The following is a 458295-nucleotide window of genomic DNA, read 5'->3' on the forward strand; positions in this document are numbered from 1 at the left end:
CCCTGCGTGCGTGTGACGGCCAAGGCCGCCACATCGCCGCAGGGTGGGCTTTTTTTGCCCCCCGCCTCCGGCCGCTACAGCCAGCCGGAGCGCTTGAAGCGCCGGTACAGCCCCAGGCACACCAGAACCATGATCGAGATCGCCATCGGATAGCCGTACTTCCACTCCAGCTCGGGCATGTACTTGAAATTCATGCCCCACAGGCCGGCAAACGCGGTGACGATGGCGAAGATCGCCGCCCATGCCGCCAGCCGCTTGTTCACTTCGCTTTCCTCGATCGCCGTCATCGACAGGTTGACCTGGATCGCGGTGCCGATGGTGTCGCGGATCGACTCGAGCGAGGCGGTGATGCGGTGCAAATGGTCGTGCACGTCGCGGAAGTATTCCTGGGTGTCCATGCACATCGACGGCACCCGGCCGCCATGCAACCGTCCGACCGCCTCCATCAGCGGGGCGACCACGTGGCGCACCGTCGTCACCTTGCTTTTGAGCTCGTACAAGCGCTCGATGTTGTCGCGCTGCTTGCCCTGGCTGAAGATCAACTCCTCGATTTTTTCCAGTTCCGTTTCCAGCATGTCGAGCACCGGGAAGTAGCGGTCGACCACCGCATCCATCAGCGCGTACAGCACGAACGCCGGGCCCAGGCGCAGCATGTGCGGCTCCTTCTCGGCGCGCGCGCGCACGCCCAGGAAGCCCTGCTGGCTTTCGGCGTCGCGCGACGACAGGATATAGTTCTGGCCGACGAACATGTCGACCTCGCCGATGGCCACGTCGCCGTCGCGGCACTCGATGGTCTTGACCACCACGAACAGCGAATCGCCGTATTCCTCGATCTTCGGGCGCTGGTGGCCGCGGCTGGCGTCCTCGACGGCCAGTTCGTGCAGGCCGAACTCGTGCTGCATCGTTTTCAGTTCGTCGGGTTCGGCGTCGCGCAGCGCGACCCAGACGAACGTCTCCGGCCGCTCCATGTAATCGCTGATTTCCTCGACCGGGATATCCGCCAGCTTCTGGCCGTCCTGATAGGCCACACAATTAATCAACATACAGTTTCCATAAAAAAAAAGCCCTTGGCTTTGTCAGCCAAGAGCTTACCTTAAACAACCCGGGGTCAGGTCCACCAATGCTACACGGCCCCATCCCTAATGCGCGCTTACAGACCCGTTCGTGTAGAAATGGTGGACCTGACCCCGGAGTTGCTTCGCTTAATCGTCCTTGGCGCCGTCGATGCCCAGTTCGGCGATCTTGCGGGTGATGGTGTTGCGGCCGATGCCGAGCCTGACGGCGGCGTCGTTCTTGCGGCCGTGCGTGTGCTTGAGCGCCGTGCGGATCAGCGCCGATTCGAATTGCCGTCCCAGCACCGCCATCACTTCCTGCTGCCCGCCGCTGAGCATCGAGGCGGCCTGCACTTCCAACAGGCTGAGCCAGGCGTCGGGAGAACCCGCCGATCCATTGGCGCCGCCCGCTTCCGCCGTCGCCACCGGCACCACCGTGCCGTGGTGCTGGATCGCGCCGTAACTTTCCGACGGCGCCGCCAGGCCCGCGCCGGTGCCGGTGCTTAACGCCGCCGCGCCTCCGCCGGCTTGCTCCTGCGTCAGCTCCAGCGGCAAATCCTTGACTTCGACCGTCTGCCCCGGCGCCATCACCGTGATCCAGTTGCACAGGTTTTCCAGCTGACGCACATTGCCCGGCAGGTCCAGGCTGCTGAGGAACTGCACCGTGGCGTCGCTCATGCGCTTGGCTTCCACGCCCAGCTGCTTGGCGCTTTGCACCAGGAAGTGGCGCACCAAAATAGGGATATCCTCGCGCCGCTCCCTCAAACTGGGCAAACGCAAGCGAATCACATTCAGGCGGTGATACAAATCCTCGCGGAACAATCCTTCGCGCACCCGCTGCTCCAGATTTTGGTGCGTCGCGGTGATCACGCGTACGTTGGCCTTGAGCGGCTGATGCCCGCCGACCCGGTAGAAGTGCCCGTCCGACAGCACCCGCAACAAGCGCGTTTGCAGGTCGAACGGCATGTCGCCGATCTCGTCGAGGAACAGGGTGCCGTTTTCGGCCTGCTCGAAGCGGCCGCGCCGCGTCGTTTGCGCGCCGGTGAAGGCGCCGCGCTCGTGGCCGAACAGTTCGGACTCGAGCAAATCCTTGGGAATCGCCGCCGTGTTGAGCGCGATGAACGGCTGCTGCGCGCGCGGGCTGTGCTTGTGCAGCGCGCGCGCCACCAGCTCCTTGCCCGAGCCCGATTCGCCGGTGATCAGCACCGTCACGTTCGACTGCGACAGGCGGCCAATGGCGCGGAACACTTCCTGCATCGCCGGCGCCTGGCCGAGGATTTCCGGCGTCTCCGACGGCCCCGATTCGACGCTGGTCTCGCGCAGGCTCTCGTCGAGCGCGCGGCGGATCAGCTCGACGGCCTTGTCGATGTCGAACGGCTTGGCCAGGTATTCGAAGGCGCCGCCCTGGAACGCGGCGACGGCCGAGTCCAGGTCCGAGAAGGCGGTGATGATGATGACCGGCAGCCCCGGAAAGCGCGATTTGACCAGTTGCAGCAGGTCGAGGCCGGAGTCGCCCGGCATGCGGATGTCGGACACCAGCACCTGCGGCGTCTCGAACTCGAGCGCGGCGATGGCGTCGCGCGCGTTGGCAAAACTCTTGGTGGCCAGGTTTTCCCGCGCCAGCGCTTTTTCCAGTACCCAGCGGATCGATTCGTCGTCGTCTACTATCCAGATTGGCTTCATGTGTTTGTGTTATCCCGCAATATGGATCGTCAATCAAGGGACTCGGCACCCGCCCCTGCTTGCCTCGGCTTATGGCAACGGCAGCAGGATACGGAAATCCGTATATCCAGGCCGGCTCTCGCACTCGATCACGCCCATGTGCTGCTGCACGAAGGTCTGCGCCAAGGTCAGCCCGAGGCCGCTGCCGCCTTCCCTGCCCGACACCAGCGGGTAGAAAATACGGTCGCGGATCTGGGGTGCGATGCCCGGTCCATTGTCAATGATATGCAAGTCTAATGCCAGCCCGTAGCGGACCTTGGCCAGGGTCACTTGACGGGCCACGCGGGTCTTCAAAACGATCTGCGCGCCGCCCGCTTCGATTTGTGAAGCGAGCGCTTGCGCGGCGTTGTGGGCGATGTTGAGCACCGTCTGGATCAGTTGCTCCTTGTCGCCCCGGAACTCGGGGATGGAGGCGTCGTAGTCGCGCAGGATCGTCAGGCCGGACGGGAATTCGGCCAGCATCAGGCTGCGCACGCGCTCGAGCACTTCGTGGATGTTGACGTCGCCGACGATGTGCGGCCGGCGGTGCGGCGCCAGCAGGCGGTCGACCAGCGTTTGCAGGCGGTCGGCCTCCTTGATGATCACTTGCGTGTATTCGCGCAGTTGCACCGCGTGCAGCGCCGGCAGTTCCATCTCCAGCAGCTGGGCGGCGCCACGGATGCCGCCCAGCGGATTTTTGATCTCGTGCGCCAGGTTGCGGATCAGCTCCTTGTTGACCTGGCTCTGGTCGAGGATGCGTTCCTCGCGGTCGAGCTTGAGATGCTGCAGGTGCTCGCGCAGTTCGATCAGGATGTGGTCGACCGGATCGTCGAGCGCCGAGACGATGCTGTGCACGTGCAGCGGATCGCGCCCGGCCCGCTCCAGGGTCAAGTCCTGGCGCAGGTCGGAGAACTTGTGCTCGCGCGCCTGGGCGCAGATGTGGTCGAGCTCCTCGGGGTTGAGGAACTGCGCGGTCAGCTTCTGGCGCGACAGCGCCTTCAGCGAACTTTCCAGCAGGTTCTCGGCGGCCGCGTTGGCGTAGGCGATGTGCCCCTCGCCGTCGAGCAGCACCACGGCCGAGGCCAGCAGTTCGAGGCCGGCCAAGGCCGGTGGACGGTTCATGGCGGCCACGGCGCGGGCGGCGATATTACTTACAATGCTCATCTGATATTCGCGATCTCACGTTTCAAGGCGTCGACATTCTTTTCCGAGCGGCTGATGCTGTCACGCATGGCGGCCACCCGTTCCTGGTATTTGGCGTAGTTGCGTTCGTCGCCGCGCCGTTCCGGCTCGCCGCCGTTGAACTCCTTGCGCAACGCCGTCAGCTTCTGCGTTTCGTTCTTCAGTTCGTCTTCCAGTATCGCGCGGCGGTCGGCGTCGCGCGCGCGCTGCTCGGCGCTGTCGACGCGGGGAAAGTCGCCCGGCGTGGCAGTTGGCGGCGTCGGCGCCGCTCCCGCCGCGCGCGCCGGCGCGCCCTGCCGCTTGGCCGGCGCCGGGATCGCCAGGCCCGGCAAGTCCATCGCTTTGCAATAGTTACCGCGATAAACGTCGGTGTATTCGGTGCTGCCGTTTGGGGGCGTGCATTTGTAGATCACGCCCTGCGCCCGCGCGGCGCCGCCGGCGGCCAGCGCCAGCGCTAACAGCGCGCCAACATTGGCGTAACCGCATCGTTTGAAACTCATTGTCATTCGTAATCCGTGGGTGGAACGCTCCATCCTGAATATACAACATCCAAACAAAAACGCGGGGAAAGCCATGGCTCGCCCCGCGTTTTTTGCTTCACCACAAGCACCGGCAAGCCGATGCGTTGCAATTACAGCGAGTAGTACATGTCGAACTCGGCTGGGTGGGTCGTCATGCGCATGCGCTGGACGTCCTGCATTTTCAGTTCGATGTAAGCGTCGATCATCGAATCGCTGAACACGCCGCCACGGGTCAGGAACTCGCGGTCTTTGTTCAGGTTGTCCAGTGCCTCTTCCAGCGACGAGCACACGGTCGGGATCAGCGCGTCTTCTTCCGGCGGCAGGTGGTACAGATCTTTCGATGCCGCTTCGCCCGGATGGATCTTGTTGGCGATACCGTCCAGACCGGCCATCAGCAGCGCGGCGAAGCACAGGTACACGTTGGCCAGTGGATCAGGGAAACGGGTTTCGATGCGGCGGCCTTTTGGATTGGCCACGTGTGGAATACGGATCGAAGCCGAACGGTTTTTAGCCGAGTAGGCCAGCTTCACCGGCGCCTCGAAGCCTGGCACCAGACGCTTGTACGAGTTGGTGCCCGGGTTGGTGATCGCGTTGAGCGCCTTGGCGTGCTTGATGATGCCGCCGATGTAGTACAGCGCGGTGTCCGACAGGCCGGCATAGCCGTCGCCGGCGAACAGGTTGACGCCGTCCTTCCAGATCGACTGGTGCACGTGCATGCCAGAACCGTTGTCGCCAACGATAGGTTTCGGCATGAAGGTGGCGGTTTTGCCATAGCTGTGGGCCACGTTCCAGACCACGTATTTCAGGTTCTGGGTCCAGTCGGCGCGCTCGACCAGGGTCGAGAACTTGGTGCCGATTTCGTTCTGGCCGGCGCCGGCCACTTCGTGGTGGTGCACTTCGACCGGGATGCCCAGCGATTCGAGGATCAGGCACATTTCCGAACGCATGTCCTGGAAGCTGTCGACCGGTGGGACCGGGAAGTAGCCGCCCTTGACGGTAGGACGATGGCCGCTGTTGCCGCCTTCGAGCTTCTCGCCGGTGGTCCACGACGCTTCGTCGGAATCGATCTTGACGAAGCAGCCCGACATGTCGATCTTCCAGCGCACGCTGTCGAAGATGAAGAATTCCGGCTCAGGGCCGAAGTAGGCGGTGTCGCCCATGCCCGACGATTTCAGGTAGGCTTCGGCGCGCTTGGCGATCGAGCGCGGGTCGCGGTCGTAGCCCTTGCCGTCGGCCGGCTCGATGACGTCGCACTGCATGAACAGCGTGGTCTCTTCCATGAATGGATCGATGTTCGCGGTGTTTGGATCTGGCAGCAGTATCATGTCCGATGCTTCAATGCCCTTCCAGCCGGCGATCGAGGAACCGTCGAATGCGTGACCCGATTCGAACTTGTCCATGTCGAAGTGCGACACGGGCACGGTGACGTGCTGTTCTTTACCACGGGTATCGGCGAAACGGAAATCAACGAATTTGACTTCGTTTTCCTGGACCATTTTCAAGACTTCTGCGGCTGTCATTGCCATGCGTATCTCCTAAAGGAATGTGTATAACTGGTGCGCTCTCTATAAGCAGTATCTATGCCAGCCTGAAACTCATAAGGATATGTTCATAGCGTCTTGGAACTCGCCGACAAAAGGGACTAAAACGGGGCGAAGCACCAAAATGCCACTATTTACACCGGGTCAATGCAGCACCAACTTGGTGCAAATCCAAGAAATCGCACCGTCATAGTGCAACTTTCGTTTTTCACGGAAAATTGCACGGCTTTGGTGCGCCATTGTCTCCGGCATGCATAGGACGCCTATAATAAACTCAATCTTATTTGGAGGGACATCCCATGAGCAAAATAGACGAGATCCTGGCCGTGGCCCGTGGACGCAGCAAGGACTGGCCGTATGCCGGAGCGGTCACGCCGGAGGAGGCTTACGAGCTGATCGGCGCCGACAACGCCGTCAAGATCGTGGATGTGCGCACCAATGCCGAGCGCGACTGGGTCGGCCGGGTCGCCATTCCGGAAGCCCAACATGGTGCGGTGCAGTGGAGTATTTATCCGGGCGGCATCGCCAACCACGAATTCATCGAGCAATTGAACTCGGTGGCGCGCAAGGATCAGGTGCTGTTGTTCCTGTGCCGCTCGGGCGTGCGCTCGCGTGGTGCGGCCAAGCTGGCCACCGAGCACGGCTACCAGCATTGCTACGACATCCTGGAAGGCTTCGAGGGCGACAAGGACGAGCACAGCCACCGCAAGAATATCGGCGGCTGGTGCAAGGCCGGCCTGCCGTGGACCGGCGCGTAACTTTGTAAATGATTTAAACGGGCACCGCCTGCGTCGCCGCCGGCGTGCCCTCCCCCATCAAAAACTGTATCCGCTTGCGCACGAACTGGATGTGGCTGCGCAAGCCGTACAAGCCATCGGCAAACGACAACGGAATCGAGATCTGGTTGACCAGCTCCTCGATCTCGTCGAGCCGCTTGAGCTGCGCCTCGTACACCTGCATCCGCGACGCCTCCGGCGCGCTCTCGACCTGCTGCTCCACCGTGCGCAACTGCCCGTACCAGCGATACACGCGCGAGCGGATGCGCCACACGTACAGCGGCGGAATAATCCGCGACAGCGGAATGATCAAGGCGCTCAGCGCCAGCACCACCACCCACATGCGGTCGAAGAAATTGGCCAGCCAGAACGTCATGTAGCGCTGCAGCAGCGGCGGGCCGTTCTTGTAGAACTTGGCCGCCTCTGCATCCACGGGAATCTCGCTGTACTTGGCCGACGGGAACTGTCCCTGCTGCTGGAACCAGCCGGCGCCGTTGTGGATGCCGCTGGCCGCCTGCACGAACAAATCGACCAGCGCCGGATGAAGGTCGTCGCGCGCCACCAGGGTGGCGGTCGGCGCGATGAGGTTGTAATTCTCCTTGGGAATATCGCGGCCCAGGTCGACGATCCCCTGCGGCAGCACCACGTGCGTGAGGAACGGCAGCTTGCGCGCGTAAGCCTCGGCCTGGCTGAAGTTGAACAGCTTGATGCCCGGCGTTTGCAGCAGCATCTGGATCAGCGGCGCTTCGGGCGCCGAGGTAAACACCAGGCCATCGATGCGCCCTTCCAGCAGCTCCACCGTTGCCGGAGTGTTGGCCAGCGAGTAGCGCTCGACGTCTTCCTTCTCCAGGCCGTTGAGCGACAGCACCTGGCGGAACAGGCGCGGCGCACCGGCGCCCTTGGGGCCGAAGTTGATCTTCTTGCCTTTTAACTGGCTGAGCTGGGTGATCGGCGGCTGGCCCTTGGTTTCGCGCAGGAACAGCCACAGCGGCTCGACGAACAGGCTGCCCAGCGACGACAAGCCTTCGCGTTCGGCCGCTTCCTCGTTGGTGGAGCCGCTTTGGACGAAGGCGATGTCGACTTCGCCGGCGCGCAGGCGGCGCAGGTTTTCGCCGGAGCCGGCCGAGGGGACCAGCGTGACCTTGACGCCGTGCTTGGCGAGGGCGGCGGCGTATTTCTTGCCGAATTCCTCGTAGGCGCTGTTTTCCTGGCCGGTGGCCAGGCGCACGCTGCGCGGAGGCGCCGGATCGACCAGCCAGTAGGCCAGGAAGCAAACACCGACGATCAACGCGATGGTGGGGGCCGAGGCGACAAACAAGTCCCGCACCGAGAATTGCGTGAACTTGAGGATTTTGGACATGTGATGGCGCATTGGTTTCATGGGCTGATACCATGCCAACAAATGAGCAATTATGCAAGGGGAATACGGGCTCATCCAAGGGAACACGTGTCAAGCACGTGTTCCCTTATTGACTAGCCGCCGCAGGCTTGCAACTGAACGGCTGTCGCGGCGTTGGCCGGCACGCCACCCGTCTTGACCACCACCGGCGGCGGCAACGCGCCCGGCTTGGCCACCGGATTCGGCTCGATCAGCGGCATCAAGCTTGGCGCCAGCACCACCAGCAACTGCACCGGCAACGCGCTGGTGAAATCGTAATTCTTCGATTCCGGCCCGTGCACGTATGCCGTCATGCTGCCGAAGAAGCGCTCGCCGATATTGAACACGAACGTCGCCGAGCGGTTCACATAGCGCGATTCGATCAAGCGCCCGCCGCCGCCATACACATCGAAACGCTGGTCGCCGGTACCGGTCTTGCCGCCGACCGGCAGCACCGTGCCGTCCGACTGCACGAACGCCATGCGCGCCCGCTTGGCCGTGCCGTCCGACACCACGCCACGGATCGCGTCGGCGACCACGCGCGCCACTTCCGGCGACAGCACTTGTTCGTTGGTGGTGGCAGGGGCCTTGGTGACCACGGTCTCATACGGCGTGCCCTTGGCGAAGTGCAGCGACGAGATGCGCTGGCTGCTCTTGCGCACGCCGCCGTTGACGATAATGCCCATCATCTCGGCCAGCGCGGCGGGCCGGTCGGCAGACGCGCCCAAGGTCGTCGCATACGACGGCACCAGCGATTCGAACGGATAGCCCATCTTCTTCCACTGCTTGTGGATTTCCATGAAGCCTTCGACCTCGATCAGGCCGGCGATGCGGCGGTCCTGCGCGTGCTTGCGGTGCGTCTTGAACAACCACGAATAGACTTCCTGGCGTTCCTTCTCGCTGGCCGCCGTCATCTGCGACAAGGTCGCGCCCGGATGCGTGCGCATATACGCCGCCATCCACAGCTCCAGCGGGTGGATGCTGGCCAGGTAGCCGCGGTCCGGCAGCGACCACTTGTCGATCGCGTACTGGTCGTACAGCTTCTCGACGCGCTCGTCCGACACCTCGTTCTGCGACGGCAGGTACTCGTGCAGGAAGTCGCCGAACTGCTTGACGGTCGCGCCCGGATACACGGTGCGGTGGATCACCGCCAGCCGGGTCGGCGTGCTGCGGATGTTGGCCAGCAGGATCTTGTCCAGGTCGGCCGCCGGCTTGCCCTTGTACTTGGCGTAGAAGCGGTTCAGGAACTCCTTGCCCTCCTTGTCGGCGAAGCGCGCCAGATAGACGGCCCGGCGCGGATCGTCGGCGTCGGCCAGCAGCGAGGCCGACGAGCCCGGCGTCTGGAACATGTAGAACTTGGCCACGTCGCGCATCAGGCGCACGAACACCAGGTTGGTTGAGCGGCGCAGCGCCTCGGTCACGGTCAGGATCCTGCCGTTGTCTTCCTTGGAGAAGTTGCCGAAGTAATGCAGGCCGCCGCCGGTGAAGAAGCCCTCGCCCGGATTGCCCGAGTATTTGCGCTCCATGGCCGCGTTGAGCATCGGGGTGATCTCGCGCCCGGCGCTGCCGACCGGAAGCGCCGTCAGGTACTCGATCGCCCAGCGCGACAGCTTGTCCTGCGGATCGACCGGGATCATGCTCAGCGTTTCGGCGTTCATGCCCTTGTACTTCTTGTTGAGCTGGTCGACGATGTCCAGGTAGGACACCAGGGTGCGCAGCTTGGCGGTCGAACCCAGGTCGAGCTTGGCGCCCTCGTTGATGTCGAGCGGCTGGTCGTAGTTGTCGGTCTGCAGGCGCAGCAGGTTGTTGTCCTTGCCCTTCTCCAGCAAGGTGAAGCTGTACACCACGTTGGCCGGATCGCCGTTGCCCAGCATGCCCTTGCCGGTCAGGCCGGCGGCGGCGGCGCGCTCGGGGTCGCGCAGGTCGCGCAGCACCTGCGTGACCGCCTTCTGCGCCTGCGCGTCGAGCGTGCTGACCACGTTCAGGTCCAGGCGGTCGAGGTTGTACATGCGATTGTCGCCCAGCAGGTTGGCCAGGTGGTTGCGGATCGCGTTCGAGGCCTTGCGCGTGACAAAGGTCATCTCCGGCGCCGCCTGCAGGCCGTTGCCCTTGGCCGGATGCAGCGGCTGCTTGAGCGCGACGTCGCGCATCGCGGCCGTGATGATTCCTTCCTGCGCCAATACGCGCAGGTGGCTGTCGGCCAGCACTTCGAGGTCGTCGGCGCCGTCGCCCAGGTAGTGGCTCGGACGGCGCTGCGCGATCATCAGGCTGAGCGCTTCCTTGAAGACCAGCGCGGTCTCCGGATCGGGATTGTCGAGATTGCCGCTGAGGCGGCGGTTGACGTCGGCGAACTCGCGGCCGTACCACACCCACATGCCGTCGCCGATGCCGTTGACCTCGCCGTAGCCGGGCTTGGCCGACAGCGGCACCGTGTTCAGGTAATCGATGACGATGCGGCGCCGCGCCTTGGTCGTGTCCGGACCGTCCTGGTAGGAGCGCAGGCTGGCCGAGACCATCTGCTGCAGCTTGTCCTTCATCGAGCCGGTGCGGCCCTCGGGCGAGTGGCGGTATTTCTCGATCTGCGTGGCCAGGGTGCTGCCGCCGGCCGCGCGATGGCCGCCGGCCACCGCGTTGACGCTTTTCTCGATGACGGCCTTGCCCAGGCGGTCCCATTCGACGGCGGGGTTGCGTTTCGGGTATTTGTTGTCGAGCAGTTCGCGGTTTTCGATGAACAGCAGGCTGTAGATCAGCGCCATCGGCGCCTGCTCGAACTTGTTGTAGATGCGTTCCGGGTAGCTGGCCGCGAACAGTTCCTGCGCGCGGCAGTCGTAGATCGTCAGGCCGGTCTTCGTCTTCTCGTGATACGTGGCGAAGATGCCCATGTCGGCCAGTTCCGCCATCTTCGGCGAAATGCGGGCTTGCGCGCTGACCTGGTAGTCGCGCGTGCGCAGCTTGGCCAGGTAGTCGGGCAGGCTGGCGTAGCCGAGCCGCTCGTCGTACGGGCTGTCGTGCGGGAAGCGGATCGCATTGCTCGGCCCCGGCTGCACCTTGTACGTCATCTTGCCGGCCAGGTCGGTGAAAATGCGCGCCTGCACGGTCGAGGTGCGGCTCTCGTGCACGCCCCACCACACCGCGAACGAGGCGCCCACCAGCAGCACCACGATCAGGGCGTTGCGCGAACGCTTGCTCTTGGTTGGCTCGCCAGGCGGCGGCGCGTCCATCTGCGCTTGCGCCAAATGCGCCTCGCTTTCTTCGGGGTTAAGGGGTGGCACGAAATGCAGATGCCGGGTGCGACGATAGCCTAGTGCTGCCGCGCCTGCGCGCAACTTGCGCACTGCTTTGACGAGGGGCCGGCGGAAACGACGATTGCTTAACATATGATTCAAACCGGTCAGCTGTTTCAGTAAAACCTACTAGCCACCATTGCACCACATCGGCACGGTGGCAACCGGTGATGACGCACAATAATTTGCAACCGTAGTTTATTTTTCGCAAAAAAACAACGGCGTTTCTCCCCTATGGAGGAACGCCGTGAATGGATGTGACCGCTAAGTGACAAGCGCGTGACAGCGGGGCACCGTCGGGCCGCCGCCGAGGCCGATGTCGAAGCGCTATCGAGCGATAGCGGCGCGACATCACCCGATACCGGGGCGCATTAAGTGTTGTTGAACTCCACGTGGAGCTTCTTCAATTCCGCGCACATGTGCTCGAACGCGGTGAGCGTCTGCGCCGGCTCGCCCTTGACGCCGAGCTCGATGTGGCGGCGGGTGTTGGCGTCGCCCACGCTCGGCAGGCTGAACACCTTCACGCGCGGATACAGCGCCTCGATCTCCACCATCAGCGGCGTCAGCGCAGATTCGGCCGTCTCGTACACCAGCACCGACTGCTCCAGGTGCGGCTCGCGGTTGAACAGGTCGGCGTAGTGGTGGTCGAGCACCCACTCGATCATCGGCCAGGCCATCACCGGGAAGCCCGGCACGAAGTAATGCTTGTGCAGCGCGAAGCCGGCGATGTTGTTGTAGGGATTGGGGATCAGCGCCGCGCCCTGCGCGAACTCGGCCATCTTGAGGCGGTGCAGGTTCTCGGCCGAATTGAGGTCGACGGCGTGGCCGGCCTCCTGCCCCATCTGCACGATGCGCTGCTGGATGTTGGCCTTGCCCTGCTCGTGCAACACCAGCGGCAGGCCCAGCGCGTCGGCGGCGGCCAGGCGGGTGTGGTCGTCCGGCGTGGCGCCGATGCCGCCGCAGCAAAACACGATGTCGTCGCTGGCGAAGGTGCGCTTGAGCGTGGCCGTGATGCGGGCCGGATCGTCGGCCAGGATTTCCGCCCACGCCAGTTGCAGGCCGCGCGCGGCCAGCATTTGCACCACTTTCGGGAAATGCTGGTCGACGCGCCTGCCGGACAGGATTTCGTCGCCGATGATGATGAGTCCGATCGCCATATTGGTTCCGCTTTCTTAGTTATCTCAAAATTCCGCCGGCGGCGGCGCGGCCTTCATGGCCTCGGCGGCGCGCAGGCGCGCCAGCGCTTCAAGGCAATAATAGGCGAACCACAACGCGGTGAAGATAAACACCAGCACATACAGCCAGATCGACGCGGCTGCCAGGAAGGGGAAGAATACCACCGCCATCACGCCGCCCAGCCAGATCGCGCCCGGCAGCGCCCCGGCGGCGCCGGACACCACGCCGATGGCGATCAGCGGCCAGCGGTGCTCGGCCAGCAGTTGACGGCGCTCGTCGGCGCTGGCGTAGTCGGCCAGCACGTCGTAGACCATCATCCGGCTGGTCAGCCAGCCCCACAGCAGCGCCTGCACGAACACGGCCAGCGGCGGGAACACGTACAGCGGCAACGTCAGCAGCCACAGGCCGATGAAGGCGGCCATACCGCCCAGCGCCACGCCCACGCTGCCAAGCACGCTGCCGCCGTTGCGCTGCTCCAGCTGCGGATAATTGCGGGCGCCGACGTGGCGCAGGATCACCGGCATGGCGATGACGCCGATGAAGATCAGCGCCGTCAGTATCATCAACGGCAAGAGCAGCAGCATCGCTATCAACGGCACAACGACTGTTTTCAAAGCGCCAAGACCGAGCGAGCTCAGGAAGCTTCCGCTGTAGCTGAAAACGCCATACTGCGAAAATGTCGCGTGGACGAAATCGATCAGCGGCTGCAGGCCCAGATACAGCAGCACCGCCCACACGCCCACCGCCAGCAGGAACGGCGCCACGCTCATCAACAGCAGTTTGCCGTGCCATTGCGAGGCGAAGGCGCGGCCCCAGGCGCGCACCACTCCGGACAATCCGCCCGCCATCAGACGGTGTCCTTGCGCGCGTACTCGACCATGCGCTTGAGCGCCAGCCAGTGCTGCGAAAAGAAGCCGCGGCCGTATTCGCGGCCCGGCTTGACGGCGCCGCCCGGCTCCGCCTGCGGCAACTGGTCGCGGATGCCGGTGGCGACGAACTGCGGCGTGAAATTGGCGGTGCGGAAGATGATGTCCCAGATCGGCAGCAGCACGGCGAAATTGCAGCCGCCCAGGGTACCTTGGCCGTTCGATTCGTGGCCGACGCCGATCGCGTGGTGCATGCGGTGGTAGCGCGGCGACACCAGCAGCCACTCGCCGACCTTGCCGAAGTGGATGCGCACATTGGCGTGTTGCAGGCTTTGCAGGATGCGCGACACCGACACCAGCATCACGTATTGCGACGGCTCGACGCCGATGCCCAGCGCGATCACGCCCATGTAAATGTCGCGCATCATGTCGTCGAGCAGGTGGTTGCGGTTGTCGCTCCACAGGTTCATGTTTTGCTGGCTGTGGTGCAGGCCGTGCAGCGCCCACCACCAATTAAAGTGGTGCGAGGCGCGGTGGTACCAGTAATCGAAGAAATCGAGCACGACGAAGTAGACCAGGAAGGCGCCCAGCGGCGAGATGCCTGGCACCAGCGACTCTAGGTTGAACGGCTGGAAGCTCTCGAAGCGCAGCATGCCGGCCACGCTGTCGAGCAGCGGATCGAGCGTGAAGAAAACCAGTATCGGGAACAGGCCGATCCGGTGCAGCACGGTGTAGATGAAATCGTTCCAGCGGGCGCGCGGATCGTTGAACTTATGGACAGGGATCATCGACTCGAGCGGGCGCAGCACCAGGAACAGCAAGGTCAGCTCCAGCACGCCGATCAGCAGCCACTCGGTGCCCTCGAAGGCTTCCTCGATGAATTCGCCGAATCCGAGCTGGAACACCAACGGCTGGATCACCGTCTCGAACAACCAGCCCTGGGCCAGGCCCAGCCAGTCAGAAAATAGTTGGATCATTTAGTGGTGCGATGTGAAAGAAGTTTTGTACCCGGGATGCTGGCGCAGGGTGGCGAAACAAAAGCCTTTTTGCTCCAGGCCGCTGATCAAAGGTTCCAGGTTGGCCGGCGCCCAAGGCTCCTTGCGCGACCAGATGCCCATGTGCGCGACGAAGATATCGCCGTCGCGCAAATCCCTCAGCGACTTCTGCAACAATACCGCATTCGGGTAAGCCGTGCTCGACAGCTCATCGCCGGAGAAGCCGGCCGGCGCCCAGCCGACATGCGCGTAGCCGCAGGCCTTGGCCGCCGCCAGTGTGCCGGGCGAGGTGCGCCCGGCCGGCGCGCGCCAGATCGGATCGAGGTGCTTGCCGGTCAGCTCGACGAAGCGCTGGTCGACCCGCTTGATTTCCTCGCAATATTGCGCCGGCGTCAGCGTGCGGAGCTTGCCGGCCGACGCGCCGAAACCAGGTTTGACCTTGAAGCCGTCGCCGACATCCTTGACCAGCACGTCGTGATCGAAAGTGTGCGAGCCGATCGCATGGCCCTCGGCCACGCGCGCCTTCCAGTACGCCGACCACGACGGATCGAGCGAATAATCGCCGCGCACGGTTTTCTCGTTGGCGAGGAAGAAGGTTGCCTTGATGCTGTGGCGTTTGAGCGTATCGGCGATTAGTTCGGCCTGCGACTGGCTGCCGGTATCGAAGGTCAGATAAATCGTGCCTTTGCAGGCCGCCGGCGCCGCCACGGCAGGCGCCGCCGCTACCGCCAGCGCCACCAACAGCGCCCACCCCGGGGTCAAGTCTGTCATTCGGACACGGGCTGAACTACGCGATGGTTGTGTTCGTGTCCGAATGACAGACTTGACCCTCGCAGTGGGGCGTTTCATCAGCGCTGGGCGGAGTTGTTGAAGAACACGCCGTGCGGCGAGCGCCCCACCGGTATCGTCTTGACCAGCTTGCGCGTGGCCAAGTCGATGACCGCCACCTTTTTAATCCAGCGCAAGGTGACCCACATCATCTTGCCGTCGGCCGTCACTTCCATGCAGTCCGGGCCGCCCGGCACGTTGATCATGCCGACGTTTTCCAATGTCTTCTGATCAATGATGTTGATCGAATTGGAAACACGATTCGACACATACGTGTAGCGGCCGTCGCCGGCCGAACGGAAGTTGTGCGCGCCCTGCCCGGTCTTGATGCGCTTGACGGTTTTCTGCGCCTTCCAGTCGATCACCTCGACGTAGTCGCTGCCCATGATGCCCACCAGCAGATACTTGTCGTCCGGCGTCATCGCGATACCGGCCGGCAGCTTACCGACCGGCAGCGTCCACTTGACGGTCTGCGTGACCAGGTCGATCGCGCTGACCTGGTCGCTGCCCTGCTGCGTGATGAAGACCATGTTGCTGGCGGCGTTGAAGGCCATGTGGCTCGGCAGCTTCGGCAGCGGGATGCGCTTGGCCAAGGTCATGTTGGTGCCGTCGTAGCGGTACAGGTCGACGCGATCCAGCCGCAGCGAGGCCGACACGAACCACTTCTGGTCCGGCGAGAAGCCGATCTGGTAGGGGTCGAGGATGTCCTTGACGGTACGCTGGATCTGCCCGCTCTTCGGATCGAGGAAGATCAGTTCGTTGCCGACCGAGCTGGCGACGATCAGCGACTTGTTGTCCGGCGTCGCCATCAGGTGGTGCGGCTCCTTGCCGACCGGGAAAGTGGACAAGTCCTTGTAGGTTGCCTGGTCCAGCAACTGCACGGTAGCATCACGCGAGTTGAGCACAACGACAACATTGGCCTGCGCGCTGCCGATGGCAATCGCGGCGCAAACACAGGAGAAAACCAGACGGCGGACACTGCGGAGCATGAAGAAATCGCTTAGAAGGACTAAACGTTTATTTTACGTGCAAACCGGGCCGTCACAAGTTAAAACCGGACAATTATTCCTATCCGTAATGAAGCGCGGCGGCTGAACCACAACGCCCTGCTACAATTGCCGGCTGTGTTCAACGAATCTAGAAGGAATAACCATGACCACCATCACGACCGAATCGGGCCTGCAGTACATCGAACGGACCGTTGGCGAGGGCGATGAAGCCAAAGCCGGCCAGAACGTCACCGTCCATTACACCGGCTGGCTGCGCAACGACGACGGCACCAAGGGTCCGAAATTCGACTCGAGCAAAGACCGCAACGACCCGTTCGAATTCGCACTGGGCGCCGGCATGGTCATCCGCGGTTGGGATGAAGGCGTGCAAGGCATGAAGGTCGGCGGCACGCGCCAGCTGATCATTCCAGCCGAACTGGGCTACGGCTCGCGCGGCGCCGGCGGCGTGATTCCGCCAAACGCCACGTTGATCTTCGACGTCGAACTGCTGGGCGTTTAAGCGCCTGAACGTGTAAACGTTCAGCGCTGCCAGTTGCGCCGCAGGGCCTCGAGCTCTGCGCGCGTATCGAGCATGCCGCCGACGATGCGCTGGTCGATCGCCTCCAGCACCGCCGCCGGCATCTCCGTCCCCGCCATCCGGGTCGCGGTCATCTGCGCCGACGGCCGCACGCTCTGCACCATCACCGGTATCCGCCACTCCGCGCTGGCGCGGCAGGCCACCCCCACCAGATCCTGGCTCAGTCCCACCACCGTGAAGGTGCGGCAATAGCCGCCCTCGTTCGACAGAAAACTCAGCCCGACCCGCACATCGCCCTCGGACGGCGCCGCGCCGCCCATCTGCTGGCTCAGGACGGTATCGAGCCGGCCCTGCGCCACCAGCATGCCGTTGCGGCTGATGACCGTGGTGGGCGCCTTGGCCGGATCGGCCAGGAATGCGGGCTGCCAGTGCGCCAGGCCGAACTTGCCGACCGCCAGTCCCACCACCAGCACCGCGCCCAGCGCGCTCCACTCGCGCCAGCCGAGCTGCCGCCTGACCGCCTTGCGGGCCGCCTGCTGCGTGGCCACGCGCTGCGCCCGCACCGCCGCCAGCTGCACCACCTTGGCCTGCTGCGAACGCATCGCCGCGGGCTCGGCGAACACGCCGTCGCGCGCGGCGCGCAACCGCGCCACGCGGCGGGCGATGCTGCTGTCGCGCCGCATGGCGTCCTCGACGGCGTGACGGGTCGCGTCGTCCAGTTCGCCGACCATATAGGCAATCAGTGTCTCGTCCGAAAAGCTCATGTTCACGTCCCCAGTCGCACCATCATAAACCTTTTTTTCACCGAAGGCCGCGCTGTCAGGATCGCGTAAGCCCTTTATATACAAGGGTTTTATTGCGTCGCAGCGTCGCACGGCAACTACTGTAAGGCCTACTTCATACAGAAACCATTACATTTGACAATATTTATGCTAATCTGCGCGCTCTAATAACCAAGGAGGTAGTAATGAAAAAAGGCGAATTGATTGCAGAATTTGCGAAACGCACGGAGATGTCTGCTGCTGCCGCCAACGGTGCGGTGAACACTCTGATCGCGATCGTGACCGAGCGTCTGAAAAAAGGCGACACGGTTGGCATCACTGGCTTCGGCACCTTCTCCGTCGCCAAACGTGCCGCACGCAAAGGCCGCAATCCTGCAACCGGCGAAGCGATCAAGATCGCCGCGTCGAAGACCCCGAAATTCTCGGCTGGCGCAACCCTGAAGTCGGCTGTCAACCCGACCAAGAAGAAGTAATTCTTGCGCTAAGCAGGCTGTGTTCGTGCCCGCGAGGGCACCGGAAACGGCGGCGCATGGCCAGGTCCCCGACCTGCCATGGCCGCCGTTCTGTTTTGGGGAGGCCGTTTTTGAGGATGCCCTCTAGCGGCTTTCGGCGCCGCGCCGGTTATGATGTCGCACACCCACCAGCCACCATACCAAGGAGATGTAAATGAGCTTACAAGAGCAATTTGAACAAGCCCAGGCGGACTCGAAGAACCTGCCGGAACGTCCCGACAACATGACCCTGCTGAAAATCTACGCGCTGTTCAAGCAGGCGTCGGTGGGCGACGCCAGCGGCGAGCGTCCGGGTTTCACCGACATGGTCGGCCGCGCCAAGTTCGACGCCTGGGACGCGCTCAAGGGCACCAGCGCCGACGAGGCCAAGCAGCAGTACATCGACCTGATCGAAGACCTGAAATAAAGTTTGACCGACCAAAAAAAGCCCCTGACGGGGCTTTTTTGCGTTCAGACCGGCGCGAACACCTTGCGCATCTTGTCGACCACCTTGCTCTCGATCTGCGACGAGAACGCGCTGAACAGGAAACCGAGGGCGATCTGCAGCCGCGCCTGGGTCGGCTCCAGGGTCAGGCTGCCGTCGACGCCGCTGCGCTCGAAGCGCAGCACATTGCCCTCCCAGCGGCATTCCAGCTCGAATTGCTCGGCCAGTTTGTCGGCCACCTGCTGCGCCGCCGCCCGGGCCTGCTCCGGCGCAAGGTTGTGTTCCTGAACGATGTTAATGTCCGCCATGCGGCTTCCTTAATAATCAACAAAGCCGACATGATGCCAGTTGGCCCGGCGTCACGCTAGTCCGCAAGGGCGCCTGCGCATTTGCTTATATGTATTGTATATAAGCGCAATTTGTGAGAAATAGCGAATTACCTTAAAATACAGTGCTTTGCTGAGGTTAGCCGGGCCATCCCACCGCCGCCGACGCCGCTGCACACCAACATTGATAGGACTGTTATGACCCACGTTGTCACCGAATCTTGCATCAGCTGCCGTTATACGGACTGCGTCGATGTTTGCCCGGTAGATTGTTTCCGCCAAGGCCCGAACTTCCTCGCCATCGACCCGGACGAGTGCATCGACTGCGCCGTGTGCGTGGCCGAATGCCCGGTCAACGCCATTTTCGCCGAGGAAGACATCCCGAGCGACCAGCAGCAGTTCATCAAGATCAACGTCGATCTCGCGCGCCACTGGCCTTCGATCACCAAGACCATCGCGCCGCTGCCGGAAGCCGACCAGTTCAAGGACGTCAAAGAAAAACTGCACCTGCTGGTACGCTAAGACGAGTTTGTCTGGCCGGGCAGCACCGGGCAGCGTCATCCGCAGGCGCCAAAGTCGAGCGCCGCACAGCCTTGTGTTCGCCCAACCACCATTGAAATCACAGGAATATACGAATGAATAGCACTGTCACCCCTCCAGGCGTCATCGAAGCCGATGCCGTCATCATTGGCGCCGGCCCGGTCGGCCTGTTCCAGGTCTTCGAACTGGGCCTGCTGGAAATCAAAGCCCACGTCATCGATTCGCTGGGCGCGGTGGGCGGGCAGTGCGTGGAACTGTACCCGGACAAGCCGATCTACGACATCCCGGCCGTGCCGTCGTGCACCGGCCAGGAACTGACCGACAATCTGCTCAAGCAGATCGAGCCGTTCGAGCCGACCTTCCACCTGGGCCAGGAAGTGACCAAGGTCGAGCGCCGCGACGACGGCCGTTTCGACGTTGAAACCAGCGCCGGCACCCGCTTCACCACCAAGACCATCTTCATCGCCGCCGGCGTCGGCTCGTTCCAGGCGCGCACCCTGAAGGTCGACGGCATCGAGGTGTTCGAAGGCTCGCAGCTGCACTACAAGGTCAAGGACCCGGCCATCTTCGAAGGCAAGAACATCGTCATCTGCGGCGGCGGCGACTCCGCGCTGGACTGGGCGCTGAACTTCGTCGGCAAGGCCGAATCGGTCGTTTTGCTGCATCGCCGCGAAGACTTCCGCGCCGCGCCGGCATCGGTCGCCAAGATGAAAGCCCTGTGCGACGACTACGAGATGCAGCTCATCATTGGCCAGGCCACCGGTTTCGAGTCGAAAGACGACAAACTGAGCGAACTCAAGGTGACCGGCGCCGACGGCGTGACCCGCCGCGTGCCGCTCGACATGCTGCTGGTCTTCTTCGGCCTGTCGCCGAAGCTGGGTCCGATCGCCGAATGGGGCCTGGACATCGAACGCCGCCAGCTGAAGGTGCAAAACACCGAGAAGTTCGAGACCAACGTGCCGGGCATCTTCGCGGTGGGCGACATCAACACCTATCCGGGCAAGAAAAAGCTGATACTGTCGGGCTTCCACGAGGCCGCGCTGGCCGCGTTCGGCGCCGCGCCGTACATCTTCCCGGACAAAAAGATCCACATGCAGTACACCACGACGTCGCCGAAACTGCACAAAGTGCTGGGCGTGGAGACTCCCGTCTTCGATTAAGGTCGCGCAAACGCCGGTTCCGCGCCACGGAAACAACGGCAAGGCGGTGCGTAGGATAGTGTCCTACACAAAAGCAGCGGAAACGCTGCTTTTTTTATGGGTTCGGCGGTACTATTATCGGTGCAGGAGGCTGTTGCGCTAGATCATCGCGCTTTCTCCTGGGTATTTAGAAATGCTTGGCGCCACGAACAATTAATCTATAATTGGCTTATGATGAGATGTATTGGTGCACCGCACCATGCTTTGACCGGGAAGACCTATGCTCTACCAACTGCACGAAATGCAACGCACACTCCTTTCGCCCCTGATGCAATGGGCGGACGCGACGTCTAAAATCCTGACCAATCCGGTCTCGCCGCTGGCGCACACGCCGTTTTCGCAACGGATCGCCGCCGGTTACGAGCTGATGTACAGGCTCGGCAAGGACTACGAAAAGCCGGCGTTCGAGATCGACTCGACGGTCATCAACGGCGAGACCATCGGCATCATCGAACAAGTGGTGGTCAACAAAGCCTTCTGCCGCCTGATCCACTTCAAGAAAGACCTCGGCGACGAGCGCGCCAAGGCGCTGAACCAGCCGACCGTACTGCTGGTGGCGCCGCTGTCGGGCCACCACTCGACCCTGCTGCGCGACACCGTGCGCGGGCTGCTGGTCGACCACGACGTCTACATCACCGACTGGACCGACGCCCGCATGGTGCCGCTGTCGGAGGGCGCATTCCACCTGGACGACTACATCTACTATGTGCAGGACTTCATCCGCCTGCTGGGCCCGGACCTCCACGTGATCTCCGTGTGCCAGCCGACGGTGCCGGTGCTGGCGGCCATCGCGCTGATGGCCACCGACAAGGACCCCAAGTTGCCGAAGACGATGACGATGATGGGCGGCCCGATCGACCCGCGCCGCTCGCCGACGGCGGTCAACAACCTGGCCACCGAAAAGAAGTTCTCGTGGTTCGAAAACACCGTCATCTACGCGGTGCCGCCGAACTATCCGGGCTTTGGCCGCAAGGTCTATCCGGGTTTCCTGCAGCACGCCGGCTTCATCGCGATGAATCCGGGCCGCCACGCGCAAAGCCACCGCGAGTTCTACAGCCATCTGGTGGAAGGCGACGACGAGCCGGCGGAAAGCCACCGCAAGTTCTACGACGAGTACAACGCCGTGCTCGACATGCCGGCCGAATACTATCTGGACACGATCAAAACCGTGTTCCAGGAGTTCGCGCTGCCGATGGGTACGTGGGAGGTCGGCGGCAAGCTGGTGCGTCCCCAGGACATCACCACGGTCGCGCTGTTCACCGTCGAGGGCGAGCTGGACGACATCTCCGGCGCCGGCCAGACGCAAGCGGCGCACGACCTGTGCACCGGCATTCCGGCCGAGATGCAGCAGGACTACGTCGCCCCGGGCGCCGGCCACTACGGCATCTTCTCCGGCCGCCGCTGGCGCGAGATGGTCTGCCCGAAAATCACCGAGTTCATCAAAAAACACGGTTAAGCGAGCCGGCCCCGACAAGATCCCTGCCCAGCGCAGGGATTTTTTTCGCCCATTGCAGAAGTTCAACTCCGGGGTCACAACTCCGGGGTCAGGTCCACCAATTCTACACGGGCTGAACACTCGGCTGGTGATTCCCGCCTTACAGTCGGGTTCGTGTAGAAATGGCGGACCTGACCCCGGAGTGCTGCGGAAATATATCATCCTGTGATATATTTGCGCTTTTCCTTCTTTGCTATCGCTTTATGCCATCCCGCTCCCCGCCCGCGCTCGTCAAGGACGATTTCGCCGCGCTGTCCGAATTTCGTTACCAGATGCGCCGCTTCGAGCGCTTTTCCGAGGACGCCGTCCAGGCCAAGGGCATCACGCCGTTGCAGTATCTGCTGCTGCTGCACATCAAGGGCTATCCCGGCCGCGACTGGGCCACCGTCGGCGAACTGGCCGAGCGGCTGCAAGCCAAGCCGCACGGCGTGGTGGCGCTGGTCACCCGCTGCGAGGCCGGCGGCCTGGTCGAGCGCAGGATCAGCGACATCGACCGCCGCCGCGTCGAAGTCCACCTGCTGCCGGCCGGCGAGGCGCTGCTCGCCCAGCTGGCCGAACTGCACCGCGCCGAACTGCTGTCGCTCGACGGCGTCTTCACCATCCCCAAACTACTCCGCGACGACCATGAATAAAGACATTTACGACAGCCGCCGCGATTTCGACGGCAGCGCCAGGCTGGTGATGATCGGCGCCCTGGCCGCCGTGGTCGGCGCGCTGAGCACAGTCACGGCCGACCTGCTGCTGCACGCGATCCGCCTCTTCACCAACCTGTTTTTCTTCCAAAAGCTGTCGAGCGCCTTCACCTCGCCAGCCACCAACGCCTTGGGCGCCTGGGTGATCGCGGTGCCGGTGATCGGCGGCCTGATCATCGGCCTGATCGCCCGCTACGGCGCCGAACAGATACGCGGCCATGGCATCCCGGAGGCGATCGAGGCCATCCTGTTCAAGAACAGCACGATGTCGCCCAAGGTGGCCGTGCTCAAGCCGCTCGCCTCCGGCATCGCCATCGGCAGCGGCGGCCCGTTCGGCGCCGAGGGACCGATCATCATGATCGGCGGCGCGGTCGGCTCCTTGCTGGCACAGCACTTCCACCTGAGCGGCGCCGAGCGCAAGACCCTGCTGGTGGCCGGCGCCGTGGCCGGCATGACGGCGGTGTTCGGCACGCCGATCGCGGCCCTGCTGCTGGCGGTCGAACTGCTGTTGTTCGAACTGCGTCCGCGCAGCCTGGCGCCGGTCGCCGTCGCCTGCGCGGTGGCCGGCTTCCTGCGCCCGCTGCTGATCGAAAGCGGCCCGCTGTTCCCGCTGCACACGGCGGCGCTGCCGCCGTCGGCGCTGATCTCGTGCCTGATCGGCGGCGTGCTGTGCGGCGCGCTGGCGTGGCTGTTGTCGACCGCGCTGTACCGGGTCGAGGACGGCTTTCACAAATTGCCGCTGCATTGGATGTGGTGGCCGGCGATCGGCGGCCTGGCGGTCGGCATCGGCGGCTACCTGCAACCGCGCGCGCTGGGCGTGGGCTACGACGTCATCGCCGACCTGCTCAACAACCACTTGGCCGCCGGCGTGATCGCCAGCCTGCTGATCGTCAAGGCCGTGATCTGGCTGCTGGCGCTCGGTTCGGGCACCTCGGGCGGCGTGCTGGCACCGCTGCTGATGCTTGGCGCCGGCCTGGGCGCGCTGGTCGGCCCCTACCTGCCGGGCGGCGAGCCTGCGGTCTGGCCGCTGGTGTTCATGGCCGCGACCCTCGGCGGCATGATGCGCGCGCCGGTGATGGCGGTGGTGTTCGCCTTCGAGCTGACGCACGACGTCAACGCCCTGCTGCCGGTGCTGGCCACCGCCACGGTGGCGTATGGCTTCACGGTGATCACCATGCACCGCTCGATCCTGACCGAAAAGATCGCCCGCCGGGGCCACCACATCTACCGCGAATACGGCGTCGATCCGATGGAGCGCCACAGCGTGGCCGAGGTGATGACCCCGGCGCCGGCCAGCATCGACGCCGGCCTGACCATCGCCGCGGTGCTCGACAGCCACTTCGGCGCGTCGCAGCGCCACCGCGCCTATCCCGTCACGCGCAACGGCGCCCTGCTCGGCATGCTGGACCGCGCCGCCATCGCCAACGCGCGCGCGGACGCCGTGCGCGTCGGCGACCTGTTCGGCGTCAACCTGCCGATCTTCGCGCTGGCCGACGAAACCTGCCGCGCACTGGCCACGCGCCTGGCCGTGCACCAGCTGGAGCGCCTGCCGGTGGTCGACGACGCCGCCAGCCGCCGCCTGATCGGCATCGTCAGCCGCAGCGACTTGATCAAACCGGCGCTCAGCCTGCACGCGGAGGAGCTGACGCGGCAAACGGTGCGCCAGGTTTGGCAGCCGAAACAGCGTCCGCGATAAGGTTTTTCGGCCCGTCCGGCGCAGATATCGGATAATGGCGCTTTATCGCTTTCCCGCGCCAGTCACCGCCGTGCCCACCAATAAAACACTCGCCGACCGCATCGAAGACGTTCTGCCGCAGACGCAATGCACCAAATGCGGCTACGACGGCTGCCGTCCGTACGCCGAGGCGATCGCCGAAGGCGCGGCCGACATCAACCAATGCCCGCCCGGCGGCGCCGAGGGCATTGTGCGGCTGTCGGCCGTCACCGGCCGCAAGGTCATCCCGCTCAATCCCGTCAACGGCCTTGAGCGCCCGCGCGCAGTCGCCTACATCGACGAAACGCTGTGCATCGGCTGCACCCTGTGCATCCAGGCCTGCCCGGTGGACGCCATCGTCGGCGCGGCAAAGCTGATGCACACCATCGTACCCGAACTATGCACCGGCTGCGACTTGTGCGTCCATCCCTGCCCGGTCGACTGCATCGTCATGTATCCCGTCACCGAAAGCACCGGCTGGGCCGCGTGGAGCCAGTTCGAGGCCGACGCCGCGCGCGGGCGGCACGACTTCCGCACGCTGCGCCTCAAGCGCGAGAAGGACGAAAACGACGCCCGCCTGGCCGCCAAGGCCAACGCCAAGCTGGCGGCGGTCGAAGCGCTCGACCCGGCCACCGACGCCGACGCCGCCGAAAAGGAACGCAAGCGCGCCATCATCGCTGCCGCGATGGAACGCGCGCGCCTCAAAAAGGAGGAAGCCGCGCGAGCGGCCGCCGACGCCAAGCCCCACGACGAAAACCCGCCTGAATGAATCCAGCCAAACGCCAAGAAATGTTCGAGCGCTTCCGCGCCGCCAATCCCAGTCCCAAGACCGAACTCGACTACACAACGCCCTTCGAATTGCTGATCGCCGTGCTGCTGTCGGCGCAGTCCACCGACGTCGGCGTCAACAAGGCTACCCGCAAGCTGTACCCGGTGGCGAACACGCCGGCCAAGATTCTGGCATTGGGCGAGGAGGAGCTGAAATCCTATATCCAGACCATCGGGCTGTACAAGACCAAGGCCAGGAACGTCATCGCCACCTGCAAGATCCTGCTGGAGCAGCACGGCGGCGAAGTGCCGAATGACCGCGCATCGCTGGAGGCCTTGCCGGGCGTGGGCCGCAAGACCGCCAACGTGGTGATGAACACCGCGTTCGGCGAACTGACGATGGCGGTGGACACGCACATCTTCCGCGTCTCGAACCGCACAGGCCTGGCGCCGGGGAAGAACGTCGACATCGTCGAGCAGAAGCTGTTGCGCTTCGTGCCGAAAGAGTTTTTGCAGGACGCGCACCACTGGCTGATCCTGCACGGGCGCTACACCTGCAAGGCGCGCAAGCCGGAGTGCTGGAACTGCATCCAGCAAGACCTGTGCGACTACCGCCAGAAGACCCCGATGCCGGACGGCTTGTAACGACCGGGCTTGACGCGATTGCGACACGTGTCGCACAATGGCGTCATCCGTCGCTCACAAAAGGAATTCGCGTGCCCATCCCGTCCAAACTCCGCGCCACATTTGCCGCGGCAGCGCTCTGCGCCTGCCTCCCCGCGCCGACCCACGCCGCCGATGACGCAGTCAGGCTGCGCGCCATCGTCGATCGGGCGATCCGTCCCGTCGTCGCCGAATACGACCTGCCCGGCGTGGCGGTGGCCGTCACCATCGGCGGCCAGGCCAGCTTCTTCAACTACGGCATGGCTTCGCGCGAGCAGCGCACGCCGGTCACCGAACACACCCTGTTCGAGTTAGGCTCGATCAGCAAGACCTTCGCCGCCACGCTGGCCTCGTACGCTGTGGCGACGGGCAAGCTCTCGCTCGACGACCACCCCGGCAAATACCTGCCCGCGCTGAAGGGCGCCGCTATCGACAAGGCCAGCGTGCTCCATCTCGGCACCTACACGGCGGGCGGCCTGCCGCTGCAGTTCCCCGACGACGTGCCGGACGACGGCATGCTCGCCTATTTCAAGCAATGGAAAGCCAACGCGGCGCCGGGCACGCAGCGCCGCTATTCGAATCCCAGCCTTGGGCTGTTCGGTCATGTGGCCGCGCTATCGATGGGAACCGGTTACGCCGACGCGATGGAGGGCCGAATCCTGCCGGGCCTGGGCTTGAAGCACAGCTACGTGCGCGTGCCGGCCGGCGCGATGGACGATTACGCCTGGGGCTACAGCGAAGCGAACAAACCGGGCCGCATGAACCCGGGACCGCTCGCGGCGGAAACCTACGGCATACGCTCGTCGGCGGCGGACATGATCCTCTACCTGCAGGCGAACATCGACCCGGGCGGACTGGACACACCGCTGCGGCGCGCCATCGAGGGCACGCATCTCGGCTACTTCAAGATCGATGGCATGGTGCAGGGCCTGGGATGGGAACAGTATCCGTATCCGGTTTCGCTGAAGGACCTGCAAGCCGGGAACTCGCAAACGATGATTTGGGAGGCGAATCCGGCGCGGGCGCTGGTGCCGCCGCAAACGCCGGCGCCGGCGACGCTGTTCAACAAAACCGGTTCGACATCGAACTTCGGCGCCTACGCGGCGTTCGTGCCGGCGAAGAAGATCGGCATCGTCATCCTCGCCAACAAAAACTATCCAATACCGGCGCGCGTCAAGGCCGCGCACGAGATCCTCGAAAAGCTGGCGCCTTAGGCAACTGGTGTGAATGGGCGGGCCATGTCCGCCAATTCAGGCGTCAAACCAGCACCAGGTTATCCCGGTGCACCAGCTCGCGGCCCTCGACAAAACCGAGAATGGACTCGATCTCGCTCGACGGCTTGCGCATGATGCGCCGCGTCTCCGCGCTGGTGTAATTGGACAGTCCGCGCGCCACCGGCAACCCGCTCTCGTTCACGCACGTGATCACCGCGCCGCGTCCGAACTCCCCCTTCACCTCGACCACGCCGATCGGCAGCAGCGACTTGCCCTCGCCGGTCAGCTTCTGCACCGCGCCGGCGTCGAGCACCACCTGCCCCGCCGTGTGCAGGTGATCGGCCATCCACTGCTTGCGCGCCGTCAGATGCCCAGTCTGCGCCGCCAGCTCGGTGCCGATCGATTCGCCACCGGCCAGGCGCTCCAGCACATTATCCTCGCGCCCATAAGCGATCACCGTATGCGCGCCCGACTTGGCGGCCCGCTTGGCCGCCAGGATCTTGGTCAGCATCCCGCCGCGTCCCAAACTGCTGCCTGCGCCGCCGGCCATCGCCTCCAGCGCCGGGTCGCCCGCGCGGCCCTGCTGGATCAGCACCGCCGCCGGGTCCTTGCGCGGATCGGCGCTGTACAACCCCTTCTGGTCGGTCAGGATGATCAGCGCATCGGCCTCGATCAGGTTCGCCACCAGCGCGCCCAACGTATCGTTGTCGCCGAATTTGATTTCGTCGGTGACGACCGTGTCGTTCTCGTTGATGATCGGGACCACGCCGAGGCGCAGCAAGGTGGTCAAGGTCGACCGCGCGTTCAGATAGCGTTCGCGGTCGGCCAGGTCGGCGTGCGTGAGCAGCACCTGCGCGGTGCGCAGCTGGTGCGCGCGGAAGCTGGTTTCGTAGATTTGCGCGAGCCCCATCTGGCCGACGGCGGCGCAGGCCTGCAGTTCGTGGATATCGGTGGGCCGCTGCTCGAAGCCCAAACGCAGCATGCCCTCGGCGATGGCGCCGGAACTGACCAGCACCACCTGCTTGCCCATGCCGCGCAAGGCGGCGATCTGCGCGGCCCAGCGCGCGATGGCGGCGTGATCGAGGCCGCGGCCGTCGTTGGTGACTAAAGACGATCCTACCTTGATGATGATGCGCGTAGCTTTTTGTATGACGGAATTCATGGGTGCGACAGTCTCTTAACAGTCTTGTTACCTGCGGGACGTGAGTCCGGATCCCCGGCGCGAGCCAGGACGTACATTGCTGTTTTGCTGTGAAGTGCCGGGTGGATGACCCGTTTTTGCCGAAGCAGACGCCCGTCCCGGGGTGCGGGACGGCGCTGTTGTGGAAAGCATAAGCAGCGAATAGCTGATTATGCCGGTGATGCGGATTTTTATCGAGGACTAGTCGAGCTTAATCAGGAACTTAATCGAGAATTTTGAAACGGGGATCGTCCGGATCGATCGAAGAAATGCCGCGCGCTTCCTCCGTCATTTGCGTTTCTTCCGAACGTTGTTCGGAATGACGCTTCTCTTCCAGGTGCATCTGGATCGCGTTGACCAGTTCCTGGGTGCCGTCGTGGCTCAGCGCGGAGATTTCGAACACGGGACCCTTCCAGCCGAACTTCTTGACGAAATCCTTGACGGTTTTCTTGCGGTCCTCTTCCGGCACCATATCGAGCTTGTTGAGCACCAGCCAGCGCGGCTTGTCGACCAGCGACTCGTCGTACTTTTTCAGTTCGTTGACCAGGGCCTTGGCTTCCTTGACCGGATCGACGTTGGTCTCGAACGGCGCCAGGTCGACGATGTGCAGCAGCAGGCCGGTACGCTGCAGGTGGCGCAGGAACTGGTGACCCAGGCCGGCGCCTTCCGAAGCGCCTTCGATCAAGCCGGGAATGTCGGCGATCACAAAGCTCTTCTCGTGCGAGACGCGGACCACGCCCAGGTTCGGGTGCAGTGTGGTGAACGGGTAGTCGGCGATCTTCGGGCGCGCGTTGGACACGGCCGAAATAAAGGTCGACTTGCCGGCGTTCGGCATGCCCAGCAGGCCGACGTCGGCCAGCACCTTCAGTTCCAGGCGGATTTCGCGGCGTTCGCCTTCCTTGCCCTCGGTCTTTTGACGCGGTGCGCGGTTGGTCGAGGTCTTGAAGTGGATGTTGCCCCAGCCGCCCTCGCCGCCCTTGGCCAGCAGTTCCATCTGGCCGTGTTCGGTCAAATCGGCCAGGATTTCGCCGGAGGCGTCGTCGATGATCAGGGTGCCGACCGGCATGCGCAGGTGGATGTCGTCCGCGCCCTTGCCGTAGCAATCGGCGCCACGGCCGGCTTCGCCGTCTTTGCCGCGGTGCATCTTGGAGAAGCGGAAATCGACCAAGGTGTTGATGTTACGGTCCGCTACGGCCCAGATCGAGCCACCCTTGCCGCCGTCGCCGCCGTCAGGGCCGCCGAACGGGCGGAATTTTTCACGGCAAAACGAGGCACAACCATTGCCGCCGTCACCACCGATCACTTCAATTTTTGCTTCGTCGATAAACTTCATGATGTACCGCCATAAAACTAAAAAGGCTCTACCGTGGGCAGAGCCTTTCGATTGAAGGCTTGCGCCTTACAAAGGGGACAGCCCGGCGCGAACGCCTGGCCGTGAGCGTGATTTACGCTGGTACTGCAGCTGCTGGAGCGTTTGGTACGACGGTGACGAATTGCTTCGAACCTTCGCCCTTGACGACGAACTTGACCTTGCCGTCCACCAGAGCGAACAGGGTGTGGTCTTTGCCCATGCCAACACCTTCACCAGCGCGCACCGGGGTGCCGCGTTGACGAATGATGATGCCGCCAGCATTGATCGATTGACCGCCGTAGACTTTTACGCCCAGACGCTTTGACTCTGAGTCACGACCATTTCGCGTTGTGCCGCCGCCTTTTTTGTGTGCCATTTAAGACTCCTTGGATACTAATTCTCGGGCAAACGGTATTAACCGTTGATCGATACGATTTGGATTTCGGTGTAATTTTGGCGATGGCCTTGATGCTTCTGGTAGTGCTTACGACGACGCATCTTGAAAATCTTCACTTTATCGTGACGACCGTGTGCCACAACAGTAACCAGTACCTTTGCACCCTCAACCAGGGGAGCACCAAACTTGATGCTTTCGCCTTCGCCAACGGCGAGGACCTGATCGATGGTGAGTTCGGAACCAATGTCTGCCGGTATCTGTTCTACTTTAAGTTTTTCGCCAGCGACAACTTTGTATTGTTTGCCACCGGTTTTTATGACCGCGTACATGATTTGAAACCTCATCAAATGTTAAGAAAATTCCCTCAGCCGCCAGCGCAACAACATGCATGGTGATCGGGGAACCGCTGATTATACATGGGATGCCAATTGACGTCAAAAACTATTCACAAATGGCCGATGGCGTGGTATGTCGACAAGCTTGCAGGATGGCGGGTGTTATCCGATTAACAAAGTAGTTGCCACAAACAAGGTGGCGCGCCCCTGCGGGCGGGGGCATGTCGTATAATCTCGGCACCAATAGTCCACTGCACAGGTTCGTCTTGTCTGCCGCCACCCACACCGCAACACAAAACAATATCGCCCACTCGATCGCCGCCGACATGGACGCGGTCAACTCGGTGATCCGCCGCAAGCTGCATTCCGAGGTCAGCCTCGTCAATCAGATCGCTGAATACATCATCAGCGCCGGCGGCAAGCGCATCCGCCCGGTCCTCGTGCTGCTGGTGGCGAACGCCTATTCCTACAAGGGCACCGGGCACCACGAACTGGCCGCCGTGGTCGAATTCATCCACACCGCCACCCTGCTGCACGACGACGTCGTCGACGAATCGTCGCTGCGGCGTGGCCGCGCCACCGCCAACGCGCTGTTCGGCAACGCCGCCTCGGTGCTGGTGGGCGACTTCCTGTACTCGCGCTCGTTCCAGATGATGGTCGGCCTCAACAACATGCGCGTCATGCAGATTTTGTCGGACGCCACCAACGTCATCGCCGAGGGCGAAGTGTTGCAGTTGCTTAACATGCACGATCCCGACGTCAGCCAGGAGCGTTATCTGCAGGTGATCCGCTCCAAGACGGCCAAGCTGTTCGAAGCGGCGGCCGAGCTGGGCGCCTTGATCGCCGGCGCCAACGACGCGCAAATCGCCGCCGCCGGCGAATACGGCCGCTCGCTGGGCACGGCATTCCAGCTGATCGACGACGTGCTCGACTACGCCGGCGACGCCAATGAAATCGGCAAGAACGTCGGCGACGACCTGCGCGAAGGCAAGCCGACCCTGCCGCTGATCTACCTGATGGAAAACGGCACGCCGGAGCAACGCGAGCTGGTGCGCACCTGCATCGAGCAGGGCGACGAGCAGCACTTCGACACGATCCTGGCCGCCATCACGAGCAGCGGCGCGCTCGACTACACGCGCCAGCAAGCCGAAACGGCCGCCCGGCGCGCCGCTGACGCGATCGCCGACCTGCCCGACAGCGTGTACAAGGAATCGCTGCTGCAGCTGGCCGATTTCTCGGTCCACCGCACGCACTAAAGCAACTCCGGGGTCAGGTCCACCATTTCTACACGAGCCCAGCCCTACCCGGCATTACGGCCTAGTACGTGTAGAAATGGTGGACCTGACCCTGGGTTGACAGCATCAAATTAGAGCAGCTCTTGCACCAGCTCGGAAGGGCGGCATAAACGCACGCCCTTTTCCGTCACCACAAACGGCCGATTGATCAATATCGGATGCGCGATCATCGCGTCGAGCAGCGCATCGTCGGACAACGACGCATCGGCCAGCCCCAGCTCCACATACAAATCCCCCTTGTCGCGCATCGCCTGACGCGCGGTCAATCCGGCTTTGGCGATCATCGCCTTCAACGCAGCGCGCGACGGCGGGTTCTTGATGTAATCGATGATCTCCGGCTCGATGCCGGCGGCGCGTATCGCCTCCAGCGTTTTGCGCGAAGTCCCGCAAGCGGTGTTGTGATAAATGGTGACGGTCATATGCTGCCTTCGAGCGTAAATTCAGAGGCAGCATTATCGCTTAAAACTTCGCCGCCAAACTGACACCGATCGCACGCGGCATCAAACGATAACCCTGCACGATCGACGCCACCTGCGGATGCTGGATCACCTTGTCGTTGTCGAACGCGTTCTTAACGAACACGCTGACGTTGTAACGGTCGAAGCCCATGCCTGCGCTGAAGTCGGCCGTGTGATACGCCGGACGCTCGTAATCCGTCAGCTCCGGATTGAGCGAACCCTTGCTCGATCCGACCCACTGCACGCCGCCCATGACGAACGCGCTGCGGTCGCCCAATGCGAAGTTATAGCGCGCGTTGATCGCCGCGTTATATTTCGGTACGCCCTGGATCTGCGCCCCCGCCACCGCGCCGACCACGCCATTCTGGATGCCCTGGTCGTTCGACAGCTCGGCCTTCACATACCCGCCCGACGCGCTCAAGGTCAACCCGGCGATCGGCTTGGCCTTGATGTCGAATTCGAAGCCCTTGCTGGTGGCGTCGCCGGCGTTGGCGTTATACGTGTACGCGCAGGTCGGCAGATAAACGCCCTGCTGGATGTTCTTCCACTTGATGTAGAAGACGTCGGCGTTGATCGTCAAGCGGTTGTTGAGGAAGCGCGACTTGCTGCCCACCTCATAATTCCACAGGCTGTCCGACGCGTAGTTCGGCGGCCCCTCGGTCAGGCCGTTCAACTCCAGGTCGGGACCGCAGGTGGTCGGCGGCACGAAGATGTTCGATCCACCCAGGCGGAAGCCCTTCGATACGCTGGTGTACAAGGTATGGCGCGGATCGACTTCCCAGGTCAACGCATACTTCGGCGTGAACGCGGTCGACTTCAGGCTCGCGCCGCTGTTGTTGCCGGCGCCGGCCAGGTAGTTGCCGTTGCGCTGTTCCAGATTCGAGCTGGCGCGAAGGTAGCGCGCGCCGACCGTGGCGTGCACGGTCGGCGTGAAGTAGTAATTGACCTCTCCGAAGATGGAAGACTGCTTCTCCTTGTAGTGGAAGGCGCCGGCGAACGAGTTATCGTTCGGGAAGGAGCCGGGACGCACATCGGGCAGCAGCTCGGGATCGTAAATGTCGAAACCAAACTGCTTGAAGGTGTCGGTCACGCCGAAGATCGGATCGTTCTCGGTGATGTTGGTGTGCTGGCGCGAGAAGTACGTCCCCGCCAGCCAGGTCCACGGCGACACCGCCGCGTCGTACGGACGCGAAGCCAGGCGGAATTCCTGCGACACCTGCCGCACCTGGTTGTTCAGATACACGGCCGACGGCAGCGCCGCTATGGCGTCGATCAGCTCCGGCGGCGCCTTGCCGCCATCGTTAGTCGACGTCAGGAAGGTCGACAGCGAATAGCTGTTATAGGCCGAGCCGTTCTGCGTGCGGTCGAACTTGCGCGAAAAGTAGCTGGTGGCCGACGTCAGATCGACCGCGCCAAGATCCCAGTTGACGGTCACGCTGGGCGTGAGCAGCTTGTCGATGGAAGGCTCGCGCACCTGCTTCTGCGCCTGATAGTTCGGCAGCTCGATGTTGAAGGCAGAGATGTCCTTCGCATCCAGGCGCTGGTAGTAGATCGACGGCGTGATCGTCAGCGCGCGCGTCGGCTTCCATTTCAGCGCCAGGCGCAGTTCCTGGTCGCTGTACTTGTTGATGTCCTTGGCGAGCACCGCGCCGTCGCCGTCCACCTGGTTGATGTAGCCGCCGGTGTGCTGCGCCTGCACGCCGATGCGCAGCGCCAGTTCGTCGGCAATCAGCGGGATGTTGCCGACCACGTTGGCCGAGTAGCTTGGGCTGCCGTCCCTGGTGTGCGAGGCCTCGGTGTAGGTGGTGAACTCGCGCTCCTTCAGATCCGGCTCGTTCGGCACGAATTTGATGGTGCCGCCCATCGAGCTGGCGCCGTACAAGGTCACCTGCGGGCCGCGCAGCACTTCCACCCGGTCGATATCGAAGAACCTCGGCTCGACGTTCCCCATCGTGTAGACGTTGCCGACGGTGACCGGCGTATCGCCCAGGTAGACACCGACGGTCGCCGCGCCGGCGGTTGAGCTGATGCCGCGTATCTCGATGTTGGACGTGCCCGGCCCGGCGCCGCCGTTGCCGCTGGCGGCGGTGAAGGAGATGTTGGGCACCACGCGCGTCAGGTCGGTGATGTCGCGGATGTGCTCTTCCTGCAGCTGCTTGCCGGTGACGGCCGAAATACTCATCGCCACCTTGGCCGGATCTTCCTTGCGCTTTTGCGCGGTGACGGTGACAACCTCGATCTCGTCGGACGGTTTGACCGGAGCCTGTTGCGCGCCTACCGGACCGGCCAGCGCGGCCAAGGCGGCGGCGATGGAACTGCACATTATTTTTTGATTGATCTTCATGCCTGCGCTTCTCCAGTCAATAGGGACGTGCCCCAGAATGATGCATTTTTATATATTAATCATCTTGTGATTTTTAACAAGCAAGAAACTTGCCAAAATCTTGTTGGCGGTGTCGTTGATCAGCCAGGCGGGCTATTTCGTGGCGTTCAGCCTCATGAAGGCGTGTCCCATGGTCCAGCCAGCGACTTGCTTCCCCAGGGTGTAGCCGGCTGTGGTGGCGTAACGGAAGTGCATGCCGCCGTAGATGCGCGCCTGGACACTCTCGCGCGCCAACGCGTCCACGTCGGCATAGTCGCGGGTCACATTGGTCACGATGCTATCCAGAGTAAAGCTGACGTTGCCGGTGCCGAAGTACAGGCGCAACAGCTCGCCCACGGCCCCGGCCGTGCACGAGTGTGCGGCCGGGTATTCCGGGTGCGGCGGCGTCGGCAGGACCGGTTTCCAATCCGTATCGCTCGCCGTGGCCGGATTGTCGTCCGTCTGCGCCAGCGGGATGGCGCTGAGCGGGCGCCAGGCGTTGTAGTGGTATTTGGCGTCGAAACACGCGCCGATCGCATCGGTGTAACCGGAATAAAGGATCGCCATCAAGCGCGCGGCGTCGCCAACGTCGCCGGTGCTGCGCGCAAAGCGTCCGAAATTTCTTGTGATGAACGTTTGCGGCGCTTCGGTGTGGAAGCGCGCCAGCTCCAGCTGCTCGGGGGTGCGCCGGCTGCCGAGCATGCCGCCGTAGTCCTTCGTCTCATTGAAATCGGCCGCGTATTCGGCGCTGTCCAGGGCCGGTGGAGGCGGCGGCCGGAACTGGTCCATGCTGTTCAGTGTGAACGGGCGGATATGGGGAAAATAGCGGACCACCGGATTGCGCCCGCGATACTCCCCGGGTGCCGTGCCGGGGACGTATTCCGCCAGGACTATCGCCCGCCCGTCCGCCGCGCGCCGGGCAAGGACGGCGGTAGCCACCTCATTTCCCAATGCAATGCCGCGCGTCTTCGCAGCGCCATCCGGCAACGAGGCCATGAAACTGTCGTACGCGGGACGATAATGGGCCGCGCGGTCGGGAAACAGCGCCCGCAGTACGCCGAAAGCCGCCGCGCCGGTCGCCGCGTCCGGGGAGGCGCCGGAAAAATCGCCCTGAGGGAACGCGTAGAGCGGCTGATAACGTCCCGTGATGGCAGCCACCGCATCGTAGATCGCCACATGCATGGTCGCCATGTCGACCGAGAAAGCGGGATATTTCTCCGCTTCGGTGGTGGCTGTTGGAACGGTCGCGTTAACGTTAACGGTCGCCGCACCAACCGCGTGCCAGTACGCGACCGCGTTGGATTTGTCCGGCGTCACGGTGACGTGGGGCGCACTTGCGCATCCGGCCAGGGCGCACACCAGCGCCAGCACAATACACCGCGACAGCTCAAACATGGGGCCTCCGACATTAGCGGGCGGCCGGGCGGCCACCGATCCCAAGGCTAATGTCTTTTTGATAATTTCGCAAGCCAATTATGCGAAACCCATGCCGGATGGCGGGCGCTTACGCCCGAGGTTCGGGCTGCGGCTTAATCAAGGAAGTCGGAATACTCGCGCTGCGCGTAGCCTTGCAGTTTCTTCCACGGCGCCTCGGCGACGCCGGCCTGCGCCGTCACGTCCATCCGGCGGTAGAAGGTGCCGGCCTTGTCGCCGCTTTCGATCACCAGCGGAATCTGGCGCTGCTCGTCCCACAGCACGCGCTGGTAGACGCCGCCCTCCTCGCGCTCGCGCCAGCGCGCGCCGGCCACGCTGGAGGCGCGCGCGGTCACCGGCATGGCGCCCAGCAGGCGCGGATCGAGCAAATAGAAAGCGCGATCCCACGAACCGTCGAAATTGACGTTCTCGAATTCGGACGGCGGAATAGCGACCACCGCGCGTTCCTTGGCGTCGACGTATTCCACGCGCGGCGTCTTGCCGGCCAACGTCAGATGGCGCGGCAGCACGATGTGGTTGAAGCCGTGGTGATGGCCTTCCTGCGGCGCGGCGCGCGCCGGCAGCACGCGCGCGCTCCACACATGGCCGGGGCGGCGCAGCATTTTTTCCTCGTAGCGTGATTCGCGCGTCACGCCGTCGGGCGTGACGGTTTTGCTGTAATAGGCGACCGTGAGGTCGAGGTCAGGGGCGACTGCCGGGGCGACTGCCGGCGCGGCGGCCGGCGTGGCGGCCTGGCCGATCGCGGCGGTGGCCGCATAAGCGGCAACGGCCGCGCAAACGGCGGCCAGCGGCATGGCGAAACGAAAAATCTTCATGAAGCTCGATCAAAAAGCGCCGGCGCTGAACGCCGGCGCGGTTGCGTTGCGATTACAGGCCGAAAGCCGACTTGAGCAAGCCGAACACCTTGGTGTTGTCCAGCGTACCCTTGAACGGCTTGGCGCCGGCGCCGGTGGCGAACAGCTTGACGTCGCCGCCGCCGTGGGTTTCGCTCGACAGGCGCACGCCGGTCTCCTGCAGATAGTTGTCGGCCAGCACGGTGCTGCTGTCGAGGTCCGCGCGCGTGTTCACGCGGTTCGGACCGTTACCGAACACCAGGGTCGTGTAGGTCTTGCCGTCCGCATCCTTGGCCGGCTGGCCGTCGCGGTAGCCACGGTTGATGTCGAGGATAGGATTGCCGCGCTTGCCGTAGCCGTTGAACGCCAAGGTATGGTCGTGGTCGGCGGTGACGACGATCAAGGTATTGGCCAGCGTTGGATCGGTCAGCTTGGCCTTGGCCAGCGCCGCCTTGATGGCGTCGTCGAAGGCGATGGTGTCGGTCAGCGCGCGCTTGGCGTTGGTGCCGTGCAGCGCGTGGTCGATGCGGCCGCCCTCGACCATCAGGAAGTAGCCGTTGGTGTTTTGCGCCAGCAGGTCCATCGCCTTGACGGTCATCTCGGCCAGGCTCGGCTGGGTCGCGCCCTCGCCCAGCGGCGGCGTCGCCGTGCGGTCCAGTTCATATTCCAGATGGCTCTTGGTGCTGTACAGGCCGATGAATTTCTTGCCGCTGGCGGCGTTCATCTCGGCCTTGTTGGCGGCCACGGTGTACCCCTTGGCTTGCAGCTCGGTGAGCAGGTTGCGCCCGTCCGCGCGGCCGGTGGTGTTGGCCGTGCCGAACGGCGTGAAGTGGTTGCGGCCGCCGCCCATGAGCACGTCGACGCCGTCGCCCAGCGCGCTGTTGAAGCCGGCGCCGCCGGGCACCAGCTGCGCCGCGATGTGGTACTGCGCGTTGCGGTTGCAGATGTGCGAATAGGTCGCCGCCGGCGTCGCGTGGGTCAGCTCGGTGGTGGTGATGGCGCCGACCGCCTTGCCCTTCGCCTTGGCCAGTTCCAGGATGGTGGTGGCCGGCGTACCGTTGCCGGCGGCGCAATTGTTCACGCCGAGGTTGCCGTTGGCATCGCGGCCGGGATTGGTGGCGACTGTTTCGGGCGACATCGAGATGACCTCGTTGTTCATCTTCACGCCGGTCATGTAGGCGGCCATCGACGGCGCGCTGTCGGTGGTCTGGGCGTCGGCCGAGAAGGTCTTGATGCGGGCGGTGCGCTCGAGCGTATCCATGGTCAGGCTGCCGTCTTCGCCGTACTTGTAGATGCGTGCGGCGGTGACGGTGGTCGGCCCCATGCCGTCGCCGAGGAAGAAGATGATGTTCTTGGCTTCGCCGGCGGCGTGGGCCGCTTGGGCGCTGGCCAGGGTCAGGGCCAGCGCGGCCGCGATTTTGGTGGGTTTCATGATCTGGTATCCGTTCAATGTGCGTTACAGGCCGGCGGCGGCCTTGACCAGGCTGTAGACCTTGGTGTTGTCGATGGTGCCGGTGAAGGTGTCGGCGCCCTTGCCGGTGGCGGCCAGGAACACATCGGTGCCGCCGTGGGTCTCGCCGCCGGCCGGCATGCGCACCACCGCTTCCTGGTGGTAGGTGTTGGAACCGGTGACGCTGTCGTCCAGGCTGGTCATGCTGCTGCGGCTGCCCTGGGTGCGGTTCTCGCCGTTGCCGAAGCCGATGATCGAATACGGCGCGCCGTCCAGATCCTTGTCGACCGCGCCGGTGACGTAGTTCTTCACCACGCCCAGCACGCCCGCGTTGCCGGCGGTGGTCTTGCCGGTGCGTTTGGCGTAGCCGTTCAGCACCAGGGTGTGGTCATGGTCGGCGGTGACGACGACCAGCGTGTTTTTCAATTCGGGATCGGTGACGCGGGCCTTGGCCAGCGCCGCCTTGATGGCGTTGTCGAACGCGACCATGTCCTGCAGCGCCTTCTTGGCGGTGGTTTCGTGCAGCGCATGGTCGATGCGGCCGCCCTCGACCATCAGGAAATAGCCTTTGCTGTTCTTTGCCAGCATGTCCATCGCCTTGGTGGTCATCTCGGCCAGGCTCGGCTCCTTGGCCGGATCGCGATCCAGGTCGTAGCTCATGTGGCTCGACGTGAACAGGCCCAGCAGGCGCTCGGTCTTGCTGGCATCGATGGCGTTCAGTTCGGTCACGTTGCTGACGAAGGCGGCGTTCTTTGCTTTCATCTCGGTGATCAGGTTGCGGCCATCGCTGCGCTTGCCGCCGTCCTTGACGGGGGTAAAGAACTGGCTGCCGCCGCCCAGCAGCACGTCCAGGCCGGTGCCCAGGGCGCTGTTGTAGCCGGTGCCGCCCGGCACCGAGGCGGCGGCGATATCGTTCTCCAGGTCGCGGTGGCAGATGTGCGAATAGGTCGCCGCCGGCGTGGCATGGGTGACGCGGGTGGTGGTGACCACGCCGGTGCCCAGGCCCTGCGCCTTGGCCAGTTCCAGCAAGGTGGTGGCCGGCGTGCCGTTGTTGGCGCCGCAGTTGTTGCCCAGCTTGTTGCCGTTGGCGTCGGCCACCGGATCGACCGCCTTGGTGTTGGACGACATCGAGATCACCTCGTTGTTCATCTTCACGCCGGTCATGTAAGCCGCCATCGACGGCGCGCTGTCGGTGACCTGGGCGTCGTTCGAGTAGGTTTTGACGAAAGCCGTTTCCGGCAAGGTGTCGACGGTCAGCTCGCCGTCCTCGCCGACGGCGTAGATGCGCGCGGCGGTCATGGTGGTCATGCCCATGCCGTCGCCGAGGAAGAAGATCACGTTCTTCGGCGCGGCGGCCACCGGCGAGGTCACGGGCGTGTTGATCGGCGTGGAATCGCTGCTGCAGCCGGCGATCAGCGCCGCGCTCAGGCCGGCAAGGAGTATGGACGTGCGTTTCATGGTATCTATCCAGCTTCGTTTTAAAGCTTTGCAAGATAACAAGTTCGTGTGACACGCTGATGACGCGGTTGAAGCTCGTTCAAAAATCTGCTGTAATAACGATACACGTCGGGGTGTGGCTCAGCCCGGTAGAGCGCTGCGTTCGGGACGCAGAGGCCGGAGGTTCGAATCCTCTCACCCCGACCAGCCCGAAAAACAAAGCCCCCCGGCCGCCGCATCGCCAGCACCTTACAAGGCGCTAGCGATGCCAGATTACAAGCCCTTATTTCTCCATGTTAAGGCGTTTTGCTACCGCCACCCCGGTCGCCGGCGTGACATCGCGCGTGTCGATATTGAGCTCGGTGACCGCCGTGATGCCGCCGGCCGGATTGGCCATCCGCACGCCGCCCAGGTAATGCGCGCCCAGCGCCAAGCCGCTCCAGCTGACAACGACCGGGCTCGTGCCGCCGACCTGGACCGACGCCGGCGCCGTGACTTTCATATTGCCCTTGGTATCGTTCGGAATGGCGGTAGCGTAGGACAGCGTGTAGTTGGTACTCGCGCCATTCTTCAGCTTGTAGCCCAGCACGCAAGCCTTGAACACGCCCATCGGCGGCGACACCAGGCTCACGCTTTCGTTGGAGTCGCTATGGGCGCTGAACGCGACCACATTATTCCATTGATCCAGCACCATCAGATCGAGGTCATCGTCGGCGCCGCCCGCCGTCTCCTGATTGCTGATTTCAAACCGCGCCAGGATGGTCTTGGCGGGAATGGCCAGCGTGACCGCCTTGACACCAGGACCGCGCGCCACGCAGGCTTGCTTGACGTCCTCCAGTGATTCCAGCGAGCCCGGCGCGGCCTGTGTGACCGTATGGGCCAGACGCGTGTACTCGCGCAAGCCGGCCCGTTCGACCGCCAATTTACCGGCGAACCCTGTCTGCACATCGATCTGCCGGCTGCCGCTGACGGTGGTGGCGGAAACCACTTCCGGTGCGGACACGCCGTCGTTGTAGCGCGCCTGCAGCGGGCTGCGCACCGTGTGCTCGCTATCGTTCCACACCAGTTCACCTGTGCTCCAGACGCCCGGCACGGCGCTGGTGCGCGTCAATTTGACCGTGTAAGCCTGCTTTTCGCCCGGAGCGAGTTGCAGGGAGGACGGCGTCACGGCGACGTCAAAACCGTCGAGCGTGCTGGTGGCGGTGTAGATGGCTGGCTTGTCGCCGACGTTGGTGACGCTGCGGGTGATGCTTTGGACGCCGACCACGCCGGCCAGCGAGATCGAGGCCAGGTTCAGTGCCGGGCCTTTGATCGCGCCGGTGTTGCAGTCGGTGGGATCGCCGGTGATGTCGCACACGTATTTCAGGTAATCGCCGGCGGCGATGTCGTACACCAGCCCCGGATCGGCGGCGAGGTTCGGCACGACCAGGCCGGCGCCCTGCCCCCAGGGCAGCGTGCCGTCCTGGTCGCCGGTGAGGGCGGTCGGCAGCACGGTGCGGGTGGTGGTCATCAGCGCGGACTTGATGGCTGCGGGCGACCAGCCGGGATGGCGCTGCTTGAGCAGCGCGGCCAGGCCGGCCACATGCGGGGTCGCCATCGAGGTGCCCGACATGAACGCCGAGTAGCTGTAGGAAGGTGCGGTGCCGGCGATGACCGCGGCGCGCTGGGCGGCGCTCAGGCTCGGCGAGATGCCAGCCAGCGTATCGACGCCGGGCGCGGCCATGTCAGGTTTAAGCACGCCGGGATCGAAGCGGTTAGGACCGCGCGACGAGAACTCGGCCAAGGTCGGTCCGTAGATGTCGGTCAGCGTGCTGGCCGACATGGCGGCGGTGGCGCCGGCGCCCGCGGCGTAAGCGTCGATGGCGGCTGCGTCTTCCTGGCGCACATGCACCGTCGGCAGGCTGTACATGTCGATCACGGGACCATTGCCGTCGTCCAGCATGATCATGCCGACGCCGCCGGCGGCGCGCACCGCTTCGGCCTTGGCCGTGCGCGCGTTGCTGCCGCGCTGGCAGACCACCACCTTGCCGGCGACCTTGGCCGGGTTGAGCTGGGCGCTGCCCACGTCCGCGGCGCTCATGCACAGCGTGGCGTATTCGACGCTGGCGCCCGGCGCCGCGGCGTCGACGCCGCGAATCAAGGCAGTCGCCGGCAACGGCTTGCCGATGATCGAGACGCCGCTGTAAGTCTTGCCGTTGCCCAGCTTGACGGTGGCGGTGTGCGTCTTGTCGTGGGCCGCTGCGGCCACGGTGGCCAGCCATGGACCGGTGTGGTTGACCTGGTTGGCAGGGCCATCGTTGCCGCCGGCGGCGGCAACGAACACGCCAGCTTCAACGGCGTGGCGGAACGCCTGCTCCACCGGATCGACCGGCGTTTCGCCGCCACTGATCGAGAAGTTCAGGATATCTACGCCGTCCGCGACCGCCGCTTCGATCGCCGCCACGCTATCGCTCGAGAAGCAGGTGTTGTCGGGATCGCCATTGGTGGGCTTGAAGCTCCAACAAACCTTGTAGATCGCCAGCCGCGCGCGCGGCGCCATGCCGGTGCGCACGCCAAGCGGGGTGCCGTCGGCGGCCACCGCCTGAACCTGGTCATTGCCCGCCGCCGTGCTCGATGTGTGCGTGCCATGGCCGCCGAAGCCGGCCGGTCCGCTCAGCGAATCGCGCGGCGAGCGGAATTCGCTCGGGTGGATCGGCAAGCCGCTGGCGCGGAAGCCGGCGTCGAAATAGCGCGCCCCGATCAGCTTGTTGTTGCAGTCGGCGCTCGTGAAGCCTTCACCGGTCTGGCACGCGCCTTTCCAGCGCGCCGGCGGCGCGCCGTAGGCGGAGGTGCCGCTGGCGTCGAAGGTGGGCCGGCCACCGCTGTCGATGCGATCGGCATAGGACAGGTTTTCCGGCCAGGCGCCGGTATCGATCACGCCGACGATGACGTCCTCGCCCGCATGCTGCCTGCCCCCCAGCTGTTCCCACAGCCCGCCCGGCTGGTCCAGGCCGAGGAAAGTCGGCGTATAGCTGGTGACGACGCGGTTTCTTTCATCGGGTGTGATGCTGACCACCTTGCCGCTGGCCTTGAGGGTGCGCACCTCGGCGTCAGTCAGCCGCGCCGCGAAGCCGTTGAACACCACCTGGTACTGGTGCGTGATGCTGGCGGCCGGCAGTAGCGCCCTGGCCTGGGCCTGCCGGGTGCCAAGGTAGCTTCGGTACTGGCGCGCTTCATTGGTCGACAGGTCGAGCCGCTGGCCGGGCGCGACCTTGGTGGCGCGCATGGTGCCTATGTTGCCGCCATAGTTGGCCACCGGCTGATCGGACAGCTGCACGATGTACGACCGGCGACCGTCATCGGCGGACGCCGGCTGGGCAATTGCGAGCAGCGAAGTTAGCGCTAACAGTATTTGTGCGGGAAGACGGTGCGGCGATAGTTGGTTCTTTGCCATGTGAAGCGCTCCGGTGTGTGGAATGGGTGTGCTGAAGAATTGAGCTATAGACTATACCCAGACCGTTGACGGTGTAACCATGAATTTTATTAAAGTTATTACTTGGTTACATTAATACAACAGGAAAATAACACTTTTTTTCATGTTATATACGCAACATTTCGCTATAAGTTTCAGAGCGAAACCAACCATGCCGAACGGTCGAAAATGGCCAATATTTTTGCCGTTTGTAAAAATAAAAAAATTCTTTATCGTATAGACGTTTCCCCAGTGCTGTGGGCATACTTGGCCACTTCTTAACTGAGGGGGGGGAATAATGAAATTCGCACGCAAAGCAATGGTTGCCGCCTGCCTGGTGGCCGCCACCAGTCCTGTTTTTGCGGACGCTTACAGCACGGCCACTTTCGGCAATCTCACCATCACATTAATCGATCTGAATGTCGACGACGGTGTGGCCGCCAGTATCCAGTTCCTTCCCCGCACGACCAAATTTACCGACGGCGCCTCGATCAGGGGCGAAGTCGAGACTTGGCGTGAAGTGGGTAGCTTTGTCGATCTGCACGACGAAAAGATGAATAAATCAGCCGCTTGGGGTAGCGCTAACATTGCTGGCGGCGCACAAACTGAGACAGCGTCGATGTCCGCCAGCGTTAACGCCTCGGCCGATGGCAACGGCTTCACGTCCCTCAACTTGTCCGGCAGCGCACTGTCGACGCCGGGACACCTGAGCTATTTCAACGGCGCGGCTAACGTGCCAGCCATCAATCTGCGCGAGTTCATGTTATCGGCAAATACCCAGGTGGTGTTTTCGGTGGCCGGCTCCATGAGTGTGAGCACCAATCCCGGCACCTATCCCGGCGAACTGCGCAACGAATTGGCTTTCGCGCGGCTGGGGCTGCAGGTGAGCGGACTGGACCTGGAGGGAAACGTGCTGGTGGACCAGCATGAGCAAACGCTGAGCGTGGGCTATCCCGGCGATCTCATTCCGAGCGGTGGCGGCGATAGCTGGAGCGGGATGATTTCGTCCAGCTACAGCAACCTGAGCGCAGAGAGCGCCGGCGGCGGATTCTGGGCGTACGGCGGTATCGAGGGCGCCTCCATGATCACGGCCGTGCCGGAACCCGAGACCTACGGCATGCTGCTTGGCGGCCTGGGACTGATCGGTGCCGTCGCGCGCCGCCGCCGCCGCGCTGGCGCGTAAAACAAGTTTGCTCAATCAAGGAAAAATTTATGAAGCGTCTTGCACTGCATACCCTGGCGGCTGTCTGCCTGACGGCCGCGATCGCTCCGGCGTTCGCGACGGCCACCAGCAGCGCCAACATGGGCAACCTGATCATCACGTTAACCGACCTGAACCCCACCGACGGCATATCGCCATGGCTGTCGTTCACCCCCAACAGCGTGTCCGGATTGCACAATGAAGCCAGGGGCTGGGACGATGTCTACGAATCCTACACCCGCGACGACTACGCCACCGCTCCCCATCAGAATGGCCTGTTGACGAAACAAATCGACACCGCTTGGTCAACCTCGAGCGCCAGTGTGGCCACGGCGGCCAACGCGGCAGGATTCACGGCGATGTCGGCGCACGGCGCGGCGCAAAGCGGCACCGATGGGTACGGCAAATATTTCAGCCAGGCGTATAACGGCAACGGCGTCAGCTCATTCGTCCTGTCGCCTATGACACAGGTCACCTTTAGCGTCGTCGCCAATGTAAAAGCAAGCACCAGCATGGGCTACAACCTGGACGCCGACATGGCCGAATACGGCTATGCCCGCGTCTTGCTGAACGCCGGTGGAACCGTCAACGGCCAGTGGCAGAACGACGGGCAAGAGTACGCGGCGCTGGCCGAGTACTTCGTCAACGACGACAACACCGTGTCGGGCGTCACCGATAGCTGGTCGGGCATGCTGACCTCCTCGTTCATCAATTACGGTTCGACCGTTGCCGATGCATGGCTGCAAGGGGTGGCACTGAGCGAAGGCCAGTCGGCCGTCTGGGACGGCGTGTCGCCGGTGCCCGAACCGGAAACCTACGGCATGATGCTGGCCGGACTGGCGCTGATCGCCGCAGTGCGTCGCAAGGCAGGCAAGCAAGCCCAGGCCGCGAAGTAATCCCCGGGGTCGCCCGTCAGGCGACCTCGTCCAAAAAATAGCCCATGCCGCGCACCGTCTGCACCAGCTTGACGGGAAATGGATCGTCGACCTTGGCCCGCAGGCGGCCGATGGCGACGTCGACGACATTGGTCCCGGAATTGTAATTTACGTCCCAGACCATGGAGGCGATCTGGCTGCGCGACATGACCTCGCCGCGCCGGCTCGCCAACAGATGCAATAACGCATACTCCTTGGCGGTCAGGTCGATACGCCGCCCGCCCCGGCTCACGCGGCGGCGCAGCACCTCGATGTCCAGGTCGGCGATGCGGATGTTGCCGTGCTCGCGCATCGGGCCGCGCCGCAGCAAGGTGCGTACGCGCGCGAGCAGCTCGGCGAACGCGAACGGCTTGACCAGATAATCATCCGCGCCCAATTCCAGCCCTTTCACCCGGTCGGCGACGTCGTCGCGCGCGGTGAGGAACATCACTGGCGTCTCCTTGTATTCGCGCAATTTGCGCAGCACGGTCCAGCCGTCCATTTCCGGCAGCGTCACATCAAGCACCACCAGTTCATAGGCTTCCCGCACAGCGAGCGCAAGGCCGTCGGCGCCATTGCGCGCCAGGTCGGCCGCATAGCCGGCTTCGCGCAAACCCTTGACCAGATAGTCTCCCGTTTTGGGCTCGTCTTCGACAACCAGAATTCTCATCATGCCCGTTTGTTGGTTCTGCGATTTCCGCTTTAAGTCGATTACAAATTTGTCATGCGCGCGTCATCGTGCGGTTAACGCCCGCTGCTTACACTGGAGCCCTCTCTACTCAAGCACCGAAAGGACGGCCATGGCCATTTCGCTACGCGCAGCCGTCATCGCCGCAATCGCCGCGATGATGGCCGCCACCGGCACCACAGCGTCGGCACAGGAACACCACCACGGAGGCGCCACCCCGGCGTCCGCGCCGCCGGCCTTCGTCGCCAGCACCGCCAAGCCGTTCGCCGCCCTGATGGACGACGCCATGTCGGTGATGGACGACGGCATGAAGCGGGCGCCGATGAACGGCGTGCCGGACCACGACTTCATGACCATGATGATCCCGCACCACCAGGGCGCGGTCGACATGGCCAAGTCCGTCCTGCTCCACACCACGGACCCGGAAATCCGCAACCTTGCGCTGGGCATCATCGCCGAACAACAGGTCGAGATCGACGTCATGAAAGCCTGGCTGCACAACCACCCCACCAAGGAGATCGACAAATGAAGACACTCGCCATCGCCGCCGGCGCCATGCTGTGCGCCCAAGCTTGGGCCGCCCCCATTTCACCGCTGGACCGCGTCTACACGGCGGACCAGAACACCAACACCATCTCCGTCTTCAGTCCCGCCACCAACACGCTGCTGGGACAGATCAAGCTGGGCAACTCCCGCCCGGACATCCTCTCGCCGCTGTACCGGGGCGAAGTCAATGTGCACGGCATGGGCTTCTCGCCCGACCACAAAACGCTGCTGGCCATCTCCAACGGCTCGAATTCGGTCACCTTCATCGACACCGCCACCAACAAGGTCAAAGGCAAAACCTATGTCGGGCGCTCGCCGCACGAAGGCTTCTTCAGCGCCGACGGCAAGGAGGTCTGGGTCGTGGTGCGCGGCGAGGACTACATCTCCGTCATCGACCCGGCCACGTTCAAGGAAACGCGCCGCATCCCGACCGCGATCGGCCCGGGCATGGTGCAGTTCCACCCGAACGGCAAGCTGGCCTTTGCCGTCTCCAGCTTCACGCCGGTCGTCGACGTGATCGACATGGCCACGCACTCCGTCATCAAGAAGATCAGCGTGGTCAGCCCGTTCTCGCCGTTCCTACAGTTCACGCCGGATTTCGGCGAGATCTGGATGACGCACAAGGACGTCGGCAAGGTCACGCGCATCAGCACTTCGACGCTGGAAGTGACCGGCGTCATCGACACCGGCTTCATCACCAACCACCTGGCCTTCGCCAAGGTCGGCGGCGAGGTGCGTGCCTACGTCACCATCGGCGGCGAGAATGCGGTCAAGGTCTACAGCACCGGCAAACAAGCCAAGCTGCTGGCGACCATCGCCACCGGCGCCCTGCCGCATGGCGCCTGGACATCCGACGACGGCTCGCGCGTCTACGTCGGCCTGGAAAACGGCGACGGCGTCCAGGTGATCGACACCGCCAGCAACAAGGTGGTCGCCACGATGGGCGGCGGCCAGGCGCCGCAGGCGCTGGTCTACCTGTCCAACGTAGCGCCGTCGGCGGACGACAAGTCCAACCTCGTGCCGCGCGTGAACCAGAACTCGGAGAATATCCAACTCAAAGCCGTCGCCGGCGACGCCAAGGGCTTCGTCGTGGTGCGCCCGATGGGCGTGGTGGAAGGCATCGAAGCCTTCCTCTACAAGCTCAAACCGGACACGCAATACGACATCTACGCCGGTGCGGAGAAAAACCCGGTCGGCAGCTTCCGCACCAACGCCACGGGCATGGCCAACGGCACGATGATCGGTCCGGGCCACGTCGACGGCGCCATCGTCGTCAAGGAAAGCGGCGGCGCGACGGTGCTGAAGTCGGCGCCGGCGGTTTAACTCAGGCAGGGAACGTCGGGCGCGCCGAGCGAATTGGCCCACCCGGCGGCGTGGCCGTCCGCCTGGCGCGGCGCCTGCAGGAACTCCAGGGTCACCCCTTCCGGGCTGCGCACGTAAACGATGCGCAGCCCGTCGCGCGCGCCGCCGCGCACCGTCTGCGGCGCGCCCAGCCTCGGCCAGCCCGCCGCCTCGACTTTGGCCAGCAGGACGTCGAGGTCGTCGACCATGTAGGCCAGGTGCATCGAGCCGACATCGCAGGCGCGCGGCATCATCACCTGGCGCCCGGCCGGCGCATGGTATTCGAGCAGTTCGACCAGGTGACCGTCCGGCCCCTCGACCATGGCCAGCGTGACGTCCGCGCCAGGCACGCCGACCACGTTTTCCAGGAATACGCTCGGTTCGTAGCGGGTCTGCGAGACGAAGCGGAATCCCAGCACGTCGACCCAGAACCGCAGCGACTCCGCCAGCGAAACGACGGTCACGCCGGTGTGGTCGGCCCTTCGGAACATCGCCGTCATGGGTGAAGCGCCCAAAACGCGGCCAGCTCGCCGCGAATGAAGTCGGTCTTTTCCTCGAACACCCAGTGCCCGCACTCCTCGATCACGCCGCCCTGCGCCGACTCCGCGATCGCCTGCGCGCTGGCGTGGCAATGCTCGCCGAACGAGGCGCGGCCGGCCCACGCCATCATCGGCACCTTTAGCTTTTCCCTGGTCAGCTGCGCCGTCTGTTCGGCCATCTGCGGGATGTAGCCGTAGTGGTTCAGGCTCGCGCGCAGGTTGCCCGGCTGGCGCATCTGCATCGCGTAGGCCTGCACATCTTCCTCCGGCATAGCCGTGGGGTTGTAGGCGAAGTCGCGGAAGAAGTGGCGCAGGTATTGCTCCTCCTTGCCCTCGACCAGGAACCGCGTGATGTCCATGTTCATGTGCATGCTCAAATGCCAGTAAGCCACGCGCGGGTCGACATAGCCGGGATAATCCAGGCCAAAGAACGGGGTTTCGATGGTCGACAACGACAGCGCGCGGTCCTGCGCCAGGTAGGCCAGCGCCACCGACGGCGGTCCGCCCAGGTCGTGGCTGAGGATATGGAATCTGTCCACACCCTCGACCGCCAGCAGGTCGAGCATGTCGCGCGCGATGGTCAGCGGCTCGTAGCCGTCGTAAGGTTTGTCGCTGTCGGCGAAGCCGCGCAAGTCGGGCGCGATGAACGTGTAGCGGTCGAGCAGGCCCTCCATCACCGGCAGGAATTCACGGTGATTCTGCGGCCAGCCGTGCATGCACAACACGACCGGGCCCTCGCCCGCCGTGACGTAGTGCAAAGTGATGCCGTTGACCTTCGCGCGCTTGTGGCTGAGCTCTAACATGATTTTCCCTGTTGTTGGATGACGTGTCCACGCAAGGTACCGTGCGCGGTCGTGGTCAACAATAAGGTGGCGCTCGCAATAGTTGTGCCGCGACGGCACAAATGCCCGCAACGCCGCCAGGACTGCGGAACGTCAGGCGCGCGGGCGCGCGCGCAAATCGATGATGCCGCGCTCGACGGCCAGCATGACCGCGTGCGTGCGGTCGTTGGCGTCCATCTTGGACAGGATGCTTTTCATGTGCACCTTGACAGTCGATTCCGAAATACCCAGTTGCACGCCGATCAGCCGGTTGGTCTTGCCCAGCGACGCCAGTTCCAGCACCTGGATTTCGCGCTCCGTCAGCGCGTCGATGTGCAGGTGCGACGCCATCGCGATGGCCGCCTCCGAAGCGATGCAGCGCCCGCCCGAATGGACCAAACGGATCGCATGCGCCAGATCGCCCTGCACATTGCTCTTCAACATGTAACCCGCCGCGCCGGCCTTGATGGCGCGCATCGCATGGACGTCGCCTTCGAAGGTGGTCAGCACGATGACCCGGGTCGATGGATACTGCCGGCGAATGAGCGCGGTGGCGTCGATGCCGTTCACCTCCGGCATCTGGATGTCCATGATCACCACATTGGGACGTAGCGCGGCGCACCGCTCCACCGCCTCGCGGCCGTTGCACGCAGCGCCCACCAGCCCGATGCCCTCCTCGTCCTCGAGGATGCTGGCCAGTCCCTGGCGGAACACCGGGTGGTCATCCACGATGAGAACGGTAATCAAATTTGTCGACATGCTTGTTAATCCTGCGAAAATCATCTGCTACTGAATATTACAAAAGGGGACGCGCTTCCCCGTACTTTAGTTAGTTTACCCATCGACTCTACTTTCTGGGTAGAGCGCAACCGCCCGGCCTACTGATGCGGCGTTCGCGATTCGCCACTACGATGGGTTATCTCAACAACAGAGCGCTTTCGACCGATCGCGCGACAAGTCAACCGTGAACTCCTTCTCTGAAGAACGCATCTGCTCGGCGCTGGACCTGCACGGCATGCTCCGTTGCAATGCTCCGCTCCACCCGCAAATGCTGGCGGACATGTTCGCCATGGGCTGCCTGCTGCACTTCCAGGGCGAACGCAGCGCCGGCACCGCGCTCATCGGCCAAGTCATCGACCAGGTCAAGGGCCCGGCGGAAACCCGTTATCTCGCATCGCTGGTGGACAATCTGTCCGGCAATGAACTGCGCTTCGCCCGGGAAATCGAACCCAGCGCGGCGCTGCGGACGCTGTGCGACCGGGCGCTGCCGGGGCCGCGAAAAGAAGCGGCCTGCGCGCGCTAACCTCCCCGCAGCCGCTCGCAGGGGCGCGCGCTCAGTGCCGCGCCGCCTGGCCTTGGCCTTGGTCCCGGCTCCGGTCCGGTTTCCCTTCGGCCGATCCTCCGCCCTGGGCGGCGGCAATGACCAGATCCCACGGCGCCGGACTGGGAAATATCTCCAGCAGGAACTCGACGAATGCCTTGACGGTGGGGCTGCCCCGGCGGCTTTCCGGCCACAGCGCGGTGACGGTGAAGCGCTCGACCGCCAGCTCGGGCAGGATCGGCACGAGCAAGCCGCGCGCCACGTAATCGGCCGCCGCGTAGGTCGGCGCGATGCCGATGCCGCCGCCGGAGACCAGCGCCGCCAGCACGCCATCGGTGGCGTCGATGATGATGCCGGCATCCGGCGTCATCTCGACGATGCGCTCGCCAATCTGGAAAGGCCACCGCAACGATTGGCCGGAGCCCTGGTAACGGAAGTTCACGCAATCGTGGGCGGCCAGCTCGTCGAGCGCCAGCGGCGTGCCGCGCCGCGCGAGATAGGCCGGGGCGGCGAAGGCGCACAGCCGGTGCGGCGCCAGCGGCCTGGCGATCAGGCGCGAGTCGCCCACCTCGCCAACGCGCAGGGCGACGTCGATGCCCTCCTCGATCAGGTCGGCGTGACGGTCGCCCATGCGCAGGTCGATTTTGACTTTGGGATGGCGCTCGCGGAAACGGTGCAGCGCGGGCGCGAGAATGTGCACGCCCACCGGCAGCGGCGCGCTCACGCGCAGCAGGCCGGCCGGCTCGGTGCGCGAATTGGCTGCGGCCTGCTCGATCTGCTCGACCTCGAGCAACAGGCGCGCGGTGCGCTCCTGCATGTCGCGCCCTTCCGGCGACAGCGCCAGTGAGCGCGTGGTGCGCGTGAACAGTTTGACGGACAGTTGCTCTTCGAGCCGCTGCACGCTCTTGCTCACGGCGGACGGCGACACCCCGAGCGACTGGGCGGCGGCGGTGTAGCTGCCCAGCGACGCCGTGCGCGCGAAAGCGATGAGCCCGGTAAGGCTTTCCAATCCTATTTTTTCCATCATGGAACAATTAAACCAATTTACTAACCCATTGTCAAGATTTTATCCTGAACAACGGGTCCACTTGCCGGATTAACCCCAGCCGCCCCCCAATGCGCGGATCAGCGCGACGGTCGTCAGCGCCCTGTCGCCGCGCAGCTTGACGGCGCTGCGCTCGACGGTGGCCAGGTTGCGCTGGGCGTCGAGCAACTCGAGATACGTACCGCGTCCGGCGTCATACAGCTTTTGCGCCAGCTCGGCGGACCGGCGCGCCGACACCACGGCCGACTCGGTCTGCTCGATCTGCCCCGCCAGCACCCGCAGGCCGGCCAGGTTGTCCTCGACCTCGGCGAACGCCACCAGCACGCTCTGCCGATAGGTGGCGACGGCCTCCTCCAGCGCCGCCTCGCTGCGCAGCACGTTGTTGCGGTTGCGGCCGCCATCGATCACCGGCATGCCCAGCGCGGCGCCCAGCAGCCACGAACGGCTGCTCCAGCGGAACACGTCGGCGAACGCGCCGCCGACGCCGCCGCCATCGGCGCTGAGGTTAAGCGCCGGGAACATCGCCGAGCGCGCCACACCGATGCGGGCGTTGGCCGCCTCCATCGCGCGCTGAGCGCCGACGATATCGGGACGGCGCGCCAGCAGCGCCGAAGGCAGTCCGGCCGGGATCACCGGCAACGGCGCCGCCGCTGTCGACGCGCTGGCAGATGCCGCATCGTCGACCAGCGGCTTCGATGCGGCGGTGAAGGCGGCGGCGGGCTTGCCGATCAGCACAGCCAGCGCGTGCTCGGACGTGGCCCGCTGGCGTTGCAGGCCGATCGCCTCGGCGCGCGCGGTCGCCAGCTCGGTCCTGGCCCGCGACAGGTCGAATTCGCCGATGTCGCCCAGCTCGAAGCGCCTGCCGGTGACGCGCACGCTCTCCTCGCGCAGGCGCACCGTGCGCTCGACGGTGACCAGCTCCGCGTCCAGCGCGCGCAGACGGAGATAGGTTTGGGCCACATCGGCTTGCAGCGCCATCAGCACGGCGCGATAAGTCGCTTCGACGGTGGCGGCGTCGCCGCGCGCGGCGGCCACGCCCGACGACACCCGGCCGAACAGGTCGACCTCGTAACTGGCCGACAGCCGCGCCGAATACGCCGACCTCGCCGGAACGGCGCTGCCCGGCGGCTGGTTGGCTTCCAGCGGCGACAGGCGCTGGCGCTGCGCGCCGACGCCGGCGGACACCTGCGGAATCCGGTCGGCCTCGGCGATGCCGGCGATCGCACGCGCCTGCCGCACCCGCGCGGCGGCGGCCGACAGCGTCTGGTTGGCGCCGCTCGCCTCGGCGATCAGCGCATCGAGCGCCGGATCGTTGAACGCGCGCCACCATTCGCCGCGCGCCGGCGGGTCGGCCGGACGGGCCACGGTCCAGGTGCTGCCATCGGCGGCGCGCCGCACCTCGTCCTGAGCGGACAGAACCCGGGCCCTATCGAGGCCCTGGCCCTGATGCTCCTTGAACGCCTCCGGCGTCGCCACGTCGGGCTGTTTGAAATCGGGCGCCGCGCAAGCGCTCAGCAACAGCGCGGCAATGGTCATGGTGTTGGTCTTGTTGATCATGCTAGTGATTGCCTTCCAGTGCGGGTTTCGGTTCCTTGTGGTCGTCCGGCGACGTCGTCGCCGGCGCCTTGTCCAGCCACTTGGCCAACGTGCGCAGCAGTACGTAGAACACCGGCGTCAGGAACAGCCCGAAGAAGGTCACGCCCAGCATGCCGGCAAACACCGCCACGCCCATCGCGTGGCGCATTTCCGCCCCGGCGCCATGGGAGAACACCAGCGGCACCACGCCCATGATGAAGGCGACCGACGTCATCAGGATCGGCCGCAGGCGCAAACGGCAAGCCTCCAGCGCCGCCTCGACGGTGGTCCGTCCGCGCTGCTCCAACTCGACCGCGAACTCGACGATCAGGATGGCGTTTTTCGACGCCAGCCCGACCAGCACGAACAGTGCGATCTGCGTGAAGACGTTGTTGTCGCCGCCGGTCAGCTTGACGCCCGTCAGCGCGCACAGAATCGACATCGGCACGATCAGGATGACGGCCAGCGGCAGGGTCCAGCTTTCGTATTGCGCGGCCAGCACCAGGAACACCAGCAGCACGCACAGCGGGAACACATAAATCATCGTGTTGCCGGCCAGGATGTCCTGATAGGTCAGGTCGGTCCACTCGTAGCCTATCCCCTTCGGCAAGTTGGCCTTGACGATCGCTTCCATCACCGCCTGCGCCTGGCCGGACGACACGCCCGGCGCCGGCCCGCCGTTCAACTCGGCGGAAACGAAGTTGTTATAGCGCTGCACGCGGTCGGGGCCGTAGGTATCCTCGACCCGCATCAGCGACGACAGCGGAATCATCTCGCCCCTGTCGTTGCGCACCTTCATCTGCGCGGCCTGCTCGCGCTGCGAGCGGAACGGCGCGTCGGCCTGCACCCGCACCTGGTAGGTGCGGCCAAACTGGTTAAAGTCGTTCACGTACAGCGCGCCCAGATTGATCTGCAAGGTTTGGTTGATCTCCGCCAGCGACACGCCCAGCTGCTTGGCCTTGACCCGGTCAACGTTGGCGAACAGCTGCGGCACATTGATCTGGAAGCCCGAGAACACGCCCTGCAAGCGCTTGTCGGCCCAGGCCTTGCCCTGGATCGCCTGCAGCGCCTTGTACAGCTCGTCGTAACCGACGTTGCCCCGGTCCTCGATCATCATCTTGAAGCCGCCCGTCGTGCCCAGCCCGTTCACCGGCGGTGGCGACAGAACCAGCACGAAGGCGTCCTCGATGGCGCCCATGCGTTTGTTGATCTCGGCGGCGATGGCGTCGGCGCTCTGGTCCTTGCCGTGCCGCTCATCGAACGATTTCAGCGTGACGAACACGATGCCGGCGTTCGGCGCGTTGGTAAAACCGTTGATCGACAGGCCGGGGAACGCCACCGACGAACCGACACCCGGAATCTGCCCGGCGATGTCGGACATCTTGCGGATAACGGCGTCGGTGCGGTCAAGCGAAGCGGCGTCCGGCAGCTGCGCGAAGCCGATCAGGTAAGCCTTGTCCTGCGATGGCACGAAGCCCGGCGGCACCGCCTTGAACATGAACACGCCGGCCACGCCCAGCAGCAGATACACCGCCAGCGCCGCCGTCTTGCGCTTCAACACGCCCTGCACGCCGGCCTCGTAGCGTTGCGACGAGCGCGCGAAGAAACGGTTGAACAGCGCAAAGAAGCGGCCCAGCACGGCGTCGATCCAGCGAGTCAGGCGGTCCTTCGGCGCGTCGTGCGGCTTGAGCAGCACCGCCGACAGCGCCGGCGCCAGGGTCAGCGAGCAAAACGCCGAAATCACGGTGGAAATCGCGATTGTCAACGCGAACTGGCGATAGAACTGGCCGGTCAGGCCGGACACGAAGGCGATCGGCACGAACACCGCGCACAGCACCAGCGCGATGGCGATGATCGGCCCGGACACCTCCTTCATCGCCTGGATGGTGGCGTCGTGCGGGGTCAGGCCTTCGGCGATGTTGCGCTCGACGTTTTCCACCACCACGATGGCGTCGTCGACGACGATGCCGATCGCCAGCACCAGTCCAAACAACGACAGCGTGTTGATCGAAAAACCGAAGGCCAGCATGACGGCGAACGTGCCTACCACCGACACCGGCACCGCCACCAGCGGAATGACCGAGGCGCGCCAGGTTTGCAGGAACACGATGACCACCAGCGCCACCAGCGCGATCGCCTCGAACAAGGTGTGGATGACGGAGCGGATCGATTCGCGCACGAACTGGGTCGGATCGTAGACGATGTCGTACTCCATCCCCTGCGGGAAATCCTTGGACAACTCGGCCATCAAGGCCCGTACGTCCGCCGACAGTTGCAGCGCGTTGGCGTTGGGCGCCTGGAAGACGGGAATCGCCACCGCCGATTTATTGTCCAGCAGCGCGCGCAGCGCGTAGGAATTGGACCCCATTTCGAGCCGCGCCAGATCCTTGAGCAGGGTGACGGCGCCGTCGGCGTTGGTCTTGACCACGATGTCGCCGAACTGCTCCGCGGTCTGCAAGCGCCCCTGCGTGTTGACCGACATCTGGAAGTCGGCGCCCTTGCTCGGCCCCTGCCCGACGACGCCGGCGGCGACCTGCACGTTCTGCTCGCGGATGGCGTTGACCACATCGGTCGCGGTCAGCCCGCGCGCCGCGATCTTCTGCGGATTGAGCCAGACGCGCATCGCGTAGTCGCCCGAGCCGAACAGCTGGACCTCGCCGGCGCCCTTCAAGCGCGCCAGCTGGTCCTTGACGTTCAGCACCGCATAGTTGCGCAGGTACAGGTCGTCATAGCGCCCGCTGGGCGACTTCAGGTGCACCAGCAAGGTGATGTTGGGCGAGCTCTTGGCGGTGGTCACGCCGATCTGGCGCACCTCCTCCGGCAAGCGCGGCAACGCGCGCTGGACGCGGTTCTGCACGGCGGTTTCCGCCTGCTCGACATTGGTGCCGATCTTGAACGTCACCGTCAGCTGCAGCGCGCCGTCGGAGGTGTTTTGCGACGTCATGTACAGCATGTCCTCGACGCCGATGATCTCCTGTTCGATCGGCGTGGCGACCGTCTCGGCGATCACTTTCGGATTGGCGCCGGGATACTGCGCCCGCACCACCACCGAAGGCGGCACCACCTCGGGATACTCGGAGATCGGCAGCTGGAAAATCGAAATCAGGCCGGCCACGAACACGATAATGGACAGCACCGCCGCGAAGATCGGCTTGTCGACAAAAAAGCGGGAAATGTTCATCCGTTATTCCTTCGCGCCGGCATCGGCCGCCGCCATCTTCGGCGCCGCCGGCTTGGCCGGTGCGCCGTCCGCCGTCATCGGCACGATTTGCGGCGCCACCACGGCGCCCGGCTGCACGCGCTGCAAGCCGTTGACGACGACCTTCTCGCCGGGCTTGAGGCCGGAGCGCACCACGCGCAAGCCGTCGACCAGCGGTCCCAGCTTGACTTCGCGGTACTCGGCCTTGTTGTCCGCGCTGACGACGAACACGAATTTGCGGCTTTGGTCGGTGCCGACGGCGCGGTCGGTGATCAGCAGCGCGCGCTGCTCGTCTCCGCCGCCGATTTGCACGCGGGCGAACAGCCCCGGCGCCATGCTGCGGTCGCTGTTGGCGAAGACCGCCCGCATGCGCACGCTGCCGGTCCGCGTGTCGAGCTGGTTGTCGACGAATTCGAGCTTGCCTTCGTGCGGGAAGCCTTCCTCGTTGACGAGCCCCACCCTGACGTTGACCGGACGGCCGGCGTAGGCGCGCGCGGCGACGCGCTGGTAGGTCGCCTCGTCGCCGTCGAAGCTGGCGTAGACGCGGTCGAGCGAGACCACGGAAGTCAGGATCGCGTTCGAGTCGACCAGGTTGCCGAGCGTGATTTCCGCCTTCGACACACGGCCGTTGATCGGCGACATCACCTTGGTGTATTCCAGGTTCAGGCGCGCGGCCTGGGCTTGCGCTTCGGCCGCGCCGGCGTCCGCTTCCAGCTGCTTCTGGCCGGAAGCGCGTTCATCGTATTCGCGCTGGGCGATGGCCTTGTCGCCCAGCAGACGCTCGGCGCGGGTCAGTTCCAGGCGCGCCAGTTCGGCTTTCGCGCGCGCCGACCTGGCGGCCGCCTCGGCCCGGTTGGCTTCGGCCTGGTAGGGGCGCTGGTCGATGATAAACAGCACATCGCCCTTCTTCACCTCGGCGCCGGGCGCCACATTGACGGCGGTGATGAAACCGGACACGCGCGGGCGTATCTCGACGCGCTCGATGGCTTCGAGCCGCCCCGAGAATTCCTGCACATCGCTGACGGCCTTCTCGACGCCGACGGCGGCGGCCACGGCCGGGGCGGCCGGCGCCGCCGCCGCCGCGTTGGTGTTCTTGCCGCATCCCGACAGCAGCGCGGCGCCGCCGGCGCCCGCGACCAGCGCGATCAACAGCGCCCGTCGGGCGGTGGTGTCCTTTATCTTCATCTCTATTTCCTTTGTGATTTTCAACCAAGCTATCTGGCAGCTTATAGGTTTGTAGTCACACCGAAAATCCACGGCCGAGGCATTTTAGATGTGCCTCCACGGCACAAATCAGGGCGTTGAAGAGATGAGACCGGGCCGGACGGCTAACCGGCCAGGGCTACGGCTGTGGCGCGGCGCGGCCTTTCACGGCCGCCAGCTGGCGGTCGAAATCGGCCGGATAGAAGTAGTCGCGCCAGACCGTGATCTCGCCGTTCTCGACCGTGATGGTGCCCATCACCGGCAGCGTGATGACGCCGCCATCGACATGCCGGAACACGTCGATCCTCTCGTTGAGCACCACGTTGCCGGCCGCCGCGATATGGGTCACCTTCCAGTCCAGCAGGAAGTCGGTGCCGATGCCGAAGCCGCGGTGAAATTTCTCGACCTCGGCGCGGCCGATGATGTCGGGGAACGGCACGTTATCGTAGAGCACGTCAGCGGACAGCATCGCCAGCGCGGCCTCAATGCGGTTGTTGCTCCAGTGAGAGAAGAAGACTTCGGCGATCTGCACCGGGGTGGCGGTCGGAATGGATGACATGTGAGCCTTTCGTTTAGGTTGGGTCGACGGTTAAGAACGGGCAAACAGGTTATGCACGATGGCGCGCAGCCAGCGGCGGATATTGAACTCCTCGGGCATCATGTAGGCGCGGCTGGCGGGGACCGTCAGCACGATGCGCGTGCCGCCGCCGGTCTGATTGGCGATGTCCAGCGAGCCGCCGAGGGCGGCGGCGCGCTCGCGCATGCCGGTCAGGCCCCAATGTCCCTCGCGCCCGCCCGCGTCCAGCACCGCGCCGGGCATGCCGACGCCGTCATCGGCGATCGACAACACGAAGTGCTCGCTGCCGTAGCCCAGCGCCACCTCGACGTGGCTGGCCGCCGCGTGGCGGTAGGCGTTGAACAGCGCCTCGCGGCCGATGCAATAGATCGCCGGCCGGGCGATCGCATCAAGCGGGCGGAAGCCTTCCGGCACCGCAATGGCGAAGCGCGGGCCGAAATCGCGTTCCAGCGACTGGCCGAAGCCGGACAGCGCGGCGGCGATGTCGTCGCCCGCCGCCGGCGCCGTGCGCAGGTTCATCAGTTCGTCGCGGCCCTGCGCCATCACGGTGCCGGCCTGGTCTAGGATGGCGTCGATGCGCCCGCGCTCCTGGCTCTCGGGCGGCAGGCGCTTGGCCACGCTGGCCACGCGCAGCACCACGCCGTGCAAGCCTTGCAGCAGGGTGTCGTGCAGCGCCCGGGCGATGCGCTCGCGCTCGGCGAGTCGCTCCTGCATCAACTCGCCGTAACGGCGCGCCAGCAGGCGGGCCTTGAACACGTACAGCCGCCACAGCAGCAGCAAGGCGGCGACCACGCACAGCGCCCGGAACCACATAGTCTGCATGATTTTCGGCTCGATATAGAAGGATACGGACGCGCCTTGCAAGTTCCACACACCGTCGTTGTTGGAGGCGATGACGCGGAATGTGTACTTTCCCGGCCCCAGGTTGGTGTAACTGGCCGAGCGCCGGCTGCCGCCGTCGCGCCAGGCGCCGTCGACGCCCTCCAGCCGGTACTGGAAGCGCATGCGCTCCGGGTCCTGGTACGACAGCGCGGTGAAATCAATCTCCAGCGCACGGGTGCCCGCAGGCAGGCGCGCGCCGCCGGTTGTGGCGTAGGCGGCTTCGCCTGCGTGCAGCGAAGTGACGACCACGGGCGGCACCAGCGCGTTGCGCGGTAGCTTTTCGGGCTGGAAGGCGTAGACGCCGCCCGTGGTCGAGAACCACAAGGTGCCATCGTCGCTGCGGGCGGCCGACGGCAGCGGGAACAAGGGACTGGTCGAACCGGTCAAGCCGTCGCGGTAGTCGAGCCGGTCGAACCGCACCGCGTAGCGCGGCTCGCGCACCACCCGCGCCAGTTCCTTCGGGCCGATGCTGGTGATGCCGCTGCCGCCGTTGATCCACAAGGTACCGTCGCGGCCGAATATCAGGCCGGTGATGCCCGCCAACGGATCGCCCTCGGCGCCGACGATGGGATGGAAACGGCTGCCGTCGAAATAAGCCAGGCCGTTCTCGCCGCCGATCCACGCGCCGCCGGCCACCGGCAGGATCTGCATGACCGTGCCGACGGTCACCCCGTCGGCCTTGCCGTAGTGGCGCACGCGGCCGTCGGCAACCACGGCCAAGTGGTTGTTGACCGAACCAAGCCATACAGGCCCGCGCGGGTCGGCGGCGATCACGGAAGCGGCGAACGTTGCCATTCCGGCGATGCCGCCACCAAGCGCCCACTGGCCGGCGCGCAGCGTATAAAATCCGGCGCGCCCGAAACTGATCCACAAGGCCCCGGCCCGGTCTTCCGTCAGCGAATAGACGAACCGGTTGACGTCGATGCCCGGCGGCAGCGCGACGCGCTGGCGCACGCCGTCGCGCAGGACAAACAACGGCCCCTCGTCGCCACCCATCCAGACGTTGCCGTCGGCAGCCCGGTAGAGCGCGGTATTGACCATGCCCATCTCGAGTTCCGGGGCGAACGGCCTGGCGGGCGCGTTCGGGGCGGGCAAATAGGAACGGTCGACCCAGGCGCTGGCGCCGGGACCGCCGGCGATCGGCCGCGCGGTGATACCGGCGTTCTTGGGCAGCTTCACCGTTTCCAGGCGCGGCGCGCGGAAGCGGTCCAGGCCATTCTCGGTCCCCACCCAAACGTTCTGCTCGCGATCCTGGAACAGCGCGTACGCCTCGACCCCGCTCAGGCCGCGCTCCGGCCAGGTTCGCTGCGACGGCTTGCGGAGACCGGCGTGCGCGGTGCGCACCAGGTCCGGCGCCGAGACGAACCACGTATAACCGTCGTGGTCGAAGAAAAAGCGGCCGACGAGATCGTCGATGTTCCAGCGCAGCGGTTTACCCTGAGCCGGGCCGGCCAGCATCTGCAGCCCGCGCACGCGTCCATCGCTGGTCCACACGCTGCCGTCCGGATGACGGGCCAGCCAGCCAACGCTGTCGGTATTGCGTTGAACGAATTTGTCGGCGCCCCGGGCCAGCGAATAGATCCCCTGGCTGCTGCGCACCCACAACACGCCACGGTCGAACAGCAACGCCAGCGCATATTCCTGGGGCGCATCCGACGACCGCTCAGGATGATGCCAGCGCGCGTCGCCATCCAGATAGAACAGGCCGCCGGAGGTCGCCACCCACAGGCGGCCATTGTCGTCCTCGGCGGCGTCGAAAATCGTTCCACGCGGCGTGTCCGGCTGCTCCAGCCGGAAATGCTTCATCCGGCCCTTGGTCATCATACTGAAGCCGCCGTATTTGTAGCCTACCCACAAAGTACCATCGCGCAGCAGGCCGATGGCGGAGACGGCCGACGTCAGCGGTCCATCCTCTCCGCTGGCGCGCAGGAAGCGCACGCCGTCGAACTTGTACAGGCCCGAGGAGCTGCCGATCCAGATCCAGCCGTCGGGCGTCTGCGTGATGCCGCTGATGCCGGCCGGCGCGCCGTCACGCGCGGTCCAGCTGGTGTGCAGCAGCTCGATGACCGGCGACATGCGCCGGCCGATCTCGGTGGCCGAGGCGAACGGCGCCAGGCCGGCCGCCATCCACAGCAGCAAGGCCAGCAGGGCGCGTGCCGGCGCGCCGGACAAACTGGCGCGGCGGAGCCGCGAACGGAAGTGGAAGATGGGGCCGATCATAAAGTGCCGTGGAAGAGACGCGATTCGAATTCGGCCTGAGTCCAAACCGAAGGACGCGGCCCTGCCAGTCACGTTGATCGGCGTGGCGCAGAATACTGTCACCGCGCGGCCCGGGCAAGGCGCAATGGTGTCGTTTCACTTTTTCCACGAAGGCACAAATAACCGGGCCCCGGCGTGGCCGACGCTTAGTCGGTGCCCACGATCACATCCCACGGCGCCGGCGAAGGGAATAGCTCGATCAAAAATTCAATGAAGGCTTTGACGTTGGGGCTGCCCCGGCGGCTTTCCGGCCACACCGCCGAGATGGTGAAGCGCTCGACCGCCAGCGCGGGCAGGATGGGCACCAGCAGCCCTCGCTCGACAAAGGAGGCGGCCGCGTAGGTCGGCGAAATGCCGATGCCGCCGCCGGCGACGACGGCCGCCATCACGCCGTCGGTGGTGTCGATGATGATGCCGGCGCTCGGCGTCATCTCCACCAGCCGGTCGCCGACCTGGAACGGCCAGCGCAGCGCCTGGCCGGAGCTCTGATAGCGGAAGTTCACGCACTCGTGCTCGAGCAGGTCGTCGATCGCCAGCGGGGTGCCGTGCTGCGCCAGATAGCTGGGGGCCGCGAACGCGCACAGGCGATGGGGGGCGAGCGGGCGCGAAATCATGCGCGAGTCGCCCGGCGCGCCGACCCGGATGGCGACGTCGATGCCCTCCTCGACCAGGTCGTTGTACAGGTCGCCCATGCGCAGGTCGATCGTGACCTTCGGGTAGCGCTGGCGAAAGCGCGGCAGCGCGCCGGCCAGGATGTGCGTGCCGATGGGCAGCGGCGCGGTCACCCGCAGCAGCCCCGACGGCTCGGCGCGCGCGCTGGCGGCCGCCTGTTCGATCTGCTCGACCTCCTGCAGCAGGCGGCTGGTGCGCTCCTGCAGATCGAGTCCCTCGGGCGTGAGCGTGAGGGAGCGCGTGGTGCGCACGAACAGTTTGAGCTTGAGCTGCTCCTCGAGGCGCAGCACGCTTTTACTGACGGCCGAGGGCGACACCCCCAGCGAACGCGCCGCCGCCGTATAACTGCCGAGTGAGGCGGTACGGGCGAAGGCGATGAGCCCGGTAAGGCTTTCTAATCCGATTTTTGCTGACATGGCACAATTAAATCAACCTCAAGCGCTATTGTCAATCCGGAGGAAGTAACAACAAAGAAACAACCGGGCGGCGCGGCCGCCATTTGTGCCATTTGGGAACTTCTAAAACGATGCCCGCCTCTCTTGTTGGCGTTCCCGCACGGCGGTAACGTGCAGTCCTCGGAAACGATAACCCAACCAGAAGGTACAAAATGAATCTCCCTACCAAAACCGTGGCTGCATCCCTCCTGTCGCTCGCCAGCCAGGCCGCCCTCGCCGCCGATGTGCCGCCCGTCCCGGAACGCAACGTCCAGGCCTTCCTCAAGGTGCTCAACAGCGGCACCGGCAAGCCGATCGAGCAACTCAGCCCGAAGGACGCGCGTCAGGTGCTGGTCGGCGCCCAGGCCAGCGTGCCGACCGATCTGTCGTCGGTTGAAGTGAGCAACAAGACCGTCACCCAGGACGGCCAAAAGATCGACCTGACCATCGTCCGGCCCAAGAACGCCAAAGGCGACACGCCGGTGTTCATGTTCTTCCACGGAGGCGGCTGGGTGCTGGGCGACTTCCCGACCCACTCGCGCATGGTGCGCGACCTGGTCGACAATTCCGGCGCCACCGCCGTCTTCGTCAACTACACGCCGTCGCCGGAAGCCAAGTACGGCGTCGCGATCAAGCAAGCCTACGCGGCCACCAAGTGGGTCGCCGCGAACGGCAAGGAAATCAAGGTCGACGGCAAGCGCCTGGCCGTGGCCGGCAACAGCGTCGGCGGCAACATGGCGACCGTGGTCAGCATCATGGCCAAGCAGCAGGGCCAGCCGAAAATCAGCGCGCAGGTGCTGTTCTGGCCGGTGACCGACGCCAACTTCGACACCGCCTCCTACAACCAGTTCAGCAATGGCTACTTCCTCAGCAAGGGCATGATGCAGTGGTTCTGGGACAACTACACCACCGACGCCAAGCAACGCGCCGAAATCACCGCCTCGCCGCTGCGCGCGTCGACCGAACAGCTCAAGGGCCTGCCGCCGACCCTGATCCAGACGGCTGAACTCGACGTGCTGCGCGACGAGGGCGAAGCCTACGGCCGCAAGCTCGACGCCGCCGGCGTCGATGTCACCATAACGCGCTATCCCGGCCTGATCCACGACTACGGCCTGCTGAACGCGCTGGCCACCGTGCCGGCGGTCAAGGCGGCGATGCGCCAGGCCGGCAATGAGCTCAAGACCCATCTGAAGTAACCGCCCGCCAATCTACGCATCATCCAGGAGGAAGCTATGCAATACGCAATTATCGGTTCGGGCGCCATCGGCACGGCCATCGCGCGCCAGTTCGCCCGCCAAGAGCTGCCGGTGCTGGTGGCCAATACCCGTGGTCCGGGCAGCCTGGCGGCGCTGGTCGACGAACTCGGCCCGGCCATCGTGCCCACCGCCCTGCACCAGGCGCTCGCCGCCGACATCGTCTTCCTGGCCGTGCCGTTCACCGCGGTCCCGGACGCGTTGAAAGACGCGCCGGCCTGGAACAACCGCATCATCGTCGACACCACCAACGCCATCGACTTCATCGATTTTTCGCCCGCCAACCTGGGCGGCCGCCCGTCCTCGGATATCGTCGCCGAGGCGGCGCCCGGCGCGCGGCTGGTGAAATCGTTCAACACGCTATTCGCCACTATCCTTGGGCGCCAGCCCGGCGAGGCCGGCGGCAGGCGCGTGTTGTTCCTGTCCGGCGACGATCCGGCCGCCAATCGCACCCTGGCCGAACTGATCGAGCGCTTCGGCTACGCGGCGATCGATCTCGGTCCGATCGCGGCCGGCGGTATGCTGCAGCAATTCGGCGGACCGCTGACCACCCACAGCATGCTGCTGCAAAAGCAAGGCGGCGCCTCGCTGCCGGAGATGGATGTCATCGACGGCTAAGCTGTCATCACTAGAAAGAGAGCCGCCATGCCGTCACTTTTCGATCCGGTTCAACTCGGTGCGATCGCCGCGCCCAACCGCGTGCTGATGGCCGCGCTTACGCGCGGGCGCAATACCCGGGAGCACGTCCCCACGGCGATGATGGTGGAATACTATCGTCAGCGCGCCAGCGCGGGCCTGATCATTTCCGAGGCGACCGGCATCAGCCGCCAGGGATTGGGCTGGCCTTACGCGCCGGGATTGTGGAGCGACGAGCAAGTGGCGGCGTGGCGTCCGGTCACCGACGCGGTGCACGCGGCGGGCGGGCGCATCTTCTCCCAACTGTGGCATATGGGACGGGTGGTCCATCCGTCCTTCCTCGGCGGGCAGGCGCCGGTTTCCGCCTCGGCGAGCACGGCGCCCGGCCTGGCCCACACCTATGACGGCAAAGTCCCCTACACTGAGGCGCGGGCCCTTCGCACCGATGAAATCACGGACATCGTGCGCGCCTTCCGTGTGGCCGCGCGCCACGCGCGCACCGCCGGTTTCGACGGCATACAGCTGCACGCCGCGAACGGCTACCTGCTCGACCAGTTCCTGCGCGACGGCGCCAACCGGCGTAACGACGCCTACGGCGGCGGCATCGACAATCGCATCCGCCTGCTGCGCGAGGTGACCGAAGCGGTGGCGCTGGAAATCGGCGCCGACCGGACAGCGGTGCGCCTGTCGCCCAACGGCGAGATCCAGGGCGTCGACGACAGCGATCCGGCGGCGCTGTTCTGCGCCGCCGCCAAAGCGCTGTCAGACCTCGGCATCGCCTTCCTCGAAATCCGCGAGCCGAGCGCGCCGCGCATCGACGCTATGCACCCGACCATCCTGCGCCCGCCCATCGCGCCGTTGATGCGCGCGGCGTTCAAAGGGCCGGTTGTGCTCAATACCGGATACGATGGCCGCAGCGGCCAGGCCGCCCTCGACGCCGGCCTGGCCGACGCGATCGCCTACGGCAGGCCATTCCTGGCCAATCCGGATCTGCCACACAGGCTGGCGACAGGCGCGGCGCTGAACCTGGACCAGGAGGCGACCTGGTACAGCCGTGGTGAGCAAGGCTACCTCGATTACCCAAGGCTCGACAAGTAGCAGCGTTGCGCACGCCGGTTCTCACGACGGACTTCGGTCTGCGTGAGGCACATAGCGTGCCGACTGATTGCTCACCTACATCCCAACGACACGGCACCGGCATCGGGTGGAAGAACTGACGTTGACTAACTCGCCAACCGGATGGCGACGTCGATATTCCCGCGCGGCGCCGTCGCGGCCGCCGGACGTGGTGTGTGTGCCGCCGGTGTACAGCGTTTTTTCAGTGTGGTTCATGATCGTTTCCTCTGTGTGTGAGTAATATGTGTGAGGTTCAGTTCAATTTCGCCACATCGAGAATGGCCCGGGCGAAGGCCTGCGGCGCTTCCTGCGGCAGGTTGTGGCCAATACCGCCGGTCACCAACCTGTGTTCATACTTGCCCGTGAATTTTTTCGCGTAGTTCTTCGGATCGGGATGCGGCGCACCATTGGCGTCGCCCTCCATCGTGATGGTGGGCACGCCGATGTCGGGAAAACGCGCCAGTTGGCGCTCAAGATCATCATAGCGGGCCTCGCCCGGCGCCAGTCCCAGCCGCCAGCGGTAGTTGCCGATCGAGATGGCGACGTGGTCCGTGTTGTCGAGAGACGCCGCGGACCGGGCGAATGTGGCGTCGTCGAATTTCCATTGCGGCGAGGCCAGCTCCCAGATCAGGCGCGCAAACGCGTGGGTGTTGGCGCGGTAGCCCTGTTCCCCGCGCTCGGTGGCGAAGTAGTACTGGTACCACCATTGCAGCTCCGCCTTGGGCGACAGCGGCGCGCGGTTTGCCTCCTGGCTGCCGATCAGGTAACCGCTGACCGACACCAGCGCCGTGAAGCGTCGCGGCCACAACGCCGCCAGGGTGCCGGCGATCCTGGCGCCCCAGTCGAAGCCGGCGACGATGGCCTGGTCGATCTTCAGCACATCCATGAAGGCGACGGCGTCGGCGGTGAAGGTCGCCTGTTGGCCGTTACGGGGCGTGTGGGGCGACAGGAACCGCGTGCTGCCATAGCCGCGCAGATGCGGAACGATGACGCGGTATCCCGCCGCGACCAGGATAGGCGCCACGTCGACGAAGGCATGGATGTCGTAGGGCCAGCCGTGCAGCAGCAGTATCGGCATGCCGTCGGATGGCCCCATGTCGACGTACCCGACGTCGAGCAGGCCGGCGTTGATCTGCCGTAGCGCAGGGAAAGCGTTCGCCGGCGACAGCGTAGCGGCAAAGGCGCCTCCCACATAGCCGATCTGGCTCGCGGCCAGCCCCAGCGCAGCGGTGTTCAAAAAGCTGCGGCGTTTCATGTTGGTGAGTTCAGTCATGATGATTCCTTTCGATAGCGTGAAAACGGATTACTGGGGCATTACCGCCGGTTCGGCCAGCAAGGTGCGGATCTTCGCCTCGGTCGCCGCGTACTCGCCTTCGCCGAAGTGCTGGTAGACCACCTTGCCCTGCTTGTCGATCAAATAGAAGGCGGGCCAATACTGGTTGTTGTACGCGCTCCAGGTGGCGTACTTGTTGTCCTGCGCGACCGGGTACGTGATGCCGAAACGCTTGATCGCGGTCTTGACGTTGTCGGTCGAGCGCTCGAACGGATATTCCGGAGTGTGGACGCCCACCACCACCAGGCCCTGGTCCTTGTACTTCTCGTGCCAGCTTTTCACATAGGGCAGCGTGCGGATGCAGTTGATGCAGGTGTAGGTCCAAAAATCGACCAGCACCACCTTGCCGCGCAGCTGGCGCATGGTCAGCGGCTCGCTATTGAGCCATTGCTGGATGCCGGTGAATTCCGGCGCCGTCATCGGAGCGACCGTCGCTGCCGTTGCCACTGCGGTGAAGGCGGCGGTCGACAAGACGACGGCGGCCAAGGTGGTTTGGAAAACGGATTTCATGTTTAATATCCTTTCAGGGTAGGGGAAAAGTCGGCAAGGGCCGCGTAGATCACAACGTCGTACTGGAAGTAGATGGCGATCCCGGTCAGCAGGATCAGCACACCGAATACCTGGATCAGGCGATGGGAGTGGCGCGCCAGCATCCGGACCCGCGTCGCCATGAACTGGCCGCCGTAGGCGATCGCCAGCATCGGGATGCCGGCGCCGAGGGCGTACATCACCAGCAGGGTGGCCGACCAGCCGAGGTCCTGCGCCTTGGCGACCAGCACCAGGATCGACGCCAGCACCGGACCGGCGCACGGCGTCCACACGGCGCCGAGGGACATGCCGAGCACGAAGCCGCCGGCGTTGCCGCTGCTGCCATCGGCCGATGGGCCGGCGCGGTTCAGGAAGCCGCCCATGCGGGCCATCAGCCATTCGTAGGGCTGGCGCCACAACATCAGCAAGCCGGTTAACATCAGCATCGCGATGCCCACCAGGCGAAGCGTCTCGTGGGCGACGACGACGTGCTGCGAGGCGCTGGCCAGCAGCATGCCCAGCGCGGCAAAGGTCAGCACGAAGCCTGCCACGATGAACAACGGACGAATGCGGTTTTTAAGCTGATCGGCGCGCTGCAAAGTGCTGCCCAATACGATGGGCAGGATCGGCAGCACGCAGGGAGAGGCGATGGTCAGCACGCCGGCGAGCGTCGCCAGCGGCAGTTCGATAAGGTTGTTCATGGCTTGCCCTCCTGTTTTGGAAGACTCCATTTAACCGGTGCGGTGTGTATCGGCTGTGTCCAAAACCACGGCTTTTGCAATGTTGTGTGTACAGGGTCGATCCGGATACACTGGGATACAAAGCGGGTAATGGAGCCCTCTTTCACGGGTTAAGATGCGTCCATGGAAAATACAGACCACATCCTCATCGTCGACGACGACCGCGAAATCCGCGAGCTGCTGGCCGCTTATCTGGAAAAGAACGGCATGCGTGCCACCGTGGCGGCGAACGGCCGCCAGATGCGCGCGCTGTTGGAACAACAGAACTTCGATCTGCTGGTGCTGGACCTGATGCTGCCCGGCGAGGACGGCCTGACCCTCTGCCGCGAACTGCGCGCCAGCAAATGGCGCGCCCTGCCCGTGCTGATGCTGACCGCGCGCGGCGAGGAGACCGACCGTATCGTCGGTTTGGAGATGGGCGCCGACGATTACCTGACCAAGCCTTTCGCGGTGCGCGAGCTGTTCGCCCGGATCCGCTCCGTGCTGCGCCGCGCGCGCATGCTGCCGCCGAATATGCAGGTCGACGAGCCGGGGCAGTTCATCACCTTTGGCGAATGGAGGCTGGACACCGTCGGCCGCCACCTGCTGGACCGCGCCGGCACGGTGGTCTCGCTGAGCGGCGCCGAATACCGGCTGCTGCGCGTGTTCCTCGACCATCCGCGCCGAGTGCTCACGCGCGACCAGCTGCTCAACCTCACGCAAGGGCGCGACGCCGACAGTTTCGACCGCTCGATCGACCTGCTGGTGAGCCGCCTGCGCCAGCGGCTGTTGGACGACGCGCGCGAGCCGCGCTACATCAAAACCCTGCGCAGCGAAGGCTATGTGTTCTCCTCCGAGGTCGATCTCGGAGGCGCGGCATGACCAGGCTGCATTGGCCACGCACGCTGTTCACGCGCCTGACGCTGATCCTGTTCATCGGCCTGGCCGCGGCGCATGCGATGTCATACTGGCTGATCGTCAGCGAACGGCGCGAAGCGACCACCGGTTTGATGCTCGGCTATCTGGAGCAGGACGTCGCCAGTTCGGTGGCGTTGCTGGATCGTCTGCCCGCTAGTGAACGGTCCGAATGGTTGCCACGGCTGGAGCGCCGCAGTTATCGATTTTCACTGGGACCGGGCGACACTGGCCATGCGCCGGACACCGAGCTGTCGAAGCGGGCCGCCGCCTCGTTCGTCAAGTCCATCGGCAAACAGTACCCCGTCACGGCAAGCGCCGTGCCGGGGCACCCCAACCGCGTGCAGGCGCATGTGACGCTAAGCGATGGGACAAAGCTGATCATCGACATGCGTCCGAACGGCCTGCCGATTCCGGCGTGGCTGCCGACGGTGCTGCTGTTGCAGCTCGCGTTGCTGGCGGTGGTCACATGGTATGGCGTGCGGCTGGCGACCCGCCCGCTGGCACAACTCGCCGACGCAGCCGACCGTCTGGGACCCGATCTCAATGCCGACCCGGTCGCCGAAGATGGGCCGCTGGAGGTGGCACGCGCGGCGCGCGCCTTCAACGCCATGCAGGACCGCATCGGCGCGCATCTGAACGAGCGCACGCAGATCCTGGCGGCGATTTCGCACGACCTGCAAACGCCGATCACGCGCATGCGCATGCGCGCCGACATGATGGATGACGACATCCAGCGCGAGAAAATGAACCGCGATCTGATCGAGATGGAGATGCTGGTGCGCGACGGCGTGGCTTATGCGCGCACGCTGCACGGCACGTCGGAAGCGGCGTGCCGTGTCGATCTGGACTCGCTGCTGGGTAGCCTGGTTGGGGACTATCTGGATGGCGGCCATCCAGTCAAACTGGAAGGCCAAACCGGCGCGTCGGTGGTCACCCGCCCGCACGCGCTACGCCGGGTGCTGGGCAACTTGATCGACAACGCACTGAAGTACGCCGGATCGGCGGACCTGCATGTCGATAGCGCCGATGGACAATTGACGATCCGCGTGCGCGATCACGGCACCGGCATCCCCGACGATGAATTGGACAACGTCATGCAGCCGTTCTACCGCCTCGAAGCCTCGCGCAACCGCGACACCGGCGGCACGGGCCTTGGCCTGGCGATAGCGCGTCAGCTGGCGCAAGCGATCGACGCCACGCTCACCCTGCGCAACCATCCCAAAGGCGGCCTCGAAGCCACCCTCACTGGGGTCAAGTCTGACATTCAGACACGACCTCTTCCCTAAAGGCGCCCTGCTCATGGGCTCGTGTCCAAATGACAGACTTGACCCCGGAGTTAGTCGGCCAGCTTGACCATTTCGCGGTACAGGTCGGCCTTGCCTTCGAAGCCGATGCCCGGCAGTTCCGGCAGCATGATGTGGCCGTTCTCGACCTTGACGCCGTCCGGGAAGCCGCCGTATGGCTGGAACAGGTCGGGGTACGATTCGTTGCCGCCCAGGCCCAGCCCGGCGGCGATGTTGAGCGACATCTGGTGGCCGCCGTGCGGGATGCAGCGCTTTGGCGACCAGCCGTGCTCGCGCAGCATGTCGAGCGTGCGCAGGTATTCGACCAGGCCGTAGCTGAGCGCGCAATCGAACTGCAGCCAGTCGCGGTCGGCGCGCATGCCGCCGTAGCGGATCAGGTTGCGCGCGTCCTGCATCGAGAACAGGTCTTCGCCTGTCGCCATGGGATTCTTGTAGTAGTTGCGCAAGGTCGCCTGCAGTTCGAAATCGAGCGGGTCGCCCGGCTCCTCGTACCAGAACAGGTCGTACTGCGACAGCGCCTTGGCGTACTGGATCGCGGTGTCGAGGTCGAAGCGGCCGTTGGCGTCGACCGCCAGCTTCTGGCCGTCCTGCAGCACGCTCAGCACCGAATCGATGCGGCGCAGATCCTCGTCCAGCGAGGCGCCGCCGATCTTCTTCTTGACCACCGTGTAGCCGCGGTCGATGTAGCTGCGCATCTCGTCCTTGAGCTTGTTGTGGTCCTGGCCCGGATAGTAGTAACCGCCGGCGGCGTAGACGAAGATGTTGCGGTCGGCCTTGCCGTCGCCGTAGCGGTCGGCAAGCAGCTGGAACAGCGGCTTGCCTTCGATCTTGGCGACCGCGTCCCATACAGCCATGTCGATGGTGCCGATCGCCACCGAACGCTCGCCGTGCCCGCCCGGCTTTTCGTTGGTGAACATGCAGTTCCAGATCTTGTGCGGGTCCAGGTTGTTGCCGCTGTCGTCGATCAGGCTTTGCGGATCGGCTTCGAGGATGCGCGGGATGAAGCGCTCACGCATCAGCTTGCCTTGGCCGTAGCGGCCGTTCGAGTTGAAGCCATAGCCGATCACCGGCTTGCCGTCGCGGATGACGTCGGTCACCACCGCCACCAGGCTCAAGGTCATCTTGCTGAAGTCGATGTAGGCATTGCGGATCGGGGAGCTGATCGGGACGGTTTTTTCGCGGATTTCAACAATTCTCATGGTAAGTCTCCTGGGGTGGGGCGCTGAACTGAGCCAATAACATCAGCTTACTCTTAAATTTAACTGCTAATATTCACTTCAATTTAATCCTTTATTCACTTTAAATGAAAATTGAGACCGCACCCGATCTGGCGTTTTTCGTGCTGCTGGCGAAATTGGGCAGCATGTCGGCCACCGCCCGCGAACTGGGCGTCACGCCGCCGGCCGTCACCAAGCGCCTCAGCCTGATGGAGCAAAAGCTCGGCGTGCGGCTGGTCAACCGCACCACGCGGCGCATCAGCCTGACCAACGAGGGGGAGACGTATCTGGCGCAGTCGACGCAGATCCTGCACCAGATACGCGAGATGGAGGAATCGATTTCCAGCGGCCGCGCCGCGCCCAAGGGACTGCTGCGCGTGAACGCCACGCCAGGCTTCGGCCGTACCCGTATCGCGCCGATGGTCTCGCGCTTCGCGCACGCGTATCCTGAGGTGGAGGTGGAACTGCATCTGACCGACCGGCCTATCAGCTTGGTGGAGGAGGCCTACGATCTGGCGATCCGCTTCGGCGAACTGCCGGACACCCGCCTGACCGCGCGCAAGCTGATGTCGAACAAGCGGTTTTTGTGCGCGTCGCCGGCGTATCTGAAAAAAGCCGGCGAGCCGCAAACCCCGGCCGAACTGCACCAGCACCGCTGCATCCTGCACCGCCAAAACGACGACGTCTACGGCACCTGGAGGCTACAGAAAGGCAAAGCGGTGGAGCTGGTGAAGGTGCGCGGCGCGGTCTCGAGCAACGACGGCGACATCGTGATGAACTGGGCGCTGGACGGCCACGGAATCGTCCAGCGCTCCGAGTGGGATGTGGCGAAGTACCTCGAGAGCGGCCGCCTGAAGGAAATCATGAAGGACTACAGGCTGCCGGACGCGGATCTTTACCTGTACTACCTTAGCCGCAGCAACCTGCCGGCCAAAGTCCGCGCGTTCATCGACTTCCTCGTCGAGGAGTTCAGCCCCGCTTGACCGTGAACGAAGCCGCGATCAGAACGCGTAACGAATACCTGTGGCCACGCCCGACTGGTTCAGGCCCTGCCCTACCGTGCCGCCGACGTCGAGCGGGATCGCGGCCCGGCCGGAGTTGTTCATCCGTCCAAGCAGGCAGTAGACCGCCGTTCGCTTCGACAGGGAGTACGTCAGGCGCAGCGAGGCCAGGGTCGAGTCGCTGTCGCTACCCTTGACCGCCAACCGCGATAGCTGCGCATCCAGCGTGAACTTCGGCGTCAGCGGATAGCTGCCGCCCAGGTAGTACAAGTTCGATTCGAGGTCGTTGACGCGCGTGGCGGCCACCCGCTTGCGCGCGATGATGCCGCTGCCAAGGCGCAGCTTCCCGACCATCGCATAGCCGTTCAAAGTGATGCGGCGGTCGTTGCTGTCGCTGGTGGTCAGTCCCGCCGCCGCACCGGTGTTACCGTACATGATGTCGTAGCTGACAGTGGCGCCCAGGCGATCGTTGTCGTAGCCCAGCATGGCGGTCGCCTGGCGGCAGGCTTTCGCGTCGCCGGCCACCTCGCCGGGACAATTGGTGGCCGGCGGCCCGCCGGCGGCCGAGCCGTCGCGCCCGAAACTGTAGGTGGCGCCGGCCGTGAAATCGCCGAAATTACCGAGATAACCGATCGCATTGTCGCTGCGGGCGTTGGGAATGTAGGGATCGATGCTCCCCAGGCTGAACAGGTTGGGGCCCAGCACGTCCGACTTGGCGACCGCGATGGACGTCATGTTCACTTGCCGGCCGAGCGTCAGCGTGCCGTAGGCGCCCCTCAGGCCGACGGAGGCTTGGCGGCCGAACAGCCGGTCGCCCTGCCCCATCAATCCGTTGTCGACATGCAGGCCCGCCTCCAGCGTGAACACCGCCTGCAAGCCGCCGCCGAGGTCTTCGACGCCACGGAAACCGACCCGCGACGGCATGCTGCCAGTCAGCGTGGGCATCTTGGCGATGGCGTCGCCGGCCGCGTTGGCGTTGGTGGTGTAGACCACGCCGCTATCGAGCAAGCCATAGATATTCACGCTGCTTTGCGCCATCGCCCCGTGGGTGGAGAGGCTGCCGAAGCAGGCGAAGGCGCAAGCGTATGCTGTCTTGTTCATTACATCGTATCCAATATCGTTGGTGTGAGCCTCCTTGCACATTTCGCGACGAGTGGCGAAATAATTGTACAGTACAAACAATGACTTGGATACAAAACATGAACCTAGGATAACTCATATTATCCAAAAGACATCTTCGTGATTAGTCCGGCGACAAGGGTACCTTACACAACATTACGATTCTCATATACTTTCAACCCTGCATGCGACCGCCACGCATGCATGGCGGCGCTGGTGCATCCGCTAGTTTTTAGTGAACGAGAAGTCGTCGACATTGATCCAGTTGCCGGCGTTCGCCACCTGGTACATGCCGATGGTGGCCTTGCCGTTGGTGACCTGGATGTTGGGTATCGTGACCTGCGTCCAGTTCGGGATCGCCCTGTTGATGCTCGACACGAGCTCGGCGCCGCCGAAGTTTTTCACATAGACGCGGGCGATGCTCTGCCCGCCGCTGCTTTTCACCCAGGCGCTGAGCGTGTAGGTCCCGTTCGGCAGTCCCGTCAAATCCTGGTAGCGGCTGGCCGAGTACGCGGCGGTGTAATACTGCTCGGCGTTCCAGCGCCCGGTATGCCCGCGCAGCAAATTGTTATTCGGATCGGCGTCGGTCAGATTGGTCCACGTGGTCCAGCCGGCCAGCGCGTTCTGGCGCACCCGGTCCGCTTCGAAACTCGGATTAATGGCGTAGTTGTTGCCCGCGCCGACAGTCCACGTCCCCGTCGCCGCGTCCAGGTTGAACTGGCTCAGCGAATTGAAGCGCGGCGTGGCGCCGTTGAACGACAGCGGCACCCACTGGTTGTAGCCGATGCCGTTGCCGGCGAAATCGCCCCAGCGGTCGCCCGCATACAGCACCGTGCTGGCCGCGCTGCCGTTGACCTGAATGAAGAAGCCATTCTGCGACACATGCGAGAAGTCGCCCTGCGAACCGTCCAGCACGAATTCGGCCGTGTAGGGACCATTGATCGCGTTGGCGGAGCGGCAGTAGGTTTGCGACGCGTTCCATCCGTGCAAATCGGACGAGCAGAAGTAGTACACCCCGGCATGCTTGAACAAGGCGTTGCCCTCGCGGCCGGCGCTGTTCAGTGCGATATTGACGGCGGGCTCGATATACAACGAATCGGACGCGCGTATCCGCGCCACGTATGAGCGCGCGCGGCCGTTGGCGTTGCTGAAGATCAGATACGACGAGCCGTCGTCATCCGTGTAGATCGTCTGGTCGCCGGTGGCAGGCGTGACCACGTTGGTGATCTGCGGCTGGATGTGGTCGAACACGAAGGGGCCGACCGGCGTGCTGCTGGTGGCGAACAGCACGCCGCTGCCCAGCGTCGGCGACCAGATCTGCGAGAGCAGCACGTATTTATTGGTGTTCTTGTTGTAGACCACGCCCAGGCGGCCGATCCAGTTGCCCGATTCCCACGGCCCGCCGACCGGCCCGGTGGATGCGGCGTTGCCCTCGAACTTCCAGCTGGCGAGATCGGTCGATGAATAGACGGTAATCGCGTTGAAGCCGGTGTTGCTGTTGGAGGACACCGGATTGGCCGCGTACGTCACCGCCCCGTCGTATTTGACGCCGTACCAGTAATAAGTCGCGCCGACCTTGAGGATGCCGCCGCCCTGCGAATAGATCGGGTTGTTGTTGGTGTCACGCCAGAACGTATCGTTCTTGATCAGTTTGGGCGCGGCCTGCGCCGGTGAAATTAACATTGCCGCCACGGCGGCAACCGCCATGCAGCGGCCCATCAAAGCCAGAAAAGTCGTCATTGTCGTTCTCCAAGAAATAAAACAGTTCGAAATGCACGACCCGGCCACGCGGGCTTTGAACGCTCCTCGTTCAGTGCATTGACCGACTGTAATAGTTCGACAACGGGTTCCTGCTCAATCTTGTGATTTTTTGTCGATTGTCGCCAGCTCAATACCGCGCGAACGCGGCCGCGAACGCCTGCGCCGCGCCGGCCACGCGTGCCGCGCCCACGTCGAAGGTGCAATGACGCAGCGCGGGTGCCGGCGCCAGCTCCGCCTTGGCCAATGCCAGCTCGGCGCGCAAGGCGCTCTGCATGCCGTCCAACATCACCGCCGGCATGTCGAGCGCGGCGTTGTCGGTGTGGCCGGCGTCGAGCACGCTGGGCGCGAAGGCCATCGAGCGGGCTCCATGGCGAATCGCCTCGCGCATGGCGACGCGGGTGGCCTGGCGCAGCCGTTCCGCGTCCAGCGTGGCCGGATCGCCCAGCCCGATCACCAGCACCGCGCGCGGCGGCATGCCCGGCGGCGGCGACGCGATCAACATGGTTTCCATCGGCTGCGCGCGGAAGGCGCCGGCGGCGCGCATGCGGGTCAGGTGGCCGCCCAGCGCCTGGTCCAGTCCCAGCAGTCCGCCGGCAATGGGCGCGCCATCGACTTCGTGCTCGAACATGCAAGCGACGCTGAAGTCGACATCGGCATAGGCCGGCCCCCAGGCGACCACGTCGAAGACGACCCCATCGGTGGTGCCGATCGGCAAGCGTACGGGCGTGGAAGTTGCGGCGTGGTCGGTGGCGGTCATGGTTCGGTCTCGATATTGGCGAAAGGCCCGATCTTACCGCCGCGACGCACCGTACCGAACCCGCCAAAAGGCAGGGAAAACGGAAAAATCAGCCCTTGCGGACACCGGCGATTCGCCCTGCCGCGACCGGATTGTCACGCTGCGGCCGGCGTCCCGTCGGCGCAGGCGCCCGGCGCCAGGATCGCACTGGCGATCACCCCGAACAGGTGGTCCGCGCGGGCGGCCAGCGAGGGTTGATCGTTGAGCCATCCGAGCGCGCCGACCAGCGCGAACAGATCGGCGCCGTCGATGTCGGCACGCGCCTCGCCCTCGGCCTGCGCGCGCGCCAACAGCCGGGTGCCAGATGCCTTCATCGTCACGCACGAGGCGTGCAGCGCCGAATCCGGATCGTCAATGGCCGCCGTCATCGACGCGATCACACCGCGATGGTCATGGGCGATGGAGACGATCTCGCGCAACCACGCAACCAGCGCGGCGCCGGGCGAGTCAGAGGAATCGAGTTCTCCTGCCCGGACGGTCAGCCGATCGAAGATTTTTCCCAGCAGCGCGGCGAGCAGCGCTTCCCGCGTCGGAAAGTGACGGTAAAGCGTGCCGATGCCGACGCCGGCCCGGCGGGCGATATCGCGCATTGACGCCTCGGCGCCCTGCTCGGCGACGACCTCGCGTCCGACTTCAAGCAAGTGATCGTAATTTTTCTGAGCGTCAGCGCGCATGGTTCCCACTTGACAAACGGAGCAATGCTCCATATATTGTAAATAAGCGGAGCGATGCTCCGCATATAGGGAGCACTGTTCCGGTAACAACCCCTATTCTTGACGAAGGATTAAGCGATGTCAAATAACACGATGAAAGCGATTCGGCTGCACGCGTTCGGCGGCCCCGAGGTACTGCGCTACGAAGACGCACCGAAACCACAACTAAAAGCAGGCGAGCTGCTGGTTCGCGTCCACGCGGTAGGCATCAATCCGCCGGACTGGTACCTGCGCGACGGCTACCGCTCGTTGCCGCCTGAGTGGCAACCACCGGTGGCGCTGCCGGCCATTCCCGGCACCGACATCTCCGGCGTAGTCGAAGCGGTGGCGCCGGACGTGACTGGTTTCGCCATCGGTGACGAGGTGTTCGGCATGGTGCGCTTCCCAAGCTTCGGCGATAGCGCCGCGTATGCCGAGTACGTGGCCGCGCCTGAGTCGGACCTGGCGCGCAAGCCGGCCGGCATCGACCACGTTAGCGCAGCGGCGGCACCGATGGCCCTGCTGACGGCATGGCAGTTCCTGATCGCGCTGGGACACAACCATCCAAACCCGCTGCAACCGCAACGTCATGTCCCGGTACCGCTCGAAGGCAAAACGGTGCTGGTTAACGGCGCCGCCGGCGGCGTGGGCCATTTCGCGGTGCAGTTGGCGAAGTGGCGCGGCGCCCGCGTGATCGCGGTGGCCTCGGGCGGACATGAATCATTCCTGCGGGACTTGGGCGCCGACGAATTCATCGACTACACGAAAGTGAAACCAGAAGGCGCCGTGCAGGACGTCGACCTCGTGCTCGACACCGTCGGCGGTGCCGCCACGGGCCGCTTCCTGCGCACGCTCAAGCGCGGCGGCGCCTTGTATCCGGTGTACCCGCTGGGATACACCGGCGCCGACGAGGCGGCCAAGGCCGGCTTCACGGTGTCGACGACGCAAGTGCGCTCGAGCGGCGCGCAACTGGCCGAGCTGGCCACCCTGCTCGACGCCGCGGCCATCCGCGTGGCCATCGACAGCACCTTCCCGCTGGCCGAAGCACGCGCCGCGCACGAACGCGCAGCCAACGGGCACATCCGGGGCAAGATCGCACTGACGGTAGCCGCCGCATGAAGATCCTGCATGGCACGACGGCATGGTTCGACATGGTAGGGGCGCTGATGAAGGACGCCGCCGCGCAGGCGGCGCTGCCCGCCGACTTCAACGTCAGTTTGGTGGAGCGCTATACCGACGGGGTCCAGCTCGGCGCGGGGCTGGCGCAAGGACTGCGCTTCGAGATCGTCGGCGGCAAACCGTCTTTCCGGCTCGGGGCGGGACCAAACGAACAGGCGGACATCACTGTCGAGGTCACCGTGGCCGGCTCGCGCCAGCTCAACACCTTGCACGGCGCCGACCCGCGCTTTTCCGCCGCGCTGGCCAAGCTGCAAAGCACCGGTCAACTGAAAATCGATGGCGACCTGGCACGCCTCGGCGGATGGTTCGACGGCGTGCATGACCAGATCGTCCAGCGCACCCGATAGTACAACCTGGCGGCGGCCTCAGTCCCCGACCTTGATCACGATCTTGCCGAACGGGCCGCGCGCCAGGTGCTCGAAAGCCTGCACGGCGTCCTCGAACGCATATACCTTGTCGATGACGGGCTTGATGCCGTGCTGCTCCAGGAAAGGAATCATGCGGTCGAACGACGTGCGGGGCGCCACCGCGATGCCCCGGATCGTCGTTTGACGGAAAATCACCCGCATCAGCTGGAGTTGCGTGGTCTGGCCGGTGAGGAAGCCGACCTGCGCGATCACGCCGGCGGCCTTGGTCGCCCGCACCGACGCCAGAGTAAGGCATCGTTTTACCCTACCGTCAGAACACCTGGCGCGTCGGCCGCAGCACGATCTCATTGATGTCGACATCGGCCGGCTGCTCGATCGCGTAGGCGACCGCGCGCGCCACCGACGATGCGGGAATGGCTTGCTTGTAAAAGTCCATCACCGTTTCCGCCGCCGTGCCCGAGGTGCTGTGTTTCAGATCGCTGTCGACGGCGCCCGGCGCGATCGATGTCACGCGGATCTGGTCGCCCACTTCCTGGCGCAGTCCTTCGGTAATGGCCGAAACGGCGAACTTGGTGCCGGAATAAACCGTTCCGCCCGGCGCGAAGACCTTGATGCCGGCCACCGAGCTGAGGTTGATGATGTGGCCGCCCTGCTGCGCGAGGAAGCGTGGCAGCACGGCGGCGATGCCGTACAACGTCCCCTTGAGGTTGACGTCGATCATCGCGTCCCACTCGTCGGTATTGACCTCGGACATGGGCCGGATCGGCATCAGTCCCGCGTTGTTGATCAGCACGTCCAGCTTGCCGAAATCGGCGACTGCGGCTGCCACCACGGCCTCGACCTGTTGCTTGTCGGTGACGTCGAGGCTGTAGGCTTTGGCGGTGCCGCCAGCCGCTTCAATTTCAGCCACGACCTGGTCCAGCTTGTCCTTGCGGCGCGCGGCGATCGCCACTTTGGCGCCACGGCTCGCCAGCAGGCGCGCCACCTCGGCGCCGATGCCGGTGCTGCCGCCGGTGATCAGCACTACTTTGTTTGCGATATTGTCGTTCATGATTATTCCTTGTTGGTTGTGATGGAGGTTGTTTCGGCAAACGCCGGGTAGTCTGTGTAGCCCTGCTCCGCACCGCCGTACATCGTCGCCGGATCGACCGCGTTCAGCGGCCAGTCGTTGGCGATGCGCGCCGGCAGGTCCGGGTTGGCGATGAACGGCCGGCCGAACGCGATCAAATCAGCCAGTCCTGTTTCCAGCAAGCGCTCGCCGCGCTCGGCCGTGTAGCGACCGGCGTAGACGATGCGGCCGCTGAAGGCTTGCCGCACCTCGCGCCGAAATTGCTCGGGCAGGTCGGGCGCGTGGTCCCAGTCCGCCTCGGCGATCGACAGGTAGCCAACGCTGGCCTGCTCCAGCACCTTGATGGCCTCGATGTAGGTGGCGTGCGGATCGTCTTCGACGAAGCCGATATAGACGCGGTCCTCGTCGGTGCTGGTGAACAGTGGCGTGAAGCGCACGCCCATGCGTTCCGGCCCCACGACGGCAGCGACGGCATCCACGACTTCGCGCAGGAAGCGCAGGCGCTTCTCCAGCGAGCCGCCGTATTCGTCGGTGCGCGTGTTGGCGTGGCCGGAAATGAACTGGTTGACCAGGTAGCCGTTGGCGGCATGGATCTCGACGCCGTCGAAGCCTGCTTCGAGCGCATTACGCGCCGCCTGGGCGTACAACTTGACCAGCTCCGCGATCTCGGCCACGCTCAATTCGCGCGGCACGGAAGGCGCCACCAGCGTGCCGGCGCCGGGACCGGTTTCGATGAAGGCTTTAGCATTCAGCGCCGGCAAGGCGGACGGCGCGACAGGCGCGGCGCCACCGGGTTGCAGCGCCGTGTGCGAGACGCGTCCGACATGCCACAGCTGCGCGTAGATCACGCCGCCTTCGGCATGGACCGCGCGGGTCACCTTGCGCCAGCCGGCGATTTGCGCCGGGCTGTAGATGCCCGGCGTCCAGGCGTAACCCTGGCCGCGCGGCTCGATCTGCGTGCCCTCGCTGACCATGAAACCGGCGCTGGCGCGCTGGCTGTAGTACTGCGCCATCAGGTCGGTGGGAACGTCGCCGGGTTGGGCGGCGCGCTGGCGCGTCAGCGGCGGCAAGACGATGCGGTTGGCCAGCTGGTGGCGTCCCAATGTGACGGGTTCGAGGAGTTTTTTGTTATTCACTGTGTGCCTTTGATTGGATGTTGTTCGGTTACAGGCCGCCGAGGCTGACATATTTGAGATGGAGGTATTCGTCGATGCCCTGGGTCGCGCCTTCGCGGCCGATGCCGCTGTCCTTGACGCCGCCGAACGGCGCGACTTCGGTCGTCACCAGTCCTTCGTTGACGCCGACCATGCCGCTCTCCAGCGCACGCGACAGGCGGAATACCCGCGACAGGTTCTGGCTGTAGAAATAGGCGGCAAGGCCGAACGGAGCGGCATTGGCCGCGTCCACCGCTTCCTGTTCGTGCCCGAAGCGGAACAAGGCGGCCACAGGGCCGAAGGTCTCCTCGTGCGCGATCAGCATATCGGCAGTGGCATCCGCGATGACGGTCGGTTCGAAGAAGGTGCCGCCGAGCGCGTGGCGCCGGCCGCCGGACAGAATCCGTCCACCCTTGGCCACCGCGTCGGCGATATGCGCCTCGACCTTTGCAACCGCCGCCTCATTGATCAGCGGCCCCTGCTGGACGTCGGCGCTGAAACCGTTGCCGACCTTGAGCGCGGCGACCCTTTCAGTCAGCCGGCGCGCGAATTCGTCGTAGACGCCGTCCTGCACATAGAAGCGATTAACGCAGATGCAGGTTTGCCCGCTGTTGCGGAACTTGGCGGCGACGGCGCCGTCCACCGCGCGGTCGATGTCGGCGTCGTCGAAGACGATAAAGGGCGCGTTGCCGCCCAACTCCAGCGACAACTTCTTCATCGTCGCGGCCGATTGCTGGTACAGCAGTTTGCCGATCCGGGTCGAACCGGTGAAGGTAAGCTTGCGCACCCGCGCATCGGCCACCAGTTCGCCGCCGATGGCCGCCGCGTCGCCGGTGACGACGTTGACCACCCCGGCCGGCACCCCGGCCGCCTCGGCCAGCACGCCCCACAGCAAACCGCAATACGGCGTCAGCTCCGACGGCTTGACGACGATGGTGCAGCCGGCTGCGAGCGCCGGAGCGACTTTGCGCGCCAGCATGGAGAACGGGAAATTCCAGGGCGAGATGGCGCCCACCACGCCGACCGGTTCGCGCGTCACCAGGATCTGCCGGCCCTGCCACGGCGACGGGATGATCTCACCGTTGATGCGGCGCGCCTGCTCGGCGAACCACTGGATGTAATCGGCGCCGAGCTTGATTTCCGCGCGCGCCTCGGCCAGCGGCTTGCCCTGCTCCAGGGTCAGCATGGCCGCCAGATCGTCCAGATTGGCGCGCACCGTGGCGGCCATTTTCTGGAGCACATCGGCCCGTTCGTTGGCGGTGGTCATCGACCATGACGCAAACGCGGCGTGCGCGGCGTCGATGGCGCGCCGGGTGTCGGCCGCGCCCGACCAGGCGATCGAGCCGAGAGCCGTCCCGGTGGCGGGATCGTTGACGCCGTGGACGGCGCCGTCGGCGGCGGCGACCCATGCGCCGCCGATGAAGTTGGTCTCACGCAGCCAACCCGAGGACTTGATATGTTCCAGCATCGCATAACCTTTCTGTGTTCAAGAATGCTAGTAGACTAGTCGTCTAGTAAACCGTCAAAAAAAAAGCATTTCAACTGAAATGCCTTGTAACTGCCCCGCTCAAACAGGGGGTAAATGCAAAATCTGCTTTGTGGTCCGCAGTGCGGACTCGAACGGAGTTGTGTCCCGCACGATCTTCACCATCACGCTGGCGCCCAGCCACAGTTGATACAGGCTGCTCGCCGTATCCTGGACGTCGCCGTCGATGGACAGCGATCCCTCGGCCACGCCGGCTTCGATCGCGCCGGCCAGCCTGCCGACGATGCCTGCGGTGCCGCGTTTCATCGACAAGCGCATCGCCTCCGACAAGTCCGCCACTTCCGCGCCCAGCTTCACGGCCAGGCACTTGCCCTGGCAATCGTAGAACGATTGCGAGTTCTGCCACGCCTGCCAGTAATTCATCAGGCGCTGCGCCATCGTCAAACCGGACTGGCCGAGCGTGGCGTCCATGTCGGCCAGATAGTCCTCGAAGTACGCTTCGAGCATCGCCTCGCCAAACGCGTCCTTCGACCCGAAGTAATGGTAGAAGGAACCCTTGGGCACGCCGGCCGTGGCCAGGATCTCGTTCAGGCCGACGGCCGAAAAGCCCTTGCCCGCCATGATGCGCTGGCCGGTGGCCAGGATGTTCCCGCGAACATCGACGTTCTCTGAGGTGTGTGTTGTGCCCATGAACGTCACTATAACACAACTAGACCAGTCGTCTACAGTTTTTTTGGGCGGTAACGTACGCGGGGATGAGACGAACCATGATCCAATCGGCGAACACTCAAACAGGGAGGCGGTATGGCGAACGATTTGAAGGCGGGCGACAAGGTGCAGTGGAACTCGCCGCAGGGCGTGGTGCATGGCAAGGTCAAGAAGAAGCTGACCTCCCCCACCCACATCAAGGGGCACGAGGTGGCGGCGTCGAAGGAACATCCCGAGTATCTGGTTGTCAGCGACAAGACTGGCGCCGAAGCCGCGCACAAGGCGGAGGCGCTGAAAAAAGTATGATTTGCTTTCCTCGCCGGCTCAGCATGGTGCCATAATCTGGCACCATGGCGCTCTACACTGGATCTCTTTTACACCAAACAAGAGATTCCACCATGAGCACGATGAAACGACTTCAATATCACCAGTACGGCGGCCCGGAGCTGATGCGGCTTGAACACTTCGACCTGGGCGCTCCGGGCAAGGGAGAAGTGGCGATTCGGGTGCACTTCGCCGCCATCAACCCGATCGACTGGAAACTGCGCCAGGGCGTGATGAAGCTGATGACAGGACAAAAATTCCCGCGCGCCATGGGCTTCGACTTTTCGGGCATGGTCATCGCCGTGGGTCCGGACGTGACGCGTCTGCAGCCCGGCGACGCCGTGTTTGGCCTGGCACGCTTCAAGGAGAGCGGCGCGCTGGGCCAGGCGCTGATCACCAAGGAACTATTCGTGGCCAAAAAACCCGAGGACGTCTCCTTCGAGGACGCCGCCTGCCTCGGCACGCCTGGCATGACGGCCTGGGGCAGTTTGATGGACAAGGCCAAACTGGCCGCCGGCCAGCGCGTGTTCATCAACGGCTGCGCCGGCGCCGTGGGCGAAGCGGCCGTGCAGGTGGCGCGCATGCACGGCGCCACGGTGGCCGGCAGTTGCGGCGCGGCAGACATCGAGCGCATGCGCGCGCTCGGCGTGCAAACCGTGTACGACTACCGCACCATCGACCTGTCGGCGATCAGGGGGCGCTACGATGTCGTCATCGACACCGCCGAGAAATTGACCGTCGAGCAAGCGATGGGCCTGCTGAACAAAACCGGTGTCTTCCTGGACCTGCATCCGACGCCGGGAAAATTTATTCGCGCGCTGTTCAACCGCCGGCTCAAGCCCGTCGTCGGCGCGCCGCGGTTCGAGACGCTCGACAAGCTGGCGCGCGCCGCCAGCGAAGGCAAGCTCCGCCTGCCGATCGGCCGCGTTGTGCCGCTGGACGCGGCGGCCGACCTGATCACGCAGCTGGAGGCCGGTCTGAAAGCCGGCGGCAAATGCCTCGTTAAAATGGAGTAATCGTGTCACGCAGCGAAAGACTATTCGATCTCATGCAGGTTTTACGCCGCCATCGCGGCACGGTGGCCGGCGCCGTGCTGGCGCGCGAGGTCGGCATATCGATCCGCACCTTGCGGCGCGACATCGTGACCCTGCAAAGCATGGGGGCCGATATCGATGGCGAACCGGGCGTCGGCTACATCCTGCGGCCGGGATTTTTGCTGCCGCCGCTGTCGTTCACCGCTGAAGAAATCCAGGCGCTGGTGGCCGGCGCCCAATGGGTCAGCCGCCAGACCGACGACGGCCTGGCGCACGCCGTGCAAAACGCGCTGGCCAAGATCGACGCGGTGCTGCCGCCGGACATGCGGCGCGCCCTGAACGACAACACGCTGTATATCAGCCGCCAGCCGGACAATCCCGCCGGCCTCGACCTGGCCCGCGTGCGCGCGGCGATACGCGAGCAGCGCAAAATGCGCGTGCTCTACACCGGCGAGGACGGCAACGCATCGGAGCGCGTCATCTGGCCCATCATCCTCGGTTTCATCGACGCGCAACGCTTCATCGCCGCGTGGTGCGAGTCGCTGGGCGACTTCCACATGTTCCACGCCGCGCGCGTGGTGAAGGCGGAATTCCTGGACGAGCCCTACGAGGCCAGCCGCCGGCAACTGGTCAAGGAATGGCACACACGCGCCAAACTGCATTGCAACCGGTCCGATTGCGCCTGATGGCGCCGGCCGCCACGCCTACAGCGCGCCGCCCTGGTCGCGCAGCGCGCGCACGTCGCGCATCGGCGACAGCCCGAACACGCGGCTGTATTCCCGATTGAACTGGCTGGCGCTCTCGTAGCCCACCTCGAAGGCGGCGCTGGCGGCGTCCAGGCCGTCGATCAGCATGCGGCGGCGCGCCTCCTGCAAGCGCAGCTGCTTTTGATATTGCAGCGGGCTCATCGACGTCAGCCGGCGGAAATGGTAGTGCAAGGTCGACACGCCCATGCCGGCCAACGCCGCCAGGTTTTCCACCCGCAAGGCCTTGGTGAAGTTGGCGCGGACCCACGCCACCGCCTTGGCGGTACGGTGGCTGTGGTCGCCGTTGGTGGCGATCGCGCGCAGCCGGCTTCCCGCCTCGCTTTGCAACACACGGTAGATGATTTCCCGCTGCAGCAGTTCACCCAGGAAAGCCGCGTCGCGCGGCGCATGCAGCGCGTCGACCAGCCGGCCGAAAGCGCCGATGAGGTCGGCGGTCGCCTCGCCTGTCTCCATGCCGAAGGAATCGCTCCCCGTTCGTGCAGCGGCGGGCTCGGTGCCGGCGATCACCTCTGCCACCAACCGCATGTCCAGCGCCAGCCGCAGGCACATGTACGGCACCGCCTCGCTGGCCTCGATCACCTGGCTGGTGACCGGCAGTTCGATCGAGGTCAGCAAAAAACGCGAGCGGTCGTAGACGAAGGTGTTGGTCCCCAGATGCACCTGCTTGCGGCCCTGCACCACCAGCGCGATGCTGGGCGTGTAGGTGATCGGCAGCGGCTGCGTGGCGGCCGTATGGCGATACAGGGTCAGCGGCGAAATGACGGTGGGGTTTTCCATCGACGACGCGAACGGCGCGCACTTGCGCGCCAGCTCGTCGCAGAGCGCGTCGAGCGATTTTTCCACTGATGAGCCAGATGACAAAGTGAGCCTCCCTGTTTTCGTTTCGATGATACCGAGTGCGGGTGGCAACTGGCTAGCGGAACCTGCGCGACCAGAGTATCAGGCAATCAATCTAGAGGAACGGGATACCGTCGAGCCCGGCGAGCCGTCACACTGATCCCGACGCTCAAGGCCGCCCTGGCCACCGCACGCTGCACGATCCCCGCCGATGGCGGAAAGGCCACCTCATGAAATTCGATAAACCCGCCACCACCAACCCGATCGACCAGTTGCGCGTGGTCGGCAAGCCGGTCGACCGCGTCGAAGGCCTGCTCAAGGTCACCGGCACCGCCACCTACGCCTACGAGCAGCACGCGGCGGCGCCCGGCGCGGCCTACGGCTACGTGCTGGGCGCGGCGATCGCCAAGGGCCGCATCGACGGCATCGACACCGCCCGCGCCAAGGCCGCGCCGGGCGTGCTGGCGGTGGTCACCGCCGACAATGCCGGCAAGCTCGACAGGGGTGAATTCTATGCCGACCGCGCGCTGGCCGGTCCCGCCGTCGACCACTATCACCAGGCGGTCGCGCTGGTGGTGGCCGAGACCTTCGAGCAGGCGCGCGCGGCGGCCGGCTTGATCGATGTGCGCTACACGCGCAGTCCCGGCGCCTTCGACCTGGAGGCCGCGAAGGACGGCGCGCAGCCGCCGAAGCCGGGCAAGTTCATGCCGCCGGCGCAAACCGGCATCGGCGATTTCGCCGGCGCCTACGCCGGCGCGGCGGTCAAGCTCGACGCCACCTACACCACGCCCGACCAGGCCCACGCGATGATGGAGCCGCACGCCACCATCGCCGCTTGGGACGGCGACCAGCTGACGTTGTGGACCGCAATCCAGCAGGTCAACTGGGGCAGGCGCGACCTGGCCAAGACGCTCGGCATCGCCGTCGAAAATGTGCGTTTGGTGTCGCCGTACATCGGCGGCGGCTTCGGCGGCAAGGGCACGGTCTTGTGCGACGCCGTGCTGGCGTCGCTGGGCGCGCGCGCCGCCAAACGCCCGGTCAAGGTGACGCTGCAGCGTCCCCTCATGTTCAACAACGTCACCCACCGGCCGGCGACGATACAGCGCATCCGCATCGGCGCCACGGCGGCGGGCGACATCGTCGCCATCGGTCACGAGAGCTGGTCGGGCAATATCGCCGGCGGGCGTCCGGAAGCGGCCACCGCCCCCACCCGATTGCTGTACGCGGGCGCCAACCGCATGACGCAGCTCAAACTGGCGCAGCTGGACCTGGCCGAAGGCAGCGCCATGCGCGCGCCGGGCGAGGCGCCGGGCATGATGGCGCTGGAAATCGCCATGGATGAAATGGCCGAAAAGCTCAAGATCGACCCGGTTGAATTCAGGGTCCGCAACGATACGCAGGTCGATCCGGAAGACCCGAAACGTCCGTTCTCGCAGCGCCAGCTGATCGCCTGCCTGACCACCGGCGCGGAGCGTTTCGGCTGGAGCCGGCGCCCCGAGCATCCGGCCAGCCGGCGCGACGGCCGCTGGCTGATCGGCTACGGCGTGGCCGCCGCCATCCGGGGCGCGCCGGTCATGGCCTCGGGCGCGCGCGTGCGCCTGGACAAGCGCGGCGTGGTGACGGTGGAAACCGACATGACCGATATCGGCACCGGCAGCTACACCATCATCGCGCAGACCGCCGCCGAGATGATGGGCGTGGCGCTCGACCAGGTGGTGGTGCGCCTGGGCGACTCGCGCTTTCCGGAGTCGGCCGGTTCCGGCGGCCAGTGGGGCGCGGCCTCGTCGACGGCCGGCGTCTACGCAGCCTGCGTCCAGCTGCGGGAGGCGGTGGCCAGACAGTTCGGCTTCAACGTGGCCGACGCCACCTTCGCGCAAGGACAGGTCAAATGGGGCGGGCGCAGCGTGGCCTTGCAGTCGGCCGCGCGCGAACGCGATCTGGTGGGAGAGGACAAGATGGAGTACGGCGACCTGGCCAAGCGCTTCGCCCAGCAAACCTTTGGCGCGCACTTCACCGAGGTGGCGGTGGACGCGTACACCGGCGAGATCCGCATCCGGCGCATGCTGGCCGTATGCGCGGCGGGACGCATCATCAACCCGAAGACGGCACGCAGCCAGATCATCGGCGGCATGACGATGGGCGCCGGCGCCGCGCTGATGGAGGACATGGTGGTCGACAAGCGCGTCGGCTACTTCGTCAACCATGACCTGGCCGGCTACGAGGTGCCGGTGCACGCAGACATCCCGCACCTGGACGCCGTCTTCCTCGACGAAGCCGACGCCACCGCCGGCCCATTGAAGGCCAAAGGAGTGGGCGAACTGGGAATCAGCGGCGTGGCGGCGGCCATCGCCAACGCCGTGTACAACGCCACCGGGATACGGGTGCGGGAATATCCGATCACGCTGGACAAGTTGATCGGCGAGTTACCGAAGGTGGCGTAAAAGAGGGCTTAAAGCGCGGGCTACACGCCCTCGCCGGCCCGGCCGCGCATCTCCATGATGTCGCGCTTGGGCGATAGCCCGTAAAGGCGGCTGTACTCGCGGCTGAATTGCGACGGGCTTTCGTAACCCACCTTGTAGGCCGCGCTGGCCGCGTCCAGGTGCTCGTTGAGCATCAGGCGCTTGGCCTCGTTCAACCGGAGCCACTTCTGGTACTGCAAAGGACTCATGGCCGTGAGCTGCCGAAAATGCTGGTGGAACGTCGTCGCGCTCATCTGCACCCGCGCGGCCAGTTCCTCGACGCGCAGCGACTGCGTGAAATTCGATTTCAGCCAGTCGATCGCCTTGGTGATGCGGTGCCCCTGGCTGTCCACCGCCGTGATGCGCCGCAGGCGCGCAGCCTGGTCGCCCCGCAGCAGGCGGTAGTAAATCTCGCGCTGTATCAACGGCGCGATCACCGGAATGGCCTGCGGATCGTCCAACAGCGCCAGCAGCCTTTCGAGCGGCGCCAGGATATCGGTCGTCACCGCGCCGATGCCGACACCGCCGCCGGCGCTCGCCACATCCGGGGCCGGCAAGCCGCCCTGGGCGATCAGTTCCGCCAGCGCGCGCATATCGAGCTTCAACATCAGCCCCACGCAAGGCTGCTCCGCGCTGGCCGTCAGCACCTCCGATCCGCCGGGCAAATCGAGCGACGTCACCAGCAGCCGCGAACTGTCATATAAATATCCTTCGCCGCCGACCCACAATCGCTTGGCCCCCTGCGCGACGAACACGATGCACGGCTCGATCATGCAGACCGTCGGCGGCGCGACCTCGTCACGCCGGAAAAACCGCAGGTGCGGAATCGCCGTCTCGAAGTCTCCGGTGCCGCTTAGCCGGCTTTTAATCATGCGGGCCACCGCCTGTTGATGCGCGCCGCGCGGCGCCGCCATGTCGTCTGTCGATCTCATTTCCGCTCACTTCCTCCTGGTGTGGATTCTAGCTTCCGGGCCGGCCATTGCCTATCAAAACACCGGGTCAACGCTGGATCGGGCAAGAATTCCGGCGGAACGGGCTACCGATTGAACGCCCGGACACGGAAAATGTCCATCTGTTCAAACGCACCAAGGAGTCATACCATGCAAGTACAAGCCTACGGCGCCCACGCCGCCGACAAGCCGCTCGAATCGCTGGCCATCACCCGCCGCGCGCCGGGCGCCCACGACGTCCTGATCGACATCGCTTTTTGCGGCATCTGCCACTCGGACCTGCACCAGGTGCGTTCCGAATGGGCCGGCACCCAGTACCCATGCGTGCCGGGTCACGAGATCGTCGGCCGCGTGTCGGCGGTCGGCGCGCACGTCACCAGTCATCAGGTCGGCGACCTGGTCGGCGTCGGCTGCCTGGTCGACAGCTGCCAGCATTGCGCCGAGTGCGAAGACGGCCTGGAAAACTATTGCGACGGCATGGTCGGCACCTACAACTTCCCGACGCCGGACGCGCCGGGTTGGACTTTGGGCGGCTACTCGGAAAAAATCGTCGTGCACGAGCGCTTCGTGCTGAAGGTGCGCCATCCCGAGGAACAGTTGGCCGCCGTCGCGCCGCTGCTGTGCGCCGGCATCACCACCTATTCGCCGCTGCGCCACTGGAACGCCGGTCCCGGCAAGAAAATCGGTGTTATCGGCATCGGCGGCCTCGGCCACATGGGCATCAAGCTGGCCCACGCGATGGGCGCCCATGTGGTGGCCTTCACCACCTCCGACTCAAAACGCGAGGCGGCGATCCAGCTGGGCGCCGACGAAGTGGTGGTGTCGAAAAACGCGGATGAAATGGCGGCCCACGCCAAGAGCTTCGACTTCATCCTCAACACGGTGGCGGCGCCGCACGACCTCGACGCCCTGCTGGTGCTGCTCAAGCGCGACGGCACCATGGCCCTGGTGGGCGCGCCGGCGACGCCGCATCCGTCGCCCAACGTCTTCAATCTGATCATGAAGCGGCGCTCGATCGCCGGCTCGATGATCGGCGGCATCCCGGAAACCCAGGAGATGCTGGACTTCTGCGCCGAGCATGGCATCGTCGCCGACATCGAACTGGTGCGGGCCGACCAGATCAACGACGCCTACGAGCGTATGCTCAAGGGCGACGTCCGCTATCGCTTCGTGATCGATACCGCCACCCTGGCGGACTGATCCATAAATCCCTCCCGATTGGGAGGGTGTCCCGCCAATCTTTTAATCTTTTAAGCAATCTCTTGCGAAACGGGAATATGATGGCGTGGCCATCCCCTAACCGATCAGGAGTCCCCGCATGAGCAACGAGAATCACGCAGCAAAATGTCCATTCAGCCAGGCCACCGGCGCCGGCACCGCCAACGCCGACTGGTGGCCCGACCAGCTGCGCCTGGACCTGCTGCTGCAGCACTCGGCCAAGTCCGACCCGATGGGCGCGAATTTCGACTACGCCAAGGAATTCAGCAGCCTCGACCTGGCGGCCGTCAAGCAGGACCTGGCCGCGCTGATGACCGACTCGCAGGACTGGTGGCCGGCCGATTTCGGCCACTACGGCGGCCTGTTCATCCGCATGGCCTGGCACAGCGCCGGCACCTACCGCATCGGCGACGGTCGCGGCGGCGCGCGCCGTGGCCAGCAACGTTTCGCGCCGCTCAACAGCTGGCCCGACAACGTCAGCCTGGACAAGGCGCGCCGCCTGATCTGGCCGATTAAACAAAAATACGGCCGCAAGATCTCGTGGGCCGACCTGATGATTTTGACCGGCAACGTCGCGCTCGAAACGATGGGCTTCAAGACGCTCGGTTTCGGCGGCGGCCGGGTCGACACGTGGGAACCGGACCAGGACGTCTACTGGGGCCGCGAGACCACCTGGCTGGCCGGCGACGTGCGCTACGCCCACGGCAGCGACGGCGTGGCCAAGGCCGGCGGCGTGCTGGTGACCGACGACGACGCCGATGGCGACGTCCACAGCCGCAACCTAGAGAACCCGCTCGGCGCGGTGCAGATGGGCCTGATCTACGTGAATCCCGAAGGCCCGGACGGCAACCCCGATCCGGTGCTGGCCGCGCGCGACATCCGCGACACCTTCGCCCGCATGGCGATGAACGACGAGGAAACCGTGGCCCTGATCGCCGGCGGCCACAGCTTCGGCAAAACGCACGGCGCGGCCCCGGCCGACAACGTCGGCGCAGAACCGGAAGGCGCGGACATCGCCGCCCAGGGCTTCGGCTGGCACAACAAGTTCGGCACCGGCAACGCCGGCGACACCATCACCAGCGGCCTGGAAGTGACCTGGACCAAGACGCCGGCGCAGTGGAGCAACGACTTCTTCGAGCACCTGTTCGGCTTTGAATGGGAACTGACCAAGAGCCCGGCGGGCGCGCACCAGTGGGTCGCCAAGGGCGCCGAGGCGACCATCCCGCACGCGCACGATCCGTCGAAAAAACTGCTGCCGACGATGCTGACGACCGACCTGTCGCTGCGCTTCGATCCCGCCTACGAAAAAATCTCGCGCCGCTTCCTGGCCAACCCGGCCGAATTCGCCGACGCCTTCGCGCGCGCCTGGTTCAAGCTGACCCACCGCGACATAGGACCGAAGGCGCGCTACCTGGGACGGGAAGTGCCGGCCGAAGACTTCATCTGGCAGGACCCGGTGCCGGCGGTCGACCATCCGCTGGTCGACGCGCAGGACATCGCCGCGCTCAAGGCGCAGATCCTGGCCTCGGGCCTGACCGTGCCGGAGCTGGTATCGACGGCCTGGGCGTCCGCCTCGACCTATCGCGGCTCGGACCTGCGCGGCGGCTCGAACGGCGCGCGCGTGCGCCTGGCGCCGCAGAAGGACTGGCCAGTCAACCAACCGCAACAACTGGCCAAGGTGCTGGCCAAGCTTGACGGCATCCAAAGCGCGTTCAACGCCGGCGGCAAGCGCGTGTCGCTGGCCGATTTGATCGTGCTGGCCGGCGCGGCCGGCATCGAGCAGGCGGCCAAACAGGCCGGCGCCGCCGTGGTGGTGCCGTTCACGCCGGGCCGCACCGACGCCACGCAGGAGCAGACCGACGCCGAGTCGTTCGAAGCGATGGAGCCGTTCGCCGACGGCTTCCGCAACTTCCAGAAGGAGCGCTATGCGGTGCCGGCGGAGGCGATGCTGGTCGACCGCGCGCAGTTGCTGACCTTGACCGTGCCGGAACTGACCGCCCTGGTCGGCGGCCTGCGCGTGCTGGGCGCGAACGTGGACTCCTCCAGGCAGGGCGAGTTCACCACGCGCATCGGCACCTTGAGCAACGACTTCTTCGTCAATCTGCTCGACATGGCCACGGTGTGGGCGCCGACCTCGCGCGCGGCGGACGCCTTCGAGGGCCGCGACCGTAAAACCGGCGCCGTCAAGTGGAGCGCCAGCCGCGCCGACCTGGTGTTCGGGTCGAACGCGCAACTGCGCGCCGTCGCCGAAGTCTATGGCAGCGCCGACGGCCAGCAGCAGTTCATCGGCGATTTCGTGGCCGCCTGGACCAAGGTGATGAACCTGGGCACCGGCCTGGCCTGACCCCGCCGGAACCGGAGCGGCCGCGATACCTAAAACGCATCACGAAAATGGTATTGGCGGCCCCTCCGGTGCTTGCCTACACTGCCCGGGGTAACCAACCGAGGGAGTGTATTCATGAGTAATGAACGTTATGAGCGGGGCTTGGCCAAGCTCAAGGAGATCGATGGCTTGGCCGGTGAGAAAGTCATCGACAGCCTCAAGGACATCGCCCCCGATTTCGCCCGCCTGCTGATCGAGTTTCCGTTCGGCGACATCTATTCGCGCCCGGGCCTGGACCTGAAGGTGCGCGAGCTGGCCGTCGTCGCCGCCCTGACCGCGCTGGGCAACGCGGCGCCGCAGCTGAAGGTGCATATCCACGGCGCCCGCAACGTCGGCTGCACGCAGGACGAGATCGTCGAGATCATCATGCAGATGGCCGTCTACGCCGGCTTTCCCGCCGCGCTCAACGGCCTGTTCGCGGCCAAGGAAGTGTTCGCCGAAGAAGCCGCGTCATGAGAGATGTTTCTTACATTACAATTACCCATCCAAACTTTGTCACCTCTTTCCTATATGGCGCTGCGATTCAAGCTGAGACAGCTGGAGATGTTCCTCGCGCTGGCGGAGACGTTGAATTTCAGGGAAGCGGCCGTGCGCCTGCACATGACGCAGCCGCCGTTGAGCCGTCAAATCCAGGAACTGGAGACAGCGCTGGGGGCGCAATTGCTGCACCGCTGCAATCACGGCGTGACCCTGACCCAGGCCGGGGAAACGCTGGTGAAAGAGGCGTCCGAACTATTGCGCGCCTGCGAAAAAATGGCGCAGCGCTTCCACGCGGGGGTGGAAAAGCCGGAGGGACGTTTGGAGATCGGTCTGACAACGGTGGTCGATACGGAAAGGTTCACCCAGATACTGCCGCTGTTGCAGTCGGACATACCGAATCTGGAGATCGACTTCAAGCGGCAAACCTCGATGAAATCGGTGCGGGATATTCACCATAACCGGCTCGACGCCGCCGTCATTGGAATGCCGTCGAAAATCAGCGATTTGACCGTTCAGCACCTTTACCGCGATCGCTTTTGCGTGGCGCTGGCCAAAGGACACCGCCTGGCCAATAAAAAGGCGGTATCGCTGGCGGACTTGAATGAAGAGGTTTTATTTTGGTTCAGGCGCGAACTGAATGCCGGCTTTTACGACTATTGCGAAGAATTATTTAAAAAAATCCAATTCTCGCCGCAGCGCATTCCGGAGCCGGCCGATCACCATGTGCTGTTGAGTATGGTCGCCAATCACGGCGGTATCGGCCTAATCCCGCAATCGCTGAAAAAGATCCGCCATCGCGGCGTGGTGTTTCGGGAGTTGAAGGAAAACGACCTGCTGTTCATCGATATCGGCATCGCTTACAAGGCCGCGTCCGCCAATCCGATGCTGTTGTTACTTATACAGAAGCTGGTGGGATATTTCGGCAGCGAGGCCGCCACCGCCAAGGCCGGCGCTGTCGCCGGCTAGCGCCGCCGGTCAAGCCGCCGACAAGCTGCGCGCCAACCCCTGGTGCTCAAACGCCGCCACCACGAAATCGACGAATGCCCGCGTCTTGGCAGGTAATTGCGTGCGGCTGGGGTAATACAGCGAGATCATCCCCGCATCGACGTACCACGCCGGCAGCAGCCGCACCAGCGTGCCTTGCCGCAGCGCCTCCAGCACATCGGACATCGCCAGCACCGCCACGCCGACGCCCATGACCGCCGCCGCGCACACTGCCTGCGGATCGCTCAGCACCGCCAGCGGGCGCAATTCCAGCCCCGCCTCCTCCCCCGCGCCGTTACGCATGGTCCAGTCGCGCAAGCGGCCGCTTTGCAGGAAGCGCATGCCGATGGCGCCGGCATCGGCCAGCTCGCCCGGGTGGGACGGGACGGCGCGCCCGGCCAGCCACGACGGCGCGGCCACCGCCACCAGATGCGCCGGCGCCAGCGGGCGCGCCACCACGCCGGGATTGAGGGGGAAGCCGCCGCCGATGGCGGCATCGTAGCCCTCGCCGATCAGGTCGACCTGGCGGTTCTCCAGATGCCATTCCGGCCGTATGCCGGGATAGCGCGCCAGGAACGCCGGCAGCTGCGGCAGCACGTAACCGATGCCGAAGTTGGGCGCCAGGCTCAGCTTCAGAATGCCGGTCGGCGCCTGCTGTTCGGTCGAGACGTCGGCCAGCGCCGCTTGCAGGCCATCGAGGTTGGCGCCGATGCCGGTCAGCAGGCGCTCGCCGGCCTCGGTCAGGTGCAGCCGCCGCGTCGAGCGCTGGAACAGGCGCGCGCCCAGATTCTTTTCCAGCATGGCGACATTGCGGCTGACCGCCGCCGGCGTCAGGCCGAGCCGCCGCGCCGCTTCCGAAAAGCTGGCCGCTTCGGCCGCCCGCACAAAACATTCGAGATTGCTGAGAGTTTCCATATCCGAATCTTATACCAATACTTGAAGATATTTAAAGCTATTCAGCACTAATCAAAGGGGAATTAAAAGCGGATAGTAAACCCATCGACAAACCACTTGAAGGAAAACACCATGAACACCACCACCAACACCATCGTCTCCCGCCTGCCGCTGCAAGGCAAAGTCGCCATCGTCACCGGCGGTTCGCGCGGCATCGGCGCGGCCATCGTCAAACGCCTGGCCCGCGACGGCGCCAAGGTCGCCTTCAGCTATGCCGCCTCGCCGGACCGCGCCAACCAGGTGGTGGGCGAAGTCGAGGCGCTGGGCGGCCAGGCGCTGGCCATCCGCGCCGACCAGGCCAAGGGCAACGAGGTGTCCGCGATGGTCAAACAGGCGCACGCCCATTTCGGCCGCCTCGACATCCTGGTCAATTCGGCCGGCGTGTTCGTCACCGGCAAGGTGGACGATCCGGAGGCCGACCTGGCCGGCTTCGAGCGCCAGATCGACGTCAACGTCAAAGGCGTCACCGCCGCCGTGCGCGCCGCCGCGCCCTTGATGGCCGACGGCGGCCGGGTGGTCTCGATCGGCACCACCGGGGCCGATCGCATCGCCTTCCCAGGCGTGGCGGACTATGTCGCCTCGAAGGCGGCGGTGGCGGCCTACACCCGGGGCTGGGCGCGCGACCTCGGTGCGCGCCAGATCACCGTCAACGTGATCCAGCCAGGCGCCATCGACACCGAAATGAATCCGGATAGCGGCGCCTTCGCCGAGACGCTGAAAACCATGGCCGCACTGGGCCGCTATGGCCGGCCGGAAGAAATCGCCGCCGCCGTCGCGTTCCTGGCTGGCCCGGACGCCAGCTACATCACCGGCGCGACCCTGAACGTCGACGGCGGCCAGATCGCCTAAGGAGAAGAACATGAACACCAACCAAACCAACGGCCCGGTGCAGATCGCCGAAACCTTCTTTGCGCACTGGAGCGCCAACCGCATCGACGCGGCGCTGGCGATGTTGTCCGAGGACGTCCTGTACGACAATGTGCCGTTCCCCGACATCGTCGGCCGCGCCGGCGTCGAAGCCTTCCATCGCGGCTTCGGCATCGGCACCGACTTCCGGGTCGACTGGCAGGTGCGGCATATCGCGGCGACCGACAACGTCGTCCTCAACGAGCGGATCGACATCTTCCGCCACAAGAACGGCGGCGCCATCACCTTGCCGGTCATGGGCACGGTGACGGTCGAAAACGGCGAGATCACCGTTTGGCGCGACTACTTCGATCCGGCCGATTTCGAGCGCCAGCTAAAACACGCGATCGGGGAATGACGTTGAAATACGTCGGGGTTTATACGGGAGGCAGGCCTGGCAGAAGCTTGTCCAGCGTGACCGGATAATTCCTTACCCGCACGCCGGTGGCGTTGTAGACCGCGTTGGCGATCGCCGCGCCGACGCCGCACAGACCGAGCTCGCCGACGCCCTTGGCCTTCATCGGCGACGACAGCGGGTCGGTCTCGTCGAGGAAGATCACCTCCTGCTTGGGAATGTCGGCATGTACCGGCACCTCGTAGCCAGCCAGGTCGTGGTTGACGAAGAAACCGGCTCGCTTATCGACCACCAACTCCTCCATCAGCGCCGAACCCACACCCATCGTCATCGCGCCGATCACCTGGCTGCGCGCGGTCTTCGGATTGAGGATGCGGCCCGCCGCGCACACGGCCAGCATGCGGCGCACGCGTACCTCGCCGGTGGCCGCGTCCACGCCCACCTCGACGAAATGGGCGCCGAACGTCGATTGCTGGAATTTCTTATCCAGGTCGCCAAACTCCATGCTGTCCTCGGCGACGATCTCGCCGCTTTCCGCCGCCCGACCCAAGGGCGCGGAGCGCGCGCCGACGCGCACCTGGCCGTCGGCGAACAGCGCCTCGCCGGGGCCCAGGTCCAGGCGCTGGACCACCGCCTCGCGCAGCTTGACGCAAGCCGCGTAGACGCCGGAGGTCGAGCAGTTGGCGCCGAACTGGCCGCCGGAGCCGGACGACACCGGGAACGCCGAATCGCCAAGGCGCACGCTGACCTTGTCCATGCCCACGCCCAGCATCTCCGCCGCGGTCTGCGCGATGATGGTGTAGCTGCCGGTGCCGATGTCGGTCATGTCGCTTTCCACCGTCACTCGACCGTCTCGGTCGAGCCGAACGCGCGCGCCGGATTTCAACAACAGGTTGTTGCGGAACGCGGCCGCCACGCCCATGCCGACCAGCCAGCGGCCATCGCGCGTCTTGCCCGGTTGCGCCTGGCGGCTCTTCCAGCCGAAACGCTCGGCGCCGGTGCGCAAGCATTCGATCAAGCTGCGCTGCGAAAAGTGGCGGTCCTTCTTTTCCGGATCGACCTTGGTGTCGTTGATGATGCGGAAGCGCACCGGATCGATTTTCAGCTTCTCGGCCATTTCGTCCATCGCGATCTCCAGCGCCATCAGACCAGGCGCCTCGCCCGGCGCGCGCATGGCGTTGGCCTCGGGCAGATCGAGCAGCGCCAGGCGCGTGGCGAGCATGCGGTTGGCGCCGGCGTACAGCAGGCGGGTTTGCTGCACCGCGTCCTCCGGGCTGCCGCCGGGCAGGTTGCCGGTCCACGTCTCGTGGCCGATCGCGGTGATGGCGCCGTCGCGCGTCGCCCCGATGCGGATGCGCTGGATGGTCGATGCCCGGTGCGTGGTATTGTTGGCGATGAACGGGCGGCTCAGCGCCACCTTGACCGGCCGCTTGGCCGCGCGCGCGCCCAGCGCGGCCAGCACGGCGTCCGCGCGCAGGAACAACTTGCCGCCGAAGCCGCCGCCGATAAACGGCGACACCAGGCGCACCTTCTCCTTCGGGATCCCCAGCGTGGTGGCCAGGTCGGTGCGGGTCCAGTCGATCATCTGGTTCGAGGTCCACACGGTCAGTTGGTCGCCGTCCCACGCCGCGATCGACGCATACGGTTCCATCATCGCGTGCGTGTTGCCCGGCGTGGTGTATTCGGCGTCCAGACGCACCGGCGCGTCGGCGTAGGCGCCGGCGAAATCGCCGATGGCCGGCGGTGCGTCCTTGGTCAAGGTGGCGGAACCCTTGACGGCGGCCAGATCGTACTTCCCTTTTGTTTCGGCGTATTTGACCTTGACCAGCTGCGCGGCCGAGCGGGCCTGCTCGAAGCTCTCGGCCACCACCAGCCCGATGGCCTGGTGATAGTGCTCGATGTCCGGCCCGCCCAGCAGCTTGGCGGTATTGAAGTTGCCCTTGCCTAGCTTGCCCGCCGATTCGGCGGTGACGATGGCGATCACGCCGGGCGCGCGGCGCGCCTCGGCCAGGTCCATCGATTCGATGCGGCCCTTGGCGATGGCCGCGCCGACGACGCAGCCATAGGCGGCGTTGGGCGCGGCCTTGTGCTGCTCGTACGCGTAGGTGGCCGCGCCGGTGGTTTTGAGCGCGCCGTCGATGCGGTTGTGCGGGCGGCCGACGACCTTGAGCTGGTCGATCGGATTGGTGGTGGCGGCTTTATCGAATTTCATGGCATTACCCTTTCTTCGCGTCGGCCAGCATGGCGGCGAGCGTGCGTTGCACCAACGGGATCTTGAAGGCGTTTTCCTCGGTCGTGCGCGCGCCTTGCAGCAGGCGCCCGGCCACCGCGCCGGCGCCGCGCGGCAGCAAGCGGTCGGCCTCCTCCACCCGCCACGGCTTGTGGGCGACGCCGCCGACTGCCACCCGTCCGCTGCCGTCGCGCTGCACCACCAGCGCCACCGACACCAGCGCGAACGCATACGAGGCGCGGTCGCGTACCTTGTGGTACAGGTGCTGCCCGCCGAGCGGCTTGGGCAAGGTGACGGCGGTGATCAATTCCCCCGGCAGCAGCGCCGTTTCGATGTGCGGCGTGGTGCCGGGCAGGCGATGGAAGTCGGCGATCGGAATTGTGCGCACAGCGCCGCCCGGCCGCACCGTCTCGACCTGCGCGTCGAGCAGGCGCATGGCGATCGCCATATCGCTCGGGTGGGTGGCGATGCAGGCGTCGCTGGCGCCGATGATGGCGTGCGAGCGGCTAAAGCCGCCGATGGCGGAACAACCGCTGCCCGGGCGGCGTTTGTTGCATGCCTGGTTGGTGTCGTAAAAATAGGGGCAGCGGGTGCGCTGCAGCAGGTTGCCGGCGGTGGTGGCCTTGTTGCGCAACTGCGCCGAAGCCCCCGCCAGCAACGCGCGCGAGAGCACGCCGTAGTCGCGCCGCACCGTCGCGTCGGCCGCCAGCTCGGTGTTGCGCACCAGCGCGCCGATGCGCAGGCCGCCGTCGGCGGTCGGTTCGATCTTGTCGAGGCCGGGGCCGATGCCGTTGATGTCGACCAGATGCGCCGGCGTTTCGATCTCGAGCTTCATCAGGTCGAGCAGATTGGTGCCGCCGGCGATGAAGCGGGCGCCCGGCACGGTGGCCGCCGCGACGGCCGCCTCCACTGCCGTCGCGGCGCGCTGATAGGTGAAGACCTTCATGACGCACCTCCCACTTCGACGATGGCGTCGAGGATGTTGGCGTAGGCGCCGCAGCGGCAGATGTTGCCGCTCATGCGCTCGCGGATCTCGTCGGCGCTGAGCAGCGGATGCACGGTCAGCGACGGGCTGACATGGCTCGGGATGCCCTGCTTGATTTCGTCGAGCACGGCGATCGCGGAACAGATTTGTCCCGGCGTGCAGTAGCCGCACTGGTAGCCATCGTGCTTGATGAACGCCGCCTGCATCGGATGCAGCTTGTCCTGCTGGCCCACGCCTTCGATGGTGGTGACTTGCGCGCCCTCGTGCATCACCGCCAGGGTAAGGCAGGAGTTGATGCGGCGGCCATCGACCATCACCGTGCAGGCGCCGCACTGACCGTGATCGCAGCCCTTCTTGGTGCCGGTCAGGTGCAAGTGCTCGCGCAGCGCGTCGAGCAAAGTGGTGCGCGTGTCCAGGTTCAGCGTATGCGGCTTGCCGTTGACGCGCAACGACACCTTTGTGATGAAGGGAGCGTTACTGAAATCGGTGGCCGCGCGCTCCTGGGCATGCGCCAGGGGCACGGCCACCGCCGTCGCCGACATCGCGCCGGCGATCAATAGCTCGCGCCGGGTTATCTTGATCTCGCTGGAATTGTCCATGGGGTTCCGATCTGTCTTTGTTCAGGTGAATAAGCGTGGAGAAATACGTGGCGGCGCTAATCGGCCAGCTCGATTCTTACATTGAGGTCGCCCGCGCGCTTGAACGCGACCAAGCCGCTATCGATGCGTCCCAGCGGGATCAGTCCCGGCGAGTAGGCGAAATCCTTGTAGTAGAAGGCCAGGTTGCCCCAGGGCGCGTAGTAGGCGATGGTTCCCACCGTCGGCGTGGCGCCGGCCGGCGCACCCGCGGTTGATAATTTTCGATCCAGGTAGACGATTTTCTCGGTGCTGGCATAGTCGCCGAGCGTCAGCGTCAGCGGCAACCTGGAGATGAAGTCGCGTGTGGTCGGGTTGTCCACCAGGGTCGCGACGACGACCTGCCCGTCCACGGTCATCCTGATTTTTTGGGCATGCGCGGCGCGGCCCGCCATAAGAGCCATAGTCATGGTTATCGAAGAAAAGAATAGGGTGTGCGATCGCATCAGGCATTCCCGCGTGGTTTCAGACGTCCGCCATTGCCGACAATGATCGACGAAGCCGCGAGCATCGCGGCGCCGCCGATCAGGGTGGCCATGATCGACAGGTGGTCCAGCAGCACGCCGCCAAGCGCGGCGCCGAGCATGATCGCCAGCTGAATCGCCGCGACCAGCAGGCCGCCGCCGCTCTCCGGCTCGTCGGCGATGCCCTTGCTCAGCCAGGTCGACCACGCCACCGGAATGGCCGCGTTCAGCGCGCCCCAGGCGATCAGCGCGATCCCCACCGCCCACAACACATGGCCGACGGCCAGCAGCGCCAGCGTGACGGCGCCCAGCGCCAACGGCAGCCAGCGCAGCAAGCCATACAGGTGGCTGCCCAGCATCACCGTCGCGGCGTAGGTGCCGAGAAAACCGGCCGCGCCCAGACCGAGCAACAGCATCGACAGCTGCGGCACCGTCACGCCCGTGTAGGCCTCCAGGAAGGGTCGCAGGTAGGTGAACGTGGCGAAGGCGCCGGCGAACGACAGCATCACCCCGGCCATGCCGAACGCCACGTTCGGGCGCTTGAGCAGGCCGAGGACCCTGCGGACCGGATTGGCGGCCTGCGGCGGCATGGACGGCAAGCTGATCCACTGCCACACCAGGTTGGCGACGACGAACGGCGTCAACGCCCAGAACGTGCCGCGCCAGCCGATGATGGCGCCAAAATAGCTGCCGATGGGCGCGGCGAACGCCGCCGCGACGGCGTTACCCGTGTACATCAAGCCGAGTGCCTTGGGAATTGACTCGGCTGGAACCAGGCGCATCACCGTGGCCGTGGCCAGCGCCCAGAATCCGCCCACGGTGATGCCCAACAGGGAGCGCGCCACCATCAGCACGGCGAAGTTCGGCGCGCAGGCGATCAGCACCAGCGAGGCGAGCATCACGCCGGTCAGCGCCATGAGCACGTGGCGGCGGTCGAAGTGGCTGGCGATCGAAGGAATAAGCAGGCTGGTCACCACCGCGAACAGGCCGGAGATCGAAATCGCCTGGCCGGCCATGCCTTGCGTGGCGCCCAGGTCGCTGGCGATGGGCGTCAGCAGGCTGACGGGCATGAACTCGGAGGCGATCAGCAGCGCCACGCACATGGCCATGGCGCCGACCGCGCTCCAGGCGGGCTGGCCGGTGAAAGTCTGCTTCGGTAGGGAGCTGCTGGCGATGTTCATAGTTCTTGTCCTTCCAAACCCAATCGGGCATGGTAGCGGCATTGACGGCCCCGCGCGCCATGCGGTTTTGCTAGGGTTTATGCAGGAAAATCATCAATCGCGCCACTCCGGCCGACGTCGTGCAACTGCTAGAATGCAAGATCACCCCACCCGGAAGCGACCCCATGGCCCGCGAAAACATCAACGACATTCTTGTGTTTCTCGAGGTGGCGCGCGAGCGCAGTTTCACGCGCGCGGCCGCCAAACTGGGCATGTCGCAGTCGGGGCTGAGCCACATCGTGCGCGGGCTGGAGGCGCGCATGGGCGTGCAACTGCTGGCGCGCACCACCCGCAGCGTCGCCCCGACCGAGGCCGGCGAACGGCTGATGGAGACCGTGGCGCCGCGCTTCGCCGAGATCGAGGCGGAGATCGCCGCCATCAGCGACCTGGGTGGCAGTCCGGCGGGCCTGATCCGCATCACCGCGATTGACCACATCATCGACAGCGTGCTGTGGCCGCGCGTGGCCCACCTGCTGCCGCAATACCCGGACCTGCGCATCGAGATCAACTCCGACTACCGGATGCACGACATCGTGGCAGAGCGATTCGACATCGGCGTGCGCTGGGGCGACCAGGTGGAGCAGGACATGATCGCCGTGCGCCTGACGGCCGACGCGCCGATGGCGATCGTCGGATCGCCGGACTACTTCAAGCGCCGCGCGATACCCACCTCGCCGCAGGAGCTGTTACAGCACAACTGCATCACCTTGCGGCTGTCGTCCAACGGCGGCGTGTACGCCTGGGAGCTGTGCGACGGCGACAAACCGATCGAAGTAAAGGTCGGCGGCCAGGCCACCTTCAACAGCGCGTATCAAATGCTCAACGCGGCGGTGAGCGGCGTCGGCCTGGCGTTTGTGACGGCGGAAATCGCCGGGCCATACATCAGGGACGGACGGCTGGTCAGCGTGATGCAGGAGTGGTGCCGGCCGTTTCCGGGTTTGCACGCCTACTATCTGTCGAGACGCCATCCATCGCGCGCCTTCACGCTGGTCATCGACGCGCTGCGCTACCAGGGTTAAGTGAACGACGGATCACGCATTGGCGGATTACGCTGCGCTAATCCGCCCTACGTGGATCCTCCTTTATTTCAGCTACCAGGGCCCTGCCACGGCGACACGTAGGGCGGATTAGGCGGAACGCCGTAATCCGCCGTGTTAGCGCCGCCGGTGACTCCGCTATTCAGGTGAAGCGTAAAGAAGTTGGCCAGCTTATTGAACGGAATCAGCTTGGTCCGGTCATACGGATGACGCAGCAGATTAATCCAGAGGCATATCGGCTTCGGGATAAAGGTTTGGGAAAAGTATGCAGAGCGCGTCCAACGGCAGACCGAAACGCACCGGCCCGTAGGGGGAGTCGCTGACGATCAAGCCGTCGGAAAGTAGCTTCGAGAGCAGTGAGCGGGCGTTGCGCTCCCCCAGGCCGGTCATCTGTGCGAACTCGCCCCGGGAGACCGGCCCAAGCGCAAAAACATGACAGAGCGGAAGGATAGCTTCGCGCCTGATGCGCTTATCCAGTGCGGATCGCAGCGTGACCAGTGCCTCGATCCGCTGCTTTATTCCGTCGAGGGCGAGCATCTTGGCCATGAACGAAACCTGGTCCTCACAAATCCCAAGGAAGTACTGCACCCATTCCAGCAAACCCAGTGCGCTGAGATTTCCGCGCCCATCCAACGCGCCCATTCGTGGAGAGTCCGCATTATGCAGCGCTGCGTAATAAGCTTTGGTCGATCTGGCGAAACCGCGGCTCGGTGACCACAGGCCTGCGGAGAGCTCCCACAGCGCGCAGTGCGTTTGCAGCCGAGCCGCACGTCCATTTCCGTCCAAAAAAGGGTGGACCCAGGCCACGCGATGATGGGCACATGCCGCGCTGATCAGAACACCGTCCCAACTCCGCGATGATCCGTACACGTCGTCCAGCCTCTTTAGAAACGCCGACAGCGATGCCGCAGTGGGGGCGACGTGCATCCCCACCGTTACCTCGCGATCGCGGACCTGTCCAGGGATGATCAGCCCGCCTTCGTCGGAGAGCCGGTCATCCGCTTTCAGCCGTTGGTATATCGCGCGATGGCATCGATCAGAAATGCCGATGTCAACGCCGGGGTGTGCTTATCCGGTCCTTCCAATTCTTTTTCGGCATCAATGTGGGCGATGGCAATGCGCTGCAAGCGCGCCTCCGCAGGCCTATTTGAAAAGTCGTTTCGCAGGGCTCTTTCGATATTGCCGGGATGGGTACTCTGCCCCTCGATGCGATTGCTGTAAAACGAATTCATTTGCCTGACGAGCTCGCGCAATGATGCCCTTGTCGTTTCATGCACAGCCGATGTCAGCCTGACGGAAGACATCACGACGCGCTCGCCCAGAGGAGCAACCTCCTCCAGTTGGCGAGTGCTGAGCAACAGAGGCTCGAACTGATGTGGCGAATGGTACATTTCTGCCGCTTTTTTTGCCGCTTTAGTTTTACTGCAACCCTTTGATTATAGAAGTAATTTTAGAATTTTCCACTATTTTTTTAAATTTTTTCTGCCGCTTTTTTGCCGCGTCATTTTTTCGTGGTTTTAGCGGATCGCCACCGGATTGACGTTGACCTGCGTCGAGCCGACATACAGCGGCTGGCCCAGCACGAACATGAATTCCCAAGCCTGGTCGCGCACCAGGGCGCGGCTGTCGATCAGCTCCAGATTGTAGATGCCGCGCTTGGCCAGCATGAACTGGTTGACGGGGAACTCTTCTCCGCTCTTGTTCGGATACACCTCCGACGCCCACGTATCGCCGCCGAAGGCGACGATGCCCTGGTCGGCCAGCCACTGCGCCGCCTTCATGCCGATGCCCGGTTCCGTTTCGAGGAACTGCTTGTTGTCCTTGCCGATCAGTTCCAGCCAGCCGGTGTTGAACAGCACGACATCGCCCTTGCGCAAGGTGATGCCCTGCCGCTTGAGCACCGCCTGCAGGTCGGCCACGGTGAACTCGGTGCCGCCGGGGACGATCTCCTTGCCGTAGTGCTTGGTCATGTCCAGCACCACGCCGCGCGTGACCATCGGTGGCACCTTCTCGACGCCGAGCTTCTTGACGCCTTCGACGGTGACGAAGTCCGCCGCGCGGTTCCCGTTGTAGTAGACGTTGTCGATGCCGATGTGGCCAATGCCGTTGAGCTGCGTGCCGACGCCGGTCCAGGCCACCGCCAGCTCGTCGTTGAAGGTGAACTTGTTCGGTCCCATCGTCAAGCCGGCCTGCTCGCCCGGCTGGATGTTGTAGAGCTTGAAGCTGCGGTGGCGGAAGGCCGGCAAGTCTTTGCTGACCGGTACCGCCAGCGGATAGGTCTTGCCGGTTTTGACCAGCGTCGCGGCCTGGCGCACCACTTCCGGCGTCAGCAGGTTGGCGGCGCCGATTTCGTCCTTGGGGCCGTAGGCGGAGGGATACCAGTCGGCTGCGGTAGCGGCGCTTGCCGCCAGCGTGACGGCGGCGGCGAGTGCGATGTGTTTGAGGTCATTCATGGACGTTTCCTTTAAGAGGTGTTTGGAGCGAAACCGGTCGACTTAGTCCCAGGCTGGCGCCAGGCCATCGGGGCTGACTTCACGGCCATTGCGTTCCAGTGCGGCGATGCGCGCCAGGTCGTCGTCGGTCAGGCGCAGATCGCGCGCCAGGAGATTGCTCGCCAGGTTCTCCCGCTTGGTCGACGACGGGATCACCGAATAGCCCTGGCCCAGCGCCCACGCCAGCGCGACCTGCGCCGGCGTGGCGCCGTGACGTTGCGCGATGTCGTCGATGACAGGGTCTTTCAGCACCTTGCCGTAAGCGAGCGTCATGTACGAGGTGACGTGGATGCCCTGCTCCTGGAGGAAAGCGGTCAGCTGCCGGCTTTGCAGGTAGGGGCTCAACTCGATCTGGTTGGTGGCGATCGCCTCCTTTCCCACCGCCGCGATGGCCTCGCGGGTCAGCGCGATGTTGAAGTTGGAGATGCCGATTTGCCCCGTCAGACCTTGCGCCCTGGCCTCGGCCAGCGCTTGCATCGTTTCCGCCAGCGGCACGCCGTTGCCGGGCGCGGGCCAGTGGATCAAGGTCAGGTCGACATGGTCCGTGCGCAGCTTGGCGAGACTGTCCTTCAGGCTCGGAATCAGTTTGTCGGCTGCGTAGTTCGCGGTCCAGATCTTGGTGGTGACGAACAGCTGGTCGCGCGCGACGCCGGACTCCTCGATCGCTTGCCCGACATCGGCTTCGTTGCCGTAGATTTGCGCGGTGTCGATGGCGCGATACCCTACCTCAAGGGCGCTGCGCACCGAATCGACGGCAACCCGGCCCTGCAGGCGGAAAGTGCCGACGCCGAAAGATGGAATACTCATGTGGATCTCCTTGCGTGATAAATCGAAGACCCGAGTGTGCGCGCTTTATTCTCCTGAAAAAAGCCGCTAATCCGTGAAAGATATTTGATAATATGTAAAATATGAAAACGACACTCGATGAAATGCAGCTGTTCCTGGCCGTGGTGGACAATGGGTCGATCACGGCCGCCGCGGAGCAGTTGGGCCAGACCACCTCCGCCGCCAGCCGCACGCTCGGCAGGCTGGAGGAAAAGCTGCAAACCACCTTGCTGCGGCGGACCACGCGGCGCATGGAGCTGACCGAGGAGGGGTCGGCCTACCTGGACCGGGTGCGCGAGATCGTAGCATCGGTGGAGGCGACCGAGGAGCAGATGTCGGTGCGGCGCGATACGCCGGCCGGGCTGCTGCGCGTGGATGCGGCGTCGCCGTTCATGCTGCACGTGGTGGTGCCGCTGGTGCGCGGCTACCGCGAGCGCTATCCGCAGGTGGAATTGGAATTCAACAGCAACGAAGGCATCATCGATCTGCTGGAGCGGCGCACGGATGTCGCCATCCGCATCGGCGCGCTCAAGAACTCGACCTTGCATGCGACGCCGATCGGCAGCAGCAGGATACGGGTGCTGGCCACGCCGGACTATCTGGCGGCGCATGGCACGCCGAGGAAGGTGTCCGACTTGGCGCGCCATGCGCTGCTGGGGTTCAACCAGCCCGAGTCGCTGAACGACTGGCCGCTGCTGGACCACAACGGACAGCAGCTCCACATCGAGCCAACCATCCGCTCGTCGAGCGGCGAGACCTTGCGGCAGCTGGCGCTCGAGGGCGCGGGCATCGTCTGCCTGTCCGACTTCATGACGCGCGAGGACCGAAAAACCAAGCGGTTCAAGCAGGTGTTGGCGCAGCAGACCTTCGAGGTCCGCCAACCGATCAACGCGGTCTACTACCGCAATACCGCCCTGTCGTCGCGCATCAAGTCCTTCGTCGACTACCTGAAGCGCGCCTTGGGCGGCGGCTTCGAGTAGATCACTTCCCTGTAGCGAACAGGTTTTTGTACGCCGAGGGCTGCGAACGCCAATACTGCTTGGGCGCCTTGACCTGCGCGCCAAGCGTGGCGGCCGCGTGCCACGGCCAGCGCGGGTCGTAAAGGATGCCGCGCGCCAGCGCCACCAGATCGGCGCTGCCGTCGCGGATCGCCGTCTCGGCCTGTTCCGGCGTGGTGATCATGCCGACCCCGATGACCGGCACCTCGACGTGGCGCTTGATCTCCTGCGCGAACGGCAGCTGGTAGCCCGGCCCCACGTCGATTTTCTGCTGCGCCGACAAGCCGCCGCTGGACACGTGCACATAGGCGCTGCCGCGTGCCGCCAGCGCCTTGGAAAAGGCCACGCTTTGCTCGACATCCCATCCGCCCTCGACCCAGTCGGTGGCGGAGATGCGCACGCCGACCGGCTTATCGGCCGGGAAGGCGGCGCGCACGGCGTCGAACACCTCCAGCGGGAAGCGCATGCGGTTCTCCAGCGAGCCGCCGTATTGATCGGTGCGCTGATTCGACAGCGGCGACAGGAACTGGTGCAGCAGATAGCCGTGGGCGGCGTGCACCTCGACCATGTCCAGGCCCAGGCGGGCGGCGCGGCGCGCGGTCTGCGCGAACGCTTCGCGCACGCGCGCCAGGCCGGCGTCGTCCAGCGCCACGGGTGGACGGTCCGTGGCCGCGTACGGCACCGCGGACGGCGCCTCGGTGGTCCATCCGCCCGCGTCCGCCGTCACTTGCCCGCCGCCGTCCCACGGCGCGGCGCAGGACGCCTTGCGTCCGGCATGCCCGAGCTGCATGCCGACCGGCATGTCCGAGTGCCTGCGGACCGCCTGGAGAACGCGGGCCAGCGCCTGCTCGTTATCGTCGGAATACAAGCCCAGATCGGCCGGCGAAATGCGCGCCTCGGCCGAGACGGCGGTCGCTTCGAGGATCAGCAGGCCGGCGCCGGACAGCGCCAGATTGCCCAAATGAATCAGATGCCAGTCGGTGGCGCTGCCCTGCTCGGCCGAATACTGGCACATCGGCGCAATGACGATGCGGTTGGCCAGCTCCAGCGGCCCGATCTTGATAGGAGAAAAGAGTTTGCTCACGCCGTGCCCTTCGGTAGTGGAGAATCCCTCGATTATGTCATGACTGAAAATTTCATCTTCAACCGACCGAGCCGAACGACTTCCGGAACGCCGGCCTGAGAAGGGAAGCATCTTGTAGAATCGTGCAATCGGAAAGCGGGGCCCCACTCTCCGATTCAATGTTTTAAACCCCGGCGTTTAAGCCGCTTTCGCCGACGAGGCCGCGCGCGACTTGCGGCGCTTCATCCAGCCGATCATGCCCAGCCCGCCGAGCATCATCGCGTAGGTCGATGGCTCCGGCACGGCGCTGACGGAGATGTTGTCGACCGCGACGTCATAATCCGTGAAACCGTACATATAGCCGGGAACGTAGGTGGTGAAGACCAGCTCGTCGACGCTGGACAGCACGTCGGCGAAGCTGCGGCCCGGCGGCAGGCCGGGACCGGCGGCATCGTCGGAGGAGCCATAACCACCCCAGCCGGTCGGCAAAGCGGTCGATGTCGTATCACCGATAGTTACAGACAGGTGCTGCCAGCCCTTGGTGTAGTCGATGGCGCCCAGGTCGTACCAAACGCTGGTGTAAGGCATGCCCTGCGGAGTGTTGCCGTAGTCGCGCAGTTCGACAACCATGTTGCGCGAGACTTCCTGTCCAAAGTAACGGATCGAGTTGGCGATGACGTCGAGGCCGATGGTGACGCTACCAAGTTTGCCGTAATCGCCCAGGTAGGACTGGTTGGTACTGTTACTGAAGCTGATACCGAAGTTTTCCATCACGGTGTGCAAGGCCGGCGCGCCATTCCCCAGGTTGGGGTTGATGCCGGAACCGCCGTTGCCGTCCATCGGCTGCATGCCTTCCCACCCTTGTGCCCCATTGGAGAAATCGACGAACGAGGAGCTTGGGGCGGCCATCGCCAGGCCGCCGACCAGCGACAACGTCAATGCCATCATTGCTTTATTCAAAGTCATGAGTCTTCCTTTATCAGACAGTTAGAGAGATAGCGCTAACACCACACCCACTTTTCCGGTGACCGACGGTTGGCCGGACGCCGGGCTGGAAGCACGTCAGAATTAACGTTTTCTTAAGTGGGTGTGAGGTCGATTCTGTTGTTGGCGACCTCGACTGTCAAAGCTTGCACGAAACTATTTTGTAAGGGAAATGTAACCAAGTTTCTGTGAACATAAGTGACATTCCATAGAGAAACTGTAACAAAAAGTTTCAATAAGCGGTTAAAAGTATCTACTTAGCTATGAGGAAATATTTGCCGCGGCGAGCAAATTTGTCCGATTGGAAAAACTGAAAATGACACATTTTGTCGCTGACTGACTATCTTCAAGAATGTTTCTATTTCGCTACAATCTGGCTTAACGCTCTGCGCGGTGAATTTGGAGGATCAGGCAAGGTACAGAGACGATCCGATATGTTCGAGACGTGCCTGTTTCCGCATACTGACTCCATCGCATCTCAACCAAAAGGAGCAGAAAATGAATAACCCATCGAAAAAAGTCGTCCTCATCACCGGCGCCAGCAGCGGCATCGGCGAAGCGACCGCCAGGCATTTGGCGGCCCAGGGAATGCACGTGGTGCTGGGCGCGCGCCGCACCGATCGCCTGGAGGCATTGGCTGTCGAGATCGGCTCGGCGGGCGGCTTGGCCAGCGTGTGTGCGCTCGACGTGACCAATCAGGAAAGCATGCAGCGCTTTGTCGACGCCGCCGTCGACCGCCACGGCCGTGTCGATGTGATCATTAACAACGCCGGCGTGATGCCGCTGTCGAAGCTGGAGGCGCTCAAGGTCGACGAATGGAACCGCATGATCGACGTGAACATTCGCGGCGTGTTGCACGGCATCGCGGCCACCCTGCCGCTGATGCAGAAACAGCGCAGCGGCCAAATCATCAACCTGGCGTCGATCGGCGCCTACACGGTGAGCCCGACGGCGGCCGTCTACTGCGCCACCAAGTTCGCGGTGGCGGCGATTTCCGAGGGACTGCGGCAGGAGGTGGGCGGCGACATCCGCGTGACGGTGGTGTCGCCGGGCGTGGTGGAGTCCGAACTGGCCGAGTCGATCTCCGACGCCGGCGGGCGCGAGGAAATGCGCGCCTTCCGCCAGGTCTCGATCAAGCCGGAGGCGATCGCCCGCGCGATCCAGTTCGCCATCGACCAGCCGGCCGACGTCGACGTGAGCGAGATCATCGTGCGGCCGACGGCCAGCATGTTCTAAAGCCGGGCTGCTAGATCTTCAGCTGGTTGACGAACCATCTGCCGGCGGGGCCGGGCGGGAACTCCTTCATGTGCAGCGCGTGCATGGAGAAACCCGCCCCGACGGCGGGCTGGCCCTCCAGGCGGATCTCGACCAGCTTGCCGTCGCGCAGCTCCTCCTCCACCATGTGCAGCGGCATATAGCCCCAGCCCAGTCCCGCCCGCAGGAAGGCGTGCTTGGCGCCCAGGTCGCCAAGGCGCCAGGTCTTGGACGACATCACTCCGAAGTTACGTCCCGCCGTCAGGCTGGAGCGGTCCGTCAGCACCAGTTGCACTTGTTCGGCGGCGACCGCGCGCGGTATCGGCCCCTTGGTGGCCGCCAGCGGATGGCCGGGTGCGACCACGCAGACGGCCGCCACGCTGAGCAGGAATTCCGACGCGCAGCCATCCGGGATGTCCGGCAAGCTGCCGATGACCGCCACCCGGCAGTTGCCGTCCAGCAGAGGCTGCAGCACCGCGCCCAACGCTTCCACATACAGCCGCAGCGGCGTGCCGGGAAAGGCTTGATGAAACGCCTGCACGGCGGCCGTCAGCGTCTCGATCGGAAACATCACATCCACCGCCACCACCAGTTCCGGCTCCAGCCCCTCGGCCAGGGTCCGCCCGCGCCTTGAAGGCGTCCATGCTGTCGACCGCCTGCCGCGCCTGCGACAGCAGCGCCCGGCCCGCCTCCGTCAATTGCGGATAGCGGCCGGTGCGCTCGAACAGCGGGAAGCCGACCTGCTGCTCCAGATTGGCAAGGGTGGTGCTGACCACCGACTGCGCCCGGCGCAGCTTGCGGCCGGCGGCCGAAAAACTCCCCTCCTCCGCTGCGGCGATAAAGGTCCGCAGCTGGTCCAGCGACATGGCGTCCAGCATGTATCTACTCCTTGGATACTACACATCTAATTATATAGGCTTCTCAGATGGATCGGCGATATCTATGATTCATCCCATGCACTGACATGTGCCGCAAACAAAACAAGGAGCCGTACCATGAACCAGTCAACTCAACGCACTTTGATTCACCGCACCGCCGGCCGCAGCCGCGGCGGCATCACCCGCCTGGTGAGCCCTGGCGATGTCGGCCAGCTGATCAAGCCCTTCGTCTTCCTCGACCTGTTCCATATGGAAGCGACGAGCGGCCACATGATGGGCATGCACCCGCATTCGGGCATCGCCACCGTCACGGTGGTCATGGACGGCGCCATCCAGTACCGCGAAACCACTGGCAGCGAAGGCCAGTTGACGGCCGGCGGTGTCGAATGGATGAACGCCGGCGGCGGCGTCTGGCACGACGGCGGCCCGGTGGCCGGCGCCAGCGTGACCGGTTTCCAGCTGTGGCTCGCACTGCCGGCCGAAGATGAAAACGGCCCGGCACACAGCCAGTACCTGGCGCCCGAGCAGGTGCAAAGCGTGGGGCCGGCGCGCGTGATCATCGGCAGCTATGGTGGCGCCGTCAGCGCCATCCGGCCGCGCGCCTCGATCAATTATCTGCATGTGAAATTGGCCGATGGCGAGCGCTGGACCTACACGCCGCCCGCCGGCCATGACGTGGCCTGGGCATCGGTCGCCAGCGGCGCGCTGCGCACCGGCCGCACCACGATCGGCAAGGAGGTCGCGGTGTTCGCCGAAGGGAACGAGACGATTGATTTCGTCGCCGAAGGCGCCACCGAATTCGTCCTCGGTTCGGCCGTGAAGCACCCGTATGACCTGGTGACCGGTTACTACTCGGTGCACACCAGCGAGGCCGCTCTGGCCAAGGGCGAGAACGAAATTGAACGTATCGGCGCGCAGCTGCGCTCCGCGAAATTAATGTAAGCCGTGCAGTAAAAACTTAATTAAACCTCGAAAGGAATTACCATGAACACCATCAATCCAAACACCTCCGCCATTCCTGTCATCGGCCGCGTACTGCTGGCGGCGATCTTTATCCTGAGCGGCTTCGGCAAGCTGGCCGCGCCCGCCGCGACGATGGGTTACATCGCTTCGACCGGCCTCCCGTTCGCGCCGCTGGCACTGGCGATCGCCATCGGCGTTGAACTGGGCGGCGGCCTGCTGCTGGTCCTGGGTGTCAAGACGCGCCTTGTGGCGGCGGGGCTGGCGGTGTTCTCGATCGTCACCGGCCTGGCCTTCCACAACGCGGTGGGCGACCAGAATCAAATGATCCATCTGCTGAAAAACTTCGCGATGGCCGGTGGTTTGCTGCAAGTGGTGGCGTTCGGCGCCGGCGCGTATAGCTTCGATAACCGGTCGAAGGCGCTGGTCCCTGCGACCCGCTAAGCCTTGATGAATAATGCCTGCAACTCACCATACGGCATCGCCTTGTCCATCAAAGGACCGGCGGTGCCGGTGGCCAGAAAACCCTTCGCCATGTCGGCGGCAACGGCCCACAAGGCCTGCGGTATGCCGGAACCGGCACTCAAGCGGCACACACCCAGCTGATGCAATTCGTCGGCGGACGGCACGCCCGGCCAGTCCATCACATTCACCGGCAGCCCTGCGCGTGCAACGACGGCCTTGATCTCGTCGGCCTTGCAGATACCCGGCACGAACAGACCATCCGCACCAGCGGCCTTATAGATCGCGGCGCGCTTCAACACCTCCACCACACGCTCCCCTTCCGGCGCCAGCCCTTTCAGATACACGTCGGTACGGGTATTGATGAAGAGTTCCTTGCCCGACGCCGCAAGCAGCTTCTTGATCGCGACGATCTTCGCGGCCAGCGCCTCCGGCGTGCCGTGGCCATCCTCCAGATTGATGCCCGCCACACCGGCATGGGCCAGCTTCATCACATTTTGCGCCACGGTGTTCGCATCATCCGAGTAGCCGTTTTCCAGGTCGACCGACAACGGCACCGTCAGCACGCGCGCCATGTTGATGGCGACGGCAATGGCCACGTCGGCCGGCATGTTGTCGCCATCGGCGTAACCCGCGGCCCATGCCACACCGGCGCTGGTGGTGGCGATGGCCGGCGCGCCGAGGCTCTCGAACAAGCGCGCACTGCCAGCATCCCAGGCGTTGGGCAGGTGCAGCAGCTGGCTACCGTCGTGCAGTTTCTTGAAATCGTTCATGGTCGCTCCGTTAAAAAAGACTGGCTTGTAAGGTGGTCAGGCTGGAAAAACTGTCCTTCATCGGCAGCAGGATCGAATCGGCGATCGGCTGCAACTGCTTGGTCAGATAATGGTCGTAGTCGATATTCGAGCGCATCGCCTCAAGCGGCTCGGGTCCGCCGGTGGTCATCACGTAGCTGATCCAGCCGCCGTTCTGATAACGCAGCGGGCGCCGATGCGACTCGTTGTATTCATCGGCCAGGCGCGCGGCGCGCACCTGCGGGGGCACGTTGACCTTGTACTCGTCCAGCCGGTGGCGCAGTCGCTTGCGGTACACCAGCAGCTCGTCGAAATCACCCGACACCGTCTTGCGCGCGTAGTCGCGCACGAAGTCCTGATAAGGCTCGTCCTTGAAGATGCGCAGGAACAGCCCTTTCTGGAACTGCTGCGCCAACGGCGTCCAGTCGCTGCGCGCCACTTCGAGGCCGCGGTAAATCACTTCTTCCTCGCCCTTGGCGTTGACCGTCAGCCCGGCGTAGCGCTTCTTGCTGCCCATTTCCGTGCCGCGTATCGTCGGCATGAAAAACTTCTGGAAGTGCGTGTCGAACTCGATCTCGAGATGGCATTCCAGGCCATGCTTATCCTTCAACATGCTGCGCCACCAGGCATTGATCTTGTTCGCAAGCTGCTGGCCGATGTCCAGCGCGTCGGCGTTCTTGTACTCTTTTTTAAGCCAGATGAAGATCGAATCGGTGTCGCCGTAGATGACGTCGTAGCCTTCCGCCTCGACCAGCTCGCGGGTCTGTTTCATCATCTGGTGTCCGCGCAAGGTGACAGAGGAAACCAGGCGAGGATTGAAGAAACGGCATTCGGTCGCGCCCAGCACGCCGCAGAAGGAATTCATCAGCAGCTTGAGCGCCTGCGACAGCGGCTCGTTCTTGGCCCGCTTGGCGGCGTCGCGCTGCTTCCAGATTTGCGTGGTGATCTCGGGCAGGCAGTGCTTCTCGCGCGAGAACACGGTGCCGTTCACGCCCTCCACGATCGTCGCCGGATCTTCGGCGATCTCGCCCTCGATCAGGCCGACCGGATCGACCAGGAAGGTACGGATGATCGACGGGTACAGGCTTTTATAGTCCAGCACCACCACCGAGTCGTACAGGCCAGGTTTGGAATCCATGACGAAACCGCCCGGCGACGCGCCGCCGGAGATATCGCCCACGCTCGGCGCCACATAGCCTTCGCGGTGCATGCGCGGCAAATAGTGGTGGCCGAAGGCGGCGATCGAGCCGCCCAGATGATCGGCCTGCAAACCGGTCACCGTCGCGCGCTCGATCATGAAGGCCAGCAGATTGGCTTTGTCGAAGATGCGCGTGACCAGTTCGCAGTCCTTCAGGTTGTAATGGGCCAGTGCCGGCTTGTCTTCCTGGAAGCGGCGTTCGATTTCCGCCATCTTGTCGTAGACGTCGCCGATGTCCTTGCCCTCGCCCAGCATCGCCTGCGACACATTCTCCAGGCTAAACGAGGGGAACATCCACGACGCCGCCTTGAGCGCGTCGATGCCATCGAGGACGACGCGGCCGACCACCGGCGCGAACATGTATCCCTGCTTGCCGGGATGCTCGCGCCATTCGATGGTCTTGCCCTCGCGGCCCAGGGTCAGCGCGATCTTGTGCTTGTCGGCGTTCTTCTGCAGCACGCGCAGGTCGAACTGCACCACGTTCCAGCCCACCAGCACATCGGGGTCGTGGCGCGCCATCCAGGCGTTGAGCCTTTCGATCAGCTGGCGCGGCGTGGCGCAGTATTCCAGATCGAAGTCGATGCCGGCTGGCGCCTCGGCGGGCGGCGCGCCTAGCATGTACACCTGGCGCTGGCCGCAGCCTTCGAGCGCGATCGAATACAGGTCCTCGTAGGCACTGGTTTCGATATCGAGCGATACCATCTTGAGCTTGGGGCGGTAGTCGGGAGCGGGTTTGAGTTTGCAATCGCGGATGGTGGCACCGTCGACGCGGCCGCCCTCCACCTGCACGCCGGCCGTGATAAAGCGCTCCATCAGATAGCGCTCGGGCGGGCGGATATCGGCCTCGTACATCTTGATGCCGTGGTCGCGCAGCGTGCGCTCCAGCGCCGTCAGTTGTTTGTAGCGGGACGAGTAGACGCCGAGGACCGGCTCCTGCTCGAAGGTCTTGAGCTTTAGCTCGCGCAGCTCGATGCCATCCGACTTGTCCAGCAGCGCCTCGATGGCCGAGCGCTCCCGCGCCTCGGCGAAGGCCACCGAGGTCTGCATCGTCAGGCGGATTTTCCTGGGGCCGTCGTCGGTCGCCAGCCAAAACTCGATCTCCGTCCCATTGGGCGCGTCGCGCCAATGGCGGGTCAGGATAAATCCTTGCTGTGAAGGTGGATCTGCGGGGGTAGGCATACTTAATTATACTGTATGCTCATACAGTCAACATCAGACGATACGATCGTGATTTAGCGGTACGTCACGGCGTCGGGCCGCCCGGGTTGCTCAAGGTGCGAATAATTGTTCAGATAACTCAGACCGAATTCGCCCGGACGGTGCAGCAGCCGGGTGACGGCGCAATTGGCCACCTTCCACGTCATCTCCATCACCTGAAAATCCTGAAACCCCAGCACATGCTGGATCACCGTGGCGATCACGCCGCTGGAGGTGAAAACGATGGTGGTCCGCTTGCTGTCCGGCGTATCGAGCCGCTCCAGCGCGGACACCACGCGGCGGCGGAAATCCGGCCAGGCTTCGACGTATTGGTCGTCGTGCCACCCCGTCATCCAGCGTTGCATGGCACCCCGGAACAACTGCTCCGCCGCCCGCTGCGGGTCGGCTGAACGGGACAGCAATTGCTGGAAGGCGGCGGGATCGGCGAATTCCGGACAATGCCGCAGCATCACCTCATGATGATCGAATTCGGCGAAGCCCGCGTCGGTCAGGCAGTCGGCGCCCTCCACCTGCGGCTTGGTGAGCTGCGCCATGCAGGCGTCGGCGGTCTGGTGGTGCCGCGCCATGCCGCCGGTGATCATCCGGTGGAACGGCTGCGCGCTTTTGGCGAACCACTTTCCCAGCAGGCGCGCCTGCTCGTAGCCCATGTCCGACAGCTGATCGTAGTTGGCGCTGCCGAAGGACGCTTGTCCGCTGCGCACCAGGTAAATTTGTCCCATATATTCTTGGAGTCCTAGTTCAAGAGTGCTGTCAGCAGCCCGCGTTGCCGCCGGCGGCGAGCGCGCGCACGGCCTTGGAGATATCGGCACCGATGCGCACGACGGCGCGGCGATGGCCCGCCACCAGCGCATCGTTGCCCGGGCCGACGTCCTCGTTGGCGACGCTGCGGCAGGTGAGCACCTTGGTGCCGCCCACCAGCCGTACGCTCCACACCGCGTCGATCAGCGCGTACTTGCCGGGCGCCGATTCGAAGCGCTGCACGTTGGTGCTGATGCGGTAGACCGGCGTGCCGTCCGGCGAGGGCGTACGGAACACGTCGATGGTACCCAGCTCGCCGGAAATCGCAAGCGATAGCGCCTGGCCGATCTCCGCGGCCGGCGGCGAAGCCCAGCGGTCGTACTCCAGCAGATCGATGCTGCCGGCGCCCGTCGTGACCACCATCTGGTTGCGCGCGACCTGCTGCGGCACCGTCACCGCCGGCACTTCGATGTAGTAGCCGGCGGACGGCGTGTCAGCCTTCTGCGTCACGCCCATGCCGTTACTGAGACTGTAGAAATGCTCGGGCGGCGTGCTGGCGCAGCCGGCCAACGCCAGCGCCAGCGCCGCCGCCGATATCGCCAGGGCCGACCGAGTCAGGCGGGTGCATCGATTGATCATCTGCGTCATTTCTTCTCTCCCAGTTTATCCTGCTTGCTGCCTTTGCCGCGCAACAGCGATTCCGGATGGCGTTCCAGATAGTCCGACAAGGCGTTCAGCGATTGCATCGTCTGCGTCAGCTGCTGCAAGGCCTCGCGCAAATCGGACTGCACCGGCGAGTCCTTTTGCAATATCTGGTCGGCGGTGCTGAAGGTCTTGCGCGCCGCGCCCAGGGTATCCTTCATCTCCGGCACCACCTGCGCATCGAGCTGCTTGAGCAGCACGTTGGCGCTCTTCAGCGTATCGCGCAGATTGACGCCGATCTCGTCGAACGGCACCTTATCGAGCTTGCGCGCGACGCTGGCGAGCTGCGTTTGCAGTTCGTCCAGGCTGTTCGGGACCGTCGGCAATTCCACCGTCTCCTTGCTCATATCCAGCTTGACCGGCGCTGCGTTCGGGAAGAAGTCCAGCGCCACGTACAACTGGCCGGTCAGCAGATTGCCGGTGCGTAGCTGGCCGCGCAAGCCGCGCGCCACCATCCGCTCCAGCACCTGCGAGCCGGCGCTATTGCGCTGATCCTCGTCGACGGACTTCTGGAAGGCGCGCCCCAGGCGGGCCGGGTACATATCCACCGTCACCGGCATGCGGAACGACTTCTTGACCGGATCGAACTCCACGCCCACCGACCGCACCTCGCCCAGCACAATGCCGCGGAAGTCCACCGTGGCGCCCTGCGACAGGCCGCGCAGCGACTGGTCGAAGTACAGCACCGTGGTGATCGGCGCGCCATCGGGCTCGCGCAGCGCGCTGGCCTGGTCGGCCGCCAGCAGGAATTCGCTGCCGGTCGGCGCGGCGGCGGCGGGCTTTTGCCCGTTCATGCTCTCGAAGGCGATGCCGCCGACCAGCAAGGCCGCCAGCGACTGCGTGTTGACCTTGAAGCCGTTCGAATCGAGCCGCACGTCGACGCCGCTGGCATGCCACCAGCGCGTGCCCTTGCCGACGTACTGGTCGTAGGGCGACTTGACGAACACCTTCATGTTGATGCCGCGCCCCTTCGCCTCCAGATCGTAGGCCGCGACCTGCCCGACCGGGATGCGGCGATAGAAGATCGGCGAGCCGACGTCGATCGAACCGAGGGTCTCGCCGTGCAGCGTGAAATAGCTGCCCTTCTCGTCGAACGCCACTTGCGGCGCCTGTTCAAGGCCGGTGAATTCACTCTTGGTCTCCTCCGATTTGCCGGCGTCGACGCCGATGTAGGACCCTGACAGCAGGGTATTGAGTCCTGACACGCCGCTGGCGCCAATGCGCGGGCGCACCACCCAGTAACGGGTATCGATGGCGGTAAAGCGCGACGCCTCCTTGCTCATGTCGATGGTGACCAGCACCTTGGTCAGATCGGGCGCCAGCGAAATCGACTTCACCAGGCCGATGTCCACATCCTTGAACTTGACCTTGGTCTTGCCGGGCTCCAGACCGTCACCGCTGCGGAAGCTCACCGTCACGGTGGGTCCCCGGTCGATGAAGGACTTGACCACCAGGCCGGCGCCGATCAACGCCGCCAGCAAGGGAATCAGCCATACCAGCGAAGGCAGCCAGCTGCTGGCCTTCTCCACATGGGGCTCGTGCAGCGGCGGCTGGCCGCCTTCGTTTTCAGGCATGTTTTTCTCCATTTGAATCGGTTGCATCCCATATCAGGCGCGGGTCGAACTGCATCGACGCCAACATCGTCAGCACCACCACCGCGCAAAACGCCAGCGCGCCGGGTCCGGCGGTGATCACCGCCAGCGTCTGGAAGCGCACCAGCGCCACCGTCAGCGTGATGACGAAAATATCGAGCATCGACCAGCGGCCGACGAATTCCACGATCCGGTACAGCACCGTGCGTTGCTGCGGGCGCCAGCGCGAGCGGGTCTGCGCCGTCAGCGCCAGCAGCGACAGCGCGGCCAATTTCAGCACCGGCACCACGATACTGGCGATGAAAATTATGATCGCCAGCGCCTGCGAGCCGCTGTTCCAGAACAGCATGACGCCGCTGATGATCGTATCGTCTTCTTTGCCGAACAGCGAGTCGGTGTACATCACCGGCAGCAGCATGGCGGGGATGTACAGAATCGTGGCCGCCAGCAGAAAAGCCCACGTGCGACCGACGCTGTCGGGACGGCGCCGGTGCAGCGCCGCGCCGCAACGCTCGCAGCGCTGATGGCGCGCCTTGCGCGGCACCGACGCCACCAGGCCGCAGCTGTGACAGGCCTCGAGGTGGGCGCCGCCGGGCGCCGCCTTGTAATGGAATTGACGTTGCGACGCGCGCGGGCCGCCGGGACCCGGCAAATGCTCGCCGATATTCCAAAGGTGCTTGGGATCGAAGGAGACCACGATGGCCAGCATCAACGTCAGCGCGCCAAAGGCGAACAGGCCCGGTTGCAGCAAAACCTGCGCGAGGCTGGTCATCTTGACGATGGTGATCAGGATACCGATCATCAGCACCTCGGTCATGCCCCAGCGCCGGGCCGCGCCGATGGCGCGCAGCAGATGGTCGAAGCCGGGAGGACGGCGGCGGGCACGCAGCGCCATCGTCACATAGAAAAGCGCCCCCAGCTCCACTGCCGGCAGCAGCATTGTAAACAGGAACACCACCGCCGCCACCAGCTGCATTTGCTCATGCCAAAGCACGCGGATGGAACCGAGCAAAGTCGCGCTGGTGCTATAGCCGCCGATTTGCAGTTCGACGATGGGGAAAAACTGCGCGATCAGGAAGGTGACGATGGCGCCGAGGGTGATGGCGGCCATGCGGTTGGGGTCCGAATGGATGCCGCGATAGAGAACGGAGCCGCAGCGCACGCAGCGCGCCTTTTCGCGCGGCCGCACGGGGCGGTACTGGTGCAGCACCCCGCAGTCATGGCAACTGATTAACTCGTATCGCAGCACAGGCTAGCCGTATGGACAATAATTTCCATATCATACGGCAATCTTGATTGCACCTGCCGTGCGCTACACCACACCCCAGCTCCGGGGTCAGGTCCACCATTTCTACACGACCTGGGCGCTAAGGCCAACTACCGTCGCGGCCGTGTAGCATTGGTGGACCTGACCCCGGAGTTTAGCCAAGGAAATCGAGCAGGGTTGCGGCGACCACCTTGGTGGCTTTGCGCAGGTCTTCGAGGTTGAGGCGCTCGTCCGCCTTCTTGGCGTTCGATTCGGGAACCGTGCGCGGTCCGGCGCCGTACAGCACCGCCGGGATACCGTGTTCGCCGTACAGGCGCGCGTCCGCGTACAGCGGCGTGCCTTGCGCCGGAATCAGCTCCCCGATATAGGTTTGGGCGTTTTGCTGCAGGCTGGCGACCAGCTTTTCGGTTCCCGGCTGCTCGCGCAGCGCGTGTGACAGCAGCAGGCGCTTGACTTCCAGGCTGATGCCGGGAATGCCGCGCACCGCGTTTTCGATCATCGCGCGCACCTGCGCCTCGACCTCCGCCGGCTCCTCTTCCGGAATCATGCGACGGTCCATCTTCAGCACCACCTTGCCCGGTACGACGTTGGTGTTGGTGCCGCCGTCGATGCGGCCCACCAGCATCGTCGGCGAGTCGATACCGGCGATCTTGGACTTGATCTTCTTTAGCTCCGGCAGCTGGTCGTAGATGGCATTCAGGATTTTCGTCGCCGCCTGCAGCGCGTCGTGGCCCGTTTCCGGCATCGCACCGTGGCCGGATTTGCCGTTGACCGTGATCTCCAGTTGCAGGCAGGCGTTGTGCGCGGTGACGATGTTGTAGCTGAAGCCCGCCGCGATGACGTAATCGGGCTTGGTCAGCTTTTGCTCCAGCAGCCATCCAGGGCCGAGCAGGCCGCCGAATTCCTCGTCGTAGGTGAAATGCAGTTCCAGGCCACCCTTGAGCGGTACGCCCAGCGCTTCCAGCGCGCGGGTGGCGAAGATGTAGGTGGCGAAGTCGCACTTGGAGACGGCGGCCGCGCGCCCGTAGATATAGCCGTTTTCCACCACGCCGCCGTAGGGCGGATAGGTCCAGTTGTCGCCCGGCGGGACCACGTCGCCGTGCGCGTTCAGCGCCACCGTCGGACCGCCCGCCTGGTACGGCCGGCGGACGATCAGGTTGGTGATCGTCTCCATGCCGTAGTCGCGCACCACCTGTTGCGGCACCGCGTGCTTCTCGGCGCTCCAGCCATAGGCCTTGACCAGATCAGCCACCATGTCCGCGTGCGGCGCGTTGTTGCCGGGCGGCGTATCGGTCGGCACGCGCAATAACTGCTGCAAAACGCCGACCTCCTCGTCGAAGTGGTCATCGATCCATTTGGCCAGTTGCTCCTTGGTGCCGTTCATAGTCGCTTCCTTTATTTTGCGCCGGCTTCGTACCAGGCGGCGATTTGCGCCCGTTCCGCATCGGTCATTTGGGTCAGGTTCGCCAACGGCATGGCTTTGAGCTGGACCGTCTGCTTGTAGATTTTCTCGGCATTCTGATGGATTTCGGCGTCGTTCTCAAGCATCACCCCCAAAGGCGCCGCCGCGAAGCCGGGTTGCGTCGGCCGTTCGGCATGGCACGAGGCGCAGCGGTGCGCGATGATGGCCTTCACTTTGGCGAATTCCGCCGCCGGATCGGCCGCCGGCGCCACCGCCACCGGACGGGCCGGAGCGATCGCCACGGCCACTGCCACCAGCAGCGCGACGCCGATCACCGGATAGCGCCACTCGACGCGGCCCTTGTGGCGCAGATTGAAGAAGTGGCGAATGAAGACGCCAGCCGCCATGATAAACGCCAGCACCAGCCACGCATGCTCGTGACGATAAGTCATCGCGTAATGGTTACTGATCATGATGAACAGCACCGGCAACGTGAAGTAGTTATTGTGGACGCTGCGCTGCTTGGCCTTCTGACCATGGACAGGATCGGGCATGCGGCCGGCCGACATGGCCTCGACCATCTTGCGCTGGCCCGGGATGATCAGCATCAGCACATTGCCGACCATGATGGTGCCGATCAGCGCGCCGACGTGGATGTAGGCGGCACGCCCGCTCAGCACATGCGTCAACCCATAGGCCGCCGCCACGATCAGCACAAATACCACGATGCCGAACCACAGGTCATGCTTGCCCAGCGGGGAGCGGCACAGCAGGTCGTACACCGTCCAGCCGACGACCAGGGTGCCGACGCCGATGCCGATCGCCTGCAGGCTGCTGATGTCCGCCACGGATTTATCGATCATCATCGCCTGGGCGTTGAAGTAGTAGGCGATGGTCAGCAGCGCGATACCGGACAGCCAGGTCGAATAGGCTTCCCATTTGAACCAGTGCAGTTCCTTCGGCAGCTCCGCCGGGGCGACCAGGTATTTTTGCGGGTTATAGAAGCCGCCGCCGTGCACCGCCCACAGTTCGCCCGAGACGCCCTTCTTCGCCAGCTCGGAACCCGGCGCGGGCGGACGGATCGAGTTATCCAGCCAGACGAAGTAGAACGAGGCGCCGATCCAGGCGATGCCGGTGATGACGTGCAGCCAGCGGACGATCAGGTTCAGCCACTCAAGGCCGTACGGGATCAGATAGGCGAATAATTCCATGGATTCTTTCCGGTCGAGGATGTGGCTAAGTTACAGAAGATAAACGGATTTGATACCGGCCACATGAAGATTAGAGTATATTAAACATATCGATTTTCGTATAAACCTTCAATTCAAGCGCTTATAGTTCATGGCCGCCCTGCCGCAACACCTGGACCTCCACCTGATCCGCATCCTCTACCTGCTGCTGGTGGAAAAAAACGTCTCCCGCGTCGCCCTCAAACTGAATCAGCCGCAGCCCTCGATCTCGGCCTCGCTGCGCAAGCTGCGCGAGCTGACCGGAGATCCGCTGCTGGTGCGCGGCGCGCGCGGCATGGTGCCCACCCAGCACGGCGAAAGCCTGCTGATCCCGGCCAAGCGCATTCTCGACGAAACCGAAAACCTGTTCCTCAAGAAGTCGCCCTTCGTCCCGCAGGAGGAGGCGCGCACCTTCCACATCGCCGCGCCGGATTACCTGGACAGCCAGTTCCTGCCCAACCTGGTGGCGCTGCTGCGACGCGGTTCGCCCAACAGCCGCGTGAAAATCCACAGCCTGGGGCCTGGTGTCGACTACGTGCGCCTGCTCTCCGACGGCGACATGGACCTGGTCATCGCCAACTGGGACGAGCCGCCCGAGCACCTGCACATGTCCAAGCTGTTCGAAGACCCGATCATCTGCGTGATGCGCGCCGACTGCCCGTACGCGCTGCGCACCGCCAGCGACGCCATGACGCTCAACGAGTACCTGGCCCTGCCTCACGTGGCGCCGACCCAGATCCTGCCCGGATACCACGGCGTCATCGACGACTATCTGGAACGCCAGGATTTGCAGCGCAACGTTGTCGTCGAATCGGCCTACTTCGGCCTGATCCCCTACATGCTGACCCAGACAGACCTGGTGCTGACCACCGGCCGCCAGTTCGTCCGCTACTACGAAAAACAGATGGCGCTGAAAACCTATACGGTGCCGGTCAAGTTCCCGGCGATGCGCTTCTACCAGCTGTGGCACGAACGCGTGCACCAGGCGCCCGAGCACAAATGGCTGCGCGAGCAGGTAGCCGCCGCCGCCAAGGCGCTGATCCAGAAGTAAGCCACGCGAAGTACGCCGTACGATATACATCTTACGGCATACCGCGTATATCGCGCGAGCGCCGACGCGGTTATGATAAGGGTTCGATACCGGATACCACGCCATGACCACACTCTCCGATTTAAACAGCTGCGACGTCGCTACCTTCGTCGAGCACCTGCGCGGCATCTATGAGCACTCGCCCTGGATACCGCAGCGGGCGGCGGCGCAACGTCCCTTCGCCAACGCCACCGCGCTGAAGCTGGCGTTACAGGACGTGGTCAGCGCCGCCACCCTGGACGAGCAACTGGGTTTGATCCGCGAACACCCGGAACTGGCCGGCAAAGCCGCAGTCGCCGGCCAGCTGACCGCCGAATCGACCAGCGAACAGGCCAGGTCCGGGCTGCACCTGTGCAGCGCCGAGGAATTCGCCACGCTGCACCGGCTCAACGCCGACTACAACGCCAAATTCGGCTTCCCGTTCATCCTGGCGGTCAAAGGACCGGACGGACAGGGGCTGACGCGGCGCCACATCATCGCCACCTTCACGCGCCGTTTGAAGAACCAGCGCGCCGACGAAATCGCCGAGTGCCTGCGGCAGATCAAGCGCATCGCCGAGATCCGCCTGAACGACCTGCTGGGAGTGACCCTGGACTTCGGCCCGGCGATCATGCAGTGGTCCGAGATCATCGGCGCCTGGAGCGACGCGGACAACGGGGGCGACGCGGACTTCGACCTGACTTGCGCCTATATGACGCCGGCGCATCGCCGCACCGCCGCGCAACTGGCGGAATGGATGCGCGAAGCCGGCATGGAGGCGCATATCGACAACGTCGGCAATGTGGTCGGCGTGTACCGCTCCGACGTTCCGGGCGCCAAAACGCTGATGACCGGCTCGCACTACGACACGGTGCGCAATGGCGGCAAATACGATGGCCGGCTCGGCATCCTTCTGCCGATCGCCATCGTGCGCCATCTGCACCAGCGCGGCGAGAAGCTGCCTTACCACTTCGAGATCGTCGGTTTCGCCGAGGAGGAAGGGGTGCGTTTCAAGAGCACTTTCCTGGGCAGTAACGCGGTGACCGGTCGTTTCGATCTGTCGCTGCTGGACCAGACCGACGCCGACGGCATCGCGATGCGCGACGCGCTGCTGGCGGCCGGCCATGACGTGTCGCGCATTCCCGCGATCGCGCGCGATCCGGCGCAGTTGCTTGGCTTTGTCGAAGTGCATATCGAGCAGGGGCCGGTGCTGCTGGGACGGGATCTGGCGCTGGGCGTGGTGACGGCCATCGCCGGCAGCTCGCGTTACCTCGTCGAGCTGACCGGATTGGCCAGCCACGCCGGCACCACGCCGATGACGATGCGTAAGGACGCTGCCGCAGCGGCGGCGGAGATCGTGCTGCTGGTGGAGCGGCGTTGCGGGCAAGGTGTGGCGTTGGTTGGAACCGTTGGGCAGTTGCAGGTGCCGGGTGGTTCGGTCAACGTGGTGCCTGGGGCGTGCAAATTGTCGCTGGACATCCGCGCGGCCGACGACGCGGTTAGGCAGGCGGCCGTCAAGGATGTATTGGATGGCATCGCGCAGATTTGCGCGCGGAGGCAGGTGGAATTCAGTTTGCAGCGGATCGTCGATGCGGCGGCGGCGCCGTGTGCACCGAGGTTGATGGACCAGTTGGGGGCGGCGATCGAGCGGGCGGGTTTGCCGCGCTTTGATTTGCTGTCCGGCGCCGGGCATGATGCGATGGCGATGGCGGCGATCACGGATGTGGCGATGCTGTTCACGCGCTGCGGCAATGGCGGCATCAGCCACAATCCGCTGGAGACGATGACGGCCGACGATGCCGATATCGCGGCGCAGGTGCTGCTGGATTTCTTACGCAGCTACGACGGTTCCACGTAGGGCGGATTAGGCGGAACGCCGTAATCCGCCATGGTTGGGCCGTCTGCGGCGTATGCATGGCGGATTACGCGCTTCGCGCTAATCCGCCCTACGTGGATCTGAGGTGACTTTAAGCCGCAATTCTGACGCCATGTCCGCGATCACTGTGGCCCAGCCACCGCCCGGCGGCTGCCGGAACAATCGCATCGACGGATACCAAGGCGTATCGCTGCGCTCCGTCAGCCAGCGCCAGTCGCAGCGATGATCCGGCAGCAGCAGCCAGCACGGCTTGCCAAGCGCGCCCGCCAGGTGCGCCACCGCCGTATCGACACTGATCACCAGATCCAGATTGGCAATGACCCCGGCCGTATCGGCAAAGTCCTGCAGACGCGGCGCAATCGCTTGCAGCGTCATCCCCGCTGGTGGCGTCAGCACCTCCGCCTCGCTATCACCCTTCTGCAGGCTGACGAAATGCAGCGCTCCATGGTGAGAGATGTCCGCCAGCGGCAATAGTGTATGCAACGAGGGCAGCGAACGCTCGGCGTCATTCTCAAACTGAGGATTGCCTTTCCAAACCAAACCAACCCGCAATCCCTTTTGAGGCAGCATGCCGGCCCAGTAACGCACCAGCTCAGGATCGGGCGTGATATAGGGCGCCGAAGGTATGTTGGATAAGTCGGTGCTGAACATCGCCGGCAACCGCATAGGATGCGTCCAAAAATCCCAACCGCTGCCGGGCACCGCACCCTGCTGGACGTAGACCTCATCGACGCCGTCCAACCCAGCCATCAGGCGCCGCAGCGCCGGCGGACATGCCACCGCGACGCGGACCGCGCCCGCCCCCTTCAGCTTCGCGGCGTACCGACTGAAATGGATCATGTCGCCCTGCCCGGCCTCGGACACGATCACCACCGCTTTTCCTGACAGCGATTCGCCTTCCCACGGCGGGCAATTAAAGGGCTGCGCGAGACTGTCGAAGTGCCAGCGCGACTCCAGCAGCGGCCAGCCCTCGGAAAACCGGCCTTGTCGCAACAGGATGTAGGCGAGATTGAACTGCGCCTTGGGATAGTCCTCGTCCAGTTCCAGCGCGCGGCGGTAGCACGCCTCCGCCTCCTGCTCGCGCTGCACACACGCCAGCAGAACGCCCAACTGGCTCCATGCGGACGGCGACTCGGGTGCGATATCGAGCGCCATGCGCACGGCAGCTTCCGACTCGTCGAAGCGCTTGGACTTCTGCAAAAGTACGCCGAGATTTTGATATAGCTGCGCGTGATCGGGCAGCAGCGCGAGCGCGTGCAGATAGTGGAACTCGGCCTCCAGCAAGTCCCCGCGCAGCTCTTTCAGATAACCGAGATTGGCGCGCGCGCCGGCGTGCTCCGGCTGTAGCGCTATGGCCTGCCAAAAGCACTCTTCGGCGCCGAGCGCGTCGCCGACGGCCATACGCCGGTTGCCATCGAGGTAGGCTTGCTGTGGGTCTGTATACTCTCTCACACTACCCGCGCGCGCTCCAGCATCGCGTGCAGCAGCACGTTGCAGCCGGCTTCCAGATGCTCGGACTTGGCGTCCTCGATCTCGTTGTGGCTGATGCCGTCCTTGCATGGCACGAAGATCATGCCGGACGGCGCCAGACGCGCGGCGTAGATCGCATCGTGGCCGGCCCCGGACACCACGTCCATCGTCGAATATCCCAGCTTGGCGGTGGCGTTGCGCACGGCGTCAACGCAGTCCGGATGGAACGGGCAAGGCGGATAGTAGGACACGCGCTCGATCGAAATCCCCAGGCCACTTTCGGCGCGGGTCTTGTCGATAAAGGCCAGCATCTCCTCGTGCATGGTATTGAGCAGTTCATCGTTCACGTTGCGCAGGTCGATGCTGAATTTGACTTCGCCCGGAATCACATTGCGGCTGTTCGGGAACACCTGCACCATGCCTACCGTGCCGCGGCCATACGGCGGATAGCGGTTGGCGATGGCCACCACTTCCTGCATGATGCGCGTCGATACCTGCAGCGCGTCCTTGCGCAATCCCATCGGCGTCGGGCCGGCATGCGCCTCCATGCCGCTGACCACGCAGTCGTACCACGAAAGACCCATCACCGCCGGCACCACGCCGATCACCTTGTCGGCGTCCTCCAGCACCGGACCCTGTTCGATATGGGTCTCGAAGTAGGCGCCGATCGGATGCTGGCCCGGCACCTGGTCACCCTTGTAGCCGATGCGCGCCAGTTCCTCGCCCACCGTCTTGCCTTCGGTGTCCTTGGCCGCGTAGGCCGTCTCCAGGCTGAAGGCGCCGCAGAACACGCCGGAACCCATCATCACAGGGACGAAGCGCGAGCCTTCTTCGTTGGTCCAAAAGGCCACTTCGATCGGCGCCTCGGTCTTGATCTTCAGATCGTTCAATGTGCGCACCACCTCCAGGCCGGCCAGCACGCCATAGTTACCGTCGAACTTCCCGCCGGTGGGCTGGGTGTCGATATGGCTGCCGGTCATAATCGGCGGCAGCGCGTTGTTGGTGCCGTCGCGGCGCATGAAGACGTTGCCGATCTGGTCGATCGTGATCGACATGCCGGCGTCCTTGGCCCAGCCGACCACCAGGTCGCGGCCCTGCTTGTCCAGGTCCGTCAACGCCAGGCGTTTGACGCCGCCTTTCGGCGTGGCGCCGATCCGGGCCAGTTCCATCAGCGCCGCCCACAGACGGTCGCCATTGATGCGCATTTCACTCATAACCTGCTCCTGTGTTGATTAACGCGCCGACGTGGCTTTGAATGCGGGACGATCGATGTGGCGGCCTGCGCCCTCCACCGCCATCAGCACGCCGCGATGGAACACGACGTTACCGGCGGCCAGCGTGGTGCTGGGGATGCCGCGCACGGTGCGGCCTTCGAAGACGTTGAAGCCTCCCTTCGCGAACTGGGTCAGCGACGATATCGTGCGGGTGCCTTCCGGGTCCCAGACGACGATGTCGGCATCGGAGCCGACCGCGATCAGTCCTTTGCGCGGATACATATTAAAAATCTGCGCGGTATTGGTGGACGTGACCTTGACGAATTCCGAAGGCGTCAGCATGCCGCTGTTGACACCCGCGTCCCAGATCACCGACATGCGGTCCTCGACGCCACCGCAACCGTTCGGGATCTTGGTGAAGTCGTCCTTGCCGGCCGCCTTCTGCTCCGCGCAGAAGGTGCAGTGGTCGGTGGCCGTGGTGTGCAGGTTGCCGCTTTGCAGACCATGCCACAGCGCGGCCTGGTGATGCTTGCTGCGGAACGGTGGGCTCATGACGTGGGCGGCGGCGTATTCAAGGTCATCGCTCTGGTAGACGCTTTCGTCGATAAGAAGATGGCCGGCCAGCGCCTCGCCGTAAACCCGCTGGCCGTTGGCGCGCGCGCGCGTGATCGCATCCAGCGATTCGGCGCAGGATACATGCACGATGTAGACCGGCGTGTTGAGCACATTGGCGATGGCGATGGCGCGGTTGGCCGCTTCCGCCTCCACTGCCGGAGGGCGCGACAGCGGATGCGAACTCGGTCCGGTCAAGCCCTTCTTCAGCAAATCCTGCTGCAACTGATAAACCAGTTCGCCGTTCTCCGCGTGCACCGTAGGAATGGCGCCCAACTCCAGCGAGCGGCGGAAGCTCTTTACCAGCGTTTCGTCGTCGGCCATGATGGCGTTTTTGTACGCCATGAAGTGCTTGAAACTGTTGACGCCATGGTCGCGCACCAGGATTTCCATGTCGCGGTGCACGGTCTCGTCCCACCACGTGATCGCCACGTGGAAGGTGTAATCGCCGGCGGCCTTTTGGGCCCAACCGCGCCACTGGTGATAGGCCTCGATCAGGTTCTGACCGGGCGCCGGAATCACGAAGTCGATGATGGTGGTGGTGCCGCCAGCCAGCCCGGCGGCGGTGCCGGTATAAAAGTCGTCCTGCGTGACGGTGCCCATGAAGGGCAGGTTCATATGGGTGTGCGGATCTATCCCGCCAGGCATGACGTACTGCCCGGTGGCGTCGATCACGCGCGCCGACGCCGGCGCATCCAGATTTTCGCCGACGGCGACGATCTTGTCGCCATAGCACAGCACATCGGCACGAAAGGCGCGATCGGCGTTGACGACGGTACCGCCGCGGATGATAGTAGTCATTTACATCTCCTGAATCCTGGGAATCTTAGGGGTGGGCGGGCGCCCTCACCACGGGCACTGTCTTCCCCTTCATCATAACCCCATACACGATTGCGGAGATCACGATTCCGACGAACCATGCGTAGGTATAAATTGTTTTGAAACCCGCGCCCACGCCGGGGAACGACGCCGGGAAGGCGGCGTTGAGGAAGCCCGGGATGTTCGGCGCCACGCCGATGACGAAGGCGACCAGCGCGGCCATGTTCCAGCCGTTTCCGTACGAGTAGACGCCGTCCTCGCGATACAGCTCCGCCACATGCAGTTCGGTCTTGCGCACCATGTAGTAGTCGATGATCAGGATGCCGGCGATGGGCCCGAGCAGCGCCGAATAGCCGATCAACCAGGTGAAGACGTAGCCCTGGGTCGATTCGAGTATCTTCCACGGCATCATAAGGATGGCGATACCGGCGGTGATGTAGCCACCGGTCTTGTAGGAGATTTTTTTGGGCGAGAGCGCCGAAAAATCATACGCCGGTCCGACCAGATTGGCCGCCAGATTGACCGAGACGGTGTCGATCAACAAAATCAGCAGTGCCACCAGCACGGCGACGCCGGTCATGCGGCTCGCCAGGTCGACCGGGTCCCAGATCGCTTTGCCGTACAGGACGACAGTGGCCGAGGTGACGATCACCGCCATCGCCGCCAGCAGACCCATAGGAACAGGCAGGCCGACCGACTGCCCAATCACCTGGTCGCGTTGCGACTTGGCGAAGCGCGTGAAGTCGGGAATGTTCAACGCCAGGGTGGCCCAGAAGCCGACCATCGCCGTCAGCGAAGGCCAGAACACGGACCAGAACTGGCCTTCCTTCTTGCCGCCAGCGACAAACTGCGAAGGCGCCGACAGCAGCTCGCCAAAGCCGCCGGCCTTGTTGTGCACCCACGCCAGCAGCACGAAGCAGATAGCGATCTTCAGCGGCGCGGTGTAGGTCTCCAGTTTGCGGATCGCGTCCATGCCGTGCACGATGTACCAGAACTGGATGGCCCAAAAGGCCAGGAAGCAAAGCAGCTGCGCGCCATTGATGCCGAGGAAGCCGAGTTTGGCCCCGCCGATTTCGCCGCCCATCATCACGCCGAGCAGCGTGTAGATCATCGAACCGCCGAACCAGGTCTGGATGCCGTACCAGCCGCAGGCGACGATAGCGCGCATCAGCGCCGGCAGCTTCGCACCGGCGGTGCCGAACGAGGCGCGCGCCAATACCGCATAAGGAATGCCGTACTTGGTGCCGGCGTGGCCGATCAGCAGCATCGGCAGCAGCACGATGGCGTTGGCGATGAACACCGTCAGCACCGCCTGGTAACCCGACATGCCTCCCTCGATCAAACTCGCCGACAGCGTGTACGCCGGAATGCACATCACCATGCCGACCCACAGCGACGCGAAGTGATACCAGCGCCAGGTGCGTTGCGCTTCGGTGGTCGGCGCCAGGTCTTCGTTCCAGAGTTGTGTGCTGCCAGAGAGTTCTTTGCTCACAGGGCGTTCTCCAAGGGTTGATCAAACAATCGTGCATCTTCCGCTGCAAGATCCGTTCCTAGACAGTCTCCGGCACCTTCACGTTTTCCGCGCCAGGGTTGCGCGGGTCCTGCGTCCAGTTCATGTAAGGCTTGCCGGTGTCCTGCGGCACCATCGTGATGCAACCCTGCACCGGGCAGGTGATCTCGCACAGGTTGCAGCCGACGCATTCCTCCTTGATCACCTCATAGGTGCGCACGCCCGCCGCGTCGATCAGCTGCGCGATCGACTGGTGCGACGTGTCCTCGCATGCCACATAACAGCGGCCGCACTTGATGCAGTCGTCCTGGTTGATGTGCGCGATGACCTGATAGTTCATGTTCAGGTACTTCCAGTCGGTGGTGTTGGGCACGGCCTTGCCGACGAACTGGCTCACGCTCGTGTAGCCCTTCTCGTCCATCCAGCGCGACAGGCCGTCCTTCATCTCTTCGACGATGCGGAATCCGTGCAGCATGGCGGCCGTGCAGACCTGCACGCAGCCGGAACCGAGCGCCATGAATTCGGCCGCGTCGCGCCAGTTGCCGATGCCGCCGATGCCGGAGATCGGCAAGCCCTTGGTGGCCGGGTCGCGAGCGATCTCGGCGACCATGTTCAATGCGATCGGCTTGACCGCCGAACCGCAGTAGCCGCCATGCGTGCTGGCACCGCCGACGATGGGGAACGCCACCATCTGGTCCAGATCGAGATGCGTTATCGAGTTGATGGTGTTGATCAGCGAGACGGCGTCGGCGCCGCCGGCCTTGGCGGCGCGTGCCGGCGCGCGTACGTCGGTGATGTTGGGCGTCAGCTTGACGATGACCGGCAGCTTGCTGTGCGTCTTGCACCAGCGCGTGACCATTTCCACGTACTCGGGAACCTGACCCACCGCCGCGCCCATGCCGCGTTCCGGCATGCCGTGCGGGCAGCCAAAATTCAATTCGATACCGTCGGCGCCCGTGGCCTCCACCAGCGGCAGGATATCGGCCCACAGCTTCTCCTCGCACGGCAGCATCAGCGAGACGATGATCACGCGGTCGGGCCAATCCTTCTTGACCTGGGTGATCTCGCGCAGGTTGATGTCCAGCGAACGGTCGGTGATCAACTCAATGTTATTGAAGCCGAGGACCTCGCGGTTCTTGCCGTAATGCGCGGAGTAGCGCGACGAGACATTGACGGCAGCCGGATCTTCGCCGAGCGTCTTCCACACCACGCCGCCCCATCCCGCCTCGAAGGCGCGCACCACGTTGTAGGCTTTGTCGGTCGGCGGCGCGGAGGCCAGCCAGAATGGATTGATCGACTTGATGCCGCAGAATTCTATGCTCAGGTCAGCCATTATGCAGCCTCCACTTTCGATGCTTCGGTCATTGATGCTGTCATTGATTTGAGGTCTTCATGGATCGCGTGCGCCGCCAGCTTGCCATGCTGGACCGCCTGCACGGTCAGATCCTGGCCCGGCGCCACGCAGTCGCCGCCGGCGTAGATCCCCGGCAGCACCGTGCGGAACTGATCGTCGACATAAATTTTGTCACCGTCGCGTTTCAGCGTTTTCGCCAGCGGATCGCTGATGCTCGTTTGGTCCATGCTCTGGCCGATGGCCTTGAAGATGGCGTCGGCCGCGATCTCGAAGGTCTCGCCGGTGCCGCCGAAGCGGCCGTCGACGATGGCGGTTTTCTCGAAGCGCATGCCGCGCACGCGGCCCGCTTCGTCCAGCAGCACCTGCTGCGGTTGCGCCCAGATGCGCATGCGGACCTGGTTTTCCTTGGCGATGTGCTGTTCGTGTTCGGTGGCGCTCATCGCCTCGAAGCCGCGCCGGTACACCAGCGTGACCTCCTCCGCGCCGAGGCGCTGGATCTGCACCGCCATGTCGATGGCGGTATTGCCGGCGCCGATGACGATGGCACGGGATGGCAGCGGCAACTGGCTCAAATCATCCGCCTGGCGTAGCGCGGCGATGTAGTCGACGGCGGCCAGCAGGCCGGGGGCATCCTCGCCGGTCAACCCGAGCTGCTTGCTGGCGCCAAGGCCAAGGCCAAGGAACACCGCGTCGAACTGCGCGTGCAGGTCCTTCAGCCGCACGTTCCCGCCCAGGGTCTGGCCGTGGCGGATTTCGATGCCACCGATCGCCAGCAGGAAGTCCACTTCCTTCTGCGCGAAGTTATCGGTCAGCTTGTACTTGGCGATGCCGTATTCATTGAGGCCACCCGATTTCTCGCGCGATTCGTAGATCACCACGTCGTTGCCCAACATCGCCAGCCGGTGCGCGCACGACAGACCCGCCGGGCCGGCGCCGACAACAGCGATCTTTTTGCCGGTCGACGGGAAGCGTTTGAATGGATGCTCGTCGAGCGACATGTTGTCGATGGCGTAGCGCTGCAACAGGCCGATCTTCACCGGCTGGCCTTCGGCGTCGTGATTGCGCACGCAGGCGTCCTCGCACAGGATCTCGGTCGGGCAAACGCGGGCGCAACTGCCGCCCAAGATATTCTGCTTGAGGATACCGACCGCCGCGCCGTTGATGTTACCGTCGTGGATATTGCGGATGAAGCTGGCGACGTCGATGTCCGATGGACAGATGCGCGTGCACGGCGCGTCGTAGCAGTACAGGCAGCGCGAACTCTCGATCGCGGCCTTGCGCGCGTTGAGTGCCGGCGCGAGATCGGTGAAGTGTTCGGCCAGCGCCGCATTGGCTTCCTTCGGATGCGGCATGTATTTCAGGGATTCGATCATCATTCATTTTCCTGGCTAATGGCTCGGTAGTATCGGACACCCCGGACGACGAATTCGTCCGACTACTTCATCTGAGGGAATGCAAATTCCGCGCCAGCGCTCGCGGTGTTGGGCCAGCGCTGCATGACGGCCTTGTGGCGCGTGTAGAAACGCACGCCTTCGGGACCGTAGGCGTGATGGTCGCCGAACAGGCTGCGCTTCCAGCCGCCGAAACTATTGAACGCCATCGGCACCGGCAGCGGCACGTTCACACCCACCATGCCGACCTGGATCTGGCGCACGAACTCGCGCGCCACGCCGCCGTCACGCGTGTAGATCGCCACGCCGTTGCCGTACTCGTTGCGGTTGATCAGCTCCACCGCGCTGCCCACATCGGGCGAGCGCAGCATGCACAGCACGGGGCCGAAAATCTCTTCCTTGTAGATCGTCATATCGGGCGTGACGTGGTCGAACAAAGTACCGCCGACGAAGAAGCCGTTCTCGCGTCCCGGCACGATGTGGTTGCGGCCATCGACCACCAGTTTTGCGCCCTGCTCCACGCCTTCCCCGATCAAGCGCTCTATGCGCTGCTTGGCCGCGCTTGAAACGACAGGCCCCATTTCAGCGTCGTGCTCCATACCGTCGCGCACTTTCAGTGCGGCCGTGCGCTTTGCCAGTGCGTCGACGATTTTATCGCCCGCGTCGCCGACGGCGACCACCACCGAAATGGCCATGCAACGCTCGCCGGCCGAACCGTATGCGGCGCCCATCAACGCGTCGACCGTCATCTCCATATCGGCATCTGGCATCACCACCATGTGGTTCTTGGCGCCACCCAAAGCCTGCACGCGCTTGCCCGCAGCGCAGCCGCGCGCGTAGATATATTCGGCGATCGGCGTGGAGCCGACAAAGCTCAGCGCCTGCACCACCGGATGATCGAGCAGCGCGTCGACAGTGGTTTTATCGCCTTGCACAACGTTGAATACCCCGTCCGGCAGGCCGGCATCCTTCAGCAGCTTGGCGTGCAGCAGCGACGGCGACGGATCGCGTTCGGAAGGTTTGAGCACAAAGGTGTTACCGCAGGCGATAGCAACCGGGAACATCCACATCGGCACCATCACCGGGAAGTTGAACGGCGTGATGCCGGCGACCACGCCCAGCGCCTGGCGCATCGACCACGCGTCGATACCGCGCGAAATCTGATCGGTGAATTCGCCCTTCAGCATCTGCGGAATGCCGACCGCGAACTCCACCATCTCGATGCCGCGCGCGACCTCGCCCTGCGCATCGGCGAAGGTCTTGCCGTGTTCACGCGTCAGCATCGCCGCGAATTCGTCGACGTGCTGCTGGCACAGCTGGAGATACTTGAACAGCACGCGCGCGCGCGTCAGCGGCGGCGTCGCCGACCAGGCGGGGAAAGCCGCTTCGGCCGCGCGCACGGCGACGTCGACTTCTTCGACGGTGCCCAGCGCAACGCGTGCCACCGGTTCGCCCAGCGCCGGATTGAACACGTCCGCATAGCGGCCGCTTTGGGTGTCGACTTTGGCGCCGTTGATGAAGTGGGTGATGGTGTCAAGGTTGCTCATGGTGTTCTTCTTTCGTTATATCGTCTTATGGTCAGCCCAGCAGGCCGTCCGCGTCTACGTAGGGGTAGCCCAGCGCATGCGCCACCGCTGCATAGGTGACGTGGCCCTGGCATACATTCAAGCCGTTCTTCAGGTGGGCATTGGCTTTCAGCGCTTTTTGCCAGCCTTTGTCGGCCAGCGCCAGCGCGTGGGTGATCGTCGCGTTGTTCAACGCGAAGGTCGAGGTGCGGGCCACCGCGCCGGGCATGTTGGCCACGCAGTAGTGCACCACGCCGTCGACCACGAAGGTCGGGTCCTGGTGCGTGGTGGCGCGCGAGGTTTCGAAGCATCCTCCCTGGTCGATGGCGACGTCCACCACCACCGCGCCGGGCTTCATGCGCGAGATCATATTGCGCGTGACCAGCTTGGGCGCGGCAGCGCCGGGCACCAGCACCCCGCCGATGACGAGGTCCGCGTCCAGCACCGCCTGTTCGATCGAATGGGCGCTGGAGAACATCGTCGAGATGCGGTTGCCGTACACCAGATCGAGCTGGCGCAGGCGGTCGATGTTCTTGTCGAGGACCGTCACGCGCGCACCGATGCCCACCGCCATCTGCAAGGCGTTGGTGCCGACCACGCCGGCGCCGATGATGGCGATATGGCCGGGCGCCACGCCGGGCACGCCACCCAGCAAAAGCCCCATGCCGCCCTTGGATTTTTCCAGGTGCGCGGCGCCGGCCTGGATCGACATGCGCCCCGCCACTTCGCTCATCGGCGCCAGCAGCGGCAGGCCGCCGTTGTCGCCGGTGATGGTTTCGTAGGCGATGCACACCGCGCCCGATTCGACCAGCGCCTTGGTTTGTTCGGCGTCCGGCGCCAGGTGCAGATAGGTGTAGAGGATCTGGTCCTTGCGCAGCATCGCGCATTCGTTCGGCTGCGGCTCCTTGACTTTGACGATCATGCCGGCGCGGGCGAAGATGTCCGGCGCATTGTCGACGATCTCGGCGCCGGCGCCTTCATACATCGCGTCGGTCAGTCCGATGGCGGCGCCCGCGTCCTTTTGTACAAGGACTTGGTGGCCGCGCAGTACGAGTTCCTTCACGCTGGCCGGGGTAAGGCCAACGCGGGACTCCTGGTTCTTGATTTCTTTTGGAACGCCTACCAGCATGATGGTCTCCTCGTTTTAATACCGCTCACTCCAGGTTTTTCAGCACCGTCGTCAACTTTCCAAACAATTCATCGATATGTTTTTTCTCCAGCACCAGCGGCGGCGACAAGGCGATCGTGTCGCCCGTCGTGCGGATCAGGATGCCGTCGGCGAAGGCCTGCTTGAACGCGGTGAACGCGCGCACGCCCGGCTTGCCGGCGATGGGCGCCAGCTCGATGCCGGCGATCAGGCCAATGGTGCGGATGTCGATCACGTGCGGCAGGCCCTTGAGCGAATGCACGGCGTCGGCCCAGTACTCGGCCATGCCGGCCGCGTGCTCCAGGATGTTCTGCTCCTTGAACACCTCCAGGGTCGCCAGCGAAGCCGCGCATGCCACCGGATGGCCCGAATAGGTATAACCGTGGAACAGCTCAATGCCCGCTGGCGCATCCATGAAGGCGTCGTGGATATGCTGTTTGCTGAACACCGCGCCCATCGGAATCACGCCGTTGGTCAGCCCTTTGGCGGTGGTCATCATGTCCGGCTCGACGTCGAAATAGTCCGACGCGAACGGCGTCGTCAAACGTCCGAAGCCGGTGATCACTTCGTCGAAGATGAGCAGGATGCCGTGCTTGGTGCACAGCTCGCGCAGGCGCTTCAGATAGCCCTTGGGCGGTATCAGCACGCCGGTCGATCCGGCCACCGGTTCGACGATGACGGCGGCCACGGTGGAGGCGTCGTGCAGCGCGACGATGCGCTCCAGTTCATCGGCCAGCTCGGTGCCGTATTCCGGCTCGCCGCGGGTGTAGGCGTTCTTTTCGAGGTTGTGCGTGTGCGGCAGGTGGTCCACGCCGGGCAGCATGACGGTGTACTGTTTGCGGTTGCCGGCGATGCCGCCGACCGAAATGCCGCCGAAGCCGACGCCGTGGTAGCCGCGTTCACGGCCGATCAGCCGCGTGCGCGACGCCTCGCCGCGCGCCTTGTGGTACGCCAGCGCCATCTTCAGCGCGGTGTCCACGGCTTCGGAGCCGGAGTTGGTGTAGAAGACGTGGCCGAAGCGGTGGTTGGTGTATTCCATCAGCTTTTCGGCCAGGTCGAAGGCGGCCGGGTGGCCCATCTGGAAGGTCGGCGCGAAATCGAGCTGGCCGACCATCTCGCGCACGGCGGCGACGATCTTCGGCTGGGCGTGGCCGCACGGGACGCACCACAGGCCCGCCGTGCCATCGAGGATGCTGTTGCCGTCGACGTCCTTGTAGTACATGCCCTCGGCCGATACCAGCAGGCGGGGATGGGCTTTGAAGTCGCGGTTGTTCGTGAACGGCATCCAGAAGGACGCCATCGATTCTGGTCGTGATTCGTTCATGCATATCTCCTGTGGCGCCAAGCGGATTTTTTGACGAACCGTAAAAAAATTTACCAGTTGGCAAAATGATGATGCAATAATAGACAGCGCTACAACTATGGCACAGATACACAAATATCAAAACTGTCCAACCGTATCGGTAGTAAAAACAGTACAGTTTTGCTTTATGCCGCCTTTGGAGTCAAGGATGGAACAAGCGTCTGCTGCGATCGATCAATCCGCCAACGAACCGTCTCAGCCACCCGGCGCGGCCGGCTGGCCCGTCGTCGCCATAGAGCGCAGCGGCAAAGGCAGCCTCGTGGATCAGATCGTCTCTGCGATCAGCGCCATGGTCGGTGCGCGGGAGTTGCGCATCGGAACCAAAATGCCGTCCGTGCGGCAATTCGCCAAGTGTAATGGCGTCAGCACCTTTACAGTTGTGGAATCCTACGACCGCCTCGTCACCTTGGGGCTGCTGTCGTCGCGGCGCGGATCCGGCTACTTCGTGGCGCGCCAGGACCTGCCGGCGGCGCTGCTGCCGCTGGCCGGCGAAGCCACGCCGACCGCCATCGACGCCCTCACCGCCCACCTGTACTCCGGCATGTCCGACGCGCTGGCGGTGGGCGCCGGCTGGCTGCCGCCGGAGTGGTACGGCGAGGACACCATCCTCGACGCCGTGCGCCACGCCATGCGCATCCCGGCCAACCGCCTGCGCGGCTACGGCCATCCGCTCGGCTTCCCGACCCTGCGCCAGCACCTTGCCGCCTGCCTGACCGAAGACCTTTTCCCGGTGGAGCCGGAGCAGGTCCTGCTCACGCACGGCGCCACCCACGCCTTCGATCTGATCCTGCGCACGCTCACGCGGCCGGGCGACACCGTCTTGGTCGAGGACCCGGGCTACAGCAACCTGCTGTCGCTGATCCGCCACCACGGCTGCGTGGCGGTCGGCATCCCGCGCGGCGACCAGGGGCTGGACTTCGAGGCGCTGGCCAGGCAGGCCGCGCACACCCAGCCCAAACTCATGTTCGTCAACACGGTGCTGCAAAACCCGCTCGGCACCTCGCTCAGCGCGGCGCAGGCGCACCGTCTGCTGGGCCTCGCGGAGCAGTTCGACTTCTGGCTGGTGGAGGACGACATCTACCGCGAGCTGGCGCCGCGCGGCGAGGCTTCGCTGGCGGCGATGGACGGCCTGCGGCGCGTGATCCGCGTCGGCAGCTTCTCCAAAACCTTGTCGCCGGTGCTGCGGGTCGGCTCGATCTGCGCCTCGGCCTCGCTGCTGCCGGAACTGGTGCGGGTCAAGATGCTGGCCGGGCTGACCACCTCCGAGATCAACGAGCGCGCCGTCTACCACGCCATCAGCGCGCGGCCCTACAAGCGCATGGTCGACAAGTTGATCGCCCAGCTGGAGGCGGGCCGCGAGCGCACCATCGAGAGCCTGCGCGGCGCCGGCATGACGCCGCTGGCCAAGCCGCGCGGCGGCATGTTCGTCAGCGCCGGCTGGCAGCAGGCCCCCAGCGCCGAATGGAACGGCCAGGTCATCGCCGACCAGGCGCTGAAGGCCGGCATCCTGCTGTCGCCGTGCGAGTTCTTCATGCTGCGCCGGCCGGAGACGATCTGGTTCCGCTTCAACGTCGCCTACACCGACCACCCGCAACTACTGACCTTCCTGAACCACATATGTCGACAGCCAAACTGACCGCAGCGCCCCCGCCGAAGATCAAACGGCGCGTCCTGAACCGCGACAAGCTCGAAGCGGAAATCGCCGCCGAGGCGGTGCGGGTGTTCGCCGAATGCGGCTACGAGGGCACGTCGATCGCCACCGTGGCGGAGAACGCCGGCCTGTCGAAACAGAACCTGATGTACTACTTCCCCACCAAGCAGTCGCTGTACCAGCGCGTGCTGGACGAGGTCCTCGACGAATGGCTGGAGCGCATGGAGAATCTGGCCGCCGAGGACCAGGAGCCGCGCGAAGTGCTGCGCACCTACGTGCAGGCCAAGTTGAAGTTCTCGCGCGAGCAGCCGTGGGCGTCGCGCGTGTACGCGATGGAGGTGATCAGCGGCGCGCAGCTGTACGGCGCGCAGATCCAAAGCCGCGTGGTGCCGCTGCTGCGCAGGGATATCGAGGTGTTTGAAAAATGGATCAGCGCCGGCAAGATCGCGCCGATCAACGCCACGCACCTGCTGTTCGCCATCTGGGCGATGACGCAGTCCTACGCCGACTTCTCGGCGCAGATGGCGCTGGTGTTGAACCGCAAGCAGCTGAACAAAAAAGACTTCGAGGATGCTGAAAAAGTCATCGTCGACATGGTGCTGGCGGCGATCAGCGTGCCGGCGCCATGATTTTTCCACGGCGTGCCATCACGCCGATCAACGCCACACCGGCCAGCCTCATCTCGCAGGTGGGCCGGCCGAAAAGGTCCGCTGCTCCTTGAGACGAAAAAAAATCAACGATGCCCGGAAGACATCGTTGATTTCTCAGTGGTCGGGCCGCGTGGCCCGGATGCCTGCTTTAAGCCTGCTTGCGGCGGCGCGCCATGAAGCCGAGCAGACCCAGGCCGGCCATCAGCATGGCGTAGGTTTCCGGTTCCGGCACGGCGCCGGCGAAGGTGTTGATGTGGATCTCGGCGCGTGAATCGAGGTTGTTGACGTAGACGCCACCTTCGATGTTGGCGTTGTTGATCAGATCGGCGTTGACGGCCAGGATCGAGCCGCCGAACTCGGCGTTGATGGTCAGGTCGGTCGCGTTGTAGAAGTTCCAGATGACCTTCTGGCCGGCTTCACGTGCGCTACCGCCCAGGAAGTTATCGTTGATCACGGCCGAGGTGATGCCGGTGTTCATGTAGACCGAGGTGGCGCCGTTGAAGTTGAAGCTGAATTCGTGCACCAGGTTCTGGTTGAACAGCGTGCTTTCGATGCCGGTCAAATCAAACACCGCCGCGCCCTGGCTGTTGACCTTGGCGTTGAAAGTGGCCTTGCCCGAATCGATGACGACACTGCTGCCGGTCGACGTAAACGTTTTCATCGTATTGGACAGATGGCCCAGCACCTGGCCCATGTCGGTCGACGTCGCGGCGGCCGAGTTGGTCGCCTGCAGGCTGCCGGCCGCTACGGAGTTGAGCTTGGTCACGTTGACGTTGCCGCCGTTGGTGCTGCCCTGGACGTAGACGCTGCCGTTGCCGTTGTAGCTGGTGTTGATCGAGTTGCCGTAGATCGCGCTGCTGCCGTTGTTGACGATGGAATCGACAACGTTGCCGTAGACCACGGCGCCCTTGTCGGTGACCTGGGTGTTGCTCATGGCTGGCTGGCCGGCGGCGACGCCGACGCCCCTGACCGTCACCGCTGCGTAATCGGACGCGCGGATGTCTTGCGGATGCATGCCCAGCACGGCACCATTGCCCTGCATCGAACCGGTCACATAGGTGCGGCCGTCGACGTGCGAGCTGGACTTCATGTTGCCCAAGGTAACAACGTTGAACTGTTCAAAAATCTGCTGCTGGCTCAGCGAACCGGCCTGTGCGGGAGCGGCGAAGATGGCGGCGATGGCCAGCGTGCTCAGTGCGAAATAACGGGACATTAAATTTCCTTAGTTTAAGAATAAATGGCCGCTTGGCGGCACGCATATTACCGATGAACAATTCAGTTGCACGGAGTATACCACCCTTAATTGCCAATAACACATATGTTTTTGTTTTTTCTTAACAAATTTTTGTTGTGATCAGATCCATGTTTGATGTTCCACAACACCGGCGCCGTCGAAACCTGCGCCTGCTCCCGCCCGCCGTTCGTCGGCGGTTAGCGCCGGTCAAGCCGCCCAAACCGCAGTTGATCGGAATCCCTCCCGGCGCCGGCGCCCTTTTGCTACAGTGTTCATATCGCAACACACTATGGAGACCCAGCATGCGCAAGCCGACCACCGATTCCCTGTCCCACCTGCTCGACGAGATTTTCGCCACCAGCATGCACATGCTGCGCCGCGCGGTGCGCCTGATCGGCGCCATGCCGCCGTCCGCGCTGCTGGGCGCGGCGCTCGCGCTGGCGCTGATCCTGGCCATCCTGCCGATGGCGATCGTGCTGTTCGCCGCCTTCATGCTGGTCAAGCTGGCGGTGCTGGGCTGCGTGATGGCCAAGCGCCGCCAACGGCTGCGCAAGGAGCGCCTGCAATGAGAAAATCGCGGCTGGCCAAGGCCGGCTACGACAATGCCAAAAGCCTGCTCGACATCGTGCGCGAGATCGGCGAAACCGCCGCCACCCTGTGGTGGCGCTTCTTCGACTGGCTGGCGCAGGTCGAATGGCGCAAGCTGATCATCATCTGGCTGCTGCTGTTGATCCTCGGCCTGACGCCGTTCGGCCTGCCCAAGCAGACGGTCGGCTTCATCCTGCTGTCGCTGGGCCTGAAGGTGCTGGCCGGCGGCAAGCGCAAGGCCGAGCTGGAGGCGCGCGACGCCACCAGCCACGCCGACGAGGAAGGCCTGGAGCGGCGGCTGGTGGAAGCGCGCATGGCAGCGCTGCAGGCGCAGGTCGAGCCGCACTTTTTGTTCAACACCCTGGCGCTGATCGGCCAGTTGATCGAGACCGATCCGCCGCAGGCGGCGCGCATCCACCAGAACCTGATCGACTACCTGCGCGCCACCCTGCCGCAGATGCGCGCCAAGGGCGCCGGCACGCTGGGACGGCAGATCGAGATGTCGCGCGCCTATCTGGCCATCATGCAGGCGCGCATGCGCGCGCGGCTGGCCGTCTCGGTCGACGTGCCGGACCACATGCTCAGCGCCACCTTCCCGGTGATGATGCTGCAGATCCTGATCGAGAACGCCATCAAGCACGGCCTGGAGCCCAAGATCGACGGCGGCCGCATCGACATCCGCGCCAACGTCGACGGCCAGATGCTGCAGGTCGACGTCATCGACGACGGCATCGGCTTCAACGTCCACGCCGGCGATGGCCTGGGACTGGCGAACGTGCGCGAACGCCTGCGCATCCTGTACGGCCAACGCGCGCAATTGGTGATCGAGGCGCCGCTGACGGGCGGCACCCGCGCCAGCATCCGGGTGCCATACGCGCCCGACATTTTTGCCGGCGGGGTCAAATGAACCTTCCCATGAATCCGCACACGAATTTTTCAACGACTGCGCCGCCGCGCCGCGCCACCGCGCTGATCGCCGACGACGAGGAACCGATGCGCGACCAACTGCGCAGCCGACTGCGCGAAGCGTGGCCGGGGCTGGAGATCGTGGCCGAAGCGGCCAACGGCATCGAGGCCGTGGCGCTGGCCGGCCAGCACCAGCCGGACATCGTCTTCCTCGACATCCGCATGCCCGGCCTGTCCGGCATCGAGGCGGCGCGCATGCTGTTCAACCGTTGCCACCTGGTGTTCGTGACGGCCTACGACCAGTACGCGATCGAGGCGTTCGAACAGGGCGCGCTCGACTACCTGCTCAAGCCGGCCGGCGGCGAGCGGCTCAAGACCACCTGCGCGCGGCTGCAAACGCTGATCGGCCGGCAGCCGTCCAACATCGAGCGCCAGCTGGGCGCGCTGCTGGCGGCCCAGGGCAAACCGGCACGCCCCGATCCGGCCAAGCCCGCATACCTGCGCTGGATCCAGGCGGTGGTCGGCGCCAACCTGCGCATGATCAGCACGCGCGAGGTGCTGTTCTTCCGCGCCGACGAAAAGTACACCCGCGTCCAGACCGAGCAGTCCGAGGTATTGATACGCAAGACACTCAAGGAGCTGGCCGACGAGCTGGACCCGGACGAGTTCTGGCGCATCCACCGCTCGACGCTGGTGCGGGTGGACGCCATCGAGGGCGTCACGCGCGACCTGCGCGGCCGGCAGATGGTCAAGATCAGGAACTTCTGCGAGCAGTTGGAGGTCAGCCGGGGCAACACCCACCTGTTCCAGCAGATGTGAGGATTTGTGATTTTCCCCTGAGCGCTATCAATATATACTTTCTTTTCCCGGCCTGTTTGCATCAGCACGGCGAACCGACCGCGCGGAAAATCGATCGAATCTGTTCCATCGACAGAACGGGGAGAAAAGAATGTCCAGCATACCCAAGCAAACCCTCTGCACCGTAGTACCCTGCATGCGCTACCGCGACGCGCCGGCCGCCATCACCTGGCTGTGCGACACCTTCGGCTTCGAACCGCAACTGGTCGTCCCCAACGAGGACGGCACCATCGCCCACGCCCAGCTCTCGTTCGGCAACAGCATGATCATGCTCGGTTCGGTGTTCGACACCGAATTCGGCAGGTTGATGAAGCAGCCCGCCGAAGTCGGCCACTTCGTCACGCAAAGCACCTACCTGGTGGTCAACGACGCCGACCTGGTGTACGGCCGCGCGCTGGAAGCCGGCGCCAAAATCCTGTTGGATATCAAAGACGAAGATTACGGCGGCCGGGGCTTCACCTGCCGCGACCCCGAAGGCCACGTATGGAGCATCGGCACCTACGATCCACAAGGCTGAGCGCGCGCACCGGCCACGCGCCGTCAGCCCTGCGTCAACGCGTCGATCAGCGTCCGGTCGGCGACCTGCGTGGGATGAATGCGGATGATGTCGCTGTACAGCGGCGGCATCGCGGCGCAGATGGCATCGAGCTCCGCCTGCGCGATGGCCGGAACCACATACTGGAACTGCCTTGGATTGTTGGCCGGCAGCGGCCCTTCCATCGTCGAGCCGTAGGCGCCGAGATTCATGAAGCTGACCGCGCCGGCGTCCGGCCCCCTGGCGAAAACCAGGGTGCCGTCCTTCGGGTGGCCCAGATAGCGGCGCACCTCCTCTTGCCGCTCCGGCGCGGCGCCCGCCATCAACTTGTAGCGCAGTTGCGCGTAGGCGCGCGTGGCTTCCATGAAGGCGCTACGGATGCCCGATTGCGTCATCCTGCCGTGCATGCACAGCAGCAGATTGCCGAACGAATCGAGCAGCGCGACGGCGTCGCCTTCGCCACCGCCGCCATGTTCGCGGTCGCGCGCCATCGTCTGTAACAGGAACGGCGCCAGGCCCGCATCGGGCGTGAGCGGCGCGCAGCGGTAGGTCAGCGCGTCCGGATAGACCTGCTTCAGGGCCAGCGCGATGACGTGGTCGGGCGCCAAGGTGGCGGGATCGCGCAGCTGTTCCGAAGGCGGATCGGTCTGGAACAGACGCATCACCTCATCGGATGTCGCCTCGAACACCAGCGCGCACAAGGCCTGCGTCGGTTCCGATATGGTCTTACCGATGAAGAAGGACTTGGGCGTGGCGCCGGAAGCGGCGCGCGCATACAGCGACGAGCCCAAAATCGCCGGATAGCTGAAGGTGGATGCGGCTTGCGCGCGCAGCGTCTGCGGCAGCGCGCCAAAGCCGGCGCTGATATCGTGGTCGATGCCGGCTTCGCGGTCAGGCGCGGCCACCACCACATTAAAGCCGCCGGCCAGTATCGCGCCGCTGCACATGCAGCACGGATCGAGCGAAGTGACGATGGTGATGTCCTGCGGCGGCGGCAGGTCGCGGCCCTTGGCCCGTTCGGCGTAGTACCAGTCGATCAACTGGCGCTCGCCGTGGGCGGTGGGATCGAAAATCAAACCCTGCTTGACGACGTTGTTGTGCAGCGATTGCAGCACGTTGCCATGCTGGTCCAGCATCAGGCCACCGACGCCGAAGGTGCCCTGCGTCTTGGCGGCGATCGCCTCGGCCGCCGCGATCGCGACGGCCGCCTGCACGTCGATCGTCTTCTTGAGGGCCAAAGCGATTACTTCTTCAGATCGGCGCGGCCGAAACCGTTCGGCAGCTGGGCGGCGGCCGTGGTCTCGAAGATGTCGCCTTTCAGGTTGGTCAACAACACCGGCAGCTCGTCGCCACCCAGTTCCAGGATCACCTGGCGGCAGGCGCCGCACGGGGCGATCGGGCCGTCGGTCTCGCCGATGACGACCAGCTGGTCGAAATCGCCCGGCTTGTAGCCGTGCGCGAAGGCGCTGAAGAAGGCAGTGCGCTCGGCGCAGTTGCACAAGCCGTAGGCCGCGTTCTCCACGTTACAGCCGTGGAAAACCTTGCCGTCACTGGTCAGCAGCGCGGCGCCGACCTTGAAGTTGGAGTAAGGCGTGTAAGCCTTCAGCCGCGCGGCGGCGGCTTCGGCGATCAGTTCTTGTTTGTTCATCAGTGTCTCCGCTTATGGACGAATGGTGCGATAGACGACAGGGTTCGCCGTCGGCGCGGCGTCGCCGATCTGGTAAGCCGCCTGGATCTCGCGCACCGCCTGCTCGGCCGCTTCCTGGGTGCGCGCATGCACCATCGCCAGCGGCTGGCCGGCTTCGATCTTGTCGCCCAGGCCCGCCAGTTGCGTCAGACCGACGGCGAAGTCGATCGGATCGGCCGCGCGGCGACGTCCGCCGCCCAGGCTCACCACCGCCAGGCCGATGCCGCGGCAGTCGGTGGTCGAGGCGTAGCCGGACTTCAGGGACGGCACCGGGATGACGATCGGCGCCTGCTCCAGATGCTTGTCCGGATTTTCCATCAAGTCGGCCGGGCCGCCCAGCGCCACCACCATGCGCGCGAAGCGCTCGGCGGCCGAACCGTTGTCCAGGCAAGCCTGCAGCTTGGCGCGCGCTTCGGTTTCGTTGGCGGCCAGTTTGCCCAGCACCAGCATCTCGGCGCACAGCGCCATCGTCACTTCGTGCAGACGCGCCGGACGCGACACGCCCGTCAGGTAATCCATTGCGCCGCGCACTTCCAGCGCATTGCCGGCGTATGGCGCCAGCGATTCGTTCATGTCGGTCAGGATGGCCGACGTCATCATGCCGGCGCCGTTGCCGACCTTGACGATGCTGTCCGCCAGCTCGACCGACTTGTCGTAGGTCGGCATGAAGGCGCCGCTACCGGCCTTCACGTCCATGACCAGCGCGTCCAGGCCGGCCGACAGCTTCTTCGACAGGATGGAGCCGGTGATCATCGCCACCGATTCCACGGTGGCGGTGACATCGCGCACGCCGTAGAAGATCTTGTCCGACGGCGCCAGCGACGAGGTCTGGCCGATGATCGCGACGCCGACTTCCTTGACGACCTTGCGGAACAGGGTGTTGTCCGGCACCGTGGTGTAGCCGGGGATGGAATCGAATTTGTCCAGCGTGCCGCCGGTGTGGCCCAGGCCACGGCCGGAGATCATCGGCACGAAACCGCCGCACGCAGCGATCATGGGGCCGAGCAGCAGCGAAACGACGTCGCCGACGCCGCCGGTCGAATGCTTGTCGACCACGGGGCCCGGCAGGTCCAGCGAGCGCCAGTCCAGCACTTCGCCGGAGTCGCGCATGGCCAGGGTGAAGGCCACGCGTTCGTCCATGGTCATATCGTTGAAGAACACGGCCATCGCCAGCGCCGCGATCTGGCCTTCGGTCACGCGATTGCTGGTGATGCCACCGACGAAGAACTTGATCTCTTCGGCGCTCAGGACGCCGCCGTCACGCTTTTTGCGTATGATCTCTTGAGGTAAAAACATGCGATTCTCCGCGTTGAGTATTAGGTATTAAGAAGGACGCCGACGGCTCACAAATGGCGGATTACGGCGTTACGCCTAATCCGCCCTACGTCTATCCATGGCATGGCTGCGTCCCGTTCGCAGATACACGTAGGGCGGATTAGCGAAGCGTAATCCGCCATCTGCGCGCTGTCGGCGGCTCAATCAAACGCCGTAAGGTATCCAGACATTCTTGACTTGCGAGGCATGCGCCAGCACCGCGCGGCCGCCGCTTTGGGCCGTACTATACCAGTCGCGCCCTTTCGCGCCGCCCACCCAGGTGCGCTTCAGCGAACCGGCCGACAGGCGTTCCACCTCAGCGCAACCCTCGGCCGAACCGTCATGACGCCACACCGCATCGATATCCGAATGCGTCGCCAGCGTGCGCGCCAACTCGTCGGCCGAACCGGTGACGATATTGATCACGCCATCCGGCAGATCCGACGTATCGAGCACCTGATACAAATCGGTGGCCGACAGCGGATGCGCTTCCGACGGCACCACCACCACGCGGTTGCCCAGCGCGATCGCCGGCGCCACCAGCGAAATAAAGCCCAACAAAGGCGCCTCGTTCGGGCAGACGATGCCGATCACGCCAACCGGCTCGTTCAACGCCACGGTCACGCCATGCATCGGTGGCTGGTGCGCCAAGCCGTCGTACTTGTCGGCCCATGCCGCGTAGTAGAACAGACGCTCGATCGACGCCTGCACTTCCTTCTCGGCGTTCTTGGTGCCGGTCATCGCGGCGATACGCGCCGCGAATTCCTCGCCGCGCGCGGCCAGGTTCTCGGCGATGTAGTACAGCACCTGCGCGCGGTTGTGCGACGTCGCTTTCGCCCAGCCGCCGGCCTTGTGCGCAGCTTCCACCGCGTTGCGGATGTCCTTGCGGCTGCCCTCGCCCACTTCGGCGATGAAGGCGCCATCGGCGCCGTGCACCGGACGGCTGTAGGCGCCATCAGGGCGCGCCTGCTTGCCGCCGATGTACATCTTGGCGGTGCGGTCGATGGCGAACGCGCCGGCGGACGGCGCTGCGGCCTTGGCCTTCTGCTTCGCTTCGACCAGCGGCGCCGCTGGACGCGCATCCTCCGACAGCGCGGTCATGTACTCGTACATGCCTTCACGGCCGCCCTCGCGGCCGAAGCCCGATTCGCGGTAGCCGCCAAAGCCGCAAGCGGCGTCGAACTGGTTGGCGGTGTTAATCCACACCACGCCAGCCTTGATCTGCGGCGCGACGTCCAGCGCCAGCGAGATGTTCTCGGTCCACACGCAGGCGGCCAGGCCGTAGACGGTGTTGTTCGCCAGTTGCACGGCTTCCGGCGGAGTGCGGAAGCTCATCGCCACCAGCACCGGGCCGAAGATCTCGGCCTGCGCCACGGCCGCGGAAGTGGACGCGCCGGTGATCAGGGTCGGCGGGTACCACGAACCGTTGGCCGGAATCTCGCATGCAGGCTGATAGACCTCGCAACCTTCGGCGCGGGCCGACTCCACCAGGCCGGCGATGCGCTGCTGCTGCACCGGATCGACCAGCGCGCCGATGTCGATCGACTTGTCCAGCGGCGAGCCGAGTGTCAGCTTGTCCATGCGCGCGCGCAGCTTGGCGAGAAACTTGTCCTGCACCGATTCCTGCACCAGCAGGCGCGAACCGGCACAGCAAACCTGTCCTTGGTTGAACCAGATCGAATCGACCAGGCCTTCGACGGCGGCATCCAGATCGGCGTCGTCGAACACGATGAACGGCGACTTGCCGCCCAACTCCAGCGACAGCTTCTTGCCGCTGCCGGCGGTGGCGACGCGGATCAGGCGACCCACTTCGGTCGAACCGGTGAAGGCGATTTTATCGATGCCCGCATGGTTGACGATCGCCTCGCCCACACGGCCATCGCCGGTGACGATATTGACCACGCCGGCGGGCACGCCGGCCTGCACGCAGATCTCGGCGAACAGCATCGCCGTCAGCGACGTGAACTCGGCCGGCTTGAAGACGATGGTGTTACCGGCCGCCATGGCGGGAGCGATTTTCCACGACAGCATCAGCAGCGGGAAATTCCACGGCACGATCTGACCGACCACGCCAACGGCGCGGTAGTCGGCGAATTCCTCTGCCTGCAATTGCGCCCAGCCGGCGTGATAGTAGAAGTGGCGCGCGGCCAGCGGCAGATCGACATCGCGCGTTTCGCGGATGGTCTTGCCGTTGTCCAGCGTCTCGAGCACCGCGAACAGGCGCGCGTGCTTTTGCAGCAGGCGCGCCAGCGAGTACATGACTTTTGCGCGGCCGTGGCCACCCAAGGCCTGCCAGCCCGGCTGCGCGCGGCGCGCGGCTTCAACGGCGCGATCGACGTCGGCGCCGGTGGCCTGCGTCAGGTCGGCCAGCTTGCCGGCGTCGGCCGGATTGGTCGAGGCGAAAAGTTCGCCCGGCTCGCTCCACGCGTTGTCGATGAACAGACCGAAGGTGCGGCCGTGCTGCTCCAACCACGCTTGCGCTTCTTTTTGGCTTTCGGGTGCTGGGCCGTATTCCATGGTATTCAGGATCTCTTTAATAGATGGCATGACGTGGTCCGTATTAAGGTTGTGCGTGGCGATGAGCGGCCGAGTAGTTCCCGGTCACATAGTGCTCAAGCTGACGCTCGATGTCGGTCAGCAGGCTGGATGCGCCGATGCGGAACAGGTGCGGCTCCAGCCACTCGTTGCCCAGCTCCTCCTTCATCAGGGTCAGGTACTGCAGCGCGGCCTTGGCCGTGCCGACACCGCCCGCCGGCTTGTAGCCGATCTTGAAGCCGGTCTGCTCGTAATAGTCGCGGATCGCCCGCACCATCGTCAGCGAGACGGGAATCGTCGCGTTGACCGGCTCCTTGCCGGTCGAGGTCTTGATGAAGTCCGCGCCGGCCATCATGCAGACCCACGACGCCTTGGCCACGTTTTCCAGGGTGACCAGTTCACCGGTCGCCAGGATCGCCTTCACGTGCGCTTCGCCGCAAGCCTGGCGGTACGCCACCATCTCGTCATACAGCGCCTGCCAGTTACCCGTCAACACGTGTTGGCGGGTGATGACGATATCGATTTCGCTGGCGCCGGCGGCGACCGACAATTCGATCTCGCGCACCTTGGTTTCCATGCTGGTCAGGCCGGCCGGGAAGCCGGTCGACACGGCGGCGATCGGCAGGCGGCCTTGCAGCACCTGCACCGCCGGCTTGATCATCTCGTGGTACACGCAGACGGCGCCGGTGGCCAGCTTGACGTCCTGCAGGCCCAATGCCTCGACCAGGTCCGAACGCAGCGGACGCATGGCCTTCATGCACAGGCGCTCGACGCGGCCCGGGGTATCGTCGCCGGACAAGGTGGTCAGGTCGATCAGGCCGATGGCCTTGACCAGCCACGCGGCCTGGTATTCCTTCTTGACGGTGCGGCGGTTGGCCAGACTGGCGGCGCGACGGTCGGCCGCGCTCTTGTTGATGTGGATATGGTTGATCCAGCCCAGGTCCAGCGGGACCGCTTCATTACGTTTGAAATCAGTAATTACGCTCATAACAGATTGCTTCCGTGGGAAAGTGGTTTCACGCCGAGGTGATGGGCCAGCGTCTGGCCGATGTCGGAGAAGGTTTCGGAGATAGGCAGCTGCTGCGCCTTCACGCCCGGACCGAAGAAGATCATCGGAATGTGCTCGCGGGTGTGGTCGGAGCCCGGCCAGGTCGGATCGCAGCCATGGTCGGCGGTGATCACCACCAGGTCGCCCTCTTTGAGCTGGGCGATGAATTCCGGCAGGCGCGCGTCCATCTCGTGCAGCGCGTTCGAGTAGCCGGTGACGTCGCGGCGGTGGCCGAAGGCCTGGTCGAAGTCGACGAAGTTCACGAACGTCAGCGACTTGTCGCCGGCTTCCTGTTCGACCTTCATCAGCGCGTCGAACAGCGCCATGTTGTCCTTGCCCTTGACCACGCGCGATACGCCCTGGGTGGCGAAGATATCGCTGATCTTGCCGAGGGCGATGACTTCGCCGCCATCGTTTTTGACGTGGTCCAGCAAGGTCGGCGCCGGCGGCGCGACGGCGTAATCATGACGGTTGGTGGTGCGGATGTAGTTGCCGTTGGCGCCCGTGAACGGACGCGCGATCACGCGGCCGATGTTGTACGGCTCGACCAGTTTGAAGGCGATCTCGCACACTTCGTACAGGCGCTCCAGGCCGAACGACTCCTCGTGCGCGGCGATCTGCAGCACCGAGTCGGCCGAGGTGTAGATAATCAGCTTGCCGGTGGCGACGTGTTCATCGCCATGCTTGTTGATGATTTCCGTGCCGGAGGCGTGGCAGTCGCCCAGGAAGCCCGGCACGCCGGTCAGCTCCTGCAGCTTTTGGGTCAGCTCGGCGGGGAACGACGGCACCGTCTTCGGGAAGTAGCCCCAGTCGAATTCCACCGGCACGCCGGCGATTTCCCAGTGGCCGGACTGTGTGTCCTTGCCGGTCGAGCGCTCGCGCGCGGCGCCGTAGGCGGCGGTGAAGCCGTCGCGCTGCGCGAAGCCCTCGGCCCATTCGCCGCTGGCGGCATGGGCGGCGGCGGCCAGGCCCAGTTTTTCCATCGTCGGCAGCGACATCGGCTTGCCGGTCTTGGCGGCCCAGGCGGCGATATGGCCGAAGGTGTTGGCGCCGACGTCGTTGTATTTGGCTGCGTCGGGCGTGGCGCCCAGACCGAAGGAGTCCAGCAGCAGGATAAATGCGCGTTTCATAGTGTGCTCCAAAAAGCAAAAAAGGCGGCCTAGCCGCCCTTCGGGTTCTTACGCCTGCGGTGTTTTGGCCACGTTGGCCAGGAAGCCGAGGATGACTTCAATCAGCGACGTCGCGGCGATGGCCGCATACTTCAAGGTCTGCTCGTGCGACAGCGGGAACGGCGACAAGCCCTCGGCCAGATTGGTGACAGCCGAAACGCCAACCACCTTCAAACCACAATGACGCGCCGACACTACTTCCGGCACCACCGACATGCCGACGACATCGGCGCCCAGCATCTTGAAGGCGCGGATTTCTGCCGGGGTTTCGAAGTTCGGACCGGCGTAGGCGATGTAAACGCCCTGGTGCAGGGTCACATTCTTCTCTTCGGCGGACTTCAACAGCAGCGCGCGCAGGTCGGCGTCGTAGGCGTTGGCCATGCTGAAGAAACGCGGACCGAAACGCTCGTCGTTGGGGCCCATCATCGGCGTGCCGGGCATGAAGTTGATATGGTCGGTCAGCGCGACCAGCGCGCCGGCGTCGACTTCGGTGCGCAGCGAACCGGCGGCGTTGGTCACGAACAGCATCTCGCAGCCCAGCAGCTTCATGGTGCGCACGGCGCTGGTCATCACGCCCAGACCGTAGCCTTCGTAGACGTGGCCACGGCCCTTCATGCACACCACCGCCACGCCGGACAAGGTGCCGATCACCAGTTCACCGGCGTGACCGTGCACGGTACTGATCGGGAAGCCTGGCAGTTCGTTGAAGCTGATGGTGACCGCGTCGGTCATCTGCTCGGCCAGCACGCCCAGGCCGGAACCCAGGATCATGGCGACGCGCGGCTTGAAATCGGCGGGAATGCGCGCGCGGATGATTTCGGCGGCCTGGAATGGGGAGTTATTCGACATGGTTATCCTCTGTTTTTATAGATGACGCGCTGCGGGCCGTAGGTTGGCCGATTGAAGTTTTACTGCGGATACTGACACTATGCATCATTCTCTATATGTATGGCAAATACCATTTTTCTTCCGCATTTATACAAAACCCGTATAAATCAGGGGTATTATCAGTGCCTGTCAACTGAGCACGCGCAGCGTCTTACGCCTTGATTGACCATTAACAAACAAATGTTTATTATATCGGACAAATGTTTTAAGGCCGACCGTGAACGATATTTCTAAAAAAGAGCAGCTCTACGAGTTGATCCGCGCCAACCCATTCATCTCCCAGCAGGATCTGGCGGTCGGGCTGCGCCTGTCGCGCTCGGCCGTGGCCGGCCACATCGCCAGCCTGATCCGCGAGCGCCGTCTGCTGGGCCGCGCCTACGTGCTGCCCGATAAACGCCCCGTGCTGTGCATCGGCGCGGCCAACCTGGACCGCAAACTGCGCAGCATCGCCGCCATGCAGCTGGGGACGTCCAATCCGGCCACCGCCGAGGAAGTCTACGGCGGCGTGGCACGCAACATCGCCGAGAACCTGGCGCGCCTGAATCTGCCGACCGCGCTGCTGACCGCCCTGGGCGACGACGGCGCCGGGCGCGCGCTGCGCGACCACGCGGAAACCGCCGGCATCGACATGCGCGGCTCGCTGAACCTGACCGACACCGCCACCGGCACCTACACCGCCATCCTCGACGAGCGCGGCGAATTGGTCGTGGCGCTGGCCGACATGACGCTGTACGACCGCATGACACCGGAGTTCCTGGCCAACCGGCTGCCGCAGCGCGCCGCCGCGTCGATGACGGTGGCGGACCTGAACCTGCCGGCCGACAGCGTCAGCGTGCTGCTCGATGGCGCCCGCGCCGACAATGTGCCGCTGATATTGGTGGCCGTGTCGCAGCCGAAGATGGCGCGCCTGCCGGCCGACCTGACCGGCCTGCGCCTGCTGATACTCAATCGCGGCGAACTCGAAACGCTGGCCGACCGCGCGCTGCCGACCGAGGCCGACGTGCGCCTGGCTTGCCGCGCCGTACTGGCGCGCGGCGCCCGGGATGTCATCGTCACCTGCGGCGGCCAGGGCGTGTTCCACACCCGCGACGGGGAGCTGGTATGGCTGGCCGCCCAGGAGGTGGACGTGGTCGACGTCACCGGCGCCGGCGACGCCTTTTCGGCCGCGGTCTGCTGGTCGCTGTACCAGGGCAGCCAGGATCTGACCCTGGCCTGCCGGCGCGGCCTGAAGGTGGCCGCGATGACACTGGAAAGCCACGAGACGGTATCGCCCATGCTGGCCGCCGACATCCTCGACGAGATCCAGGATTTTTATCCCACGCCGATCGCCCCGATGCCGCCGGTTTATTCGACCTTCGAGCCTCCCCTCTTCCCCCATAAGGACTGACCCATGCACCAATTCCTCCTGTTCTCGCCCGAAGTGGCCGCCGCCCGCGCCGCCGGCAAACCGATCGTCGCGCTGGAGTCGACCATCATCTCGCACGGCATGCCGTACCCGCAAAACGTACAGATGGCGCGCGAAGTCGAGCAAATCATCCGCGACGGCGGCGCCGTGCCGGCCACCATCGCCGTCATGGGGGGCAAGATCTGCATCGGCCTGTCGGACGAGCAGCTCGAATTGCTGGGCACCTCACCTGAGGCGATGAAGGTCAGCCGCCGCGACCTGGCCTACGTGCTGGCGCAATCGAAACTGGGCGCCACCACCGTGGCGGCGACGATGATCTGCGCGGCACTGGCGGACATCCAGGTGTTTGTCACCGGCGGCATCGGCGGCGTGCACCGGGGTGCGGAAACCAGCTTCGATATCTCGGCCGACCTGCAGGAACTGGCGCGTACCTCGGTGGCGGTGGTGTGCGCGGGCGTCAAATCCATCCTCGACATCGGCCTGACCCTGGAATACCTGGAGACGCACGGCGTACCGGTGGTCAGCGTCGGCCAGCGCGGATTCCCCGCCTTCTTCACGCGCGAGAGCGGCTTCAACGCCGACTTCCAGCTCGATACCCCGGCCGAGCAGGCGGCCTTCATCCAGACCAAGTGGCAGCTGGGCCTCGCAGGCGGCATCGTCGTCAGCAATCCGGTGCCGGAAGCGGAAGCGATGCCGAACGCGGAGATCGACGCCATTACCCTCCAGGCGCTGGGCGAAGCGGACGCGCAAGGCGTCACCGGCAAGAACGTCACGCCGTTCCTGCTCGGCCGCATCAAGCAGCTGACGGAGGGCCGCAGCCTGGCCACCAACATCGCGCTGGTGAAGAACAACGCCCGCTGCGGCGCCGCGCTGGCCTGCGCCATGCAGTCGCACTAATCGAGATTCCCGACACCAGGCCCGCCATGTCCATCGATCTGAAACAACTGAGGTACTTCCTGGCCGTCGCCGAGGAAAAGAGCTTTAGCCGCGCCGCCGAACGCCTGCACATCTCGCAGCCGCCACTGAGCCAGCAGATCATGAAACTGGAGAGCGAGCTCGGTGTCAAACTGTTCGCCCGCACCACCCGCACCTTCGAGCTGACGGTGGCCGGCAAGGCGCTCATGAGCGAGGCGTCCGAGCTGCTGGCGAAGATGCGCATGACGATCGACACCATCCGCCAGATCGACCGCGGCGAAGTGGGACGCCTGCGGGTGGGCATCGTCGGCTCGGCGATGTGGGGACCGATTCCCAGTTTGCTCGAGGAGTTCCAGACCAAGTTCCCGCGCGTGACGTGGACCCTGCACGAACTGGGGCCGACCTTGCAGTACGAGGCGCTGCGCGCCAAGCAGGTGGACGTCGGTTTCTGGCGCGAGCCCAAGCTCGACGAGGATGACCTGAAGCAGGACAACCTGCGCCAGGAACTGTGCTTCCGCGAGGACGTGTGCGTGGCCATCAACGAGCACCACCCGCTGGCGAAAGAGGAGTCGATCGAGTTGATGGACATCGCCGACGAACCGATGCTCACGCTGGCGCTCGACAAATCCTCGTTCCCGCGCTATCTGATCCAGTGCTGCGTGAAGGCAGGCTTCCAGCCGACGATTTTCCAGGAAGCGTCCGAGCCGCAAACCTTGCTGGCGATGGTGGGCGCGGGCCTGGGCGTGGCGCTGCTGCCCGAGACCACCAGCCGCATCGGCTGGCCGGGCGTGGTGTTCCTGCCGATCCGCAGCAACCCGCCATCGGCCAATCTGTACATCACCTACACCACGCTGGACGACGCACCGGTGGTGCGGGCGTTCCTGAACATCCTCAATCCTTCGAAGCCGGCTTAGTTGATCGGCCTAGTTGATCGTATCGAACGACGCGACGACGTCGACAAGCTGCTGCCGCACCCAGATATGGGCGGGGTCGCGTTGAAAGCGCTCGTGCCAGATCATCGCCGGCGACAAAGGCGCAACCTCCAGCGGCAGATCCAGCACCGCGAGCGGCAGCCTTTGCGCGAGCAGGCGCGCCAGGCGGCTTGGCATGGTGAGTATCATGTCGCTGTCGGCCACCAGCATCGCACCGGCCAAAAAGTGGGGAACGCGCAGCGCGACGTGGCGGCCAAGCCCCAGCGCCGACAGCGCGACGTCGACCGCGCTTTCCCCAGTCCCTGAAATGGTCACGGCAATGTGGCGCAAGGTCGCATAACGCTCCATACGAAGTCCGTCCGCCACCTCCGGGTGGCCTGACCTGACCACGCACACCAGCCGATCGGCGTAAAGGCCGCGCCGATGCAAACTGCCGGGCAGCGCCTGGAAAACGCCCAGCGCCAAATCCGCGCCGCCCTGCTCGATCAGCCGAACGTTGTCCCCGGCCGGCGGCGCGATATGGAGGCTGAGCGCAGGCGCATCACGCTCGAAGCGGGCGGCCAACCCGGCGAGGACCGTCATGCTCAGATGGTCGTGGGCGGCGATCGTGATGCGCCCTGTCGCGGAGGCGGGATCGAAGACGGCAGGCGAGACGATGCCCCGGGCATCTTCGAGGAGCTTGGCCACCGGCCCCGCCAGCGTCGCCCCGCGCGGCGTCAGCTCCAGTCCCAGCCTGCCGCGCACCACCAGGCGATCGCCCAGCATCGTGCGCAGCCGCCGCAGCGCGCGGCTGGCGGCCGGTTGGCTCAATCCCAGGTGCAGGCCCGCCTGGGTCACGCTCCGCTCCCGAACCAGCGCCTCGAACAGCTTTAACAGATTGAGATCGACCGTCGATAAATCCACTTGGTGCATGTTGACCATGACTTTCATGCCATTGATGTATGTCGGGGCATCATCCACCATTCCGGTTCATCTGAACAGGAGATTTTTATATGACTGCTTCCACCCCTCTTCCCTACGTGGTATTCGGCGTGACCGGCCGCACCGGCGCCGCCACCGCCGATGCGCTGTTGCGCGCCGGCGATCCGGTGCGCGTGGTGGTGCGCGACCCGGCCAAGGGCCGGCCGTGGGCCGAACGCGGCGCGGAGGTTGCCGTGGCCGACCTGACAGACCTGGCATCGATGACCAGGGCGCTCAGCCGGGCGCGGGGCGCCTATGTCGTCAGTCCGCAGCAGTACGGCCGTGAAGACCTGTTCGAGAGGGTCGCCTTGATCGCCGATACCACGGCGCGCGCCGCTGTGGCCGCGGACGTGCCCAGGCTAGTGGCGCTGTCCTCGGTGGGTGCCGACCGTGAAAGTGGAACGGGATGGATCGGGATGAACCGCATGTTCGAACAGCGGTTGGGCGACGCCGGAGTGGCCGTCATCTTCCTGCGCGCGGCCTACTTCATGGAGAACTGGATGCCTATGGTGGGACAGGCCATGCGCAGCGGCACCCTGCCGACGTTCCTGTCGCCCCCAGAGCGCGCGCTACCGATGGTGGCGACGGCCGATGTGGGTAGCACTGCGGCGGCATTGCTAAGACAAGACAGCACTGGAACGTCCGTCGCCACCCTCGCGGGTCCAAAAGACTACACGCCGAATGAAGTCGCGACCATTATTTCAGCCACGCTTCGGAAGCCTGTCGGCGTGGCGGTCCTGCCCCAGGCAGAATGGCCCAAAGCGCTGGCGGATGCCGGATTCTCAGCGGCCGCCTTGGCCGGTTTCACCGAAATGACCTGTGGCCTGAATAGCGCGCATATCGACATCAAGAGCGATCCCACCGCGCTGGCATGGACAGGAACGACGGCGCTCGAACAAGTCATCGTCGAACTGGTACAGCGTCAGCGATAAAGCTTGCTGCGGTTAGTGCGTCACGCCACCCGCCGCGCGCACATCGACAGTGTGCGCGAGCGTGGTGCGGATGGCGATGCGCAGGCCTTCGACCATGTCGTCGAGCCGCATGCTGGCCGAACCCGGATGCGAAGCCGCCTGCTGCGGCAGATAAGGAATATGGATAAAGCCGGCGCGCATGGTCGTGCCCCACTCGCTGGCCTGGTGCATCAAGCCGTAGAACACGTGGTTGCAAACGAAGGTGCCGGCGCTTTGCGACACCGACGACGGCAGGCCGGCATCGCGCAGCGCCTGCACGATCGCCTTGATCGGCAACGTGGAGAAGTAGGCGGCGGGACCGCCGGTGACGATGGGCTGGTCGACGATCTGGCGCATCTGGTTGTCCGCGATGGGCGCGTCGTCGACGTTGATGGCGACGCGTTCGATCGACAGGTCGACGCGGCCGCCGGCCTGGCCGACGGCGATCACGATACTCGGCTGCAGTTCCTCCACCGCCTGGTGCATCGCCTTCTTCGCCTGTCCGAACACGCAAGGCAATTGGCGCGCATGCACGACGAAGTCCCCTTCATGCCAGCCCTGCAGGGCGCGTACCGCTTCCCAGGAAGGGTTGATCGTCTCCTGATTGAAGGGTTCGAAACCCGTCAACAATATGATCTTTTTCATCCGCTTTGACTCCCAACTTCACTACCAGATCGCTACTCTAACCTAAATGATTGTCGTTTACATGTTCAGAAGAAAATACAGTAGTGCAATATTAGCAAGCAATAGCGGCAGCGCCGTCGCCACCTGGATTTTGACCACCGCGTTTTTGTCGGGCAGCTCCAGCAACGCCGCCGGCACGATGTTGAAGTTCGCCGCCATTGGCGTCATCAAGGTGCCGCAGTAGGCGCTGAACATGCCGATGGCCGCCATGACTGCGGGGTTCGCGTGGTACACCCCCACCAGCACCGGGATGCCGACGCCGCCGGCGATCACCGGGAAGGCGGCGAAGCCGTTGCCCATGATGATGGTGAACAGCGCCATGCCGATGCAGTACACCGCCACCGCCACCAGCTTCACATCCATGTTGATGTACGAGGTGACCACGTGCGCCACGGCCTTGCCCATGCCCGCCTCGGTGAACAACAAGCCAAGCACCGCCAGCATGTGCGGCAGCACAACCGCCCAGCCCAGATGGTCGACCAGCCGGCGCGACTCGCGCATCGCCTGCAGCGGCGTGGCGCGCGTCAGCCAGCACGCGGTGGCGACGGCGAACAGCGAACCGCATCCGAGGCTGACCAGGGTCGTGTTCTTCGGGTCGAGCAGGAACAGGCCGTCGAATTTTACGTCCTTCAGCAAGGTCGAACCGATCATCGTCGTGATTGGAATGATCAACGCGGGGATCAGCAGCTTGTGGCCGAGCCGCTGCGCGCTGTCGCGGCGCTGCTCGGGCGAGCGCTCGCCGTAGCGTCCGAGCGTGACGCCGCCGAAGCCTGCGATCAGCGCCATCACCACCATCACTGCGCCCGCCGCCACCGGCGACAGCCAGTCTCCGGCCAGGTAGACCACCGCGTACAAGGCCCAGAACAGCGCGCTGGAATAGCGCTTGGGATTGTGGGGGTCGCGCAGCGCCATGACGGCGATCATCAGCAGCATCGCGCCCAGCACCAGGTAGAAAAAGTCGAGCCTCAGTATCATGGCTGGCCCTTCATCATCGCGCGGGCGATGTGGGCGTCGAGCCGGTGCAGCCGCCAGGAGTGGATGATGAAGGCCGTCACCGCCGTCGGGATGCCCCACATCGCGATATGCAGCGGATCGACCTCGATGCCCTCGCCGCGCAGGATGGTTTGCATCAGCACGATGGCGCCGAAGGCCACGAACACGTCCTCGCCGAAGAACAGGCCGACGTTGTCGGTGGCGGCGGACATGGCGCGGATGCGGTGGCGCAGCGCGTCGGTCAGCGCCGGGTAGCGGTTCTCGGCCGCGCCCTCGGCCATCGGCGCGATCAGCGGGCGCACCATGTTCGGATGGCCGCCGATGCTGGTCAGGCCGAAGGCCGCGGTGATCTCGCGGATCGCCAGATAGACGATCAGCAGGCGTCCGGTGGTGGCCGACTTGATGCGCGCGATCGACGCCTGCGCGTGCTCCTTCAACCCGTAGCGTTCCAGCAGGCCGATGGCCGCCAGCGGCAGCAGCAAAATCAGCGGCAGGTTGCGGGTCTTGATGAAGGCCGCGCCCAGCACCGCCAACAGATGCCCCACGTCCATCGCCGCCGCGAAACCGGTGACAGCGCAGGCGGCGATCACCACCAGCACCGGATGCGCGCGCAACGCGAAACCAAGAATGATAACGGCCACGCCAAGCAACGGCCAAAGATTAACAGTGTGATTCATTTCAACTCCGGGGTCAGGTCCACCAATGCTACACGAGCCGGACTGTCAGGCGCCGCGCCACCGGCCTACGCTCCAGCCCGTGTAGAAATGGTGGACCTGACCCCGGATGTAAAAATCCCCGCGCACCTTGCGATGCGCGGGGATCCGGTCATGGCTTCAGGTTAGAAGTTGACTTTGAACGTGGCGCCCCACGTGCGCGGTTCGTTGAGCATGCCGGTCAGGTTGTCGAACTCGATGGCGCTGAGCAGGACGATCTTGTTGGTGATGTTGCGGCCGAAGGCGGCCACTTCATACTTGCCGTCGCCCCATTTGTAGCCGACCCGCACGCCGCCTTCAACCAGCGACTTGGCGCGGTATTCCGGCGCGGTGTAGAGGAAGAAGTTGTAGCCGCTGCGATAGCTCCAGTCCGTCAGCGCATACAGTTCGCCGTTGGCGACGTCGGTGCTGTACTTGAGCGTGAAGTTGGCCTGGTGGCGCGGCGCGCGCGGCAGGTCGTTGCCGTCGATCAGGACGTTGCCAGGGAAGCCGACGGCCACCGGATCGGTCGGGGTGCAACCGAGGCCGGCGTTGTTGGCCAGGTTGCCGCAATATTGCACGCGCACCCGCGGGTCCTTGATCTCGGTGTCGTTGAAGCTGTAGCCGGCGGTGGTGCTGAAGCCGTAGCCCAGGTTGGCCTGGAAGTCGAGCTCGACACCCTGGCCGGTGACCTTGTCGGCGTTGAGCAGCTGGTTCATGTTGATGGTGCCGCTGCCGGCGGTCAGCTGCTTGTCCTTGACGCGATACTGGAACACGGCCGCGCTCAGGCGGGCGCGCCTGTCGAACAGGTCCTGCTTGACGCCGGCCTCGAACGACAGCGCCTTTTCGGCGCCGGCCATCGACGGCACGTCGGCCAGGCCGTTGAGGCGCCCCTGCATCGACGGCGCGCGGTAGCCGGTGGCCACGCGGGCGAACAGGTTGGTGTTCTTGTCCAGTTCGTAAGTGCCGCTGGCGTCCCAGCTGATGTTGCTCGAGTCGCTGTTCAACGCGTGCGACGCCGTCACCAGCGCGTTGGCGGCGTTGAAGTCGGTGCGCGAGGCGCTGAAGTCCTTCTTGTCGCTGGTGTAGCGAACGCCGCCGCGCACTTTCAGTTTCTCGGACACCGTGTAGTTCAGCGAACCGAACGCGGCCCACGATTTCGAATCCTGGAACTGGCGCGCGAAGGCGGTGTTCTGCGGATTGCCAGCAGCGAACGAGTCGAAGCTGATACTGTCGATCTGGATGTTTTCCTTGAAATAGAACAGCCCACCGATCCATTGCAGCGGGCCGGCGTAGTTGGACTCGGCGCGGAACTCTTGCGTGAACTGCTTGTGGTCCGGCAACAAGTCGGCGGTCTCGACCGGGAACGGAATACGGCCCGGGCCGTATGGCGGCGCGAACACGGCGCCATAACCGCCGTCGACGTCGGCGCGGCTGTTGAACTTGAGTTTTTCGTAGCCGGTGATCGAGTGCAGCGTAATATCGCCCGCGTTGTACTTCAGGCGCATGCTGCCGCCCTTGGTTTCCAGCTTCTGGTAGTTGACGCCGTCGGTCGGGTAGGAACCGTAGTCGAAACCGTCAACGATGTCGTTGGTGCCCTGCTTGATGATGTTGGCGCGGAACAGGGTGGCGCTGCCATGGTAGTTGCGCTGGTGGTAGTTAAACAGTGCGCTGAAATCCTTGTTCGGCTGCACCAGCGCCTGAAGGCGGAAGGCGTTGTCGCCGTAGCCTTCGAAGTCCTGGGTGCCCTTGCCCGGGGTCGGGTTGGTGTTGTGCACGCGGTCGTCGCGGTGCTGGCTGGTGCCGGAGAAGCGCAGCGCAACGGTGTCGCTGACCGGGAAGTTGAACGCGCCTTCGACATTCTTGGCCGAGTAGTTGCCGATGCCCAGCTGCAAATAGCCTTCCTGCTTGAAGACCGGCTTGGCCGAGTCGAACTTGATCACGCCGGCCGGGGAGTTACGGCCGAACAGCGTGCCCTGCGGGCCGCGCAGCACTTCGACCTGGTCGACGTCGAATACCGGGAAGCCCTTGAGCATGGCGTTTTCCTGGACGATGTCGTCCATCACGTAGCCAACCGGCTGCGAGGCGTTCAGGTCGAAGTCGGTGTTGCCCAGACCGCGAATGTAGAAGCGCGGGAAGGCGCGGCCGTAGTCCGATTCGATGTTCAGGGAGGGCGAGCGGCCCGACAGCACGCGGATGTCGCCGGCGCCGGAGGTCAGCACGTCGAGCTTGTCGCCTTTGATGGTGGCGATCGACATCGGCACGTCCTTGATGTTCTCGGCGCGGCGCTGCGCGGTCACGATCACGGTTTCCAGCTGGTTGCCGGTGCTGCCGGTGGCGGCGGGCGCAGCCGCAGCGTCTTGTCCCTCAGCGGCTGCCGGCTGGGCGTTCGCGCCCGCTTCGGTGGCCAGGGCCATGTGCAGCGGGAAGGCGCTCGCCACGGCCAGGGCGATCAACGACCGCGCTGCGAAACCACTACTGTTCTTGCTCATAAATGCTGCTCCCGGTTGTATAAGTTTGGATGGTATTTGTAGTTATTCCGATCATCCTAGCATGGAAAAAAATGACATAAACCTACTTTTTCCATGGTTCGATTCATATCTATTTTATATAAATGACTAAATAAAATCGAATTTGTCGTACATATCCATGGTGATGCATAGTGACGGATTGCCTAAAAAATAGCCGATTCCCCAGCGGAAACGCTGGTGGCTTGCAGCAATGAAGGGTATTTGAGAATGACAGGGGGCCGCTGGCCCAGCCCGCTTGATGCGTGGCGCCCGGCTTATCCGAACGGCAGGAAGTTTTTCCAACAGGACAAAAAGCAACAATACAAAAATATTTAATTTGGCGCCGACTGTTGCGGCAGTGCGACATAGGCGCCGCGGACGGACCTGGCGGGCGCGCAAGACGGGTTGACGCGCGCTGCAATTTAGACAAGCTTTCGACGCCCCGTGGTGGCGGGAAGCGGCCAAGTCAGAGGTAACGCTCTAAAAATCAGGGGTTTGCCGCCATAAAACGGCACCGGATTATATGTTTCGTCCAATAAAAATATACAATATCGATCTTCCAGGAGCCTACTCATGAAACTTTCACAACTTAGTTTGACGGTTGCAGCTATCTGTATCGCTGCCAGCGCGTCCGCGGCGGATCCAAAACTGGCCATCGTGTATGACGCGGGCGGCAAGTTCGACAAATCGTTCAACCAGTCCGCTTTTGAAGGCGCCTCGCGCTTCAAGAAGGAAACCAATATCAATTTCACCGAGGTGCAAGCCTCCAGCGACACCCAGGCCGAGCAAGTGCTGCGCGGCCTCGCGCGCAAGAACATGGACTTGATCGCCTCGATCGGCTTCGCCCAGCAGTCGGCCGTGCAGAAGGTCGCCAAGGAATTCCCGAAGGTGCGTTTCGTGCTGATCGACGGCGTGGCGCAAGGCGCCAACATCAACTCGATCACCTTCAAGGAAGAAGAAGGCTCGTATTTGGTCGGCGTGGCCGCCGCGATGGCGTCCAAAACCAAAAAACTCGGCTTCATCGGCGGTGTCGACATCCCGCTGATCCGCACCTTCGCCTGCGGCTACACCCAGGGCGCGAAGGCGGTCGACAAAAAGGTCGATGTCACCTCCAACATGGTCGGCACCACCGCCGACTCGTGGAACAACCCTGCCAAGGGCGGTGAGCTGGCCCGCTCGCAGTTCGACCGCGGCGTCGACGTGGTATTCGCGGTGGCCGGCGGTTCGGGCCTCGGCACGCTGCAGACGGCCAAGGAAAAAGGCAAGCTGGCCATCGGCGTCGACTCCAACCAGAACCACCTGTATCCGGGTGCGATCCTGACTTCGATGGTCAAGCGCGTCGACAACGCCGTCTACGACTCCTTCATGCAGGTCAAGGCCGGCACCTGGAAGGCCGGCGTGACCGCCAAGGGCATCAAGGAAGGCGGCGTCGATTGGGCGCTGGACGCCAACAATCGTTCGCTGATCACGCCGGAGATCGAAAAGCGCGTGCTGGGCGCGCGCAAGGACATCATCGACGGCAAAGTGAAGGTCTTCGATATCCGTTCCGGCGCGGCCTGCCCGGTCTGACACCAGTTTGAACACGAGCGCGCCGCCGGGGTTGTCCCCCGAGCGGCGCGTTTAACGTTTTAAGCGTTTAGTGTTTTACGCGTTTACTATCTAACCGAACCGAAAACGACCCTATGCAGCCAGCAGTAGAATTTCGCGGCATCTCCAAGCATTTCGGAGCTGTCAAGGCGAACACGGATGTCAGCTTCGCCATTGCCAAGGGATCGATCCACGGCCTGGTGGGCGAGAACGGCGCCGGCAAATCGACCCTGATGAGTATCCTGTACGGCTACTACCGCGCCGACGGCGGGGAGATCCTGCTCGATGGTCAGGCGCGCCGCATCCACAACAGCCAGGAGGCGATCGCGCTCGGCATCGGCATGGTGCACCAGCACTTCATGCTGGTCGAGAACATGACGGTGCTCGACAACGTCATGCTGGGCAGCGAGGGCGGGTTCAAGCTCCAATCGAAGCGCGCCGCCGTCGAGGCAAAGCTGCGCGAGATCTGCGCGCGCTACCAGCTCGACGTCGATCCGCTGGCCACCATCCACGACCTGTCGGTGGGCGCGCAGCAGCGCGTCGAGATCCTCAAGCAGATATACCGCAGCGCCAACATCCTGATCCTCGACGAGCCGACCGCCGTGCTGACGGCGCAGGAGACAGCGTCGCTGTTCGAGATCCTGCGCCTGTTCAAGGAGCAGGGCAAAACCATCATCCTGATCACCCACAAGCTGCAGGAAATCCTCGACATCACCGACACCGTCACCGTGATGCGCGGCGGCCGCGTGATCGGCGCCGTGCCGACCGCCGGCACCACCAAGGAAGACCTGGCCAACATGATGGTCGGCCGTCCGATCGAAAACAACCTGCCGCGCGCGCCGTACAACCCCGGCGCGCCGGTGCTGCGCGTCGAGAACCTTCAGCTCAGCGATGACCAGCAGGTCAAGCTGCTGGCCGACATCGGCTTCACGCTGCGCGCCGGCGAGATCGTCGCCATCGCCGGCGTCTCCGGAAACGGCCAAAGCGAATTGATGGAGATCCTGTCGGGCATGCGCCTGCCGACCTCCGGCAAGCTGGAATTCCTCGGCAAGGACCTGCCGTACGCCGGCCGCTCGGATCCGGACGGCCTGCCGCGCACTTTCCGCGAACTGGGCATCGCCCACGTGCCGGAGGACCGCCTGCGCGACGGCGTCGTCAAGGCATTCTCGGTCATGCACAACACCATCCTCGGCTACCAGGACAAGCTGAAAAACAAATGGGGCCTGCTTAACTTCAAGGCCATCGCGGCGCGCTGCGACGCGCTGATGAAAAGCTTCGACGTGCGTCCAGATAACCACGACCTGCGTATCGGCCTGCTCTCCGGCGGCAACCAGCAGAAAGTGGTGATCGCGCGCGAAGTGCTGGCGCAGCCCAAGCTGATGCTGGTGGGCCAGCCCACGCGCGGCGTCGACATCGGCACCATCGAGAGCATCCACAAACAGCTGCTGGCCCTGCGCGACTCCGGCGTGGCCATCCTGCTGGTGTCGGTCGAACTGGAGGAAGTGCGCGCGCTGGCGGACCGCATCCTCGTCATGTGCGGTGGCCGCATCACCGGCGAACTGAAAATTGAAGAATTCGACACGACCCGTATCGGCTTGCTGATGGGCGGAATGCACAAATCATGAACAAAGACCTGCCACGCTGGGCGACCGCGTTTGCCCTGCCCCTTCTGAACCTGGTGTCCGCCTTGCTGGTGACCGCGCTGGTGATCCACCTGCTGGGCGAGAGCCCGACCGAATCGCTGGCGATCCTGATCAACAGCGCCGTCGTCAATCCGGAAGGCTTGAGCTACACGCTGTTCTACGCTTCCACTTTCATCTTCACCGGTCTGGCCGTGTCGATCGCCATGGAAGCGGGCCTGTTCAACATCGGCGCCGAAGGCCAGATGTACTTCGCCGGCCTTGGCCTGACACTGGCGATGCTGACCTTCGACAGCACCTTGCCGGCGTTGGTGCTGATCCCGGTCGGCATGATCGGCGCCGCGCTGTTCGGCGCGCTGTGGGCCTTCGTGCCCGGCTATCTGCAAGCGAAGCGCGGCAGCCACGTGGTGGTCACCACCATCATGTTCAACTACATCGCCGCCGCGCTGATGAACACCGTGATCGTCAAGCTGGTGCCGGCGGGCGAGCAAAATCCTGCCAGCCGCGCCTTCGCGGCCGCCGCCGAAATGCCGCGCCTGAACCAATGGTTTCCGGTGCTGGGCGAGACCCCGCTCAACATCAGCTTCTTCCTGGCGATCATCGCGCTGGTGATCTACGGCGTGGTGGTGTCGCGCTCCTCGTGGGGCTTCAAGCTGCGCGCCACGGGCCTGAACAAACACGCCGCCCACTACGCGGGCATCCGTATCAGCAAGATGATCATCATCGTCATGCTGATCTCGGGCGCGCTGGCCGGTCTCGGATCGGTCAATTCCATCATGGGCTCGACCCACTACCTGTCGCTCAACTTCGTCGGCGGCGCGGGCTTCATCGGCATCGCCATCGCGCTGATGGGCCGCCAGCATCCGGTCGGCATTTTCCTGTCGGCGGTGCTGTTCGGGGCGCTGACCCAGGGCGGCTTCGACCTGTCGCTGGAGAAGCAGAACATCCCGCCGGAGACGGTGATCCTGGTGCAGGGATTGATCATCCTGTTCTGCGGCGCGATGGAAAACCTGTATGCGCCGGTGATCGCCAAAATGCTCAAACTGAAGAAGTGAGGACACTATGACTTTTGACGACCTCCATATCGGCAGTATCCTGGTATCGACCGTGCGCAACGCGCCGGTGCTGATTTTTGCCGGCATGGCCGGCCTGTTCGCCGAGCGCTCGGGCGTGATCGACATCGGCCTCGAAGGCAAAATCCTGGCGTCGGCGTTCGTCTCGGCGGCCGTCGCCTTCACCACGCAGAACCCGTGGTACGGCGTCATGGCCGGCATCGTGGTGTCGATGCTGCTGGCCAGCCTGCAGGCCTACATCGCCATCACCCAGAAGGGCAACCAGCTGGTGGCCGGCATCGCCATCAACATCGCCATGAGCGGCCTGACCTTCGTGGTGGCGCAGTACATCTTCCAGCAGGGCGGCCGCACGCCGGACCTCGGGTCCGCGCGGCTGTTCGACGTGGTGCTGCCCGGGACGGCGGCGGTCGAGGGCATCCCGGTCATCGGCTGGGTGTACGCGCATCTGATCGGCGGCCATTCGGTGCTGGTGTACATGGCCTTCGCGCTGGTGCCCCTGGTGCACTGGATCGTTTATCACAGCCGCTTCGGCCTGCGCCTGCGCGCCTGTGGCGAGAACCCGCACGCGGCCGACGCGGCGGGCGTGAGCGTCGAGCGCCAGCGCTACATGGCGATGCTGATCGCCGGTTTCCTGTGCTCGTTCGCTGGCGCCTACCTGTCGATCGTGCAGAGTGGCTTCTTCCTGCGCGACATGTCGGCCGGCGCCGGCTACCTGGCGCTGACCGCGATGGTGTTCGGTAACTGGCGTCCGCTGTACACCTTCCTGGGCTGCCTGATGTTCGGCTTCTTCGGCGCGGTGCAAATCCAGATCGAAGGCGTGGAACTGCCGGGCATCGGCCGCCTGCCGGGCGCGATGATCCAGATGGTGCCGTACGTGCTGACCGTGATCGTGCTGGCCGGCTTGATGGCCAAGTCGGTGGCGCCGAAATCGCTCGGCATCCCGTTCGTCAAGTCGCGCTAAGCGCGCGCTCCCCTAGCGGAACTCCCGCATATACACCAGCAGATCGGCGATCTGCTGGTCGTCGCTGATGCCCCAGAACCGCATGCTGGTCCCCGGCACCACGTCGTGCGGCGCGCGCATGTAGGCGGCCAGCTTTTGCTCGGTCCAGACGATGCCTGATTTCTTCATCGCTTCGGAATACTTGAAGTCCGGCGTGGCAGCGGCTTTGCGGCCGATGATGCCGTTCAGCTGCGGGCCATAGCCGGCCTGCGCGTAGGGGCCGACCTGATGGCACGAGGCGCACTTGCGGAACGCCGCTTGGCCTGCCTTGGCGTTGCCGACGTAACCGACGGCGCCAGCATGGCTTGAGAGGAGCAAGGTCGCTATCGCAGCGACGAGTATCCTACTAATGAAGTGCATTGATACTTTCTATAATTGCTCCAACGGATAATGGATCTTGTCGTAACTGCTAACCAATTCCGCTAACAATTCCAATAATCCCGCCAAGGGATGGTGTTCATTTTCCCCCATCACATCCAGTACCCGGTTCATCAATGCGACAGTGTGATCATAGTCTGTTTCGGTTTTGATCGGCCTCAGCCTCGCGATGTGGTCGAACTCCTGCCATGCCGCAGCCAGGGCCATGCCATCGATTTTCTCAACGCTGGTTTTCATGATTAGAACTTTAAACCTTTTCTGTCGATCGAGCATTCGGAAACTCCAATGAGGCTCACATTGCTACAGAGATACGTAGGGCGGATTAGGCGGAACGCAGTAATCCGCCATTGCGTGCATCAGAGGTCATATCGAGTGCGCGATCCAAATTTAGCGCAGCAGGTGCAGCGCGGCGTATTGCAGCAGCATGATGGTTTTGCCGTCGGCGATTTCTCCGGAGGCCATCATCGCCATCGCCTGCTCCATCGTCAGCTCCAGCACCTCGATGTCCTCACCCTCTTCAGCCACCCCGCCGCCGGCGCCGGGACGCGAGGCCGGATCGTATTCGGCGACGAAGAAGTGCAGCCGCTCCGTGACCGAGCCGGGACTCATGAACGCTTCGAACACCTTGTGCACTTCGCCGATGCGGTAGCCCGTCTCCTCCTCCACCTCGGCCTTGATGCGCACTTCCGGCGTGGCCTGGTCCAGCAGCCCGGCCGGCGCCTCGATCAAAAAGCCGGGGTGCCCCTCGACATACGCCGGAAAGCGGAACTGACGCACCAGCACCACCGTGCGCAGCTCGCGGTTATAAAGCAGGATCGTGGCGCCATGGCCGCGATCATAGGTTTCGCGCGACTGGCGCTGCCACGTGCCGTCGCTACGGCGGTAGTCGAACGTGGTCTTCTTCAGTACGAACCAGTCGTCGGACAGGGTTTCGACTTTGTGAATGCGGATGCGGTCTTCGGGCATGGCGGCCTTCCTTTTTTTTGATTGCGTATTTTTACGATATCATGCACTATCGTGCAATATCAAGATAATTCGTGCAAATCATGCTAACACGTCAACGCAAGGAACTACTGCTGTCCCGCCTCAAGCAGGACGGCCAGATCGTCGCCAAGTCGCTCAGCGAGGAGTTGGGATTGTCGGAGGATACGATACGCCGCGACCTGCGCGAGCTGGCCGGCGAAGGTTTGCTGCAGCGGGTGCACGGCGGCGCTCTGCCGTTGGCGGCGCCGCTGCCCGCATCGCCGGCAATGGGCAACTTCGCCGAGCGCCAGCAAATATCGAGCGACGCCAAACCGGCCATCGCGCGCGCTGCCGCCGCCATGGTCAAGGCGGGGCAAGTGGTATTTATCGACGGCGGCACGACGGCGGTCCAGCTGGCGCGCCATTTGCCAGCCGACTTGAAATGCACCGTCGTCACCCACAGTCCCAGCATCGCGGTCGAACTGACGGAGCATCCGCTGATCGAGGTGATCATCATCGGCGGCCGCCTGTTCAAGCATTCGATCGTCGCCATGGGACCGGCCGCGCTGGAGGCCATCGCGCAGATTCGCACCGACATCTACTTCATGGGCGTTTGCAGCCTGCATCCGGAGCAAGGCATCAGTACCGGCGACTACGACGAAGCCGGCGTCAAACGCGCGATCGCGGCAGCGGCGCAAAAGACGGTGGTGCTAGCGTCGCCGGAAAAACTGGACACCGCGTCGCCGTTCCAGATCGCCCCGATGCAAAGCGTGGGCGCGATCATCGTCAACGCCGGCGTATCCGACGCCCTGCTGGCGCCCTACCGCGCCATGGGTATCGAGGTGGTGCTGGCCGGCTGACCACTCAAGGCCAGATGGCTTTGAGGACGGCGGCCAAACGATAGCCGCCCAGTGTCAGCTGCGTCCTGGCGTCGGCCGATGTCGGCACCGGATAGTCATCGGGCACCGACACAGGCCACACGCCGTACACCGCGCCACTGCTCTTGCTGGTCTGCCTGGATATCGCACCCGGAACCACGCCGTTGTAAGCGCGCTTGGACACCACCAACGCTTGTTCGGCCCACCGGTACGGCCAGTTCACCGGATCGCCGCCGTCGGCAGCCACTACCGGATTGGCCGCGATGACCGCTTCCGCGAACTGCTGCGGCGAGCGCGCATCGATGCGGCGGAAGGCGTAGTTCACCGTCGTGCCATCCCAATACGAATGCAACGGACGGGTGGCCCTCGGCGGGCGCGGCGGCCCTGGTGGGTCGACGTTTTCAGCCTCCGGCGGCGGAATCAGGCGTCCGCTGCTCTCGCCCAGTTTGACGTCATCGAGCAGCAGATTATTGCCGCCTTGCGTGGCGAACGCCTCACCGGCATCGAGCTGCGCCTGGCTGGCCGGCACGACGAAACCGCCGTCCCTGCCGACATACGCTTCGCCTACGTGCAGCGGTTGCGCGATATCGCCCGTCAGGTGAGCCAGCATCAGCAAGGCCTGGCGCGGCGTGAAGTCGTGCGGATTGGTGGCCTTGTCGCCCTTGCCCTGCAAAATGGCGATGCACTGCTTGAGCGTCTGCACGATGTCGTCGTCGGCGGTGCCGAGCGCGTGGTCGTGGTACTCCGTCAGCTGGAACGGCACGTTGGTGTAGTGGTACTCGGTATGCCGGGGATTGGCTGCGACGTAAGCTTCCATCTCGGCAGTCTGCGGGCCGCAATAAGTCCCCTTGACGCAGTCGGCCCAGATGGCGACCTTCTCCAGGGTCTCGCCGGGCAGCAGCAAGGCCTGCACGCGCTTTTCGGCGTTGCTACCCTTGATCAGCTGATCGGCGATGGCGCCGACCGCACGATGGCCGTCATTACCCCACGCCTGCGCGTTCAACGAGACGAGTGCGCAGGCGCCGCCAAGCGCCGTCACCAACAATAGCTTCTTCATTCCGCTTTGCCTTTTACAGGTTTGGGATACTGCTTGTTGATGTCGAGCGCCTGCGCGTACTGCGAGCTCCAGATCTGCTCCTGCGTCGCCGCCAGGCGCTGCGCCATTTTCTCGTTGCGCATCACCACTTCCATATTACGCGACAAATCCATGTAGCCGCCTGCCCAGTTGCTGGTGCCGACCCACGCGATCTGATTATCGATCACCATGGTCTTGCTGTGGATGACGCGCGCGAACGGAATGAAGCCGCTCGACGCCACCGGTATCGTCACCACGCGGATCTCCACGTTCGGCAGCATCGCCAGGCTTTTCAGATAGGCTTGCGCCGGCTGTTCCAGGTTCCAGTTGGATACCATCAGCTTGATCTTGACGCCGCGATTGGCGGCGGCGCGCACCGCGTTGTCGATCACGGCGTAGTAGGGCCGCGTGCCCTTCGGACCATAACTGAGCGGCGCGTAGTCGAGCAGCTGGATGCGCACTTCGCTCTTGGCGTCGGCCAGCAGCGCCGGCAAGCCGGACTCGGAGTCGCCGATGCCGGCCGGGTTGTAACGGTTGGGACTCGCCAGGAGGAAGGTCTCCTGGCGATAGTTGGGCGCGGCGGCGGGTGTACTGGCAGCCGCGTTCAGCGCCGGCACCGCCGTGCCCTGCTCCGTCAGCGCCTGCGCGCGCCAGTCCTGGTTGAACACCGCCAGCACCTGGCCGACGAGCTTCGGATCGGTGATGCGCAGTCCCGTCTCGTGGATATGCTCGAAGGAGCGCCAGTCGAAGTTCTGGCTGCCAATAAAGGCGGTGGCGCCATCGACCACCATGTACTTGGCGTGGATGATGCCATTGCCGGTCAACTTGCTGAAATCGAGGACGCGCAGTTCCAGGTTCGGAATCGCCCGCAACTGGTCCAGGGTCGGCTTCTCCGACAGGCCGATGCCTTTCTGTTCAAGCAGGAAGCGGATCTTGACGCCGCGCTTGCCGGCCGCCGCCAGGCGCTCGACGACCTTGTCGAACACGCTGCCCGGCTTGTTGACCGCGTAGAACTGGCCGATCACGATCTCGGTCTTGGCGTTGTCGAACATCTCGCTCCACACCGTCGCGGGATCGCGCAGGTCGTCGCTGCGCAGCGGTGTTTCGACGGGCGCCGTCTGCACCAGTTCAAAGCCGGGGATGGAAAACTCGGCACGGGCCGGCGCGGCCGATGCCAGCAGCGCGGGCACGACAACGGAAAGTAAAATACGACGCATAGCGGTAACTCCAATGAATATGTTTAGTCTTGACTACCGCAGGCGCCTGATGCGCTGCTGCGTTTCGGCCTTGCCGGCCGGCTTGCCCGCCTCTTCGCGCTTGACCAGATAAGCGGTCAGCGCATCGACGGCGAGGATGCCCGTTTCGGCGCGGTTCGCGCCATTGGCGAACATCGGAAAAGCATCTCCGCCTTCGGCAAGGAAGTTATTCACCATCACCCGGTACGACGACTCCCTCTGCAGCGGTACGCCGTTCAACGTCACGCTGTCCGGCACCACTTTGCTGCCCTCGCCGCGCTTCGCATCCCACTGGTAGGTGAAGCCCTCGGACACCTGCAGCAGCCCGCGCCAAGAGTCGCGCCCGCCGAGCCACTGCTGCTCCAGCAGCTCGTGGATCTGCCACCCTTTCAGGTTCATCGCCACCAGCTTGTTCGCGAACGGCAGGACCACCTGCGCCTGGCCGACGGTGACGCGGTTGCCCGCGCCGCTCTCCAGATCCTTGCGGATGCCGCCGTTGTTCATGAAAGCGATCTGCACGCCGAAGGGACGGCCCGCCGCCAGCACCGAGTCGGCCACCAGATCGCCCAGCGGCGACTCGCCGTTGTCATCGAGACCGCGCTCCACGCTGGGCACGGCCAGCGCCGCCACCGGACGCGCAAGTTGCGCCGCGCTGCGCTCGCGCGCCGTCTTGAGATACGCATCGAGCGCCGGATCGGCGGGCCAGGTTCCCGGCACCATCACCTCCTGCGTGGCGCTGACGTCGCGCAGCGTGTTGGTGGCGGTATCGACCCGCAGCTTGATGCGCGCCATCACATGGCCCGCCGAATCGGACTGCGTCACCAGACGGCCGTCCACCCGGCACAGATAGCCCTTGTGCGAGTGGCCGCTGACCACCACGCGGATCGCCGGATCGAGGCGTTTGACGACATCGACGACCGGGCCTTTCAGCTGACTGCAATCCTGCTGGTCGAACTTCTCGACCGTGGTGCCGCCCTGGTGCAGCAGCACGACGAACACGCCGACGCCCTGCTGGCGCAGTTCCGGCAGTTGGCGGTTGATGGCGTCCGCCTCGTCGATGAATTGGAGGCCGGCGATGCCCGAGGCCAGCGAGGTTTCGGCGGTCTCGCGCAACACGGTGCCGATGAAGGCCACCTTGACGCCATGCGCCGTCTCGATCCTGTAAGCCGGCAGGATCGGCTTGCGGGTGACCATGTCGATCACGTTGGCCGCCAGATAACTGAATTTCGCGCCGGCGTAGTCCGGGTCGAACTTGCAGGCCTTGTCGGCGCGCGGCGATTTGCAGCCGCCCTTCTGCTGGCGCAGCAGCTCGACACGGCCGGCGTCGAATTCGTGATTGCCGACGGTGCTCGCGCGCAGCCCCAGTAAATCCATCGCGACCATGGTCGGCTCGTCGGCCCACATCGACGAAATGGCCGGACTGGCGCCGATCAAATCGCCGGCGCCCACCAGCAGCAGTTCCGGGTCCTGCTTGCGCCAGGCCTGCAACGCCGCGCCCAGCGTATCGATACCGCCCGCCATCACCGTGCGCGCGTCGCGGTTTCGCACGCTATCCCACACGTATTTGCTCGGTTCAAGGTTGCCGTGGAAGTCGTTGAGCGTGGCCAGTTGCACCTCGACGACGCCGGGCGGCAACGGCGGCGACAAAAACGCGCAGCCGCCGGACAAGGCCGCCAGCGCGCCCGCCAACACGGCGCGGGCGACGGAACTCAATGGTTTAGTCATTACTGATCAACTCGGAAATAATCAAATATTGTACAGCCCGGGCCGGCCGAAAAACGCCGCCGGGCCCGGTGAAAATATTACGTTACAAACCGTCCCGGCATAAAAAAACGGCTGATGTCGCCACCAGCCGTTTTCGGATCAGAGACGTGCTACGAACTTAGAATTCGTAACGTACCGTTGCCTGGATTGCCCACTGCGACTCGCCCTTGACTTGACGGACATCGACGCTTTCGACATCGCGCACGCGGTACACGTACTTGCCGGCCGCATCCAAACCTTGGTAGTCGACGAAGCTGCGCGCCACACCGCCATTGCTCTGGAAGCCGACTTCATTGATACGGCCCCACTTCTTGTTCAGCAGGTTGCCGAAGTTGAAGATGTCGAGCGAGAACGTCGCCTTATTGTTGAAGAAGCCAGGAATTTCCTGGGCGATGCGAACGTCGAAGCTGTTGGTCCAAGGCGCGAAGTCGCTGTTGCGATCGACAACGCGGCCTTTCGAATTACGCAGCACGCCATTGGAATTGACGATGCTCCAGAACTTGTCTTCGTTGGCGTGGTTGGTGGCCGTGTCGCCATAGAACACCACCTGGCCCGAACCCGGCGCCGAAGGGATGAACATCAGGTCGTTGCCGGCCAGGCCGTCACCGTTCAAGTCGTTGTTGACGGTCCAGCTGTAAGGCTTGCCCGAACGACCTTCGTAGAACACGCCCAGGGTGGTGTTGTAGCTGCCGAAGAAGCGCTTGCGGAAGTTGAGCAGCGCGCTGATACGGTCTTTCACCAGATAGGTCGAGTTGGCGTTGACTTCCTCGTTCGGATTGAAGGTGGCGCGGCTCGAGTAGTTCGACGCCGAGGTCGACGACGTCAGCGGCGATACTTCCTTGGCCGAGGTGTAGCTATACGCGGCCGACCAGCTCCAGCCGTTCATCATTGGACGGGTCAGCGAGACGGTGGCGACATTGCTGTAGCCCTGGTCGGTCTTGGTGGCGACCAGCACGTTGTTGAACGACGAGTTGCTCAAGGCCTTGGCGACGAAGCCCGAGCAAACGCCGTTGGAGATCGAGGCGCCGGTTGGCGACCAGCAAGCCTGGTTGTAACCTTGCGGGCTGTAATACAGCGCGCGGCCGTCGGTGCCGGTGCGGGTAGCCACGCCCAAGTTGGCGTTCTGGTAGTAGATCGCGTCGTTGGCCTTGGTCTTCAGGAACTCGGCGCTCAGCACCAGACCGTACCATGGCAGTTCCGTTTCAACCGCGATATTCGCTTTCCATACCGAAGGCTGCTTCAGGCCTGGGGCCAGGATATCGACGTTGGCGGCCGGGACCGAACCGGTGAAGCTGGTCACCTGGTTGTTGATGTCCGTACGGAACAAGCCGTCGGTGCTCGGGCACGCCGCGTAACCGGCAATACCGCAACCCACGGTGCGGGTCTGCACGCCGGTGTTGGAGAACGGATTGGACAGCCAGACGGTCAGGGCGGAGCCCTGGAACAGGCCGGCGCCACCGCGAATTTGCGTCTGACGGGCGGTGTCGAGCTTGTAGTTGAAGCCGGCGCGCGGCTGGAACAACTTCTGGCCGTCGAAGGTGTTGGTGTTGTCCATGCCAAAACCACCGGTGGCGCGGGTGTTGGTGGCAGGGTTGCCGGCGATGGCCGCCTGCGCCACGCGGTCGTTGCGCAGCGGACGCTCGGCGACATCGGTGCCGTCGACGCGCACGCCGAAGCTCACGTTCAGGTTCGAGCTCACAGCCCAGGTGTCCTGGATGAAGGCACCATAGTTCTTCATCGTGAACTGCGACACGGCGTCGTCCAGGGTCAGGCCTGGATTGGCCACCTGCACGCTGTAGCTGCTTGGACGGCCGCGGCGGAAGTTCTCCAGCACGGCCGCTTCGATCTGGGCGTTGCTGCCGGTGCCGCAGTTGAAGTTGGCGTTGTTGTTGAACTGGTAGGCGACGTTGGTGATGCAACCGAACGTGTAGTTGCCCCAGACGTTTTGCAGGAACGCATTGTAGATCTTGTTGCGGCTGTAATCGCTGCCGAACTTGATTTCATGGTCGCCCAGCGACCAGTTGGCGCCGGCGTAGGCGTCGATGGTCTTGGTGCCCAGGATGTTGCGTTGACGGCTGTTGTCGGTACCGAAGAACAGCGTGCGGTTGGCCGACGAAACGGTCGACGGCGTGCCCGGCGGCAGCGCGCCGGAGAATTGCAGGCCGATCAACGGCAGCTGCGTATTCAGTTTAGGCACGGAATCGTAGTCGCGCGAGGACAGCTTGAACTCGGTCGAGAACGTCGGCGTCCAGTCCGACAGTACCTGGGCGACCTTGGTTTCGATGGTCTTGCCCTGCTGGTACCACTCGCTGTTGAGCGACAGGCCGGTGGCCGACAGGCCGCTGAAGATAGGCTCGGTCTGGTCCGTCTTCGAATAGCGGAACATGGCGCGGTGATTGTCGGTGATGTTCCAGTCAAACTTGACCAGCTTGTCGGTGACATCGAGCGCGGCGCCCGACGGCACATTGCTGTTGCCGATATCGACGCCATAGGCGCTCTGCGCGATCGACTGCGCCGAGGCGATGGCCGACGGGGTGATGCCGACGTTGGTCACCGAGCTGCCCAGCGGGCCGAAGGCCGGCGCGGCGCGGGTCGATTCCAGCTTTTCCCAGCCTGCGAACAGGAACAGCTTGTCCTGGATCAGCGGCAGGCCGATGGTGCCGCCCTTGGTGGTTTCCTTGAACGGCGCGGGCGCCGCGTAGGTGTTGTTGGTGGCGTTGAAGCGGTCGCCGGCCATGCTGTCGTTACGGAACACGTAGTAGACGCTGCCCTTGACGGTGTTGGTGCCGGACTTGGTCACGGCGTTGATGTTGCCGCCGGTGTAGCCCTTCTGCGTGACGTCGTAGTTGGCGACGTTGACCTGCACCGACTGGATCGCGTCGATCGAGATCGGCTGCTTGGCGGTCGGCGAACCGCTCGCCTCCAGGCCGAAGGTGTCGTTGACGGACACGCCGTCGATGGTCAGCGAGTTGTAGCGCGAGTTCTGACCGGCCACGGACATTTCGCCGCGCTCTTTATCGGTCTGCGACACGCGCGGGTCGGCACGGGCGTAATCCTGCAGGTTGCGGTTGATCGAGCCCTGGATCGCCAGTTCGGTCGCGCTGATGCTGGTGCCGGCGCCCATCGACGATTTGTTGAACTTGTCCGAGCGGCCGCCGGTGCCGGCGATGGTCACGGTCTGCATGGCAGGCGCGCCCAAGGTGGCGTCGACGCTGGCCGTTTCAGCCAGCTGGATGTAGACGTCCTTGCGCGTTTCGGTGACGCCGTCTTTGGTGATGGTAATCGTGTACGGCCCACCGGTACGCAAGCCACGCTGCACATAACGGCCTTCGGCGTCCGTCACCACATTGGTGACCGAACCCGATTCGGTGTGGAGGATGGACACCACGGCACCCGCCGCAGGCTTGCCGTCCGCCACCGAGACGCGGCCGCCGATGGCCGACGTCGTGTTCTGTGCAAAGGCCGGTGCCGCCGCGAGCGCGATGGACAGGCTGAGCGCGATTTGCGTCAGCTTGAGCCGTTTATGATTGATCATTGTATAACCCCAAAAAAGACTAATAGTTATGTGGAAATCCCGCTGATGGCGGAACTCCTCTTTACGTTTGCTGCAACTGGTCGAGCCGCCCAAATCCCGGCGTGCCAACGGCAGCGGGTGAGTGTAACGGCTTAATATGTCAGGGCTGTGACGTCCGTAGGTGACGCTTCCGCCTGGTTTGCCACTTATCTACTGAACTGTGAGAAAGCAATAATCTTGCTTTTTTGGATCATTTGATCCAACTATGCAGGATCGAAAAAAGCATGACAAATACGATTTATTTTACGAATTCAGATGAAAAATATATAAATAAGGCTAGATTCACAGGCAAGTGCAACGACGACGTGGAATAAGCCGGAATTATAAATCAGCCATTCTCACGTGAAATCTTTTCATTGGTATAAATGCACAAAGCAACACTACCGGTAGCGCTTATGTCGTATCGCGGCCACAAGCGTTAAAAAAAGCGTGCGGCGTCTGCCACAGAGAGGAATTTCTGACAACAGTCGGATGCTGCTGTGCGGAAGGATATTTTGTAACAAACCGCAGGGTGGTGTGGGTTGCGCACCACACCACCCTGCTGTTGAGCCAGCTTATCGCCGGTGACGTCCGCTGGACTAGCGCGCGGCCTTGCTTTGCGACGCAGCAATTTCAGCCTCGAACTTGCTGAACTTGCCGTCCAATCCCTTCAACAGCCGCTGCTTGTCGGCCTCCGCCAGGAAGGAATAACGGATGCTGTCGTAGGACAGTTTTTTAACTTCCGCATAAGTCGGCTGGTAACGGGCCGCGTACAGCACGTATTCGCCGGACAGGTTATTGCGCGACACGCCGGCATCGTCGGTCGACAGCACGAACGGCACGCCATATTTGCGGTACAAGGTGACCGGATGCGCGGCCCCCTTCACACCCAAAATAAAGTCGTTACTACTCAGGTTGACCTCGACGGGAATCTGCCGATCACGCATTTTTTTCATGATGCCCAGCGGATCGGTCTCGTGGGCGATGTCCATGCCGTGGCCGATACGGCTGGCGCCGGCAACGTCGATGGCGTCGCGGATATGGAAGGTCAGGCCCTCCGGCGGCACCATGCCCAGCGCCAGCTCGCCGGCGTGCAGCGCCAGTTTCACCTTCGGATATTTCGCCTTCAGGAATTTGAACATCTGCATGTGCATCGCGTAGTCGCGCATCGACACGTGGACGCTCTCCTGGCCGACGATGTTCACGCCAACGATCATCGGGCTGGAAGACGCCAGCTTAAAGCTCGACACCATCTGCGAGAACACCTGCGACGGCGACAGGAAGCGCAGCGCGAACGGCTGGTAGCGCATCGTAAAATCGGCGTCGTCGATGCCGGCGCCGGAGGTCTTGACGTTTTCCAGGTAGGCGCCGATCCAGCCCTGGAAGGCCTTGTCGCCTTCCAGTTTGGTGCTGTAGGCGGCCAGGTCGGCGTCGGTCACGCCGCCGGCCAGGGCTTTCTCGTCGAAGGCCGGGTCCTGCGCGATCGGCGCGATCTCGTAGATGGTCTCGATGTAGCTCAGGTTTTCCTGGATGGCGCGCTGCTTGAGCGTCTTCAAGCCTTCGGCGGCGTTGGTCGACGCCACCGGCGTAAAGTAGCCGAAGGTGTCGAAGAACTGGCGGTCCGGCGGCGACTGGATGCCGCTATGGTTGTAAAAATCCTTGTCCGACCATTTTTGCAGCAGGTTGGCCAGCACCGTGTTGTCCTGCAAAATATCCTGGCCGGACAGGCACGCGCGCTCGGCCAGCGGCTTGGCGCGCTCGCCGGCGACGGTCTCCTTGGTCTTGTCGATCATGAAACTGGTCTTGTTGACGCAGTAGCCCTCTTTGTCCACCCACTCCAGATACTGCTCGGCGTAGATCGCGCCGGAATAGTGGTGGTGCAGATCGCCGCCCTTGGGCATCATCGTGAAGAACATCGTCAGCTCGGCCAGTTTCGGCTCCTGTCCGGAGACCAGCGAGGCGAAGTGGCGCTTGACGATGTCCTCGTTGCTGGCGGCGTGCGCGCCTTGCGGCATGGCGCAGAGCACGGCGGCGGCCAGGGCGACGGCCTTCAGGCTGGCGATATTTTTTTGCATGTGGCTTCCAATGTGAATAGAGTCAAGTCGAGCTGCGGGCGTGCACCTTGCGGCCGGCGGAATACGTCGCCGCGATGGCGCGGTCGTCGCCGAGCAGCGCCAGCGCGAACAGCAGCTCCTCCAGGCTTTCGACACGGTCGGTGCGCCGCTGCAGCAGCGGCGTGGCCTGCGGGTCGACGACGATGAAGTCCGCCTCCGCGCCGGCGCTGAAATTGCCGATCGTGCCTTCGAGCTGCATGCTGCGCGCCGCGCCCAGCGTGGCCAGGTAGAACATCCGCAAAGCCGGCAGATAACTGCCGCCCAAGCGCGCTACTTTATAGGCTTCATTCATGGTTTGCAACATCGAGAACGAGGTGCCGCCGCCGACATCCGTCGCCAGCGACAGCGGCACGCCCGCCTGGTCGGCCCGCTCGAAGTCGAACAATCCGCTGCCGAGGAACAGGTTCGATGTGGGGCAGATGGCGGCGGCGGAGCGGGTTTCGGCCATGCGCTCGCGGTCGCGCGCATCGAGCCAGATGCAGTGGCCGTACATCGCGCGCGGACGCATCATGCCGTAGCTGTCGTAGACGTCGATGTAGCTACGCGACTTGGGGAACAGTTCATGCACCCATGCGCATTCGGCTTCGTTCTCCGATACGTGGGTCTGGATGAAGGTGTCCGGATAGGCGCGCGCCAGTTCGCCGGCCAGGTGCAGTTGCTCCTCGGTGGAGGTGGGCGCGAAGCGCGGCGTGATCGCGTACAGCGAGCGGCCGTGGTTGTGCCAGCGCTGGATCAGCGCCTCGGTGTCGCGCGCGCTCGATTCGGCGGTGTCGCGCAGGTAGTCGGGGCAGTTCCGGTCCATCATCACCTTGCCGGCGACCATGCGCAGGCCGCGCTGCTCGCTGGCGGTGAAGAAGGCGTCCACCGATTGCGGATGCACGCTGCAATAGACCATGGCGGTGGTGGTGCCGCAGCGCAGCAGCTCGTCGAGGAAGAAGTCGGCCACGCCGGCGGCATGCGCGGGGTCGCCGAATTTACTCTCGACCGGGAAGGTGTAGGTTTCCAGCCAGGGCAGCAGGCCTTCGGCCGGCGAGGCGATCATATCGGTTTGCGGATAGTGGACGTGGGTGTCGATGAAGCCTGGCATCAGCAGCTTGCCGCTGTAGTCGTGCACTTCGGTTTCCGGCGGCAGGGTCGCGTGCAGCGTGGCGTAGTCGCCCGCCGCCTGGACCTTGCCGTCGGCGACGATCAGCAGGCCGTCTTCGTGCCAGTCGTGGGACTGGTCGCTGAAGGCCGGATCGGCGAGGAAGTGGAGCAAGCTGCCTCGGTAGGCTTGCAGGTTTGGGTTCGACATGAGGTTCTTTCAAAAATTTCGTGTATCTGCGTGGCGATTGCATGGCGTGGTTCGACATACGCCCCATCAAATATTCGCGGATCCACGTAGGGTGGATTAGGCGGAACGCCGTAATCCGCCATCTGTGAGCCGCCGACGGAGCACGCATGGCGGATTACGCTGCGCTAATCCGCCCTACGTGATTTAACGTTAAACTCTGCTGCGCTTCCCATACCATCAGCAACTGGGCGCATACGGAGGCGGCGATCGCGGCAGGCAGCTTGTTGGTGATGCCGGCCAGGCCGATCGGGCAGACCATGGCGTCGATGCGGTCCTTCGGCAGGCCGCGCGCGGCCATCCGGCGTTCGAACTGCACACGCTTGGTCCTGGAGCCGATCAAACCAAACCAGCCGACATCCGCGCGCGCCAATATCGCTTCGCTCAAGCGTTGGTCGAGCGCGTGGCTGTGGGTCATTACAAGGTAACTGGCATCGGCCGGCGCGCCGGCGACCAGCGCCTCCGGCATGTCGGTCGCTTCGACAGTGACGTTGGCGGGTATAGTAGAGGGGAACATGTCCTCACGCTCGTCGATCCAGGTGACGGTGCACGGCAGCTCGCCCAGCATGCGGACAATGGCCGCGCCGACATGGCCCGCGCCGAACAATAGCAGATGCGCGCGCGGAGCCAGGCACGGATCGGCGAGCCAGCGGCAGCCGGCGGCATCTTTGATCACATGCGTACCGCGCTTGCGGTCAACCAATGGCGGGCTATCGCCCTCCCCCGCGAGCGTCCTGCCATCGGCATCCAGCAGCAGCGAGACAGACGGGCCGTCGATGGCGCTCAAGCGCCAGCTGTCTTCGCGATGACGTAGTCTCAAGCTCTCCAGCACGGAGCGCAGCGAAGCATCGACCAACTCGAATACCAGGTGCACCACGCCGCCGCAGCACTGACCCAAAGTCGGGCCTAGCGCATAGCGCTCCAGCCGCGCCGCTTGCGCGCCGTCCAGCATCCCGCGCGCCACCTCGACCGCGCACATCTCCAGATGTCCGCCACCGATCGTGTCGACCTGCCCTTGCGTCGTCACCAGCATCTTGGCGCCCGGTTCGCGCGGTCCGGAGCCTTCGACGATGGCCACCGTCACCAGCACCGCCGGCTCAGTGATCCGCGTTGTCAGCCACTCGTTCACTTAAGCCGCCATTTCCACTGCGGACACTGCGCGCAGTATCTCTTCGCTGGTCGCGGGCGCGTTCAGCGGCGGGTTGGCACGATGGCCACCGACGCTGGATATCGCGTCGCGGATCGCGAAGAACACAGAGAACGGCAGCAGCAGCGGCGGCTCGCCCACCGCCTTGGAGCGGTGGATGCTGTCCTCCACGTTGCCGTTGTCATAGAGCTTGACGCGGAAGTCCTCGGGGCAGTCGGACACGCCGGGAATCTTGTACGTGGACGGCGCGTGCGTCATCAGTTTGCCGGCCGGGTTCCACCACAGCTGCTCGGTGGTGAGCCAGCCCATGCCCTGGATGAAGGCGCCCTCCACCTGGCCGATGTCGATCGCCGGATTGAGCGAGCGGCCGGCGTCGTACAGCGCGTCCGCGCGCAGCAGCTTCCACTCGCCGGTCAGCGTGTCGACCACCACTTCGGAAACTGCGGCGCCGTAAGCGTAATACGAGAACGGATGGCCGTTCATCGTCTTCGGGTCCCAGTGCAGGCCCGGCGTGGCGTAAAAACCGTCGGACCAAAGCTGCACCCGCGCCAGGTACGCCTTCTGAACCAGCTCCGGGAACGGCACGGTATGGCCGTTGACATGGACGGCGTTGTCGAAGAAGCGCACCGGCTGGCCATCCTCGTCGCCGTACAGTTTGACCGCGTAGGCGGACAGGCGCTCGCGGATCTGGCGCGCTGCGTCCTGCGCCGCCTTGCCGTTCAAATCCGCGCCGGTCGATGCGGCCGTCGCCGACGTGTTCGACACCTTGCTGGTGTCGGTCGCCGTCGCGCGCACGTGCTCCATGTCCAGGCCCAGTTCATGCGCCACCACCTGCATCACCTTGGTGTTAATGCCCTGCCCCATCTCCGTGCCGCCGTGATTGACCAGCACCGAGCCGTCGACATACACGTGCACCAGCGCGCCGGCCTGGTTCAAGTGGGTGACGTTGAAGGCGATGCCGAACTTGAGCGGCGTGAGCGCCAGTCCTTTCTTCAGCACCGGGCTATTCGCGTTGTAGGCGTCGATGGCCTTGCGGCGGGCGCGGTACTCGCTGGTTTGTTCAAGCTCCGTCGTCAGCGCCTCGATCACGTTGTCCACGATCTCCTGGCCGTATGGCGTGACATTGCGCTCGGTCTTGCCGTAGAAATTCAGGCGGCGGATGTCGAGCGCGTCGCGGCCCAGGTTGCGCGCGATCTCGTCGATCACGTACTCGATGGCGATGGCGCCCTGCGGCCCGCCGAAACCCCGGAAGGCGGTGTTCGATTGCGTGTTGGTCTTGCCGCAAGCGGCGCGAATGTCCACGTCCGACAGATAGTAGGTATTGTCGAAGTGGCAGACGGCGCGCGTGGCCACGGGGCCGGACAAGTCGGCCGAGTAGCCTGCGCGCAGCGTCATGTCGACCTTGGCGGCAAGTATCTTGCCGCTGTCGTCGTAGCCCACTTCATATTCGTAGAAGAAGCAATGGCGCTTGCCGGTGACAAGCATGTCGTCGTCCCGGTCGGCGCGCAGCTTGACCGGCCGGCGCAGCTTGGCGGCGGCGATGCCCGCGGCGGCGGCCCACAGCGCCGATTGCGATTCCTTGCCGCCGAAACCACCGCCCATGCGGCGGCACTCGACCTGCACCTTGTGCGAATGGACGCCGATCGCATGGGCGACCACATGCTGCATCTCGCTCGGGTGCTGGGTGGAGCACTGCACCAGCATGCCGTTGTCCTCCTTCGGGATCGCGTAGGCGATCTGGCCCTCCAGGTAAAACTGCTCCTGGCCGCCGACGAACAACTGTCCCTTGACCACGCGCGGCGCCGTGTCGAAGGCGGTCTGGAACTCTCCGCGCTTGAGCTGCATCGGCGGCAGCACATACGATTGCGCGGCCTTGGCCTCCTGCGGCGTAAAAATGGCCGGCAGCTCGTCATAGTCGACGACGGCGCGGCGGGCGGCGCGACGGGCGTTGTCGTGCGTGTCGGCGACGACGATAAAGATCGGCTGGCCGACATACATCACCTCCTCCACGCAGAAGATCGGATCGTCGTGGATGATCGGGCCGCAGTCGTTGGTGCCGACGATGTCGCCGGCGGAGTAGACCGCCACCACGCCGGCCGAGGCGCGCACCGGCGCCAGGTCGATCGCGGTGATGCGCGCGTGCGCCTTCGACGACAGGCCAAGCGCGGCATGCAAGGTGCCTTGCAGTTCGGGTATATCGTCGGTGTAGGTGGCCTGGCCAAGCACGTGCAGCTCGGCCGATTCATGCGGACGGGCGACGCCGACGGCTTTCCACGCCTCGGCGGCGGCGGCCCTGGCGGCGTCTAAAGATACAGGAGCGGCTGGATGGTTCATGGTGGCTCCTTTCAGGCGCGGCATGCGAAGGCGTTGACGGCATCGGCCGCGAGCGGTGCATCCGCGCGCGTTTCGAACCAGAAGCGGCGCAGCAGGTTTTGCGCCGTCCGCATGCGGTAGGAACTGGAGGCGCGCATGTCCGACAGCGGCGCGAAGTCCTGCGCCAGCATGTCCATCGCCACGCGCAGATTGGCCTCGTTCCAGCGCAGACCAATCAGCGAGGCCTCGGCGCGGGGCGCGCGGCGCGGCGTCGCGGCCATGCCGCCGAAAGCGATGCGGGCGTCAACCACAACGTCGCCATCGAGCTCGAACGCGAACGCCGCACAAACGGCGGAGATATCCTGGTCGAAGCGCTTGGCCAGTTTATAGGTGCGGAATGCGATACCGGCGCGCGGCAGCGGCACGCGCACGGCGACGACGAATTCGTCCGCCCGCATATCCTTTTTCTGATAATCGAGGTAGAACGCCTCCAGCGGCAGCACGCGCCGGCCCGATGCGCTTTGCAGCACCACTTCGCTGCCGAGGGCGATCATCCACGGCATCGAATCGCCGATCGGCGAGCCGTTGGCGACGTTGCCACCCAGCGTGCCGGCGTTACGAATCGGCAGGGATGCGAAGCGCTGGCGCATTTCGCTCAATTGGGAAGGATACAGTTCGGCCAAGGCGCGATACGCATCGTCGAGTGACACGCCGGCGCCGATTTCCAGCATAGCGTCCTTCTCATTCATGGTTTGCAGCGCGGCGACGTGGCCGAGGTAGATGATGTCGCCCAGCTCGCGCATTTGCTTGGTGACCCACAGGCCGATGTCGGTGGAACCGGCCAGCAGCGTCGCCTCCGGATGCGCGGCGCGCAGCGCCACCAGTTCTTCCAGCGTGCGCGGCGCGTGGAAGGTCTGGCCATTGGCGGTATAACTCGCGCCGGCGTCGCGCCGCAGTCCGCGCAATTGCTCCGCCAGGGCTTCGCGGTCGAAACCGACCTTGGGCAGCTCCGTCATGCGGTGCGCGGCATCGATGATGGGACGGTAGCCGGTGCAGCGGCACAGGTTACCGGAAAGGCAGTCATCGATTTCCTTGCGCTGCGCCGGCCGGCCGTCCTTGTCCAGGTACATGCCCCACAACGACATCACGAAACCGGGCGTACAGAACCCGCATTGCGATCCATGGCATTCGACCATCGCTTGCTGCACCGGATGCAGCGCGCCGTCGGCCTGCTGCAAATCCTCGACCGTGAACAACGCCTTGCCGTCCAGGGTCGGCGCGAACTGGATGCAGGAGTTCACCGACTTCATCTCCAGCTGGCCGCCTGCGTTCAAGCTGCCGATGACGACCGTGCAGGCGCCGCAATCGCCTTCGGCGCAGCCTTCCTTGGTGCCGGTGCAATGCAAGTCCTCGCGCAGGTGCTGGAGCACGGTGCGCGTTGGCGCGGCGGTGGTGATCTCCTGGACCGCGCCACGGAAGTAAAAACGAATCGGTTCGGACATCGTGGTCTCAATCTGCAAATGGATGTGTGGCACGCCAATGATCGGCGATATCGATGCGGCGCGTGATCCAGACCTTGTCGTGCCCCTGCACGTAGTCGAGGAAGCGCGCCAGCGACGCCGCCCGCGCAGGCCGGCCGGCGATGCGGCAGTGCAGGCCGATCGACAGCATCTTCGGCTGGTTCAAGCCAATGGGGTCGCCTTCCGCGTACAGCACGTCGAAGGCGTCCTTCAGATAGTCGAAGAACTGCGTGCCGGAGTTGAAGCCCTGCGCGGCGGCGAAACGCATGTCGTTGGTGTCGAGCGTGTACGGCACGATCAGTTGCGGCGCCGTGGCGGCCTTGCCGTCGGCGTCGGTGTAGTCGACCTTTTGCCAGAACGGCAAGTCGTCGCCGTAGTGGTCGGAATCGTAGCGGAAGCCGCCGTGCTCCATCACCAGCCGGCGCGTATTGGGCGAATCGCGGCCCGTGTACCAGCCTTGCGGCGCGCTTCCCGTCAGTTCGCGGATGATATCGACCGCCTCCTTCATGTGCGCGCGCTCGGTGGCCTCGTCCATGTTTTGGTAGGTGATCCAGCGCAGGCCGTGGCAGGCGATTTCGTGCCCCAGCGACTCGAAGGCGGCCACCGCCTCCGGATGCCGCTTGAGCGCCATCGACACGCCGAACACCGTCAGCGGCAGCTTGCGCTCCTCGAACATGCGCAGCAGGCGCCACAAACCGGCGCGCGAACCGTACTCGTACAGCGATTCCATGCTCATGTGGCGGTTGCTGAACGAGGCCGCGCCGATGATCTCGGACAGGAATGTTTCCGATCCGGCATCACCGTGCAGCACGTTGTTCTCGCCGCCCTCCTCGTAGTTCAGCACGAACTGCAAGGCCACCCGGGCCTCATTGGGCCACTGGGCGTGGGGCGGTTTCGGCCCGTAGCCGATCATGTCGCGCGGATAGTTGTCGTAAGTGGTCATGGGCGCCGGCAAGTCGATGGGGAATATATCTGTAATCATATATGCGCAGACCGCCATCGGTATATGATTTGTACGATAGATACTTATGACGTACACATATAGGACAACCATGGGCAAGCTCAGTACGCACGTTCTCGACATCACGCAGGGCAAGCCGGGCGCCGGCGTGAAGGTGGCGCTGTACGCCGTCGGCGCGCAGGGGCGCATCCTCATCAAAACCGACGTCACCAATGCCGACGGCCGCTGTTCGGCGCCGCTGCTGGAGGGCGAAACCATGAAAGCGGGGAAGTATGAGCTGGTTTTCGGCGCCGGCGATTATTTCGCCGCGCAGGGGGTGGAGCTGCCGGAGCCACGCTTTATCGACGAGGTGACGATCGCCTTTGGCGTGGCCGGCGCGGAGCAGAATTACCACGTGCCGCTGGTGGTGTCTCCCTGGGCTTATTCGACTTATCGGGGTAGCTGAGAGGCGTTGGCGGCTCATAGATGGCGGATTACGGCGTTCCGCCTAATCCGCCCTACGTGTCTCCGTGGCAGACCGAATGAAACAGTGAAAGCAGGCCACGAACCCTTGGTCCCACGAGGAGACACGTAGGGCGGATTAGCGCAGCGTAATCCGCCATGTGTGAGCCCCCATCAGCGCTTGTCTGCGGCAAAGAAAGCTCCTAAGATGCGCACCATGACCGAATCCCATTCCGCCCTCGAGGCGTCCTTCCTGCAACAGGCCGTTGAACTGCACCAGCAGGGCCGCCTCCAACCGGCGCAAGCGCTGTACCGCCAGGTGCTCGACCTCAATCCCCGCCAGTTCGACGCGCTGCATCTGCTGGGCGTGATCGCCCGCCAGCAGGGCGACGCGGCAACCGCCATCGCGCTGATCTCGCAGGCGATCGACATCGACGGCCAGCAAGCCAAGGCCCACGCCAACCTCGGCGCTGCGCTGCTCGACGCCGGACGCGCCGACGAAGCGCTGGCCAGCCACGAACGCGCCATCGCCCTGCTGCCCGACTACGCCATGGCCTGGAGCAATCGCGGCAACGCGCTGCGCAAGCTTGGACGACTCGACGAGGCGCTACTCAGCTACCAGCGCGCGATCGAGCTTCAACCGCATTACGCCGAGGCGCACTGCAACCGCGCCATCGTGCTGCAGGACCAGGCCCGCTATCTGGAGGCATTGGGCGCGGCGGAAGATGCGCTGAACATCAAGGACCGCTACGCCGACGCCTGGTTCGCGCGCGGCAACGCGCTGCACTGCCTGCGCCTGCTGCCGGATGCGGTGGAGAGCTTCGACCGCGCCATCCATCTGCGGCCAGAATGGGCGGAGGCCTACAGCGCGCAGGGTTTAAGCCTGTTCCGGCTGGGCGAATTCGAGGCGGCGCTGGACAGCTACGACCACGCGCTCAAGCTGAAACCGGACCACGCGCTGGCGCACTACCATCGCGGCAACGCCCTTCGCTCGCTGGCGCGCAACGACGAGGCGATCGCCGCCTACCGCGCCGCGCTGACCCATGGCGACAATCCGGAAACCATCGCTTTCGCGCTGGCGTCGCTGGGCGTCGGCGAGACGCCGGCCGCGCTGCCGGCCGAATATGTGCGCTCCCTGTTCGACCAATACGCCAACCACTTCGACGAGCATCTGGTGCAAGTGCTGGACTACCAGACCCCGGCCTATCTCGACGGGATGCTGCGGCGGGTGGCGCCGTCGACCGGCCTTGACACCCTGGACATCGGCTGCGGTACCGGCCTGTGCGCGCCGTATCTGACGGAATACTCGCATCGACTCGACGGCGTCGACCTGTCGCAGCAGATGCTGGACAAGGCGGCCGAACGCGGCGGCTACGACACGCTGGCCTGCGCCGATCTACTGAGCTATCTGGACGGTTACGACAACCATTGGGACCTGGCGGTTGCCGCCGACGTCTTCGTCTACATCGGCGACCTGCAACCCGTGTTCGAGCGGGTACGGCGCGCGTTGAGGCCCGGCGGACGCTTTTGCTTCTCCGTCGAAGCCGGCGACGGCGCCGACTTCACCTTGCGCCCCACCAACCGCTATGCCCACACGCTGGGCTATCTGGAGCGCCTGGCGCAAGCCACCGGCTTTGACATCCTGGCAGCCGAACCACTGGCCGCACGACAGGAAAACGGCGCGACCATCGCCGGCCACGCCCTGATCCTGCGCTGCTCGAAGTAAACCCGCCGGCCTTTAGCGATACGCTTGCCGTACCGCTTAGGGGTCGTACCCAGCAGGGTACGACCCCGGCTAGCCGTGCGGGTTGCTCTTACTTGCTGTAGTCCATAATCAACCGCGTCAACAGATACAGGCGCGGCGCAATGCTGTCGACTTCGATATATTCCTCCGCCGTGTGGATGCCGCCGCCGACGATGCCCAGGCCGTCGATGGTGGGCACGCCGGCCGCCGCGATCAGGCTCGAATCGGCCGCGCCGCCGCTGCCTTCCAAGGTCAGCTTCTTGCCCAACTCGGCGTAGATGGCCTGCGCGCGCGCCGCCATGCCGTCGGTCGCGGCGTTTTGCGGCATCGGCGGGAAGCCACGGCGCAGCTTCGCGCTCACCTGCGTGTCCGGGATCAGCTTGTTGGCGGAAATGCGCGCCATATCTTTTTCGACGCGGTCGAACTCCTCCGCCACCGCCACGCGCACATCGGCTTCGGCGTGCGCGGCGTCCGGTATGACGTTGCTGCGCTCGCCCGCCTTGATCACCGTGAAGTTGACGGTGGTCTGCTTGCCGGGGTCGCCCAGTTTGCTCAGTTGCAGCACCTGGTGCGCCGCCTCCATGGCGGCGTTGCGGCCCGCATCCGGCGCCACGCCCGCGTGCGCCGCCTTGCCCTTGACATCGAGCTCGATGCCGCCGCTGCCCTTGCGCCAGATCACCAGGCCATCGGCCGGGCGGCCCGGCTCCAGGTTGAAGGCCACGTCATGTTCGCGCGCCTGCTTGTTGATCAGCGCCAGCGTGCCGGCCGAGCCGGTTTCCTCGTTGGTGTTGAGGATCAGCGTCACCTTGGCGTAGTCGTCGAATTTGGCCTCGCGCAGCAGCTTCATCGCATACAGCGCCATGACGATGCCGCCCTTGTCATCCATGATGCCCGGACCGTAGGCACGCTTGCCGTCCACGCGGAAGCGCCGCGCGGCGGCGGCGCCATCGCCGAACACGGTGTCCATGTGCGCCACCAGCAGGATGCGGCCCTTGCCCTTGCCGGTCCAGGTTGCGATGACGTTGCTCGACTTGGCCGGCGACGCCGGCAGGACCTCGATGCGCGCGCCGAGCTTTTTCAATTCCTCTCGCGCGATGGCGCCGACCTTGTCCAGCCCCGCTTCGTTGTAGGTGCCGGAGTCGATGTTGACCAGCCGCTCGAGCAGCGCCAGCGCCTCCGGTTTGGCTTTTTCGGCCTGCGCCAGCAAGGCCTGGTTCAGCGGCGCGGCTTGTGCCGCCGCGCCGCCCAACCCCAACATCAAGCCAAGCAAAACAAAGTTCTTACGCATGATCGATGAGCCTTATCGTTATATGGAAGTAAGCTCCATAGTAACGCCTGGTCAACGCAATGACCACAAGGTATGCACCTCAACCGCGCGAACCCAGGACCTGGCTGAATTGCTGCTTCTCTTCGGCCGACGCGGTCGGGCGTTTAACGGCCGTGGTCAACGCCGCCCGCAGGTTGGGCGTGAGCTCCACATCGCCACTGGTCACCGAGCTCAGAGTTTCCCGCACCAGATCGCTGGAGGCGCCTTTCGACAACTGCGTGATGGCGATATTGGATGCCTCCCCGGGCGAGCTCAGCCGGTAGAGCTTCTGCACGGCCAGCGCCCGCACCATCTCGCTGCCCTGGCCTTCCGCCGCCTGATTCAGGAGCTGGACGGCATCGCTGCGCAGATTGGCGGTATCGCCGGTTTTCTGCTCCGCCAAGGTGCCGATGAAATTGAGCCGCGCCACGGCGGTTCGTTCATCGGCAGGCTTGCCGGCCTTCAAATCGGCCAGCGCCGCCACGAGGACATCCTGCGGCACCTGGCCGGGCAGATTGAAGTAGGTCTCGTACATCTCCGCGAACTTGCTTTCGTTCTTGCCCTCCCAGATGGCGTTCGCCTCTTGCAATACGACGCCGCGGCCAGCCGGCGACGCCACCAGCAGCGCCCGCAGCATGTCGCGCTCCATGGCCTGTTCGTCCGGCATGCCGTGATAGAACTGTTCCACGGCTTTGCCGACGCCAGGATCGGTTTCGATCCCGGCCAGCAGCCGGGTCTGGAGTTCTTCAACCTCCTGCGCGGTCAGGTTTTGCCGCTTCAGGATCTTGTCGACGAAGTGACGAAGACTGGCTGCCGCCTCGTCGGCAGTGAATGGCTTGACGGCCGCGGCGCCCTCCTCCCCGGCGCCGGATGCCACGTGGACGGCGTCCGCCTTGGCGAACAACGTCGCTGGCGCGGCGGAGGCCGCCGGAGCGCGCGCCAATAGCGCGTCCATGCCGTTGACGTGCGGCGCGCCGGCCTTGTCCGCACGCGGCTCGCCGCGGGACAGGTAGTAGCCGCCGGCGGCGATCAACAGACACGCACCGATCACCGCTGCCGCAGCCAGCCGGCGCGAGGAGAAATGAATATTGGAAGGCATCGCAGTACGCCCTCCTTAAATTTTCTCGTACTGGCAGCTGCTGCCACGCCACTCGGGCAAATAGCCATCGACGTTGTAGGTGCCGCCGACATAGGTGCAACGCCAGCTGGTGCCGCCCAACCAGTCGTTGCGGAAGCCGGCCGGGCAGTCATTGTCAATCGAGAGGTAGTTCTGGGCGCCAAGCACCCGGATCCTGCCCATCCGTTCGCTGAAGTTGATGACCGCCCGGCCTTTGTATCCCTTGTTGGGGGTGCAAGTGATGGTCTCGCTTCGAATGTTGCAGGCCGTCCAGGACCGGTTGGCCGACGCGTTGACTTCCATGCCACCGATACGGGTCGGTATCGCCCATTTGCCACCGATGTTGAAGCCGGTCGTCCTGCAGCTGGAATGGCCGGTCGTCAACGCCACGCTACCGCAGCTGCCACCGCGATTGCCGAAGCAATAGTGCCATTCCGAACCGTCGAGGTAGTACCCGTGCTGGTTCTTGCCGAGCCAGCCTTCGAAACGCGTATCCAGCGCCTGGGCTCCTGCCATGCCGCTGAAAACAGACATCAAAACAAACAACAAAACTATCTTTATGGATTTCATCATGGGTTCCTAAGTGAGGTTTGCACTGTGATGGGTGGCGATGGGTGTAGCGATGTCTGAGACTTTTTTTCTAATGAACAACCATGCGCAGCTTACAAATCTTTTGTTACGACATCGTTACGACATGAAACTAGTACAACTTGCACCCGACTCATCCATGCCTTAAAATTCCAAACTGATCATGCTCTGGGCCTGCAACCGCTGCACGGCGACCAGTTTTCCAGACTCTTTACGGTGACAATTGGATACCGTGCCCTTATGGGTGCAACTGCTTGCACTCGCCCTCCTGATTTTGTGCTCGGCCTTTTTCGCCATGGCCGAAACCGCCCTGATGGCGGCCAACCGCTATCGCCTGCGCCACGAGGCCAAGCGCGGCAGCCGCGCCGCGATCACCACCTTGTGGCTGCTCGACCGCACCGATAAGCTGCTGTCGCTGATCCTGATCGCCAATACGCTGGTCAATGCCATGGCCACCGCGCTGGTGACGTCGATCGCCATCGAATACTTCGGCCACGACGACAACGTCATCATCATCTCCACCGGCGTGGTGGCGTTCCTGCTGATCGTGTTCGCCGAGATCTCGCCGAAGATGATCGGCGCCACCTATCCGGAGCGCATCGCGCTGCCCACCAGCGTGGTGCTGCGGCCGCTGATGACGCTGTTCAAGCCGGTGCTGTGGTTCGTCAACCTGTTCGTCACGCAAGTGCTGCGGCTGTTTCGCACCAAGGCCGGCGCCCACCTGCAGGACGAGCGCGTGTCGCCGGAGGAGCTGCGCTCGATCGTGCTCGAGGGCGGCAACTTCATTCCGCAAAAGCACAAGAGCATCCTGCTCAACCTGTTCGACCTGGAAACCATCGTCGTCGAGGACATCATGACGCCGCGCTCGCAGATCGAGGCGCTCGACCTGGAACAGTCGGTCGAGGGGATCAAGCGCGAGCTGACCACCTGCTACCACAACAAGCTGCCGGTCTACGAAGGCGAGATCAACCGTATCGTCGGCATCCTGCACGTGCGCAAGGCGGTGGCGCTGCTGAACCAGGAAGAAGAACTGACGGTCGAGCATTTCCGCGCGCTGCTGACCACGCCGTACTTCATTCCGCAGGACACCGGCGTCTTCACCCAGCTGCAGTACTTCCAGGAGCGCAAAGAGCGCTTGGGCATCATCGTCGACGAATACGGCGAAGTGCAGGGACTGGTGACACTGGACGACATCATCGAGGAAATGATCGGCGAATTCACGACATCGATGCCTGGCGACGCCCGCGCCGACAGCTTCGCCTGGAACGAGCAGGGCGAGTGCCTGCTCGAGGGCGCCACCGCGCTGCGCGACGTCAACAAACGCCTGGGCCTGAACTTCCCGCTCGACGGCCCAAAAACGCTGAACGGCATGCTGCTCGAACTGTTGCAGGAAATTCCAGAGGCGCCGATCAGTATCAAAATCGGCAACTGCATCATCGAGGTGATCCAGGCGCATGATCAATCGATCAAGGTCGTCAAATTGATACGTCCGGGCACGAAACGCGGTTAAACGCGGTGTCTGATTGCCAAGCCCATGTGGCTAACGCAACACCCGGGCGTACAATCGTTTCTTGGCAGCGACAAATAGACGACAAGGCTTTACAAAATTAATGCTCAAGAGCATGATTCTTTGACCGCCCGCCCCCTATCAAGATAGATGCTTCTATGGCAGCAGTCCTCCCCAACGCCGCGCCAGGCGCCCCGATGCCGGGACTGGCGCGCGCATTGCTGCAAGCCGGACGGCTCTCCGCCATGCAAGCCGAAGCATTGCAAAAAAAGGCCGTGCTCGACAAGCTGGCCTTCATCGACGTGCTGCTCTCGAGCGGCGTCATCGACGCCCGCGCCCTCGCCGCCTTTTGCTCCGAAACGTTCGCCTACCCGCTGATCGATGTGGCCACGCTCAACGTCGACGCGTTGCCGGCCAAGGCCATCGACAACAAGCTGATGCAGGCCCAGCGCGTCATCGCCCTGGCCAAGCGCGGCAACAAGATGTCGGTGGCCATTTCCGATCCCACCAATCTGCAAGCGCTCGACCAGATCAAGTTCCAGACCGAGTCCACGGTCGAGCCGGTCATCGTGGCGCACGACGCGCTGCTGCAGTTGTTGGCCCGGCTCAACAAGAGCAGCGAACAAAGCATCTCGGACCTCGCCGGCGACGACGCGGACATCCAGTTCGCCGAGGAGGAAAGCGCGGCGGCGGCGGTGACGGCGGCGGCCGAGTCGGCCACCAACGATGTCGAGGACGCGCCGGTGGTGCGCTTCCTCAACAAGATGCTGATGGACGCCGTCAACATGGGCGCGTCGGACTTGCACTTCGAACCGTTCGAGAAATTCTACCGGGTGCGCTTCCGCGTCGACGGCGTGCTGATGGAACACGCCCAGCCGCCGATCTCGATCAAGGAAAAGCTGGTCTCGCGCATCAAGGTGCTCGCCAAGCTCGACATCTCGGAGAAGCGCGTGCCGCAGGACGGCCGCATGCGCCTGATCGTTTCGCCAACCAAGACCGTCGACTTGCGCATCTCGACCCTGCCCACCCTGTTCGGCGAGAAGACCGTCATGCGTATCCTCGACGCCACGCAGGCGCAGATGGGCATCGACGCGCTCGGTTACGACCCGGACCAGAAGGAACTGCTGCTCGACGCCATCCAGCGCCCGTACGGCATGGTGCTGGTGACCGGCCCGACCGGCTCGGGCAAGACGGTGTCGCTGTACACCTGCCTGAACGTCATCAACAAGCCCGGCATCAACATTTCCACCGCCGAGGACCCGGCCGAGATCAACCTGCCTGGTGTGAACCAGGTCAACGTCAACGACAAGGCCGGCTTGACGTTCCCGGTGGCGCTGAAGTCCTTCCTGCGCCAGGATCCGGACATCATCATGGTCGGCGAGATCCGCGACCTGGAGACGGCCGACATCGCCATCAAGGCCGCGCAGACCGGGCACATGGTCTTTTCCACCTTGCACACCAACGATGCGCCATCGACCTTGACGCGCCTCATGAACATGGGCGTGGCGCCGTTTAACATCGCCTCGTCGGTGATACTGATCACGGCGCAGCGGCTGGCGCGGCGGCTGTGCAACTGCAAGCAGCCGGTGGACATCTCGCATGACCTGCTGCTCAAGGCCGGCTTCAAGCCGCACGAGCTGGACGGCAGCTGGAAGCCCTACGGCCCGGTCGGCTGCGAGCGCTGCAACGGCGGCGGCTACAAGGGCCGGGTCGGCATCTACCAGATCATGCCGATCACGCCGGCCATCGAAAGCATCATCCTCGCGCACGGCAACTCGATGGAAATCGCCGCCAAGTCCGAGGAGGAAGGCGTGAAGTCGTTGCGCCAGTCGGGGCTGGTGAAGGTCAGGAACGGCCTGACCAGCCTGGAAGAAGTGCTCGGCTGCACCAACGAATAAGCAGTGAACAAGGGGGACAACGATCATGGCGACTTCGGGCAACGCGGGCAACCAGGTCAAGGAAATGATCTTCGCCTGGGAAGGCAAGGACAAGACCGGCAAGACCGTGCGCGGGGAGATGCGCGCCGGCGGCGAAGCGGTGGTCAACGTCACCTTGCGCCGGCAAGGCATCATGGTCACCAAGGTCAAGAAGAAGGCCTACCGCAGCGGCAAGCGCATCACCGACAAGGATATCTCGCTGTTCACGCGCCAGCTGGCGACGATGATGAAGGCCGGCGTGCCGCTGCTGCAATCGTTCGACATCGTCGGCAAGGGCCACGCCAACCCGTCCGTCTCCAAGCTGGTGATGGACCTGCGCGCCGACATCGAAACCGGCACCAGCCTGAACCAGGCTTTCCGCAAATTCCCGCTGTACTTCGACCCGCTGTTCTGCAACCTGGTCGGCGCCGGCGAACAGGCCGGCATTCTGGAGGACCTGCTGACGCGGCTGGCGATCTACAAGGAAAAAACGCTGGCCATGAAGGCCAAGATCAAGTCGGCGCTGATGTATCCGGTGTCCATCCTCGCGGTCGCGTTCGTCGTCACGGCGGTGATCATGATCTGGGTGGTGCCGGCGTTCAAGGAGGTGTTCGCCAGCTTCGGCGCCAACCTGCCGGCGCCGACCTTGTTCGTCATGGCGCTGTCGGAGTTCTTCGTGACGTGGTGGCACGTGATCTTCTTCACCATCGGCATGGGGCTGTATCTGTTCTTCCGCGCGTGGCAGCGCTCCTTGCAAATGCAGCGCTTCATGGACAAGCTGCTGCTCAAGCTGCCGGTGTTCGGCGAGGTCATTCGCAAAGCCACGATCGCCCGCTGGACCCGCACCTTGGCGACGATGTTCGCCGCCGGCGTGCCGCTGGTCGAATCGCTCGACTCGGTCGGCGGCGCCGCCGGCAACGCGGTGTACCTGGACGCCACGCGCAAGATCCAGAACGAAGTCAGCACCGGCACCAGCCTGACGGTGGCGATGCAGAACGTCGAGGTGTTTCCCAACATGGTCACGCAGATGGTCGCCATCGGCGAGGAATCGGGCTCGCTCGACGCCATGCTGGGCAAGGTCGCCGATTTCTATGAAGAGGAAGTGGACGAGGCGGTGGCGTCGCTGTCGAGTCTGATGGAGCCGGCGATCATGGTGATCCTGGGCGTGCTGATCGGCGGGCTGGTGGTGGCGATGTATTTACCGATATTCAAGTTGGGGTCGGTGGTTTAAGGCGTCGAATTCAGGCTATGATTGGAATTTCAAATATTGCAACCATCATTCATGAGCCCCTTTCGACGCATGCTGGCGCTGATCCTCTGCGCCGTCCTACCGCAGGTGGCGATCGCGGCCGACGCCGCCCCCATCCCGCTTGCCACGTTCTTTAAAAAATCGGCCACCACGGGCGCCACGCTATCGCCCAACGGCCGCTTTGTCGCCCTGCGCAAGCTATCGCCGAGTGGCCGCACGATGCTGGCGGTGGTCGATGTCGCCGAGCCCTCGCCGCGCGCGATCGTTAACTTCCGCAACGCCGATGTCGATTCCTTCGCCTGGCTCAACGACGAACGCCTGACCTACACCCTGATCAACGTGGATCACGACGGCGAGGCCGGCAAGCCGGGCATGCACGCGATCAACCGCGACGGCAAACACCGTACCTTCCTGTCGCCGACGATAGTGCGCAAGCGCTCGTTCTCGGAAAGCGACATCGTCGATCACAGCTACCAGTCGGACACCTACGTCCATGGATTCCCTCCCGCCGATGGGGAATCCATGTTGGTCCTCGCTAACTACCCCACCGGCGAGCAAAAATTGGCGCGCCTCAACACCGGCAACGCCAGCGTCTTCCCGCTGACGGCGCCGAGTGGCACTTACGGCTGGTTGCTCGATACGCGAGGCGCGCTCCGCATTGCCGTCGCCAAGCGCAATAAACGCGTCGTCACCTTCTATATCGACAAGGACAACTGGCGCGAGATCGACAACCGCGACGAGGACGCCGAATCCAGCTTCGATCCACTGCTGTACGTGGACGATCAGCTATTTGTCAGCGCGCGCAACGGCAATGATGAAAAGAGCGTCCATCGCTACGACTTGGCCAAGAATGCCATCGATCCCAAGCCACTCATCAATGCTCCCGGCTTCGACACCGACGGCACCTTCATCCTCGGCGACAAGAAAATGCTGGGCTTTCGCTTCACCGCCGAGTCCGAGACCACCGTGTGGTTTGACGACCGGATGAAGGCAATTCAGAAAGAGATCGACCAACTGCTGCCCGGGATGGTCAACCGGATCTCGCGCGGCCGCGCCAGCGAGACGCCTTATGTGTTGATCGACAATTATTCAGACGTCGAGAACCACGCTTACGTCCTCTACAACACCGAAACCAAGCAACAGATTCTGCTGGGCGAAACCACACCGGATATCCCCGCCGACCGAATGGCCCACACCTCGATGGTACGCTACAAGGCACGCGACGGCATGCCGATCCCGGCGTTTCTGACCCTGCCGAACGGCGCCGCCCAAAAGAAGCTGCCGACGGTGGTGCTGGTCGGCCCGAGGCCGGACCGGCGCGGCGGCGGCTGGGAATGGAACGCCGAGGTGCAATTCCTCGCGTCGCGCGGTTACGCGGTGCTGCAGCCCCAGCCGCGCGGCGTCGCCGGCTTTGGCCGCGCGCATTTGCGGGCGGGCATTAACCAGGCCGGCCGCGCGGCGCAGGACGACATCGCTGATGCTGTCAAAGGAGCCGTGGCTGCCGGCCACGCCGATCCGGCGCGGGTGTGCATCGCCGGCACCGGCTACGGTGGCTATGCAGCCATGATGGGCCTGCTCAGGGACGCGGACACCTTCGCTTGCGGGATCAGCTGGTCGGGCCTGACGACATACCAGAACAATCCGGACGACGGTAAACTGAAGAATATCAAGCGGCCATTGCTGCTGGCATACGGTACCGACGACGAAGCGGTGGACTACAAACAGGCACTGGCGTTCTATCAAACGCTCAAGGGCGGCAATCCGCAAGCTGAATGGCTGGAATACACCTCGACCGTCGACGATTGGAAGACGCAGAAGAATCGCATCGACCTTTGGCGGCACATCGAAAGCTTCCTGGCCCGGCAGATCGGCGCCAAATAGCGGGAGTCGCGGATCACCCACGCGACTCGGTGCGGCCCAGCCAGGCCGCCAGCCTTTGCCGCCAGCGCCCTCCGCGCGCGCCATGCGGCACGTAGCAAACTTTGCCCGGCACCTTGAGAATCACTTCCGTCCCGCGCTCGGGCAAGCTCAACACCTCAACGCCCCCGCCCATGCGCTCGGCCCGACTGCGCATGCCAGCCAGGCCGCGATAGCCCGCGTCAGGCACCGGCGCCGCATCGATGCCCTTGCCGTCATCGCGCACGAACAGCGAAAAGTACTCGCAGCCATACGCCAGCTCCAGCTCGATGTGACCTGCCTGCGCGTGTTGAAACGCATTGAACAGCGCCTCGCGCCCGATCCGGAAAATCTCCTCGCCGAATTCGCCATCGAGCGGCAGCGCCCGGCCGGTGACGATCATCCGAAAGGGCGTCTTGAAACTATCCCGCAGCGAATGCCCGACCTGCGCGAACGCCTGGCTCACATTGTCCCCGTAGATCAGCGGCGTGCGCAGGGTCAATACCTGATGGCGGCCGTCGGCCAGCACTTCGTCGGCCTGGTCGAGTATCGCTTCAATGGTGTCGCGCTCGGCGCTGCCATCGGGTAGCCGCTGGCCGACGCTCTGCACTCGCAGCAGGACGCCTTGCATGTTTTGCAGCAGCGTGTCGTGCAGAGCGAAGGCTGCACGCTCGCGCTCCTCCAGTTGCTTGAGGCGGGACTCGTAGCGGCGCCCGAAGTTGCGCAGGCAAATCCGGAATAAAACGCCCAGCAGCAAGCATTCAAGGATCAGTCCAAGCATCACAAATAAAGGTGTCTGTAGGAACAACAGCAAGAACGGCTCCGTGCGGCGTAGGTTGTAATATTAATTTCGATATGCGGCCCCCGCACATTGCCATCATTTCAATATCCTTCCCATATCCCCAACGAGGGAGGCGCCGCGCGGACCGTCCGGGGCCGCACGCCCAGAAAAACGCCCCGCGATGTTGCCGTGATGCTTTAATATGGGCCTGTGACCACCTACCCGCCCGCCCAGGGCCGCTGACCCCGTATGCTCGACACGATGCCGCAATCGCCGCTGCTGTTCGCCCCCGCCGCCGACCTGGCCATCAGCCTGATCGCAGGCCTGTTCGGCCTGCTGATCGGCAGCTTCCTCAACGTCGTCATCCACCGCCTGCCGAGGATGATGCAGAACGAGTCGGACAACTATTGCGCCGTCGAAGCCGGCAAGCCGGAAGTCCACACCGAACGCTACAACCTGATGGTGCCGCGCTCGGCCTGCCCGCATTGCCACCACCAGATCACCGCGCTGGAAAACATCCCGGTCGTCAGCTATCTGGTCCTGCGTGGCAAATGCAGCAACTGCAAGGCGCCGATCTCGCCGCGCTACCCGGCCATCGAGCTGCTGACCGGCGTACTGTCGGCGCTGGTGGTGTGGAAGCTCGGCACCGGCTGGCAGGGCCTCGGCGGCCTGTGCTTCCTGTATTTCCTGGTCGCGCTGACCTTCATCGACGCCGACACCCAGCTGCTGCCGGACGACCTGACTTATCCGCTGATCTGGGCCGGCCTGCTGATCAACATCAACGGCACCTACGTGTCGCTGCACGATGCGGTGGTCGGCGCGGCGGCCGGCTATCTGGCGCTGTGGACGATTTATTGGGTGTATAAACTGGTGCGTCACCGCGAAGGCATGGGCTACGGCGACTTCAAGCTGCTGGCCGCGCTGGGCGCGTGGATGGGCTGGGCGACCTTGCCCGCCATCGTGCTGATGGCCTCGCTGGTCGGCGCTGTGACCGGCATCGTGCTGATGGTGGCGAACCGGCGCGGCTTCGACTATCAGATTCCGTTCGGCCCGTATCTGGCGGCCGCGGGCCTGATCACCTTCCTGTACCGGGAACCGCTGACCGCCTTCACCCGCGTCGTCTATCCTTACTATTAAGAGCAAAGCCACAGCATGAGCGCCCCTTTCTCCATCGGCCTGACCGGCGGCATCGGCAGCGGCAAGACCACGGTGGCCAATATGTTCGCCGAGCGCGGCGCCAGCATCGTCGACACCGACCTCATCGCCCACAGCCTGACGGCGCCCGGCGGCCCGGCCATGCCCGCCATCGTCGCCGAATTCGGCCCGGAGTTCGCCGACGCGACCGGCGCGCTCGACCGCGCCCGCATGCGCCAGCTGGTGTTTGCCGACGCCGGCGCCAAGGCGCGCCTGGAAGCCATCCTCCATCCCCGCATCCGCGACGGCGCGCTGGCGGCCGGCGCGGCCGCGACCGGCAGCTACGTCATCTACGCGGTGCCGCTGCTGGTCGAGTCCGGTACGTGGCGGTCCCGCGTGGCGCGCGTGCTGGTGATCGACTGCCGCGAGGAAGTGCAAATTGCTCGCGTAATGGCGCGTAACAATTTGCCGGAACCGCAGGTACTGGCCATCATGGCGGCCCAGGCGAGCCGCGCGCAACGGTTGGCCGCCGCCGACGACATTATCGAGAACAACGACGGAATCGCCGCTTTGGGGCCACAAATCGACCGTTTACACGCTCTCTACATGAAAATTCGCTAGCATTTTCAAAAAGAACGGTAACAATACCTCTGCAACGTTTGTATTTTTGCTTGGCTTGCTTCAGAATCACGTGAATTCACCGCAGGTCCACCAATAGAGGGATGTTATTTTGATTGTCTACGAATATCCTTTCAACGAGCGCATCCGCACGTTGTTGCGATTAGAGGATCTGTACGAGAAATTCAAATTCTTTGTGCATCAGGAACATCCGATGCAGCATCACGTCGCGCTGTCGACGATCTTCGATATGCTGGAAGTGGCCGGCCGCGCCGACCTGAAATCCGACCTGCTGCAAGAGCTGGAACGCCAGCGTCAAAGCCTGCTGGGCTACCGCATGAATCCGAATGTCCAGACCGAAACCCTGGACGCCATCCTTGCCGAGCTCGACGGTGTGAGCAGCGCGCTGGTCGCGGCCCAGGGCAAGACCGGTCAGAACGTGCGCGACAACGAGTGGCTGATGAGCATCCGTGGCCGCACCATCATTCCCGGCGGCGCCTGCGAATTCGATCTGCCGTCGTATTACGCCTGGCAAAAGCGCCCGGCCGAGCAGCGCTTCAACGACATCGCCACCTGGTTCGCGCCGCTGGCGCCGTTGTTCGATGCGCTGGCGCTGGTGCTGCGCCTGCTGCGCGACTCCGGCGGCCCGGTCAAGATGATCGCCGTCGCCGGCAGTTATCAGCAAATGTTGCAGGGCAAGGTCTATCAGATGCTGCGTTTGACGCTGGACGAATCGATGGGCGCGATCCCCGAGATCTCGGCCAACAAGTACATGCTGTGGGTGCGCTTTACCACCCAGGGCGGCGACCTGAAACCCAAGGCGCTGGAAGATGATGTACCATTCGAGCTCACACTCTGTAACTTCTGAAGAATTATCATGGCCACCGTAGTTGACTGCCCTACCTGCTCCGCCAAAGTGGAGTGGAAGGAAGAGAATAAGTATCGCCCGTTCTGTTCGGAACGCTGCAAACAGATCGATCTCGGCGCCTGGGCCGAGGAAAAGTACGCCATCCCCGCCGCGCCGCCCAAAGATCCGTTGGAAGAAGAATAGTCCGCCGCGGCCTTACATCGCGGTCGATTTCACTTTCACGGCCCTACCGATGTACAGGATCGGACCGGTTGGACGGCCGGTCGGCGAACCGGCTTCCGGCTCCAGGGTGATTTCAAACAGCTGTCCGGCTTCGACCTGCGGCAGCTTGCCCAGCGCTACCTTCAGCGGCTGGTTCGGCGTCACCAATCCCAACGACTCCGGCTTGCCCCAGTTTTTTCCCTTGGTCCAGAACTGCAGCGATTTCTGGCTCGGCACGGGCGTGCCTTCGAGCGGCGTCAAGGTCAGTTGATTGTTCAGACTGGCCTGCACCACATAGCCGGCGTTGCGTTCCTGCGGCGACACGAGCACCACCATATAGGCGGGCTGCGCCGGGTCCGGACGCACCAGCACGATGCTGGCCAACACGAAGGTCGCGACCATCGCCAGGCCCGCAAGCGAGCGCCACAGCCGCAGATCGTCCCACCAGCGGCGCCAGCCGCCGGCATCGGTCACCGCTTGCGGACGCAGATTGCCGACGATGCGCGGCCACAGTTTCGGCGACGGTTCGACCGGCTCGGCCAGCGCCGTCAGCGGCAGCAGGCGGCGCTCCCATGCATCGACTTCGGCGCGCAGCAGCGGCTCGTCCTGCATGCGGCGCTCCACTTGCAGGCGCGCCGCCAGCGGCAAGGTGCCCAGCACGTACTCGCCGGCCAGCTGCTGCAATTCCTCCAGTGATTCGTTCATCCCATGCACTCCCGCAATGCGGCCAGGCCGCGCTTGAGCCAGGCCTTGACCGTGCCCAGCGGCGCGTTCAGCCGCGTCGCGATTTCGCTGTGGCTGCAGCCGTCGACATAGGCGCAGACGATGCTGTTGCGCTTGGCGCTATCCAGATGGCTCAGGCAATCGTTCAAGCGGCCCATGCTGGCTTGCAGTTCAAATTGTTCGGCCACGGTGTCGGTCCGGTCTTCCTGCAAGGCGTCGAGCGTGTCGGCCTCGACATACACTTCCCGCTCGCGCGAACGCAGCGTGTTGAGCGCCTGATGCCGCACGACGGTAAAAATCCAGCCCCGCGCCGCGCCGCGTTGCGGATCGAAGCTGGCGGCTTTCTGCCAGATGCTGACGAAGGCGTCGTGCAGCACGTCCTCGGCCACGTCGCGGCGGCGCACGATGCGCAGCGCCACGCCCAACAAATGGCGGCCGTCCTGTTCATACAGGCGCTGCAAGGCACGCTGGTCGCCTTTGGCACAGGCGTGCAGCGCGGCGTCGTAGTCAAAACCGTCCGGGGCGTTCGGCATCAGCAATCGGGAAAAAAAGGGTGGGCGCGGCCCGGCGGTGTTCTGCTGAGTGTCGGCCGATTATAGCCGATCACATCCGCCCAACCGCCGGCTCCGCAACGGAATTACGCGGCTTTCCAGAAGATGTAGTCGGCCTGGTACTTCACGGTTTCCTTGGCGCCCAGGTTGGCGGCGGCGCAAGCGCTGGCCGGCGCCACGCCGCCCTTGGTGGCGACGCGCTGGATGTAGGTGACGCCGGTCATGGCGCCGCTGCCCATGGCCGGGTTGGCCTTGACCAGTTGCGATGGAATATTGCCGGCGCCGGCCGGAGCGACCGCGACCTGGGTGGCGGTGACCTTGGAGCCATCGTTGTTCTGCCACGTGGCCGGCGGGCCGAAGTATTTGCCGACGCTCATGCCGCTGCGGTCGTTCAGGACGGCGTCGGGGCCGACGAAGGTCCATTCGAACTGGCCGGCGGCGTCCTTCTTGGCCTTGCATTCGTAGGTGATATCGCCGGCGCCCACCGTTTCCATGGCAACCTTATTACCTGCTGGCACCTGTACGGCGGCCGGCAAAGCCTGTTGGTCGAAGGTCGGGGCGCTGGCGCAAGCGGACAGCAGGACGGCGGCGGCGAGGATGGCGGCGGATTGTTGGATTTGCATATCAGGCTCCTGAGTAGTAGTGAGAACCAGCGGGATTGTCCCGTTGATGTCAGTACTACACGCGAGCGCAGAGTTTGGATGCAGCCGGATGCAAATATATTTTGCAGCAGCAAATCCGGGGTCAGGTCCACCAATTCTACACGGGCTTAACCGTTGCATTCACAAATCGTTCCCGGCGGAGGGTTTGTCGTCCCCACGGACGAGGACGTGTAGAATTGGTGGACCTGACCCCGGAGTGTACGGAAGTTAAGTTTGCTCGGCGCGGACGACGTCGAGCCATTCGAGCAGCGGGATCGTCGCCGGCAGCAGCGGTTCGACACCCACCGTACCCTGCCACGCGAACGCCTGCCCTTCCAGGCTTTGCGGCTCGCCTTCCCAATCGCGGCTGATGTAGAAATGCAGTCGCACGTGCGCGTGCGGGTACACGTATTCGACGCCGCACCATTCGTCGGCGCTGTTGATCGTGAGACCCAGCTCTTCGACGAACTCGCGCTTGAGCGCCTCCAGTATCGTTTCGCCCGGATCGACTTTGCCGCCGGGGAATTCCCAGTAGCCGTCGTACGGCTTGCCGGCCGGACGCTGACCCAGCAGCACGTCACCATTCGGCTTCATCAGGATGCCGACGGCGACATCGACCGGTTTGATCTTCGCTTCGCCGCCACTCATGCCTGCCCGTCCTGCGGCAGCTTGCCGGCGTAATCCTTGGCGAACTGCCACGCCACCCGGCCCGAACGCGATCCGCGCTGCAAGGCCCAGCGCAGGGCGTCGCCGCGCGCCGCCTCGATCTGCGCCTCGGTGCAGCCCAGCGACGACAACCAGTGGCCAACGATGGCCAGGTAGTCATCCTGCTTGAACGGGTAGAACGACAGCCACAGACCGAAGCGCTCCGACAGCGAGATCTTCTCCTCCACCGTTTCGCCGGGATGCAGGTCGCCATCCTCGTCATGCTTGTAGCTGGTGTTGTCCGACATCCGCTCCGGCATCAGGTGGCGGCGGTTGGAGGTGGCGTAGATCAGCACATTGTCCGACTGCGCCGAGATGCTGCCGTCGAGTGCCACCTTCAGCGCCTTGTAGCCGCTCTCGCCCTCTTCGAACGACAGGTCGTCGCAGAAGATGATGAAGCGCTCCGGCCGTCCGGCGACAATGTCGACGATGTCCGGCAGCTCGGCCAGATCGGCCTTGTCCACTTCGATCAGCCGCAGGCCGTCCTTGCCGAACTGGTTCAGGCACGCCTTGATCAACGACGATTTGCCGGTGCCGCGCGCGCCCGTCAGGAGCACGTTGTTGGCCGGCCTGCCTTGCACGAACTGGCGCGTGTTCTGCTCGATCTGCTCTTTCTGCGGGCCGATATGCTGCAAGTCGTCCAGCGCGATCGGCGACACGTGCGCCACCGCCTGCAGGTAGCTGGCGCCGCCGCCGCTGCGCTTGCGCCAGCGGAAGGCGAAGCCCAGCTTCCAGTCGGGTTCACGCGGCGCCTGCGGCAGCACCGCCTCCACGCGCGCCAGCAGAGCCTCGGCGCGCACCAGGAATTGTTCGAGGGGCGTCGCCATCTCAGGAGCGGTAGTCGGCGTTGATGCTCACGTAGTCGTGCGACAGGTCGCAGGTGTAGACGGTGGCCGCCGCCGCGCCGCGCGCCAGCTTGACGCGCACCGTGATTTCGCTTTGCTTCATCACGCGCTGGCCGTCTTCTTCCTTGTAGTCCGGATTGCGGCCGCCGTTCTTGGCGACCCAGACATCGTCCAGATACAGATTCAGTTTGGCGACGTCCAGATCCACGCCGGCGTAGCCGATGGCGGCCAGGATGCGGCCCAGGTTAGGGTCGGAGGCGAAGAACGCGGTCTTGACCAGCGGCGAGTGGCCGATCGAGTAGGCGATCTTGCGGCACTCCTCGACGCTTTCGCCTTCTTCAACCGTGATGGTGATGAATTTGGTGGCGCCTTCGCCGTCGCGCACGATGGCCTGCGCCAGGAACAGCGACAGCTCGGTGACGGCGGCGGCCAGTTCGGCGTATGCCGGCGAGTCGACCGAGTTTACTTCCAGGGTGCCGGCGCCGGTGGCGATCAGCATGAAGGAGTCGTTGGTGGAGGTGTCGCCGTCGATGGTGATGCAGTTGAAGCTCTGGTCGGCGACCTGCTTGACCAGCACGTCGAGCACCGGCTGCGCGACCTTGGCGTCCAGCGCCAGGTAGCCCAGCATGGTGGCCATGTTCGGCTTGATCATGCCGGCGCCCTTGCTGATGCCGCTCATGGTGACCGTGTGGCCGCCGATGGTGACGGTGCGCGAGCCGGCCTTGGGCTGGGTGTCGGTGGTCATGATGGCTTCGGCCGCGTTGTACCAGTTGTCGGCCTTCAGGCCGGCGATCGCCTGCGGCAGGCCGGCGATCACTTTGGCGGCCGGCAGCGGCTCGAGGATCACGCCGGTGGAAAACGGCAGGATCTGCGACGGTTCGCAGCCCAGTTGCGCGGCCAGCGCGGCGCAGGTTTCGTTGGCCAGCGACAGACCCAGTTCGCCGGTGCCGGCGTTGGCGTTGCCGGTGTTGATCAGCAGCGCGGCGATCGGCTTGCCGCTTTCCTTGGCGGCGGCCAGGTGGGCCTTGGCGATCTGCACCGGCGCGGCGCAGAAGCGGTTCAGCGTGAACACGCCCGCCACGGTGGCCGTCGGCGCGACCTTCAACACCAGCACGTCCTTGCGGTTCGGCTTCTTGATGCCGGCTTCGGCGAAACCGATTTCGACACCGGCGACAGGCTTGAGTGCGGAGGCAAGGGGCAGAGGGGAATTGACGGCCATATAAGTGATCTCGTGGGTGGAAAGTGGGAGCCGCTATTGTAATACCTGACAGGCAAAACGGCGCATGCCTTCGCGCCAGTACCAACAGAACCCGGCGCCAGGCGCGTGAGTAACTATTGGTCACACACCCTCAAAGTTGTCGGATCACTGGCGAAATTGATAAATATGCGTAAAAAGTATCTTAACGTTGCAACACAAGCCCATGAATCCATGGGAGTTTTTGCGCAAAAACCACAACTTTTTAGCACGGTCGTACATTTTGTTACTTTAGCTTTCATGCATTTAAGAAATTAGTTTAACGTGAGCAACGAATGCCCCACCCCCGCATTGTCATACATCAGGCTAACTAAAAATCGAACACGACCAAGGATTTTGATCAAATGAAAAAGCAACTTTTAGTAGCGGCAGTATTGTCCGCCCTCGCCGCCACCGCCAGCGCGGGCGTGCTGGACGACGGCAACCTGACCATCAGCGGCTTCGGCACCTTGGGCGTCGCCAAGAGCAACACCGACGACGCGCAATTCGCCCGCTATAACCAGGCCGAAGGCGTCGGCGACAAGGCCCGCATCGGCCTCGATACCAACCTGGGTCTGCAAGCGACCTACAAAATGAACGACTGGCTGTCCGGCACTGTGCAGGTGCTGACCCGCAAGACCACCAGCGACAGCTACTCCACCGACCTGACCTGGGGCTTCCTGAAGGCGCGCGTGAACGATGAAGTGAGCGTGCGCGTGGGCCGCATCGTCATGCCGATCTTCCTGATCTCGGACTACCAGAACGTCGGCTACGCCAACACCATGATGCGTCCACCGATCGAGATGTACGGCCAGGAACCGATGGAAAACGCCGACGGCGCCGACATCAACTACCAGCGCGCCTTCGGCGACTTCAATTTCACCGGCCAGGCCTTCGTCGGCCGCAGCCGCGGCAAGCTGTTCGTGCCGACCGGCGCCGGCTCGGTGGCCAACTACCGCGCGCCCGCAGCAGGTATCAGCCTGGGTGGCGAATACGGTCCGTTCACGGTGCGCATCGGCCATGCCCGCGCCGACTTGAAGATCAAGGATCTGGCGCCAATCAACAGCCTGGGCGCGACCCTGCGCCAGCTCGGCTTCGCGCAACTCGCCAGCGACATCAATCTGACCGACGGCAAGAAGATCGCCTTCACGTCGCTCGGCACGACCATGGACTGGAATAACATCCTGGTGCAGACCGAGTACGCGCAGCGCCGCGCCAAGGACCCGGTCTACATCCCGGACACCAACGCCTGGTACTTCATGACCGGCTACCGCTTCGGCAAATTCCTGCCGTACTACTCGCACGCGGCCACCAAGGACGCCGGCACCTCGGTGAACCTGCCGGCCAACTTCCCGCGCGCGGGCGTGCTGTCGTCGACCGTGCGCAGCACCTTGACGTCGGCCGAACAGAGCTCCGACCTGGTCGGTGTGCGCTGGGACTTCGCCAAATCGCTGGCGCTCAAGGTGCAAGTGGACCGCGTCAAGCCCAAGACCAAATCGGGCATGCTGATCTTCGCGCCGGCCGCCGGCTACCGCAATAGCGTCACCGTCGTCGGCGCCTCGCTCGACTTCGTATTCTGATTGGAGAGCGCACATGAAAAAAATCGTTATCTCGCTCGCACTGTCCGCCGTGACCATGGCCTGCTTCGCGCTGTCGGCGTCGGCGGAAACCGTCGTCATCGTCAGCCAGAAAAACCCGGCCACCCGCATGTTCTCGGAACAGGCGTCGCAATTCTTCCTCGGTAAATCGACGCTGTTCACGCCTGTCGACCAGGCCGAGGGTTCGGCGATCCGCGCCGACTTCTATCGCAAGGTCGCCGACAAGGACGCCGCGCAGGTCAAGGCGCTGTGGTCCAAGCTGGTGTTCACCGGCAAGGGCTCGCCGCCGAAGGAATACAACGGCAACGCCGAAGTAAAGAAGGCGGTTGCCGCCGATCCCAAGGCGATCGGGTATATTGACAAGTCCGCGGTGGACGATACCGTCAAGGTGATTCTGACGCTGCCTTAAACCTTCATTCGTTGTGAGCCGACCACTGTGAGCCTATCGCTGCGCGCCAAATTCCTTTTGCTCAGTGCCGTGATCCAGGCGCTGGTGGTCGGCCTGCTGATATGGAATAGCATCCGCCTGATGAACCATGCGGTAGGCACCAACGCCGAGCGGGTCGCGCAGGAATACGCGGTCACGCTCAATCTCTCCCTCAGTCCTTATGCCACGCGCGGCCGCCTGCCGGAGCTGAACGGCTATCTGGCCGAAATGCTGGCCGACCCGGACGACAGCCTGCTGCGCTATCTGCTGATACTGGACGAAAACGAACAACCGATCATCGAAGTGGGCAAGCTCGACGAGCCGCTGCCGGCGATCCTCAAACAAGGTGGCGGCACCAGTTTCAAGGGTGTCCACACCATCATCAGCGACACGACGCTCCATGCGCGTTCGCCCTTGCTGCTACGGGATAATCGCATCGGCAGCATCAACTTCGGCCTTGCCACGGAAGACCTGAAGCACGCGCGCGACAAGGTCATGCTGCAGGGCGGCGTGATCTCGCTGGCCGGCCTGGCCTTCGGGCTGCTGCTGTTCTACGCCTTCACCCACGGCATCGGGCGCAGGCTGCACGCCTTGATGGGGCAATCCGCGCAGATGGAACTGGGCGACTACAGCAAGGCGCTGGCGGTCGACGGCGACGACGAAATCGCCGCCTTCGCGCGCGCGCTCAACACCATGAGCGCGGCGCTGCGCGAACGCATCGCGCAGCTGGAGCACTCGGAGCTGCGCCTGTCCGAGGCCAAGCGCGATCTGAAAGACCTCAACATCTCGCTGGAAAGCCGCGTGACCGAGCGCTCGGCCGCGCTGGAACGCGCCAACGCCGACTTGAGCGCCGCCCTGGCCACTTTGCAGCGCACGCAGGTCGAGCTGCTGGCGTCGGAAAAAATGGCCTCGCTCGGATCGCTGGTGGCGGGCATCGCGCACGAACTCAATACGCCGATCGGCAACAGCCTGCTGGCCTCGACCTCGCTGCGCGACCGCGTCGAGGATTTCGAAAGCCATGTCGCCGCCGGCGCGCTGCGCCGCTCGGAATTGATCGTGCACCTGGAGGAGGTGCGCATGGCCAGCGAGCTGATATCTAACTCGCTGCACAAGGCGGCGGAGCTGATTTCATCGTTCAAGCAGATCGCCGTCGACCAGACCAACGACCAGCGGCGCGAGTTCGATCTGCAGGAAGCGGTGCGCGACACCATCGCCACCTATACGCCACGTTTGCGCCGGGCCGGCTGCGAGGTGGTGCTGGAAGTCCACGAGGGATTGCGCTTCGACTCCTATCCGGGCGGGCTGTATCAGGTGCTCAATAACTTGATGAATAACGCGCTCAATCACGCGTTCGAGGCCGGCCAGGGCGGGACCATTACCGTGCACGCGGAAGCGGCGGCCGACGGCATGGTGGCGCTGACGTTCGGCGACGACGGCGTCGGCATGACGGACGAGGTGTTGCGGCGGGTGTTCGATCCCTTCTTCACCACGCGCATGGGACAGGGCGGCACGGGGCTGGGCATGCACATCGTGTACAACATCGTCAACGCGGTGCTGGGCGGGCGCATTACGGTATCGTCGGCGCCGGGTGCGGGAACGTCGGTGCGAATGCTGTTACCGCGTTCCGCGCCGCAAAAACAAATCTCAAACACGTAGGGCAGATTAGGCGGAACGCCGTAATCCGCCATGCATGCGCCGCCGGCGGCTCGGATATGGCGGATTACGCTGCGCTAATCCGCCCTACGTGTCTCCGCGTTATTCATGCGCCAGTCTCCATGGGCATAAAAAAACCGGAGCTGGCTCCGGTTTTTATTTTACGCCAGCTTGCCGTGGCAAGCCTTGTACTTCTTGCCGCTGCCGCATGGGCAAGGATCGTTGCGTCCGACCTTCAAGCCCAGCTCCATCAGCTGCTCGCCGCTCAGGCCTTGCAGCTCCGGCGGCAAGCCGCCGAAGTTGGTCGGCGCCTGTGGCGCCAGCAACTCCTCCGGCGCCGCGTTCGGGTTGAAGTCAGCGTGCTGGTAGCTGACGTTCTCCACGTGCGATTGCTGCATCGCCGCTTCGGCCGCGTCGATCTCGTCGCGCGACTGGATCCGTACCGTCATGATCAACTTGACCACTTCATTCTTGATCATTTCGAGCATCTGGCCGAACAGCTCAAACGCTTCGCGCTTGTATTCCTGCTTCGGATTCTTCTGCGCATAACCGCGCAGGTGGATACCCTGGCGCAGGTGGTCCAGCGCCGCCAGGTGCTCGCGCCAGTGGCTGTCGACGCTTTGCAGCATGACGTTGCGCTCGAAGCCGCCGAACGATTCCTTGCCGACGATATCGATCTTGGCCTGGTACACCGCATCGGCCGCGGCCAACACGCGTTCCAGGATGTCTTCGTCGTTCAGGTTCTGCTCCGACTCCAGCATCGCCGTCAGCGGCACGTCGATCTGCCATTCGGCCGCCAGCGCCGCTTCCAGGCCCTTGACGTTCCACTGCTCCTCGACCGATTCGGCCGGCACGTATTCGCGTACCAGGTCGGTGAAGGCGCCGTGGCGCAGCGATTCGATCAGTTCCGAGATGTCGGTGGTTTCCAGCAGCTCGTTACGCTGCTGGTAGATCACTTTACGCTGATCGTTGGCGACGTCGTCGTACTCAAGCAGCTGCTTACGGATGTCGAAGTTGCGCGCCTCGACCTTGCGCTGCGCCGATTCGATCGAGCGCGAGACGATGCCCGCTTCAATCGGTTCGCCTTCCGGCATTTTCAGACGGTCCATCACGGCGCGTACACGGTCGCCCGCGAAGATGCGCAGCAACTGGTCGTCGAGCGACAGGAAGAAGCGCGACATGCCCGGGTCACCCTGGCGCGCTGCGCGGCCACGCAGCTGGTTGTCGACGCGGCGCGATTCGTGACGCTCGGTGCCGACGATATGCAGGCCACCGGCGGCAACCACCTGCTCGTGCAAGGCTTGCCAGCCTTCGCGCATCGCCTTCGCTTGCGCCGCCTTGTCGGCGTCGCTCAGGTCCGGATTGGCTTCGATGAACTGGATCTGCTTCTCGACGTTACCACCCAAGACGATGTCGGTACCGCGACCGGCCATGTTGGTGGCGATGGTGATCGCCTTCGGGCTACCCGCCTGCGCGATGATTTCCGCTTCGCGGGCGTGCTGCTTGGCGTTCAGGACGTTGTGCGGCAGGCCGCCCTTGGTCAGGATGCCGGACAACAGCTCCGAGTTTTCGATCGAGGTGGTACCGACCAGCACCGGTTGGCCGCGGTCGTAGCACTCGCGGATTTCCAGCATCATGGCGTTGTACTTCTCGGCCGCCGATTTGTACACCTGGTCCTGGCGGTCCTTGCGCTGCGAAGGGCGGTTCGGCGGGATCACGACGGTTTCGAGGCCGTAGATTTCCTGGAACTCGTACGCTTCGGTGTCGGCGGTACCGGTCATGCCGGCCAGCTTGGCGTACATGCGGAAGTAGTTCTGGAAGGTGATCGAGGCCAGGGTCTGGTTCTCGTTCTGGATCTTGACGCCCTCTTTCGCCTCGACCGCCTGGTGCAGGCCGTCGGACCAGCGGCGACCCGTCATCAGGCGGCCGGTGAATTCATCGACGATGACCACTTCATTGTTCTGCACCACGTAGTGCTGATCCTTGAAGTACAGCGCGTGCGCGCGCAGCGCCGCGTACAGGTGGTGCACCAAGGTGATGTTGGCGGAGTCGTACAGCGAGGCGCCTTCCGGCAGCAGACCCATCTTGGTCAGGATGCCTTCGGCTTTTTCGTGGCCGGCTTCGGTCAGCAGCACCGAGTGGGCTTTTTCGTCCTTGACGTAATCGCCCGGGACTTCAACCTTGCCCTTGCCGTCCGAGGTCTCTTCGCCGATCTGCTGCGTCAGCAGCGGCGGCAGCTCGTTGATCTTGTGGTACAGATCCGTGTGGTTCTCGGCCTGGCCGGAGATGATCAGCGGGGTGCGGGCTTCGTCGATCAGGATCGAGTCGACTTCATCGACGATGCCGAAGTTGAGCGCGCGCTGGACGCGGTCGCTGGCCTCGAACACCATGTTGTCGCGCAGGTAGTCGAAACCGAATTCGTTGTTGGTGCCGTAGGTGATGTCCGACGCGTAGGCCGCCTGCTTGGTGGCGTGCTCCATCTGCGACAGGTTGATGCCGGTCGTCAAACCGAGCCAGGCGTACAGCTTGCCCATGGTCTCGGCGTCGCGCTGGGCCAGATAGTCGTTGACGGTGACGATGTGCACGCCCTTGCCCGACAGCGCGTTCAGATAGGCCGGCAGGGTCGCGGTCAGGGTTTTACCCTCGCCCGTGCCCATTTCGGCGATCTTGCCGAAGTGCAGAACCATACCGCCCAGCAATTGAACGTCGAAATGGCGCATCTTGAAGACGCGCTTGCTCGCTTCGCGGCAGACGGCGAAGGCCTCGGGCAACAGCGCGTCGAGCGCCTCGCCATTGGCGATGCGCGCCTTGAAGGCGGGCGTCTTCGCTTGCAGCTCGGCATCCGACAGTTTTTCCATCGCCGGCTCGAGCGCATTGATCTCGCGTACCGTTTTTTGGTATTGCTTGAGCAGACGCTGGTTGCGGCTGCCGAAAATCTGGGTCAGTAATGACATGCTTGAATTCTTGAAAAAACGCCGTTAAAAAAAGCTCTGTAGGTGAAAAACGCCTTACCGCACGGAGTTCGACTATGGCAAAAGACGGTGATTTTATCATGCGCCCGTGCCAAGGTTGGGTTATTGGCCTATATAACAATACCCCAAGCGTAAACAATGTCACTCAATCAATCAAATTTCCCTGCTGGAGACGGGCGCGGGCGCGGCGGCAAAGCGGGCTGATGACGGAAATCCGGCGCCGTGCTATGGTTCGCCGCATGCGATTTAATTCCTCCAACGTATCGATCAACCGCCGCAACCCGGTCGGGGCCACCGACTTCCTGCGCCGCGACGACAAGCTGGCAGCCATGATGCCGGCCATCGAGCGCATGGCGGCGCTGCAAAAAGATTGTGCAACGGCCTTGCCGGCGATGTTCAAGTATTGCGAAATCCTGGCGTTCGACGACGGCCAACTGACCTTGTCGCTGCCGAACGCCTCGCTGGCGGCCAAGCTCAAGCAGCAAATCCCCAAGCTGCAGGAAACGCTGGCGCAGCGCGGCTGGCAGGTCAACGGCGTCAAACTGCGGGTGCAAATGACCAAGCCGGCCGAGATCAAGGAGCAGATGCGGGCGCTGTCGCTGCCGGAAGCGGCCGTGACGGCCTTCGACGCCTTGGGTGATACGCTGGAAGATACGCCACAAAACGCCACCCTGATCGCCGCGTTAAAGGCGATGGTGGCGCGGCGCCGTCCGGCTTAAGTTAGCGCCCACTCACGCGCCATCTGGCGCAGATACGACGGCGGCGCCGATTCGTTGGTCTCGAACGAGACGATCTCATACGCATCCGGATGCTTGAGCAACTCCAGCAACAGCTGGTTGTTCAGCGCGTGGCCGGACTTGTGCGCCTCGTAGCTGGCCAGCAGCGGGTGCCCGACCAGATACAAATCGCCGATGGCGTCCAGAATCTTATGGCGCACAAACTCGTCGTCGTAGCGCAGTCCGTCCGAATTGAGGATGCGGTACTCGTCCATGACGATGGCGTTCTCCAGCGAACCGCCGCGCGCCAGGCCGATGCCGCGCAACATCTCTACGTCCTGCATGAAGCCGAAAGTGCGCGCGCGCGCCACGTCGTGCACATACGAGACGTCGCCGAAATCGACATTGGCGCGCTGCTGCGTGCCGTCGACTGCCGGATGGTTGAATTCGATGAAGAAGTCCAGCTTGAAGCCGTTGTGCGGGGTCAGGCGCGCCCATTTTTCCTTGTCGCCCTTGCCTTCTCGCACTTCCACCGGCTTGAGCACGCGGATGAATTTCTTTGCAACCGGCTGCTCGAGCACGCCGGCTTGCTGCAGCAGGAACACGAACGACGAGGCCGAGCCGTCCATGATCGGGATTTCCTCGGCGCTGACCTCGATGTACAGGTTGTCGATGCCGAGGCCCGCGCAGGCCGACATCAGATGCTCGACGGTCGAGACCCGGGCGCCGTCCTTGACCAGCACCGACGCCATGCGCGTGTCGCCGACGGCCATGGCGCTGGCGGGGAATTCCACGACAGGCGTCAGGTCGACGCGGCGGAAAACGATGCCCACGTCGGGCTCGGCCGGACGCAAGGTGAGCTCGACCTTGGTGCCGGAGTGCAGGCCGACACCCGTGGTGCGGACCAGTTCTTTGATGGTGCGTTGTTTTAACATGGTCCGATTATAACGAAGTTGAGATCGCCGCGCTGCGCCCCGCGTTTCCTCGGGTCAAGGATGCTCGGCCTCGACGTGCACCGCCTCGCGCCGCACCAGGTAAATGCCGCTGGCGATGATGATGCCGGCGCCGAGCAAGGTATAGCCGTCCGGCAGCGTCTGCCACAGCAGCCAGTCGATCGCCACACCCCAGGCCAGCGCCGAGTATTCGAACGGCGCCACCACCGACGCCTTGCCGGTGCTGAAGGCCTTGGTGATGGCCAACTGGCCGAAAAAGCCCGACAGCGCCAGCGCCAGCAGCACCCAGCTATCCTCGGCGCGCACAGGCACCCAGCTGCGGTACGACAGTGCCACGGCGCCGGCGGCCATCATGGTCAGCAGCCAGAACATCATGGACTCGGTGCTGTCGGAACGCGCCAGCACGCGGGCGGCGATGGCCGACATCGCATAGCAGGCGGCTGCGGCCAGCACGGCCAGGCCGCCGATGGTCAGAAAGCCGGTGCCTTCGGGGCGCAGCACCACCAGCACGCCGACCAGGCCGACGACGATGGCGACCCATTGGCCCGTGCCGACCGTCTCCTTCAACACGAACACCGACAGCGCCGTGATCAACGACGGGGCGATGAAGAAGATCGAATACGCCTCGGCCAGCGACAGCGACTTGAGTCCGAAGGCGAAGGTGGTCAGCATGGCGATGCCGAGGACGGCGCGGAAAATCTGCATCGACCAGCGGACCTTGAAGATGCCACGGAAGGCGCCGCGATAAATGATGTAGCCGCATAGCAGCGGCAGCGAGCTCAGCGCGCGCAAGGCCGTCACCTGCATGGCGGGATAGTGGGCGGACAGCAGCTTCATGGCCGTGTCCATGAACGAGAACATGGCCACCGCGATCAGCATCGCGTAGATGCTGTGCAGGTTTTCTTTACGGGAAATGGGAGTGGATGCGGAAGACAGAGGAAGCCCCTTGCTGCGGGCCCGGCTCGGGCCACTGGGAACGTCATCATGGCGACGTCCGGAGCCAGGATCGCAGGCGGCATCGAAGGGTCCTCGGCGGCGCGATCGGCAGCAATTATAGCAAGTTGACAATTGCTTTGCAGTAGGTGGGCGGTCTTGATGTCAGACTTGCCCCGTGGTCTTGTTAACGCGCGCTGTGCAGCGCGCAGTACTGCAAGACGCAATGCGCCTCTGACCGCTAAATTGAACGCGTTTCCGCAGATCACCTCGCTTCACAGCATCGGAAGAGTGAAAAGCACGAGGACCTGCAAGGTGCCCCCGGTCTCTGTATTTGACGACCACCAACCGCACTGCGATTAGTCGTGGATTAATGCGCTATTTGTGTATATATTATTAAAAGAGTGCCATTCTGATACTCAAATAAGAAGCTGTGTCCATACAAAACTGAGGAGAGAGCATGAAAAGGAACATGACCCACCTGCTATTGCACGCCCTCGTCGCCATCGCGGCCAACACGATAGCGGGATCTGTATTTGCTCAAGGGACAGGGATGCATGCCGATCTGCTGAAACGGGCCCTCGCCGAATCATCGAAAGGCAAATGCTCCCCAGACATTATGAGTCCGATGTTGCGCGGCGCATGCGAGCAACAGATGCCTGGAATGAGTCAAATGCTCACCAACAAAGGAACGGTGTTGAGCGTTGAATTCATGGGAACCCAAACGTCTGGCATGGGGCCGGCGGAAGTCTACAAAGTGAAGTTCAGTGCGGGCACGATGATGTGGATGATCAATACGGGACCGGACGGCAAGATTTTGGTCTTCTGGGGGAACTGAGCTCGTGCTTTCTGCGGCGTCGGTCATGTAACGTCCCTTCAACAAAGCGCCATGACCGCCTTTGCTATAAAAACACCAGATCCGCAATCTTCCAAGTTCCGTCCGCCTGCTTCCGCATAACGGCCCCGGTAAATACGCCGCCATCTTCATTGCCCCCCCATACGAGCATGCGGGCGACCAATACGTCCCCACTCCGCAACACAATCGGACCGTTGACCCCCCGTACAGTTCCCAAGGTTGCTGCGAACGCATAGACCGGCTCAGTTGTAAAAACCTTCGGCAATATCTTGGCGAGCCCATAACCGTACTCGCAGAATTTTGGGTGCACGCGAGTTCGGGTGTCGGCGTCGAGCGACTTGTTGACGAACTGGTTGCAGTTGCCTTCAGTAAGTGGCTTAAACAAGGGCCAGTATGCCGAGCTTGCTGCAACCTGATTTCGTTCAACAGAGAAAGCCGACTCATATTTCACGGTATTGGTAATCCCCGGCACAACTTGGCCCAAGAGCTCGCCATTTTCATAAATCAAATGCATTTGGAACTGTATGCCAATTTCGAACTCCTGCTTGCAATCTCCTTGACAGCCCAAATAAGCTGCGCTCACATTTTGCCGAGTCTGGTTAGCGTACTCGCCCATGACACCCCACGAGTCAAAACGCAATGTTACCGGTTTCTTCCCACCTTCCGCCGGGAGCTGGCAATGAATATCAGTCGACCAGACGTGCCGCTGCCAGATTCGCCTGAAGGTACCTATCGTCGCGCCATTAATTCCGCCCGCGAGATCGTAAGACGATTCGATCTCATTGATGAATTCACAGCCTGGACTTACTCGGTCAATACTGACTTCCCGGCTAATCCAGCGCCCGATGTGCGGCACTTGGGCGTGTAAGTCGACAAGAGGAAACAACATGCAAAAGGTGGCGAGACGAGCCAGGACAGCTTGGGCGTTCATCTTGAGACCTCTATCGGCAAAATACCGGCGCTGCCGGCGAGGTTACCTTTTAGCTTCTGCGGTTGCAGGACAATCGATCCAAAAAACGCTAGGCCAACCGGCGTGCGCAATTCAAGTTGCATAGTGGGCGGGGCGCCGCGCAGTAGTCCGTTGAGTTGTCCGTATTGCGACTGGGACAGGCCCTCGACCGACCATAAATTTTCGCCCAGTTTTTTTACGGATAAATATCCGCTCTGAGCAGAAACCCACACCCCTTCCGGATCAACGGAACACTTGAACCGTATGGTCTGGACAGGCGCGTCTGAAAGCGAGAATTCATGCGGCTCGCAGTCAGTTCCCGGGGCTGCAGCCAAGAAATGTGCGCCGGAAAGGGTGGCAACGCAACCGTCTTTATCCGGCTTTGCCCTGACCTCAGGCCCAATCAACTGGGGCATGTAAGCATCACCCGAACTATTAACCAAGCAAACACGAACCGCGCTCGGCGCCGCACGCGTCGGAGACAGCCCGTATGGGCGGTTGCTGCCCAGCGCAACGGCTTTTATCACGCTCATCGGCACCACTCGATTGCCGGCACTCTGGACATAGATGCCAACGAAACCGTCCTTGGTGGCCACAGGCGCGCCGGACCGGCCTGCGACACCCATCAAGCCGGCAAACTCGATATTTCCGTGCGTATCGACTGCGGAGATACTAGCTCCCTCCCCGCCATACGCGATCTTATCTGGCAAACCTGCAAGCCTGACTTTAGTCCCGACCTTGGGTTCCAAGATTTCGACACCTTCACGCCACGAATCGGGGCCGGTCTCCCCGAACGGAACTTTCAGCGCTAAGAACGCCAGGTCAACATCGGTCGTCCGTTCTGGCGGCAATGCCGCCGCCCATCTAGAACCGTCGCGCAGTTTGCCTGTCAGCACTTTGACAGAAGGAACATATGGCAGCGTCAGCAGATGATCTTGGTCGAAGATCACATGCCCAGCAGTCGCCACCCACAAGAGATCGCCCTGCCGGGCCATGATCATGCCCAATCCAAGAATGGGCGTTTCATCGAGACGCGTGCCTTCAACAATGACGACATTGTTCAGCATTTGATCCGCAATGTACCGCGCTAAATGATCGGGTATCGACTGGGCGCCGGCCCGGGAACATAAAATCAAGGCGACCGATAACCAAAGTATTTTATAGAACTCCATATCATCCCTATCAGTCCGGTCAAAATTCCAAACATGCCAGCGATAAATGACGACTTTGTTGCCCACTCCAGCAACGTCGGCACAAGTCCTGCGCCATCCCCCGGCCTATCTTTTACTAAGTCGACGCTGCGGGCCATTCCAACGTCCCCAGCAAAAGAGACCCGCATTTCCGGAACTAACTTAACGAAAACCCAGCCCTTAGCGATGTCAGTTAGAAAGAGCTGGTCAGTGTCTTTCAACTCGATCGATTTGCTCACCACCGGAATACGCAAGGTCCCGCTCTGTATCGATGCAATGTGTATCTTGCCGTCTATCACCTCCCTAGTGAGGGTGCGCGACAACTCGAGCTTTTCAACCGCCCCCACCAGAAAAAAATCCGGTTCAAACTCGCCACAAATTGAAAAATGGGTTCCGCCTTGAAGGGTCACTTTTTCCACCGACGGCAACGTGCCCATAGAAGCCGTTCCCATCACAGCGGTAATAACGACGCCCGCAGCGGCGATAGTTGGAGGTAGTAGTTGAACGTTGAGGCAGTCTTTAGCCTGCTCAAGAATCGCTGCCGCGCCGGGAAGAAATTTGATCGCGCTGATGGAATTGGCTCTGGCCAACACCTTTTCCGCATTGCCGTCGCCGACCACGTATACCGATCTCACACGAATATGTTTATCGCTAACCAAACCGCTCCCTTTCCGCGCGACAGTCAAGGCGAACGATCGGGTGCGAACATCAACCTGCATTTGCGGCTGATTGATGTGGATAGTCGCGGCCAGTCCAATGACCGAGATGGAAATTGCGAGTACGAAGACTGGAACTATCCACGGAGTCTGCGGCGGGGCCGAATTTAACTTTTCCAAAGCATCGATAGATTGCAGTGCCCGCTCTAACTCGCGCAGCGAGCGCGCGTCAGCACCTCGCTCTAAGACAGCTTCAAGCTCTTGCTTTAGTAAAATTTTTTTCGCCGTCAAGAGGCCGATAAGTCCCGTGTTCATAGCGGCGGCTCGATCAAAAAAACCTGGCCAAAAAGCCGGTTTGCAGGGCCGAGAATAGTCAATTTGACGGTGTACGTGCCGCCACCGGATTTTTTTGGAATTAGCAATGATATCAACGTGCCCGCCGTCTGATTTCTAGCGAACGTCCTTTGCTCCGCACATTTTGCCGTCGCGTCGCAAATTTGGTAATCCGCCTGGATGATCGCCGCTGGCGTCCGCAGGGAAAGGTGGGCAGTCTCATCCAGACCGGAGCGAGTGGTCGCGACCGGCACATAAACGCGCTGATTATCGACGGTACGCCAGCCCATTAAGCCAAGCGCCTTCTCGTCTATTTTTTTGGGATGGATCGCGGCTGTGAGTGCGACGGTTAGCCCGGTTGTCCCCAGCACCCCGTCGAGCCGGTAGCTGCCGCCTTCACGCTTGTCAATTCCGATCAGATGGACCGGGCTCTTGTCGTTTGAGCGGCTGAATATGTCGAGGCGCAGCTGATCGGCTCGAAATTGGATATCACCTACGGTGTAAGAAACGACAAGGAGCTCGCCGCTATTGAGGATACCCACAGTGCCATCGCAATATGTCCCACGCACCGAATAGGGCGAGATCTCTTTCAGCGCACGGGATTCTTCCAGTAATGTTGCCGAGCATCCCGCTGGAATCTCGGCGGCTGCCCGCAGAGCCGTAGTCGCCAAACCCACGCAAAAAAAGTACCACATACGGCCGGGACGTCGCTTTAGCATAGAGACTCCAATGGTGATTCAGGACAGGGAGTATTGACAATATAGCAGCAAGATGACGAAAAATCATCTTTTTCCGGCGATCTTCGATTTGGATCAAGATGCGTACGTGCCTTTCCACCACCAATCACCTTACGCATGAGCAGCGCGATTAACCGTCGGGCCAGAGGCGCAAGCGGAAGTCGACACTGCGAACAAGCGCAACTCACACAACGCCGATGCGACCGGAAGAAAACGCCCCGGCGCGCGTGCCCCGACCGCGTGCGCGGCTCGTCAAAAAAATTCGCCTCGGGCCGTCGAATTCAAACGCCCCCATTCGTCGTCATATGAAGTAGCATTTATTGATCCGGCTATCAACGTTAGGGGCGTTATGAACAAACAGATCATCTTTAACCTCGCTGTCAAGGACCTCGACAAGTCCAAAGCGTTCTTTTCCGCTCTGGGTTTTGGCTTCAAGCCGGAATTTAGCAATGAGCACGCGGCCTACATGGTCATCGTGGACGACAGCATTCATGCCATGCTCATGACCGAAACCTTCTTCCAGTCCTTGATCGACAAACCCCTCGCGCAAGCCAAAGATGCCAACGAAGTCATCATCTGCCTCAGCTGCGAGAGCCGCGACGAGGTGGACAGCCTGATCGCCAAAGCGGTCGCCGCCGGCGGGCGCTTTCCATACCCGCCGAAGGATCACGGCTTCATGTACGACCAGGGCTTCGAGGATCTGGACGGCCACCTGTGGAACCTGGTGTGGACGGCGCCCCAGGCCTGAGCGAGTTATTTCTCCTTGCGGCCGGCGCCGCCCAGCGACTCGGCCACCGCCTTGTCCACGGCCGGCGCGGCGGGCGGCTGCTCCGGCGGATGGCCGGTCTTGCGCGCCTGTTCCGACTGCTGGTCGGTGCTGACCTCCACGGCCACTTCGTCATCGGCCGGCAGCAGGGTATCTGATCGTTGCTGAGATTTCATCGCTCACTCCTTCACAGATAGATAGACCAATGGCGGGCGCGCAAGTTGCTCGGACGCCCCCGCCCCGCTTCAGAATTTTCTGAAAAAATTATAGCGCCGACGCCTACGAGCATGCGGCACGCTTGGCGCTGGCGAGCGCGCTCTGCCCGTCATAAGCTGGCCTGACTCACGGAGAACGACGATGGCCATCAAAACAATCGACGAAGCATTCGCACCCACCGCTAAAACCAGTCCAGAGGGATACGTCCACGCCGACGACCCGGCGCACGCCCACCACGACCATCCACACGGCTGGCGCCGCTGGCTATACGCGACCAACCACAAGGACATCGGCACGCTTTACCTGTGGTTCTCGCTGGCGATGCTGATGAGCGGCGGCCTGCTGGCCATGCTCATCCGCGTTGAACTGTTCCAGCCCGGCCTGCAGTATTTTTATCCCGAGTTCTACAATCAAATGGTCACCCTGCACGGCCTGGTGATGATCTTCGGCGCCATCATGCCGGCCTTCGTCGGCTTCGCCAACTGGATGATCCCGTTGCAGGTCGGCGCCTCCGACATGGCGTTCGCGCGCATGAACAACTTCTCGTTCTGGCTGCTGCCGCCGGCCGCGCTGCTGCTGATAGGATCATTCTTCAGCGCGGGCGGCGCCACCGCCGCCGGCTGGACCATGTACCCGCCGCTGTCGACGCAAATGGGCGTCGGCATGGACATGGCGATCTTCGCCATCCACCTGATGGGCATTTCGTCGATCATGGGCGCCATCAACATCATCACCACCATCCTCAACCTGCGCGCCAAGGGCATGACCTTGATGCGCATGCCGATGTTCTGCTGGACCTGGCTGATCACCGCCTATCTGCTCATCGCCGTCATGCCGGTGCTGGCCGCCGCCATCACCATGATCCTGACCGACCGCCACTTCGGCACCACCTTCTTCAACGCGGCCGGTGGCGGCGATCCCGTCATGTACCAGCACATTTTCTGGTTCTTCGGCCACCCGGAGGTCTATATTTTGATCCTGCCCGCGTTCGGGATAATCTCGGAGATCATCCCGGCGTTTTCGCGCAAGCGGCTGTTCGGCTACGCCTCCATGGTGTACGCGGCCGGTTCGATCGCCATCATCTCTTTCATCGTGTGGGCGCACCACATGTTCGCCACCGGCATGCCGATCACCGGCCAGCTTTTCTTCATGTACGCGACCATGCTGGTGGCCGTGCCCACCGGCGTCAAGGTCTTCAACTGGATCGCCACGATGTGGCGGGGCGCCATGACGTTCGAGGCGCCGATGCTGTTCTCGGTGGGCTTCCTGTGGGTGTTCACGATCGGCGGCTTCTCCGGCCTTATCCTGGCGGTCGCGCCGATCGACATCCAGGTGCACGACACCTATTATGTCGTCGCCCACTTCCATTACGTGCTGGTTGCCGGCTCGCTGTTCGCGCTGTTCGCCGGCTACTATTACTGGGTGCCGAAGTGGACCGGGCACATGTTCAATGAACGGCGTGCCGCCTTCCACTTCTGGAACTCGCTCATCTGGCTCAACGTCACCTTCTTCCCGATGCACTTCCTCGGACTGGCCGGCATGCCGCGCCGCTACGCCGACTACTCGACCCAGTTCACCGACTACAACCAGGTGGCCACGGTGGGCGCCTTGCTGTTCGGGCTGACGCAGGTATACTTCCTGTTCGCCATCGTGCTGCCGACCATACGCGGCGGCAAGCCGGCCCCCGCCAAGCCGTGGGAAGGCGCCGACGGCCTGGAATGGACAGTGCCCAGTCCGGCGCCGTTCCACACCTTCGAAAAACCGCCCACCGTGATCTGAGCGGGAGCGAACGATGCCACGTGATGTGCCTTCGGAGCGACGCAGCTGGCTGGTGCGGCGCCGTGCGTTGCTGCAGCGGCCGCAGTTGACCGTGCTGTTTGCCACGCTGTGCTGTCCCACTCTGGGAGTCGCGGCCGGCTTTGCGTATCTGGGTTACTGGCACATGCTGGCGTATGCGCTGCTGGAGATGGCCGCGCTGGCCGCCTGCCTGTGGTTCTACGGACGCCACCTCGACGACTACGACCGGATCGAAATCTCGGAAAGCGCGATTGTTGTTGAGCAGCGCAGGGGCGGACGGTGCAGCTATCGCCATCTCGACTTGTGGAGCGCCCGTCTGCTGTCGCCAGTACGTGATGGCGACCCGATACGGATCAACGACAAGCGGAATCGCCTCGTTGTCCTCGGGCGTTTTCTCACGGAGGAGGAGCGCCGCCACCTCGCCAATGAACTAGGTCAATGTCTGCGCCGCGCCAACAAATAAACGCTCACTTGCATTGCTCAACGTCAATTTTTAACACGCTTGCCGGTGACATGATGAAGCTCCCTCTCAAGGAGTCACTCATGTCGACCTGCCAGCACTGCGGTATCGGAAATTCACCCATTCGTTCACTCTGTACAACCTGCGGAAAAGATCTTCCCAAACCAGTCGCCGGCACGGACGCCGATCTATCGGCGCTGTGGCGCATCCGATTCGACTTGATCGAAAAAGCTGGCGGGCCAACGCGGCCGCTGTTCAAGCAGCTCACTTTTGGCCAGCGCTGCCGAGTAGCATTCAATCTGTGGGCATTGGTTTTTGGGCTCTTCTACTATTTGGCAAAAGGGATGTGGCGCAAAGCAATTACAGTTTTGTGCCTGAGTCTTTCGGTGTTAGCGCTGAGCAGCTTTTTGCCGCCTGATGGCGGGCTCAGCTTTATTCCATCCACCCTAAATATCATGATCACCTTTTGGTACTTCCTGAACGCGAACATTAACTATTACAAAAAGGTCGTGTTAGGCGACAATGGTTGGTGGTAGCAGCTCAGGGAGTGGTCCGCCATAGCTCCAGGGTCAGGTCCGCCATTGCTACACGAACCCAACAGTTATGCGTCTACCGGCAACAGCATCACCAACTTCAAGTCGTGGCGCTTGGCCAGATACAGTGTCACTTGGTTGAAGCGCAATTCGCTGCCGTCGAGCGACTGGAAACTGCGCAATCCGCCCTCCCTGCCGACCACGTCCTGCAGTCGCCACAACTCGCGGAACTCGGCGCTGTCGCGCGCCACGTCTGCGATCAGCTCCCGCACGGCGGGATGTTCCGCGTGCTTGCCGATGTCGGCGCGGAACTCGGCCACCAAGCGGCGCGCGCGTTCCGGCCAATCAACGATCAGCCCGCGCGCCGCCGCCGACTGGAACATGAAGCGCAACAGGTTCGGCGACGGCCCGTCAAGCCAACCGGCGAACAACCGCGCCGCAGCATCGTTCCATGCCACCGCGTCCCAGCGCAGATCGAGGATATAGGCCGGCGCGTCCACAGCCGCCACGATCGCGTCCAGCGCCGCCTCGGCCGGCGCGCCGTCGGCCTCGCCCTGCGGATCGAGCCGCTCGGCCAGGCTGAACAAATAGCCACGCTCGGCACCGCTCAATTGCAGCACCTCGGCCAGCCGCGCCAACATCTTGCCCGACGCAGACACCGGCCTGCCCTGCTCAAGCCACGTCAGCCACGTCGGGCTGACCTCGCACAACTGCGCCAGCTCCTCGCGCCGCAGCCCCGGCGTGCGCCGCCGCCCGCCACCGGGCAACCCGACGCTGGCCGGCGTGGTGCGCTCCCGATGGGCACGAATGAAATCGCCTAACTTGTTTTGCATGGTGGTTTTTATACCAGGATAAGTACTTGTCTTGTTACAGGATATAAACCCGCCTATTCTGCCCTGACCCGCCCATTTCAGGAGAAATAAAATGCAACAGCAAGCCGTCGTCGCCCAGCAATTCGGCCAAACCGCCAGCGCCTACCTGACCAGCACCGTCCACGCGCAAGGGGCCGATCTGGCCGCGCTGCGCGAACTGGCCGCAGGACTCGGCACCCCGGTGGTGCTCGATCTCGGCTGCGGCGCCGGCCACGCCAGCTTCGCCGTCGCCCCGGTTGCGCGCTCGGTCACCGCGTTCGACCTGTCTTCCGAGATGCTGGCCGTGGTGGCAGGCGCGGCGCGGGAGCGCGGCCTGCACAACATCGTCACTGAACAGGGCGACGTCGCCAGCCTGCCGTTCGCCGACGCCGCGTTCTGCATGGTCGTCACGCGCTTCTCGGCGCACCACTGGCTCGACGTGCCGGCCGCGCTGCGGGAGGTCAAGCGGGTGCTCAAGCCCGACGGCCTGCTGGTCGTCATTGACATCACCGCGCCGGAGGCGCCACTGCACGACACCACCCTGCAAGCGGTCGAGTTGCTGCGCGACGGCTCGCACGTGCGCGACTACCGCCCTTCCGAATGGACCGCGATGCTGCAGGCGGCAGGCTTCCAGCCGGAGCGCGCTGGCGACTGGAAGCTGCAGATGGTATTCGACGAGTGGACCGCGCGCATGCGCACGCCGGCGGAGCGGGTGGCCGCGATCCGCAGCCTGTTCGCCAGCGCGCCGGAGGAAACGCTGACCTATTTCCAGGTCCAGAAAGACGATACCTTCACGATCGACTCGACGCTGTTCACGGCAAAACCCAATGCCGACGACATCTACTAAACCTGCGGACGTAAAAAAGGCGCCGTCTCCGGCGCCTCCTTCACTGCATCAAATCAAGCCGGCTTACGCCTGACCCAGCAGGGTCTCGGCGTTCGACACTTCGAACTTGCCGCCTTGTTCCACGTTCAGCTGCTTGACGACGCCGTCTTCGACCAGCATCGAGTAACGCTGCGAACGCGTGCCCATGCCGTGCTTGCTGAAGTCGGCATCCAGGCCCAGCGCCTTGCTGTAGGCGGCGTTGCCGTCGGCCATCATGCGCACGGTGCCGGTGGCCTTCTGGTCGCGGCCCCACGCGCCCATGACGAACGCGTCATTGACCGAGATGCACCAGATTTCATCGACACCCTTGGCCTTCAGGTCGGCGGCGTGCTTGACGTAGCCTGGCACATGCTGTGCCGAGCAAGTCGGGGTGTAGGCGCCCGGCAGGCCGAAGATCGCGATCTTCTTGCCCTTGACCAAGTCCTGCACGTTGAACGTGTTCGGGCCGAGCGAGCAGCCTTCGGTTTCGGTTTCGACGAATTCGGACAGGGTGCCTTCCGGCAGGGTATCGCCAATCTTGATGGTCATGTGTGACTCCTTTTGTTTGGGTATTGAACGTAAAAAAGCCGCGACAAGCGCGGCTTTTCCCGGCATAGAACGCACAGTATGCCTGAACCCAGGCCATCCTGCACGATCGTGCAGAATGGCCTAATCGACTCTTAGTCGGCCTGCTTGCGCAGGAAGGCTGGAATATCGTACGTCTCCATGCCGTTTTTTTCCATCGCGCGTACTTGCTCGGAAGCCGACTCGCGACGCCATACCGCCGGCGCCTTCATGCCGTCGAAGGCGGGCGCGCCACCGCCGCCCATGCCGCTGGTCGCACCCATCGACACGCCGGCCGACGCCGCGCCGCCCATCGCGCCCGAAGGCATCATCGGGCTGTTGTGGGTACCGGTGCGCAGCAGCTGCTGCGGCACCAGTTGCACGTGCTTCTTGCCCTTGCCCAGGCCAGTCGCCACCACGGTCACGCGGATCTCGTCGCCCATCGTGTCGTCGTAGGCGATACCTTGGGCGATCGAAGCGTCCGGCGCCGCGAACGCGCGCACCGCCGCCATGACTTCCTTGATCTCTTTACCCTTCAGGCCACGGCTTGCGGTCACGTTGACCAGCACACCGCGCGCGCCCGACAGGTCGACGCCGTCCAGCAGCGGCGAAGCCACCGCCTGTTCGGCCGCGATGCGCGCGCGGTCGATGCCCGACGCGGTCGCGGTGCCCATCATGGCCTTGCCCTGCTCGCCCATGATCGTTTTCACGTCGTTGAAGTCGACGTTGATGTGGCCCGGCACGTTGATGATCTCGGCGATACCGGCGACGGCGTTGTTCAGCACATCGTCGGCGTGCTGCAGCCATTCGATCAGCGATTCATCTTCGTAGATCTCTTCGAGCTTCTCGTTCAGGATCACGATCAGCGAGTCGACGTGCTCCGACAACTGCTCCAGGCCTTCGTCGGCGATGTCCATGCACTTCTGGCCTTCGTGCGAGAACGGCTTCGATACCACCGCCACGGTCAGCGCGCCCAGCGACTTGGCCACTTCGGCCACGATCGGTGCGGCGCCGGTGCCGGTGCCGCCGCCCATGCCGGCGGCGATGAACACCATGTGCGCGCCGCGCAGCGCGTCCTCGATGCGCGAGCGCGATTCCTCGGCCAGCTTGCGGCCGACGTCCGGCTTCATGCCCGCACCCAGGCCGGTCTCGCCGATCTGGATGACGTTGTGCGCGCGCGAGGTGGACAGCGCCTGCGCGTCGGTGTTTGCGGCGATGAACTCTACGCCGGACATGCCTTTAACGATCATGTGTTGAACTGCATTGCCACCTGCTCCGCCGACGCCGACGACCTTGATGACGGTGCCCAAAGCTGCGTTATCGACCATATCAAACTCCATGATGTGCTCCCTATCAGAATGCGGTTTCCAAGCGCCAGTCCTCATATTTGTAGGAGAACTGGGGATTGAAAACTGCTGTTTCAATTTAAAAAAAAGTTTAGTGAAAAAACCACCCGTGTTTTTGCTGCAAATTCGCTGCGTATCTTTTACTCGTGCTGCCTTAAAAATTACCTAAGAACCATTCCTTCATGCGCTGCCACACTGCCTTCACCGACCCATCCTGCCGCGTGACGATGTGACCACGCAGGTACTGCTTTTTCGCTTCCAACAACAGGCCAAGCACGGTCGCGTAGCGCGGGCTGCGCACCACGTCGGCCAACTGGCCCCGATAGTCCGGCGTGCCAAGGCGCGCCGGCTTGAGGAATATGTCCTCCGCCATTTCGACCATGCCCGGCATGATCGCCGTGCCGCCGGTGAGCACGATGCCCGACGAGAGCACGCCCTCGTAGCCGGATTCGCGCACCACCTGGTGCACCATCGCGAACAGCTCCTCGACGCGCGGCTCGATCACCGCCGCCAGCGCCTGGCGCGACAGGTTGCGCGGACCACGGTCGCCCAAGCCCGGCACCTCCAGGCTCTCGCCCGGATCGGCCAGCACCTGCTTGGCCACGCCGTAGCGGATCTTGATCTCTTCGGCTTCCGAAGTCGGCGTGCGCAGCGCCATCGCGATGTCGTTGGTGATCTGGTCGCCGGCGATCGGAATCACGGCGGTGTGGCGGATCGCGCCGTCGGAGAACACCGCCACGTCGGTGGTGCCGCCGCCGATATCGATCAGCACAACGCCGAGTTCTTTTTCGTCCGGCGTCAGCACCGCGTCGGCCGATGCCATCGGCTGCAAAATCAGGTCCGACACTTCCAGTCCGCAGCGGCGCACGCACTTGACGATGTTCTGCACCGCCGACACGGCGCCGGTGACGATATGGACTTTCACTTCAAGGCGGATGCCGCTCATGCCGATAGGCTCGCGCACATCTTCCTGGCTGTCGACGATGAATTCCTGCGGCACCGTATGCAGCAACTGCTGGTCGGTCGGAATGTTAACCGCCTTTGCCGTTTCGATGACGCGCGCCACGTCGGTCGCTGTCACTTCCTTTTCCTTGATCGCCACCATGCCGCTCGAATTGAAGCTGCGGATATGGCTGCCCGCGATGCCCGCGTAGACATTGCGGATCTTGCAGTCGGCCATCAGCTCCGCTTCTTCCAGTGCGCGCTGGATCGATTCGACGGTCGCTTCGATGTTGACCACTACGCCCTTCTTCAGGCCTCTCGATTCGTGCTGACCCAGCCCGATCACCTCGTGGCGTCCATCGCCCATCACCTCGGCCACCACGGCCACCACTTTCGAGGTGCCGATGTCGAGACCGACGATCAGGTTTTTAGCGTCTTTTGTCATGTCTGTTGCTACCTAGTGTTGGGGTTTAACGCTTATCGTTTTTTTTGCTGCCGCTTTTGGCTTGGCGCCCTCTTTCGGAATCTTCAATCCCGTCGCGCTCAGGGCCAAACCGTTCTGGTACCGCATATCGATCGTCTCTATATCGGGCAAGTGCTCCACCAGCTGCGGATAAATTCCCGTCAACCGGTCCACCCTTTCCTTCAACGTGGTGCTGGTCTGCTCGCGCCCCAGCGCCACGCTCATGCCGTTATCGAGCCGCACCGTCCACGCATAACGGCTCGACAACGACAGCGCCTGCGGCACCAGCTTGAGCGGCGCGAACCAGTTACGCAGCTCGGCGAACCGCGACATCACTTCCTTCTCGCTGCCATCCGGCCCGTCGAACGACGGCAGCTCATGGTCCTCCTCCGCCTCGGCCAGGTTGGCGGTGAACACATCGCCCTTGACCGACAGCAGCCGGCCGTCCTCGCCCCACGTGCCCAGCGCCTCATGCTCCTCCAGCGCCACGATCAACTGGTCCGGCCACTCGCGGCGCACGGTTGCGCGGCGTACCCAGGGTACCGATTCGAACGCCTGGCGCACCGCGTCCAGGTTCGTCGTGAAGAAGTTGCCCTTGATGCGGCCCAGCGCGTTGTTCCGCAAGGTCAGGTGGTTCACATGCTGTAACTCGTCATGCCCGATGCTCTCGATACGAATCGTGCGCAGGTTGAACGCCGGGCGCTGCGCCACCCACCACACGCCGGCGGCGATGCATGCCAACAGCACCAGGGCGAAAATGCCGTTGGCGGTTGCATTCAAGGCTTTAGCGTCTTGCCACATCTGATACTTATCCCTTCATCTTCAAACGGGCCGTGCGCAAAATCTCCACGCACAGCTCTTCATAGCTGATGCCCGTCGCGCGCGCCGCCATCGGCACCAGCGAGTGCGTCGTCATGCCCGGCGAAGTGTTCACCTCCAGCAGGAACGGCTTCTGATCGCGCTCGCGCAGCAGCACGTCGACCCGTCCCCAGCCCTCGCAACCGAGCGCGCGGTATGCTTCCACCGCGATGCGCTGCATCTCGGCGGCCAGCGCGTCCGGCAGCACTGCGGGACAAACGTATTTGACGTCGTCGGTGAAGTACTTGTTCTGGTAGTCGTAGTTACCGGCCGGCGCGATGATCTCGACGATCGGCAGCGGGCGCGCGTCGGCGCCGCCGCCCAGCATCGCGACCGTGAACTCGCGGCCGGTGACGAATTCCTCCGCCAGCACCGAGTCGTCCAGCGCGGCGGCGATGTCGTAGGCGGCCTTGAATTCCCCGGCGGCGTTGACCTTGGTGATGCCGATGGTCGAGCCCTCGTGCGGCGGCTTGACGATCAGCGGCAGTCCCAAACCGGCGGCGATCTTGTCCAGATCCGATTTCGCGTCGAGCACCGCGTAGTTCGGCGTCGGCAGGCCGGCGGCCAGCCACACGATCTTGGTGGTGATCTTGTCCATGCCCACCGAGCTGGCCATCACGCCGCTGCCGGTGTACGGAATGCCCAGCAGTTCCAGTGCGCCCTGCAGGCTGCCGTCCTCGCCGTAGCGGCCGTGCAGCGCGATGAACACGCGGTCGAATTTTTCCGCCGCCAGTTCGGCCAGCGTGCGTTCGCCGGTGTCGAAGCCGTGGGCGTCGACGCCCTTGCTTTGCAGCGCGGCCAGCACGCCGGTGCCGGACATCAGGGACACTTCGCGCTCGGCGGAGCGACCGCCGAACAGCACGCCGACCTTGCCGAAAGTTTTTACATCAATAGGAGTAAGCTGGTTCACGATCAGACCTTTGGATAATTAGTCAGTTTCGCCGGGACGCCGCTGATCGAGCCTGCGCCCATGGTCATGACGACGTCGCCGTCGCGCACCACGTTCATGATGGTTTCCGGCATATCGCCGATCGCCTCTACAAAAATCGGTTCCGTCTTGCCGCGTGCGCGCAAGGCGTGCGCCAGCGCGCGGCCGTCGGCGGCCACGATAGGCGCTTCGCCGGCGGCGTAGACTTCGGCCAGCACCAGCACGTCGGGCGTGCCCAATACCTTGACGAAGTCCTCGAACAGGTCGCGCGTGCGGCTAAAGCGGTGCGGCTGGAAGGCCAGCACCAGGCGACGGCCCGGATAGGCGGCGCGCGCGGCGCCGGTGGTCACTTCCATCTCCAGCGGATGATGGCCGAAGTCGTCCACCAGCGTGAAGCTGCCGCCGCCGGGAATCGCAACCTCGCCATACTTGGTGAAGCGGCGCCCGACGCCGGCGAAACCGGCCAGGCCAGCCTGGGTGGCGCTGTCCTCGATGCCGATCTCGCGGGCGATGGCGATCGCCGAGCAGGCGTTCTGCACGTTGTGCATGCCCGGCTGGTTCAGCACCACGTCCAGGTCCGGATAACCTTCCTGGATCACGGTGAAGTGCATCTCCACGCCGACGGCGCGGGCGTTCACGGCGCGCACTTCGGCGTCCTCGTGGAAGCCATAGGTGGTGACCGGCTTGGTCACATGCGGAATGATCGAGCGCACGTTGGCGTCATCGATGCACAGCATGGCGCGGCCGTAGAACGGCAGGCGGTGCGTGAAGTGGACGAAGGCCTGCTTGAGCTTTTCGAAATCGTGCTCGTAGGTTTCCATGTGGTCGGCGTCGATGTTCGTGATCACTTCGATCATCGGCGTCAGGTTCAGGAACGACGCATCCGATTCATCGGCTTCCGCCACCAGATACTCGCCGCTGCCCAGTTTGGCGTTGGCGCCGGCGGAAGTCAGGCGTCCGCCGATGACGAAGGTCGGATCCAGGCCGCCCTGCGCCAGCACCGACGCCACCAGGCTGGTGGTGGTGGTCTTGCCGTGCGTGCCGGCGATGGCGATGCCGCGTTTGAGGCGCATCAACTCGCCCAGCATCACCGCGCGCGGGACGATCGGGATCTTGCGGCTGCGCGCCGCGACGATTTCAGGATTGTCCTGTTGTACAGCGGTCGAGGTCACGACGGCGTCGGCGTCGCCGATGTTTTCGGTCGCGTGGCCCTGGAACACTTTCGCGCCCATGTCCGCCAGGCGCTGGGTGACAGCGTTGCTGCCCAGGTCCGAGCCGGAGACGGTGTAGCCGAGCGTGAGCAGCACTTCGGCGATGCCGCTCATGCCGCTGCCGCCGATGCCGACGAAGTGTATGTTCTGTACTTTATGCTTCACTGCTTAACCTTTTGCCTGTTTCAGTTGTAATGCTGATTGTTCCAATACCTGCGCGATCGATTCGTTCGCATCGCGTTTGCCGACCTTGTGCGCCGCCGTCGCCATCGTCAGGCAGGCGTTGCGGGTCAGCGTTTCCAGCAGCGTCGCCACACTTTGCGCGCTCATTTCCGTCTGCGGCATGTGGATCGCCGCGTTCTGCTTCGCCATCCACTGCGCGTTGTCGCGCTGGTGGCTGGTGGTCGACGCCACCAGCGGCACCAGCACGCTGGCCACGCCGGCGGCGGTCAATTCCGACACGGTGATCGCGCCGGCGCGGCAAATCACCACGTCGGCGGCGCTGTACGCGCCGGCCATGTCGTCGATGAAGTCGACCACGTTGGCCTGCACGCCGGCCTGCGCGTACGACGCGCGCAGCGCATCGATGTTCTTCTTGCCCGACTGGTGCGTCACCAGCGGACGTTGATCGGCCGGGATCAGCGCCAGCGCCGCCGGCAGGTTGTCGTTGAGCGCCTTGGCGCCCAAGCTGCCGCCCACCACCAGGATGCGTAACGGACCTTCACGGCCGGCGAAGCGCTGCGCCGGCGCCGGCATGTCCAGAATCTCCTTGCGCACCGGGTTACCGGTGACGACAGCCTTGTCGGCGGCCTTGCCGAAATCGGCCGGGAAGCCGAAGCACACGCGGTCCGCGAACGGCACCAGAGTCTTGTTCGACAACAGCAGCGCGGCGTCTGCGTTGACCAGCACCAGCGGCACGCCGCCCATGCGCGCCATCAAGCCGCCCGGCACCGTCACGTAGCCGCCCATGCCCAGCACCACGTCCGGCCTGCGGCTGCCGATGTAGCCGCGGCAGGCGATGAACGCCTTGACCATCTTCAGCGCACCGCCGAGCGAGTGCTTCAAACCCTTGCCGCGCATGCCGGTGAAGTCGATGCTGTCCATCGCGATGCCGTGTTTCGGCACCAGTTCCTGCTCCATGCCGGTGGAGGTACCCAGCCAGGTCACCTCCCAGCCGCGCGCGCGCATCGTCTGCGCGATGGCCAGGCCGGGGAAAATGTGGCCGCCGGTGCCGGCCGCCATGATCATCAGCTTCTTCATATTCCCCGTCATAGTCTGCCACCACGCATCAGGACCCGATTCTCGTAATCGATCCTGAGCAGGATCGCGAGTCCGACGCAGTTAATCACAACACCCGTGCCGCCATAGCTCATCAGCGGCAGGGTCAGGCCCTTGGTCGGCAGCAGGCCAAGGTTCACGCCCATGTTAATAAACGTCTGCACACCGATCCAGATGCCGATGCCCTTGGCCGTCAGGCCGGCGAAGGTCTGGTCGATGGCGATCGCCTGGCGGCCGATATCGAAGGCGCGCTTCACGATCCAGTAGAAGCAGCCGATCACCACCAGCACGCCCACCAGACCCAGTTCCTCGCCGATCACCGCCATCAGGAAGTCGGTATGCGCCTCCGGCAGGTAGTGCAGCTTCTCGACGCTGCCGCCCAGGCCCACGCCGAAGATCTCGCCGCGACCGAAGGCGATCAATGAGTGGGTCAACTGGTAAGCCTTGTTCAAGGCGTTGTCCTCTTCCCACGGATTCAGGTAGGCGAAGTAGCGCTCGCGGCGGAACTTCGACAGCGCAATGATGGAGCCGAAGATCGCCACCAGCATGACGCCGATGCCGCCGAACCAGATGACGTTGATCCCGCCCAGGAACAGGATGCCCATGGCGATGCAGACGATCACGCCGAAGGCGCCCAGGTCGGGTTCCAGCAGCAGCAAGAGGCCGACAAAGCCGACCGCCGCCGCCATCGGCATGAAACCCTTGGTCAGCTTGTGCATGTATTCCTGCTTGCGCACCGTGTAGTCGGCGGCGTACAGCACCGCCACGACCTTCATCAATTCCGACGGCTGAAGCTTGATCACCACCAGCGACAACCAGCGGCGGCTGCCGTTGACGACGGAGCCGAGACCAGGAATCAGCACCATCACCAGCAGCACCAGGGTGGCGATGAACAGATAGGGCGCGGCCTTCTGCAACGTCGATATGCGGGTGCGGAACACGAACAGGCCGATGATCAGCGAGACGACGACGAACATCGCCTGCCGCTGCAGGAAGTAGGTGTTCTGCCAGCGGATGTAGTTGGCGAACTTGGGCGAATCCGGCAGCGAGATCGAGGCCGAATACACCATCACCATCCCCAGCAGCATCAGCAACAGGGTGACCCAGACCAGCGGCTGGTCGTACTCCATCATCTTGGATTGCCGCGCGCGGCTATCTATCGACGGTACCGTCGATTTCGCGCCAAAACGGAACGGCATCTGGAGCGCCATCAGATCTCCTGTCCGTTGTCGAGGGCGATATCGCGCACGGTGTCGATAAACACCTGGGCGCGATGCGCGTAGTTCTTGAACATGTCCATGCTGGCGCAGGCCGGCGACAGCAGCACGGCATCGCCGCCCTTGGCCAGTTCGCTGGCGCGCTTGACGGCCAGCGGCAGGTCGGTGCCGCAATCAATCAATTCATAAGTCAACTGCGCGCCCGAAGCTTCCAGCGCGGCGCGCAGCAGCGGCGCGTCGCGGCCGATCAGCAGCACGGCGCGCGCGTAGCGCGACACCGGCTCTGCCAGCGGCCCGAAGTCCTGGCCCTTGCCATCGCCGCCCATGATCACCAGCAGGCGCTGGTCGGCGCCGGTGAAGGCCTTGCCCAGGCCATTGAGCGCGGCCACGGTGGCGCCGACGTTGGTGCCCTTGCTGTCGTCGTAGTACTCGATCTCGTTGATCGCGCCGACCAGTTCCACACGGTGCGGCTGGCCGCGATACTCGCGCAGGCCGTGCAGCAGCGGCGCCAAAGGCAGGTCGATGGCGCGGCACAGCGCCAGCGCGGCCAGCGCGTTGGCGGCGTTGTGCACGCCGCGAATCTGCAACGCGTCGGCGGGCATCAGGTTCTTGACCATGCATTCGACCGGTGGCGGCGGCGGATCGTTCTTCTTGCGTTTTTTCGGCTCGGCTTCTTCTTCCGACGGAATCGCCGTCGCCAGCCACAACACGCCACGCTCGTTGTTCAGACCGAAATCGTCGCGCAAAACCGGCGCGTCGGTGCCGAAGGTGACGTTCTGACCGGTGGCGCTGGCCATGCGCATCACGGTGGCGTCCTCCCGATTGAGCACGCGCACGGTATCCGCCGCGAAGATGCGGTGCTTGGCGGCGGCGTAGGACGGCATGTCGCCGTGCCAGTCCAGATGGTCCTGGGTTACGTTAAGCACCGTGGCGGCATCCGCCTCCAGCGTGAAGGTGGTTTGCAGCTGGAAGCTGGACAGCTCCAGGACCCAAATCTCCGGTAACGCGTCTTCGTCGATCACCTGGCGCAGCACGTCCAGCGCCGCCGGGCTGATATTGCCGGCCACGCGCACGCTCTTGCCCGCTCGCTCGCACAGCTGGCCGACCAGGGTGGTGACGGTGGTCTTGCCGTTGGTGCCGGTGATGGCGATGATCTTCGGCGCGTAGGCGCGTTCTTTCTCCAGCGATTCCAGCGCCTGCGCGAACAGTTCGATCTCGCCCCAGACGGGAATGCCGGCGGCGCTTGCGGCCGGGCCGATCTCGGCCAGCTCGCGATACGGCGCCAGGCCAGGACTGACGGCGACGAAATCCACGCCCTCCAGTAGCGAGGCAGTGAACGAACCGGCGACGAATTCGACGTCGGCGATCGCCTCCTTCAGTGCTGGCAAACGCTCCGGCGACTCACGGGTATCGGCAACGCGCACGCGCGCGCCGCTGCGGGCGAGCCACAGCGCCATCGCCAGGCCCGATTCTCCGAGCCCCAGTACCAGTGCGTTTTTGCCTTCGTAGATCATCAGCGCAGTTTCAAAGTAGAGAGTCCAACCAGCACCAGCATCATCGTGATAATCCAGAAGCGCACGACGACCTGGGTCTCTTTCCAGCCTTTTTGTTCAAAGTGGTGGTGCAAGGGCGCCATCAGGAACACGCGGCGGCCGACGCCGAAACGCTTCTTGGTGTACTTGAACCAGCCCACCTGCATAATCACCGACACCGTCTCGGCGACGAAGATACCGCCCATGATGAACAATACGATTTCCTGGCGCACGATCACGGCGATGGTGCCCAGCGCGCCGCCCAGGGCCAGCGCGCCGACGTCGCCCATGAACACTTGCGCCGGGTGCGTGTTAAACCACAGGAAGGCCAGGCCCGCGCCGGCCAGCGCGCCGCAGAAGATAATCAGTTCGCCCGCGCCGGGAATGTGCGGAATGAACAGGTACTTCGAATACGTCGCGCTGCCTGTCAGGTAAGCGAACAGGCCAAGCGCCGAACCGACCATAATCGTCGGCATGATCGCCAGGCCGTCCAGGCCATCGGTGAAGTTAACGGCGTTGCTGGTGCCGACGATGACACAATATGTCAACGCGATGAAACCCCACACGCCCAGCGGATAGCTGATGGTCTTCACGAAGGGGACGATCAAGTCGGCCTTCGGCGGCAGATCCATCGAAAAGCCCGACTGCACCCAGGCGAAGAACAGTTCGAACACCTTGCCGGCATTGGGCGCCGACACCGAGAAAGCCAGGTACAGCGCGGCGGCCAGGCCGACCAGCGACTGCCAGAAGTATTTCTCCGCCGAGCGCATGCCCTCCGGGTCTTGGCGCACCACCTTGCGATAGTCGTCGACCCAACCGACCGCGCCGAAGCCCAAGGTGACGACCAGCACCGGCCAGATCAAACGGTTCGACAGGTCGCACCACAGCAAGGTCGAGACGCCGATGGCGATCAGGATCAACAAGCCGCCCATGGTCGGCGTACCGTGTTTTTTCAGGTGGGTCTGCGGACCGTCGGTGCGTACGGCCTGGCCGTACTTCATCGCGGTCAGCATGCGGATCACGGCCGGACCGGCGCACAGGCCGATCAACAAGGCGGTGGCGGCGGCGAACACCGCGCGGAAGGTGATGAAGTTGAAGACCCGCAGGGGGCCGATCTCGTCCTGGAAAAACTGTGCGAGCCAGAGCAGCATGATTAGTGACTTTCCTTGTTAGCTTGTTGCGATCCAATCAAATGCTGCACGACCCGTTCCATTTTCATGAAACGGGAGCCCTTGATTAATACGGTTGCATTCGGTGCGACGGCTGCCTCCACGGCAGCCAGCAAGTCGCCGAACTGTTCAAAATGGCGAATGGCGTCCCCCTTCATGTGGGAAGCCAGTTCGCCGGTGGCCAGCACCTGTTCGATGCCTTTACTGTGCGCGTAAGCGCCTATCTCTTCGTGGAACTCGCGGCCCTGCGTGCCGACTTCGCCCATGTCGCCCAGCACCAGCACGCGCGGCGCGGCCGCTTTCGACAGCACGTCGATGGCGGCGCGCACCGAATCCGGGTTGGCGTTGTAGGTGTCGTCGATGACGACGGCGCCGTTGGTGGCGGCCTTCTTTTGCAGACGGCCGCTGACCGGCGCGAAGGTGTCGAGCCCCAGCTTGATCTTGTCCAGCGCGATGCCGGCGGCATACGTGCATGCCACCGCGGCCAGCGCGTTGCGCACATTGTGTTCACCCGCCGCCTGGAGATTGACGAAGAACTGCTCCGGTTCCTCGCCTTCGGCCAAGCGGATGGTGATGAACATCTCGCTACCGAAATCACCGGCGCGGAACGTGCAGCTCACTTCAGCGTCCTTGGTCAGGCCGAAACGGATCATGCGGCGACCGGCCGACAGTTCTTCCCAGATCGGTGTGAACTCGTCGCCATGCGGGAACACCGCCACGCCGTCGGCGGGCAGGCCGGCCAGCACGGCGCCGTTCTCGCGCGCCACCGCTTCGACCGTGTGCATGAATTCCTGGTGTTCGCGCTGGGCGTTGTTGACCATGGCGATGGTCGGCTCGGCGATGGCGACCAGGCGGCCGATTTCGCCCGGATGGTTCATGCCCATCTCGATGACGGCCGACTGCTGCTTCGCTTCCATGCGGAACAGCGTCAGCGGCACGCCGATTTCGTTATTCAGGTTGCCGCGCGTGGCCAGGCGGCCTTCGTCGCCGTGGGCGGCGGCCAGGATCGCCGCGATCATTTCCTTGACCGTGGTCTTGCCGTTGCTGCCGGTGACGCCGATGACAGGCATGGCGAACTGGCGGCGCCAGTGGTTGGCGATCTGCCCCAGTGCCGTCAAAGTATTTGGCACCACGATCGCAGGCAGTGAAAAACCTTCCGGCACTTCCTCGACTACGACTGCGGCGACGCCCTTCTCCGCGACCTGCGCGAGGAAGTTGTGGGCGTCGAATACTTCGCCGCGCAAGGCCACGAACAAAGAACCTGCGGAGACATTGCGGCTATCGGTCGACACGCCCGCAAATACAACTTCACCCGAATCGGCGGCGGCATTGACCAGCCGCGCGCCCGGGAGGGAAGGCAGAATCTGTGCGAGTGCTGCACGCATCAATTCGTCCTCATCATGGTTAACCGGGCCGACAACGCCAGCTGCGCGTGATCGACATCGGAGAATGGCAGTTTCTTGCCCTTGATTTCCTGGTACGGCTCATGGCCTTTGCCGGCCAACAGAATCACATCCGGCTTGGCGGCGTGCTTGATCGCCGACAGGATCGCGGCGGCGCGGTCGTCCAGCGTCTGCACCGTCGACGCCGGATTGTTCCGGTCCATGCCGGCGACGATCTGCTCGATGATCGAATGCGGGTCTTCGCTGCGCGGATTGTCGCTGGTGACCAGCACATGGTCGGCCATCTGCGCGATCTTGCCCATCTGCGGACGCTTGCCCGGATCGCGGTCGCCGCCGCAGCCGAACACGCACCACAGCTGGCCGCCACGGTCGCTCGCCACGGCGCGCAGCGCCACCAGGGTTTTCTCCAGCGCGTCCGGGGTGTGCGCGTAGTCGATGACGATCATCGGCGCGTCCTGGCCGCCCACCTGCTGCATGCGGCCCGGTGCCGGCCGCAGCGCCTCGACCGCCTCGATGGCGGCGCGCAGGCCCAGGCCCTTGGCCAGCATCGCGCCCATCACGCCCAGCGCGTTGCTGATGTTGAAGTGGCCGACCAGCTTCGTTTTGATCAGCGCCACGCCCAGCGCCGACTCCAGGTGGAATTCGGTGCCGGCGCTGCGGGTGCTGCGGAACTGGCTGGCGCGCAGCATCAGCACGCCGTCGATGTCAGGCTGCGTGGCGGCGTCGCGCAGGGTATAGCCGATCAGCGGAATGACGCCTGAAAGTGCGCCCGCCAATGGCGCCTTCGATTTCAGATGCGCGATCAGGCGCAGGCCCATCGGATCGTCCAGGTTGACGACGGCCGTCTTCAGGCCTGGCCAGTCGAACAGTTTGGTCTTGGCCGCTTCGTACGCCGCCATGTCGCCGTGGTAGTCCAGGTGGTCGCGGGTCAGGTTGGTGAACAGCGCGACGTCGAAATGCATACCCGCCAGGCGGCCCTGTTCCAGACCGATCGACGACGCTTCGATCGCCAGCGACTTGGCGCCCTGGTCGCGCAGGTCGGCCAGGGTGCGCGCCAGCAGCACCGCGTCCGGCGTCGTGTAGCCGGTGACGTCGTATTCGACTTCGCCGCGCGCGCGGAACACGCCCACGCCGAGGGTGCCGATGACGGCGGCCGGTTCGGCCCCGCGCGACAAGGCCTGCCCCAGCCACACCGCGCTGGAGGTCTTGCCGTTGGTGCCGGTGACGGCGACGGTGAACATCGCCTCATCCGGCTGCTGGTAATAAGCGTGGGCGATCAGGCCCGCATGCTGTTTCAGATTGTCGACGGTGATATACGGCACGCTCCAGCTGTCGTTCCAGGTGAAGCCGGCCGGGTCCACCACGACCAGTGCCGCGCCCTGCTCGATGGCGCCGTCGATGAAGCCACGGCCGTCGACGGCGTTGGCTGCATCGGCTGCAAAAGCAAAAAACACATCGCCCAGCTTGATGCGGCGCGAGTCCGACGCAAGCTGCGCGCCAGGCGCCAGCTTGCGGATCGCCGCCGCGATGGCCGCGAAATCGGCCGATGGATCGAAGTTAAAAGTCGTCACATGTTCCCCTGTGCTGCGGACTCTGGAATGATGATATGGGTCAGGTCGGAATCCGGCGCCACGTTCTTGGCGCGCAGGGCCTGCGCCGCCAGGGCGGAAAACACCGGACCGGCGACGTCGCCGCCGTATTTGAGCGGGCCGCTTGGTTCGTCGATCATGACGGCGATAATGAAGCGCGGGTCCGACATCGGCGCCATGCCGACGAAGTTGCCGATGTATTTGGTATGCGAGTAGCGCCCGCCGATGAATTTTTGCGCGGTACCGGTCTTGCCGCCCACGCGGTAGCCCGGCACCTGCGCCTTGACGGCGGAGCCGCCCGGCAGCGTGACCATTTCCAGCATCTCGCGCATTTCCGCCGCGGTTTTCGGGCTGATGACCTGGGTGCCGTGCGGCGCCTCGTGCACCTTCTGGAACGACAGCGGAATGATGTCGCCGTCGCGCGCCAGCACCAGGTAGGCGCGCGCCAACTGGATCAGCGACACCGAGACACCCTGGCCGAAGCTCATGTTGGCGTGTTCGATCGGACGCCATGATTTATAGGGCCTCAAGCGGCCGGCGACGGCGCCCGGGAAGCCCCATTTGGGCTGCTGCCCGAAACCGAGCTTGGTGTACATCTCCCACAGATCCTGTGGCGTCATCAACATGGCGATCTTGGTGGTGCCGATGTTGGACGACTTCTGGATGACGGTCTGGACATCGATCGTGTGGTTGGCGTGGGTATCGTGGATCACGCGGTCGGCGATCACCATGGCGCCGTTACCGGTGTCGAACATGGTGTGCGGCGTGATTTTTTTCGCTTCCAGCGCCATCACCACCGGGAACGGCTTCATCGACGATCCCGGCTCGAAGGTGTCGGTCATCACGCGGTTGCGCAGCTGTTCGCCGGTCAGCTTGGAGCGGTCGTTCGGATTGTAGGTCGGGTAGTTGGCCAGCGCCAGCACCTCGCCGGTGTGGACGTCCAGCACCACCGCGGCGCCGGCCTTGGCGTTGAACTTCTCGACCGCTTCCTTGATCTGGGTGAAGGCGATGTACTGGATCTTGCTGTCGATCGACAGCGTCAGGTCCTTGCCGTCGTGCGGCTCGCGGATCGACTCGATATCCTCGACGATGTGGCCCAGGCGGTCCTTGATCACGCGGCGGCTGCCCGGCTGGCCGACCAGCGTTTTCTGCTGCGCCAGTTCCATCGATTCCTGGCCCACGTCTTCGACGTTGGTGAAGCCCACCACGTGGGTCGTCACTTCGCCCTGCGGATAGAAGCGCTTGTATTCTTTACGGGTCTGCACGCCCTCGATGCCCAGCTTGACGATCTTGTCGGCCACGTCCTGCTCGACCTGGCGCTTCAGATAGACGAAGCCACGGTCCGAATCGAGTTTTTTCTGAAGCTCGGCATTGCTCATGCCGAGCAGCTGCGCCAGTTGTTTCAGCTTGTCGGCCGGTGCGTTCTGCACGTCGTCCGGGATCGCCCAGATGGCCTTGACCGGCACCGACGACGCCAGCACCTGGCCATCGCGGTCGGTGATTTTGCCGCGCGTGGCCGGCAAGTCCAGCGTGCGCGCGTAGCGGATCTCGCCCTGCTTTTGCAGGAACTGGGTCGACACGCCCTGCAGCCACGCGGCGCGGGCGGCCAGCGCGAAGAAGGCGAAGAACAGCACGAACAGCACCACGCGCGAACGCCACACCGGCAGGCGCACCGCCAGTACGGGGTTCTTCGAGAACGGCACGCCCTTGGAGCGTGCCACGCGCGAGGTGTTCACGTTGGAGCCGCGGCTCATTTCGATCCTTCCGGCGTCAGGTACTGCGTGCGCGCGGCCGTCAGCGGCGTCATGGTCAGGTCGCGGCGCGCGATCTCCTCGATGCGCGCGTGCTTGCCCAGGGTCGACTGGTCGAGCTGCAGCTGCGCCCACTCGATATCGAGCTGGCGCGCCTTCGACTGCGAGCGTTCCAGTTCGATGAACAGGTGGCGCGCCTGGTACTGGGCGTTGACGACCGACAGGCCGCAGCCCACCAGCAGCGCCGCCAGCACCAGGTTGATCTTGCCGCTCATTGCGCCTCCGCCGGAATGGGAAGGCGGCGCGCCACCCGCATCACCGCCGAGCGGGAACGCGGATTGGCGTCGACTTCGGCGTCGGACGGTTTCATCTTGAACAGCAGCTTGAGCTCCGGCTGCGGCAAATCGACCGCGCGGATCGGCAGGCGCCGGTCCGGCTGTTCGACATTGGCCTTGGACGCGAAGAAGCGCTTGACCATGCGGTCTTCCAGCGAATGGAAGCTGATGATCGCGATGATGCCGCCCGGCGCCAGACTGGCGTAGGCCTGGTTTAAACCGACCTCGAGGTCTTCAAGCTCTTTATTGATGAAAATCCGGATAGCTTGAAATGTGCGGGTTGCCGGATCCTTGCCCTTTTCCCGAGTCTTGACCGCGCCTGCCACGATGCCGGCAAGCTGTCGTGTGGTTGAAATTGGTTCGACTGCCCGGCGAGCAACAATCGCCTTTGCAATCTGAAAAGCAAACCGTTCTTCCCCATATTCTTTGATCACCTTTTCCAGTGTCTGTTCGGTTTCTGTGGCGAGCCACGCCGCCGCCGACATGCCGCGCGTGGTATCCATGCGCATGTCGAGCGGACCATCGTTACGGAAGCTGAAGCCGCGCGCGGCGTCGTCCACCTGCGGCGACGAGATGCCCAGGTCGAGCAGGATGCCGTCGACCTGGCCCACGCCGCGTTCGGCCAGCGCCGCCGTCATCGTGGCGAAGCTGTCGTGGACGATCGTGAAGCGCGGATCGTCGATTTGTTCGGCGGTGGCGATGGCCTGCAAGTCCTTGTCGAAGGCGATCAGGCGCGCGTTGGCGCCCAGCTTCGACAGGATCAGGCGCGAATGGCCGCCGCGGCCGAAGGTGCCGTCGACGTAGACGCCGTCGGCGCGCGCGCCGTCCAGCGCGAGGGCGTCGACCGCTTCGTCAAGCAGCACCGTGCGATGCTGAAATTCAGGCACCGATGTGGATGTCATCACGGGACCTTAGAAAGAGAAATTGGCGAGTACATCGGGGGTGCCGGCTTCAATCGCCTGCTGCTCTTTTTCCGCCTGCTTGGCGGCATCCCAGATTTCGAAGTGGGAGCCCATGCCCATCATCATGACTTCGCGCTCCAGGCCGACGGCGGCCCGCAGCTCCGGCGAAATCAGGATGCGGCCGGCCGTGTCCATTTCGACGTCGGTGGCGTAACCGAGGAATATCCGTTGCCACGCGCGTGCCTGCATCGGCCACTGGGCAATCTGTTGACGGTGTTGTTCCCACACCGGGCGGGGGAACAACATGACGCAGCCATCGGGGTGGCGGGTCAGGGTGAGGCGGCCTTCGCATTGGATCGAGAGCGCGTCACGATGCTTGGCGGGGATAGACATCCTGCCTTTTGCATCGAGATTGATTGCGGACGCGCCTTGAAACACGGGATTACCTTTTGACCTCAGTATGGTTAGCGGAGCATGAACGGCGACTTTCCAGTTTCATCTCCCCCGCCGCTAAGTCAGGACAAATTTCCCACAAAAAGACACTTTTTCACACAGATGCCCACTTTAGAGGATGGGAGAATAGCGGTCAAGCGCTTTCAGGCAAACGAAACAGGGATTTTAGTAATGAAATTAAGGACTTAGCGCAATTCCTTGAAGCCAGCTAGAAATAAAATAACTCGACAAATTAAGTACTTATGGAAGACTGTGAATGTGCTACCTCATCTACACACATGTGTATGCATGCACTAAAGCGGTGAAAATGAATTCCCAAAATAATTGAAATATTTACATATAGTTGCAAAGCGCCAACATTGACGTATCACATTGACAACTGGTCAATAGATCGCCCAACGGCGCTGAAAGTCGCGTGGTTTGATAGGGGAATGGTCGGATGTCGCGCCAGCAGCGCGATAACGGGGAGTATGAAACCTTGTAATAACTGCAGCTTCGTTTTTGCTAGTCAACAGCGGCCGGACCGTCGATATATTTTCGACAAGCAATTTGTATAGACAATTTTTTGACTGCCGCACTGCACCAAAAACGTCATTATACGCCTGAGCCAGGAGACAATTCCAGCGCGAATTGCCGAAAAAACTGTCAACTTTCGTAACAAAAGCATAATTTATATTACTTACAGCTCAGGCCGCCCAACCCCTGGAGCGATCGACGGCGCGCGCCCAGCCTTCCATCAGCGCACTGCGCCGGTCGGCGCCCATGACGGGGTCGAAGCGGCGTTCGCAGGTCCACTGGGCGGCGACCTCCTCGCGGGTTTGCCAGAAGCCCACCGCCAGGCCGGCCAGGTGGGCGGCGCCCAGCGCCGTGGTCTCGGTCACGCGCGGACGCACCACCGGCACGCCCAGCAAATCGGCCTGGAACTGCATCAGCAGGTCGTTGCGGGCGGCCCCGCCGTCGGCGCGCACCTCGGTCAGCGGAATGTCCCGGCTCGACGCCGCCACATCCTTCTGCATGGCGGCCATCAGCTCCGCGCTTTGATAGGCGATCGCCTCCAGCGCCGCGCGGGCGATGTGGGCGCGGTTGCTGCCCCGGCTCAGCCCCACCAGCGCGCCGCGCGCGTACGGGTCCCAGTGCGGCGCCCCCAGGCCGACGAAGGCCGGCACCATGAACACGCCGCCGCTGTCGGGCACACTGGCGGCCAGCGGCTCGACGTCGGACGATTTCTCGATGATGCCAAGGCCGTCGCGCAGCCACTGCACCGTAGCGCCGCCCATGAAGACGCTGCCCTCCATCAGATACTCGGTGGCGCCGTCGACCCGCCAGCCGACGGTGGTCAGCAGGCGGTTGTGCGACACCACCGGATGCTCGCCCAGCTGCATCAGCATGAAGCATCCGGTGCCATAGGTATTCTTGGCCATGCCCGGCGCGTGGCAGGCTTGGCCGAAGGTGGCGGCCTGCTGGTCGCCGGCGATGCCGGCCACCGCGATCGGCGCGCCGAACAGCGAGGCCTTGGTCATGCCGACTTCCTCGCTGGACGACACCACCTGCGGCAGCATCGACGCCGGAATATCGAACAGCTGCAGCAAATCCTGGTCCCAGCGCATCAGGTGGATATTAAACAGCAGCGTGCGCGAGGCGTTGCTCACGTCCGTCACGTGGCGCCCCGTCAGCTTGTACACCAGCCAGCTGTCGACGGTGCCGAACGCCAGCCCGCCCTGGCGCGCCCGGTCGCGCGCGCCGGGCACGTGGTCGAGCAGCCATTTCAGTTTGGTGGCGGAGAAGTAGGAATCGAGTTCGAGGCCGGTAATGCCGGCGATGCGACCGGCCTTGCCGTCGGCGCGCAGCGCGTCGCAGGTATCCGCGGTGCGGCGGTCCTGCCAGACGATGGCCGGCGCGATCGGCTCGCCCGTCTTGCGGTCCCACACCAGGGTGGTCTCGCGCTGGTTGGCGATGCCGATGGCGAGGATCTGGCGGCTTTCGACCTGATTGTCGTGCAAGACCTTGCGGGCGACGGCCAACTGGCTGTTCCAGATGTCGTTGGGGTCGTGCTCGACCCAGCCGGGCTGCGGGAAATGCTGGGGATATTCGGCCGCCGCGCTGCCGCAGATCTGTCCCTGGTGGTCGAACAGGATGGCGCGCGAACTGGTGGTGCCTTGATCCAAGGCCAGTATGTATGTTTTCATCGGCACGTCCCCAGGTCGACGCGGTATGCGCGTCGGTCCCGCGGCAGCCGCGAATGTCTATATTAGTTGAAGCAAGCCGATAGGCCGGATTTTGTTACGGCGCGGGCGAACCCGCGCTATGACAGCCATTCCTCTAGGCGCTGGATTACTCCAGCGCTCAAGCTTCCTACCCGCACGCTCCGCGAGCAGCATCATCGCGTGCCTATTTGGAATTGCACCAGGTGGAGGTTACCGCGTTTCACCGTAACTTAATACGCTCGTCTCTGTGGCCCTATTCCTCGCCTTATACCTTGGGCTTGCGCTTGCGGCTTTCAGCGGACGGCCGTTAACCGTCACCCCGCTCTATGGAGTCCGGACCTTCCTCCCGCCAGGCATTACGCGCTGGCCAGCGGCTGTCTGGCTTGCTTCAGGCGGTATTGTACCAGCCGGGCCGCCGATTCTATAATTTGATGTCGCCATTTGAAAAGCGCCGCCCCCTGCCCGGCCGTAGAATCATGCTACCTATCCCCCTTGAGGCCAGAACATGACGCACCCAACCCGCACCGGCGGCCAGATCCTGGTCGACGCCCTGAAGATCCACGGCGTCGACACCGCTTTCGGCGTACCCGGCGAAAGCTACCTGGACGTGCTCGACGCGCTGCATGACTCCGACATCCGCTTCATCATCAACCGCCAGGAGGGCGGCGCCGCCTTCATGGCCGACGCCTACGGCAAGATGACGGGCAAGCCGGGTATCTGCTTCGTCACGCGCGGCCCGGGCGCGACCAACGCCTCGATCGGCGTGCACACCGCCTACCAGGATTCGACGCCGATGATCCTGTTCATCGGCCAGGTCGGCAACGACTTCATCGACCGCGAAGCCTTCCAGGAGATCGACTACCGCCGCATGTATGGCCAAATGGCCAAATGGGTGGCGCAGATCGACCGCGCCGAGCGCATTCCCGAATACCTCGCGCGCGCCTTCCAGGTTGCCACCAGCGGCCGTCCGGGCCCGGTGGTGCTGGCGCTGCCCGAGGACATGCTGATCGATACGGCCGCGGTGGCCGATACGCGCGCGTATCAGGCGGTGCAAGCCTCGCCGTCGGCGGCGCAGATCGACGTGCTGCGCGCCATGCTCGCCAGCGCCAAAAAGCCGCTGGTCCTGCTGGGCGGCGGCGGCTGGAACGCGCAAGCCTGCGCCGACCTGCAGCGCTTCGCCGAAGCCAACCACCTGCCGGTGGGCTGCGCCTTCCGCTTCCAGGATTTGCTCGACAACGCCCACCCCAACTATGTCGGCGATGTCGGCATCGGCATCAACCCGAAACTGGCGGCGCGCGTGCGCGAGGCCGACGTGATCCTCGCCATCGGCCCGCGCCTGGGCGAGATGACCACCGGCGGCTACGCGCTGATTTCCGCGCCGGTGCCGGCGCAGCGCCTGATCCACGTCCACGCCGACGCGCAAGAACTGGGCAGCGTCTACCAGGCGGAATTGATGATCAACAGCGGCATGCCGCAGATCGCGGCCATGCTGGCGGCGATGGCGCCGGTCGACGCCGGCGCATGGAGCGACTCCGTGGCCGAGGCCAAGGCGGATCTGGCGGCATGGCAGCAGCAGCCGGCGATTTTCCAGGACGGCCAGGCGCCGCTGGACTTGTGGCAGGTGGTGCAGCAGATCGACAAGATCGCGCCGCACGACACCATCATCACCAACGGCGCCGGCAATTACGCCACCTGGGCGCACCGTTTCCACAGCTACGGCGGCATGCGCACGCAATTGGCGCCGACCAGCGGCGCGATGGGCTACAGCGTGCCGGCCGGCGTGGCCGCCAAGATCATCGACCCGAAACGCACGGTGATCACCTTCGCCGGCGACGGCGAATACATGATGAACGGCCAGGAGCTGGCCACGGCGGTGCAGTACAAGGCGGGGGTGGTGATCATCGTCTTCAACAACGGCATGTTCGGCACCATCCGCATGCACCAGGAGCGCGACTATCCGGGACGCGTATCGGGCACGGAGCTGCACAATCCCGATTTTGCCGCGCTGGCGGTGGCGTATGGCGCGCATGGGGAAGTGGTCGACAAGACGGCCGATTTCGGCCCGGCGCTGGAGCGCGCGCTGGCGCATGCCAACGGCCGCAGCCTGCCGGCGCTGATCGAGTTGCGCTACGACGGCAACCTGATCACGCCCGGCGCCACGCTGGAAACGATCCGCAAGAACGCCGAAGCGGCCAAGAAAACTTGACTGGACGAGGAGATACGTAGGGCGGATTAGGCGGCACGCCGTAATCCGCCAAGCGCCGGCGACGGCTCATGGCGGATTACGCTGCGCTAATCCGCCCTACGTGTCTCCACGAATCGCATGCATCGCTATGCTTAAGAAGGCGCCTGGTTCGACGGCGCCTCTTCCACCTTCTCTTTGTCCTTCTTCGCCTGCGGACAAACCTTGCAGGTGCCGGCCTTGCGTCCGAAATCGGTCACCAGCGGCAACCGCATCGGCACCGCCTCGTCGCCGCAATAGCCGCCATCGAGCACCAGGGTCCTGCCGCCGTCGGCGATCTTGCCGCTGATGGTGCGCTCCTCCTCGTCGGGCGGGCGCACGGTGAAATACATCTGCCGCCCACGCGGATCGATATTGACGTCGCTGGCCACCACCGGCCAGCTCAAGCCGCCCGCCGTGTACTCGTACAGCACCGTATCGACTTCCGCGAAGCGCTGCAAGGTGATGCGCTGGCCGCCGAATTCGCCGCTCTCGGCGTTGATGCACAAATCGGAAAACACCACCATGCCGTAACGCGGCAGGCCGGCATTGGCGGACGGCTTGCGCGCCGCCTTGGGCGCGGCCAGCACGGCGCACGAGGCGATCAGCATGGCGCCGGCGAATACGGCGCGTCGTTTCATCATCATGGTCGTCGTCATCAATAAAACCACTTTCAGAAAAGAACAACGGCTGCACCAGGCAGCCGTTGTTGATACTAACTCTGAATGAACAGATTAGAAGCTGTGTTTCACGCCGATGTTGAAGGCTTTGTCGCCCGAACCAACTTCGGTGTTGTTGCCAACGGTGTAAGCTGCGCCGTTTTTGTTTTTGATCTTAGCGTACGCCAGGTAAGCGCTGGTGCGCTTCGACAGGTTGTACGAGTAGCCAACGCCCCACTGGCTAGCGTCGTTGTTAGCGGCTTCTTTATCGTTTTTACGGATGTACGAAGCCATGACAACGCCGTTACCGGCTGGAACGGTTACGCCGACCAGTGCGTCAGCGCTGTCTTGCGACGCGACTGGAGCAACGGTGTAGCCGAATGGGTTGGTGGTGTTAGCCAGAGGCGCGCTGTTCTGGCCCTTGTCTTGACCGTAGGCTGCGAAAACTTTAACAACTTTGAAGTCGTAGTTCGCGGCGATCAGGCTGTTGTGGCCGATGCTGTTGGTTTTAACGGTAGCGGTGTCGTTGTTACGGTTGTTGTAAGCGGCAGCGATGTTCAGCGGACCGTTGGTGTAACCGATCGACGCGCCCAGTTGACGCTGTGCAGCCGAATCGCCAGCGGTTTCGCCCAGGCTGTACGAAGCAGCAGCCGAGAAACCGTACAGCGATGGGGTTTTGTACACAACGCCGTTGTCGGCGCGGGTCATGTTGCCGGCAACCGGGAACAGGTTTTTAGCGGTACCAGCGTAGCCCATTGCGAACGGGTCAGCCACGTCGCGCAGGGTTTCGTAGTAAGGGGTGTACTGACGACCGATGGTCAGGGTACCGGCGGTCTTCGAGCTCAGGCCAACATAGGCTTCGCGGTTGAACAGGCGGTTGTTGGCGTTGTCCAGCGAACCGTCGTCGATTTTAACGCCGGCTTCCAGCTTGAAGATTGCGCTCAGACCGCTGCCCAGGTCTTCGGTGCCTTTGAAGCCGATACGCGAAGCCGAAGCCACGCCGCTTTGTACTGCAGTCTTGTTACCAGCAGCACCGCCACGCTCGGAGGTCAGGCCGGCATCGACGATACCGTACATGGTGACGTTCGATTGCGCCATAGCTACGTTGCTCAGGGCGCCCAGGATGGCGATGGAGATCAGGGATTTTTTCATTACATGTTTCCTTCAGTTGTGTTGCTGTAAAAAGGTATAGCTAGTAGTGCGGCTAAATACGGTGCTTATCGGCGTCACCAGCAGGCGCCGTATGTGCGTGAGGGCAAACTCCCCAGCTGCCACTGTGCGGTCCCATCAGGCGGAACGCGCTCACTTAAGTTGCGGCCGATTTAATCGACGCTCGCAGGTTCGCGGTGCGCAAACGCACCGGAGGCGGCACTATACTGATGCTTGACGACTCCATCAAGTGCAAAAACGTTCATAGTGCAACGTCCCTGTCCTTGTCAGATTTTCAAAACACCCGTATTTTAACGCATCGCAATATTTCATGCCGAGCAAGCGAACTAGCCCAGTTTTTCCGCACGATGAACTTCATGCAGCAACCCGTTTTGCGGGCCGCCCTAGTGACAAATGCAAGATCAATGCATGCGTACTACATCGTTGTCGGACCAAGTAAAAATAGCCACTTTGCTATTTCTGGCGCTATTTTATACTGAAGCCCCTGCGCGAACCTGCGCACTCCATGGTAATAAGCTAACAACCAGCGACATTGTTTGGCTTGGAAATACAGCAAAATAGCCTTCAAACCAACGATGATCGTAGTGTTACAGGAGTAAACTAGTCATAAATTCTGTCCGCAGGGCAACTATTGCGGTGCATCAGGAATTTGTAAGAAATTGCTACGTGTTGCACAGAAACGACACATCACGCACCAATTCGACACGTTATCGCCCCAAAGCGGGGCGATCGTGCTTGCGCCAGCGCTCTTTTATGCATGAGCAAAACTCATATCCGGCGCCGTAGTGGACGGCGCGACTAGCGGGACGCCGAGCGTTTTAGATAGCGCATCAGCGCGCCCAGCACCGGCAGCTTCTCGTACAACTCCTCGGCCGCGTCCCAGTAATCCCGGTGTAGCGCAACTTTGCCATCGGCATCGAACCGCACATGCGTGGCGCCGCGAATGACCTGCGGCTGTTCCGGCCAGCGCACGAAGCGGAATTGCATTTCCCACGTCAAAAACGCCTGGTCGCCCCGGCCCATATGCTCGATGACGACAAAACGCGGTTCGCGCAGGCGCACGAACATATGCTCGAAGACCTTGACGATGGCCGCATGGCCGCGAATCTCATTGAACGGATCCTTGAACAATGCATCGGCCGCGTAAACCTCCGCGATCCCCGACACCGCCGCCGGCGTCAGCGTCTCGTAAAACACGATCAGGCGGCGCAAAGCCGCTTGCATATCGCTCATAAGCGCGTCACCCTGGCGATCAGCCAGAAGTAAAGTCGATACGGCAGCAGCCGGGCGAAGCGCAGCGTATTGGTGAACTTGCGCGGAAAGTGAATATGGAACGCCCCCCGCTCGACACCGCGCACCAGTTCCCGCGCGGCGTCGGCCGGCTGCATCAGTCCCGGCATCGGAAAATCATTCCCCTTGGTCAGCGGCGTATCGACGAAACCCGGATTGATCAGATGCACGGCGATGCCCTTCGGGTGCAGATCGAAGTACAGCGACTCGGCCAGATTGATCAGCGCCGCCTTGGTCGGACCGTAGACCAGCGCCTTCGGCAAGCCGCTATAGCCGGCCACGGAGCTGACAATGCCGATGCCGCCGCTGCGCTGCCGGATCAGCATCGGCAACACCGGCGCCAGGCAATTGAACACGCCGCGCAGATTCAGATCGATCAGCTGATTCGCTTTTTCCAGATCGAAGCTGTCGGCGCGCATTTCGTTATACCCGCCGGCCACCAGCAGCACCAGGTCGATGCGCGGCCAGCTGGCCAGGATCTCGTCGCGCGCGCGCGCCACGCTGGCGTGATTGGTGACATCCAGCGCCACCGCGAGGGTCCTGGGCATGGCATCGGCATCGGCGGCCGCCAGCTCGTCCAGCGCATCCTGTCGGCGCGCGGACAACGCCACGTGCGCGCCCTTCGCCAACAGCAGCCGTGCCGTGGCGGCGCCGATGCCGGTGGAAGCGCCGACGATCCACACATATTGATCGGCCCAGTCGTCGATGACATGGTTCATCGCCATCACCGCACCTGCTCGGAACGGCGGTTGAACACCACCGTCAGGCTGCCCAGGCCGACATTGAACTTGCTCATTTGCGCCCGGTTGAGCATCACGCGGTCGTCGATCAGATACATCCAGTCGTCGAAGTCGACGTTATAAACCTTGTCGCCGACCGGCAGCGCCAGCACGTACTGCAAGCGCATCGCGTTACCCGACACCTCCACCTTCGCCTCGCCCACGACATCGGGCGCGGTGCCGATGTAGCGGCCCTCGGCGGTCTTGCGCAAGGTCCAGACCCGCCGTTGCTTGGTGCCGTCCGAATAGACGAATTCCTCGTCGAGCGTGCCGACGTCGCCGCTCCAGCTGCAGCGCATCAGCACCGTGAAGCGTTTCTCCACCGTGCCGGCGCGGTTCTGGAACATGCCGTGGACGTCGAGCGTGCCGTTGAAGTAGCGCTGGATATCAAGCTTGGGCGCCTCCTGCGCGTAGTGGTCCGGCTGCACCGGCAGCGAGCAGCCGTTCAGCAAAAACGCGCAGGTGATCGCGGCGGCGGCGCAAAGGCGGGTAATTTTCATTGTGTGGTCTCCAGTTCAGCAATCGCGTAGCGGCGCGCGCCACAACAGCGCGGCCGCAATCAGTTTTAAACAGCAAGGCAGCAACGCATAGGCGAATGACAGCGCGCCCAGGCCCTGCCCCGTGCCAGGCGTGTAGCCCAGTAATTCGAGCGCCGGCAAGGCGACACCGGCCGCCAGCGCCAGGGTCATTTGCACGCCCCAGTTCCATACGCCGAAATACGCCGCCTCGCGCCGGCCGCTGTCGCCGGCGCCGGCGATGACGCCGGCCAGCAACGCAGGCGGCAACGCCAGGTCGGCGCCCAGCGCCAGGCCGGAAATGGCGCAGATGACGCCAAACGAAACGACATCGCCGGGCCCCAGCCAATACGCCCAGACGAAGACGGCGGCCGTCAGCAGCATGCTGGCGACCCAGGCCCGCGCCTCGCCAAGGCGCCGCGCAGCCACCGGCCACGCCGCCATCGAAGCGGCCGCGCTGGCGAAGTACAGCAACAGGAACAGGCCGGCGTTGGAACCGAGCTTGAGGCGGTCCTCGGCGAAGAACAGGAACAGCGTGGCGGGTATCGAGGCGGCGACGCCGTTCACCATCAGCACCAGGAACAGCGCGCGGAAACGGCGCTGCCGGAACGGCGCGGACAGCTCGGCAAAGCGCAAGGGAGCTACCGCTGCCGCGTCCCGCATGGCCCGGGGTGGCTGGGGAGCCCTATATAACAGACAAACGGCGCCCGCCAGCAGCGTGGCGGCAAAGGCATAGCTCAACGCGTCGTAATCGAAGACGGCGGGCAGCACGGCAGCCATCATCACGCCGAACAGACCGCAGCTCTCGCGCACCGCCGCCAGCTTCGAGCGCTCGCCCGGCAGCTGGGTCAATGCGGCGCCCCAGCTTTGATGGGCGATGGTGGCGAGGCTGAAGCCGGTGTACACCAGCATCAGCGACAGCAGGAACCAGCATAGCGCCGGCACGCCGGTCAGCGCCGGAGGGTGGAACAGCATGGCGTAGCCGGCAATCAGCAGCGGCAGCGCGATCAGCACCGCGCGCCGATAGGCGCCGCCCGCCCGCGTGATCCACCAGCCCAGCAGCGGATCGATGAACGCCGCGACCGTGCGCGCCGCCAGCAGCGCGGCGCCGATGACGGCCAGCGTCAACGCGCCGCGCTGCGCGTAAAACTGCGGCACATACACATATATAGGCAGCGCCAGCATCGCCAGCGGCAGGCCGAACAAACCGTAATACAGCATCGCCATCAACGACAGCGATGGCGCACGCGTGGCGGCGGCAACGACGGCGGGCGCGGAATCGCGATTCACGGTTTCGGCGCGGCGTCGCGCAGCAGCGCCTCGCGCAGCTTGGGCGCGGTGGTGGCGGAATCGAGCCAGATGCCGAAGAAGGCCTGGGCGAAGGCCGGATCGGCCACCGTCGCCAGCGGCTTGCCGTCGCGGTAGAAGCGCACGCCCTCACCGGGCAGGAATAGACCGCTCAAGCGGCTGCCTTCCTTCACGTCCGGGAAGATCGCCTGCATCTTTTCCAGCCATGCGGCACGCTGCGCCGCGCTGCCCGCGCCTGTCTTCTCCATCTGCGCGGCGCTGGCCTCGGCGATCCTGCGGCCGTCCAGCGCACGCGCGTAGCGCAGATCCAGCACGTAGGGCGCGGCGTCCTTTGCCGCTGGCCGGTATCCCTGGGGGCCGACCCACAATTCGGCAGTGTAGATCGATAGCCCGAAATAGGTGAACACGCCCTGCCCCGCCAGCCGCGCGGCGCCCAGCTCACGCTCGACGTGGGCCGGCGCTTCCGCCGCACGGGCGGACGGCCCGGCCGCCAGCATCAGCGCGCACAGCGCCGCCATGGCAAAACACCGGGCCCGCGACGCCGTGGGCACCCTCAATCCTTCACCAGCGTGAACTGCATCACGTCGGTGTTCCCGGCGCGGAAGGCGGCTTCGCAATAGGCCAGGTAAAACTCCCAGGTCAGCATGAAGCGCTGGTCGAAGCCCTGCGCTTCCACCTCCGCGCGGCGGGCCAGGAAGCTGGCGCGCCACTGCCGCAGCGTATCGGCGTAATCGATGCCGAAGCAGAATTCGTCCACCACCCGCAAACCATGCAGGCCCGCCTGGCGCCGGAACTCCGACGGCGACGGCAGCATCCCGCCGGGGAAAATGTACTGCTGAATGAAGTCGGTCCCTTTGCGATAACGGTCGAACAAACCGTCGTCGATGGTGATGGTCTGGATGCAGGCGCGCCCGCCCTGCTTCAGATTGCGCGCCACGCAGGCAAAGTAGCTGGGCCAATAGCTCTCGCCGACCGCCTCGAACATCTCGATCGAGGCGATGGCGTCGAACTGGCCGTCGCAGTCACGGTAATCGCACAAGCGCAAATCGGCCGACGCGGCCAGTCCGGCCCCGGCCAGCCGCTGCCTTGCGTACCCCAGCTGCTCGGTCGACAAGGTCAGTCCGGTGACGTGCGCCCGCGCCTCGCGCGCGGCCGTCTCGGCGAAACCGCCCCAGCCACAACCGATTTCCAGCACGCGCGCGCCCGGCCCCAGGTTCAAGGCGCCGACGATGCGACGGTATTTGGCCAGCTGCGCGGTGGCCAGGTCGCCGCCGTCGCCGTCGCGGAAGATCGCGCTCGAATACGTCATCGTCGGGTCCAACCATAGCTGATAGAACGCGTTGCCGATATCGTAGTGGGCGTGGATGTTCTTGCGGCTGCCGGCGCGCGAATTGCGGTTCATCAGGTGCTTGATCCGGTACAGCAGGCTGCCCCACCAGCTGCCATAGACCAGCTGCTCGAACTCGTCGCGGTTGCGTATCAACAGTTCGATCAAGCCGCTCAGGTTATCGGTCTTCCAGTCGCCGTCGATGAACGCCTCGGCGAAGCCGATATCGCCGGAGCGCATGGCGGCGCCGCACAGATTCCAGTTCTTCAGCTCCAGCGCGATCGGAAAGGAGCCGTCGCCGAACACCTCGAAGCCGCCGTCTGGCCGCTGCAGCAACAGCGCGCCGTGCTTCAGGCGCCGCAGCATCTTGAGGATCACACGGGCGGCCGCCGGGATGGCGCCACCATGCGCGGGCGCCTGGATGGACAAGGGCGCCGGCAATGGCGCCGACAGCGGCGCGGCCGCGGTGGCGAGGGATTCTGTACTCATCGTGATACTTTCTGTTGAGGCGGTAGTGGTTTTGAAAAGAATGGCACGCGCTTGAGCCAAAGCCTGGCGGCCTGCCAATGGATGCGGACGATCACACCGATGGTCATCAGCGGATACGTGAAGAAGGCGCGCGCCGTATGGCGGTTGTCCAGCGGACCGGCGCGGCCGGACAGGCTGGTTTCGATCAGCGGTCCGGCCTCGTCGTCGTGATCGATGCTGGCCAGCGTGTGGTCCTGGCCGGCGCAAGGGCCGGAGGCACGCCGGCCCCAAAAAAAGCGGAAGCGGTAGCCGCCCCGCACATCGCAAAACGGCGAGACGTGGAAGATCTTGCGCGCCGCCAGTTCCTCGCCTGCGCCGATGGCGCCGCCGTTCTCCAGCAGGTAGCAATGGCGCTCGCCGAAGGTGTTGTGCACGTCGGCGACGATGGCGCGCAGCGTGCCGTCGCGGCGATGGCAGAACCAGAACGAGACGGGATTGAACACGTAGCCCAGCACGCGCGGCATGGTTTGCAGCCAGACCTCGCCGTCCGCATCGTGCACGCCCTCCGCCGCCAGCAGTCCATCGATCCACTGCAGCAAGGGCTGGCGGCCGTCGCCATGGTCGGCGTCATGGAACGACAGCAGATTAAAACGGTTGCGCGCGAACAGGCGGCAGCCGAAATCATGTTGGCCCAGCGTCCGCAGCGGCAAGCGCACGAAGTACATCCCGTACTGAAAACCATGGCGCACCGGCCGCAAACGCTGGTGCCGCACCTGGCCGAAGCAAAGCTGCGGCGCGGCCGGGGCTGTCGACAGGTCAGGCGGCATGGGAGCCAAAGGTGAGCTGCTGCGCGCGGGCGGCAATGGCCGACGCCACCGACAATCCCGATTTGAGGCCGTCCTCATGGAAGCCGTAACCGGTCCAGGCGCCGGCGAACCACACGCGGTTGCGACCCTGGATGCGCGGCAGCCGCCGTTGCGCCTCGACCGCCGCCGCGTCGAACACCGGGTGGGCGTAATCGAATTCGCGCAGCACTTTTCGCGGATCCGGCGGCGTCAGGGGATTGAGCGAGACGATCACCGGCTGCTCGAAGGGCAACGGCTGCAGTTTGTTCAACAGGTAGTGCACGCAAACGCGCGCTGGCCCGCCGCCCGCCTGACCATCGCCGCTGCCCTGGTAGTTCCACGCCGACCAGGCCTTGCGGTTCTCCGGCAGGCAGCTGGTGTCGGTGTGCAGCACGGCGCGATTGGCCTGGTAGCCCACCGCCGAGAGCACGCCGCGCTCCTCGTCGCTGGCGTCGGTCAGCAGCGCCAGCGACTGGTCGCTGTGCGTGGCCAGCACCACTTCGTCGAACAGCGCATTGCCCTGGGCCGAGCGCAGCGCCACACCGTGCGCGGTGCGCGCGATCGCCGTCACCGGCGTATTCAAATGCCGCTCGGGGATGCCGGCCAGCAGGCGCTCGACATACTGGCGCGAGCCGCCGCGCACCGTGCGCCATTGCGGCCGGTCGTTCACCTGCAGCAGCCCGTGGTTGTGGCAAAACTGGACGAAACTGGCCAGCGGGAAGGCGAGCATCTGCTCGGACGGGCACGACCAGATGCACGCCGCCATCGGCAATAAGTACCAACTGCAAAACTGTGCGCTGTAACCCTGCGCATCAAGGTATGATCCAAGGGAAATCTGCGGCGTCGATTGCGGCATTTGCGCCAGCGCCGTGGCGGCTTTGTTAAAACGCAGTATGTCGCGCAGCATGCGCAGGAAAGCCGGACGCAACAAGTTGCTTCGCTGACAAAAAACCTGGTCCAGATTGCCGCCGGCCCACTCCAGCAGACGGCCGCCGACCGGCAATTTGATGGAAAAGCCCATGTCGCTGGCGGCGGTGTCGACTTGCAGCTCGGCGAACAGCGCGGTCAGATGAGGATAGGTACGGTGATTGAAAACGAGGAAACCGGTGTCGACACCATGGGTTTCACCATCAAAAGTCACATCCACGGTATTACTATGGCCGCCGAAATACCCGCCGGCCTCGTACAGCACCGCCTCGTGACCAGCTTGCACCAGACGATAAGCGCAGGAGAGCCCGGAAATTCCGCTGCCAACAACAGCTATTTTCATTATTTTCCACCGTTACAAAATATTTTGTCCAGGACAACTCATGGGCAAAGGCGATAATCAGTTAATTAGTTCTCAATGTCAACTGCATGTCGTGGACAAGCTCTTTAGTACTGCTTATACGCACGCAGATGAGCTTTGGATGTGGAAACTTTTGAGGCAAAACGAAGGTAAAATGCAGGTCGCGCCGGATCAGAACCGCTTCCAGCGCCGTGCACCCCGACCCTGTGCCAACACTCGCGACTGTCGAACGACGGCAGACGCTTAAGATTCTCTAATGACAACTACTGTTTCTTCACAACCAGTTCCGAGCACGATCAGCGACGTCGAGCGAGACACCGGCGTTGCCAAGGAAACCCTGCGGGTATGGGAACGTCGCTACGACTTTCCCCAGCCGCTGCGCGACCCCAACGGCGAGCGCGTCTACCCGATCGAACAGGTGCAAAAGCTGCGTCTGGTCAAGCGCTTGATCGACCTCGGCTTCCGTCCGGGCAAGGTGATCCAGTTCAGCGCCGAGGAATTGCAGACCTTGACCGGCCAGGCCACCGGCGGCGTCAACGGCCCGTCGCTGCCGCCGCCCGAGCTGCAGCGCTATCTCGACTTGTGCAAAACCCATCAGATGGAAGCGCTGCGCCGCCAGTTGTCGCAGGCCTTGCTGATGATGGGCTTGAAAAGTTTCGTCATCGACCTGGTCGCCCCGCTGACCACCCTGGTCGGCGACGCCTGGGCCAGCGGCCAGCTGGCCACGTTCGAGGAACACTTGTATACGGAGTCGCTGACGGTGGTGATGCGCAGCGCCATCTTCGCCATGCCGCAGGCGGCCGCCAGCAACCTGGGCGCGCCGCGCATCATGCTGACCACCCTGCCGCAGGAGCGCCACGGGCTGGGCTTGCTGATGGCCGAGGCCATGTGCGTGGCCGAAGGGGCCCACTGCATCTCGCTGGGCGTGCAAACGCCGCTGCTCGACATCGTCGAGGCGGCACGGGTGCAGCGGGTCGACATCATCGCGCTGTCGTTCTCGGCGGCGATGAATCCGCGCCAGGCGCTCGACGGCCTGGCCGAGCTGCATACCCGCCTCAACGGCAGCGTCGAACTGTGGGCCGGCGGCGGCAACGCCGCGCTCAAACGGCGCCGTCCGTCTTATGTGCGGGTGTTCGCGCTGGCAGACATCAGCGCCGCCATCACCGAATGGCGCATGCGCAACGCCAACGTCGCCACAGGCTGAAAAAGTTGTCATTCCGGTAGCGGCCCACGGCCGCACGGCCGCGCTCTGGTAAAATAGCCGCATTTCCCCGTGTCCGGCGCTGCCGGGCATCAGCTTGAAGCGCCCCCAACCACATATCCATGTTTAGTTTCTTCAAGAAAAAACCTGTCGCCCCCGAGGCGCCAGAGGTCCAGATCCCCGCGCCGGCGTCCGTTGGTAGCGCTATTTCCAGCCCTGCCCCCAGCACCACTTCCGCCGTCGACGCTTATTTACCCGAGCCGCTGATGCCGATCGAGGAGCCGGCGCAGAAGCAGTCCTGGATGACGCGCCTGAAGGCCGGCCTGTCCAAAACCTCCAATAACCTGTCGCTGCTGTTCGTCGGCGCCAAGATCGACGACGACCTGTACGACGAGCTCGAAGCGGCGCTGCTGATGTCCGACGCCGGCGTCGACGCCACCGAATACCTGCTCGACGCCCTCAAGCAAAAGGTCAAGGACGACAAGCTGCTCGACGCCGCCGCCGTCAAGACCGCGCTCAAGCAGCTGATGGTCGAGTTGCTGACCCCGCTTCAGCGTCCGTTCGAGCTGGGCCGCCACCAGCCGATGGTGATGATGATCGCCGGCGTCAACGGCGCCGGCAAGACCACCACCATCGGCAAACTGGCCAAGCACATGCAATCGAACGGCCAGTCGGTGCTGCTGGCCGCCGGCGACACCTTCCGCGCGGCCGCCCGCGAGCAATTGATGGTCTGGGGCCAGCGCAACAACATCACCGTGATCTCGCAAGCGTCGGGCGACCCGGCGGCCGTCTCGTTTGACGCCGTGCAGTCCGGCAAGGCGCGCGGCCTCGACGTGGTCATGATCGACACCGCCGGCCGTCTGCCGACCCAGTTGCACCTGATGGAAGAGTTGAAGAAGGTCCAGCGCGTCATCGGCAAGGGCATGGACGGCGCACCGCACGAAACGCTGCTGGTTATCGACGGCAATACCGGGCAAAATGCGTTGGCGCAAGTGAAAGCTTTCGACGACGCCCTGAAGCTGACCGGCCTGGTGATCACCAAACTGGACGGCACGGCCAAGGGCGGCGTGCTGGCGGCGATCGCCCGCGTGCGTCCGGTACCGGTGTATTTCATCGGCATCGGCGAAAAAATCGAAGACCTGCAGCCGTTCGTGGCCGCCGAGTTCGTCGACGCCTTGCTGCCGTAGTTTGCCACCGCGGTTGCCACGATAGTTGCCCACATAATTGCTCGGATAACCCCCCATTACATGATCGAATTCCGGAACGTCTCGAAACAATACTCCCCCGACGCGATGGCGCTGCGCGACATCTCGCTCACGGTAGAAAAAGGCGAACTGGTGTTTCTTGCCGGCCCTTCGGGCGCCGGCAAATCCACGCTGTTGAAGATGATCGCCGCCATCGAGCGGCCCACCGCCGGCCACGTCATCGTCAACGGCCAGGACATCGCCCGCATCAAGCCGGCCGCCGTGCCGTTTCTGCGCCGCAATCTCGGACTGATCTTCCAGCAACAACGCCTGCTCAACGATCGCACCATCCTCGCCAACGTGATGTTGCCGCTGCTGGTGACGGGCGCCTCGCACCATCAGGCCGAGCAACGCGCCCGCGCCGCCCTCGACAAGGTCGGCCTGGCCGACCGCGCCAGCTCGCACCCGCTGGCCCTGTCCGGCGGCGAGCAGCAGCGCGTGTCGATCGCGCGCGCCATCGTCAACCGGCCGCAGGTGATCCTGGCCGATGAACCGACCGCCAACCTCGACCGTGCCAGCGCCAACAAGGTGCTCGACGCGCTCAAGGCCTTCCACTCGGTCGGCGTCACCTGCCTGATTTCCAGCCACGACGAGCAAATGCTCGACGCCGCCGCGCGCATCATCCATCTCAACCAGGGTCAACTGGAGGTGGCGGCATGACGTACTGGTTCCGCCAACACCGTTACGCGCTGTCCGCCGCGCTGGTGCATCTGCGCCGCTCGCCGGGCAGTTTCCTGTTCAATATTATTGTCGTGGCGATCGCACTGGCGCTGCCCTTCACGGGCGTGACGCTGCTCGACAACGTGCGCCCCATGTCGGAGCAATTGTCGGTCGATCCGGAAATCAGCGTCTTCGTCAAGCAGGACACGCCGCGCGACCAGGCCGAGGCGCTGGCCGTGCAGTTGCGCCAGACCTTGCCGGACAAGCAAGCCAAGATCATCTTCACCTCGCGTGAAAAAGCGCTCGAAGGCATGAAGGAAAAGAGCGGCCTGGCCGACGTGCTGACCACGCTCGGCGAAAACCCGCTGCCGGACAGCTATGTGCTCAAGCTCGACGCCTTCCGCCTGGCCCAGTCCGGCGGCGACGTCGACCAGTTGGCCGAGCAGATCCGCGCGCTGCCGGGCGTCGACACGGTGCAGGTTGACTCGGCCTGGGTCAGGCGGCTGGCCGCGCTGCTGAATATCCTGCATCTGGGACTGCTGTTGCTGGCGGTTACCCTTGGCACCGTGGTGGTGGCCGTCATCTTCAACACCATCCGCCTCCAGGTGATGACGCAGCGCGAGGAAATCCTGGTATCCAAGCTGATCGGCGCGACCGACAGCTTCATCCACCGGCCCTTCTATTACACCGGAGCGCTGCTGGGCCTGTGCGCCGGCGGACTGGCGCTGGGCGCGGTGGCGCTGGCGCTGCGCCCGTTGAACGTCGCGATTGCCGAATTCGCAAGATTGTACGCCTCCGAATTCCAGCTCACGCCGCTGCAACCGGTGATGATGGCTTTTCTGCTGGCCCTCTCGGCCGGCCTGGGCCTGATCGCCGCGCTGCTGTCGGTGCAGCGTCACCTGTCCCGCCTGAATTAATTGCTGAGTTAATTCTGTCCGCCTTTCCGTGCGCCCGCGCACGGAAACGGCCGCCGCACCCGCCTACCATTGATACATCTCCCCCCGATCTCCCATTAAGTCAGGCCTAAGCTCCATGGCGCATGCTGTGTTTATCAAAAGCCATTGTTCAGACCTACCCGATAGTATTTTCCCTATCGTGGCGATAAAAATAAGGTGATTGGCACTCAATCGAGGAGAGTGCTAATATATGAAAACTGCAGAGTTCATAACACTCCGCAGAAATGGTAATTAAGCAATATTTTCTGTCTTTGTGGCCCTCTGGGCACTACAAGACTTGGCAATTTCGAGCGAAGGAATGAAAATGACTATGATGTCCGCACCTGCCGCGTTGGTCCCCACCAACAAGGGCGCTTTAGGACTCGGGTTCACTGGCAACCTGGGGAACCTGGACGCCTATATTTCCGCCGTTAATCGCCTGCCGATGTTGACGCACGACGATGAAATCTCGCTCGCCAAGCGCCTCAAGGACAATAACGACCTTGGCGCCGCGCAAGAGCTGGTGTTGTCGCACCTGCGTCTGGTGGTGTCGATCGCCCGTGGCTATCTTGGCTATGGCTTGCCGCACGCCGACCTGATTCAGGAAGGCAATATCGGCCTGATGAAAGCCGTCAAGCGTTTCGACCCGGACCAGGGCGTACGCCTGGTGTCGTACGCGATGCACTGGATCAAAGCCGAGATGCACGAGTACATCCTGAAAAACTGGCGTCTGGTCAAAGTGGCGACGACGAAGGCGCAGCGCAAGCTGTTCTTCAACCTGCGCAGCCACAAGACTGGCCTGGACGCGATGAGCCCAACGCAGATCGACAACCTGGCCAAGCTGCTGGACGTCAAACGCGAAGAAGTGATCGAGATGGAAACGCGTTTGAGCGGTCGCGACATCGCGCTGGAATCGCCGAACGACGACGAGGACGACAAGTTCGCCCCGATCGCCTACCTGTCGTCCGAGCAGAGCGAGCCGACCCGCGTGCTGGAAGCGGAGCAAGTCACCCGTCTGCAATCGGAAGGCCTGGAGCAGGCGCTGGGCAAGCTGGATCCACGTTCGCGCCGCATCGTCGAAGCGCGCTGGCTGGCCAACGACGACGGCTCCGGCGCCACCTTGCACACGCTGGCGGACGAGTTCGGCGTATCGGCAGAGCGCATCCGCCAGATCGAATCGGCCGCGCTGAAAAAAATGAAAGGCTCGCTGGCCGCCTACGTGTAAAACGTCGAGGTCGGAGCAAAAAAAAGCCGCGCAGTGCGAACTGCGCGGTTTTTTTATGTGCACTCAGCGAACCATCAAGCCATCTGCTCTGACCAAACGCCGGCGAAATAAACGAAGTCTCCAAAGTCGAGCTTTGTCGCATCCAAATGAAGCTCCTCGCACATATGCGGCAATTCTGCGGTGAATCTTATGAATGAGGCTTCGATTGCATCGGCACCCAGCAAAGGGCGGCCGCTACTTTGACAGTTATTGAGCCACCCGCGAACTTTCGACATCACATTCGTGACGCATTCAGCGTGTGCAGATATGTCTTGACCAGCGATGTCCGACAAGAACTGCTGATATCGGTATTGATCGCGATCAAAGATCAGTATTTTCTTCCTCGCTAACTGCCGACTCCCAAATGCCCGCGCGCCCAAATCGAGACCTAATTCGAACGGCATGTTGAAGCGGGGCAGCCCAGAAGTCACATCAGCTTCAGTGCGAGAAATATCGTGGATGCCAAGACGGCTTTCTTTGATAAGTCGTTTGATCTTATCGAGCCTGACCTCACCAGAGTCGTTCTCTTCGATTGCTGAACGAGCGGAAAAACCACATGATAGGACGCTGAATACAATGGCCCGCAGCAGAGGCTGATATCCGTCATCGAACGGGCAGTTGATAAAGACACTCTTCTCAAATACTGGCGGCCTTGGCATCTAACAGGCTCTAGTTGCGCTTTTCTGATCGTTTAACAGCGTTAAGAACAGCCTCACGCATTAAATTCTTATCGCGACTGGTCTTAACATCCGGCTCGCGAATAATCTGGCCGGTCGCGGTGTGAATAATCAACTCGCCCAACTGGGGCGATTTTCGCGCAGCGGAGATTGCCTCCCACTTAGTATCGTATGTGTCGATAATACCCAGAGGACTAGGTGATTTGGAAAGCGCCCACTTTCCACCTTGATGTATAACATGCACCTTGCTTTTCATCATTCCCTCCCCCCGACGCGGGTGATACGCCAGCGTACTCCGACTACGCACATCGCGAAATAGGCTAAACCGCCGACGCCAGAGCCTTGGTCAACAACTCCGCCACCAACTGATTCATATCAAGGCTACGTTCCGTGGCCTGCGCATTCAGCTGGGCCACCAAATCGCTATTCAGCTTCACCGCAAAGGGCACCAGGCCCAGTGCCTGATCGCGCCGGCGCTGCTCGCGCTTGTCGACCACCTCGGCCACTTTGCCAAAGGTCGCCGCGCTCGGCCCGGCCATCTTGCCCATCAATTTTTTGGCATCACTCTTCGCCAGGCCAGTTTTTTTCATGTCTCTAATCCAAAAATAATTCAGAGCAGACATTCTACGCAGCTTATCCACCCCGCGTGGCCTTTATTGCGAAAACCACGGCGGCATGCGGTTCGTGCGCCGCCAAAATGATACTTTTGCTAAGCTAATGGCCACTTTGCATTCAAGAGGTCGCACATGAACATGATGAAGACACTACTGCGGCAGCTGATCGTCCTGCCCTTGCTATTTGGCGTCATGGCCATGCTGTACGCCTGCGGTACCGCTAACGGCCGCGCCGGCGCCACCGTCAATAAACCGTTCGACGCCACCTACGTGCTGCAACCAGGCGCGAGCGCCGTCATCAGCCAGGCCGCCAGCCAGGGCATCGCCGGCGGCGCCACCGCGCCCACCGTCAAGCTGGAGCGCGTCAACGACAGCCGCTGCCGCGTCGGCGCCGTCTGCGTATGGGCCGGCTACATCAGCTACAGCTTCACACTGACCAAGGCCGATGGCACGACCAGCAACTTCGTGCTGTCGGACAGCATGCCCAACGGCAAACCCAGTATCACCCAGGACGGCTTGACCTTCGCGCTGGCCGGCGTCGAGCCGCAAGCGGTGCCCGCCAAAAATGAACCAGCGCCGGATTATCGGGTAAGCTTGAGAGTGAGCAACACGCCACCCTCAGACCCGACACCGCGCCCCTCATGACACCTCACACCCGCCCCGCCCGCACCGTCCTCCTCTACTCGATTATCGTCACCCTGGTCCTGCCGTCCGCGGCATGGACCAAAACCCCGGTCGCCACCGGCACCGGCGGCGCCGTCGCCACCATCAGCGAGCCGGCGTCGAAAGCCGCGCTGTCCATTCTCAACCAGGGCGGCAACGCCATCGACGCCGCCGTCGCGGCGGCCGCCACCCTGGGCGTGACCGATCCATTCAGCTGCGGCATCGGCGGCGGCGGCTTCATGGTCATCTACCTGGCCAAGGACAAGCGCGTCATCACCATCGACCACCGCGAGACCGCGCCGGCCGGCTTCACGCCCACCGTGTTCCAGGAAAACGGCGCGCCGATGAAATTCGAAACGGTGCGCGACAGCGGCATGTCCGTCGGCGTGCCCGGCACGGTGCGCGGCTGGCACGAGGCGCTGGACCGCTACGGCTCGATGTCGTTCAAGCAGGTGCTGGCGCCGGCCATCGCGGTCGCCACCAACGGCTTCCCCATCAGCGACAATTTCTCGCGCATGGCGGGCGAGAACAAAACCAAATTCGGCATGTTCCCCGCCACCGCCGCGCTGTACTTGAAAAATGGCGAGGCCGTCGCGGCCGGCGGCACCCTGCGCAATCCCGACCTGGCCAAGGCATATCGCGAACTGGCCGCCGGCGGCGTCAAGGCTTTCTACTCGGGCAAAATGGCGCGCGCCGTGGTCGACGCGGTCAACCGCCCGGCCACCGCGCCGGGCGTGCAGGTCCGGGGCGGCAACATGACGCTGGCCGACCTGGCCAACTACGAAGCGCGCCTGCGGCAGCCGGTGCACAGCACCTATCGCGGCTACGACATTTACGGCATGCCGCTGCCCGGCTCCGGCGGCATCGCCATCGCCGAGGCGCTCAACATCCTCGAAGGCTACGACCTGAAGGCGATGCCGCGCGCGCAGGCCGAACACCTGTATCTGGAGGCGAGCCGCCTGGCCTTCGCCGACCGCAACGCTTATCTGGCCGATCCGGAGTATGTCGACGCGCCGGTCACCGGCTTGCTGAGCAAAGACTACGCCGCGCTGCGCCGCCGGCAGATCGATCCGGCGCAGGCGCGCAGACCGGCGGCGGCCGGCGATCCGTACGCTTTCCAGTCCGACCAGAGCGTGCCGCTGCGGCCCATGACGTCGGTCAAGCTGCTGAAGGAAAGCGCGCACACCACACACCTGACGGTGTCGGACAAGGACGGCAATATCGTCGCCTACACCTACACCATCGAAGACTGGGGCGGCAGCGGCATCGTGGTGCCGGGCTACGGCTTCCTGCTCAATAACGAGATGACCGATTTCGATTTCTCCGGCCCGCGCCCCAACGTGCCGGAGGCGGGCAAGCGTCCGCGCAGCAGCATGTCGCCGACCCTGGCGTTCAAGAACGGCAAGCCGGCGTTCTCCATCGGCAGTCCGGGTGGCGCGACCATCATCACCACCGTGCTGCAAACGATCGTCAACCACATCGACTTCGGGATGACGATGCCCGACGCGCTGAACGCGCCGCGCCTGTCCGAGCGCAACGGCGAAGCGACCGATGTGGAGCCTGGCTTTCCTGGCAGCGCGCAGGCGACCGCGCTGGAAAAGAGCGGTCAACGCTGGAGCGCCGCGCCGGAAGAAATCGGCGCCGCCAACGCGCTGGTCTTCAATCCCGACGGCACCGTCACTGCCGTCAGCGAAGGCCGGCGGCACGGCGTCGGCAGCGCGCTTGTGAAGAAAAAACCACACTAAGCCCGGATTAATTTTTTCACCACATGATGGCGTCTCCCCCACCCCACACCAATCGGAGACGTGATGAACAAATGGCTGCGCGCGAATAAAGGCTTTCTGTTGTTCCTGATGCTGTTCGGGATCTTCCGCACCGCCGTCGCGGACTGGAATCCGATCCCTTCCGCATCGATGCGCCCCAACCTGCTCGAGGGCGACGTCGTCTTCGTCAACCGCCTGGCCTACAACGTCAAGGTGCCGCTGACCGACATCGTGCTCGGCGCCACCGGCGAACCGCAACGCGGCGACATCGTCACCTTCTCCTCGCCCAAGAACGGCACGCGGCTGATCAAGCGGATCGTCGCCCTGCCGGGCGACCGCGTCGAGATGCGCAACGAGCGCCTGGTCATCAACGGCAAGCCGGCCGACTATGCGCCGATCGGCACCGCCACCGAAACCCTCGCAGGCATCGGCGACATCGACGCGGTGCGCCTTGGCGAATCGCTGGGCGGCGACAGCCGCAGCCACGCGATCCAGATCCTGCCGCAGGTGATGGCGCGGCGCGACTTCGCAGCCGTCACCGTGCCGCCCGGCCAGTACATGATGTTGGGCGATAACCGCGACAACAGCGAGGACTCGCGCTACATCGGCCTGGTGCCGCGCGCGCTGCTGATCGGCCGCGCCGAGCGCGTGCTGGCTTCCGCCGACATCAAAGGCAACTGGCTACCGCGCACCGAACGCTTTGGCATGAGCTTATACAAGGCGCCATAGCGGGCTATCTTCGCCGCCGCGACCGATGTTATGATGAATGTCAATTCCTTAACATTGCGGACTGCTTGCCGTGGCCGCGAAGAACCCATGATCGAATTCCAGGGCCTGTCCAAAACCTACGGCGGCTTCGACGCCGTCAAGCCGCTGTCGATGACCGTCCGGCGCGGCGAAGTGTTCGGCTTCCTTGGTCCCAACGGCGCCGGCAAGACCACCACCATCCGCATGATGATGGGCATCCTGGTGCCGAGCGGCGGCAAGGTGCTCATCGACGGCCTCGATTGCCACGCCGACGCGACCGAAGTTAAACGCCGCGTGGGCTACCTGCCCGACACGCCGATCTTCTACGACTACCTGCGCGGGCGCGAGATCCTGCAATTCGTCGGCGAGATGCACGGCTATTCGCGCGCCGAGGCGGCCGGGCGCAGCGCGCGCCTGATCGCCGAATTCGGCCTGCAGGAAGCCGGCGAGGACTACGCCGTCAACTACTCGCTGGGCATGAAGAAGCGCCTCGGCCTGGCCTGCGCGCTGATCCACGAACCGGCGGTGCTGATCCTCGATGAACCGATCAACGGCCTCGATCCGCGCGCCTCGCGCGAAGTGCAGGAGCGCCTGCTGGCGGCCGCCGCGCAAGGCGTCACCATCTTCGTCTCCACCCACCTGCTGGACATGGCCGAGAAGCTGTGCGACCGGGTCGGCATCATCCATCGCGGCGAGCTGGCGGCCACCGGCACGCTCGACGAGATTCGCGCCAAGGCCGCCACCAGCGGGTCGCTCGAAGACGTCTTCCTGAAGATCACCGACGAAGCCGGCGCAGAGACTCCGCAATGATGCGGCAACCGACGGCGGCGCGCGCCATTTGGCTGATGGCGAAAATGCGCCTGACGCGCCAGGCTAACCAGATCATGGCCAGCGCCATGTTCAGCCGCTTCAAAAAGAAGAAAGCGCGCGACGGCATCGCCGCCAAGCGCGGCAACATGTGGATACTGACGCTGGTGGTGGCGTTGCTGTTTTCGTTCTCGTTCGGCAGCTTGGCGCGCACGGTGATCGTCAACATGCAGTGCCGGCTGGTCGAGGCCAGCGCCTGCCAAAGCGTGGATAAGCAGGGGCGGCGGCATGTGGACGTCGAGATCGCGGCCGACGAACTGCACGCGGCGCCGTTCGATCCCATGCTGCTCAACGGGCTGACGATGGAGCTGACCATCCTGTTCGCGGTCGCCGTGCTGCTCCCGCTGGGCAGCAAGGAAATGGCGCAGCCGGACTGGGATCTCGAATGGCTGGTGACTTTGCCGATCAAGCGCTCCACCTTGTTGTGGGGACGGCTGCTCGAACGCAGCGCCAGCAACAGCGCCGGCATCGTCGCCCTCACCGCGCCGTATGTGATGATCGCCTGGTACTCCGGCTTCAAGTGGGCCGCGCTGCCGATCGCGCTGCTGGCCACCGCGCTGCTGCTGCCGCTGGCGGCGCTGCTGCATACGCTGGCCGACACCGGCCTGCGCATGTGGCTCCCGGCGTCGCAGCTGCGCAATCTGCAGGCGGTTGCCTCGCTGTTCAATATGCCCCTGATTTATCTGGTCATGGCGCTCGGCATGCCGCGTGCCGACGGCTTCGCGATGGAATGGGCGGGGGCATTCCCGTCGTGGATGATCTGGACGCCGCCAGGCGTGGCGCTTCAGGCGATACAGGCGCAGACGTTGGCGCAGTTCGCATCCGCCGCCGCGCTGCTGCTGGCGCAACTGGCCGTATTGTTGTGGAGCGGCGTGGCGCTGATGCGCTACCAGCTGCGCAACGGCGTGGTCGGTTCCAGTTCGCGCGAAAGCACGCGGGGCAAGCCCGTCGCCGTCAAGGCGCCAGCCGGCGCGCTGTCCGCGGTCGGCTCGCTGCTGTCGACGATCCAGCGCCGCGAGCTGCGTCTACTGAGCCGCGACCGCAACTTCCTGGTGCAAACGCTGCTGCTGCCGGTCATCATCGTCGGTAGCCAGGTGGTGTTCAACGGTACGCTGAAGAGCATGGGAGAAATCGGCCAGCACCACACCCTTGCCGCCGCGATCGCGTTCGGCATCGGCGTCTATGTGCTGATGCTGTCGGCCTTTCAGACGCTGAACAACGAAGGCCACGTCCTTTGGCTGCTATACACGGTGCCGCGCCCGATGGAGAGCGTCTTGAAGGAAAAGGCCAAGCTGTGGGGCGTGCTGGCGCTGACCTACCCGCTGATTGTGCTGGTCTTCACCGCCATGCATACCGACGTGTGGGACTGGCGCGCGCTGGTCCTGGCGTTGACGGTGCTCGCCGGTATCCCGATCTACTCGATGATCGCCGTCTCGCTCGGCGTCTTCGCCTGCGACCCGACGGCGGTGGAAGTGCGCACCCGCGTGCGGCCGACCTATGCCTATCTGTACATGCTGCTGGCGAGCTTTTACACCTGGTCGATCTACAGCGACAACTGGGCGCAAAAACTGATCACGATGGTGCTGACGGCGTCCTTCGCGCTGGCCCTGTGGCAGAAGGCGCGCGACGCCCTGCCCTACCTGCTCGATCCGGCCGCAGCGCCGCCGGCACGCGTATCGACCTCGGACGGCTTGATCGCCGCCACCGCTTTCTTCATCATGCAGGGCATCCTGGTGCTGGTGCTCGCCGATGACGCCAAGGCGCCGGGGCTGGATATCATCACGCTGGCCTTCGGTTTGTCCGGCCTGGTGGTCTATGCGCTGGTGCGGCTGATTTACTGGCGCAGCAAAACGGCAAACGTGCCGGTCATCTGGCGCGGCATCCGGCTCGGCGCATCGCTGCGGGATGCGGCAATCGCCATTGCCGTCAGCTGCGCCGTCGCTTTTGCATATCTTTACGCGCTCAAGCACTCGTCGCTGGCGGCGCATCTGCCGGCATTGCCGCAGGCCGCCGACACGCGCCTGTGGCTGTTCGCGCTCACCGTGCTGGCGGCGCCGCTGTGCGAGGAGTTCATCTTCCGTGGTTTGATTTTCGGCGGCCTGCGCCGCTCGATGCCGGCCGCGCAGGCGATCGTCATCAGCGCCGCCGTTTTCGCGGCGGTGCATCCGGCGTTATCGCTGTTGCCGGTGTTTGTGGTGGGATTGTGCACGGCTTGGGTGTATGAGCGCAGCAAGACGCTGCTGGCGCCGATGCTGGTGCACGCGGCTTACAATGCCGCGATGGTTGCGATCCAGTTGTAAATCCGGGCGAAAGCGGTGGTGGCAGGAATTGACTGTTTAATGGCATTTCGCCAGACTTCCCATCTTCGATAATTCCTGACCAACCACCGTCAGGGACTGTCATGCGCACTTTGTTTGTACTCATCCTGCTGATTGGCCGAGTGGCCGTCGCCGGGGAAATCGCCCCCTACCAAAACCGCTTCGACCGCGCCAAACCGGTCGTCGCCGTCATCGCCGAAAACCACGGCACCGAATTGACCGACTTCGTCATCCCCTACGGCGTCATCGCCCGTTCCGGTTCCGCCGAATTGGTCGCGGTGGCCACGCAGGCCGGCCCGGTGAGGATGCTTCCCGCGCTGAAGATCAATCCACAGGCGACGATCGAAGAATTCGACACCCGCTTCCCGGACGGCGCGGACTATCTGATCGTGCCGGCCGTCGCGAAGTCCAGCGATCATGTTTTGCTGGCGTGGGTCGCGGCGCAAGGCGCCAAGGGTGCCACCGTGGTCAGTATCTGCGACGGCGCGCTGGTGGTGGCCAACAGCGGCTTGTTCAAGGGACGGCGCGCCACCGGGCACTGGGCCACGGAATCCTACCGCAAGGAGCACTACCCGGATACGCAATGGATCAACAACGTCCGCTACGTGGCCGACGGCAAAATGGTTTCCAGCGCCGGCGTCAGCGCCGCCTTGCCCACCGCGCTGGCACTGGTCGAAGCGATCGCCGGGCGTGAGCGGGCCGGCGACGTGGCGCGCCAGGTCGCCGGCGGCGACTGGAGCACGGCGCACGACAGCGACATGTTCAAGCCGCGCCTCGGCGCCAACCTGGGCGCCTACATCACCGGCTACACCAATCAGTGGTTCCATCCGGTCGACCAGCTAGGCCTGCCGGTGGCGGCGGGCGTCGATGAAATCGCGCTGGCCTATACCGCCGATGCCTGGTCGCGCAGCAAGCGTAGCCGCGTGTACGCGGTCGCGGCGAGCACGGAGGACGGGGCGGCGCTGCTTACCCTGCACGGCTTGACGCTGCAGCCCGACGGCGAAGGTATCGACGGCTTGCGGATGCTGCCGCCCCTGTCGATCGCCACCCCGCCCGGCAGATCGCTGGACGAGTCGCTGGACGCAATCGCCACGCGATATGGATCAAACACCGCCAAGCTGGTCGCCCTTGAATTCGAATACGCCCGCGCGACCGCCCCCTAGCCGCGCAAGCACGATAAACTGGCAGGTATGAACATGACCATCTCAAGACAAACACTGCGCGTCGTGCTGCTGGCCTACGACGACATGAACCTGCTTGACCTGTGCGGCCCCCTGCAGGCGCTGGCGACCGCCAGCAAGCGCCATCCGGGCGATGGACCCGCCCTGTACGAAACCCTCGTCGCTTCCGCCGACGGAGGCCTGATCACCACCAGCGCCGGATTGCCGGTGGCGACGGTGTCCATCGCCACGCTCGACGGCGTCGCCATCGACACCCTGATCGTCCCCGGCGGCTGCAAAGGCCAGGAATTCAACGCTTCGCCGGCGCTGGTGAACTGGATCGCGCGGCGGGCGCCGCTGGTGCGGCGGCTTTGCTCCGTCTGCACCGGCGCGTTTTTGCTGGCCGCCGCCGGCCAGCTCGAAGGCCGGCGCGCGGCGACGCATTGGGAATGGGTGGACCGCTTGCGCGAGCGCCATCCGGGCGTCGACGTCGACGCCGACAAGATTTTCGTCAAGGATGGTTCGATATGGACCTCGGCCGGCGTCAGCGCCGGCATCGACCTGACGCTGGCGCTGATCGAGGAGGATTACGGCCACCAGATCGCCATCGAAACGGCGCGCCAGCTGGTCGTGTTCATGAAACGCACCGGCGGACAATCGCAATTCAGCGTGCCGCTGGCGGCGCAGTCGCATGAGGGCGGACGTTTCGACGCGCTGCACGCCTGGGTCGCCGCTCACCTGCGCGAGACCTTGACGGTGGAACGCCTCGCCGAGCAAGCCGGCATGTCGGCGCGCACCTTTGCGCGGACCTACGCCGCCCAGCTGGGACGCACGCCGGCAAAGATGGTGGAAGCGATGCGGCTGGAAGCCGCCTGCCGCGCGCTGGAGAAAACCGCGCTGCCTTTGAAGGCGATCGCGGCCAACACGGGCTATGTGGAAGAGCAGAATTTGCGCCGCGTGTTCCAGCGCCAGCTGGGTGTGAGTCCCGGCCAATACCGCGACCGTTTTTCAGCCTGCGCCGTTTAACAATGCTGCCAAGGTACTCCGTCCCCCGTGAAACGCTGGCTAACTGTCCAAATACGGCGCCAGTATCTGTTCGGCCCATTCCATGAAAACGCCTACCCTGCGCGTCAGGTTCTGACGATGTGCCACCACAAACGACACCGGCAGCGGCTCCGGCCGCAGCTCCGGCAGCACCTCCACCAATTCGCCGCGCGCCAGATACTCCGTCAGGCTCGAGAATACGGCCTGGATCAATCCCAGCCCGGCCAGCCCCGCCGCGTGGTAGGTCTGCACGCTGTTGACGCTCACGGAGCCGGCCAGCGCCAGCGTTTCGTAGCCGCCGCCATCGGCCTGCGGATACTCCCATCCAAATGGCCGGCTTCCCAAAGTCGGCGCGTAGTGGACCATGCGATGGCCTTGGGCCAGCAGATCATGTAGCGTGCGGGGTACGCCCTGGCGTCGAAGGTAGTCCGGGCTGGCGACATTCACCATGCGCAGTGCCCCGATCCGGCGCGCCACCAGGGTCTCATCGACAATGGGGCCGATGCGTATCGCGCAGTCCATCCCTTCCTGAATCAAATCGATACGCCGGTCTGTGCTCGATATCTCCAGCTGGACGTGCGGATAGGCGGCCATGAACGAAGGAAGCGAGGGCACGATGGTGCCTCGGGCTAATTCTGTCGGCAAGTCGACGCGCAGGCGTCCGCGCATCGTCGCATCGCTTGCCGCGAACATCGCGTCCAGTTCCTCGGCGTCTGCCAGCAATGCCCGCGCACGGGTGTAGAACATGCGCCCGTCCTCGGTGAGCTGGACGCTGCGCGTCGACCGGTGCAACAGCCGCACCCCCACCGACGCCTCGATACGACGAACGACGTTCGACGCCCTGCCCTTTTGAATGCCCAGGCTTTGCGCCGCGTTGGTGAAGCTGGCCATTTCCGCGATGCGCACGAAAATGGCGAGGGACTCGAGATCCTGCATTGTTTCTTTTTGGAGTAACGATGGGTTTTGATTGACATACTTTATCGCAAAAGTCGACACGGGCATAGTCAAGTCTTCGGGAGCGGACGGCCGCTCCCATGCAAACTGGAGGCGTTATGCGCTACAACCAACTTGGCAGTACGGGACTGTTCGTGTCGGAGCTGTGCCTAGGCACGATGACCTTCGGTCCGGCCGGACAGCAAGGGCTTTACCACGATATCGCGGGCATGGACCAGACGACGGCCGACGCCATCGTCGAACGCTGCCTGAGGGCCGGCGTGAACTTCTTCGACACCGCCGACGTGTACACCCATGGCCAGTCCGAGCGCATGCTGGGGCGTGCGTTCAAAAACCTTGGGGTGGCGCGCAAGGACGTGGTCATCGCCACCAAGGTGTTCAACCCGTCGGGCAGCGGACCGAATGATCGCGGCGCCTCGCGCGCCCACATCATGGATGCTGTCGAAGCAAGCCTGGAGCGTTTGCAGATCGATTACATCGATCTCTATCAAGTCCACGCGAACGATCCGGTGACCCCGTTGGAGGAGACGCTGCGCGCGTTCGATGATCTCGTCTCGCGCGGCCTGGTGCGCTACATCGGCGCCTCGAACTGGCCGGCCTGGCGTCTGGCGAAAGCCCAAGGCATAGCCCAGCAGCGGGGCTTTGCGCGCTTTGAGACATTGCAGGCCTACTACTCCATCGCGGGCCGCGACCTGGAGCGGGAGATCGCTCCCATGCTGGTCGAAGAAAAAGTGGGCCTGATGGTCTGGTCGCCGCTCGCTGGCGGGCTGCTGTCCGGTAAATTCGGCCCCGGGGCAGCGAGCCAAGGACGACGCGCGACCTTCGACTTTCCGCCCGTCGACAGGGATCGTGCCTGGGCGTGCGTGGCTGCGATGCGTCCCATCGCGGAAAAACACGGCGCGAGCGTGGCCGCCGTGGCGCTGGCCTACGTGCTGACCAAACCCTTCGTCACGTCCGTCATCACCGGCGCCAAGGGGCTCGACCAGCTGGAACAGAACCTGGCCGCCGTCGAACTTCAGCTCGACGAAGACGACCTTGCGGCGCTCGATGCCGCCGGGGCGCTGCCGCCGGAGTATCCGGGGTGGATGCTTGAGCGCACCGCTCCCACCCGAATGCCCGCAGGTTCGCAGCAAACGCCGGGCGGCTCGGCCGGTGGAGGCGCGCTATGAGAACGTTTGCGTTGCGTACCTGGCTAAGCTGGGGTCTTGTCGCCTTTTTCGTATTTGCAGGCGTGCTGAATATCGTGGCGCCGGTGTCGCTGCAAGAAGACTATGCGCGATGGGGCTATCCAACCTGGTTCCATTTCGCCACCGGCGCGCTCGAGCTGACGAGCGCCTTGCTGCAAAGCCGCCGCACCACATCGTGGGCGGGCCTCACCCTCGGCATGCTGATCATGGCGTCGGCCGTCGCCACCCTCTCCCTGCACCGCGAGTGGACACACGCAGTGTTCCCCGCGCTGATCCTGGCCGCCCTGACCTTCACGCTGATCGCGCGATCCAGGCGGCTCAAAACCGGTGCCATGGCCAATGGCACATCACCATCACACTAAGGGCTCTATCATGAACGTTACCTCCCCGGCTTTACAAGGCGTCGTCATCTTCCATTCCGGCTACGGCCACACAAAACGGATGGCGGACGCCGTCGCGCAGGGCGCGCAGGCAAGTCTGCTGCAAATCGGTGCCGACGGCAGCTTGCCCGACGAGGACTGGGCCGCCATCGAGACGGCGCACTTCATCATCCTTGGATCGCCGACCTATATGGGAGGACCAAGCTGGCAGTTCAAGAAATTCGCCGACGACTCTTCCAAGCCGTGGTTCGCGGACCAATGGAAGGACAAGATTTTCGGCGGATTCACCAACAGCGCCAGCGTCAATGGCGACAAGCTGGCGACACTGCAGTATTTCACGCTGCTCGCCGCGCAGCACCGTGGCCTTTGGGTCGGCGTCGGCGTGAAGTCGTCCAATACCAAAGCGTCCCAACGGGACGACATCAATCGCATGGGATCTTTTTTGGGCCCGATGGCGCAAACGCCGGCCGATGCCACGCCCGAAGAGATGTCCCCGGGAGACCTGGAGACCGCGCGGCAGTATGGCGCGCGCGTCGCTGAAATCGCCGGCCTGTTCCTGTCGGCGTCGTCGGCGCAGATCGCATAACCGCCGGCGTTGAGCGGCGGTCGATACGCAAGGCCGTCTCCGGGCTTGCGTGTCCGATCAGTCCTGGTAGCGCGGACCGACGGCGGCGAAGCCACCGCCCTGATACACGGTCGCCAGATCGTCCGCCGCCGGGTACACGCCGGTGTCCGGGAACTTGTCGGAGAACTGCACCGAGCTATCCTTCGGCACATAGCCCAGGTGCGCGGCCTTGCTGTTGTCCCACCAGCTGGCCGGGTTGGCCGAGGCGCCGAACAAAATCGTATGGCCCACGCGCGGCGTGAACAGCGAGCAGCGCAGCGCCTCTTCCAGATCGTCGTAGCTCAACCAGGTCACCAGCATGCGCGGGTTGGCCGGCTCGGGGAACGATGAACCGATGCGCAGGCAGACCGTTTCCAGGCCGGTGCGGTCGTAGTAGTAGCGCGACAGCGACTCGCCGAAGCACTTGCTGACGCCATAGAAGCTGTCCGGGCGGGTCGGGCTGTCGGCGTCGATGTAATCGGTCCACTTGTAGTAGCCGATGGTGTGGTTAGAGCTGGCGAAGATGATGCGCTTGGTGCCCTGCTTGTGCGCCGCCTCGTACAGGTTGTAGGTGCCGAGGATATTCGCCTGCATGATGTTTTCAAACGTGTTCTCGGTCGAGATGCCGCCGAAGTGCAATACCGCCTCCACGCCCTCCAGCAGCTTCATGACGGCTGCCTTGTCGGCCAGGTCGCACTGGATGATTTCCTCGCCCTCGCGCGCTTCGCCCATGTCGGCGATATCGGACAGCACCACCACATCGGCCCAAGGCTTGATGCGCTCGCGCAGGACTTTACCCAGGCCGCCGGCGGCGCCGGTCAGCAGCAATCGTTTGAATGGCTTGCTCATTGTTGTTTGTCTCTCGTTCGGTTTTTATTGAAAAGTGATCGTTGAGGGTAAAGCGCGGACGCCAATCAGGCGTCAGGTCACCGGCGCCGGGTTGAACAGCACAAGCGCGTTATGCAGCTTCCACTTCTCGGCCCAGGTTTCGCGGCCGCTGGCCACGTCCAGCACCAGCTGGAACATCTCCCAGCCGACATCGGCGATGGTGGCCTCGCCGCTGGCGATGCGGCCGGCGTTGATGTCCATCAGATCGTGCCAGCGGTTGGCCAGGTCGTTGCGGGTGGCGACCTTGATCACCGGGACTTCCGCCAGGCCGTACGGGGTGCCCCGGCCGGTGGTGAAAATATGGACGTTCATGCCGGCGGCCAGCTGCAAGGTGCCGCAAATGAAATCGCTGGCCGGCGTGGCGGCGTAGATCAAGCCTTTTTGCGTCAGCTTCTCGCCCGGCGACAGCACGCCGGAAATGGCGCTGCTGCCGGATTTGACGATCGAACCCATGGCCTTCTCGACGATGTTGGACAGGCCGCCCTTCTTGTTGCCGGGCGTGGTGTTGGCGCTGCGGTCAACGCCGCCGCGCTGCAGGTAGTTGTCGTACCAGGCCATCTCGCGGATCATCGCGTCGGCCACTTCCGGCGTCGCCGCGCGCGACGTCAACTGGTCGATGCCGTCGCGTACCTCGGTGGTTTCGGAGAACATCACGGTGGCGCCGGCACGCACCAGCAAATCGGTGGCGAAACCGACTGCCGGATTGGCGGTCACGCCGGAGAAGGCGTCGCTGCCGCCGCACTGCACACCGACCACCAGCTCGGAGGCCGGCACGGTCTCGCGCTGGCGCTTGTTCAGGTTGACCAGGTTGGCCTCGGCCTGCTTCATGATCGAGTCGATCATCGACATGAAGCCGACGTGCTGCGCGTCCTGCAGGCACACCAGCGCCGGCTCGGTGCCGCCGCCGTTCTGGATCGGGATCGAACCCTTAGGGAACAGGCGCGTCGGCTGCAGCTTTTCGCAACCGAGGCTGACGACCATGGCCTGTCCGCCGAAGTTCGGATTGAGGGTGATATTGCGCAAGGTGCGGATCGGAATCATCGCACCCGGCGCGTCGATCGCCACGCCGCAGCCGTAGGTATGCTCCAGGCCCACCACGTCGTCGACGTTCGGATACTTGGGCAGCAGTTCTTCCTTGATGCGCTTGACGGCGAATTCCACCACGCCCGATACGCATTGCACGGTGGTGGTGATGGCCAGGATGTTGCGCGTGCCGACGCTGCCGTCCGGATTGCGGAAGCCCTGGAAGGTGTAGCCCTCAAGCGGTTCGGCCGGTGGCTGCAAACGGGTCGAAATCGGCAGGTTGACCAGTTCGCGCGCGTCCGGCATCTGCACATTCTGCTCGTTGAGCCAACTGCCGGCCGGCAGGTCGTCGGCGGCGAAGCCGATGGTGACGTTGTAGCGGATCACGGCCTCGCCCTTGGCGACGTCGCGCAGCGCGACCTTGTGGCCTTGCGGGACCGCTTCCAGCAAGGTCAAGCCGCTGTCGAACACCGCGCCGGCGGGCAGGCCGCCGTCGTTGACAACAATGGCGACGTTATCGTTGTCGTGCATGAGGATGTAGCGCGGCGTGGCGGCGCTAGTCGGTGGCATCATTCTGGCTTCCTTTCCGGGAGTCTCTGCCCGGCTAACGTTGTTTTTTGGTAGCATAAATTGGTCAGACCAATTTGCATATTGGCCGGCCAGCGTTCTGTGTGTATCCGGGGCGCCACAACCTTACAGCCCTGATTCTACCGTGTTTTTAGAGGTTCTTCATCTGGAAAACACGGTCGGAAAGCGGTTACCTGACGAATTTAGTATGACAGCTAAAAATAAATTTGGCTAGTCCACGTTGCCCTTTTGGTCAGACCACCTTAGAATGGCCTGACCAGATGGCCATATCAAAAACGCCACGACCATAACATTAAGAGACAAGAACGATGCTGAAGAGAACTTTAGCGGCCAATGACGGCACCACTCCGGAGACGCGCTTATACCGTCTCGTGGCCGACCGTATCCAAGAGCTGATCCGCGACGAACACATCGCCCCCGGCGAGCGCCTGCCGTCGGAACGCGACCTGGCCACCAAGCTCAGTGTCAGCCGCGCCTCGCTGCGCGAAGCGCTGATCGCGCTGGAACTGGGCGGCGTGATCGAGGTGCGCGGCGGCTCCGGCGTCTACGTCAGCGAGCGCCCCACCCCGGCCGACCTGCCGGAAGCCGGGCCCGGTCCGTTCGAAGTACTGTCCGCGCGCCGCCTGATCGAATCGGAAATCGCCGCCATCGCCGCCCGCGTCGCCACCGACAGCGCCATCGACGCCATCCTCAAGGCGGTCGTCGAGATGGAACAGAACCACTCCAATTATTCAAGCAACGAAGCGGCCGACCGCAACTTCCATATCGCTATCGCGCGCGCCACCGGCAATAGCGCGCTGGTGGGATCCCTCGATTACCTGTGGGACCAGCGCGGCCGCCTGTGGCACAAGCTCAAAGAACACTTCCAGACCGAGGAACTGCGCCAGGAAACGCTGAAGGACCACCGCCGCATCCTGGAGGCGATCGCCGCCCACGATCCGGCGGCCGCGCGCAAGGCCATGCGCGCCCACCTGGAACGCGTCACGCGCACCTTCTCGCGCGGTTGACCACCAAAGATTTGCAGTACCCGCAGTAAAGCAGGAGCGGCCTCGAAGCCGCCCGCTAAAAAAAGTAATCAAGTTATTGACCGTTTGCGACCCCGGACTGTGCCTGCACAGCGACCCTCGTCTCAACGGCACGGAGTACGCGAGGTGCTCCACACACGTTCAATGCCGCCTCGGCGGTTAAGCGTTTAACTTTATTCAAAAAACGAAGGAGACTAGAATGTACAAGCCCGAGCAACCGGTCCAAAGCCGCTCCGCACAACCAAGGCTGATGTTGTCGGCCATTACCCTGGCCGTGCTGACGCTGGCCAACCAGACCGCCGCGCTGGCGCAGGAAGCCGAGGCGCCGATGCAGCGCGTCGAGGTGACCGGTTCGAGCATCAAACGCCTGGCCACCGAGGCCTCGCTGCCGGTCAGCACCGTCAAAGCCGAAGACCTGGTCAAGCAGGGCATGACCACGCTGGCCGACCTGATGATGGCGCTGCCGCAATCGGCGTCGCTGGCGCCGTCCAACGCCGGCTCGGGCACCAACATCAATCTGCGCGGCCTGGGCGTGAACCGCACCCTGGTGCTGTTGAACGGCCGTCGCCTGGCCAACGAGGCGATCGCCGACGGCTACGCCAACCTGGATGTGATTCCAATGAGCGCGATCGCGCGCGTCGAGATCCTGCGCGACGGCGCCTCGTCGATCTACGGCTCCGACGCCATCGGCGGCGTGGTCAACTTCATCACCCGCACGCAGTACGAGGGCCTGGAAGCGACCTTGCAGCACGTGGAAGTGGGCCGTCGCGGCGGCGGCGAAGAGGAACGCGGTACCCTGACTTGGGGTAAGGGCAATCTGGAACGCGACGGCTGGAGCGTTTGGGGCACGGTCGACGCGCACAAGCGCTCGGCCCTGGCGGCGAGCGACCGCGCCAGTCTGAGCTCCCCGGAGCTGCTGACCAGCATCGGCCGTTCGCCATCGCTGGGCACCGGCGGCAACGCCACCCCGGCCAACTTCACCACCGCCACCAACCGCACCGCGCGCAATCCGTACGCCGCCACTGGCTGCGTGGCCCCGTACTCGCTGCCGGGCCGCTCCAACACCTGCGTGCTGGACGCGAACGCCTACGGCAACGCGCTGTACGAAAACCAGCAGGTGACGTTCTACGCCCGCGCCTCGAAGAAGCTCGGCGAAGACCACGTGGTCTCGATCGACTACTCGCGCGGCGAAGAGCACATCATCGGCACCCGCAATCCGACCAACGCGCTGGCCGTCAACGGCGTCCAGCCGCAACTGCCGTCGACCAGCAAATGGTATCCGGGTAACAGCGGCGGCGTGCCGGCGATGTCTGGCTTGAATGGCGCCACCCTGATCCCCACCTGGGCCGTCGCCGACTATGGCGCCGCAGCCACCAAGGACGTGCAGCTGAACCAGCGCGTGGCCATCACCGCCGAAGGCACCATCAAGGGCTGGGACTACAAGACCGGTCTGGTGGTCGGCATCTCCAATCGCGACAACTACTACGACAACGGCTACTTCACCGGCCAGGGTCTGCTCGACGGCCTGCGCAACGGCCAGCTCAATCCATTCGGCCTGCAGGACGCCGCCGGCCGCGCCTACCTGGAAAGCATCAACGTCGACGGCCAGAAGAACCGCGAATCGAAGAGCACCTACAAGGGCGTCGATTTCACCGCCAGCCGCGCCGTAATGGAACTGGGCGGCGGCGACCTGGCGCTGGCCGTCGGCACGAGCTTCAGCCGCGACACCAACGAGGACACGCGCCTCGACATCGTGCGCCAGGTGACCTACGCCAACGCCAGCCCGTCGCACGGCGAAGGTGGCCGCAACGTCGCCGCGCTGTTCGCCGAGCTGGATATGCCGTTCACCAAAAAACTGAATGTCAACGTCGCCGTACGCGACGACCATTTCAGCGACTTCGGCAACACCATCAATCCGAAGGTCAGCTTCCGCTACGAGGCGACCAAGCAGCTGATGTTCCGCGGCTCGGCCAACACCGGCTTCCGCGCTCCAACGCTGTTCGACCGCTACGGCTACCGCCTGCCCGGCGCCACCGGCCTGACCTCGGCGCGCTGGGACGACCCGGTGCTGTGCCCGGGCGGCCGCCCGGGCGTGGCCGGCAGCGGGACCGCGCTGCCGGGCTACGTCTCGGCTAACGTCTGCAACGTGCAGTTGCCGAAGCAGACCGGCAGCAACGCCGACGTCCAGCCGGAAAAATCGAAGGGCTTCACCTTCGGTACCGTGTTCGAGCCGACCGCCACCTCGATGGTGTCGATCGACTACTGGAACATCCGCATGACCGACATGCTGGCGAACTTGCCGGAACAGGTCTACTTCCTCGACCCGACCAAGTACGCGTCGGACTTCGTGCGCAATCCGGACGGCACCATCAACTTCATCCGTAACACCATCATGAACCTGGGTGGCCAGAAGGCGGCCGGTATCGACGTCTCGGCGTCGTATGCTTTCCCGCGCAGCTCCTTCGGCGACTTCAAGGTATCGATCGACGGCACCTACCTGACGCAGTTCGACAATCAGCTCGACAACGGCAGCCCGTACGTGTCGAACGTCGGCCGCTTCGGCCTGGCGTCGAACGGTACAACCAGCAGCTTCCCGATCATCACCTATCGCTGGAAGCACGTGGCCAAGTTGAACTGGGCGCTGGGCAACTGGAACAGCACCCTGACGCAGAACTACAATTCGAAGTACGAAGACCAGAACCTGGTGGCGCAGCAGTACTGGCGCGACATCAACTCGTACAAGAACTGGCAGTGGACAACCACCTATACCGGCTTCAAAAACCTGTCGCTCACCGCCGGCATCACCAATCTGTTCGATGCCAAGCCGCCGGTCACCAACAGCAGCCAGTATAGCAATGGTTATCTGAGCAGCGCCGCCAGCCCGATCGGCCGCGCCTTCAACTTCCGCGCCACCTACAAGTTCTATTAATAGACCCTGATGATGTCGATGGATGCTTGATCAACGGCGCCGGACCGCAGCGATTGCGGCCGGCGCCTTTTTTTATTCGAGAACCCTATGAAACTCCCGTTCAGCTTTCTCGCCGCCGTCGCCTTGTCGATGTGCGCCCATGCCGCCCACGCCGCCGACGCCGCGCCGCCGGTGGTTAAACCGGTGCGCTTCATCCTCGTCGGCGATTCGACGATGGCCAACAACAGCGGCTACGGCGACGCCTTCTGCGCCCGCGTGCAACGTTCGAACACCTGCATCAACCTGGCCCGGGGCGGTCGCAGCTCCGGCAGCTTCCGCGCCGAGGGCCGCTGGGACGAGGTCGAGGGACTGCTGCGCGGCAGCGCCGCCTATCGCGCCACCTATGTGCTGATCCAGTTCGGCCATAACGACCAGCCGGGAAAACCCGGCCGCTCGACCGATCTCAAAACCGAATTCCCGGTCAATATGGCCCGCTACGCGCAGGAAGTGAAAGCGCTTGGCGGCGTTCCCGTGCTGGTCACGCCGCTGACGCGCCGTACCTTCAAGGAGAACGTCCTGGAAAACAATCTGCAGCCATGGGCCGACGTGATCCGCGCCACCGCCGCCGCCCAGCGCGTGCCGCTGCTGGACCTGAACGCCGACAGCTACGCCGCCGTGCAGGCGATGGGCCAGGACGAAGCCGACACGCTGGCGATGGCCCCGCGTCCGGAGAAAACCGCCGAAGCCGCACCGGCGCCGGCCGCCGGCAAGGTGGAAGTCGCCGGCGCCGCCAAATCCGCCTTCGACCGCACCCACGTCGGCCCGAAAGGCGCCGCGTTTTTCTCCAACATGGTGGTGGAGGAGATGAAGCGCGCCGTGCCGGAAAGCGCGGGCATGTTCAAGCGCGAGGGCGAACAGTGAAGCTGGCGCATTCGGTTTTTGCCGCCGCAGCGCTGATGGTTGCCAGCGGCGCGTGGGCGGGGCAGTCGCAGGCCGTGGCCTCGAGCACCCGCCCACAACTGAGCGCCGCGCAAGCCAGACAATTCGCTTACGGCGAAGTGCTCAAGTACGTCGGCGCCGCCGGCAAGGAAATCGTCGATCCCTGGGACCCGCTGGCCGACCCGCTGGCCAAGGGCGCCGCGTTCACGCCCAACTACATCGTCGACCAGGCCGCGAAGGCGGACGGCGTGAAAACGTTCAACACCATCCAGCAGGCGGTCAACCGCGCGGTGCTCGATAGCGCCGCGTATCCGGCCAGGCGCCTGTACATGCTGGTCAAACCCGGGACCTATCAGGAGCTGGTCTACGTCCCCGCCAGCACCGCGCCGCTGACGATGTATGGCGACGGCAAGGACCCCGTCGCCGCCACCGTCACCGCCAAGCTGGATGCCTCGATCACCGGCGCCGCCTACGCCGCGCAATACGGCGCGCAGTTCGCCAAAGCGGCGCCGGACGCGCAGGCGATGTACGCGACGATCAAGGACCGCGCGGTCATCGGCACCTTCGGCACCGCCACCGTCTGGGTACAAAACAACGGCTTCCAGGCGCGCAACCTGACATTCGAAAACGGCTACAACAAGGACATCGGCAATGCCAGGGCGGAATCGCTCCCGAACGTCAACAACGTGCACCACCAGGCCCTGGCGTTGCAGGTGGACGGCGCGGACAAGGCGCAATTCGAGAACATCCGCCTGATCGGCTTCCAGGACACGCTGTACCTCAAGTCGCCGCGCATCGGCAGCACTTCGCGCAGCTTCTTCAACAAGTCCTATATCGAAGGCGACGTCGATTTCATTTTCGGCGACAGCACCGCCTACTTTTACCAAACCGAGATCAAATCGATCGGCGACCGTGGCCTGTCGTATGTCGCGGCGCCGGACACGCATTTGAAAACCAAATACGGCTTCGTCTTCGACAACTGCCGCTTCACGCACGACGGCTCGGCCAACGCGCGGCGAGGCACGTTCTACCTGCTGCGCCAGTGGTTCCACAGCTCCCGCTGCACGCCGTACGCACCGGTGCCGACCGAGGGCTACGCCTGTCTCCTGGGCGACACCAACGGCTATCAGGCGCCGACCGGCACCGTTGCCCGCGTATCCCTGGAGGCGGTCGGCAAGATGGTCGTGCTCAATTCCCGCATAGGCGCCCATATCAACCGCGGCAAGCCTTGGTCGGACTGGAACAAGCCAGGTGCCCTGTCTTACCGTCCGGCGCAATACAACTCGGACGACTACTGGAACAATTTGATCAAGGCCGGCATCGACCCGGTCAGGGATCTCGGCTACACCGCAAAACCTACTCCCGCCGATATCTTCATCGGTGAATTCAACAATCAGGACGAATAAGGAACACAGCATGTCTATCAATACCCAGCGCCGCAGTTTGATGAAAGCCCTGCCGGCCGCCGGCCTGACGCTCGGCCTTCCCGTTACCGCCAGTGCCGCCACCGCGCCCGATCCATGGCTGCAGGCGCAAGCGATCGTCGACCACGTCTCCAGGCCGCTCAAGTTCCGCAAACAGGATTTCGACATCACCGCCTACGGCGCCAGGACCTGCAAGCTGTCCAAGGTCAAGGCCTGGATCTCGTTCGAGGAACAGGACACCATCGACACCCCGGTGGCCGGATCGCCCGACTGCTACGCCGCCATCCGCGACGCCATCAAGGCCTGTAGCGACGCCGGCGGCGGCCGCGTCGTCATCCCGGCCGGCGACTGGTACTGCGCCGGCCCGATCGTGCTGCTGTCGAACGTGAACGTGCACCTGAGCGCCAAGGCCCACGTCTACTTCAGCCACAAGCCGGAGGACTACGCCAAGTACGGCGACATCGATTGCGGCAAGCATGGCAAGCTGTCGATCTCGCGCTGGCAGAGCAACGACGTGCTGAATTATTCTTCGATGATCTACGCCTACAACCAGCACAACATCGCGCTGACCGGCGACGACTGGACCAGCACCCTGGACGGCCAGGGCGGCGTGCCGTTCAACGACGAAGGTGACTGCTGGTGGACCTGGAAGGGCAAGCAAAAAACCATCAACTCCATTGGCCAGGGCACCACGCCCAACTTCAAGGCCGGCAAAATGTCGGAGAATACGGAGAACCCGCTCAACGCCATGTCGCTGGCGACGGTCGCGCCGAACCTGACCGAGGCCGAGCGCCTGCTGATCCAGGGTGAAGGCCAGCGGTGGCGCGCCGACGCGCAGTATCTGCCGGCGTTGTCCGAAGCGGGCGTGCCGCTGTCGAAGCGCGTGTTCGGCGTCGGCCACTATCTGCGTCCGCCGATGATCCAGCTGATCGGCTGCACCAACGTGCTGCTGCAGGGTTATCACGTGACGCGCACGCCGTTCTGGATGCACCACCCGGTCCACTGCCGCAATTTCGTCATCCGCAAGGTGCACTGCGAAAGCCATGGCCCCAACAGCGACGGCTTCGATCCGGAGGCCTGCGACCACGTGCTGGTCGATGGCTGCACCTTCGACACAGGCGACGACTGCATCGCCATCAAGGCCGGCAAGGACCTGGACACGCAATTCGGCCCGTCGCAGAATATCGTGATCCAGAACTGCATCATGCACAGCGGCCATGGCGGCGTGACCCTGGGCAGCGAGATGGCCGGCGGCATCCAGAACGTGTTCGCTCAAAAGCTGGTGTTCGAAAACGCCAACTGGAAGACCAACCCGCTCAACACCGCGATCCGCATGAAGACCAACATGAATCGCGGCGGCTACCTGCGCAATTTCTACGTGCGCGATTGCACTGTACCGAATGGCGTGCAGCTGTCGCCATCGTTCTACGCGTCGCTGCCAGGGTCGCCGATCCAGTCGAAGACCGTGGCAACGGCGGCCGGCGCCATCGTCACCTTCGATTGCGACTACACGCCGATCAGCGACAACGTGCGTACCCGCCCGCCGGTGGTGTCGAACATCCATATCTCCAACATCAAGGTCGGCAACGTGACCAAGGATGGCAAGACCGCGTCGTGCTTCCAGGCGATCGTGATACTGGGACCTGTAGCGTCGGACTACAACGGTCCGGGCCCGATGCCGCCGGTGGTGCCGGTGACCGACGTGACCATCACCGACTGCGATTTCGGCGCCCCGGTCAACGCCGCGCAGCCTTGGTTCCTGTACAACGTCAAAGGCCTGACCTTGAAAAACGTCACCATCGGCGGCAAGGTCCACAACACCACGCTCAACGCCTGAGGATAGCCATGGCAATCGACCGGCGCGCTGTACTAAGGAGGCTGCCGGCGCTGCTGGCCGCCATGACGTTGCCGGCCGCCGTGGCGCCCGCCCTGGCGCTGGAAGTGGCGCCACTGGCCTTACCGGCCAGCGGCGCGCGCAACGTCAATCCGGATACCCATCTGGTGCTGCGTTTCGCGCAGCCACCGATGCTCGGCAAGTCCGGCCGCATCCGCATTTACGATGCGGCGGACGACCGGCTTGTCGATACGCTGGACCTTGCCATTCCGGCCGGTCCGACCGAACGCACCAAGCTGCCGGCCGCGCCATATCTGGCAACGCCCTACCCTTATCCGGACGGGCCGCGCCGCACCAATGCCAATACCAGGGCGGGGATGCCTTCGGCCGGCGCCGAGCCCACGCCGGACAGCTACCAGTTGACCATCATCGGGGGCTTTACGGACGGCTTCCACTTCCATCCCGTGATCGTCAGGGGGAACACTGCGACCATCTACCCGCATCACAATCTGCTTGACTACGGCAAGCGCTATTACGTGCAGATCGATCCGGGCGTGATCGTCGGCTTCAAGGGCATCAGCGGAAAGAAGGCATGGGGTTTTAGCACCAAGGCCATGCCGCCCCGCGCGGACATCGAACGCGTGACGGTCAACGCCGATGGCAGCGGCGATTTCAATACCGTGCAAGGCGCGCTGGACTTCGTTCCGGACCATCCCGCGCGGCGCACCACGATCTTCGTGCACAACGGCGACTACGAGGAGATCGTCTATTTCCGGCGCAAGTCGAACCTGACAATCGAGGGCGAGCATCGCAGCAAGGTGCGGGTCCACTATGCCAACAACGAGGTATTTAATCCGCATCCGGCCAATATCAGCACCAACGAAGCGCCCGGCACTTTTCCGTCCCGCCGCGCGGCCTTCGCCGCCGACAACGTCAAAGGCGTCCATCTGAAGAACATGACGCTGCAGACGACATTGGAGGGGCAGGCGGAAGGCTTGCTGATCACGGGTGAGGAAAACATGGTCAGCGATGTCACCGTCATCGGCTCCGGCGACGCGTTGCAGGTCAACGGCAGCACCTATCTGAAGGGTGTGAAGATCATCGGCCACGGCGATACCATCCTCGGACGCGGACCGGCGTTCTTCCGCCGCTGCGAGATCGAATCGCGTGGGCCGTTTATGTGGATACGCAATACGTCCGCCAACCACGGAAATGTGTTCGTCGATTGCCGCTTCAGCGCCATTGGCGATGGCCAGCCGCACCTTGCGCGCTCTCCTGTCAACAAGGGCAAGGGTTATCCGTATGCGGAGGCGGTTCTGATCAATGCCACGTTGAGCGGCGTCAGTCCGCAAGGCTGGGGCGAGCTAGGCGGCGACGCTTCCAACGTACGCTTCTGGGAGTACAACAGCCGCAATGTCGATGGCACGCCGGTCGATGTCAGCAAGCGCCATCCGGCCTCGCGCCAACTGACGAGGGAGCGGGATGCGGAGCTGATAAATAACTACAGCACGCCGTCGTGGGTGTTGGGCGGCTGGGCGCCGCCAACAACAGACGGGCCCGTGTCCGAATGACAGACTTGACCCCGATCTGACCGTGCAGAACCGTACCGACACACTGCAAGGTTGGTGTGTAACATCAAGCTAGTTTTTCAACTTTGTTTGATGGACACATGGAGAATTATATGAAAATCGGAATCATTGGTGCAGGTAATATCGGCAGCGCCCTTGCCATGCAGCTGACCAAGCTTGGTCACTCGGTACACATCGCCAACTCGCGCGGGCCAGAAACATTGAATGACGTCGCGCAAAAAACCGGAGCGCAGCCTGTCACGATCCAGGAAGCCGCCAGTTATGGCGAAATTCTCGTGGTCACCATTCCTCTCAAAAACATTCCTGATTTACCAAAGGACCTGTTTACCGGTGTTGCAGCCGGCGTGCCGATTATTGACACGAGTAACTATTACCCTATCCTTCGCGACGGCCGTATTCCGGAGCTGGAAACCGGTGAGCTCACCGAAAGCGAATGGGTGCAGCAGCACTTGGGCCGTAAGGTGGTGAAGGTGTTTAACAATATCCACGCCGAACACATCCCAACCAAGGGTCTGCCCAAAGGCACGGCAGGCCGTGTTGCACTGCCGGTCGCCAGCGACGACGCCGCGGCCAAGCAAAAAGTCATGGCGCTGGTCGAGGAACTGGGCTTTGACGCCGTCGATGACGGCAGCCTGCACGAGTCGTGGCGTCAGCAACCGGGTACGCCAGCCTACGGCGCCGATCTGACCGCCGACAAACTGACTGAGCTTTTCAACAAGCTGGGGCCAAAGCGCACCGAAGCGCAACACGCTGAGTACCTGGCCAATCACGCCAAACTGGAACGTGAGATGGCTGCAAAGGGCTCGAACTAAAGTAACTTGCCGCTGTGCTCACACGGCGAATTGAAAAAGGGCAGACGCTATAAGGCGTCTGCCCTTTTATCATGATGCGAACGGCGTTTCCGCCAGCCCTTTGACGCCGGGCCGCAGCAGCAGCACCGCCCCGCCCCACTCCGCGTCCTCCGGCTTGCCGGACGGGATGGACGTGACGATCATCGTGTCCAGATCCTTGCCGCCGAAGGAGCACATCGACGGCTTCTTCATCGGCACCTCGAGGCGGCGATCGAGCTTGCCGTCCGGGGTGAAACGCAGCAGGCAGCCGCCGTCGTTGCCGGCGACCCAGTAGCAGCCGTCGGCGTCGACCGCAGCGCCGTCCGGGCGACCGACTTCCTTCGTCAAATCGGCAAACACGCGCTGGTTCGACGGCACGCCGTCGGCGATATCGTAGTCGAATGCCCACACCATGCGCCGCAGCGGATGCGAATCCGACAGGTACATCGTGCGTCCGTCCGCCGAAAACGCGGTGCCGTTCTGCGTCAGCAGCTCCACCACCAGCGGCGCCGAAATACCATGCACCGCATCGTAGCGGAACAGCTTTCCGACCGGACGATTGGCCGACATGTCCATGAACATGGTGCCGGCCACGAAGCGCCCCTGACGGTCGCAGCGACCGTCGTTGAAGCGCTTGCCCTCGCCGAGTGCCCCCGACTCCACCGACGGTGTCGCCACCTTGGTTGCGACGGCGGCGGGTCCTTCGCCCAGATCGAGCTTGAACACGCCCGTCTCCATGCCGGCGATCAGGCCACCACCGGCCCTGGTCGCGACACAGCCGGCCATTTCATCCAGGGTCCAGAAACGCGTGGCGCCGGACGCGAGGTCCAGGCGCCAGACACGCTTGGCGGGGATATCGGTCCAGTAAAAGGCCGATTCCGCCGCATTCCACGTTGGGCTTTCGCCCACCGCGCATTGGATGTCGCTTACGCGTTCCATACCAGGTCACCGTTGACGATGCGCGGCAGCTTTTGCGGATTTTCGTCAGCCAGCGACTCAGGCAACAGGTAGGAAGGCACGTCCTGGTAGCAAACAGGGCGCAGGAAGCGGTCGATGGCGCCGGCGCCAACCGACGTCGAACGGCTGTCCGAGGTCGATGGGAACGGGCCGCCGTGCACCATGGCGTGCGAAACTTCCACGCCGGTGCCAAAGCCGTTGAACAGGATGCGGCCCACTTTGCGTTCCAGCACCGGCATCAGGCGCGCGGCCAGTTGACGGTCGTCGGCGGTGGCGTGGACGGCGGCGGTCAGTTGACCTTCGACGTGTTCGGCCACGGCCAGCAGTTCGGCTTCGTCGTTGGCGACCACCAGCAGCGAGGTTGGTCCGAAGATTTCGCCTTCCAGCGCTGGATTGCCCAGGAAGGTTTTAGCATCGACCTGGTACAGGAAGGCTTGCGCGGCGCATGGCGCTTCGGTGGTCAGGCCGGCGGCTTCTTGCGAAACACCTTCGATGCTTGCCAGGCCCTTGACGCCGTTGACGTAGGCTTTGTGGATGCCCGGGGTCAGCATGGTGGCGGCAGGCTTGGCGCCCAGCGAGCCGGCGGCGGCGGCGACGAAGGCTTGCAGCTTGTCGCTTTTCAGGCCGATCAGCAGGCCAGGGTTGGTGCAGAACTGGCCCGCGCCCATCGTCAGCGAGTCGGCGAAAGCTTGCGGCAGTTTGACGTTGTCCAGCGCGCCCGGCAGCAGGAACACAGGATTGATCGAGCTCATTTCAGCGTACACAGGGATCGGTTCCTTGCGTTCGGCGGCGGTTTTCATCAGGGCGATACCGCCGGCGCGCGAGCCGGTGAAGCCTACCGCCTTGATGGCCGGGTGGCTCACCAAAGCCTGGCCGATGGTCTGGCCGGAGCCGATCAGCATCGAGAACACGCCTTCCGGCATGCCGCATTCTTCAGCGGCCTTGGCGACGGCTTTGCCGACCAGTTCCGAGGTGCCCAGGTGGGCCGAGTGGGCCTTGACGACGACCGGGCAACCGGCAGCCAGTGCCGAGGCGGTGTCGCCGCCGGCCACCGAGAACGCCAGCGGGAAGTTCGAGGCGCCGAACACGGCGACCGGGCCCAGGCCGATTTTGCGCAGGCGCAGGTCGCTGCGCGGCGGGGTGCGTTCCGGCAGCGCGCTGTCGAGCGTGGCCGACTGGAAGCGGCCGTCGCGCACGACTTTGGCGAACAAACGCAGTTGATTGCAGGTGCGACCGCGCTCGCCTTCCAGACGGGCTTGCGGCAGGCCGGTTTCCGTCATCGCGCGCTCGATCAGCGTCGGACCCAGATCCATGATGCGGTCGGCGATGGTTTCGAGGAACTTGGCGCGCGCTTCCAGGCCGGTGGCGCGGTAGACGTCGAACGCGGCATCGGCCAGTTCGCAGGCGCGCGCCAGGTCGGCGGCGCCGGCCAAGCCGAACGCCGGTTCGATTTCAACGTTGCGCGATGGATCGATCGCCTTCATCGTGCCTTCTTTACCCACAACGGCGCTGCGGCCAATGATCATTTCGCCAGCTACTTGCATATCGACTCCTTAGATGTGTGAAAAGCGCGGACCAGCCGCGCTTTATGTTGTATGACGTTGTATGACGCTAGCTTACCGGATTATTGCGCGCCTTGCTTGCGAATCAGCTTGTCGAGCATGTCGCATTCTTCGGCGGTCAGGTCGGTCAGCGGTGCGCGCACCGGACCGCCGTCGTGGCCGACCAGGCGGGCGCCGGCCTTGACGATGCTGACGGCGTAGCCGGCCTTGCGGTTGCGGATCTCCAGGTACGGCAGGAAGAACTCGTCCAGCATGCGGTTTTGTTCGGCGTGGTTGTCCGAGGCGACCGCGTGGTAGAAGTCCATCGCCAGCTTCGGCATGAAGTTGAACACCGCCGACGAGTATACCGGAGTGCCGAGCGCCTTGTAGGCCGCCGCGTACACTTCGGCCGTTGGCAGGCCGCCCAGGTAGCTGAAACGGTCGCCCATCTTGCGCCAGATCGAGACCATCAGTTCGATGTCGCCGACGCCGTCCTTGAAGCCGATCAGGTTAGGGCAACGGTCGGCCAGCTTGGCCAGCGAATCGGCGGTCAGACGGCAGTTGGCGCGGTTGTACACCACAACGCCCAGCTTGGTGGCCTTGCAGACTTCGGCGACGTGCTCGATCAGGCCGTCCTGAGACGCTTCGGTCAGGTAGTGCGGCAGCAGCAGCAGGCCGGCGGCGCCAACGCGCTCGGCTTCCTTGGCGTAGGCGGCGGCGACGCGGGTCGGACCGCCGACACCGGCCAGGATCGGCACTTGGCCGGCGCAGGTATCGACGGCGGTCTTGATGATGTCGGTGTATTCGTTCGGGGTCAGCGAGAAGAACTCGCCGGTGCCGCCGGCGGCGAACAGCGCGGTCGCGCCGTACGGTGCCAGCCATTCCAGGCGCTCGATATAGGTCGACTTACGGAAGTTGCCTTCGGCATCGAAGTCGGTGATCGGGAACGACAGCAGGCCAGAGGAAAGGATTTTTTTCAGGTCATTCGGTTGCATAAGGTCTCCAATAATCGACGTCTATTGTGTGAAGGGGAAGTTCGACGGGCTTCCCGTCGCGTGTTGTATGACATCGTACAACCATATTCGGAAGGGAGCAAGCGATTTAGCGAAAACTCGCCGATCGCCGGCACTAGCGTTGCTCCCGTGGCGCCGGAGCCGGCCGTAACACCGGCCGCAACAGCGGCCGGAGCCGGGCAAAGGCCACGCCCCCCCCCCTTCGCCCCTCAGCCGTTCTTGGCGGCGATATCCTCTTGCGCGCGGCGCAGGCGCTCGCGGCTGTTGCTCAGGTGGGTGCGCATGGCGGCGCGGGCCGCCTCGGCATCCTTGCGCAGGATGGCGTTGTAAATATCGTCATGCTCGCGGTTGACGCGCTCCTGGTACACCACCGGATCGTCGTGCGCCAGCGACGCCGAATCGACGCGCGTGCGCGGGATGATGGTGTTGCCCAGGTCGCTCAGGATATCGACGAAATACCGGTTGCCGGTGGCCTGGGCGATCAGCTGATGGAATTTGACGTCCGACTCGACCGAGCCGGGACGGGTTTGCGACTCCTGGATGCGCCTGAGCACCACGCCCATTTCCTGCATCTGCTCTTCGCTGCGGCGGCTGGCCGCCAGCCACGCGGCCTCGGTTTCCAGGCTGATGCGCAGTTCCAGGATGGCCAGCACGTCGCCCAGGGTGCGGATGGTGTCGGACGAGATGCGCAGGTTGGCCGGTTGCGGTTCCAGCACAAAGGTGCCGATGCCGTGGCGGGTTTGCACCAGTCCGGCCGCCTGCAGGTGGGAGATGGCCTCCCGCACCACCGTGCGGCTGACGCCGTGCATTTCCATGATCACCGATTCGGTCGGCAGTTTCTCGCCCGGTTTCAGGGTGCCGGCCTGGATGCTGTGGGTGAAGCTCTCCACCACGCCTTGGGCGAGGTTGCGGTGCTTCTTCTTGGGCAAGGGCGCCGGCGCGGCGGGCGATGGGACTGCTGCGGTTTGACTCATGGCTGATGGCTTGTTGTATGACGACTATTCGGCATTATCGCCTATGAGGGTCGTGCGATGTGCATATTGCCAGAGTTTCGACAAAAATGATGGCCTGTACATCGTTTTCGCCACAGGGTGTGGGCGGCCCTCCCCTACACCAGCAGCGCCGCGCTCATGGAGGAGGCCTCTTCCGCCGATTCGGACAGCATCTGCTCCAGCGCCGCGTTATCGTCGATGAAGCCGGCCAGGCCGGCGTGCTCCTGCATGGGCGAGAATGGCGACGCCACCGGCGCCAGCCCCTTGGCGATCAGCAAGGTATCGCGCAGGCCCAGCGGCGGCGGCGTCAAGGTTGCCCCGCGCAGCGAGACGATGGCCAGGCTCACCGGTTCGGGGATCGCCATCTTCTTCATCATCTCGCGGGTGATGATTTCGTGCGCGGCGCCCATCCAGTCGGCCGGATCGTCCAGCAGGCCGGGAATCTCATCGGCGCGCGACAGCAGGTAAAAGCCGCCGGCCTCGTGCACGATGCCGGCGAACATCGCCGTGTCGGCGTCGGTGGCGGTCAGCTTGCGGGCGATGACGTGGGACAGCGCCGCCACGTGGGCCGTGTGGCGCCACAGCTGTTCGGCCTTGGCGCGCAGGCCGGGGTCGCGGATGCGGCTGCCGAACTGGCGCACCACCATCGCCGCCGCCATCGTGTACAGGTGGCGGTAGCCCACCCGCGCCACGGCCGAGCGCACGCTGGTGACCGGCACGCCGCCACGGTTGAACACCACCGCATTGGCCAGCGCCACGGTGCGCGCCGCCAGCAACGGCTCGGCCAGCACCTTGCGGATCACGTCTTCGGTGTCGCAATCGGGATCGGCCAGCGCAAATTGCAGCCGCAACGCGGCGTTGACGCTGGTAGGAAAGACCAACTCGCCGCGTGAGGCTTGCGTAACAATCTGCGAGATGTCTTTTAGTTTTTCCATAGCAAGATTATAGCGTTAAAGGTCACGCCGCTTTGTAACAACTTGTGCGCCTGAGTCCGCTTTGAGGAACATCGCGTCCAGCATGGCCAGCAAACTGACCAGCGCCACCAGCAAAAACGCCAGCCGGTACTCGATGGCCGGCCAGTCGGCGATGCCCAGCCGCTGTGCGCTCCAGTGGCCCAGCCGCACCCCGCCCGCCCCCATCGCGATGCCGAGGCCCACCGCCACCTGGAACGAGGTGCTGAACAAGGTATTGGCGGCGGCCATGCGCTGCTGCGGCACGTCGGCGAAGGCCAGCGTGTTCAGGGCGCTGAACTGCATCGAGCGCGTCAGCCCGCCGACGAACAGCACGGCGGCGATCAGCCACACCGGCGTGGCAGGCGACAGCAGCGCGCACGCCGCCAGCGAGGCGACATTGGCCAAGCCGTTCACCAGCAGCACAGGCTTGAAGCCGAAGCGCCGCAGGATGGGCGTGGTGGCCGGCTTCATCATCAGGTTGCCGGCGAAGACGGCCACCACCAGCAGCCCGGACTGGAAGGCGTCCAGTCCGAAGCCGAGCTGGAACATCAGCGGCAGCAGGAACGGCACGGCGCCGATCGCCATGCGGAACAGCGAGCCTCCGACCAGGGTAATGGCGAAGGTCGGAATGGCGAACGCACCCAGGTCGATCAGCGGATGGGCGGCGCGGCGCAGGTGCCAGACCATCGCCGCCAGCATGACGGCGCCGGCGGTCATGCAGGAGAGCGCCTCGAACCAGTCCGGGTTGGCGCCGCCGACCGACTCGGCGCCCCATGTCAGCAACAGCACGCCGCCCGCGCTCAGCACGAAGCCGGGCCAATCGAAGGGGCGCCGGGTCTCCGCGCGCTGCTCGGGAATCAGCCACAAGGCCAGCGCCAGCGCGATCACGCCGAGCGGGAGATTGAGATAGAAGATCCAGCGCCACGACAGGTAGCTGGCGATGAAGCCCCCCACCGGCGGCCCCAGCACCGGCGCCACCAGCGCCGGCCAGGTCAGGGTGGCAATCACGCCGATCAGCTTTTCCTTGGGGGTGTTCTTGAGCACCAGCAGGCGTCCGACCGGCACCATCATCGCCCCGCCCACGCCTTGCAGCACGCGCAGACAGACAAATTCGGTCACGCTGTCGGCCATGCCGCACAGCACCGAAGCCAAGGTGAAGATCGTCAGCGCCGCCGCGAAGACGCGGCGCGCGCCCAGCCGCTCGGCCACCCAGCCGCTGATCGGGATGAACACGCCCAAGGTCAGCAGGTAGGCGCTGACCCCGATGTTCAGCGCCAGCGGCGCCACGCCGAACGATTTGGCGATGTCCGGCAGCGCGGTGGTGATGATGGTGCCGTCCAGGTTCTCCATGAAGAAGGCGCCGGCCACCAGCAGCGCGATCCATTTGCCGGCCGCCGGCTGTGCGGCGTGCCCGCTCACGCGCAGGCCTTGGAGAATCGGCGGGAAGTAAGCATGGAATAAACGGGCGTTGTTTGCGGTACACAAATTATACGCACCGCGCCTTCTTTTAATGACAACTGTGCGTAACACACGGCATGTTGCTCTACACTTAAAACGTCAACACGACCGAGCATATGGTCGGTTTTGATAGCCACTATAAAAAATCTGGAGACAAGAATATGAAACGAACCGCCGCATCCGCAGCATGCCTGTCCGCGCTCGCCTTCCTTGCCATGGGGCACGCTCTCGCGCAATCGTCCGTCACCCTCTACGGTACCCTTGATGTCGGCGTCGACCGCATCGAAAAAGGCGAAGGCAACGTCCAGGGCACCTTGTTCGGACTGCGCGGCACGACGCCGATTCCGAACGCGATCGCCTCGCCGGCCAGCACCTCGGTGCGGGTCAGCCCGTCGCACACGCGGCAGAGTAACTTTGGCATGCGCGGCGTCGAGGACCTGGGCGGCGGCTATCGCGGCCTGTTCGTGCTCGAAGGCGGCCTCACGCTCGACAACGGCGGCGTCGCCAACGACGGCCGCATCTTCGGCCGCCAGGCCTACGTCGGCCTGACCACGCCGGTCGGCGAAGTCAAACTCGGCCGCCAGGCCAGCCCGATGCTGATCGCCTATTACCTGGTCACGCCGGAAGCGATCGGCAGCACCGACCTGTTCAGCGCAGGCCTGGCCGTGAACACCTTGCAAACATTCCAGGACAACCAGGTCAGCTATGCCGTCAAACAGGGGCCATGGACGGCGATCGCCTCGTTCTCGACCAACGCCGGCGTCGGCAGCGGCGTCAGCGCCGCGCGCTCCGTCGCCACCGCCAGCACGCCGGTGGCCACCGCCGCCACCGGACAAATCGTCGGCGGCCTGACCGCCGGCGCTGAAACCACCGACGACCGCGGCCGCGCCGTCGGCGCCATGCTGGCCTGGCGCGGCGAGAGCCTGACCGCGCTCGCCTCCTACCACCGCAACGATTTCGGCGGCGTGCCGCTGGGCGTGGTCTCGGGCACCAACCTGGTGCCGCTGTTTACCGTCGAGAATTATCGCGCCTACATGGCGTCGTTCAAGTACATCTTCGCCGGCACCGGCACCACCGTCGCCTTTGTCGGCCATCAGGGCAAGTTCAACCTGGGCGGCAACACCGATCCGACCGTCAACACCTGGGGCGCGACGATCAAACAGGCCATCGGCCAGGTCGACGTCAGCGCGCACCTGCTCGACACGCGCTTCACCAACTACACGCGCGGACGCGAGCGCGGCCTGATGTTCGGCCTGGACTACAACTTCTCCAAGCGCACCGCGCTCTACACCCGTGTCGGCGGCGTCAAGGACAAGCGCGGCAACATCGTCCGTGGCGCCATCACGCCACTGCCGATCGCCGGCGGTCCGGGCGCGCTGCTGCTGCCGCTGGGTTCGCAGGAAGTGCCGCTGTTCGCCGGCGCCGGCCAGAACCTCGACGCCAAGACCACCATCGTCAGCCTCGGCATCCGCCACGCGTTTTAAACGTAAAAAAACGGAGCACCGCCGGTACGGTGCTCCGCTTCAACTGCGGGTACAACTCATTATCGGGACGCATGCGCCCCAATTCATTACAGGTGCGCGGCGATCTGCGGCAGCAGGTCGTCGAAGGTACGGCCGTTGCCGTTTTCGCCGATCGCGTGCATCTTCCACTCACCGTTGTGACGGTACACCTTGGCCATGATCTGCGCCGAGTGCGGACCCTGCACGGACAAATTGAAACGCGCCACTTCCTTGCCGTTGGACGCATCCAGCAGGCGGCAGTACGCGTTCTCGACCTGGGCGAAAGTCTGGCCGGTGAAGCTGTTGACGGTGAACACCAGGCTCTTGACGTTGGCCGGCACGGCGTTCAGGTCGACGTTGATCTGCTCGTCGTCGCCGTCGCCGGCGCCGGTGCGGTTGTCGCCCGTGTGGACGATGCTGCCGTCCTTGCTCTTCAACTGGCGGAACCAGATCACGTCCACCGGGCGCTGGCCTTCATCGAACATGACGACGGAGGCGTCCAGGTCGACCGCCTCGGTCTTGGCGCCGAAGCCCAGGAAACCTTTGCTCTTGATGGCATCCCAGCCCAGGCCCATGGTGACCTTACCCAGTGTGCCGCCGCCTTCTTTTTCCAGAGAGATCTTCTGGCCTTTGCTCAAATTGACTGACATTGTGTGCTCCTTAGTTGGTTTAATTGGCGATCATAGATTACTGCGACCCGGGGCGCTGGGCCCAAGCCCGGAACGCCGCGCCGTTGCGCGAGCACACCAGGATCTTTCCGGTTCCGGAAAAGCGCAGCACCATGCCTTCGCCGCTGGTCTGGCTGTTGACCAGATTGCTCAAAAAGCCGCTGTTGCCGCCGGTGGTGACGGAGATTTCATAGCGCAGCCTGTTATCCCACGCCACCACGTGCGAATTGTCGATGACCACATCGTTGCCGGGCGTGACCTCCAGTTCCGAGATCGAGCCGAAGCCCGACACCGCCACCTGGCCGCTGCCGGCGGTTTCGGTGATGAAGAAACCGCCGCTCTGGGCGAACAAGGCGTTGCCCAGGCTTTGCGTGCGCACCTTCAGTTCCACGTTGGACGTGGCGGCGACAAAGGCGCCGTCGCTCAGCATGTACTGCACCTGGCCGACGTCGAGCACCTGCATGGCGCCCGGCAAGGTTGGCGCCAGCAGGCAATCGCCGCCGCCGCGCACCGCTTCGATGTGTTGCTGGAAGAAGGACTCACCGTTGGCGAAGCGCCGCATGATGGCCGCACCGATGCCGCCGGTGACCTTGCCCTTCAAATCGAGCGTCGCCTCCATCATGACCATCGCATCCGATTCGCAGTAGATCTTCTCTCCCTGCGCCAGTGTTACGTGCAGAAACGGGTCGACATCACCGGTGACCGAAAATTTTGGCATGACTGAGTCCTTTCCAGTTAAAAATCAGTTGAATTAAACGCCCACGCCGAACGAGGCGGCGAGCGGGCCGAGACCGCCTTTGAAGCCCTGGCCGACGGCCTTGAACTTCCAATCGGTACCGTTACGATACACCTCGCCGAACACCATCGCCGATTCGGTCGAACCGTCTTCGGACAGGTCGTAGCGGGCGATCTCGGCGTTGCCGCTGGCGTTGACCGTCCGGATGTACGCCTTCTGCACCATGCCGAAGTTTTGCTTGCGGGCGTCGCCGTCGTGGATCGTCACGCAGATGGCGATGCGCTCGACATCGGCCGGCACCTTGGTCAGGTCGATGGTGACGGTTTCGTCGTCGCCGTCGCCGGCGCCGGTGCGGTTGTCGCCCGAGTGGGTGACAGCGCCGTCGGACGATTTCAGGTTGTTATAGAAAATGAAGTCGTTGTCGGCGCGGACCTTGCCGTCGACCTTCAACAGGAAGGCCGAGCCGTCCAGGTCGAAGGCGCTGCCATCGGTGGCGCGCGCGTCCCAGCCGAGGCCGACGACGATTTGCGACAGGCCCGGGGCTTCCTTGCTCAGATTAACGTTACCGCCTTTTTGCAGACTGATTGCCATAATGTGATACTCCTTAAAGAAACCGGACTTGGGTACTGCAGGCGGCGGGTCGTGTCCGTATTTAACGACCCGCCGTGTTCTGTTACAACTCTAACTTTGTTTGACTACAACCTCGTTACGCCGGGATCGCCGCGGTGGCCGCTTCCTTGCGGCGGTGGCGCACCGACGACCAGACCGAGGCGGCGATGAAGGCGATACCAATCAGACCGGTGAAGATTTCCGGCACGTGGAACTTCATACTTGCCAGCATGATCGCCGCCAGGATACCGATCGCATAGTGCGCGCCGTGCTCCAGGAAGACGAACTGGTCCAGCGTGCCCTTCTTGACCAGGTACACCGTCATCGAGCGCACGAACATCGCGCCAATGGCCAGGCCCAGCATGATGATCACGACGTCGGTCGTGATGGCGAACGCGCCGATCACGCCGTCGAAGCTGAACGAAGCATCGAGCACTTCCAGGTACAGGAAACCACCGATACCGCCCTTCTTGACCATGTCGCCGACATCGCTGCCGCCCGACTCTTCCTTCTCCAGCAGGCCGCTGATCGCGTCGACGCCGACGTACACCAGGATGCCCCACAGGCCGGAAATCAGGACCACCAGCTTTTGCGCCTCGGTCACCAGGCCCATACAGGCCATCAGCACGCCCAGCGAAATCATCACCGAGATCGACGAGACCTTGCCCAGCGAGCCGAGCTTCTTCTCGAAGTTACCCAGCCAGTGCACTTCCTTGTCCTCGTCCAGCAGGAAGTTCAGGAACACCAGCAGCAGGAACATGCCGCCGAATGCCGCCACTTCCGCGTGGTGATTGGTCAGGTGCATCGAATACGTCTTGGGATCGTTCAGCGCCAGGGTCCACACATCCATAATGCCGATGTCGGCCGCGACGGCGACGATGACCAGCGGGAACAGCAACCGCATACCGAACACGGCGATGATGATGCCCAGGCCCAGGAACAGCTTTTGCCAGAACTCGTCCCAATCCTTCAGTACGGAGGCGTTGACCACCGCGTTATCGAACGACAGCGACACTTCCATCGCCGCCAGAATCAGTGCGACACCGAAAGCGGACAAGGCGCCAGGCCATCCGTTCAGCGTGTATCCCCACCAGCCAGCCGCCGCAAGGCAAATGAAGCTGACCAGGAAGGAAATTCTAAAGTGCTTCATTGATTTTTTCCCCAGTTATAAGTTGATGTAGCGCAGTGTATAGGCGTGCGGACAATTTAAAAATAGAAGATAATTGAAGTATTACTTCGCAAAAACAGAAGATCGGTACAATGAAGACCAGTGGATTGAATTTCCGGCACCTGTATTTTTTCTGGATGGTGGCCAAGGAGGGCGGCGTCACGCGAGCGGCCGAGCGCCTGGGGCTGGCGGTGCAGACCATCAGCATGCAATTGGCGTCGCTGGAGCAATCGGTCGGCAAGCAATTGCTCGAACCGCAGGGACGGCGCCTGGTGCCGACCGAGGCCGGCAGGCTCGCGCTGAGCTACTGCGACCAGATCTTCCTGCTGGGCGAACAATTGCAGGACGCGCTCGACGAGGCCGAGGCCGGCAAGATGCGGCTGACCGTCGGCATCTCCGACTCGCTGCCCAAGCTGATCGCCTTCCGCCTGCTGCAAGCGACCCAGGAAATGGGCAAGCAGGTGCGGCTGGTATGCATGGAGGCCGAATTCGAGGATTTGCTGGCGGACTTGGCGCTGGGCAAGCTCGACGTCGTGCTGACGGACCGCACCGTGCACGCCGGCGGCAGCCTCAAGGTGTTTAGCCACCTGCTCGGTGAAAGCGACATGAAGCTGTTCGGCGTGCCGCGTCTGGCGGAAAAATACCGCCCCAACTTCCCCGCCAGCCTGAACCACGCGCCGTTGCTCGTGCCCACGCGCAACAACGCGCTGCGCGGACGCATCGACGCCTGGCTGGTGCAGCACGAGGTGCGGCCTGAAATCGTCGGCGAGTTCGAGGACAACGCCATGCTTAACACGTTCGGGCGCAATGGCATGGGTTTGTTCTTCGCCACGTCGGCACTGGCGCAGGATATCGAGGAGCAATTCGGCGCCGTGCTGGTGGGCGACGCGCCGGAGCTGCGCGAGCATTTCTACGCCATCTCCAACGCCCGCAAGATCAAGCATCCCGCAGTGGAGGCGATCCTGTCGGCGGTGCACGGGGGACCATTCGCGGTGGCAAGCTGACAGGCGTTATCGAATCGGTTACAGTTTATCGATGACTGATTAAACCGGAGGACGCGATGTTGAAAGGAAGTTGCTTATGCGGCGGCGTTGCCTACCGCGCGGAGGGGCCGGTTTTCCACGCCAGCCACTGCTACTGCACCATGTGCCAGAAACAGCACGGCGCGGCGGCCGGCACCTACGCCAACGTCGGCACCGCCGGCTTCGCCTTCGAGCGCGGCGCCGACCTGGTGACGGAATACGCCTCGTCGGACGAAGGCCGGCGCGGCTTTTGCAGCGTCTGCGGTTCCACCTTATTCTGGCGCAGCACGCAAAGCCCGGACCGCATCGCCCTCACGCTGGGAACCATGGAACCGGAATACGACGGCGCGGTCGAGCGCGAACTGTTCGTCGATACCAAGCCGCGCTGGCTGCCGACCAGATGAGCCACTCGCCGACGATCAGCCTCAAAAGGCTGAGACACATCGCTGACGGCATGGCAAGTTCTTTCATCCATCGCAATAACGATGTGGGCGGCCAGTGGGCGCTTGGATTGCTGTATCGCGACGCGCCGGCGGACCACCGCGTGCAACTAAACCTGCTTGAGCACACCACAAGTCCGCCAACCAATATCGCACACTTAGTCGCACGCAATTATGGAGAATTCCTGCGGCGCGCGGCGATCAAAAAGGATATGCCGCTGGCGTCGCTGGAGGAAGCCAAGGTCGAGTTGATCTTCAACGCCGACCTGCGAATGCCAGGCGTGGGATGGGCGGCTATCGGCGAGCCATTCGTCTGCACGATCACGCTGACATTGAAAGACGGCCGGACGGCCGCCAAGCAAGCCGTGGGCCGCTGCCAGCGTTACGAAAAAGGCCGCTTCGACGGACGCACCCCAGGCAATGATTCGATCCTCGAGTCGTTGCTGAGTCACGAATCAACGGATTCACGTAGGGCGGATTAGCCGGCACGGCGTAATCCGCCGCGCTCCGCCAACGCCGCATGCGGTTGCACCGAACTTCCGCCAAACACCGCATGCTGCCGCAACGACGGCGTAAACAAGCTATACAACATCGCCTGATCCGGCGCACTGACGGCATCGAGCGCCGCGAGACGCTGCGGCGACAAAACCGACGCCAACGCCCCGACGTTATCGACCAACTGCTCCACCCGGCTCACGCCCAGCAATGTCGACGCCACACCCGCCCTGCCCGTCACCCAAGCCAGCGCCACCTTCGCCGGGCTCAGCCCCGTCTCCCGCGCCACCGACTTGACCATGTCGACGATCGCCCAATTGCGCTCAGTGAAAAGCGTATCTCCAAACGGATTCGACCCGTCCAGACGCTTGTCGCCTTCCGGCCGCGCCTCGTCCGCCTGGGCCGCCTCGCGCGGCAATCCGCCCGCCCTCGGCGCCGCCCCTTCCACGGCCGTGCGGTCGTACTTCCCCGTCAGCAAGCCGAACGCCAGCGGACTCCACGGCACGATGCCCATGCCGAATTCCGCCGCCAGCGGCACGAACTCGTCCTCGATACCGCGATTGGCCAGCGAATAAAAATACTGCAACGCGATCGGCCCCGGCAGGCCCCTGACGGCGGCCAACGTGGCCAGCTTGGCGATATACCAGGCCGGCGTGTTGGAAATACCCCAATAGCGGATCTTGCCCGAGCGAACCAGTGCCGCCATCGTCTCCAGCAACTCCTCCGCCGGCGTGACCGAATCCCACACGTGTATCCAGAACATATCGACATACTCGGTACGCAGGCGCTTGAGCGACGCCTCCAGCGCCGCGCGGAGATGCTTGGCGCCGTTGCCGCCGGCGTGGGGTCCCTGTCCATCCGCGAATCCCGCCTTGGTCGCCAGCACGATCCGCTCGCGCAACGCGCCATCGGCGATGAAGGCACCCAGCATCTCCTCGCTGCGCCCGCTGGAATACACGTCGGCGGTATCGATGAAGTTGCCGCCCGCCTCCACGTAGGCGTTGAACACAGCACGCGATTCGCCTTCGCCCGAACCCCAGCGGGCGGTGCCGAACGTCATGGTACCGAGACAGAACGGGCTGACGACGAGGCCGGAACGTCCAAGGGTGCGATAGTCGGTCAAGGGCATGGCTTTACTTTCCGAGTGATTGATAGGAAAATCATAGCCGAGATACAAAGTCGGCACAACACATTTCCTAGTGATCACTCAATTATTATGAACGAGACGCACCGCAAGAAGGGACGACCGCTGTCCTTTGACCGTGACCAGGCGCTGCAAAAGGCCATGCTGCTGTTTTGGCGGCATGGCTACGAGGCGACCTCCCTCAACGATCTGACGGCCGCGCTGGAGGTCAAGCCATCGAGCATTTACTCGGCGTTCGGCGACAAGAAGGGCCTGTTTCTTGACGCGGTCTCCTTGTATATGTCCGGCCCGGTGACGGCCTTTAGCATCATCGACGATGCGCCCACGGCGCGTGACGCGGCGCGCGAACTGCTCAACGTCTCGGCGGTCGGCTACACCGGAGCGAATACCCCGCCCGGCTGCCTGCTGGCCAGTTCGGCGATCAGTTGCTCCGATGCCGCCAACGACGTGAAGGAAGAGCTGGCCGCGATCCGGCGCGACATCGAAGCGCGCCTGCGCGACAAGATCGATTGGTCGGTCGGCCATGGCCATTTGCCCGCTGACACCGACGCCGACGCGCTGGCCGGCCTGACGATGGGCGTCATTCAGGGCATGTCCACCCTCGCGCGGGACGGCGCGGCGCGGGGCAAATTGTTAAAGGTGGCCGAGACCGCGATGCGGGCGTGGCCGTGAAAGAAGCGCTGCGGCTTCTCATTAGCGAGCGCGCAAGTCGCCGGCGCGCTGTTACAGCGCATGCTGGATGTGGAGTGGCACAGGGGAAAATTCTATTTAAGCGGCGCCGAGGGAACGTGATACGATTTTCGAATGATAAATATCAGACAAGCCACCCTCCTCGACATTCCAGCGATGTCGACCATTCGTTTAAGCGTCAAGGAAAACATACTGTCCGATCCGAGCCGGGTAACCGGGCAGATGTATCGGGACTATCTGGAACTGCTGGGGCGCGGCTGGGTCGCGGAAGTGGACGGCGCCGTGGTCGGCTTTTCCTACGCCGACAAGACCGACGCATCGATCTGGGCTTTGTTTGTCTCGCAGGACCACGAAGGCAGGGGAATCGCCAAGCGCTTGCTGCAGGAAGCCGTCGATTGGCTGTTCGCGCTCGGTCACGATAGCGTTCATTTGAGCACGTCGAAAGACACGCGGGCCGACAGATTCTATACAGGCCAGGGATGGACTCGAAGCGTGTTGAACGATCGCGATGCGGGGTTCCGTCTTACACGCACGGCGACGACATTTTCACGTAGCTAAGTGCCGTTGTAGTGTCGATTCTCCATGCCGGTAACGGTGAATCCGCTTCACTCATAAAATTGTCGCGCGTTTAAATTTGACTCCGCCACATGCAGCGACAGTCGTCCAGACACGATTCGCCATCGGCATGCCGGCGGCAGGATCGGACATGTTTTTCACGGCCGGAGGGCCTCGATTATTTTTGCCGCCTCGGGCGCCACGGTATCGCTGCGCCGGCTCATCACCATCGGGACGCCGCTCGGCCCTATGCAAGTGAGAGTGGGACCTGCCGCCTCGTAACGGCAGGAAATGGCAATACGCGCCATTTCCGCCGCCTGCTGTCCGCCAGGCAGGAACGGCTTGGCCGTGATCGTATCGCCATCGGCCGTCGCGCGCAGCGGAAAGCCGATGATCGCGCGCGGAGCCGCCTTTCCGTCATCGCTACCGTCGATCCGTGAGGCGGGCGGCGTCGAGCCCTGCATCGCACCGAATCCGTCCGCCAATAAAAGCAATTCAGTTTGCCCTGTCTCACCGGCGTACAGGGATTCCGCCGTCCCCCAGGTGCCCGTCAAATACCGGGGCAGCGCATTGGCCCCGTGGGAGAGCAAAGGCCAAGACATGCAGAGCGCCAGCAGACTGAATCTCGACAGGGTCGTGGTCGCATGTGTTTTCATTTCTAGTTTTTCAGCAGCAGTTTGCCGTAGGTGGTATCCGTCCGTTTCCCTTTTGCTTCCGGGTCCACGGCAAAGCGGCAGCTTTGAACAAATTCCGCAGCGGCATTCAGCACTTCCGGCGACAGCCCGGTTGCCTCCGCCTTTACGTTCCAAGGCGTTCCATCAGGTTTCACTAACATGCGCAGCAGGATGCCGTTGGCATCGCTGGGCGATTTATCCAGACTTTTAAACGTCTGGAACTGTTCGGATGCTGGACAGCTCCCCTCCACCATCGACGGGTGCAGCATCGATTCGCCGTTCAACCGCCACACAAATTGCGTCGGCTTGGCGGGAGCTTCCGCCTCCGACTTCGCGAACACGCAACGGGACAGTCCGATCAAGGAGGCCTTATCCAGAATACGCCAGCCAGAACTTTTCTCGACCTTCGCCGACACGGGCTTGCCATCCGGTCCCACGACAAAACTCAACGTGGTCGTGCCTTCGAGCTCATAGCGACGCGCTTCCTGCGGCCACTCTGGTTTGGCGCAGCTAGCCGTTGGTGCGGCGTCACTTCGCACCGACACCAGCAGCAGCGCCGCCGTAAAAAGCACCTGTTGCCATGTTCCTGTGATGCGCATGCCGTCTCCGATTTATCGAGTTTTATGAAACTGCGATAAGAATATCATCTCGACGAATAGGAAAGTACGCACATTCTCACAGGTGGCGGGGATGATCGCCCTCGCGGCCAGCCCGATTTTCGATTGATCAACGGCAATTTGCGCCCCATCTCCTCGCAGTCGTTTAAGATGCATGTTTTAACTACGTCGCCCGCCGCCCGGCCCCTATGCAAAACGTTATGCTTGTCGTGCTCGCCCTGTTCCTGGTCGCGCTCAATGGATTCTTTGTGGCGGCCGAATTCGGCATCGTCACGCTGCGCAAGACGCGCGTTCGCGCCATCGCCAAGACCCAGGGACTACGCGGTCGCATCCTCGGCAAAGTGCACGGCCAGCTCGACGCCTACCTGTCGGCCTGCCAGCTCGGCATCACCCTGGCCTCGCTCGGTCTCGGCTGGGTCGGCGAACCGGCCTTCGCCAGCCTGCTCGAACCGTTCCTGGCAGCCATCGGCATCGACTCACCCAAGCTCATCCACAGCATCGCCTTCGTGTTCGCCTTCGGCGTGATCTCCTTCCTGCACATCGTCGTCGGCGAGCTGGCGCCGAAATCGCTCGCGATCCGCATGCCGGAGGCGATCGGCCTGTGGTGCGCGCCGCTGCTGTACGCTTTCTATTGGGCCATGTATCCGTTCATCTGGGTGCTCAACGGCAGCGCCAACCTGGTGCTGCGGCTGGCCGGCCTGGCCGGCAAGGGCGGTCACGAGAGCCACTATTCGGTCGAGGAACTGAAGATGATCCTGCGCACCAGCCAGCCTGGTGAGAAGTACAACAAGGACGAACGCAACATCCTGGCCCATTCGCTCGATTTCAGCGATCTGGCCGTGTCGGACCTGATGCGCCCGATCAACGAGGTGATCAGCCTGCACGCGGGCCGCTCGCTGGCCGACAACCTGCAGACCATGCTGCGCAACCGCTTCAGCCGCTATCCCTACTACGACAAGGACGGCGAGACCGTGCTGGGCGTGGTGCACCTGAAGGATTTGTTCTTCGCCCAGCAATCGGGCAAGCCGATCACCGACCTGACGCCGTTCCTGCGGCCGGTGGAGACGATTTCGGCGCGCACGCCGGCGCTGGAGCAGTTCCGCCGCTTCCGCGACGGCGCCCCGCACTTCGCGCTGATCGGCGAAAAGGGCAAGCGCCCGCTGGGCTTCATCACGCTCGATAACCTGCTCGGCGCCATGGTCGGCGAGATCCACGACGAGTTCCGCCTCAACGAGAACGACTGGCTCAAGCAGCCCGACGGCACCTTGATCGGCAAGGCCAGCCTGCCGATCTTCTCGCTCGAACGCACCCTGGGCATCGATATCGAGAACGAGGAATTGGGCATGGACGAGGTGGAATCGGTCGGCGGCCTGATCATGCTGAAGCTGGGCGACATCCCGAAGCAGGGACAGCGCATCAGCTTCCGCCACTTCGATATCGTCGCGAAGAAAATGAACGGCCCGCGCATCCTGCTGGTGAAGGTCATTCCGAAGGATGACACCGAGGATAACGCCGACCTGGATTAAGGGTTGGGTGGGCTTGGCGGAGTGACCGGGCTGGGGTATGCAGGATCGGTTACTGTTGGACTCTGACTGGCAGACGTATTACTCACGCCCGCCCTCCTCTCAGCGCCCTGCTGAAGCTCCGCGCTGAACCGGTATCCAAGCAAAAGTGCGCCGAGCACGAAAATCGACACTAGATTGACGATCAGATTGCCCGAAACGTCGCGCACCCAACCAATAATAGTTCGTTTTGCACGGAGCGTTTCGCTGATCCCCGCCAGTTTTTCTTGGAGGTCCACATTGCCGGATTCGATTCTCCGGTACAGCACACCTTGGCGAGTGCTGGCCTCAACACTATCGACCAGCTCGTCGAGACCGGCGTTAATGAAAAACCTCATCAGTGTCTCGCCACGCGCCCGATACACCGAGATGGATGTATCCAGCGACGCGATAGCATTGAAACTATCCAGTTCTTCCTTCGTGAGCTCACGGCCGCCGAAGGACTTACAGAACTCAATCTTTTGCTGTTTGTAGATGATGTACGCGAACACGCCGATCGCGTCGCTCGGGTCCGCAGTCAATCGCTGATATACGGAACTGTAGGTCACGGCCGCTAACCCTATTTTTCAGAATCAGCCGTCATCAGAGCGGTGCGGAACGCCTCGTTCAGCTTTTCGCGGGAAATTCCAATCTCACGCAGCACTTTCGCGGCTACCGGCGAGGCAGGAACGCGGGGCAAATCAGCCGATGCGAGAGGCGCAGTGGAATAGCGCGCGATCCGAGCATTAATCGCCGCCACGTCGGCATGGGAAAATATAGGTTTCGCGCTCATATTGTCCACCTCGTTAGAACAATTAAACCGCCATCGAACGTCTGCGAACAAAAATTATATACCCACGATATCGAGTACACAGTTCAAACCAAGCGCGCTCGCATTGAGGTAAAACAAACCGGCTCTGGTAGCAATCGGCACGCCGCAGGACATTGTCAGTGACACGATCCACTGTTAATCTTGAAGGCATTGAATCTGCCGGAGAACTCGTGAAAACCTACCGTGGAAGCTGTCATTGCGGTGCCGTGCGCTTTGAAGCGGACATCGATCTGAGCAAAGGAACCTTGCGCTGCAATTGCTCGATCTGCATCAAGGTGCGGTTCTGGCCGGCCATCATCGAGACAGCAGCGTTTCGGCTTCTCTCCGGCGAAGCCGACCTCACCACTTATCAATTCCTGACCAAGCGAGACAAGCATTTGTTTTGCCGCCATTGCGGCGTGCGCTCATTCGGGATCGGCAGCTCGCCGCGCTGGGGCGAGTTTTATGCCGTCAATGTGACCTGCCTCGACGATGTCACGCCCGAAGAACTGATCAACGCGCCGATCACCTATCTGGACGGCCGCAACGACAATTGGGAGACCCCACCGGACGAGGTGAGGCACTTGTAGCCGCAGCGCGAACGACAGGCCGAATCAAACCGGCTGGCCGGTCCAGTTCTTCAGCAAGCCCAGTCCCACCGCCAGCAACGTCGGCCCGATAAACAGGCCGACAAAACCGAACGCCAGCACCCCGCCCATCACGCCCAGCAGCACCAGCACGAACGGCAGGCTGCTGCCCCGGCTGATCAGCAACGGCTTGACGACGTTATCCACCCCGCTGATCAGGAACACGCCCCATACCAGCATGAAGACGCCCCACGCCACGCTGCCCTCGTTGAACAGCCACAACGCCGCGCCGCCCCAGATCAGCGGCGGCCCCACAGGTATCAACGAGAACAGGAAGGTCGCCACCGACAGCAGCGCCACGGCCGGCACGCCGGCGATCAGGAAGCCGATCGCCGCCACCACCGACTGCGCCAGCGCCGTGCCCAGCAGCCCGTACATGACGCCGCGCACCGTGCGGCTGACGGTGTCGGACACCGACAGGCTCTGCTCGGCGCCGATCAATTTGTTCATCGCGTTCGACAGCGTGACGATGATGTTCTGGCCATCCCGGTACAGGAAGAAGCTCACGAACACGGCCAGGCTGACCTGCGCCACGCCGCTGCCCAGCACCATGCCGCCGCCCAGCAGGAAGTGGCGCGCCGGCTCCAGCATGCCCTTGGCGGTGTTGACGAGCTCGTCGCGGCTGCCCAGCAGCTTGCGCAGATACGTGTCGATGATGTCGCCGACGATGGGGATATCCTTGAGCCATGCCGGCGGCGACAAGGCGCCCGTGTCGAGGTCGCCCTTGAAGTGGTCGTAGAATTCGGACGCGTTGTCGGCGATGTTCCAGGTGACCAGGGTCAGCGGCACGACGATCAGCAACGTCAGCCCGACGCTCATGATGATGGCGGCCAGCCAGCGCCGCCCATTCACGCGGTCAAGCAGGCGCAGATACAGCGGCCAGCTGGAGATGGCGATGGCGCACGCGAACAGGATCGCGGCCAGGAACGGCCTCAGCACGAACAGGCAGCCGATCACCAGCAGGATGATGGCGGCGAGCCGGGTGAAAGGCTGGAAGCGCTGGCCCACGCCGTCCCCGCTCATTGCAGCAGTTGTTTGATGTCGTGCACGATCGGCGCCGGACCCTGGTTATGCCGCACCAGCAGGCGCACCTTGCCGTTGCGGTCGAAGATGTAGCTGGCGGCGGTGTGGTCGATCGAATAGCTGCCCGGCGTCTTGCCCTCCACCTTGGCGTAGAACACCTTGAATTCCTTGGCGGTGGCGGCGGTTTGCTCTGGCGTGCCGTACAGGCCGACGAAGCGCTTGTCGAACGCCGGCACGTACTGCGACAACAACTCCTTGGTATCGCGCTCGGGGTCGACGGTGACGAACAGCACCTGCACCTGCCCGGCCTGCGGACCCAGTTCCTTCATGACGGCGGACATCTCCGCCATGGTGGTCGGGCAGACGTCCGGGCACTGGGTGAAGCCGAAGAACATCACCACCACCTTGCCCTTGTAGTCGGCCAGGGTGCGCGGCTTGCCGGTGTGGTCGGTCAGCGCGAAGTCGCGCGCGAAGGTGGCGCCGGTGATGTCGACGTTTTTGAACGTCGGCGCCGGCGCGGTTTTCTCGCCGCAGCCGGCCAACATCAAGGAAACGGCCAGCAGGCCCAGGGCGAGGATTTTCTTCATAGTTTGATGTAGTGGTCCACCAGCAGCGCCGCGAACAGCAGCGACAAATAAATGATCGACCAGGTGAAGGCCTTGCGGGCTACCTGATCGGTGTAGTGACGGTAGATTTTCCACGCGTGGTGCAGGAACACGGCGTTGAGGATGACGGCCGAGACCAGATAAATCAGCCCGCTCATGTGCACCGCGAACGGCAGCAAGGTGGTGGCGGCCAGCGCGATCGAATACAGCCAGACGTGGAACTGCGTGAACTGCATGCCGTGCGTGACGGGCAGCATCGGCAGGCCGGATTTTGCGTAGTCGTCGCGGCGGTACAGCGCCAGCGCCCAGAAATGCGGCGGCGTCCAGACGAAGATGATCAGCACCAGCAGCCACGCTTCCATCGGCACCTCGTTGGCGATGGCGGCCCAGCCCAGCGCAGGCGGCATGGCGCCCGACAGCCCGCCGATGACGATGTTCTGCGGCGTGGAAGGCTTCAGAATCATCGTGTAGATGATGGCGTAGCCGATGAAGGTGACAAAGGTCAGCCACATCGTCAGCGGATTGACCATGGTGTAAAGAATCCACATGCCGGCGCCGCCAATGATGGTAGCAAACACCACCGTCTGCATGACCGTGATGTCGCCCAGCGCCATCGGACGGCGCGCGGTGCGGGCCATGCGGGCGTCGATCTCGCGCTCGGCCAGGCAGTTGACGGCGAAGGCGGCGCCCGTCAGCAGCCAGATGCCGATGGTGGCGGCCACCACCACGCGCCAGTCCGGCAGCCCCTCGGTGGCGAGGAACATGCCGATGACGGCGCAGAACACCGCCATCTGGGTGACGCGCGGCTTGGTCAGCGCCCAATATTGCGAGGCGCGGCTGGGTGGTTTGGAAATGGCGGTGTGAGTGGTCATCAGGTGTGCTTATCGTTGCCGGACCGGCAAGATCTGCGGGAAAGCCGAGCCTGAAGCTGCTTTTTTGGCAAGATCGTACTGGTACTTAGCCTTGTAGTTTAACATGGTAAGCAGCAGGACCAGCATGGCCGCCCCGGCGTTGTGCAGCACGGCGATGGTCAGCGGGAAGCTCAGGTAAATGGTGGCGACGCCGCTGGCGATCTGCACCGCCAGCATGACGGCGATGCCGCGCGCGGTCTTGTGCAGCGCCGGGTGGTCCCAGGCGCGCCAGGCCGTGTAGCCCGCCACCAGCGCCACCAGGAAGCCCATGTTCCGGTGCACCCAGTGGATCGCCGTCAGCGCCGAGAATGGCAGATAGTGGCCGGCGGCGGTCTTGCCCAGCTCGCGCCACAGGGTGAAGCCGTGCTCGAAGTCCATCTCCGGCACCAGCTTGCCGCCGCACAGCGGGAAATCGGTGCAGGCCAGGGTCGCGTAGTTGGTGCTGACCCAGCCGCCCAGCGCGATCTGCACCAGCAGGATCATCGCCGAAGCGCCCGCCAGCAGGCGGATGTTGCGCATCGCCGGCGGCGAGGCCGTCACCGTACGCACCGGCGAGATCAGCTGGTTCTGGCGGCCGCCGTACCACACCAGCAGCGCCAGCAATCCCATGCCCAGCAGCAGGTGGATGGTGACGATCACCGGTTGCAGCTTCAGGGTGACGGTCCAGGCGCCGAACGCGCCCTGCAGGCAGACGAAGAAGAACAGGAAGGTCGGCATCGCCGGCGCGTACTCGACGCGGGTGCGCTGGGACTTGATCCAGCGGTACCACGCCTGCGCCATCATCGCCACGATCAGCACGCCGATCGCCATTGCCAGGTAGCGGTGGATCATCTCGATCCAGGCCTTGACCACGGTCACCGGGCCGGTCGGGCGCAGGGTTTCCTCGGCAACGATCTGGGCGTGCGCCAGGAAGGGGTTGGCGGCGCCGTAGCAGCCCGGCCAGTCCGGGCAGCCCAGGCCGGAATCGGTCAGGCGGGTGAAGGCGCCGAACACGATCAGGTCGAACGTCAGGAACACGCTGACCCACACCAGCTTGCGGTACTTGCTGGCGTCGGACGAGGTGTAGACCAGCGACAGCGGCAGCAGCGCGACCAGCAACGCCGTGACCGCCATTTGGATCAGGGTCATGTGCATGATGGCTATCCGATCGCCGAAGCTTTAAGCAGTTTGTACAGGTCCTTGTGAACCTTGCGCACTTTTTCGGTGTCGCTGGAGACGGCGCCTTTCGGGAAGCGCATCATCAGGTTGCCCAGCGGATCGATCAGGTAGACGTGGTCGGCGACCTTGTCGGCCGGTGCGGACTTGTCCAGCGGCAGCCACTTGTCGACCACGGCCGCCGGCGCGCGCAGCATGCGGGTGCCGTCGTTGACGCGCATCAGCACCGTATCGAGCGGTTCGCGGTCGGTGATCATCCACACGCGCTCGATGCGCTCCATCTCCTTGCCTTGCATGGTGCGCAGCTGGCGCATCGCGAACAGCTGGTCCTGGCATTCCTGCAAGCACTCGGACGGGCCCACCTTGAGCATGATCCACTTGCCTTTGTAGTTGTCCAGGGTGGCCGGCTTGCCGTCCAGGGTGGTGCTGGCCATCGGCGGAATCGGATGCAGGCGCGGATCGATCAGGGTGCCGTAGTTGGTCACGCCGCCCTTGGGCTTGACCACGTAATACATGAAATACGAAGCGATCAGCGGCGCGGCGCACACGGCCAGCACGGCCATCAGCTTCCAGCGGCCACGGGAGGTTTGATTATTTGGCGGGTTTTGCACGTCTGAATCCGTTCACAACAAAGAAGACAACGGCCATCGCCGCCAGCGCGTACCACTGGAAGGCGTAGCCCTGATGTTTTTCGACACTCATCGCCGGCAGCGCCCAATCGCGCGCCATGCCGGCATCGTCGCCGCCCGGCTTGGCCGGCGCCGTCTGCTGCAGCACGAACGGCTGCATCGTCAGCCCGCTCTGCTCGGCCACGTGCAATGGATCGGCGTTCTGCACGATCGCGTTCGGCGCCAGCGGCGGCGCCGTACCCAGCTGCATCACGCGGCCCGGGTTCAGGCGCGCCACACCTTCCAGCGTCACCTCGCCCGTCGGCGTGATGTAGGCCGGCAGTTTGTCGTGCTGCGCCGAATCGCGCGGCAGCCAGCCGCGCTGGACCAGCACATGCATGCCCGATCCGGCGATCTTAAACGGCATCAGCACGTAAAAGCCGGAGCGTCCCTGATAGGGCCGATTATCCAGATACAGCGGCCAGTCGGCGACGAACCGGCCAGTCGCAGTCACGCGGCGGAATTCGACGGCGCCGGCGTCGAGCGGCTTACCGTCGAGCAGCAGCGGCCCGGCGAGGTTACCTTGAGCAAGTTTATCCTGTGCGGAGATTTTTTGCGCGGCGCGGCGTTCCTGCCAGTTGCCCAGCTGAATGCCGAGCGTCACCAGCAGCACGGTCGCCACGAAAGGGATCAATTTAAAGCGGAAGCTAATAGGCATTACAATGGAGCCTCAATCATTTCACCGCCCGGTCCTGTCATGAAAATTGCTGTCGCCATCGCGTTCATCCTGATACTGGGCAGCCTGGGATCGGCCTTGTTTTTCCTGATGCGCGACAAGGGCAAAAGCAACAACACCGTCAACGCGCTCGCGCTGCGGGTCGGGCTATCGATCGCCCTGTTCCTGCTGATCCTGCTCTTCTACAAGCTCGGCTACATCCACCCTACCGGCATCCGCACCTAAACTCCGGGGTCAGGTCCACCATTTCTACACGAACCCAACCTTGGGGCGGAATTTTCACGACTTACAGTCCAGACCGTGTAGAAAAAGTGGACCTGACCCCGGAGTTGCAGTTAAAAAAATAGCCGCAGCGGGCGTTCCCGTCTGCGGCTTTTTGCGCCGCGACGAACCCGTCGCGGCATTATAACGCTGCGCCCTTACAGCCAGTACACGACAACGTACAAACCGAGCCAGACCACGTCGACAAAGTGCCAGTACCAGGCCGCGCCTTCGAACCCGAAGTGGTTGTCCGGCGTGAAGTGGCCCTTCAGCACCCGGTACAGCACCACCGACAGCATGATCGCGCCCATCGTGACGTGGAAACCGTGGAAGCCGGTCAGCATGAAGAACGTCGAGCCGTAGATGCCCGAGGTCAGCTTGAGGTTCAGTTCCGAGTACGCGTGCATGTATTCGTACGCCTGGAAACCCATGAAGATGGCGCCCAGCAGCACGGTTGCGAACAGCCAGATCGCCGTCTGCGCGCGATGCCCGGCGCGCAACGCGTGGTGCGAAATCGTCAACGTCAGGCCCGAGGTCAGCAGCAACGCAGTGTTGATGGTCGGAATCGGGAACGGGCCCATCGTGCTGAAGGTTTCCACCGTGCCGGCCGGGCCGGTGTTGCCCCAGTGCGCGGCGAAGTCAGGCCAGATGAACTTGTGGTCGAGGTCGCCCAGCCACGGCATCGTGATCGTGCGCGCGTAGAACAGCGCGCCGAAAAAGGCGGCAAAAAACATCACTTCCGAGAAGATGAACCAGGCCATCGACCAGCGGTACGAGTAGTCGATGCGCTGGCTGTATTGCCCGGCTTCGGATTCCTTGATGGCGTCGCCGAACCAGAAATACAGCACGGTGATGATCGCCGCCAGGCCAATAAAGTTGACCGGCATGCCCCACGATGCGTCGTTCACCCAGCCGGAGGCGCCGACCATCGTGATCAACAGCGACAGACCGGCGAACAGCGGCCATCTGGACGGCCCCGGCACAAAGTAGTACGGCGCCGTGGCGTTGTGCGAACCGGCGTGTGAACCGACCTGTGAACTCATCTTCATCTCCCTAAATCATTTATTCGAGGATGCTACTTTTATTGTGCCACTACTAATTTGACTATCGTGATCAACAGGCCGATGAAAACGGCCACGCCAATCAGGGCGGCGATGACGATGTGCAGCGGATTCAGCTTTGCCGAATCGGTATCGAAATCGCTCTTCCTGCGCAGGCCGAAAAACGACCAGAACACCGCCCGCAACGAGTACAGGAACGACGCGCTTTCCTTTTTATCGGACGGCATTTTGAGCGCCCCCGTTCACCGCGGCGGTCTTGGCCGCAGTTTTATCCATCCCGCCCACCTCGAAGAAGGTGTACGACAACGTGATCGTCTTCACGTCCTTCGGCAGCGCCGGGTCGATGAAGAACACCACCGGCATCTGCCGCGCCTCGTTCGGTTTCAAAGCCTGCTGCTTGAAGCAGAAGCATTCGACCTTTTTAAAATGCTGCATCGCGTTTTGCGGCGCGTAGCTTGGTATCGCCTGCGCCGCGACATCGCGGTTCTGCGTGTTGACCACCTCGTACATCACCGTCGCCAGCTCGCCCGGGTGCACCGTCATGTTCGTCACCGTGGGGCGGAAGCGGTACGGTCCCTGCGCGTTGGCGTCGAACTCGATGACAACGTTGCGGGTCTTGTCGACCTGCGTGTTCTTGTCGAACTCGACCGTGCCATCCTTTTGCGTCAGCACGTTCAGCCCCAGCGCTTCGCAGATCTGTCGGTAGAACGGATTGAGCGCGTAGGCGAAGCCGAACATCACCACGGCGATGACGATCAGCTTGCCCAGCAGGGTGCGGTTCAAGCCGCTGGTTTCTTTATCTGTGCTCAACGCTTAACTCAACCACATCCGCTTGACGAACACGGAAAGGAAAAAGAACAGCGCCAGCCCGGCCAGGATCCAGCCGGTGCGCGCGTTGTTCGGCTTCTTATGTTCTGACATGATCTTAATCCAACCGCGTTACTTGAACTGCGGCGGGGTTTCAAAGGTGTGGAACGGCGCCGGCGACGGCACGGTCCACTCCAGCCCTTCGGCGCCATCCCACGGCTTCGCTTCGGCTTTCTTGCCGCCGCGAATGGTCGGGATGATGACGCCGAACAGGAAGAACACCTGCGACAGCCCGAAACCGAAGGCGCCGATGGTGGCGATCATGTTGTAGTCGGTGAACTGCGCCGAGTAGTCGACATAACGGCGCGGCATGCCGGCCAGCCCCAGGAAGTGCATCGGGAAGAAGGTGACGTTGAAGGTGATCAGCGACAGCCAGAAGTGCGCCTTGCCCATCGTCTCGTTGTACATGTGGCCGGTCCACTTCGGCGACCAGTAGTAGAAACCGGCGAACAGCGCGAACAGCGAGCCGGCCACCAGCACGTAGTGGAAGTGCGCCACCACATAGTAGGTGTCCTGCAACTGGATGTCGATCGGGGTCACGGCCAGGATCAGGCCGGTGAAGCCGCCGATGGTGAACACGAAGATGAAGCCCACCGCGAACAGCATCGGGGTTTCAAACGTCATCGAGCCCTTCCACATCGTGGCGATCCAGTTGAACACTTTCACGCCGGTCGGCACCGCGATCAGCATGGTGGCGTACATGAAGAACAGCTGCGACGTCACCGGCATGCCGGTAGTAAACATGTGGTGGGCCCAGACGATGAACGACAGGATCGCGATCGACGCGGTGGCGTACACCATCGACGCGTAGCCGAACAGCTGCTTGCGGGCGAACGCCGGCAGGATCTGCGAGACGATGCCGAACGCCGGCAGAATCATGATGTACACCTCGGGGTGGCCGAAGAACCAGAAGATGTGCTGGTACATGACCGGGTCGCCGCCGGCGGCCGCGTTGAAGAAGGTGGTGCCGAAGTGGCGGTCGGTCAGGGTCATGGTGATGGCGCCGGCCAGCACAGGCATGACGGCGATCAGCAGGTAGGCGGTGATCAGCCAAGTCCAGCAGAACATCGGCATTTTCATCAAGGTCATGCCGGGCGCGCGCATGTTGAGGATGGTGACGATGATGTTGATCGAGCCCATGATCGACGAGGCGCCCATCAGGTGCATCGCGAAGATGGCCATGTCCATGCCCGGTCCCATCTGGGTCGACAGCGGCGCGTACAGGGTCCAGCCGGCGGCGGTGGCGCCGCCCGGGACCAGAAACGAGGTCGCCAGCAGCAGCGCGGCCGGCGGCAGCAGCCAGAACGAGAAGTTGTTCATGCGCGCGAACGCCATGTCCGAGGCGCCGATCTGCAGCGGGATCATCCAGTTGGCGAAGCCGACGAAGGCCGGCATGATGGCGCCGAACACCATCACCAGGCCGTGCATCGTGGTCAGCTGGTTGAAGAATTCAGGCTGGAAGAATTGCAGGCCCGGCTTGAACAGCTCGCTGCGTATCATCAGCGCCAACACGCCGCCCGACAGCAGCATGACAAACGAGAACCACAGGTAAAGCGTGCCGATGTCTTTGTGGTTGGTGGCGAACAACCAGCGCGACAGCCCGTGCGGGTGGTCGTGAGCGTGATCGTGTGCGTGATCGTGTGCGTGATCCAAGGTGCTTGTGCTCATTTGTAACGCTCCTGATTACTTACGTGCAGCCATGACTTCGGCCGGTTGAACGATGTTTTCGGCGGCCTTGTTCGACCAGCTGTTACGGGTGTAGGTGATGACGGCGGCGATGTCGGTATCCGACAATTGCTTCCAGGCCGGCATCTCGGCCGGGTATTTGCCGCTCTTCTGGCCGTTCAGCAGCACATGGATCTGATCGGCTCTCGGGCCGTTGACCACGGCCGAGCCGTCCAGCGGCGCGAAGGCGTTCGGCACGCCCTTGCCGGTGGCCTGGTGGCAGACCACGCAGTTGGCGGTGTAGACCTTCTCGCCGCGGGTTTTCAGTTCATCGATGGTCCAGGTCTTGGTCGGATCGTCGGCCAGCGCGGCCATTTCTTTTTTCTTGCCGTCGACCCAGGTCTTGTACTCGGCGTCGGTGACGACCTTGACCACGATCGGCATGAACGCGTGTTCCTTGCCGCACAGCTCGGAGCAATAGCCGCGGTAGGTGCCGGTGTGGTCGGCCTTGAACCAAGTGTCGCGCACGAAGCCGGGGATGGCGTCCTGCTTGACGCCGAAGGCCGGGATCGACCAGGCGTGGATCACGTCGTTGGCGGTGGTGACGATGCGGATCTTCTTGTTGACCGGCACCACCACTTCGTTGTCGACTTCCATCAGGTAGTTGTCGCCGCGCGCCTCGGTCGGCGCGAAGCCTGGCGCGCCCACTTGCGCGCGCGGGGTTTTCAGGTTCGACAGGAAGGAAATGCCCTCGCCGTCGCCCTTCAGGTAGTCGTAGCCCCACTTCCACTGCATGCCGGTGGCCTTGATGGTGATGTCGGCGTTGGAGGTGTCCTTCATGCCGACCACGGTGCGGGTGGCGGGCAGCGCCATGCCGATGACGATCAGGAACGGCACCACCGTCCACGCGATTTCAACGGCGGTCGATTCGTGGAAGGTGGCCGGCTTGTGGCCGACCGACTTGCGGTGCTTGAAGATGGAGTAGAACATCACGCCGAACACGGCGACGAAGATGACCAGGCAGACCACCATCATCCAGGTGTGCAAGTCGTAGATTTGGGAAGCGATCTGGGTCGCGGGCGGTTGCAGGTTCACCTGCCCGGGCACGGGGCCGCCGGTGCCGCCGGTCGCCGGACCATAGGTGCCTGCCGCCGTCTCCGCCGCCCACGCTGGGATACTGGCTGCCGTCATCGTCAGCCCGAGCATCAACGATTGAAGTCGCTTCGCATGTGTCATGTTTTCCCCAACCACCCAAGAAATTAAAAAATATTTTTTTAACGACTCCGGATTTCGGTGAACTGAACCGGCGCCGCTCCTTAAACAACTTCAGGCCCCATGCCAGCCACGTTTGAAAAACTTCTTCAACGCGGCCCCGGCGGGACCTTGAGACTTTTATTGTCGTCCCTACATACTGCCTAGGGACAACATAAAAGCCTGATTCTGCTTAATTCAACTGCTTGTTCTTGTTCGTTCTGACTGCTTTCGCCTCGCGTCGGTGGGTGATAGCTGGCGACGTGACATGCTGGCAAAATTAGTCGATGATTATATATAACAACAACGGCGCACATCAACAAATAATCCATTTTGCAACTCTTCCGTGCCTCTCAGCGCACTCAGCTTTACCACAGTGCGAAATGTTAAACAAAAGGTGAAACAGCCGCAAACCCGCTACTGGCGCGGCTTGCGGGGCAGATCGAAGCGAATGATGGCTTCACCTTTGGAAGTCACTTTTGGCGCCGGCCGGAAGGCGTGCCCGTAAATCACCTCGAACGTCAGCCCCAGCTTGCCGTCCGGACGGCGGGTCTTTTCCAGCGCGTCCAGCATGCGTTGCCAGGCGTGTTTGCCCATCAGTCCCCTGCTCACCGTTCCCAGAGGATTTCCGCCCAGCGCGCGCACATCGGCCAGCATCGCGCGCGGGGTGTCGTAGGTCACGGTGATCACTTCCATGTCCAGCACCGGCGTTGAAAAACCGACCTCCACCAGCTGGTCGCCGAAGTCGTGCATATCGACGAACGGCAGCGCGTGCTGGGCCAGATCGGCCTCGGCGAACGCCGCCCGCAACTCGCAGAAGGTATCGGGACCGAAGCAGGAAAACATCAGCAGACTGTTTACACGCAGCACGCGGCGCCATTCGGCGAACACGCGATCCGGCTGGGGATGCCAATGCAGGGCCAGGTTAGACCACACGAGGTCAACGGAGTTCGGCGCCAGCGGCAATTCGGCGAAATCCCCGCACATCAGGTCGACGCCTGTCTTGGACGGCAACAGCTTGCTCAGCAGCTGGTTCAGCGACGATTGCCTGGCCGACTGGCCTTGCGCGGCGCGCAACTGCGCCTCGGCCGAATCGAGGCCGACGATTTGGGCGGCTGGGTAGGATTTCTGCAACAGCGGCAGGTCGGCGCCGGCGCCACAGCCGGCGTCGAGCACGCGCTGCGGCGCGATCTTGATCAGTTCCAATCGGTCGAACATGCGCGACGACACTTCGCGGCGCAGGAAATCGGCCGGTGCGATGCGTTCAGGGCGGGAAAATAGCGCGCGCACACGCTCCAGATCGATAGGCGCACTCAGTTTGGGCGGATTTGCGGGCACATGCATCGTGGGGTGGTCTGTAATGCGATAATGTCGGCAGTGTACATGGTTGAACGCGAATGCGACGCGGATGGCGCGCGTTTTTTGCCTGGAGCGTGGCATGCGAGGCAAGCTGAACGAAGAAACAACGGACGCCGACCGGGGCGCCAGGGCCGGCCCTGCCGGCGGATTGTTGCGGCGCACCAGCGCCGGAGTCTTGCGATCGCTGCTGCCGACATCGTGCGCGCTGTGCGGCCTCGGCAGCGACGAAGCGCTGTGTCCGGATTGCGCGGCGCAATTTTTCGGCGCCAATGTCGCGCTCGCGCGCTGCGTTTGCTGCGCCAATCCGTTGCCCGGCGCGGTGGTGCAGCCGGATGCGCAACCCCAGCCAGGCAGGCGACCACGCGCCGTGCCCGATCGTCGGCTGTGCGGCCTGTGCGCCACGCATCCGCCCGCCTTCGACGTCACCTTGACGGCGGCCGACTACGCGATGCCGGTCGACCAAATGGTGTTGCAACTGAAATTCGGCCACCGGCTGGCGCTGGCCGTGCTGTTTGCCCGCCTGCTGCGCGACGCCGTGTTGCAGCAGCCCGGCTTCGTGCTGCCGGCGCTGATCTGCCCGGTGCCCTTGGGACCGCGCCGGCTGGCCGAGCGCGGCTACAACCAGGCGCTGGAAATCGCCCGGCCGCTGGCGCGCAGCCTCGGCGTCGCGCTGCATCCGCGCCTGACGGCCCGGGTGCGCGACACGACGGCGCAAAGCAGCGTCGCGCCGGAGCAACGCCAGCGCAACATCGCCGGCGCGTTCGCGGTGCCGGACCCGGCGCTGGTGCGCGGCAGGCATATCGGCATCGTCGACGACGTCATGACCAGCGGCGGCACCCTGGACGAACTGGCGGCCACCCTGAAGCGCCACGGCGCCGCGCGCGTGAGCAACCTGGTGTTCGCGCGCACGCCGCCACATTGAATTGCGCATTGAATATTAAAGGTTTGAGGAGAACATTTTGTTTCACGTAGTGCTGGTCCATCCCGAAATTCCGCCGAACACCGGCAACGTCATCCGTTTGTGCGCCAACACCGGCGCGCAGCTGCACCTGATCGAACCGCTGGGCTTCCCGCTGGAGGATTCCAAGATGAAGCGAGCCGGGCTGGATTACCACGAATACGCGAAGATGAAGGTGCACGCCGACTGGCAAGCGTTTTTGGCGGACCTGCAGCCGGATCCGGCGCGCATGTTCGCGATGACCACGCACGGCTCGTCGCCGTTCGCGCAGGCCAGCTTCCAGCCGGGCGACGTGTTCGTGTTCGGTTCCGAGACCAGCGGCCTGCCACCGGCGCTGCGCGAGAATTTCCCACCGGCCCAGCGCATCAGGTTGCCGATGCGTCCGGACAACCGCAGCCTCAACCTGTCGAACACGGTGGCCGTGGTGGTCTTCGAAGCCTGGCGCCAGAACGGCTACGACGGCGGCGCCTGAAATACATTATCGACGTTTGCGCCTGGCGACATAGCGCGCCAGCGCCAGCGCGCCGGTGCCGATAGCGCTGACGATCACCGTCGAGGCGGCAAACAGCGCCGGCGGATTGCGCATGCCGAGCACATCGGCCGTGAAGGCCAGCGCCACCGCCGCCATCAGCTGCGCCGGCAGCATGAACCGCAGCTGCCGGAACGCGACCGGATCGCCGCGCTGCCACAGCCGCCACGCCACATACGTCACCGGCCCCCACAGCACGCCGATGAACACCAGCACCGCGACGGCGATCAGCAGCAGCCTCATGCCGGACGCTGCGCGCGCACCTTGGTCAACAATTTGGTGGTCGAGCGGTCATGCTCGAAATCGATCGCGATCGCCTGCCCGCCGTACGCCAGCACCGCCTTACCCTCCGGAATGGCATCCATCTGATAATCGCCGCCCTTGGCGTAGATCTCGGGCCGTGCCTGCTGCACCACCTCCAGCGCCGTGTCCTCGTCGAAATCCACCACCAGGCTGACCGACTCCAGCGCGGCCAGCACCGCCATGCGGTCGGCGCAGTTGTTCAGCGGCCGGTCGTCGCCCTTGCCCAGCCGCTTGACCGACGCGTCGGTGTTGGCGGCGACCACCAGCGACGCCCCCAGCGCGCGCGCCTGCGCCAGATACGTGACGTGGCCCCGGTGCAGGATATCGAATACGCCGTTGGTCAGCACCACCGGTTTGGGCAGCGCGGCCACGCGCGCGGCCAGTTGTTCACGGGTGCAGAGCTTGTCTTCAAATTGGGGCATGTAAGTCTTCTCGATGTGATTACTTGGGTTCTTCGCGGTCCGAATGTCGTGGACATAACACCCTTCTTTCTCCGGCTTGGTCCGCCAAGGTGCATTATATCGACACCATTCCGCTACAATGACCTTTCTTGCCCCACAATTATTGCATCTGTACATTGCCTGTGTTCAAATAGATTCATGACTCTGACCGAACTGAAATACATAGTAGCCGTTGCGCGAGCGAAACATTTCGGACACGCCGCCGAGGCTTGCTACGTTGCGCAGCCGACGCTGTCGGTCGCCATCAAAAAACTCGAAGACGAGCTGGGCGTGGTGCTGTTCGAACGGGGCGGCGCCGAGATCTCGGTCACCCCGCTGGGCGCGCAAATCGTGGCCCAGGCCGAACGCGTGCTGGAGCAGACCGCCGCGATCAAGGAACTGGCCAAACAGAACAAAGACCCGCTGGCCGGCCCGCTGCGCCTGGGCGTGATCTACACCATCGGCCCATACCTGCTGCCGCCGCTGGTCAAGGGCATGATCGACAAAGTGCCGCAAATGCCGTTGATTTTGCAGGAAAATTTCACCGTGCGGCTGCTGGAGATGCTGCGCCAGGGCGAGCTCGACGCGGCCATCATGGCGCTGCCGCTGCCCGACCACGGCATGGCGATGCAGGCACTGTACGACGAGCCGTTCGTGGTCGCCATGCCGGCCCAGCACCCGTGGACCAAACGCAAGACCATCCCCGCCGACGACCTCAAGACCGAAAACATGCTGTTGCTCGGTAACGGACACTGCTTCCGCGACCAGGTGCTGGAAGTGTGCCCGGAAATGGCGCGCTTCTCGGCGCCCGGCAACGGCATGCAGCGCACCTTCGAAGGCTCGTCGCTGGAAACCATCCGTCACATGGTCGCCAGCGGCATCGGCCTGACCGTGTTGCCGCGCGCCTCGGTGCCGGACATGAACACCACCGAAGGCATGCTGCAGTTCCGCAACTTCGACGCGCCGCAGCCATCGCGCCGCGTCGTCATCGTCTGGCGCAAGAGCTTCACCCGCAAGGCGGCCATCGACGCCGTCTGCGAAGTCGTCGCCTCCTGCAACCTGCCGGGCATCACCACCCTCTGCGAGGAATAAAGCGGCCGGCCCAGGCCGTCCCGCTCGAAAGATTTGCGATAATGCCAGTCTTTCCCTTCAAGCGACGCAATCGATGAACAAGCTGCAGCTGTATTTCCGCCTGGTCAGACTGGACAAACCCATCGGCACCTTGCTGCTGCTGTGGCCGACGCTATGCGCGCTGTGGCTGGCCTCCGGCGGCATACCGGACTGGAAACTGATCGTGATCTTCTCGCTTGGCACACTGCTGATGCGCTCGGCCGGCTGCGCGATCAACGACTACGCCGACCAGGACTTCGACAAGCACGTCAAACGCACCGCGCAGCGTCCCATCACCAGCGGGCGCATCAGCGGCAAGGAAGCGCTGGCCATCGCCGCCGGGCTGGCGATTGTCTCGTTCTGCCTGATCCTGCCGCTCAACACGCTGACCAAGCAGTTATCGGTGGCGGCGGTCATCATCGCCGGCACCTATCCCTATTTCAAGCGCTTCTTTGCACTCCCGCAAGCCTACCTGGGCATCGCCTTCGGCTTCGGCATTCCGATGGCGTTCGCCGCGGTCCAGGCCACCGTGCCGCCGCTGGCCTGGGTGCTACTGCTGGGCAACGTGTTCTGGGCGCTGGCCTATGACACCGAATACGCGATGGTCGACCGCGACGACGACCTGAAGATCGGCATCAAGACCTCGGCCATCACCTTCGGCCGCTACGACGTCGCCGCCGTCATGCTGTGCTACGGCGTGCATCTGGCGCTGCTGCTGGTGTGCGGGCTGCAGATGGGATTGGGGTTGTGGTTCCTCGCCGGCCTGGCGGTGGCCACCGGCATCGCGCTGTATCACTACACCTTGATCCGCGCACGGGAGCGCGACGCGTGTTTTTACGCTTTCCGCCATAATAACTGGCTGGGTGCAGCGGTGTTTGCGGGTATTGCCGTCGATTACGCGCTGCGCTGAAACGATAGCCCCGGCGCGATGGCGCGCGCTACTGGCGCCCGCACCGGCTATCCCCTTTCAACAAGCGACAGACAGGAGGTCATCACCATGGATCAAACTCATCAGAACGGCAACGGCGTCTCCAACGGACAGGCCGCCAGCGGCGCGGCACGCGACAAATTGATGGACGGCTTGAAGACCGCCATCGGCGAAGCGGAACACTATCTCAGCGATGCCGGCGAACAAGTCGGCGACAAGGCCTCCGAGGTCCGCGCCCGCTTCGAGGACACGTTGCGCACCGCCAGGACCGACCTGCGCAAACTCGAGGACAGCGTCATCGCCCGCAGCCACGAGGTGGCGCAAGTGGCCGACGTGTATGTGCGCGACAACCCGTGGAAAGCGGTCGGCGTGGGCGCGGCCGTCGGCGTGCTGCTCGGCATCCTGGTGTCGCGCCGCTAAAACGCGGCCCGGCCGTTCGGGCGCGGCTTGATTAAACGCGACACCGTTGTCCGGGCGCGACCTTAGTTGGCCGCGCCCAGCTCGTCGCCCATTTCCTTGCCGCGCGCGGCGGCGGCCTTCACCGCCTTGACGATGGCCGCCTTCACGCCGCCCTGCTCCATGCTGGTCAGCGCCGCGTAGGTGGTGCCGCCCTTGGACGTCACCCGCTCGCGCAGCAGCGACACCGGCTCGGTCGACTGGTTGGCCAGCTGCGCGGCGCCGGCAAAGGTCGCCAGCGCCAGCTGCGTGCCCTGCTCCGCGCTCAGGCCCATTTCCTCGGCCGCCTGCTGCATCGCTTCGATAAAGTAAAACACATAGGCAGGGCCGCTGCCGGAAACCGCCGTCACCGCGTCGATCTTGGCCTCGTCGTCCAGCCACACGGTCGGACCGACCGCGCGCAGGATGTCGTCGGCAGCCTGCTTTTGCGCGTCGCTGACGCCGGCGGCCGCAAACATGCCGGTGATGCCCATGCCGATCAGCGCCGGCGTGTTCGGCATGCAACGCACGATGGCGCCGTAGCCGCCCAGCCAGCGCGACAGGTCGGCGCTGCGGATGCCCGCCGCCACCGACACGATCAAGGTCTGCCTGGCCTGGTCCAGCAGCGGCAGCAACTGCGCCGCCACTTCGCGCATGCTCTGCGGCTTGACCGCCAGCACGATCACGTCGGCCGCGCCCAGCGTGGCGTCCGCGGCGCCGGCGGTGGTCACGCCGTATTGCTGCTTCAGTTTTTCCAGCGAGGCCGGATTCGGATCGACCACATGGATGTTCGCGCCGGCGGTCAGCTTGCCGGCCAGGCCGGCGATCAACGTGGAGGCCATGTTGCCGCCGCCAATAAATGCAATCTTCATATCAAGCCTTGTAAGTTCGTGCTCCAAAAATGGCGCTGCCGACGCGCACGATGGTCGCGCCCTCGAAGATCGCCGCGCGCATGTCGGCCGACATGCCCATCGACAGCGTATCGAGCGCCAGGCCGTCGGCGCGCAGCTGCTCGTACAACTCACGCAAGCGCGCGAACGCGGCGCGCTGCGGGTCGAATTCCACGGCCGGCTCGGGGATCGCCATCAGGCCGCGCAACGTCAGATTCGGCAACGCCGCGACCTTGTGGGCCAGCGCCGCCACCTCCTCCGGGGCGGCGCCACTCTTGCTGGCCTCGCCGCTGATATTCACTTGCAAACAGATTTGCAGCGGCGCCATGCCGGCCGGCCGCTGCTCGGACAGGCGCTGCGCGACCTTCTCGCGCTCGACCGTGTGCACCCAATCGAAATGTTCGGCGATGGGCCGCGTCTTGTTGCTCTGGATCGGGCCGATGAAATGCCACTCCAGCGTGGTGGCTGCAACCTGGGGCTGCGCGCTGAGCGCCGCGATCTTGTCGAGCGCTTCCTGCAGATAATTTTCGCCGAAGGCCCGCTGGCCGGCCTGCACCGCCTCCAGCACGGCTTCCGGACCGAACGTCTTGGACACGGCCAGCAGTTGCACCGTGTCCGGCGCGCGGCCGGATTCTTGAGCGGCGGCAACGATAGTCGCGGTGATTGCTTGCAAGTTTTGGGGGATCGGGGACATAATCATCGAGTAAAAGACAGCGGTAAGCGTCATCACACCAACGCCAGGCAGGGATTATAAATGGACATATCCGAACTTCTCGCATTCTCCGTCAAGAACAAGGCCTCGGATTTGCACCTGTCGGCCGGGCTGCCGCCGATGATACGGGTGCACGGCGACGTGCGGCGCATCAACCTGCCGCCGCTCGAGCACAAGGAAGTGCACGGCATGATCTACGACATCATGAACGACGGCCAGCGCAAGGCGTATGAGGAGATGCTGGAGGTCGACTTCTCGTTCGCGATCCCGGGGCTGGCGCGCTTTCGCGTCAACGCCTACAACCAGGAGCGCGGCGCCTCGGCGGTGCTGCGCACGATCCCGTCGAAGATCCTCAGCCTCGAGGAGCTCAACGCGCCCAAGATCTTCGCCGAGTTCGCGTTGAAACCGCGCGGCCTGGTGCTGGTGACCGGCCCGACCGGCTCGGGCAAGTCGACGACGTTGGCGGCAATGGTCAACCACCTCAACGAAAACGAATACGGCCACATCCTCACGATCGAGGACCCGATCGAATTCGTGCACGAATCGAAGAAATGCCTGATCAACCAGCGCGAGGTCGGGCCGCACACGCTGTCGTTCAACAACGCGCTGCGCTCGGCGCTGCGGGAAGACCCGGACGCGATCCTGGTCGGCGAGCTGCGCGACCTCGAAACGATCCGCCTGGCGCTGTCGGCGGCCGAGACGGGGCATTTGGTGTTCGGCACCCTGCACACCTCGTCGGCGGCCAAGACGATCGACCGCATCGTCGATGTCTTCCCGGCCGACGAAAAGGAAATGGTGCGCGCGATGCTATCGGAATCGCTGCAGGCGGTGATCTCGCAAACGCTGCTCAAGACCAAGGACGGCGCCGGCCGGGTGGCCGCGCACGAGATCATGGTCGCCACGCCGGCGATCCGCAACCTGATCCGCGAATCGAAGATCGCCCAGATGTACTCGGCGATCCAGACCGGCAGCAACGTCGGCATGCAAACCTTGGACCAGAACCTCACGGACTTGGTGCGGCGCAACGTCATCTCCGCCGCCGCCGCCCGCAGCGCCGCCAAAACCCCGGACAACTTCCCCGGTTAAAACACGGGGGTCAAGTCTGTCATTCGGACACGGGCTCTACAAAACATCGGGGTCAGTGCCGACATTCGGACACGAACTCAGCCACGCCGCCGTTGAGCTCCTGTCCGAATGTCGGCACTGACCCCGGAGTTGAAGTTGAGCTTGTGTCCGAATGTCGGCACTGACCCCGGAGTTGAAGTTGAGCTTGTGTCCGAATGTCGGCACTGACCCCGCTTTTGAAGGAATCTTATGGAACGCGACCAGGCCTCCAAATTCATGTTCGATCTGCTGAGGTTGATGACCAGCAAAAAAGGCTCGGACCTGTTCATCACCGCCGGCTTTCCGCCGGCGATCAAGATCGACGGCAAGATGACGCCCGTGTCGTCCCAGGTGCTGACCGCCGCCCATACCGTCGACCTGGCCCGCTCCATCATGAACGATAAGCAGACCGCGTCGTTCGAGCTGACCAAGGAGGCCAACTTCGCCATCAGCCCCGGCGACCTGGGCCGCTTCCGGGTGTCGGCGTTCGTGCAGATGAGTTCGGTCGGCATGGTGCTGCGGACCATCACCAGCGAGATTCCCCAGCTCGACGACCTCGGCCTGCCCGAGGTGCTCAAGGACGTCGTCATGGCCAAGCGCGGCCTGGTGATCATGGTCGGCGCCACCGGTTCCGGCAAGTCGACCACCCTGGCGGCCATGGTCAACCACCGCAACGAGAACAGCTACGGCCACATCATCACCATCGAGGACCCGGTCGAGTACGTCCATCCGCACAAGAACTGCGTCATGACCCAGCGCGAGGTCGGCGTCGACACCGACGACTGGGCCGTCGCGCTGAAAAACACGCTGCGCCAGGCGCCCGACGTGATCCAGATCGGCGAGATCCGCGACCGCGAGACCATGGACCACGCGATCGCCTTCGCCGAGACCGGCCACCTGTGCCTGGCCACCCTGCACGCCAACAGCGCCAACCAGGCGCTCGACCGCATCATCAACTTCTTCCCCGAGGAACGCCGCCAGCAGCTGCTGATGGACCTGTCGCTCAACCTCAAGGGCATGATTTCGCAGCGCCTGGTCCCGCGCAAGGAGGCCAAGGGCCGCGCGGTGGCGATCGAGATCATGCTCAACTCGCCGTTGATCTCGGACCTGATCTTCAAGGGCCAGGTCCACGAGATCAAGGAGCTGATGAAGAAGTCGCGCGAGCTGGGCATGCAGACCTTCGATCAGTCGCTGTTCGATTTGCACGAAGCGGATATCATCACGTACGAGGACGCGCTGCGCAACGCCGATTCCGTCAACGACCTGCGGCTGGCCATCAAGCTCGAAGGCAAGGCCGCGAAAAACCGCGACCTGTCCGCCGGCACCGAACACCTGGGCATCATCTAATAGAAGGCATCGCCATGAGCACCATCTTCGACATCTCCGCCGACAGCCTGACGGGCGCGCCCGTCGACCTGCGCCAGTACCAGGGCCAGGTTCTGCTGATCGTCAACACCGCCAGCAAGTGCGGCTTCACGCCGCAGTACAAGGGGCTCGAGCAGGTCTACCAGCAGTTCAAGGACAAGGGCGTGACGGTGCTCGGCTTCCCCTGCAACCAGTTCGGCTCACAGGAGCCGGGACAGGCCGACGAGATCGGCGCCTTCTGCGAGAAAAACTACGGCGTCACCTTCCCGCTGTTCGCCAAGATCGACGTCAACGGCGAGCGCGCCCACCCGCTGTTCGTCAAGCTCAAGAAGGACGCCCCCGGCATCCTCGGCACCGAGGCGATCAAGTGGAACTTCACCAAGTTCCTGATCCGCAAGGACGGCACCGTCTTCAACCGCTATGCCCCCGCCACCAAGCCGGAAGAGCTGATCGCCGACATCGAAAAACTGCTGGCAGAATAATATCGTTGTCTAGTACACCACGTAAATTCTGCGATCCCTTCTTCAAAAAACGTGCCTTAGGTTAACTTTTCGGTAATAATGGCCCTTGGCCCCATCGAATCAAGTCCCTATGTCCGTGTTTGGAAAATTATTGTCGCCTTGGCTGCGGATGGGAATGTATTCCCGGCTGTTCGTGCCCATTTTCATCATCATCGCCATGGTGGTGGGCGTGCGCTACACCTTGCTGTTTCAGGGGGAGACCGCCAACGCCAACGCGCGCTATCAAAAGGACGCCAGCGACATCGGCATCTATCTGCACAAGGCGCTGCTGCCTTCGGTGACAGTGCCGGACCGCGCAGCCATCGACAGCGCGCTGGCCGACGCCCTGCTGCTCAGTCCCGACCTGGCCGCCGCCCGCCTCGACTTCGCCGGTGGCCATCTGGAGGCGCTGCGCCAGCCGCCGCCACGCTCCGACGTCCCCGCATGGTTCTCCAGGCTGCATCCACTGGAGCCGATCCGCCGCCACATCTACATTGGCACCGCCAGCCTGGTGCTGGAATTCGATCCGACCTTGCCGGTGGCGAGGGTGTGGGAGTCGGTCTGGAAGCAGATGGTCATCACCGCCCTCAATGTCACCGTGATCTACACGCTGCTGGGCATTATCATCTTCGCCAACAAGCGTATGCTCAAGCGCCTCAACGACGTCACCCGGCGCTTCCAGGGCGGCGAGCATGACGTGCGCCTGCCGGTGCGCGGCACCCTGGAGGCGCGCATGCTGGCGGTTACCTTCAACAACATGGCGCAGCGCGTGCAGGCGCTGGTGGGCAAGCTGCAAACCAGCGAGAGGGAATTGAGCGAACAGCTCCAACGCACGCTGGCCGCGCAGGACCAGTTGCAGGCGCAAAAGGAGCGCATCGAGGTGACCCTGGCGTCGATCGGCGACGCCGTCATCACCACCGACCTGACGGGCAAGATCGAATCCATCAACGAGGTCGCCCAGCGCCTCACCGGCTGGTCCGAGCCGCTCGCGCGCGGCATGGAGCTGCACCAGGTGTTCGTCCTGGCGAATAACTTCGGCCAGCACTCGCTGCTCAAGGCGATGTCGGCGATTTACGACGGCGGCGACGTGGTCAAGGTCGGCAACCAGAGCCTGCGCCATCGCGGAGGCGAGACATTCACGGTGGAGTACACGGCCAATGGCATCCGCGCCGCCCACGGCGAGGTGCAAGGCTCGGTGCTGGTGTTCCGCGACGTGACCGAACGCCGTCAGTTGATGCAGCAGATCTCCTGGCAAAGCAACCACGATGTCCTCACCGGACTGCCCAACCGCGCGGCGCTGGCGGCACGCTTCGAAAACGAGGTCGCGCGCGCGCGCGAGCAGGACTACCTGCTGGCCGTGTGCCTGTTCGACCTGGACCACTTCCAGCAGGTCAACGACACGCTGGGCCACGCCGTCGGCGACGAGGTGCTCAAGCAGGTCGCCAGCCGCCTGCACGATTTCGCCGGCCAGCGCCACTACGCCGCGCGCCTGGGCGGCGATGAATTCGTCCTGCTGCTGCCGGAGATGCATTCCCGCGCGGCCGTGGAGGTGGCGATGGATCGGCTGATGTCGGCGCTGTCGCGCGACTACCTGGGCGAAGGCCAGGCGGTGGCGATGTCGGCCAGCGCCGGCATCGCCGTCTACACCGGCAACGAAGTGAGCGCCGACAGCCTGCTGCGCCACGCCGACCAGGCGCTGTACCAGGCCAAGATCATGGGCCGCAACCGCTTTCACTTCTTCGACGCGGACCTCGACGAGCAGGTACGCACGCACCACAACCGCCGCACCGAGGTGCGCTCGGCCCTGCGCGCAGGCGAGCTGCGGCTGTACTATCAGCCCAAACTGGACATGCGCAAGGGCCGCATCGTCGGCATGGAGGCGCTGCTGCGATGGCAGCATCCATCGCGCGGCGTGGTCGGCCCGATGGAGTTCCTGCCCATCGTCGAACACAGCGACGTGATCGTCGACATCGGCGAATGGGTGCTGCGCGAGGCCTTGCGCCAGTTGCAGCAATGGCGCGCCTTCGATCCGGCCTGGGTCATCAGCGTCAACATCGCCGCGCGCCATTTCCAGCGCGGCGATTTCGTCGCCCGGCTCACCGCCATCCTGTCCGAGTTCCCGGATGTGCCGCCGCACATGCTGGAGCTGGAGATCCTGGAATCGTCGGCGCTGAGCGATATCAACCACGTGCGCGGCATCATGCTCGACTGCCAGGCGCTGGGCATCAGCTTCGCGCTGGACGATTTCGGCACCGGCTATTCGTCGATGTCCTACCTCAAACGGTTGCCGGCGGATTTGCTGAAGATCGATCAAAGCTTCGTGCGCAACATGCTGGTCGACCGCGACGATCTGCACCTGGTCAGCGCGGTCATCGGCCTGGCCAGGTCGTTCGGCCTGGGCGTGATCGCCGAGGGCGTCGAGACGGTCGAACACGGGGCGATGCTGATGCGGCTGGGCTGCGACCTGGTGCAGGGCTACGGGATCGCGCGGCCGATGCCGGCGGAAGAGGTGCTGGCGTGGGTCGACGGCTTCGACCTGGCGCCGATGTGGCAGGCCGCCGCCGCATTGCCGCCCATCGTCAGCCTGCATAGCGACGAGCCGGCCGGCGGCACCGCGCAGATACCGCTGTTCGCGGGGTAGGCTAACGCTGGTGGCGGCTCAGCGCCGCTTCGGCGCCGCCAATGCCCGATCGATCAATTCGATCCAATGCAGCACCGGCGTCTGCGTCCCCGATTGCAAATGCGCGGTGCAGCCGACGTTCGCCGAGACGATGGTGGTCGCCCAGGTGTCGGCCAGATTCGCCAGCTTGCGATCGCGCAGCTGTAACGACAACTCCGGCTGCAGCAGCGAATACGTGCCCGCCGAGCCGCAACACAAATGACTCTCCGCGCACAAGGTCACGTCGACGCCGACCGCGCGCAGCACGCCCTCCACCTTGCCGCGTATCTGCTGCCCATGCTGCAAAGTACACGGCGGATGATAAGCCACACGCTCCTCGATGACGGCGCCAAGCCGCTCCAGCCCCTCCTCGAACTCCGGCATCACTTCGCTCAGATCGCGCGTCATCATCGAGATGCGCGCCGCCTTGCCGACATAATCGCTGTCGTGCGCCAGCAGATGTCCGTAATCCTTGACCGTCGAACCGCAGCCGGACGCCGTCATGACGATCGCCTCCACCGCGCCGCTTTCGACATACGGCCACCACGCGTCGATATTGCGGCGCATGTCGTCCCGCGCCGCCTCGTGATCGTTCAAGTGGTGCCGCACCGCTCCGCAGCAGCCGGCCTTGGGGGCGACAATCAACTGCACGCCCACCGCATCGAGCACCCGCGCGGTGGCGGCGTTGATGTTGGGCGCCATGGCCGGCTGCGCGCAGCCTTCCAGCACCAGCATCTTGCGCCCATGCTCGCGCGTCGGCCAGGCCCCGGCGCTCTTCATGGCCGGGATCTTGTCCTGCATCGCGGGCGACAGCAGCGGACGGAAAAGCTGCCCGGCGCGCAAGGCCGCCGTGAAGACCGACTTGCGCGGCAAGCCCTCCTTCAATACCTTGCGCTTCAGCCGCTCCATCAGCGGACGCTCGACGCGCTCCTCCACCACCTTGCGGCCGATGTCGATCAAGCGCCCATACTGCACGCCCGACGGACACGTCGTTTCACAGTTGCGGCAAGTCAGGCAGCGGTCCAGGTGCGTTTGCGTCTTGGCGGTGACCGGCGCACCCTCCAGCACCTGCTTGATCAGATAGATGCGCCCGCGCGGCCCGTCCAGCTCATCGCCCAGCAACTGGTAGGTGGGACAGGTCGCGGTGCAAAAACCGCAGTGGACGCACGAGCGCAGGATGGCGTCGGCCTCTTCGCCTTCGCGGGTATTCTTGATGAAATCGGCCAGATTGGTTTGCATAGGATTCTTGTCAATACATGCGGCCGGGATTGAAGATCCCGGCCGGATCGAAGGACTGCTTCAGCCGGTCATGAATCTTTGCCACCGCCGGTGCCAGGGGATGAAAGACGCCAAGCTGCTTGTCGCCGCCACGGAATAGCGTCGCGTGCCCGCCCGCCGCCGCCACCGCGCTACGAATACCGGCCTCCTGCGCGGGGTCGCAATCGCCCACCTTGAGCCAGCGCTGGGCGCCGCCCCACTCGATCAACTGCTCGCCGCGCAGGATGATGGCGCTGGCCGCCGGCGGCACCGACAGGCGCCACAAGGCGCCGCCGTTGAAGTAGTCGTGCGTCTGGTCGCGCAGCGATGTCCAGAACGCGACGCCGTCGTCCAGCGCTTCGCCGCCCAGCCTTTGCCGCGCCGCGTCCACCGCAGCTCCCGCGCCGGACAAGCGCACCCAAAGCGCGCCCCGATGCCAGCAACTGGCAGATATCGGCAGCGGCTGGCCCGCCCACTCGTTCAACCGCGTCAACGCGTCGATCTCGCTCATGTCGAACCGCAGGCTGGTTTCGCTCACCGGCAACGGCAGCACCTTGAGCGACACCTCAAGTATCAAACCCAGGGTGCCGAGCGATCCTGCCAGCAGGCGCGAGACGTCATAACCGGCGACGTTTTTCATGACCTGGCCGCCGAAGCGCAGTCCCTCGCCGCCGCCATCCATCAACACCGCGCCCAGCACGAAGTCGCGCACGGCGCCGGCGCTGGCGCGGCGCGGCCCGGACAAGGCGCTGGCGACCACGCCGCCTATCGTCGAGTCGGCCCCGAAGCGCGGTGGCTCGAACGCCAGCATTTGATTGTGCCGCGCCAGCAGCGCCTCGATCTCGGCCAGCGGCGTGCCGCAGCGCGCGGTGATCACCAACTCGGTCGGCTCGTACGACACGATGCCGGAATAGGCGCGCGTGTCGAGCACGTCGCCGTCCAACACCTGGCCGTACCAGTCCTTGGTGCCGCCGCCGCGCAGGCGCAAGGGCTTTCCGGCAGCCGTCGCCGCGCGGATGCGGTCACCAAGCTGCGCGGCGATGTCTGTGTATGTATCCTTCAATGCGTCGGACATGTGGCTCCGTTCAAAAACGCGGCAGATGGGCGAACGGCAGCACGCCGCCGGTGACGCGCATCTTGCCGAATTCGGCGCAGCGGTTCAGGGTCGGTATCGCCTTGTCGGGATTGAGCAGGCCGGCCGGGTCGAACGCGCGCTTGACAGAAAAGAACGCCGCCAGCTCGGACGGCGCGAACTGCACGCACATCGAATCGATCTTCTCGATGCCCACGCCATGCTCGCCGGTGATGGTGCCGCCCACCGCCACACACAGCGCCAGGATCTCGGCGCCGAAGGCTTCGGCGCGCTCGAATTCGTCGGGGACGTTGGCGTTGAACAGGATCAGCGGGTGCAGGTTGCCGTCGCCGGCGTGGAAGACATTGGCGCAACGCAGGCCGTATCTGGTTTCCATTTGCGCGATGCCGGTCAGGACCTCGCCCAGGCGCTTGCGCGGTATCGTGCCGTCCATGCAGTAGTAGTCAGGCGAGATGCGGCCGGCGGCCGGAAAGGCGTTCTTTCGGCCGGACCAGAACTTCAGGCGCTCCGCCTCCGACTGCGACACGGCGATCGCGCTGGCGCCTGCTGTCTGCAGCACGGCGGACATACGGGCGATCTCCTCCTCCACCTCCTCGGCGGTGCCGTCGGCCTCGCACAGCAAAATCGCGGCGGCGTCGGTGTCGTAGCCCGCCTGGACAAACGGTTCGACCATCCGCGACGAGGTTTGGTCCATCATCTCCAGCCCCGCCGGGATAATACCGGCCGCTATCAGCGCGGCCACCGCCTCGCAGCCGGCCACCACCTCGTTGAACGAGGCCATGATCACGCGCGCCGTCGCCGGCTTGGGCACCAGCTTGACCGTCACCTCGGTCACGATGCCGAGCATGCCCTCCGAGCCAATGAAAACCGACAGCAGGTCGAGTCCCGGCGCATCCAGCGCTTCGCCGCCCAGTTCCACCACGTCGCCGTCGATGGTCACCATGCGCACGCGCAGCACGTTGTGGACGGTGAGGCCGTACTTCAGACAGTGCACGCCGCCCGAGTTCTCCGCCACGTTGCCGCCGATGGTGCAGGCGATCTGCGACGACGGATCGGGCGCGTAGTACAAGCGGTGCTGCGCCGCCGCCTCTGAGATGGCGAGGTTGCGCACGCCCGGCTGGACCACCGCCGTGCGCGAGTACGCATCCATGCTCACGATGCGGTTCAGGCGCGCGGTCGACAGCACCACGCCATCGGCGATCGGCATGGCGCCGCCGGACAGGCCGGTGCCGGCGCCGCGCGGCACGATCGGCACGTTCAACTCGCGGCACACACGCAGCACGGCGACGATCTGCGCCTCGCTGTCAGGCAGCGCCACGATCATCGGCAACTGGCGGTAGGCGGCCAGGCCGTCGCACTCGTAAGGCCGGGTATCCTCCGGCGCGGACAAGATGGCGCTCGACGGCAGCACCTGCCGCAGCGCACCGGCGACCTGCTCGCGGCGGGCGGCGATATCGGCTAGTACTTCCGCTTCGGGTATGACAGTGTTCATGGGACCTGCGCCTGAAAACACGAGTGAGCCTCGATTGTAAGCACAAACGTCCCGCCAGGCGATATCTTTGACCGATGTGCGGCGTATAATCTCCCGGCCGTCGCTATATCAACCCATTGGAATAGTATGGAATACAATTTTGAAAAAGAGTGGCTGCTGGCACTGGAGCGGCGCTTCAACATGCAGGCGACGGAAATCGCCCATATCACGCTGAGCGGTCGTCCCCGCATGCTGATCTTCTATTTCGCCGACTTCCCGGCGGCGGGCATGCTGACGGCCGTCACCGCCGGCCTGTCCAATGCCGGCCACCCTGATTGGGTGCACGGCAAGCCGGAGCTGAGCTTTACGCTGAAGACCACCGATCGGGGCTGGGGCAAGGGCGCCGCCTACCTCGCGCAGGAGTTCTTCGGCAAGCGCGCGTTCGCGTACCAGTCGTCGTTCGCCCTGCATATGCCTATGTCGGGCGACAGCGCGATGAACGCCTGCTTCGTCTACCGTCCGCAGTTCATGGACAAGGACCAGGTCAAGTTCGAACTTCAAGACCGCACCATCTACCTGGCCGGCCTGTTCCCGATGTATGACGAGGAAATCGCCATGTACGAGTCCAAGGGCCTCGAGGCATTCTGGAACACGCCCGGCTTCCACCCCTACGATCCCACCCGCGCCAGTATCGCCGGCAAATAATCCACACCAGGAGCCACACATGGGCAACCGACTCTCAAAGATCGCCACCCGCACCGGCGACGGCGGCACCACCGGCCTTGGCGACGGCAGCCGCACCGACAAGGACAGCATACGGATACATTCGATCGGCGAAGTCGACGAACTGAATTCGCACATCGGCCTGCTGCTGTGCGAGGACATGCCGGCCGACCTGCGCGAGGAGCTGGTGACGATCCAGCACGACCTGTTCGATCTGGGCGGCGAATTGTGCATCCCCGGCTACCAGATGATCACCGAGGCGCATGTCGAGCGGCTCGACACGCTGCTTGCCAAATACAACGCGACACTGCCGGCGCTGACGGAATTCATCCTGCCGGCCGGTTCGCGCGCGGCCTCGCAGGCGCACGTGTGCCGCACCGTGTGCCGCCGCGCCGAACGCGCCATCGTCACCCTGGGTAAAACGGAAACCATCCACGAACATCCGCGCCAATACGTCAATCGATTGTCGGACCTGATGTTCGTGCTGTCGCGGGTGCTGAACCGCTTCGGCGGCGGTAGCGATGTGCTGTGGCAGCACGAACGCCGCAGCAAACCCGCAAATCCAGGCGGGGTCTGACCCAACAGGGTCAGACCCCATGGTGGCGGCGCGCGCCTGCCGTTGAAGGATTCCGGGTCGCGGGTTGCGAATTGACGTAGCCGGGCAGCCGCGCGATGTGCGCCGCAAGATGATCGAGCAGCAAGCGCGCGCGCAGCGGCTGGTAGCGGCGCGAGGGCGACAGCAGGTGCAGCGGCTGCGGCTGGCCCTCCCACTCCGGGAGCACGCGCACCAGCGCCCCGCTGTCGAGCAAATCCTGCACCAGCCATAGCGGACACAGTCCGATGCCGCCGCCGGCCGCCAGGCTTTCGCGAATCGCCAGCGCGTGGTTGACGCGGTAACGGGCGCGCGTGACCACGCTTTCAACCTTGTCGCCACTGTGCAGCGTCAGCATGTCGGCATCGGCCAGCCAGGCGAAGCGGATGTAGTCGAAGTCCGCCAGCTCCGCAGGAAGGCGCGGATGGCCGCGCAGGCGCAGATAGAACGGCGCCGCCACCAGATGCCTCGGCGAGACGCCGGCCAGGCGCGCTACCGCGTCCGGCGGCAATTCACGGCCCTGGCGCAGCGCGATGTCGACGCCCTCCTTCACCAGATCGACCATGCGATCGTCCAGTATCAGTTCGATGTCGACCTGCGGATACTGCTCCAGAAAGGACGCCAGCATGGCGTTCAGCCGGAACTGGCCGAAGGCCGCCGGCGCGTTGACGCGTATCAGCCCGGCCGGCGTGTCGGTCTGGCCGCGCGCCTCGGCCACCGCCTCCTGGTATTCCGCCAGCACGCCCAGCGCACGCCGATAGAAGCGGGTTCCCTGCGGCGTTGGTTGCAGGCTGGTGGTGCTGCGCTCGAGCAGACGCACGCCCAGTTCGCGTTCCAGCGCCGCCATCAATTTGCTGACGGTGGGCTGGGTGGTGCGCTCTTCGCGCGCGACCGCCGACAGGCTGCCCAATTCGACGGCGCGCACGAAGCAGCGTAATGATCGGATGGTATCCATGGCTGGTTTATTCGATATTTGAATGAAGTATAGTCCGATTACGCGTCTTCTCGTGATATTCGGAATGACCTATCGTGCGGTTTTACAGGAGCCCACGATGAAAACCTTGAACCATCTCGCACTTGCCGCCGCACTGACACTGGCGGCGCCTTTGTACGCGGCCGAACGAACGGGAGGCTGGACCACCAGTTGGTACGCCAGCCCGCAAGCCACATGGGGAGCGGATTTTCCGCTGCCGACCGCCGTACCTGCCACGCTGGAGCGGCAAACCGTGCGCGAAACGGTGCGCATCAGCGTCGGCGGAGCGCGCGTACGCATCGTCTTGTCGAACCGCTATGGCGACGCGCCGATCATCATTGGAGAAGCACGCATCGCCCGCGCCGGCGACACAGCCGGTACCGCGCGGGAGCTGACTTTTGGCGGCAAGCGCGCAGCCACCATTCCGGCCGGGGCGCCCCTGGTCAGCGATCCTGTCGATATGCGCGTCGGCACCTTGGAAAAGCTGGCGGTCAGCGTCTACCTGCCGCAGGCAACGCCGTTGAAGACCTTCCACTGGGGCGCGCAGCAAACCGGCCATATCGTCGACGGCAACGCTACCGGAACGGAAACGCCCAAGGATGCGCAAGCGATGCATGGCCGCGCGCTGCTCAGCGCCATCCTGGTCGAAGCGCCAAATGGCAAAGGCATAGTGGTCGCGCTGGGCGACTCCATCACCGATGGCAACGGCTCGACACCGGACCGCGACCGCCGCTGGCCGGATTATCTGGCCGCCCGTTTAAGCGCGGACGGCGTCGCCGTGGTCAACGCCGGCATCTCCGGTGCGCGGTTGCTGGGCGATCGCATGGGCGTCAACGCCGCAGCACGTTTCGAGCAGGATGTACTGAGCCAGCCAGGCGTGAAGACCGTCGTGATTCTGTTGGGGATCAATGACATCGGCTGGCCGCAAAGCGCCTTCGCGCCCGACGAGCCGCCGATGCGGGCGGAGCGTATGATCGCCGTGTATCGGCAGTTGATCGCGCAGGCGCGCGTGCGCGGGGTGCGCATCGTCGGCGCCACGTTGCTGCCGTTCGAGGGCGCGCTGCGCGGCACGCCGTTGGAGGGCTATTTCACGCCGGCGAAGGATGCGGTACGGCGCGAAGTCAATCAGTGGATACGGGAAAGCGGAGAGTTCGACGCGGTGGTCGATTTTGACAAGGCGCTGCGCGATCCGGCGCGGCCGGCGCGCATGCTGCCGCGTTACGACAGTGGCGATCACCTGCATCCCGGCGATGCGGGATACGAGGCGATGGCCAAAGAGGTGGCGACGGGTGGATTACCGTAAGCGGATCAACCGTTGTTGACCACCAGGCGCGGCTCGTCGCCGGCGCTGTCGAAACGCTTCTTGATCGACGCGGTGATGCCGGCGCCATCCAGGCCCACGCTGGCGAGCAGCTTGACCGGATCGCCGTGGTCGATGAATTTGTCCGGCAAGCCTATCATCAGCACCTGCTTGACGATGCCTTCGGCGGCCAGCGCCTCGGCCACCGCCGAACCTGCGCCGCCCATGATCGAGCCCTCTTCCACCGTCACCAGGTAATCGTGATCGGCGGCCAGCTGCTTGACCAGCTCCACATCCAGCGGCTTGATGAAGCGCATGTTGGCGACGGTCGCGTCGAGCGTATCGCCCGCAGTCATCGACGGTGAAACCATGGAACCGAACGCCAGGATCGCGATCTTCTGGCCCTTGCGCTTGATCTCGCCCTTGCCGATGTCGATCGTCGTCAGCTCCGGCTTGATGGCCGCGCCGATGCCGGCGCCGCGCGGATAGCGGATCGCCGCCGGTCCCTTGTACTGGTAGCCGGTGGTGAGCATCTGGCGGCATTCGTTTTCGTCCGACGCGGCCATGACCACCATGTTCGGGATGCAGCGCAGATACGCCAGATCGTAATTACCGGCGTGCGTGGCGCCATCGGCGCCGACCAGGCCCGCGCGGTCCAGCGCGAACGTCACGTCCAGGTTTTGCAGCGCGACGTCATGAATCAATTGATCGTAGGCGCGTTGCAGGAAGGTCGAGTAAATCGCCACCACCGGCTTCATGTCCTCGCACGCCAGGCCGGCGGCGAAGGTCACCGCGTGCTGCTCGGCGATGCCGACGTCGAAGTAGCGGTCCGGGTATTCCTGCTCGAAGCGCACCATGCCCGAACCCTCGCGCATGGCCGGCGTGATGCCGACCAGCTTCTGGTCGGCGGCCGCCATGTCGCACAGCCAGTTGCCGAACACCTCGGTGTAGGTCATCTTGCCGGGCGCGGTGGCCGGCTTGATGCCCTCGGCCGGATTGAACTTGCCCGGGCCGTGGTACAGGGTCGGCTCGGCCTCGGCCAGCTTGTAGCCCTGGCCCTTCTTGGTCACCACGTGCAGGAACTGCGGTCCCTTGAGCTGCTTGATGTTTTGCAGCGTCGGGATCAGCGAATCCAGATCGTGGCCGTCGATCGGGCCGATGTAGTTAAAGCCGAATTCCTCGAACATCGTGGCCGGCACCACCATGCCCTTGGCATGTTCTTCCAGGCGCTTGGCCAGTTCCAGCACCGGACCTGGCAGCACCGACTTGCCGACATTCTTGGCGGCGGCGTAGAACTGCCCCGACATCAGGCGCGCCAGGTAGCGGTTCAAGGCGCCGACCGGCGGCGAGATCGACATGTCGTTGTCGTTGAGGATGACCAGCAGGTTGATGTCGTCCTGCACGCCGGCGTTGTTCAGCGCTTCGAACGCCATGCCGGCGGTCATCGAGCCGTCGCCGATGACGGCGATCGCGTGGCGCTGCTCGCCCTTGATCTTGGCCGCCTGCGCCATGCCCAGCGCGGCCGAAATCGACGTCGACGAGTGCGCGGTGCCGAAGGTGTCGTACTCGCTCTCGTCGCGCTTGGGGAAGCCGGAGATGCCGTTCAGCTGGCGCAAGGTGTTCATGCGCTCGCGCCGGCCCGTCAGGATCTTGTGCGAATAGGTCTGATGGCCGACGTCCCAGACGATGCGGTCGTGCGGCGTGTTGAACACGTAGTGCAGCGCCACGGTCAGTTCGACGGTGCCGAGGTTGGACGACAAATGGCCGCCGGTCTTGGAGACCGAATCGAGCAGGTAGGCGCGCAGTTCGTGCGCCAGCGGCGTCAGTTGGGTGTACGCCAGTTTGCGCACATCGGCTGGTGAATCTATATTTTGTAGCAAGTTCATTTATGCCTTCCGCTGCACGATCAAATCCGCGAGTTCGCGTAACCGCAGAGCCTTGTCTCCGAACGGCGCGAGCGCTGCGTGCGCATCGAGCCGCAATGTTTGCGCCAGCGCGCGCGACGGTTCCAGACCCAGTATCGAGACGTAGGTCGGCTTGTTGTCGGCGGCGTCCTTGCCGGCGGTCTTACCCAGGGTAGCCGAATCGGCCGTGGCGTCGAGCACGTCGTCGACCACCTGGAATGCCAGCCCGATGGCGCGCGCGTAGGTGTTGAGCGCCGCCAGTTCGGCCGCGCCCAGATCCTTGCCGGCCAGCGCGCCAAGGATCACGGCGGCGCGCAGCAGCGCGCCGGTTTTCAGCTGGTGCATCTGCTCCAGCTGTTCCAAGGTCAGGCTCAGGCCCACGCTGTCCAGATCGATCGCCTGGCCGCCGCACATGCCGGCCGAGCCGGAGGCGTGCGCCAGCAGGCGCAGCATCGCCACCTGGCGGGACGGCGGCACGCCGGTCGCCTCGGACAGCACCAGGAAGGCCTGCGATTGCAGCGCGTCGCCAACCAGCAGCGCGGTCGCCTCGTCGTAGGCGACGTGCACGGTCGGCTTGCCGCGGCGCAGCGCGTCGTCGTCCATGCACGGCATGTCGTCGTGGACCAGAGAATAGGCGTGGATCATTTCGACGGCGGCCGCGGCGCGCGCCAAGGTGGCCGGGTCGGCGTCGAACAGCGCGCCGGCCGCGTACACCAGCAGCGGGCGCACGCGCTTGCCGCCGCCGAGCAGCGCGTAGCGCATGGCGTCGTGCAGCTTGGCCGGCACCGTCGTCGCGGTCGGGAGGAAACCGGATAAATCGTTTTCAGACCCGGCCTGCACGGTTTTCATCCAGTCGTCGAAGGCGCCGCTCATTGTTCGGCCTCGCCGGTCTCCGCGAACGGCTTGAGCATGTCGCCCTCCAGCACCTTGACCTGGGATTCCACTTTCTCGAGCTGGGCGGCGCAGAACTTGACCAGCTCCGAGCCGCGCGCGTAAGCGGCCACCGACGCTTCGAGCGGCAGCTGCCCTGCTTCCATTTGCGCGACCAGGGTAGCCAGCTCCGCCATCGCTTCTTCAAACGAGACGGGGGCGGCGGCGGTCGCGTCGGCGGTTAATTTCTTAGACATAGTCACTCAGGCTTCAAGGCAAACTTCAAGGCAAATTCCAGGCTAACTTGCGGTTAACAATACCCGCCAGCGCAGTGTAGCCCGTTATTTTAGAACAAACCACCTTCTCCGGTGGAACAATAGCGGCCGCACCGTTGGCGAACTATGGATTTTATCGCAATCGACCCCATATACATGATCTGCATGTGTTTGTTACAAGTTTTTGCACAGAAAACAAGCGCTAGCGTCTGTCGGCAGGGAATGAAACACGCTATAATCGCCGGTTCTGTCCGAAATACCATTTTCAACGAACTTGAATTCAGGTCTTTACGGATTCTGTCTCTCTTTGGTTTGATGTACATATTAAGGGGGGTTGGGATGTCCGATCTGGGTACCCACGCCAAGCTGGCGCGTCCACACGCGCAACTGCCGGTAAACGTCTACTTCGACGAAGCGCTGTTGCAGCGTGAAATGCAGCAATTATTCCAGGCCGGTCCGCGTTACGTCGGACACGAACTGATGGTGCCGAACGTCGGCGACTTTGCGACCCTTGTTTCCGAAAACGAAGGGCGTATGCTGGTGCGCAACGCAAACGGGCTCGAGCTGCTGTCCAACGTCTGCCGCCACCGCCAGGCGCTGATGTTCAACGGCCGTGGCAATGCCAACAACATCGTTTGCCCGCTGCACCGCTGGACCTACGACCTCAAGGGCGAGCTGATCGGCGCGCCGCACTTCGCCGAGACGCCGTGCCTGAACCTGCCCAAGACCCAGCTGCAAAGCTGGAACGGGCTGCTGTTCGAGCAGAACGGCTACAACGTCATGGACAAGCTCAAGAACCTGTCGGTGACGGGCGACCTGGATTTCTCCGGCTACATGTTCGATCATGCCGAAGTGCAGATCTGCAACTACAACTGGAAGACCTTCATCGAGGTCTATCTGGAGGACTACCACGTCGAACCGTTCCACCCGGGCCTGGGCGGCTTTGTCAGCTGCGATGACCTGCGCTGGGAATTCGGCCGCGACTACAGCGTGCAGACCGTGGGCGTGAACAAGGGCCTGCTCAAGTCGGGTTCCCAGATCTACAAGCGCTGGCAGGAGCAGGTGCTCAAGTTCCGTGGCGGCGAACCACCTCCATACGGCGCCATCTGGCTGACCCTGTACCCGAACATCATGGTCGAGTGGTATCCGCACGTGCTGATCGTCTCGACCCTGTGGCCGGACGGCCCGCAGCGCACCCGCAACGTGGTGGAGTTCTACTACCCCGAGGAAATCGTGCTGTTCGAGCGCGAGTTCATCGAGGCCGAACGCGCCGCCTACATGGAAACCGTGGCCGAGGACGACGAGATCGCCCTGCGCATGGACGCCGGCCGCAAGGCCCTGTTCGATCGCGGCACCAGCGACGCCGGTCCCTACCAGTCGCCGATGGAAGACGGCATGCAACACTTCCACGAGTGGTACCGCGCCAATATAGACATATAAAAACCGTTTCACGCAGATGTAAGGAATCAGATGCAGTCACTTTGGATGTTGTTCGCAAGCTTCATGTTCGCCATCATGGGGGTGTGCGTGAAGCTGGCCTCCGAAGAGTTCTCGACGTCTGAAATGGTCATGTACCGGGGCATCGTCGGCGTCATCGTGCTGGCGGTGATCATCCGCGCCCAGGGCGGCAGCTTCCGCACCACAATGCCGATGGCGCACTTCTGGCGCTGCCTGATCGGCGTCATCTCGCTGTGGCTGTGGTACTACTCGATCGCCAACCTGCCGCTGGCCACCGCCATGACGCTCAACTACCTGTCGCCGATCTGGATCGCCGTATGGCTGTTCGCGATGGGCTGGTGGCATGCCAAGAACCAGGTCAAATGGCCGCTGCTGGTGGCAGTGGCGATGAGTTTTGTCGGCGTCACCCTGCTGCTGCAACCGGCCTTCCACGCCAACCAGCTGGTGCCGGCGCTGATCGCGCTGTTCTCGAGCGTGCTGACGGCGATGGCCTATATGCAGGTGCGCAAGCTGGGCCTGGCCGGCGAACCGGAAAACCGCGTGGTGTTCTACTTCGCGGTGATGAACATCGTCGCCGGCGTGGCCGGCAATTTCCTTTTTGCCGGCGACAAACCGGCCGTGTGGCATCCGATCAACTCCATCCATGGCGCCCTGCTGTTACTGGGCATCGGCGTGTGCGCCACCAGCGCGCAGATCGCCATGACGCGCGCCTACCGCCTCGGCCAGACCTTGGTGGTCGCCAATCTGCAATACACCGGCATCGTCTTCTCCAGTATCTGGGGCGTGCTGGTGTTCGGCGACGTGTTCAGCTGGCATAGCTGGGCCGGCATTTCCATCATTCTGGCGTCGGGCGTGGCCGCGACGTTCTACAATACCCGCAACACCGAACGCGGTAAGGCCATCGCCAATACCGACCCCATCGCCAGTGAAGTCTAAGGAGTCCGGACCATGCACACCACGTTGATCAGCGCCGCCGACCTGTCCCAGCATCTGAACGATGACAAGTGGGTCATCCTCGATTGCCGGCACGACCTGATGAATCCGAACGCGGGGCGCGACGGCTTTGCCATCGGCCATATCCAGAACGCGCAGTTCGCCAATATCGACACCGACCTCTCCGGCGCCAAGGTGGGCGCGGACGGCAAGTTCCACGGCCGTCATCCGCTGCCGGACCGCGCCGCGCTGATCGCCACCCTGCGCGGCTGGGGCATCGACGACGACACGCAAGTGGTGGCCTACGACGCGCACGGCGGCATGTTCGCCGCGCGGCTGTGGTGGCTGCTGCGCTGGGTCGGCCATCCGGCGGTGGCGGTGCTCGACGGCGGCCTGGCCGCGTGGCAGTCGCAGGGCTTGCCGCTGGTGACGATGGTGGTCACGCGTTCGGGCGGCACGATCGGCGACAAGCCGTCGCTGATGCACACGGTCACGGTGGAGGATGTGGAGTCGAACCTGGTCACGCAGACGCGGGTGGTGGTCGATGCGCGCGCGGCGGACCGTTTCCGTGGCGAGAACGAGACCATCGACCCGGTCGGCGGCCATATTCCCGGCGCCAAGAACCGCTTCTTCAAGGATAATCTGACGCCGGATGGACGCTTCAAAAGCGCCGAGCAGTTGAAGCAGGAATTCTCACCGTTGTTCGCGGCGGCGCCGCAGGCGATCATGCAGTGTGGCTCTGGCGTGACGGCTTGCCACAATTTGCTGGCGTTGGAGGTCGCCGGGCTGCCGGGAGCGGCGCTATATCCCGGCTCGTGGAGCGAGTGGTGCTCAGACCCGGCGCGGCCTGTGGCGACTGGGGGCTAAGGCTTCCGATCCAGTATCCGCTTCAGCCCTTCCATCACTTCCTCGTTGGAGACCGTCCGACCTGCTGCAATGTCGTCGGCGGCAGCCAGATTCGTCTCGACGCTGTCCTCCGTATCTTCGAACCCGTAGAGCCACACGTCGGACCATATCGCCTCTAGACTTACGTCGGCGCGAGCGGCCAAACGCTCCAGCCGCGCCCGATCTGCTGCCGAGAGAGCAGCCAGTGCCACGGCCTGTTTAGATTTGGCGTCCATCTAAATTCCTCTTGCTGTGATTCGCGATCAAGTCCTTAATGTGCCTCATCACTTCCTCATTGGCGATGCCAGCATTGGACTTAAAATACTCGTCGGCCTCGATGTCGGCGAGAATTCCCTCCTCGACGTCGGCGAAACCGCAACGCCAGACATCTGTCCACAGATCATCAGCGCTCAGTTTCGCAATCGTCGCCAGGCGATCCAGGCGAGCGCGGTCGGTGGCCGAAAGGGCCGCTAACGCTTCCGTTTGTTTATTTTCTCTGGAGTTCATCCCGCCATGATACGCCGGGCGGCGCTGGCCGCAAGCGCTTCAGCGCAAGCGGGACGGGAGGATCAGTGGTTGCGGGTCAGGAACAGCACGATGGCAACGCCGGTGGCGATCAGCAGCACTTGCGGCACCGATTCGCGTAGGGTGGCGCGGCGTTGCATCTGCGGCATCAGGTCACTCACGGCGATGTAGATGAAACCTGACGAGGCGAACACCAGCACGTACGGAATCAGCTCGCTGGCGCGGTCCAGGGTGTAGTAGCCCAGCAGGCCGCCGGCGATCGCCAGCAAACTGCACAGCAAATTGTAGACATACGCCCGGGTGCGCGAGAAGCCGGCGTTGAGCAGCACGATGAAGTCGCCAATTTCCTGCGGGATTTCGTGGGCGATGATCGCCAGCGCCGTCACCAGGCCCAGCTCCGGGTTGGCCATAAAGGCGGCAGCGATCAAAATGCCGTCGGTGAAGTTGTGCATGCCGTCGCCGACCAGGATCATCCAGCCGGCCTTGCCCGCCTCATGCTTGTCGTGCCCGTGGTGGTGATGATGGCCGTCGCCCTCGTGGTGATGCGAGTGGCGCATGATGGCCAGCTTTTCCAGCAGGAAGAACGCCAGCAGGCCGGCCAGCAAGGTGGCGAACAGGCTGCGCGCGCTGGCGTGCGATTCGAACGCTTCCGGCAAGGCGTGCAGCAGCGAGGTCGACAGCATGATGCCGACCGACAGGCTGACCATGCGCTCGACGACCTTCGAGAGCAACGTAAACGAGAACACGGCAGCGGCCGAAATGCTGACGACACCGGCTAGTGTGGTCGCCAGTAATATGGAGATGAGTATGGGATCGATGTTATAGCCTCTTGTACCTGGAGCCGTGCCGCTGCGCAGGCCGGGGGCGTTATTTTACCGCCCGGCACGCTTTCCTGCTCATTTTTGGCTAAAAACAGTTAAAACGGCTTTATCGGCTCCGTCACACTCAGGCGACCCCGTTCTGCCTGAACCACGCCAGCATGCGTCCCCAGCCGTCCTTGGCGTCCGCTTCCACATAGCTGGGACGGTAGTCGGCGTGGAAGGCGTGGCCGGAATTGGGGTAGATGACGAAGGTCGATTTGTTCGGTCCCTTGGCCAGCATGGCCTGCATCGCCTTGATCGAATCCTGGGTGATGCCGGTATCTTTCTCGCCGTACAGGCCGAGTACGGGCACATTCAGCTTGGCCGCGATATCGATCGGATTGGTGGGCGTGTTGGCGTTGGAGGTGCCGACCAGGCGGCCGTACCAGGCCACGCCGGCCTTGATCGACGGATTGTGCGCCGCGTACATCCAGGTCACGCGCCCGCCCCAGCAGAAGCCGGTGATGGCGATCTTGTCGGGGTTGCCGCCATTGGCCTTGGCCCAGGCGACCAGCGCGTCCAGGTCGGCCATGACCTGGGTGTCCGGGGTTTTGGAGATGATGTCGCGTTGCAGGTCGGCGATCGAGGCCGATTTTTGCGGATCGCCCTGGCGCACGAACAGGTCCGGCGCCAGCGCCAGGTAGCCGAGCTTGGCGAAGCGGCGGGCGACGTCGGCGATGTGTTCGTGCACGCCGAAGATTTCGGAGATCACCATCACCACCGGCAGGTTGCTCTTGCCTTCCGGCTGGGCCCGGTAGACAGGGACGGTCTGGCCATCGACCGTCAGGGTGATGGTGCCGGCGGTCAGGCCGGTGGTGTCGGTTTTGATGACGTTTTGCGCCATCACCGGCATCGCGGCGGCGGCAAAACCGCTGCCCAGCGCCACTTTGAGGAAGTCGCGGCGGTCGACACCGTCCGACAGGCTGGTTTTTGTCAACAAACTCTCCGCGTCCCGCTTCAAATCATCCATGCGACTCCTCCGGTAATGTTAGACCCGGCACACCGGGGTCGTACCCCGTACGGGGTACGACCCCAGACTTGCGGGTCGGTTGTTGGCGAAGCGCGCTTTTAGTGCGCCTCGTCCCAGTTTTTGCCGACGCCGACTTCGGCCGTCAGCGGCACTTTCAGTTGCGCGACGCCGGCCATCAATTCCGGCAGCTTTTGCTTGACCAGCTCCAGCTCGGCATCCGGCACTTCCAGCACCAGTTCATCGTGCACCTGCATGATCATCTTGGTCTGCAACTTGTCGGTCTCGAGCCAGTTCTGCACAGCCACCATCGCCAGCTTGATCAGGTCGGCCGCCGTGCCTTGCATCGGCGCGTTGATCGCGGCCCGTTCGGCACCCTGGCGGCGCGGACCGTTCGGCGAATTGATCTCCGGCAGCCACAGGCGGCGTCCGAACACGGTCTCGACATAGCCGCGCGCCTTCGCCTGCAGGCGCGTGTCGTCCATATACTGTTTCACGCCGGAGAAGCGGGCGAAATAACGGTCGATGTAGCTTTGCGCGGCGGCGCGCTCGATGCCCAGGTTGGACGCCAGGCCGAACGCGCTCATCCCGTAGATCAGGCCGAAGTTGATGACCTTGGCATAGCGGCGCTGCTCGCTCGAGACCTCGTCCGGCGCCACGCCGAAGATCTCGGCGGCGGTGGCGCGGTGAATGTCCACGCCTTCGGCGAACGCGCGCAGCATGTTTTCGTCACCCGAAATATGCGCCATGATGCGCAGCTCGATCTGCGAATAGTCGGCCGAGACGATGTGGCTGCCCGGCGGGGCGATGAATGCCTCGCGGATGCGGCGGCCTTCCTTGGTGCGGATCGGAATATTCTGCAAGTTCGGATCGTTCGACGCCAGGCGCCCCGTCACCGCCACCGCCTGCGCGTAGTTGGTGTGCACGCGGCCCGTTTCCTTGTTGATGCCCTTCGGCAGCTTGTCGGTGTAGGTCGACTTCAGCTTCGACAGGCTGCGGTATTCCAGCAGCACCTTCGGCAGCGGATAGTCCTCGGCCAGCTTTTGCAGCACTTCCTCGTCGGTCGACGGCGCGCCGCTCGGGGTCTTTTTGACCACCGGCAGCTTCAATTTCTCGAAGAAAATCTCGCCGATCTGCTTTGGCGAACCCAGGTTGAACGGCTGCTCGGCCAGCTCGTGCGCCTTCGCTTCCAGCTCGACGATGCGCGCGCCCAGCTCGGCCGATTGCGTGTCGAGCAGCGCGGCGTCGATGTGCACGCCGTTGCGCTCGATCTTTTGCAGCACCACCGCCGTCGGCAGCTCGATGTTGCGGTAGATGTAGCTCAGGCGCTCGTCGTTCTCGACCTCGCCGATCATCGACAGGTGCAGGCGCAGCGTGATGTCGGCGTCCTCGGCCGCGTATTCGGTGGCGCGCTGGATGTCCACCTTGTCGAAGGTGATCATGCTGGCGCCCTTGCCGCAGACGTCGACGAACGGGATCGTCGTGTGGTTCAGGTGGCGCAGCGCCAGGCCGTCCATGTCGTGTGTGCGGTGCGATTCGAACACATACGATTGCAGCAAGGTATCGTGATGGATGCCGCGCAGGGATACGCCGTGGTTGGCGAAGATGTGGCTGTCGTATTTCAGGTTCTGGCCGACCTTGAGCTTGGTCTCGTCCTCCAGCCAGGGCTTGAGTTTTTCCAGCACGTGCTCGCGGGTCAACTGCTCCGGCACGCCGGGATAGGCGTGCGCGACCGGAATGTAGCAAGCCACGCCCGGCTGCACCGACAGCGAAATGCCGACCAGCTGCGCCGTCATCGGCTCCAGCGACGTGGTTTCGGTGTCGACGGCGGTCAGCTCGGCGGCGTTGATCAGCGCGATCCATTTGTCGAGCTGTTCGTCGGTAAACACGGTTTCATAGTTGACGTTAACCTTCGGCACTTCGCCAAACAGGTCGCCGTTGGCCGAGACCGCACCACCGGCCGCGACAGCCGCCGCAGCGGCCTTGCCCGCCGCGCCGATCGGGGCGGCCGGGGTCAGCGCGTTCAGTTCGCGCAGCAAGGTCTTGAAGCCGTACTGGCCGAAGAAGGTCAGCAAGGTTTCCGAGTCCTCGGGGCGCGCGATCAGCGATTCACTGATCGACATCATGTGCTCGGACAGGTTGCAATCGGTCTTGACGGTGATCAGTTCGCGGCCCTTCGGCAGCCACTCGAGCGCCTTGCGCAGGTTCTCGCCGACGGCGCCGGTGATCTTGTCGGCATTGGCCATGACGCCGTCCAGGCTGTCGTACTGCGTCAGCCACTTGAGCGCCGTCTTCGGTCCGCACTTGGCGACGCCTGGCACATTGTCGACCGTGTCGCCGATCAGGGTCAGGTAATCGATGATGCGGTTCGGCGGCACGCCGAACTTGGCCAGCACGCCGGCCTCGTCCATCTTCTCGTTGGTCATGGTGTTGATCAGCATGACTTGCGGATTGACCAGTTGCGCCAGGTCCTTGTCGCCGGTCGACACCACCACCTTCATGCCGGCCTTGGCCGCGTCCACCGACAAGGTGCCGATGACGTCGTCGGCCTCGACGCCGTCGACCATCAGGATCGGCCAGCCCATGGCCTTGACGGCGATGTGGATCGGTTCGATCTGCAGGCGCAGGTCGTCGGGCATCGGTGCGCGCGTGGCCTTATAGTCGGGATACATGTCGTCGCGGAACGTTTTACCCTTGGCGTCGAACACGCAGGCGATGTAGGCGGCCGGGTAATCGGCGCGCAGGCGACGCAGCATATTGACCATGCCGTGCATGGCGCCGGTCGGGTGGCCGTCCGGGCTGCGCAGGTCGGGCAGCGCGTGGAAGGCGCGGTAAAGGTAACTGGAACCGTCAACTAACAGCAGGGTATTTTGCATAGGAACTAAAGAGATGTGAGGGCAAAAGGGCGTGATTTGCCACGAATGCCGCATTATCGCAGGTTTTGGCCGACGTCCGCCTGCCGCGCCCGCATTTCAAGTATGACAATATCTTAAGGAAATTCCACATTCCGTGTGGGGAAATCCTCCGCAAATCAGCGCGAAATCGGCCACGGCGCACAGGGAAGCGTGTCTGTTTGTTACAATGGATCATACATAAAAATTCCACGGCTTTTTACCTACTAAGGCGATCCATCATGACGCGCACCTCACTCCTCTGGCCGGCACTCCTCCTGGCGCTCGGCGCCAACGCGTTCGCGCAGTCGACGCCGAGCCAGGCGCCGCCGAAACTGGAAAAACTGGAGGAAGTGGCCGACGATCCGATCACGGTGACGGCCAAGCCCGCGCCGGAGCGTCAGATCACCGAACGCCGCGACAACAGCGGCAACGTGGTGGAAGCAACCGTCAAAAGCGGTCCGAGCACCTACACCCTGAAACCGACCCATCCGGTGGGCAGTTCCCTGCCGGGCGACGCCATGTCCGGCGCCGCGCGCGGTCCGCAGTGGACCGTGATGACCTTCGGCGGCAAGAAAAAGAAAAATCCGGAAGACGAAGCGGCGGTCGAGGCCGACGCACCGCCACCGCCGCCAGCAGCGCCGGCCGCCAAGTAAACGCGGTAGTATCAAACAATTATTATTAAAGACGCGCCTGCCTCGGCAGGCATTCCGGACGTCCGCCACGGCGGGCGCCGATACAACGAACCTCATCAAGCTTGCACATGGCAGTGTTTACCCCGGTCACCCTGGACGATGTCACCCAGTGGATCACGCAATTCCCCCTCGGCAAGCCGCTGGCCCTCAAGGGCATCGCCTCCGGCATTGAGAACAGCAATTTCTTCTTGACCACGGAGCGCGGCGAGTTCGTGCTCACGATCTTTGAAAACTTATCGTTCGAGCAACTGCCTTTCTATCTGAACCTGATGCGCCACCTGGCCGATCGCGGCGTGGCCGTGCCGGCGCCGATCGCCACCGACAACGGCGAGCTGATCGTGCCGCTGCACGGCAAGCCGGCGTCCATCGTCACCAAGCTCGAGGGCAGCTCGCAGATGGCCCCGCAGCCGGTCCATTGCGCCGAAGTGGGCGCCATGCTGGCGCGCATGCATCTTGCCGGCCGAGACTATCCGCTGCAACAGCCGAATCTGCGCGGCCTGGACTGGTGGAACGCCACCACGCCGCAAGTGCTGCCCTTCCTGTCGGAAAGCAACGCCCACCTGCTCAAGGCCGAGATGCACTTCCAGGAGGCGTTCGCCGGCTGCGAAACCTACCGCACACTGCAAAGCGGCCCGGTGCACGCGGACCTGTTCCGCAACAACGTCATGTTCGACGGCGAGCGCCTGACCGGCTTCTTCGACTTTTACTTCGCCGGCTGCGACACCTGGCTGTTCGACGTCGCCGTCACCGTCAACGACTGGTGCATCGATCTCGACACCGGCGTGCTCGACACGGCCCGCGTGCGCGCGCTGCTCGACGCCTACCACGCCGTGCGTCCGTTCACCGAGGCCGAACAAACCGCCTGGCAGCCGATGCTGCGGGCGGCGGCGCTGCGCTTCTGGCTGTCGCGCCTGTACGATTACTACCTGCCGCGCGAAGCCGAAATGCTCACCCCGCACGATCCGACCCACTTTGAGCGCATCTTGCGCGAACGCATCGCCACGCTGGCGCCGAAACTTTTCTGATGAATAAATTCCCCGCGCGCGCCGGATGGCAATGGGTCAAGCAGGGCATGATGCTTTTCCGCAAGCAGCCCGGCGGCCTCATGGCGCTGTTCTTTTGCTGCATGTTCGTGTCGTTGTTCTCGATGATCGTGCCGATACTGGGGCAGATCGCGCCATTCATCCTGACGCCGCTGTTCTCGGTCGCGATCCTGGAAGGCTGCGCGCAGGTCGACCAGGGCAAGCGCGCCCTGCCGAATCTGCTGCTGAGCGGTTTCCGCAAGCCGGTGCGCAGTCCGTTGCTGACCGTGGGCGCGCTCAACCTGCTGTTGGTGGCGATCGCGCTGGGCGTGTTGTACGCCATGGCCGGCGAGACCGTCATGCTGGTCAGCAAGCGTCCACCGCAGATCGAGCAGGGCCAGTTAGACGGTTTGCTGGTCGCGGTGCTCATCGCATCGACGATCTACACGGTGGGCTGGATACTGATGTGCCTGACCGCGCCGCTGATCTACTGGCAACAGATGAAGTTGAACAAGGCGCTGTTTTTCAGCGTGGTTGCGGTGCTGCGTGGCTGGAAAGCCTTTCTGACGGCGGCGGTGACCTTATATCTGCTGAACTTCATCGCCTGCCAGATCGTCGTGCTGATCCTTGGCGCGTCGCAGCTGGCGATGGCGGGCATCTTCACGCTGTTCCTGATCACCATCGTGCTGACGCACTGCACGTTGTACATCGCCTACCGGCAAATCTTCGGCCCCACCGACCTCGCGGTCCCGGCCAAAGCCGACAGCCCGGAACCGTTGCTTTAACTCCAGGGTCAGGTCCACCATTTCTACACGGACGGGACCATACCGATTAAGCCGCGCGCAAAATCACGCTCTAAACCGCCATTTAAGGATCCACGGTTAAGCCCGTGTAGAAATGGTGGACCTGACCCCGGAGTTGCCCTACGTGGAACCGTGGCACCTCATCAATGGGCTAACCGCTCGAGCTTGGCGATGCTGAGGTCGAGCACCTTCATGCCGTTGCTGCCGAAGTTGATCTGGGCGCGGGCGTTGGCGCCGCTGCCTTCGATGTTGACGATCACGCCTTCGCCGAACTTGCCGTGCGCGACCGATTCGCCGATGCGCCAGCCCGCGCCCGGCGCCTTGCTGGCCATGTTTTGCGCGATCTTTTGCGCGATCGCGTTGTCGGAACCGGCCAGCGGCGCGACGTCGTCCCACGGCGTTTTCTTGTTGGCGAACCAGTGCGATTGCACCTTCGGCGACAGCCACTTGAGCGCGTCCTCCGGCAATTCGTCGAAGAAGCGCGATTTCATGTTGTAGCGTGTTTGTCCGTGCAGCATGCGCGTCTGCGCGAAGCACATGTACAGGCGCTGCCGCGCGCGCGTGATCGCCACGTACATCAGGCGCCGCTCCTCTTCCACGCCGCCATCCTCGCGCGAACTGGTTTCGTGCGGGAACAAGCCCTCCTCCAGCCCGGTGATGAAGACGTTGTTGAACTCGAGCCCCTTGGCCGAGTGCACCGTCATCATCTGCACCGCTTCCTGGCCGGCCGTGGCCTGGTTGTCGCCAGCCTCCAGCGAGGCGTGCGACAGGAACGCCGACAGCGGCGACATCACCGTCGCCAGCGGGGCGTCGGCGTCGAGGATTTCGAAGCCGTCTTCGTTGATCACCGGCAGGCCGGACTGCTCCTGCGAACGCGGTCCCAGGTGCGCCGGCGCGCCCTGGCCGAAGCCCTCCTCCGAGACGAATTGCGTGGCGGCGCTGACCATCTGCTCCAGGTTTTCGATGCGGTCGGCGCCCTCTTTTTCGGTCTGATAGTGCGCCAGCAGGCCGCTGGCCTCTAGCACCACGCGCACCAGTTCCGGCAGTGCCATCTGCTGCGTTTCGAAGCGCGCACCCTCGATCAGCTTGACGAAGCCGCCCAGCGACGAGCCGGCCTTGCCCATGACGTACGGTACGGCCGCGTACAGCGACACCCGGTGCTGGTCGGCCGCCGCCTGCAACGCTTCGATCGAGCGCAGGCCGATGCCGCGCGTGGGGAAGTTGACCACGCGCAGGAAGGCCGAATCGTTGTGCGGGTTGTCCATCAGTTGCAAATACGCGATCGCGTGCTTGACCTCGGCGCGCTGGAAGTAGCGCAGGCCGCCGTAGACGTGGTACGGAATGCCGGCCGAGAACAAGGCGTGCTCGATCACGCGCGATTGCGCGTTGGAGCGGTACAGCACGGCGATCTCGCTGCGCGAGGCGCCGTCGGCGATCAGGTTCTTGGTTTCTTCAATGATCCATTGCGCCTCGGCCAGGTCGGAGCTGGCTTCGTACACGCGCACCTGCTCGCCATGGCCGGCGTCGGTGCGCAAATTCTTCCCCAGGCGCTTGCTGTTGTTGGCGATCAGCACGTTGGCGGCGTCCAGGATGTGGCCGTGCGAGCGGTAGTTCTGCTCCAGCTTGATCAGGTTCTTGACGTGGAACTCGCGCTCGAAGGCGCTCATGTTGCCGACGTTGGCACCGCGGAAGGCGTAGATGCTCTGGTCGTCGTCGCCGACGGCGAACAGCACGCCGCCGCCCTGCTCGCCATGGCCGGCCAGCAGCTTGAGCCACTTGTATTGCAGATCGTTGGTGTCCTGGAACTCGTCGACCAGGATGTGCTGGAAGCGCTGCTGGTAATGCTGGCGCAGCGGCTGGTTGCGGCTGAGCAGTTCATAAGTGCGCAGCAACAGCTCGGCGAAGTCGACCACACCCTCGCGCTGGCACTGGTCGTCGTACATTTGGTACAGCTCGACCTTCTTGCGCTCGTCGGCGTTGTACGGGTCGATCTTGTCGGCGCGCAGACCCTGGTCCTTGGCGCCGTTGATGAAGTACATCACCTCTTTCGGCGGGAACTTCTCGTCGTCGATGTTGTTGGCCTTGATCAGGCGCTTGATCGCCGACAGCTGGTCCTGCGAGTCGAGAATTTGAAAGGTCTGCGGCAGCGCGGCATCGCGATGATGCGTGCGCAGCAGGCGGTTGCACAATCCGTGGAACGTGCCGATCCACATGCCCCGTGTATTAATCGGCATCATTGCCGACAAACGCGCCGTCATTTCCTTGGCGGCCTTGTTGGTGAAGGTCACGGCCAGGATGCCGGACGGCGACACCTGCCCGGTCTGGATCAGCCAGGCGATGCGGGTCGTCAGGACGCGGGTTTTGCCGGAGCCTGCGCCCGCCAGAATCAGGGCGCTTTGGGCCGGCAGGGTCACGGCAGCGAGTTGTTCGTCGTTAAGATTGTGAAGAAGATTTTGCATGCCGTGATTATACCGGCAGCGGCCTTTCGGGGTCGGTCCATGTGTGGCGTTGCGGCATCCGCCGGGATGCGCCGAAGCGGCCCGGCGGCGCACACCACGCCTACATCAAGCCCTGCGCCGGCACCGCCTTGCCGCTGCGGATGGCGTCCTGCACCAGCGCTTTGAAGTTGCGCTCGGCTTCGCGGCTGGCCTTGGCCTGCTCGCGGCCCAGTTCGCCCATGCGACGCCCCAGTTCGGCCATCGGTTTGCTGGCTTCGGCCATCTGCAGGTTGAGCGCTTTCATCGGCGCCTGGTTACGCTGCAGGCCGGCCATTTTCTCGGCCATGTCGCGCTGCAGTTGCGCCATTTCCCGTTGCGTCGGGGCCATTTCTCGGTGCAGCGCCGCCTCCAGCTCGCGCTGTTTGCGCAGGCTTTCCTTGCCCTGGTCGTGGCTCGACGGTCCGCTGGCGGCCACCATGCGCTCGGCGATCGCTTCCTGCTTCGCCGCCAGCGCTTCCATCTGGCGCTCCAGCCGCTGGCGCTCTTGCGCAACAGGGCCACTGTCGACGTCGCGGGTCACCGCGTCGATCCGCGCGGCCAGGCCGTCCATGACCTTGGCCTGCAGGTCCATCCGCTTGCCTTGCGCGTCCATTCGCTCGCCGAGCTCGTTGACGGGCTTCCACAGCTGCCGTACCTTGGCGAGGACGGCCGGGTCGTTGATCAGATAGGTTTTGCCGCCTTCGCGGTACCAGACGAAGTCGCCCTTGGCGCTCGAACGCAGTTCGGCGATGCGGCGCATGTCGTCGGACGAGCCGGAAACCTGAACTTGATCGATATCCCGGGTGACGATCGCGTAGGCATGGTCGCCGCTGTTGACAGACAGGTTGACCGCACTGTTGCCGAATGAGAAGGGCGCAGCCGGTGCGGCCGGTGCCGCCGGCGCGGCGGGAAGCGCTGGCGCTGCCGGGGCCGCTGGAATGGCAGGCAAGGCCGCCATCGCCGGCGCGGCGGGCAGCGCGGCCGCGGCGGGTGCGGCTGGCGCGGCCGGTGCCGCAGGCGCCACGCCAGGCACTCCGGCCACGCCGGGCACCTCCGGCGGTTCCGGTGGCAAAGCCGGCTCCGGCAATTCAGGCAGCGCCGGAAGTTCGGCCATGTCAGCGGCGGGCGCAGCGGCGGCAACCGCGCCAATGGCGGCAGGCAGCGTCGCCGGCGGCTGCGGGGCGGCCTGCACATAAAACACGGCCGTGGCCGCGAACAGGCCGATCAGGGGCACGGCCATTTTCCAGCTGACCGGTTCAACATCGGGACGCAGCAAGCGTTTGATACGAGACATGAGATTTCCTCCGTGAGCCGCGTGGGCTAGTTGTGTGGTATCGAACTGGAATTTATCCAGTTCGGACAAGGCCTTTGCCAGCATCTGCGGTTGACCGAGCATGGCGACTGCAAGGTCATCGGCGATTTGTTCTCGCTCTACACGGATACGGCGCGACAAGGCCCAAACACTAGGGTGATAGAACAGCACGATTTCCACCGCGCTTTGAATGAGGTTGATCAGATAGTCCCGGCGCTTGATGTGCGCCAGCTCGTGCGCCAGCAGCGCTTCGAGCAGGTCGGGCGCCATGCCGGTGATGAGCGAGGCCGGCACCAGCACGATGGGGCGCCAGCAGCCGGCCGTGATCGGGCTGTCGAGCAGGTCGGCCACGCCGAGGCGCACGTGTTGCGCAATCCCGAAGCGGCGCGCCATCTCGGACAGGCGGCGCTGCCAGTAGTGGTTGACGGTGTAGTGGTCGCTGCGGGTGCGCTCGGCAACCCACTTGAGGCCGATGGCCAGGCGCAACGACATCAGCGCGGCGCCGGCCAGCCACAGGCCGACCACCCAGGCCAGTTGGCCACGCAGGGTGGCTTCCCAGCCTGCCAGCGTGCCGTCGTCGATCAGGGCGGCGGTGGCGGCGGCGCCCGACCGGGCGGCGTCGGCGCCGGCAGAGAGGACGGGAATCAGTAACGCGGCGGCGCCGAGGCCGGCGCCGGCAGGCGAGACGGCATCGGCCGCCCTGACCTGCACGATGATGCTTGCCAGCGGCAGCGCCGCGCACAGCAGCAAGCCGGCGCAAGCGACCGCATAACGCGTCTGCGGACGCGCCTTGCGCAGCAAAAACAGCGCAATCGACACGCCCCAGCCGATCAGCAGCCCTTGCCAGATGAAGTGCAGCAGCGCCCAGCCGATGGCCGGCACCAGCACGGACAGCGCGCTAACCATGACGGCCTGCCCGCCGTGAATTGATGCCGATGCGTAGATTAGTCATGCCGCGCTCCCCGGTTGATGGATGTAGAATAAATTATCTAGAACGCCGTGTCTAGAAGTTTTTTTCTACATCCTTGCCGAAGCGGCGATCGCGTTTTAGTAGATCACGACGGAACGGATCGATTCGCCACTCTTCATCAGGTCGAAGCCTTCGTTGATGCGCTCGAGCGGCAAGCGATGGGTGATCAGGTCGTCGATATTGAGCTTGCCTTCCATGTACCAGTCGACGATCTTCGGCACGTCGGTGCGGCCACGGGCGCCGCCAAAGGCCGAACCCTTCCACACGCGTCCCGTCACCAGCTGGAACGGACGGGTGGAGATTTCCTGTCCGGCCGCCGCCACGCCGATGATGATCGACTGGCCCCAGCCCTTGTGGCAGCACTCGAGCGACTGGCGCATCGTGGTGGTGTTGCCGATGCACTCGAAGCTGTAGTCGGCGCCGCCGTCGGTCAGCTGGACGATGGAGTCGACGACGTTTTCCACCTCGCTCGGATTGATGAAATGGGTCATGCCGAACTTGCGCGCCATGTCCTGGCGGGCCGGATTGATGTCGACGCCGATGATCTTGTCGGCGCCGACCATGCGCGCCGCCTGGATCACGTTCAGGCCGATGCCGCCCAGGCCGAACACGACGACGTTGGCGCCCGCCTCCACCTTGGCGGTAAACAGCACCGCGCCGACGCCGGTGGTCACGCCGCAACCGATGTAGCACACTTTATCGAACGGGGCGCCCTCGCGGATCTTGGCCAGCGCGATTTCCGGCACCACGATGTAGTTGGAGAAGGTCGATGTGCCCATGTAGTGGTAGATCGGCTTGCCGTCGATGGAGAAGCGGCTGGTGGCGTCGGGCATCAGGCCGCGTCCCTGGGTCGAGCGGATCGACTGGCACAGGTTGGTCTTTTGCGACAGGCAGAATTTGCACTGGCGGCATTCCGGCGTGTACAGCGGAATGACGTGGTCGTCCTTCTTGAGCGACTTGACGCCGGGGCCGACGTCGACCACCACGCCGGCGCCCTCGTGGCCCAGGATGGCGGGGAAGATGCCTTCCGGATCGGCGCCCGACAAGGTGTAGTAATCGGTGTGGCAGATGCCGGTGGCCTTGATCTCGACCAGTACCTCGCCTTCGCGCGGTCCGCCCAGCTCCACTTCCTCGATCGTCAGCGGCTGGCCCGCTTGCCATGCAATGGCGGCTTTGGTTTTCATTGTTCGTCCTCTGGCTGTGTTGTTACGCGAATACGGGAGAGCGGAACGGCAAACCGTTCCGGTGATCCGTCATGATAACAAGCCGGGGGCCAAACAGGGATATTGGGCGTTCTTTAAAACCTATTGCGGCTCGACCGGCATCGCCGGGCCGATGGCCAGCAGGTCCGACACGGTGCGCCACAGCTGGCGCGGCGAGGTCCACGGCTTGGGCAGGAAGCTGCTGCCGGCCATGTGGCGTTCCGGATGGCGTGCCGAATACAGCAGCACGCGGGCGTCCTGCTGGTGCTGGTGCAAGCCGTGCAGCAGTGCGCCGCCGTCGCCGTCCTGCAGGTCGGGATCGATCACCACCAGCGCGAACTGCTCGCGGCGCAGCAGTTCCTGGGCGGCGGCCATCGTCGCCACGTGGGTCACCTGCGTTTCCGGCACCAGCAGGGTGGCCAGCACCAGCGCGGCGTCGGCGTCGCTGTCGATGTGCAGCACGCGCGGCGCGGCCGCGTAGATGGAAAAGCCGATCGCCGCGCCGTCGTGGTCGCTGAACGCACGCAAGGTGTCATTGGAAAAATCGTTGGTCATGGTGTTCTCCGCACAAGGCTGAAATCAATGCATGGCCGGCAGCGCTGGTGTGAAAGCTGTCGGGGAGCAGGTCGGCGGAGTTGGGCCGAGGGGTTGAGACGGTCGCGGGGAAATGGCGGCCGGAGCGGCGGCAGGCGAAGACGAGGCCCTGCGGCGCGGTGCTTTGTTGCTGATATTCGGTGTTGCTAGTTGATATTGTACAACAAAAATTCCACAAGGAAATAAAAAGGCAGGAAATTCCTGCCTTGATCTACAACAGTCACGCCGCTGTCTATTTTTTCAGACGTTGGTTAAACGCCGCGTGCAGGCCGTTTAACGTTTCCTCGGCGGCCAGCAGCTGGTCGGCCACCTCGTTGACCTTGCGCCGGTTGGAGCGGGCGTGGTCGCGCAGCACCTCGAAGGCGGTGTTGCGGTCGGTCTGGAATTTGCACATCAGCAGGCCGACGGCCAGGCTGGTTTCGCGGCCGGCGGCCAGCGCGGCGTTCAGATTGAGCTCGGTGCGGCGCAGCTGGCGGATCTCGTCGGCGCGCGCCAGGCCGGCGGCAAACGCCGGCATCAGGTGTTTTTCGTCGACCGGTTTGACCAGGAAGCCGACCGCGCCGTACGAGGCGGCCTGCTTGCCGGCGTCGGCGTCGCCGCGCCCGGACAGGAACATGAACGGCACCGAACTGGTCGCGTGCAGCTGCTTGGCCAGTTCCAGGCCGGTCATGCCGGGCATGTGGATGTCGAGCAGCGCCAGGTCCGGTTCGCGCTGGGCGATCACGGCCAGCGCTTGTTCGGCCGACGAGGCCTTGAGGATGTCGTAGCCGGCGTTGCCGAGTACTTCACCGAGAAAGTCGAGCAGCAGTTGGTCGTCGTCGACGATCAGGATCAGACGCTTGGGGCTAGGGGAAACTGGCATGTGGCGGCAACCTTGGGCTATGGCGAACGGCCCAATTATAAAGCGGAAAGACTCTTCCGCTGGAATGATTTGCGGGTGTTGTGTACGACAAACATCGAGGCGAAGTCGCCAACCGCGCCGCGCACGCTTTCAGCTTGATAGACGCTGCTGATGGCGGCGACCATGCCGGCGCCGCGCGCCACCAGCGGCGCGGCGTTCTCCGGCGTCATGCCGCCGATGACGACGGTCGGAATGGTAATCGTTTCGCGCGCCTGGTCGAGGATCTCCGGGCGCGTGGTGACCGCGTACTGTTTAACACGCGACGGGTAGAAGCCGCCGAAAGCGACATAGCTGGCGCCGACCCGCTGCGCCGCCAGCGCGCGCGGCAGGTCGCCGTAGCACGAGGCGCCGATGAGCTTGTCGGCGCCGAGCCGGCCGCGCACCTGCGCGACGTCGGCGTCGGTGCCGCCGAGGTGAACGCCGTCGGCGCCCGTTTGCAGGCACAGGTCGACGAAGTCGTTGACGATGAACGGCACGCCGTAGCGCCGGCACAGCGCCAGCAACGCGCCGGCCTGCTCCATGCGCAACGCGCTTGACGCTTCCTTGTGGCGGTATTGCAGCAGCGCGACGAGGTTGCCAATTCCGTCGTCACCGCCGATGCCGCGGCCGACGCCGGCGTCGAGCGCCTCTTCGCTCGCGGCCAGCAGCCGCGCGGTGTCGTCCCAGTTGGGGGTGACCAGATACAGTCCTTGCATGATGGGTTCTCCTGTTGATGATGCGTGGGTGGGGCTAGCGCAGCGGCATGCGCTGGCCGGCGGCGATGCCGTAGGCGTCGCGCAGCGCGGCGTTGCAGTAGTACTGGGCCTGGTCGAGCGCGCAGCCGGTCGGCATGCCCAGCGCCAGCTGGCCGGCGATGGCCGAGGCCAAGGTGCAACCGCTGCCGTGAAAGCCGCCGGCCAGGCGCTGCCAGCGCCATTGCTGCGTGGCCGGCGGCTCTTCCCCGGGCTCGGCGCCCGGTCCGAACCAGCGATTGACGATTTCCTCGCCATCGCCATGGCCGCCGGTGATGAGGACGTGGCGGCAGCCCAGCGCGCGCAGGGCCCGCGCCTGCGCACCGGGCGTGGTGGGCGTGGTGGGCGTGGTGGGCGTGGCCTGCGCGCTCAGCGCCAGCGCCTCCGGGCCGTTCGGCGTCAGCACCGTCACCAGCGGCAGCAACGGCGCCAGCGCCGCCACCGCGTCGCCGCGCGCGAGCGTGTCGCCATGGCCGCTGGCCAGCACCGGGTCGAGCACCACCGGCAGTTCCGGTTGCCGCGCGCGCAGTTCACGGATCACCTGCGCGATCGCCAGCGCGTTGGCGGCGCTGCCGGGAATGCCGATCTTGACGGCGGCCACCGCGATCTTTTGCGTCAGCGCGCGCGCCTGGCGCAGCACCAGCTCAGGTTCGACCGGCTGCACTTCATAGGCGCGGTCGTTGTCCTGCACCGTCAGCGCGGTGACCACGCACAGCGCGTGCGCGCCCTGCCCGGCCACCGCCTGCGCGTCGGCGACGATGCCGGCGCCGCCCGAGGGGTCCATGCCGGCAAACACCAGCACGCAGGGCCGCGCGGCCGGAACGCCGGCCGTCATGCCAGCCGGCCCGCCATCGGCGACGACGGCGAGGCGGCGAACCTGCGCGCGATGCGCCCGGCCAGCCATGCTTCGCGGCCGGCCTGCACGCCCAGCTTCATGGCGCGCGCCATGCGCACCGGGTCGCGCGCGCCGGCGATGGCGGTGTTCATCAACACGCCGTCGCAGCCCAGTTCCATGGCGATGGCGGCGTCCGAGGCCGTGCCGACGCCGGCGTCGACCAGCACCGGCACCTTGGCCTGGTCGATGATCAGCGACAGGTTCCACGGATTGAGGATGCCCATGCCCGAGCCGATCAGCGACGCCAGCGGCATCACGGCCACGCAGCCGATGTCCTCGAGCAGCTTGGCCTGGATCGGGTCGTCGCTGCAGTAGACCATGACGTCGAAGCCGTCCTTGACCAGGGCCTCGGCGGCGACCAGGGTCTCCGGCATGTGCGGGAACAGGGTCTTTTCGTCGCCCAGCACTTCGAGCTTGACCAGCTTGTGGCCGCCCAGCAGCTCGCGCGCCATCTGCAAGGTGTACACCGCGTCCCTGGCGTTGTAGCAGCCGGCCGTGTTGGGCAGGATGGTGTACTGCGACGGCGGCAGCACGTCCAGCAGGCTGGGCGCCTTGGGGTCCTGGCCGATGTTGACGCGCCGGATGGCCACGGTGATGATCTGCGCCCCGGCGGCGTCGGTCGCCTCGCGGGTCTGCTGCAGGTCCTTGTATTTGCCGCTGCCGACCAGCAGGCGCGAGGTGTATTGCTTGCCCGCGATCGTCAGGCAGTCTTGATTGCTCATGTCTTTTCCTTTCTTGTTAGCCGCCGCCGATGGCGCGCACGATGTCCACTTTGTCCTGCGGCTGCAGCACGCGCTGCGGCCATTGCTGGCGCGGCACCACCGTGCGGTTGACCGCCAGCGCCAGCGCCTGCCCGGTCAGGGACAGCGCGTCGACCAGCTGGTCCAGCGTCTGTTGCGGCGGCACCTGGTGGGGCGCGCCGTTCAGTTCTATCGCAATCGGCGCTATCGAAATGTTTGCGTCATCCATGCCGGCCTCACAGCTTGCGATACAGTTCGGCGCCGTTCTTGATGAACTCCACCGCCTTGACCTGCATGCCCTGTTCGATCGCCACGCCGTCGCTCATGCCGTTGGCGGCCGCGTACTCGCGCACCTCCTGCGTGATCTTCATCGAGCAGAAATGCGGGCCGCACATCGAACAGAAATGGGCCACCTTGGCCGAATCCTTGGGCAGGGTCTCGTCGTGGAATTCGCGCGCCTTGTCCGGATCGAGGCCGAGGTTGAACTGGTCGTCCCAGCGGAATTCGAAGCGCGCCTTCGATAAGGCGTTGTCGCGGATCTGCGCGCCCGGGTGGCCCTTGGCCAGGTCGGCGGCGTGGGCGGCGATCTTGTACGTGATGATGCCGTCCTTGACGTCGTTCTTGTCCGGCAGGCCAAGGTGCTCCTTGGGCGTGACGTAGCACAGCATGGCGGTGCCGTACCAGCCGATCTGCGCGGCGCCGATGCCGGAGGTGATGTGGTCGTAGCCGGGCGCGATGTCGGTCGTCAAAGGTCCCAGGGTGTAGAACGGCGCCTCGTGGCACTGCTCCAGTTGCAGGTCCATGTTCTCCTTGATCAGCTGCATCGGCACGTGGCCCGGGCCTTCGATCATCACCTGCACGTCGTGCTTCCAGGCGATTTGCGTCAGTTCGCCCAGGGTTTTGAGTTCGCCCAGCTGGGCCTCGTCGTTGGCGTCGTAGATCGAGCCGGGACGCAGGCCGTCTCCCAGCGAGAACGAGACGTCGTAGGCCTTCATGATTTCGCAGATCTCTTCGAAGTGCGTGTACAGGAACGATTCCTTGTGGTGCGCCAGGCACCATTTGGCCATGATCGAGCCGCCGCGCGAGACGATGCCGGTCAGGCGCTTGGCCGTCATCGGCACGTAGCGCAGCAGCACGCCGGCGTGGATGGTGAAGTAGTCGACGCCCTGCTCGGCCTGCTCGATGAGGGTATCGCGGTAGATTTCCCAGGTCAAGTCCTCGGCCTTGCCGTTGACCTTTTCCAGCGCCTGATAGATCGGCACCGTGCCGATCGGCACCGGGCTGTTGCGGATGATCCATTCGCGCGTTTCGTGGATATGCTTGCCGGTCGACAGGTCCATGACGTTGTCGCCGCCCCAGCGGATCGCCCACGTCATCTTTTCGACTTCCTCGCCGATCGACGAGGTCACGGCCGAATTGCCGATGTTGGCATTGATCTTGACGAGGAAATTGCGGCCGATGATCATCGGCTCGATCTCCGGGTGGTTGATGTTGGCCGGGATGATGGCGCGGCCGCGGGCGATTTCCTCGCGCACGAATTCGGCGGTGATCTCGGCCGGGATGGCCGCGCCGAACGATTGCCCCGGATGCTGGCGGCCCATCAGGTCGGCCAGGCGCTGGCCCATCGGGCCGGAGCCTTTGAGGTTGTCCAGGTATTCCTTGCGGCGCAGGTTTTCGCGGATCGCCACGAATTCCATCTCCGGCGTGACGATGCCCCGGCGCGCGTAGTGCATCTGGGTGACGTTGGCGCCGGCGCGCGCGCGACGCGGCTGGCGGTGCAGGTTGAAGCGCAATTCGGCCAGCGCCGGATCGGCCAGGCGCGCACGGCCGTACTCGGAGCTCGGGCCGGCCAGCGCCTCGGTGTCGCCGCGCTCGAGGATCCACGGCAAACGGGGCGTGGCGGCCAGGCCGGAGCGGATGTCGATCACCGCCTCCGGATCGGTGTACGGGCCGGAGGTGTCGTAGACGTAGACCGGCGGATTGGCCTCGAAGCCGAACGACGCGGGCGTGTCGGCCTGGGTGATTTCGCGCATCGGCACGCGGATGTCGGCGCGGCTGCCTTCGACGTAGATCTTGCGGGAATGGGGTAAAGGCTGGATCGCTGCCGCGTCCACGGTGGCGGTGGCGGACAGGAATTTGGGATTGGCGTTCATTTGGCTCCTCGGTTGGCTACAGGAGCCAGCAAAGGAGGTGGGACGGCGCCGCGCCCGCAGGTGGCGCGGCGCGGCGTTGTCCTAAGCTTCCCTTCGCTGGCATTATCCAGATCAGGTTCGGAGGGTATTTCTCACCCGCGCCTCGCATACAATGCATACATTGCATGGCGATTTGCAGGACCCCTAGCGTGTGCCGCCTTGCGGCAGCGCGGTGATTATAACAGAGCACCCGGCACGGCGGCCGGCAGCGCCGCCGCGTGGCGAAAATCCGACGCCCGACGCTTCCCCGTGCCGGGGCGGTCCGCGGCCGGGGGCGGCTGATGTATAGTCAACTTATGCCACAATGCAACTTTCATCGTCTCGTCGTCCCGTGCCTGCCCATGCTGCTGTCGCTGCTGTCGCTGCTGCCGGCGCCGGCGCGCGCGGACGGCGCCGAACCGGCGCGCTGGGCGGCGCTGACCCACACCGCGTTCAAGCACCACACCTTTGCCGAGACCGGCGCCGGCCTGGCGTTCGCCCAGGACCGCGCCGGCTTCGTGTGGATCGGCACCCAGACCGGGCTGGTGCGCTGGGACGGCAACCGCCCGCGCAAATTCGTCGCCGATCCGCTGCGCGCGGACGCCCTGCCCGACAACTACATCACCAGCCTGCTGGTCGACCAGGCCGGCCGGCTGTGGGTGGGCACCAGCTCGGGCGGCCTGGCGCGCTATGACGCCGCGCGCGAGCACTTCACCCGCTTGCCGCCCGGCCCGGCCGGCCTGGGCGACGCCCAGGTCACCGCGCTGGCCGACGACGGCGCCGGCGGCATATGGGTGGGCACCGGCGGCGGCCTCGATCATCTCGACGCGCGCGGCGCGCGCACGCGCGGCGCGCGGGCGCTGCCGGCGCGCGCGGTCGGCGCGCTGCTGCGCGACGGCGGCGGCACGCTGTGGATCGGCACGCGCGACGGCTTGCTGCGGCGCGCGCGCGGCGCGGCGGCGCCGGTGGCCGTGGCGCTCCCTGGGCACGGCGCCGGCGCCAACATCAGCGCCCTGATGCAGGACAGCGCGGGACGGATCTGGATCGGCACGCGCCGCGACGGCGCCTTCGTCATCGAGCCCGGCAGCGCCGTGGCGCGCGCCGTGCGCGAGGGCGGCCCGGCGCCGACGCTGGACCGGGAGCGCGTCACCGCCATCGTCGAGGCCGGGCTCGGCGAGGTCTGGCTGGGCACCGACGGCGCCAACGGCGGCATCGTGGCGGTCGATCCGCTGCGCGGCACCACGCGGCGCATCCGCCACCAGCCCGACACGCCCGACAGCCTGTACGAAAACGACGTCATGGCGCTGTTTCGCGAGCGCAGCGGCATCATCTTCGTCGGCGCCATGGGCGCGCTGAGCCAGCACGACCCGCTGCCGCGGGCGGTGACGACAATCCGCTCGACCGGCCAGGCCGCCACCGGCGGCGCCGCCGCCAAGCTCAGCGTGCCGAGCATGCTGGTCCACCCGGACGGCCGGCTGTGGCTGGGCGTGGTCGGCGGCGGCATCGACATCGTCGATCCGCAACGGGGTACCGTCGCCCGCCTGGCGCCGGCGCCGCCCGGCACGCCGGGCACGCTGCCGACCGGCCGGGTGCTGGCCATGGCGCCGGGGCGCGGCGGCAGCGTCTACCTCGGCACCGAGCAGGGCCTGTACCGTGCCGACGCCGACGGCGCCAACGTGCGCCGCCTGGCGCTGCCGGGGCGCCGGCCCGAGGCGTCGGTGTGGAGCCTGGCGCCGGTGGGCGACATGCTGTGGCTGGGCGGCCTGGACGGCCTGTGGGCGCTGTCGGTGGCCCCCGGCGGGCAGCTGGCGGTGCGGCGCCATGAGCAGCACAGCCTGGGCGACCCGCGCGTGACGGCTCTGCTGCCGGCCGGCGGCGGCGTCTGGGTCGGCACCCGGGGCGGCCTGGCGCGGGTGGCCGGCGACGGCGCCGTCGAGCGGGTGCCGACGGCGCTGGCCGAGGCCGACCGCATGGCGCCCGGCTATGTGTCGTCGATGCTGATCGACCGCCGCGGACGCCTGTGGCTGTCGCAGTTCGGCACCGGCGTCGCCATCCTCGAGCGCACCGACGCCGACGGCCGGCGCCGCTTCCGGCGGCTGGGCACGGCCAACGGGCTCGAAGACAGCGGCGCCAACATGCTGCTCGAGGACGCCGCCGGCGCCATCTGGGCCAGCACCGACGCCAACCTGGCGCGCATCGATGCGCGCAGCTTCGCCATCCGCACCTTCGGGCCGGCCGACGGCGTCCACATCCCCACCTACTGGACCGCCTCGGGCGCGCGCACGGCCGAAGACGAGCTCGTCTTCGGCGGGCTGTCGGGCGTGACGGTGCTGCGGCCCGGGCGCCTGGGCCGGTGGGACTACCAGGCGCCGGTGGTGGCCACCCGCATCCTGGTCAACGACCGCGAGGTGCCGGCCGGGCGCTACAACCCCGGCAACCCGGGCGACCCAGGCACCCCCGGCAACCCCGGCGCCAGGCCGGCGCCGATCGCCGTCCCGCCGGAGGCGCGCGGGCGCGGCTTCTCGCTCGAGTTCGCCGCGCTGGACTACTCGGCGCCCGAGCGCAACCGCTACGCCTACCGCCTGGCCGGCTTCGACCCGGACTGGATCAAGGCCGACGCCACGGCGCGCCGGGCCGCCTACACCAACCTGCCGCCGGGCGACTACGTGCTGCAACTGCGCGGCTCGAACCGCAACGGCGACTGGTCGGCGCCGCTCGAGGTGCCGGTGCGGGTGCTGCCGGCGTGGCACCAGCGCCCGCTCGCGCGCGGGGCCGCCGCCATGCTGGCGGCGGCGCTGCTGGCCGCGCTGGTGCAGGCGCGCACCGCCCTGCTGCGGCGCCGCCAGCGCGAGCTGGTGGCGATGGTCGACACCCGCACGGCCGAGCTGCGCGCGACCCAGTCGCAGCTCGAGCAGCTGGCCTACGGCGATCCGCTCACCGGCCTGGCCAACCGCCGCCTGTTCACCGACGAGCTGCGCCACCTGGTGGCGCGCGCGGCGCGCGGCGGCCCCGGCTTCACCTTGCTGCTGATCGACCTCGACCACTTCAAGCAGGTCAACGACACCCTGGGGCACGACGCCGGCGACGCCCTGCTGGTGGCCGCTGCGGCGCGGCTGCGGGCGGCCGTGCGCGAGGCCGACCGGCCGTTCCGCCTGGGCGGCGACGAGTTCGCCGTGCTGCTGGGCCAGACCATCGACCGCGCCACCATCGCGCCGGTGTGCCTGCGCATCCTCGAGAACCTGGCGCAGCCGCTGGCGCACGGCGCGGCCACGATGCGCGTGAGCGCCAGCGTCGGCGCCGCCGTGCACGAGGGCGGCGGTGGCGGCGGTGACGGCGGTGGCGGTGGTGACGGCGGTGGCGGTGGTGACGGCGGGGGCCAGGGCGGCACCCACGAAGAGCTCTACAAGCGCGCCGACGTGGCGCTGTACCGGGCCAAGGCGGCCGGGCGCGACACCTGGCGCCTGGCCGGCGACGATTGATTTTTTGACATGCCGGCGGCGGCGGCGTCCGCGTCCGCCGCCGCGTCCTTTATAATGGGCGTTTTCGCCTACGCTTTTTCGCGGCCGCGCGTTCACCAGATACACTACATACATCAGCCAAATCATGGAATTAGCCAAGTCTTTCGAGCCTGCCGACATTGAACAATTCTGGCGCACCGAGTGGGAAGCGCGCGGATACTACGCCGCCACCCTCGACGCCGGCAAACCGTCGTTCAGCATCCAGCTGCCGCCGCCGAACGTGACCGGCACCCTGCACATGGGCCATGCCTTCAACCAGACCATCATGGATGGCCTGACCCGCTACCACCGCATGCTGGGCCACAACACGGCCTGGATCCCCGGCACCGACCACGCCGGCATCGCCACCCAGATCGTCGTCGAGCGCCAGCTCGACGCGCAAAAGATCTCGCGCCACGACCTCGGCCGCGAAGCCTTCGTCAAGAAGGTCTGGGAATGGAAGGAGAAATCGGGCTCGACCATCACCGGCCAGATGCGCCGGCTGGGCGCCTCGCCCGACTGGCAGCGCGAATACTTCACGATGGACGAGACGCGCTCGCAGGTCGTCACCGACGTCTTCGTGCGCCTGCACGAGCAGGGCCTGATCTACCGCGGCAAGCGCCTGGTCAACTGGGACCCGGTGCTGGGCACGGCCGTCTCCGACCTCGAAGTGGTCTCCGAAGAGGAAGACGGCTCGATGTGGTACATCAAGTACCCGCTGGCCGACGGCAGCGGCTCGCTGACGGTGGCCACCACCCGTCCCGAGACCATGCTCGGCGACGTCGCCGTGGCGGTCGATCCGACCGACGAGCGCTACCAGGCGCTGGTGGGCAAGATGCTGGTGCTGCCGCTGGTCGGCCGCGAAATCCCCATCATCGCCGACGACTACGTCGACAAGGCCTTCGGCACCGGCTGCGTCAAGATCACGCCGGCGCACGATCTGAACGACTACGCGGTCGGCCAGCGCCACAAGCTGCCGATGCTGTCGATCATGACCCTGGAAGCGAAGATCAACGACGAGGCGCCCGAGGCCTATCGCGGCATGGACCGCTTTGTCGCGCGCAAGCAGATCGTCGCCGACCTCGACGCGCAGGGCTTGCTCGAGCAGGTCAAGCCGCACAAGCTGATGGTGCCGCGCGGCGACCGCACCGGCGTCATCATCGAACCGATGCTGACCGACCAGTGGTTCGTCGCCATGAGCCAGCCGGCGCCGGAAGGCACCTTCTTCCCGGGCAAATCGATCGCCGAGGTCGCGCTCGAGAAGGTCGCCAGCGGCGACATCAAGTTCGTGCCGGAAAACTGGAGCACCACCTACAACCAGTGGCTCAACAACATCCAGGACTGGTGCATCTCGCGCCAGCTGTGGTGGGGCCACCAGATCCCGGCCTGGTACGACGAGGCCGGCAACATCTTCGTCGCCAAGACCGAGGCCGAGGCGCTGGTCAAGCAGCAGGCGGCCGGCAGCAGCGGGCCGCTGCGCCGCGACAACGACGTGCTCGACACGTGGTTCTCGTCGGCGCTGGTGCCGTTCTCGACGCTCGGCTGGCCGGAAGAAACGCCGGACCTGAAAGCGTTCCTGCCGTCGTCGGTGCTGGTGACCGGTTTCGACATCATCTTCTTCTGGGTCGCGCGCATGGTGATGTTCACCCTGCACTTCACGGGAAAAGTGCCCTTTGAAACGGTGTACGTGCACGGCCTGGTGCGCGACTCGCAGGGCCAGAAGATGTCCAAGTCCAAGGGCAACACGCTCGACCCGATCGACCTGATCGACGGCATCGGCATCGACGCGCTGGTGGAAAAACGCACCACCGGGCTGATGAACCCGAAGGCGGCCGAGAAGATCGCCAAGGCCACGCGCAAGGAATTCCCGGAGGGCATCGCCGCCTACGGCACCGACGCGGTGCGCTTCACGATGGCCTCGTACGCCTCGCTGGGCCGCAACATCAACTTCGACCTCGGCCGCGCCGAAGGCTACCGCAACTTCTGCAACAAGCTGTGGAACGCCACCCGCTTCGTGCTGATGAACACGGAGGAGAAGGATTGCTCGGCAAGCCCAACCGATCTGTCGAACGCCGACAAGTGGATCATCTCGCTGCTGCAAAAGGCCGAGCTGGACGTGGCCAAGGGCTTTGCCGACTACCGCTTCGACAATATCGCCTCGACGATCTACAAATTCGTCTGGGACGAGTACTGCGACTGGTACCTGGAAGTGGCCAAGGTGCAGGTGCAAAACGGCACCGAAGGCCAGCAGCGCGCCACCCGCCACACCCTGCTGCGCGTGCTGGAAGTGGTGCTGCGCCTGGCCCATCCGGTGATCCCGTTCGTCACCGAGGCGCTGTGGCAGGCGGTCGCGCCGCTGGCCGGCAAAGCGGCGGCGGACAGCGGCGAATCGATCATGACGCAGCCGTACCCGATCGCCAACCCCGCCAACATCGACGAGGCGGCAGAGGCCTGGATGCAGCAACTCAAGACGCTGACCGACGCCACCCGCAACCTGCGCGGCGAAATGCAGCTGGCGCCGTCGCTGCGCGTGCCGCTGATCGTCGAGGCGGAGGCGGGTAATGCGGCCGACAAGGCGGCGATGGAAGGCTTTGCGCCGTACATCCAGTCGCTCGGCAAGCTGTCGGAAGTGCAGATCGTCGACGCGCTGCCGGAATCGCCGGCGGCCGTGTCCATCGTCGGCACCACCAAGCTGATGCTGAAGGTGGAGATCGACGTCAAGGCCGAGCGTGAGCGGCTGTCGAAGGAGATTGCGCGCGTCGAGGGCGAGATCAACAAGGCCAACGGCAAGCTGTCGAACGAAAGTTTCGTCGCCCGCGCGCCGGCCGAGGTGGTGGCGCAGGAGAAGGAACGCGTGGCCAACTTCTCGGCGACCCTGGACAAGATGCGCGAGCAATTCGCCAAATTGCCAGCCGCGTGACGTCGCAATGGGTTGGTTCGATTATTGCAGGATGATCGGACCAAGCCATCTGCAACCTAAAATAATTTTACATTATTGCAATTTCATGTTCTAATTAGCTACATTTTTGATACCTATAGACATGAAAAAATACCTTTTGGCACTTTTGAGCAGCCTGTTGATGTCCGTCTCCGCGCACGCCACCATGGTCACGTACAACTACACCGCGACCGTATATTTCATATATAACTACGATTACACAAAACCAGCCCCTCTAACGCCCGATTCCATCGCCTTGACCGACGGCGTCATCAGCGTCGGGAACGTCCTCCAGGGTCAGTTCAGTTACGACACTGCCACACCCCTCCATGCCAACCCGGATACCTACGGCGCGACGTACATCGGCGCTGCGCCGCGACTGGCAGCGACAGCGCAGTTCTCCAGGGGCGTGACATTCGCATCGGACACGGGCGCAGCCAAGGCCAATATCCAAATCTACGATAACCATGAATCTCTGCACGACTATCTGTGGCTGGACGCCTACTCTGGTACTGGCGCCGATCAGCGCGCCTTGACGTTCAATTTTGCCAGTGAGGACGAGGCGGTCATGGACGGCAAGAACATTCCGGACTCACTGAGTGGCTTTGATCGTCGCTTCATGTATTTCTCAGGAAAATTGAGCCCGACCTCCTTCTATGATGTATTGGCGAGAATCGACTCGCTGACGCCGATGGCCACTGCCGTGCCTGAGCCGGAGACCTATGCGATGCTGCTGGCAGGTATCGGCTTGGTCGGCTGGACCGCCCACAAAAGAAAGAAAGCGGTCGCAGCCATTTAATCAGGTCGCAAGCAAAGCGGCGTAGCGTTCGATATCGACGTTGCCGCCGCTGATGATGATACCCACCCGCTTGCCCTGCAGCTGATCTTTCGTCGCCCGCGCGGCCGCCAGCCCCAGGCAACCCGTCGGCTCAACCACGATCTTCATGCGCGCCGCGAAGAAGCGCATCTCGGCGCGCAGCTGCTCGTCGCCCACCGTCAAGATATCGTCCACATCGCGCTGGATGATCGGGAACGTCAGGTTGCCGAGGTGCTGCGTCTGCGCACCGTCGGCGATTGTCTTGGGCGTGTCGATGTGCACGATGGCGCCGCTGCGGAACGATTGCTGCCCGTCGTTGCCAGCCTCCGGCTCCACGCCAAAGAGCGTCGTCTTGGGCGACAACGCCCGCGTCGCCAGCGCCGAGCCACTGAGCAAACCACCACCACCCAGGCAGACGAACAAGTAATCCAGCTCGCCCACCTCCTCGAACAATTCCTTGGCGGCCGTGCCCTGCCCCGCGATCACGTCGGCGTGGTCGTACGGCGGAATCAACGTCAGTCCATGCCTGGCGGCCAGGTCGCGGCCGATCTGCTCGCGGTCCTCGGTGTAACGATCGTACAGCACCACTTGCGCGCCGTAGCCGCGCGTGGCGGCGATCTTCGACGGCGGCGCGTCGTGCGGCATGACGATGGTCGCGGGTATGCCCATCAACTGCGCCGACAGCGCGATGCCCTGTGCGTGGTTGCCCGACGAGAAAGCCACCACGCCGGCGCGGCGCTGCTGCGCATCGAACTTCGCCAGCGCGTTGTAGCTGCCGCGGAATTTGAACGCGCCCATGCGCTGCAAGTTCTCCGCCTTGAAAAACACCCGGGCGCCCAGTTCGGCGTCGGCCGTGCGCGAGGTCAGCACCGGCGTGCGGTGCGCGTGGCCGGCGATGCGCTCGGACGCGGCGACGACGTCGGCGTAGGTTGGAAGTAGTGCGCTCATCTTGCTCCTCTGTGGTTACCAGGGCCAGGCGATGCTGGTCCCGGTGCCGTTTGCCAAAGCGCGCTGATACAGCATGCGCGCCACTGTAAGATCCTGCAGGGCGATGCCCGTCATGTCGAAAATGGTGATGGCGTCGGTGGCGGCGCCTGTGCGCGCCGGCGCGCCGGCGGCCAGCAGCGCGCCCAGCTCCCCGGCCTGCGTGTCCATCGCCCATTGCAGCTCGCCGATGGCGCGCGCCTGGTCTAAATCGTCGGCCCACACGCGGGCCAGCGCCAGCAACCCTTCCGGCAGTTCGCGCTTGCCGCGCGTGTCGCTGCCGACGCAGTTCAGGTGCGTGCCGGGCTCGACCGCCCGCGTGGAAAACAACGGTCCAGCGCCACGCGTGGCGGTGATGACGATATCGCTTTCGGCGACGGCGGCATCGGGGCCGTCGCCAGCGGCGACGTCGCAGCGCGCGGCGAACAGCGCTTCAAAACGCCGATCGCGGCGGCCGTCCGATGTCAGGTATCGCACGCGCCGTATGCCGGGCATGACGCGCAGCGCGTAGTCGGTGTGCGCCGCGCCCTGCACGCCGGTGCCGAACACGCACAAGCTTTCGCTGTCGGGCCGCGCCAACGCCAGCAAGCCCAGGGCTCCCGCCGCCGCCGTGCGCGTGGTGGTGACGGCGTTGCCGTCGATCACGCATTGCGGCCGTCCCGTGGCCGGGTCGAACAGCATGATCGTCGCCTGATGGCCGTCGGCGCCGTGCGCGCGGTTGCCGGGCCAGAAACCGGCCGCCTTCATGCCGAGCGACTCCCGCTCCGCAACGCCGCCGGACTTGATGCCGAATACGCCGGCCGGCAGCGCCTCGCGCACCAGCGGGAAGATCTTGCCGGCGCCGCTGGCGTGCAGCAGGAAGGCGTCGCGCACGGCGTCGAGCACGTCGCCCGGCCGCAGCAGCGCGCCGGCCTGGTCGCGGTCCAACAAGAGCAGGCTGGCGTTATCTGGCATCGTTGTATACCGTGGCGCGTGAAACGTTCAAATAGGCGGCGACGATTTCCATCGCGCGCCGCACATCGCTCAATCCCGACTCCTTCAGTTCGCGCATCAGCGCCTTGCGCTCGTCGGCCTTGAGCGCGCGCGGCGTGGTCGCCAGCCGCGCCGCGAACTGGTCGATGCGCGCGCGGAGGGCGTCGGCGCCGGCCGGCTCCAGGGTCTCGCTGACCCCGGCGGCGGTGTCGACCTTGCCGAACTGCGTCAGCAGGCTGTTCAGACTGCGGAACACGGTCAGGTCCACATTCATGCACAGCGCCGCGATATAGCGTCCCTCGCTATCCTTGATGCCGATCGAGGTGCTCTTGGCCAGCCGGCCGTCGGCAAAGGTGTTGGGGTAGTTGGCGATCACCTGCGCGAAGTCCGGGTCGGCGGCGCGCGCCAGTCCCAGCTCGGTGGCCGGCGCGCCGACACTGCGCCCCGACAGGTTGTTGTGGATGGCGAGGATGGCATGCTCGGGATCGAGCAAATCGTGCAGCACGACCTCGCAAAACGGCGCCAGGGTCTGGCCCAGGCCGTCGGCGACCTGCCGCAGCTGCGCCAGCAGGTTTTGCTGTTCCGGTGTTTTTTTCATTTGCACATATTATCTCTTTTTAGATAATTTGTGTAATTCGATAGAAAATAGTACGACCGGTCATTTATTTGCTACACTCGTCAGACAAAAAACAACCGTTGGAGACCACCATGAAATTTGCCGCATTCGCCCTCACCGCGCTGCTGTCCATCGCCCCCGCCTTCTCCTTTGCCGCCGACACGCCGGTCGGGCTGTGGAAGAACATCGACGACGAGACCGGCAAGCCGAAGGCGCTGATCCGCATCACCGAGAACGAAGGCGCGTTCCAGGGCCAGATCGAAAAGCTGTACCGCGAACCGAACGAAGACCAGAATCCGAAATGCGACAAGTGCGACGGCGCGCGCAAGGACCAACCCATCGTCGGCATGGTGATCCTGTCGGGCCTGAAGAAGGATGGCGAAGAATTCAACGGCGGCGAGATCGTCGACCCGAAAAACGGCAAGGTCTACAAGGCCAAGATGCACATGACCGACGCCGGCAAGAAGCTCAACGTGCGCGGCTACATCGGCATGCCAATGCTGGGCCGCTCGCAAGTGTGGGTGCGCCAAGAGTAAGTCGCGCTCTTTGCTGCATTACTGCTGTATGCCCCTGCCGGTGGCGGTCCAGTAAATGCCGCCCATCAGGTGCGACAGGTATTGCGGATCTTTATACATCTCGCCATTGTGCCCCAGCGCGGTGACGAACACGCGGCCCTTCTCGACCTGGTGGTACCACGCCACCGGGTGGTCCTTGCCCATGCCTTTTGACACCTGCCCCGGCCAGATCTTGGTCGGGTCGTAGGTGCTCTCGTCGACGTTGAGCACCGGGTTGATCTTGATGTTGTACGGATTGTCGAACACATACCACTCGTCGCTCCAGATCCAGCGCGCAGGCAGGCCGAACGTCGCCGGGAATTTCTTGTCGACGACTTCGGCCACGCCGGTCTGCAGCATCGGATGGTTGCCCACCCGCCTGCCGATCAGCTTCTCGAACCACGGCCACGTATCGGGCGGAATGATCAGCGCGCGGTGCACCAGCATGGCGTTGCCGCCGTTGCGCATGTACTGCTCGAACTTCCTGCGGCGCGGCTCGCTGAGCTCCTCGCCCGGCGTGTTAAGGAACATCACCATCGCATATTGGCTCAAGTCGCCGTCGAACACTTCCGGCCGATGCGTATAGACCATCTCGAACGCGTGCAGTTTGGCCTGCTTCTCCAGGCTGTCGCGGGCGATCGGGATGTATTCGTAGTGGTATTTGCCGGGCATGGCCAGCACCAGGATTTTGTACTGGTCGTCGGCGCGCGCGCCGGCGGTGAACAACAACAAGCCAACCAGGGCCATGAAGGCCAATATGATTTTTTTCATTCCATGTCTCCACAAAGTTAGCGCTAACATCCGGGTCGGTCCAATATACACTTTTTCCCGCCAGTGGTGATACGATTCTCGTATGGCTTGCGCCCCGGCAAGCAACGGAAACGCGATGAGAATAGTATTGAATCTGATCGGCTGCATGGCGGTGGCGCTAGGCGTGCTGGGCATTTTTCTGCCGCTGCTGCCGACCACGCCCTTTTTGCTGCTGGCCTCGGCCTGCTTCGCGCGCGGCTCGAGCCGGCTGCACAACTGGCTGCAAACCAACCGCGTGTTCGGCAAATACCTGCGCGACTACGAGAACGGCAAAGGCATTCCCTTGCGCGGCAAGGTCTGGATACTCATTTTCATGTGGACGTCGATGGCTTATTCCATCTGGCGCGTTGGGACGCCGTGGATAGGGATCATGATCGCGATGACAGGATTGGGCGTGACGATTTATCTGATCCGCTTCGTTCCCAACATGTCACCGCTCGCCGGTGCTGACCTTCCAGCTCTTGGAACGGGCATGGCCGTTGATGACGCCGTCGAATGCGGCGGTATAGACGATGTTCGGCTTCCTCCGCGCGACCGGCACGATTGTTAGCGTGAACGGCCGGCTGGCCCAGTTCGGCCAAAGCCGCTGACACTCAATGTCTCAGGCGATTTGTGGAGCGGCCTTGAACGGGCATTGTTAAGTTGACTGGTAGTCCGACCAGCTGCTGCTGGCTTTTTGTATCGACCGCTAAATCCCAATTGCAAAATGTCCGACCGATACAAGCCATCAGCATTCCATCGTTTATATCATTCGCTTCCAAAACAGATACTTGAGTCAACTTACCTTCGGGCGAGATACGTAAGCCATATAAGATGGACGCGCCATTTGCCGGCCAGCCTTCCCTGTCGACATGGCGCTGAATGCATTTCCCCACCGCGCGATTATTCTCGTTTAATAAGCGCCTTATTTGTGCGCCAGTCTCGGGATAGGCATCGATTGAAAGCGTTTTGCCAGAACGAAAATTTCCTGTCGGATCGCTGGCCATATAACATGCCGCAGGTTCGTCAGCTAAGGCGGCACCAGCGCAAAAGGCCGCAACGGTAATAAACAAACGCATCAAAAATGCCTTAGAAAAAATAGAGAACTACAATTAAAAATATCTTTTCGGCCAACCCTTCGGCAAGACTCGGCTGTTTGCTGTGGGGAAATCCGAGTGCGCAGGATATCATACTGCCTAACCAAGAAATACATCCATTCCCACGGGGAGGCAACGCGTATGGACCTCTCGCGCGACGACGCAGGGGCCGTGCCCGTCGCCCCTTTTCCCGTCGGCGGCAGGGATGGCGGCCGCCGGCGCGCGCATGGGATATATTCTATATTTAGTGGAGGACTGGTATTGCCCCTTATGCCGCCCCCGGCGGGGTGGCGTATTTGCGCAGGTGCCGGTCCAGGCTGTTGGCGAAGCTCTGGCGGTCGCCCTGGCTGAAGGCGGCCGGGCCGCCGGTATCTACGCCGCTGCCGCGCAACTCGTCCATGAAGGCGCGCATGCTGAGCATTTGCGCGATGTTGTCGTTGGTATAGAACTCGCCGCGCGGATTGAGCGCGTACCCGCCCTTCTTCAACACGTCCGACGCCAGCGGGATGTCGCCGGTGACGACCAGGTCGCCCGGCGCCAGCAGCCGCACGATTTCCTGGTCGGCCACGTCGGCGCCGGACGGCACCTGCACCGACCGCACAAAGCGCGACGGCGGCACGCGCAGCAGCTGGTTGGCCACCAGGGTGACCTGCATCTGCATGCGCTCGGCCACGCGGTAAAGGATGTCCTTGATGACGGCGGGACAGGCGTCGGCGTCGACCCAGATCTGCATCACAGGTCCCACAGTTCACCGTTGGGATTGGTGCGCGGCGGCGTCACGCCGAAATGCTTGTACGCGGCCGGCGTGGCCACCCGTCCGCGCGGCGTGCGCTGCAGGAAGCCCTGCTGGATCAGGTACGGCTCGAGCACGTCCTCGATGGTGTCGGCGGCCTCGCCGATGGCCGCCGCCAGGTTGCCGATGCCGACCGGGCCGCCGCCGAATTTGTACAGCACCGCCTCGAGCAGCTTGCGGTCCATGACGTCGAAGCCGACGGTGTCGACGTCGAGCATGACGAGCGCGGCGTCGGCCACGGTCTTGGTGATGTCGCCGTTGGCCTTGACCTCGGCGTAATCGCGCACGCGGCGCAGCAGGCGGTTGGCGATGCGCGGCGTGCCGCGCGCGCGGCGGGCGATCTCGACGGCGCCGTCCGGCGCGATGTTGGCCTTGAGCAGCGCGGCGCTGCGCGTGACGATCTTGGTCAACTCCTCGGTGTTGTAGAACTCCAGGCGGGCGACGATGCCGAAGCGGTCGCGCAGCGGGTTGGTCAGCATGCCGGCGCGGGTGGTGGCGCCGACCAGCGTGAACGGCTGCAGGTCGAGCTTGACCGAGCGCGCGGCCGGACCCTCGCCGATCATGATGTCGATCTGGTAGTCCTCCAGCGCCGGGTACAGGATTTCCTCGACCACGGGCGACAGGCGGTGGATCTCGTCGATGAACAGCACGTCGTTCGCCTCGAGGTTGGTCAGGATGGCGGCCAGGTCGCCGGGGCGCTCGAGCACCGGGCCGGAGGTCTGGCGCAGGTTGACGCCCATCTCGCGCGCGATGATGTTGGCCAAGGTGGTTTTACCGAGGCCCGGCGGCCCGAACAGCAAGGTGTGGTCGAGCGCCTCCTTGCGGTTGCGCGCGGCCGCGATGAAGATCTCCAGCTGGTCGCGGATCTTGGCCTGCCCGACATATTCATCGAGATGCTTGGGGCGCAGCGCGCGCTCGATCGCCTCTTCATTGGGCGACGACGGCGCCGCGTCGATGATGCGCTGTTCGGTGAAGCTGTCGGTCTGGATGCTCATTGAGTGCTGGTTGCCTGGTTAAGTCTGGATTTACTGTACGGAACATCCGCCGGTTCCGGGGCGATCTATTGTCACCACCTGTGATTCTACCCTGCCTTCATCCCAGCGAATCAGCCTTTGGACAGCGCCTTTAAAGCTTGCTTGATGCCGTCCGAGACGCCGCTGCCGGCCGGCACGGTCTTGAGCGCGAGCAGCGCCTCCTTGTCCGAGTAGCCCAGCGCCAGCAGCGCGTTGAGGATGTCCGACTGCGAATCGGGCACCGCGTGGCCGCCGCCGGCGCCGATGTCCGCGCCCAGCTTGCCCTTCAATTCCAGCAGCAGGCGCTCGGCGGTCTTCTTGCCGATGCCGGGCACCTTGATCAGGCGCCCCGACTCCTGCAGCGTCACCGCCTGCGCCAGGTCGGAAATCGACATGCCCGACAGGATCGACAACGCCGTGCGCGCGCCGACGCCGGTGATCTTGATCAGCTGGCGGAACACGGCGCGCTCCTCGGCGTTGCCAAAGCCGAACAGCAAATGCGCATCCTCGCGAATCGCCTGGTGCGTGAACAGCACCACCTTTTCGCCGACGTGCGGCAGGTTGTAGAAGGTGCTCATCGGCACATCGACCTCGTAGCCGACACCGGCGCACTCGACCAGCAGTTGCGGCGGATTTTTTTCAAGCAAAATACCGGAGAGACGACCGATCATCGTGTTGTAGCCTTCTTAAATGAGGGGGAGTTAGCCGACCAGGCGGCCGTTTTTCATGCGCAGGCCGGCCAGCGGACCGCTCTTGGCGGTGCTGGTGCCCTTGCCGGCGCCGGCGATCAGGGTCAAGGTCTCGCGGCTATGGGCGTGGCAAATGGCGATGCCGAGCGCGTCGGCGGCGTCGGTGCCGGGCAGGCCGGGCAAGGACAACAGCCGCGCCACCATGTCCTGCACCTGCGCCTTGACCGCGCGGCCGGTGCCGACGACCGCCTGCTTGACCTGCGTGGGCGAATACTCGGCCACGCTGAGCTCGGCCGACACCAGCGCGCAAATGGCCGCGCCGCGCGCCTGGCCCAGCAGCAGGGTCGATTGCGGATTAACGTTGACAAACACCTGCTCGATGGCCGCGCACTCGGGCTGATAGATGCGGGCGACCTCGGCCACGCCATCGAGGATCACCTTCAAGCGCGCCGGCAAGCCGCCCTCGCCGCTTTTGATGGTGCCCGAAGCGACGTAATACAGCTTCGCGCCCTGCTTGCGAATAACGCCAAAGCCGGTCGTGCGCAAGCCGGGGTCGATGCCGAGAATTATCATTAATGGATTGTATGCAGTAAAGAAAGCGCCCGCAAGGTTGCGGGCGCTTTTATGTTCCGGCGGGGTCAAGTCTGTCATTCGGACACGACCCCATCCGCCCCACGGGGAGCGGCGGCTTAGTGACGGAAGTGGCGGATACCGGTGTAGACCATCACCACGCCGCGCTCGTTGGCCGCGTCGATCACTTCCTGGTCGCGCATCGAGCCGCCCGGATGAATCACGCAGGTCGCGCCGGCGTCGACCACCACGTCCAGGCCGTCGCGGAACGGGAAGAACGCATCCGATGCCACCACCGAACCGGTCAACGACAGGCCGGCGTTCTGCGCCTTGATCGAAGCGATGCGGGCCGAATCGATACGGCTCATCTGTCCGGCGCCCACGCCCAGGGTCATATTATTGCCGCAGAAGACGATCGCGTTCGACTTCACATACTTAGCCACGCGCCAGGCGAACATCATGTCCTGCAACTGCTGCGGCGTCGGCTGCAGCTTGCTGACAACCTTCAAGTCCGTCAGCAGCACATTTTTCGCATCGGCCGACTGCACCAGCAGCCCGCCGCCGACGCGCTTGAAGTCCATCGTGTTGACGCCGTTGCCCAACGGGATTTCCAGCAGACGCACATTCTGCTTGGCCGACAGGATCTGCTTGGCCTCGGCCGAATACGACGGCGCGATCAGCACCTCGACGAACAGCTTGGCCAGCTCGGTGGCGGCGGCCGCGTCGATCTCGACGTTGAAGGCGATGATGCCGCCGAAGGCCGACGTCGGATCGGTCTGCAGCGCGCGCTTGTAGGCGTCGGCGGCGTCGAAGCCGAGCGCCACGCCGCACGGATTGGCGTGCTTGACGATGACGCAGGCGGCGCTTTGCTGGAAGCTGCCCATGCTCTTGACGCATTCCCACGCCGCATCGGCGTCGGCGATGTTGTTGAACGACAGTTCCTTGCCCTGCAGCTGGCGGTAGTTGGCCAGCGCGCCGTCGGTGGCGGCGACGTCGCGGTAGAACGCGGCCGACTGGTGCGGATTCTCGCCGTAGCGCATGTCCTGCACTTTTTCAAACGCCACGTTCAAGGTGGTCGGATAGGCGTTGCGGCTGGCGTGCTGGCGGTCGGCGCCCAGGCTGGTCAGGTAGTTGGCGATGGCGCCGTCGTACTGCGCGGTGTGCGCATAGACCTTGGTGGCCAGCTTGAAACGGGTGTCGTAGCCGACAACGCCCGGCGCGTTGTCGGTGGTCTGCATTTCCGCCAGCACCACGCCGTAGTCCGACGGATCGCAGATGACGATGACGTCCTTGTGGTTCTTGGCCGCCGAGCGCAGCATGGCCGGGCCGCCGATGTCGATGTTCTCGATGGCGTCGTCCAGCGAGCAATCCTGCTTGGCGACGGTGGCCTGGAACGGATACAGGTTGACCACCACCATGTCGATGGTCGGAATGGCGTGTTCTTCCAGCTTGGCCACGTGCTCCGGGAAATCGCGGCGCGCCAGGATGCCGCCGTGCACCTTCGGATGCAAGGTCTTGACGCGGCCATCGAGCATCTCCGGGAAGCCGGTGTAGTCGGCGACCTCGGTCACGGCCACGCCGTTGTCGGCCAGCAGTTTGGCGGTGCCGCCGGTCGACAGGATCTTGACGCCCATGGTGGACAGCGCGCGGGCGAAGTCCAGCACACCGGTTTTGTCGGAGACGGAGATGAGAGCTTGTTTAATCATGGCTATGAAAGGCTAGGTGGGTTGATATCGGATTGCGGACCGGCCCAACGGCCGTTCCCAGCCGCCCATGCCGGAAAAATCGCCGCTGTTTACAGCAGGCCGTGTTCTTGCAGTTTCTTGCGCAGGGTGTTGCGGTTGATGCCCAGCATCTGCGCCGCGTGCGACTGGTTGCCGTCGGCGCGCGTCATGACCACTTCCAGTATCGGCTTTTCCACGGTCAGCACGACCATATCGTAGATATTCGATGCCTGCTGCTCGCCCAGGTCGTTGAAGTAATCTTCAAGGCTCTTCTGGACTACTTCCTGGATACTTTCTTTGCTCATTTTGATGTCGTTCGCTCAATAATCTGTTGACGCTGGTAAATCACTCCGGGACTCATGATCCAGGCGCTTACCCTTCTGATATAACTTTTTTAGTACTGGCTAGCTGTTCTTATGCGGCTTGCAAAACTTCAGGGAGGCGGTATTGTAACCGCTCGCCGTAAGTCCACTGGGATTCGAAGAACTGGTCGACGGCGATCAGTTGCTCGTCGGTGGACTCCAGCAGATTCATCTTCTGGCGGAATGCCTCGCCGCCCTCGAGGTCGCGCACATACCAGCCGATGTGTTTGCGCGCGGTGCGCACGCCCAGGTAGTCGCCGTAAAACGCGTAGTGGGCGCGCAGGTGTTCGTCCATCAGCGCGCGCACCTCGTCGACGTAGGGCGGCGGCAGATGGGTGCCGGTGCGCAGGAAATGCTCGATCTCGCGGAAGATCCACGGCCGGCCCTGCGCCGCGCGGCCGATCATGACGGCGTCGGCGCCGGTGTAATCGAGCACGAATTTGGCTTTTTCCGGCGTTGTGATGTCGCCGTTGGCGACCACGGGAATGGCCACCGACTGCTTGACCGCCGCGATCATGTCGTACTCGGCATCGCCGGTGTAGCCGTCGGCGCGCGTGCGGCCATGCAAAGTCAGCATGGCGATGCCCGCGTCCTCGGCAATGCGCGCGATCCGCAAGGCGTTCTTGTTTTCGCGGTTCCAGCCGGTGCGGAATTTCAAGGTGACCGGCACGTCGACCGCGCCGACCACCGCCTCGACGATCTCCCTGACCAGCGCCTCGTTCTGCAACAGGGCCGAGCCGCACCAGCTGTTGCACACCTTCTTGACCGGGCAGCCCATATTGATATCGATAATCTGGGCGCCGCGTTCCACGTTGAAGCGGGCGCAGTCGGCCAGGTCCTTGGGATCGGCGCCGGCGATCTGCACCGCCTTCGGCTCCATTTCGCCGGTATGGTCGGTGCGGCGCGAACTCTTTTCCGTCGCCCACAGGCGCGGATTGGAGGCCGCCATTTCGGACACCGCATACCCCGCCCCCAGCTGCTTGCACAGCTGGCGGAAAGGCCGATCCGTCACTCCCGCCATGGGAGCGACGAAAACGTTGTTGCGCAGTAAATGAGGGCCGATTTGCACTGGCGATACCTGATGGGGAAGAAGGAACCTTCTATTTTAACCGAAGGGGTGCTCAAATAATAAGCACTATTTTTTATGAAAACTGCAAATGTGCAGCCTGAACGTTATGAACGGTCAGATCACATCGTCCATTGCGGCCAAGCTCAGGTGCTCTACTTCGCCCCAGCTAGTTAGCGCTAACTTCCCCTCCGAGAAGGTAAAGCGGTTGATGCTGGCGTTCTTGACCTGGAAATCGCGCGGGCTGTCGAGCTGCATGCCGACCGCCTCGCGGTAGGCGCATTCGAGCACGCCGCCGTGGGCGACGATGGCGACGGTTTTGCCCGGATGACGCTCGGCCCATTCCCGAATGGCAGAGATGGCACGCGCGTAAAACTGGCGGAAACTCTCCGCCACGCGCTCTCCCGGCGGCATCACCGCGTCGATATCGCGCGCCTGCCACAGCGCGAAGTCGGCCGGGTATTTCTGCGCGACTTCGGTGTACAACATGCCCTCGAAAACGCCATAGCAGCGCTCGCGCAGCTTGGCGTCGGTCTGCACCTGGGCGCCGTGGTACTGGTCGGCCACGGCCTGGGCCGTCTGGCGGGCGCGCTGCAGGTCGCTCGAGACGATCACGTCGACCGACTCGGCGGCCAGCGCCTGCGCCAGCGCGCCGGCCTGGCGTTCGCCTTCGGCGTTGAGCGGGATGTCGATATGGCCTTGCAGGCGGCGCACGGCGTTCCAGGCCGTCTCGCCGTGGCGGATCAGCAAAATATTCGTGTTGTTCATGCGGTCTTTTTTCTGGGCTTGCGGGCCGGTTCGGCGGCCAAGGCCGGATTCAAGGTGTACGTACCGATCAGTTGCGCCTCATCGACGATATGGCCGTGGATGGCGTTGAGCACGTCGATGCAAGTGAAGCGCCCATCCAATGCCAGACGCGGCACATCGAGCGCATACATGCGAAAAATATAATGGTGGACGCGCTCATCGTTCCACGGCGGACAGGGGCCATCATACCCGTAATAGTCGCCGGCCATCGCCGGGTCGGCCGAAAACCACCGGGTATAGTCGTTGACGCCCTGCCGCAGGGCGGCGCCGTCCAGGCCCACGTCCGGACCGGGCTTGCCGCGCGCCACGACGCCGTCCGACAACGCGCCCTCGGCGATCTGGTGCAGGCCGACCGGGATATCGATCAGGCTCCAGTGGAAAAAATCGTCGCGCGGCATGCTCGCCGGCAAGGTGACGCCGGTGCGGTTGATGTCGGTGGCGTCGGTCGGCACGTCGCCGTCGATGCACAGCAACACCAGCGATTCGGTGCCGGCCGGCACGTCGGTCCAAGTCAGCTGGGGATTGCGGTTGCCCGACAACGCCAACTGGCCATCGGCGCCCATGGTGGCAAAGGCGCAGGCGGCTGGCATCGCGGCGCCGTCGCGAAAGCTCTCACTCGACAGTTTCATCTCTCGTCTCCCGGGCTGTTTTTATTTAGAGTTGGTTTGCAGCCAAAACGTTACAGGTCCGTCGTTGGTCAGCGTGACTTTCATGTCTGCACCAAACTGGCCCGTTTGCACCACAGTGTGCCGCAAACGCGCTTGCTCGACAAAATAATTGAACAGCCGTAAGCCCTCGGCCGGCGCGGCGGCCGGCGTGAACGAAGGACGGGTGCCCGACTTGGTATCGGCCGCCAGGGTGAACTGCGGCACCAGCAGCAAGCCGCCGGCCACGTCCGTCACGCTGCGGTTCATCTTGCCGGCGTCGTCCGAAAACACGCGGTAGCCCAGCATTTTGGCCAGCAAGGTATCGGCGTCCTTCTCGGTGTCGTTGCGTTCCGCACACACCAGCACCATCAAGCCGGCACCGATGGCGCCGATGGTGGCGCCTTCGACCACCACCTTGGCGTCGCTGACCCGTTGCAGCAGCGCGATCATGCGGACAGGGTCACGCGGGCGAACTTGCGCTTGCCCACTTGCAGCACGAACGTGCCGGCCTCGATCTTGACGGCCTTGTCGCTGATGACGGCGCCGTCCAGGCGCACGCCGCCCTGGTCGATCATGCGCATCGCTTCCGAGGTGGACGGGCACAGGCCTGCCATCTTCAGCAATTGCGGGATGCCGACCGGCGCGCCGGCCAGCGCGACTTCCGGCACATCGTCCGGAATGCCGCCCTTGGAGCGGTTGACGAAGTCGTTGAGCGCCTCGTCGGCCGCCGCCTGCGAGTGGAAACGGGCGACGATTTCCTGCGCCAGCGCCACTTTGGCGTCGCGCGGGTTGGCGCCGCCGTCGATCGTGGCCTTGAGCGCGGCGACGTCGGCGATCGAGCGGAACGACAGCAACTCATAGTATTTCCACATCATCACGTCGGAAATGCTCATGATCTTGGCGAACATGGTGTTGCCCGGCTCGGTGATGCCAATATAGTTGTTCTTCGACTTCGACATCTTGTCGACGCCGTCCAAACCTTCCAGCAGCGGCATGGTCAAAATGCACTGCGGTTCCTGGTCGTAGTCCTTCTGCAGTTCGCGGCCAACCAGCAAATTGAACTTCTGGTCGGTGCCGCCCAGCTCCAGATCGGACTTCAAAGCGACCGAATCATAGCCCTGCATCAAAGGATAGAGGAACTCATGGACCGCAATCGGTGTCCCACCCTTGAAACGCTTGCTAAAATCATCCCGTTCCATCATGCGGGCCACGGTGTAATGAGAGGCCAGCTTGATCAGGCCACGCGCGCCGAGCGGGTCGCACCACTCGGAGTTGTAGCGGATTTCAGTCTTGGCCGGATCGAGCACCAGCGAAGCCTGCTTAAAGTAGGTCATGGCGTTTTGCTCGACCTGCTCCTTGGTCAGCGGCGGGCGCGTCATGTTGCGGCCCGACGGGTCGCCGATCATCGACGTGAAGTCGCCGATGAGGAAAATGACTTGGTGGCCCAGATCTTGCAACTGACGCATCTTGTTCAGCACGACAGTGTGTCCCAAGTGCAAATCCGGTGCGGTCGGGTCCAGGCCCAGCTTGATGCGCAGCGGCACGCCGTTTTGCTCGGAACGCGCCAGCTTTTGTGCGAACTCGCTTTCGATCAGCAACTCGTCGACACCCCGTTTGGTGATGGCGAGCGCCTCTTGTACACGGTCGGTCAGGGGCAGCGCTTTAGAGGAGGCCGGCGGTGTGGAAGAAGGGATAGTCATATATTTTGTGCGTTTTTTTTCAAAAAAAGGTAGTCAGCGCCAGGAGTTTGTTATAATCCTCGATCCATCAATCTTGCCGTACGAAAACGAAACCCGACAATAATTAGAAGAAATAAAAGGTTCCTGAATAGTTCAAGCGGCAAATTTTAACTGATTGCATGAACCAAATACATAAATTCACGAGCTCACGCTTGTACAGTCTGATAGCTTCAACGCGCAAAGCGCGCATTGTCAGCGCCTCGGCACTGTTCCTCACAGTGTGTGCGTTCGGTGCCGCCGGCGTCGCGCCGCTGGCCCCGGATCCTGCCGATCTGCCGGTGAAATCCGTGCAGGAAGCCGTCACGATGCCGGATCTTGCGCCGCAGATCAACGCGCTTGAGGAACAATCGTCCAGCGAGCACTTCGTCCACGAAGAACGCATCCGCGCCGGCGACACCCTGGCCACCTTGCTCACCCGCCTGGGTGTGGAAGACGACGCCGCCGAAAATTTCATCAAAAAAGACAAGGTCGCCAAAGGCGTCATGCAGCTGAAGACGGGAAAACGCGTCCAGGCGCAGACCGACGATGAAGGCAATCTGCAATGGTTGCGCGCGGTCGTGGTCGACGGCAAGGATATCCCTGTCAAGAACATCAAGATTTCCCGCAAGAACGACCGCTTTGTCGCGGAAGAAGAGCCGGCCAAGCTGGAACGCCGCGTCGAGATGCATGCCCGCACCATCAACTCGACCCTGTTCGCAGCCACCGATTCGAACGAAGACGGCACCAAGCTGCCGGACACGATCGTCAAGCAAATCGTTGAGATGTTCTCGACCAGCATCGACTTCCGGGGCGACCTGAAGCGCGGCGACCATTTCAACGTGGTCTATGAGACGTTCTGGCAGGATGGGGAATTTGTTCGCGCGGGCCGCATCCTGGCGGGCGAATTCACCAACCGCGGCACGACGTATCAATCGGTGTGGTTTGAAGATCCGCAGACCAAGCAAGGCGGCGGCTATTACAGCTTCGACGGCAAGGCGCTGAAAAAGGCCTTCCTGAAGTCGCCGGTGGAATTCTCGCGGATTTCGTCGGGCTTCTCGATGCGCGTGCATCCGGTCTCGGGCGAGTGGAAAGCCCACAAGGGCATCGACTTCCCTGCGCCGACCGGTACGCCGATTCGCGCCTCTGGCGATGGCGTCGTCGATTTCGCCGGCACGCAAAACGGCTACGGCAATTTCGTCACCATCAAGCACTGGAACAATTATTCGACCGCTTACGCCCACATGAGCCGCTTTGCGCCTGGCGTCAAAAAAGGCACCAAGGTCAGCCAAGGCGACGTGATCGGTTATGTCGGCAGCACCGGCTGGTCGACCGGCGCCCACTTGCACTACGAGTTCCGCGTCGGTGGCGAAGCCAAGGACCCGAGCAAGCTCAACGTGACCGCGCAGGCGCCGTTGACGGCCGCCGAACTGTCGCGCTTCAAGCTCTACGCGGCGGACATGTCGCACCGCTTCGCGCTGCTGCAACCAGGTGGCTCGACCGGCACCCGCGTGGCCGCGAAATAAGCCGCACCGCTTTACTGCTCCATCCGAAACAGGCCGCCGCACCGGCCTGTTTTTTTTTCGTCTGTTTCTTTTGCCCTAGACACATAATGCTCCGCCCAGCACGCTTGTTCCGTGCGACACCACACGCAAGCTCAGGCAAAATAGCTTTTTCAGCTTGAGGAAACAACAATGACCCACTATATCGGTTTGATGTCCGGCACCAGCCTGGACGGCGTGGACGGAGCGCTGGCCGATTTCTCCGGCGCCGCCATCGACACGCTGGCGGCGGCCTACATCGCCTTTCCTCCGGCGCTGCGCGCCGAGCTGATGGCGCTGCAATCGTCCGGCGACAACGAGATCGAGCGCGAGGCGCTGGCCGCCAACCAGCTGGCGCAGTTCTACGCCCAGTGCGTCACGCAGCTGCTGGACGAAGCCGGCCGCGCGGCCGACACGGTGCGCGCTGTCGCGGTCCACGGCCAAACCATCCGCCACCGCCCCGAATCGGGCTTCACACGCCAGACCAACAACCCCGCCCTGCTGGCCGAGCTGTGCGGCATCGACGTCATCGCCGACTTCCGCAGCCGCGACATCGCCGCCGGCGGCCAGGGCGCGCCGCTGGTGCCGGCCTTTCACCAGGCGCTGTTCGGCAAGCCCGGCCAGGCCCGCGTGGTGGCCAACATCGGCGGCATTTCCAATATCAGCGTGCTGGACGGCGAAGGCGGCGTGATCGGCTTTGACACCGGCCCCGGCAATGTTTTGATGGATGCCTGGATAGGCCGCCACCTGGCCAAGGAATACGACGCCGACGGCGCCTGGGCCGCCAGCGGCAGGGAAATCCCCGAGTTGCTGCAGGAGTTGCTGCACGAGCCCTATTTCGCGCTGCCGGCGCCGAAAAGCACCGGCCGCGACCTGTTCCACCTGGAATGGCTCGACACCCGGCTGGCCGTCTACGGCGACGCCGCGCCGGAAGATGTGCAATCCACGCTGACCAAGCTGACGGCGGTCTCGCTGGCGCGGGCCATACAGGCCTACGGCGGCGGCGCGGACGCGGTGTATGTCTGTGGTGGCGGCGCCTACAACGGCGTGCTAATGAGCGAACTGGGCGCCGCGCTGGGCAACAATGTACTGGTGGCGTCGACGCAAGCCCTGGGCGTGGCGCCGAACCGGGTCGAAGCCCTGGCGTTCGCCTGGCTGGGCTACCGCTTCAGCGAGCGGCTTGCCGGCAATCTGCCGTCGGTGACCGGAGCCAAGGGTGAGCGGGTGCTAGGCGCGCTCTACCCCCGCTAACCATGCCGAGTTCGTAGGGCGGATTAGGCGGAACGCCGTAATCCGCCATCTATGCGCAACCCCTCGGGGGTCAAGTCTAACATTCGTACACGAACCCATGCGTAGAGACAGCAATACGCTTCAGCTCGTGTACGATTGTTAGACTTGACCCCGGGTGTGGAGCATTGAGGATGTAAACGACTACGGCGGACAACCGAAGTTGTCCGCCGCGTTGTACAGCCAGAACCAGTTTATACCGAGAACGAGGAGCCGCAGCCGCAGGTCGACGTCGCGGTCGGGTTCTTGATGACGAATTGCGCGCCTTCCAAGTCGTCCTTGTAGTCGATCTCGGCGCCCACCAGATACTGGTAGCTCATCGAGTCGATCAACAGCTGAACGCCGTTCTTGACCATGGTGGTGTCGTCTTCGTTGACGATTTCGTCGAACGTGAAGCCGTACTGGAAGCCGGAACAGCCGCCACCCTGCACGAACACACGCAGTTTCAGGTCGGGATTACCCTCTTCCTCGATCAGTTGGGCAACCTTTTCAGCCGCGCTATCGGTGAAGATGATCGGCGACGGGATTACATCTACTAGTGATTCGGCGACAGCATTCATTTCAGACTCCTACGTGAAAACATTTAGGTCATTATAGACCGTTGGCGTTGTTTATGCTCCGGACCCCTCGAAAATGGGGAGTCTTGTGGCAAATATCAACGCCTGATTGAGGCTGGTATTACGGCAGCAACGCGATCTGCGTCAGGCCGGTCGATTCTTCCAGGCCGAACATCAGGTTCATACACTGCACGGCCTGGCCGGACGCGCCCTTGACCAGGTTGTCCTGCACCACCAGCACGATGACCGTGTTGCCGTTGTCAGGACGATGCAACGCCAGGCGCAGCACGTTGGCGCCGCGCGTCGAACGGGTCTCGGGATGCGAACCGAACGGCATGACGTCGACGAACGGCGAGTCCTTGTATTGCTCTTCGAACAATGCTTGCAGTTCCTCGTTGCTGACTTCCTTGGTCAGGCGGCCGTACAGCGTCGAATGCATGCCGCGTATCATCGGCACCAGATGCGGCGTGAACACCAGGCCGACCTTGTCGCCGGCGAACTTTTGCAGTTGCGCTACGGTTTCCGGGGTGTGACGGTGGCCCGACACGCCATAGGCCTTGAAGTTGTCGCTCGATTCGGAGAACAGGGTGCCGATCTCGGCCTTGCGGCCGGCGCCGGAGACGCCGGACTTGCAGTCGGCGATCAGCGAACCGGCGTCGATCACGCCGGCCTTGAGCAGCGGGTAGTAGCCCAGCTGCATCGTGGTCGGGTAGCAACCCGGATTGGCGACCAGGCGCGCGCCCTTGATGGCGTCCCGGTTCAGTTCAGCCAGGCCGTAGGCGGCTTCTTCCAGCAGATCCGGGCAGGTGTGCTCGATCTTGTACCATTTTTCAAAGACGGCCTTGTCCTTGATGCGGAAATCGGCCGCCAGGTCGATGACCTTGACGCCAGCCGCCAGCAATTCCGGCGCCTGCGCCATGGCGACACCGTGCGGGGTGGCGAAGAACACCACGTCGCACTGCTTGAGGTCGGCCTTGTCCGGCGAAGAGAAAGCGATGTCCACGCGCCCGCGCAGCGAAGGGAACATATCGGCAACCGGCAAGCCATCTTCCTTGCGCGACGTGATGGCCGTCAGCTGCACATCAGGGTGGACGGCCAACAGTCGCAGCAATTCCACTCCGGTGTAACCGGTGCCGCCGACGATGCCAACTTTGATCATGTTCGTTCCTTCGATGTATAAGTGCGTGGAGAAATGGAGTCCATTTTATCAGCCATGCGCGACAGGCGCATGACAGTACCGAATGGCAAAAAAGCAAAAAAGCCGCCCGACACAAGGCCGGCGGCTTTTTCGACAGCACGCCGCAAGCGGCGCGCCACAGCGTAAAAATTAACGCTTCGAGAATTGCTTTGCGCGACGTGCTTTGCGCAGACCAACTTTTTTACGTTCAACTTCACGTGCATCGCGGGTCACGAAGCCGGCGCGTGCCAGATCGCCCTTCAGCGCTGCATCGTAGTCGATCAGGGCGCGGGTGATGCCGTGACGCACAGCACCTGCCTGGCCGGACTCGCCGCCGCCGTGCACGTTGACTTTGATGTCAAAACGCTCGACGTTGCCGGTCAGTTCCAGTGGTTGACGAATAACCATCAGGCCGGTTTCGCGGGAGAAGTACTCAGCCGCTGGCTTGCCGTTAACGATGATTTGGCCAGTGCCAACTTTGATAAACACACGAGCTACTGCACTCTTGCGACGGCCGGTGCCGTAATTGTAGTTACCGATCATGTCAGTTCCTTAGATTTCGAGTGCTTTAGGTTGCTGGGCAGCGTGCGGGTGCGAACCTTCAGCGTACACTTTCAGCTTCTTGATCATTGCGTAGCCCAGTGGGCCCTTCGGCAACATACCCTTGACGGCTTTTTCCAGAGCACGGCCTGGGAAACGCTGTTGCATTTTCAGGAAGTTGGTCTCGTAGATGCCGCCTGGGTAGCCCGAGTGACGGTAGTAGGTCTTCTCGGTGGCTTTGGTGCCGGTCACGCGCAGTTTGCCTGCGTTGATGATGACGATGAAATCGCCGGTATCGACGTGAGGAGTAAATTCTGGCTTGTGTTTGCCGCGCAGTCGGAGTGCCACTTCGCTGGCAACACGTCCGAGGACTTTGTCCGTCGCGTCAATCACGAACCAATCGCGCTGGACTTCATGGCCCTTAGCGGAAAAAGTTTTCATGTTGACTTCCTAAATAGTAAAACACGCTCAAATGGTGGTTCCGCCATTGCTTCAGCGGACTCGGCCTTCTTATTTACTTTCCTGAGCGAACGGAAAGCCGACAAGTATAAGCGCGAATACGTGGCCGAGTCAAGCCGCGATCGACCTTGTCGACACCTGACGTCGCCGCGCCGCCTCCTTTACAATATGGACAACCATTTTTAACGGAGAACACGATGGAATGCAAAGTCAGCTGGAACGGCCCGTCGGGCATGAGTTTTTTGGCCCAGACCGGCTCCGGTCACCTGGTCAACATGGACGGCGCGCCCGAAGGCGGCGGTCACAACCTGGCGCCGCGTCCGATGGAAATGGTGCTGCTCGGCACCGGCGGTTGCACGGCGTATGACGTGGTACTGATTTTGAAGAGGGGCCGCGCGGACATCCGCGGCTGCGAATGCACCCTGAAGGCGGATCGCGCCGACGTCGATCCGAAGGTGTTTACCAAGATTAATTTCCACTTTGTCGTCACCGGCAAAGGGTTGAAGCCGGAGGCGGTGGAGCGCGCGATTTCCCTGTCGCATGACAAGTATTGTTCGGCGTCGATCATGCTGGGCAAGATGGCCGAGATCACGCATACCTTCGAGATCGTCGAGGCGCCCTGAGTCGGCGCCGCCGCAACGACGACGTCACAGCCCGTGCTGAACACGCTTCAGAGCATCGTGCAGCCGCCGGAAGGCATGGCGTTACAACAAGCCGTCAGCCGATCCGTAGCGCGGGTAGCAATATTGCGTCGATAACTTCAGTCAAAAAAGACAATTCGAACGGCCGCCGCTGCACCAACGTCCGGTAAGCGGCCATCGACGGAATGATCTGCGCAACAGTGTCGAGCCGGCTGTCTTGGGCGGCCTCGCCCCGCAGCATCGACCGCTGAATCAAAACCCGGTTGGCTGCCACCCACGGCGCCACCACCGCATCGTGCCCTGCTTCGGCCAGCGCAGGATGCTGCGACAGCATCGCGGCCATGCCCGCCATGGCACGCAATTTTTGTTCGGTGTCTTCCACCGACTGCGGCTGGAACAGCGCCAGTAAATCACCGCGCAAGCTACCGGTATCGGGCAGATTCTCGATATCGACCGCGCCGCGCTTCATGCGCGCCACCGCCTCCAGCACCATTTCCGCCTTTGACGGCCAGCGCCGATATACCGTCGCCTTGCCCGCCTTGGCGCGGACGGCGACCATGTCCATGGTCATTCGTTCATAACCCGCCTCGGCGAGGATCGCAATCGCCGCCTCGAGAATCGCTTCGTCCCGCGTATTGTCACGCGGCCGCCCGCCAGTGTCGCGCTGGGGCACAACCACCGATTGATCGACCGTTTCCGGCATGCGCGTCGCCGCCGGCGACATTTCCGCTTGTTTCAAAGTCATAATTTCGATACTATTCAGTTCCGGAACTAGTTGGTTCCGCATTATCCCATTTGAATAATTATCCGCAACCCCCAAAGGACTCTATTATGCGCTACCAGGTTTTAGGCCGGACCGGCCTCTTCGTATCCGAACTGTGCCTTGGCACCATGACGTTCGGCCAAGCCGGCGGGCAATACGCAGCCGCCAGTGGCGTGGACCAGCAAGAGGCCGACGCCATCATTGGACGGGGATTCGACGCCGGCATCAATTTCATCGACACCGCCAACGTCTACGCGCACGGCCAGTCCGAAGAAATGGTCGGGCGCTCCTTGAAGAACCTGGGCATTGCGCGCAACGACGTGGTCCTGGCGACAAAATTCGCGCATGCGACTGGCAGTGGCGTCAATGAAGGCGGCGGTTCCCGCGTACACATCATCGAAGCCGTCAAAGCCAGCCTGAAGCGTCTCGGCACCGATCACATCGATCTGTACCAAATGCACGGATTCGATCCCGCTACGCCGCTGGAAGAAACTTTGCGGGCACTTGACGACTTGGTGCGGCAAGGCCTCGTGCGCTACGTGGGGGTCTCGAACTGGGCGGCGTGGCAGGTCAGCCGGGCGCTGGGCGCTGCCGACCGGCTCCAGCTGTCGCGTTTCCAGTCGTATCAGTCGTACTACTCGCTGGTCGGACGCGACGCCGAACGGGACATCGTCCCCATGCTGGAGGCCGAAGGATTGGGGATGCTGGTGTACAGCCCGCTCGCGGGCGGTTACCTGACTGGAAAATACCGTGACGGCGCCACTGCCGGCCGCCGCGCCACGGTGCAGTTCCCGCCGGTCGACGAGCAGCGCGGCGCGCGCCTGCTGCCGGTAATTGACAGCATCGCCAAAAATCAGGGCATCTCGATGGAGGCGGTGGCGCTGGCCTGGCTGCGCCACCAACCGGTGGTCACGAGCATCACGCTTGGCGTCAAGACCGTGCCTCAGCTTGAGGCCAACTTGGCGGCAGTCGATGTCACGCTGCGCGCCGATGAATTGGAAGCATTGACACAAGCTTGCGCGCCAGCGCCGGAATACCCCGGCTGGATGATTGCCAACGACGCCGCCGCCCGAAAAAACTTAATGGCAACGGGGCGTCTCGCGGCGTCCGAAACTACGCGCGGCCAAGGTACAAATGGCGCCCCGGCGCGCGCATCGACGACAGGCGCGGCCTGATGTTCCATCTCGCCTTCGCGATTCCGGGTCTACTCGTCATCTGCCGCACCATCTGGCCGATGCCATGGGCAATGAGCGCCAAGATCGCTGCGGCGATTCTGATTCTCCTTCTGTCGCAGTACCATCTGTATAGCCGCATCTCATCGGGAAGCGTGTTCTCCGCGGAAATGCCGCGCGGCGCGATCATCGGCTTTAACTGGGCGTTCAGCGCCATCCTCATCCTGGCGCTGCTGCAGATATTAATCGATATGGCCGCGCTCTTGGTGCTGCTCGCGAACGGCAAGCCGGAGGCGCCGTCCGCAGGCGTGCGCTACGCGATCAGCGTTCTGTCCTTCGTGTTGGCAGCCATTGGCGTGCAAGCGGCCATCCGCGTACCGCCGTTGCGTGATGTCAAGATCGAAATCCCCAACCTTCCGCCGGCGTTTGAAGGCTACACGATCGTGCAATTGACCGACATGCACATCAGCCGCTTGTTCCCGGCGGCCTGGACGAGCGCCGTCGTGCGCGACACCAATGTGCTTCAGCCTGACCTGATCGTAATCACCGGTGATCTGATCGACGGCACGATCGCGCAGCGCGAAGCGGACGTCGCACCTTTGCGCGGTCTGCGCGCTGCCGACGGCGTGTTCGCCATTCCAGGCAATCACGAATACTTCTTCGATCCCGCCGCCTGGATGCGGCAATTCGCGACGTTGGGCATGACGACGCTTGAGAACAGCCATACGGTGATCGAGCGGCGGGACGGCAGCCTGGTGTTGGCAGGCATGACCGACCTGTCGGCAAGCGAGACCGGCTTTCCCGTGCCGGACCTGGAGCGAGCCTTGGCTGGAGCACCGCCGGCGGTCCCGATCATCCTGCTCGACCATCAACCGAAGAACGCGCGGGTTGCGGCCGCGCGCGGGGTGGCGCTGCAATTGTCAGGCCACACTCACGGCGGGCTGGTGGTGGGACTGGAGCGTATCTTTGCGCTGGCCAACGGAGGTTTCGTTTCGGGGAAATACGACGTTGACGCAATGACGCTGTACGTCAACAACGGCACCGCGCTGTGGGGCGGGTTGGCGCTGCGGCTGGGAAAACCCTCCGAACTCACGCGCGTGACATTGACAAGAAAACTGAAGGAATAAAAGTGACTGGAAATCGACGCATCCCCGCCTGTGCGCACCAAGCGGACGTCGCGCCAGCGGGGCCGTACAATGAACTCCTAATGGCGTTGAAGAACGCCTGCAACGCGCGCTGCCATGCGGCGCGGACCCTGCCGACGCACTGGTGCGAGCCATGCGCCACGCCGTGCTTGGACCAGGCAAACGTTTGCGCCCCCTGCTGCTGCTGACGATCGGCTACGAACTAGGGTGTTATCGGCCGGCGCTGATGGATTTGGCATGCGCCATTGAACTGGTGCACGCTGCGTCGCTGGTCCTCGACGATCTTCCCTGCATGGACGATGCAAAGTTGCGCCGGGGAGAACCATCCACCGGCGTTTTGGACAGGATGTCGCGATCCTCGCCTCCGTCTGCTTGCTGAGCCTAGCGTTCCACCTGATTGCAGAGGCCAACGCGGTGTCGCCGGCGGCGCGCGCGCGGTTGATCGGCATCTTGGCGGAAGCGGTCGGCGCGCAGGGTCTCGCCAAAGGGCAGTACCAGGATCTGTACGGGGGCGTATCGCGCACTGTTGCAGACATAACGGCAACCAATACGCTCAAAACCTCGGCATTGCTCGAGGCGGCTGTCGAGATGGCAGCGGTCGTCGCCAACGCTGACGGGGACGTAACGCAATCACTGCGCGATTTCGCCCGCGCCGCCGAGCAGGCGTTTCAAATCGGAGATGACTTTCTCGATCAACGAGACGCAGTGAGGACAATGCACCAACCAGGTAAAGACACCGGCAAAGACATCGACAAGGCCACGCTACTGAACAGTTTGGGAACCGAGAAGACCCGCCAGCGGATGACCGCCCTGATGCGCCAAGCGCACCGGCACTTGCGCACCGCGCTTGGACCACAAAGCCAAACCCGACGCATGCTCTCTGCGCTACTGCGCGGCGCCCGGCGCTAGCGTAAACACCGAACAGCCACGACAAAGTGGGCGCTGGCGACGACTAGAGGTAATACGCGGTGCTGGTCATGATCTTGCCCATCACCGACATCACCGCCTGCACCGGGGCCGGCGTTTGCGCCGCGCCCAGCGCCTGCGCGGCGGCGCCGTGTTCGATCTCGTCGATGCGCATCTGCTCGACGATCGCGCGCGACTTGGCGTCCTGCGGCGGCAGCTTGTCCAGATGGCTGGCCAGGTGCGCCTCCACCTGGCGCTCGGTCTCGACCACAAAACCCAGGCTGCGGGCGTCGCCCAGCACCGCAGCCACCGTGCCGAGCGCGTACGCGCCGGCGTAGAACAGCGGATTCAACACGCTGGTGTGCGAGCCCAGCTCGTTCAAGCGCTGCGCGGTCCACGCCAGATGGTCTTCCTCTTCCCTGCCCGCCTGCTCGAACTGGGCGCGCATGTCCGCCGTCTTGGCGAAGCGGCCCTGCGAGTTGTACAGCGCCTGCGCGCAGACCTCGCCCACGTGGTTGACGCGCATCAGGCCGGCGCTATGGCGCTGTTCCGCCTCGCTCAACTGGCCGTCGTCGGAGCGCAGGCCGGGATTCGGCCGCGACGCCGAGGCGACGCCGGCGATCACGCGCAGCGCCTTGTCGGCGTCGGCGATAAAACGGTCCAGAGGGGTGTGGTGGTAGGCGGCCATGGCGGTTAGTGGTTCGTCAAAACCACCATTATAGGGGCGCGATTTAATTCGCGTCCGTCTCTTCGCGCAGCTGCCGCTGGCGCTCGATGTAGTCGGCCACGGGGCCGCGCACGTCGATCTTCGAGATATCTTTGGCAACGCCGAGGTTCAGCCCCAGCAGGAAGGGAATGTTCTCGACCGGCACGTCGTTGCAATGCTCGGCGAAGGCCTTGAGGAAGCGCTTGGACTCGACCACCCGCACCACTTTCTCTCCGCTCATGTATTGCAGGATGCTGGTGATGCTGTGGCCCTTGCCGATCGTGTGATAGATGAAGCGGTTGAACTCGCGGTCCAGCACCTTGAAATCGAGCGTTTCCTTGGTCATCAAACCGGCCAGGTAATACAGTCCCAGCGCAACGCGGAAGAAGCCCGTGCATTCGGTGCGGTCGACGCCGCATTGCGTCACCGCGAGTATTTTTTCCTGCAGTTGAGCATTCATATGCGTCTCCATGTCATCACTATAACAAGACATTTGTCGCCACACTTGCTTGCAAGCCAGAATTTTTGCATGCTATTCTTGAAATCTTTAAAAAATAACAGCCAGGGACAGCGAAATGATCGAGGTAAAAGGGCTGGCTAAACGCTTCCGCTTGCCTTCGCGCGCCGGCAAGACCACAGCGGCGCTCGATCCGCGCGATCACGACGGCTGGTTCCACGCCGTGCGCGACGTCAGCTTCAGCTGCGCGCCCGGCGAGGTGCTGGGCCTGCTCGGTCCCAACGGCGCGGGCAAGACCACCACCTTGCGCCTGCTGTCGACCGCGCTCAAGCCGGACGCCGGCAGCATCCACGCCAACGGCGTCGACCTGCTGCATAATCCGCTCGTGGCGCGCCAGCACATCGGTTTCCTGTCCGGCAGCACCGGCCTGTACGGGCGCCTGACCGCGCGCGAGAACGTCGAATACTTCGGCCGCCTGCATGGTATGCGCGCCGATCACCTGAAGCGCCGCTGCGACGAGCTGTTTGATCTGCTGCAAATGCACGAGTACGGCAACAAGCGCGCCGACCAGCTCTCCACCGGCATGAAGCAGAAATGCTCGATCGCCCGCACCGTCGTGCACGAGCCCAAGATCGTCATCCTCGACGAACCGACCACCGGCCTCGACGTGATGGCCGCCAAGGTCCTGCTCGACTTCATCGCCAGCTACAAGGCGCTGCGGGTGCCGCTGATCTTTTCCACCCACCACCTGCACGAGGTGGAAAAGCTGTGCGACCGGGTCTGCATCATCAACCACGGCAAGACCGCCTTCCACGGCAGCGTCGACGCCTTGCGCGCCTTGGGCGGCAGCGCCGATTTGTACGACGCGTTCGTCGGCGTCATCAACCGGGGAGACTGAGCCATGTGGACCATTTATCTGAAAGAATTGCTGGAACTGGTGCGCGACCGCAAGACGTTCTTCTTCACCATCTTCGTGCCGGTCATCGCGATGCCGCTGATTTTTGTTGGCTTCGGCATGCTGTCGACAACGATGTTCAAGCAGGCCAGCCAGGCGCAAATGACTTACGCCATCTTCGGCAAGGAGCACGCGCCGCAACTGGCCGCCCGCTTCGCCGAAGAGAAAAGCCTGCGCGAGGTCGTGCTCTCCGGTCCCGACGAGATCAAGCGCGCCATCGGCGACGACCGCATCAAGTTCGCGCTGGTGATACCGGCCGACCTGGAAAGCACCCTGGCGAAGCACCAGCAAGGCGTGATCGCGCTGCACTACAACAGCGCCTCGGCGGTGGACATGACGCGCAAGCGCGTGACGGCGGTGCTGGGCAACCACAACAACGCGGTGCGCGAGCTGGCGCTGCCGGCCCTCAACCTCAACAAGGACCAGTTGCGCTTCGCGCTCGATCCGATCAAGCTCGAGGACCACTCGACCGCCGACAAGCGCGAGCAGACCGGCGCCATGATCGGCGGCCTGGTGCCCTACATCCTGTTGATGGTGTGCCTGGTGTCGGCGATGTATCCGGCCATCGACACCGGTGCCGGCGAGAAGGAACGCGGCACCATGGAAACCCTGCTGCTGGCGCCGGTCTCGCGCACCAGCATCGTGCTGGCGAAGTTCCTGATGCTGTTCACGGTCGGCCTGACCTCGGCGCTGCTGATGATCGCCAGCCTGGGAGGACTGCTGATCTTCGGCGAGTCGCTGATGAGCGGCGATGTGGCGCAGATGGCGCGCTCGATCGGCCTGTTCGACCTGGCCATGGTGGCGCTGATGCTGGTGCCGACGGCGGCCATGTTCGCCGCCATCCTGCTGTCGATCTCGGTGTACGCGAAAAGCTACAAGGAGGCTTCCGGCCTGATCTCGCCGCTGATGATCGTCACCATCCTGCCGACGTTGGCGGCGCTGCTGCCGGGTGTGGAAATGAACTGGAAGTGGGCCATGGTGCCGTTGACCAATGTCTCGCTAGCAATGAAGGAGCTGGTCAAAGGCACCATGGACTACAGCATGCTGTCGGTGATCATGTTGTCGACAACGGTGACGGCCGGCGCCCTGCTCATGCTGTGCCGCTGGTGGTTCAGCCGCGAGGCGGTGCTGTTCAGAAATTGATGCCGAGAAGGGTATTGAATCGGGCAAGTTGTCTATTCAAGCAAGTGGTGACGGACGGCGTTCTGGTAGGCCGTTTGCGCAGTCTGGCGCGCAGTTTCCGCCGCCCATCGCAATGGGGCCCCATGTATAGAACAAATTCAATACAATGCCATCATGTGAAAAGTGTATGGCCGTGCAGAAATGCTGGTTGTGCGGCGGCAGAATCATTCAGGAGTCAGCATGGAATTACGCATCAGCAACTTGTCTAAGACCTACGGCAATGGCGTCGTGGCGTTGGACAATATTTCGCTCACCATCCCTACCGGGATGTTCGGCTTGCTCGGCCCCAACGGCGCCGGCAAATCGACTCTGATGCGGACCTTGGCGACGTTGCAGGAATGCGATTCCGGTTCGGTGTTCCTCGACGACATCGACGTGCTCGACGAAAAAGACGAAGTGCGCCGCCTGCTCGGCTACCTGCCGCAGGATTTCGGCGTCTACCCGAAGGTGACGGCCTACGAACTGCTCGACCATTTCGCCGAGCTCAAAGGCTTGTCGAACCGCAACCGCCGGCGCGAGGTGGTCGACGGCCTGCTGCAGCAAACCAATCTGTTCGACGTGCGACACCAGCGCCTGGGGGGCTTTTCCGGCGGCATGCGCCAGCGCTTCGGCATCGCCCAGGCGCTGCTGGGCGACCCGAAATTGATCATCGTCGACGAGCCCACCGCCGGCCTCGACCCGCAAGAGCGGGTGCGCTTCCACAACCTGCTGTCGGATATCGGCGAGGACAAGACCGTCATCCTGTCGACCCACATCGTCAGCGACGTTGCCGACCTGTGCGCCAACATGGCGATCATCAACAAGGGCCACCTGCTGCTGTGCGGCCCGACCCAGGAGCTGATCCACGAGGTCAGCGACAAGATCTGGGCCCGCTTCATCGACAAGCGCGACCTGCAATCGTTCCAGCTGCGCCACCCGGTCATCTCGTCGCGCCTGCTGTCGGGCCGCACCCTGATCCACGTCTACAGCGAGAACGACCCCGGCGACGGTTTCGAGGAAGCCATCGGCGACCTCGAGGATGTCTACTTCGCCACCATCGCCGGCCGCCACCAGGCCGCCGCCACCTGCGACTAAGGCGGCCGCATGTTCGCCATCGCCTTTTTTGAAGCGCGCCAGCGCCTCAAGCTGCTATCGACCTGGGTCTACTTCGTCGGCTTCCTGGCGCTGTCGCTGCTGTGGATGGCGGCCGCCGGCGGCTTTTTCAAGGAAGCCCAGGTCACCTTCGGCAGCCTTGCGATCAATTCGCCGCGCTCGCTGATGTTCACCGTCAGCGCGCTCGGCTCCTTGGGCGTGGTGGTGATCGCGGCCATGATGGGCCGCTCGGTGCAGCAGGATTTCGAGTACGACATGCAGCACTTCTTCTTCAGCGCGCCGATCAGGAAGCACCAGTACATGTTCGGCCGCTTCCTCGGCGCCTATTTCACCCTGGCGGTGATCTTCACCAGCATCATCCTCGGCGCCTGGCTGGGCAGCATGTTGCCGGGCATCGACCCCGAGCGGCTGGGCTTGCCGGGTCCGCTGGGCTACCTGATCCCCTACTTCATCGTCATCCTGCCCAACATCTTCATCTTCGGCGCCGTGTTCTTCATCCTCGCCGCGCTGACGCGGCGCATGCTGCCGGTCTACATCAGCAGTGTGGTCATGCTCATCGGCTACATCGTCGCCCCCGGCCTGGCGCGCGACCTCGACTATAAAACCCTGGCGGCGCTGATCGACCCCTTCGGCACCACGGCCGTGCTGCGCCTGACCGAATACTGGCCCATCATCGAGCGCAACACGCGCATGGTCTGGCCGGAGGGCGTGTACCTGCTCAACCGCGTGCTGTGGTCGTCGTTCGCGCTGGCCGGCCTGCTGCTGGGTTACTGGCGCTTCCACTTCATCGCCACCGTCGACAGCGGCGCCAGCGGCAGCGCCAGCCGCGGCGAGGGCGAACCGCCGCCACAATTGTCGGCCGTCTCGACCAACACGCAGGAAACGCCGGACTTCAAATCGCGCAGCCTGGCCGGACTGCTCATCAAGATGAGCTGGCTGAACCTGCGCGAAACCACCAAGAACATTTACTTCGTCGTCATCGTGCTGGCCGGCGTGCTGATGATGTTCGCCGGCGCGCTGGACATGGGCTCGATGTTCGGCACCAACACCTATCCGGCCACTTACCTGATCCTCGACTCGGTGACCGAAACGTTCGAGCTGTTCATGCTGGTGATCACCACCTTCTACGCGGGCGAGCTGATCTGGCGCGAGCGCGAAGCGCGCATGGCGCAGATGCTCGACGCCCTGCCGATTCCAAGCTGGCTGCCGCTGCTGGCCAAGTTGTTCGCGCTGATCGGCCTGCAGGCATTGCTGATGGGTGTCGTCATGCTGTGCGGCATGACCATCCAGATCTTCAAAGGATATCTTGTGCTGGAACCGGGGCTGTATCTGCATCAGTTATTCCTGATCCAGCTGCCCGACTACGCGCTGGCGGCGGTGCTGGCGCTCGCGCTGCAGGTGCTGATCAACCAGCGCTACCTGGCCTACTTCGCGATGATCATGTACTACGTCGCCAACCTGACCATGTCCTCGATGGGCGTGGACGAACCGCTGCTAGCCTACGGCAACATGCCGCACTTCATCTACTCCGCGATGAACGGCTACGGCCACTACGTGCCGCGCGAGCGCTGGTTCGAGGCGTACTGGGGCGGCGCCGCGCTGCTCATGGTGGTCGGCTCGCTGCTGTTCTGGGCGCGCGGCACCAACGATGGCTGGCGCCAGCGCATGCAACTCGCCCGCCACGCACTGACCAGGCCTGTGCTGGCCACGACGGCGGCCGGCGCGCTGATCTTCGCCGGCGCCGGCGCGGTGCTGTTCTACAACACGCACATCGTCAACGACTACAAGTCGACCTACGAAAAAGACGCCGCGCGCGCCGGCTACGAACGCAAGTACAAGCAATACGCCGCGCTGCCGCAGCCGCGCATCACCGACGTCAAGCTCGACGTCGCCATCACGCCGGCGCAGCGCAGCCTCACGGTCAAGGGCCGCTACGTGCTGCAAAACAAGACCACGCAACCGGTCAGCGACATCATCATCCAGCAGGATGCCGACGCCACCGGCTACAAGGCGCGCTTCAGCCAGGAAGTGCGCGCGGGCCTGCGCGACACCGACCTCGGTTTCTACACCTACAAGCTGGTCAAGCCGCTGGCGCCGGGCGCGCGGATGGCGTTCGAGTTCGAGGTCGACTACGTACCGAAAGGCATCTTCGGCATGGGCCAGGACACGCCGGTCGTCCACAACGGCACCTTCTTCAACAACAGCGTGCTGCCGCACATCGGCTACCAGCAAGAGAACGAGTTGAGCGACGCGCGCGACCGCAAGAAGCACAATCTGGCCGTGCGCGAACGCATGTTGCCGCGCGACGATGCACGCGGCCTCGCCAACAATTTCAGCGGCAACGACGCCGACTGGATCAACTTTGACGCCATCGTCAGCACCAGCGCCGACCAGATCGCCATCGCGCCCGGCACGCTGGTCAAGGACTGGAGCAGCAAGGGACGGCATTACTATCACTACAAGATGGACCAGCCGATCCTGAACTTCTACGCCTTCCAGTCGGCGCGCTACCTGGTCAAGCGCGACTGGTGGCAGGACGTCGGCATCGAGATCTACTACCATCCGGGCCACGAGTACAACCTCGAGCGGATGAACAAGGGCATCAAGGAATCGCTCGATTACTACACGCGCAACTTCGGCCCCTACCAGCACAAGCTGGTGCGCATCGTCGAATTCCCGCGCTACGCCACGTTCGCGCAATCGTTCCCCAACACCATTCCGTACGCCGAATCGCTGGGCTTCATCGCCAAGGTCGATGACGGCAATCCCAAGGACATCGACTACCCGTTCTACGTCACCGCGCACGAAATGGCGCACCAGTGGTGGGGCCACCAACTGGTCGCCGGCAACACGCGCGGGGGCAGCGTGCTGAGCGAAACGCTGGCCGAATATTCTGCGTTGATGGTAATGAAGAAAAATGTCGGCGCCAGCAAGATGCGCCGTTTCCTGAGCTACGACCTGCACCAATACCTGCTGGGACGCGCGCTGGAGCGCAAGAAGGAACTGCCGCTGGCCGACAATGAAAACCAGAACTACATCCAGTACCGCAAGGGCAGCCTGGCGATGTACCAGTTGCAGGACATCCTGGGCGAAGAAAAGATCAACGGCGCGCTCAAAGAACTATTGCAAAAGCACGGCCGCAGTGGCGGGCCGTATCCCAGCGTCTCGGTGCTGGTGCAGGCGTTGCGCGGCATCACGCCGCCGGAGCAAGCCTACCTCATCGACGACCTGTTCAACCACATCGTGCTATATGAAAACCACGGCGTATCGGCGACGGCGCGCAAGCTCAACGACGGCAAATACGAGGTCAGCTTCGTCGTCAGCGCGGCCAAGGTGCGCGCCAACGACCAGGGCGAAGAGCGCGACGTGGCGTTGAAGGACTACATCGACATCGGCATCGACGACAAGGACGGCAACAGCCTGCTGCGCGAGCGCAAGCTCATCGACCGCAAGGACAACAGCTACACGGTCATCGTCAGCGGCCGCCCGGCCAGGGCCGGCATTGACCCCGACAACAAACTCATCGACCGCAAGCCCGACGACAACATGGTCAACGTCGAACTGCAAGCGCAATAAATTCTACTGGGGTCAAATTCTACTGGGGTCAAGTCTGTCATTCGGACACAGGCCCGTCCGTAAAGCGCTTCTACGGTCGAGGTCATGTCCGAATGACAGACTTGACCCCGGGGTTTAGGCGGCGACTTTGAAGATGCTGACGATGGCGCGCAGGTCGTCGGCCTGGTCGTTCAGCGAGGCGGCCGCCGCCGCCGCTTCCTCCACCAGCGCGGCGTTCTGCTGCGTGACCTGGTCCATCTGGATCACCGCCTGGTTGACCTGCTCGATGCCGGCGCTCTGCTCGTGGCTGGCCGAGCTGATCTCGCCCATGATGTCGGTGACGCGCTGGATGCTGTCGACCACGTCGCTCATCGTCATGCCCGCTTGCGTGACCAGCGTGCTGCCGGCGTCGACCTTCTGCAGCGAGTCGTCGATCAAGGTTTTGATTTCCTTGGCGGCCGTGGCGCTGCGCTGCGCCAGGCTGCGCACCTCGCTGGCGACCACCGCGAAGCCACGGCCCTGCTCGCCGGCGCGCGCCGCTTCCACCGCAGCGTTCAAGGCCAGGATGTTGGTCTGGAAGGCGATGCCGTCGATGACGCTGATGATGTCGACGATCTTGCGCGCCGAACCGCTGATCGCTTCCATCGTGTTGACCACGTCGGCCACCTCGGTGCCGCCGCGCCGCGCCAATTCCGACGCCTTGACCGCCAGCTGATTGGCCTGGCGGGCGTTGTCCGAGTTTTGCTTGACGGTCGAGGTCAACTCTTCCATCGAGGCGGCCGTCTCTTCCAGGCTGGAGGCCTGTTCCTCGGTGCGGGCCGACAAGTCCATATTGCCGGCGGCAATCTCGCTCGACGCCGTCGAAATGCTCTCCGTGCCATGGCGTACGTCGTTGACGATGCCGATCAAGCCGTCGTTCATCGAACGCAGCGCTTGCAGCAGGCGTCCGGTCTCATCGGTGGTGCCGACCACGATGGTCGACGTCAAATCCTTGTTGGCCACGGCCACGGCGATATCGACCGCCTGGTTCAAGGGCACGGTGATGCCGCGCGTCAAACGCCAGGCGCAGACGACGCCCAGCGCCAGCACCACCAGACCGAACATGATCATGAACCGGCGGCTGTTCTGGTAAATCGTCTCGATCGCGGCGGCGTTGGCGTCGATGCTTTTGCGCTGCATGTCCAGCAGGCCGCTCAGCGAGGCCAGGTAGGCCTTGCCGTCCGGCGTGAAGCGCTGGTCGAGCACCTCGGCGGCCTGCTCGATCTGCCCTTCCTTTTTCAGCTTGACGATCGTGTCGCGCGACGCCAGGTAGCGCTTGCGGTTGGCCATCATCTGCTCGAACAGGGCTTTTTCCTGTTCGGTTTCCAGCAGCGGCTCGACCTTCTTCTGCAAGCCGTTGACTTCGGCGGTGGAGGCGACCGTTTCTTCGGCAAAGAACGGGCCGAGCGACGGATCGGAGCTCTTCGAAATTGCCGACGTCCGCCGCACGCTGGTGTGGATCAGCCGGTACCAGTCGCTGATCATGCGTTCCTTGGCCAGAGGCTGCTGCATCATGTCACGGGTGGCCTCGGCCACGTCTTGCATATGCGTGATGCCGATCACGGTCATCAAAGTCATCATGGCGAGAACCAAGCCGAAGCCTGCGGCAAGACGCGTGCCGATTTTCAAATTTTTCATGGTCAAAATCCCGGTCAGGGCAAATATCTGGAAGTTAGAGCGGTGCGAAGTTTGAGAACCGCAAATCGGGCAGAAGGAATGAATTGCCCCAAAGAATCAATAGTTTAGCACAGCAACTAATTTACTGCTGTAATAAAGAATTGTGATAACAGGTCGTTAAATATGTCAAAAAATTAATTTCGGTAGGCATTGCCGTCGTCTCCGGGCTTGACGCAATACGCGGCGGCGAACTGCTATGATCGGTGGATGACCACATCACGGAGACATATGCACATCTCGGACATCGGCTTCGGCACCACCGACTGGCAGCGGATCGAAGCGACGCCGCATCCCGGCGAAACGGGCACCGCTCATTGGCGCACGCAACAGTTCGGCGCGATCCGCGTCCGCATGGTGGAATACAGCCCCGGCTATCTGGCGGATCACTGGTGCGTCAAAGGCCATATCCTGCTGTGCCTCGAAGGCGAGCTGCACACCGAACTGGAAGACGGCCGGACCTTTACGCTCACCGCCGGCATGAGCTATCAAGTTGCCGACAATGCCGAACCGCATCGCTCATCGACCCAATCCGGCGCCAAGCTGTTTATCGTGGATTGAGCCGTTCTCCAAATCCAGGGGCATATCCTAGAGATTTTCGTAGGGCGGATTAGGCGGAACGCCGTAATCCGCCATGAGCCGCCGACGGAGCTTGGCGGATTACGCTACGCTAATCCGCCCTACGTGATAGATGAACGCTTAAGTTAGCGGCATTAGCGGCATTAGCGGCATCAGGGTCCACCATTGCTACACAAGCCCAGCATTACTTAAGCGCGCGTGATGGTCACTCCGTGCCCTTCCTCGTCATCGAAAACTTGCGCTGGATAAGAGGCTTGACGCCGGTCGCTTTGAGCTTTTCCAGAATTGGCATGACGTCGTCGGAAACGTCTACCTTGAGCTCGATTCCCAACTCATCCAATACCTGCAACACACGACCCAATTGCACAGTTTCCTTGCCGCGCTCGACCTCGCGAACAAACACCGGGCCCACCCGAGCGCTACCGGCGACGTCGTCGATCCTTACCTTTTGATGCTTGCGCGTCGCCCGCATCAACAATCCAAGTTCGGCGGGTGTTTTAATATTGATGAGCATATGCCCTCCAATCGATGCAGTTACATCGATTATGTATAGCGATTAAACCCAAGTCAAAATAAACGATGCAACTGCATCGATAAAAAAAGGACCGCGAAGTTGCCTTCAACGGTCCTTTTTTTACGTCTGCCAGCCGAAGCTTACTCGGCGGTGGCAGCGGCCTTCTTCGGCGCAGCCTTTTTAGCCGGCGCTTTCTTGGCAGCTGCTTTCTTGGCTGGCGCGGCCTTGGCGGCAGCCGCCTTCTTGGCCGGCGCTTTCTTGGCCGGTGCGGCCTCGGCTGCCGCGCCGTCGGCGCCCTCGTCCGCTACGGCTGCCGCTTTGTCAGCCGCACCCTTGCCCTTGGCGGGCGCCTTGGCCTTGCGCTCTTCGAACTCGAAGCTGATCTTGTTGTCCTTGCCCTTGACCAGGAAGGCCTTGAACGGACGACGCGTGCGCTGGGAAACAAAGCCCGGCAGCAGATCGGTCTTGCCTTCGTTGATCAGCTTGGCCATCTGCTCAGGCAAAATCTCCTGCTGCAAGATGATGCGGCCGCTGCGGAAGTCGCACGTCTTCGGCTTGGCGACGCTGTTTTCGCAAACATACGCCAGGCCCATTTCGTACACGCCGCCGGCGCACTTCGGACAAGGCCCCAGCGGGGTCTGGCCGGTGAAGTCGACCGCTTCCGCGTCTTCCGAATCGTCGTTCTGGCCGAAGTCGAACTCCAGCTTGAAGTTCTTGATCTCTTCGTCGCGCACGATGCGCAGGATGGCCGCAAACGGACGTCCCATCTTCGAGCGGAAACCTTGCAGCGGACCGATGGTGCGTTCCTTGAGCAGCTGTTCCACTTCCTCGATCTCGAACTGGCGGCTGCCCGGCGTTTTGCTCATCGAGAAATCGCACTTGGTGCAGGCGAAACGGCGATAGTTCTCTTTGACCACGCTGGCGCAGTTCGGGCACGGCGTCGTCAACGTCGCGTAATCGCCCGGGATCGTGTCGTTGTTGTATTCCTTGGCGCGCTTGACGATGATTTGCGTCATCTGGGCGATTTCACGCATGAATTCCTCGCGCGAGATCTTGCCCTTTTCCATCTGCGACAGCTTGTATTCCCACTCGCCGGTCAGTTCCGGCGCGGTCAGTTCGTTGACGCCCAGGCCGCGCAGCAGCGTCATCAGCTGCGACGCTTTGGCGGTCGGCATCAGTTCGCGGCCTTCGCGCAGCAGATAGCGCTCGGTCAGCAAGCCCTCGATGGTGGCGGCGCGCGTCGCCGGCGTGCCCAGGCCCTTGCCGGCCATGGCGTCGCGCAGCTCATCGTCCTCGACCAGCTTGCCGGCGCCTTCCATGGCCGACAGCAACGTCGCCTCGGTGTAGCGCGCGGGCGGCTTGGTGACCAGGCCGTTGGCGTTGACCTTGTCGGTCAGCACTTTCTCGCCCTTGGCGACCGGCACCAGATTACCGTTGGCGTTGCCTTCCTTGTCGTCGTCGGTCGACGCTTCCTTGCCGTAGATCGCCAGCCAGCCCGGATTGGTCATGACCTTGCCTTCAGTTTTGAACTGATGGCCGGACACTTCCGTGTAGCGGGTGGTGACCTGGAACTCGGCAGGCGGGAAGAACACGGCCATGAAGCGGCGCGTGACCAGGTCGTACAGCTTCTGTTCCGGCTCGGACAGGTTTTTCGGCGCGATCGTGGTCGGGATGATCGCGAAGTGATCCGAGATCTTGGTGTTGTCGAAGATGCGCTTGTTCGGCTTGACCCAGCCCTTGTCGAGGATCTGCTTGGCGAACTGGTGATAGTTCGAATTCTCCTTGACCGTTTCGAGCGCCTGCTGCACGGTCGGCATGTAGTCTTCCGGCAGGTGGCGCGAATCGGTACGCGGGTAGGTCAGTACTTTGTGCTTTTCGTACAGCGCCTGGGCCAGGCCCAAGGTGTTCTTGGCCGAGAAACCGAAGCGCGAGTTGGCCTCGCGCTGCAGGCTGGTCAGGTCGAACAGCGCCGGCGCCATCGACGTGGTCGGCTTGGCTTCCTCGGTGACGATGCCCTGCTTGCCACGGCACGCCATGGCGATCGAATCGGCGGCGGCCTTGCTCCACAGGCGCTCGGCGCGCTTTTCCGGATCGGTCTCGTCTTTTTTGAACTTGGTGTCGAGCCAGCGGCCTTCATAGACACCGGCGGCGCACACGAATTCGGCGCGCACTTCCCAGAAGTCGCGGGCGACGAATTTCTTGATCTTCTCTTCGCGCTCGACCACGATCGACAAGGTCGGCGTTTGCACGCGGCCCACGGTGGTCAGGTAGAAGCCGCCCTCTTTCGAGTTGAACGCGGTCATCGCGCGGGTGCCGTTGATGCCGATCAGCCAGTCCGCTTCCGAACGGCAGCGCGCGGCGTCGGCCAGCGGCAGCATTTCCTCGTCGGTGCGCAAATGGGTGAAGCCTTCGCGGATCGCGCCGGGCGTCATCGATTGCAGCCACAGGCGCTTGACCGGTTGCTTGGCCTTGGCGTTCTGGGCGATCAGACGGAAGATCAGCTCCCCTTCGCGGCCCGCGTCACATGCGTTGATGAGGGTGGTGACGTCTTTACGCTTGATCAGTTTGTTCAGTACCTTGAGGCGCGCCTCGGTCTTGGCGATCGGATTGAGCGCGAAGTACGGCGGGATCATCGGCAGGTGGGCGAAGCTCCATTTGCCGCGTTTGACGTCGTGCTCTTCGGGCACGGCGATTTCCAGCAGGTGGCCGACGGCGGAGGACAGCACGTACTCGTCGGATTCAAAGTACTCATCGTGCTTGGTGAAGCCGCCAAGCGTCTTCGCGATGTCGTTCGCGACAGAAGGCTTCTCGGCGATGATGAGGGTTTTCGTCATATTTCGTATCTCGTTTTTTAACACTTGGGGTGGGGTCAGCATGCGCATCATACATGGATCGCGCCGCAGTCTGCACTTTTGCGCCGCCGATGGCAAGGCCGGTGTGTGACAGTCTTGTCAAAGCGCAAATGATAAGCGGGTTGTCGGCAGGACTGCAAGCAAACCGCGAAATGGCGCAACGTCGACTATCGCCAACGTAGCACGAAGACACGGCTAATGTGTTGCTTTTTGGAACTGGGAACGGTCACCGACGGGCGCGCCGGCTGTTCTTATTAGTGCAGCAGGCGCGGCGCCTGGTCTTCGTCCGAGCCGAACAGGTCGTCGAACATCAGCGCGTCCGGCTCCTTGCCTTGGCTCCAGAGCAACATCAGCACGATGACCTTGAGCTTGCCCAGGGTGACCGGCGCCTCTTCGAGAGCCAGCGCGCGCTCGACAACGATTTCACGTTGCAGCGGAGACAATACCTTGGCCGATTCGAGGAACTGGATAAAGCCGATCGCGGCGGTGCCGAGCACGTCCTGCTCTTCCTCGACGTAGAAGCGGGTGCCGGTCGAGGCGGCCGTCAGCGAATGCTCGACGCCGGCCATGGCCGTCAGGTCGTTGAGCCAGACCAATGCCTCGGAAATCTCGACATCGTCAAAACCAACAGCCGACAGCTTCTTGGCCAACGCAGCCGGTTCGGGGCAAGCATCGGGGCGGTAATAAGTCTCGTAGAGATAAACAAGGATGTCGAACATGGCTCTACTCTATCAGTTAAAACAGATCGGACACAAGTACCGCACAGCTTGCCTATCGGTTTGCCATCCGTCCGCCGCTTACGAGCGCAACCGTTGAAACATTCCACCCGGCAAACGCTCAAGCAAACCGGCCAATTCCAGCGCCAGCAACTGCCCCTGCAGTTCGGCGGCGGACTGGCCCAGCATCACCGCCAGGGCGTCCGCGCGGGCCGGGTGCTCGCCGATCGCGTCGAGCACGCGGTCGACGAAGCTGTCGTCGATCGCCGGCCGGGCGCCGGCCATGCCGTCGGTCGCCATTTGCATATCCTCCAGCACATCGGCGGCGGTCTCGACCAGCTTGGCGCCCTCGCGTATCAAGCGGTGGCAACCCTTGGCCAGCGCCGCGTGGACCGAACCCGGCATGGCATACACATCGCGCCCTTGGGAAATCGCCAGCCGCGCCGTGATCAGCGAGCCCGACTTGGCGGCCGCCTCGACCACCAGCACCCCGCACACCAGCCCGCTGATCACGCGATTACGGCGCGGAAAGTTGTCGCGCAGCGGCGGTGTGCCCAGCGGGTACTCGCTGACGATACACCCCTCGTGGGCGATGCGGCGCGCGAGGTGGCCGTTGCTGGCGGGATAGATGCGGTCGGCGCCGGTTCCGATCACCGCCAGGGTGCCGCCGGCGCCGCACAGGCCGCCCGCGTGCGCGGCCGCGTCGATACCCAGCGCCAGCCCGGAAACGATGGTCAAGCCCGCGTCCGACAGTGCGTGCGCCATGCGCTCGGCATTGAGCATGCCCTGGACGCTGGCGTTGCGCGAGCCGACCACCGCCAGCGACCGGCGCGCCAGCAGCTCGGCGCGGCCTTTTACGTACAGCATCAGCGGGGCGGCGGCGATCTCGCGCAGCCGAACGGGATAATCGGGATGGTCGAACGTCAGGAACAGGTTGCCCGGCTGCTCGCGCCAGGCCAGCACCGCGTCGGCCTGGGCGATCAGGGCGTCGGCCTCGACCGGCGATGGCGGCCGCAGCAGGGCGTCGGCCTGGTTGGGTTTGACCAGCGCCAGCAGTTGCTGGCGGCTGGCGTCGAAGATGGCTTGCGGCGAGCCCAGCTTGTCGAGCAGCCGGTGCGCGCTCAGCAGGCCGACGCCTTCGGTGCGCTCCAGGCGCAGCCAGGCGATCAGCGCGGGCGCCGTGGGGTGGATGGGGGTTTCCGTGGCTTGCACGGCGGGGGTTACTCCGGCGACTTGGCGACGTCGCCCACTTCCACCGGCGCCGTCACCTGCATGATCAAGCCGTACGAAATATGCTTGAACACGCGGAAGATAAACAGGCTGCCCACTCGCTCGTCCGGCAGCCTGACCTGCTGTTCGCGCATCCCCAGCCAGCTTTTCGGCGCGGTGGAATCGCTCACAGTTCTTCCCGCATGGTACAGCTGCAGCACGGCGCCGACATCGAGTCCGTCAAGCTTTCCGCGATTAATACTGACCACCTGGTTCTGGCCGGCGTGCGTGACGCCGCCGTAGATGGCCATCACGCGCGACGCCACCCGTTGCTCGGGCGGATGCGGCACGTAGTTCTGCATCGGCATCGGCGGAATGGCGCGCAACTGGTCGCCCTTGCCCATTTCCTCCTTGGCGCTGGCGACGACGAAGGTGTGCACATCGCTGCCGGACTGCGCCGCCGCCTGCAATTTGAGCGTGCCCAGATAGAAGGCCTCGTGGCCGATCACCTCTTGGGTGACCGGGTCCCGCAGCGGATTGCCCGGCCGGAACACCTGGAACGAGGTATTGCCGTTGAGCTCGCCACGGACGTAGGCCTTGTCGTCCTTGCCGGTGAACACATGGTCGTCCTGCGTGGCGATGACGCGCGGCGCGCCTTTGAGTTCGTCGTTTTCAATGATCAGCGGCTGGCTCAGGAACGGCTCGATGACGCCGGCCGGTATCGACGGCACCGCGTCCTTGCCCAGCCCCTCGACGCGCAGCCCGGGCGAGCGGCGCTCGGTGGCCGGATTGTTGCCGCCGTTGGCGTCGATCCTGTTGCCAAGGCGCAAGCGGCCGGCAGCGCGGTCGAACCAGATGATCTGTCCCGGATAGATCCAATGCGGATTGGCGATTTCGTCCCGGTTCATGCCCCAGACGGTGGGCCAGCACCACGGCTGTTGCAGAAATTTCCCCGAGATATCCCACAAGGTATCGCCCCGGACCACCGTGTGCTGGTCGGGCGCGTCGGCCCGGAACTCGCATGTGAGCGCGGCCGCCGGCGCCGCCGCCACGGCGCAAAATAGCGCCGTCCATACTAAGCGGGTGCCGACTGTGCTAAAATTTTTCATTAGTAGGTCCGGTAGATGCGCCAGAAACCAGCGCCGGCACACGACAGCCAGCAGTGTCCTTATCAAAGGATAAGGTTGCTAATTTGAATCAAATTCTGCCCATAAAACCCTGAACTAGCAAGCGAAACCGCGCTACGGCAAGCAGCGCGGCTGTTGCATTTTTGGTGGAAAAATCGCCGCGGCAACCGTCTTTCAGAACCGCGCGTTATCAAGGCAATCACATAGTTATCAACACAGTACAGACATGGCCATTTTAAATATTCTGCGTTACCCCGATCCGCGCCTGCACAAGGTCGCCAAGCCAGTCACCGTCTTCGACGAGCGCCTGGAGCAACTGGTCGCCGACATGGCCGAGACCATGTACGACGCCCCCGGCATCGGCCTGGCCGCCTCGCAAGTCGATGTGCACGAGCAACTGCTGGTCATCGACATCACCGAGACCAAGGACGCATTGGTCGCCTACATCAACCCGGAAATCATCTGGGCCAGCGACGAGAAGCTGGTCTACGACGAAGGCTGCCTGTCGGTGCCCGGCGTCTACGACGGCGTCGAACGCCACGCGAAGGTCAAGGTGCGCGCGCTCGACGTCAAGGGCCAGCCGTTTGAAGTGGAAGCCGACGGCCTGCTGGCTGTCTGCATCCAGCACGAGATGGACCACCTGCTGGGCAAGGTCTTCGTCGAATACCTGTCGCCGCTCAAGCGCAACCGCATCAAGACCAAGATGATCAAGGAAGAACGCGGCCTCGAGCGCGAAGCGCAACTGCGCGCGCAGGGCCGCCGGTACTAATCATGAAGGTAATCTTCGCCGGCACCCCGGAGTTCGCCGCCGTGGCACTGCAAGCCCTGCACGAGGCCGGCTTCGAAATCCCGCTGGTGCTGACCCAGCCCGACCGCCCCGCCGGTCGCGGCATGCACCTGCAACCGTCGGCCGTCAAGCAATACGCGGTCGCGCACGGCATCGAGGTGCTGCAGCCGCTGTCGCTGCGCACCGACAGCAAGGACCCGCAGCGCGCCGAAGAGGCGCTGGCCGCCCATGCGCGCCTTCTGTCGACCCCGTATGACGTCATGGTGGTGGCCGCTTACGGCCTGATCCTCCCGCGCAGCACGCTCGACATCAAGCCCTGCCTCAACATCCACGGCTCGCTGCTGCCGCGCTGGCGCGGCGCCGCGCCGATCCACCGCGCCATCGAGGCCGGCGACGATGAAACCGGCATCACCATCATGGAGATGGAGGAAGGCCTGGACACCGGCCCGATGCTGCTGATCGAGCGCGTCGCCATCGGCGAGCGCGACACCACCGGCATGGTGCACGACAAGCTGGCCGCGCTCGGCGGCAAGATGATCGTCGAGGCGCTGCGCAAGATGGAGCACAACCAGCTCGAAGCGGTTACACAGCCCGAGGAAGGCGTTACCTACGCCGCCAAGATCAGCAAGGAAGAGGCGGCGCTGGACTTCAACATGTCCGCCGTCGAGATCGGCCGCAAGATCCGCGCCTTCAATCCCTTCCCCGGCGCGCACGCCACGGTCAACGGCGTCAACGTCAAGCTGTGGGGTGCCGAAGTGGTCGAAGCCGACAGCAAAACGCCGGCCGGCCAGGTGCTGGCGGCCGACGCGCAGCACGGCATCGTGGTCGCCTGCGGCACCGGCGCGCTGCGCCTGACGGAGCTGCAAAAACCGGGCGGCAAGCGCCTGCCGGCCGCCGAGTTCATCAAAGGTTTCCCATTGGAGAACCTTACTTTCGAGTAAGTTCCGGAGGGCTTCAAGCAAGCTATCCGATTGCACGTTATCATGGTTCCCCGCTTCCAGCCTCGCCTGGAAGCACTTTTGACAGGAGCCTTACATGACCGATCTGATCGACAAGCTGCACTGGCGCTACGCCACCAAAAACTACAATCCCGCCAAAAAAGTGGATGCCGAGAAGCTCGACCGCATCCTGGAAGCGGTGCGCCTGGCCCCAACCTCCAGCGGCCTGCAACCGTTTGAAGTCTTCGTCGTTGAAAACCCTGAACTGCGCGCAAAGATCCGCGAAGTCTCGTGGGGCCAGCCGCAGGTGACCCAAGCGTCGCACCTGCTGGTGTTCGCCGCCTGGGACGACATCACCGAAGCGCGCATCGACATGATGTTCGACCTGACGAACGAGCAGCGCGGCACCGTCAACGAAGGCTGGGAAGCCTACCGCGTCAAATTGAAAGCCATCGTCGCCGCGCGCGGCCAGCAGGGCAATTACGAATCCGCTGCCCGCCAGGCCTACATCGCGCTGGGCGTGGCGCTGGTCGCGGCCGCGGTTGAAGGTGTCGACAGCACGCCGATGGAAGGCTTCGATCCGGCCGCCGTCGACAATATCCTGTCGCTCAAGGAGCGCAACCTGCGCAGCGTCGTGATCCTGCCGCTCGGCCACCGCGAGCCGGAAGGCGACTGGCTGGCAGGGCTGAAGAAAGTACGCCGCCCGCGCGAGAAGCTGGTAACGGTCCTGTAATCTGGACCACGGACTTCTGGGATACCTCGGAGACACGTAGGGCGGATTAGGCGGAACGCCGTAATCCGCCATTGCGTGCGTCAACGAGGCGCATGCAATGGCGGATTACGCTTCGCTAATCCGCCCTACGTGATGTAGACGATGTTCAATCCAGCCGCACCACGCGATCGCCCTCTTCCGGCTTGCAGCCATCGGCAATCGGCGTCCAGCCGCGCCGGACGACGATCTGCCGGTCATCATGGCAAAGCTCCACACGCTCGCTGGCCGGAAAGCGCGCCCGCACAAACGTCTCGATCGTCGACGGCAGGCTGACCCGCAGCTTCATCTCCGCCACATCCTGCTGCGGATGATCGCTTAAATGCACCAGCGGCACGAAGTACGACGCCAGCATCAGCAACCGTGAATCGACATCGACCGGCTGCGGCGCATATCCCTGTTCGCGCAGCCAGTCCTGCGCACGCTCGCGCAGATCGCCGCCGTCGGGCAAATCGCCCCAACCTGCGGCCAGCATCTCCATCACCCACTGATTACAGTTCTGGTAGCGCGTGCTGTATGCATAAGCATTCGCGCTGTATTGCGCGGCCAGCATGTGCTGCACGCGCGGGCGGTCCAGCAAAGCCGGACGCAAGGCCAACACCGATTCCGGCGGCAGCCGCACGATGCTCAGGTAGCCTACTTTGGGATCGTCGGTGCCCATGGCGAAACCGGCCAGGCCCTGATCGAAAATACGCGGACGGCTTTCATCGCAGGCGTAATACAACTGGCGCGCCGACCATACACCCTCCTCCGAGCGCCACGCCAGCGCGGCGTGCGAATAACGGATGCCGAAGCGCGACAGGTCCAAGCCCGAGCGGCTGACCAATGCCACGCTGTCGCCGGCGCCCGCCAGTTCCTCGCGCAGCACGCCGGCAAAGCGCAGCAGGCGATCCTGCTCGGCCGCCGTCAGCGGCTGCGCGCGGTCGCAAAAGCGTGATGAATTGGAAGCGCCGGCATGCGCCATGCCCGATGCGCCCAACACGCAGCACGCCAGCAGCAGCGGCGCCAGCGCGCGCTGAATCTTCACCAGCGCTTTACAGTGTTACGGGACGCGAAGCCAGTTCGCTATACCACTCGTCGGCCAGAACAAGATAGAACGGCTGGCGCGTGTCGCCGCGACCGAACTCGATGCCGTAGACGCGGTTCTGCGCATACATCTTGTCGCCGGCCGCCAATTGCTGCTGCCCGAAGGTCGCCTGCGGCATGTCCAGCACGATGCGCTCGTCAGGATTGTCGGCCTGCAGGGTCAGGCGGGTGCGGTCCGCGCGGTCCGGCGTCTGCGCGATCTGGATGATGCGGTAGTCGCCATCGGCCACCTTGCGGTCGCTCTTGGAGCTGTCGCTGGAACCGGACAGGGAATCGGAAACGCTGCCGCTCGAAGCGGAACCGGCGCTGGAGGCCGACGAAGCGAAACTCTCGGCGTTGGCGCCCAACGCCAGGGTCAGCGCGCCGGCGGCTGCGATGCAACGAAATGCGAAGGAGATGGACATCAGAATTCCTTTATTTTACGAACGGGAAGTATAAATGCTTCCAGCGCACGCAGACACAAAAGTTCAAAAGCGAACCGATGTGTACAGTATTGGGGGATCGATAAATCTTGTCAACCGAATTTCTGTTGCTGAGATGCAGCGGTGGCCTGAAGCTTATTCTGGGATGCCGTATAATTTTAGACCGGCGACCGCTCTCGTCCGCCGCGCCCTCCGCTCAAAGAAAGTACTAAATGAACAACACCGTGTCCCATACCGTCATGTCCAAGACCGATGCCCAGCTGCGCGAAATCCTGGCGCGCCGCATCATGATCCTCGATGGCGCGATGGGCACGATCATCCAGCAGTACAAACTGGACGAAACGGCCTACCGTGGCGGCCCGGCCGGACGCTTCATCGACTTCGCCGCGCCCGCCGACAGCGGCGCGCGCGAGCTGTTCGTCAAGGGTAACAACGAGCTGCTGACCTTGACGCAGCCGCACGTGATCCAGGAGATCCACGAGCGCTATCTGGCCGCCGGCGCGGACCTGATCGAAACCAACACCTTCGGCGCCACCACGATCGCGCAGGACGACTATCACATGGCCCATCTGGCCTACGAGATGAACCTGCAGGCCGCGAAACTGGCGCGCGCCGCGTGCGACAAGTACAGCAGCGTCGACAAGCCGCGCTTTGTCGCCGGCGCGCTCGGGCCGACGCCGAAAACCGCGTCGATCTCGCCGGACGTCAACGACCCGGCCGCGCGCAACATCACCTTCGACCAGCTGGTCGACGCCTACCACCAGCAAACCACGGCGCTGGTCGAAGGCGGCGTCGATGTGCTGCTGGTCGAGACCATCTTCGACACGCTGAACTGCAAGGCCGCGCTCTTCGCGATCGACAAATTCTATGCCGAGAACCCTGGTGTGCCGCGCCTGCCGCTGATGATCTCCGGCACCGTCACCGACGCGTCGGGCCGCATCCTGTCCGGCCAGACCGTGCCGGCCTTCTGGAACTCGGTGCGCCACGCCAAGCCGCTGACGATCGGCCTCAATTGCGCGCTGGGCGCGGCGCTGATGCGCCCCTACGCGCAAGAGCTCTCGCAAATCGCCGACACCTTCGTCTGCATCTACCCGAACGCCGGCCTGCCCAACCCGATGAGCGACACCGGCTTCGACGAGCTACCGGCCGACACTTCGGCGCTGTTGCGCGAGTTCGCCGACGCCGGCTTCGTCAACATCGCCGGCGGCTGCTGCGGCACCACGCCGGACCATATCAAGGCCATCGGCGAGATGCTCGCCACCACCACGCCGCGCCCCGTGCCGGACGTGCCAGTCGCGCAGCGCCTGTCGGGCCTCGAACCGTTCACCATCGACGAGAGCTCGCTATTCGTCAACGTTGGCGAGCGCACCAACGTCACCGGCTCGAAGGCGTTCGCGCGCATGATCCTGAACGAGCAGTACGACGAGGCGCTGTCGGTCGCCCGTCAGCAGGTGGAAAACGGCGCCCAGGTCATCGACATCAACATGGACGAGGCGATGCTCGATTCGCAAGCCGCGATGACGCGCTTCCTGAACCTGATCGCGTCGGAACCCGACATCTCGCGCGTGCCGATCATGATCGACTCGTCGAAATGGTCGGTGATCGAAGCGGGGCTCAAATGCGTGCAGGGCAAATCGATCGTCAATTCGATCTCGATGAAGGAAGGCGAGGAGGAATTCATCCGCCAGGCGCGCCTGTGCCTGAGCTATGGCGCCGCCGTCATCGTCATGGCCTTCGACGAAAAAGGCCAGGCCGACACCTTCGAGCGCAAGACCGAAATCTGCGAGCGCGCCTACAAGCTGCTGGTCAACACCGTCGGCTTCCCGCCGGAAGACATCATCTTCGACCCGAACATTTTCGCCATCGCCACCGGCATCGAAGAGCACAACAACTACGCGGTGGACTTCATCAACGCCACGCGCTGGATCAAGGACAACCTGCCGCACGCGAAGATCTCGGGCGGCGTCTCCAACGTCTCGTTCTCGTTCCGCGGCAACGACCCGGCGCGCGAGGCGATCCACACCGTGTTCCTGTACCACGCCATCAAGGCCGGCATGACGATGGGTATCGTCAACGCCGGCATGGTCGGCGTCTACGACGACCTGCCGGCCGAACTGCGCGAAAGGGTCGAGGACGTGGTGCTGAACCGCCGCGACGACGCCACCGAGCGCATGATCGACATCGCCGGCACCTTGAAGGCCGGCGCCGGCAAGCAGGACGCGCAGAACCTGGAATGGCGCAACGCGCCGGTCGAAAAGCGCCTGGCGCACGCGCTGGTGCACGGCATCACCCAGTTCATCACCGACGACACCGAGGAAATGCGCCAGCAGGTGCTGGCCGCCAACGGCCGTCCGATCCACGTGATCGAAGGTCCGCTGATGGATGGCATGAACATCGTCGGCGACCTGTTCGGACAAGGCAAGATGTTCCTGCCGCAGGTGGTCAAATCCGCGCGCGTGATGAAGCAAGCCGTGGCCCACCTGATTCCGTACATCGAAGAGGAAAAGCTGGCCGAGGAAAAGCGCACCGGCATCGTCGCCAAACCGAAGGGCAAGATCGTCATCGCCACCGTCAAGGGCGACGTCCACGACATCGGCAAGAACATCGTCTCGGTGGTCCTGCAATGTAATAACTTCGAGGTGGTGAACATGGGCGTGATGGTGCCCTGCTCCGAGATCCTGGCGCGCGCCAAGCTGGAAAACGCCGACATCATCGGCCTGTCCGGCCTGATCACGCCATCGCTCGAGGAGATGGCCTACGTGGCGAAAGAGATGCAGCGCGACGAGCATTTCCGCATGCTCAAGATCCCGCTGCTGATCGGCGGCGCCACCACCAGCCGCGCCCACACCGCCGTCAAGATCGCCCACAACTACGAAGGCCCGGTGGTGTACGTGCCGGACGCCTCGCGCTCCGTGTCGGTGGCGCAGTCGCTGCTGACGCCGGAGAGCCGCCAGCAGTACATCGACGACATCGCGTCGGACTACGTGCGCATCCGCGAGCAGCACGCCAACAAAAAGGCGCTGCCGATGCTGTCGCTGAAGGACGCGCGCGCCAACAAGATGAAGCTCGCCTTCGACGGCGCAGGCGCGCCGGTCAAGCCGAAGTTCATCGGCCGCCGCGAATTCAAGAACGTCGATCTGGCCACCATCGCGCGCTACATCGACTGGGGCCCATTCTTCCAGACCTGGGACCTGGCCGGCCCGTACCCCGCCATCCTGACCGATGAAGTGGTGGGCGAAGCTGCCACCAAGGTGTTCGAGGAAGGCCAGGCGCTGCTCAAGAAAGTCATCGACGGCCGCTGGCTGACCGCCAACGGCGTCATCTCGCTGCTGCCGGCGAACACGGTCAACGACGACGACATCGAAATCTACACCGACGACACCCGCGGCACCGTCGACTTCACGTACTACGGCCTGCGCCAGCAAGGCGTCAAGCCGGTGGTCGACGGCGTGCAGCGGCCGAACCAGTGCCTGTCCGACTTCATCGCGCCCAAAGAGTCGGGCGTGAAGGATTACATCGGCATGTTCGCCGTCACCGCCGGCCTGGGCATCGAGAAGTACGAAAAGCGCTTCGAGGACGCGCACGACGACTACTCGTCGATCATGCTCAAATCGCTGGCCGACCGCCTGGCCGAAGCCTTCGCCGAATACCTGCATGAGCGCGTGCGCAAGGACCTGTGGGGCTACGCCGCCGCCGAGTCGCTGACCAACGACGACATGATCGCCGAAAAGTACGCCGGCATCCGTCCCGCGCCGGGCTACCCGGCCTGTCCGGAGCACACCGTCAAGCGCGACATGTTCAAGACGATGCAGGCCGAAGAAATCGGCATGGAGCTGACCGAATCGTTCGCCATGTATCCTGGCGCGGCCGTCTCCGGCTTCTACTTCGCGCATCCGCAATCGAAGTACTTCGTGGTCGGGAAAATCGGCGAAGACCAGCTGGCCGACATGGCCGCGCGCCGCAAGGTCGACAAGGCCGAACTGGAACGCTGGCTCGCCCCCAACCTCTCCTAAACCGCCGGGGGTCAAGTCTGACATTCGGACACGGGCTCTACCGTTGAGCCGCCCCGCCGCCTAATCGAGCGGCGGGATTGTGCCCTCGGATAAAGTTTTAAGCAGACGCGCGCGGCGCTTTTCCAGCTCCGCGATTTGTTCCTCAATCGACGCCAGCCGCTTGCGCTGCGCGTCGGTCGTCTCGCTGCACGCCGCAGCACCCTCGATCATCAACATACAATCGGGAAACGAACGGATCTCCGCCAAGCTGAATCCGCTCGCGATCATGCGCTGGATCTGTTTCACCTGGGTGACGGCCGCAGGCGAAAACACCCGGTAGCCGTTACTCGCCCGCATTGATTTCAATAACCCATGTTCGTCGTAGTGGCGAATCGAGCGCACGCTGGCGCCGGTGGCGCTGGCCAGTTTGCCGATGCTGAGCGGCTCGGAATGATTTGCTTTGGTCATGCGAAAAGCATAGCACTTTTCGCTTGACCCTGACACCGGTGTGAGGCTTGACACTACGCGCTCCCGATCAACTTTTGGAGCCGTATCATGTCACCGTCAACCCTCTTCCCATCAATGCTCTTACTGCTGCGCGCCATGCTGCTCGCCTGCACGCTGGCCGCCGCCTCGGCCGCCATGGCCGAAACAAAAAGCTATACCATCACAGCCCCGGACGGCGTCACCTTGGCGGTGCGGGAATCGGGCGATCCGCAAGGCGCCCCGGTCATCTTCATCCACGGCCTGCTCGGCAGCACTCTCAACTGGGAAGCGCAAGTCGCCGATCCACGGCTCCAGCGCTACCGTCTGATCAGCTACGACATGCGCGGACACGGCCTGTCCGGCAAGCCGGCCGTGGCCGAAGCGTACAGCGACGGGCGGCGCTGGGCCGACGATCTGCGAGCCGTCATCACATCGTCGCGGGCGGACAGGCCGGTGCTGGTCGGCTGGTCCCTGGGCGGCGCGGTCATCACGAATTATCTGGCGGCGTACGGGGATGGCGCGATCGCCGGTGCGGTCTACGTCGACGGCGTAATCGAACTGAAACCGGAGCAAATCGTCGCCCATCCCGAGGTCTACCGCGACCTGAACGCGCCGGACTTGAAGACGCACCTGGACGCGGTGCGCGCGTTCCTGCGCCTGTGTTTCCATACCCAGCCCGCGGCATCCGACTTCGAGCGCCTGCTGGCCAACGCCGCCGTCGCGTCCTGGGACATGCAGCGCGCGGTCCAGTCGATGAAGGTCGACCTCGCCGGCGGCTTGGGCAAGGCCAAGGTGCCGGTGCTGCTGATCTACGGCGCGCAAGATGCGCTGGTGAAGGCGCGGCCGTCGATCGCCAGGGCTGCCGAGGTGAATCCGCGCATCCGCAGCGTGCTGTACGACGCCTCAGGCCATGCGCCGTTCATCGAGGAGACGGACCGCTTCAACCGCGATCTGTCCAGCTTCATCGACAGCTTGAAACGCTGAGCGGCACTTCTGGGCCGTCACGTTCAACCTGCTGGCTGCGCCAATCCGCCCTTGTGATTCCGAGGTGATTGAGAATCCTTGGAGCGTGACCGCCGCACTTCTTACAGCGCGTACCGCACCACGTTATCGCTCCACTCGAAAGCGGCCAGCTCCAGCTCCACCAGCTCATCGGTGGACATTGCAAGATTGCGCAGCGCCGGCACGATATGCTCGTCCATTTCCTCGATGCGCTCGATGCATTCGGCCAGCTTGAGCAGGTCGCCGTAGAAACCATCACGATTCAGCAGCGCTTGCGAAACATCGTCGTTGACCGGTATCTGCGCCAGGATCTCCTCCATCGGCATGCCGAACAAGGTATCCATCAACGACATAATGCCGACCGTGAAGGCGATGTCGGCGACATGCCGCTGGCTCGGCCGCAGCTTGCCGGCCAACAGTTCCAGCAGGCGGCCGCGCGTGGTCGCCAGCATCAGCAACGGCGTCATACTGTGGCCGCGCTTGCTCGGTTCTGCATACAGCATGATCTGCAGCCAGCGCTGTAGCTGGCGCCGGCCCAGCAAGGTCACCGCCTGGCTGAGCGAATCGATGCGCTGGCGCGCGCCCACCGCCGGCGTGTTCACCAGCCGCAGCAGATTGAGCGCCAGCGAAACATCGCGCTTGATCGCGCGCTCGATATCGATATTGTCGGCGTCCGACGTCACCAGGGTCATCAACTCCATCACCGCCAGCTGCGACGGCGACAGCTTCTTGCCGCTCATGATGACCGGCCGCGAGAAGTAATAGCCCTGGAAATAATCGAACTCCAGGTCCAGCGCGTTCTTGAATTCTTCGCGGGTTTCGACCTTCTCGGCCACCAGTTTCTTTTTCTGCTGGCGGAAGCGCGGCGCCAGTTTCATCAGGCTGGACAACGGCGTGCTGCGCATGTCCATTTTGACGTACTCGATCCACGGCAGCAGCGCGCCGACGGTCTCGTTCTCACCGCTGACATCGGCCAGCGCGAAGCGGAAGCCCTGGCGGGCCAGCTCTTCCACGCGCGCCAGCAATGGCGCCGTGACCGGCTCGGTGGCACACACTTCCAGCACCATTTTTTCACGCGGCAAGAAGGAAAAAATGTCGGTCATGATGACGTCGGCGTCGACATTGACGAAACCGAGCGCGTCGCCGACGGTCTTTTCCATGCCCAGCTGGGAGGCGTGGGCGATCACCGCCGCCGTCGCCGACAGCTCGGTGGTGATATGGGCCGGACCAACCGGGGCATTTCGGAAAAGCAATTCATAACCGAACAGGTTCTGGTTGCGGTCGAGGATGGGCTGGCGTCCCAGGTAGAATTCGCGCACGCGCAGATTGCGCGGGCCTGCGTCGTGTTGGGAGAGATCGATCATTGCTTCTGCCATTCTTGTCAGGGAGCGAATATTTCGCTGTACTAAGATTTTGACAGCAATAAACCCGACTGTGTTGACATTTCAATGTTCAATCAAGCTCTTGTGGTACGCCGTCGATAAAGAGCTTCAGTTCGCCGCTGGCGAACGCTGTCCATTGTTCATTGGTCGTTAGCGGCTGGGTAACGATGATCGCCACCCGGTCGTTGGGCGTGGTCACCTGGGAGAAATCGACGCTGACATCCTCGTCGGACAGCTTGGCGGTGTTGAATGGATGCTTGCGCACCAGATAAAACAGGTTGGTCGAGCAGTGGGCGAACAGCTCGCCGCCGGACGAGAGCAGCATGTTGAAGGTGCCGTGGGCGGCGATTTCGTCGACCAGCGCGCCCAACGCCGCGCGCAATTCCGCCAGCGCCGGACGCTGTTCGCCGAATCGGGCGCGCAACTGCTGCAAAATATAGCAAAACGCGCGCTCGCTGTCGGTGTTGCCGACCGGGCGGAAGGCGCCGTTCAGCAGCGGATGGAATTCCTTGAGGTCGCCGTTGTGGGCAAAGACCCAATATTGCCCCCACAGCTCGCGCACGAACGGATGGCAGTTCTCCAGCGCGACCCGGCCCTGGGTGGCCTTGCGGATATGCGCGATGACGTTGGTGGATTTGATCGGATAACGCTTGATCAGCTCGGCGATCGGCGAGGCGATGGCCGCCTGGTGGTCGACGAAGTGACGCACGCCGGCGCCTTCAAAGAAGGCGATGCCCCAGCCGTCATGGTGGGTATCGGTATGGCCGCCGCGTATGGCGAAGCCGGTAAAACTGAACACGATGTCGGTCGGGACATTGCAGTTCATGCCGAGTAGCTGACACATTGTTTCTTTTCTCTTCAATTAGTTTGCGGCTGACATCACGACGGACAATATAACAGCCCCAAACGTCGACAGGGCGGATTACCCTAAGGTAATCCGCCCTGTCGATTCAATCCAGCGGTTAAACGGCTCTGGTCGTCAGTGCAACAGCACCGGATGACTCATGAGTTCGTCATAACTGCCCAAAAATTCATCAATTTCGGCCATGGTCGGCTCGCCGGCGATCAGTTCGTTGACGTCGCGGCGGAAATTCTGCGCCAAGATGCCGTTGATAAAAATCTCCCGCTTGCCGCCTTTGTCGACGATTTCATAGCCGCCAAAGCGCAATGCATCCAGACTACGATCGGCGCCGAATTCGACAACGCTGTACTGCTCGCTGTTATAGATGAGGTTCATTTTGCTTCCTTTCTCCAGGGGCGAAACACTGCTCGGTTTCACTTCACTACCCACATGGGGTTTAAAGTGGACGATTCAAGTCTAAAGAACAGGACCCGATCTGCAGGCAGGGCTTAGGCCGCGATGTCGGATTGCAAGTCTAGCAAGTCGCCGTACGGAGGCTCGGACAGCCATGCACGCAGCAGTTCGAGGTGTTCAGCAGTGGCCAGACTGATGTAGAGCCGCGCCGGTGGATGACGCAGCACACGGTTCAATGTTACCCGCAAAACGAGATTCCCGCTGCAATGGAGACAGCCCGGGGCAATTCGCAACACTTTTGGAACAGGAGCAACACCGGCGGAACCGTCGGCGGGGTCGAAGGCGAGTGCCGAACCGCCGTCCGACAAGCCTTCCAGAATGATAACAGTGGGCAATTCCATGCCGCCGGCGATGCCATCGTCCAGGCCAAGACGCGCGGCGATGGCCGCCTCGCGCGCGCCGGCGCGGGCGCCGGTCACCAGCCACGTCGCCACCGGCGCTCGGACCGCCTCGGCTGCGCCGCCGGCTACCTCGACACCGCTCACGGCGTCAGAGGTTTTTTTTGGCCAGCTTGCCCGGCTCAACGCCCAGTTGCTTGAGCTTGCGATACAGGTGGGTTCGCTCGAGGCCGGTCTTCTCGGCCACGCGCGTCATGCTGCCGCCTTCGCGGCCCAGATGGTGCTCGAAGTACATGCGCTCGAAGGCGTCGCGCGCCTCGCGCAGCGGCAGGTCGAACGACAGGTTGAACATGTGGTTGTCGGCGCCGGCGATGGTGGCGCCGCCCCGCACCGCGATCGCGGCCGCGGGGTTGGGCTGGTTGAAGCCGGCGCTGGGCGCCTCTTCCTGCTGGACCGCCGCCGCCGGACGTGGCGCGGCCACCGGCGCGCGCACCGTTTCCTGCGCCCGCGTCAGCCCCTGCTGAACCGCCTTGAGCAGTTTTTGCAGCGCGATCGGTTTCTCGAGGAAATTGAGCGCGCCGATGCGCGTGGCCTCGACTGCCGTATCGATAGTCGCATGGCCGGACATCATGATCACGGGCATGGTCAGCAAGCCGTCGCGCTGCCATTCCTTGAGCAAGGTGACGCCGTCGGTATCCGGCATCCAGATATCGAGCAGCACCAGATCCGGCGCGCCGCCGGCGCGCGCTTCGCGTGCCTGCTGGGCGTTCTCGGCCAGCTGTATTGCGTGTCCCTCGTCGCTCAAGATTTCCGAGAGCAACTCGCGGATACCCATCTCATCGTCCACTACCAGAATGTTTGCCATCTTCCCTTGCCTTCCTCATTTTCGCCATCGATGCGGCAAATGATTTTGTATTGAACTTAACTTTAAGTATTGTGCGTCGTCGGCGCTAACTTTAACAGCAAAATCAGTATAGACGCGCCACTTCCATCGACATGATTCTGGATATCAATCCTGCCGCCATGCTCGTCGATAATTTTCTTTACCATCGCCAACCCCAAGCCGGTGCCGCGCGCCTTCGACGTCACGTACGGCTCGAACGCCCGCGCCAGGATCTTGGGCGCGAACCCCGGACCGTTGTCGACGATTGCCAACCGCACCGCCACGCGCGTGCCGCCGTCCGCACCCTGATAATGGATGGCTTCGCTGACGACGTCAATGCGCGGCTGCACGTCCGGCCGCCCGGCCGCCTGCTCGGCCATCGCATCCTGGGCGTTTTGCAGCAGGTTGTGGATCACCTGGCGCAGCTGCGTGGCGTCGCCCATCACCAGCGGCAGGCCGGCGGCCAGCTGCGGATGGATGATGTCGTCGCCCTCGCCGCTGACGTACAGGTGCAGGATTTCCTCGACCAGCGCGTTCAGGTCGAGCGGCTCAAGCACCGCCGGCGGCGTGCGCGCGTAGTCGCGGAAATCGTCGACCATGCGCTTCATCGCCGCCACCTGGTTGACGATGGTCGCGGTTCCCTTGTTGAGCAGCAGCACGTCGTCCGGCGCCAGCTTACCCTCAAGTTTCATTTGCAGGCGTTCGGCTGACAACTGGATCGGCGTCAGCGGATTCTTGATCTCGTGGGCCAGGCGGCGCGCCACTTCGCCCCAAGCGATCGAGCGCTGCGCCGAGATGACGTCGGAGATATCGTCGAACACCACGAGGTAGCCGCTGCCGCCCTCGATCGGCAGGCGCGAGCCGCGCGTCAGCAGGGTCAGGTCGTTGTCGTCCAGGCTGGCGGAGCGGCGCGGCACCTCGATCTGGCGCTGCCAGTGCATGCGCTGCAGGTTGCGGCCCGCGGCCGACTGCGCGCTTTGCGCGGCGAACGCGGCGACGATGGCGGCGCCGAATTCCTGCATGCCCTCGACCTCGTTGAGCTTGCGCCCGATCATCGTCACGCCGGCCTGCTGCAGGATGCGCTCGACCGAATCGTTGAAGCTAATCAGATGGAACTCGTGGTCCAGCACCATCACGCCGGCCGACATATTGGCCAGCACCGATTCCAGGTGGGCCTTGGCGTTTTGCAGGGCGGCGCGGTTGCGCTCGACGGCGCTGCGGGCGTCCGACAGCTGGCGCGTCATCGTGTTGAACGACTGCGTCAACGTGCCGAGCTCGTCGGAGGTGGCGACGATCGGGCGCGGCGACAGGTCGCCCTCGGCTACCGCGCGCGTGCCCTCGGCCAGCAGCAGCAGCGGCTGCGCCAGGTCGCTGGCGATCAGGAAGGCGCTGGCGATGGCGCCGAACACGGCCAGCAGCAACGTCAGCGTCAAGGTGACGATGTACATTTTGCGCAGGCCGACGCGGGCGACGAAGCGCTCCTTGTAGTTGGAATAGGCGCTGCGGATGGTCTCGCCGTCGGCCGCCAGTTGCGCCGGCGCCAGCTGGATCAGTTGCAGGTAGCGCGGCGCCAGCTGGGTGCCGTTGGGCCGCACGCGGTCGGGAATGGCCATCACCACCCGCAATCGCAGCTGGCTGAGGCTGTCCTGGGCGTTGACGGGCGCGTCGACCAGGTCGCTGCGCAGTTCGTTGCCGCCCTCGGGCGCGCCGTAGGATTCGTCGCTCTTGGCCTTGGCCATCATTTCGCGGGTCGGCAGGTCGGCGCTCAGGTTGCCGCTACGGCTGGCGCGGGCGCTGACCACCAGCCCGCCCTCGGCGTCGACGATGATGGCGTTCTGCATGCCGGGCTGCTCCTTGACCAGCTGGGCCAGGATCAGGCGCTCGGTGCCGTCGCCCTCGCCGGCCAGGCGCTGCGTGGTGCGGGCGGCGGTGGCGGTCAGCTCGTTGAGCGAGCGGTCCAGGCCTTCGCGGCTCAGGTTGATGCCCGATTCGAGCGCCTCCTCGACCGGCACATTGAACCACGATTCGATCGAATGGGAGACGAACTGCACCGACACCAGGAAGATCACCAGTCCCGGCAGCACGCCGACGGCGGCAAACAGCAGCACCAGCCGCGTCATCAGCTTGGAGCCGAACTTGCCGCTTTTGTAGCGCGCATACAGGCGGAACAGCGACACCGCCACCAGCAGCAGCAGCGCCACGGCCACCGCCGCGTTCAGGCCCAGCAGCCAGGCGTAGTAGCGGTCGAAAAAGCCGGAATTGTCGGAGGCCGAGGCGAGCAGGAACAGCAGGATGCTGACGACGGCGCCGCCGATGACGGCAAAGTACCGGAGCGCTGTGCTCACCTACTCGGCCCTGTAGAGGAAGGTTTTCTTATCGGACGCCAGGCGCCATTCATTATTATTGAGGGCGTTGATCTGGATCGGCTTGGGCAGGTAGTTCGGGTCCAGCCCCATGCTCAGCTTGACGCTGTAGGTCTCGCCGACCTTGAGCGCGCCGCGCGGCGCGACGATCCAGCGGTTGGGGCGGCGGATCAGGAACAGCGCGTCGTCCAGCGAGGAGAAACTTTGCCGCACGCTGCCGATGACGGCCACGTGGTATTGGCGCGTGAGCACGTTGTACGACAGGCTGATGGTCTGGCGCGCAACAATGGCCTTCTCGTCGAACCAGTACCAGCGCGGACGGGTGAATTCGATGCTGGTGGTGAAATACAGCACCACGCCGTATTGCAGGGTGTCTTCCAGCCCGTGGCTGAGGTCGAAACCGTAATTGGCCGACAGGCGGTAGCCCTCGTCGGTGGCCTCGACATACGCCCGCTTGATCTCGACGCCGTCGGCAGCGCTGGCCGCCTGCGGCAGCGCGCAGGCCAGTATCAGCAGCAAGGGCCCGATCAGCAGGCGAAAAAATCGTTGTATCACGTGTGGGCCGGTGCTCAATAGGTGCGTAATACGCGGGGGTGCGACAGGGAATGCTCTAAATAAACAGGCAAAACGCTTACGCATTTTTCTGGAAAAGCGCGTAGAACAAACCGTCGTGGTCCTGGCCGTCGCCGCCGGCCGGCAGCAATTGACCGGGCGCGTCGAGCCGCACCGCATTGTTGCGCACGGCGAAGGCGGCCGCCTGCGCTTCCGATTCCTGCGGCCACAGGGAACACGTTACGAACAGCAATTTACCATCCGGGGCGAGCATCTGCCAAAGGTTGTCGAGGATTTTGGCCGAAAGTGTTGCAAGTTGGAGCGTGTCGCCCTTGCGGCGCAGCCAGCGGATATCCGGGTGGCGGCGCACGATGCCGGAGGCGGTGCACGGCACGTCGGCCAGGATGCGGTCGAACGGTTTGCCGTCCCACCAGCTCGACGTTTGCGCGTCGGCGGCCTGCAATGCGGCTTCCAGCTGCAATCGCTGCAGATTTTCCTCGACCCGCGCCAGGCGCTTGGGGTCGGCGTCGAGCGCCGTCACATGGACATCCGCGTCGGCGCCGGCCAGCTCCAGGATGTGGCAGGTCTTGCCGCCGGGAGCGGCGCAGGCGTCGAGCACGCGCATGCCGTTTTTCACGTCCAGCAGCGGCGCGGCCAGCTGGGCGGCGGCGTCCTGCACCGACACCAAACCGTCGGCAAAGCCCGGAATCAGGCTCACGCCGACCGGTTTGGCCAGGCGCACGGCGTACGGGCCGATCTGCGTGGCGTCCATGCCGGCTTGCGCCAGGGTCGCCAGATACTGTTCCACCGAGGTTTTGCGGACGTTGACGCGCAACGTCAGCGGCGGCGCGGTGTTGCCGCTCGCCAGCACCGCCTGCCAGTCCTGCGGCCAGGCCGCGCGCACCGCGTCGATCCACCATTGCGGGTAGTTCCACTTGGCCAGCGGCTGCAGCAGCGCCGTCTCCAGCAGCGCCTTGCGCTCGCGCAGGAAGCGGCGCAGCACGGCGTTGACCATGTTTTTGGCGCGCGCGGTGTCCGGGTGGGCGTCGGCCGCCGTCACGGTCTGGTCGACAACGGTGAATTCCTCGTACGGCTTGACGGCGTCCGGCGCCGTCATCAGGGCCAGCGCGCAGGCCAGCAGCGCGCCGACCAGCGGGTCCGGCGCCTTGGGCGCCATCAGCGCGATCAGGGTCTCGCTCTGGCCCAGCTGGCGCATGCAGCGGTAGGCGATGTCCTGCATCGCGCCGCGCGCCTGTGGGGTGGCATCGTTTTTCGCCCACACCTGGGCCAGCGCCTGCGGCAGATTGGTGCCGGTGCGGACCTGGGCCACCGCGTGGGCGGCGCCGATCAGGCTGAAAGCGAGCGAATCGGGCTTCAAGCCGGTGTGGAAGCTGGTTTGCAGCGCCGGTTTCAGGTCACGCGCATGGCTGGCGCGCAGCTTGGGCGCTGCCGCCTTGGCGGGTGACTTCAGTGAGAGCGTCGGACGCTGCTTGTTCATATGCTAATTCCAGAGAGCGGCCGGCAGCCGTGATCGCGCAGTATACAGTAGTGCCACAGCAGCGCATATGACAAGTCGCTGACAAGAATGTAAAACTCGGTTAGCGGAAGGTCGCCTGCACGGCGGCGGGGCGCTCGGCTCCCCTCCCCCGCTCCCGGCAAACCAGTATAATGGGCACTGTTTGGCCGGTGCCAGAGCGCCGGCCGTTTTCGCTTTCAGATGATTTTTTTAGCGCGGCCCGGCCGCCATTTCGCTCATGCTCGCCCAACAAAAACAAGATATCACCGCCCTGTTCCAGGCCGCCCTCGCACCGATCCTGGCCGGTTCCGACGTCACAGCCAACGTTGTGCTGGAGCGCCCGCGCGACCCGTCGCACGGTGACGTGGCCTGTAACATCGCCATGCAACTGGCCAAGCAGCTCAAAATGAACCCGCGCGAACTGGCCACCAAGGTGGTCGAGGCGCTGCTGGCCAACCCCGCCGGCAAGGGCCTGGTGGAGTCGGCCGACATCGCCGGCCCGGGCTTCATCAACCTGCGCGTGAGCGCCGCCGCCAAGCAGGCCGTGGTCAAGGCCGTGCTGGCGCAGGGCGCCGCCTACGGCAGCAGCACCGCCGGCGACGGCAAGAGCGTGATCATCGAATTCGTCTCGGCCAACCCGACCGGTCCCCTGCACGTGGGCCACGGCCGCCAGGCCGCGCTGGGCGACGCGCTGTCGTCGCTGTTCGGCTCCCAGGGCTATGCGGTCACCCGCGAGTTCTATTACAACGACGCCGGCGTGCAGATCCAGACGCTGGCCAATTCGGTCCAGGCGCGCCTGCGCGGCTTCAAGCCGGGCGACGCCCAATGGCCCGAATCGGCCTACAACGGCGACTACATCGCCGACATCGCCGAGGACTTCAAGGCCAAAAAGACCGTGTCGGCCTCCGACGGCGCCCCGGCCACCGCCTCCGGCGACATCGACGACATCGACTCGATCCGCGCCTTCGCCGTGACCTACCTGCGCAACGAGCAGGATATCGACCTGCAGGCCTTTGGCGTGAAGTTCGATAACTACTACCTCGAATCGTCGCTGTACGCCGACGGCAAGGTCGACGCGGCCGTCGACATGCTCAATAAATCCGGCAAGACGTACGAAGAGGAAGGCGCGCTGTGGCTGCGCACCGAGGACTACGGCGACGACAAGAACCGCGTGATGCGCAAGAAGGACGGCACCTACACCTACTTCGTGCCGGACGTGGCCTACCACATCGTCAAGTTCCAGCGCGGTTTCGGCCAGGCCATCAACGTCCAGGGTTCCGACCACCACGGCACCATCGCCCGCGTGCGCGCCGGCCTGCAGGCGGTCAACGTCGGCATTCCGCAAGGCTTCCCGGACTACGTGCTGCACAAGATGGTCACCGTGATGAAGGGCGGCGAGGAGGTCAAGATCTCCAAGCGCGCCGGTTCCTACGTCACCGTGCGCGACCTGATCGAATGGTCCGGCGGCGGCGACATCACCAAGGGCCGCGACGCGGTGCGCTTCTTCCTCATCTCGCGCAAGGCCGACACCGAATTCGTGTTCGACGTCGACGTCGCGCTGAAAACCTCGGATGAAAATCCGGTGTATTACGTGCAGTACGCCCACGCGCGCATCTGCCGCATGCTCGAACAGTTCACCGGCGACGTCGCCGCGCTGGCCGATGTCGACCTGTCGCCGCTGACCGCGCCGACCGAGGCGACCCTGCTGGCGACGCTGGCCGCCTACCCGGAGACGCTGGCGCGCGCCCAGGCCGAACTGGGCCCGCACCAGATCGCGTTCTACCTGCGCGACCTGGCCGCCAACCTGCACAGCTTCTATTTCGCCGAGCGCGTGCTGGTCGACGACGAGGCGCTCAAGGCGGCCCGCATCGCGCTGATGGTCGCCACCCGCCAGGTGCTGCAAAACGGCCTGGCGCTGATCGGCGTCTCCGCTCCCAACAAAATGTAATTGCGAAGGATATCCCGCACAATGAATTTCCGTACCCGTCTCACTCCGCGTTCGCGCCAACAGGGCAACACCTTCATCGGCATCGTCATCGGCCTGGTCATCGGCCTGACCGTGGCCGTCGTCGTCGCGCTGGTGATCAACAAGGGGGCCTCCCCGTTCACCGACAAGGGGCGCAGCAACAAGAGTACGGAAACGACCGCGGGCCAGGCGGCCGATCCGAACAAGCCTATGTACGGCAGCAAGGAGGCGGCGCGCGCCGCGGCCAAGGACTTGGGCAGGGATACGCCACCGGCGGCGCCCACCGCCCCGGCGCCAGCGCCGGCACCGAAGGCGCCGGCGGCCGATCCGCTGCAGGCGGTGGTCGACCGCATCCAGGGCGCGGCGGCCGACAAGCCGAAAGCCACGCCGTCGGCGTCGAACGTGACGCCAACGCCGGTCGCCAAGACCCCGGCCAACACGGCCGCGCCAGCGGCGGGCGCCACCGCCACGCCGGCCAACGGCGGCGACGAAAAGTACATCTATTACCTGCAGGCCGGCGCCTTCCGCGAGGTGGCCGACGCCGAAAGCGCCCGCGCCAAGCTGGCACTGCTCGGCTTCGAGGCCAACCTGTCGGACCGCACCACCGACACCGGCGTGCTGCACCGGGTTCGCATCGGCCCGTTCAACCAGGTCGAGGCGATGAACAAAGTCCGCAGCAAGTTGTCTGAAAACGGCGTCGACGTCGCAGTCGTGCGCAATCAAAAATAACGAAACCCAGCCAGGAGTAATGATGCGAATTCTGAAATACGTTTTGAGCACGCTGATGCTGAGCGCCGTTGCCTTGTCACCGATGTCGGCCTCCGCATCCCCGGCCGAGCCGAAGAACGGCGTCGAATACAAAACCCTGCCGACGCCGCAACCCGTCGACACCGGCAAGAAGGTGGAAGTGATCGAATTCTTCGACTACGCCTGCCCGCACTGCCACGCGCTGGACCCGTCGCTGACCGCCTGGGTCAAGAAGCAAGGCGATAACATCGTTTTCAAGCGCACGCACATTTCGCGCACCGGCACCGAGCTGCCGCAGCAAAAAATGTTCTACACGCTGGAGGCCATGGGCCTGATGAACGAAGCGATCAACACCAAGATCTTCAACGAGATGCACGTCAACCGCAACCGCATGAACCGCGACGAGCTGGTATTCGACTTCATCGTCAAGCAGGGCATCGACCGCCAGAAGTTCATCGACACCTATCGCGGTTTCGGCGTGCAGGGCCGCATCCGCAAGGCCACCGCGATGATGGACACCTACGGCGTCGACTCGTGGCCGATGTTCGCCATCGACGGCAAGTACGTGACGTCGCCATCGATGTCCGACGAAGGCTCCAAGAGCGCCACCAGCGAAGCGCAGCTGCACACCCAGGGCCTGCAGGTGATGGATATCCTGGTCGCGAAAGCGAAAGCGGAAAAAAAGTAAGCATGTCCTCCAAAGACGCGTTGACAACGGCTTCGGCGCCACCTGGCGTCCGCGCATGAGCGGTCAGCGCGTCTTCATCACCGGTGCCTCCAGCGGCATCGGCGCCGCGCTCGCGGCGCAATACGCGTCGCAAGGCGCGGTCCTCGGGCTGCTGGGCCGGCGCGGCGACGCCCTCGCCAGCCTGATCGCCTCCTTCCCCAACGCCGAAAAACACCGCGCCTACGTCGTCGATGTGCGCGACCACGCCGCCATCGCGGCGGCCGCGCGCGACTTCCTGGCGCATGCCGGCGGCATCGACGTGGTGATCGCCAACGCCGGCATCTCGGCCGGCACCTTGACCGAGTTCGCCGAGGACATCGCGGTGTTCGACAACATCATCGCCACCAACGTGGTCGCCACCGCCGCCACCTTCGCGCCGTTCATCGCGGCGATGCGGACGCAGCGCACGCCGGCGCGGCTGGTCGGCATCGGCAGCGTCGCCGGCATACGCGGCCTGCCGGGCGCCGAGGCGTACAGCGCCTCCAAGGCGGCCGTGATCAGCTATTGCGAGTCGCTGCGGCTGGAGATGAAACCCTACGGCATCAAGGTCGTCACCTTGTGCCCCGGCTACATCGATACGCCGATGACGAAGGTGAACCCGTATCCGATGCCGTTCCTGATGGCGCCCGAAAAATTCGCGGCCAAGGCCGCGCGCACCATCGCCGCCGGCGCCAGCTATGCCGTCATCCCGTGGCAGATGGGCGTGGTCGCCAAGGTGCTGCGCCTGATGCCGAATGCCGTCTACGATTTCGCCTTCGCCAAGGCGCCGCACAAACCGCGCAAGGCCGCACCATGATCTCTCCCACCTTAACGCCGGACGCCATTGCAGCCCGCTGCGCCACCAGCGCCACCCATGTGGCGATCGAAGTCGTCGCCGAAACCGGCTCCACCAACGCCGATCTGCTGGCCCGCCTCGACACCTTGGACGGCCCGCTGCTGCGCATCGCCGAAAACCAGACCGCCGGCCGTGGCCGCGCCGGGCGCAGCTGGCTGTCCGCGCCGGGCGCCGCGCTGATGTTCTCGCTGGCCTGGCGCTTCAAGGGGCCGCTGCACCGCATGACCGGCCTGCCGATGGCGGTCGGCGTGGCGCTGGCCGAAACCATCGCCTCGCTGGACGTGCCGGTGCAGATCAAGTGGCCGAACGACCTGCTGCGCGACGGTAAAAAACTGGCCGGCATCCTGGTCGAAACGCAGACTTCGCGCAAGGACGGCGACGGCGCCGTCTGGGCCGTCATCGGCGTCGGCATCAACCTGCTGATGCCAGACGAACTGGAAGAACAGATCGGCCGCGCGGTGGCCGCGGCGCCGTGGCTGGCGAAAATGGAGCGCAGCGAATTGATGGCCGCTTTACTGAGCCGCCTGGCCGCGGTACTGGCCGAATTCGACGACACCGGCTTCGCCCCTTTCGCCGAGCGCTGGAACCTGCTGCACGCGTGGCAGGGACAGGACGTGGTCATCCTCGACCACGGGCAGGTGCTGCAGCAGGGCCGCGCGGCCGGTGTCGACGCCATCGGCCGGCTGATGCTCGACACGGAGCACGGCAGGGTCGAGGTGCTGTCCGGCGATGTCTCGCTCCGGCTGTCGTCCACCATTCCCTCATCCATCGGATTACCATGATTTTACTGATCGACGCCGGCAACACCCGCGTCAAATGGGCGCTGGCCGAAATCGGTGACGCGCCCGGCGCGTGGCTGGCGCATGGCGCCGTGGTCCACGCCGACCTGACGCAGCTTGAACTGATCTGGGGCGAAGCGGTCGGCCAGCGACCGGTCGAGCGTATCCTCATCGCCAACGTGGCCGGCAACGCGCTGCGCGTCCACCTTGAGTACGTGCTGCAGCGGACCTTCCCCGCCATGCAGTTGGGGAACTTGATAGACTGGTTCGAATCGCGGCCCTCGCTGGCGGGGCTGACCAACGGCTACCGCAATCCCGCGCAGTTGGGCTGCGACCGTTTTGCCGCCGCCATCGCCGGCCACACCCTGGCGCCGGGACATGCCATCATCGTCGCCAACTGCGGCACCGCCACCACCATCGACGCCATCACCGCCGACGGCGTGTTCCTGGGCGGGATGATCCTGCCCGGACTGGGCCTGATGGCCAGTTCGCTGGCGCGCAACACGGCGCAGTTGCCGCAAATTGCGCAAGACGGTAAGCTGCCTGACGGATTCGCCGACAATACCGACGACGCCATCTTGAGCGGCTGCCTGGCCGCGCAGAGCGGCGCCATCGAGCACGCGTTCGCGCGGCACCAGGCCGCGGAATGCATCATCTCCGGCGGCGCGGCGCCCTACATCGCGCCGATGCTCAAGGTGCCGCACCGTATCGTCGAGAATATCGTGTTGATAGGCCTGCACGCCGCCGCAGCAGCCGCTGCCCCTGCCGCGCTGGCCCACTGAACCGAATTGGTCCACCGAGGAAGCCCGTGCTGAAGTTTATATTCTGGTCGCTGTTAGCCGTCAACGCCGCACTGTTCGCGTATGGACAGGGCTATCTCGGTCATTTCAGCGGCAACGAGCGCGAACCGGCGCGCCTTGTGAATCAGCTCAACGCCAAGGAGTTGACCATTATTTCGGCGGAGCGGGCCGGCCATGCGCCGGCGGTCGCCTCGGCAGCCGATGGCGCCAGCCCGCCCGCCGGCGGCAAGGCCGCGCCGCAGCCGCTGGCGTGCGTGGAGATCGGCAGCTTCATCCTGGCCGACGCGCGCCGCTTCGAAGCCCGTCTGGCCCCATTGAACCTGGGCGACCGCCAGTCGCGCCGCAACCTGCCGGGCACCGAGATATCGAGTTATATCGTGAACATTCCGCCGATGGGCAGCAAGGAAGCCGCCGACAAAAAAGCCGCGGAGTTGCGTGGTCTGGGCGTGACCAACTTCTTCGTCATGCCCGACAATTCACCGATGCGCTGGGCGATCTCGCTGGGCGTGTTCAAGAGCGAAACGGCGGCGCAGAACCAACTGGCGGCACTGGTCAAGCAAGGCGTGCGCACCGCGCGCGTGACTCCGCGCATGAGCGGGAGCAAGCTGCTGGCGTTCCAGTTCCGCGACGTCGACGCCGAACTGCAAGCCAATCTCGAAAAAATTCGCGCCGATTTCCCGAACACGCAAACCCACAGCTGCAAATAAGTGTAGCTTCAGCGCTGAACCACGATCGGCTTAAGACTGAGCGACGCCGGCAATCCCTGCGCCGCCTGCAAAGCCTCCTGGCGGCTGGCGAACGGCCCGCCGAACAAGCGGTGCACAGGTCCGCTCTGCACCACTTCCAGCATCGAAAAACCACTGCCCGCCAGCTTGCCGCGCACGGCTTCCGCGTTCTCGGCCCGCGTGTAGGCGCCAAGCTGCAAATAGAACCCGCTAGTGGCCGCCGGCACGCTATCGGCCAACATCAGCGCCTCGATCTCCGGCTTCGCGCCGGCCGCCGCGGCCGGCGCGACCGCCAAAGCAACCACCGGCGCCGTGATCGCGGCATTCGCAGCGCCACCTCCGCCCGATACCGCCTTCGGCGTCAACACCAACGGCTGCGGCGCCATCGACGGCTGCTTGCCGCCCTCCCCCGCATACGACGACAACCGCGCCCCGGACTGCGACGCCGCCTGCAAGCGCGGCGCCTTGGTACCCGACACGCCCTCCTTCGTCGCCAGCATGCGGTCGATCTCCTCTGGCAGAATGCGCTCGATCTTCAGTTCATGACTGCCCTTGCCCAGCAATCCCAATTTCAGCGCCGCCGTGTACGACACGTCGATGGCCCGCTTGGCATGGAACGGTCCCCGGTCGTTGATACGCACGATCACCGTCGCCCCGCTGACCATATTCGACACCCGCGCATACGAGGGAATCGGCAGCGTGGGATGCGCCGCCGTCATCTTGTACATGTCGTAAAGCTCGCCCGACGACGTGCGCTGTCCATGGAATTTCTTGCCGTACCAGGTGCCCATTCCGACCTGCGTGAACGGCTCGTTGTCCGTGATCGGCGTGTAGGTCTTGCCGAAGACGACGTAGGGACGATTGGAGCGCGGCAGCAGCGGATCGTTGCGCACGTCGGCATCCGGCGCGTCGGCCAGATTCTCCGGCGGCGCATCGCCGGGACCATCGTCCTGATAGTAACCACCGCGCCCCGAGTTAGCCGGGGGCAGCGTCGGCAGGCCGGTGGCCGGCCTGGTGGTGGACGGCGACTTGATCACAGGTCCCGACGCACGTGGCGTCCTGGAGATCGTCTCGTCCGATGTTGGCACGGTGCCGCAGCCGGCCAGCACCAGCAGGGCCAGTGCCGCGCAGGCGTTCCGAAGTTGGCGTCGGTTCATACACATGGCGTCATCCTCATTGGTTTTTCCGCACCACCGGTGCCGGTTGCGTGACGGGCGCCGGCGCGGCCGGAGCTGGCGCGGGAGCCGGTGCCGGCGCGCCAGGCGCCGCCGGCTGTGCCGGCGCCGTGCCGTTCGCGCCGACGGCAGCGCCGCCGTTCTGAAGCCGCGCCGCCGCGGCCTGCTCTTCCAGGGTCTGGCCTTCCACCGGCACGATTTCTTCCGCGTCTTCTTTTTCCACTTTGGTTGTATCCTTTCCGGCCGGGCGTTTGCCCAGCAGGTAATAGTCGAGGGCCTTGCGCGCGATCGGTGCCGCTTCCAGGCCGCCCTTGCCCGCGTTCTCCACCACCAGCGCTATGGCGATGCGCGGCTTCTCGGCCGGCGCGAAGGCGGTGAACAGCGCGTTGTCGCGCAGGCGTTCCGCCAGTTTGGCGGCATTGTACTTGTCGCCCTTCTTAATCGTGATCACCTGTGCGGTGCCGGTCTTGCCGCCGACGCGGTACTGGGCGCCGGCAAACGCCCGCACACCCGTGCCGCCGGCCTCCGTGGTCACACCGACCATCGCGTTCTTGATGAAATCGATGTTCTCCTGCTTGAGTGGAATCCGGTAGCTCTCCTTCGACACGGTCAATGTGCGCACGCGCGTGCCCGCATCCTCCAGTATCTTCACCAGGTGCGGCTTCATCACCACGCCGTCGTTGGCCAGGTTGGCCACGGCGTGCGCGATCTGCAGCGGCGTATAGGCGTTGTAGCCGGAGCCGTTGCTGACCGAGATCGTATCACCACCCACCCAGCGCCCCGCCGCACCCTTGAAGCGCTTGCGCTTCCATTCCTGCGACGGCAGCACGCCAATCTTCTCGTTGAAAAGATCGATGCCGGTCTTCTGGCCGAAACCGAAGGGCTTCATGAAGTCGTGGATCATGTCGATCCCCATGTCGTGACCCAGCTCGTAGTAGTAGGTGTTACAGGAGACCACGATGGACTTGTGCATGGCCACCGAGCCATGGCCGCCGACCAAGTCGTCGTTGAACTTGTGGCCGCCCAGGTAGTAGTAGCCCGGGTCGTAGGTGGCCTGGGTGGTGGTGCGCTTGCCCAGCTCCAGCGCCGCCAGCGCCATGAACGGTTTGAAGGTGGAACCCGGCGCATAGGTGCCCGACAGCGGCCGGTTCACCATCGGCCGGTCCAGCGAGGTATTGAGCTCATTCCAGCTTTGCGAGTCGATCCCGTCGACGAACAGGTTGGGATCGTAACCGGGCCGCGACACGTAGGCCAGGATGTCGCCGGTGGACGGCTCGATCGCCACCAGCGCGCCACGGCGGTCGCCGAAGGCGTCTTCCACCACCTTCTGCAATTCGATATCGATCGACAGAATCAGATTGCTGCCCGGGACCGCGGGTTTGCGCGACAAGGTGCGCACCGCGCGGCCGCCGGCCGTCACCTCCACCTCTTCATAACCGGTACGGCCGTGCAGCTGCGCCTCGTAGCTTTTTTCCAGCCCCTCCTTGCCGATATGGTCGGTGCCCTTGTAGTTGGTGGCGTCCTCGCCTTCATCGATGGCGTTGGCCTCGGCGCGGCTGATGCGGCCGATGTAGCCGATCACGTGCGACGCCGTCTCACCCAGCGGGTACTGGCGGAACAGGCGCGCCTGCACCTCGACCCCGCGGAAGCGGAAGCGCTGCGCAGAAAAGCGCGCCACTTCCTCATCGGTCAAGCGGGTGCGCAGCGGCACGCTCTCGAAGCGCTTGGATTCCTCCACCAGCTTCTTGAAGCGCTTGCGGTCCTTGACCTCGACGTTCACCAGCTTGGACAACTCGTCGATCGTTTCGTCGAGCGTGGCCGTCAGCTTTGACGGCGTGATCTCCAAGGTGTAGGCCGAGTAGTTGCGCGCCAGGATAACGCCATTGCGGTCCAAAATCAGCCCGCGATTCGGCGTGATCGGAACGATGGCGATGCGGTTCTCCTCGGCCTTGACCACGAAGTCGTCATGCTTGATCACCTGCAGCCAGATAAAGCGCGCCAGCAGCAATCCAAAGCAGACGAACACCGCCAGGCCCAGCACCGCGATCCGCGTGCGGAACTCTTTCAGTTCGCGCTCGGTGTCTTTAATCTCCATCATGCCGGCGCACCCCAAGCCGGGATGCCGGAACCGCTGCGCACACGGCGGCTATGCCGCTGGATGCTCATTAAAATGCCGGCGCCCAGGCCCAGTGTGAGCAGCGCAGTGCCGCCATAGCTCATGAAGGGCAGCGGCACGCCGACCACCGGCACGATGCCGCTGACCATGCCCATGTTGACGAAAGCGTAGGTAAAATAAATCATCGTAATGGCGCCCGCCAGCAGGCGCGTAAAGAAGGTGGATGCATTGAGGGCGATGGAGAGTCCGCGCCAGATCAGCAGCAGGTACAGCACCATCAGCACCAGATTGCCGGTGAGGCCGAATTCCTCGGAGAAGACGGCGAAGATAAAATCGGTGGTGCGCTCGGGGATGAACTCCAGGTGCGTCTGCGTGCCCTGGGTCCAGCCCTTGCCGGCCGCGCCGCCGGAGCCGATGGCGATCATCGACTGGATGATGTGAAAGCCCTTGCCGAGCGGGTCATGATAAGGATCGATCAAGGTTAGAACGCGCTCGCGCTGGTAGTCGTGCATCGCGGACCACAGCAACGGCATGGCCACGCAGGCGGCCGCACCCAGCGCCGCCAGCGCCCTCCAGGACAAGCCGGCAAGGAAGATCACGCAGGCGCCGGCCGCCACCACCAGCAAGGCCGTGCCGAGATCCGGCTGGCGCGCGATGAGAAGGACGGGAACCGCCAGCAGCAGCGCGGCGACAGCATACGCCTGCCAGCGCAACTGGCCGGCCTGGCGCTGGAAGAACCACGCCAGCATCAGCGGCATGGCGATCTTCATGAATTCGGAAGGCTGCAGCTGGACGCCGACAGTGATCCAGCGCCGCGAACCGCCCTTGATCGTGCCCACCAGCGCGACGGCGATCAGCAGCGCCACCGCCAGCGCGTATACCGGCACGGCGATGCGCATCAGCGTTTGCGGCGGCATGTTCGCGGCCAGCCACATGACGAAGAAGGCGGCGGCGATATTGCGCAGCTGGTCGGACACCTTGCCCGGAATGGCGATGCCGGCCGAATACAGCGTCACCAACCCCACCGACAGCAAGGCGAGGATGATGAGCGCCAGCGGAATGTCGAACACCATGACATGGGGGCGGATGCGCTGCCAAAGCGAGCGCCCGTCGTTGAAATGCATGCGGCGGCCCTTAGTTGGCGCCGGCGGGCGGCTGCCCGGACGGCTGCGCCGCGGCGCGATTCCGTTCGGCCATGACGGCATAGTCGTCATGCCGCACCACCTGCAACCAGACGATGCGCGCCATCAGCAGCCCGAGGCCGATGAACGCCACCAGCGCCAGTCCCTTGAGGCGGCGCCGGAAGCGGCGCGCATCCGCGTCATCGATCTCCGCGCGCATCACGTCTGCACCAGTTTGCGGTGGCGCTGGATGCTCATCAGGATGCCGCCCGCGATGCCCAAGGTGAGCAGCGCGGTGCCGCCGTAGCTCATATATGGCAGCGGCACGCCGACCACCGGCAGGATGCCGCTGACCATGCCCATGTTGACGAACGCGTAGGTAAAGTAGATCATCGTCATGGCGCCGGCCATCAGGCGGCTGAAGAAGTTCGGCGCGTTCCCGGCGATCATCAGGCCACGGCCGATCAGCAGCAGGAACAGCAGCATCAGCACCAGGTTGCCCACCAAGCCGAATTCCTCCGAGTAGACGGCGAAGATAAAGTCGGTGGTGCGCTCCGGGATGAACTCCAGGTGGGCCTGCGTGCCCTGGGTCCAGCCCTTGCCGGTGATGCCGCCCGAGCCGACCGCGATGGTCGACTGGATGATGTGGAAGCCCTTGCCCAGCGGGTCGGAGGTCGGATCGATCAGCGTCATCACGCGTTCGCGCTGGTAGTCGTGCAGCAGCGACCAGATCACCGGCAGGCTGGCGGCGAAGGCCAGCAGCAGCCCGGCCAACGCCTTCCACGCCAGGCCGGCCAGGAAAATGACGGCGAAACCGGCGGCCACCACCAGCAGCGCGGTGCCCAGGTCGGGCTGGCGCACGATCAGCGCCACCGGCATCATCAGCAGCAGCGCGGCGATGGCGTAGCTTTGCCAGCGCAGCTGGCCGGCGCGATGCTGGAAGAACCACGCCAGCATCATCGGCGTGACGATCTTCATGAACTCGGACGGCTGGATGTCGATCCCGACGTGCAGCCAGCGCCGCGCGCCCAGCTTGATGGTGCCCACCAGCGCCACGGCGACCAGCAGGATCATGCCGACGGTGTAGGCCGGCACGGCGATGCGCATCATCATCTGCGGCGAGATGTTCGCCACGATCCACATCACCAGGAACGACAACAGGATGTTGCGGACGTGGTCTTCCATCTTGCCGGGAATGCCGATGCTGGCCGAGTACAAGGTGACGGAACTGACCGTCAGCAGCATCAGGATGATGAAGACCAGCGGCCCGTCGAAAACGGTGAAGTACGGGCGAAGGCGGCGCCACAGGGAACGCCTTTCGTTGATGCGCATGCAGATCCTTTTATTCGGTGTTGCCCGGGGTTTCAGCACCCGGTTTTTTTTCATCGACCACGCCCTGTTCGGCCTGGAGTTCGGTCACGGAGCGCAGCACCGCGTCCTCCTTCGGCACCGGCGTCGTGTCCTTGTCGCCGGAGCGCTTGCCAAGGATGTAGTAGTCGAGCGCCTTGCGCACGATGGGCGCGGCCACGGCGGCGCCGAAGCCGCCGTTTTCCACCACCACGGCGATGGCGATGCGCGGCTTGTCGGCCGGGGCAAAGGCGGTATAAAGCGCGTTGTCGCGCAGGCGCTCGGACACCAGCGCCGCATTGTACTTCTCGTTCTTCTTGATGGCGAACAGCTGCGCGGTGCCGGTCTTGCCGCCGGAGGTGTAGCCGGCGCCGGCGAAGGCGCGCGCCGCCGTGCCGCCGGTGGTCACGCCCACCATCGCGCTTTTGATGAAATCGATGTTGTCCTGTTTGAGGGCGATGCGGTAGCTTTCCTTGGGCACCGTGAGGCGGCGCGCGCGCGTGGCCGGATCCTCGATGATTTTCACCAGGTGCGGCTTCATCACCACGCCGTTGTTGGCCAGGTTGGCCGTCGCGTGCGCCATCTGCAGCGGCGTGTAGTTGTTGTAGCCGTTGCCGATGCTGATCGAGATGGTGTCGCCACCGACCCACTTCTGCGCGGCGACGTTTTTCTTGAAGCGGCTGCGCTTCCATTCCTTCGACGGCAGCACGCCCTGCTTCTCGTGCTCCAGATCGATGCCGGTCAGCTGGCCGAAGCCGAACGGCTTCATGAAATCGTGGATCGCGTCGATGCCCATGTCGTTGCCGAGCATGTAGTAGTAAGTGTCGCACGAGTCGACGATCGACTTGTACATGTCGACGGTGCCGTGGCCGCCCGGCTTGTCGTCGCGGAAGCGGTGGCCGCCCAGGGTGAAGTGGCCCGGGTCGGAAATGGCCTGGTGCGGCGTGCGCTTGCCCAGCTCCAGCGCGGCCAGCGCCATGAAAGGCTTGAAGGTCGATCCCGGCGGATAGGTGCCCGACAGCGGCCGGTTGACCATCGGCCGGTCCAGCGAGGTATTGAGTTCGTTCCAGTTTTGCGCGTCGATGCCGTCGACGAACAGGTTGGGATCGTAGCCCGGACGCGAGACGTAGGCCAGGATGTCGCCGGTCTCGGGCTCGATCGCCACCAGCGCGCCGCGCCACTCGCCGAAGGCCTCCTCGATCACCTTTTGCAGCTCGATGTCGATCGACAGGATCAGGTTGGCGCCGGGCGTGGCATTGGTGCGCGACAGCGTGCGGATCGCGCGCCCGCCTGCCGACACCTCCACCTCCTCGTAGCCGGTGGTGCCGTGCAGGTGCTTCTCGTAGCTTTTCTCCAGCCCTTCCTTGCCGATCTGGTTGGTGCCGTTGTAGTTGGCCGCGTCGTCGGTGTCGGCGATGGCGCGGGCCTCGGCCTGGTTGACGCGGCCGATGTAGCCGATCACGTGCGAGGCCACCTCGCCCAGCGGATACTGGCGGAACAGGCGCGCCTGGATCTCCACGCCGGGAAAGCGGAAGCGCTGCGCGGAAAAACGCGCCACCTCCTCGTCGGTCAGGCGGGTGCGCAGCGGCACGCTCTCGAAGCGCTTGGAATCCTCCAGCAGCTTTTTAAACCGCTTGCGGTCCTTGACCTCGATGAGCACCAGCTTGGCCAATTCGTCGATTGTCTCGTCGAGCGTCATGGCCAGCTTGGACGGCGTGACTTCGAGCGTATAGGCCGAGTAATTGCGCGCCAGGACCACGCCGTTGCGGTCCAAAATCAGTCCGCGGTTGGGCGCGATCGGCACGATGGCGATGCGGTTGTCCTCCGCCTTGACGGCGTAGTCGGCGTGCTTGACCACCTGCAGCCAGAGGAAGCGCGCCAGCAGCAGCCCGAAACAAATGAACACCAGCCCGCCCAGTACCGTCAGGCGCAGACGGAACTTGTGAAGTTCGCGCTGGTTGTCCTTAAGCTCGGTCATGGCGGGCTGGAATCAGATCGGGCGGGTATGGTCGCGGTCGACCGCGCGCCGCTGTGGCGCCAGCAGCAGCCAGGTGGCGATCGGCCACAGGGCCACGGCGATCACGCTTTCGACGAAGTAGTACCAGCTCGGGAATTTACCGGAGACGAAGAAGCGGATCACCAGCTGGATCGACTGCGCCATGAGCAGCAGCGGGAACACGTGCATCGCCTGCGTCAGCAGCGGGAACCACAGCACGCGCCGGTGCAGCATGATGGCGAAGTACGACAGCAAGGTATAGGCCAGCGCGTTCTCGCCCAGCAGGGTCGAGTCGTGGACATCCATCAGCAGGCCGAGGAAGAAGGCGGTGCCGATACCGACCTTGCGCGGCTGGTGCACGCCCCAGAACACCAGCACCAGCGCGACGAAATCGGGCACGCCGACGAACTGCCCCCACGGCAGCAGGTTCAGTAAAAAGGCGCAGAACAGGCTGAAGGCGATGAACAGCGGGCTGACCGGCAGCAGAATATAGTGTGGACGATTCATCGTGCCGGCTCCTTCGGTGTGGTGGCGGCGGCCGGCGCCTGGCCCTGGCCAGCCGGTGCGGCGGGCCGGGTCGCGGCAGGTGCGGGTGCGGGCGCGGCCGTCGCCGGCGTGGCGGCCGTCGGTTTGGTTGCCGCGCCGGTGGCGGTCGGCGTCGCGGCGCCGTCGGCCGGCGCGGCCTTCGGCGCGAGCGGCGGCGGCATCACCGGCATCAGTCCCGGCGCGGCGTTGGCGGCCGGCGCCGCCGTTCCAGTCGCACCGCCGGCGGCCGGCGCGGCCTGGCCGTCGGCGCCCTCCTTCGCAGGGTCCTTGATCGGCGCCATCTTGTTGTTGCCCTTCTTCGGCGTGCGCGCCTCTTCCTCCGGCGGACGCGGAGGCAGCTCCGGCGTCGACATCAGGATCAGCAACTGGGTATTGTTGGCGACGCCGGCCAGCGGCTGGCAGATCACGCCGCCGAAGGAACCGCCGGCGCTGTTTTCCACCTGCGTCACGCGCGCCACGGCCAGGCCGGCAGGATAGATGCCGTCCAGGCCCGAGGTGACGACGATGTCGCCCACCTGGATATCGGCATTGGGGGCGGTGAAGCGCAGCTCCAGCGCGCCGACCTTGCCGCGTCCATACGCGACGCTGCGCAAGCCGTTGCGCAGCAGCTGCACCGGGATGGCCTGCTCCTTGTCGGTCAGCAGCGTGACCTCGGAGGTGAACGGGAACACCCGCGTCACCTGCCCGACCACGCCCTGGTTGTCGATCACCGGCATGCCGAGCATGACATCGCTCTTGATGCCGCGGTCGAGGATGATCTTGCGGCTGTTGGCGTCGCGCGCGTCGTACAGCACCTCGGCCAGCATCGACTTGACGGGCAACTGTTCGCGCGCGCCCATCAGCTTGCGCAGCTGGTTGTTCTCGACGGTGCGCAGCTGCGCCTGCTGCAGCGCCTGGGCGTCGGCGATCTGCTGGCGTTTGAGCTCATTGACCTGCTTTTTCATCGACGACAAGGTGGAGAAGTAGTCGCCGACGCCGTAAATGGCGTCGCGCGGCAGCAGCGCGACCATCTGCAGCGGATACAGCACGGTACCCGCGACCTGGCGCACGGTCGACAGGGTGCGCATGCGCGCGTCGACCAACAGCAGTGCAATCGATATGCACGCGAACACCGTCATCTTGACCCGGGCCGAAGCGCCTTGCTTGAAAAGTGGCGGAGGACTGTATTCCATGACTTCCAATAATCCGGCGCTCCCGCGCCCACGAGACTGTCAACTCACCCAAAGCACCGGGGCCGCTGTTTCGCGGCCCCGTCTTGGATTATTCGTAGGAGAAGATCGAGCCCAGTTGGTCCATCCGTTCCAGCGCCATGCCCGAGCCACGGACCACGCAGGTCAGCGGGTCTTCGGCCACCAGCACCGGCAGGCCGGTTTCCTCCATCAGCAGGCGATCCAGATCGCGCAGCAGCGCGCCGCCGCCGGTCAGCATCATGCCTTTTTCGGCGATGTCGGCGCCCAGTTCGGGCGGCGTCTGTTCCAGCGCGTTCTTCACGGCCGAGACGATGTTATTGAGCGGATCGGTCAGCGCTTCCAAAATCTCGTTGGACGAAATCGTGAACGAACGCGGAATGCCCTCGGACAGGTTGCGGCCCTTGACTTCCATCTCCTTGACTTCCGACCCCGGGAAGGCCGAACCGATGGCCTTCTTGATCGCCTCGGCGGTTTGCTCGCCGATCAGCATGCCGTAGTTGCGGCGGATGTAGTTGACGATCGCCTCGTCGAACTTGTCGCCGCCGACGCGCACCGAACCTTTATAGACCATGCCGCCCAGCGAGATGATGCCCACCTCGGTGGTGCCGCCGCCGATGTCGACCACCATCGAGCCGGTGGCGTCCGACACCGGCAGGCCGGCGCCGATCGCGGCGGCCATCGGTTCTTCGATCAGGTACACCTGCGAGGCGCCGGCGCCGAGCGCCGATTCGCGGATCGCGCGGCGCTCGACCTGGGTCGAGCCGCACGGCACGCAGATGATGATGCGCGGGGAAGGACGGAAAAATTTGGAGTCGTGCACCATGCGGATGAACTGCTTGAGCATTTGCTCGGTGACGGTGAAGTCGGCGATCACGCCGTCTTTCATCGGGCGGATCGCCTCGATGTTGCCGGGGACTTTGCCCAGCATCTGCTTTGCTTCCTTACCAACTGCCTGTATCGTTTTCTTGCCGTTGGGGCCGCCTTCCTGGCGGATCGCGACGACCGATGGTTCATCCAGAACGATGCCCTGGCCGCGGACGTAAATCAAGGTGTTGGCCGTGCCCAAGTCGATGGCCAGATCGGTGGAAATATACCTGCGTAAAAAACCAAACATGTGTGTCCTGTGGCGCCGCTGCGTGCGCGTAAGCTGTAGAAAGATGTCCTGTGGTGAGCGGCGGCGGCAATGATTCAGCCCCGGCAACGCATCAACCCGCCATTCTACCTTATAATTTGAATGCGATTTGCCGAAAATCCACCCAAAAGTGTATCGGCTCAGCTTGCAAGTTAAGCGGCAATCGTCCGCTTTTGCCAGCGATTAGCCAGAACTTCAAGTTTTTTATCAATGTAACAATTAAACCCCGCGCGGCCCGTCCGCGCCATTCGCTATGTCCCTGACCCTATCCGACGTAACACGCATTGCCAAACTGGCCCAACTTGAGATGAGCGAGCAGCAGAGCGCCACCGCGCTCGAGCAGCTGAATGGCATTTTCGCGCTGGCCGAACAGATGCAAGCGGTCGACACCGACGGCGTCGCCCCGCTGAGCCACCCGCTGGCGGCGCACATGAACAACATCGCGCTGCGCCTGCGCGAGGACGCGGCCACCGAGGCCAATCGCCGCGAGGACTACCAGGCCGTCGCGCCGAAGACACAGGATGGCCTGTACCTGGTGCCGAAAGTGATCGAATAAGCAATCCGCGCAAGCGCGCACGGGGTTTTTTGCCCACACCTTCGCCTCGATCATCCCCGAATTGAATTGAAACGCCATGCACACCAAAACCCTTAAAGAGCTGTCCGCGCTCCTGCAAAGCAAAGCCGTCACCGCCACCGAGCTGGCCACGCACTTCCTCGACCGCATCGAGAAGAGCGATTTGAACGCCTTCCTGCACGTGGACCGCGCCTTGACCCTGGCGCAGGCCGCCGAGGCCGACGCCCGCATCGCCGCCGGCACCGCCACCCCACTGACCGGCGTACCGATCGCCCACAAGGACATCTTCGTCACGCGCGACTGGCGCTCGACCGCCGGCTCCAAAATGCTGGCCGACTACGTCAGCCCGTTCGACGCCACCGTCGTCGAGAAGTTCCGCAAAGCCGGCATGGTCACCCTGGGCAAATTGAACTGCGACGAATTCGCCATGGGCTCGGCCAACGAGAACTCGGCCTTCGGTCCGGTCAAGAACCCGTGGGACAAGAACGCCGTGCCGGGCGGCTCGTCGGGCGGCTCGGCCGCCGCCGTCGCCGCGCGCCTGGCGCCGGCCGTCACCGGCACCGACACCGGCGGCTCGATCCGCCAGCCGGCCGCCTTCTGCGGCATCACCGGCATCAAGCCGACCTATGGCCGCGTGTCGCGCTTCGGCATGATCGCCTTCGCCTCGTCGCTCGACCAGGGCGGCCCGATGGCGCAGACGGCCGAGGACTGCGCGCTGCTGCTCAACGCCATGGCCGGCTTCGACGAACGCGACTCGACCTCGCTGACGCCCGAACTGGGCGGCGTCGACGAGGACTTCACCCGTGAACTGGGCCAGCCGCTGACCGGCCTGCGCATCGGCGTGCCGAAGGAATACTTCGGCGAAGGCCTGGCGGCCGACGTCGAACAGGCCGTGCGCGCCGCGCTGGCGCAGTACGAGGCGCTGGGCGCGACCCTGGTCGACATTTCGCTGCCGAACACCGCGCTGTCGATCCCGGCCTACTACATGATCGCCCCGGCCGAGGCGTCGTCCAACCTGTCGCGCTTTGACGGCGTGCGCTACGGCCACCGCGCCGCGGAGTACAAGGACCTGTCGGACATGTACCGCAAGACGCGCGCCGAAGGCTTCGGCGCCGAAGTCAAACGCCGCATCATGGTCGGCACCTATGTGCTGTGCCACGGTTACTACGACGCCTACTATCTGAAGGCGCAAAAGATCCGCCGCCTCATCGCGCAGGACTTCGAAGCGGTGCTCAACGGCCCGAACGCCGTCTGCGACGTCATCATGGGACCGGTCGCGCCGACCGTCGCCTGGGACCTGGGCGACAAGTCCGACGACCCGGTGGCCGCCTACCTGGCCGACATCTTCACCCTGTCGACCAGCCTGGCCGGCCTGCCCGGCATGTCGATCCCGTGCGGCTTCGGCCAGGGCGAGAAAAACGCCAACCGCCCGGTGGGTCTGCAAATCATCGGCAAGCATTTCGGCGAAGCGAAGCTGCTCAACGTCGCCCACCAGTACCAGCTGGCGACCGACTGGCATACCCGCGCTCCGGCCGGCATCTAACATAGAACAGAGCGAGAATCATATGGAATGGGAAGTCGTCATCGGTCTTGAGAACCACGTGCAGCTCACGACCGAATCAAAAATCTTCAGCGGCTCGCCGATCAAGTTCGGCGCCGAGCCGAACACGCAAGCCAGTCCGGTGGACCTGGCGCTGCCCGGCGTGCTGCCGGTGATGAACAAGCAGGCGGTCGACCGCGCCATCCGCTTCGGCCTGGCCGTCGGCGCAAAAATCGCGCCGGCGTCGATCTTCGCCCGCAAAAACTACTTCTATCCGGACCTGCCGAAGGGCTACCAGATCAGCCAATTCGAAGACCCGGTGGTCATCGGCGGCTCGCTGACGTTCGGTTTCGAGAAGGATGGCGAATTCGTCACCAAGACCGTCAACCTGACGCGCGCGCACCTGGAAGAAGACGCCGGCAAATCGCTGCACGAAGACTACGCCGGCATGAGCGGCATCGACTTGAACCGCGCCGGCACGCCGCTGCTGGAAATCGTCTCCGAGCCGGAAATCCGCAGTGCGGCCGAAGCGGTGGCCTACGCCAAGGCCCTGCACTCGCTGGTGATGTGGCTCGGCGTCTGCGACGGCAACATGCAGGAAGGCTCGTTCCGCTGCGACGTCAACGTCTCGGTGCGCCCTAAAGGCCAGAAGGAATACGGCACCCGCTGCGAGATCAAGAACCTGAACTCGTTCCGCTTCATCGAGGAAGCCGTGCACGTCGAAGTGCGCCGCCAGATCGAATTGATCGAAGACGGCGGCAAGGTCGTGCAGGCGACTCGCCTGTACGATCCGGACCGCAAAGAGACGCGCGAAATGCGCAGCAAGGAAGACGCGCAGGACTACCGCTACTTCCCGGACCCGGACCTGCCGCCGCTGGTGATTTCGGACGAATGGATCTCGAGCGTTAAAGCTTCCATGCCGGAACTGCCGGCCGCCATGCGCGCGCGCTTCATCAGCGAATACGCGCTGCCGGAATACGACTCACTGGTGCTGACCGCGTCCAAGTCGATGGCGACCTACTTTGTCGCCGTGGTGGAAAAGGCCGGCAAGGAAAACGCCAAGGCCGCCGCCAACTGGCTGATGGGCGACGTCTCGTCGACCCTGAACCGCGAAGGCGTGGACCTGGACGACTCGCCGGTATCGGCCGCGCAGCTGGCGGCGATGTTGAAGCGCATCGCCGACGGCACCATCTCCAACAAGGCGGCGAAGGAAGTCTTCGCCGGCATGTGGGAAGCCAAATCGGCCGATGAAAACCTGGTCGACACCATCATCGAAGCCAAGGGTCTGAAGCAGATCTCGGACACCGGCGCGCTCGAAGCGATCGTCAACGACGTCATCGCCGCCAACGCCAAATCGGTCGAGCAGTACCGCGCAGGCAAGGAAGCGGCGCTCAATGCGCTGATCGGCCAGGCGATGAAAGCGTCGCGCGGCAAGGCCAACCCGGCGCAGCTGACCGAACTGCTGAAGGCCAAGCTGGCCGAATAAGTTTTTCGCCCGGCTGAAAGAAAAACGCCCCGCCAGCCAAAAGGCTCGCGGGGCGTTTTCTTCTTATCGTCAAGGCTTGACGTTACCAACCGTCGGGGTCAAGTCTGTCATTCGGACACAGTCACATCAGTAGTGTCTGTCGCCGCCGTCCGTAGCTGTTGCTCGCAACCGTCGCAATCAAAGCGATAGGCCACAACGCCGCCAAAGCCCAGACCGTGTCCGAATGCCAGACTTGACCCCGTCGAAGTTCAAAAGCCCAGACCGTGTCCGAATGTCAGACTTGACCCCGTCGAAGTTCATGACCCCGTCGAAGTTCACTCAGGCTTGACGTTACGGTTCAGGAATTCCAGCATTTGCGTGGCGATCTCCTGGCCGTGGGTCTCGATGGCGAAGTGGCCCGAGTCCAGGAAGCGCACTTCGGCTTTAGGATTGTCGCGTTTAAACGCTTCGGCGCCGGCCGGCAGGAAGAACGGATCGTTCTTGCCCCAGATCGCCAGCGTTGGCGGGCGGTGGCTGCGGAAAAATTCATGCAGCTGGCCGTACTGCTTGATGTTCTGGCCGTAGTCGAGCAGCAGGTCCATCTGTACCTCAACGCCGATGCGCTCTATCGCCGCGTGGGCCAACTGCCACGTCTCCGGCGCGATCAGCGACGCATCGCGCACGCCCTCGGTGTACTGCCACTTGGTCATATCCAGCGTATTAAAGCGGCGCAGCGCCTCGCGGTTGGCAGGGGTCGGATCGGCCCAAGCCTTGCGCATATCGGCCCAGCCGTCGCTCAAGCCCTCTTCGTAGCCATTGCCGTTCTGGCTGACGATCGCCGTGACTTTTTGCGGATTCTTCACCGCCAGGCGCCAGCCGACCGGCGCGCCATAATCGAACACATACATCGCGTAGCGCTCCGCCCCCTTTGCCACGGTGAAGGCGTCGATCACGGAGGCGAGGTTGTCGAAGGTGTAAGCGAACTGCTTGCCGGGAATGACGCTCGTCTGGCCGAAGCCCGGCAAATCCGGCGCGATCACGTGGTACTTGGCCGCCAGTTGCGGGATCAGATCGCGGAACATATACGAAGAGGCGCCAAAGCCATGCAGCAGCAACACAACGGGCGCCTTGGCCGGGCCGGCCTCGCGGTAGAAGACGTTGACGCCCTGAACTTCCATTGTACGGTAGTGGACCTGCGTGGCATTGTCGGCGGCGTTGGCGACAAGGGCGGTGGCCAGGCTGGCTGCGGCAAACAGCGATGGTTTGAGGTTCATGACGATTCCTTCGGCTAATAAACGTTGAGCGGCTTGAATAACCGCTATAATTGACTCAAGTTGGTTACTTAAGACGAAGTATCAGGAATTTTAAGTAACCTGTCAACTCCAATTTTAACGGTTAGTAAATCATGAAAGTAGAAAAGCATCTCGCTAGCGGGCAAACGGAAGCGCCGATGGTGGGCGACCATCTGGCGATGGATCTGCTGAACACAGAGGCCAGCGTGAACGGCGTCACGGTCGACTATTGGCACAGTGGCGAGGACATTCTGACGTGGCTGGCGCGTCACGGCATCGCAACGGGCGGCACGGAAAGCCCGCTGGACTTGGCCTCGCTGCTGACGCGAGGAAAAACGCTGCGCGCGTTGGTGAGGCGGCTGATCGGGGAACGCAAGGACGACAGGCTCGGCGACATCGCCGAACTGGACGCCTACCTGCACGCCCACATCAGCGCGCCCCACTTGGCGCGCGACAGCGAAGGCGGGTTGACCCTCACGCGCCTGGCGCGCGCGGATCCGGTCGCGTCGATGCTAGGCGCGGTGGCCGAGGCGGCGGCACAACTGCTGGTCGAAGGCGATTTCGACCTCGTCAAGCAATGCGAGCACCCCGAATGCATCCTGTGGTTTTACGACCGCACCAAGGCGCACAAACGGCGCTGGTGCAGCATGGCCCTGTGCGGCAACCGCTACAAGGCGGCCCAGTTCCGGAAGAAAGCGGGTCGAGGGGCGGATAACGTCGAATGATTAGGTTGGACGATCCCGCACTTGACCCCGTCGAAGTGCCGGTGCCACCCGCATGTGATACGCTTTACTAGACGGAGGCGATCATGAAAATCCACCACATCCACATTGACCCTGAAATTATGAGCGGCGCCCCCTGCTTCCAGGGGACGCGTGTATTGGTCAAGAATCTCTTCGACTATCTGGAAGGCGAAGCCTCCCTGGACGATTTCTTATCAGATTTCCCCAGTGTGTCGCGCGAGGCTGCGCTCTCCGTGCTTCAGGCGGCAAAAAATCGCTTGCTGACGGATGCGACTTCTACTTGACGAATCTGTACCCGCTGCTCTGCGACATCACTTGACTGGCCACTCAGTCAAGACCGTCAAAGAAAAGGGCTGGGTCGGAATGAAGAACGGCGCGCTGCTATCTCATGCCGCCGCAGAATTCGACGCGCTCATTACAGTCGATAAGAATCTTCCATACCAACAAAACTTAAAAAAACTGCCATTGGCCGTTGTCGTCCTTGACGCACACTCGAATGCGCTCACGGCGCTCCTGCCACTGATGGCGAACCTCATGTCCAAACTATCCACACTCACGCCATGCACCATTGTCAGAGTTACTGCCTGATGACCTCCGGTATTCTTCGCAGTAATGAAAAACGACACACGACAATGAACCACAACTCCCTGACTATCCTGGTGGTGGAAGACCACCCGACGATCGCGCGCCAGGTCGTGGACTTCCTCGACGGCCTCAAGTGGCAAACCGACCATGCCGCCACCGGCGCGCTCGCCATCGAACTGGCGACGCGCGAAACGTACGACGTCGTCCTGCTCGACCTCAACCTGCCGGACATCGATGGCCTCGACGTCTGCCGCGCGATCAAGGCGCGCGCGCCGCGCAACGTCCCGGTACTGATGCTCACCGCCCGCGACGCGTTCGAAGACAAGGCGCGCGGCTTCAATGGCGGCGCCGACGATTACCTGACCAAACCGTTCGACCTGCGCGAACTGGCCCTGCGTTGCGAGGCGATGGCGCGGCGCGCGCAACTGCATGTCGGCCAGGAAGTGCGCGTCGGCCCGCTGACGCTGCTTCCCAGGGAAAAGCGCGCACTCCACAACGACGCCCAGCTTCCGCTGACACACGCCGG

At 63.8% G+C, this 458295-nt stretch carries 423 protein-coding genes, 1 tRNA gene, 1 other RNA gene, 6 pseudogenes and 1 riboswitch (1 of these 432 cut by a window edge); of the genes and pseudogenes, 164 read left to right on the forward strand and 267 right to left on the reverse strand.

Annotated features, from left to right (window positions below; genetic code table 11):
- Positions 1-74 precede the first annotated feature (74 nt).
- The 5 genes from corA to glnA all read right to left on the reverse strand — a co-directional run bounded on the left by corA (position 75) and on the right by glnA (position 5982).
- On the reverse strand, positions 75-1043 hold the full coding sequence (gene corA, locus NHH73_25385; GenBank protein USX25869.1) for a magnesium/cobalt transporter CorA: 969 nt from the start codon (positions 1041-1043) through the stop codon (positions 75-77).
- Between the two features lie 159 nt (positions 1044-1202).
- Positions 1203-2735, reverse strand: coding sequence for a nitrogen regulation protein NR(I) (ntrC, locus tag NHH73_25390; protein ID USX25870.1), 1533 nt, complete (start codon positions 2733-2735; stop codon positions 1203-1205).
- Between the two features lie 69 nt (positions 2736-2804).
- Complete coding sequence (glnL, locus tag NHH73_25395; GenBank protein USX25871.1) at positions 2805-3917, reverse strand: nitrogen regulation protein NR(II); 1113 nt, start codon at positions 3915-3917, stop codon at positions 2805-2807.
- Positions 3914-4435, reverse strand: a complete 522-nt coding sequence (locus tag NHH73_25400) for a DUF4124 domain-containing protein (protein USX25872.1) — start codon at positions 4433-4435, stop codon at positions 3914-3916. The genes glnL and NHH73_25400 overlap by 4 nt, the downstream gene beginning before the upstream one ends.
- Positions 4436-4566: 131 nt before the next feature.
- Positions 4567-5982 carry a type I glutamate--ammonia ligase gene (glnA, locus tag NHH73_25405; GenBank protein USX25873.1) on the reverse strand — a complete coding sequence of 472 codons (1416 nt, stop codon included), beginning with the start codon at positions 5980-5982 and terminating at the stop codon, positions 4567-4569.
- Positions 5983-6296: 314 nt separating this feature from the next.
- Here glnA and NHH73_25410 point away from each other — a divergent pair, with 314 nt between their 5' ends.
- A complete protein-coding gene (locus NHH73_25410) occupies positions 6297-6755 on the forward strand; it encodes a rhodanese-like domain-containing protein (protein USX25874.1) in 459 nt (152 codons plus the stop codon).
- 13 nt (positions 6756-6768) lie between these two features.
- On the opposite strand, the gene NHH73_25415 is transcribed toward NHH73_25410, so the two are convergent.
- The 7 genes from NHH73_25415 to NHH73_25445 all read right to left on the reverse strand — a co-directional run bounded on the left by NHH73_25415 (position 6769) and on the right by NHH73_25445 (position 16289).
- Positions 6769-8133 (reverse strand): TAXI family TRAP transporter solute-binding subunit, encoded by a 1365-nt coding sequence (locus tag NHH73_25415; protein ID USX25875.1) that lies wholly within the window; start codon positions 8131-8133, stop codon positions 6769-6771.
- A 113-nt stretch (positions 8134-8246) separates the two neighbouring features.
- Positions 8247-11372 (reverse strand): transglycosylase domain-containing protein, encoded by a 3126-nt coding sequence (locus NHH73_25420; GenBank protein ID USX29706.1) that lies wholly within the window; start codon positions 11370-11372, stop codon positions 8247-8249.
- 434 nt (positions 11373-11806) lie between these two features.
- Positions 11807-12592 (reverse strand): molybdopterin-binding protein, encoded by a 786-nt coding sequence (locus NHH73_25425; GenBank protein ID USX25876.1) that lies wholly within the window; start codon positions 12590-12592, stop codon positions 11807-11809.
- A 24-nt stretch (positions 12593-12616) separates the two neighbouring features.
- Entirely contained in the window at positions 12617-13447 is an 831-nt protein-coding gene (locus NHH73_25430; protein USX29707.1) for an EI24 domain-containing protein, read from the reverse strand.
- An 11-nt stretch (positions 13448-13458) separates the two neighbouring features.
- Positions 13459-14454, reverse strand: a complete 996-nt coding sequence (locus NHH73_25435) for a sterol desaturase family protein (GenBank protein ID USX25877.1) — start codon at positions 14452-14454, stop codon at positions 13459-13461.
- Complete coding sequence (locus NHH73_25440; protein ID USX25878.1) at positions 14455-15243, reverse strand: polysaccharide deacetylase family protein; 789 nt, start codon at positions 15241-15243, stop codon at positions 14455-14457.
- 77 nt (positions 15244-15320) lie between these two features.
- On the reverse strand, positions 15321-16289 hold the full coding sequence (locus NHH73_25445) for a beta-propeller fold lactonase family protein (GenBank protein ID USX25879.1): 969 nt from the start codon (positions 16287-16289) through the stop codon (positions 15321-15323).
- Positions 16290-16452: 163 nt separating this feature from the next.
- Between NHH73_25445 and NHH73_25450 the strand changes: the two genes are divergently transcribed.
- On the forward strand, positions 16453-16809 hold the full coding sequence (locus NHH73_25450) for an FKBP-type peptidyl-prolyl cis-trans isomerase (protein USX25880.1): 357 nt from the start codon (positions 16453-16455) through the stop codon (positions 16807-16809).
- Between the two features lie 20 nt (positions 16810-16829).
- Here the strand turns inward: NHH73_25450 and NHH73_25455 are convergent, their stop codons facing one another.
- Positions 16830-17591: a hypothetical protein gene (locus NHH73_25455; protein USX25881.1), complete on the reverse strand. Its 762-nt coding sequence runs from the start codon at positions 17589-17591 to the stop codon at positions 16830-16832.
- 203 nt (positions 17592-17794) lie between these two features.
- Between NHH73_25455 and NHH73_25460 the strand changes: the two genes are divergently transcribed.
- Positions 17795-18082 carry an HU family DNA-binding protein gene (locus tag NHH73_25460; protein USX25882.1) on the forward strand — a complete coding sequence of 96 codons (288 nt, stop codon included), beginning with the start codon at positions 17795-17797 and terminating at the stop codon, positions 18080-18082.
- Positions 18083-18275: 193 nt separating this feature from the next.
- Positions 18276-18527, forward strand: coding sequence for an acyl-CoA-binding protein (locus NHH73_25465; GenBank protein USX25883.1), 252 nt, complete (start codon positions 18276-18278; stop codon positions 18525-18527).
- Positions 18528-18571: 44 nt separating this feature from the next.
- Here the strand turns inward: NHH73_25465 and NHH73_25470 are convergent, their stop codons facing one another.
- Positions 18572-18853: a polyhydroxyalkanoic acid system family protein gene (locus NHH73_25470; protein ID USX25884.1), complete on the reverse strand. Its 282-nt coding sequence runs from the start codon at positions 18851-18853 to the stop codon at positions 18572-18574.
- A 216-nt stretch (positions 18854-19069) separates the two neighbouring features.
- Between NHH73_25470 and NHH73_25475 the strand changes: the two genes are divergently transcribed.
- The 8 genes from NHH73_25475 to NHH73_25510 all read left to right on the forward strand — a co-directional run bounded on the left by NHH73_25475 (position 19070) and on the right by NHH73_25510 (position 27156).
- The gene (locus tag NHH73_25475) at positions 19070-19393 is read left to right on the forward strand and encodes a ferredoxin family protein (protein USX25885.1); all 324 of its coding nucleotides are present in this window, start codon (positions 19070-19072) and stop codon (positions 19391-19393) included.
- Positions 19394-19506: 113 nt separating this feature from the next.
- Positions 19507-20571, forward strand: a complete 1065-nt coding sequence (locus NHH73_25480) for an NAD(P)/FAD-dependent oxidoreductase (GenBank protein USX25886.1) — start codon at positions 19507-19509, stop codon at positions 20569-20571.
- Positions 20572-20830: 259 nt separating this feature from the next.
- The gene (gene phaZ, locus NHH73_25485; protein USX25887.1) at positions 20831-22066 is read left to right on the forward strand and encodes a polyhydroxyalkanoate depolymerase; all 1236 of its coding nucleotides are present in this window, start codon (positions 20831-20833) and stop codon (positions 22064-22066) included.
- A gap of 242 nt (positions 22067-22308) precedes the next feature.
- Positions 22309-22737 (forward strand): MarR family winged helix-turn-helix transcriptional regulator, encoded by a 429-nt coding sequence (locus NHH73_25490; protein USX25888.1) that lies wholly within the window; start codon positions 22309-22311, stop codon positions 22735-22737.
- A complete protein-coding gene (locus NHH73_25495) occupies positions 22730-24493 on the forward strand; it encodes a chloride channel protein (protein ID USX25889.1) in 1764 nt (587 codons plus the stop codon). Before NHH73_25490 ends, NHH73_25495 begins: the two co-directional genes overlap by 8 nt.
- 34 nt (positions 24494-24527) lie before the next feature.
- Positions 24528-25280 (forward strand): electron transport complex subunit RsxB, encoded by a 753-nt coding sequence (gene rsxB, locus NHH73_25500; protein USX25890.1) that lies wholly within the window; start codon positions 24528-24530, stop codon positions 25278-25280.
- Positions 25277-25924 carry an endonuclease III gene (nth, locus tag NHH73_25505; protein ID USX25891.1) on the forward strand — a complete coding sequence of 216 codons (648 nt, stop codon included), beginning with the start codon at positions 25277-25279 and terminating at the stop codon, positions 25922-25924. The genes rsxB and nth overlap by 4 nt, the downstream gene beginning before the upstream one ends.
- Positions 25925-25995: 71 nt before the next feature.
- The gene (locus NHH73_25510) at positions 25996-27156 is read left to right on the forward strand and encodes a beta-lactamase (protein ID USX25892.1); all 1161 of its coding nucleotides are present in this window, start codon (positions 25996-25998) and stop codon (positions 27154-27156) included.
- Positions 27157-27199: 43 nt separating this feature from the next.
- On the opposite strand, the gene proB is transcribed toward NHH73_25510, so the two are convergent.
- From proB to rplU, 4 genes are all read right to left on the reverse strand, one after another.
- Positions 27200-28318 carry a glutamate 5-kinase gene (gene proB / locus NHH73_25515; protein USX25893.1) on the reverse strand — a complete coding sequence of 373 codons (1119 nt, stop codon included), beginning with the start codon at positions 28316-28318 and terminating at the stop codon, positions 27200-27202.
- Between the two features lie 241 nt (positions 28319-28559).
- Entirely contained in the window at positions 28560-29669 is a 1110-nt protein-coding gene (obgE, locus tag NHH73_25520) for a GTPase ObgE (GenBank protein ID USX25894.1), read from the reverse strand.
- Between the two features lie 112 nt (positions 29670-29781).
- A complete protein-coding gene (gene rpmA / locus NHH73_25525; protein ID USX25895.1) occupies positions 29782-30063 on the reverse strand; it encodes a 50S ribosomal protein L27 in 282 nt (93 codons plus the stop codon).
- 38 nt (positions 30064-30101) lie between these two features.
- On the reverse strand, positions 30102-30413 hold the full coding sequence (rplU, locus tag NHH73_25530) for a 50S ribosomal protein L21 (GenBank protein ID USX25896.1): 312 nt from the start codon (positions 30411-30413) through the stop codon (positions 30102-30104).
- A gap of 272 nt (positions 30414-30685) precedes the next feature.
- Between rplU and ispB the strand changes: the two genes are divergently transcribed.
- Positions 30686-31675 (forward strand): octaprenyl diphosphate synthase, encoded by a 990-nt coding sequence (ispB, locus tag NHH73_25535; GenBank protein ID USX29708.1) that lies wholly within the window; start codon positions 30686-30688, stop codon positions 31673-31675.
- Positions 31676-31788: 113 nt separating this feature from the next.
- On the opposite strand, the pseudogene arsC reads toward ispB, so the two are convergent.
- The 6 genes and pseudogenes from arsC to NHH73_25565 form a co-directional block, all read right to left on the reverse strand.
- Positions 31789-32133, reverse strand: a pseudogene (gene arsC, locus NHH73_25540) (arsenate reductase (glutaredoxin)).
- Positions 32134-32173: 40 nt separating this feature from the next.
- Positions 32174-34516, reverse strand: a complete 2343-nt coding sequence (locus tag NHH73_25545; GenBank protein USX25897.1) for a TonB-dependent receptor — start codon at positions 34514-34516, stop codon at positions 32174-32176.
- Positions 34517-34648: 132 nt separating this feature from the next.
- Positions 34649-35929, reverse strand: coding sequence for a vanadium-dependent haloperoxidase (locus NHH73_25550; GenBank protein USX25898.1), 1281 nt, complete (start codon positions 35927-35929; stop codon positions 34649-34651).
- A gap of 134 nt (positions 35930-36063) precedes the next feature.
- Positions 36064-36783, reverse strand: a complete 720-nt coding sequence (locus NHH73_25555; GenBank protein ID USX25899.1) for a hypothetical protein — start codon at positions 36781-36783, stop codon at positions 36064-36066.
- A gap of 52 nt (positions 36784-36835) precedes the next feature.
- Positions 36836-38233 (reverse strand): alkaline phosphatase, encoded by a 1398-nt coding sequence (locus NHH73_25560; protein USX25900.1) that lies wholly within the window; start codon positions 38231-38233, stop codon positions 36836-36838.
- A 24-nt stretch (positions 38234-38257) separates the two neighbouring features.
- Positions 38258-39709, reverse strand: a complete 1452-nt coding sequence (locus tag NHH73_25565; protein ID USX25901.1) for an alkaline phosphatase — start codon at positions 39707-39709, stop codon at positions 38258-38260.
- A gap of 109 nt (positions 39710-39818) precedes the next feature.
- Here NHH73_25565 and NHH73_25570 point away from each other — a divergent pair.
- Positions 39819-39895: transfer RNA gene (locus NHH73_25570), tRNA-Pro, on the forward strand.
- 76 nt (positions 39896-39971) lie between these two features.
- Here the strand turns inward: NHH73_25570 and NHH73_25575 are convergent.
- From NHH73_25575 to NHH73_25585, 3 genes and pseudogenes are all read right to left on the reverse strand, one after another.
- Positions 39972-41198 carry a hypothetical protein gene (locus tag NHH73_25575; protein USX29709.1) on the reverse strand — a complete coding sequence of 409 codons (1227 nt, stop codon included), beginning with the start codon at positions 41196-41198 and terminating at the stop codon, positions 39972-39974.
- Positions 41199-41207: 9 nt separating this feature from the next.
- Positions 41208-42770 (reverse strand): annotated as a pseudogene (locus tag NHH73_25580) (S8 family serine peptidase).
- Between the two features lie 6 nt (positions 42771-42776).
- Positions 42777-42953, reverse strand: a pseudogene (locus tag NHH73_25585) (hypothetical protein).
- A 484-nt stretch (positions 42954-43437) separates the two neighbouring features.
- Here NHH73_25585 and NHH73_25590 point away from each other — a divergent pair.
- Together NHH73_25590 and NHH73_25595 are read left to right on the forward strand one after the other, a co-directional pair.
- Positions 43438-44322: a PEP-CTERM sorting domain-containing protein gene (locus NHH73_25590; GenBank protein USX25902.1), complete on the forward strand. Its 885-nt coding sequence runs from the start codon at positions 43438-43440 to the stop codon at positions 44320-44322.
- A 29-nt stretch (positions 44323-44351) separates the two neighbouring features.
- Complete coding sequence (locus NHH73_25595) at positions 44352-45236, forward strand: PEP-CTERM sorting domain-containing protein (protein USX25903.1); 885 nt, start codon at positions 44352-44354, stop codon at positions 45234-45236.
- 16 nt (positions 45237-45252) lie between these two features.
- Here the strand turns inward: NHH73_25595 and NHH73_25600 are convergent, their stop codons facing one another.
- Positions 45253-45924, reverse strand: coding sequence for a heavy metal response regulator transcription factor (locus NHH73_25600; protein USX29710.1), 672 nt, complete (start codon positions 45922-45924; stop codon positions 45253-45255).
- Positions 45925-46054: 130 nt separating this feature from the next.
- Between NHH73_25600 and NHH73_25605 the strand changes: the two genes are divergently transcribed.
- Positions 46055-46471, forward strand: coding sequence for a DUF305 domain-containing protein (locus NHH73_25605; protein USX25904.1), 417 nt, complete (start codon positions 46055-46057; stop codon positions 46469-46471).
- Complete coding sequence (locus tag NHH73_25610) at positions 46468-47811, forward strand: hypothetical protein (protein USX25905.1); 1344 nt, start codon at positions 46468-46470, stop codon at positions 47809-47811. Before NHH73_25605 ends, NHH73_25610 begins: the two co-directional genes overlap by 4 nt.
- On the opposite strand, the gene NHH73_25615 is transcribed toward NHH73_25610, so the two are convergent.
- The 3 genes from NHH73_25615 to NHH73_25625 all read right to left on the reverse strand — a co-directional run bounded on the left by NHH73_25615 (position 47808) and on the right by NHH73_25625 (position 49948).
- Entirely contained in the window at positions 47808-48344 is a 537-nt protein-coding gene (locus NHH73_25615; GenBank protein ID USX25906.1) for a VOC family protein, read from the reverse strand. The two genes, NHH73_25610 and NHH73_25615, sit on opposite strands and share 4 nt — an antisense overlap.
- The gene (locus NHH73_25620) at positions 48326-49171 is read right to left on the reverse strand and encodes an alpha/beta hydrolase (GenBank protein ID USX25907.1); all 846 of its coding nucleotides are present in this window, start codon (positions 49169-49171) and stop codon (positions 48326-48328) included. The genes NHH73_25615 and NHH73_25620 overlap by 19 nt, the downstream gene beginning before the upstream one ends.
- 132 nt (positions 49172-49303) lie before the next feature.
- Complete coding sequence (locus NHH73_25625; GenBank protein ID USX25908.1) at positions 49304-49948, reverse strand: response regulator transcription factor; 645 nt, start codon at positions 49946-49948, stop codon at positions 49304-49306.
- 205 nt (positions 49949-50153) lie between these two features.
- On the opposite strand from NHH73_25625, the gene NHH73_25630 reads away from it, so the two are divergent.
- A complete protein-coding gene (locus tag NHH73_25630; GenBank protein ID USX25909.1) occupies positions 50154-50492 on the forward strand; it encodes a hypothetical protein in 339 nt (112 codons plus the stop codon).
- Positions 50493-50523: 31 nt separating this feature from the next.
- Here NHH73_25630 and NHH73_25635 read toward each other — a convergent pair whose 3' ends face one another.
- The 7 genes from NHH73_25635 to NHH73_25665 all read right to left on the reverse strand — a co-directional run bounded on the left by NHH73_25635 (position 50524) and on the right by NHH73_25665 (position 62338).
- A complete protein-coding gene (locus tag NHH73_25635) occupies positions 50524-51519 on the reverse strand; it encodes a LysR family transcriptional regulator (protein ID USX25910.1) in 996 nt (331 codons plus the stop codon).
- An 87-nt stretch (positions 51520-51606) separates the two neighbouring features.
- A complete protein-coding gene (locus NHH73_25640) occupies positions 51607-53112 on the reverse strand; it encodes an efflux transporter outer membrane subunit (GenBank protein ID USX25911.1) in 1506 nt (501 codons plus the stop codon).
- Position 53113: 1 nt separating this feature from the next.
- A complete protein-coding gene (locus NHH73_25645; GenBank protein USX25912.1) occupies positions 53114-56311 on the reverse strand; it encodes an efflux RND transporter permease subunit in 3198 nt (1065 codons plus the stop codon).
- A 3-nt stretch (positions 56312-56314) separates the two neighbouring features.
- Positions 56315-57514, reverse strand: coding sequence for an efflux RND transporter periplasmic adaptor subunit (locus NHH73_25650; GenBank protein USX25913.1), 1200 nt, complete (start codon positions 57512-57514; stop codon positions 56315-56317).
- Between the two features lie 157 nt (positions 57515-57671).
- Positions 57672-58091 (reverse strand): nuclear transport factor 2 family protein, encoded by a 420-nt coding sequence (locus NHH73_25655; protein USX25914.1) that lies wholly within the window; start codon positions 58089-58091, stop codon positions 57672-57674.
- Positions 58092-58121: 30 nt separating this feature from the next.
- Positions 58122-61211, reverse strand: a complete 3090-nt coding sequence (locus tag NHH73_25660) for a histidine kinase (protein USX25915.1) — start codon at positions 61209-61211, stop codon at positions 58122-58124.
- A gap of 185 nt (positions 61212-61396) precedes the next feature.
- Complete coding sequence (locus NHH73_25665) at positions 61397-62338, reverse strand: LysR family transcriptional regulator (protein USX25916.1); 942 nt, start codon at positions 62336-62338, stop codon at positions 61397-61399.
- A gap of 191 nt (positions 62339-62529) precedes the next feature.
- Between NHH73_25665 and NHH73_25670 the strand changes: the two genes are divergently transcribed.
- Genes NHH73_25670 through NHH73_25680 form a run of 3 tightly spaced genes read left to right on the forward strand, consistent with a single transcriptional unit; the run spans position 62530 to position 65343 of the window.
- A complete protein-coding gene (locus NHH73_25670; protein ID USX25917.1) occupies positions 62530-63552 on the forward strand; it encodes an alpha/beta hydrolase in 1023 nt (340 codons plus the stop codon).
- Positions 63553-63588: 36 nt separating this feature from the next.
- Positions 63589-64227, forward strand: coding sequence for an NADPH-dependent F420 reductase (locus tag NHH73_25675; protein ID USX25918.1), 639 nt, complete (start codon positions 63589-63591; stop codon positions 64225-64227).
- A 27-nt stretch (positions 64228-64254) separates the two neighbouring features.
- A complete protein-coding gene (locus NHH73_25680; protein USX25919.1) occupies positions 64255-65343 on the forward strand; it encodes an alkene reductase in 1089 nt (362 codons plus the stop codon).
- Positions 65344-65418: 75 nt separating this feature from the next.
- On the opposite strand, the gene NHH73_25685 is transcribed toward NHH73_25680, so the two are convergent.
- Genes NHH73_25685 through NHH73_25700 form a run of 4 tightly spaced genes read right to left on the reverse strand, consistent with a single transcriptional unit; the run spans position 65419 to position 67923 of the window.
- Entirely contained in the window at positions 65419-65577 is a 159-nt protein-coding gene (locus NHH73_25685) for a hypothetical protein (GenBank protein ID USX25920.1), read from the reverse strand.
- 37 nt (positions 65578-65614) lie between these two features.
- The gene (locus NHH73_25690; GenBank protein ID USX25921.1) at positions 65615-66634 is read right to left on the reverse strand and encodes an alpha/beta hydrolase; all 1020 of its coding nucleotides are present in this window, start codon (positions 66632-66634) and stop codon (positions 65615-65617) included.
- Positions 66635-66664: 30 nt separating this feature from the next.
- Positions 66665-67204 (reverse strand): thioredoxin family protein, encoded by a 540-nt coding sequence (locus tag NHH73_25695; GenBank protein USX25922.1) that lies wholly within the window; start codon positions 67202-67204, stop codon positions 66665-66667.
- A gap of 2 nt (positions 67205-67206) precedes the next feature.
- On the reverse strand, positions 67207-67923 hold the full coding sequence (locus tag NHH73_25700) for a cytochrome c biogenesis CcdA family protein (GenBank protein USX25923.1): 717 nt from the start codon (positions 67921-67923) through the stop codon (positions 67207-67209).
- A gap of 162 nt (positions 67924-68085) precedes the next feature.
- Between NHH73_25700 and NHH73_25705 the strand changes: the two genes are divergently transcribed.
- Positions 68086-68823 carry a response regulator gene (locus tag NHH73_25705; protein USX25924.1) on the forward strand — a complete coding sequence of 246 codons (738 nt, stop codon included), beginning with the start codon at positions 68086-68088 and terminating at the stop codon, positions 68821-68823.
- The gene (locus NHH73_25710) at positions 68820-70145 is read left to right on the forward strand and encodes an ATP-binding protein (GenBank protein USX25925.1); all 1326 of its coding nucleotides are present in this window, start codon (positions 68820-68822) and stop codon (positions 70143-70145) included. The genes NHH73_25705 and NHH73_25710 overlap by 4 nt, the downstream gene beginning before the upstream one ends.
- 50 nt (positions 70146-70195) lie before the next feature.
- Here NHH73_25710 and NHH73_25715 read toward each other — a convergent pair whose 3' ends face one another.
- On the reverse strand, positions 70196-71362 hold the full coding sequence (locus NHH73_25715; protein ID USX25926.1) for a mandelate racemase/muconate lactonizing enzyme family protein: 1167 nt from the start codon (positions 71360-71362) through the stop codon (positions 70196-70198).
- A 104-nt stretch (positions 71363-71466) separates the two neighbouring features.
- On the opposite strand from NHH73_25715, the gene NHH73_25720 reads away from it, so the two are divergent.
- Entirely contained in the window at positions 71467-72363 is an 897-nt protein-coding gene (locus tag NHH73_25720; protein USX25927.1) for a LysR family transcriptional regulator, read from the forward strand.
- An 18-nt stretch (positions 72364-72381) separates the two neighbouring features.
- Here the strand turns inward: NHH73_25720 and NHH73_25725 are convergent, their stop codons facing one another.
- The 4 genes from NHH73_25725 to NHH73_25740 form a co-directional block, all read right to left on the reverse strand.
- Positions 72382-73482, reverse strand: a complete 1101-nt coding sequence (locus tag NHH73_25725) for a porin (GenBank protein ID USX25928.1) — start codon at positions 73480-73482, stop codon at positions 72382-72384.
- A 243-nt stretch (positions 73483-73725) separates the two neighbouring features.
- Complete coding sequence (locus NHH73_25730; GenBank protein USX25929.1) at positions 73726-75240, reverse strand: family 43 glycosylhydrolase; 1515 nt, start codon at positions 75238-75240, stop codon at positions 73726-73728.
- A 148-nt stretch (positions 75241-75388) separates the two neighbouring features.
- Positions 75389-76018 (reverse strand): peptidase M17, encoded by a 630-nt coding sequence (locus NHH73_25735; GenBank protein ID USX25930.1) that lies wholly within the window; start codon positions 76016-76018, stop codon positions 75389-75391.
- A 134-nt stretch (positions 76019-76152) separates the two neighbouring features.
- Positions 76153-76731: a TetR/AcrR family transcriptional regulator gene (locus NHH73_25740; GenBank protein ID USX25931.1), complete on the reverse strand. Its 579-nt coding sequence runs from the start codon at positions 76729-76731 to the stop codon at positions 76153-76155.
- A gap of 117 nt (positions 76732-76848) precedes the next feature.
- Here NHH73_25740 and NHH73_25745 point away from each other — a divergent pair, with 117 nt between their 5' ends.
- On the forward strand, positions 76849-77868 hold the full coding sequence (locus NHH73_25745) for an NADP-dependent oxidoreductase (GenBank protein ID USX25932.1): 1020 nt from the start codon (positions 76849-76851) through the stop codon (positions 77866-77868).
- Complete coding sequence (locus tag NHH73_25750) at positions 77865-78275, forward strand: hypothetical protein (protein ID USX25933.1); 411 nt, start codon at positions 77865-77867, stop codon at positions 78273-78275. Before NHH73_25745 ends, NHH73_25750 begins: the two co-directional genes overlap by 4 nt.
- A gap of 18 nt (positions 78276-78293) precedes the next feature.
- Here NHH73_25750 and NHH73_25755 read toward each other — a convergent pair whose 3' ends face one another.
- The 5 genes from NHH73_25755 to NHH73_25775 all read right to left on the reverse strand — a co-directional run bounded on the left by NHH73_25755 (position 78294) and on the right by NHH73_25775 (position 82695).
- Complete coding sequence (locus NHH73_25755; GenBank protein USX25934.1) at positions 78294-78572, reverse strand: zinc-binding dehydrogenase; 279 nt, start codon at positions 78570-78572, stop codon at positions 78294-78296.
- 34 nt (positions 78573-78606) lie between these two features.
- Entirely contained in the window at positions 78607-79347 is a 741-nt protein-coding gene (locus NHH73_25760; GenBank protein ID USX25935.1) for an SDR family oxidoreductase, read from the reverse strand.
- Between the two features lie 2 nt (positions 79348-79349).
- On the reverse strand, positions 79350-80501 hold the full coding sequence (locus tag NHH73_25765; protein USX25936.1) for an alkene reductase: 1152 nt from the start codon (positions 80499-80501) through the stop codon (positions 79350-79352).
- Between the two features lie 28 nt (positions 80502-80529).
- Entirely contained in the window at positions 80530-81987 is a 1458-nt protein-coding gene (locus NHH73_25770; protein ID USX25937.1) for an NAD-dependent succinate-semialdehyde dehydrogenase, read from the reverse strand.
- Between the two features lie 99 nt (positions 81988-82086).
- The gene (locus tag NHH73_25775) at positions 82087-82695 is read right to left on the reverse strand and encodes a TetR/AcrR family transcriptional regulator (protein ID USX25938.1); all 609 of its coding nucleotides are present in this window, start codon (positions 82693-82695) and stop codon (positions 82087-82089) included.
- A gap of 114 nt (positions 82696-82809) precedes the next feature.
- On the opposite strand from NHH73_25775, the gene NHH73_25780 reads away from it, so the two are divergent.
- The 3 genes from NHH73_25780 (at position 82810) to NHH73_25790 (ending at position 84757) form a co-directional block, all read left to right on the forward strand.
- Positions 82810-83019, forward strand: coding sequence for a DUF2945 domain-containing protein (locus NHH73_25780; protein USX25939.1), 210 nt, complete (start codon positions 82810-82812; stop codon positions 83017-83019).
- A gap of 92 nt (positions 83020-83111) precedes the next feature.
- Entirely contained in the window at positions 83112-84053 is a 942-nt protein-coding gene (locus NHH73_25785) for an NAD(P)-dependent alcohol dehydrogenase (protein USX25940.1), read from the forward strand.
- 2 nt (positions 84054-84055) lie between these two features.
- Positions 84056-84757, forward strand: coding sequence for a YafY family transcriptional regulator (locus NHH73_25790; protein ID USX25941.1), 702 nt, complete (start codon positions 84056-84058; stop codon positions 84755-84757).
- 18 nt (positions 84758-84775) lie between these two features.
- Here the strand turns inward: NHH73_25790 and NHH73_25795 are convergent, their stop codons facing one another.
- Positions 84776-85681, reverse strand: coding sequence for an AraC family transcriptional regulator (locus NHH73_25795; GenBank protein USX25942.1), 906 nt, complete (start codon positions 85679-85681; stop codon positions 84776-84778).
- 224 nt (positions 85682-85905) lie between these two features.
- Here NHH73_25795 and NHH73_25800 point away from each other — a divergent pair, with 224 nt between their 5' ends.
- Positions 85906-88116: a xanthine dehydrogenase family protein molybdopterin-binding subunit gene (locus NHH73_25800; protein USX25943.1), complete on the forward strand. Its 2211-nt coding sequence runs from the start codon at positions 85906-85908 to the stop codon at positions 88114-88116.
- Positions 88117-88136: 20 nt separating this feature from the next.
- On the opposite strand, the gene NHH73_25805 is transcribed toward NHH73_25800, so the two are convergent.
- Positions 88137-89066: an AraC family transcriptional regulator gene (locus NHH73_25805; protein ID USX25944.1), complete on the reverse strand. Its 930-nt coding sequence runs from the start codon at positions 89064-89066 to the stop codon at positions 88137-88139.
- Between the two features lie 168 nt (positions 89067-89234).
- On the opposite strand from NHH73_25805, the gene NHH73_25810 reads away from it, so the two are divergent.
- The 4 genes from NHH73_25810 (at position 89235) to NHH73_25825 (ending at position 94131) form a co-directional block, all read left to right on the forward strand.
- Positions 89235-90284, forward strand: a complete 1050-nt coding sequence (locus NHH73_25810; protein ID USX25945.1) for an NAD(P)-dependent alcohol dehydrogenase — start codon at positions 89235-89237, stop codon at positions 90282-90284.
- A 118-nt stretch (positions 90285-90402) separates the two neighbouring features.
- Positions 90403-92646: a catalase/peroxidase HPI gene (gene katG, locus NHH73_25815; GenBank protein ID USX25946.1), complete on the forward strand. Its 2244-nt coding sequence runs from the start codon at positions 90403-90405 to the stop codon at positions 92644-92646.
- 114 nt (positions 92647-92760) lie between these two features.
- Positions 92761-93141: a carboxymuconolactone decarboxylase family protein gene (locus NHH73_25820; protein USX25947.1), complete on the forward strand. Its 381-nt coding sequence runs from the start codon at positions 92761-92763 to the stop codon at positions 93139-93141.
- A 54-nt stretch (positions 93142-93195) separates the two neighbouring features.
- The gene (locus NHH73_25825; protein USX25948.1) at positions 93196-94131 is read left to right on the forward strand and encodes a LysR family transcriptional regulator; all 936 of its coding nucleotides are present in this window, start codon (positions 93196-93198) and stop codon (positions 94129-94131) included.
- A gap of 9 nt (positions 94132-94140) precedes the next feature.
- Here NHH73_25825 and NHH73_25830 read toward each other — a convergent pair whose 3' ends face one another.
- A complete protein-coding gene (locus NHH73_25830; GenBank protein USX25949.1) occupies positions 94141-95064 on the reverse strand; it encodes a LysR substrate-binding domain-containing protein in 924 nt (307 codons plus the stop codon).
- Between the two features lie 111 nt (positions 95065-95175).
- Here NHH73_25830 and NHH73_25835 point away from each other — a divergent pair, with 111 nt between their 5' ends.
- Both NHH73_25835 and NHH73_25840 read left to right on the forward strand, forming a co-directional pair.
- Complete coding sequence (locus NHH73_25835; GenBank protein ID USX25950.1) at positions 95176-95952, forward strand: SDR family oxidoreductase; 777 nt, start codon at positions 95176-95178, stop codon at positions 95950-95952.
- A gap of 10 nt (positions 95953-95962) precedes the next feature.
- Positions 95963-96367: a nuclear transport factor 2 family protein gene (locus NHH73_25840; protein USX25951.1), complete on the forward strand. Its 405-nt coding sequence runs from the start codon at positions 95963-95965 to the stop codon at positions 96365-96367.
- A 19-nt stretch (positions 96368-96386) separates the two neighbouring features.
- Here NHH73_25840 and NHH73_25845 read toward each other — a convergent pair whose 3' ends face one another.
- Genes NHH73_25845 through NHH73_25865 form a run of 5 tightly spaced genes read right to left on the reverse strand, consistent with a single transcriptional unit; the run spans position 96387 to position 101859 of the window.
- Positions 96387-98576 carry a xanthine dehydrogenase family protein molybdopterin-binding subunit gene (locus NHH73_25845; protein USX25952.1) on the reverse strand — a complete coding sequence of 730 codons (2190 nt, stop codon included), beginning with the start codon at positions 98574-98576 and terminating at the stop codon, positions 96387-96389.
- Between the two features lie 4 nt (positions 98577-98580).
- On the reverse strand, positions 98581-99540 hold the full coding sequence (locus NHH73_25850; GenBank protein USX25953.1) for a xanthine dehydrogenase family protein subunit M: 960 nt from the start codon (positions 99538-99540) through the stop codon (positions 98581-98583).
- Positions 99537-100178 carry an aldehyde dehydrogenase iron-sulfur subunit gene (gene paoA / locus NHH73_25855; GenBank protein ID USX25954.1) on the reverse strand — a complete coding sequence of 214 codons (642 nt, stop codon included), beginning with the start codon at positions 100176-100178 and terminating at the stop codon, positions 99537-99539. Before paoA ends, NHH73_25850 begins: the two co-directional genes overlap by 4 nt.
- Positions 100179-100234: 56 nt before the next feature.
- Entirely contained in the window at positions 100235-100624 is a 390-nt protein-coding gene (locus NHH73_25860) for a cyclophilin-like fold protein (GenBank protein USX25955.1), read from the reverse strand.
- 35 nt (positions 100625-100659) lie between these two features.
- Positions 100660-101859 (reverse strand): MFS transporter, encoded by a 1200-nt coding sequence (locus tag NHH73_25865; protein ID USX25956.1) that lies wholly within the window; start codon positions 101857-101859, stop codon positions 100660-100662.
- A 164-nt stretch (positions 101860-102023) separates the two neighbouring features.
- Between NHH73_25865 and NHH73_25870 the strand changes: the two genes are divergently transcribed.
- On the forward strand, positions 102024-102917 hold the full coding sequence (locus NHH73_25870; GenBank protein USX25957.1) for a LysR family transcriptional regulator: 894 nt from the start codon (positions 102024-102026) through the stop codon (positions 102915-102917).
- Positions 102918-103154: 237 nt separating this feature from the next.
- Here the strand turns inward: NHH73_25870 and NHH73_25875 are convergent, their stop codons facing one another.
- From NHH73_25875 to dkgB, 4 genes are all read right to left on the reverse strand, one after another.
- On the reverse strand, positions 103155-103904 hold the full coding sequence (locus tag NHH73_25875) for a Fic family protein (GenBank protein USX29711.1): 750 nt from the start codon (positions 103902-103904) through the stop codon (positions 103155-103157).
- 35 nt (positions 103905-103939) lie between these two features.
- Positions 103940-104326 carry a hypothetical protein gene (locus NHH73_25880; protein ID USX25958.1) on the reverse strand — a complete coding sequence of 129 codons (387 nt, stop codon included), beginning with the start codon at positions 104324-104326 and terminating at the stop codon, positions 103940-103942.
- 126 nt (positions 104327-104452) lie between these two features.
- On the reverse strand, positions 104453-105388 hold the full coding sequence (locus NHH73_25885) for a cyclase family protein (GenBank protein USX25959.1): 936 nt from the start codon (positions 105386-105388) through the stop codon (positions 104453-104455).
- 42 nt (positions 105389-105430) lie between these two features.
- Positions 105431-106234 carry a 2,5-didehydrogluconate reductase DkgB gene (dkgB, locus tag NHH73_25890; protein ID USX25960.1) on the reverse strand — a complete coding sequence of 268 codons (804 nt, stop codon included), beginning with the start codon at positions 106232-106234 and terminating at the stop codon, positions 105431-105433.
- Positions 106235-106335: 101 nt separating this feature from the next.
- Between dkgB and NHH73_25895 the strand changes: the two genes are divergently transcribed.
- Positions 106336-107232, forward strand: coding sequence for a LysR family transcriptional regulator (locus tag NHH73_25895; protein ID USX25961.1), 897 nt, complete (start codon positions 106336-106338; stop codon positions 107230-107232).
- A gap of 1 nt (position 107233) precedes the next feature.
- On the opposite strand, the gene NHH73_25900 is transcribed toward NHH73_25895, so the two are convergent.
- On the reverse strand, positions 107234-108334 hold the full coding sequence (locus NHH73_25900; GenBank protein USX25962.1) for an NADH:flavin oxidoreductase/NADH oxidase: 1101 nt from the start codon (positions 108332-108334) through the stop codon (positions 107234-107236).
- A 177-nt stretch (positions 108335-108511) separates the two neighbouring features.
- On the reverse strand, positions 108512-109279 hold the full coding sequence (locus tag NHH73_25905) for a PEPxxWA-CTERM sorting domain-containing protein (protein ID USX25963.1): 768 nt from the start codon (positions 109277-109279) through the stop codon (positions 108512-108514).
- 516 nt (positions 109280-109795) lie between these two features.
- On the opposite strand from NHH73_25905, the gene NHH73_25910 reads away from it, so the two are divergent.
- On the forward strand, positions 109796-110533 hold the full coding sequence (locus NHH73_25910) for an SDR family oxidoreductase (protein USX25964.1): 738 nt from the start codon (positions 109796-109798) through the stop codon (positions 110531-110533).
- A gap of 10 nt (positions 110534-110543) precedes the next feature.
- Here NHH73_25910 and NHH73_25915 read toward each other — a convergent pair.
- A pseudogene (locus tag NHH73_25915) lies at positions 110544-111429 on the reverse strand (LysR family transcriptional regulator).
- Positions 111430-111546: 117 nt separating this feature from the next.
- Here NHH73_25915 and NHH73_25920 point away from each other — a divergent pair.
- Both NHH73_25920 and NHH73_25925 read left to right on the forward strand, forming a co-directional pair.
- Positions 111547-112371, forward strand: coding sequence for a pirin family protein (locus NHH73_25920; protein ID USX25965.1), 825 nt, complete (start codon positions 111547-111549; stop codon positions 112369-112371).
- A 42-nt stretch (positions 112372-112413) separates the two neighbouring features.
- Positions 112414-112833 carry a DoxX family protein gene (locus NHH73_25925; protein USX25966.1) on the forward strand — a complete coding sequence of 140 codons (420 nt, stop codon included), beginning with the start codon at positions 112414-112416 and terminating at the stop codon, positions 112831-112833.
- On the opposite strand, the gene NHH73_25930 is transcribed toward NHH73_25925, so the two are convergent.
- The 8 genes from NHH73_25930 to NHH73_25965 form a co-directional block, all read right to left on the reverse strand.
- Positions 112830-113624, reverse strand: coding sequence for an isocitrate lyase/phosphoenolpyruvate mutase family protein (locus NHH73_25930; protein ID USX25967.1), 795 nt, complete (start codon positions 113622-113624; stop codon positions 112830-112832). The genes NHH73_25925 and NHH73_25930 overlap by 4 nt on opposite strands.
- 10 nt (positions 113625-113634) lie before the next feature.
- On the reverse strand, positions 113635-116019 hold the full coding sequence (locus tag NHH73_25935; protein USX25968.1) for a DNA polymerase II: 2385 nt from the start codon (positions 116017-116019) through the stop codon (positions 113635-113637).
- 53 nt (positions 116020-116072) lie between these two features.
- A complete protein-coding gene (locus tag NHH73_25940; GenBank protein USX25969.1) occupies positions 116073-116777 on the reverse strand; it encodes a phosphoglycerate mutase family protein in 705 nt (234 codons plus the stop codon).
- Positions 116778-116808: 31 nt separating this feature from the next.
- Entirely contained in the window at positions 116809-117444 is a 636-nt protein-coding gene (locus NHH73_25945) for a PqiC family protein (GenBank protein USX25970.1), read from the reverse strand.
- Positions 117441-119072 carry an MlaD family protein gene (locus NHH73_25950; GenBank protein ID USX25971.1) on the reverse strand — a complete coding sequence of 544 codons (1632 nt, stop codon included), beginning with the start codon at positions 119070-119072 and terminating at the stop codon, positions 117441-117443. The genes NHH73_25945 and NHH73_25950 overlap by 4 nt, the downstream gene beginning before the upstream one ends.
- Positions 119065-120339: a paraquat-inducible protein A gene (locus NHH73_25955; GenBank protein USX25972.1), complete on the reverse strand. Its 1275-nt coding sequence runs from the start codon at positions 120337-120339 to the stop codon at positions 119065-119067. The genes NHH73_25950 and NHH73_25955 overlap by 8 nt, the downstream gene beginning before the upstream one ends.
- A 172-nt stretch (positions 120340-120511) precedes the next feature.
- A complete protein-coding gene (locus NHH73_25960; protein ID USX25973.1) occupies positions 120512-121741 on the reverse strand; it encodes an ArgE/DapE family deacylase in 1230 nt (409 codons plus the stop codon).
- A gap of 11 nt (positions 121742-121752) precedes the next feature.
- Complete coding sequence (locus NHH73_25965; protein USX25974.1) at positions 121753-122970, reverse strand: urate hydroxylase PuuD; 1218 nt, start codon at positions 122968-122970, stop codon at positions 121753-121755.
- A 130-nt stretch (positions 122971-123100) separates the two neighbouring features.
- Here NHH73_25965 and NHH73_25970 point away from each other — a divergent pair, with 130 nt between their 5' ends.
- On the forward strand, positions 123101-124039 hold the full coding sequence (locus tag NHH73_25970; GenBank protein USX25975.1) for a LysR substrate-binding domain-containing protein: 939 nt from the start codon (positions 123101-123103) through the stop codon (positions 124037-124039).
- Between the two features lie 103 nt (positions 124040-124142).
- Positions 124143-125915, forward strand: coding sequence for an allantoate amidohydrolase (locus tag NHH73_25975; GenBank protein USX25976.1), 1773 nt, complete (start codon positions 124143-124145; stop codon positions 125913-125915).
- 78 nt (positions 125916-125993) lie between these two features.
- Here NHH73_25975 and NHH73_25980 read toward each other — a convergent pair whose 3' ends face one another.
- From NHH73_25980 to NHH73_26020, 9 genes are read right to left on the reverse strand one after another with little or no spacing between them, the layout of a single operon-like run.
- Positions 125994-127334, reverse strand: a complete 1341-nt coding sequence (locus tag NHH73_25980) for a tetratricopeptide repeat-containing glycosyltransferase family protein (GenBank protein ID USX25977.1) — start codon at positions 127332-127334, stop codon at positions 125994-125996.
- A gap of 47 nt (positions 127335-127381) precedes the next feature.
- Positions 127382-128617, reverse strand: coding sequence for a Zn-dependent hydrolase (locus NHH73_25985; protein ID USX25978.1), 1236 nt, complete (start codon positions 128615-128617; stop codon positions 127382-127384).
- 18 nt (positions 128618-128635) lie between these two features.
- Positions 128636-130030 carry a dihydropyrimidinase gene (hydA, locus tag NHH73_25990; GenBank protein ID USX25979.1) on the reverse strand — a complete coding sequence of 465 codons (1395 nt, stop codon included), beginning with the start codon at positions 130028-130030 and terminating at the stop codon, positions 128636-128638.
- 25 nt (positions 130031-130055) lie between these two features.
- A complete protein-coding gene (locus NHH73_25995; protein ID USX25980.1) occupies positions 130056-131540 on the reverse strand; it encodes an NCS1 family nucleobase:cation symporter-1 in 1485 nt (494 codons plus the stop codon).
- Positions 131541-131598: 58 nt separating this feature from the next.
- Entirely contained in the window at positions 131599-132891 is a 1293-nt protein-coding gene (preA, locus tag NHH73_26000) for an NAD-dependent dihydropyrimidine dehydrogenase subunit PreA (GenBank protein USX25981.1), read from the reverse strand.
- Positions 132891-134288: an NAD(P)-dependent oxidoreductase gene (locus NHH73_26005; GenBank protein ID USX25982.1), complete on the reverse strand. Its 1398-nt coding sequence runs from the start codon at positions 134286-134288 to the stop codon at positions 132891-132893. The genes preA and NHH73_26005 overlap by 1 nt, the downstream gene beginning before the upstream one ends.
- 59 nt (positions 134289-134347) lie before the next feature.
- A complete protein-coding gene (locus NHH73_26010) occupies positions 134348-135850 on the reverse strand; it encodes a CoA-acylating methylmalonate-semialdehyde dehydrogenase (GenBank protein USX25983.1) in 1503 nt (500 codons plus the stop codon).
- Between the two features lie 31 nt (positions 135851-135881).
- Positions 135882-136997 carry an alanine dehydrogenase gene (gene ald / locus NHH73_26015; GenBank protein USX25984.1) on the reverse strand — a complete coding sequence of 372 codons (1116 nt, stop codon included), beginning with the start codon at positions 136995-136997 and terminating at the stop codon, positions 135882-135884.
- Between the two features lie 25 nt (positions 136998-137022).
- On the reverse strand, positions 137023-138339 hold the full coding sequence (locus NHH73_26020; protein ID USX25985.1) for an aspartate aminotransferase family protein: 1317 nt from the start codon (positions 138337-138339) through the stop codon (positions 137023-137025).
- A gap of 187 nt (positions 138340-138526) precedes the next feature.
- On the opposite strand from NHH73_26020, the gene NHH73_26025 reads away from it, so the two are divergent.
- Both NHH73_26025 and NHH73_26030 read left to right on the forward strand, forming a co-directional pair.
- A complete protein-coding gene (locus NHH73_26025) occupies positions 138527-140014 on the forward strand; it encodes a PLP-dependent aminotransferase family protein (protein USX25986.1) in 1488 nt (495 codons plus the stop codon).
- On the forward strand, positions 139996-140658 hold the full coding sequence (locus tag NHH73_26030) for a TetR/AcrR family transcriptional regulator (GenBank protein USX25987.1): 663 nt from the start codon (positions 139996-139998) through the stop codon (positions 140656-140658). The genes NHH73_26025 and NHH73_26030 overlap by 19 nt, the downstream gene beginning before the upstream one ends.
- A gap of 169 nt (positions 140659-140827) precedes the next feature.
- Here NHH73_26030 and NHH73_26035 read toward each other — a convergent pair whose 3' ends face one another.
- On the reverse strand, positions 140828-141892 hold the full coding sequence (locus NHH73_26035) for a choice-of-anchor A family protein (GenBank protein ID USX25988.1): 1065 nt from the start codon (positions 141890-141892) through the stop codon (positions 140828-140830).
- A gap of 323 nt (positions 141893-142215) precedes the next feature.
- On the opposite strand from NHH73_26035, the gene NHH73_26040 reads away from it, so the two are divergent.
- The 4 genes from NHH73_26040 (at position 142216) to NHH73_26055 (ending at position 144782) form a co-directional block, all read left to right on the forward strand.
- Complete coding sequence (locus NHH73_26040; GenBank protein USX25989.1) at positions 142216-142482, forward strand: hypothetical protein; 267 nt, start codon at positions 142216-142218, stop codon at positions 142480-142482.
- Positions 142479-143408 (forward strand): histidine kinase, encoded by a 930-nt coding sequence (locus NHH73_26045; GenBank protein ID USX25990.1) that lies wholly within the window; start codon positions 142479-142481, stop codon positions 143406-143408. The genes NHH73_26040 and NHH73_26045 overlap by 4 nt, the downstream gene beginning before the upstream one ends.
- Complete coding sequence (locus NHH73_26050; protein ID USX25991.1) at positions 143405-144226, forward strand: LytTR family DNA-binding domain-containing protein; 822 nt, start codon at positions 143405-143407, stop codon at positions 144224-144226. The genes NHH73_26045 and NHH73_26050 overlap by 4 nt, the downstream gene beginning before the upstream one ends.
- Before the next feature lie 130 nt (positions 144227-144356).
- Positions 144357-144782 carry a VOC family protein gene (locus tag NHH73_26055; protein ID USX25992.1) on the forward strand — a complete coding sequence of 142 codons (426 nt, stop codon included), beginning with the start codon at positions 144357-144359 and terminating at the stop codon, positions 144780-144782.
- Between the two features lie 23 nt (positions 144783-144805).
- On the opposite strand, the gene NHH73_26060 is transcribed toward NHH73_26055, so the two are convergent.
- The 7 genes from NHH73_26060 to xapA form a co-directional block, all read right to left on the reverse strand.
- Complete coding sequence (locus tag NHH73_26060; GenBank protein ID USX25993.1) at positions 144806-146038, reverse strand: nucleoside deaminase; 1233 nt, start codon at positions 146036-146038, stop codon at positions 144806-144808.
- Between the two features lie 5 nt (positions 146039-146043).
- Positions 146044-146448, reverse strand: coding sequence for a cytidine deaminase (locus NHH73_26065; GenBank protein ID USX25994.1), 405 nt, complete (start codon positions 146446-146448; stop codon positions 146044-146046).
- Between the two features lie 12 nt (positions 146449-146460).
- Entirely contained in the window at positions 146461-147783 is a 1323-nt protein-coding gene (gene deoA / locus NHH73_26070; GenBank protein USX25995.1) for a thymidine phosphorylase, read from the reverse strand.
- 183 nt (positions 147784-147966) lie between these two features.
- Positions 147967-150318, reverse strand: a complete 2352-nt coding sequence (locus tag NHH73_26075) for an aldehyde dehydrogenase family protein (GenBank protein ID USX29712.1) — start codon at positions 150316-150318, stop codon at positions 147967-147969.
- Positions 150319-150361: 43 nt separating this feature from the next.
- Positions 150362-151324: a deoxyribose-phosphate aldolase gene (gene deoC, locus NHH73_26080; GenBank protein USX25996.1), complete on the reverse strand. Its 963-nt coding sequence runs from the start codon at positions 151322-151324 to the stop codon at positions 150362-150364.
- Positions 151321-152514, reverse strand: coding sequence for a phosphopentomutase (locus NHH73_26085; protein USX25997.1), 1194 nt, complete (start codon positions 152512-152514; stop codon positions 151321-151323). Before NHH73_26085 ends, deoC begins: the two co-directional genes overlap by 4 nt.
- Before the next feature lie 48 nt (positions 152515-152562).
- Positions 152563-153402 (reverse strand): xanthosine phosphorylase, encoded by an 840-nt coding sequence (xapA, locus tag NHH73_26090; protein USX25998.1) that lies wholly within the window; start codon positions 153400-153402, stop codon positions 152563-152565.
- A 256-nt stretch (positions 153403-153658) separates the two neighbouring features.
- Here xapA and NHH73_26095 point away from each other — a divergent pair, with 256 nt between their 5' ends.
- Genes NHH73_26095 through NHH73_26105 form a run of 3 tightly spaced genes read left to right on the forward strand, consistent with a single transcriptional unit; the run spans position 153659 to position 156675 of the window.
- Positions 153659-154828 carry a winged helix-turn-helix transcriptional regulator gene (locus tag NHH73_26095; protein USX25999.1) on the forward strand — a complete coding sequence of 390 codons (1170 nt, stop codon included), beginning with the start codon at positions 153659-153661 and terminating at the stop codon, positions 154826-154828.
- A 3-nt stretch (positions 154829-154831) separates the two neighbouring features.
- Positions 154832-155743 (forward strand): pseudouridine-5'-phosphate glycosidase, encoded by a 912-nt coding sequence (locus NHH73_26100; GenBank protein ID USX26000.1) that lies wholly within the window; start codon positions 154832-154834, stop codon positions 155741-155743.
- Positions 155744-155769: 26 nt separating this feature from the next.
- Positions 155770-156675, forward strand: coding sequence for a LysR family transcriptional regulator (locus NHH73_26105; protein USX26001.1), 906 nt, complete (start codon positions 155770-155772; stop codon positions 156673-156675).
- A gap of 9 nt (positions 156676-156684) precedes the next feature.
- Here NHH73_26105 and NHH73_26110 read toward each other — a convergent pair whose 3' ends face one another.
- A complete protein-coding gene (locus tag NHH73_26110; GenBank protein ID USX26002.1) occupies positions 156685-157656 on the reverse strand; it encodes a LysR family transcriptional regulator in 972 nt (323 codons plus the stop codon).
- Between the two features lie 29 nt (positions 157657-157685).
- Between NHH73_26110 and NHH73_26115 the strand changes: the two genes are divergently transcribed.
- Positions 157686-158585 carry an NmrA family NAD(P)-binding protein gene (locus NHH73_26115; protein USX26003.1) on the forward strand — a complete coding sequence of 300 codons (900 nt, stop codon included), beginning with the start codon at positions 157686-157688 and terminating at the stop codon, positions 158583-158585.
- A 12-nt stretch (positions 158586-158597) separates the two neighbouring features.
- On the opposite strand, the gene pcp is transcribed toward NHH73_26115, so the two are convergent.
- The 4 genes from pcp to NHH73_26135 all read right to left on the reverse strand — a co-directional run bounded on the left by pcp (position 158598) and on the right by NHH73_26135 (position 163464).
- Positions 158598-159248, reverse strand: a complete 651-nt coding sequence (gene pcp, locus NHH73_26120; GenBank protein ID USX26004.1) for a pyroglutamyl-peptidase I — start codon at positions 159246-159248, stop codon at positions 158598-158600.
- A gap of 57 nt (positions 159249-159305) precedes the next feature.
- Complete coding sequence (locus tag NHH73_26125) at positions 159306-160262, reverse strand: DUF979 domain-containing protein (protein ID USX26005.1); 957 nt, start codon at positions 160260-160262, stop codon at positions 159306-159308.
- Entirely contained in the window at positions 160259-160957 is a 699-nt protein-coding gene (locus NHH73_26130) for a DUF969 domain-containing protein (GenBank protein ID USX26006.1), read from the reverse strand. Before NHH73_26130 ends, NHH73_26125 begins: the two co-directional genes overlap by 4 nt.
- A gap of 161 nt (positions 160958-161118) precedes the next feature.
- Entirely contained in the window at positions 161119-163464 is a 2346-nt protein-coding gene (locus tag NHH73_26135) for a TonB-dependent receptor (protein ID USX26007.1), read from the reverse strand.
- A gap of 591 nt (positions 163465-164055) precedes the next feature.
- On the opposite strand from NHH73_26135, the gene NHH73_26140 reads away from it, so the two are divergent.
- From NHH73_26140 to NHH73_26155, 4 genes are all read left to right on the forward strand, one after another.
- Positions 164056-165051, forward strand: a complete 996-nt coding sequence (locus NHH73_26140; GenBank protein USX26008.1) for a BMP family ABC transporter substrate-binding protein — start codon at positions 164056-164058, stop codon at positions 165049-165051.
- Between the two features lie 113 nt (positions 165052-165164).
- A complete protein-coding gene (locus tag NHH73_26145) occupies positions 165165-166694 on the forward strand; it encodes an ABC transporter ATP-binding protein (protein ID USX26009.1) in 1530 nt (509 codons plus the stop codon).
- Positions 166688-167764 (forward strand): ABC transporter permease, encoded by a 1077-nt coding sequence (locus tag NHH73_26150; GenBank protein USX29713.1) that lies wholly within the window; start codon positions 166688-166690, stop codon positions 167762-167764. Before NHH73_26145 ends, NHH73_26150 begins: the two co-directional genes overlap by 7 nt.
- Positions 167765-167771: 7 nt before the next feature.
- Entirely contained in the window at positions 167772-168743 is a 972-nt protein-coding gene (locus NHH73_26155; protein USX26010.1) for an ABC transporter permease, read from the forward strand.
- A gap of 12 nt (positions 168744-168755) precedes the next feature.
- Here the strand turns inward: NHH73_26155 and NHH73_26160 are convergent, their stop codons facing one another.
- The 3 genes from NHH73_26160 to NHH73_26170 form a co-directional block, all read right to left on the reverse strand.
- Complete coding sequence (locus NHH73_26160) at positions 168756-169100, reverse strand: c-type cytochrome (protein ID USX26011.1); 345 nt, start codon at positions 169098-169100, stop codon at positions 168756-168758.
- 51 nt (positions 169101-169151) lie between these two features.
- Positions 169152-169433 (reverse strand): hypothetical protein, encoded by a 282-nt coding sequence (locus tag NHH73_26165; protein ID USX26012.1) that lies wholly within the window; start codon positions 169431-169433, stop codon positions 169152-169154.
- Between the two features lie 114 nt (positions 169434-169547).
- Complete coding sequence (locus tag NHH73_26170; GenBank protein USX26013.1) at positions 169548-170126, reverse strand: NUDIX domain-containing protein; 579 nt, start codon at positions 170124-170126, stop codon at positions 169548-169550.
- Between the two features lie 80 nt (positions 170127-170206).
- On the opposite strand from NHH73_26170, the gene NHH73_26175 reads away from it, so the two are divergent.
- On the forward strand, positions 170207-170983 hold the full coding sequence (locus NHH73_26175; protein ID USX26014.1) for a DeoR/GlpR family DNA-binding transcription regulator: 777 nt from the start codon (positions 170207-170209) through the stop codon (positions 170981-170983).
- Between the two features lie 4 nt (positions 170984-170987).
- Here NHH73_26175 and NHH73_26180 read toward each other — a convergent pair whose 3' ends face one another.
- The 10 genes from NHH73_26180 to puuE all read right to left on the reverse strand — a co-directional run bounded on the left by NHH73_26180 (position 170988) and on the right by puuE (position 187995).
- Positions 170988-172058: a S1/P1 nuclease gene (locus tag NHH73_26180; protein USX26015.1), complete on the reverse strand. Its 1071-nt coding sequence runs from the start codon at positions 172056-172058 to the stop codon at positions 170988-170990.
- Entirely contained in the window at positions 172055-173293 is a 1239-nt protein-coding gene (locus tag NHH73_26185; protein ID USX26016.1) for a phospholipase D-like domain-containing protein, read from the reverse strand. Before NHH73_26185 ends, NHH73_26180 begins: the two co-directional genes overlap by 4 nt.
- Before the next feature lie 33 nt (positions 173294-173326).
- On the reverse strand, positions 173327-175036 hold the full coding sequence (locus NHH73_26190; GenBank protein USX26017.1) for a bifunctional metallophosphatase/5'-nucleotidase: 1710 nt from the start codon (positions 175034-175036) through the stop codon (positions 173327-173329).
- Positions 175037-175193: 157 nt separating this feature from the next.
- Positions 175194-178610: a TonB-dependent receptor gene (locus tag NHH73_26195; GenBank protein USX26018.1), complete on the reverse strand. Its 3417-nt coding sequence runs from the start codon at positions 178608-178610 to the stop codon at positions 175194-175196.
- A gap of 617 nt (positions 178611-179227) precedes the next feature.
- The gene (locus tag NHH73_26200) at positions 179228-180703 is read right to left on the reverse strand and encodes an adenosine deaminase (GenBank protein USX26019.1); all 1476 of its coding nucleotides are present in this window, start codon (positions 180701-180703) and stop codon (positions 179228-179230) included.
- 22 nt (positions 180704-180725) lie between these two features.
- Complete coding sequence (gene guaD / locus NHH73_26205; protein USX26020.1) at positions 180726-182036, reverse strand: guanine deaminase; 1311 nt, start codon at positions 182034-182036, stop codon at positions 180726-180728.
- A 154-nt stretch (positions 182037-182190) separates the two neighbouring features.
- Entirely contained in the window at positions 182191-183201 is a 1011-nt protein-coding gene (xdhC, locus tag NHH73_26210; protein ID USX26021.1) for a xanthine dehydrogenase accessory protein XdhC, read from the reverse strand.
- A complete protein-coding gene (xdhB, locus tag NHH73_26215; GenBank protein USX26022.1) occupies positions 183202-185553 on the reverse strand; it encodes a xanthine dehydrogenase molybdopterin binding subunit in 2352 nt (783 codons plus the stop codon).
- An 11-nt stretch (positions 185554-185564) separates the two neighbouring features.
- A complete protein-coding gene (gene xdhA / locus NHH73_26220) occupies positions 185565-187034 on the reverse strand; it encodes a xanthine dehydrogenase small subunit (GenBank protein USX26023.1) in 1470 nt (489 codons plus the stop codon).
- 7 nt (positions 187035-187041) lie between these two features.
- Entirely contained in the window at positions 187042-187995 is a 954-nt protein-coding gene (gene puuE, locus NHH73_26225; protein ID USX29714.1) for an allantoinase PuuE, read from the reverse strand.
- A 109-nt stretch (positions 187996-188104) separates the two neighbouring features.
- Between puuE and uraH the strand changes: the two genes are divergently transcribed.
- Positions 188105-188458: a hydroxyisourate hydrolase gene (gene uraH / locus NHH73_26230; GenBank protein ID USX26024.1), complete on the forward strand. Its 354-nt coding sequence runs from the start codon at positions 188105-188107 to the stop codon at positions 188456-188458.
- Between the two features lie 213 nt (positions 188459-188671).
- Positions 188672-190180: a tetratricopeptide repeat protein gene (locus NHH73_26235; GenBank protein USX26025.1), complete on the forward strand. Its 1509-nt coding sequence runs from the start codon at positions 188672-188674 to the stop codon at positions 190178-190180.
- An 88-nt stretch (positions 190181-190268) separates the two neighbouring features.
- Here NHH73_26235 and NHH73_26240 read toward each other — a convergent pair whose 3' ends face one another.
- From NHH73_26240 to NHH73_26250, 3 genes are all read right to left on the reverse strand, one after another.
- Positions 190269-191456, reverse strand: a complete 1188-nt coding sequence (locus NHH73_26240; GenBank protein ID USX29715.1) for a glutamate carboxypeptidase — start codon at positions 191454-191456, stop codon at positions 190269-190271.
- Positions 191457-191565: 109 nt separating this feature from the next.
- Positions 191566-192603: a hypothetical protein gene (locus NHH73_26245; protein USX26026.1), complete on the reverse strand. Its 1038-nt coding sequence runs from the start codon at positions 192601-192603 to the stop codon at positions 191566-191568.
- A gap of 15 nt (positions 192604-192618) precedes the next feature.
- Positions 192619-193194, reverse strand: coding sequence for a hypothetical protein (locus NHH73_26250; GenBank protein ID USX26027.1), 576 nt, complete (start codon positions 193192-193194; stop codon positions 192619-192621).
- Between the two features lie 238 nt (positions 193195-193432).
- On the opposite strand from NHH73_26250, the gene NHH73_26255 reads away from it, so the two are divergent.
- The 4 genes from NHH73_26255 (at position 193433) to NHH73_26270 (ending at position 199762) form a co-directional block, all read left to right on the forward strand.
- Complete coding sequence (locus NHH73_26255) at positions 193433-194719, forward strand: HlyC/CorC family transporter (protein USX26028.1); 1287 nt, start codon at positions 193433-193435, stop codon at positions 194717-194719.
- A gap of 155 nt (positions 194720-194874) precedes the next feature.
- Positions 194875-196614, forward strand: coding sequence for a type IV-A pilus assembly ATPase PilB (gene pilB / locus NHH73_26260; protein ID USX26029.1), 1740 nt, complete (start codon positions 194875-194877; stop codon positions 196612-196614).
- 25 nt (positions 196615-196639) lie between these two features.
- Positions 196640-197863, forward strand: a complete 1224-nt coding sequence (locus NHH73_26265; protein ID USX26030.1) for a type II secretion system F family protein — start codon at positions 196640-196642, stop codon at positions 197861-197863.
- A gap of 51 nt (positions 197864-197914) precedes the next feature.
- Positions 197915-199762 carry a prolyl oligopeptidase family serine peptidase gene (locus tag NHH73_26270; protein USX26031.1) on the forward strand — a complete coding sequence of 616 codons (1848 nt, stop codon included), beginning with the start codon at positions 197915-197917 and terminating at the stop codon, positions 199760-199762.
- 13 nt (positions 199763-199775) lie between these two features.
- On the opposite strand, the gene NHH73_26275 is transcribed toward NHH73_26270, so the two are convergent.
- Positions 199776-200591, reverse strand: a complete 816-nt coding sequence (locus tag NHH73_26275; GenBank protein ID USX26032.1) for an ATP-binding protein — start codon at positions 200589-200591, stop codon at positions 199776-199778.
- Between the two features lie 228 nt (positions 200592-200819).
- On the opposite strand from NHH73_26275, the gene NHH73_26280 reads away from it, so the two are divergent.
- From NHH73_26280 to yacG, 4 genes are all read left to right on the forward strand, one after another.
- On the forward strand, positions 200820-201695 hold the full coding sequence (locus NHH73_26280; protein USX29716.1) for an A24 family peptidase: 876 nt from the start codon (positions 200820-200822) through the stop codon (positions 201693-201695).
- A 15-nt stretch (positions 201696-201710) separates the two neighbouring features.
- The gene (coaE, locus tag NHH73_26285) at positions 201711-202313 is read left to right on the forward strand and encodes a dephospho-CoA kinase (protein USX26033.1); all 603 of its coding nucleotides are present in this window, start codon (positions 201711-201713) and stop codon (positions 202311-202313) included.
- 109 nt (positions 202314-202422) lie between these two features.
- Positions 202423-203178, forward strand: coding sequence for a cell division protein ZapD (gene zapD, locus NHH73_26290; protein USX26034.1), 756 nt, complete (start codon positions 202423-202425; stop codon positions 203176-203178).
- A 9-nt stretch (positions 203179-203187) separates the two neighbouring features.
- On the forward strand, positions 203188-203361 hold the full coding sequence (gene yacG, locus NHH73_26295) for a DNA gyrase inhibitor YacG (protein USX26035.1): 174 nt from the start codon (positions 203188-203190) through the stop codon (positions 203359-203361).
- A 12-nt stretch (positions 203362-203373) separates the two neighbouring features.
- Here yacG and NHH73_26300 read toward each other — a convergent pair whose 3' ends face one another.
- From NHH73_26300 to argJ, 6 genes are all read right to left on the reverse strand, one after another.
- Positions 203374-204084, reverse strand: a complete 711-nt coding sequence (locus NHH73_26300; protein USX26036.1) for an anti-sigma factor — start codon at positions 204082-204084, stop codon at positions 203374-203376.
- Positions 204081-204635: a sigma-70 family RNA polymerase sigma factor gene (locus NHH73_26305; GenBank protein ID USX26037.1), complete on the reverse strand. Its 555-nt coding sequence runs from the start codon at positions 204633-204635 to the stop codon at positions 204081-204083. The genes NHH73_26300 and NHH73_26305 overlap by 4 nt, the downstream gene beginning before the upstream one ends.
- A 104-nt stretch (positions 204636-204739) precedes the next feature.
- Complete coding sequence (locus NHH73_26310; protein USX26038.1) at positions 204740-205276, reverse strand: DUF3455 domain-containing protein; 537 nt, start codon at positions 205274-205276, stop codon at positions 204740-204742.
- Positions 205277-205522: 246 nt separating this feature from the next.
- Positions 205523-205888 (reverse strand): NUDIX domain-containing protein, encoded by a 366-nt coding sequence (locus tag NHH73_26315; protein USX29717.1) that lies wholly within the window; start codon positions 205886-205888, stop codon positions 205523-205525.
- Between the two features lie 50 nt (positions 205889-205938).
- A complete protein-coding gene (locus NHH73_26320; GenBank protein USX26039.1) occupies positions 205939-206826 on the reverse strand; it encodes an ATP-binding protein in 888 nt (295 codons plus the stop codon).
- A 1-nt stretch (position 206827) separates the two neighbouring features.
- The gene (gene argJ, locus NHH73_26325; protein ID USX26040.1) at positions 206828-208063 is read right to left on the reverse strand and encodes a bifunctional glutamate N-acetyltransferase/amino-acid acetyltransferase ArgJ; all 1236 of its coding nucleotides are present in this window, start codon (positions 208061-208063) and stop codon (positions 206828-206830) included.
- A gap of 380 nt (positions 208064-208443) precedes the next feature.
- On the opposite strand from argJ, the gene NHH73_26330 reads away from it, so the two are divergent.
- Genes NHH73_26330 through NHH73_26340 form a run of 3 tightly spaced genes read left to right on the forward strand, consistent with a single transcriptional unit; the run spans position 208444 to position 211759 of the window.
- Positions 208444-209658, forward strand: a complete 1215-nt coding sequence (locus tag NHH73_26330; GenBank protein ID USX26041.1) for a porin — start codon at positions 208444-208446, stop codon at positions 209656-209658.
- 13 nt (positions 209659-209671) lie between these two features.
- Positions 209672-210085, forward strand: coding sequence for a hypothetical protein (locus NHH73_26335; GenBank protein USX26042.1), 414 nt, complete (start codon positions 209672-209674; stop codon positions 210083-210085).
- Positions 210086-210112: 27 nt separating this feature from the next.
- Positions 210113-211759, forward strand: coding sequence for an ATP-binding protein (locus tag NHH73_26340; protein USX26043.1), 1647 nt, complete (start codon positions 210113-210115; stop codon positions 211757-211759).
- 158 nt (positions 211760-211917) lie between these two features.
- Here the strand turns inward: NHH73_26340 and secA are convergent, their stop codons facing one another.
- Complete coding sequence (gene secA / locus NHH73_26345; protein USX26044.1) at positions 211918-214710, reverse strand: preprotein translocase subunit SecA; 2793 nt, start codon at positions 214708-214710, stop codon at positions 211918-211920.
- A 257-nt stretch (positions 214711-214967) separates the two neighbouring features.
- On the opposite strand from secA, the gene NHH73_26350 reads away from it, so the two are divergent.
- Positions 214968-215447, forward strand: coding sequence for a DciA family protein (locus NHH73_26350; GenBank protein ID USX26045.1), 480 nt, complete (start codon positions 214968-214970; stop codon positions 215445-215447).
- Here the strand turns inward: NHH73_26350 and lpxC are convergent.
- Positions 215444-216379: a UDP-3-O-acyl-N-acetylglucosamine deacetylase gene (gene lpxC / locus NHH73_26355; protein USX26046.1), complete on the reverse strand. Its 936-nt coding sequence runs from the start codon at positions 216377-216379 to the stop codon at positions 215444-215446. The genes NHH73_26350 and lpxC overlap by 4 nt on opposite strands.
- A gap of 54 nt (positions 216380-216433) precedes the next feature.
- A complete protein-coding gene (locus NHH73_26360; protein ID USX26047.1) occupies positions 216434-217276 on the reverse strand; it encodes a DMT family transporter in 843 nt (280 codons plus the stop codon).
- A 514-nt stretch (positions 217277-217790) separates the two neighbouring features.
- Here NHH73_26360 and NHH73_26365 point away from each other — a divergent pair.
- Positions 217791-218168, forward strand: coding sequence for a hypothetical protein (locus NHH73_26365; GenBank protein ID USX26048.1), 378 nt, complete (start codon positions 217791-217793; stop codon positions 218166-218168).
- Positions 218169-218232: 64 nt separating this feature from the next.
- On the opposite strand, the gene NHH73_26370 is transcribed toward NHH73_26365, so the two are convergent.
- From NHH73_26370 to NHH73_26385, 4 genes are read right to left on the reverse strand one after another with little or no spacing between them, the layout of a single operon-like run.
- Positions 218233-219117 (reverse strand): hypothetical protein, encoded by an 885-nt coding sequence (locus NHH73_26370; GenBank protein ID USX26049.1) that lies wholly within the window; start codon positions 219115-219117, stop codon positions 218233-218235.
- Positions 219114-220307 (reverse strand): hypothetical protein, encoded by a 1194-nt coding sequence (locus tag NHH73_26375; GenBank protein ID USX26050.1) that lies wholly within the window; start codon positions 220305-220307, stop codon positions 219114-219116. Before NHH73_26375 ends, NHH73_26370 begins: the two co-directional genes overlap by 4 nt.
- Positions 220268-221296, reverse strand: a complete 1029-nt coding sequence (locus NHH73_26380; protein ID USX26051.1) for a hypothetical protein — start codon at positions 221294-221296, stop codon at positions 220268-220270. Before NHH73_26380 ends, NHH73_26375 begins: the two co-directional genes overlap by 40 nt.
- Positions 221293-222033: a hypothetical protein gene (locus tag NHH73_26385; GenBank protein USX26052.1), complete on the reverse strand. Its 741-nt coding sequence runs from the start codon at positions 222031-222033 to the stop codon at positions 221293-221295. Before NHH73_26385 ends, NHH73_26380 begins: the two co-directional genes overlap by 4 nt.
- A 367-nt stretch (positions 222034-222400) precedes the next feature.
- On the opposite strand from NHH73_26385, the gene NHH73_26390 reads away from it, so the two are divergent.
- Positions 222401-222799, forward strand: a complete 399-nt coding sequence (locus NHH73_26390) for a VOC family protein (GenBank protein ID USX26053.1) — start codon at positions 222401-222403, stop codon at positions 222797-222799.
- A 5-nt stretch (positions 222800-222804) separates the two neighbouring features.
- On the opposite strand, the gene NHH73_26395 is transcribed toward NHH73_26390, so the two are convergent.
- Positions 222805-222993: a hypothetical protein gene (locus NHH73_26395; protein USX26054.1), complete on the reverse strand. Its 189-nt coding sequence runs from the start codon at positions 222991-222993 to the stop codon at positions 222805-222807.
- Positions 222994-223174: 181 nt separating this feature from the next.
- Here NHH73_26395 and ctaD (NHH73_26400) point away from each other — a divergent pair, with 181 nt between their 5' ends.
- The 3 genes from ctaD (NHH73_26400) (at position 223175) to NHH73_26410 (ending at position 225826) form a co-directional block, all read left to right on the forward strand.
- Positions 223175-224812 (forward strand): cytochrome c oxidase subunit I, encoded by a 1638-nt coding sequence (ctaD, locus tag NHH73_26400; protein USX26055.1) that lies wholly within the window; start codon positions 223175-223177, stop codon positions 224810-224812.
- 13 nt (positions 224813-224825) lie between these two features.
- Positions 224826-225293: a DUF2244 domain-containing protein gene (locus tag NHH73_26405; GenBank protein USX26056.1), complete on the forward strand. Its 468-nt coding sequence runs from the start codon at positions 224826-224828 to the stop codon at positions 225291-225293.
- Positions 225294-225373: 80 nt separating this feature from the next.
- Positions 225374-225826, forward strand: a complete 453-nt coding sequence (locus NHH73_26410; GenBank protein ID USX26057.1) for a DUF2628 domain-containing protein — start codon at positions 225374-225376, stop codon at positions 225824-225826.
- 65 nt (positions 225827-225891) lie between these two features.
- On the opposite strand, the gene NHH73_26415 is transcribed toward NHH73_26410, so the two are convergent.
- Positions 225892-226656: a helix-turn-helix transcriptional regulator gene (locus NHH73_26415; protein ID USX26058.1), complete on the reverse strand. Its 765-nt coding sequence runs from the start codon at positions 226654-226656 to the stop codon at positions 225892-225894.
- Positions 226657-226747: 91 nt separating this feature from the next.
- On the opposite strand from NHH73_26415, the gene NHH73_26420 reads away from it, so the two are divergent.
- Entirely contained in the window at positions 226748-227521 is a 774-nt protein-coding gene (locus NHH73_26420; protein USX26059.1) for a methyltransferase domain-containing protein, read from the forward strand.
- Positions 227522-227584: 63 nt separating this feature from the next.
- Here the strand turns inward: NHH73_26420 and NHH73_26425 are convergent, their stop codons facing one another.
- From NHH73_26425 to rnpB, 18 genes are all read right to left on the reverse strand, one after another.
- On the reverse strand, positions 227585-228088 hold the full coding sequence (locus tag NHH73_26425; GenBank protein USX26060.1) for a peroxiredoxin: 504 nt from the start codon (positions 228086-228088) through the stop codon (positions 227585-227587).
- A 131-nt stretch (positions 228089-228219) separates the two neighbouring features.
- Positions 228220-229443: a cell division protein FtsZ gene (gene ftsZ / locus NHH73_26430; protein ID USX26061.1), complete on the reverse strand. Its 1224-nt coding sequence runs from the start codon at positions 229441-229443 to the stop codon at positions 228220-228222.
- A gap of 160 nt (positions 229444-229603) precedes the next feature.
- A complete protein-coding gene (gene ftsA, locus NHH73_26435) occupies positions 229604-230836 on the reverse strand; it encodes a cell division protein FtsA (protein USX26062.1) in 1233 nt (410 codons plus the stop codon).
- A 12-nt stretch (positions 230837-230848) separates the two neighbouring features.
- The gene (locus tag NHH73_26440; protein ID USX26063.1) at positions 230849-231655 is read right to left on the reverse strand and encodes a cell division protein FtsQ/DivIB; all 807 of its coding nucleotides are present in this window, start codon (positions 231653-231655) and stop codon (positions 230849-230851) included.
- Positions 231656-231662: 7 nt separating this feature from the next.
- A complete protein-coding gene (locus tag NHH73_26445; GenBank protein ID USX26064.1) occupies positions 231663-232622 on the reverse strand; it encodes a D-alanine--D-alanine ligase in 960 nt (319 codons plus the stop codon).
- A gap of 2 nt (positions 232623-232624) precedes the next feature.
- The gene (gene murC, locus NHH73_26450; GenBank protein USX26065.1) at positions 232625-234016 is read right to left on the reverse strand and encodes a UDP-N-acetylmuramate--L-alanine ligase; all 1392 of its coding nucleotides are present in this window, start codon (positions 234014-234016) and stop codon (positions 232625-232627) included.
- Positions 234017-234019: 3 nt separating this feature from the next.
- On the reverse strand, positions 234020-235111 hold the full coding sequence (gene murG / locus NHH73_26455; GenBank protein ID USX26066.1) for an undecaprenyldiphospho-muramoylpentapeptide beta-N-acetylglucosaminyltransferase: 1092 nt from the start codon (positions 235109-235111) through the stop codon (positions 234020-234022).
- A gap of 8 nt (positions 235112-235119) precedes the next feature.
- Positions 235120-236340, reverse strand: a complete 1221-nt coding sequence (gene ftsW / locus NHH73_26460; GenBank protein USX26067.1) for a putative lipid II flippase FtsW — start codon at positions 236338-236340, stop codon at positions 235120-235122.
- Positions 236340-237860 carry a UDP-N-acetylmuramoyl-L-alanine--D-glutamate ligase gene (gene murD, locus NHH73_26465; GenBank protein ID USX26068.1) on the reverse strand — a complete coding sequence of 507 codons (1521 nt, stop codon included), beginning with the start codon at positions 237858-237860 and terminating at the stop codon, positions 236340-236342. The genes ftsW and murD overlap by 1 nt, the downstream gene beginning before the upstream one ends.
- Positions 237860-239029 carry a phospho-N-acetylmuramoyl-pentapeptide-transferase gene (mraY, locus tag NHH73_26470; GenBank protein ID USX26069.1) on the reverse strand — a complete coding sequence of 390 codons (1170 nt, stop codon included), beginning with the start codon at positions 239027-239029 and terminating at the stop codon, positions 237860-237862. The genes murD and mraY overlap by 1 nt, the downstream gene beginning before the upstream one ends.
- 2 nt (positions 239030-239031) lie before the next feature.
- A complete protein-coding gene (murF, locus tag NHH73_26475) occupies positions 239032-240432 on the reverse strand; it encodes a UDP-N-acetylmuramoyl-tripeptide--D-alanyl-D-alanine ligase (protein ID USX26070.1) in 1401 nt (466 codons plus the stop codon).
- Positions 240432-242021, reverse strand: a complete 1590-nt coding sequence (locus NHH73_26480) for a UDP-N-acetylmuramoyl-L-alanyl-D-glutamate--2,6-diaminopimelate ligase (protein ID USX26071.1) — start codon at positions 242019-242021, stop codon at positions 240432-240434. The genes murF and NHH73_26480 overlap by 1 nt, the downstream gene beginning before the upstream one ends.
- A complete protein-coding gene (locus NHH73_26485) occupies positions 242018-243793 on the reverse strand; it encodes a penicillin-binding protein 2 (GenBank protein ID USX26072.1) in 1776 nt (591 codons plus the stop codon). Before NHH73_26485 ends, NHH73_26480 begins: the two co-directional genes overlap by 4 nt.
- Positions 243790-244065 carry a cell division protein FtsL gene (gene ftsL, locus NHH73_26490; protein ID USX26073.1) on the reverse strand — a complete coding sequence of 92 codons (276 nt, stop codon included), beginning with the start codon at positions 244063-244065 and terminating at the stop codon, positions 243790-243792. The genes NHH73_26485 and ftsL overlap by 4 nt, the downstream gene beginning before the upstream one ends.
- Positions 244062-245027, reverse strand: coding sequence for a 16S rRNA (cytosine(1402)-N(4))-methyltransferase RsmH (rsmH, locus tag NHH73_26495; GenBank protein ID USX26074.1), 966 nt, complete (start codon positions 245025-245027; stop codon positions 244062-244064). The genes ftsL and rsmH overlap by 4 nt, the downstream gene beginning before the upstream one ends.
- Before the next feature lie 9 nt (positions 245028-245036).
- Positions 245037-245465, reverse strand: a complete 429-nt coding sequence (gene mraZ, locus NHH73_26500) for a division/cell wall cluster transcriptional repressor MraZ (GenBank protein USX26075.1) — start codon at positions 245463-245465, stop codon at positions 245037-245039.
- Positions 245466-246166: 701 nt separating this feature from the next.
- Positions 246167-247666, reverse strand: a complete 1500-nt coding sequence (glpK, locus tag NHH73_26505) for a glycerol kinase GlpK (protein ID USX26076.1) — start codon at positions 247664-247666, stop codon at positions 246167-246169.
- A gap of 64 nt (positions 247667-247730) precedes the next feature.
- Positions 247731-248074, reverse strand: an RNA gene (gene rnpB, locus NHH73_26510) — RNase P RNA component class A.
- Between the two features lie 115 nt (positions 248075-248189).
- Between rnpB and NHH73_26515 the strand changes: the two genes are divergently transcribed.
- The gene (locus NHH73_26515) at positions 248190-249890 is read left to right on the forward strand and encodes a thiamine pyrophosphate-binding protein (GenBank protein ID USX26077.1); all 1701 of its coding nucleotides are present in this window, start codon (positions 248190-248192) and stop codon (positions 249888-249890) included.
- Positions 249891-250021: 131 nt separating this feature from the next.
- Here NHH73_26515 and NHH73_26520 read toward each other — a convergent pair whose 3' ends face one another.
- From NHH73_26520 to NHH73_26565, 10 genes are all read right to left on the reverse strand, one after another.
- Complete coding sequence (locus NHH73_26520) at positions 250022-250552, reverse strand: hypothetical protein (GenBank protein ID USX26078.1); 531 nt, start codon at positions 250550-250552, stop codon at positions 250022-250024.
- An 87-nt stretch (positions 250553-250639) separates the two neighbouring features.
- Entirely contained in the window at positions 250640-251716 is a 1077-nt protein-coding gene (locus NHH73_26525; GenBank protein USX26079.1) for a porin, read from the reverse strand.
- Between the two features lie 816 nt (positions 251717-252532).
- Entirely contained in the window at positions 252533-252967 is a 435-nt protein-coding gene (locus NHH73_26530) for a nuclear transport factor 2 family protein (protein USX26080.1), read from the reverse strand.
- Positions 252964-253743: an SDR family NAD(P)-dependent oxidoreductase gene (locus tag NHH73_26535; protein ID USX29718.1), complete on the reverse strand. Its 780-nt coding sequence runs from the start codon at positions 253741-253743 to the stop codon at positions 252964-252966. Before NHH73_26535 ends, NHH73_26530 begins: the two co-directional genes overlap by 4 nt.
- A 5-nt stretch (positions 253744-253748) precedes the next feature.
- A complete protein-coding gene (locus tag NHH73_26540; protein USX26081.1) occupies positions 253749-254303 on the reverse strand; it encodes a DUF3833 domain-containing protein in 555 nt (184 codons plus the stop codon).
- Between the two features lie 15 nt (positions 254304-254318).
- Positions 254319-255608 carry an MFS transporter gene (locus NHH73_26545; GenBank protein USX26082.1) on the reverse strand — a complete coding sequence of 430 codons (1290 nt, stop codon included), beginning with the start codon at positions 255606-255608 and terminating at the stop codon, positions 254319-254321.
- Complete coding sequence (locus tag NHH73_26550; protein ID USX26083.1) at positions 255605-256144, reverse strand: chalcone isomerase family protein; 540 nt, start codon at positions 256142-256144, stop codon at positions 255605-255607. The genes NHH73_26545 and NHH73_26550 overlap by 4 nt, the downstream gene beginning before the upstream one ends.
- A 35-nt stretch (positions 256145-256179) precedes the next feature.
- Positions 256180-257319: a cyclopropane-fatty-acyl-phospholipid synthase family protein gene (locus NHH73_26555; GenBank protein USX29719.1), complete on the reverse strand. Its 1140-nt coding sequence runs from the start codon at positions 257317-257319 to the stop codon at positions 256180-256182.
- 119 nt (positions 257320-257438) lie between these two features.
- Positions 257439-258248, reverse strand: a complete 810-nt coding sequence (locus NHH73_26560) for a DUF1365 domain-containing protein (GenBank protein USX26084.1) — start codon at positions 258246-258248, stop codon at positions 257439-257441.
- Positions 258238-259536 (reverse strand): FAD-dependent oxidoreductase, encoded by a 1299-nt coding sequence (locus tag NHH73_26565; protein ID USX26085.1) that lies wholly within the window; start codon positions 259534-259536, stop codon positions 258238-258240. The genes NHH73_26560 and NHH73_26565 overlap by 11 nt, the downstream gene beginning before the upstream one ends.
- Before the next feature lie 274 nt (positions 259537-259810).
- Between NHH73_26565 and NHH73_26570 the strand changes: the two genes are divergently transcribed.
- The 5 genes from NHH73_26570 to rpoH all read left to right on the forward strand — a co-directional run bounded on the left by NHH73_26570 (position 259811) and on the right by rpoH (position 264819).
- Complete coding sequence (locus NHH73_26570; protein USX26086.1) at positions 259811-260758, forward strand: MerR family transcriptional regulator; 948 nt, start codon at positions 259811-259813, stop codon at positions 260756-260758.
- Positions 260759-260877: 119 nt separating this feature from the next.
- Entirely contained in the window at positions 260878-261942 is a 1065-nt protein-coding gene (ftsY, locus tag NHH73_26575; protein ID USX26087.1) for a signal recognition particle-docking protein FtsY, read from the forward strand.
- A gap of 60 nt (positions 261943-262002) precedes the next feature.
- Positions 262003-262659, forward strand: a complete 657-nt coding sequence (locus NHH73_26580) for an ATP-binding cassette domain-containing protein (protein USX26088.1) — start codon at positions 262003-262005, stop codon at positions 262657-262659.
- The gene (ftsX, locus tag NHH73_26585; GenBank protein USX26089.1) at positions 262656-263576 is read left to right on the forward strand and encodes a permease-like cell division protein FtsX; all 921 of its coding nucleotides are present in this window, start codon (positions 262656-262658) and stop codon (positions 263574-263576) included. The genes NHH73_26580 and ftsX overlap by 4 nt, the downstream gene beginning before the upstream one ends.
- Before the next feature lie 349 nt (positions 263577-263925).
- Entirely contained in the window at positions 263926-264819 is an 894-nt protein-coding gene (rpoH, locus tag NHH73_26590) for an RNA polymerase sigma factor RpoH (protein USX29720.1), read from the forward strand.
- A 74-nt stretch (positions 264820-264893) separates the two neighbouring features.
- On the opposite strand, the gene NHH73_26595 is transcribed toward rpoH, so the two are convergent.
- The 3 genes from NHH73_26595 to NHH73_26605 all read right to left on the reverse strand — a co-directional run bounded on the left by NHH73_26595 (position 264894) and on the right by NHH73_26605 (position 266125).
- Positions 264894-265517 (reverse strand): hypothetical protein, encoded by a 624-nt coding sequence (locus tag NHH73_26595; protein USX26090.1) that lies wholly within the window; start codon positions 265515-265517, stop codon positions 264894-264896.
- A 10-nt stretch (positions 265518-265527) separates the two neighbouring features.
- Positions 265528-265794: a DUF2188 domain-containing protein gene (locus NHH73_26600; protein ID USX26091.1), complete on the reverse strand. Its 267-nt coding sequence runs from the start codon at positions 265792-265794 to the stop codon at positions 265528-265530.
- Between the two features lie 61 nt (positions 265795-265855).
- Entirely contained in the window at positions 265856-266125 is a 270-nt protein-coding gene (locus NHH73_26605) for a hypothetical protein (GenBank protein ID USX26092.1), read from the reverse strand.
- 162 nt (positions 266126-266287) lie between these two features.
- On the opposite strand from NHH73_26605, the gene NHH73_26610 reads away from it, so the two are divergent.
- The 7 genes from NHH73_26610 to NHH73_26640 all read left to right on the forward strand — a co-directional run bounded on the left by NHH73_26610 (position 266288) and on the right by NHH73_26640 (position 274693).
- Positions 266288-266794, forward strand: coding sequence for a hypothetical protein (locus NHH73_26610; GenBank protein ID USX26093.1), 507 nt, complete (start codon positions 266288-266290; stop codon positions 266792-266794).
- Positions 266791-268557: a gamma-glutamyltransferase gene (gene ggt, locus NHH73_26615; protein USX26094.1), complete on the forward strand. Its 1767-nt coding sequence runs from the start codon at positions 266791-266793 to the stop codon at positions 268555-268557. Before NHH73_26610 ends, ggt begins: the two co-directional genes overlap by 4 nt.
- Positions 268558-268620: 63 nt before the next feature.
- Positions 268621-269304 carry a signal peptidase I gene (gene lepB / locus NHH73_26620; protein ID USX26095.1) on the forward strand — a complete coding sequence of 228 codons (684 nt, stop codon included), beginning with the start codon at positions 268621-268623 and terminating at the stop codon, positions 269302-269304.
- A gap of 87 nt (positions 269305-269391) precedes the next feature.
- Positions 269392-270132 (forward strand): ABC transporter ATP-binding protein, encoded by a 741-nt coding sequence (locus NHH73_26625; GenBank protein ID USX26096.1) that lies wholly within the window; start codon positions 269392-269394, stop codon positions 270130-270132.
- Positions 270129-272489, forward strand: a complete 2361-nt coding sequence (locus tag NHH73_26630; GenBank protein ID USX26097.1) for a CPBP family intramembrane metalloprotease — start codon at positions 270129-270131, stop codon at positions 272487-272489. Before NHH73_26625 ends, NHH73_26630 begins: the two co-directional genes overlap by 4 nt.
- A 101-nt stretch (positions 272490-272590) precedes the next feature.
- On the forward strand, positions 272591-273670 hold the full coding sequence (locus NHH73_26635) for a DJ-1/PfpI family protein (GenBank protein ID USX26098.1): 1080 nt from the start codon (positions 272591-272593) through the stop codon (positions 273668-273670).
- 33 nt (positions 273671-273703) lie between these two features.
- Positions 273704-274693, forward strand: a complete 990-nt coding sequence (locus tag NHH73_26640; protein ID USX26099.1) for a GlxA family transcriptional regulator — start codon at positions 273704-273706, stop codon at positions 274691-274693.
- Between the two features lie 39 nt (positions 274694-274732).
- On the opposite strand, the gene NHH73_26645 is transcribed toward NHH73_26640, so the two are convergent.
- Positions 274733-275647, reverse strand: a complete 915-nt coding sequence (locus NHH73_26645; protein ID USX26100.1) for a LysR family transcriptional regulator — start codon at positions 275645-275647, stop codon at positions 274733-274735.
- Between the two features lie 116 nt (positions 275648-275763).
- On the opposite strand from NHH73_26645, the gene NHH73_26650 reads away from it, so the two are divergent.
- From NHH73_26650 to NHH73_26660, 3 genes are read left to right on the forward strand one after another with little or no spacing between them, the layout of a single operon-like run.
- Positions 275764-276834 (forward strand): aldo/keto reductase, encoded by a 1071-nt coding sequence (locus NHH73_26650; protein ID USX26101.1) that lies wholly within the window; start codon positions 275764-275766, stop codon positions 276832-276834.
- Positions 276831-277214, forward strand: coding sequence for a DoxX family protein (locus NHH73_26655; GenBank protein USX26102.1), 384 nt, complete (start codon positions 276831-276833; stop codon positions 277212-277214). Before NHH73_26650 ends, NHH73_26655 begins: the two co-directional genes overlap by 4 nt.
- Positions 277215-277224: 10 nt before the next feature.
- Positions 277225-277818, forward strand: a complete 594-nt coding sequence (locus tag NHH73_26660) for a flavodoxin family protein (GenBank protein ID USX26103.1) — start codon at positions 277225-277227, stop codon at positions 277816-277818.
- 57 nt (positions 277819-277875) lie between these two features.
- Here the strand turns inward: NHH73_26660 and NHH73_26665 are convergent, their stop codons facing one another.
- Complete coding sequence (locus NHH73_26665) at positions 277876-278685, reverse strand: NAD(P)-dependent oxidoreductase (protein ID USX26104.1); 810 nt, start codon at positions 278683-278685, stop codon at positions 277876-277878.
- Positions 278686-278757: 72 nt separating this feature from the next.
- Positions 278758-280320: a galactarate dehydratase gene (gene garD, locus NHH73_26670; GenBank protein ID USX26105.1), complete on the reverse strand. Its 1563-nt coding sequence runs from the start codon at positions 280318-280320 to the stop codon at positions 278758-278760.
- Between the two features lie 323 nt (positions 280321-280643).
- Between garD and NHH73_26675 the strand changes: the two genes are divergently transcribed.
- The 7 genes from NHH73_26675 (at position 280644) to NHH73_26705 (ending at position 290866) form a co-directional block, all read left to right on the forward strand.
- On the forward strand, positions 280644-281342 hold the full coding sequence (locus tag NHH73_26675; protein USX26106.1) for a FadR family transcriptional regulator: 699 nt from the start codon (positions 280644-280646) through the stop codon (positions 281340-281342).
- A gap of 217 nt (positions 281343-281559) precedes the next feature.
- Complete coding sequence (locus tag NHH73_26680) at positions 281560-284289, forward strand: TonB-dependent receptor (GenBank protein ID USX26107.1); 2730 nt, start codon at positions 281560-281562, stop codon at positions 284287-284289.
- 87 nt (positions 284290-284376) lie between these two features.
- Complete coding sequence (locus NHH73_26685) at positions 284377-285189, forward strand: rhamnogalacturonan acetylesterase (protein USX26108.1); 813 nt, start codon at positions 284377-284379, stop codon at positions 285187-285189.
- Positions 285186-286613, forward strand: coding sequence for a pectinesterase family protein (locus tag NHH73_26690; GenBank protein USX26109.1), 1428 nt, complete (start codon positions 285186-285188; stop codon positions 286611-286613). The genes NHH73_26685 and NHH73_26690 overlap by 4 nt, the downstream gene beginning before the upstream one ends.
- Before the next feature lie 10 nt (positions 286614-286623).
- On the forward strand, positions 286624-288468 hold the full coding sequence (locus NHH73_26695) for a glycoside hydrolase family 28 protein (GenBank protein USX26110.1): 1845 nt from the start codon (positions 286624-286626) through the stop codon (positions 288466-288468).
- Between the two features lie 8 nt (positions 288469-288476).
- Positions 288477-290036, forward strand: coding sequence for a pectinesterase family protein (locus NHH73_26700; GenBank protein ID USX26111.1), 1560 nt, complete (start codon positions 288477-288479; stop codon positions 290034-290036).
- Positions 290037-290146: 110 nt separating this feature from the next.
- A complete protein-coding gene (locus NHH73_26705) occupies positions 290147-290866 on the forward strand; it encodes an NAD(P)-binding domain-containing protein (GenBank protein ID USX26112.1) in 720 nt (239 codons plus the stop codon).
- Positions 290867-290935: 69 nt separating this feature from the next.
- Here NHH73_26705 and NHH73_26710 read toward each other — a convergent pair whose 3' ends face one another.
- The 6 genes from NHH73_26710 to NHH73_26735 form a co-directional block, all read right to left on the reverse strand.
- Positions 290936-291823, reverse strand: a complete 888-nt coding sequence (locus NHH73_26710) for an SMP-30/gluconolactonase/LRE family protein (protein ID USX26113.1) — start codon at positions 291821-291823, stop codon at positions 290936-290938.
- On the reverse strand, positions 291811-293385 hold the full coding sequence (locus tag NHH73_26715; protein ID USX26114.1) for an aldehyde dehydrogenase (NADP(+)): 1575 nt from the start codon (positions 293383-293385) through the stop codon (positions 291811-291813). Before NHH73_26715 ends, NHH73_26710 begins: the two co-directional genes overlap by 13 nt.
- Positions 293386-293465: 80 nt before the next feature.
- Entirely contained in the window at positions 293466-294377 is a 912-nt protein-coding gene (gene kdgD, locus NHH73_26720) for a 5-dehydro-4-deoxyglucarate dehydratase (protein ID USX26115.1), read from the reverse strand.
- Between the two features lie 227 nt (positions 294378-294604).
- Complete coding sequence (locus NHH73_26725) at positions 294605-295369, reverse strand: FadR family transcriptional regulator (GenBank protein ID USX26116.1); 765 nt, start codon at positions 295367-295369, stop codon at positions 294605-294607.
- 134 nt (positions 295370-295503) lie between these two features.
- Entirely contained in the window at positions 295504-296322 is an 819-nt protein-coding gene (locus NHH73_26730; protein USX26117.1) for an HDOD domain-containing protein, read from the reverse strand.
- A 15-nt stretch (positions 296323-296337) separates the two neighbouring features.
- Positions 296338-297759, reverse strand: a complete 1422-nt coding sequence (locus NHH73_26735; GenBank protein USX26118.1) for a DHA2 family efflux MFS transporter permease subunit — start codon at positions 297757-297759, stop codon at positions 296338-296340.
- 200 nt (positions 297760-297959) lie between these two features.
- Between NHH73_26735 and NHH73_26740 the strand changes: the two genes are divergently transcribed.
- On the forward strand, positions 297960-299282 hold the full coding sequence (locus NHH73_26740; GenBank protein ID USX26119.1) for a porin: 1323 nt from the start codon (positions 297960-297962) through the stop codon (positions 299280-299282).
- Positions 299283-299368: 86 nt separating this feature from the next.
- On the opposite strand, the gene NHH73_26745 is transcribed toward NHH73_26740, so the two are convergent.
- The 4 genes from NHH73_26745 to NHH73_26760 form a co-directional block, all read right to left on the reverse strand.
- Positions 299369-299950, reverse strand: a complete 582-nt coding sequence (locus tag NHH73_26745) for a TerD family protein (protein USX26120.1) — start codon at positions 299948-299950, stop codon at positions 299369-299371.
- 37 nt (positions 299951-299987) lie between these two features.
- On the reverse strand, positions 299988-300686 hold the full coding sequence (locus NHH73_26750; protein USX26121.1) for a TIGR00266 family protein: 699 nt from the start codon (positions 300684-300686) through the stop codon (positions 299988-299990).
- A gap of 33 nt (positions 300687-300719) precedes the next feature.
- Positions 300720-301295, reverse strand: coding sequence for a TerD family protein (locus NHH73_26755; GenBank protein ID USX26122.1), 576 nt, complete (start codon positions 301293-301295; stop codon positions 300720-300722).
- Between the two features lie 115 nt (positions 301296-301410).
- The gene (locus NHH73_26760; protein ID USX26123.1) at positions 301411-302463 is read right to left on the reverse strand and encodes a DUF475 domain-containing protein; all 1053 of its coding nucleotides are present in this window, start codon (positions 302461-302463) and stop codon (positions 301411-301413) included.
- A 110-nt stretch (positions 302464-302573) separates the two neighbouring features.
- Between NHH73_26760 and nhaR the strand changes: the two genes are divergently transcribed.
- The 3 genes from nhaR to NHH73_26775 are packed head-to-tail and all read left to right on the forward strand — an operon-like array spanning position 302574 to position 304425.
- On the forward strand, positions 302574-303485 hold the full coding sequence (nhaR, locus tag NHH73_26765; GenBank protein ID USX26124.1) for a transcriptional activator NhaR: 912 nt from the start codon (positions 302574-302576) through the stop codon (positions 303483-303485).
- 56 nt (positions 303486-303541) lie between these two features.
- Positions 303542-303907: a GFA family protein gene (locus tag NHH73_26770; GenBank protein USX26125.1), complete on the forward strand. Its 366-nt coding sequence runs from the start codon at positions 303542-303544 to the stop codon at positions 303905-303907.
- Complete coding sequence (locus tag NHH73_26775; GenBank protein USX26126.1) at positions 303904-304425, forward strand: hypothetical protein; 522 nt, start codon at positions 303904-303906, stop codon at positions 304423-304425. The genes NHH73_26770 and NHH73_26775 overlap by 4 nt, the downstream gene beginning before the upstream one ends.
- On the opposite strand, the gene NHH73_26780 is transcribed toward NHH73_26775, so the two are convergent.
- Positions 304422-305567 (reverse strand): aldo/keto reductase, encoded by a 1146-nt coding sequence (locus tag NHH73_26780; protein USX26127.1) that lies wholly within the window; start codon positions 305565-305567, stop codon positions 304422-304424. The two genes, NHH73_26775 and NHH73_26780, sit on opposite strands and share 4 nt — an antisense overlap.
- Positions 305568-305654: 87 nt before the next feature.
- On the opposite strand from NHH73_26780, the gene NHH73_26785 reads away from it, so the two are divergent.
- The gene (locus NHH73_26785) at positions 305655-306254 is read left to right on the forward strand and encodes a TetR/AcrR family transcriptional regulator (protein ID USX26128.1); all 600 of its coding nucleotides are present in this window, start codon (positions 305655-305657) and stop codon (positions 306252-306254) included.
- Positions 306255-306386: 132 nt separating this feature from the next.
- A complete protein-coding gene (locus tag NHH73_26790) occupies positions 306387-306830 on the forward strand; it encodes a GNAT family N-acetyltransferase (protein USX26129.1) in 444 nt (147 codons plus the stop codon).
- A 155-nt stretch (positions 306831-306985) separates the two neighbouring features.
- Here the strand turns inward: NHH73_26790 and NHH73_26795 are convergent, their stop codons facing one another.
- A complete protein-coding gene (locus NHH73_26795; GenBank protein USX26130.1) occupies positions 306986-307483 on the reverse strand; it encodes a hypothetical protein in 498 nt (165 codons plus the stop codon).
- A 2-nt stretch (positions 307484-307485) separates the two neighbouring features.
- Positions 307486-308100, reverse strand: coding sequence for an energy transducer TonB (locus NHH73_26800; GenBank protein ID USX26131.1), 615 nt, complete (start codon positions 308098-308100; stop codon positions 307486-307488).
- Positions 308101-308306: 206 nt separating this feature from the next.
- On the opposite strand from NHH73_26800, the gene NHH73_26805 reads away from it, so the two are divergent.
- Entirely contained in the window at positions 308307-309644 is a 1338-nt protein-coding gene (locus tag NHH73_26805; GenBank protein ID USX26132.1) for a hemolysin family protein, read from the forward strand.
- Here the strand turns inward: NHH73_26805 and NHH73_26810 are convergent.
- Both NHH73_26810 and NHH73_26815 read right to left on the reverse strand, forming a co-directional pair.
- Positions 309641-310228 carry a hypothetical protein gene (locus tag NHH73_26810; GenBank protein ID USX26133.1) on the reverse strand — a complete coding sequence of 196 codons (588 nt, stop codon included), beginning with the start codon at positions 310226-310228 and terminating at the stop codon, positions 309641-309643. The genes NHH73_26805 and NHH73_26810 overlap by 4 nt on opposite strands.
- Positions 310229-310239: 11 nt before the next feature.
- The gene (locus NHH73_26815; GenBank protein USX26134.1) at positions 310240-310452 is read right to left on the reverse strand and encodes a hypothetical protein; all 213 of its coding nucleotides are present in this window, start codon (positions 310450-310452) and stop codon (positions 310240-310242) included.
- Between the two features lie 209 nt (positions 310453-310661).
- Between NHH73_26815 and NHH73_26820 the strand changes: the two genes are divergently transcribed.
- Complete coding sequence (locus NHH73_26820) at positions 310662-311060, forward strand: GFA family protein (protein USX26135.1); 399 nt, start codon at positions 310662-310664, stop codon at positions 311058-311060.
- A gap of 24 nt (positions 311061-311084) precedes the next feature.
- Here the strand turns inward: NHH73_26820 and NHH73_26825 are convergent, their stop codons facing one another.
- The 6 genes from NHH73_26825 to NHH73_26850 are packed head-to-tail and all read right to left on the reverse strand — an operon-like array spanning position 311085 to position 316137.
- Entirely contained in the window at positions 311085-312140 is a 1056-nt protein-coding gene (locus NHH73_26825; protein USX26136.1) for an AI-2E family transporter, read from the reverse strand.
- On the reverse strand, positions 312137-312727 hold the full coding sequence (locus NHH73_26830) for an SCO family protein (GenBank protein USX26137.1): 591 nt from the start codon (positions 312725-312727) through the stop codon (positions 312137-312139). The genes NHH73_26825 and NHH73_26830 overlap by 4 nt, the downstream gene beginning before the upstream one ends.
- A complete protein-coding gene (cyoE, locus tag NHH73_26835; protein USX26138.1) occupies positions 312724-313617 on the reverse strand; it encodes a heme o synthase in 894 nt (297 codons plus the stop codon). Before cyoE ends, NHH73_26830 begins: the two co-directional genes overlap by 4 nt.
- A gap of 9 nt (positions 313618-313626) precedes the next feature.
- On the reverse strand, positions 313627-314790 hold the full coding sequence (locus NHH73_26840; GenBank protein USX26139.1) for a COX15/CtaA family protein: 1164 nt from the start codon (positions 314788-314790) through the stop codon (positions 313627-313629).
- A gap of 5 nt (positions 314791-314795) precedes the next feature.
- On the reverse strand, positions 314796-315422 hold the full coding sequence (locus NHH73_26845; protein USX26140.1) for a cytochrome C oxidase subunit I: 627 nt from the start codon (positions 315420-315422) through the stop codon (positions 314796-314798).
- Positions 315403-316137: an SURF1 family protein gene (locus NHH73_26850; GenBank protein ID USX26141.1), complete on the reverse strand. Its 735-nt coding sequence runs from the start codon at positions 316135-316137 to the stop codon at positions 315403-315405. The genes NHH73_26845 and NHH73_26850 overlap by 20 nt, the downstream gene beginning before the upstream one ends.
- Before the next feature lie 39 nt (positions 316138-316176).
- Between NHH73_26850 and NHH73_26855 the strand changes: the two genes are divergently transcribed.
- Positions 316177-316380, forward strand: a complete 204-nt coding sequence (locus NHH73_26855) for a twin transmembrane helix small protein (GenBank protein ID USX26142.1) — start codon at positions 316177-316179, stop codon at positions 316378-316380.
- 194 nt (positions 316381-316574) lie between these two features.
- On the opposite strand, the gene NHH73_26860 is transcribed toward NHH73_26855, so the two are convergent.
- The 7 genes from NHH73_26860 to NHH73_26890 all read right to left on the reverse strand — a co-directional run bounded on the left by NHH73_26860 (position 316575) and on the right by NHH73_26890 (position 322604).
- Positions 316575-317459, reverse strand: coding sequence for a cytochrome c oxidase subunit 3 (locus NHH73_26860; protein ID USX26143.1), 885 nt, complete (start codon positions 317457-317459; stop codon positions 316575-316577).
- 38 nt (positions 317460-317497) lie between these two features.
- Complete coding sequence (locus NHH73_26865; protein USX26144.1) at positions 317498-317704, reverse strand: DUF2970 domain-containing protein; 207 nt, start codon at positions 317702-317704, stop codon at positions 317498-317500.
- Positions 317691-318287, reverse strand: a complete 597-nt coding sequence (locus NHH73_26870; GenBank protein USX26145.1) for a cytochrome c oxidase assembly protein — start codon at positions 318285-318287, stop codon at positions 317691-317693. Before NHH73_26870 ends, NHH73_26865 begins: the two co-directional genes overlap by 14 nt.
- Before the next feature lie 3 nt (positions 318288-318290).
- Entirely contained in the window at positions 318291-318398 is a 108-nt protein-coding gene (locus tag NHH73_26875; protein ID USX26146.1) for a cytochrome oxidase small assembly protein, read from the reverse strand.
- Between the two features lie 18 nt (positions 318399-318416).
- Positions 318417-320012 carry a cytochrome c oxidase subunit I gene (gene ctaD / locus NHH73_26880; protein ID USX26147.1) on the reverse strand — a complete coding sequence of 532 codons (1596 nt, stop codon included), beginning with the start codon at positions 320010-320012 and terminating at the stop codon, positions 318417-318419.
- Positions 320013-320027: 15 nt separating this feature from the next.
- On the reverse strand, positions 320028-321245 hold the full coding sequence (gene coxB, locus NHH73_26885) for a cytochrome c oxidase subunit II (protein ID USX26148.1): 1218 nt from the start codon (positions 321243-321245) through the stop codon (positions 320028-320030).
- A 432-nt stretch (positions 321246-321677) separates the two neighbouring features.
- Positions 321678-322604, reverse strand: a complete 927-nt coding sequence (locus NHH73_26890) for a methyltransferase domain-containing protein (protein USX26149.1) — start codon at positions 322602-322604, stop codon at positions 321678-321680.
- Positions 322605-322698: 94 nt separating this feature from the next.
- Here NHH73_26890 and NHH73_26895 point away from each other — a divergent pair, with 94 nt between their 5' ends.
- Positions 322699-323541, forward strand: a complete 843-nt coding sequence (locus tag NHH73_26895; protein ID USX26150.1) for a ComF family protein — start codon at positions 322699-322701, stop codon at positions 323539-323541.
- Between the two features lie 37 nt (positions 323542-323578).
- Positions 323579-324049: a tRNA (uridine(34)/cytosine(34)/5-carboxymethylaminomethyluridine(34)-2'-O)-methyltransferase TrmL gene (gene trmL / locus NHH73_26900; GenBank protein ID USX26151.1), complete on the forward strand. Its 471-nt coding sequence runs from the start codon at positions 323579-323581 to the stop codon at positions 324047-324049.
- Between the two features lie 6 nt (positions 324050-324055).
- Here the strand turns inward: trmL and NHH73_26905 are convergent, their stop codons facing one another.
- Positions 324056-324349: a hypothetical protein gene (locus tag NHH73_26905; GenBank protein ID USX26152.1), complete on the reverse strand. Its 294-nt coding sequence runs from the start codon at positions 324347-324349 to the stop codon at positions 324056-324058.
- Positions 324346-324831: a D-glycero-beta-D-manno-heptose 1-phosphate adenylyltransferase gene (gene rfaE2, locus NHH73_26910; GenBank protein USX26153.1), complete on the reverse strand. Its 486-nt coding sequence runs from the start codon at positions 324829-324831 to the stop codon at positions 324346-324348. The genes NHH73_26905 and rfaE2 overlap by 4 nt, the downstream gene beginning before the upstream one ends.
- Before the next feature lie 177 nt (positions 324832-325008).
- Between rfaE2 and NHH73_26915 the strand changes: the two genes are divergently transcribed.
- The 3 genes from NHH73_26915 (at position 325009) to NHH73_26925 (ending at position 327307) form a co-directional block, all read left to right on the forward strand.
- Positions 325009-325941 (forward strand): hydrogen peroxide-inducible genes activator, encoded by a 933-nt coding sequence (locus NHH73_26915; GenBank protein ID USX26154.1) that lies wholly within the window; start codon positions 325009-325011, stop codon positions 325939-325941.
- A gap of 73 nt (positions 325942-326014) precedes the next feature.
- Complete coding sequence (ubiA, locus tag NHH73_26920; protein USX26155.1) at positions 326015-326869, forward strand: 4-hydroxybenzoate octaprenyltransferase; 855 nt, start codon at positions 326015-326017, stop codon at positions 326867-326869.
- A gap of 87 nt (positions 326870-326956) precedes the next feature.
- Positions 326957-327307 carry a DUF883 domain-containing protein gene (locus NHH73_26925; protein ID USX26156.1) on the forward strand — a complete coding sequence of 117 codons (351 nt, stop codon included), beginning with the start codon at positions 326957-326959 and terminating at the stop codon, positions 327305-327307.
- Between the two features lie 62 nt (positions 327308-327369).
- On the opposite strand, the gene proC is transcribed toward NHH73_26925, so the two are convergent.
- Positions 327370-328194: a pyrroline-5-carboxylate reductase gene (proC, locus tag NHH73_26930; protein ID USX26157.1), complete on the reverse strand. Its 825-nt coding sequence runs from the start codon at positions 328192-328194 to the stop codon at positions 327370-327372.
- A 1-nt stretch (position 328195) separates the two neighbouring features.
- Positions 328196-328906: a YggS family pyridoxal phosphate-dependent enzyme gene (locus tag NHH73_26935; GenBank protein USX26158.1), complete on the reverse strand. Its 711-nt coding sequence runs from the start codon at positions 328904-328906 to the stop codon at positions 328196-328198.
- Between the two features lie 60 nt (positions 328907-328966).
- On the opposite strand from NHH73_26935, the gene NHH73_26940 reads away from it, so the two are divergent.
- The 4 genes from NHH73_26940 (at position 328967) to NHH73_26955 (ending at position 334534) form a co-directional block, all read left to right on the forward strand.
- The gene (locus NHH73_26940) at positions 328967-330010 is read left to right on the forward strand and encodes a type IV pilus twitching motility protein PilT (GenBank protein USX26159.1); all 1044 of its coding nucleotides are present in this window, start codon (positions 328967-328969) and stop codon (positions 330008-330010) included.
- Positions 330011-330238: 228 nt separating this feature from the next.
- The gene (locus NHH73_26945) at positions 330239-331375 is read left to right on the forward strand and encodes a PilT/PilU family type 4a pilus ATPase (GenBank protein ID USX26160.1); all 1137 of its coding nucleotides are present in this window, start codon (positions 330239-330241) and stop codon (positions 331373-331375) included.
- A gap of 14 nt (positions 331376-331389) precedes the next feature.
- Complete coding sequence (locus NHH73_26950) at positions 331390-331875, forward strand: glutathione peroxidase (GenBank protein ID USX26161.1); 486 nt, start codon at positions 331390-331392, stop codon at positions 331873-331875.
- Positions 331876-332029: 154 nt separating this feature from the next.
- A complete protein-coding gene (locus tag NHH73_26955) occupies positions 332030-334534 on the forward strand; it encodes an EAL domain-containing protein (GenBank protein ID USX26162.1) in 2505 nt (834 codons plus the stop codon).
- 18 nt (positions 334535-334552) lie between these two features.
- Here the strand turns inward: NHH73_26955 and glcF are convergent, their stop codons facing one another.
- The 3 genes from glcF to NHH73_26970 are packed head-to-tail and all read right to left on the reverse strand — an operon-like array spanning position 334553 to position 338394.
- A complete protein-coding gene (gene glcF, locus NHH73_26960; GenBank protein USX26163.1) occupies positions 334553-335791 on the reverse strand; it encodes a glycolate oxidase subunit GlcF in 1239 nt (412 codons plus the stop codon).
- Positions 335792-335801: 10 nt separating this feature from the next.
- The gene (glcE, locus tag NHH73_26965; GenBank protein ID USX26164.1) at positions 335802-336884 is read right to left on the reverse strand and encodes a glycolate oxidase subunit GlcE; all 1083 of its coding nucleotides are present in this window, start codon (positions 336882-336884) and stop codon (positions 335802-335804) included.
- A 10-nt stretch (positions 336885-336894) separates the two neighbouring features.
- The gene (locus NHH73_26970) at positions 336895-338394 is read right to left on the reverse strand and encodes an FAD-binding protein (GenBank protein USX26165.1); all 1500 of its coding nucleotides are present in this window, start codon (positions 338392-338394) and stop codon (positions 336895-336897) included.
- A 126-nt stretch (positions 338395-338520) separates the two neighbouring features.
- Between NHH73_26970 and NHH73_26975 the strand changes: the two genes are divergently transcribed.
- A complete protein-coding gene (locus NHH73_26975) occupies positions 338521-339078 on the forward strand; it encodes a suppressor of fused domain protein (protein ID USX26166.1) in 558 nt (185 codons plus the stop codon).
- A 19-nt stretch (positions 339079-339097) separates the two neighbouring features.
- A complete protein-coding gene (locus tag NHH73_26980; GenBank protein ID USX26167.1) occupies positions 339098-339673 on the forward strand; it encodes a cob(I)yrinic acid a,c-diamide adenosyltransferase in 576 nt (191 codons plus the stop codon).
- A gap of 10 nt (positions 339674-339683) precedes the next feature.
- Here NHH73_26980 and NHH73_26985 read toward each other — a convergent pair whose 3' ends face one another.
- A complete protein-coding gene (locus NHH73_26985; GenBank protein ID USX26168.1) occupies positions 339684-340643 on the reverse strand; it encodes a LysR family transcriptional regulator in 960 nt (319 codons plus the stop codon).
- Positions 340644-340740: 97 nt separating this feature from the next.
- Here NHH73_26985 and NHH73_26990 point away from each other — a divergent pair, with 97 nt between their 5' ends.
- Entirely contained in the window at positions 340741-341964 is a 1224-nt protein-coding gene (locus NHH73_26990; GenBank protein USX26169.1) for an SGNH/GDSL hydrolase family protein, read from the forward strand.
- Between the two features lie 5 nt (positions 341965-341969).
- On the opposite strand, the gene dxs is transcribed toward NHH73_26990, so the two are convergent.
- The 3 genes from dxs to NHH73_27005 are packed head-to-tail and all read right to left on the reverse strand — an operon-like array spanning position 341970 to position 344992.
- Entirely contained in the window at positions 341970-343847 is a 1878-nt protein-coding gene (dxs, locus tag NHH73_26995; GenBank protein USX26170.1) for a 1-deoxy-D-xylulose-5-phosphate synthase, read from the reverse strand.
- Complete coding sequence (locus tag NHH73_27000) at positions 343848-344738, reverse strand: polyprenyl synthetase family protein (protein USX26171.1); 891 nt, start codon at positions 344736-344738, stop codon at positions 343848-343850. It lies immediately after the preceding gene.
- Positions 344735-344992: an exodeoxyribonuclease VII small subunit gene (locus NHH73_27005; GenBank protein USX26172.1), complete on the reverse strand. Its 258-nt coding sequence runs from the start codon at positions 344990-344992 to the stop codon at positions 344735-344737. Before NHH73_27005 ends, NHH73_27000 begins: the two co-directional genes overlap by 4 nt.
- 357 nt (positions 344993-345349) lie before the next feature.
- Here NHH73_27005 and NHH73_27010 point away from each other — a divergent pair, with 357 nt between their 5' ends.
- The 3 genes from NHH73_27010 to NHH73_27020 are packed head-to-tail and all read left to right on the forward strand — an operon-like array spanning position 345350 to position 348268.
- Positions 345350-346450, forward strand: a complete 1101-nt coding sequence (locus tag NHH73_27010) for an aromatic ring-hydroxylating dioxygenase subunit alpha (protein USX26173.1) — start codon at positions 345350-345352, stop codon at positions 346448-346450.
- Between the two features lie 30 nt (positions 346451-346480).
- On the forward strand, positions 346481-347404 hold the full coding sequence (locus tag NHH73_27015) for a DMT family transporter (GenBank protein ID USX26174.1): 924 nt from the start codon (positions 346481-346483) through the stop codon (positions 347402-347404).
- 12 nt (positions 347405-347416) lie between these two features.
- Complete coding sequence (locus NHH73_27020; GenBank protein USX26175.1) at positions 347417-348268, forward strand: sulfurtransferase; 852 nt, start codon at positions 347417-347419, stop codon at positions 348266-348268.
- On the opposite strand, the gene NHH73_27025 is transcribed toward NHH73_27020, so the two are convergent.
- The 5 genes from NHH73_27025 to polA form a co-directional block, all read right to left on the reverse strand.
- The gene (locus tag NHH73_27025; GenBank protein USX26176.1) at positions 348265-348522 is read right to left on the reverse strand and encodes a hypothetical protein; all 258 of its coding nucleotides are present in this window, start codon (positions 348520-348522) and stop codon (positions 348265-348267) included. The two genes, NHH73_27020 and NHH73_27025, sit on opposite strands and share 4 nt — an antisense overlap.
- A complete protein-coding gene (locus NHH73_27030; GenBank protein USX26177.1) occupies positions 348506-348793 on the reverse strand; it encodes a hypothetical protein in 288 nt (95 codons plus the stop codon). The genes NHH73_27025 and NHH73_27030 overlap by 17 nt, the downstream gene beginning before the upstream one ends.
- 62 nt (positions 348794-348855) lie before the next feature.
- Positions 348856-349557, reverse strand: coding sequence for a ZIP family metal transporter (locus NHH73_27035; GenBank protein USX26178.1), 702 nt, complete (start codon positions 349555-349557; stop codon positions 348856-348858).
- Positions 349558-349756: 199 nt separating this feature from the next.
- Positions 349757-350641: a dienelactone hydrolase family protein gene (locus tag NHH73_27040; GenBank protein ID USX26179.1), complete on the reverse strand. Its 885-nt coding sequence runs from the start codon at positions 350639-350641 to the stop codon at positions 349757-349759.
- Between the two features lie 98 nt (positions 350642-350739).
- Positions 350740-353514 (reverse strand): DNA polymerase I, encoded by a 2775-nt coding sequence (gene polA / locus NHH73_27045; GenBank protein ID USX26180.1) that lies wholly within the window; start codon positions 353512-353514, stop codon positions 350740-350742.
- Between the two features lie 257 nt (positions 353515-353771).
- Here polA and NHH73_27050 point away from each other — a divergent pair, with 257 nt between their 5' ends.
- From NHH73_27050 to NHH73_27060, 3 genes are all read left to right on the forward strand, one after another.
- Entirely contained in the window at positions 353772-354185 is a 414-nt protein-coding gene (locus NHH73_27050; protein USX26181.1) for a hypothetical protein, read from the forward strand.
- A 107-nt stretch (positions 354186-354292) separates the two neighbouring features.
- Entirely contained in the window at positions 354293-355249 is a 957-nt protein-coding gene (locus NHH73_27055) for a homoserine kinase (protein USX26182.1), read from the forward strand.
- On the forward strand, positions 355249-356031 hold the full coding sequence (locus NHH73_27060) for a hypothetical protein (GenBank protein ID USX26183.1): 783 nt from the start codon (positions 355249-355251) through the stop codon (positions 356029-356031). Before NHH73_27055 ends, NHH73_27060 begins: the two co-directional genes overlap by 1 nt.
- A gap of 161 nt (positions 356032-356192) precedes the next feature.
- Here the strand turns inward: NHH73_27060 and NHH73_27065 are convergent, their stop codons facing one another.
- From NHH73_27065 to thiC, 10 genes are all read right to left on the reverse strand, one after another.
- Positions 356193-358508 (reverse strand): UvrD-helicase domain-containing protein, encoded by a 2316-nt coding sequence (locus NHH73_27065; protein USX26184.1) that lies wholly within the window; start codon positions 358506-358508, stop codon positions 356193-356195.
- A gap of 100 nt (positions 358509-358608) precedes the next feature.
- The gene (locus NHH73_27070; protein ID USX26185.1) at positions 358609-360744 is read right to left on the reverse strand and encodes a M48 family metalloprotease; all 2136 of its coding nucleotides are present in this window, start codon (positions 360742-360744) and stop codon (positions 358609-358611) included.
- 141 nt (positions 360745-360885) lie between these two features.
- The gene (locus NHH73_27075; GenBank protein USX26186.1) at positions 360886-361992 is read right to left on the reverse strand and encodes an S-(hydroxymethyl)glutathione dehydrogenase/class III alcohol dehydrogenase; all 1107 of its coding nucleotides are present in this window, start codon (positions 361990-361992) and stop codon (positions 360886-360888) included.
- 120 nt (positions 361993-362112) lie between these two features.
- Positions 362113-362565, reverse strand: coding sequence for a response regulator (locus NHH73_27080; GenBank protein ID USX26187.1), 453 nt, complete (start codon positions 362563-362565; stop codon positions 362113-362115).
- A gap of 271 nt (positions 362566-362836) precedes the next feature.
- Positions 362837-363466 (reverse strand): response regulator, encoded by a 630-nt coding sequence (locus NHH73_27085; GenBank protein ID USX26188.1) that lies wholly within the window; start codon positions 363464-363466, stop codon positions 362837-362839.
- Positions 363467-363501: 35 nt separating this feature from the next.
- Positions 363502-364200 (reverse strand): thiamine phosphate synthase, encoded by a 699-nt coding sequence (gene thiE, locus NHH73_27090; protein USX26189.1) that lies wholly within the window; start codon positions 364198-364200, stop codon positions 363502-363504.
- Positions 364201-364234: 34 nt separating this feature from the next.
- Positions 364235-365071, reverse strand: coding sequence for a hydroxymethylpyrimidine/phosphomethylpyrimidine kinase (locus tag NHH73_27095; GenBank protein USX29721.1), 837 nt, complete (start codon positions 365069-365071; stop codon positions 364235-364237).
- On the reverse strand, positions 365068-365853 hold the full coding sequence (locus NHH73_27100) for a thiazole synthase (GenBank protein USX26190.1): 786 nt from the start codon (positions 365851-365853) through the stop codon (positions 365068-365070). Before NHH73_27100 ends, NHH73_27095 begins: the two co-directional genes overlap by 4 nt.
- A 16-nt stretch (positions 365854-365869) precedes the next feature.
- Positions 365870-366100, reverse strand: a complete 231-nt coding sequence (thiS, locus tag NHH73_27105) for a sulfur carrier protein ThiS (GenBank protein ID USX26191.1) — start codon at positions 366098-366100, stop codon at positions 365870-365872.
- 7 nt (positions 366101-366107) lie between these two features.
- A complete protein-coding gene (gene thiC / locus NHH73_27110) occupies positions 366108-368024 on the reverse strand; it encodes a phosphomethylpyrimidine synthase ThiC (protein ID USX26192.1) in 1917 nt (638 codons plus the stop codon).
- Positions 368025-368095: 71 nt separating this feature from the next.
- A riboswitch (TPP riboswitch) is annotated at positions 368096-368219 on the reverse strand.
- 185 nt (positions 368220-368404) lie between these two features.
- Here thiC and NHH73_27115 point away from each other — a divergent pair.
- The 4 genes and pseudogenes from NHH73_27115 to NHH73_27130 all read left to right on the forward strand — a co-directional run bounded on the left by NHH73_27115 (position 368405) and on the right by NHH73_27130 (position 375276).
- Positions 368405-370717: pseudogene (locus NHH73_27115) on the forward strand (hypothetical protein).
- A gap of 186 nt (positions 370718-370903) precedes the next feature.
- Complete coding sequence (locus NHH73_27120) at positions 370904-371521, forward strand: GGDEF domain-containing protein (GenBank protein ID USX29722.1); 618 nt, start codon at positions 370904-370906, stop codon at positions 371519-371521.
- Between the two features lie 124 nt (positions 371522-371645).
- Complete coding sequence (locus NHH73_27125; protein USX26193.1) at positions 371646-374459, forward strand: valine--tRNA ligase; 2814 nt, start codon at positions 371646-371648, stop codon at positions 374457-374459.
- A 121-nt stretch (positions 374460-374580) separates the two neighbouring features.
- Positions 374581-375276, forward strand: a complete 696-nt coding sequence (locus NHH73_27130) for a PEP-CTERM sorting domain-containing protein (GenBank protein USX26194.1) — start codon at positions 374581-374583, stop codon at positions 375274-375276.
- On the opposite strand, the gene NHH73_27135 is transcribed toward NHH73_27130, so the two are convergent.
- The 3 genes from NHH73_27135 to NHH73_27145 are packed head-to-tail and all read right to left on the reverse strand — an operon-like array spanning position 375277 to position 377848.
- Entirely contained in the window at positions 375277-376242 is a 966-nt protein-coding gene (locus NHH73_27135) for a threo-3-hydroxy-L-aspartate ammonia-lyase (protein ID USX26195.1), read from the reverse strand.
- Between the two features lie 15 nt (positions 376243-376257).
- On the reverse strand, positions 376258-377232 hold the full coding sequence (locus NHH73_27140; GenBank protein USX26196.1) for an ornithine cyclodeaminase family protein: 975 nt from the start codon (positions 377230-377232) through the stop codon (positions 376258-376260).
- A complete protein-coding gene (locus NHH73_27145) occupies positions 377222-377848 on the reverse strand; it encodes a PAS domain-containing protein (GenBank protein USX26197.1) in 627 nt (208 codons plus the stop codon). Before NHH73_27145 ends, NHH73_27140 begins: the two co-directional genes overlap by 11 nt.
- A 110-nt stretch (positions 377849-377958) precedes the next feature.
- On the opposite strand from NHH73_27145, the gene NHH73_27150 reads away from it, so the two are divergent.
- Positions 377959-378402 (forward strand): DUF2147 domain-containing protein, encoded by a 444-nt coding sequence (locus NHH73_27150; protein USX26198.1) that lies wholly within the window; start codon positions 377959-377961, stop codon positions 378400-378402.
- 18 nt (positions 378403-378420) lie between these two features.
- On the opposite strand, the gene NHH73_27155 is transcribed toward NHH73_27150, so the two are convergent.
- A complete protein-coding gene (locus NHH73_27155; protein ID USX26199.1) occupies positions 378421-379191 on the reverse strand; it encodes a ThuA domain-containing protein in 771 nt (256 codons plus the stop codon).
- A 127-nt stretch (positions 379192-379318) separates the two neighbouring features.
- Between NHH73_27155 and NHH73_27160 the strand changes: the two genes are divergently transcribed.
- Positions 379319-379780, forward strand: a complete 462-nt coding sequence (locus tag NHH73_27160) for a YbaN family protein (protein USX26200.1) — start codon at positions 379319-379321, stop codon at positions 379778-379780.
- 43 nt (positions 379781-379823) lie between these two features.
- Here NHH73_27160 and NHH73_27165 read toward each other — a convergent pair whose 3' ends face one another.
- The 12 genes from NHH73_27165 to tyrS all read right to left on the reverse strand — a co-directional run bounded on the left by NHH73_27165 (position 379824) and on the right by tyrS (position 389677).
- Positions 379824-380288, reverse strand: coding sequence for a hypothetical protein (locus NHH73_27165; GenBank protein ID USX26201.1), 465 nt, complete (start codon positions 380286-380288; stop codon positions 379824-379826).
- A gap of 286 nt (positions 380289-380574) precedes the next feature.
- A complete protein-coding gene (locus tag NHH73_27170; protein ID USX26202.1) occupies positions 380575-381039 on the reverse strand; it encodes a YaiI/YqxD family protein in 465 nt (154 codons plus the stop codon).
- Positions 381039-382094 carry a Holliday junction branch migration DNA helicase RuvB gene (gene ruvB, locus NHH73_27175; GenBank protein USX26203.1) on the reverse strand — a complete coding sequence of 352 codons (1056 nt, stop codon included), beginning with the start codon at positions 382092-382094 and terminating at the stop codon, positions 381039-381041. Before ruvB ends, NHH73_27170 begins: the two co-directional genes overlap by 1 nt.
- Positions 382095-382204: 110 nt before the next feature.
- On the reverse strand, positions 382205-382783 hold the full coding sequence (ruvA, locus tag NHH73_27180) for a Holliday junction branch migration protein RuvA (protein ID USX26204.1): 579 nt from the start codon (positions 382781-382783) through the stop codon (positions 382205-382207).
- Between the two features lie 30 nt (positions 382784-382813).
- Positions 382814-383374 carry a crossover junction endodeoxyribonuclease RuvC gene (gene ruvC, locus NHH73_27185; GenBank protein ID USX26205.1) on the reverse strand — a complete coding sequence of 187 codons (561 nt, stop codon included), beginning with the start codon at positions 383372-383374 and terminating at the stop codon, positions 382814-382816.
- Positions 383375-383490: 116 nt separating this feature from the next.
- Positions 383491-385077 carry a bifunctional phosphoribosylaminoimidazolecarboxamide formyltransferase/IMP cyclohydrolase gene (purH, locus tag NHH73_27190; GenBank protein USX26206.1) on the reverse strand — a complete coding sequence of 529 codons (1587 nt, stop codon included), beginning with the start codon at positions 385075-385077 and terminating at the stop codon, positions 383491-383493.
- Between the two features lie 89 nt (positions 385078-385166).
- On the reverse strand, positions 385167-385400 hold the full coding sequence (locus NHH73_27195) for a Fis family transcriptional regulator (protein USX26207.1): 234 nt from the start codon (positions 385398-385400) through the stop codon (positions 385167-385169).
- A 109-nt stretch (positions 385401-385509) separates the two neighbouring features.
- Complete coding sequence (gene dusB, locus NHH73_27200) at positions 385510-386478, reverse strand: tRNA dihydrouridine synthase DusB (protein ID USX29723.1); 969 nt, start codon at positions 386476-386478, stop codon at positions 385510-385512.
- Positions 386479-386640: 162 nt separating this feature from the next.
- The gene (locus NHH73_27205; protein USX26208.1) at positions 386641-387291 is read right to left on the reverse strand and encodes a histidine phosphatase family protein; all 651 of its coding nucleotides are present in this window, start codon (positions 387289-387291) and stop codon (positions 386641-386643) included.
- Entirely contained in the window at positions 387288-387959 is a 672-nt protein-coding gene (locus tag NHH73_27210; GenBank protein USX26209.1) for a YbhB/YbcL family Raf kinase inhibitor-like protein, read from the reverse strand. Before NHH73_27210 ends, NHH73_27205 begins: the two co-directional genes overlap by 4 nt.
- 21 nt (positions 387960-387980) lie before the next feature.
- Complete coding sequence (gene dtd, locus NHH73_27215; GenBank protein ID USX26210.1) at positions 387981-388427, reverse strand: D-aminoacyl-tRNA deacylase; 447 nt, start codon at positions 388425-388427, stop codon at positions 387981-387983.
- Positions 388424-389677, reverse strand: a complete 1254-nt coding sequence (gene tyrS, locus NHH73_27220; GenBank protein ID USX26211.1) for a tyrosine--tRNA ligase — start codon at positions 389675-389677, stop codon at positions 388424-388426. Before tyrS ends, dtd begins: the two co-directional genes overlap by 4 nt.
- Positions 389678-389835: 158 nt before the next feature.
- Between tyrS and NHH73_27225 the strand changes: the two genes are divergently transcribed.
- Both NHH73_27225 and NHH73_27230 read left to right on the forward strand, forming a co-directional pair.
- Positions 389836-391218, forward strand: a complete 1383-nt coding sequence (locus tag NHH73_27225) for a M23 family metallopeptidase (GenBank protein ID USX26212.1) — start codon at positions 389836-389838, stop codon at positions 391216-391218.
- A 168-nt stretch (positions 391219-391386) separates the two neighbouring features.
- Positions 391387-392484 (forward strand): anhydro-N-acetylmuramic acid kinase, encoded by a 1098-nt coding sequence (locus NHH73_27230; protein USX26213.1) that lies wholly within the window; start codon positions 391387-391389, stop codon positions 392482-392484.
- 230 nt (positions 392485-392714) lie between these two features.
- Here NHH73_27230 and erpA read toward each other — a convergent pair whose 3' ends face one another.
- The 4 genes from erpA to rplM form a co-directional block, all read right to left on the reverse strand.
- A complete protein-coding gene (gene erpA / locus NHH73_27235) occupies positions 392715-393080 on the reverse strand; it encodes an iron-sulfur cluster insertion protein ErpA (protein ID USX26214.1) in 366 nt (121 codons plus the stop codon).
- Between the two features lie 118 nt (positions 393081-393198).
- A complete protein-coding gene (gene argC, locus NHH73_27240) occupies positions 393199-394236 on the reverse strand; it encodes an N-acetyl-gamma-glutamyl-phosphate reductase (protein USX26215.1) in 1038 nt (345 codons plus the stop codon).
- Positions 394237-394404: 168 nt separating this feature from the next.
- Entirely contained in the window at positions 394405-394797 is a 393-nt protein-coding gene (rpsI, locus tag NHH73_27245) for a 30S ribosomal protein S9 (GenBank protein ID USX26216.1), read from the reverse strand.
- A 9-nt stretch (positions 394798-394806) separates the two neighbouring features.
- Positions 394807-395235, reverse strand: a complete 429-nt coding sequence (gene rplM, locus NHH73_27250; protein USX26217.1) for a 50S ribosomal protein L13 — start codon at positions 395233-395235, stop codon at positions 394807-394809.
- Between the two features lie 215 nt (positions 395236-395450).
- On the opposite strand from rplM, the gene NHH73_27255 reads away from it, so the two are divergent.
- The gene (locus tag NHH73_27255; protein USX26218.1) at positions 395451-395876 is read left to right on the forward strand and encodes an OsmC family protein; all 426 of its coding nucleotides are present in this window, start codon (positions 395451-395453) and stop codon (positions 395874-395876) included.
- 94 nt (positions 395877-395970) lie between these two features.
- Here NHH73_27255 and NHH73_27260 read toward each other — a convergent pair whose 3' ends face one another.
- Complete coding sequence (locus NHH73_27260; protein ID USX26219.1) at positions 395971-396639, reverse strand: TetR/AcrR family transcriptional regulator; 669 nt, start codon at positions 396637-396639, stop codon at positions 395971-395973.
- A gap of 86 nt (positions 396640-396725) precedes the next feature.
- Between NHH73_27260 and NHH73_27265 the strand changes: the two genes are divergently transcribed.
- From NHH73_27265 to NHH73_27275, 3 genes and pseudogenes are all read left to right on the forward strand, one after another.
- Entirely contained in the window at positions 396726-397832 is a 1107-nt protein-coding gene (locus tag NHH73_27265; protein USX26220.1) for an aldo/keto reductase, read from the forward strand.
- Positions 397832-398956 carry a metallophosphoesterase gene (locus NHH73_27270; protein USX26221.1) on the forward strand — a complete coding sequence of 375 codons (1125 nt, stop codon included), beginning with the start codon at positions 397832-397834 and terminating at the stop codon, positions 398954-398956. Before NHH73_27265 ends, NHH73_27270 begins: the two co-directional genes overlap by 1 nt.
- Positions 398957-399107: 151 nt before the next feature.
- A pseudogene (locus NHH73_27275) lies at positions 399108-399883 on the forward strand (polyprenyl synthetase family protein).
- A gap of 43 nt (positions 399884-399926) precedes the next feature.
- On the opposite strand, the gene coq7 reads toward NHH73_27275, so the two are convergent.
- Both coq7 and NHH73_27285 read right to left on the reverse strand, forming a co-directional pair.
- Positions 399927-400568 carry a 2-polyprenyl-3-methyl-6-methoxy-1,4-benzoquinone monooxygenase gene (gene coq7, locus NHH73_27280; GenBank protein ID USX26222.1) on the reverse strand — a complete coding sequence of 214 codons (642 nt, stop codon included), beginning with the start codon at positions 400566-400568 and terminating at the stop codon, positions 399927-399929.
- A gap of 43 nt (positions 400569-400611) precedes the next feature.
- Positions 400612-401046, reverse strand: a complete 435-nt coding sequence (locus NHH73_27285; protein ID USX26223.1) for a hypothetical protein — start codon at positions 401044-401046, stop codon at positions 400612-400614.
- Positions 401047-401161: 115 nt separating this feature from the next.
- Here NHH73_27285 and NHH73_27290 point away from each other — a divergent pair, with 115 nt between their 5' ends.
- From NHH73_27290 to NHH73_27305, 4 genes are all read left to right on the forward strand, one after another.
- Complete coding sequence (locus NHH73_27290; protein USX26224.1) at positions 401162-401941, forward strand: ATP-binding cassette domain-containing protein; 780 nt, start codon at positions 401162-401164, stop codon at positions 401939-401941.
- Between the two features lie 3 nt (positions 401942-401944).
- On the forward strand, positions 401945-403141 hold the full coding sequence (locus NHH73_27295) for an ABC transporter permease (GenBank protein ID USX26225.1): 1197 nt from the start codon (positions 401945-401947) through the stop codon (positions 403139-403141).
- Positions 403142-403360: 219 nt separating this feature from the next.
- The gene (locus NHH73_27300) at positions 403361-404254 is read left to right on the forward strand and encodes an ABC transporter ATP-binding protein (protein USX26226.1); all 894 of its coding nucleotides are present in this window, start codon (positions 403361-403363) and stop codon (positions 404252-404254) included.
- A 9-nt stretch (positions 404255-404263) separates the two neighbouring features.
- On the forward strand, positions 404264-407848 hold the full coding sequence (locus NHH73_27305; GenBank protein USX26227.1) for an ABC transporter permease: 3585 nt from the start codon (positions 404264-404266) through the stop codon (positions 407846-407848).
- Positions 407849-407962: 114 nt separating this feature from the next.
- On the opposite strand, the gene NHH73_27310 is transcribed toward NHH73_27305, so the two are convergent.
- Positions 407963-409510: a methyl-accepting chemotaxis protein gene (locus NHH73_27310; protein USX26228.1), complete on the reverse strand. Its 1548-nt coding sequence runs from the start codon at positions 409508-409510 to the stop codon at positions 407963-407965.
- 261 nt (positions 409511-409771) lie between these two features.
- Between NHH73_27310 and NHH73_27315 the strand changes: the two genes are divergently transcribed.
- Positions 409772-410101: a DHCW motif cupin fold protein gene (locus NHH73_27315; GenBank protein USX26229.1), complete on the forward strand. Its 330-nt coding sequence runs from the start codon at positions 409772-409774 to the stop codon at positions 410099-410101.
- A 223-nt stretch (positions 410102-410324) separates the two neighbouring features.
- Here the strand turns inward: NHH73_27315 and NHH73_27320 are convergent, their stop codons facing one another.
- The 5 genes from NHH73_27320 to NHH73_27340 all read right to left on the reverse strand — a co-directional run bounded on the left by NHH73_27320 (position 410325) and on the right by NHH73_27340 (position 416519).
- Positions 410325-410633 (reverse strand): transcriptional regulator, encoded by a 309-nt coding sequence (locus tag NHH73_27320; protein ID USX26230.1) that lies wholly within the window; start codon positions 410631-410633, stop codon positions 410325-410327.
- A gap of 140 nt (positions 410634-410773) precedes the next feature.
- Positions 410774-413467, reverse strand: coding sequence for a DNA topoisomerase III (locus NHH73_27325; protein USX26231.1), 2694 nt, complete (start codon positions 413465-413467; stop codon positions 410774-410776).
- A gap of 272 nt (positions 413468-413739) precedes the next feature.
- The gene (locus NHH73_27330) at positions 413740-414204 is read right to left on the reverse strand and encodes a DUF494 domain-containing protein (protein ID USX26232.1); all 465 of its coding nucleotides are present in this window, start codon (positions 414202-414204) and stop codon (positions 413740-413742) included.
- Between the two features lie 78 nt (positions 414205-414282).
- Entirely contained in the window at positions 414283-415413 is a 1131-nt protein-coding gene (dprA, locus tag NHH73_27335; protein ID USX26233.1) for a DNA-processing protein DprA, read from the reverse strand.
- 8 nt (positions 415414-415421) lie between these two features.
- A complete protein-coding gene (locus NHH73_27340) occupies positions 415422-416519 on the reverse strand; it encodes a LysM peptidoglycan-binding domain-containing protein (GenBank protein USX26234.1) in 1098 nt (365 codons plus the stop codon).
- A 244-nt stretch (positions 416520-416763) separates the two neighbouring features.
- Here NHH73_27340 and def point away from each other — a divergent pair, with 244 nt between their 5' ends.
- From def to NHH73_27355, 3 genes are all read left to right on the forward strand, one after another.
- Positions 416764-417306 (forward strand): peptide deformylase, encoded by a 543-nt coding sequence (def, locus tag NHH73_27345; protein USX26235.1) that lies wholly within the window; start codon positions 416764-416766, stop codon positions 417304-417306.
- A gap of 2 nt (positions 417307-417308) precedes the next feature.
- Positions 417309-418265: a methionyl-tRNA formyltransferase gene (gene fmt / locus NHH73_27350; protein ID USX26236.1), complete on the forward strand. Its 957-nt coding sequence runs from the start codon at positions 417309-417311 to the stop codon at positions 418263-418265.
- Between the two features lie 94 nt (positions 418266-418359).
- Complete coding sequence (locus NHH73_27355; GenBank protein ID USX26237.1) at positions 418360-418995, forward strand: nitroreductase family protein; 636 nt, start codon at positions 418360-418362, stop codon at positions 418993-418995.
- A gap of 145 nt (positions 418996-419140) precedes the next feature.
- Here NHH73_27355 and NHH73_27360 read toward each other — a convergent pair whose 3' ends face one another.
- Positions 419141-419995, reverse strand: a complete 855-nt coding sequence (locus NHH73_27360; GenBank protein USX29724.1) for a DUF2145 domain-containing protein — start codon at positions 419993-419995, stop codon at positions 419141-419143.
- 70 nt (positions 419996-420065) lie between these two features.
- Entirely contained in the window at positions 420066-420521 is a 456-nt protein-coding gene (locus NHH73_27365; GenBank protein ID USX26238.1) for a hypothetical protein, read from the reverse strand.
- Positions 420522-420751: 230 nt separating this feature from the next.
- On the opposite strand from NHH73_27365, the gene metH reads away from it, so the two are divergent.
- Positions 420752-424552: a methionine synthase gene (gene metH, locus NHH73_27370; GenBank protein ID USX26239.1), complete on the forward strand. Its 3801-nt coding sequence runs from the start codon at positions 420752-420754 to the stop codon at positions 424550-424552.
- A 60-nt stretch (positions 424553-424612) separates the two neighbouring features.
- Here metH and NHH73_27375 read toward each other — a convergent pair whose 3' ends face one another.
- Complete coding sequence (locus NHH73_27375) at positions 424613-424999, reverse strand: MerR family transcriptional regulator (GenBank protein ID USX26240.1); 387 nt, start codon at positions 424997-424999, stop codon at positions 424613-424615.
- Positions 425000-425086: 87 nt separating this feature from the next.
- Between NHH73_27375 and NHH73_27380 the strand changes: the two genes are divergently transcribed.
- A complete protein-coding gene (locus NHH73_27380) occupies positions 425087-426001 on the forward strand; it encodes an alpha/beta hydrolase (GenBank protein ID USX26241.1) in 915 nt (304 codons plus the stop codon).
- Between the two features lie 101 nt (positions 426002-426102).
- Here the strand turns inward: NHH73_27380 and NHH73_27385 are convergent, their stop codons facing one another.
- From NHH73_27385 to rsmB, 8 genes are all read right to left on the reverse strand, one after another.
- On the reverse strand, positions 426103-427383 hold the full coding sequence (locus NHH73_27385; GenBank protein USX26242.1) for an HDOD domain-containing protein: 1281 nt from the start codon (positions 427381-427383) through the stop codon (positions 426103-426105).
- Between the two features lie 88 nt (positions 427384-427471).
- A complete protein-coding gene (locus NHH73_27390; protein ID USX26243.1) occupies positions 427472-428245 on the reverse strand; it encodes a class II glutamine amidotransferase in 774 nt (257 codons plus the stop codon).
- A 135-nt stretch (positions 428246-428380) separates the two neighbouring features.
- Positions 428381-428638, reverse strand: coding sequence for a DUF3567 domain-containing protein (locus NHH73_27395; protein USX29725.1), 258 nt, complete (start codon positions 428636-428638; stop codon positions 428381-428383).
- 113 nt (positions 428639-428751) lie between these two features.
- A complete protein-coding gene (locus NHH73_27400; GenBank protein USX26244.1) occupies positions 428752-429150 on the reverse strand; it encodes a GTPase in 399 nt (132 codons plus the stop codon).
- Positions 429151-429205: 55 nt separating this feature from the next.
- Positions 429206-429919: a response regulator gene (locus tag NHH73_27405; protein USX26245.1), complete on the reverse strand. Its 714-nt coding sequence runs from the start codon at positions 429917-429919 to the stop codon at positions 429206-429208.
- A 62-nt stretch (positions 429920-429981) separates the two neighbouring features.
- Positions 429982-432282 (reverse strand): ATP-binding protein, encoded by a 2301-nt coding sequence (locus tag NHH73_27410; protein ID USX26246.1) that lies wholly within the window; start codon positions 432280-432282, stop codon positions 429982-429984.
- On the reverse strand, positions 432283-432939 hold the full coding sequence (locus tag NHH73_27415; GenBank protein USX26247.1) for a DUF4390 domain-containing protein: 657 nt from the start codon (positions 432937-432939) through the stop codon (positions 432283-432285).
- Positions 432932-434350, reverse strand: coding sequence for a 16S rRNA (cytosine(967)-C(5))-methyltransferase RsmB (rsmB, locus tag NHH73_27420; protein ID USX26248.1), 1419 nt, complete (start codon positions 434348-434350; stop codon positions 432932-432934). Before rsmB ends, NHH73_27415 begins: the two co-directional genes overlap by 8 nt.
- Before the next feature lie 256 nt (positions 434351-434606).
- Between rsmB and argS the strand changes: the two genes are divergently transcribed.
- Genes argS through NHH73_27455 form a run of 7 tightly spaced genes read left to right on the forward strand, consistent with a single transcriptional unit; the run spans position 434607 to position 440929 of the window.
- Entirely contained in the window at positions 434607-436316 is a 1710-nt protein-coding gene (gene argS, locus NHH73_27425; GenBank protein USX26249.1) for an arginine--tRNA ligase, read from the forward strand.
- A gap of 21 nt (positions 436317-436337) precedes the next feature.
- A complete protein-coding gene (locus NHH73_27430; GenBank protein USX26250.1) occupies positions 436338-437063 on the forward strand; it encodes an SPOR domain-containing protein in 726 nt (241 codons plus the stop codon).
- A 22-nt stretch (positions 437064-437085) separates the two neighbouring features.
- Positions 437086-437769 carry a thiol:disulfide interchange protein DsbA/DsbL gene (locus NHH73_27435; protein USX26251.1) on the forward strand — a complete coding sequence of 228 codons (684 nt, stop codon included), beginning with the start codon at positions 437086-437088 and terminating at the stop codon, positions 437767-437769.
- A gap of 55 nt (positions 437770-437824) precedes the next feature.
- Positions 437825-438604, forward strand: a complete 780-nt coding sequence (locus tag NHH73_27440) for an SDR family oxidoreductase (protein ID USX26252.1) — start codon at positions 437825-437827, stop codon at positions 438602-438604.
- Positions 438601-439425, forward strand: a complete 825-nt coding sequence (locus NHH73_27445; protein ID USX26253.1) for a biotin--[acetyl-CoA-carboxylase] ligase — start codon at positions 438601-438603, stop codon at positions 439423-439425. The genes NHH73_27440 and NHH73_27445 overlap by 4 nt, the downstream gene beginning before the upstream one ends.
- On the forward strand, positions 439422-440204 hold the full coding sequence (locus NHH73_27450; protein USX26254.1) for a type III pantothenate kinase: 783 nt from the start codon (positions 439422-439424) through the stop codon (positions 440202-440204). Before NHH73_27445 ends, NHH73_27450 begins: the two co-directional genes overlap by 4 nt.
- 26 nt (positions 440205-440230) lie before the next feature.
- A complete protein-coding gene (locus NHH73_27455; protein USX26255.1) occupies positions 440231-440929 on the forward strand; it encodes an SPOR domain-containing protein in 699 nt (232 codons plus the stop codon).
- A gap of 8 nt (positions 440930-440937) precedes the next feature.
- Here the strand turns inward: NHH73_27455 and NHH73_27460 are convergent, their stop codons facing one another.
- The 9 genes from NHH73_27460 to NHH73_27500 form a co-directional block, all read right to left on the reverse strand.
- Positions 440938-442110, reverse strand: coding sequence for a septal ring lytic transglycosylase RlpA family protein (locus tag NHH73_27460; GenBank protein USX26256.1), 1173 nt, complete (start codon positions 442108-442110; stop codon positions 440938-440940).
- Between the two features lie 10 nt (positions 442111-442120).
- Entirely contained in the window at positions 442121-444220 is a 2100-nt protein-coding gene (gene mrdA / locus NHH73_27465; protein USX26257.1) for a penicillin-binding protein 2, read from the reverse strand.
- A complete protein-coding gene (rodA, locus tag NHH73_27470) occupies positions 444217-445362 on the reverse strand; it encodes a rod shape-determining protein RodA (protein ID USX26258.1) in 1146 nt (381 codons plus the stop codon). The genes mrdA (NHH73_27465) and rodA (NHH73_27470) overlap by 4 nt, the downstream gene beginning before the upstream one ends.
- Positions 445363-445372: 10 nt before the next feature.
- Positions 445373-445579, reverse strand: a complete 207-nt coding sequence (locus NHH73_27475; protein USX26259.1) for a hypothetical protein — start codon at positions 445577-445579, stop codon at positions 445373-445375.
- Positions 445579-446691, reverse strand: a complete 1113-nt coding sequence (gene rodA / locus NHH73_27480; GenBank protein USX26260.1) for a rod shape-determining protein RodA — start codon at positions 446689-446691, stop codon at positions 445579-445581. Before rodA (NHH73_27480) ends, NHH73_27475 begins: the two co-directional genes overlap by 1 nt.
- Before the next feature lie 10 nt (positions 446692-446701).
- On the reverse strand, positions 446702-448684 hold the full coding sequence (gene mrdA / locus NHH73_27485; protein USX26261.1) for a penicillin-binding protein 2: 1983 nt from the start codon (positions 448682-448684) through the stop codon (positions 446702-446704).
- Between the two features lie 12 nt (positions 448685-448696).
- Positions 448697-449209 carry a rod shape-determining protein MreD gene (mreD, locus tag NHH73_27490; protein USX26262.1) on the reverse strand — a complete coding sequence of 171 codons (513 nt, stop codon included), beginning with the start codon at positions 449207-449209 and terminating at the stop codon, positions 448697-448699.
- A complete protein-coding gene (mreC, locus tag NHH73_27495; protein USX26263.1) occupies positions 449206-450420 on the reverse strand; it encodes a rod shape-determining protein MreC in 1215 nt (404 codons plus the stop codon). Before mreC ends, mreD begins: the two co-directional genes overlap by 4 nt.
- Before the next feature lie 88 nt (positions 450421-450508).
- Positions 450509-451552: a rod shape-determining protein gene (locus NHH73_27500; protein USX26264.1), complete on the reverse strand. Its 1044-nt coding sequence runs from the start codon at positions 451550-451552 to the stop codon at positions 450509-450511.
- 271 nt (positions 451553-451823) lie between these two features.
- Between NHH73_27500 and gatC the strand changes: the two genes are divergently transcribed.
- From gatC to gatB, 3 genes are all read left to right on the forward strand, one after another.
- Positions 451824-452126 carry an Asp-tRNA(Asn)/Glu-tRNA(Gln) amidotransferase subunit GatC gene (gatC, locus tag NHH73_27505; GenBank protein ID USX26265.1) on the forward strand — a complete coding sequence of 101 codons (303 nt, stop codon included), beginning with the start codon at positions 451824-451826 and terminating at the stop codon, positions 452124-452126.
- 76 nt (positions 452127-452202) lie between these two features.
- Positions 452203-453687 (forward strand): Asp-tRNA(Asn)/Glu-tRNA(Gln) amidotransferase subunit GatA, encoded by a 1485-nt coding sequence (gatA, locus tag NHH73_27510; protein USX26266.1) that lies wholly within the window; start codon positions 452203-452205, stop codon positions 453685-453687.
- Between the two features lie 22 nt (positions 453688-453709).
- Positions 453710-455170 (forward strand): Asp-tRNA(Asn)/Glu-tRNA(Gln) amidotransferase subunit GatB, encoded by a 1461-nt coding sequence (gatB, locus tag NHH73_27515; protein ID USX26267.1) that lies wholly within the window; start codon positions 453710-453712, stop codon positions 455168-455170.
- A gap of 314 nt (positions 455171-455484) precedes the next feature.
- Here gatB and NHH73_27520 read toward each other — a convergent pair whose 3' ends face one another.
- Positions 455485-456423 carry an alpha/beta hydrolase gene (locus NHH73_27520; protein USX26268.1) on the reverse strand — a complete coding sequence of 313 codons (939 nt, stop codon included), beginning with the start codon at positions 456421-456423 and terminating at the stop codon, positions 455485-455487.
- A 131-nt stretch (positions 456424-456554) separates the two neighbouring features.
- Here NHH73_27520 and NHH73_27525 point away from each other — a divergent pair, with 131 nt between their 5' ends.
- The 3 genes from NHH73_27525 to NHH73_27535 all read left to right on the forward strand — a co-directional run.
- Positions 456555-457166, forward strand: a complete 612-nt coding sequence (locus tag NHH73_27525) for a CGNR zinc finger domain-containing protein (GenBank protein ID USX26269.1) — start codon at positions 456555-456557, stop codon at positions 457164-457166.
- An 83-nt stretch (positions 457167-457249) separates the two neighbouring features.
- Positions 457250-457468 carry a DUF433 domain-containing protein gene (locus NHH73_27530; GenBank protein USX26270.1) on the forward strand — a complete coding sequence of 73 codons (219 nt, stop codon included), beginning with the start codon at positions 457250-457252 and terminating at the stop codon, positions 457466-457468.
- 348 nt (positions 457469-457816) lie between these two features.
- Positions 457817-458295: the 5' portion of a response regulator transcription factor gene (locus tag NHH73_27535; GenBank protein ID USX26271.1), read on the forward strand. 223 nt of this gene lie beyond the right edge of the window; only the first 479 of its 702 coding nucleotides appear in the window; the start codon lies at positions 457817-457819; its stop codon lies beyond the right edge, outside the window.

The organism is Oxalobacteraceae bacterium OTU3CINTB1, from assembly GCA_024123955.1.
Lineage (GTDB): Bacteria > Pseudomonadota > Gammaproteobacteria > Burkholderiales > Burkholderiaceae_D > Rugamonas.

What these genes read in the sequence shown, in the direction of transcription:
- NHH73_25470 (USX25884.1), bottom strand. Translation starts at nt 18,853, where the DNA reads ATGGCGGACATTAACATCGTTCAGGAACACAACCTTGCGCCGGAGCAG.
- NHH73_25820 (USX25947.1), top strand. Translation starts at nt 92,761, where the DNA reads ATGAGTAATGAACGTTATGAGCGGGGCTTGGCCAAGCTCAAGGAGATC.
- NHH73_26235 (USX26025.1), top strand. Translation starts at nt 188,672, where the DNA reads ATGACCGAATCCCATTCCGCCCTCGAGGCGTCCTTCCTGCAACAGGCC.
- NHH73_25400 (USX25872.1), bottom strand. Translation starts at nt 4,435, where the DNA reads ATGAGTTTCAAACGATGCGGTTACGCCAATGTTGGCGCGCTGTTAGCG.
- argJ (USX26040.1), bottom strand. Translation starts at nt 208,063, where the DNA reads ATGGCCGTCAATTCCCCTCTGCCCCTTGCCTCCGCACTCAAGCCTGTC.
- NHH73_26935 (USX26158.1), bottom strand. Translation starts at nt 328,906, where the DNA reads ATGTCCCCGATCCCCCAAAACTTGCAAGCAATCACCGCGACTATCGTT.
- NHH73_25725 (USX25928.1), bottom strand. Translation starts at nt 73,482, where the DNA reads ATGAACAAGACAGCATACGCTTGCGCCTTCGCCTGCTTCGGCAGCCTC.
- NHH73_27430 (USX26250.1), top strand. Translation starts at nt 436,338, where the DNA reads ATGAATTTCCGTACCCGTCTCACTCCGCGTTCGCGCCAACAGGGCAAC.
- NHH73_27395 (USX29725.1), bottom strand. Translation starts at nt 428,638, where the DNA reads ATGAACCTCATCTATAACAGCGAGCAGTACAGCGTTGTCGAATTCGGC.
- NHH73_27365 (USX26238.1), bottom strand. Translation starts at nt 420,521, where the DNA reads ATGTCCATCTCCTTCGCATTTCGTTGCATCGCAGCCGCCGGCGCGCTG.
- glnL (USX25871.1), bottom strand. Translation starts at nt 3,917, where the DNA reads ATGAGCATTGTAAGTAATATCGCCGCCCGCGCCGTGGCCGCCATGAAC.
- NHH73_26675 (USX26106.1), top strand. Translation starts at nt 280,644, where the DNA reads ATGCTGAAGAGAACTTTAGCGGCCAATGACGGCACCACTCCGGAGACG.
- NHH73_26905 (USX26152.1), bottom strand. Translation starts at nt 324,349, where the DNA reads ATGAGGCTGCTGCTGATCGCCGTCGCGGTGCTGGTGTTCATCGGCGTG.
- erpA (USX26214.1), bottom strand. Translation starts at nt 393,080, where the DNA reads ATGAATGCTGTCGCCGAATCACTAGTAGATGTAATCCCGTCGCCGATC.
- rfaE2 (USX26153.1), bottom strand. Translation starts at nt 324,831, where the DNA reads ATGCCCCAATTTGAAGACAAGCTCTGCACCCGTGAACAACTGGCCGCG.
- NHH73_26170 (USX26013.1), bottom strand. Translation starts at nt 170,126, where the DNA reads ATGCCCGAAGACCGCATCCGCATTCACAAAGTCGAAACCCTGTCCGAC.
- ctaD (USX26055.1), top strand. Translation starts at nt 223,175, where the DNA reads ATGGCCATCAAAACAATCGACGAAGCATTCGCACCCACCGCTAAAACC.
- glcF (USX26163.1), bottom strand. Translation starts at nt 335,791, where the DNA reads ATGCAAACCAATCTGGCCGATTTCATCAAGAATACCCGCGAAGGCGAA.
- NHH73_27205 (USX26208.1), bottom strand. Translation starts at nt 387,291, where the DNA reads ATGAACAACACGAATATTTTGCTGATCCGCCACGGCGAGACGGCCTGG.
- NHH73_26990 (USX26169.1), top strand. Translation starts at nt 340,741, where the DNA reads ATGAAAACCTTGAACCATCTCGCACTTGCCGCCGCACTGACACTGGCG.
- NHH73_26395 (USX26054.1), bottom strand. Translation starts at nt 222,993, where the DNA reads ATGAAATCTCAGCAACGATCAGATACCCTGCTGCCGGCCGATGACGAA.
- NHH73_25800 (USX25943.1), top strand. Translation starts at nt 85,906, where the DNA reads ATGAAATTCGATAAACCCGCCACCACCAACCCGATCGACCAGTTGCGC.
- NHH73_26195 (USX26018.1), bottom strand. Translation starts at nt 178,610, where the DNA reads ATGATCAATCATAAACGGCTCAAGCTGACGCAAATCGCGCTCAGCCTG.
- NHH73_26605 (USX26092.1), bottom strand. Translation starts at nt 266,125, where the DNA reads ATGAAAAAAACTGGCCTGGCGAAGAGTGATGCCAAAAAATTGATGGGC.
- NHH73_27270 (USX26221.1), top strand. Translation starts at nt 397,832, where the DNA reads ATGTTCCATCTCGCCTTCGCGATTCCGGGTCTACTCGTCATCTGCCGC.
- NHH73_26165 (USX26012.1), bottom strand. Translation starts at nt 169,433, where the DNA reads ATGCTCGATCGACAGAAAAGGTTTAAAGTTCTAATCATGAAAACCAGC.
- NHH73_25555 (USX25899.1), bottom strand. Translation starts at nt 36,783, where the DNA reads ATGAAGATTTTTCGTTTCGCCATGCCGCTGGCCGCCGTTTGCGCGGCC.
- NHH73_27040 (USX26179.1), bottom strand. Translation starts at nt 350,641, where the DNA reads ATGGATGATTTGAAGCGGGACGCGGAGAGTTTGTTGACAAAAACCAGC.
- NHH73_26140 (USX26008.1), top strand. Translation starts at nt 164,056, where the DNA reads ATGAAACTTTCACAACTTAGTTTGACGGTTGCAGCTATCTGTATCGCT.
- NHH73_26180 (USX26015.1), bottom strand. Translation starts at nt 172,058, where the DNA reads ATGAAGAAGCTATTGTTGGTGACGGCGCTTGGCGGCGCCTGCGCACTC.
- NHH73_26715 (USX26114.1), bottom strand. Translation starts at nt 293,385, where the DNA reads ATGCAAGTAGCTGGCGAAATGATCATTGGCCGCAGCGCCGTTGTGGGT.
- NHH73_26525 (USX26079.1), bottom strand. Translation starts at nt 251,716, where the DNA reads ATGAAAAAATCCCTGATCTCCATCGCCATCCTGGGCGCCCTGAGCAAC.
- NHH73_26680 (USX26107.1), top strand. Translation starts at nt 281,560, where the DNA reads ATGTACAAGCCCGAGCAACCGGTCCAAAGCCGCTCCGCACAACCAAGG.
- ald (USX25984.1), bottom strand. Translation starts at nt 136,997, where the DNA reads ATGCTGGTAGGCGTTCCAAAAGAAATCAAGAACCAGGAGTCCCGCGTT.
- NHH73_27500 (USX26264.1), bottom strand. Translation starts at nt 451,552, where the DNA reads ATGTTTGGTTTTTTACGCAGGTATATTTCCACCGATCTGGCCATCGAC.
- NHH73_25830 (USX25949.1), bottom strand. Translation starts at nt 95,064, where the DNA reads ATGGAAACTCTCAGCAATCTCGAATGTTTTGTGCGGGCGGCCGAAGCG.
- NHH73_26085 (USX25997.1), bottom strand. Translation starts at nt 152,514, where the DNA reads ATGAAACGCGCATTTATCCTGCTGCTGGACTCCTTCGGTCTGGGCGCC.
- NHH73_25440 (USX25878.1), bottom strand. Translation starts at nt 15,243, where the DNA reads ATGACAGACTTGACCCCGGGGTGGGCGCTGTTGGTGGCGCTGGCGGTA.
- NHH73_27340 (USX26234.1), bottom strand. Translation starts at nt 416,519, where the DNA reads ATGAAAAATTTTAGCACAGTCGGCACCCGCTTAGTATGGACGGCGCTA.
- NHH73_26640 (USX26099.1), top strand. Translation starts at nt 273,704, where the DNA reads ATGACCATCTCAAGACAAACACTGCGCGTCGTGCTGCTGGCCTACGAC.
- NHH73_25480 (USX25886.1), top strand. Translation starts at nt 19,507, where the DNA reads ATGAATAGCACTGTCACCCCTCCAGGCGTCATCGAAGCCGATGCCGTC.
- NHH73_25975 (USX25976.1), top strand. Translation starts at nt 124,143, where the DNA reads ATGACCACACTCTCCGATTTAAACAGCTGCGACGTCGCTACCTTCGTC.
- NHH73_25835 (USX25950.1), top strand. Translation starts at nt 95,176, where the DNA reads ATGAACACCACCACCAACACCATCGTCTCCCGCCTGCCGCTGCAAGGC.
- NHH73_27195 (USX26207.1), bottom strand. Translation starts at nt 385,400, where the DNA reads ATGAGCAAAGAAAGTATCCAGGAAGTAGTCCAGAAGAGCCTTGAAGAT.
- NHH73_27315 (USX26229.1), top strand. Translation starts at nt 409,772, where the DNA reads ATGCACATCTCGGACATCGGCTTCGGCACCACCGACTGGCAGCGGATC.
- NHH73_27150 (USX26198.1), top strand. Translation starts at nt 377,959, where the DNA reads ATGAAATTTGCCGCATTCGCCCTCACCGCGCTGCTGTCCATCGCCCCC.
- NHH73_25960 (USX25973.1), bottom strand. Translation starts at nt 121,741, where the DNA reads ATGAACGGCACCAAGGAGCAACTGGCCAAATGGATCGATGACCACTTC.
- rplU (USX25896.1), bottom strand. Translation starts at nt 30,413, where the DNA reads ATGTACGCGGTCATAAAAACCGGTGGCAAACAATACAAAGTTGTCGCT.
- NHH73_26560 (USX26084.1), bottom strand. Translation starts at nt 258,248, where the DNA reads ATGCCGCCTGACCTGTCGACAGCCCCGGCCGCGCCGCAGCTTTGCTTC.
- ftsL (USX26073.1), bottom strand. Translation starts at nt 244,065, where the DNA reads ATGAGCGGCAAGATCAACCTGGTGCTGGCGGCGCTGCTGGTGGGCTGC.
- NHH73_25620 (USX25907.1), bottom strand. Translation starts at nt 49,171, where the DNA reads ATGTTAGAGCTCAGCCACAAGCGCGCGAAGGTCAACGGCATCACTTTG.
- NHH73_26980 (USX26167.1), top strand. Translation starts at nt 339,098, where the DNA reads ATGGGCAACCGACTCTCAAAGATCGCCACCCGCACCGGCGACGGCGGC.
- NHH73_26025 (USX25986.1), top strand. Translation starts at nt 138,527, where the DNA reads ATGGAACAAGCGTCTGCTGCGATCGATCAATCCGCCAACGAACCGTCT.
- NHH73_27375 (USX26240.1), bottom strand. Translation starts at nt 424,999, where the DNA reads ATGACCAAAGCAAATCATTCCGAGCCGCTCAGCATCGGCAAACTGGCC.
- NHH73_25495 (USX25889.1), top strand. Translation starts at nt 22,730, where the DNA reads ATGAATAAAGACATTTACGACAGCCGCCGCGATTTCGACGGCAGCGCC.
- deoA (USX25995.1), bottom strand. Translation starts at nt 147,783, where the DNA reads ATGTTTTTACCTCAAGAGATCATACGCAAAAAGCGTGACGGCGGCGTC.
- NHH73_25945 (USX25970.1), bottom strand. Translation starts at nt 117,444, where the DNA reads ATGACGCAGATGATCAATCGATGCACCCGCCTGACTCGGTCGGCCCTG.
- NHH73_26280 (USX29716.1), top strand. Translation starts at nt 200,820, where the DNA reads ATGCCGCAATCGCCGCTGCTGTTCGCCCCCGCCGCCGACCTGGCCATC.
- NHH73_26115 (USX26003.1), top strand. Translation starts at nt 157,686, where the DNA reads ATGACTGCTTCCACCCCTCTTCCCTACGTGGTATTCGGCGTGACCGGC.
- NHH73_26740 (USX26119.1), top strand. Translation starts at nt 297,960, where the DNA reads ATGAAACGAACCGCCGCATCCGCAGCATGCCTGTCCGCGCTCGCCTTC.
- NHH73_25880 (USX25958.1), bottom strand. Translation starts at nt 104,326, where the DNA reads ATGTACCATTCGCCACATCAGTTCGAGCCTCTGTTGCTCAGCACTCGC.
- NHH73_25610 (USX25905.1), top strand. Translation starts at nt 46,468, where the DNA reads ATGAAGACACTCGCCATCGCCGCCGGCGCCATGCTGTGCGCCCAAGCT.
- NHH73_26975 (USX26166.1), top strand. Translation starts at nt 338,521, where the DNA reads ATGGAATACAATTTTGAAAAAGAGTGGCTGCTGGCACTGGAGCGGCGC.
- NHH73_25565 (USX25901.1), bottom strand. Translation starts at nt 39,709, where the DNA reads ATGAAACGCACGTCCATACTCCTTGCCGGCCTGAGCGCGGCGCTGATC.
- NHH73_25425 (USX25876.1), bottom strand. Translation starts at nt 12,592, where the DNA reads ATGGCGATCGGACTCATCATCATCGGCGACGAAATCCTGTCCGGCAGG.
- kdgD (USX26115.1), bottom strand. Translation starts at nt 294,377, where the DNA reads ATGCAACCGAATGACCTGAAAAAAATCCTTTCCTCTGGCCTGCTGTCG.
- NHH73_26535 (USX29718.1), bottom strand. Translation starts at nt 253,743, where the DNA reads ATGAACCATGTCATCGACGACTGGGCCGATCAATATGTGTGGATCGTC.
- rsmH (USX26074.1), bottom strand. Translation starts at nt 245,027, where the DNA reads ATGACATCCACATCGGTGCCTGAATTTCAGCATCGCACGGTGCTGCTT.
- NHH73_25685 (USX25920.1), bottom strand. Translation starts at nt 65,577, where the DNA reads ATGAACCACACTGAAAAAACGCTGTACACCGGCGGCACACACACCACG.
- NHH73_26595 (USX26090.1), bottom strand. Translation starts at nt 265,517, where the DNA reads ATGCCAAGGCCGCCAGTATTTGAGAAGAGTGTCTTTATCAACTGCCCG.
- NHH73_25700 (USX25923.1), bottom strand. Translation starts at nt 67,923, where the DNA reads ATGAACAACCTTATCGAACTGCCGCTGGCGACGCTCGCCGGCGTGCTG.
- NHH73_26660 (USX26103.1), top strand. Translation starts at nt 277,225, where the DNA reads ATGAACGTTACCTCCCCGGCTTTACAAGGCGTCGTCATCTTCCATTCC.
- deoC (USX25996.1), bottom strand. Translation starts at nt 151,324, where the DNA reads ATGAGCGTAATTACTGATTTCAAACGTAATGAAGCGGTCCCGCTGGAC.
- NHH73_25865 (USX25956.1), bottom strand. Translation starts at nt 101,859, where the DNA reads ATGAACATCGCCAGCAGCTCCCTACCGAAGCAGACTTTCACCGGCCAG.
- NHH73_27140 (USX26196.1), bottom strand. Translation starts at nt 377,232, where the DNA reads ATGCCAGATAACGCCAGCCTGCTCTTGTTGGACCGCGACCAGGCCGGC.
- ftsX (USX26089.1), top strand. Translation starts at nt 262,656, where the DNA reads ATGACGTACTGGTTCCGCCAACACCGTTACGCGCTGTCCGCCGCGCTG.
- NHH73_26945 (USX26160.1), top strand. Translation starts at nt 330,239, where the DNA reads ATGGAACGCGACCAGGCCTCCAAATTCATGTTCGATCTGCTGAGGTTG.
- NHH73_26925 (USX26156.1), top strand. Translation starts at nt 326,957, where the DNA reads ATGGATCAAACTCATCAGAACGGCAACGGCGTCTCCAACGGACAGGCC.
- NHH73_25560 (USX25900.1), bottom strand. Translation starts at nt 38,233, where the DNA reads ATGAAACCCACCAAAATCGCGGCCGCGCTGGCCCTGACCCTGGCCAGC.
- NHH73_26550 (USX26083.1), bottom strand. Translation starts at nt 256,144, where the DNA reads ATGGCGGCGCTGTGCGCGCTGATGCTGGCGGCCGGGCCGTCCGCCCGT.
- NHH73_26855 (USX26142.1), top strand. Translation starts at nt 316,177, where the DNA reads ATGAAAATTGCTGTCGCCATCGCGTTCATCCTGATACTGGGCAGCCTG.
- rplM (USX26217.1), bottom strand. Translation starts at nt 395,235, where the DNA reads ATGAAAACTTTTTCCGCTAAGGGCCATGAAGTCCAGCGCGATTGGTTC.
- fmt (USX26236.1), top strand. Translation starts at nt 417,309, where the DNA reads ATGAAGGTAATCTTCGCCGGCACCCCGGAGTTCGCCGCCGTGGCACTG.
- pcp (USX26004.1), bottom strand. Translation starts at nt 159,248, where the DNA reads ATGAAAAAGATCATATTGTTGACGGGTTTCGAACCCTTCAATCAGGAG.
- mraY (USX26069.1), bottom strand. Translation starts at nt 239,029, where the DNA reads ATGCTGCTCTGGCTCGCACAGTTTTTCCAGGACGAGATCGGCCCCCTG.
- NHH73_27130 (USX26194.1), top strand. Translation starts at nt 374,581, where the DNA reads ATGAAAAAATACCTTTTGGCACTTTTGAGCAGCCTGTTGATGTCCGTC.
- NHH73_25840 (USX25951.1), top strand. Translation starts at nt 95,963, where the DNA reads ATGAACACCAACCAAACCAACGGCCCGGTGCAGATCGCCGAAACCTTC.
- rpmA (USX25895.1), bottom strand. Translation starts at nt 30,063, where the DNA reads ATGGCACACAAAAAAGGCGGCGGCACAACGCGAAATGGTCGTGACTCA.
- NHH73_27085 (USX26188.1), bottom strand. Translation starts at nt 363,466, where the DNA reads ATGCCAGTTTCCCCTAGCCCCAAGCGTCTGATCCTGATCGTCGACGAC.
- NHH73_26730 (USX26117.1), bottom strand. Translation starts at nt 296,322, where the DNA reads ATGGAAAAACTAAAAGACATCTCGCAGATTGTTACGCAAGCCTCACGC.
- mrdA (USX26261.1), bottom strand. Translation starts at nt 448,684, where the DNA reads ATGACCGAGCTTAAGGACAACCAGCGCGAACTTCACAAGTTCCGTCTG.
- NHH73_26695 (USX26110.1), top strand. Translation starts at nt 286,624, where the DNA reads ATGTCTATCAATACCCAGCGCCGCAGTTTGATGAAAGCCCTGCCGGCC.
- NHH73_25985 (USX25978.1), bottom strand. Translation starts at nt 128,617, where the DNA reads ATGAGTGAAATGCGCATCAATGGCGACCGTCTGTGGGCGGCGCTGATG.
- mreD (USX26262.1), bottom strand. Translation starts at nt 449,209, where the DNA reads ATGAATCGTCCACACTATATTCTGCTGCCGGTCAGCCCGCTGTTCATC.
- rpsI (USX26216.1), bottom strand. Translation starts at nt 394,797, where the DNA reads ATGATCGGTAACTACAATTACGGCACCGGCCGTCGCAAGAGTGCAGTA.
- NHH73_25460 (USX25882.1), top strand. Translation starts at nt 17,795, where the DNA reads ATGAAAAAAGGCGAATTGATTGCAGAATTTGCGAAACGCACGGAGATG.
- hydA (USX25979.1), bottom strand. Translation starts at nt 130,030, where the DNA reads ATGACTACTATCATCCGCGGCGGTACCGTCGTCAACGCCGATCGCGCC.
- NHH73_26785 (USX26128.1), top strand. Translation starts at nt 305,655, where the DNA reads ATGAACGAGACGCACCGCAAGAAGGGACGACCGCTGTCCTTTGACCGT.
- NHH73_25600 (USX29710.1), bottom strand. Translation starts at nt 45,924, where the DNA reads ATGAGAATTCTGGTTGTCGAAGACGAGCCCAAAACGGGAGACTATCTG.
- NHH73_27435 (USX26251.1), top strand. Translation starts at nt 437,086, where the DNA reads ATGCGAATTCTGAAATACGTTTTGAGCACGCTGATGCTGAGCGCCGTT.
- NHH73_27020 (USX26175.1), top strand. Translation starts at nt 347,417, where the DNA reads ATGCACACCACGTTGATCAGCGCCGCCGACCTGTCCCAGCATCTGAAC.
- NHH73_27445 (USX26253.1), top strand. Translation starts at nt 438,601, where the DNA reads ATGATCTCTCCCACCTTAACGCCGGACGCCATTGCAGCCCGCTGCGCC.
- NHH73_27385 (USX26242.1), bottom strand. Translation starts at nt 427,383, where the DNA reads ATGATCGATCTCTCCCAACACGACGCAGGCCCGCGCAATCTGCGCGTG.
- NHH73_26780 (USX26127.1), bottom strand. Translation starts at nt 305,567, where the DNA reads ATGCCCTTGACCGACTATCGCACCCTTGGACGTTCCGGCCTCGTCGTC.
- NHH73_25935 (USX25968.1), bottom strand. Translation starts at nt 116,019, where the DNA reads ATGCCTACCCCCGCAGATCCACCTTCACAGCAAGGATTTATCCTGACC.
- glnA (USX25873.1), bottom strand. Translation starts at nt 5,982, where the DNA reads ATGGCAATGACAGCCGCAGAAGTCTTGAAAATGGTCCAGGAAAACGAA.
- NHH73_25940 (USX25969.1), bottom strand. Translation starts at nt 116,777, where the DNA reads ATGGGACAAATTTACCTGGTGCGCAGCGGACAAGCGTCCTTCGGCAGC.
- NHH73_27260 (USX26219.1), bottom strand. Translation starts at nt 396,639, where the DNA reads ATGACTTTGAAACAAGCGGAAATGTCGCCGGCGGCGACGCGCATGCCG.
- NHH73_26865 (USX26144.1), bottom strand. Translation starts at nt 317,704, where the DNA reads ATGCCGTCCGATAAAAAGGAAAGCGCGTCGTTCCTGTACTCGTTGCGG.
- NHH73_25775 (USX25938.1), bottom strand. Translation starts at nt 82,695, where the DNA reads ATGGGCACAACACACACCTCAGAGAACGTCGATGTTCGCGGGAACATC.
- NHH73_26135 (USX26007.1), bottom strand. Translation starts at nt 163,464, where the DNA reads ATGAGCAAGAACAGTAGTGGTTTCGCAGCGCGGTCGTTGATCGCCCTG.
- NHH73_26645 (USX26100.1), bottom strand. Translation starts at nt 275,647, where the DNA reads ATGCAGGATCTCGAGTCCCTCGCCATTTTCGTGCGCATCGCGGAAATG.
- NHH73_27095 (USX29721.1), bottom strand. Translation starts at nt 365,071, where the DNA reads ATGACGGCCGGCGTTCCGGCCGCGCGGCCCTGCGTGCTGGTGTTTGCC.
- NHH73_26010 (USX25983.1), bottom strand. Translation starts at nt 135,850, where the DNA reads ATGAGCAACCTTGACACCATCACCCACTTCATCAACGGCGCCAAAGTC.
- NHH73_26815 (USX26134.1), bottom strand. Translation starts at nt 310,452, where the DNA reads ATGAGCGCGAAACCTATATTTTCCCATGCCGACGTGGCGGCGATTAAT.
- rodA (USX26260.1), bottom strand. Translation starts at nt 446,691, where the DNA reads ATGCGCATCAACGAAAGGCGTTCCCTGTGGCGCCGCCTTCGCCCGTAC.
- NHH73_26775 (USX26126.1), top strand. Translation starts at nt 303,904, where the DNA reads ATGAGCCACTCGCCGACGATCAGCCTCAAAAGGCTGAGACACATCGCT.
- NHH73_26330 (USX26041.1), top strand. Translation starts at nt 208,444, where the DNA reads ATGAAAAAGCAACTTTTAGTAGCGGCAGTATTGTCCGCCCTCGCCGCC.
- NHH73_25670 (USX25917.1), top strand. Translation starts at nt 62,530, where the DNA reads ATGAATCTCCCTACCAAAACCGTGGCTGCATCCCTCCTGTCGCTCGCC.
- NHH73_25675 (USX25918.1), top strand. Translation starts at nt 63,589, where the DNA reads ATGCAATACGCAATTATCGGTTCGGGCGCCATCGGCACGGCCATCGCG.
- glcE (USX26164.1), bottom strand. Translation starts at nt 336,884, where the DNA reads ATGTCCGACGCATTGAAGGATACATACACAGACATCGCCGCGCAGCTT.
- NHH73_26665 (USX26104.1), bottom strand. Translation starts at nt 278,685, where the DNA reads ATGAGCAAGCCATTCAAACGATTGCTGCTGACCGGCGCCGCCGGCGGC.
- NHH73_26830 (USX26137.1), bottom strand. Translation starts at nt 312,727, where the DNA reads ATGAAGAAAATCCTCGCCCTGGGCCTGCTGGCCGTTTCCTTGATGTTG.
- NHH73_25910 (USX25964.1), top strand. Translation starts at nt 109,796, where the DNA reads ATGAATAACCCATCGAAAAAAGTCGTCCTCATCACCGGCGCCAGCAGC.
- NHH73_26270 (USX26031.1), top strand. Translation starts at nt 197,915, where the DNA reads ATGAGCCCCTTTCGACGCATGCTGGCGCTGATCCTCTGCGCCGTCCTA.
- def (USX26235.1), top strand. Translation starts at nt 416,764, where the DNA reads ATGGCCATTTTAAATATTCTGCGTTACCCCGATCCGCGCCTGCACAAG.
- NHH73_25870 (USX25957.1), top strand. Translation starts at nt 102,024, where the DNA reads ATGGCCCGCGAAAACATCAACGACATTCTTGTGTTTCTCGAGGTGGCG.
- NHH73_25735 (USX25930.1), bottom strand. Translation starts at nt 76,018, where the DNA reads ATGACCGCCACCGACCACGCCGCAACTTCCACGCCCGTACGCTTGCCG.
- NHH73_25750 (USX25933.1), top strand. Translation starts at nt 77,865, where the DNA reads ATGAAGATCCTGCATGGCACGACGGCATGGTTCGACATGGTAGGGGCG.
- glpK (USX26076.1), bottom strand. Translation starts at nt 247,666, where the DNA reads ATGAAAACATACATACTGGCCTTGGATCAAGGCACCACCAGTTCGCGC.
- cyoE (USX26138.1), bottom strand. Translation starts at nt 313,617, where the DNA reads ATGACCACTCACACCGCCATTTCCAAACCACCCAGCCGCGCCTCGCAA.
- NHH73_25905 (USX25963.1), bottom strand. Translation starts at nt 109,279, where the DNA reads ATGACTTTGAATAAAGCAATGATGGCATTGACGTTGTCGCTGGTCGGC.
- rpoH (USX29720.1), top strand. Translation starts at nt 263,926, where the DNA reads ATGATGTCCGCACCTGCCGCGTTGGTCCCCACCAACAAGGGCGCTTTA.
- NHH73_25740 (USX25931.1), bottom strand. Translation starts at nt 76,731, where the DNA reads ATGCGCGCTGACGCTCAGAAAAATTACGATCACTTGCTTGAAGTCGGA.
- NHH73_26725 (USX26116.1), bottom strand. Translation starts at nt 295,369, where the DNA reads ATGAGTCAAACCGCAGCAGTCCCATCGCCCGCCGCGCCGGCGCCCTTG.
- NHH73_25780 (USX25939.1), top strand. Translation starts at nt 82,810, where the DNA reads ATGGCGAACGATTTGAAGGCGGGCGACAAGGTGCAGTGGAACTCGCCG.
- NHH73_27155 (USX26199.1), bottom strand. Translation starts at nt 379,191, where the DNA reads ATGAAAAAAATCATATTGGCCTTCATGGCCCTGGTTGGCTTGTTGTTG.
- NHH73_27460 (USX26256.1), bottom strand. Translation starts at nt 442,110, where the DNA reads ATGTGTATGAACCGACGCCAACTTCGGAACGCCTGCGCGGCACTGGCC.
- NHH73_26425 (USX26060.1), bottom strand. Translation starts at nt 228,088, where the DNA reads ATGACCATCAAGATTGGCGATACCCTGCCGGAAGGCACCCTGTCCGAA.
- NHH73_25825 (USX25948.1), top strand. Translation starts at nt 93,196, where the DNA reads ATGGCGCTGCGATTCAAGCTGAGACAGCTGGAGATGTTCCTCGCGCTG.
- katG (USX25946.1), top strand. Translation starts at nt 90,403, where the DNA reads ATGAGCAACGAGAATCACGCAGCAAAATGTCCATTCAGCCAGGCCACC.
- NHH73_27050 (USX26181.1), top strand. Translation starts at nt 353,772, where the DNA reads ATGACGCGCACCTCACTCCTCTGGCCGGCACTCCTCCTGGCGCTCGGC.
- dusB (USX29723.1), bottom strand. Translation starts at nt 386,478, where the DNA reads ATGGCGGGAGTGACGGATCGGCCTTTCCGCCAGCTGTGCAAGCAGCTG.
- NHH73_27120 (USX29722.1), top strand. Translation starts at nt 370,904, where the DNA reads ATGGTCGACACCCGCACGGCCGAGCTGCGCGCGACCCAGTCGCAGCTC.
- rsxB (USX25890.1), top strand. Translation starts at nt 24,528, where the DNA reads ATGGCGCTTTATCGCTTTCCCGCGCCAGTCACCGCCGTGCCCACCAAT.
- NHH73_27380 (USX26241.1), top strand. Translation starts at nt 425,087, where the DNA reads ATGTCACCGTCAACCCTCTTCCCATCAATGCTCTTACTGCTGCGCGCC.
- NHH73_26310 (USX26038.1), bottom strand. Translation starts at nt 205,276, where the DNA reads ATGCAAATCCAACAATCCGCCGCCATCCTCGCCGCCGCCGTCCTGCTG.
- gatC (USX26265.1), top strand. Translation starts at nt 451,824, where the DNA reads ATGTCCCTGACCCTATCCGACGTAACACGCATTGCCAAACTGGCCCAA.
- NHH73_25645 (USX25912.1), bottom strand. Translation starts at nt 56,311, where the DNA reads ATGAACATTTCCCGCTTTTTTGTCGACAAGCCGATCTTCGCGGCGGTG.
- NHH73_26385 (USX26052.1), bottom strand. Translation starts at nt 222,033, where the DNA reads ATGCTAAAGCGACGTCCCGGCCGTATGTGGTACTTTTTTTGCGTGGGT.
- NHH73_25805 (USX25944.1), bottom strand. Translation starts at nt 89,066, where the DNA reads ATGAGATCGACAGACGACATGGCGGCGCCGCGCGGCGCGCATCAACAG.
- ftsZ (USX26061.1), bottom strand. Translation starts at nt 229,443, where the DNA reads ATGGAGTTTGATATGGTCGATAACGCAGCTTTGGGCACCGTCATCAAG.
- metH (USX26239.1), top strand. Translation starts at nt 420,752, where the DNA reads ATGAACAACACCGTGTCCCATACCGTCATGTCCAAGACCGATGCCCAG.
- NHH73_25415 (USX25875.1), bottom strand. Translation starts at nt 8,133, where the DNA reads ATGTCCAAAATCCTCAAGTTCACGCAATTCTCGGTGCGGGACTTGTTT.
- NHH73_26955 (USX26162.1), top strand. Translation starts at nt 332,030, where the DNA reads ATGTATTCCCGGCTGTTCGTGCCCATTTTCATCATCATCGCCATGGTG.
- NHH73_26100 (USX26000.1), top strand. Translation starts at nt 154,832, where the DNA reads ATGCACCAATTCCTCCTGTTCTCGCCCGAAGTGGCCGCCGCCCGCGCC.
- NHH73_26790 (USX26129.1), top strand. Translation starts at nt 306,387, where the DNA reads ATGATAAATATCAGACAAGCCACCCTCCTCGACATTCCAGCGATGTCG.
- NHH73_25885 (USX25959.1), bottom strand. Translation starts at nt 105,388, where the DNA reads ATGAATGACCTCAAACACATCGCACTCGCCGCCGCCGTCACGCTGGCG.
- lpxC (USX26046.1), bottom strand. Translation starts at nt 216,379, where the DNA reads ATGTTAAAACAACGCACCATCAAAGAACTGGTCCGCACCACGGGTGTC.
- NHH73_25965 (USX25974.1), bottom strand. Translation starts at nt 122,970, where the DNA reads ATGGAATTATTCGCCTATCTGATCCCGTACGGCCTTGAGTGGCTGAAC.
- thiE (USX26189.1), bottom strand. Translation starts at nt 364,200, where the DNA reads ATGCAAGGACTGTATCTGGTCACCCCCAACTGGGACGACACCGCGCGG.
- NHH73_26655 (USX26102.1), top strand. Translation starts at nt 276,831, where the DNA reads ATGAGAACGTTTGCGTTGCGTACCTGGCTAAGCTGGGGTCTTGTCGCC.
- murD (USX26068.1), bottom strand. Translation starts at nt 237,860, where the DNA reads ATGATCTACGAAGGCAAAAACGCACTGGTACTGGGGCTCGGAGAATCG.
- ctaD (USX26147.1), bottom strand. Translation starts at nt 320,012, where the DNA reads ATGAGCACAAGCACCTTGGATCACGCACACGATCACGCACACGATCAC.
- NHH73_26875 (USX26146.1), bottom strand. Translation starts at nt 318,398, where the DNA reads ATGTCAGAACATAAGAAGCCGAACAACGCGCGCACCGGCTGGATCCTG.
- NHH73_26145 (USX26009.1), top strand. Translation starts at nt 165,165, where the DNA reads ATGCAGCCAGCAGTAGAATTTCGCGGCATCTCCAAGCATTTCGGAGCT.
- xdhB (USX26022.1), bottom strand. Translation starts at nt 185,553, where the DNA reads ATGAACCATCCAGCCGCTCCTGTATCTTTAGACGCCGCCAGGGCCGCC.
- NHH73_27080 (USX26187.1), bottom strand. Translation starts at nt 362,565, where the DNA reads ATGACCAACGATTTTTCCAATGACACCTTGCGTGCGTTCAGCGACCAC.
- NHH73_26750 (USX26121.1), bottom strand. Translation starts at nt 300,686, where the DNA reads ATGCCAAAATTTTCGGTCACCGGTGATGTCGACCCGTTTCTGCACGTA.
- NHH73_27450 (USX26254.1), top strand. Translation starts at nt 439,422, where the DNA reads ATGATTTTACTGATCGACGCCGGCAACACCCGCGTCAAATGGGCGCTG.
- garD (USX26105.1), bottom strand. Translation starts at nt 280,320, where the DNA reads ATGATGCCACCGACTAGCGCCGCCACGCCGCGCTACATCCTCATGCAC.
- lepB (USX26095.1), top strand. Translation starts at nt 268,621, where the DNA reads ATGAACAAATGGCTGCGCGCGAATAAAGGCTTTCTGTTGTTCCTGATG.
- NHH73_25455 (USX25881.1), bottom strand. Translation starts at nt 17,591, where the DNA reads ATGAGCTTTTCGGACGAGACACTGATTGCCTATATGGTCGGCGAACTG.
- NHH73_27015 (USX26174.1), top strand. Translation starts at nt 346,481, where the DNA reads ATGCAGTCACTTTGGATGTTGTTCGCAAGCTTCATGTTCGCCATCATG.
- NHH73_26110 (USX26002.1), bottom strand. Translation starts at nt 157,656, where the DNA reads ATGGTGGATGATGCCCCGACATACATCAATGGCATGAAAGTCATGGTC.
- NHH73_27225 (USX26212.1), top strand. Translation starts at nt 389,836, where the DNA reads ATGAACCAAATACATAAATTCACGAGCTCACGCTTGTACAGTCTGATA.
- NHH73_25435 (USX25877.1), bottom strand. Translation starts at nt 14,454, where the DNA reads ATGATCCAACTATTTTCTGACTGGCTGGGCCTGGCCCAGGGCTGGTTG.
- NHH73_27415 (USX26247.1), bottom strand. Translation starts at nt 432,939, where the DNA reads ATGCGTAAGCGTTTTGCCTGTTTATTTAGAGCATTCCCTGTCGCACCC.
- NHH73_26405 (USX26056.1), top strand. Translation starts at nt 224,826, where the DNA reads ATGCCACGTGATGTGCCTTCGGAGCGACGCAGCTGGCTGGTGCGGCGC.
- NHH73_25760 (USX25935.1), bottom strand. Translation starts at nt 79,347, where the DNA reads ATGAACGACAATATCGCAAACAAAGTAGTGCTGATCACCGGCGGCAGC.
- NHH73_27010 (USX26173.1), top strand. Translation starts at nt 345,350, where the DNA reads ATGTCCGATCTGGGTACCCACGCCAAGCTGGCGCGTCCACACGCGCAA.
- NHH73_25475 (USX25885.1), top strand. Translation starts at nt 19,070, where the DNA reads ATGACCCACGTTGTCACCGAATCTTGCATCAGCTGCCGTTATACGGAC.
- NHH73_25895 (USX25961.1), top strand. Translation starts at nt 106,336, where the DNA reads ATGAAAACGACACTCGATGAAATGCAGCTGTTCCTGGCCGTGGTGGAC.
- NHH73_26440 (USX26063.1), bottom strand. Translation starts at nt 231,655, where the DNA reads ATGTGGCAAGACGCTAAAGCCTTGAATGCAACCGCCAACGGCATTTTC.
- NHH73_26805 (USX26132.1), top strand. Translation starts at nt 308,307, where the DNA reads ATGCAAAACGTTATGCTTGTCGTGCTCGCCCTGTTCCTGGTCGCGCTC.
- NHH73_27520 (USX26268.1), bottom strand. Translation starts at nt 456,423, where the DNA reads ATGAACCTCAAACCATCGCTGTTTGCCGCAGCCAGCCTGGCCACCGCC.
- NHH73_25595 (USX25903.1), top strand. Translation starts at nt 44,352, where the DNA reads ATGAAGCGTCTTGCACTGCATACCCTGGCGGCTGTCTGCCTGACGGCC.
- NHH73_27135 (USX26195.1), bottom strand. Translation starts at nt 376,242, where the DNA reads ATGAGCGCACTACTTCCAACCTACGCCGACGTCGTCGCCGCGTCCGAG.
- NHH73_26315 (USX29717.1), bottom strand. Translation starts at nt 205,888, where the DNA reads ATGAAGCCGAATGGTGACGTGCTGCTGGGTCAGCGTCCGGCCGGCAAG.
- NHH73_25680 (USX25919.1), top strand. Translation starts at nt 64,255, where the DNA reads ATGCCGTCACTTTTCGATCCGGTTCAACTCGGTGCGATCGCCGCGCCC.
- NHH73_27170 (USX26202.1), bottom strand. Translation starts at nt 381,039, where the DNA reads ATGCAGATCTGGGTCGACGCCGACGCCTGTCCCGCCGTCATCAAGGAC.
- NHH73_27475 (USX26259.1), bottom strand. Translation starts at nt 445,579, where the DNA reads ATGCGCGCGGAGATCGATGACGCGGATGCGCGCCGCTTCCGGCGCCGC.
- uraH (USX26024.1), top strand. Translation starts at nt 188,105, where the DNA reads ATGGGCAAGCTCAGTACGCACGTTCTCGACATCACGCAGGGCAAGCCG.
- ftsY (USX26087.1), top strand. Translation starts at nt 260,878, where the DNA reads ATGTTTAGTTTCTTCAAGAAAAAACCTGTCGCCCCCGAGGCGCCAGAG.
- NHH73_26520 (USX26078.1), bottom strand. Translation starts at nt 250,552, where the DNA reads ATGATGATGAAACGACGCGCCGTATTCGCCGGCGCCATGCTGATCGCC.
- NHH73_25665 (USX25916.1), bottom strand. Translation starts at nt 62,338, where the DNA reads ATGTCAGCAAAAATCGGATTAGAAAGCCTTACCGGGCTCATCGCCTTC.
- NHH73_27210 (USX26209.1), bottom strand. Translation starts at nt 387,959, where the DNA reads ATGAAACTGTCGAGTGAGAGCTTTCGCGACGGCGCCGCGATGCCAGCC.
- NHH73_27025 (USX26176.1), bottom strand. Translation starts at nt 348,522, where the DNA reads ATGGACGCCAAATCTAAACAGGCCGTGGCACTGGCTGCTCTCTCGGCA.
- purH (USX26206.1), bottom strand. Translation starts at nt 385,077, where the DNA reads ATGATTAAACAAGCTCTCATCTCCGTCTCCGACAAAACCGGTGTGCTG.
- NHH73_26745 (USX26120.1), bottom strand. Translation starts at nt 299,950, where the DNA reads ATGTCAGTCAATTTGAGCAAAGGCCAGAAGATCTCTCTGGAAAAAGAA.
- NHH73_26370 (USX26049.1), bottom strand. Translation starts at nt 219,117, where the DNA reads ATGAACGCCCAAGCTGTCCTGGCTCGTCTCGCCACCTTTTGCATGTTG.
- thiC (USX26192.1), bottom strand. Translation starts at nt 368,024, where the DNA reads ATGAACGCCAATCCCAAATTCCTGTCCGCCACCGCCACCGTGGACGCG.
- NHH73_26045 (USX25990.1), top strand. Translation starts at nt 142,479, where the DNA reads ATGAGAAAATCGCGGCTGGCCAAGGCCGGCTACGACAATGCCAAAAGC.
- tyrS (USX26211.1), bottom strand. Translation starts at nt 389,677, where the DNA reads ATGACTATCCCTTCTTCCACACCGCCGGCCTCCTCTAAAGCGCTGCCC.
- NHH73_27290 (USX26224.1), top strand. Translation starts at nt 401,162, where the DNA reads ATGATCGAGGTAAAAGGGCTGGCTAAACGCTTCCGCTTGCCTTCGCGC.
- proC (USX26157.1), bottom strand. Translation starts at nt 328,194, where the DNA reads ATGAAGATTGCATTTATTGGCGGCGGCAACATGGCCTCCACGTTGATC.
- NHH73_26950 (USX26161.1), top strand. Translation starts at nt 331,390, where the DNA reads ATGAGCACCATCTTCGACATCTCCGCCGACAGCCTGACGGGCGCGCCC.
- NHH73_27060 (USX26183.1), top strand. Translation starts at nt 355,249, where the DNA reads ATGAATAAATTCCCCGCGCGCGCCGGATGGCAATGGGTCAAGCAGGGC.
- coxB (USX26148.1), bottom strand. Translation starts at nt 321,245, where the DNA reads ATGACACATGCGAAGCGACTTCAATCGTTGATGCTCGGGCTGACGATG.
- NHH73_26710 (USX26113.1), bottom strand. Translation starts at nt 291,823, where the DNA reads ATGGAACGCGTAAGCGACATCCAATGCGCGGTGGGCGAAAGCCCAACG.
- NHH73_27360 (USX29724.1), bottom strand. Translation starts at nt 419,995, where the DNA reads ATGGCGCATGCCGGCGCTTCCAATTCATCACGCTTTTGCGACCGCGCG.
- NHH73_26200 (USX26019.1), bottom strand. Translation starts at nt 180,703, where the DNA reads ATGCAAAAAAATATCGCCAGCCTGAAGGCCGTCGCCCTGGCCGCCGCC.
- NHH73_25930 (USX25967.1), bottom strand. Translation starts at nt 113,624, where the DNA reads ATGAACGATTTCAAGAAACTGCACGACGGTAGCCAGCTGCTGCACCTG.
- NHH73_25770 (USX25937.1), bottom strand. Translation starts at nt 81,987, where the DNA reads ATGCTGGAACATATCAAGTCCTCGGGTTGGCTGCGTGAGACCAACTTC.
- rodA (USX26258.1), bottom strand. Translation starts at nt 445,362, where the DNA reads ATGCATTTCAACGACGGGCGCTCGCTTTGGCAGCGCATCCGCCCCCAT.
- NHH73_26635 (USX26098.1), top strand. Translation starts at nt 272,591, where the DNA reads ATGCGCACTTTGTTTGTACTCATCCTGCTGATTGGCCGAGTGGCCGTC.
- NHH73_27355 (USX26237.1), top strand. Translation starts at nt 418,360, where the DNA reads ATGACCGATCTGATCGACAAGCTGCACTGGCGCTACGCCACCAAAAAC.
- ftsW (USX26067.1), bottom strand. Translation starts at nt 236,340, where the DNA reads ATGGCGCTCCAGATGCCGTTCCGTTTTGGCGCGAAATCGACGGTACCG.
- NHH73_25845 (USX25952.1), bottom strand. Translation starts at nt 98,576, where the DNA reads ATGAAATTCGATAAAGCCGCCACCACCAATCCGATCGACCAGCTCAAG.
- ruvA (USX26204.1), bottom strand. Translation starts at nt 382,783, where the DNA reads ATGATCGGTCGTCTCTCCGGTATTTTGCTTGAAAAAAATCCGCCGCAA.
- NHH73_25590 (USX25902.1), top strand. Translation starts at nt 43,438, where the DNA reads ATGAAATTCGCACGCAAAGCAATGGTTGCCGCCTGCCTGGTGGCCGCC.
- NHH73_25420 (USX29706.1), bottom strand. Translation starts at nt 11,372, where the DNA reads ATGGACGCGCCGCCGCCTGGCGAGCCAACCAAGAGCAAGCGTTCGCGC.
- NHH73_25660 (USX25915.1), bottom strand. Translation starts at nt 61,211, where the DNA reads ATGATCGGCCCCATCTTCCACTTCCGTTCGCGGCTCCGCCGCGCCAGT.
- NHH73_27075 (USX26186.1), bottom strand. Translation starts at nt 361,992, where the DNA reads ATGAAAACCAAAGCCGCCATTGCATGGCAAGCGGGCCAGCCGCTGACG.
- NHH73_25785 (USX25940.1), top strand. Translation starts at nt 83,112, where the DNA reads ATGAGCACGATGAAACGACTTCAATATCACCAGTACGGCGGCCCGGAG.
- NHH73_26030 (USX25987.1), top strand. Translation starts at nt 139,996, where the DNA reads ATGTCGACAGCCAAACTGACCGCAGCGCCCCCGCCGAAGATCAAACGG.
- NHH73_26890 (USX26149.1), bottom strand. Translation starts at nt 322,604, where the DNA reads ATGCATGTGCCCGCAAATCCGCCCAAACTGAGTGCGCCTATCGATCTG.
- NHH73_26240 (USX29715.1), bottom strand. Translation starts at nt 191,456, where the DNA reads ATGTTGGGGTTGGGCGGCGCGGCGGCACAAGCCGCGCCGCTGAACCAG.
- NHH73_26055 (USX25992.1), top strand. Translation starts at nt 144,357, where the DNA reads ATGTCCAGCATACCCAAGCAAACCCTCTGCACCGTAGTACCCTGCATG.
- NHH73_25625 (USX25908.1), bottom strand. Translation starts at nt 49,948, where the DNA reads ATGTCGACAAATTTGATTACCGTTCTCATCGTGGATGACCACCCGGTG.
- NHH73_26570 (USX26086.1), top strand. Translation starts at nt 259,811, where the DNA reads ATGACAACTACTGTTTCTTCACAACCAGTTCCGAGCACGATCAGCGAC.
- NHH73_25465 (USX25883.1), top strand. Translation starts at nt 18,276, where the DNA reads ATGAGCTTACAAGAGCAATTTGAACAAGCCCAGGCGGACTCGAAGAAC.
- NHH73_26485 (USX26072.1), bottom strand. Translation starts at nt 243,793, where the DNA reads ATGAGCCGCGGCTCCAACGTGAACACCTCGCGCGTGGCACGCTCCAAG.
- NHH73_26840 (USX26139.1), bottom strand. Translation starts at nt 314,790, where the DNA reads ATGCACATGACCCTGATCCAAATGGCGGTCACGGCGTTGCTGGTCGCG.
- NHH73_26155 (USX26010.1), top strand. Translation starts at nt 167,772, where the DNA reads ATGACTTTTGACGACCTCCATATCGGCAGTATCCTGGTATCGACCGTG.
- NHH73_27255 (USX26218.1), top strand. Translation starts at nt 395,451, where the DNA reads ATGGAATGCAAAGTCAGCTGGAACGGCCCGTCGGGCATGAGTTTTTTG.
- puuE (USX29714.1), bottom strand. Translation starts at nt 187,995, where the DNA reads ATGACCACTTACGACAACTATCCGCGCGACATGATCGGCTACGGGCCG.
- NHH73_26580 (USX26088.1), top strand. Translation starts at nt 262,003, where the DNA reads ATGATCGAATTCCGGAACGTCTCGAAACAATACTCCCCCGACGCGATG.
- xapA (USX25998.1), bottom strand. Translation starts at nt 153,402, where the DNA reads ATGTCGAATAACTCCCCATTCCAGGCCGCCGAAATCATCCGCGCGCGC.
- ntrC (USX25870.1), bottom strand. Translation starts at nt 2,735, where the DNA reads ATGAAGCCAATCTGGATAGTAGACGACGACGAATCGATCCGCTGGGTA.
- NHH73_26825 (USX26136.1), bottom strand. Translation starts at nt 312,140, where the DNA reads ATGAGCGGGGACGGCGTGGGCCAGCGCTTCCAGCCTTTCACCCGGCTC.
- NHH73_26040 (USX25989.1), top strand. Translation starts at nt 142,216, where the DNA reads ATGCGCAAGCCGACCACCGATTCCCTGTCCCACCTGCTCGACGAGATT.
- NHH73_26685 (USX26108.1), top strand. Translation starts at nt 284,377, where the DNA reads ATGAAACTCCCGTTCAGCTTTCTCGCCGCCGTCGCCTTGTCGATGTGC.
- NHH73_27530 (USX26270.1), top strand. Translation starts at nt 457,250, where the DNA reads ATGAAAATCCACCACATCCACATTGACCCTGAAATTATGAGCGGCGCC.
- rsmB (USX26248.1), bottom strand. Translation starts at nt 434,350, where the DNA reads ATGAACAAGCAGCGTCCGACGCTCTCACTGAAGTCACCCGCCAAGGCG.
- preA (USX25981.1), bottom strand. Translation starts at nt 132,891, where the DNA reads ATGGCTGACCTGAGCATAGAATTCTGCGGCATCAAGTCGATCAATCCA.
- coaE (USX26033.1), top strand. Translation starts at nt 201,711, where the DNA reads ATGAGCGCCCCTTTCTCCATCGGCCTGACCGGCGGCATCGGCAGCGGC.
- NHH73_25545 (USX25897.1), bottom strand. Translation starts at nt 34,516, where the DNA reads ATGAAGATCAATCAAAAAATAATGTGCAGTTCCATCGCCGCCGCCTTG.
- NHH73_26365 (USX26048.1), top strand. Translation starts at nt 217,791, where the DNA reads ATGAAAAGGAACATGACCCACCTGCTATTGCACGCCCTCGTCGCCATC.
- NHH73_26245 (USX26026.1), bottom strand. Translation starts at nt 192,603, where the DNA reads ATGCCTTCCAATATTCATTTCTCCTCGCGCCGGCTGGCTGCGGCAGCG.
- NHH73_26940 (USX26159.1), top strand. Translation starts at nt 328,967, where the DNA reads ATGGACATATCCGAACTTCTCGCATTCTCCGTCAAGAACAAGGCCTCG.
- NHH73_27065 (USX26184.1), bottom strand. Translation starts at nt 358,508, where the DNA reads ATGCAAAATCTTCTTCACAATCTTAACGACGAACAACTCGCTGCCGTG.
- NHH73_26035 (USX25988.1), bottom strand. Translation starts at nt 141,892, where the DNA reads ATGTCCCGTTATTTCGCACTGAGCACGCTGGCCATCGCCGCCATCTTC.
- NHH73_26185 (USX26016.1), bottom strand. Translation starts at nt 173,293, where the DNA reads ATGCGTCGTATTTTACTTTCCGTTGTCGTGCCCGCGCTGCTGGCATCG.
- NHH73_25850 (USX25953.1), bottom strand. Translation starts at nt 99,540, where the DNA reads ATGAAGGTCTTCACCTATCAGCGCGCCGCGACGGCAGTGGAGGCGGCC.
- NHH73_27145 (USX26197.1), bottom strand. Translation starts at nt 377,848, where the DNA reads ATGAAAAAAACACCGGAACAGCAAAACCTGCTGGCGCAGCTGCGGCAG.
- dkgB (USX25960.1), bottom strand. Translation starts at nt 106,234, where the DNA reads ATGAGTATTCCATCTTTCGGCGTCGGCACTTTCCGCCTGCAGGGCCGG.
- NHH73_26050 (USX25991.1), top strand. Translation starts at nt 143,405, where the DNA reads ATGAACCTTCCCATGAATCCGCACACGAATTTTTCAACGACTGCGCCG.
- NHH73_27295 (USX26225.1), top strand. Translation starts at nt 401,945, where the DNA reads ATGTGGACCATTTATCTGAAAGAATTGCTGGAACTGGTGCGCGACCGC.
- NHH73_27005 (USX26172.1), bottom strand. Translation starts at nt 344,992, where the DNA reads ATGTCTAAGAAATTAACCGCCGACGCGACCGCCGCCGCCCCCGTCTCG.
- NHH73_27300 (USX26226.1), top strand. Translation starts at nt 403,361, where the DNA reads ATGGAATTACGCATCAGCAACTTGTCTAAGACCTACGGCAATGGCGTC.
- NHH73_27165 (USX26201.1), bottom strand. Translation starts at nt 380,288, where the DNA reads ATGCGTTTGTTTATTACCGTTGCGGCCTTTTGCGCTGGTGCCGCCTTA.
- NHH73_26320 (USX26039.1), bottom strand. Translation starts at nt 206,826, where the DNA reads ATGGCGACGCCCCTCGAACAATTCCTGGTGCGCGCCGAGGCTCTGCTG.
- ftsA (USX26062.1), bottom strand. Translation starts at nt 230,836, where the DNA reads ATGACAAAAGACGCTAAAAACCTGATCGTCGGTCTCGACATCGGCACC.
- paoA (USX25954.1), bottom strand. Translation starts at nt 100,178, where the DNA reads ATGGACAATTCCAGCGAGATCAAGATAACCCGGCGCGAGCTATTGATC.
- secA (USX26044.1), bottom strand. Translation starts at nt 214,710, where the DNA reads ATGTCATTACTGACCCAGATTTTCGGCAGCCGCAACCAGCGTCTGCTC.
- pilB (USX26029.1), top strand. Translation starts at nt 194,875, where the DNA reads ATGGCAGCAGTCCTCCCCAACGCCGCGCCAGGCGCCCCGATGCCGGGA.
- NHH73_26970 (USX26165.1), bottom strand. Translation starts at nt 338,394, where the DNA reads ATGAACACTGTCATACCCGAAGCGGAAGTACTAGCCGATATCGCCGCC.
- NHH73_26705 (USX26112.1), top strand. Translation starts at nt 290,147, where the DNA reads ATGAAAATCGGAATCATTGGTGCAGGTAATATCGGCAGCGCCCTTGCC.
- NHH73_26915 (USX26154.1), top strand. Translation starts at nt 325,009, where the DNA reads ATGACTCTGACCGAACTGAAATACATAGTAGCCGTTGCGCGAGCGAAA.
- xdhA (USX26023.1), bottom strand. Translation starts at nt 187,034, where the DNA reads ATGTCCGAACCGATTCGTTTTTACTTCCGTGGCGCGGTCCAGGAGATC.
- NHH73_26005 (USX25982.1), bottom strand. Translation starts at nt 134,288, where the DNA reads ATGATGATCGAATCCCTGAAATACATGCCGCATCCGAAGGAAGCCAAT.
- NHH73_25575 (USX29709.1), bottom strand. Translation starts at nt 41,198, where the DNA reads ATGACCACCACCCGCACCGTGCTGCCGACCGCCCTCACCGGCGACCAG.
- NHH73_25450 (USX25880.1), top strand. Translation starts at nt 16,453, where the DNA reads ATGACCACCATCACGACCGAATCGGGCCTGCAGTACATCGAACGGACC.
- NHH73_26125 (USX26005.1), bottom strand. Translation starts at nt 160,262, where the DNA reads ATGATACTGAGGCTCGACTTTTTCTACCTGGTGCTGGGCGCGATGCTG.
- NHH73_26700 (USX26111.1), top strand. Translation starts at nt 288,477, where the DNA reads ATGGCAATCGACCGGCGCGCTGTACTAAGGAGGCTGCCGGCGCTGCTG.
- NHH73_26265 (USX26030.1), top strand. Translation starts at nt 196,640, where the DNA reads ATGGCGACTTCGGGCAACGCGGGCAACCAGGTCAAGGAAATGATCTTC.
- NHH73_27030 (USX26177.1), bottom strand. Translation starts at nt 348,793, where the DNA reads ATGAACTCCAGAGAAAATAAACAAACGGAAGCGTTAGCGGCCCTTTCG.
- NHH73_26600 (USX26091.1), bottom strand. Translation starts at nt 265,794, where the DNA reads ATGATGAAAAGCAAGGTGCATGTTATACATCAAGGTGGAAAGTGGGCG.
- dtd (USX26210.1), bottom strand. Translation starts at nt 388,427, where the DNA reads ATGATCGCGCTGCTGCAACGGGTCAGCGACGCCAAGGTGGTGGTCGAA.
- NHH73_27230 (USX26213.1), top strand. Translation starts at nt 391,387, where the DNA reads ATGACCCACTATATCGGTTTGATGTCCGGCACCAGCCTGGACGGCGTG.
- NHH73_26130 (USX26006.1), bottom strand. Translation starts at nt 160,957, where the DNA reads ATGAATCACACTGTTAATCTTTGGCCGTTGCTTGGCGTGGCCGTTATC.
- mreC (USX26263.1), bottom strand. Translation starts at nt 450,420, where the DNA reads ATGGAATACAGTCCTCCGCCACTTTTCAAGCAAGGCGCTTCGGCCCGG.
- NHH73_26625 (USX26096.1), top strand. Translation starts at nt 269,392, where the DNA reads ATGATCGAATTCCAGGGCCTGTCCAAAACCTACGGCGGCTTCGACGCC.
- NHH73_25715 (USX25926.1), bottom strand. Translation starts at nt 71,362, where the DNA reads ATGAGAATTGTTGAAATCCGCGAAAAAACCGTCCCGATCAGCTCCCCG.
- NHH73_26630 (USX26097.1), top strand. Translation starts at nt 270,129, where the DNA reads ATGATGCGGCAACCGACGGCGGCGCGCGCCATTTGGCTGATGGCGAAA.
- NHH73_26895 (USX26150.1), top strand. Translation starts at nt 322,699, where the DNA reads ATGCGAGGCAAGCTGAACGAAGAAACAACGGACGCCGACCGGGGCGCC.
- NHH73_25550 (USX25898.1), bottom strand. Translation starts at nt 35,929, where the DNA reads ATGTTTGAGCTGTCGCGGTGTATTGTGCTGGCGCTGGTGTGCGCCCTG.
- NHH73_26335 (USX26042.1), top strand. Translation starts at nt 209,672, where the DNA reads ATGAAAAAAATCGTTATCTCGCTCGCACTGTCCGCCGTGACCATGGCC.
- NHH73_25490 (USX25888.1), top strand. Translation starts at nt 22,309, where the DNA reads ATGCCATCCCGCTCCCCGCCCGCGCTCGTCAAGGACGATTTCGCCGCG.
- NHH73_25605 (USX25904.1), top strand. Translation starts at nt 46,055, where the DNA reads ATGGCCATTTCGCTACGCGCAGCCGTCATCGCCGCAATCGCCGCGATG.
- NHH73_26065 (USX25994.1), bottom strand. Translation starts at nt 146,448, where the DNA reads ATGAACAAACAAGAACTGATCGCCGAAGCCGCCGCCGCGCGGCTGAAG.
- NHH73_25655 (USX25914.1), bottom strand. Translation starts at nt 58,091, where the DNA reads ATGTCATCCATTCCGACCGCCACCCCGGTGCAGATCGCCGAAGTCTTC.
- obgE (USX25894.1), bottom strand. Translation starts at nt 29,669, where the DNA reads ATGAAGTTTATCGACGAAGCAAAAATTGAAGTGATCGGTGGTGACGGC.
- NHH73_26555 (USX29719.1), bottom strand. Translation starts at nt 257,319, where the DNA reads ATGCTGCGGCGCCTGAAGCACGGCGCGCTGTTGCTGCAGCGGCCAGAC.
- NHH73_26795 (USX26130.1), bottom strand. Translation starts at nt 307,483, where the DNA reads ATGAAAACACATGCGACCACGACCCTGTCGAGATTCAGTCTGCTGGCG.
- NHH73_26860 (USX26143.1), bottom strand. Translation starts at nt 317,459, where the DNA reads ATGAGTTCACAGGTCGGTTCACACGCCGGTTCGCACAACGCCACGGCG.
- NHH73_27285 (USX26223.1), bottom strand. Translation starts at nt 401,046, where the DNA reads ATGAATGCTCAACTGCAGGAAAAAATACTCGCGGTGACGCAATGCGGC.
- ggt (USX26094.1), top strand. Translation starts at nt 266,791, where the DNA reads ATGACACCTCACACCCGCCCCGCCCGCACCGTCCTCCTCTACTCGATT.
- NHH73_26760 (USX26123.1), bottom strand. Translation starts at nt 302,463, where the DNA reads ATGAAGCACTTTAGAATTTCCTTCCTGGTCAGCTTCATTTGCCTTGCG.
- NHH73_25640 (USX25911.1), bottom strand. Translation starts at nt 53,112, where the DNA reads ATGATCAACAAGACCAACACCATGACCATTGCCGCGCTGTTGCTGAGC.
- NHH73_26020 (USX25985.1), bottom strand. Translation starts at nt 138,339, where the DNA reads ATGAACGAATCACGACCAGAATCGATGGCGTCCTTCTGGATGCCGTTC.
- NHH73_26190 (USX26017.1), bottom strand. Translation starts at nt 175,036, where the DNA reads ATGACTAAACCATTGAGTTCCGTCGCCCGCGCCGTGTTGGCGGGCGCG.
- NHH73_26850 (USX26141.1), bottom strand. Translation starts at nt 316,137, where the DNA reads ATGCCTATTAGCTTCCGCTTTAAATTGATCCCTTTCGTGGCGACCGTG.
- NHH73_27070 (USX26185.1), bottom strand. Translation starts at nt 360,744, where the DNA reads ATGGTTAGCGCGCTGTCCGTGCTGGTGCCGGCCATCGGCTGGGCGCTG.
- NHH73_27525 (USX26269.1), top strand. Translation starts at nt 456,555, where the DNA reads ATGAAAGTAGAAAAGCATCTCGCTAGCGGGCAAACGGAAGCGCCGATG.
- NHH73_26105 (USX26001.1), top strand. Translation starts at nt 155,770, where the DNA reads ATGTCCATCGATCTGAAACAACTGAGGTACTTCCTGGCCGTCGCCGAG.
- NHH73_25705 (USX25924.1), top strand. Translation starts at nt 68,086, where the DNA reads ATGGAAAATACAGACCACATCCTCATCGTCGACGACGACCGCGAAATC.
- NHH73_27325 (USX26231.1), bottom strand. Translation starts at nt 413,467, where the DNA reads ATGACGAAAACCCTCATCATCGCCGAGAAGCCTTCTGTCGCGAACGAC.
- NHH73_25950 (USX25971.1), bottom strand. Translation starts at nt 119,072, where the DNA reads ATGCCTGAAAACGAAGGCGGCCAGCCGCCGCTGCACGAGCCCCATGTG.
- NHH73_25745 (USX25932.1), top strand. Translation starts at nt 76,849, where the DNA reads ATGTCAAATAACACGATGAAAGCGATTCGGCTGCACGCGTTCGGCGGC.
- yacG (USX26035.1), top strand. Translation starts at nt 203,188, where the DNA reads ATGGCCACCGTAGTTGACTGCCCTACCTGCTCCGCCAAAGTGGAGTGG.
- NHH73_27305 (USX26227.1), top strand. Translation starts at nt 404,264, where the DNA reads ATGTTCGCCATCGCCTTTTTTGAAGCGCGCCAGCGCCTCAAGCTGCTA.
- argS (USX26249.1), top strand. Translation starts at nt 434,607, where the DNA reads ATGCTCGCCCAACAAAAACAAGATATCACCGCCCTGTTCCAGGCCGCC.
- proB (USX25893.1), bottom strand. Translation starts at nt 28,318, where the DNA reads ATGAATTCCGTCATACAAAAAGCTACGCGCATCATCATCAAGGTAGGA.
- NHH73_26420 (USX26059.1), top strand. Translation starts at nt 226,748, where the DNA reads ATGCAACAGCAAGCCGTCGTCGCCCAGCAATTCGGCCAAACCGCCAGC.
- NHH73_27390 (USX26243.1), bottom strand. Translation starts at nt 428,245, where the DNA reads ATGTGTCAGCTACTCGGCATGAACTGCAATGTCCCGACCGACATCGTG.
- argC (USX26215.1), bottom strand. Translation starts at nt 394,236, where the DNA reads ATGATCAAAGTTGGCATCGTCGGCGGCACCGGTTACACCGGAGTGGAA.
- guaD (USX26020.1), bottom strand. Translation starts at nt 182,036, where the DNA reads ATGTCGAACCCAAACCTGCAAGCCTACCGAGGCAGCTTGCTCCACTTC.
- murF (USX26070.1), bottom strand. Translation starts at nt 240,432, where the DNA reads ATGCGTGCAGCACTCGCACAGATTCTGCCTTCCCTCCCGGGCGCGCGG.
- NHH73_26305 (USX26037.1), bottom strand. Translation starts at nt 204,635, where the DNA reads ATGCCGAACGCCCCGGACGGTTTTGACTACGACGCCGCGCTGCACGCC.
- NHH73_26610 (USX26093.1), top strand. Translation starts at nt 266,288, where the DNA reads ATGATGAAGACACTACTGCGGCAGCTGATCGTCCTGCCCTTGCTATTT.
- NHH73_27000 (USX26171.1), bottom strand. Translation starts at nt 344,738, where the DNA reads ATGAGCGGCGCCTTCGACGACTGGATGAAAACCGTGCAGGCCGGGTCT.
- NHH73_25810 (USX25945.1), top strand. Translation starts at nt 89,235, where the DNA reads ATGCAAGTACAAGCCTACGGCGCCCACGCCGCCGACAAGCCGCTCGAA.
- NHH73_27440 (USX26252.1), top strand. Translation starts at nt 437,825, where the DNA reads ATGAGCGGTCAGCGCGTCTTCATCACCGGTGCCTCCAGCGGCATCGGC.
- NHH73_27405 (USX26245.1), bottom strand. Translation starts at nt 429,919, where the DNA reads ATGGCAAACATTCTGGTAGTGGACGATGAGATGGGTATCCGCGAGTTG.
- NHH73_26515 (USX26077.1), top strand. Translation starts at nt 248,190, where the DNA reads ATGACGCACCCAACCCGCACCGGCGGCCAGATCCTGGTCGACGCCCTG.
- thiS (USX26191.1), bottom strand. Translation starts at nt 366,100, where the DNA reads ATGGATGACGCAAACATTTCGATAGCGCCGATTGCGATAGAACTGAAC.
- NHH73_26415 (USX26058.1), bottom strand. Translation starts at nt 226,656, where the DNA reads ATGCAAAACAAGTTAGGCGATTTCATTCGTGCCCATCGGGAGCGCACC.
- NHH73_26985 (USX26168.1), bottom strand. Translation starts at nt 340,643, where the DNA reads ATGGATACCATCCGATCATTACGCTGCTTCGTGCGCGCCGTCGAATTG.
- NHH73_25860 (USX25955.1), bottom strand. Translation starts at nt 100,624, where the DNA reads ATGACTATGGCTCTTATGGCGGGCCGCGCCGCGCATGCCCAAAAAATC.
- NHH73_26380 (USX26051.1), bottom strand. Translation starts at nt 221,296, where the DNA reads ATGAACACGGGACTTATCGGCCTCTTGACGGCGAAAAAAATTTTACTA.
- ruvC (USX26205.1), bottom strand. Translation starts at nt 383,374, where the DNA reads ATGATAATTCTCGGCATCGACCCCGGCTTGCGCACGACCGGCTTTGGC.
- NHH73_27330 (USX26232.1), bottom strand. Translation starts at nt 414,204, where the DNA reads ATGTTCGACATCCTTGTTTATCTCTACGAGACTTATTACCGCCCCGAT.
- gatB (USX26267.1), top strand. Translation starts at nt 453,710, where the DNA reads ATGGAATGGGAAGTCGTCATCGGTCTTGAGAACCACGTGCAGCTCACG.
- ubiA (USX26155.1), top strand. Translation starts at nt 326,015, where the DNA reads ATGAACAAGCTGCAGCTGTATTTCCGCCTGGTCAGACTGGACAAACCC.
- NHH73_26565 (USX26085.1), bottom strand. Translation starts at nt 259,536, where the DNA reads ATGAAAATAGCTGTTGTTGGCAGCGGAATTTCCGGGCTCTCCTGCGCT.
- ruvB (USX26203.1), bottom strand. Translation starts at nt 382,094, where the DNA reads ATGAGCATCCAGACCGACAGCTTCACCGAACAGCGCATCATCGACGCG.
- NHH73_26360 (USX26047.1), bottom strand. Translation starts at nt 217,276, where the DNA reads ATGCTGATCGCGGTGGCCATGTTCTCGTTCATGGACACGGCCATGAAG.
- NHH73_26075 (USX29712.1), bottom strand. Translation starts at nt 150,318, where the DNA reads ATGGAATACGGCCCAGCACCCGAAAGCCAAAAAGAAGCGCAAGCGTGG.
- NHH73_27055 (USX26182.1), top strand. Translation starts at nt 354,293, where the DNA reads ATGGCAGTGTTTACCCCGGTCACCCTGGACGATGTCACCCAGTGGATC.
- NHH73_26650 (USX26101.1), top strand. Translation starts at nt 275,764, where the DNA reads ATGCGCTACAACCAACTTGGCAGTACGGGACTGTTCGTGTCGGAGCTG.
- NHH73_26770 (USX26125.1), top strand. Translation starts at nt 303,542, where the DNA reads ATGTTGAAAGGAAGTTGCTTATGCGGCGGCGTTGCCTACCGCGCGGAG.
- nth (USX25891.1), top strand. Translation starts at nt 25,277, where the DNA reads ATGAATCCAGCCAAACGCCAAGAAATGTTCGAGCGCTTCCGCGCCGCC.
- NHH73_26250 (USX26027.1), bottom strand. Translation starts at nt 193,194, where the DNA reads ATGATGAAATCCATAAAGATAGTTTTGTTGTTTGTTTTGATGTCTGTT.
- NHH73_26540 (USX26081.1), bottom strand. Translation starts at nt 254,303, where the DNA reads ATGAAAATTACCCGCCTTTGCGCCGCCGCCGCGATCACCTGCGCGTTT.
- NHH73_27125 (USX26193.1), top strand. Translation starts at nt 371,646, where the DNA reads ATGGAATTAGCCAAGTCTTTCGAGCCTGCCGACATTGAACAATTCTGG.
- NHH73_26410 (USX26057.1), top strand. Translation starts at nt 225,374, where the DNA reads ATGTCGACCTGCCAGCACTGCGGTATCGGAAATTCACCCATTCGTTCA.
- NHH73_26300 (USX26036.1), bottom strand. Translation starts at nt 204,084, where the DNA reads ATGAACGAATCACTGGAGGAATTGCAGCAGCTGGCCGGCGAGTACGTG.
- NHH73_25720 (USX25927.1), top strand. Translation starts at nt 71,467, where the DNA reads ATGAAAATTGAGACCGCACCCGATCTGGCGTTTTTCGTGCTGCTGGCG.
- mrdA (USX26257.1), bottom strand. Translation starts at nt 444,220, where the DNA reads ATGATGGAGATTAAAGACACCGAGCGCGAACTGAAAGAGTTCCGCACG.
- NHH73_25920 (USX25965.1), top strand. Translation starts at nt 111,547, where the DNA reads ATGAACCAGTCAACTCAACGCACTTTGATTCACCGCACCGCCGGCCGC.
- NHH73_26390 (USX26053.1), top strand. Translation starts at nt 222,401, where the DNA reads ATGAACAAACAGATCATCTTTAACCTCGCTGTCAAGGACCTCGACAAG.
- nhaR (USX26124.1), top strand. Translation starts at nt 302,574, where the DNA reads ATGAAGACCAGTGGATTGAATTTCCGGCACCTGTATTTTTTCTGGATG.
- NHH73_26530 (USX26080.1), bottom strand. Translation starts at nt 252,967, where the DNA reads ATGAGCGATATGCAAGCGGCTTTGCGCCGCCTGATCGTGTTTTACGAG.
- NHH73_26375 (USX26050.1), bottom strand. Translation starts at nt 220,307, where the DNA reads ATGGAGTTCTATAAAATACTTTGGTTATCGGTCGCCTTGATTTTATGT.
- gatA (USX26266.1), top strand. Translation starts at nt 452,203, where the DNA reads ATGCACACCAAAACCCTTAAAGAGCTGTCCGCGCTCCTGCAAAGCAAA.
- NHH73_25925 (USX25966.1), top strand. Translation starts at nt 112,414, where the DNA reads ATGAACACCATCAATCCAAACACCTCCGCCATTCCTGTCATCGGCCGC.
- NHH73_25410 (USX25874.1), top strand. Translation starts at nt 6,297, where the DNA reads ATGAGCAAAATAGACGAGATCCTGGCCGTGGCCCGTGGACGCAGCAAG.
- NHH73_25445 (USX25879.1), bottom strand. Translation starts at nt 16,289, where the DNA reads ATGCTCCGCAGTGTCCGCCGTCTGGTTTTCTCCTGTGTTTGCGCCGCG.
- coq7 (USX26222.1), bottom strand. Translation starts at nt 400,568, where the DNA reads ATGGCCGCCTACCACCACACCCCTCTGGACCGTTTTATCGCCGACGCC.
- NHH73_25690 (USX25921.1), bottom strand. Translation starts at nt 66,634, where the DNA reads ATGACTGAACTCACCAACATGAAACGCCGCAGCTTTTTGAACACCGCT.
- NHH73_25695 (USX25922.1), bottom strand. Translation starts at nt 67,204, where the DNA reads ATGAAATCCGTTTTCCAAACCACCTTGGCCGCCGTCGTCTTGTCGACC.
- murG (USX26066.1), bottom strand. Translation starts at nt 235,111, where the DNA reads ATGAAGAAGCTGATGATCATGGCGGCCGGCACCGGCGGCCACATTTTC.
- NHH73_25970 (USX25975.1), top strand. Translation starts at nt 123,101, where the DNA reads ATGGCCGCCCTGCCGCAACACCTGGACCTCCACCTGATCCGCATCCTC.
- NHH73_26350 (USX26045.1), top strand. Translation starts at nt 214,968, where the DNA reads ATGCGATTTAATTCCTCCAACGTATCGATCAACCGCCGCAACCCGGTC.
- NHH73_27320 (USX26230.1), bottom strand. Translation starts at nt 410,633, where the DNA reads ATGCTCATCAATATTAAAACACCCGCCGAACTTGGATTGTTGATGCGG.
- NHH73_27265 (USX26220.1), top strand. Translation starts at nt 396,726, where the DNA reads ATGCGCTACCAGGTTTTAGGCCGGACCGGCCTCTTCGTATCCGAACTG.
- NHH73_26800 (USX26131.1), bottom strand. Translation starts at nt 308,100, where the DNA reads ATGCGCATCACAGGAACATGGCAACAGGTGCTTTTTACGGCGGCGCTG.
- NHH73_25650 (USX25913.1), bottom strand. Translation starts at nt 57,514, where the DNA reads ATGAAGATAAAGGACACCACCGCCCGACGGGCGCTGTTGATCGCGCTG.
- NHH73_26175 (USX26014.1), top strand. Translation starts at nt 170,207, where the DNA reads ATGCTAACACGTCAACGCAAGGAACTACTGCTGTCCCGCCTCAAGCAG.
- phaZ (USX25887.1), top strand. Translation starts at nt 20,831, where the DNA reads ATGCTCTACCAACTGCACGAAATGCAACGCACACTCCTTTCGCCCCTG.
- NHH73_26755 (USX26122.1), bottom strand. Translation starts at nt 301,295, where the DNA reads ATGGCAATCAGTCTGCAAAAAGGCGGTAACGTTAATCTGAGCAAGGAA.
- polA (USX26180.1), bottom strand. Translation starts at nt 353,514, where the DNA reads ATGCAAAATACCCTGCTGTTAGTTGACGGTTCCAGTTACCTTTACCGC.
- corA (USX25869.1), bottom strand. Translation starts at nt 1,043, where the DNA reads ATGTTGATTAATTGTGTGGCCTATCAGGACGGCCAGAAGCTGGCGGAT.
- dxs (USX26170.1), bottom strand. Translation starts at nt 343,847, where the DNA reads ATGAACTTGCTACAAAATATAGATTCACCAGCCGATGTGCGCAAACTG.
- NHH73_27100 (USX26190.1), bottom strand. Translation starts at nt 365,853, where the DNA reads ATGAGCAATCAAGACTGCCTGACGATCGCGGGCAAGCAATACACCTCG.
- NHH73_25730 (USX25929.1), bottom strand. Translation starts at nt 75,240, where the DNA reads ATGACGACTTTTCTGGCTTTGATGGGCCGCTGCATGGCGGTTGCCGCC.
- NHH73_25980 (USX25977.1), bottom strand. Translation starts at nt 127,334, where the DNA reads ATGGCCGTCGGCGACGCGCTCGGCGCCGAAGAGTGCTTTTGGCAGGCC.
- NHH73_25710 (USX25925.1), top strand. Translation starts at nt 68,820, where the DNA reads ATGACCAGGCTGCATTGGCCACGCACGCTGTTCACGCGCCTGACGCTG.